General features: G+C 33.3%; 321 protein-coding genes, 1 tRNA gene, 1 other RNA gene and 1 pseudogene (1 of these 324 only partly in view). 147 read left to right on the top strand and 177 right to left on the bottom strand.

Annotation, left to right across the window (positions count from 1 at the left end; translation table 11 throughout):
- Nucleotides 1-138 (top strand): T9SS type B sorting domain-containing protein (locus HM982_RS08970; RefSeq protein WP_179352803.1); only part of this gene is annotated, 138 nt, incomplete at its 5' end.
- A 424-nt stretch (nucleotides 139-562) separates the two neighbouring features.
- Here the strand turns inward: HM982_RS08970 and HM982_RS08965 are convergent.
- Complete coding sequence (locus HM982_RS08965; protein ID WP_179352802.1) at nucleotides 563-2,086, bottom strand: OmpP1/FadL family transporter; 1,524 nt, start codon at nucleotides 2,084-2,086, stop codon at nucleotides 563-565.
- Between the two features lie 36 nt (nucleotides 2,087-2,122).
- Complete coding sequence (locus HM982_RS08960; RefSeq protein ID WP_179352801.1) at nucleotides 2,123-3,196, bottom strand: hypothetical protein; 1,074 nt, start codon at nucleotides 3,194-3,196, stop codon at nucleotides 2,123-2,125.
- Between the two features lie 101 nt (nucleotides 3,197-3,297).
- On the opposite strand from HM982_RS08960, the gene proS reads away from it, so the two are divergent.
- The 3 genes from proS (at nucleotide 3,298) to rpsT (ending at nucleotide 5,233) form a co-directional block, all read left to right on the top strand.
- Entirely contained in the window at nucleotides 3,298-4,776 is a 1,479-nt protein-coding gene (proS, locus tag HM982_RS08955; RefSeq protein ID WP_179352800.1) for a proline--tRNA ligase, read from the top strand.
- A gap of 110 nt (nucleotides 4,777-4,886) precedes the next feature.
- Nucleotides 4,887-4,958, top strand: a tRNA-Glu gene (locus HM982_RS08950).
- 23 nt (nucleotides 4,959-4,981) lie between these two features.
- Nucleotides 4,982-5,233: a 30S ribosomal protein S20 gene (gene rpsT, locus HM982_RS08945; protein WP_179352799.1), complete on the top strand. Its 252-nt coding sequence runs from the start codon at nucleotides 4,982-4,984 to the stop codon at nucleotides 5,231-5,233.
- Nucleotides 5,234-5,297: 64 nt separating this feature from the next.
- On the opposite strand, the gene HM982_RS08940 is transcribed toward rpsT, so the two are convergent.
- Nucleotides 5,298-5,450, bottom strand: coding sequence for an SsrA-binding protein (locus HM982_RS08940; protein ID WP_179352798.1), 153 nt, complete (start codon nucleotides 5,448-5,450; stop codon nucleotides 5,298-5,300).
- A 592-nt stretch (nucleotides 5,451-6,042) separates the two neighbouring features.
- Here HM982_RS08940 and HM982_RS08935 point away from each other — a divergent pair.
- Nucleotides 6,043-8,004: an endonuclease gene (locus HM982_RS08935; protein WP_179352797.1), complete on the top strand. Its 1,962-nt coding sequence runs from the start codon at nucleotides 6,043-6,045 to the stop codon at nucleotides 8,002-8,004.
- A gap of 77 nt (nucleotides 8,005-8,081) precedes the next feature.
- Here the strand turns inward: HM982_RS08935 and HM982_RS08930 are convergent, their stop codons facing one another.
- Entirely contained in the window at nucleotides 8,082-10,445 is a 2,364-nt protein-coding gene (locus HM982_RS08930; protein ID WP_179352796.1) for a M56 family metallopeptidase, read from the bottom strand.
- Between the two features lie 3 nt (nucleotides 10,446-10,448).
- The gene (locus HM982_RS08925; RefSeq protein WP_179352795.1) at nucleotides 10,449-10,808 is read right to left on the bottom strand and encodes a BlaI/MecI/CopY family transcriptional regulator; all 360 of its coding nucleotides are present in this window, start codon (nucleotides 10,806-10,808) and stop codon (nucleotides 10,449-10,451) included.
- A 165-nt stretch (nucleotides 10,809-10,973) separates the two neighbouring features.
- On the opposite strand from HM982_RS08925, the gene HM982_RS08920 reads away from it, so the two are divergent.
- Nucleotides 10,974-11,924: a calcium/sodium antiporter gene (locus tag HM982_RS08920; RefSeq protein WP_179352794.1), complete on the top strand. Its 951-nt coding sequence runs from the start codon at nucleotides 10,974-10,976 to the stop codon at nucleotides 11,922-11,924.
- A gap of 457 nt (nucleotides 11,925-12,381) precedes the next feature.
- Here HM982_RS08920 and HM982_RS08915 read toward each other — a convergent pair whose 3' ends face one another.
- Both HM982_RS08915 and HM982_RS08910 read right to left on the bottom strand, forming a co-directional pair.
- Complete coding sequence (locus tag HM982_RS08915) at nucleotides 12,382-14,223, bottom strand: T9SS type A sorting domain-containing protein (protein WP_179352793.1); 1,842 nt, start codon at nucleotides 14,221-14,223, stop codon at nucleotides 12,382-12,384.
- 364 nt (nucleotides 14,224-14,587) lie between these two features.
- The gene (locus HM982_RS08910) at nucleotides 14,588-15,604 is read right to left on the bottom strand and encodes a glutamine synthetase beta-grasp domain-containing protein (RefSeq protein ID WP_179352792.1); all 1,017 of its coding nucleotides are present in this window, start codon (nucleotides 15,602-15,604) and stop codon (nucleotides 14,588-14,590) included.
- 178 nt (nucleotides 15,605-15,782) lie between these two features.
- Here HM982_RS08910 and HM982_RS08905 point away from each other — a divergent pair, with 178 nt between their 5' ends.
- The 4 genes from HM982_RS08905 to HM982_RS08890 all read left to right on the top strand — a co-directional run bounded on the left by HM982_RS08905 (nucleotide 15,783) and on the right by HM982_RS08890 (nucleotide 20,801).
- Complete coding sequence (locus tag HM982_RS08905) at nucleotides 15,783-17,969, top strand: glutamine synthetase III family protein (RefSeq protein ID WP_179352791.1); 2,187 nt, start codon at nucleotides 15,783-15,785, stop codon at nucleotides 17,967-17,969.
- Nucleotides 17,970-18,219: 250 nt separating this feature from the next.
- On the top strand, nucleotides 18,220-18,357 hold the full coding sequence (locus HM982_RS08900) for a hypothetical protein (RefSeq protein WP_179352790.1): 138 nt from the start codon (nucleotides 18,220-18,222) through the stop codon (nucleotides 18,355-18,357).
- Nucleotides 18,358-18,606: 249 nt separating this feature from the next.
- On the top strand, nucleotides 18,607-19,785 hold the full coding sequence (locus HM982_RS08895) for an AIR synthase related protein (RefSeq protein ID WP_179352789.1): 1,179 nt from the start codon (nucleotides 18,607-18,609) through the stop codon (nucleotides 19,783-19,785).
- Between the two features lie 11 nt (nucleotides 19,786-19,796).
- Nucleotides 19,797-20,801, top strand: coding sequence for a DUF3078 domain-containing protein (locus tag HM982_RS08890; protein WP_179352788.1), 1,005 nt, complete (start codon nucleotides 19,797-19,799; stop codon nucleotides 20,799-20,801).
- A gap of 9 nt (nucleotides 20,802-20,810) precedes the next feature.
- Here the strand turns inward: HM982_RS08890 and HM982_RS08885 are convergent, their stop codons facing one another.
- Nucleotides 20,811-21,470, bottom strand: coding sequence for an ATP-binding cassette domain-containing protein (locus HM982_RS08885; RefSeq protein WP_179352787.1), 660 nt, complete (start codon nucleotides 21,468-21,470; stop codon nucleotides 20,811-20,813).
- Nucleotides 21,471-21,952: 482 nt separating this feature from the next.
- Here HM982_RS08885 and prfA point away from each other — a divergent pair, with 482 nt between their 5' ends.
- The 3 genes from prfA to HM982_RS08870 all read left to right on the top strand — a co-directional run bounded on the left by prfA (nucleotide 21,953) and on the right by HM982_RS08870 (nucleotide 24,777).
- The gene (prfA, locus tag HM982_RS08880) at nucleotides 21,953-23,029 is read left to right on the top strand and encodes a peptide chain release factor 1 (RefSeq protein ID WP_179352786.1); all 1,077 of its coding nucleotides are present in this window, start codon (nucleotides 21,953-21,955) and stop codon (nucleotides 23,027-23,029) included.
- Between the two features lie 33 nt (nucleotides 23,030-23,062).
- Nucleotides 23,063-23,875, top strand: a complete 813-nt coding sequence (gene pyrF / locus HM982_RS08875) for an orotidine-5'-phosphate decarboxylase (RefSeq protein ID WP_179352785.1) — start codon at nucleotides 23,063-23,065, stop codon at nucleotides 23,873-23,875.
- A gap of 119 nt (nucleotides 23,876-23,994) precedes the next feature.
- Complete coding sequence (locus HM982_RS08870) at nucleotides 23,995-24,777, top strand: ABC transporter substrate-binding protein (RefSeq protein ID WP_179352784.1); 783 nt, start codon at nucleotides 23,995-23,997, stop codon at nucleotides 24,775-24,777.
- A gap of 235 nt (nucleotides 24,778-25,012) precedes the next feature.
- Here HM982_RS08870 and HM982_RS08865 read toward each other — a convergent pair whose 3' ends face one another.
- The 3 genes from HM982_RS08865 to purU all read right to left on the bottom strand — a co-directional run bounded on the left by HM982_RS08865 (nucleotide 25,013) and on the right by purU (nucleotide 26,979).
- Entirely contained in the window at nucleotides 25,013-25,207 is a 195-nt protein-coding gene (locus HM982_RS08865) for a Lacal_2735 family protein (protein WP_179352783.1), read from the bottom strand.
- A gap of 98 nt (nucleotides 25,208-25,305) precedes the next feature.
- Nucleotides 25,306-26,016, bottom strand: coding sequence for a DUF4197 domain-containing protein (locus HM982_RS08860; RefSeq protein WP_179352782.1), 711 nt, complete (start codon nucleotides 26,014-26,016; stop codon nucleotides 25,306-25,308).
- A 108-nt stretch (nucleotides 26,017-26,124) separates the two neighbouring features.
- Nucleotides 26,125-26,979 (bottom strand): formyltetrahydrofolate deformylase, encoded by an 855-nt coding sequence (gene purU / locus HM982_RS08855; protein ID WP_179352781.1) that lies wholly within the window; start codon nucleotides 26,977-26,979, stop codon nucleotides 26,125-26,127.
- Between the two features lie 145 nt (nucleotides 26,980-27,124).
- Between purU and HM982_RS08850 the strand changes: the two genes are divergently transcribed.
- From HM982_RS08850 to HM982_RS08835, 4 genes are all read left to right on the top strand, one after another.
- Entirely contained in the window at nucleotides 27,125-30,565 is a 3,441-nt protein-coding gene (locus tag HM982_RS08850) for a methylmalonyl-CoA mutase family protein (protein WP_179352780.1), read from the top strand.
- A gap of 181 nt (nucleotides 30,566-30,746) precedes the next feature.
- A complete protein-coding gene (locus HM982_RS08845; protein ID WP_179352779.1) occupies nucleotides 30,747-30,947 on the top strand; it encodes a hypothetical protein in 201 nt (66 codons plus the stop codon).
- A 292-nt stretch (nucleotides 30,948-31,239) separates the two neighbouring features.
- Nucleotides 31,240-31,779, top strand: coding sequence for an RNA polymerase sigma factor SigZ (gene sigZ / locus HM982_RS08840; protein WP_179352778.1), 540 nt, complete (start codon nucleotides 31,240-31,242; stop codon nucleotides 31,777-31,779).
- A gap of 58 nt (nucleotides 31,780-31,837) precedes the next feature.
- On the top strand, nucleotides 31,838-32,446 hold the full coding sequence (locus HM982_RS08835; protein WP_179352777.1) for a DEAD/DEAH box helicase: 609 nt from the start codon (nucleotides 31,838-31,840) through the stop codon (nucleotides 32,444-32,446).
- A gap of 19 nt (nucleotides 32,447-32,465) precedes the next feature.
- On the opposite strand, the gene HM982_RS08830 is transcribed toward HM982_RS08835, so the two are convergent.
- Nucleotides 32,466-32,906 carry a hypothetical protein gene (locus HM982_RS08830; protein WP_317167422.1) on the bottom strand — a complete coding sequence of 147 codons (441 nt, stop codon included), beginning with the start codon at nucleotides 32,904-32,906 and terminating at the stop codon, nucleotides 32,466-32,468.
- Between the two features lie 72 nt (nucleotides 32,907-32,978).
- Between HM982_RS08830 and HM982_RS08825 the strand changes: the two genes are divergently transcribed.
- Entirely contained in the window at nucleotides 32,979-33,422 is a 444-nt protein-coding gene (locus HM982_RS08825; RefSeq protein WP_179352776.1) for an Lrp/AsnC family transcriptional regulator, read from the top strand.
- Nucleotides 33,423-33,474: 52 nt separating this feature from the next.
- On the opposite strand, the gene HM982_RS08820 is transcribed toward HM982_RS08825, so the two are convergent.
- Nucleotides 33,475-34,449, bottom strand: a complete 975-nt coding sequence (locus tag HM982_RS08820) for a YpdA family putative bacillithiol disulfide reductase (RefSeq protein ID WP_179352775.1) — start codon at nucleotides 34,447-34,449, stop codon at nucleotides 33,475-33,477.
- 116 nt (nucleotides 34,450-34,565) lie between these two features.
- Between HM982_RS08820 and HM982_RS08815 the strand changes: the two genes are divergently transcribed.
- Nucleotides 34,566-35,180, top strand: a complete 615-nt coding sequence (locus HM982_RS08815; RefSeq protein ID WP_179352774.1) for a DUF1684 domain-containing protein — start codon at nucleotides 34,566-34,568, stop codon at nucleotides 35,178-35,180.
- A gap of 29 nt (nucleotides 35,181-35,209) precedes the next feature.
- Here the strand turns inward: HM982_RS08815 and HM982_RS08810 are convergent, their stop codons facing one another.
- From HM982_RS08810 to HM982_RS08800, 3 genes are all read right to left on the bottom strand, one after another.
- The gene (locus HM982_RS08810) at nucleotides 35,210-35,683 is read right to left on the bottom strand and encodes a GNAT family N-acetyltransferase (protein ID WP_179352773.1); all 474 of its coding nucleotides are present in this window, start codon (nucleotides 35,681-35,683) and stop codon (nucleotides 35,210-35,212) included.
- Between the two features lie 16 nt (nucleotides 35,684-35,699).
- On the bottom strand, nucleotides 35,700-36,512 hold the full coding sequence (gene kdsA / locus HM982_RS08805; RefSeq protein ID WP_218849793.1) for a 3-deoxy-8-phosphooctulonate synthase: 813 nt from the start codon (nucleotides 36,510-36,512) through the stop codon (nucleotides 35,700-35,702).
- 164 nt (nucleotides 36,513-36,676) lie between these two features.
- Nucleotides 36,677-37,036, bottom strand: a complete 360-nt coding sequence (locus HM982_RS08800) for a hypothetical protein (RefSeq protein WP_179352772.1) — start codon at nucleotides 37,034-37,036, stop codon at nucleotides 36,677-36,679.
- 212 nt (nucleotides 37,037-37,248) lie between these two features.
- Between HM982_RS08800 and typA the strand changes: the two genes are divergently transcribed.
- Nucleotides 37,249-39,048: a translational GTPase TypA gene (gene typA, locus HM982_RS08795; RefSeq protein WP_179352771.1), complete on the top strand. Its 1,800-nt coding sequence runs from the start codon at nucleotides 37,249-37,251 to the stop codon at nucleotides 39,046-39,048.
- A 79-nt stretch (nucleotides 39,049-39,127) separates the two neighbouring features.
- Here typA and HM982_RS08790 read toward each other — a convergent pair whose 3' ends face one another.
- The gene (locus HM982_RS08790; RefSeq protein WP_179352770.1) at nucleotides 39,128-39,745 is read right to left on the bottom strand and encodes a class I SAM-dependent methyltransferase; all 618 of its coding nucleotides are present in this window, start codon (nucleotides 39,743-39,745) and stop codon (nucleotides 39,128-39,130) included.
- 106 nt (nucleotides 39,746-39,851) lie between these two features.
- On the opposite strand from HM982_RS08790, the gene HM982_RS08785 reads away from it, so the two are divergent.
- The 6 genes from HM982_RS08785 to HM982_RS08760 all read left to right on the top strand — a co-directional run bounded on the left by HM982_RS08785 (nucleotide 39,852) and on the right by HM982_RS08760 (nucleotide 47,384).
- On the top strand, nucleotides 39,852-41,603 hold the full coding sequence (locus HM982_RS08785; protein WP_179352769.1) for a hypothetical protein: 1,752 nt from the start codon (nucleotides 39,852-39,854) through the stop codon (nucleotides 41,601-41,603).
- A 42-nt stretch (nucleotides 41,604-41,645) separates the two neighbouring features.
- A complete protein-coding gene (locus HM982_RS08780) occupies nucleotides 41,646-42,599 on the top strand; it encodes a glycosyltransferase family 2 protein (protein WP_179352768.1) in 954 nt (317 codons plus the stop codon).
- 58 nt (nucleotides 42,600-42,657) lie between these two features.
- Nucleotides 42,658-43,608 carry a GNAT family N-acetyltransferase gene (locus HM982_RS08775; protein ID WP_179352767.1) on the top strand — a complete coding sequence of 317 codons (951 nt, stop codon included), beginning with the start codon at nucleotides 42,658-42,660 and terminating at the stop codon, nucleotides 43,606-43,608.
- Nucleotides 43,608-44,708: a DegT/DnrJ/EryC1/StrS family aminotransferase gene (locus tag HM982_RS08770; RefSeq protein ID WP_179352766.1), complete on the top strand. Its 1,101-nt coding sequence runs from the start codon at nucleotides 43,608-43,610 to the stop codon at nucleotides 44,706-44,708. Before HM982_RS08775 ends, HM982_RS08770 begins: the two co-directional genes overlap by 1 nt.
- Nucleotides 44,709-46,037, top strand: a complete 1,329-nt coding sequence (locus tag HM982_RS08765; protein WP_179352765.1) for an O-antigen translocase — start codon at nucleotides 44,709-44,711, stop codon at nucleotides 46,035-46,037.
- 63 nt (nucleotides 46,038-46,100) lie between these two features.
- Entirely contained in the window at nucleotides 46,101-47,384 is a 1,284-nt protein-coding gene (locus HM982_RS08760) for an O-antigen translocase (protein WP_179352764.1), read from the top strand.
- Nucleotides 47,385-47,481: 97 nt separating this feature from the next.
- On the opposite strand, the gene HM982_RS08755 is transcribed toward HM982_RS08760, so the two are convergent.
- Complete coding sequence (locus HM982_RS08755) at nucleotides 47,482-48,621, bottom strand: glycosyltransferase (RefSeq protein WP_179352763.1); 1,140 nt, start codon at nucleotides 48,619-48,621, stop codon at nucleotides 47,482-47,484.
- 148 nt (nucleotides 48,622-48,769) lie between these two features.
- Here HM982_RS08755 and HM982_RS08750 point away from each other — a divergent pair, with 148 nt between their 5' ends.
- Nucleotides 48,770-49,852: a glycosyltransferase gene (locus HM982_RS08750; protein ID WP_179352762.1), complete on the top strand. Its 1,083-nt coding sequence runs from the start codon at nucleotides 48,770-48,772 to the stop codon at nucleotides 49,850-49,852.
- Between the two features lie 9 nt (nucleotides 49,853-49,861).
- On the top strand, nucleotides 49,862-50,272 hold the full coding sequence (locus tag HM982_RS08745) for a sugar 3,4-ketoisomerase (RefSeq protein WP_179352761.1): 411 nt from the start codon (nucleotides 49,862-49,864) through the stop codon (nucleotides 50,270-50,272).
- Between the two features lie 10 nt (nucleotides 50,273-50,282).
- Here the strand turns inward: HM982_RS08745 and HM982_RS08740 are convergent, their stop codons facing one another.
- The 9 genes from HM982_RS08740 to HM982_RS08700 all read right to left on the bottom strand — a co-directional run bounded on the left by HM982_RS08740 (nucleotide 50,283) and on the right by HM982_RS08700 (nucleotide 59,437).
- Nucleotides 50,283-51,218, bottom strand: a complete 936-nt coding sequence (locus HM982_RS08740; protein WP_179352760.1) for a glycosyltransferase family 2 protein — start codon at nucleotides 51,216-51,218, stop codon at nucleotides 50,283-50,285.
- Nucleotides 51,218-52,114, bottom strand: a complete 897-nt coding sequence (locus HM982_RS08735) for a glycosyltransferase family 2 protein (protein ID WP_179352759.1) — start codon at nucleotides 52,112-52,114, stop codon at nucleotides 51,218-51,220. The genes HM982_RS08740 and HM982_RS08735 overlap by 1 nt, the downstream gene beginning before the upstream one ends.
- A gap of 45 nt (nucleotides 52,115-52,159) precedes the next feature.
- The gene (locus HM982_RS08730) at nucleotides 52,160-52,843 is read right to left on the bottom strand and encodes a cell division ATP-binding protein FtsE (RefSeq protein ID WP_179352758.1); all 684 of its coding nucleotides are present in this window, start codon (nucleotides 52,841-52,843) and stop codon (nucleotides 52,160-52,162) included.
- Between the two features lie 143 nt (nucleotides 52,844-52,986).
- Entirely contained in the window at nucleotides 52,987-54,174 is a 1,188-nt protein-coding gene (trpB, locus tag HM982_RS08725) for a tryptophan synthase subunit beta (protein ID WP_179352757.1), read from the bottom strand.
- A 183-nt stretch (nucleotides 54,175-54,357) separates the two neighbouring features.
- Nucleotides 54,358-55,035, bottom strand: coding sequence for a phosphoribosylanthranilate isomerase (locus HM982_RS08720; RefSeq protein WP_179352756.1), 678 nt, complete (start codon nucleotides 55,033-55,035; stop codon nucleotides 54,358-54,360).
- A gap of 85 nt (nucleotides 55,036-55,120) precedes the next feature.
- Nucleotides 55,121-55,909, bottom strand: a complete 789-nt coding sequence (gene trpC / locus HM982_RS08715; protein WP_179352755.1) for an indole-3-glycerol phosphate synthase TrpC — start codon at nucleotides 55,907-55,909, stop codon at nucleotides 55,121-55,123.
- Nucleotides 55,910-55,971: 62 nt separating this feature from the next.
- Nucleotides 55,972-56,964: an anthranilate phosphoribosyltransferase gene (trpD, locus tag HM982_RS08710; RefSeq protein ID WP_179352754.1), complete on the bottom strand. Its 993-nt coding sequence runs from the start codon at nucleotides 56,962-56,964 to the stop codon at nucleotides 55,972-55,974.
- Nucleotides 56,965-57,341: 377 nt separating this feature from the next.
- Entirely contained in the window at nucleotides 57,342-57,908 is a 567-nt protein-coding gene (locus HM982_RS08705) for an anthranilate synthase component II (RefSeq protein WP_179352753.1), read from the bottom strand.
- A 128-nt stretch (nucleotides 57,909-58,036) separates the two neighbouring features.
- Nucleotides 58,037-59,437, bottom strand: a complete 1,401-nt coding sequence (locus HM982_RS08700; protein ID WP_179352752.1) for an anthranilate synthase component I family protein — start codon at nucleotides 59,435-59,437, stop codon at nucleotides 58,037-58,039.
- Between the two features lie 491 nt (nucleotides 59,438-59,928).
- On the opposite strand from HM982_RS08700, the gene HM982_RS08695 reads away from it, so the two are divergent.
- The 3 genes from HM982_RS08695 (at nucleotide 59,929) to HM982_RS08685 (ending at nucleotide 63,218) form a co-directional block, all read left to right on the top strand.
- Nucleotides 59,929-60,246: a rhodanese-like domain-containing protein gene (locus tag HM982_RS08695; RefSeq protein WP_179352751.1), complete on the top strand. Its 318-nt coding sequence runs from the start codon at nucleotides 59,929-59,931 to the stop codon at nucleotides 60,244-60,246.
- A gap of 76 nt (nucleotides 60,247-60,322) precedes the next feature.
- Nucleotides 60,323-60,685, top strand: coding sequence for a rhodanese-like domain-containing protein (locus HM982_RS08690; protein ID WP_246296662.1), 363 nt, complete (start codon nucleotides 60,323-60,325; stop codon nucleotides 60,683-60,685).
- Between the two features lie 130 nt (nucleotides 60,686-60,815).
- Entirely contained in the window at nucleotides 60,816-63,218 is a 2,403-nt protein-coding gene (locus HM982_RS08685) for a protein-disulfide reductase DsbD family protein (protein ID WP_179352749.1), read from the top strand.
- Here HM982_RS08685 and HM982_RS08680 read toward each other — a convergent pair.
- Complete coding sequence (locus HM982_RS08680) at nucleotides 63,215-64,558, bottom strand: sensor histidine kinase (protein ID WP_179352748.1); 1,344 nt, start codon at nucleotides 64,556-64,558, stop codon at nucleotides 63,215-63,217. The two genes, HM982_RS08685 and HM982_RS08680, sit on opposite strands and share 4 nt — an antisense overlap.
- Complete coding sequence (locus tag HM982_RS08675; protein ID WP_179352747.1) at nucleotides 64,548-65,900, bottom strand: sigma-54-dependent transcriptional regulator; 1,353 nt, start codon at nucleotides 65,898-65,900, stop codon at nucleotides 64,548-64,550. The genes HM982_RS08680 and HM982_RS08675 overlap by 11 nt, the downstream gene beginning before the upstream one ends.
- A 207-nt stretch (nucleotides 65,901-66,107) precedes the next feature.
- Between HM982_RS08675 and HM982_RS08670 the strand changes: the two genes are divergently transcribed.
- The 9 genes from HM982_RS08670 to HM982_RS08630 all read left to right on the top strand — a co-directional run bounded on the left by HM982_RS08670 (nucleotide 66,108) and on the right by HM982_RS08630 (nucleotide 81,629).
- Nucleotides 66,108-67,358, top strand: a complete 1,251-nt coding sequence (locus HM982_RS08670; protein ID WP_179352746.1) for an efflux RND transporter periplasmic adaptor subunit — start codon at nucleotides 66,108-66,110, stop codon at nucleotides 67,356-67,358.
- 181 nt (nucleotides 67,359-67,539) lie between these two features.
- Nucleotides 67,540-68,217: an ABC transporter ATP-binding protein gene (locus HM982_RS08665; RefSeq protein WP_179352745.1), complete on the top strand. Its 678-nt coding sequence runs from the start codon at nucleotides 67,540-67,542 to the stop codon at nucleotides 68,215-68,217.
- 181 nt (nucleotides 68,218-68,398) lie between these two features.
- A complete protein-coding gene (locus HM982_RS08660) occupies nucleotides 68,399-70,786 on the top strand; it encodes an ABC transporter permease (RefSeq protein WP_179352744.1) in 2,388 nt (795 codons plus the stop codon).
- Nucleotides 70,787-70,810: 24 nt separating this feature from the next.
- The gene (locus HM982_RS08655) at nucleotides 70,811-73,228 is read left to right on the top strand and encodes an FtsX-like permease family protein (protein WP_179352743.1); all 2,418 of its coding nucleotides are present in this window, start codon (nucleotides 70,811-70,813) and stop codon (nucleotides 73,226-73,228) included.
- A gap of 57 nt (nucleotides 73,229-73,285) precedes the next feature.
- On the top strand, nucleotides 73,286-75,733 hold the full coding sequence (locus HM982_RS08650) for an ABC transporter permease (RefSeq protein WP_179352742.1): 2,448 nt from the start codon (nucleotides 73,286-73,288) through the stop codon (nucleotides 75,731-75,733).
- A 149-nt stretch (nucleotides 75,734-75,882) separates the two neighbouring features.
- Nucleotides 75,883-78,234, top strand: a complete 2,352-nt coding sequence (locus HM982_RS08645; protein WP_179352741.1) for an ABC transporter permease — start codon at nucleotides 75,883-75,885, stop codon at nucleotides 78,232-78,234.
- A gap of 19 nt (nucleotides 78,235-78,253) precedes the next feature.
- Nucleotides 78,254-78,925 (top strand): ABC transporter ATP-binding protein, encoded by a 672-nt coding sequence (locus tag HM982_RS08640; RefSeq protein WP_179352740.1) that lies wholly within the window; start codon nucleotides 78,254-78,256, stop codon nucleotides 78,923-78,925.
- A gap of 183 nt (nucleotides 78,926-79,108) precedes the next feature.
- Nucleotides 79,109-80,530: a TolC family protein gene (locus HM982_RS08635; RefSeq protein ID WP_246296659.1), complete on the top strand. Its 1,422-nt coding sequence runs from the start codon at nucleotides 79,109-79,111 to the stop codon at nucleotides 80,528-80,530.
- Between the two features lie 115 nt (nucleotides 80,531-80,645).
- Entirely contained in the window at nucleotides 80,646-81,629 is a 984-nt protein-coding gene (locus HM982_RS08630) for a DNA topoisomerase IB (RefSeq protein WP_179352739.1), read from the top strand.
- Between the two features lie 4 nt (nucleotides 81,630-81,633).
- Here HM982_RS08630 and HM982_RS08625 read toward each other — a convergent pair whose 3' ends face one another.
- The 4 genes from HM982_RS08625 to HM982_RS08610 all read right to left on the bottom strand — a co-directional run bounded on the left by HM982_RS08625 (nucleotide 81,634) and on the right by HM982_RS08610 (nucleotide 83,968).
- A complete protein-coding gene (locus HM982_RS08625) occupies nucleotides 81,634-82,590 on the bottom strand; it encodes an aldo/keto reductase (RefSeq protein WP_179352738.1) in 957 nt (318 codons plus the stop codon).
- A 68-nt stretch (nucleotides 82,591-82,658) separates the two neighbouring features.
- A complete protein-coding gene (msrA, locus tag HM982_RS08620; RefSeq protein WP_179352737.1) occupies nucleotides 82,659-83,207 on the bottom strand; it encodes a peptide-methionine (S)-S-oxide reductase MsrA in 549 nt (182 codons plus the stop codon).
- Nucleotides 83,207-83,659, bottom strand: coding sequence for a peptide-methionine (R)-S-oxide reductase MsrB (msrB, locus tag HM982_RS08615; protein WP_179352736.1), 453 nt, complete (start codon nucleotides 83,657-83,659; stop codon nucleotides 83,207-83,209). Before msrB ends, msrA begins: the two co-directional genes overlap by 1 nt.
- A 69-nt stretch (nucleotides 83,660-83,728) precedes the next feature.
- Nucleotides 83,729-83,968, bottom strand: a complete 240-nt coding sequence (locus HM982_RS08610) for a DUF7218 family protein (RefSeq protein ID WP_179352735.1) — start codon at nucleotides 83,966-83,968, stop codon at nucleotides 83,729-83,731.
- Nucleotides 83,969-84,254: 286 nt separating this feature from the next.
- Between HM982_RS08610 and HM982_RS08605 the strand changes: the two genes are divergently transcribed.
- Nucleotides 84,255-84,683, top strand: a complete 429-nt coding sequence (locus HM982_RS08605; protein WP_179352734.1) for an FKBP-type peptidyl-prolyl cis-trans isomerase — start codon at nucleotides 84,255-84,257, stop codon at nucleotides 84,681-84,683.
- A gap of 77 nt (nucleotides 84,684-84,760) precedes the next feature.
- Here the strand turns inward: HM982_RS08605 and HM982_RS08600 are convergent, their stop codons facing one another.
- Complete coding sequence (locus tag HM982_RS08600; protein ID WP_179352733.1) at nucleotides 84,761-87,100, bottom strand: T9SS type A sorting domain-containing protein; 2,340 nt, start codon at nucleotides 87,098-87,100, stop codon at nucleotides 84,761-84,763.
- 215 nt (nucleotides 87,101-87,315) lie between these two features.
- Here HM982_RS08600 and HM982_RS08595 point away from each other — a divergent pair, with 215 nt between their 5' ends.
- Nucleotides 87,316-88,149: a universal stress protein gene (locus tag HM982_RS08595; protein WP_179352732.1), complete on the top strand. Its 834-nt coding sequence runs from the start codon at nucleotides 87,316-87,318 to the stop codon at nucleotides 88,147-88,149.
- 68 nt (nucleotides 88,150-88,217) lie between these two features.
- Here HM982_RS08595 and HM982_RS08590 read toward each other — a convergent pair whose 3' ends face one another.
- From HM982_RS08590 to HM982_RS08550, 9 genes are all read right to left on the bottom strand, one after another.
- Entirely contained in the window at nucleotides 88,218-88,667 is a 450-nt protein-coding gene (locus tag HM982_RS08590) for a hypothetical protein (protein WP_179352731.1), read from the bottom strand.
- A 234-nt stretch (nucleotides 88,668-88,901) separates the two neighbouring features.
- Nucleotides 88,902-89,744, bottom strand: a complete 843-nt coding sequence (locus HM982_RS08585; protein WP_179352730.1) for a universal stress protein — start codon at nucleotides 89,742-89,744, stop codon at nucleotides 88,902-88,904.
- 60 nt (nucleotides 89,745-89,804) lie between these two features.
- Complete coding sequence (locus HM982_RS08580; protein ID WP_179352729.1) at nucleotides 89,805-90,638, bottom strand: universal stress protein; 834 nt, start codon at nucleotides 90,636-90,638, stop codon at nucleotides 89,805-89,807.
- Between the two features lie 65 nt (nucleotides 90,639-90,703).
- Nucleotides 90,704-91,549 (bottom strand): universal stress protein, encoded by an 846-nt coding sequence (locus HM982_RS08575; protein ID WP_179352728.1) that lies wholly within the window; start codon nucleotides 91,547-91,549, stop codon nucleotides 90,704-90,706.
- A 29-nt stretch (nucleotides 91,550-91,578) separates the two neighbouring features.
- Nucleotides 91,579-92,427 carry a universal stress protein gene (locus HM982_RS08570; protein WP_179352727.1) on the bottom strand — a complete coding sequence of 283 codons (849 nt, stop codon included), beginning with the start codon at nucleotides 92,425-92,427 and terminating at the stop codon, nucleotides 91,579-91,581.
- 733 nt (nucleotides 92,428-93,160) lie between these two features.
- Complete coding sequence (locus tag HM982_RS08565; protein WP_179352726.1) at nucleotides 93,161-93,547, bottom strand: hypothetical protein; 387 nt, start codon at nucleotides 93,545-93,547, stop codon at nucleotides 93,161-93,163.
- 6 nt (nucleotides 93,548-93,553) lie between these two features.
- Nucleotides 93,554-94,402 carry a universal stress protein gene (locus HM982_RS08560; RefSeq protein ID WP_179352725.1) on the bottom strand — a complete coding sequence of 283 codons (849 nt, stop codon included), beginning with the start codon at nucleotides 94,400-94,402 and terminating at the stop codon, nucleotides 93,554-93,556.
- A gap of 86 nt (nucleotides 94,403-94,488) precedes the next feature.
- On the bottom strand, nucleotides 94,489-95,529 hold the full coding sequence (locus HM982_RS08555; protein ID WP_179352724.1) for a response regulator: 1,041 nt from the start codon (nucleotides 95,527-95,529) through the stop codon (nucleotides 94,489-94,491).
- The gene (locus HM982_RS08550; protein WP_179352723.1) at nucleotides 95,526-97,406 is read right to left on the bottom strand and encodes a sensor histidine kinase; all 1,881 of its coding nucleotides are present in this window, start codon (nucleotides 97,404-97,406) and stop codon (nucleotides 95,526-95,528) included. Before HM982_RS08550 ends, HM982_RS08555 begins: the two co-directional genes overlap by 4 nt.
- A gap of 161 nt (nucleotides 97,407-97,567) precedes the next feature.
- On the opposite strand from HM982_RS08550, the gene HM982_RS08545 reads away from it, so the two are divergent.
- The 7 genes from HM982_RS08545 (at nucleotide 97,568) to HM982_RS08520 (ending at nucleotide 101,219) form a co-directional block, all read left to right on the top strand.
- Nucleotides 97,568-97,975: a hypothetical protein gene (locus HM982_RS08545; protein WP_179352722.1), complete on the top strand. Its 408-nt coding sequence runs from the start codon at nucleotides 97,568-97,570 to the stop codon at nucleotides 97,973-97,975.
- Between the two features lie 197 nt (nucleotides 97,976-98,172).
- Nucleotides 98,173-98,364 carry a pyridoxamine 5'-phosphate oxidase family protein gene (locus HM982_RS18520; RefSeq protein ID WP_246296657.1) on the top strand — a complete coding sequence of 64 codons (192 nt, stop codon included), beginning with the start codon at nucleotides 98,173-98,175 and terminating at the stop codon, nucleotides 98,362-98,364.
- Between the two features lie 60 nt (nucleotides 98,365-98,424).
- A complete protein-coding gene (locus HM982_RS18515; protein ID WP_246296655.1) occupies nucleotides 98,425-98,598 on the top strand; it encodes a hypothetical protein in 174 nt (57 codons plus the stop codon).
- 109 nt (nucleotides 98,599-98,707) lie between these two features.
- Nucleotides 98,708-99,484 carry a patatin-like phospholipase family protein gene (locus tag HM982_RS08535; protein ID WP_179352721.1) on the top strand — a complete coding sequence of 259 codons (777 nt, stop codon included), beginning with the start codon at nucleotides 98,708-98,710 and terminating at the stop codon, nucleotides 99,482-99,484.
- 79 nt (nucleotides 99,485-99,563) lie between these two features.
- Nucleotides 99,564-100,127, top strand: a complete 564-nt coding sequence (locus HM982_RS08530; protein WP_179352720.1) for a TetR/AcrR family transcriptional regulator — start codon at nucleotides 99,564-99,566, stop codon at nucleotides 100,125-100,127.
- Between the two features lie 68 nt (nucleotides 100,128-100,195).
- Nucleotides 100,196-100,759 carry a carboxymuconolactone decarboxylase family protein gene (locus HM982_RS08525; RefSeq protein ID WP_179352719.1) on the top strand — a complete coding sequence of 188 codons (564 nt, stop codon included), beginning with the start codon at nucleotides 100,196-100,198 and terminating at the stop codon, nucleotides 100,757-100,759.
- Nucleotides 100,760-100,835: 76 nt separating this feature from the next.
- Nucleotides 100,836-101,219, top strand: coding sequence for a DoxX family protein (locus tag HM982_RS08520; protein WP_179352718.1), 384 nt, complete (start codon nucleotides 100,836-100,838; stop codon nucleotides 101,217-101,219).
- A 55-nt stretch (nucleotides 101,220-101,274) separates the two neighbouring features.
- Here HM982_RS08520 and HM982_RS08515 read toward each other — a convergent pair whose 3' ends face one another.
- Genes HM982_RS08515 through HM982_RS08505 form a run of 3 tightly spaced genes read right to left on the bottom strand, consistent with a single transcriptional unit; the run spans nucleotide 101,275 to nucleotide 108,470 of the window.
- A complete protein-coding gene (locus HM982_RS08515) occupies nucleotides 101,275-104,940 on the bottom strand; it encodes a metallophosphoesterase (RefSeq protein WP_179352717.1) in 3,666 nt (1,221 codons plus the stop codon).
- A gap of 14 nt (nucleotides 104,941-104,954) precedes the next feature.
- Nucleotides 104,955-107,291, bottom strand: a complete 2,337-nt coding sequence (locus tag HM982_RS08510; protein WP_218849791.1) for a hypothetical protein — start codon at nucleotides 107,289-107,291, stop codon at nucleotides 104,955-104,957.
- 12 nt (nucleotides 107,292-107,303) lie between these two features.
- Entirely contained in the window at nucleotides 107,304-108,470 is a 1,167-nt protein-coding gene (locus HM982_RS08505; RefSeq protein ID WP_179352716.1) for a Pycsar system effector family protein, read from the bottom strand.
- A gap of 432 nt (nucleotides 108,471-108,902) precedes the next feature.
- Between HM982_RS08505 and HM982_RS08500 the strand changes: the two genes are divergently transcribed.
- Nucleotides 108,903-111,179: a tetratricopeptide repeat protein gene (locus tag HM982_RS08500; RefSeq protein WP_317167421.1), complete on the top strand. Its 2,277-nt coding sequence runs from the start codon at nucleotides 108,903-108,905 to the stop codon at nucleotides 111,177-111,179.
- A 53-nt stretch (nucleotides 111,180-111,232) separates the two neighbouring features.
- Here HM982_RS08500 and HM982_RS08495 read toward each other — a convergent pair whose 3' ends face one another.
- The 6 genes from HM982_RS08495 to HM982_RS08470 all read right to left on the bottom strand — a co-directional run bounded on the left by HM982_RS08495 (nucleotide 111,233) and on the right by HM982_RS08470 (nucleotide 118,179).
- A complete protein-coding gene (locus HM982_RS08495) occupies nucleotides 111,233-111,823 on the bottom strand; it encodes a LutC/YkgG family protein (RefSeq protein WP_179352715.1) in 591 nt (196 codons plus the stop codon).
- Nucleotides 111,824-111,825: 2 nt separating this feature from the next.
- Entirely contained in the window at nucleotides 111,826-113,199 is a 1,374-nt protein-coding gene (locus tag HM982_RS08490) for a lactate utilization protein B (protein ID WP_179352714.1), read from the bottom strand.
- Between the two features lie 47 nt (nucleotides 113,200-113,246).
- Complete coding sequence (locus tag HM982_RS08485) at nucleotides 113,247-113,984, bottom strand: (Fe-S)-binding protein (RefSeq protein WP_179352713.1); 738 nt, start codon at nucleotides 113,982-113,984, stop codon at nucleotides 113,247-113,249.
- 72 nt (nucleotides 113,985-114,056) lie between these two features.
- Nucleotides 114,057-115,355 carry an L-fucose:H+ symporter permease gene (gene fucP, locus HM982_RS08480; RefSeq protein ID WP_179352712.1) on the bottom strand — a complete coding sequence of 433 codons (1,299 nt, stop codon included), beginning with the start codon at nucleotides 115,353-115,355 and terminating at the stop codon, nucleotides 114,057-114,059.
- Between the two features lie 93 nt (nucleotides 115,356-115,448).
- On the bottom strand, nucleotides 115,449-116,888 hold the full coding sequence (gene aldA / locus HM982_RS08475) for an aldehyde dehydrogenase (protein WP_179352711.1): 1,440 nt from the start codon (nucleotides 116,886-116,888) through the stop codon (nucleotides 115,449-115,451).
- Nucleotides 116,889-117,279: 391 nt separating this feature from the next.
- Complete coding sequence (locus HM982_RS08470; RefSeq protein WP_179352710.1) at nucleotides 117,280-118,179, bottom strand: helix-turn-helix domain-containing protein; 900 nt, start codon at nucleotides 118,177-118,179, stop codon at nucleotides 117,280-117,282.
- Nucleotides 118,180-118,280: 101 nt separating this feature from the next.
- Between HM982_RS08470 and rhaD the strand changes: the two genes are divergently transcribed.
- From rhaD to HM982_RS08450, 4 genes are all read left to right on the top strand, one after another.
- On the top strand, nucleotides 118,281-119,075 hold the full coding sequence (rhaD, locus tag HM982_RS08465) for a rhamnulose-1-phosphate aldolase (protein ID WP_179352709.1): 795 nt from the start codon (nucleotides 118,281-118,283) through the stop codon (nucleotides 119,073-119,075).
- A gap of 18 nt (nucleotides 119,076-119,093) precedes the next feature.
- Complete coding sequence (locus HM982_RS08460) at nucleotides 119,094-120,881, top strand: L-fucose isomerase (protein ID WP_179352708.1); 1,788 nt, start codon at nucleotides 119,094-119,096, stop codon at nucleotides 120,879-120,881.
- 340 nt (nucleotides 120,882-121,221) lie between these two features.
- Nucleotides 121,222-122,526: an FGGY family carbohydrate kinase gene (locus HM982_RS08455; RefSeq protein WP_179352707.1), complete on the top strand. Its 1,305-nt coding sequence runs from the start codon at nucleotides 121,222-121,224 to the stop codon at nucleotides 122,524-122,526.
- A 201-nt stretch (nucleotides 122,527-122,727) separates the two neighbouring features.
- Complete coding sequence (locus tag HM982_RS08450; RefSeq protein ID WP_218849790.1) at nucleotides 122,728-123,873, top strand: DUF6786 family protein; 1,146 nt, start codon at nucleotides 122,728-122,730, stop codon at nucleotides 123,871-123,873.
- 982 nt (nucleotides 123,874-124,855) lie between these two features.
- Here the strand turns inward: HM982_RS08450 and ssrA are convergent.
- Nucleotides 124,856-125,253, bottom strand: a transfer-messenger RNA (tmRNA) gene (ssrA, locus tag HM982_RS08445).
- A gap of 676 nt (nucleotides 125,254-125,929) precedes the next feature.
- Between ssrA and HM982_RS08440 the strand changes: the two genes are divergently transcribed.
- The 3 genes from HM982_RS08440 (at nucleotide 125,930) to HM982_RS08430 (ending at nucleotide 132,772) form a co-directional block, all read left to right on the top strand.
- Nucleotides 125,930-126,826, top strand: coding sequence for a tetratricopeptide repeat protein (locus HM982_RS08440; protein WP_179352706.1), 897 nt, complete (start codon nucleotides 125,930-125,932; stop codon nucleotides 126,824-126,826).
- Complete coding sequence (locus HM982_RS08435) at nucleotides 126,819-130,790, top strand: choice-of-anchor D domain-containing protein (RefSeq protein WP_179352705.1); 3,972 nt, start codon at nucleotides 126,819-126,821, stop codon at nucleotides 130,788-130,790. Before HM982_RS08440 ends, HM982_RS08435 begins: the two co-directional genes overlap by 8 nt.
- Before the next feature lie 104 nt (nucleotides 130,791-130,894).
- The gene (locus HM982_RS08430; protein ID WP_179352704.1) at nucleotides 130,895-132,772 is read left to right on the top strand and encodes a cytochrome-c peroxidase; all 1,878 of its coding nucleotides are present in this window, start codon (nucleotides 130,895-130,897) and stop codon (nucleotides 132,770-132,772) included.
- Between the two features lie 78 nt (nucleotides 132,773-132,850).
- Here HM982_RS08430 and HM982_RS08425 read toward each other — a convergent pair whose 3' ends face one another.
- Complete coding sequence (locus HM982_RS08425) at nucleotides 132,851-133,804, bottom strand: T9SS type A sorting domain-containing protein (protein WP_179352703.1); 954 nt, start codon at nucleotides 133,802-133,804, stop codon at nucleotides 132,851-132,853.
- A 438-nt stretch (nucleotides 133,805-134,242) separates the two neighbouring features.
- Here HM982_RS08425 and HM982_RS08420 point away from each other — a divergent pair, with 438 nt between their 5' ends.
- Nucleotides 134,243-135,445, top strand: a complete 1,203-nt coding sequence (locus HM982_RS08420) for an NAD(P)-dependent oxidoreductase (RefSeq protein WP_179352702.1) — start codon at nucleotides 134,243-134,245, stop codon at nucleotides 135,443-135,445.
- A 52-nt stretch (nucleotides 135,446-135,497) separates the two neighbouring features.
- Here the strand turns inward: HM982_RS08420 and HM982_RS08415 are convergent, their stop codons facing one another.
- The 9 genes from HM982_RS08415 to HM982_RS08375 form a co-directional block, all read right to left on the bottom strand.
- On the bottom strand, nucleotides 135,498-137,378 hold the full coding sequence (locus tag HM982_RS08415) for a TlpA disulfide reductase family protein (protein ID WP_179352701.1): 1,881 nt from the start codon (nucleotides 137,376-137,378) through the stop codon (nucleotides 135,498-135,500).
- Nucleotides 137,379-137,448: 70 nt separating this feature from the next.
- Nucleotides 137,449-138,111 (bottom strand): DUF1361 domain-containing protein, encoded by a 663-nt coding sequence (locus HM982_RS08410; protein WP_179352700.1) that lies wholly within the window; start codon nucleotides 138,109-138,111, stop codon nucleotides 137,449-137,451.
- Nucleotides 138,099-138,506 carry a ribosomal maturation YjgA family protein gene (locus HM982_RS08405; protein WP_179352699.1) on the bottom strand — a complete coding sequence of 136 codons (408 nt, stop codon included), beginning with the start codon at nucleotides 138,504-138,506 and terminating at the stop codon, nucleotides 138,099-138,101. The genes HM982_RS08410 and HM982_RS08405 overlap by 13 nt, the downstream gene beginning before the upstream one ends.
- A complete protein-coding gene (locus HM982_RS08400; protein ID WP_179352698.1) occupies nucleotides 138,503-138,835 on the bottom strand; it encodes a hypothetical protein in 333 nt (110 codons plus the stop codon). Before HM982_RS08400 ends, HM982_RS08405 begins: the two co-directional genes overlap by 4 nt.
- 1 nt (nucleotide 138,836) lies before the next feature.
- Complete coding sequence (locus HM982_RS08395; RefSeq protein WP_179352697.1) at nucleotides 138,837-140,231, bottom strand: DUF4153 domain-containing protein; 1,395 nt, start codon at nucleotides 140,229-140,231, stop codon at nucleotides 138,837-138,839.
- 99 nt (nucleotides 140,232-140,330) lie between these two features.
- Nucleotides 140,331-140,624, bottom strand: a complete 294-nt coding sequence (locus HM982_RS08390; protein ID WP_179352696.1) for a winged helix-turn-helix domain-containing protein — start codon at nucleotides 140,622-140,624, stop codon at nucleotides 140,331-140,333.
- 29 nt (nucleotides 140,625-140,653) lie between these two features.
- The gene (locus HM982_RS08385) at nucleotides 140,654-141,022 is read right to left on the bottom strand and encodes a hypothetical protein (RefSeq protein ID WP_179352695.1); all 369 of its coding nucleotides are present in this window, start codon (nucleotides 141,020-141,022) and stop codon (nucleotides 140,654-140,656) included.
- Nucleotides 141,023-141,051: 29 nt separating this feature from the next.
- Nucleotides 141,052-141,660, bottom strand: a complete 609-nt coding sequence (locus HM982_RS08380; RefSeq protein ID WP_179352694.1) for a hypothetical protein — start codon at nucleotides 141,658-141,660, stop codon at nucleotides 141,052-141,054.
- A 169-nt stretch (nucleotides 141,661-141,829) separates the two neighbouring features.
- Nucleotides 141,830-142,804 carry a transglutaminase domain-containing protein gene (locus HM982_RS08375; RefSeq protein WP_179352693.1) on the bottom strand — a complete coding sequence of 325 codons (975 nt, stop codon included), beginning with the start codon at nucleotides 142,802-142,804 and terminating at the stop codon, nucleotides 141,830-141,832.
- Nucleotides 142,805-143,209: 405 nt separating this feature from the next.
- Between HM982_RS08375 and HM982_RS08370 the strand changes: the two genes are divergently transcribed.
- The 5 genes from HM982_RS08370 to HM982_RS08350 all read left to right on the top strand — a co-directional run bounded on the left by HM982_RS08370 (nucleotide 143,210) and on the right by HM982_RS08350 (nucleotide 148,981).
- Nucleotides 143,210-145,756 carry an adenosylcobalamin-dependent ribonucleoside-diphosphate reductase gene (locus HM982_RS08370; RefSeq protein WP_179352692.1) on the top strand — a complete coding sequence of 849 codons (2,547 nt, stop codon included), beginning with the start codon at nucleotides 143,210-143,212 and terminating at the stop codon, nucleotides 145,754-145,756.
- A gap of 251 nt (nucleotides 145,757-146,007) precedes the next feature.
- Nucleotides 146,008-147,207, top strand: a complete 1,200-nt coding sequence (locus HM982_RS08365) for a hypothetical protein (protein ID WP_179352691.1) — start codon at nucleotides 146,008-146,010, stop codon at nucleotides 147,205-147,207.
- Nucleotides 147,208-147,396: 189 nt separating this feature from the next.
- Nucleotides 147,397-147,561 (top strand): hypothetical protein, encoded by a 165-nt coding sequence (locus HM982_RS08360; RefSeq protein WP_179352690.1) that lies wholly within the window; start codon nucleotides 147,397-147,399, stop codon nucleotides 147,559-147,561.
- 409 nt (nucleotides 147,562-147,970) lie between these two features.
- Entirely contained in the window at nucleotides 147,971-148,510 is a 540-nt protein-coding gene (locus HM982_RS08355; RefSeq protein ID WP_179352689.1) for an STM3941 family protein, read from the top strand.
- Nucleotides 148,511-148,612: 102 nt separating this feature from the next.
- Nucleotides 148,613-148,981: a DUF1801 domain-containing protein gene (locus HM982_RS08350; RefSeq protein WP_179352688.1), complete on the top strand. Its 369-nt coding sequence runs from the start codon at nucleotides 148,613-148,615 to the stop codon at nucleotides 148,979-148,981.
- A 207-nt stretch (nucleotides 148,982-149,188) separates the two neighbouring features.
- On the opposite strand, the gene crcB is transcribed toward HM982_RS08350, so the two are convergent.
- The gene (crcB, locus tag HM982_RS08345; protein WP_179352687.1) at nucleotides 149,189-149,554 is read right to left on the bottom strand and encodes a fluoride efflux transporter CrcB; all 366 of its coding nucleotides are present in this window, start codon (nucleotides 149,552-149,554) and stop codon (nucleotides 149,189-149,191) included.
- 187 nt (nucleotides 149,555-149,741) lie between these two features.
- Nucleotides 149,742-150,761: an SRPBCC family protein gene (locus HM982_RS08340; RefSeq protein ID WP_179352686.1), complete on the bottom strand. Its 1,020-nt coding sequence runs from the start codon at nucleotides 150,759-150,761 to the stop codon at nucleotides 149,742-149,744.
- 91 nt (nucleotides 150,762-150,852) lie between these two features.
- On the opposite strand from HM982_RS08340, the gene HM982_RS08335 reads away from it, so the two are divergent.
- The 5 genes from HM982_RS08335 (at nucleotide 150,853) to HM982_RS08315 (ending at nucleotide 156,850) form a co-directional block, all read left to right on the top strand.
- Nucleotides 150,853-152,889, top strand: coding sequence for a dipeptidyl-peptidase 3 family protein (locus HM982_RS08335; protein ID WP_179352685.1), 2,037 nt, complete (start codon nucleotides 150,853-150,855; stop codon nucleotides 152,887-152,889).
- A gap of 232 nt (nucleotides 152,890-153,121) precedes the next feature.
- Entirely contained in the window at nucleotides 153,122-154,036 is a 915-nt protein-coding gene (cysK, locus tag HM982_RS08330; protein ID WP_179352684.1) for a cysteine synthase A, read from the top strand.
- A 170-nt stretch (nucleotides 154,037-154,206) separates the two neighbouring features.
- Nucleotides 154,207-154,878: a phosphoglycolate phosphatase gene (locus tag HM982_RS08325; RefSeq protein WP_179352683.1), complete on the top strand. Its 672-nt coding sequence runs from the start codon at nucleotides 154,207-154,209 to the stop codon at nucleotides 154,876-154,878.
- A gap of 1 nt (nucleotide 154,879) precedes the next feature.
- Nucleotides 154,880-156,313: an FAD-dependent oxidoreductase gene (locus HM982_RS08320; RefSeq protein WP_179352682.1), complete on the top strand. Its 1,434-nt coding sequence runs from the start codon at nucleotides 154,880-154,882 to the stop codon at nucleotides 156,311-156,313.
- Between the two features lie 138 nt (nucleotides 156,314-156,451).
- Nucleotides 156,452-156,850, top strand: a complete 399-nt coding sequence (locus tag HM982_RS08315; RefSeq protein WP_179352681.1) for a DoxX family protein — start codon at nucleotides 156,452-156,454, stop codon at nucleotides 156,848-156,850.
- Nucleotides 156,851-156,860: 10 nt separating this feature from the next.
- Here the strand turns inward: HM982_RS08315 and HM982_RS08310 are convergent, their stop codons facing one another.
- Nucleotides 156,861-157,484: a LysE family translocator gene (locus HM982_RS08310; protein WP_179352680.1), complete on the bottom strand. Its 624-nt coding sequence runs from the start codon at nucleotides 157,482-157,484 to the stop codon at nucleotides 156,861-156,863.
- A gap of 107 nt (nucleotides 157,485-157,591) precedes the next feature.
- Here HM982_RS08310 and HM982_RS08305 point away from each other — a divergent pair, with 107 nt between their 5' ends.
- A complete protein-coding gene (locus tag HM982_RS08305) occupies nucleotides 157,592-158,476 on the top strand; it encodes a LysR family transcriptional regulator (RefSeq protein WP_179352679.1) in 885 nt (294 codons plus the stop codon).
- Between the two features lie 83 nt (nucleotides 158,477-158,559).
- Here the strand turns inward: HM982_RS08305 and HM982_RS08300 are convergent, their stop codons facing one another.
- The 7 genes from HM982_RS08300 to HM982_RS08270 form a co-directional block, all read right to left on the bottom strand.
- Nucleotides 158,560-158,892 carry a hypothetical protein gene (locus tag HM982_RS08300; RefSeq protein ID WP_179352678.1) on the bottom strand — a complete coding sequence of 111 codons (333 nt, stop codon included), beginning with the start codon at nucleotides 158,890-158,892 and terminating at the stop codon, nucleotides 158,560-158,562.
- 12 nt (nucleotides 158,893-158,904) lie between these two features.
- Complete coding sequence (locus tag HM982_RS08295) at nucleotides 158,905-159,918, bottom strand: permease (RefSeq protein WP_179352677.1); 1,014 nt, start codon at nucleotides 159,916-159,918, stop codon at nucleotides 158,905-158,907.
- Between the two features lie 100 nt (nucleotides 159,919-160,018).
- On the bottom strand, nucleotides 160,019-160,366 hold the full coding sequence (locus HM982_RS08290; protein WP_179352676.1) for an ArsR/SmtB family transcription factor: 348 nt from the start codon (nucleotides 160,364-160,366) through the stop codon (nucleotides 160,019-160,021).
- Nucleotides 160,367-160,518: 152 nt separating this feature from the next.
- Nucleotides 160,519-161,421, bottom strand: coding sequence for a TIGR01777 family oxidoreductase (locus HM982_RS08285; RefSeq protein ID WP_179352675.1), 903 nt, complete (start codon nucleotides 161,419-161,421; stop codon nucleotides 160,519-160,521).
- Nucleotides 161,422-161,698: 277 nt separating this feature from the next.
- Nucleotides 161,699-162,415 (bottom strand): tRNA (5-methylaminomethyl-2-thiouridine)(34)-methyltransferase MnmD, encoded by a 717-nt coding sequence (gene mnmD, locus HM982_RS08280; protein ID WP_179352674.1) that lies wholly within the window; start codon nucleotides 162,413-162,415, stop codon nucleotides 161,699-161,701.
- Nucleotides 162,416-162,417: 2 nt separating this feature from the next.
- Complete coding sequence (locus tag HM982_RS08275; protein ID WP_179352673.1) at nucleotides 162,418-162,876, bottom strand: hypothetical protein; 459 nt, start codon at nucleotides 162,874-162,876, stop codon at nucleotides 162,418-162,420.
- Nucleotides 162,854-163,357: a DUF4920 domain-containing protein gene (locus HM982_RS08270; protein ID WP_179352672.1), complete on the bottom strand. Its 504-nt coding sequence runs from the start codon at nucleotides 163,355-163,357 to the stop codon at nucleotides 162,854-162,856. Before HM982_RS08270 ends, HM982_RS08275 begins: the two co-directional genes overlap by 23 nt.
- Before the next feature lie 117 nt (nucleotides 163,358-163,474).
- On the opposite strand from HM982_RS08270, the gene HM982_RS08265 reads away from it, so the two are divergent.
- Nucleotides 163,475-164,554, top strand: a complete 1,080-nt coding sequence (locus HM982_RS08265) for a branched-chain amino acid aminotransferase (RefSeq protein ID WP_179352671.1) — start codon at nucleotides 163,475-163,477, stop codon at nucleotides 164,552-164,554.
- 84 nt (nucleotides 164,555-164,638) lie between these two features.
- Here HM982_RS08265 and HM982_RS08260 read toward each other — a convergent pair whose 3' ends face one another.
- Nucleotides 164,639-165,025, bottom strand: a complete 387-nt coding sequence (locus HM982_RS08260; protein ID WP_179352670.1) for a pyrophosphohydrolase domain-containing protein — start codon at nucleotides 165,023-165,025, stop codon at nucleotides 164,639-164,641.
- A gap of 49 nt (nucleotides 165,026-165,074) precedes the next feature.
- On the opposite strand from HM982_RS08260, the gene HM982_RS08255 reads away from it, so the two are divergent.
- The 4 genes from HM982_RS08255 to HM982_RS08240 all read left to right on the top strand — a co-directional run bounded on the left by HM982_RS08255 (nucleotide 165,075) and on the right by HM982_RS08240 (nucleotide 169,589).
- The gene (locus HM982_RS08255) at nucleotides 165,075-165,260 is read left to right on the top strand and encodes a hypothetical protein (protein ID WP_179352669.1); all 186 of its coding nucleotides are present in this window, start codon (nucleotides 165,075-165,077) and stop codon (nucleotides 165,258-165,260) included.
- Nucleotides 165,261-165,523: 263 nt separating this feature from the next.
- Nucleotides 165,524-167,389, top strand: coding sequence for a tetratricopeptide repeat-containing sensor histidine kinase (locus HM982_RS08250; protein ID WP_179352668.1), 1,866 nt, complete (start codon nucleotides 165,524-165,526; stop codon nucleotides 167,387-167,389).
- Nucleotides 167,386-168,006, top strand: a complete 621-nt coding sequence (locus HM982_RS08245) for a response regulator transcription factor (RefSeq protein WP_179352667.1) — start codon at nucleotides 167,386-167,388, stop codon at nucleotides 168,004-168,006. The genes HM982_RS08250 and HM982_RS08245 overlap by 4 nt, the downstream gene beginning before the upstream one ends.
- Before the next feature lie 260 nt (nucleotides 168,007-168,266).
- A complete protein-coding gene (locus HM982_RS08240; RefSeq protein ID WP_179352666.1) occupies nucleotides 168,267-169,589 on the top strand; it encodes a DUF5723 family protein in 1,323 nt (440 codons plus the stop codon).
- A 199-nt stretch (nucleotides 169,590-169,788) separates the two neighbouring features.
- Here the strand turns inward: HM982_RS08240 and HM982_RS08235 are convergent, their stop codons facing one another.
- Nucleotides 169,789-170,445, bottom strand: coding sequence for a YceI family protein (locus HM982_RS08235; protein ID WP_179352665.1), 657 nt, complete (start codon nucleotides 170,443-170,445; stop codon nucleotides 169,789-169,791).
- A gap of 147 nt (nucleotides 170,446-170,592) precedes the next feature.
- Between HM982_RS08235 and HM982_RS08230 the strand changes: the two genes are divergently transcribed.
- The 8 genes from HM982_RS08230 to HM982_RS08195 all read left to right on the top strand — a co-directional run bounded on the left by HM982_RS08230 (nucleotide 170,593) and on the right by HM982_RS08195 (nucleotide 178,688).
- A complete protein-coding gene (locus HM982_RS08230) occupies nucleotides 170,593-171,144 on the top strand; it encodes a nucleotide exchange factor GrpE (RefSeq protein ID WP_179352664.1) in 552 nt (183 codons plus the stop codon).
- Between the two features lie 56 nt (nucleotides 171,145-171,200).
- The gene (gene dnaJ, locus HM982_RS08225) at nucleotides 171,201-172,325 is read left to right on the top strand and encodes a molecular chaperone DnaJ (protein WP_179352663.1); all 1,125 of its coding nucleotides are present in this window, start codon (nucleotides 171,201-171,203) and stop codon (nucleotides 172,323-172,325) included.
- Nucleotides 172,326-172,837: 512 nt separating this feature from the next.
- Nucleotides 172,838-173,764, top strand: coding sequence for an ABC transporter ATP-binding protein (locus tag HM982_RS08220; protein WP_179352662.1), 927 nt, complete (start codon nucleotides 172,838-172,840; stop codon nucleotides 173,762-173,764).
- Nucleotides 173,765-173,766: 2 nt separating this feature from the next.
- On the top strand, nucleotides 173,767-175,080 hold the full coding sequence (locus tag HM982_RS08215) for an ABC transporter permease (RefSeq protein WP_179352661.1): 1,314 nt from the start codon (nucleotides 173,767-173,769) through the stop codon (nucleotides 175,078-175,080).
- A gap of 11 nt (nucleotides 175,081-175,091) precedes the next feature.
- Nucleotides 175,092-175,967 carry a mechanosensitive ion channel family protein gene (locus tag HM982_RS08210; RefSeq protein WP_394354349.1) on the top strand — a complete coding sequence of 292 codons (876 nt, stop codon included), beginning with the start codon at nucleotides 175,092-175,094 and terminating at the stop codon, nucleotides 175,965-175,967.
- A 98-nt stretch (nucleotides 175,968-176,065) separates the two neighbouring features.
- Nucleotides 176,066-177,229: a sigma-54-dependent transcriptional regulator gene (locus tag HM982_RS08205; RefSeq protein WP_179352660.1), complete on the top strand. Its 1,164-nt coding sequence runs from the start codon at nucleotides 176,066-176,068 to the stop codon at nucleotides 177,227-177,229.
- Between the two features lie 11 nt (nucleotides 177,230-177,240).
- A complete protein-coding gene (locus tag HM982_RS08200) occupies nucleotides 177,241-178,119 on the top strand; it encodes a PPK2 family polyphosphate kinase (protein ID WP_179352659.1) in 879 nt (292 codons plus the stop codon).
- 32 nt (nucleotides 178,120-178,151) lie between these two features.
- Nucleotides 178,152-178,688: a hypothetical protein gene (locus tag HM982_RS08195; RefSeq protein ID WP_179352658.1), complete on the top strand. Its 537-nt coding sequence runs from the start codon at nucleotides 178,152-178,154 to the stop codon at nucleotides 178,686-178,688.
- Nucleotides 178,689-178,773: 85 nt separating this feature from the next.
- On the opposite strand, the gene HM982_RS08190 is transcribed toward HM982_RS08195, so the two are convergent.
- From HM982_RS08190 to lysA, 3 genes are all read right to left on the bottom strand, one after another.
- The gene (locus HM982_RS08190; protein WP_179352657.1) at nucleotides 178,774-182,043 is read right to left on the bottom strand and encodes a S41 family peptidase; all 3,270 of its coding nucleotides are present in this window, start codon (nucleotides 182,041-182,043) and stop codon (nucleotides 178,774-178,776) included.
- A gap of 71 nt (nucleotides 182,044-182,114) precedes the next feature.
- Nucleotides 182,115-183,152, bottom strand: coding sequence for an AI-2E family transporter (locus HM982_RS08185; RefSeq protein WP_179352656.1), 1,038 nt, complete (start codon nucleotides 183,150-183,152; stop codon nucleotides 182,115-182,117).
- A gap of 87 nt (nucleotides 183,153-183,239) precedes the next feature.
- Nucleotides 183,240-184,445 carry a diaminopimelate decarboxylase gene (lysA, locus tag HM982_RS08180; protein ID WP_179352655.1) on the bottom strand — a complete coding sequence of 402 codons (1,206 nt, stop codon included), beginning with the start codon at nucleotides 184,443-184,445 and terminating at the stop codon, nucleotides 183,240-183,242.
- Nucleotides 184,446-184,616: 171 nt separating this feature from the next.
- On the opposite strand from lysA, the gene HM982_RS08175 reads away from it, so the two are divergent.
- Nucleotides 184,617-185,273: a hypothetical protein gene (locus tag HM982_RS08175; protein WP_179352654.1), complete on the top strand. Its 657-nt coding sequence runs from the start codon at nucleotides 184,617-184,619 to the stop codon at nucleotides 185,271-185,273.
- A 141-nt stretch (nucleotides 185,274-185,414) separates the two neighbouring features.
- Nucleotides 185,415-186,605, top strand: coding sequence for an ADP-forming succinate--CoA ligase subunit beta (sucC, locus tag HM982_RS08170; protein ID WP_179352653.1), 1,191 nt, complete (start codon nucleotides 185,415-185,417; stop codon nucleotides 186,603-186,605).
- 254 nt (nucleotides 186,606-186,859) lie between these two features.
- Here the strand turns inward: sucC and HM982_RS08165 are convergent, their stop codons facing one another.
- Complete coding sequence (locus HM982_RS08165; RefSeq protein WP_179352652.1) at nucleotides 186,860-187,108, bottom strand: DUF1456 family protein; 249 nt, start codon at nucleotides 187,106-187,108, stop codon at nucleotides 186,860-186,862.
- 688 nt (nucleotides 187,109-187,796) lie between these two features.
- Between HM982_RS08165 and HM982_RS08160 the strand changes: the two genes are divergently transcribed.
- Nucleotides 187,797-188,198, top strand: coding sequence for a TerB family tellurite resistance protein (locus HM982_RS08160; protein ID WP_179352817.1), 402 nt, complete (start codon nucleotides 187,797-187,799; stop codon nucleotides 188,196-188,198).
- Between the two features lie 219 nt (nucleotides 188,199-188,417).
- Here the strand turns inward: HM982_RS08160 and uvrB are convergent, their stop codons facing one another.
- The 11 genes from uvrB to HM982_RS08105 all read right to left on the bottom strand — a co-directional run bounded on the left by uvrB (nucleotide 188,418) and on the right by HM982_RS08105 (nucleotide 218,862).
- A complete protein-coding gene (gene uvrB / locus HM982_RS08155; RefSeq protein WP_179352651.1) occupies nucleotides 188,418-190,421 on the bottom strand; it encodes an excinuclease ABC subunit UvrB in 2,004 nt (667 codons plus the stop codon).
- 147 nt (nucleotides 190,422-190,568) lie between these two features.
- Entirely contained in the window at nucleotides 190,569-193,055 is a 2,487-nt protein-coding gene (locus HM982_RS08150; RefSeq protein ID WP_179352650.1) for a T9SS type B sorting domain-containing protein, read from the bottom strand.
- 43 nt (nucleotides 193,056-193,098) lie between these two features.
- Nucleotides 193,099-195,177 carry a T9SS type B sorting domain-containing protein gene (locus HM982_RS08145; protein ID WP_246296652.1) on the bottom strand — a complete coding sequence of 693 codons (2,079 nt, stop codon included), beginning with the start codon at nucleotides 195,175-195,177 and terminating at the stop codon, nucleotides 193,099-193,101.
- A 270-nt stretch (nucleotides 195,178-195,447) separates the two neighbouring features.
- Nucleotides 195,448-197,790 (bottom strand): T9SS type B sorting domain-containing protein, encoded by a 2,343-nt coding sequence (locus HM982_RS08140; RefSeq protein ID WP_179352649.1) that lies wholly within the window; start codon nucleotides 197,788-197,790, stop codon nucleotides 195,448-195,450.
- A 119-nt stretch (nucleotides 197,791-197,909) separates the two neighbouring features.
- Complete coding sequence (locus HM982_RS18645; protein WP_179352648.1) at nucleotides 197,910-203,582, bottom strand: T9SS type B sorting domain-containing protein; 5,673 nt, start codon at nucleotides 203,580-203,582, stop codon at nucleotides 197,910-197,912.
- Between the two features lie 155 nt (nucleotides 203,583-203,737).
- The gene (locus HM982_RS08130) at nucleotides 203,738-208,579 is read right to left on the bottom strand and encodes a T9SS type B sorting domain-containing protein (RefSeq protein WP_179352647.1); all 4,842 of its coding nucleotides are present in this window, start codon (nucleotides 208,577-208,579) and stop codon (nucleotides 203,738-203,740) included.
- A gap of 631 nt (nucleotides 208,580-209,210) precedes the next feature.
- A complete protein-coding gene (locus HM982_RS08125) occupies nucleotides 209,211-211,049 on the bottom strand; it encodes a gliding motility-associated C-terminal domain-containing protein (protein WP_179352646.1) in 1,839 nt (612 codons plus the stop codon).
- A gap of 38 nt (nucleotides 211,050-211,087) precedes the next feature.
- On the bottom strand, nucleotides 211,088-213,529 hold the full coding sequence (locus HM982_RS08120) for a T9SS type B sorting domain-containing protein (protein ID WP_179352645.1): 2,442 nt from the start codon (nucleotides 213,527-213,529) through the stop codon (nucleotides 211,088-211,090).
- Nucleotides 213,530-213,549: 20 nt separating this feature from the next.
- The gene (locus tag HM982_RS08115) at nucleotides 213,550-216,987 is read right to left on the bottom strand and encodes a T9SS type B sorting domain-containing protein (protein WP_179352644.1); all 3,438 of its coding nucleotides are present in this window, start codon (nucleotides 216,985-216,987) and stop codon (nucleotides 213,550-213,552) included.
- Between the two features lie 89 nt (nucleotides 216,988-217,076).
- On the bottom strand, nucleotides 217,077-217,901 hold the full coding sequence (locus tag HM982_RS08110) for an ABC transporter permease subunit (protein ID WP_179352643.1): 825 nt from the start codon (nucleotides 217,899-217,901) through the stop codon (nucleotides 217,077-217,079).
- Nucleotides 217,902-217,959: 58 nt separating this feature from the next.
- Nucleotides 217,960-218,862: an ABC transporter ATP-binding protein gene (locus HM982_RS08105; RefSeq protein WP_179352642.1), complete on the bottom strand. Its 903-nt coding sequence runs from the start codon at nucleotides 218,860-218,862 to the stop codon at nucleotides 217,960-217,962.
- Between the two features lie 100 nt (nucleotides 218,863-218,962).
- On the opposite strand from HM982_RS08105, the gene HM982_RS08100 reads away from it, so the two are divergent.
- Nucleotides 218,963-220,021, top strand: a complete 1,059-nt coding sequence (locus tag HM982_RS08100; protein WP_179352641.1) for a hypothetical protein — start codon at nucleotides 218,963-218,965, stop codon at nucleotides 220,019-220,021.
- A gap of 30 nt (nucleotides 220,022-220,051) precedes the next feature.
- Here the strand turns inward: HM982_RS08100 and HM982_RS08095 are convergent, their stop codons facing one another.
- From HM982_RS08095 to HM982_RS08070, 6 genes are all read right to left on the bottom strand, one after another.
- Nucleotides 220,052-220,570 carry an IS1096 element passenger TnpR family protein gene (locus HM982_RS08095; protein ID WP_179352640.1) on the bottom strand — a complete coding sequence of 173 codons (519 nt, stop codon included), beginning with the start codon at nucleotides 220,568-220,570 and terminating at the stop codon, nucleotides 220,052-220,054.
- A gap of 131 nt (nucleotides 220,571-220,701) precedes the next feature.
- Nucleotides 220,702-221,727 (bottom strand): COX15/CtaA family protein, encoded by a 1,026-nt coding sequence (locus HM982_RS08090; RefSeq protein ID WP_179352639.1) that lies wholly within the window; start codon nucleotides 221,725-221,727, stop codon nucleotides 220,702-220,704.
- Between the two features lie 44 nt (nucleotides 221,728-221,771).
- Nucleotides 221,772-223,187, bottom strand: a complete 1,416-nt coding sequence (locus HM982_RS08085; RefSeq protein ID WP_179352638.1) for a CCA tRNA nucleotidyltransferase — start codon at nucleotides 223,185-223,187, stop codon at nucleotides 221,772-221,774.
- 151 nt (nucleotides 223,188-223,338) lie between these two features.
- Nucleotides 223,339-224,040: a sugar phosphate nucleotidyltransferase gene (locus HM982_RS08080; protein WP_179352637.1), complete on the bottom strand. Its 702-nt coding sequence runs from the start codon at nucleotides 224,038-224,040 to the stop codon at nucleotides 223,339-223,341.
- A 3-nt stretch (nucleotides 224,041-224,043) separates the two neighbouring features.
- The gene (locus HM982_RS08075; protein WP_179352636.1) at nucleotides 224,044-225,261 is read right to left on the bottom strand and encodes a UDP-N-acetylglucosamine 4,6-dehydratase; all 1,218 of its coding nucleotides are present in this window, start codon (nucleotides 225,259-225,261) and stop codon (nucleotides 224,044-224,046) included.
- Between the two features lie 17 nt (nucleotides 225,262-225,278).
- Nucleotides 225,279-226,370: a glycosyltransferase family 4 protein gene (locus HM982_RS08070; protein WP_179352635.1), complete on the bottom strand. Its 1,092-nt coding sequence runs from the start codon at nucleotides 226,368-226,370 to the stop codon at nucleotides 225,279-225,281.
- Nucleotides 226,371-226,671: 301 nt separating this feature from the next.
- On the opposite strand from HM982_RS08070, the gene HM982_RS08065 reads away from it, so the two are divergent.
- Entirely contained in the window at nucleotides 226,672-227,562 is an 891-nt protein-coding gene (locus HM982_RS08065) for an ATP-grasp fold amidoligase family protein (protein WP_179352634.1), read from the top strand.
- On the opposite strand, the gene HM982_RS08060 is transcribed toward HM982_RS08065, so the two are convergent.
- Both HM982_RS08060 and HM982_RS08055 read right to left on the bottom strand, forming a co-directional pair.
- Nucleotides 227,543-228,649, bottom strand: a complete 1,107-nt coding sequence (locus HM982_RS08060) for a glycosyltransferase family 4 protein (protein WP_179352633.1) — start codon at nucleotides 228,647-228,649, stop codon at nucleotides 227,543-227,545. The genes HM982_RS08065 and HM982_RS08060 overlap by 20 nt on opposite strands.
- A 42-nt stretch (nucleotides 228,650-228,691) precedes the next feature.
- A complete protein-coding gene (locus HM982_RS08055; protein ID WP_179352632.1) occupies nucleotides 228,692-229,543 on the bottom strand; it encodes a glycosyltransferase in 852 nt (283 codons plus the stop codon).
- 129 nt (nucleotides 229,544-229,672) lie between these two features.
- Here HM982_RS08055 and HM982_RS08050 point away from each other — a divergent pair, with 129 nt between their 5' ends.
- A complete protein-coding gene (locus HM982_RS08050) occupies nucleotides 229,673-230,446 on the top strand; it encodes a lipopolysaccharide kinase InaA family protein (RefSeq protein WP_246296645.1) in 774 nt (257 codons plus the stop codon).
- Here the strand turns inward: HM982_RS08050 and HM982_RS08045 are convergent.
- On the bottom strand, nucleotides 230,443-231,201 hold the full coding sequence (locus HM982_RS08045) for a glycosyltransferase family 2 protein (protein WP_179352631.1): 759 nt from the start codon (nucleotides 231,199-231,201) through the stop codon (nucleotides 230,443-230,445). The two genes, HM982_RS08050 and HM982_RS08045, sit on opposite strands and share 4 nt — an antisense overlap.
- Nucleotides 231,202-231,241: 40 nt before the next feature.
- Between HM982_RS08045 and HM982_RS08040 the strand changes: the two genes are divergently transcribed.
- Entirely contained in the window at nucleotides 231,242-232,063 is an 822-nt protein-coding gene (locus HM982_RS08040; protein ID WP_179352630.1) for a glycosyltransferase family 2 protein, read from the top strand.
- A 1-nt stretch (nucleotide 232,064) separates the two neighbouring features.
- Entirely contained in the window at nucleotides 232,065-232,886 is an 822-nt protein-coding gene (locus tag HM982_RS08035; protein WP_179352629.1) for a glycosyltransferase family 2 protein, read from the top strand.
- Here the strand turns inward: HM982_RS08035 and HM982_RS08030 are convergent.
- On the bottom strand, nucleotides 232,883-233,950 hold the full coding sequence (locus HM982_RS08030) for a glycosyltransferase family 9 protein (RefSeq protein ID WP_179352628.1): 1,068 nt from the start codon (nucleotides 233,948-233,950) through the stop codon (nucleotides 232,883-232,885). The two genes, HM982_RS08035 and HM982_RS08030, sit on opposite strands and share 4 nt — an antisense overlap.
- 88 nt (nucleotides 233,951-234,038) lie before the next feature.
- Entirely contained in the window at nucleotides 234,039-234,854 is an 816-nt protein-coding gene (locus HM982_RS08025; protein WP_179352627.1) for a 2,3,4,5-tetrahydropyridine-2,6-dicarboxylate N-succinyltransferase, read from the bottom strand.
- 339 nt (nucleotides 234,855-235,193) lie between these two features.
- Here HM982_RS08025 and ruvX point away from each other — a divergent pair, with 339 nt between their 5' ends.
- The 4 genes from ruvX to mazG all read left to right on the top strand — a co-directional run bounded on the left by ruvX (nucleotide 235,194) and on the right by mazG (nucleotide 237,670).
- Nucleotides 235,194-235,607, top strand: a complete 414-nt coding sequence (gene ruvX / locus HM982_RS08020) for a Holliday junction resolvase RuvX (protein ID WP_179352626.1) — start codon at nucleotides 235,194-235,196, stop codon at nucleotides 235,605-235,607.
- 164 nt (nucleotides 235,608-235,771) lie between these two features.
- Nucleotides 235,772-236,362, top strand: a complete 591-nt coding sequence (gene def, locus HM982_RS08015; protein WP_179352625.1) for a peptide deformylase — start codon at nucleotides 235,772-235,774, stop codon at nucleotides 236,360-236,362.
- Between the two features lie 103 nt (nucleotides 236,363-236,465).
- Nucleotides 236,466-236,894: a DUF5606 family protein gene (locus HM982_RS08010; RefSeq protein ID WP_179352624.1), complete on the top strand. Its 429-nt coding sequence runs from the start codon at nucleotides 236,466-236,468 to the stop codon at nucleotides 236,892-236,894.
- A gap of 2 nt (nucleotides 236,895-236,896) precedes the next feature.
- Nucleotides 236,897-237,670: a nucleoside triphosphate pyrophosphohydrolase gene (mazG, locus tag HM982_RS08005; RefSeq protein WP_179352623.1), complete on the top strand. Its 774-nt coding sequence runs from the start codon at nucleotides 236,897-236,899 to the stop codon at nucleotides 237,668-237,670.
- A 404-nt stretch (nucleotides 237,671-238,074) separates the two neighbouring features.
- Here the strand turns inward: mazG and HM982_RS08000 are convergent, their stop codons facing one another.
- The 15 genes from HM982_RS08000 to HM982_RS07930 all read right to left on the bottom strand — a co-directional run bounded on the left by HM982_RS08000 (nucleotide 238,075) and on the right by HM982_RS07930 (nucleotide 256,662).
- Nucleotides 238,075-238,950: a T9SS type A sorting domain-containing protein gene (locus tag HM982_RS08000; protein ID WP_179352622.1), complete on the bottom strand. Its 876-nt coding sequence runs from the start codon at nucleotides 238,948-238,950 to the stop codon at nucleotides 238,075-238,077.
- A 182-nt stretch (nucleotides 238,951-239,132) separates the two neighbouring features.
- The gene (locus HM982_RS07995; protein WP_179352621.1) at nucleotides 239,133-241,181 is read right to left on the bottom strand and encodes a DUF349 domain-containing protein; all 2,049 of its coding nucleotides are present in this window, start codon (nucleotides 241,179-241,181) and stop codon (nucleotides 239,133-239,135) included.
- A gap of 81 nt (nucleotides 241,182-241,262) precedes the next feature.
- On the bottom strand, nucleotides 241,263-242,024 hold the full coding sequence (locus HM982_RS07990; protein ID WP_179352620.1) for a shikimate dehydrogenase family protein: 762 nt from the start codon (nucleotides 242,022-242,024) through the stop codon (nucleotides 241,263-241,265).
- Nucleotides 241,975-243,012 carry a DUF368 domain-containing protein gene (locus HM982_RS07985; RefSeq protein ID WP_179352619.1) on the bottom strand — a complete coding sequence of 346 codons (1,038 nt, stop codon included), beginning with the start codon at nucleotides 243,010-243,012 and terminating at the stop codon, nucleotides 241,975-241,977. The genes HM982_RS07990 and HM982_RS07985 overlap by 50 nt, the downstream gene beginning before the upstream one ends.
- A complete protein-coding gene (locus HM982_RS07980; protein WP_179352618.1) occupies nucleotides 243,012-243,980 on the bottom strand; it encodes a DUF368 domain-containing protein in 969 nt (322 codons plus the stop codon). Before HM982_RS07980 ends, HM982_RS07985 begins: the two co-directional genes overlap by 1 nt.
- A 39-nt stretch (nucleotides 243,981-244,019) precedes the next feature.
- The gene (locus HM982_RS07975) at nucleotides 244,020-245,426 is read right to left on the bottom strand and encodes a tetratricopeptide repeat protein (protein WP_179352617.1); all 1,407 of its coding nucleotides are present in this window, start codon (nucleotides 245,424-245,426) and stop codon (nucleotides 244,020-244,022) included.
- Between the two features lie 162 nt (nucleotides 245,427-245,588).
- Entirely contained in the window at nucleotides 245,589-246,764 is a 1,176-nt protein-coding gene (locus tag HM982_RS07970; RefSeq protein ID WP_179352616.1) for an aspartate aminotransferase family protein, read from the bottom strand.
- Nucleotides 246,765-246,805: 41 nt separating this feature from the next.
- Nucleotides 246,806-248,563: an OstA-like protein gene (locus HM982_RS07965; RefSeq protein ID WP_218849789.1), complete on the bottom strand. Its 1,758-nt coding sequence runs from the start codon at nucleotides 248,561-248,563 to the stop codon at nucleotides 246,806-246,808.
- Nucleotides 248,564-249,001: 438 nt separating this feature from the next.
- Nucleotides 249,002-250,282, bottom strand: coding sequence for an adenylosuccinate synthase (locus HM982_RS07960; RefSeq protein WP_179352614.1), 1,281 nt, complete (start codon nucleotides 250,280-250,282; stop codon nucleotides 249,002-249,004).
- A gap of 12 nt (nucleotides 250,283-250,294) precedes the next feature.
- Nucleotides 250,295-250,747 (bottom strand): Fur family transcriptional regulator, encoded by a 453-nt coding sequence (locus HM982_RS07955; RefSeq protein ID WP_179352613.1) that lies wholly within the window; start codon nucleotides 250,745-250,747, stop codon nucleotides 250,295-250,297.
- Nucleotides 250,748-250,861: 114 nt separating this feature from the next.
- Entirely contained in the window at nucleotides 250,862-253,069 is a 2,208-nt protein-coding gene (locus HM982_RS07950; RefSeq protein ID WP_179352612.1) for a RelA/SpoT family protein, read from the bottom strand.
- A 126-nt stretch (nucleotides 253,070-253,195) separates the two neighbouring features.
- Nucleotides 253,196-253,549 (bottom strand): SdpI family protein, encoded by a 354-nt coding sequence (locus tag HM982_RS07945; RefSeq protein ID WP_179352611.1) that lies wholly within the window; start codon nucleotides 253,547-253,549, stop codon nucleotides 253,196-253,198.
- A gap of 86 nt (nucleotides 253,550-253,635) precedes the next feature.
- Nucleotides 253,636-254,355, bottom strand: coding sequence for a 3-ketoacyl-ACP reductase (locus HM982_RS07940; RefSeq protein ID WP_179352610.1), 720 nt, complete (start codon nucleotides 254,353-254,355; stop codon nucleotides 253,636-253,638).
- 69 nt (nucleotides 254,356-254,424) lie between these two features.
- Nucleotides 254,425-255,657 (bottom strand): M48 family metallopeptidase, encoded by a 1,233-nt coding sequence (locus HM982_RS07935; RefSeq protein ID WP_179352814.1) that lies wholly within the window; start codon nucleotides 255,655-255,657, stop codon nucleotides 254,425-254,427.
- A 207-nt stretch (nucleotides 255,658-255,864) separates the two neighbouring features.
- Nucleotides 255,865-256,662: a TrmH family RNA methyltransferase gene (locus HM982_RS07930; RefSeq protein WP_179352609.1), complete on the bottom strand. Its 798-nt coding sequence runs from the start codon at nucleotides 256,660-256,662 to the stop codon at nucleotides 255,865-255,867.
- A 127-nt stretch (nucleotides 256,663-256,789) separates the two neighbouring features.
- On the opposite strand from HM982_RS07930, the gene HM982_RS07925 reads away from it, so the two are divergent.
- From HM982_RS07925 to HM982_RS07910, 4 genes are all read left to right on the top strand, one after another.
- The gene (locus tag HM982_RS07925) at nucleotides 256,790-259,798 is read left to right on the top strand and encodes a DUF7619 domain-containing protein (RefSeq protein ID WP_179352608.1); all 3,009 of its coding nucleotides are present in this window, start codon (nucleotides 256,790-256,792) and stop codon (nucleotides 259,796-259,798) included.
- 111 nt (nucleotides 259,799-259,909) lie between these two features.
- On the top strand, nucleotides 259,910-263,956 hold the full coding sequence (locus tag HM982_RS07920) for a T9SS type A sorting domain-containing protein (RefSeq protein ID WP_179352607.1): 4,047 nt from the start codon (nucleotides 259,910-259,912) through the stop codon (nucleotides 263,954-263,956).
- Nucleotides 263,957-264,214: 258 nt separating this feature from the next.
- Complete coding sequence (locus HM982_RS07915) at nucleotides 264,215-264,970, top strand: hypothetical protein (protein ID WP_179352606.1); 756 nt, start codon at nucleotides 264,215-264,217, stop codon at nucleotides 264,968-264,970.
- A 117-nt stretch (nucleotides 264,971-265,087) separates the two neighbouring features.
- On the top strand, nucleotides 265,088-265,894 hold the full coding sequence (locus tag HM982_RS07910; protein ID WP_179352605.1) for a DUF6503 family protein: 807 nt from the start codon (nucleotides 265,088-265,090) through the stop codon (nucleotides 265,892-265,894).
- Nucleotides 265,895-265,948: 54 nt separating this feature from the next.
- Here the strand turns inward: HM982_RS07910 and HM982_RS07905 are convergent, their stop codons facing one another.
- From HM982_RS07905 to HM982_RS07885, 5 genes are all read right to left on the bottom strand, one after another.
- Nucleotides 265,949-267,256: an amidohydrolase family protein gene (locus tag HM982_RS07905; protein WP_179352604.1), complete on the bottom strand. Its 1,308-nt coding sequence runs from the start codon at nucleotides 267,254-267,256 to the stop codon at nucleotides 265,949-265,951.
- Nucleotides 267,257-267,338: 82 nt separating this feature from the next.
- On the bottom strand, nucleotides 267,339-270,308 hold the full coding sequence (locus HM982_RS07900; RefSeq protein ID WP_246296637.1) for an amidohydrolase family protein: 2,970 nt from the start codon (nucleotides 270,306-270,308) through the stop codon (nucleotides 267,339-267,341).
- A 148-nt stretch (nucleotides 270,309-270,456) separates the two neighbouring features.
- Nucleotides 270,457-271,524: a DUF3810 domain-containing protein gene (locus tag HM982_RS07895; RefSeq protein ID WP_179352603.1), complete on the bottom strand. Its 1,068-nt coding sequence runs from the start codon at nucleotides 271,522-271,524 to the stop codon at nucleotides 270,457-270,459.
- 76 nt (nucleotides 271,525-271,600) lie between these two features.
- The gene (locus HM982_RS07890) at nucleotides 271,601-273,268 is read right to left on the bottom strand and encodes a glycoside hydrolase family 30 protein (RefSeq protein ID WP_179352602.1); all 1,668 of its coding nucleotides are present in this window, start codon (nucleotides 273,266-273,268) and stop codon (nucleotides 271,601-271,603) included.
- A 152-nt stretch (nucleotides 273,269-273,420) separates the two neighbouring features.
- Nucleotides 273,421-273,840 (bottom strand): hypothetical protein, encoded by a 420-nt coding sequence (locus HM982_RS07885; RefSeq protein ID WP_179352601.1) that lies wholly within the window; start codon nucleotides 273,838-273,840, stop codon nucleotides 273,421-273,423.
- A gap of 442 nt (nucleotides 273,841-274,282) precedes the next feature.
- Here HM982_RS07885 and HM982_RS07880 point away from each other — a divergent pair, with 442 nt between their 5' ends.
- Nucleotides 274,283-275,746 carry an aminoacyl-histidine dipeptidase gene (locus HM982_RS07880; RefSeq protein ID WP_179352600.1) on the top strand — a complete coding sequence of 488 codons (1,464 nt, stop codon included), beginning with the start codon at nucleotides 274,283-274,285 and terminating at the stop codon, nucleotides 275,744-275,746.
- Between the two features lie 111 nt (nucleotides 275,747-275,857).
- Here the strand turns inward: HM982_RS07880 and HM982_RS07875 are convergent, their stop codons facing one another.
- Genes HM982_RS07875 through HM982_RS07865 form a run of 3 tightly spaced genes read right to left on the bottom strand, consistent with a single transcriptional unit; the run spans nucleotide 275,858 to nucleotide 278,649 of the window.
- Complete coding sequence (locus HM982_RS07875; protein WP_179352599.1) at nucleotides 275,858-277,078, bottom strand: peptidylprolyl isomerase; 1,221 nt, start codon at nucleotides 277,076-277,078, stop codon at nucleotides 275,858-275,860.
- Nucleotides 277,071-277,604, bottom strand: coding sequence for a gliding motility-associated peptidyl-prolyl isomerase GldI (gldI, locus tag HM982_RS07870; protein WP_179352598.1), 534 nt, complete (start codon nucleotides 277,602-277,604; stop codon nucleotides 277,071-277,073). Before gldI ends, HM982_RS07875 begins: the two co-directional genes overlap by 8 nt.
- Before the next feature lie 13 nt (nucleotides 277,605-277,617).
- A complete protein-coding gene (locus tag HM982_RS07865) occupies nucleotides 277,618-278,649 on the bottom strand; it encodes a DHH family phosphoesterase (protein ID WP_179352597.1) in 1,032 nt (343 codons plus the stop codon).
- Between the two features lie 173 nt (nucleotides 278,650-278,822).
- On the opposite strand from HM982_RS07865, the gene HM982_RS07860 reads away from it, so the two are divergent.
- Together HM982_RS07860 and HM982_RS07855 are read left to right on the top strand one after the other, a co-directional pair.
- The gene (locus HM982_RS07860) at nucleotides 278,823-279,869 is read left to right on the top strand and encodes an alkaline phosphatase D family protein (protein ID WP_179352596.1); all 1,047 of its coding nucleotides are present in this window, start codon (nucleotides 278,823-278,825) and stop codon (nucleotides 279,867-279,869) included.
- A 91-nt stretch (nucleotides 279,870-279,960) separates the two neighbouring features.
- Nucleotides 279,961-280,380, top strand: coding sequence for a nucleoside-diphosphate kinase (locus HM982_RS07855; RefSeq protein WP_179352595.1), 420 nt, complete (start codon nucleotides 279,961-279,963; stop codon nucleotides 280,378-280,380).
- 71 nt (nucleotides 280,381-280,451) lie between these two features.
- Here HM982_RS07855 and HM982_RS07850 read toward each other — a convergent pair whose 3' ends face one another.
- The 4 genes from HM982_RS07850 to HM982_RS07835 form a co-directional block, all read right to left on the bottom strand.
- Complete coding sequence (locus HM982_RS07850) at nucleotides 280,452-280,730, bottom strand: PLDc N-terminal domain-containing protein (protein WP_179352594.1); 279 nt, start codon at nucleotides 280,728-280,730, stop codon at nucleotides 280,452-280,454.
- 10 nt (nucleotides 280,731-280,740) lie between these two features.
- Nucleotides 280,741-281,304, bottom strand: coding sequence for a helix-turn-helix domain-containing protein (locus tag HM982_RS07845; RefSeq protein ID WP_179352593.1), 564 nt, complete (start codon nucleotides 281,302-281,304; stop codon nucleotides 280,741-280,743).
- Between the two features lie 210 nt (nucleotides 281,305-281,514).
- Complete coding sequence (locus HM982_RS07840; RefSeq protein WP_179352592.1) at nucleotides 281,515-281,928, bottom strand: hypothetical protein; 414 nt, start codon at nucleotides 281,926-281,928, stop codon at nucleotides 281,515-281,517.
- A 215-nt stretch (nucleotides 281,929-282,143) separates the two neighbouring features.
- A complete protein-coding gene (locus HM982_RS07835; RefSeq protein ID WP_246296635.1) occupies nucleotides 282,144-282,686 on the bottom strand; it encodes a DUF4377 domain-containing protein in 543 nt (180 codons plus the stop codon).
- Nucleotides 282,687-282,914: 228 nt separating this feature from the next.
- Between HM982_RS07835 and HM982_RS07830 the strand changes: the two genes are divergently transcribed.
- The 7 genes from HM982_RS07830 to HM982_RS07800 are packed head-to-tail and all read left to right on the top strand — an operon-like array spanning nucleotide 282,915 to nucleotide 287,172.
- Nucleotides 282,915-283,337 (top strand): DUF2141 domain-containing protein, encoded by a 423-nt coding sequence (locus HM982_RS07830; RefSeq protein ID WP_179352591.1) that lies wholly within the window; start codon nucleotides 282,915-282,917, stop codon nucleotides 283,335-283,337.
- Between the two features lie 19 nt (nucleotides 283,338-283,356).
- Entirely contained in the window at nucleotides 283,357-283,977 is a 621-nt protein-coding gene (locus HM982_RS07825) for a tetratricopeptide repeat protein (protein ID WP_179352590.1), read from the top strand.
- 26 nt (nucleotides 283,978-284,003) lie between these two features.
- Nucleotides 284,004-285,362, top strand: coding sequence for a histidine kinase (locus HM982_RS07820; RefSeq protein WP_179352589.1), 1,359 nt, complete (start codon nucleotides 284,004-284,006; stop codon nucleotides 285,360-285,362).
- 11 nt (nucleotides 285,363-285,373) lie between these two features.
- Complete coding sequence (locus HM982_RS07815) at nucleotides 285,374-285,691, top strand: 2TM domain-containing protein (protein ID WP_179352588.1); 318 nt, start codon at nucleotides 285,374-285,376, stop codon at nucleotides 285,689-285,691.
- An 8-nt stretch (nucleotides 285,692-285,699) separates the two neighbouring features.
- The gene (locus HM982_RS07810; RefSeq protein ID WP_179352587.1) at nucleotides 285,700-286,044 is read left to right on the top strand and encodes a 2TM domain-containing protein; all 345 of its coding nucleotides are present in this window, start codon (nucleotides 285,700-285,702) and stop codon (nucleotides 286,042-286,044) included.
- Between the two features lie 18 nt (nucleotides 286,045-286,062).
- Nucleotides 286,063-286,380 carry a 2TM domain-containing protein gene (locus tag HM982_RS07805; protein WP_179352586.1) on the top strand — a complete coding sequence of 106 codons (318 nt, stop codon included), beginning with the start codon at nucleotides 286,063-286,065 and terminating at the stop codon, nucleotides 286,378-286,380.
- Between the two features lie 36 nt (nucleotides 286,381-286,416).
- Entirely contained in the window at nucleotides 286,417-287,172 is a 756-nt protein-coding gene (locus HM982_RS07800) for a LytR/AlgR family response regulator transcription factor (RefSeq protein WP_179352585.1), read from the top strand.
- Nucleotides 287,173-287,174: 2 nt separating this feature from the next.
- Here the strand turns inward: HM982_RS07800 and HM982_RS07795 are convergent, their stop codons facing one another.
- The gene (locus HM982_RS07795; RefSeq protein WP_179352584.1) at nucleotides 287,175-288,350 is read right to left on the bottom strand and encodes an LETM1-related biofilm-associated protein; all 1,176 of its coding nucleotides are present in this window, start codon (nucleotides 288,348-288,350) and stop codon (nucleotides 287,175-287,177) included.
- 216 nt (nucleotides 288,351-288,566) lie between these two features.
- Here HM982_RS07795 and HM982_RS07790 point away from each other — a divergent pair, with 216 nt between their 5' ends.
- From HM982_RS07790 to HM982_RS07775, 4 genes are all read left to right on the top strand, one after another.
- Entirely contained in the window at nucleotides 288,567-289,220 is a 654-nt protein-coding gene (locus HM982_RS07790; protein WP_179352583.1) for a DUF4331 family protein, read from the top strand.
- Between the two features lie 54 nt (nucleotides 289,221-289,274).
- On the top strand, nucleotides 289,275-289,853 hold the full coding sequence (locus HM982_RS07785; protein WP_179352582.1) for a DUF4331 family protein: 579 nt from the start codon (nucleotides 289,275-289,277) through the stop codon (nucleotides 289,851-289,853).
- A 99-nt stretch (nucleotides 289,854-289,952) separates the two neighbouring features.
- Nucleotides 289,953-291,230: a tetratricopeptide repeat protein gene (locus HM982_RS07780; RefSeq protein ID WP_179352581.1), complete on the top strand. Its 1,278-nt coding sequence runs from the start codon at nucleotides 289,953-289,955 to the stop codon at nucleotides 291,228-291,230.
- Between the two features lie 71 nt (nucleotides 291,231-291,301).
- Nucleotides 291,302-293,524: a TonB-dependent receptor gene (locus tag HM982_RS07775; protein ID WP_179352580.1), complete on the top strand. Its 2,223-nt coding sequence runs from the start codon at nucleotides 291,302-291,304 to the stop codon at nucleotides 293,522-293,524.
- A 194-nt stretch (nucleotides 293,525-293,718) separates the two neighbouring features.
- On the opposite strand, the gene HM982_RS07770 is transcribed toward HM982_RS07775, so the two are convergent.
- Nucleotides 293,719-294,312 (bottom strand): nuclear transport factor 2-like protein, encoded by a 594-nt coding sequence (locus HM982_RS07770; RefSeq protein WP_179352579.1) that lies wholly within the window; start codon nucleotides 294,310-294,312, stop codon nucleotides 293,719-293,721.
- Between the two features lie 100 nt (nucleotides 294,313-294,412).
- Here HM982_RS07770 and HM982_RS18500 point away from each other — a divergent pair.
- Nucleotides 294,413-294,577 (top strand): annotated as a pseudogene (locus HM982_RS18500) (IS110 family transposase); the annotation flags it as partial.
- Nucleotides 294,578-294,636: 59 nt separating this feature from the next.
- Here HM982_RS18500 and HM982_RS07765 read toward each other — a convergent pair.
- The 3 genes from HM982_RS07765 to HM982_RS07755 form a co-directional block, all read right to left on the bottom strand.
- Complete coding sequence (locus HM982_RS07765; protein WP_179352578.1) at nucleotides 294,637-296,922, bottom strand: nSTAND3 domain-containing NTPase; 2,286 nt, start codon at nucleotides 296,920-296,922, stop codon at nucleotides 294,637-294,639.
- A gap of 110 nt (nucleotides 296,923-297,032) precedes the next feature.
- Entirely contained in the window at nucleotides 297,033-298,085 is a 1,053-nt protein-coding gene (locus HM982_RS07760) for a type I restriction endonuclease (protein WP_179352577.1), read from the bottom strand.
- 351 nt (nucleotides 298,086-298,436) lie between these two features.
- Nucleotides 298,437-299,144, bottom strand: a complete 708-nt coding sequence (locus HM982_RS07755; RefSeq protein WP_179352576.1) for a hypothetical protein — start codon at nucleotides 299,142-299,144, stop codon at nucleotides 298,437-298,439.
- A 254-nt stretch (nucleotides 299,145-299,398) separates the two neighbouring features.
- Between HM982_RS07755 and HM982_RS07750 the strand changes: the two genes are divergently transcribed.
- Nucleotides 299,399-301,552, top strand: a complete 2,154-nt coding sequence (locus HM982_RS07750) for a S46 family peptidase (RefSeq protein WP_179352575.1) — start codon at nucleotides 299,399-299,401, stop codon at nucleotides 301,550-301,552.
- Between the two features lie 57 nt (nucleotides 301,553-301,609).
- Here the strand turns inward: HM982_RS07750 and HM982_RS07745 are convergent, their stop codons facing one another.
- The 7 genes from HM982_RS07745 to HM982_RS07715 form a co-directional block, all read right to left on the bottom strand.
- A complete protein-coding gene (locus tag HM982_RS07745; protein WP_179352574.1) occupies nucleotides 301,610-301,774 on the bottom strand; it encodes a hypothetical protein in 165 nt (54 codons plus the stop codon).
- 120 nt (nucleotides 301,775-301,894) lie between these two features.
- On the bottom strand, nucleotides 301,895-302,764 hold the full coding sequence (locus HM982_RS07740) for a sugar phosphate isomerase/epimerase family protein (protein WP_179352573.1): 870 nt from the start codon (nucleotides 302,762-302,764) through the stop codon (nucleotides 301,895-301,897).
- Between the two features lie 31 nt (nucleotides 302,765-302,795).
- Entirely contained in the window at nucleotides 302,796-303,515 is a 720-nt protein-coding gene (locus tag HM982_RS07735) for a tetratricopeptide repeat protein (protein ID WP_179352572.1), read from the bottom strand.
- A 222-nt stretch (nucleotides 303,516-303,737) separates the two neighbouring features.
- Complete coding sequence (locus HM982_RS07730; protein ID WP_179352571.1) at nucleotides 303,738-304,535, bottom strand: anti-sigma factor; 798 nt, start codon at nucleotides 304,533-304,535, stop codon at nucleotides 303,738-303,740.
- Nucleotide 304,536: 1 nt separating this feature from the next.
- Entirely contained in the window at nucleotides 304,537-305,064 is a 528-nt protein-coding gene (locus HM982_RS07725; RefSeq protein ID WP_179352570.1) for an RNA polymerase sigma factor, read from the bottom strand.
- Between the two features lie 89 nt (nucleotides 305,065-305,153).
- Nucleotides 305,154-305,744 carry a superoxide dismutase family protein gene (locus tag HM982_RS07720; RefSeq protein ID WP_179352569.1) on the bottom strand — a complete coding sequence of 197 codons (591 nt, stop codon included), beginning with the start codon at nucleotides 305,742-305,744 and terminating at the stop codon, nucleotides 305,154-305,156.
- Between the two features lie 96 nt (nucleotides 305,745-305,840).
- Entirely contained in the window at nucleotides 305,841-306,467 is a 627-nt protein-coding gene (locus HM982_RS07715) for a YceI family protein (protein ID WP_179352568.1), read from the bottom strand.
- Between the two features lie 149 nt (nucleotides 306,468-306,616).
- Here HM982_RS07715 and hemN point away from each other — a divergent pair, with 149 nt between their 5' ends.
- Nucleotides 306,617-307,981: an oxygen-independent coproporphyrinogen III oxidase gene (gene hemN, locus HM982_RS07710; protein WP_179352567.1), complete on the top strand. Its 1,365-nt coding sequence runs from the start codon at nucleotides 306,617-306,619 to the stop codon at nucleotides 307,979-307,981.
- A 108-nt stretch (nucleotides 307,982-308,089) separates the two neighbouring features.
- Nucleotides 308,090-308,923 carry a universal stress protein gene (locus tag HM982_RS07705; RefSeq protein WP_179352566.1) on the top strand — a complete coding sequence of 278 codons (834 nt, stop codon included), beginning with the start codon at nucleotides 308,090-308,092 and terminating at the stop codon, nucleotides 308,921-308,923.
- A 76-nt stretch (nucleotides 308,924-308,999) separates the two neighbouring features.
- Here the strand turns inward: HM982_RS07705 and HM982_RS07700 are convergent, their stop codons facing one another.
- The 10 genes from HM982_RS07700 to HM982_RS07655 form a co-directional block, all read right to left on the bottom strand.
- The gene (locus HM982_RS07700; RefSeq protein ID WP_179352565.1) at nucleotides 309,000-309,566 is read right to left on the bottom strand and encodes a hypothetical protein; all 567 of its coding nucleotides are present in this window, start codon (nucleotides 309,564-309,566) and stop codon (nucleotides 309,000-309,002) included.
- 32 nt (nucleotides 309,567-309,598) lie between these two features.
- Entirely contained in the window at nucleotides 309,599-310,087 is a 489-nt protein-coding gene (locus HM982_RS07695; protein WP_179352564.1) for a YqiA/YcfP family alpha/beta fold hydrolase, read from the bottom strand.
- 127 nt (nucleotides 310,088-310,214) lie between these two features.
- Nucleotides 310,215-310,916, bottom strand: a complete 702-nt coding sequence (locus tag HM982_RS07690) for a sulfite exporter TauE/SafE family protein (RefSeq protein WP_179352563.1) — start codon at nucleotides 310,914-310,916, stop codon at nucleotides 310,215-310,217.
- On the bottom strand, nucleotides 310,917-311,363 hold the full coding sequence (locus tag HM982_RS07685) for a FixH family protein (protein ID WP_179352562.1): 447 nt from the start codon (nucleotides 311,361-311,363) through the stop codon (nucleotides 310,917-310,919).
- 60 nt (nucleotides 311,364-311,423) lie between these two features.
- On the bottom strand, nucleotides 311,424-312,848 hold the full coding sequence (ccoG, locus tag HM982_RS07680) for a cytochrome c oxidase accessory protein CcoG (RefSeq protein WP_179352561.1): 1,425 nt from the start codon (nucleotides 312,846-312,848) through the stop codon (nucleotides 311,424-311,426).
- Nucleotides 312,849-312,901: 53 nt separating this feature from the next.
- On the bottom strand, nucleotides 312,902-313,855 hold the full coding sequence (locus HM982_RS07675; RefSeq protein WP_179352560.1) for a cbb3-type cytochrome c oxidase N-terminal domain-containing protein: 954 nt from the start codon (nucleotides 313,853-313,855) through the stop codon (nucleotides 312,902-312,904).
- Nucleotides 313,852-314,037, bottom strand: coding sequence for a CcoQ/FixQ family Cbb3-type cytochrome c oxidase assembly chaperone (locus HM982_RS07670; RefSeq protein WP_179352559.1), 186 nt, complete (start codon nucleotides 314,035-314,037; stop codon nucleotides 313,852-313,854). The genes HM982_RS07675 and HM982_RS07670 overlap by 4 nt, the downstream gene beginning before the upstream one ends.
- A gap of 6 nt (nucleotides 314,038-314,043) precedes the next feature.
- A complete protein-coding gene (gene ccoN, locus HM982_RS07665) occupies nucleotides 314,044-316,251 on the bottom strand; it encodes a cytochrome-c oxidase, cbb3-type subunit I (RefSeq protein ID WP_179352558.1) in 2,208 nt (735 codons plus the stop codon).
- 10 nt (nucleotides 316,252-316,261) lie between these two features.
- Nucleotides 316,262-316,447 carry a cbb3-type cytochrome oxidase assembly protein CcoS gene (ccoS, locus tag HM982_RS07660; RefSeq protein WP_179352557.1) on the bottom strand — a complete coding sequence of 62 codons (186 nt, stop codon included), beginning with the start codon at nucleotides 316,445-316,447 and terminating at the stop codon, nucleotides 316,262-316,264.
- Nucleotides 316,448-316,560: 113 nt separating this feature from the next.
- The gene (locus HM982_RS07655) at nucleotides 316,561-318,972 is read right to left on the bottom strand and encodes a heavy metal translocating P-type ATPase (protein WP_179352556.1); all 2,412 of its coding nucleotides are present in this window, start codon (nucleotides 318,970-318,972) and stop codon (nucleotides 316,561-316,563) included.
- Between the two features lie 105 nt (nucleotides 318,973-319,077).
- On the opposite strand from HM982_RS07655, the gene HM982_RS07650 reads away from it, so the two are divergent.
- From HM982_RS07650 to HM982_RS07640, 3 genes are all read left to right on the top strand, one after another.
- Nucleotides 319,078-319,755, top strand: coding sequence for a Crp/Fnr family transcriptional regulator (locus HM982_RS07650; RefSeq protein WP_179352555.1), 678 nt, complete (start codon nucleotides 319,078-319,080; stop codon nucleotides 319,753-319,755).
- A 114-nt stretch (nucleotides 319,756-319,869) separates the two neighbouring features.
- Complete coding sequence (locus HM982_RS07645; RefSeq protein ID WP_179352554.1) at nucleotides 319,870-321,000, top strand: vWA domain-containing protein; 1,131 nt, start codon at nucleotides 319,870-319,872, stop codon at nucleotides 320,998-321,000.
- An 83-nt stretch (nucleotides 321,001-321,083) separates the two neighbouring features.
- Nucleotides 321,084-322,541, top strand: coding sequence for a MoxR family ATPase (locus tag HM982_RS07640; RefSeq protein WP_246296633.1), 1,458 nt, complete (start codon nucleotides 321,084-321,086; stop codon nucleotides 322,539-322,541).
- A 2-nt stretch (nucleotides 322,542-322,543) separates the two neighbouring features.
- On the opposite strand, the gene HM982_RS07635 is transcribed toward HM982_RS07640, so the two are convergent.
- From HM982_RS07635 to HM982_RS07620, 4 genes are read right to left on the bottom strand one after another with little or no spacing between them, the layout of a single operon-like run.
- Nucleotides 322,544-323,116: a YdeI/OmpD-associated family protein gene (locus HM982_RS07635; RefSeq protein ID WP_179352552.1), complete on the bottom strand. Its 573-nt coding sequence runs from the start codon at nucleotides 323,114-323,116 to the stop codon at nucleotides 322,544-322,546.
- Between the two features lie 3 nt (nucleotides 323,117-323,119).
- On the bottom strand, nucleotides 323,120-324,754 hold the full coding sequence (locus tag HM982_RS07630) for a M1 family metallopeptidase (protein WP_179352551.1): 1,635 nt from the start codon (nucleotides 324,752-324,754) through the stop codon (nucleotides 323,120-323,122).
- A 39-nt stretch (nucleotides 324,755-324,793) separates the two neighbouring features.
- Nucleotides 324,794-326,140, bottom strand: a complete 1,347-nt coding sequence (locus tag HM982_RS07625) for a M28 family peptidase (protein ID WP_179352550.1) — start codon at nucleotides 326,138-326,140, stop codon at nucleotides 324,794-324,796.
- Complete coding sequence (locus HM982_RS07620; protein WP_179352549.1) at nucleotides 326,133-328,340, bottom strand: bifunctional alpha,alpha-trehalose-phosphate synthase (UDP-forming)/trehalose-phosphatase; 2,208 nt, start codon at nucleotides 328,338-328,340, stop codon at nucleotides 326,133-326,135. Before HM982_RS07620 ends, HM982_RS07625 begins: the two co-directional genes overlap by 8 nt.
- An 82-nt stretch (nucleotides 328,341-328,422) precedes the next feature.
- Here HM982_RS07620 and HM982_RS07615 point away from each other — a divergent pair, with 82 nt between their 5' ends.
- Nucleotides 328,423-330,234, top strand: a complete 1,812-nt coding sequence (locus tag HM982_RS07615) for a glycoside hydrolase family 15 protein (RefSeq protein ID WP_179352548.1) — start codon at nucleotides 328,423-328,425, stop codon at nucleotides 330,232-330,234.
- Here the strand turns inward: HM982_RS07615 and HM982_RS07610 are convergent, their stop codons facing one another.
- Nucleotides 330,235-331,032, bottom strand: coding sequence for a sugar-binding protein (locus HM982_RS07610; protein ID WP_179352547.1), 798 nt, complete (start codon nucleotides 331,030-331,032; stop codon nucleotides 330,235-330,237).
- A 3-nt stretch (nucleotides 331,033-331,035) separates the two neighbouring features.
- Entirely contained in the window at nucleotides 331,036-331,500 is a 465-nt protein-coding gene (locus HM982_RS07605) for a DUF6265 family protein (protein WP_179352546.1), read from the bottom strand.
- A gap of 109 nt (nucleotides 331,501-331,609) precedes the next feature.
- Between HM982_RS07605 and HM982_RS07600 the strand changes: the two genes are divergently transcribed.
- The gene (locus HM982_RS07600; protein ID WP_179352545.1) at nucleotides 331,610-331,996 is read left to right on the top strand and encodes a BlaI/MecI/CopY family transcriptional regulator; all 387 of its coding nucleotides are present in this window, start codon (nucleotides 331,610-331,612) and stop codon (nucleotides 331,994-331,996) included.
- The gene (locus HM982_RS07595) at nucleotides 331,989-333,428 is read left to right on the top strand and encodes a M56/M15 family metallopeptidase (protein WP_179352544.1); all 1,440 of its coding nucleotides are present in this window, start codon (nucleotides 331,989-331,991) and stop codon (nucleotides 333,426-333,428) included. Before HM982_RS07600 ends, HM982_RS07595 begins: the two co-directional genes overlap by 8 nt.
- 75 nt (nucleotides 333,429-333,503) lie before the next feature.
- Here the strand turns inward: HM982_RS07595 and HM982_RS07590 are convergent, their stop codons facing one another.
- From HM982_RS07590 to HM982_RS07570, 5 genes are all read right to left on the bottom strand, one after another.
- Nucleotides 333,504-335,312, bottom strand: coding sequence for an acyl-CoA dehydrogenase family protein (locus HM982_RS07590; RefSeq protein ID WP_179352543.1), 1,809 nt, complete (start codon nucleotides 335,310-335,312; stop codon nucleotides 333,504-333,506).
- 104 nt (nucleotides 335,313-335,416) lie between these two features.
- The gene (locus HM982_RS07585) at nucleotides 335,417-336,607 is read right to left on the bottom strand and encodes an acetyl-CoA C-acyltransferase (RefSeq protein ID WP_179352542.1); all 1,191 of its coding nucleotides are present in this window, start codon (nucleotides 336,605-336,607) and stop codon (nucleotides 335,417-335,419) included.
- A gap of 98 nt (nucleotides 336,608-336,705) precedes the next feature.
- A complete protein-coding gene (locus tag HM982_RS07580) occupies nucleotides 336,706-339,114 on the bottom strand; it encodes a 3-hydroxyacyl-CoA dehydrogenase/enoyl-CoA hydratase family protein (RefSeq protein WP_179352541.1) in 2,409 nt (802 codons plus the stop codon).
- Between the two features lies 1 nt (nucleotide 339,115).
- Nucleotides 339,116-339,568, bottom strand: a complete 453-nt coding sequence (locus HM982_RS07575; RefSeq protein ID WP_179352540.1) for a MarR family winged helix-turn-helix transcriptional regulator — start codon at nucleotides 339,566-339,568, stop codon at nucleotides 339,116-339,118.
- Between the two features lie 462 nt (nucleotides 339,569-340,030).
- Nucleotides 340,031-341,803, bottom strand: coding sequence for an AMP-dependent synthetase/ligase (locus tag HM982_RS07570; protein WP_179352539.1), 1,773 nt, complete (start codon nucleotides 341,801-341,803; stop codon nucleotides 340,031-340,033).
- Nucleotides 341,804-342,067: 264 nt separating this feature from the next.
- Between HM982_RS07570 and HM982_RS07565 the strand changes: the two genes are divergently transcribed.
- Nucleotides 342,068-344,689 carry a chondroitinase-B domain-containing protein gene (locus HM982_RS07565; protein ID WP_179352538.1) on the top strand — a complete coding sequence of 874 codons (2,622 nt, stop codon included), beginning with the start codon at nucleotides 342,068-342,070 and terminating at the stop codon, nucleotides 344,687-344,689.
- A 403-nt stretch (nucleotides 344,690-345,092) separates the two neighbouring features.
- On the opposite strand, the gene HM982_RS07560 is transcribed toward HM982_RS07565, so the two are convergent.
- From HM982_RS07560 to HM982_RS07540, 5 genes are all read right to left on the bottom strand, one after another.
- Nucleotides 345,093-345,569, bottom strand: a complete 477-nt coding sequence (locus HM982_RS07560) for a hypothetical protein (RefSeq protein WP_179352537.1) — start codon at nucleotides 345,567-345,569, stop codon at nucleotides 345,093-345,095.
- A complete protein-coding gene (purL, locus tag HM982_RS07555) occupies nucleotides 345,559-349,227 on the bottom strand; it encodes a phosphoribosylformylglycinamidine synthase (RefSeq protein ID WP_179352536.1) in 3,669 nt (1,222 codons plus the stop codon). Before purL ends, HM982_RS07560 begins: the two co-directional genes overlap by 11 nt.
- A gap of 165 nt (nucleotides 349,228-349,392) precedes the next feature.
- A complete protein-coding gene (locus HM982_RS07550) occupies nucleotides 349,393-350,481 on the bottom strand; it encodes an endonuclease (RefSeq protein ID WP_179352535.1) in 1,089 nt (362 codons plus the stop codon).
- A 43-nt stretch (nucleotides 350,482-350,524) separates the two neighbouring features.
- On the bottom strand, nucleotides 350,525-352,348 hold the full coding sequence (locus tag HM982_RS07545) for an endonuclease (protein WP_179352534.1): 1,824 nt from the start codon (nucleotides 352,346-352,348) through the stop codon (nucleotides 350,525-350,527).
- 26 nt (nucleotides 352,349-352,374) lie between these two features.
- Nucleotides 352,375-353,586 carry an RsmB/NOP family class I SAM-dependent RNA methyltransferase gene (locus HM982_RS07540; RefSeq protein WP_179352533.1) on the bottom strand — a complete coding sequence of 404 codons (1,212 nt, stop codon included), beginning with the start codon at nucleotides 353,584-353,586 and terminating at the stop codon, nucleotides 352,375-352,377.
- 222 nt (nucleotides 353,587-353,808) lie between these two features.
- Here HM982_RS07540 and HM982_RS07535 point away from each other — a divergent pair, with 222 nt between their 5' ends.
- The 16 genes from HM982_RS07535 to HM982_RS07460 all read left to right on the top strand — a co-directional run bounded on the left by HM982_RS07535 (nucleotide 353,809) and on the right by HM982_RS07460 (nucleotide 369,333).
- On the top strand, nucleotides 353,809-354,354 hold the full coding sequence (locus HM982_RS07535; RefSeq protein WP_246296631.1) for an RNA polymerase sigma factor: 546 nt from the start codon (nucleotides 353,809-353,811) through the stop codon (nucleotides 354,352-354,354).
- Nucleotides 354,355-354,393: 39 nt separating this feature from the next.
- Nucleotides 354,394-354,708 carry a hypothetical protein gene (locus tag HM982_RS07530; RefSeq protein WP_179352532.1) on the top strand — a complete coding sequence of 105 codons (315 nt, stop codon included), beginning with the start codon at nucleotides 354,394-354,396 and terminating at the stop codon, nucleotides 354,706-354,708.
- Nucleotides 354,709-354,710: 2 nt separating this feature from the next.
- Nucleotides 354,711-355,217, top strand: coding sequence for a hypothetical protein (locus tag HM982_RS07525; RefSeq protein WP_179352531.1), 507 nt, complete (start codon nucleotides 354,711-354,713; stop codon nucleotides 355,215-355,217).
- Nucleotides 355,218-355,343: 126 nt separating this feature from the next.
- Complete coding sequence (locus HM982_RS07520) at nucleotides 355,344-355,634, top strand: EF-hand domain-containing protein (protein WP_179352530.1); 291 nt, start codon at nucleotides 355,344-355,346, stop codon at nucleotides 355,632-355,634.
- Between the two features lie 99 nt (nucleotides 355,635-355,733).
- Nucleotides 355,734-356,486: a hypothetical protein gene (locus HM982_RS07515; RefSeq protein ID WP_179352529.1), complete on the top strand. Its 753-nt coding sequence runs from the start codon at nucleotides 355,734-355,736 to the stop codon at nucleotides 356,484-356,486.
- Nucleotides 356,487-356,572: 86 nt separating this feature from the next.
- Nucleotides 356,573-357,571, top strand: coding sequence for a YHYH protein (locus HM982_RS07510; protein ID WP_179352528.1), 999 nt, complete (start codon nucleotides 356,573-356,575; stop codon nucleotides 357,569-357,571).
- 12 nt (nucleotides 357,572-357,583) lie between these two features.
- Complete coding sequence (locus tag HM982_RS07505) at nucleotides 357,584-358,216, top strand: hypothetical protein (protein ID WP_179352527.1); 633 nt, start codon at nucleotides 357,584-357,586, stop codon at nucleotides 358,214-358,216.
- A gap of 161 nt (nucleotides 358,217-358,377) precedes the next feature.
- A complete protein-coding gene (locus HM982_RS07500; RefSeq protein ID WP_179352526.1) occupies nucleotides 358,378-361,167 on the top strand; it encodes a CotH kinase family protein in 2,790 nt (929 codons plus the stop codon).
- A gap of 240 nt (nucleotides 361,168-361,407) precedes the next feature.
- Nucleotides 361,408-363,003 carry a carbohydrate-binding domain-containing protein gene (locus tag HM982_RS07495; RefSeq protein ID WP_179352525.1) on the top strand — a complete coding sequence of 532 codons (1,596 nt, stop codon included), beginning with the start codon at nucleotides 361,408-361,410 and terminating at the stop codon, nucleotides 363,001-363,003.
- 27 nt (nucleotides 363,004-363,030) lie between these two features.
- Nucleotides 363,031-363,558: an EF-hand domain-containing protein gene (locus HM982_RS07490; RefSeq protein WP_179352524.1), complete on the top strand. Its 528-nt coding sequence runs from the start codon at nucleotides 363,031-363,033 to the stop codon at nucleotides 363,556-363,558.
- A gap of 55 nt (nucleotides 363,559-363,613) precedes the next feature.
- A complete protein-coding gene (locus tag HM982_RS18495) occupies nucleotides 363,614-364,837 on the top strand; it encodes a YHYH protein (RefSeq protein WP_179352523.1) in 1,224 nt (407 codons plus the stop codon).
- Between the two features lie 65 nt (nucleotides 364,838-364,902).
- Nucleotides 364,903-366,039, top strand: a complete 1,137-nt coding sequence (locus HM982_RS07480; protein ID WP_179352522.1) for a YHYH protein — start codon at nucleotides 364,903-364,905, stop codon at nucleotides 366,037-366,039.
- A 73-nt stretch (nucleotides 366,040-366,112) separates the two neighbouring features.
- The gene (locus HM982_RS07475; RefSeq protein WP_179352521.1) at nucleotides 366,113-366,895 is read left to right on the top strand and encodes a YHYH protein; all 783 of its coding nucleotides are present in this window, start codon (nucleotides 366,113-366,115) and stop codon (nucleotides 366,893-366,895) included.
- 12 nt (nucleotides 366,896-366,907) lie between these two features.
- Nucleotides 366,908-367,534 carry a toxin-antitoxin system YwqK family antitoxin gene (locus tag HM982_RS07470; RefSeq protein ID WP_179352520.1) on the top strand — a complete coding sequence of 209 codons (627 nt, stop codon included), beginning with the start codon at nucleotides 366,908-366,910 and terminating at the stop codon, nucleotides 367,532-367,534.
- On the top strand, nucleotides 367,503-368,198 hold the full coding sequence (locus tag HM982_RS07465) for an SCO family protein (protein WP_179352519.1): 696 nt from the start codon (nucleotides 367,503-367,505) through the stop codon (nucleotides 368,196-368,198). Before HM982_RS07470 ends, HM982_RS07465 begins: the two co-directional genes overlap by 32 nt.
- 91 nt (nucleotides 368,199-368,289) lie before the next feature.
- Nucleotides 368,290-369,333 carry a WD40/YVTN/BNR-like repeat-containing protein gene (locus tag HM982_RS07460; RefSeq protein WP_179352518.1) on the top strand — a complete coding sequence of 348 codons (1,044 nt, stop codon included), beginning with the start codon at nucleotides 368,290-368,292 and terminating at the stop codon, nucleotides 369,331-369,333.
- Nucleotides 369,334-369,415: 82 nt separating this feature from the next.
- Here the strand turns inward: HM982_RS07460 and HM982_RS07455 are convergent, their stop codons facing one another.
- The 7 genes from HM982_RS07455 to HM982_RS07425 all read right to left on the bottom strand — a co-directional run bounded on the left by HM982_RS07455 (nucleotide 369,416) and on the right by HM982_RS07425 (nucleotide 376,607).
- On the bottom strand, nucleotides 369,416-369,862 hold the full coding sequence (locus HM982_RS07455) for a hypothetical protein (protein WP_179352517.1): 447 nt from the start codon (nucleotides 369,860-369,862) through the stop codon (nucleotides 369,416-369,418).
- 41 nt (nucleotides 369,863-369,903) lie between these two features.
- Nucleotides 369,904-370,410: a hypothetical protein gene (locus HM982_RS07450; RefSeq protein WP_179352516.1), complete on the bottom strand. Its 507-nt coding sequence runs from the start codon at nucleotides 370,408-370,410 to the stop codon at nucleotides 369,904-369,906.
- 68 nt (nucleotides 370,411-370,478) lie between these two features.
- Entirely contained in the window at nucleotides 370,479-371,021 is a 543-nt protein-coding gene (locus tag HM982_RS07445; RefSeq protein WP_179352515.1) for an RNA polymerase sigma factor, read from the bottom strand.
- 404 nt (nucleotides 371,022-371,425) lie between these two features.
- A complete protein-coding gene (locus tag HM982_RS07440) occupies nucleotides 371,426-373,252 on the bottom strand; it encodes an ABC transporter ATP-binding protein (RefSeq protein ID WP_179352514.1) in 1,827 nt (608 codons plus the stop codon).
- The gene (locus tag HM982_RS07435; protein ID WP_179352513.1) at nucleotides 373,253-374,983 is read right to left on the bottom strand and encodes a phospho-sugar mutase; all 1,731 of its coding nucleotides are present in this window, start codon (nucleotides 374,981-374,983) and stop codon (nucleotides 373,253-373,255) included.
- Nucleotides 374,984-375,072: 89 nt separating this feature from the next.
- Nucleotides 375,073-376,032: a glycosyltransferase family 2 protein gene (locus tag HM982_RS07430; protein ID WP_179352512.1), complete on the bottom strand. Its 960-nt coding sequence runs from the start codon at nucleotides 376,030-376,032 to the stop codon at nucleotides 375,073-375,075.
- Nucleotides 376,033-376,076: 44 nt separating this feature from the next.
- A complete protein-coding gene (locus tag HM982_RS07425; protein WP_179352511.1) occupies nucleotides 376,077-376,607 on the bottom strand; it encodes a DUF4199 domain-containing protein in 531 nt (176 codons plus the stop codon).
- A gap of 159 nt (nucleotides 376,608-376,766) precedes the next feature.
- Here HM982_RS07425 and HM982_RS07420 point away from each other — a divergent pair, with 159 nt between their 5' ends.
- The 3 genes from HM982_RS07420 (at nucleotide 376,767) to HM982_RS07410 (ending at nucleotide 379,234) form a co-directional block, all read left to right on the top strand.
- The gene (locus HM982_RS07420) at nucleotides 376,767-377,018 is read left to right on the top strand and encodes a type B 50S ribosomal protein L31 (protein WP_179352510.1); all 252 of its coding nucleotides are present in this window, start codon (nucleotides 376,767-376,769) and stop codon (nucleotides 377,016-377,018) included.
- Nucleotides 377,019-377,148: 130 nt separating this feature from the next.
- Nucleotides 377,149-378,324, top strand: coding sequence for a GlmU family protein (locus HM982_RS07415; protein WP_179352509.1), 1,176 nt, complete (start codon nucleotides 377,149-377,151; stop codon nucleotides 378,322-378,324).
- Nucleotides 378,293-379,234, top strand: a complete 942-nt coding sequence (locus tag HM982_RS07410) for a TolB family protein (protein ID WP_179352508.1) — start codon at nucleotides 378,293-378,295, stop codon at nucleotides 379,232-379,234. The genes HM982_RS07415 and HM982_RS07410 overlap by 32 nt, the downstream gene beginning before the upstream one ends.
- Before the next feature lie 260 nt (nucleotides 379,235-379,494).
- On the opposite strand, the gene HM982_RS07405 is transcribed toward HM982_RS07410, so the two are convergent.
- The 3 genes from HM982_RS07405 to HM982_RS07395 all read right to left on the bottom strand — a co-directional run bounded on the left by HM982_RS07405 (nucleotide 379,495) and on the right by HM982_RS07395 (nucleotide 384,192).
- Nucleotides 379,495-381,147, bottom strand: coding sequence for an ABC transporter substrate-binding protein (locus HM982_RS07405; protein WP_179352810.1), 1,653 nt, complete (start codon nucleotides 381,145-381,147; stop codon nucleotides 379,495-379,497).
- Nucleotides 381,148-381,149: 2 nt separating this feature from the next.
- Complete coding sequence (locus HM982_RS07400) at nucleotides 381,150-382,943, bottom strand: hypothetical protein (RefSeq protein ID WP_179352507.1); 1,794 nt, start codon at nucleotides 382,941-382,943, stop codon at nucleotides 381,150-381,152.
- 97 nt (nucleotides 382,944-383,040) lie between these two features.
- Nucleotides 383,041-384,192, bottom strand: a complete 1,152-nt coding sequence (locus tag HM982_RS07395) for an ATP-binding cassette domain-containing protein (RefSeq protein ID WP_179352506.1) — start codon at nucleotides 384,190-384,192, stop codon at nucleotides 383,041-383,043.
- Between the two features lie 167 nt (nucleotides 384,193-384,359).
- Between HM982_RS07395 and mtaB the strand changes: the two genes are divergently transcribed.
- Both mtaB and HM982_RS07385 read left to right on the top strand, forming a co-directional pair.
- A complete protein-coding gene (gene mtaB, locus HM982_RS07390) occupies nucleotides 384,360-385,691 on the top strand; it encodes a tRNA (N(6)-L-threonylcarbamoyladenosine(37)-C(2))-methylthiotransferase MtaB (protein WP_179352505.1) in 1,332 nt (443 codons plus the stop codon).
- Nucleotides 385,692-385,772: 81 nt separating this feature from the next.
- A complete protein-coding gene (locus HM982_RS07385; RefSeq protein ID WP_179352504.1) occupies nucleotides 385,773-386,270 on the top strand; it encodes a hypothetical protein in 498 nt (165 codons plus the stop codon).
- A gap of 74 nt (nucleotides 386,271-386,344) precedes the next feature.
- Here the strand turns inward: HM982_RS07385 and HM982_RS07380 are convergent, their stop codons facing one another.
- Entirely contained in the window at nucleotides 386,345-386,641 is a 297-nt protein-coding gene (locus HM982_RS07380; RefSeq protein ID WP_179352503.1) for an N-acetyltransferase, read from the bottom strand.
- A 162-nt stretch (nucleotides 386,642-386,803) separates the two neighbouring features.
- Here HM982_RS07380 and HM982_RS07375 point away from each other — a divergent pair, with 162 nt between their 5' ends.
- From HM982_RS07375 to cls, 3 genes are all read left to right on the top strand, one after another.
- Nucleotides 386,804-387,466: an alpha/beta hydrolase family protein gene (locus tag HM982_RS07375; RefSeq protein ID WP_179352502.1), complete on the top strand. Its 663-nt coding sequence runs from the start codon at nucleotides 386,804-386,806 to the stop codon at nucleotides 387,464-387,466.
- A gap of 143 nt (nucleotides 387,467-387,609) precedes the next feature.
- On the top strand, nucleotides 387,610-388,563 hold the full coding sequence (locus HM982_RS07370) for a lytic transglycosylase domain-containing protein (protein WP_179352501.1): 954 nt from the start codon (nucleotides 387,610-387,612) through the stop codon (nucleotides 388,561-388,563).
- A gap of 3 nt (nucleotides 388,564-388,566) precedes the next feature.
- Nucleotides 388,567-389,947, top strand: the 5' portion of a protein-coding gene (gene cls, locus HM982_RS07365; protein WP_179352500.1) for a cardiolipin synthase. It continues 68 nt past the right edge of the window; 1,381 of the gene's 1,449 nt are visible here — the first part of the coding sequence; its start codon is at nucleotides 388,567-388,569; its stop codon lies off the right edge, out of view.

Here is a 389,947-nt window from a genome sequence, read left to right as displayed (position 1 = left end):
CCAGAAGGCGAAGGTTGGGATGGAACGTTTAATAACAGTCCATTGCCAACGAGTGATTACTGGTTTACAGTAGAATATGATGAGCCATTGACCAATGTACGTAAAGAATTTAAAGCCCATTTTACATTGAAACGATAAATGAGGACTAAATCATAAAATTAAAAGCCTGAGCATTATATTTTGCTCAGGCTTTTTTATATAAATATTCTTATGATTAATAAGAGGTAACTTAAGTTATTTTAAGCTATAGTATATTAACTTGTAGTGGAGGTTTAATAGATTTTACAGTTAATTTATGGGGGATTCTCAGCTTGTCTAAATCTCGTTCATTAGAATTTATTAACTAAGTATGATTCTCAAACTGGTAATAATAGTATGGTGTATATTGTGAGGTTAGAATGTTATTTGAGGAGAAATTAATTCATAAATTTTCAGATAAATCTAATTGTGAACTATTAAAATTAAGATGTTTTAGTTGTTGTTTTATTTTGAGTACTCGGGCATAAAAAAAAAGCCTAAACACAAGCATAGTGTTTAGGCTTTATGATAAAATTTAAGTCTTTTATAAACTGAAACCCAAAGTTAAAATAACATCTGTATATTTTGAGTCAACTGAAACGGCATCTGTTAATCCAACACTGTATAGTTGATGATTAATATCGCGTTCAGCTTGACTAAAAGCAAGGTCTAGAGTCAGGTTACCAAAATTATAGCCTAAACCTAAAGAATACCCTGTTAAATCACCATAGAAATTATCATCTTTATAGGGACTTTCTTCTATGCGATAACCACCTCTAAAGCTAATTTGTTTATAGCGGTATTCACCACCAAACCTGTATGAAGCAGCTGTATCTAAGCTGTTGGTTATGTCTGTATTCAAGCTAGAAAAATACATGTCTGAAGTGGGTTTAAATTTTGTGTTGCTATAATCCTTAACCGAATAATCAAAACTGATTAAGCCCTTTTTTCCAAAAACATAAGCTAAACTTCCTGTTAGTTTACTAGGGGTTTGTAATTTGTATTCTTCATATATATTAACAACATTTGGGTTCACAGGGATGTAATCTGCACCGCCACCACCATCTCGTACGGTAGTTCCAAGGTATTGCGAAGTTTCATCAGAGATTCGATACCAAGTAGGAGAATTGTAGGATAAACCAAGTCTTAATTCATTAGTTAACTTAGCAATACCACCTAGTTGAAAAGAAAATCCACTTCCTGTAGTAAGAAGATTGTTTTCAAAATCGACATTAGTAACAGTTGAGGCAGCATTAGAATTAGATTCTTCAAGAAATGTACTGCGTTCATAATTGATAAAATGCGAATTAAGGTTCAAGCCAAAGTAAAATTTATCATCATAACTTGTCGATAAATTAAAGGCTAATTTTCCATTGTAACCTGAACTCGCATAGGCATAGCGCTGGTTATAGTTGCCACCACCAATATTAGATGTATAGGACGTATTGTCGTCTGTATCACTAACAGGGTCAAATATAAAGCCTTCATAGCCTAAAAAAGCTTGTTGATTTCGAACTCCATATATAGAACCGATTTCAGAATAAGCTTGAGATATTGATTCTCCAGGAAGCGCAGAAATTTCATCAAGTCTTAGACCTTCTGCATTATTTAAAAAATAGTTACCAATTGTGTTATTTGGATTTGTGCCATTGGCTAACCATTCGTCATCAAAATTTGCAGTTTGATCATAAGCTACACCTATAGTAAAATTTTTCCATGGCGAATTTGAATTCATGTTATCGAAAACAAAAGTAGCACCTAGCTGATTTAAATCAATATTGGTGTTGGAAGCTGAATTACCGCCGTTGAAATAACTAATGGTATTATCTTTATTAAATCCACCCAAAGAGAATGACGCATGGCTTTTGTTAAAAATTGCAGAACCTGCTGGGTTAATATTAACTGCAGACATATCGCCTCCTAATGCTCCAAAAGCACCACCCATGGCCTTAAAACGTGCTGTCCCTTGTATGTCATCTTTAGAATATCTAACAGCATCTGTGATATCTTGTGCTAATATATAAGATGAGGACAGTATGCCTATGCTTAGCATAAGTAATTTTTTCATAAGTAAATTTTTTAAAATTTGGAATTAATAATAAGATTATCCTCTACCACGTCTACTACTAGATGAACTACTACCACTACTGCTTGATCTAGAGCTTCCAGAAGACCTTACTGTTCCTGATGAAGATCTTGAGCTACTAGAGCTAGATCGCGTCGTTGTACCAGAAGACCTTGAGCTTCGAGTAGGTGTCGTTGCTCTAGAATTAGATCTGGTTGAACGGGTTGTGCTTGTCGATCGCGTTGTAGTAGGTCTAGTTGTTCTAGCACTAGTACTTGACCTAGAAGTACGTACGCTTGATCGTGTTGAACTTGAGTTTCTAAACGTTCTAGCTGAAGTGTTTGATCTAAGGCTCGTCCTTTGACTGCTTCTAGTTAAGGCAGCATTAGATGATCTACGTACAGAATAATCTCGTCTTGATAAAGCAGCATTACTTCTACTACTTCTGCTTAAGTTGTTATTGTAAAGTAAAGAGCCTCTTCTAGAGTTACTGTAAGCATACCTATTGTTGTTTCTGTAATAATTATTGTTCCAACCCCAATTATTATAGCCGTAACCGTAACCATAGCCATAACCATAATGCCAAGGTGAATGGTAGCCATAGCCGTAATATCCACCATAAGCCCAATGGTTATTCCATCCCCAGTTATTCCATCTCCAAGGTTGTCTCCAGCCATAATCTGCATAGCCAAATCCAACATTCCACATCCAAGGGCTATTGTAGCCATACCATCCATTATCTATATAATTAATAGTAACTGTGCTGTTGTCTTGCCCCCAACCACCATAAGGTTGTTCTTCTACAAGTGTGTCTTGAGCGTTTTCAACATAATTACCTTCATAAGAATCTACATCAGTAAATATTTCACTTTCTTCCTTTATAGCGTCAACTTCTGCTGAGTTTTCAGCAAAGTAATTTTTATAATAGCTAGAGCTGTTAGTTGAAGTTGTTGCGACAGGTTCTTCAGTTTCATTAACGTAGTCTTCCGAAGAATAAATACCGTCATTGTCATATCCAGCATACTGGAAAGATCCACAAGAAGTTAACACCGTTGCTAAACCAAGTGCAACAAAAAATGGCAATTTTTTAGTTATAATAGTTTTAAATTGCATATCTCTTTTTTTTTATTGTTGAACATAGTAAAAATAGTTAGTTTTGTTGAACTATTTAATACTTTTAACACAAGCACAATATTTGTGCCAAAACATATAAAATGAGCAAAAATCTTACAAGTAGAGCTGAGGATTATTCAAAATGGTATAATGAATTGGTGGTTAAGGCCGATTTAGCAGAAAACTCTGCGGTAAGAGGCTGTATGGTTATAAAACCCTACGGTTATGCTATTTGGGAAAAAATGCAAGCCGAATTAGATCGGATGTTTAAAGAAACAGGGCATGAGAATGCTTATTTTCCTTTGTTTGTTCCTAAAAGCTTATTTGAGGCTGAAGAAAAAAATGCTGAAGGTTTTGCAAAAGAATGTGCAGTTGTGACACATTATAGATTGCAAAATGATCCAGATAATGAAGGCAAGCTTAGAGTTGATCCTGAAGCTAAACTCGAAGAAGAACTTGTGGTTAGGCCTACAAGTGAAGCAATAATATGGAACACTTATAAAGGGTGGATCCAAAGTTATAGAGATTTACCTATAATGATTAACCAATGGGCAAATGTGGTCCGTTGGGAAATGCGAACCCGTTTATTTTTACGTACCGCTGAATTTTTATGGCAAGAAGGACATACGGCACATGCTACAAAGGCAGAAGCATTGGTGGAGGCAGAGCAAATGAATGATGTGTATGCTGATTTCGCACAGAATTTTATGGCTATCCCTGTTGTTAAAGGTGTGAAAACAGAAAGTGAACGTTTTGCGGGTGCAGTTGAAACGTATTGTATTGAAGCTTTAATGCAAGATGGAAAAGCTTTACAGGCAGGAACATCACATTTTTTGGGTCAAAATTTTGCAAAAGCATTTGATGTTAAATTTACAAATAATGAAGGGAAGTTAGATCATGTCTGGGCAACGTCTTGGGGGGTTTCTACGCGATTAATGGGCGCTTTAATTATGACACATAGTGATGATAAAGGTTTGGTTCTACCACCTAATTTAGCACCATCTCAAGTTGTCATTGTTCCTATATTTAAGACTGATGAACAATTTGAAGCTGTTTCGGAGAAAGCTGCAGGAATTATTGAAGAACTTAAAGCTTTGGGGGTAAGTTGTAAATTTGATAAAAGAACAACACACCGACCAGGTGCCAAATTTGCACAACATGAATTGCAAGGTGTTCCGTTGAGAATTGCAATAGGTCCTAAAGATTTAGAAAATAATACTGTTGAATTAGCTCGACGTGATACTTTAACTAAAGAAGTTGTTCAAATAGAAGGATTAGCTACAACAATTAAAAATCTCTTAGAGGTAATTCAGGATGAATTGTTTAAAAAAGCACTCAATTATAGAGATGAACATATTACCGAAGTCGAAGACTTTGAAACATTTAAAAAAGTACTAGAAACTAAAACAGGTTTTATTTCTGCGCATTGGGATGGTACTGCAGAGACAGAGCAGCTGATTAAAGAGCAGACTAAAGCAACGATTAGATGTATTCCTATGAACAATAAAAAAGAAGAAGGAAAGTGCATATATAGTGGTAAACGATCAACTCAACGCGTGCTTTTTGCAAAGGCTTATTAATTTTTTTTAAAAAAAAGTTGTTTTATTGTTGCACAACTTAAAATTAGTTGTAAATTTGCACCCGCAATGGAAACATTGTTGGTTCATTTAAATAATATTATAACCAAAATGGCCCGTTCGTCTATCGGCTAGGACGCATGGTTTTCATCCATGTAAGAGGGGTTCGATTCCCCTACGGGCTACAATTTTAATAAGAAGAAATAAAATGGCAAATCACAAGTCAGCTTTAAAAAGAATAAGAAGTAACGAAAAAAGACGTGTACTTAACAAGTATCACCATAAGACTACTCGTAATGCTATAAAAAAATTACGTGAGCTTACTGATGCTAAAGAGGCACAAACAATGTTACCTTCAGTTATTAGTATGGTAGATAAATTAGCAAAGAAAAATATTATTCATGCTAATAAAGCTGGTAACTTAAAATCACAGTTAACTAAGCGTGTAGCTGCAATGTAAGTTGTAGTTCTTACTAAGATATATGAAAGTCTTTCCTTAACAGGAAGGGCTTTTTTTTTGCTATTTATTCAATAGCATTTTTAGTTACATAGACGCGCCAGCCTACAATTGCAAGTTGTAATTTAGTGGCTTTGCTAAGGTCTAATTGTTGTTTAGAGTAACTAGGGAGAATGGCCTTATTGATTTTTGCAATAAGTTTAAAGAACGATTTCTTCATAATTTTAATTTGTAACTTTTAGCTATGCTTAGTATTATACTAATAAAAAAGTGAGTTACAAAATTAGTAAAACTTATTCTAGAACTAAGTTTTACTTTTTTTTTGGGTTGAACAATTATTGATTTAGAAGCTTGAAATAATAATATCAATAATAAGGTGTGCTAATGTCATCATAATGGTTGGGTTTTAGAGGTTAATAAATCGGTTATTTGATTGATTGAGTTTTCAATATATAATCTTAACATCTTATGTTCCAAATAATTTATATAAAATTAGCGAATTTAGATTGTGATTTATAACTAAATAAATGATATCTATTTCGGTTTTATGTGACTTACCTATAATAAAGTTTTAATTTTTAATTAAAATTGGTTAATAGTGTTGTTATTTGATAGTTTTCAAGGGGGTTTTTAACCCCTTTTTTCATAATGTAGAGAGCTTTGGTTGTAAAAATGGCTAAAATCTTCATTTTCATCTTTTTTTTATTTTGACATTTATGAGAAATTTCATGTTTTAAATAAACTGTTTTTTGTATTTAATCTGTACATAACAGTTAGACTTAATAAAATTCTATATTTGTAAAAAAAAGAATATGAAAAAAATTACAATGGCAATCTTTTTATTAATTTCTGGATTGAGTTGGTCTCAAGTTTTAGTGATTAATGAGTTGGATGCCGATACACCAAGTATAGACACGCACGAGTTTATAGAATTAAAGTCTCAAACTCCAAATTTTTCAACAGATGGCTATATTTTAGTGTTTTTCAACGGCTCTAGTAATGGTGGCGACCGTAGTTATTTTGTTTACGACTTAAATGGCTTAACAACAGATATCAATGGTTTGTTAGTTGTAGGGAGTGCAAACGTGACCCCTTTTCCACAATCTCTAATGGCTGAAAATGTGATTCAGAATGGACCAGATGCTGTAGGTATTTATCAAGCTTCTATAGATGACTTCCCTGAAGAAACTATTGCCACGCAAACCAATTTAATTGATGCGATGGTTTACGGTACTAATGATTCGGATGCTAGTGGATTATTAGAAAAGTTAGGCGAAACAACCCAACATAATGATAGTGGTACTAATGCAAACCCAAAATCTATTCAGCGTTTTGTGGACGAATTTGGGAATGAAACTTTTTCATCAGAAATTCCTACACCTAGAAGAGAAAATGATGGTTCAGGTATTACTGTTACAGCGATAGATATTTCAGTAGCCGAAACTCAAATTGATGAAGGAGATGTATTTGATATTACGTTTACGGCAGATACTAATATGACTTCAGATTTAAATTTTAATATAAGTTTGAATAATTATGGATTTAATACCGCTGACTTTACAGGCGAAACAAGCCTTACGATTCTATCAGGTGAAAATACCACGAGTACCACAATTACAATAGTTGATGATGAGTTTGATGAAGGTGATGAAGTTTTAAAAATTAAATTTTTAGATCTCATAGAGCCTATTGTAGCTAATAATGGTGATGTTGAAGTACGTGTTGTGGATAATGATTTTACAGTTGCGGCTTATGGTACACCTTTAGAGCCAACTTATGGGATTGTTGAAAGTACACAGCCAAATGGTTATTATAATAGTACAGATGGCTTAGCTGATGCAGAATTAAAACAAGCATTACAGGATATTGTTGCTGATCCAAGTGTTGTTAGAGCGCAGACTTATGCCGATGTGAATGATATATTGATGGAAGCTGATCAAAACCCAGCGCATAGTAACCAAGTCTGGTTAGTCTATTTAGAGGAAGGTCGACCAAAATTAGATATTCAAACCAATTCATTAAGTACTGGTAAATGGAATAGAGAACATACGTTTCCGAGATCTCGTGGTGGGTTTGATAGTATAGAAGAGGATGAAGTAGCAGACGGAATTGATATTTATTGGACTACAGAAGCAGATTCTTTACGTCATGGTAATTCTGATGTACATGCATTAAGAGCTGCAGACGGTCCTGAAAATAGTAGTAGAAATAATCAGTTTTATGGCCAATACAATGGGCCAACGGGTACTGCAGGAATGTTTAAAGGCGATGTTGCCAGAGGTGTCTTTTATATGACGGTACGTTATAATGGCTTAGAAATTGTAAACGGATTTCCAGAAGGTAACGTTGGGCAGTTTGGTGATTTAGAAACCTTGCTAGAATGGCATAGAAATGATCCGCCAGATGACTTTGAAATGAATAGAAATAACGTCGTTTATAATTGGCAGAAAAATAGAAACCCTTTTATAGATCAACCCGATATGATAGAATATATTTGGGGGAATATGATTGGTGAAACATGGAATCAACCTTTAAGTGTTGAAAATGTAACGGCACTTAACGTTTCTGTTTTTCCTAATCCTACAACCGGTCGCGTTTATTTTTCGGGTTTAAATACGGCTACTACTATTGAAGTGTTTGGTATGGATGGAAAACTTTTAATGCAATATCAGTCTGTTGAAAATTACATAGATTTAGATCTTACCTCAGGTATATATCTTTTAAAGTTAACTAGTAATAATCGTTCTGTGATTAAGAAGGTTATTGTAGAGTAATAAAAATACTTAATAAATAGAAAGCCAAACTGAATGATTTTAGTTTGGCTTTTTATTTTTTAATAGAAGAAAACTAACTACGGCTGCTTTGTTCTAGCAATTAAAGCATCTTCATATTTGCCAAATTCTATATTGGGAATACCGTCGTTTACTTTCCAAGAAGAACTACTTTTTTTACCATCTCCATCGCTTAAACTAATTTTTATACTTGTAATTTCCCCAGACTTATTTCGCTTTAGTTTTGAATACTTAACCGTAATTCCAGCGGCTTTAAAGTTTGTTTTATGACTGTCTAAAATTTTATCTGTTGTAAATTTTGAAATATAAGCGATGTTAGCATTTTTAGAAGGGTCTTCATCATCTGTAAAAGTAAGATGAGTTACTTCAGTTCTAATCTTAGATAAATCGTCTTTTTTTGAATTGTAATTTTTCTCTGTAGAACTGTCTTTTGTAATTAACTGAATAACTCCATGCTTCCCTTTTTCACCGTAAGCGCTAATTGCATCCTCACCTTTTAAAACCGTCATGCTTTTGATAACATCAGGATTTATAGACTTTAAATATGCTGATGCAACAGGGCTGCCATTTACAATTATTAAAGGTTTTGGTGTGTTATAAGTTTGTTTTTGGATATTTTTATAAATCATTTCTGGCTGATGAACCGTAATTTCTTCATTAAGTTTATTAATCTTTATTGTTTTACCATCTTCATAATAATAGTCAGATTTCTCTTTTGATAAACGTTGTACAGCTGAAGAATCGATTAATCTATAATATAATGTATCAGTAGGCTGTTCTGTTTCATAAACCATTAGTGTTTCTTCAATGTGTTCTGATTTTTGAATTGTAATAACACCATAATTAGTGTCACTCATTTCAAAATAGAAAGGTAAAATACCCTTTTCAATTGTTGCACTGTGTTTTGCAGTACCTTTTTTCGACTCAAAAACGATATCTATGGAACTTATGAGATGGTTTTGATTTCGTTTTAAATGTTTTATTTCCATGTTGACACCTTTAGACTTTAATAGTGTTTTAACGTCATTAATACGTTCATCACTCATTTGATTGGTGAACTTAATTTTTATGCTTTCAGAAACAATAGAATCCTTTAATTGTTTTTGGCCTTTATTTGTTTTTTCTTTGGATTTATGCTGTAGTTGCTGAAATCTTTTTAAATCCTCTTCATCTTGGATACCTGTTTCTAGAATAGCGTTAATTGCTCGCTTTGTAAGTGCTTCTATTGTGCTTTTATTTTTAATGTTCTCTTTGTTGTCAAATTGTAATGTGGCACCTTCGATGCGCCCGACATAACCTCCTTTGTCGCCAAACCATTCTTTATAAATTATGAAGGCATCTATTGCAGATTTAGAAGTGCTCACACCATAACTGTGATTATTTAGTTTCAAGAAAATACTAGCTAATTCATTAGCATCATTTCTGTATATTTTACTAAAAACTAACGAGCCACCTTTGCGTTCTATAGCTCGACTCATGGCACTAAGTTCTGTATCTGTAGTGTTTTTAGTGACTACAAATTGGGTAATTTCTTTTGAAGTTATCTCTGCTTTATTAGTTTCAACATAGATGTTTTTTGTGTTCATACTTAATAATAGACCAGCCAAGAGCGGTAATACTAATAAAAATTTCCACTGATTTTTGTTGTTTGATCTTGATTTGTTTAACATAAGGATTCGTTTTTTGATTGATGAATTGTAAAAATTATTAGATAATGACATGTCGTGATTAGCAACACTGGTTTTCAACAATAAATGCTGATATTGTTTTTTAGTCTTAGATAGTTTTTGTGTTTTAGAATCGGCTATATATTCTAAATTTTGACGAACTTCTTTTCGGTATAACCAGATTAGAGGATGAAACCAAAATAAAATACATCCTAATTGAGTAAATAAAATATCTGTAGAATGCAATTGATCAACGTGGACTTTCTCGTGTGTGAGAATTAATTGAAGGTCTTGATTCTTATAAGTATCTGGATTATAAACAATCCATTTAAAAAAAGAAAAAGGCGAAATCTTATTAGGTACAATCACATAGGTGTATTGATTTTCTTTTTGTTTTTTATTTTTTAAAAGCAACACCATTAAGGATCCGAATTGCAATAGGAACTGCATAAAAAAGACAATCAATCCAACCCCATATATTATAAGAATAAGTTGATACCAGTCGAAAACTGTTTCTGGTTGTGTATTCGTGAAATTAGAAGTTGTTGTAGAAGTTGTAAATATTGATTCATTAATGGTTACCGGTTCAATAGGTATATAAATAGGAATCACTATGAATGGAAATAATAAAGCAATAACTAAACCTATTATTAGAAACCACCTGTTGTGTTGAAAAAATGTTTCTCTCTTAAGAAAAACCAAAAAACAGAGGTAGAATATTCCTATGACTATAGAGGCTTTTAAAAAGTACGCCATAATTTATTTTTGGTTTTCAATTAATTTAATAATGTCTTTAAGCTCATCGACACTTATTTTTTCTTCTTTGGCAAAAAAAGACACGACATTTTTATAAGAGCTATTAAAGTAATTTTCAATAGCTGAGTTCATAAATTTAGTTTTATAGCTCTCTTTAGAGACAATAGGGTAGTATTGGTGTGTTTTACCATAGGCATTATAACTTACGTAACCTTTTTCTTCTAGATTTCTCACAATAGTAGATAAAGTGTTATAATGCGGTTTGTTTGTTTTTATTTCAGCCAAAATATTCTTAACAAAAGCTTTTTCTAGCCTCCACAGGATGTGCATTATTTCTTCTTCTTTGTTGGTGAGCTTCTGCATGTCAATAATCTTTAAGTATTTGTTTTTTCAAAATTACAACTATTTTTGTAGTTATACAACTAATTAAATAGTTGTGTAACGAAAAGTATAGTTCTTAGCAACTGTAAAAATGAAGTGTTATCTTCGCAACAAAATAAAAACAGAGTAGTAAATTAAATAAAATACATGAGTATAGTCCTAGTTTTTGCTGGTTTGGCGTTGTTAGTTGTTGGAGGTGATTTTTTGGTTAGAGCATCGGTAGGTTTATCTTTTAAACTTAAACTCTCTAAGTTAGTTATTGGGATGACGGTAGTATCTTTTGCTACATCAGCTCCAGAATTATTAGTGAGTTTACAAGCTGCCTTAGATGGCGTTTCAGATATTGCCTTAGGGAATGTTATTGGGTCTAATATAGCAAACATAGGTCTAGTTTTAGGTATCACAGCTATTATTTCACCATTAGCAGTAGATAAAGATTTCTATAAACTGAATTGGCCAATGATGATGTTGATTTCCTTTGTGCTGTATTATTTCTTGTGGAACGACAACCTGTTATCCGCTATGGAAGGTGGAATTTTATTTATAGCCTTAATTGTTTTTTTGATTGTTTTAATAAGAAGCTCTAGAAAGTCTATAAAAGCAAGCACTAGTGAGGTCGATGATACGCTTGCTGTTGTTTCTAACTTCAAAATTGTGATGTGGTTGTTAATTGGTGCTGCAGGTTTGTATTTTGGATCTGATTGGTTGGTACAAGGAGCTAAGCAGTTAGCTACTTCTATTGGTATCAGCGATTATGCTATTTCAGTAACCGTTATAGCCATTGGTACAAGTGTGCCAGAACTTGCTGCTTCTGTTATAGCTGCGTTAAAAAAAGAGAAGGCCTTATCTTTAGGAAACCTTATAGGGTCAAATATTTTTAACATTGCTTCTGTATTAGGGTTGACAGCAATAGTGAAACCTATTGCGGTAAATCCAGAAACACCAGAAATTCTTTCTACTAATATTTTTTGGATGATTGCTTTTGCTGCCGTTTTAATTCCATTGATTTTAATTCCTAAGCGTTTTGAAATAGGAAGACTTAAAGGAATGCTCTTATTTGGGGCCTATATTGTTTTTATATTTATAGCGCTTAAGTAAGGTTTTCTAAATTTACTGTTGATTCAAGTGAAATTCTTTCTATTACTTTCTTAGTGACTCATTATATGTTGGTTTATTTTTAAGATTAATTTAGTGCTATAAGTAGTGCTAAACTTTTAATTTTTATTGGCTCTATGTTAGATTACTAAAATGATAAAATAGTCGAATTATATTTTTAGTAGGGGTACAGCGCATAGTATAAACATATGATTAATAAACCTTTGATTGTCTTGACTAATTCAGTTAATATCAGGTCTAAACACTGCTTGAGTCAATTAACAAATAGCTTAGCTATGACATATTAAGTTGTGTGAGCTATTTAAAAAACTACATATTACTGGTTATTTGTTTAAAGCGCATCAAAGAAGTAAGAGGTTAAAATAGAAAAAGCCTCCTGAAAAGAATTTTCAGGAGGCTTTTGTATTACAGTAAACGATGAGTTTACTATTCCGTTTGCTTATTTTGAAACTACAAACTTCTCAGTAATACTTGTATTACCTGTTGTAACTTTATAAATATATAAGCCAGGAACTAAATTATTAGTGTTGAATTCAGCCTTGTAAACTTGACCAGGATAAGCTTCTTTGTTAAAAACTTGACCAATTTTACGACCATTTATATCAAATACTTCTACCTGAACGTCTCCTGTCGTTTTTGGTGTGAACTCAATATAAGAAACACCGTCTGTTGGGTTAGGGAATGTTCTAAATCCTAATTGATCAGCATTAAGTGTTTCTACATTTAGTGCATTATAATGAGCCTCTGCATACGCTGCGTAGTTAAACTCTTCACAAGTTCCAACAGCAATAACACCATCAAGATCATATGCATCTTCAGTTGTTGATAGATCATTATTATTTACAATTTTTACATAATAGATGTAATCAAAATCACCAGCGTCTGAAATGTCAATTGCATTATCTGATTTACATACCGTACCTGCAAAATGATAATTAATATCATCAGCAGAAACATACACGTCAGCAAACTCTCTATAAGTGTCGCAACCCCAAGTGTTCTGGAATGTCGTTTCAATAACCACTAAGTCTGGTCCTGCCGTATTGTAAACTGCACCACCAAAAGTTAAAGTGATTTCTCCACCATAACCAAGTGAAGTGAATACATATTCATCAGTTTGTTCAGGAGCTCCAAGTACGTTTTCTGGTGTGTCAGTTCTTATAGCGTCAATGTCGCCGCCATTTTTAGTAGTACCTTCAACGTAGTTAAAAAAGTCTATAGGGTAACATCCTGCAGGAGTTGGCTCAATAGCTTCATTACAACCTGTTAAAGCAATAACACCATCTAAATCAAAACCATCGTCTGAAATTGAATCACTAGGCGTTGTGTCTACAATCTTAACTTCAGTAATATATGTAAGTTCAATAGGAGCATTACTAATGTCTAAATCGCCAGCATCATCTGTAAGAACAGCACCTATAAGGTAAAAATCTATACCGTTTTGAGAGACGTAAATATCAGCAGATTCTGGGTAGTTAGAAAATGAATAGTTACCAAATGTTGTTTCAACAACTTCGATATCTGGTCCTTCATTGTTATAAACAACACCATCAAAAGTAATAGTAACTTCTCCACCGTAACCTAAAGATAAAAAGTTCAATGTATCATCAGCTTCAGGTTGACCTAGAGCATTGTTGGTATCCATACGTTCTGCAGGCAAAGCGTTTCCATCTTTATCAAGACCAGGGACATAATTTAATGCGCCTGAGCCGTAGCAAAAATCAGCAGGAATTTCTTCACAACCATTAACGGCTTCTATACCGTCTAGGTCATAACCATCACCAGAATTTATGGTGGTATCTGTAATTCTAATTTGTGTTACGTAATCTAAGTCTAAGCCTTCAAAATCAATCATTCCATCACGACATACAGAGCCGTATTCAACCCATATATCACCATTTTGAGATAGTTCTATCAATGCGGTTTCATCATCAGATGTACCACAAGAGTCACCTGAGAACGAAGTTTCATAAATGATAATATCAGTTCCTGATTGATTGTAAACAGCACCTCCCAAAGCGAGTGTAATGCTTCCGTTTATTCCTAAAGAGTAAAAGCCTCCTCCAGCGTTAGCTTTGTCGGGTGTTTGTAATGCAGCATTCACATCAGAACGATCTGCATTTACTGAGGTTCCATCTGATTTAGTCCCTTGCGTGGAGGCAATTACTTCAACAGCATTACAACTGTCTTGCGAATTGTCCTGAAAGGCATTCAGATTCATTGTCATAAAAGTAGCAGCTCCACATAAAACAGGGAGTAGATGCTTTGTAAAGTTCTTCATAAGTATTTACATTTGGTTAATAACTGTACAAAATTATGAAGGTATTTTATGGTAGAATAATAAAAACGAAGACTGTCTTGCAAAACTCGATGAAATGATGAGTATTGCTATGAGTTACGGATTTTAACGATGAAAGGTAATTTGTTGTAAGTTAAGCTTTTTATTAAGGAAAAAGTGGCTTAAAAACGCTTAATTTCTTAAGATAAAAAAATATAATTGTAGTTGTAAGTCTATGATTATTAATCAGATTATATACTACTTGTAATTGTATTGTTTAAGTTGATGAATTTTAATTTTTTGATATAAAAAAAGGCCGTTTAGAGGGTAAAATCTAAACGACCTTTTTTAAAATTTTATGAGCTAATTAAGATTTAATATTAGCACTATTTACAGTTTTAATAATTATACCTGCAATTTTATATGGATCACCGTTAGAAGCAGGACGACGATCTTCTAACCATCCTTTCCAACCTTTCTCAACAGTAATAATAGGGATACGAATAGAAGCACCTCTATCTGAAACGCCATAGCTGAAATCGTCTATAGAAGCAGTCTCGTGCTCACCAGTTAAACGCTCGTCATTAAATTCACCATAGACTTCAATATGTTCTTCGGTAACAGGTCTAAAGGCTTCACATATTTTCTCATAAGTTTCTTGAGAACCACAAGTTCTTAAAACAGTGTTAGAGAAGTTAGCATGCATACCAGAACCGTTCCAGTCTCCTTTTACAGGTTTTGGATGGTAATCGATATAGTAGCCATATTTTTCAGTCAAACGATCTAATAAATATCTTGCAATCCAAATTTCATCTCCAGCTTTTTTAGCGCCTTTAGCGAACAATTGGAACTCCCATTGTCCTGGAGCAACTTCTTGGTTAATACCTTCAAAATTTAATCCAGCTTCTATACAAAGGTCAGCATGTTCTTCAACAATATCTCTTCCCCATGTGTAGCGTCCTCCAACAGAACAATAATATTGTCCTTGTGGGCCAGGAAATCCACCTCTAGGGAATCCTAGTGGTAAATCTGTTTTAGTATCCATTAAAAAATATTCTTGTTCAAAACCAAACCAGAAATCATCATTGTCATCATCAATAGTCGCTCTTGCATTAGAAGGGTGAGGTGTTCCATCAGCACTTAAAACTTCTGACATGATTAAAAAACCATTTTTTCTAACGGGATCTGGATAGATAGCAACAGGTTTTAATAAACAGTCTGAAGCACCACCAGAGGCTTGCTCTGTCGAAGATCCATCAAAAGACCAAATTTCACAATCTTCTAATTTACCACTAAAGTCTTCTACAACCTTAGTTTTGCTTCTCATATTTTGAGTTGGTTCATGGCCATCTAGCCAAATATACTCTAATTTTGATTTACTCATTTTCGTGTGGTTTACTAATTTATAATATCACAAATATTGCTTTTTTTTTTAATAACGTCAAATAATTTAGGGTGTTTTAGGTTGTGTATTGTAAAAAAATGATAATAACCCTATTTTATAGGGGGTGTCTTTTGTGATTTTAAATATTTCGTATTTTTGCCCCAAAAATATTATCAATATGTCAACGCTCAGATTCCATGCTGTTAAAGCATCATTAAAACGAAAACCTTTAAAAATTAAAGAGTCTAAACGACGATCAGAAATCTTTGGCTCTTATGTTTTTAATGAAGCAGCCATGCGTCAATATTTAACTAAGACGGCCATGAATAGTGTTATAGAAGCTATTGAAAAAGGGACAAAAATAAACCGTCTTGAAGCAGGTCATATTTCTACAGGAATGAAAGAGTGGGCTATTTCTAAAGGAGCAACACATTACACCCATTGGTTTCAGCCTTTAACTGGCGTTACCGCAGAAAAACACGATGCATTTTTTGAAACGATAGAAGGGGGTATGGCAATTGAGAAATTTGGAGGCGACCAATTGGTACAACAAGAACCTGATGCGTCTAGTTTTCCGAGTGGTGGTATTAGAAATACTTTTGAAGCTAGAGGCTACACAGCTTGGGATCCTACGTCTCCAGCTTTTATTTACGATGGTACTTTATGTGTACCAACGGTTTTTGTTTCTTACACAGGTGAAGCATTAGATTATAAAACACCACTTTTAAGAGCTTTGCAGGTTGTTGATAATGCTTCTGTTGCCGTTTGTAAATATTTTGATAAAAATGTTAAAAAGGTTACTGCGTCTTTGGGTTGGGAGCAAGAGTACTTTTTAATCGATAGTGCTATGGCAGCATCTAGGCCAGATATTTTGCTTACTGGTCGAACAGTTTTTGGGCATTCACCAGCAAAAGGTCAGCAACTAGATGATCATTATTTTGGAACCATACCAGCGAGAGCTTTGGCTTATATGCGCGATCTAGAATATCACTGTATGTTGTTGGGGATTCCAGCTAAAACAAGACATAATGAGGTGGCGCCAAATCAGTTTGAATTAGCGCCAATATACGAAGAAGCTAATTTAGCTGTTGATCACAACACCTTGCTTATGGATATCATGCAGAAAATAGCTAAACGGCATAATTTTACCGTATTAATGCACGAAAAACCTTTTGCAGGTGTTAACGGGTCTGGTAAGCATAATAATTGGAGTTTAAGCACAAATACCGGGGTCAATTTATTATCTCCTGGAAAAACACCAATGAGTAATCTTCAGTTTTTAACCTTTTTTATTAGTACAATTAAGGCGGTTCAAACTCATGAAGAATTATTAAGGTCTGCAATTGCTTCTGCTAGTAACGACTACCGATTGGGGGCTAATGAAGCGCCTCCTGCTATTATTTCGGTTTTTATAGGGGAACAGTTAACTAAGGTTTTAAATGAGTTAGAATCTGTAACCAAAGGTAAATTGTCACCCAAGGAAAAAACAGATTTAAAACTTAATGTGGTTGGTAAAATACCAGAGATTTTAAGAGATAACACGGATCGAAATAGAACTTCTTCTTTTGCTTTTACGGGTAATAAGTTTGAGTTTAGAGCTGTTGGGTCTACTGCAAACTGTGCGAAGCCAATGATGGTGTTAAATACTATTGTAGCTAAACAGTTAATTGATTTCAAAATTGAAGTTGATGAGCTTATCGATAAAAAAGACATGAAAAAGGATGATGCTATTTTCAATGTTTTAAGAGAGTATATCAAAACTTCTAAAGCCATTCTTTTTGAGGGTAATGGCTATAGTGAAGCTTGGGAAAAGGAAGCAAAAAAACGAGGCTTAAGTAACAATAAAACCACACCTGAAGCTTTAAAAATTAAAAAAGCAAAATCAACAATAGCCCTTTTTAGTAGTTTAAAAGTTATGAATAAGGTTGAAACGGAAGCGCGTTATGAGATTGAGATGGAGGAGTACATTCTTCATGTTCAAATAGAAAGTCGTGTTATTGGCGATATGGCTAGAAATCATGTTGTTCCAACGGCTGTAAGATATCAGAATATTTTAATTGAAAATGTTACAGGTCTTAAGGCGATTTATGGTAATCAATATAAAGATTTTGCTAAAGAGCAATTAGCCTTAATCGAACAAATATCACAACATATTGAAGCGATTAATTCTTCAGTTACAAAAATGATTGGGGAACGGAAAACTTGTAACAAGGAAACTAATTTAGAAAAGAAAGCTGATGGCTATTGTCATAAAATTAAACCGTTGTTTGAGGATATCAGATACCATTGCGATAAATTAGAACTTATGGTTGACGATGGGCTTTGGCCGTTAACTAAATACAGAGAGCTTTTGTTTACTAAATAAGTGATTTTTTTGTTTGTTAAATAGTGATTTCTTGAGGTCATAAGATTGATTATTAGAGTTTAAATGGACTAATTTATACGTAATACTACGTACGTATTTTGAGTTTGAGTAAATGTTTTATGTCGTTTGTCGATAACTTCAAACTAATAATCGAAAAGGTGCTAAAGTCATGTGAAATAATTGATAATAGTCATTTCTGTAATGCCTTTGTTTAGTATTTTTGTAGTGCTATTAATCAATATTTGTAAAAATGAAAAAGTTACTATTAAGTGTAGCTATTCTTGTTGGTGCAACTTTAATTCTTTCACATGGTAGTTCAGAAAATCTGAATGAAGTAGTCAAAGAAGATGTTGTGAAAATCCAACCTAAGCTACAAGCAGAGTCTTAAATTTTAAGATAATTGTTATTATTAACATAGGGATGAAATTGATAATTCAGTTTTATCCTTTTTTTTTTAATATTTTTCTTCCTATTGGCTTTATTTAACTACTCTGACAAAGTTTTTTTTAATACCGGATCTCATATGTGTTTCTCGGGTAACAATAAAATTGAAAACCGTAATTAATTCCAGCCTAATCATTCCGTATAATTAAACGCAATCCTTATTTTTGCACCACCAATACAAATAAATAGTCCTATGAGTAATTCGGTTAGTAAGAGATATGCACAAAGAGGTGTTTCTGCATCAAAAGAAGATGTGCACAATGCCATAAAAAATATAGACAAAGGCTTGTTTCCTAAAGCGTTTTGTAAAATAGTTCCTGACTATTTAACTAATGATGATGATTATTGCTTGATTATGCATGCTGATGGCGCAGGAACTAAATCTGCATTAGCCTATATGTATTGGAAAGAAACAGGCGATTTATCTGTATGGAAAGGTATAGCGCAAGATGCATTAATAATGAATATTGATGATTTACTTTGCGTTGGTGCTACCGATAATATTATGCTATCTTCAACCATAGGAAGAAATAAAAACCTTATTCCGGGCGAAGTAATTTCAGCAATAATTAATGGTACAGAAGAATTAATAGAAGATTTAAAATCTTTTGGAGTCACTATTCATTCTACAGGTGGTGAAACTGCCGATGTTGGTGATTTAGTTAGAACTATAATTGTAGATTCTACAGTTACTGCTCGTATAAAACGAAGTAAGGTTATAGATAATGCCAATATTTCTGAAGGTGATGTTATTGTTGGCTTAGAGTCTTTTGGTCAAGCTTCTTACGAAACAGATTATAATGGCGGTATGGGAAGTAATGGCTTAACATCTGCAAGACATGATGTGTTTTCAAAATATTTAGCCGAAAAATACCCTGAAAGCTTTGATGCTGCTGTGCCAGAGGAGTTAGTCTATTCCGGACAAACTAAATTGACGGATGCTGTAGAAAATTCACCTATAGATGCTGGGAAATTGGTATTGTCACCAACCCGGACTTATGCACCAATTATAAAAGCAATTCTAAATACTTATACAAGTGAAGAAATCCACGGTATGGTCCATTGTAGTGGTGGTGCCCAAACTAAAATTCTTCACTTTGTTGATCAGTTTCATATTATAAAAGATAATATGTTTTCAGTTCCTCCGTTATTCAAACTGATTCAAGAACAATCAAAAACTGATTGGAAAGAGATGTATCAGGTATTTAATTGTGGACATCGTATGGAATTATACGTAAAGCCAGAGGTGGCAAACGCTATTATTGAAATTTCTAAATCTTTTAACGTAGACGCAAAAATTATTGGTCGTGTGGAAGGTGCAAATCAAAAGAAGTTAACAATAGAAAGCGAGTATGGAACGTTCACTTATTAATTTCTATATTTATGAAAAACGATTCGTGGTTTATTTTTAGTCTTATTATGTTGTGCGCAGGTGTTTTAACAGCGCAGCCAGATTCCTTATACTTTCAGAAAACTAAAAAAGCACCTGTAGAATTAGGATGGCAAACTAAAAAAGAAATTGGATTAACTCTGAATCAGGTCTCATTTACGAATTGGAGTTCTGGTGGTACAAATTCTATTTCCGGAATTATTTCTGGAAAAGCTTCTGCTAATTTTAAACAAAAAAAATGGTTTTGGAATTCTAACTTCAATGTGCGTTATGGCCTAAACAAACAAGATGATGTAAATATTAGAAAAACTGAAGATCTTATCGAAGTTATATCTAATGCTGGTCTAGAGTTAGATCCTAAAAGTAATTGGTTTTATTCGGCAAGATTTAGCTTTAATACACAGTTGGCTAATGGTTATAATTATCCTAATAGAGATGAGCCTATATCCAAGTTGATGGCTCCTGCTTATATGTTTTTTGGTTTGGGTATGGAATATGGTAGGCATATTAACCGTATGACTTTCTATGCGTCTCCCTTTACGCTTAAAACAACTTTTGTTTTAGATGAAAGTTTAGCTAATAGAGGTGCTTTTGGTGTTGATCCAGCACTTTATGATTTAGAAGGTAACCTACTTAAAGAAGGAAAAAAAGTACGCCAAGAGTTGGGGATTTTATTAACCAACCAATATGAAGAAGAGTTATTTGAAAATATTAAATTCACTAGCCTTTTACGACTTTATACCGACTATATTAATAGTTTCGGAAACATAGATATTGAGTGGGAGCTCAACTTAGATATGAAGGTGAATAAGTATGTAAAAGCGACTTTAGGATCTCATCTCAGATATGATGATGATGTTAAAGTTGAGGTTGAAACCAATGAAATTACTAATGAGGAAATTGTTATAACAGGACCTAAATTACAATGGAAACAAATCTTAGGTGTTGGTGTGGTAGTTGACTTAGATAATATAATTAACTCCAACGAATCTTCTTAAATCATAGTTTTAGAGACTACCTTCGCTTAAATACTTGTAGTCTTCTAGTTCTGTGAGTTGCTCTATCTTTTTTGTGCTGCCATTTTTTAGTAAATAGATGACATCAGATGAATCGATAATATGTTGATACATATGATCCGATATTACAATAATTTTATCTTTCTTTTCTTTAGCTATAAGTTGCTTTATCGTATCGATTTGTAAAGGCGCTAAATGTGAGAAAGGTTCATCTAAGAAAACAATTTTACTTTTAGCTTTTAAAATAATATAGGTTTCAACAATGCGTCTTTCGCCACCAGATAAAGCGTTTATTTTTGCATGTTCATAAATAGAGAAAGCTTCTACATGCTTTATAAAAGTTGGCCAATCTAAACCGTAAAGTTTAAATATAAAAGTTAATTTAAAGTTGTTAGGTATAAAATTGTATTGTGGTAGATACTTGGCAATTCCTGTCGTGTAAAGCGGTTTTAAAAGTGGCTGATTATTTAATCTAATTAACTTGTATTTAGGTTTTAGATTTCCAAATGCAATGTTGAGTAAGCAACTTTTTCCACAGCCATTTCTACCTAAAATAGCCGTTACTTTACCTGTTTCACCTTTTAAGTAAATGCCATTTAAAATGCATTTGTTTTTAAAGTAAAGTTCTACATTGTCTAGTTCAAATGTCATTTTGATATCAGGTGAATTCCCTAATTAAAATAAGGAAAATTACGGTTAGCAAACTGTCTACTATAAATATAATAGAAAAAAGCTTAAAAGTAGAAATTCCTAAATTTTTATAAAATGTAAGTTTTCGTTTTGTAGTCGTTTCGCTCACATAATACCATGCAAAAACTGTAAGAAATAATTTAGTTATTAATGCAGGCACTATAACAGGATTAAAAAATCCAATAATAGCATTGGCAATAAAAGACCAAACCATAAAAGTTTTGTAAAATCTAAGTACAGCTAGAAATTGATACATAACATTATAACGTAATTTTTAATGTATTTATTTTTATGAGCTACAGAATAAATAAAAATGACTGGTTCAGCCTTCATGAAGCTAAATTTTTTGATAAAGGTATAGCAGTCTGGTTTCTAGTTTATAAGCACAAAGTGTTTAAATATCTTAAAAAAAGCGTATTTTTGGAGTCCAATTTTTGAAGTAGATGTTAGAGAAAATACAAATTATAAAACAACGTTTTGATGAGGTTAATGACCTTATCATTCAGCCCGATATTATATCAGATCAGCAACGTTATACCAAGCTGATGAAAGAATACAAAGACCTTAAATTAATTGTAGATAAAGGCGAAATTTATAAAGAAGCTTTAGATAATATTTCTGAAGCCGAAGAGATTATTGCAGATGGTTCTGATGAAGAAATGGTAGAAATGGCCAAAATGCAACTCGAAGAAGCTAAAGAATCTATCGACAAGCAAGAAGAAGAAATTCGTTTTATGTTGATTCCTAAAGATCCCGATGATGCTAAAAATGTTGTTGTTGAGGTACGTGCCGGAACGGGTGGTGATGAAGCGAGTATTTTTGCGGGTGATTTATACCGTATGTATTCTAAGTACTGTAGTGATAAAGGCTGGAGAGTCGATGTAGTAAGTCAGAGTGACGGAACTTCTGGTGGTTTTAAGGAGGTTATTTTTGAAGTTTCGGGTGAAGATGTTTACGGAACTTTAAAGTTTGAAGCTGGTGTGCATCGTGTACAGCGTGTACCACAAACCGAAACTCAAGGTCGTGTACATACAAGTGCAGCTACCGTTATGGTATTGCCAGAAGCAGAAGAGTTTGATTATGAATTAGACATGACTGAAGTCCGTATAGAACGTACTACATCAACAGGTCCTGGAGGTCAATCGGTGAATACCACCTATTCAGCTATTAAGTTACATCACGAACCAACAGGTATGATTGTAAGTTGTCAGGATCAAAAATCCTCACATAAAAACTTAGAAAAAGCCTTAAAGGTATTGCGTTCCCGTTTATACGATTTAGAATTAGCAAAACAACAAGCAGCCGATTCTGAAAAACGTAAAAGTATGGTGAGTTCAGGTGATCGATCGGCTAAGATTAGAACCTATAATTATCCACAAGGTCGAGTAACCGATCACAGAATTGGGTTAACGCTTTACGACTTATCGAATATCATAAATGGTGATATCCAAAAAATAATAGACGAATTAATGTTAGCAGAAAACACAGAGTTGTTGAAGGCTAATGATGATGTAATTTAAATTGAAGCCTCTTTTTGAGGCTTTTTTTATAATATGACAACACAGCAACTTATTACACAAATACACAAAAAGCAATCTTTTCTTTGTATCGGATTAGATGTAGATTTAAATAAAATTCCAAAGCATTTATTAAACGAAGAAGATCCTATCTTCGCCTTTAATAAAGCGATAATAGATGCTACACATCAACTTTGTGTAGCCTATAAACCTAATACGGCTTTTTACGAAGCTTATGGTATTAAAGGTTGGCAAGCTTTAGAGAAAACCATCAATTATCTCAACGAAAAATATCCTGAAATTTATACTATCGCCGATGCCAAACGTGGCGATATTGGTAATACAAGTACCATGTATGCAAAGGCTTTTTTCGACGATTTAGGGTTTGATAGTGTCACCATTGCACCTTATATGGGCAAAGATTCTGTAGAGCCTTTTTTAGCATTTAAAGACAAACACACCATTCTTTTGGCTTTAACGTCTAATCAAGGGGCTTTCGATTTTCAAACTAAAATCGTTGACGGTGTAGAGTTGTATAAACAAGTATTAGAAACGTCTAAGTCTTGGACCAATTCTGAAAATTTAATGTATGTCGTCGGTGCTACAAAAGCAGAGTATTTAGGTGATATCCGAAAAATTATTCCTGATAGTTTTTTGTTGGTGCCAGGTGTTGGTGCACAAGGCGGCAACTTACAAGAGGTCTGTAAATACGGTATGAATGATTCTGTCGGATTATTAATTAATTCATCTCGTGGAATTATTTATGCTTCACAAGATGATAATTTTGCAGAGGCTGCAGCCAAAAAAGCTAAGGAATTACAATTGCAAATGGCTGTTGAATTAAGTTAACAGCCGCAGTCTCAAATTGATGCAATGTGAACACTAAAATAAGCCGTCATTACGAGAACGAATGACGAAGTAATCTCATAAAAAGGAAGAGATTCCAGAGAACATAAATTTTCCTCGCAATGACGTATTACGATCAACTTCATAGAAGTCTTCAGATAAATACAACACCAACTCGAATCATTTCGTTAGTACCTTCTCAAACCGAATTATTAGTAGATTTAGGGTTGGAAGCTTCAATTGTTGGGGTGACTAAATTCTGTGTACATCCAAAACATCTTCGTATATCTAAAGCAGTTGTCGGTGGTACAAAGCAAATTAATATTGAAAAAATAAAAGCGCTCAATCCAGATATCATTCTTTGTAATAAAGAAGAAAACACTAAAGAAATGATTGAGGTATTAGAGAAAGTGGCTCAAGTTCATATTAGTGATGTTTATAATCTTGAAGATAGTTTTCAGCTCATTGAAATGTATGGTGAGCTCTTTAAAAGAGACAGAATTGCTACTGCATTAGTCGGGAATATTAAATTAGAGCGTGAAGCATTTCAACTTCAGTTTCAAAATAAAACAACGTTAAAAGCAGCTTATTTTATTTGGAAAAAACCTTGGATGGTGGCAGCTTCTGATAATTTTATTCATGAGATGCTTAAGGAAGCAGGGTTTATAAATGTATTTGAAAATCAGAACCGTTACCCTGAAATCCATTTAGATAGTGCTACGTTAGCAGCTGCAGACTGCATATTTCTTTCTAGTGAACCATTTCCGTTTAAAGAAGCACATGTTATAGCGTTGAAATCAAAATTTCCTGATAAGGAAATAAAAATCGTTGATGGAGAGTTGTTTTCTTGGTATGGTAGTCGTTTATTAAAATCCTACGAATATTTTAAAACTCTTCATAATTAGGTAAGTTTGTTTAGTTATAGGTGATTTTTGCGAATCTTATTTGCGTATCTGCGAATAAATCTTTAATTTGGCTTAAGGCCAAAAAAAAGTCGATACCTAACTAAAATATCGACTTCTGACTAACTAACTGTTTTGAGATCTAACTAACTCAATCTTCTGCTCTGCAAAGATGGTCATATTCTTCAGGTCGAATGTTATGCTAACATTAGGATATAATTAATTGTAAATTAACAAGCTAATTGGCTTGTGTTATATCGCCAATTACAAATTTTAGCTTATTAATTTTATAAAGAACTTTAGTGGCTTTGTACTCTGAAAAATCACTCAGGGCATGATCAGTTTGCCTTAAATTATATGCGTTTTCTACGAGTTGAGCGTACTTTTGCTTTAGTCTAGTTCTCTTTTTTAGAAGTTGATTTGTATTATTCACAGCCAAATTTTAATAATTACGATAGTAAATTACTAAAATTTGACCAGAATAAATGTTTTTTAATTAAAAAAGTGTATAAAATATTGCTTAATTGTGATTTAGTCTTGTAAAGCAAATACTTTCTTCAATAAATCCGTACTACGAGAAGCAACAGAATTTCTTATTTCTAATTCCTCTACAGCAATCATTGTGTAAACGCCTTCTAAAGCCTCTGTAGTTACGTAATCCGTTAAATCAGGATTTACATCGGTAGTCAACGGAAGATTGTTGTATTTTGTAATTAAGTTAGACCATATTTGATCAGCACCTACTTTACTAAAAGAGCTATTGATTACAGGTTTAAATTTGTCATAAAGTTCAGCTTCGGTTTTTGTAGTTAAATAAGACGTCGCTGCGTTGTCTGCACCTAATAGAATAGTTTTAGCATCATCAAAAGTAATATCTTTTACTGCATTTACAAAGATTGGTGTTGCTTCAGAAACAGCATCTTCAGCAGCTCTATTAAGGACTTTTAAACCTTCGTCAGCTAAACTACTTAAGCCGACTTTACGTAAAGCGCTATCTACTTTTTGAAGTTCTTCTGGTAGAACAATTTTTACCAATTCATTTTTAAAGAAACCATCTTCGGCTGTCAGTTTTGTAACTTGCTTTTCAATACCTAAATCTAAGGCTTCTCGTAATCCGGCAGCTATATCTGCGTTACCTAAAACATCACTAGTACCTTGAGGTAATGAGTCTACAACCTGTTGTAATTCTGCACAAGCCATTAAATTACAAACGATTACTAAGGCTAAAATTTTTTTTATCATGATTTTGTTTTTAATTTTTTAAAGATAATTTTTAAGTTAAATGCATAAATGCGTTCTGGCGTAAAAGTCGCTTATTTAATAGACACGTGTCAAGAATAATAGTCACATTTAAGAGAATATTATAGTTTTATTATTAAAAACCATCACTTTTCGGTTAGCGTGAAGTTTAATGGCATTAGATAAAACAATTTTTTCTAAATCGCGTCCCTTGGCAATTAAATCCTTAATCGCGTGTGTATGCGATACACGCACCACATCTTGTTCTATAATTGGTCCGGCATCGAGTTCTTCTGTAATATAATGACTTGTAGAGCCTATAATTTTTACACCGCGTTTATGAGCTGAATGATATGGTTTTGCTCCAATAAAAGCAGGTAAAAATGAATGATGGATATTAATGATTTTATTAGGATACTTATCTATTAAGGTTTTTGATACAATTTGCATATAGCGTGCTAAAACGACAAAGTCAATATTATGCGCTTCTAATAGTTCTAGTTGTTTTTGTTCTGCTTCATGTTTTGTGTCTTTCGTAATAGGAACATGATAAAAAGGAATATTAAAACTATCTGCAATTGGTTTTAAATCGAGATGATTACTTAATATAAATGGAATTTCAAGTCGCATCTCACCCGAATTATAGCGGCCTAAAATATCATATAAACAGTGATCGTATTTAGATACAAATAGAGCCATTTTAGGCTTTTTTTCTGCCGTGTAAATTCGCCATTTTAGTTTGAATTTTTCTACTAAAGAATTTTTGAATTGGTTTTTAAAATCTTCAAAAGAAAACGACTCTAAAGCGAATTCACACTCCAAACGCATAAAGAAGATGTTTTGTTCACGATCAACATGTTGGTCAATATAAATAATATTTCCATCGTTTGAAGCCATAAAACTAGTTACCGAAGCTATTATATTTGGCTGGTCTTTGCAGTGGATAAGTAAAGTGATTTTATGCATAAAATTATTCTTAATTGAATTGTTAAAAATAATTAATTTTAAAATGATTAAGGGTTTTCTTTAAATTTTAGGTGTTTGTTAATTGTTGCTTGTATTTTTTGAATATTCCTTAGATTTGTCACTTAAATAAGCAATATTTTTACGAATGGAACAAGTTACACCATATAAACCAAAATATAAAGTACGTATAGTTACCGCTGCATCACTTTTTGATGGGCATGATGCTTCAATAAATATCATGCGGCGTATTATTCAATCTACAGGAGTCGAAGTGATTCATTTAGGTCACGATAGAAGCGTAGAGGAGGTCGTAAATACAGCCATACAAGAAGATGCTAATGCTATTGCTTTGACCTCTTACCAAGGTGGACATAACGAGTATTTTAAATATATGTATGATTTGCTGCAGGAAAAAGGCGCAGGCCATATTAAAATTTTTGGCGGCGGCGGCGGCGTGATTCTTCCTGAGGAAATTAAGGAATTAATGGACTATGGGGTTACCAGAATCTATTCGCCAGATGATGGAAGAGGTCTTGGTTTACAGGGAATGATTAATGACTTAGTAGAGCAATCGGATTATGCTATTGGTGATAATCTCAATGATGAAGTAAAAGTGCTTCATAAAAAAGACTCAAAATCTATTGCAAGATTAATTTCTTCTTCAGAAAATTTTCCTGAAGTTGCAAAAGATGCTTTAGCTGCTATTCATGAAAAAAACAAGAATTCAAAAACTCCCGTTCTTGGTATTACGGGAACTGGTGGGGCAGGAAAGTCTTCATTAGTTGATGAATTAGTACGTCGTTTCTTAATTGATTTTCCTGAAAAAACAATTGGTATTGTTTCTGTAGATCCATCTAAACGAAAAACAGGTGGTGCGCTTTTAGGTGATCGTATCCGTATGAATGCTATTAATTCACCGCGTGTTTATATGCGCAGTTTAGCAACACGTCAATCTAATTTGGCTTTGTCTAAGTATGTTAACGAAGCGGTTGAAGTTTTAAAAGCTGCCGAATACGACTTAATTATTTTGGAGACCTCTGGAATTGGTCAATCAGATACCGAAATTATAGAGCATTCTGATGTGTCACTGTATGTAATGACGCCAGAATTTGGTGCAGCTACACAACTCGAAAAAATTGATATGCTCGATTTTGCCGATTTAGTGGCCATCAATAAATTTGATAAGCGTGGCGCTTTAGATGCCTTGCGTGATGTAAAAAAACAATACATGCGTAACAATAATCTTTGGGATATTCCACAAGATGACTTACCAGTTTACGGAACCATTGCCTCTCAATTTAATGACCCAGGAATGAATACGCTGTATAAAGCGGTTATGGATAAATTAGTTGAAAAAGCAGATTCTGTTTTAAAATCTACGTTTGAGATCTCTAAAGAAATGAGTGAGAAGATTTTTGTTATTCCACCATCACGAACACGTTATTTGTCTGAAATAGCAGAGAATAATAGAGCCTACGATAAAACGGCCGATGAACAAGTTGAAGTCGCGCAGAAATTATATGGTATTTATAAAACCATTTGTTCTGTCGGAAATGTAACCTTAAGCGCTGTCGAAAGGTCTTTCATCGGAAAATTAGGATTAAATGATGAGGATATTCTCAGTCAAGTTGAAGATGAAAGTTCAGAAGAATTTTTAGGACTTTTAATAAAAGAATTTGATCGTGTAAAACTTAATTTAGATCCCTACAATTGGGAAGTGATTACAGGTTGGGACCAAAAAGTAAACCGTTATAAGGATCCTATATATTCTTTTAAAGTTAGAGATAAAGAAATTAAAATTGAAACTCAAACAGAATCGCTTTCGCATACACAAATACCAAAAGTCGCCTTACCCAAATATCAAGCATGGGGCGATATTTTAAGATGGTGTTTACAAGAAAATGTACCTGGAGAATTTCCGTATACAGCCGGTTTGTACCCTTTTAAAAGAACAGGTGAAGACCCCGCAAGAATGTTTGCAGGCGAAGGCGGACCAGAGCGAACCAACAGACGTTTTCATTATGTCAGTGCAGGCTTACCTGCCAAACGTTTATCTACAGCCTTTGATAGTGTTACACTCTACGGAAGTGATCCCGATTTACGACCAGACATTTACGGAAAAATCGGAAATGCAGGAGTTTCAATTTGCTGTTTAGACGATGCTAAAAAATTATATTCTGGTTTCGATTTAGCAAATGTGATGACTTCAGTGAGTATGACCATTAATGGGCCAGCACCCATGTTGCTTGGCTTTTTTATGAATGCTGCTATTGATCAGCAATGTGAATTCTATATTAAAGAAAATGGTCTAGAAAAAGAGGTTGAAACTAAAATTAAGACTATTTATAAAGGGAAGGAGCGTCCCCAATACAATGGTAAACTTCCTGAAGGTAATAATGGTTTAGGTTTAATGCTCTTAGGCGTTACAGGGGATCAAGTTTTGCCTGCTGAGGTCTATGCAGAGATTAAAAAGAATACTATTGCTCAGGTGAGAGGAACGGTTCAGGCTGATATTTTAAAAGAAGATCAAGCCCAAAATACCTGTATTTTCTCTACGGAATTTGCATTGCGTTTAATGGGCGATGTTCAAGAATATTTTATAGATAATAATGTTCGGAATTTTTATTCGGTTTCTATTTCTGGTTATCATATCGCAGAAGCAGGTGCTAATCCTATTACACAACTCGCCCTAACCTTATCTAACGGATTTACGTATGTAGAGTATTACTTAAGTAGAGGGATGGACATCAATAAATTTGGGCCAAACTTATCATTTTTCTTTTCAAACGGAATCGACCCAGAATATGCGGTTATTGGTCGTGTAGCAAGAAAAATTTGGGCGAAAGCCATGAAGCATAAATACGGGGCCAATCCAAGAGCACAAATGTTGAAATATCATATTCAAACCTCAGGGCGTAGTTTACATGCTCAGGAAATTGATTTTAATGATATCAGAACCACACTTCAGGCCTTGTATGCCATTTATGACAATTGTAACTCATTGCATACTAATGCTTATGATGAGGCTATTACCACCCCAACAGAGGAATCAGTTCGTAGAGCTATGGCTATTCAATTGATTATTAATAAGGAGTTAGGGTTAGCGAAGAACGAAAACCCAATTCAAGGCTCTTTTATTATTGAAGAATTAACGGATTTAGTTGAAGAGGCTGTTTTATTAGAGTTTGATCGTATTACTGAAAGAGGTGGTGTGCTTGGCGCGATGGAAACCATGTATCAGCGTAGTAAGATTCAAGAAGAAAGCTTATATTATGAAACGTTGAAGCATAACGGGAAATTTCCCATCATTGGCGTGAATACCTTTTTGAGTAGTAAGGGGTCACCAACAGTTCAGCCAGCGGAAGTGATTAGAGCAACGGAGGAGGAGAAGCAATTTCAGATAAAAACATTAGAAAATCTGCATGAAGCCCATAATTCAGAAGAATTATTAAAAGATTTACAAAGCAAAGCCATCAATAATGAAAATATTTTTGAAGCATTAATGGAAGTGTGTAAGGTTTGTTCATTGGGGCAAATCACATCAGCATTATTCGAGGTCGGAGGGCAGTATCGCCGGAATATGTAGGGACAAGTCGCGACTTGTCCGTTCGCACAGCAGAAATAGAAATCAGAATCCAATTGAAATGTCATTAATTATATAATACCAATAAATCATGTAATTAAATCCATATGGGCAAATTGCATATGCGCAATTAAATTGGTGGCAATATCAATATGCATATGTTGTTATTCATGCAAAAATTGTAATGCCAAATCATGTTCTTATGGTTTTAGAAATTAATCGCAGTTTAGTTTTTGATGAAAATGTAAAAATTAAATCTTTATCGGGATTAGTAGGAGCTTTCAAAAACACTTCTTCAAAATTAATCCACGACGCTGGTTTTATAGCTTTTAAACGGAAAAGTTCGTTTCACGACCATATTATTAAAGATGAAAAACGTATGTAAACATCATAAATGATATTCATCAAAACCCTGAAAAATGGTGTGATGATACATTCAATAAAAAATAAGTCATCTTTTTTGCATCTTTTCAGCAATTCTTTCGTCTATTAGGTGAACAATAAAACTTAATATCATGAAAAATATAGATTGTACTTGTAACTGTGAAGGTTGCGCAAAAGGAGGTTGTAGTAATTGTACTTGTGAAAATTGTACATGTGTAAACTGCAATTGTTAAATTATAGTCAGTTCGGATACTAAACTTGGTATTCGAACTGATTTTAATTAATTTTAAAGAATGACTACAAAAAATGTTTGGGACACTTATGCAGATGATTTAAGACGCTTTATTTTGAGTAAAGTGAAAGATGTTGCTGTGGCTGAAGATATTCTACAGGACACCTTTATAAAAGTGCATACCAAATTACAAACACTAAAAGATGAAGACAAGCTGAAATCTTGGCTGTTTTCTGTAGCACGATATAGCGTTCTAGATTATTTTAGAACAAATAAACAAGAATTACCAGTTGAACAAATTGACATAGAGGCTGATCCGGAACCCATGGAACATTCGGAACAAGATTGCTTAAGAGGTATAATAAAAAACTTACCTAAAAAATATAGAGACCCTTTATTTTTATCAGATATAAAAGGCTTAAAACAACAAGAGGTCGCCAATCAATTAGACTTGTCATTACCAACTGTAAAATCACAAATTCAACGTGCAAGAAAGCAGATTGCTCAGGGATTTATGGATTGTTGTGGCTTTAAAATGAACGAAGAAGGACACTTAGTTGGAGAAATACAAGACAAAGCAGACTGTAAAGTTTGTCATTAATTGTACCTTTGAAAATTAATAGCTGAATTACTAACAAGCTATTTTCTTAATTATACAGATGTCTTTCAAAAAACTACACCCTTTATTAAAAGAATCCCTAGAAAATGCAGGGTTTAAAACTTCAAATCCATTTCAAAAGAAAGTATTACCAGTTTTAAAAGGTGGTGCAGATGCTTATATTATTGCGCCAAAAGCTAGTGGAAAAACAACCGCACTTATTATTGCTACAATTCATAAGCTAAAAGCCGAAGCTTTTGAAGATTCACCTAGAGCTTTAATTATTGTAAAGGATAAAAAGGAAGCTTTAGAGTTAAAATCTGAATTTGAAAGGTTTACCAAGACAACTGATTTACGAGTTTACGCCTTGTATGATGAATACGATATTGAAAAGCAAAAAGAAGAAGTTTATTACGGACAAGATATTGTTATTGCAACGCCTTCAAGATTAAGTAAACTCTATTTTTTAAACGGTATTCATTTAGGCGAAATTCAACTATTTGCTATTGAAGATGCGGATTATTTAGGGCGTCAGAATGCTTACAATCATATTTTAAGATTGTCTGAAAGTATTGATAGATGCCAATTTATAATTATGGCCGATGAGATGAATTCTAAGATTAAGAATTATCAGAATTCATTTATGGCAAATGCACATCTTGTAAAATAAATACTTAAGATTTTTTCTTTTAAAGCGTCATCACCCAATGCCGTTGTAACTTTCTGAATTTTTTTAGTTCACCTCTAAGAATAGGTAGGTAATCTCTGCCGTTACTATTCGATTTTTCTAGGCGTCTACAATTACTATATAAGCGCGATGTTAAACGATCTAAACGATCTAAGTGTTTGCTTTTTTTCTGCGAACATTTCTCACGTTCAGCACTAATAATCTGTGGTGCAAGATTGGTGGATTGCTGAATAATATCGCCTGTAAAATAAATGTGCTTATCTTCAGTGCCATCAGTATTTAAATAGGATAAATCTTGAATAAGATAATTAGAAATACGTTGAGATAGCGCAATAATATCCATAGCCTTTTGATAAACAGGCAAATCAGATAAATGTGATGGTAGGTTATAACTCATAATCTCAATAGCAATACATACGAATTTAAGAACAAATACTGACAACTATCTTTCGTTTTTAAAGTGATTTTGTATATTTACTTTAATAACAGTGTTAATTTTGTTAAATTACTTTAAATGAGTATTGATAATCTAAACTGGAAGATTTTAAAGTGTCTTCAAGAAAATGCGAGAATGTCTAATGCAGAAATTGGCAGGCGTGTAGGTGTATCATCTCCAGCAGTTTCAGAGCGGATAAAAAAAATGGAAGATGCTGAGATTATTCAAGGCTATACCACATTTGTATCGCCTTTTGAAGCGGGTTACCAGTTAAAAGCTTTAATCACGTTACGTGCATTTATGGGAATGCTTAAGCCTTTTTTAGAAAAAGTAAAAACCTATGATGAGGTGGTGAACTGTTACCGAATTACAGGGAATGAAAATATTGTGATGGAAGTGGTGCTTAAGAATCAAAAGCATCTTGAAATATTTATAGATCAGTTAATTAGTTATGGGGAAACTAAAACGCAGATTGTTTTGTCTCATGTGGTGAAGTATAAAGAGATAAAACCACTTTCGTAGAGGTAAATCGTGATTTATTCCAATTTATTATAGAAATAGTGTTCTCCAAATATTAATCAGCTTTACTTTCTATAGCTTTTGCAATCATCTTGGCATGAACTCTAGAATTTTCAATAAACCATTTATGAGTTTCCATGCCGCCACAAATCACACCTGCTAAGTACAAGCCTTTTACGTTAGATTCCATGGTTTCAAGATTGTAATCAGGGATGTGTTTTTCATCATTAGAAAATGCAATGCCAGCTTTTGTTAAAAATTTAAAGTTAGGCTTGTAACCTGTGAGTGCCATGACAAAATCATTAGCGATGGTCTTCTTACCATCTGGGGTGTTAATGGTGATTTCTGAAGGCTTTATATCTTCAATATTAGAATTAAAATATGCTTTAATACTGCCTTCTTCAATTCGGTTTTCAATATCGGGTTTTACCCAATATTTCACGCGTTCGCCAATACTGTCGCCTCTTACAATCATGGTGACATTACCACCTTTTCTATAAATTTCGAGCGCTGCATCTACAGACGAATTACTAGCGCCAACAACCGCAATATTTTGTAAAGTGAATGGATGCGCTTCTTTGTAATAATGAAACACTTTAGGTAAATCCTCGCCAGGAACATTTAATAGATTTGGGATGCCATAAAAGCCTGTAGCAATAATGACGTTTTCTGCTGTATAGTTGGCTTTATCAGATTGTACTTTAAAACCTTCTTCTGTTTTATTGAGGTCGGTAACTTCCTCGTAGAGATTTATTTTTAAAGCATTTGATGTGGTCACACGCCTATAATATTCTAAAGCTTCGTTACGTGTTGGTTTTGGATTGTTGCTGATAAAGGGAATGTTATCAATTTCCAATTTTTCCGACGTTGAAAAAAAAGTCATATTCAAAGGGTAATTGAATAATGAATTGGTTAAAGTGCCTTTTTCTAACACTAAATAATTCAAGTTTTGTTTTTTTAATTCCAAAGCACAGGCAATTCCAATGGGTCCTGCACCAATAATTAAAACATCTAAGTGTAAATCTTTCATAGGACCTTAAAATTACATTTATTGTTGATAATTATAAAATGTATAGCTATTAAATATCTCTTAAATCTATAATGAAATTCTATATGTTGTATTTTTGATGTTTAAATTTTAAACGTATGCGCATTTTTATAGTTTTAGTGACAATTTTATTGTTTTCAAGTTGTGGTGAGGGTAAAAAAACGTTGAAATTTGAAACGCCTTTTCAGGAAAAAATGAATACGGAATTTAAAGACGCTTCACTATCGCCTTTAAAACCTAAAGATTTAAAGAACTTTGAAAGCTTAGATTTCTTTCCTTACGATTCTACTTTTGTTGTTACAGCCACTTTAAAACGTACACCAGATACGGAGTGGTTTGATATGAAAACAACCACAGATCGATTGTCTAAAGAACGTGTTTTTGGTATTGTGAGTTTTGAATTAAAAGGACAAACATTTCAGTTGAATACTTATCAAGGGAAAGAACTATCGCAAAGTGAAGGTTCTGAAGATTATTTATTTCTGCCGTTTTTAGATCATACCAATGGAACATCAACTTATAAAGGTGGACGCTATATTGATTTAGAGATTCCGGAAGGTAATACGATTGAAATAGATTTTAACTCCGCTTACAATCCGTATTGTGCTTATGATGAAAAATATTCTTGTCCAATTGTTCCAATGGAAAATTATGTGGCTTTAGAAATTAAAGCAGGTGTCAAGGCTTTTGTTAGTGCGTATGAAAAAGAATAATGCGGTTTGCACGAATTAGCACTAATTTTTTATAGGTATTTTTCAACCAAATAGTTTTCAAACATGACGCCTTTGTAAGTTTTCTTTTGTTTTTTAATGACTTCAAAATACTTGTTGTCAAAAAACGGTAAAGCGGTTTTACTAACGTCAGATTTTAAAACTTCAAAATCATTCATCATAACTTTCGACTCGATAATTCGTAATAATTTAGAACCGACACCTTGGCGTTGAAAGTCCTTATGAACAAATAAGCCGTCAAAATAATTACCGTTTTTTAAATACGCAAAACCAACGATATTGTTGTCAATTTCAGCTAGGATAAAATAGAGTTTATGGATTCGTTTTTCCCATTCTTCAATATCATCCGCAGCAGAAGCCCAAGCTTTAATTTGTTTTTCGGAATAATGTTTGGCGCTGATATGTGTAATTGTATTCCTGAAAAGTGATGTGATTTCAGGAATATCTTCTAAAGTAGCAGGTCTTATTTCGATGGTGTTTTTCAAGTTTTAAGCCTATGGTTTATAAACTATTTATTGTTTTTCTGATGGCTACTAAATTACTTAGTAAACCTTCTAGATTATCTAAATGTAACATATTAGCGCCATCACTTTTAGCGTTTGCAGGATCAAAATGGGTTTCAATAAATAAGCCGTCAACATTATTAACCACACCAGCTCTGGCGATGGTTTCAATCATATCTGGTCGTCCGCCTGTTACACCAATGCTTTGATTAGGTTGTTGTAAAGAATGTGTCACATCTAAAACCGTTGGTGCATATGTACGCATGGTTGGGATACCTCTAAAATCTACAATCATATCTTGGTAGCCAAACATGGTGCCTCTATCTGTAATCCAAGCCTGTTCGTTACCCGCATCCTTTACTTTTTGAACCGCATGCTTCATGGCTTCCGGACTCATAAATTGGCCCTTCTTTAAGTTGACCACTTTTCCAGTTTCGGCAGCAGCAACTACTAAATCGGTTTGTCGTACTAAAAATGCAGGAATCTGTAACACATCAACATATTCTGCAGCCATAGCAGCATCAGACGCTTCATGGATATCAGTAACCGTTGGCACATCAAAGGTTTCAGAAACTTTTCTAAGGATTTTTAAGGCTTTTTCGTTTCCGATACCTGTAAAACTATCAATTCTACTGCGATTAGCTTTTTTGAAACTGCCTTTAAAAACATAAGGGATTTCAAGTTTATTAGTGATTGTTATTACTTTTTCAGCAATACGTAAGGCCATATCTTCACCTTCAATAGCACATGGACCACAAAGTAGAAAGAAGTTGTTAGAATCTGTATGTTTTAATTTTGGAATAGTAATCAAAGTAGTAAGGCTTATAATTGTTATGTGGCAAAGATACGATTATCAATGTTTAGTTGAAACTATGATTTTATATATTAAGTTTCAGAAATAAATCGATGGCAGCTAGGGAGTTAATTTTATATTTTGTTGTCATTCAAAATAATTTAATAAGTATTTACTTGTCGCTAAAACTCTTTTCTAATACTATTTCGTATCATCCAAAGTGACATTACAAAGTTGATAACCACTAAAACTCCACCGTAAAACAACAAATTTTTCGAAGTTTCTGTCCAATAAATAATGTTGAGCACATTAAACAAGTAAGCTAAAATGAGGTAAGAGGACAAACAAACAAAAACAATTCCTAGAGAGAAATTTAATTTTCTGTTCGGTTTTATAAGTTGCCATAAAAAAGGTATCGCAAAGAGTAAAATAGGGTAGGCAGAAAGACCTTCACTTTTATTTAGGGTTGTAAACCAATATACTATTACCGACAAAAAATAGAGGTAAGGGATGAATTTTGTGTATTTATTAATGGTATGCATTTTGTTTAATTTTTAGGGGTTGTAATTAGTCTGAAAATGCAGTAATAATAGCCCAATTAACGGTTCGTTTAAAAAAATAGGCTCTAAACTGTGAATCAATTATTTACCTAAAGATACGAACTGAAATAGCTTCTAATTGAAATAATAACATATTATTAACGGAATGCAAAGAATTAGACGTACATTTGCACGCTTAAAAATCAGCATTAGTTATGGCTAAGATTAAAAATATTGCAATTATTGCACACGTCGATCACGGAAAGACGACACTAGTAGATAAGATCATGTATCACTGTCAATTGTTTCGTGAAAACGAAAATACAGGAGACTTAATTCTAGATAACAACGATTTAGAACGTGAAAGAGGGATCACTATTACCTCTAAAAATGTTTCTGTTATTTACAAAGACACAAAAATCAATGTTATTGATACCCCTGGTCACGCCGATTTTGGTGGTGAAGTAGAGCGTGTATTAAACATGGCAGACGGTGTTTTACTTTTAGTAGATGCTTTTGAAGGGCCAATGCCACAAACGCGTTTTGTATTACAGAAAGCTATTGACTTAGGTCTTAAGCCTTGTGTGGTTGTAAACAAAGTGGATAAGGAAAACTGTACACCAGATGAAGTACACGAAAAAGTTTTTGACTTAATGTTTGAACTTGGTGCTGAAGAATGGCAGTTAGATTTTCCAACGGTTTACGGTTCGGCTAAGAATAACTGGATGAGTGATGATTGGAAAGTGGAAACAGAAAATGTAGAGCCATTATTAGATATGGTTATTGAGCATATTCCTGAACCAAAAATTGAAGAAGGAACGACACAGATGTTAATTACATCGTTAGATTTCTCTTCTTTTACAGGACGAATAGCTATTGGTCGTTTAACTAGAGGTGGTTTAAAAGTGAACCAACAGATTTCTTTAGTAAAAAGAGACGGTTCTATTGTAAAGAGTAAAATTAAAGAATTACATACGTTTGAAGGTGTTGGTCGATTAAAAGTTGATGAAGTTCAAACAGGTGATATCTGTGCTATTGTAGGTTTAGAAGGATTTGAAATTGGTGATACTGTTGCTGATGCTGAAAATCCTGAAGGCTTAAAAACAATTGCTATTGATGAGCCAACAATGAGTATGTTGTTTACAATTAACGATTCGCCTTTCTTCGGAAAAGACGGAAAATTTGTAACGTCTCGTCATATTAAAGATCGTTTAACTAAAGAGCTTGAAAAGAACTTAGCATTACGTGTTGAAGAAACCGATAGTGCAGATAAGTTTATGGTTTTTGGTCGTGGTGTATTACACTTATCGGTATTAATTGAAACGATGCGTCGTGAAGGTTACGAACTTCAAATTGGACAACCACAAGTAATCATCAAAGAAGTTGATGGTGTAAAATGTGAGCCTTTTGAAGAAATGACGATTGATTTACCAGAAAATGTTTCAGGTAAAGCTATTGAAATGGTGACGATGCGTAAAGGTGAAATGACAAGTATGGAAGCTAAAGGCGACCGTATGGTTTGTCAGTTCGTTGTACCTTCTCGTGGTATTATTGGTTTACGTAACCAATTATTAACGGCAACTGCAGGTGAAGCCATTATGGCACACCGTTTTGTAGATTACAGACCGCTTAAAGGAGGAATTCCAGAACGTCAAAATGGATCTTTAGTATCTATGGAAAACGGACAAGCGATTCCTTATTCTATTGATAAATTACAAGATAGAGGTAAGTTTTTCGTTGATCCAGGTGAAGATATTTATGAAGGTCAGGTTATTGGAGAAAACTCGCGTCAAGATGATATGACGGTTAACGTAACTAAAACTAAAAAGTTAAGTAACGTACGTTCTTCTGGTGCTGATGATAAAGCTAAGATTGTACCAGCAATTAAGTTTTCTTTAGAAGAAGCTTTAGAATATATTCAGAAAGATGAGTATGTTGAAGTAACGCCTAACCACTTAAGATTACGTAAGATTTACTTAAAAGAAGTTGACCGTAAACGTAATAAGAATATGTAATATTCAAATTATTATAAATATAAAAAGAGAAATACCGAAAGGTGTTTCTCTTTTTTTTATAGTGAACTTTTAAGTTGTGTTAAGCTTTTTTACAATCCATAATAATAGATGTGTAAGGAATAAAGAAATAAGATTCGTCGATTGTCGAATCTACTTTTGCAAAGTAGGATTTGGTAAGTCGTTCATACTCTGGTTGAGTTCTAACAAACTGTCCTCTATCTTTCTTTAAGAAGTATTCAGATATTTTATTCTGATTAGGAATGTAGCAACCATCAAAAGATATAAAACGGCCATCAGGTTTTAATGCTTTCTTTGCAATCTTAAATAAATTAAAACACTGTTCATCTGTTAAATGATGCAGTACTCCAGCTGAAATAACAATATCAAATGTGTTTGCTTCTTCTAAGTCTAGACCGTCTACTCCGGCACACTTAAAAGTACCTTTGTTACCGTATTTTTTTTTAGCTTGTTCAATATAATTCGCGTCCAAATCAATACCCAAGTAATCAACATCCGGTAAAAACTCCAAGATGTCTCCAGGACCACAACCAATGTCAAGAATTTTTTGTCCAGGTTTTATCTTAACATTATTTTCAACAAAAAGTTGACGTGCTCTATATCCTCCTACAATTTTTTGGTATGTAGTGTAAATGATGGGATGACTGAGAATTGTTCTAGGATCAAGTTTAATTTTCACTTCTAAAATCTAATTATATTGATGCTAAGTTAAAGGAATAACAATAAAATAAGATGGTATATTTGATTTTTACTAAACTTATTTATCCTAACTAGCTCAATTTTTAATGAACGTTGCTTTATCAGTTAAGAATCACTTATTTAAAATAACATTAGTAATTGTGGTGCTTTTACAAATATTATTAGCTTTTCAAGGCTTTGATGTTTGTGATGATGGATTTGTTTTAACCTTCTATCAACAAATTTTTTCAAATCCTGAAAGTGTAGAATATAACTTTTTATATTGGTTTTCTGGTTTTGTGGGTGGACTGTGGTATTTACTCTATGAAGATGGTGGTATTTTATGGTTTCGACTGCTTGGAGTTATTGTTAACACCTCCACATTTTATTTGTCCTATAAGTTATTGCGTCAGTATGTGAAAAAGGAATTTTTGCTGTTGGCTTTAGTTATGGTGCTCTTTGTCAATGATTTTGGTTTTTTAACCTTTTACCATAATTACTTAACGGCCCTTATGGCTATTCTAATTATTTATGTATTACACCATTCCGTTTTAAAGCACAATTCATTCTTATATATACTGTCTGGTGTTTTACTCAGTGTAAATGTTTTTACTAGAATTCCTAATCTTGTACTTTTTTCATTAATATTAGTCATCCCATATGCTTATTACTTAAGGAAAGAACCAATTTTAAAAGCCATTAAACCTATGTTATATATGGGGATTGGTTCAGTAATTGGGTTTTTGCTGGTTTATGTCTTATTAAGCTTGCTAGGGCAATTGGAAATAATGAAGAATGCACTCTTTACAATAAATGATTTAGGCAATACAGCAGATAGCTCGCACAATTTTAAATCGGTTTTTATAGCACCGTATTTTAATTATATAAGTATTGCTAAAGAAACTGTTAAACTTGTTTTATTGGTTTTAGCGCTTTATTTATTGAATAGATTTACTCCAAAAAATAAATCAGTTTTAGGAGTACTTTTTTTATTAGCAATAGGGTTATTTGTGTTTTGGTTTAATACAGGTAATATATATCCAATTTATAGTCTGTGTTTAATAGGTAGTGTTAGTGCGCTTTTTATGAAAAAGATAAAACATGAAGTAAAACTTTTAGGATGCTTATCTTTTCTAACATTAATCACCATTTCCTTAGGTACAGGAGGAGGGATAAAAAATAGTGGTTTTATGGGAATTTGGATTGGTTTGCCATTGTTTTTTTATGTCATTAGCACTTTAGATTTTCAAAACTTAAAATACCTTAGCTACCTTCAAAATAATAAAGGCTCTAAGATGCAAGTGCATTTATTTCTGTACGCAATTGCAGCGGCATTTTTAGTATTACAAACATATAATATTTCACAGCAAGCTTATTTTGATATGGGGAGTAGGTTTGAAAAAAAAGAGACTATTAATAGTCCTTTAGCTAGAGGAATTTATACAACAGAACGACGAGCAGATATTATTAATGAGTTGCTTTTTAACTTAGATAAATACGTAGAACCTGATGATTATTTAATGGTTTATGATAAAATTCCAATGCTGCATTTTCTAACAGAAACCAAACCATTTATGTATAATCCTTGGGTATGGATTTATGACTATAATTCATTTGAAAAAAAGTTAGTTAAAGCAGAAACGGAAATCCCTGTTTTACCAATCGTGGTAAAACAAAAGTTTGAAACTATCTATAAATTTTCGGAGCCGATACCTGATTATATGTCAACTCAAAAAGAGAACAGTGATTTTCATAGCAATGAAAGAAATGCAATTATGAATGCATTTTTAAATCGGAATAATTATAAAGTTGTTTGGAGCAATGCTTATTTTGATATTTATCAAACTGAAGAACAATAAAATTGATTTAAGTTATATTAGTAGCATCTTTAATTTAAGATTATGCAAGACAATGAAATTTCCATTATAATTCCTGTTTACAATGAATGTAATAATTTACAGGATTTGTATGACAGACTGATAAAAACACTTGCTGGTATCACAGATTATTATGAAATTTTATTTATAAATGATGGTAGTACTGATGATTCAATGTCAAAAATAAGAGCCATAGCAGAAACAAATCAAAAGGTTTTATTTATAGATCTCAGTAGGAATTTTGGGCATCAGATAGCCGTTTCAGCAGGCTTAGAGCATTGTAATGCAAATTGTACTGTTATTATTGACTCCGACTTACAAGACCCACCAGAATTAATTGCCGATTTATATTCTAAGTATAAAGAAGGTTTTGATGTTGTATATGCAAAAAGAGAGAAACGAAAAGGAGAATCATTTCTTAAAAAACTAACGGCTAAATTGTATTATAGATTACTAAAAAGCATTGTGTCTTTCGAAATTCCTTTAGATGCAGGCGATTTTAGGTTGGTGTCTAAAAAAGTAATTAATGCTATTATTAGCATGCCAGAACAGAATAAGTTCTTACGAGGTCAGATTGCTTGGTTAGGTTTTAAGCAGACCCATGTTTTATATCATAGAGATTCAAGAAAATATGGTAAAAGCGCTTATACTTATAGCAAAATGTTTCGTTTAGCATTCGATGGAATTACTGGTTTTTCTGATAAACCTTTACTTTTTGTAAGTCGCTTAGGTTTTGTGATTTCTATATTCTCTTTTCTACTCATCATTTTTGCTGTTTTCTCTCATTATGTATTAGAGCAAACGATTACGGGTTGGACATCTTTAATTATCAGTGCTTCATTTATAGGAGGCATTCAATTGTTGTCTATTGGAGTGATAGGAGAATATATTAGTAGAATTAATGTTAATGTTAAAAATAGGCCATTATACATTGTGGATGCTTCCAATATTGATACTTCAGAAAAAAAAGAAAAATAATTCTTAATCAATTTGAATTCATTTAGTCTTAATAGAAAATTAAAATTATTTTTGATTGATGTCAGATTATAAAGTCACATTATATAAATCTTCAGAAAAAGAAAAATGGAATCGTTTTGTTGAAAATAGTGCCGAAAAAACATTTCTATTTCAACGGGATTTTATGGAATATCACAGTGATCGATTTCAAGATTTTTCTTTGATGATTTATAAAAAAAACAGCTTAATTGCGTTGTTGCCTGCTAACTGTTTTGAGGATGCAATCTATTCACATCAAGGTTTAACTTATGGTGGCTTTATTTTAGATAATGATTTATCGAAATCTGAACTTAATCCTATATGCCAAAGCTTAACACAATTCTTAAAAGCACAAGAGATTAGGTCTGTTGAATTAAAACTTTTGCCAGGTTGTTACCAAAAAGAAGCTTCAAAAATGCTTCTAGATTACTTAGAGAACGCCAATACGCAAAATTTTAGAACCGATATGGTGTTGGCAATTGATTATAGTGCGCCATTACAAATCCATAAAACAAAATTAAAACACTACAGAAAAAATAAAATTAAGGGGTTTGAAATTAAAGAAGAATCTAGTTTAGATGCCTTTTGGAATAGCGTGCTTATACCTCGATTAAAAGAAAAACATAAAGTGAAGCCTGTGCATTCATTGGATGAGATTCAGAAATTAAAATCTAAATTCCCTAATAACATAAGGCAATTTAACATATATTTAGGTTCAGAAATTTTAGCAGGTATTACCATATTTGATAAGGGTGAAGTGATTAAGTCCCAATATGGAGCGACCACCGAACATGGCGAGAAAGAACGTGCTTTAGAATTTTTATTTATGCATCTTATCTATAAATTTAAGGAAGAAGGAAGAACTTTTTTTTCTATGGGAACTGTAAGAGATCCTGATAGACCACTAGGTTACAACGAAGGCTTATTAAAGCAAAAAGAAGAATTGGGTTGTACTGTTTTTAAGCAACATTTTTATAAATTGAACATCTAATGATTAAGTTTTTAGACCTCCATAAAATTAATAATCGTTTTAGAGACGCATTTAAAACGTCTTTTAGTAAATCTTTAGATGATGCGCATTTTGTGTTAGGTCAAAACGTTACCAACTTTGAAAGTGAATTTGCAGCTTATTGTGGCACTAAATATTGTATTGGTACAGGGAATGGTTTAGAGGCACTAACTTTAATTTTAAGAGGTTATATTCAACTCGGAAAATTAAAAAAAGGTGATAAGGTAATTGTTCCAGCAAATACGTTTATAGCAACTATTTTATCAATTTTACATGCCGATTTAGAACCTGTTTTAGTTGAGCCCAATCCTGAAACTTACACGATTTCTGAAAAAATTAATAAAGACCTATTAATTGAAGCTAAAGCGATTATCATAGTTCATTTATATGGCCAATTAGCAGCTATTGAAAACTTCAAGCATATAGCAGAAACTTATGATTGCCTTTTAATAGAAGATGCTGCTCAGGCGCATGGTGCTATTGCAAATACTAACTCATGTAAAGCGGGCAACCTTTCTCATGCAGCTGCCTTTAGTTTCTATCCTAGTAAAAATCTTGGTGCGCTTGGCGATGGTGGGGCAGTGACCACAAATGATTTAGAATTACTGGAGGTTACTAAATTACTACGCAATTATGGGAGTCAAGAAAAGTACAACAATAAAATAATAGGTTATAATAGCCGCTTAGATGATATGCAAGCGGCTTTTTTAAGTATAAAATTAAAGCATTTAGATAAAGACAATCAAAGACGCAGAACCATAGCTAAAGCCTATTTAAAAGAGATAAACAATTCAAAATTAAAACTGCCATTTTACGATAACTCAGAAAATCATGTGTTTTATGCCTTTGTTGTTGAGGTTGAAGATAGGGCTGGTTTTATTACATTTTTGAATAACCATCAAATAGAATGGCTAATTCATTACCCAATTCCGCCTCATAAACAAGAGGCATTACAATATTTTTTAGACAAAAACTTTCCACTTACTGAAAAGATTCACAAAAGAATTATAAGTTTGCCTATAAGCCCTGTGATGACAGATGATGAAGTTCAGACGGTTATAGATGTATTAAACTCTTACTAATTGAAAAAGCTCTTTACTTATATTAATACTGAAGTTCTAGTTAAAGCTGGACGCCTCAACTTATTTAATATTAGTCTCAGAGTTTTAGCTGGAATTCTAATTTCTAAATTTATAGCGGTTTACATTGGTCCTCAAGGGATGGCGCTTGTTGGAAATTTAAGGAATTTTATGGCAGCACTGCAGACCATAGCTATTTCCGGACTTTACAAAGGTGTCGTTAAATTTGTAAACCGGTTTAAAGAGGATGCTGTTGCGCTTACTAAGACCCTGTCAACCGTATTTTACTTTGGGTTTTTCTCCTCGATTTTTTTAGCCTTTGTATGCTATTACAATGCTAATGTTATTAATAATTTTCTTTTTGCTTCAAATTACAATTATGTCTATATCATTGAGACGCTAGCGATTGTTTTACCATTATATGCTTTAAATATGTTTACGTTTTCCATTATGAATGGATTTTCTAAACATAAATATTTATTGCTTATCAATAGCCTTGGTCAAATTTTAGGGCTCTTAGTAACTTTAATTCTAATTTATCAAGAAAATATTGATGGTGCATTATTGGCGATTGTTATTTCACCAGCGCTTAATTTATTAATTACCATTGTAGGGATTGCGTTTAGAAGAAGTTTAATGTCTTCAATAAAAATTACTCAAGTAAGCTTTTCAATTTTAAATAAATTGAGTCCTTATATGTTAGTAGCTCTTGTAAGCGCCGTTGCTATGCCTATTGTAATGATTATTATTAGAAATCATCTTATTTCTGAAACCGGTATAAAATCCGCAGGGTACTGGACAGCCATGACCCGAGTTTCGGATTATTATTTAATGTTTTTTAATTCGTTAATGGCGCTTTATATTCTGCCTCGTTTTTCTGAAATTAATTCTAAAAGCGGGTTTAGAAAAGAAGTGTTTAGTTTTTACAAAACAATAATGCCCGTATTTTTAGTGCTTTTACTCGTTATTTATCTCAGTCGATCTTTAATCGTAAATGTGCTGTTTACAGAAGACTTTAGGTCCGTTGAAAACCTATTTGGGTATCAAATATTAGGTGATGTAGCACGCGTGTTCTCTATGGTAATTGTGTATCAGTTTTTAGCAAAAAAGATGTTTTCTCATTTTGTTATTATGGAAGTATTCTTGTTTGTCATTATGTATATTTCTAGTGTTTATCTTATTGACGAATTTGGACTAAAAGGTGCTGTAATGGGGCATTGCTTAAGTTATTTTATGTATTTCGGAATTATATTATTACTCTTTAGTAGTTCTTTATTTGGTGTGTTAGATGAAGGTGGGTTAAAGGATGATGAGGTGTCTAATAATGAATAAAGGTATTTTTGATAGGTCACTTTAACTCCTGTCTCTATTGAAAATGTTATTAAAAAAAGAAACGTGAAGCTCCCTAAGTTTATAAGTAATAATACAGTGCTTAAGATAACATCGCTAAATGCCGTTGTTATTACCATAAGACTGATTGTTTCTGCAATTATACAACGATTATTAGCTGTAACAGTTGGCGAAGCTGGTATTGCCAGTATAGGCCAAGTACGTAATGTTTTAGCAATGCTAACAAGCACCACAACTTTAGGAACGTTTAGTGGAATTGTAAAATACGTAGCGGAGTTTAAAACAGATCAACCCGAACTTTCAAAACTATTTTCTACCGTTAGTATATTTACAATTATTGGCGCTATAAGTTCTGCCGCTGTTTTATTCTTTGGCGCTGATTTCTTATCTCAGTATCTATTTAATTCTATAAATTACAGTTATATTTTTCAACTTTTGGCAGTTATTAGCCCCTTTATTGCTATGGGGAGAGTTGTAAATGCTGTGGTTAGTGGTTTGTCTGATTATAAGCGCTATGCTAAAATTGAACTCATAAGTTATCTTTTGGCAACCTTGGCGATTATAATTGGTCTTTATACCTCTGAACTAAAAGGTGTGCTTATTGCCATTGCTTTAGCTCCTTTTATTCAATTGGTTGTTTTGGCTTTTGTATTTGGTAAAACACTAAATACCTATGTAAAATTTAAATCACTTCGCCTTAATTTAATCTATAAAAACAAACTATTAGCATTTACTTTAATGTCGTTTGTTTCAACTTTTTTATTGAATTATATTGAATTGTATATTAGAACATTAGTTGCTGATGAAATCAATATGAATGAAGCAGGTTATTGGACAGCCGTAAGCTTTATTTCAAAAAATTATATGGTGTTTGCTACGGGATTATTTACCTTATATGTACTACCGAAATTTGCCAGTATTCATACCAAACACGAGTTTAAGAATGAAGTTTTAAATATTTATAAAACCATATTGCCCATTTTTGGCTTAGGAATGATTCTAGTTTACCTTTTTAGGAATCTTATTATTCAACTTATTTATCCCGATTTTACAGGTATGGAACCCTTATTTAAATGGCAACTCTTAGGCGATTTTATAAGATTAGGTGCTTTAGTATTATCACATCAATTTTTAGCGAAACGCTTAGTGAAGAGTTTTGTAATTACTGAAATCATTTCTCTAGGATTGTTTTTTGTACTGTCAAAACTGTTTATTCAATATTATGGAACAGAAGGTATTGTAATCGCCCATTTTGTACGTTATATTATTTATTTTATAATCGTAGTTTTTGTGATTAAAGGCTATTATGGGTCTAAAACTAAGGTTTAATATTTTCTTAATTTATAAAATCTTGAAAGGTTTAATTAGTAAATTGTTATTCAATACCTATACAAAAGCATCTTGTTTAGAAGTGAAACAATCATTATTATAGCTGCTTTTTCCAGGTTTCCAAATACTGTTTAGCACAAGTTTTATAATTATGTTGTGTTTCTATAAACCGTCTAGCATTTGATGAAATGTCAACAATTTTTTCAGGGTTTAAAATTAACCATTCTAGTTTTTTTGCAATTTTTTCGGCATCTGGTAACGCATTTATTGCTACCGTATCTTCTTCTAAATTATAGTACTCTAGCCATTCTTTTTCTGCGCCTGTAAATACAACCTTTCCTTTTGCCATAGCTTCTAAAGCATTAAACCCTTGGTCGTAGGCATAGATTTGGTCGAGCATGATATGCGCTGTGTTATAAGTTTTTATGTATTCGTCATAAGGTAAACTCCTAACGGTTATAATTTCTATTTTATCAGCATATTTTTGATTGATAATAGCCAAGGCTACTTCAAAAATGTCATTGCCTTTCTTATAATAGTTGTTGGAATTAATGCCATGAAATATTACAATCTTATTTTCAACAGTAAGCTTTTTAAATTCTAAATCTGCGGTGTTAATAGGGTTGGGAATAAGGCCTAAATACTTAGGGTGATTTAAAAGTGGTAAGTGATAATCTAAATCGGAAGCTATAACACCTGCAATCGTTTTATAAATATGGTGGTGTAACGCTTTGAAATCGGGTTGTAAAAATTTTAGACCATAGCTACTTGATTGTTTTTCTTTACCATTTAAATAAGGGTCAAGATATGAGTAACGTGTTTTTTTATCATAAGCATATTGTAAACTGATGTGGTCAATTCCACAAGAAAGAAGAAAAACATTTTTATTCCACTTACTTATAAAATCAAAAATGTCTTTTTCAATTTGAGGTGTACAACCAAAAGAAGATTCATTTATAAACTGTACGATATCATAATTACTAAGCTTCGGTTGGAGTTTTAAGATTTGTTTTTTTATGTTTAGTGATTCTAAATCAATGCTTGTTAATCTATAGATTAGATTTTTGAATTTTTTTAATAATCCATTTTCAAATTTTTTATGAATAAGTAAATCTACATCATAATTTTTAAAACCATCCTTTGCTGCAACAATCGTAACCTTGTGCCCTAGACGTTCTAGACCTTCCTTTAAAGAATTATGAAGCCTGCTGAATTCGCCAACCAATAAAATTTTCATGCGTTAAAAAGTATTATTTTGGTTTCAGATAATTGCTTGATTACATTAGTAATGTAAGCGTAAGTTAAGAATCTTTCCTTAGGTATAATATAATTACAATAAGGATGTTTCATTTATATCGTTACATTTGTTTCAAAGATACTAGTTAATGACAAAAGCCAATAATAAAAAGGTTTGTATTGTGGTAATGTCCTTGGGTAAAGGTGGTGCAGAGCGCTCTTCTGGGTTGTTATCTAAAATGTTATTTGAGGTCGGTTTTAATGTTCATGTGGTTAGTGTACTCAACACAATTGAGTTTCCGTATAAAGGAACGTTGCTTAATTTAGGAGAGTTAAAAGATGAAAATGATTCTGCTTTTGGTAGGTTGAAGCGTTTACGGGTTTTAAAGGCCTATTTAAAAGCTCATAATTTTGATTATGTGATTGATAATAGAACACGAATTGGTAGTTTAAAAGAGTTTATTATTTCACAATTTGTATATCATCCTAAAAAAACAATTTACTGTATTCGAAGCTATAAAATTGACCATTATTTAAACCCTAATCGGTTTTTAACTAAATTGATTTACGGTAATGCTTATAAAGTGGTTGGAGTTTCTAAAGCTATTGCAGAGAAGGTTAAAGTTGTTTATAATTTAAAGAATGTAACTTCAATATACAATCCAATAAGTATAGAAAATCAGCCGTCAAATATTGAAACAGAAGATAAATATATCTTATTTTTTGGACGCTTAGAAGATGCTGTTAAAAATATTTCTTTACTACTGGAAGCTTTTTCAAAATCTATTTTACCTTCTCATAATATCAATTTGAAGCTTTTGGGTGAGGGTGAAGATTTAGAAAAATTAAAAAATATGGCTAAAAGCTTAAATATCGCTTCCCATGTAAAGTTTTTGCCTTATAATCCTAAGCCTTCAACCATTGTGAGATCGGCATTATTTACGGTATTAACCAGTAGATATGAAGGGTTTCCAAGATCTATTATTGAGTCTTTAGCACTTGGAACACCAGTCGTTTCTGTTGATTGTAAGTCGGGACCCAATGAAATTATTAAGAATAATTTTAATGGTATTTTAGTAGATAATCATAATCCTGAAGCATTAGCAGTTGCCATGAATCGTCTTATTGAAGACAAAGACTTATATTTATATTGCAAATCCAATTCAACCTCTTCTGTTGCTCATTTTTCCGAACAAAATATTGTGGAACAATGGCAATTACTTTTAAATTAAAATCGACTTATGAATACCATAAACAACGTTACCGTAATTGATATTCCAAAAGTACATGATGAACGTGGATTTTTAGCGGTTATTGAAAAAAACACGATTCCTTTTGTCATGAAACGTGTTTATTATTTATATGATGTACCAACGGAAAGCAGTAGAGGAGGCCATGCACACCAAGAACAACAATCGGTAATAATTGCATTAAGCGGAAGTTTTGAAGTTGTTGTAGATGATGGCCATTCAAAAAAAAGCATCATGCTAAATAAACCCAACAAAGGCTTGTATATTCCAACAGGTATTTGGAGAGAAATAGATAATTTTTCTTCTGGAGCGGTTTGTTTGGTTTTGGCATCTACGGATTATAACGAAGCCGAATATGTGCGCGATTATGAAGTGTTTAAAACAAAGAATTATCCTCAATAGATTTAACCCACTATTTTGATACTTTTTTAGTTTTTGGATAATATATTTTTTCGCCTTTTAAAGATTTAATTTTAACGAATAATTGTAATAACCATTTAGGACTATTTAATAAGAAGTTTTTTCTAAAACTTAAATTTTTTGAATCTAAATGCGATGTGTAATAAGAAAAATGTTTTTGATCACCTTGTAGTTTACTCAGTAGTGCTAATGAATAGCGGTTTCTATCTAAAAATGTTTTTAAATCATTATTTTCTTTTTCTTCAGTTAAGTATTTATCAAACTTCGGTTTCTTACTAAGTTCGTAGGTTGTATTAGATAAGCTCGATTCATTAAAGTTATAGTAAACCAATTGCTTATTAATAAACAACACCTCATAATAAATCCCAAATCGTATCCAAAGATCGGTATCTTCACCTGTAATAATAGAAGGGTCAAAAAGTCCTGTTTTTTCAATTATGGAAGCTTTAAAAACGACACTTGAACTGGTTATAACAGTGTTTTTTTGACTTGCTTTAAAATAATTATGAATACCATAGAGTTCCTGTTGCTTAAAACTATACGGAACAGGAACGGCCTTAGTTCTATAATTCTGACTAACACCAGTTGTAAAAATTTTGAAGTTTGGGAACTTACAGATAGCATCATACATATGCTGTAGATATTCCACTTGCCAACTATCATCACCATCTAAAAGAGCAATATATTTTGATGTTGCTTCTTTTATACCTGTATTTCTAGCCGTTGAAGCCCCTTGATTTTTAGTTGTTATAAGTCTGATGCGTTTATCTTCAATTGTGGAAATTATTTCTTCACTTCTGTCAGTCGATCCATCATTGATAATAATGATTTCAAAATCATTATAGGTTTGATTCAAAACACTTTCAATCGTATTTCTTATGCATTTTTCTTTATTGTAGACCGATATGATTATTGAAAAAAAAGCCATTATTTTTTCGAGTTTATATAACAATAATATGAGAGTCGGTACAAATCAAATAACTTGAGAGATGGTTTTTGTCCTAATAAATTTTTTATAAAGATGTTCTCGTGCTTTAAGTAAATAGCAGCGAGTAATTTTGAAATTCCATTATTTTTAATAGAGGCATATACCTTAGTAATTTTTGTGTAATTAGAAGGTAATAAACCTTTCTTCACAAATAAATCGATGGCTTTTACGGAATCAAGTGATTTTTGTAGAAATGTTTCACTGTTTTCAATGCCCAAATGATAAACGGGGTTTTCAATATGTTCTATCTCAATATTTTGTTCTTTTAAATTGTAAGAAAATAAGGTGTCTTCATGCCTTAAATTCGGGATGTCTTCATTAAAACGGACTTTCCCAAACACTCTTTTATGGATTAAGAAACTTAAGGTCAAAAAGCTTAAATATTTGTTCTTTTTACGGGTTTCTGTAGGTAATGCTTCTCTTTCGTTTCCATAAACCCAACGCAATAAAGAACTATCACTTACACGGTTTTCTTCATATAAAATACCGCCATAAATAATCTCTGTTTTTTCTGAAATTGCTTCGAGATAGCGTTCAATAAAGTTAGTATGTTTTGGTATTACATCAGCATCTAGAAAAAGACACCATTCATAGGCGGCTTCTTGTGCTAATTGATTTCTTATTGCACTACGTCCTATATTATTTTTGAGAATAACATATCTGCTATGTGAAAGTGTATTTATAATTTTGTTAGCTTCTTGTAAATCACTGTTAGTAGAACAATCATCTAAGCATATAATTTCAAAAGGTGATTTTGTTTTTGTTAACTGTTTATGCACTTCAAAAACTAGTTCTGAAATATTGTAATTATAAACAGGAATTAATACAGAAATCATATTAGCGAACAAGGTTTTAACTTGTAATTAAAAAGGTAATCCTAATTAACTCTTACGTTGTACCACTTCAAATACCTTATTCTCGTCACACTTCAAGGTTTTACTCGGGTATTTTAAAAGTAATGCATAATCATGAGTTGCCATTAGAATAGTGTTCCCATTTTTATTAATGTCTTGTAATACTTCCATGACTTCAATACTAGTTTGAGGGTCTAGATTCCCAGTGGGTTCATCGGCTAAAATAAGCTCAGGGTCATTAAGTAGAGCACGTGCAATAGCAATACGTTGTTGCTCACCACCAGAAAGCTCATGTGGATATTTAAAGCCTTTGGTCTTCATAGCTACTTTATCTAAAACGGTGTCTATACGGTCTTTAATTTTTTCTTTTTCTTTCCAACCTGTCGCTTTTAAAACAAATTCAAGATTACCATTTATAGTTCGGTCTGGTAAGAGTTTAAAATCCTGAAACACCACACCCAATTTTCGTCTTAAAAACGGAATGTGTTTCTCCTTCATGGTTCTTAGGTTAAAATCAACCACAGCACCTTCGCCTTCAGTTAATTCTAAATCGCCATAAAGGGTTTTCATAAAACTACTTTTTCCACTTCCTGTTTTACCAATAAGGTAAACGAAATCGCCTTTTTTCATTTCAAAGTTTACCTTAGACAGCACCATACTGTCACCTTGATAAATAGTAGCATCTTTTAGTTCTAAAACCGTTTCGGACATATTGTAGATATAAATAAATTGGTAACTGTAAATGTATTGCTAATAAACTAAATTCCAAAAACTAAATTATTAAATCCAATTATGAATTCTTAATTATGAAACCTCAAATTCGAATTCGAATTCAAATTCAACTTCAAGTAGGTCTACAGCTTAAAATAATCAATATAATTTTGTAAATCTTTATCACCACGACCCGATAGACTGATTACAACAACATCTGTTGGTTTAAAAGTTTTATGCTTAAAAATCGCCAAGGCATGAGAACTTTCTATAGCAGGAATAATTCCTTCTAATTGGGTTAATTCTAATCCCGATGTCATCGCTTCATCATCTGTTGCGGAGTAAAATTCACCACGACCAGTTTTATATAAATGTGAATGTAAAGGTCCAACACCTGGATAATCTAATCCGGCAGAAATAGAGTAGGGCTCTGTAATTTGCCCATCTTTAGTTTGCATTAACAAGGTTTTACAACCGTGAATAATACCTTCTTTTCCTAATACCGAAGTGGCTGCACTTTCACCTGAATGAATCCCTTTTCCTGCAGCTTCTACAGCAATAATACCAACGTCTTCGTTATTTAGAAAGTGATGATAGGTTCCTGCAGCATTACTACCGCCACCAATACAAGCGACAACGTAATCTGGGTTTTCTCTTCCTTCTTTGTCTTTTAACTGCCATTTTATTTCTTCCGAAATCACCGATTGAAACTGCGTCACCATATCCGGATAGGGGTGTGGACCAATGGCAGACCCAATGATATAATGTGTGTCTACCGGATTGTTAATCCAATCGCGAATCGCTTCATTAGTGGCGTCTTTTAAGGTACGACTTCCGGACAATGCAGGAACCACTTTAGCGCCCAACATTTTCATTCTAGCTACATTTGGTGCTTGACGTGCAATATCAATTTCACCCATATAAACCACACAATCAATGCCGGTTAGAGCACAAACCGTTGCTGTGGCTACGCCATGTTGGCCAGCACCAGTTTCTGCTATAATTCTGTTCTTTCCTAAACGTTTAGCCATAAGGATTTGCCCAATAGTATTATTGATTTTATGTGCACCTGTATGGTTGAGGTCTTCGCGTTTTAAATAGACTTTAGTGTTATATTTTTCTGAAAGGCGTTTCGCAAAATAGAGCGGTGAAGGACGACCAACATAATCTTTTAAAAGTTGATTGAATTCTTCTTGAAAGTCTGGTTCAGCCATAACTTTCAAATAGTTTTGGCGTAACTCTTCTACGTTTGGGTAAAGCATTTCTGGAATGTATGCCCCACCAAATTCTCCGTAATAGCCTTTTTCGTTGATGTGATATGTGTTTTTCATAATCCTTTGTCATTCCTGCAAAGGCAGGAATCTAATTGTTTTAATTGTCATTATGGATTTCGCTTCAAGTGCGGAATGACAAATGCATTTTAAATTGTATTCGTCAGTTCGAGTGATTTCGAGTTTTTTCGAAATTGTATCGAGAACATTTGAAATTACTTCTCGATACAATTTTTTCATCCTTCAAAAATCACTCGAAGTGACCTGTGTTTTAAATTTTTCTAATTCTTTTATGTTCTTCAATCCTGGTTCTATTTCAAACCTACTATTCACGTCAATTGCGTAGCAAAATTTTGAAGCAGAACTCTTTTGGAATTTATGTATGTTTTCAACTTCTCTTAATCCAATACCGCCACTTAAAAAATAAGGTTTGGTGGAAGAATAATCTTTTAAAAGAGCCCAATCAAAGGTGTAGCCATTTCCTCCCGGTAATTTTCCTTTGGTGTCAAATAGAAAATAGTCGCATACGGTTTCGTAAGGTTCTAAAACATCAAAGTTGAATTTGTCTTTAATACTGAAAACTTTGATGATTTCTAATGTATTGTTCTTTCTCTTCAATTGAGGTACCGAAACAAGTTTGTCATGAAAATATTTTCTGAGTTTATCACAATATTCAGGTGATTCTTTACCGTGTAATTGTACGGCTTGTAAATTGAATTCTTTTATTTTTTCAATAACAACATCTAATGCTTCATTCACAAAAACACCTGTCTTTTTTATGGACTTTGGTAAATTAGGAATATGACCATCAAAGTTGCGTTCTGATTTCTCGTAAAATATAAAGCCCAAATAGTCGGGTTGCAACTCGGCAACCGCTTCTAGGTTCTCTTTATATTTCATGCCGCAGATTTTTAGTTTCATATATTCCAGCGAAAGCGGGAATCTTATCTCGCTATCAACATTTAAAATTAATAATTTTCTCTTTCAATTTCAGACCTGCTAGGTGTTATAAACCTGCTAGGTCTTTTATAAATTTAGCAGCACTAACTCCAGGATTATCTGTCTTCATAAAGTTCTCTCCAATCAAAAAGCCTTTAAAGCCAAAAGGCTTTAGTTCTTTAATGGCTTCTATGGTACTAATTCCTGATTCGGATACTTTTACAAAATCGTCTGGTATTAATTCACTCAATTGCTTAGAGGTGTCTAAACTTACTTCGAAAGTTTTTAGATTTCTATTATTTACGCCAAGCATATCTAAGGTTGGCATAATAGATTTATGTAATTCCTCTTCGTTATGGACTTCTAATAAAACATCAAGGTTTAGGTGTTTTGCAAACTCTGAAAACTGCTTTATTTCGTCTTTGGTCAATATTGCGGCAATGAGTAAAATGACATCGGCACCGTAAGCTTTTGCTTCTAAAATCTGGTATTCATCGATTATAAACTCCTTCCTCAAAAGCGGTAAATTACAACTTGCTCGTGCCAATAGTAAATCGTCTAAGGAGCCACCAAAATATTTTGCGTCTGTTAGTACAGACATACCGCAAACACTAGCATTTTCATAACCTAATGCTACATCTTGAACATTTAAATTCTGATTAATTACAGATTTTGAAGGCGAACGCCTTTTGTGTTCGGCAATAATTCCAGATGTGCTGTTTCTTAAATTAGAAGCCAAAGAAATGGTTGTTTTTTCAAACAGTATGGATTGCTCTAGTTGAGACACTGGAATTAATGCTTTACGTAAATTAACTTCTTTACGTTTGTCGAATACGATTTTATCTAGGATATTCATTTGCTTTTCCACTATTGTGGGTGTTTATTTATTTTTTTCTCTCATCTCTCATCTCTCATCTCTCATCGACTCAATGCAATCAGTTTATCTAAGCTTTGTTTTCCTTTTCCGCTTAATAATGATGCTTTTGCCAACTCAAAACCTTCTTTATGTGAAACTTGTTTTGCTGTGGCAATGGCGAGTCCGGCATTGGCACAAACCACATTGTTCTGTGCCTCGCTACCTTGACCTTCTATAATCTTAACGAATAATTTTGCCGCTTGTTCTACCGTATTACCACCAAATATTTCAGATTGTTGAATCTGTTGAACCCCTAATTCGTTGGGTTCAAATAGGGTTTCAGCCGAATTGGAAATGACCTTGGTTTTTCCAGTTAATGAAATTTCATCATAACCATCTAAGGCATGTACAATCGCATAATTTTTATCAGACCCTTGGTATAAATAACCGTAAAGTCTTAATAGTTCGAGGTTAAAAACACCAACCATTTGATTTTTTGGGAATGCCGGATTTACCATTGGGCCGAGCATATTAAAAAATGTTTTTACACCTAAAGCTTTTCGAATTGGTGCTACGTTTTTCATTGCAGGATGAAATAATGGGGCGTGTAAGACACAAATACCTGCCTCGTCAATACTTCGTTTTAGGAAGTCAATGTCGTTTGTAAATTTAATTCCTAAACGTTCCATGACATTAGAAGAACCACAAGCCGAAGACACACCGTAATTTCCGTGTTTGGTTACATGAACTCCAGCACCTGCCGTTACAAATGAAGATAATGTTGAAATGTTAAAGGTGTCTTTGCCATCGCCTCCAGTACCACATAAATCGATGGTGTTGTAGTTGTCTAGATGAACAGGAATACAGAGTTCTAAAAGTGCATCTCTAAACCCTCGAAGCTCTTCGGTGGTGATACTTCGCATCATATAAACCGTGAGAAACGAAGCGATTTGACTTTGATTGTATTGGCCTTCGGATATATTAACCAAGACGTTTTTAGCTTCGTTACTAGAGATACTTTCTTGGTTGATAAGTCTATTTAATATTTGTTTCATATCAATGTTCCGTATAACGGAATATCTTTTTTATTTATATTTTTTCTTTGATAGTTTAATTGCATTGAAGCAAAACCCTTCGACTACGTTCAGGATAAACCAAGCCAAAAATCACAATCAAAATCAAGAAATAACTCACTAATTTTAATTGATTTTAGTTGAGTTCGATTATGTTGAAATTTTAGACATTAATTTTTACCGAATTTTTTTTCTTCCCAATTTATATTTTAATTTCTTCTAACTTCTAACTTCTAACTTCTAACTTCTAACTTCTAACTTCTAACTTCTAACTTCTAACTTCTAACTTCTAACTTCTAACTTCTAACTTCTAACTTCTAACTTCTAACTTCTAACTTCTAACTTCTAACTTCTAACTTCTAACTCTTCACCCAATTCTCCAAAATCTTTTTTCCATCTGGTGTTAACACGGATTCTGGATGATATTGAACACCTTTTACATCGTAAATCTTATGTCGTAATGACATAATTTGTCCGTTTTCGTCAAAAGATGTAGCTTCTAAACTATCTGGTAAATTGGTATTAACCACCCAAGAGTGGTAACGACCGACTTCAAATGTTTTATTTAAGCCCATGAACAACGGTTCATCGTCGACTGAAATAGTAACGTTAGTAGCGACTCCGTGGTATACATTATCGAGGTTTTTTAGTGTGCCTCCAAAAACTTCACCTATGGCTTGCTGGCCTAAACAAACCCCCAAAATACTTTTAGTTGCGGCGTAAGTGGCGATTATTTGTTTAAGTAAACCGGCCTCTTCAGGAATTCCTGGACCTGGTGATAACACAATTTTATCAAAAGCATCGACTTCTTCGACGGTTAATTTATCGTTTCGTTTTACAGTGACTTCACAGTCTAAATCCTCTAGATAATGGACGAGATTGTAGGTGAAGCTGTCGTAATTGTCTATGACTAATATTTTTTTCATCTTAAATGCCTGCGAAAGCAGGTATCTTTTAATTATACTTCTCTTTTATTCACTTTCAGAATTTCGTGTTTGAGGCTTCGCCTCGCATCTTCGTTCTTTCGTTCCTTATTTCTGAATTATTTCTAAACTCAAATCTCTTCAGCCTGTTCAATAGCTTTTGTTAACGCGCCAAGTTTATTATAAACTTCTTGCAGTTCACTTTCAGGATTTGATTTTGCGACTAATCCAGCACCGGCTTGCCAGAATAATTTATGATTCTGACTTAAGAAGGTTCTAATCATTATAGCATGGTTAAAATTACCATTAAAATCCATAAACCCGATAGCACCACCGTAATAGCCTCGGCTCGTTTTTTCGTATTTTTCTATTAATTGCATGGCTTTATGTTTGGGTGCGCCACTTAAAGTTCCGGCCGGAAACGTATCGGCAACCACTTGCATGGTGTCGGTGTTTTGGTGAATGGTGCCTGTAACTTTACTCACCAAATGGATAACGTGAGAAAAGAATTGAACCTCTCTATAGTTTTCAACGGTAACATTGCTGCCATGTCTGCTGAGGTCGTTTCGGGCTAAATCTACGAGCATAACATGTTCGCTATTTTCTTTTTTGTCTTTTATCAATTCTTCGGCGAGCTCTGCATCTTTTGAGTCGTTTCCGGTTCGTTTAAAGGTCCCTGCGATGGGATGAATTTCTGCTTTTCCTTCACTCACTACTAATTGTGCTTCGGGAGAACTTCCGAATATTTTAAAATTGCCATAATCGAAATAGAAGAGGTAAGGAGAAGGGTTAATGCTTCGTAATGCTCTGTACACATTAAATTCGTCGCCACTAAATTCTTGCGAAAATCGTTTAGATAGCACGAGTTGAAATACATCACCTCTACCACAATGCTTTTTGGCTAAGGCTACATTTTTTTTATAATCTTCATCTGTAAGATTCGAACCAATGGCGCCTTTGGTTTTAAAGTCGTAGGAGGCATATTGTCTGGTTTGGATAAGTTGAAGAATGTCTTCTATATTATTTTCCGTATCAAAACAATGTGCAAAAATATAGGCTTCGTTTTTAAAATGATTTATAGCAATGATGTTTTGGTATACGGCATAATAAATCTCTGGAATAACTACTGAATCATCTTTTTTAGAAATCTCAATATCTTCAAAATACTTTACTGCATCATAAGCGGTATACCCAAAAATACCATTGTTTATAAACTTAAAATCGTCGTTGGTATCAACTTTAAAGCGTTGGGTGAATTTGTGAATTTCTTCAACAACACTCACGGAATCTGTAGAGTTGCTTTTTGTGCTTCCATCGGGAAACGATTGCGAAATGGTATCGCCTTCCACTTTAATTGAAGCAATGGGATTACAGCAGATATAAGAAAAACTGTTATCGTTAGCGCGATAATCACTACTTTCTAGTAAAATACTATTGGGAAATTTATCTCTAATTTTAAGATAGATACTTACAGGTGTAATGGTGTCTGCGAGTATTTTTTTATAATGTGTATATAAACTAAATGTTTTCATTTTATGTCTAATTCTATTTGATATCTCTTTAAACAGAGAAGCGTTTTAATATCATAGCTTTTGAAGCCATGTTAAATAAAAAAAAGGCTTGTCGTGATTGACAAGCCTTTTTACTATATGATTTTACATAACAAGGATGGTTTCACGAACGTAAGTTTGAGAAATTCCACCACCAAGTATGATTTGTATTTGTTTTCATAAGAAGTTCAAATATAGAAATCAAATTTCAGATTTCAAACACTTTAAGAAAAAAATATTGAGTTATTAATTTTAATAAACTGCAGCCAACGCTTATTAACTTGACTTGTTAAAGGATTTCATTTTAATAGTAACATTTAATAGGATGTCATCATATCTTAGTTTTGCCTTAATATGTCGTGTAAAATGGAGTTGAATATGTTAAATATTGAATTAGATATGTAAGTGTTTTATTTTTTTTAGTCTATATTACTATGAAATATTAATTTTGTTTAAAATATAAAGAATATATAATGGCAGATTTATCACAACAAGAATGGACAAATCAACTGGAAGAAGATACTAATTCAGTGATTTTAGATGTTAGAACACAAGAGGAAGTAGATTCAGGAATGATTCCTAATGCTAAGCATATTGATATTTATAAAGGGCAAGGTTTTATTGACGAAGTTGAACAGCTAGATAAGACAAAAAACTATTATGTGTATTGTAGATCAGGTGCTAGAAGCGGACAAGCATGTAAAATACTAAGCCAATTAAATTTTAAAAACGCCTATAATTTATTAGGAGGTTTTATGGAATGGCAAGGCGAGGTCGTTTCTCAAGAATAATTTTATTAAGTAAGATCTTCCATTTGGTGGAATACTAAAGATGAAAAAAATAATTATTTTCTGTTGTTTCCTTATAATGTCTGGCGTTAGTTTAAGCTGTATCGATGATAAGTTTGAAAAAGATGAAATTAAACAAATAACAGCTGAGGAAATGCAATCTATTCTAGATTTAGAAGAGGTGCAGTTAATAGACGTGCGTACGCCTAAAGAGCATGAAGAAAATCATATACCTAATTCTCAGAATATAGATTTTAATTCGCCAACATTTGCAGACGATATTTCTAAATTAGATAAAAATAAACCTGTTATACTGTATTGTAAATCAGGGAGAAGAAGTGCGAAGTGTGCTAAAAAGATGAAAGATGCTGGCTTTGAAAAAATTTACGATCTAGAAGGCGGTATTTCTAAATGGAGGCACTCAGATAAACAAGATATCTAAGTAAATCGGTAAACATTATTTTTTTATTGCTTCATTTCTTTTTCTAAATTCTTAAGGTTTTTATAAATTAGGCGACTGTAATGTTATAACAGAAATTCATCTGTTACTTTTGCAAATTAACATGTCGTATATGAACTTTAAAAAAGTATTTCTGCTTTGCCTTTTGGCATTTTCTTTTTCAATTAATTTATCTTCACAAGTTTTTGATCCCGTAACATGGGAAACGAAAGTAAAAAAAGTTTCTAATACCGAATACGATTTAATTTCTACCGCAACAATTGATGACGGATGGCATTTATATTCTCAAAATGTGCCTGAAAATGGTCCGATTCCTACAGGATTTTCGTTTGCAAATAATAATAATTTTGAATTAGTAGGTGAAACTTCTGAAGCTGAAGGTGAGATTGTAGATGACCCTGTTTTTCAGATGAAAATTAAATTTTTTGATCACAAAGCAGAGTTTGTACAACGTATTAAAGTTCTAAATGAAGAGTTATCATTAGTTGAAGGCGAAGTAGAGTTTATGGTTTGTGACGACCAAAGATGTTTACCACCAACGTATATAGATCTTAAATTTAATTTAAAAGAAGCAAAAGAATCGGAATCTGAAACGACCTCTAACACATTAACTTTTGGTGGTGATGTAGAAAATAAAATTTTAGAACCTGTTAAATGGCATACTTCTGTTGAAAAAATAAATACTGAAGAATTTATATTAGTATCAATCGCTACTATAGATGACGATTGGAAGTTGTATGCTCAAAATATTGATGAAGGTGGACCAATTCCGACAAGTTTTGAGTACACATTGCCAGATGGTGTAACACTAGAAGGTCGTACTATTGAAGAAAAGGGTGAAGAAAGTTTAGATGTAGTCTTCGATATGGAGATTAAATACTTTAAAAACACTGCTGAATTTAGGCAGAAAATAAAAGTTTCAAATACAGAAACCACTACTGTTTCTGGAGAAGTTGGTTTTATGGCTTGTAATGACACACAATGCACAGCGCCAACCTATGTAGATCTCGACTATGATTTAACAAAAACTGTTGCGGCCACTTCAAATATTTCTGAAACTTCTGAGTCTAGTGATGACGAATCTAGCAAAGGTTTGTGGTCAATTTTTATTATTGCTTTCTTTTCAGGATTTGTAGCGCTGTTAACTCCTTGTGTATTTCCTATGATACCGATGACGGTGAGCTTCTTTATAAAACAGAGTCAATCCAAAGCAAAAGGTATTCGTAATGCCATAATTTATGGTCTGTCAATTATAGTTATTTATGTATTATTAGGAACCATAATTACCGCTATTTTTGGAGCAGATGCATTAAACGCATTAGCAACAAACGTTTGGTTTAATGTTATTTTCTTTTTGCTTTTGGTCGTTTTTGCGATATCTTTTTTAGGTGCTTTTGAAATTGTACTCCCTAATTCTTGGGCCAATAAAGCCGATAGACAAGCTGATAGAGGCGGTTTAGTTGGAATATTCTTTATGGCCTTAGCTTTAGCTATTGTATCATTTTCTTGTACAGGTCCAATTGTCGGTACTATTTTAGTGGAAGCCGCTTCAAAAGGAGGCGTTGCTCCTGTAATCGGAATGTTAGGATTTTCTACAGCAATCGCTTTACCGTTTGCATTGTTTGCAGCATTTCCAGGTTGGTTAAATACCTTACCAAAATCAGGTGGTTGGTTAAATACAGTAAAAGTTGTTTTAGGATTTCTAGAGCTGGCCTTAGCATTTAAATTTTTATCGCAGGCCGATTTAGTATTACAATTACACTTCTTAGAACGTGAAGTATTCATCGCCATTTGGATTGCCATTTTTGGAACACTTTCATTGTACCTTTTTGGGAAAATTCAATTGCCACACGATTCGCCTTTAAAGCATATTTCCGTAGGACGATTACTTTTAGGTTTACTTACCTTAACCTTTACCGTTTATATGATTCCAGGACTTTGGGGAGCGCCTTTAAAAATTATTAGTGCCTTTCCGCCACCATTGGATTATTCGGAGTCACCTTATGGTGTTGGTAATACTAGAGGTGGAGGTTCTGCAAGTACTACAGATATTCCTGAAGGCGCGCATTTGCTAGCGCCACACGATATTTTAGCTTTTAACGATTACGAAACAGGATTGGCTTATGCTAAAAAAGTAGGCAAACCTGTGATGCTTGATTTTACGGGTTGGGCTTGTGTGAATTGCCGAAAAATGGAACAAAACGTTTGGGTAGATCCGAGTGTATTATCTAAACTAAAAAACGATATTGTACTTATCTCATTATATGTTGATGAGCAAATTGATTTTCCTGAAGGTGAAGCGCCAGATTCTCAATTACGACCAGGTAAAAAGTTAAGAAATGTAGGTCAGAAATGGAGTGAATTTCAAACGGTACGTTATAAGACCAATACACAACCCTACTATGTGTTAATGGATCATAATGAAGACAACCTTAATGAGCCCGTTGCTTATACACCAGATATTGAGGAATACGATGCTTGGTTAAAAGAGGGTATTGGGAATTTTAAGAATTAAAACACCAAACTAAAAACAGACCCTTCGCCTTCTACACTTTTAACGAGGATGCGACCTTTATGAAGTAGCATAATTTGCTTACAGAGGCTTAGTCCGATGCCACTTCCTGTAGCTTTACTCGTAAAGAAAGGGACAAAGATGTTCTCTAAAATGTCTTGAGGAATACCAGAGCCATTGTCATAAACTTTTATAACGATATCTCTATTTGGGTTTTGAGCCGCTTGAACTTTAATTTTGGCGTCATCTTTATGTTTGCAAGCATCAACCGCATTTAAAATAAGATTGATAAGCACTTGTTCAATAAGATGTGTATCAATGTCTAACTCTAATTTTGGAGTTGAAATATGGAAGGCGATGTCCATATTTTTAGCTTTTATTGAAGGCTCCATCAAATGCTGAATATTTGTAAACATCTCTTCAATCTTAACACGTTGTAAGTTAAGGTGTGTCACTTTATTCAAGCTTCTATAGGTTTTTGCAAATTTTAAAAGCCCTTCACTTCTGTTTTTAATGGTTTTTACGCCAGCATTTAAGTCTTCTAACTCTAAACGTGTTTCTTCAGGGTGTTTAATAGCGAGTTGTAAATTTTGTTGAAGTGTATCGGCTAAAGAAGAAATTGGAGCAATGGAATTCATGATTTCGTGCGTCATTACGCTTAATAATTTCTTCCATGATTCCGATTCATTTTTATTTAAAGTGTCATCGATATTCTGAATTACAATTAATTTGAAAGCATCATCCTTAACTTGAAATACGGTATCTGAAATTAAAATTTTTATACTTTCATTTTGAAGCGCAATGGAAATAGAATCAGGTTCACGATGATAGGTTTCAAAAACGGTATTGAAGAGTTCTGGTTTTCTGTTTTCAACAAAGCGTATGTTTTTAAAAGACGGTACATCTAGAATATCTCCGAAAGGTTCATTACTCCAGAGTACGTCACCAGATTCTAGGTTATAAGCAATAATTCCAATATCTACCATTTCTAAAATCTTTTGAAGGTAGACGTATTGCGCTTCGTTTTGTGAGTTGATTTCTTTTATAGTGCGATTAATCTCGTTAAAACCAGTATATAAAAATCGAATGTCCTTTGGTCCTCTGTCTTCCGGAAACCATCTTGAAAAATCACGGTATTTAACCGCTTCAAAAAAATCGTCTATAGCCACAAAACGGCGTTTTACAAAGGTATAGGTGTTTACGAGTAAATAGAGTAGCGCGATGCTAATAATAACAATATAAGTGGATTGATCGTTGTAAATGAAATAGACTAATGCAAGTATAGCACCTACTAAAAGGAGCACTCTAAAAAAGAGCCAAAGAATGTAACTTCTATAGTTCATACTTTTCTAGTCTTCGGTATAAAGCTGCTCTGGTAATCCCTAAATCTTTAGCCGATTTAGACACATTGCCTTTGTTTTTTTCAAGAACTTTTAAAATGGCATTTTTTTCTATAGCGTCTAAGTTTAAACTTTGAGTTTCAATATTTGTAGCTGTCGATGAACGTTCTATAGATGAAAATACTAAATCTTCTGGTTTTAAAACTGAACCATCAGTCATAATAATTGCGCGTTCTAAAACGTATTGAAGCTCTCTTACATTACCAGGAAAGTCGTGTTTTTTGAGCTTCGAAATAAATCCGGAATCAAAAGAAAAGGGGTTTTTATTATATTTTTCAGCATATAAAGTCACAAAATGGTGTGCTAACGCTGTAATGTCAGTACCACGATCTCTTAATGGAGGCACAACAATATCAACCGTATTAATTCTGTAGATTAAATCTTTCCTGAACCGCTTTTCATCTGCTAAAACTTGAGGATTAATATTAGTAGCGCAAATTAATCGAATATCAATAGGGATTGGTTCATTTGAGCCCAAAGGAGTCACTTGTCTGTTTTGTAAGACGGTGAGTAATCGGGCTTGCTGACTCAAACTAATATTTCCTATTTCATCTAAAAATAGTGTGCCACCATGGGAGGCTTCAAAACGGCCTTTTCTATCTTCTTTAGCATCGGTGAAAGCCCCTTTTTTATAACCGAATAATTCACTTTCAAATAAGGATTCGGTTAAGGCACCAACATCGACTTTTACAAAAGGGTGGTGTCTTCTATTAGAGTTATCATGAAGCGCACGAGCAATTAAATCTTTACCAGTACCATTTTCACCAAGGATTAAAACATTAGCATCTGTTGGAGCCACTTTTTTAAGTTTCATAAAAACATCAGTCATCACATCGCTATCACCAATAATGTCAACTGAATTATTTTGAAGTTGGTTCTTTGTACTGTTTTGAGAGGTCTTCTGACCAAGAATCGTAGTCATGGTTTCTACGATTTTTTCGTTCTTCCAAGGTTTCATTAAAAAGTCGGAAGCTCCTTCTTTTAATCCGCGTATCGCCAAATCAATATCAGCATAAGCGGTCATCAAAATAACAGAGGTTTCAGGTTTTTGTTGTCGAATTTTATTTAGCCAAAAAATACCTTCATTACCAGTATTCACTAAACCATTAAAATTCATGTCTAGAACAATAATGTCGTAAGCAGTCTTCTCAATTTGAGATAGAATATTACTCGGATTCTTTTCAGTAACCACTTCTTTAACCAGTGGTTTTAATAGCAAGCGCAATGCTGTTAATACATCAACATCATCGTCTATAACTAATATTGTAGCGTTTTTAAGTACCATCCATACAATATTACGATATTAAATTCAGCTTATAAAAATTCAAAAAGTAAAATTTTAGTAGTGTTTAAAAGTGTGCATTTCCGAACATAAAGTGTATCAAAATCGGACACTTTTAGTTTTGATAAAAATAATAATGTGTTGAAAATCAATATTTTGTGTTTTCGGCATCATCTTCACTATATAAAAAGTATAAATAATAGATATATAATGGACGTTCCAATTCAAAAGAAGAAATTTTCAACTCAAAAAATAGGATTAGCTATAGGGATTATTGCAATAATAGCTTTAATCATATATGTTATTTTTCAAACCTCAGGTGGTTCTAAATTGAATGTGGATAAAGAGCGTATTTCAATTAGTACAGTAAGTGAAAATGTATTTCAAGAAAACATTCCGGTTAACGGCATTGTGCTTCCAATCACTACAATTTATTTAGATGCTTTGGAAGGTGGGCGAGTAGAAGAGAAGTTTGTTGAAGATGGTGCTATGTTGAAAAAAGGAGAGCCAATTTTAAGATTATCTAATACCGATTTGGAATTGAGTCTCATTAACCAGGAAACGTCGGTGTATAATTTATTAACCCAAATGCAGATTTCTCAAAATGCAGCGCGCCAAAATACTATTAACAGACAAAATCAATTTACCGATGTTGAAAATAATCTGATTGAAGCAGAACGTGTTTACAATTTAAACAAACGTTTATATGAAAAAGGAGCGATTGGAAGAATGGATTATGAATCGTCTGAAAATAATTACGAATACCAAAAAGAACGGATGAAGCTGGCCAAACAAGTATTGTCTGAAGATACCATTTCTTCCAAATTAGAAGTGAGCCAAGCTAAAAACTCATATGCCAGAACGCAAAGTGCATTAGAGTTGATGCGAAAAAAAGTAGGCGATTTAGTGGTGAGAGCACCAATTGATGGTCAGTTAACGTCACTAGATGCTGAAATCGGGCAGTCTATTAATAAAGGCACACGATTAGGTCAAGTAGATGTGATCACTGGCTATAAAGTAAGAGTGGGTATTGATGAGCACTATATTTCAAGAATCTATAATGGTCAAACTGGAACCTTTGTGTTGAATAATAAAACCTACACTTTAGAAATTAAAAAGGTATTTACACAAGTTACCAATGGCCGTTTTCAAGTGGATATGAAATTTCAGGGTGATGTGCCTGAAGGTATTAGAAGAGGTCAAAATCTTCAAATTAGAGTGGCCTTAAGCGCAGAAAAAGAAGCGTTGTTAGTAGCGAAAGGTGGCTTCTTTCAAAAAACAGGTGGTAATTGGATGTTTAAAGTCAGTGAAGATGGAAATACCGCGTACAAAGTCAATATAAGATTAGGAAGCCAGAATACAGAATATTATGAGGTGCTTGATGGTTTAAATCCTGGAGATAAAGTAGTCACCTCGAGTTATGATGCTTTTGGAGATACGGAAGAGTTGATTTTGAAATAGCAGATAAAAGAAAGTATAAAATTTACATAAAAAAAATATCACATTATTACGCTGATGATCCTTATGTGGATTGTCCCCTTGAGGGGACTTTAGGGGTGTTTTTTGAGATAAAGTAGAATGCCTAAAATAATTTAAAACAAAACAGATTCCTGCCTTCGCAGGAATAGTAAAAACGAATAGAATGATACAAATCAAAGACCTAGAAAAATTCTATAAAACCGAAGAAGTACAAACCATAGCCTTAAACAAATTATCATTTGATGTGAAAGAAGGTGAGTTTGTGGCGATCATGGGACCTTCGGGATGTGGGAAATCGACCTTATTAAATATTTTGGGATTACTAGACGATCCGGATGGAGGAAGTTTCATGTTCAACGGAACAGAAGTCGCTGGTTATAATGAGCGCAAGCGTTCGGAATTACGTAAACATAATATTGGTTTTGTATTTCAGAGTTTTAATCTTATAGATGAGCTTACCGTCTTTGAAAATGTAGAATTACCCTTAATCTACACAGGTGTTAAACCGGCAGAACGTAAACAGCAAGTCGAAGCGGTTTTAGAGAAAATGCAAATTATGCACCGAAGAAATCACTTTCCACAACAGTTATCTGGTGGTCAGCAACAACGTGTGGCTGTGGCAAGAGCCGTTGTAAACAAACCTAAATTAATTCTTGCCGATGAGCCCACAGGAAATTTAGATAGTACTAATGGTAATGAGGTAATGGATTTATTAATAGATCTTAATGAAGCAGGAACAACCATTATCATGGTAACACACAGTGAACACGATGCAAAATACAGTCACAGAATTATAAGAATGTTAGACGGACAAAAAGTAACAGAAAATATATTGGCATAGAAAGAATAGACCTGTCAGGTTTTTAAAACCTGACAGGTCTTAGAAATAATCATCAATCAATCAGGCCGAAAACACTTCAGTAAATCATAAAACAACCAACGAGTGCTGAATTTAATTCAGTATCTGTACTGAAGTGTCGAAGCCAAATCAATCAAAAAACGAACAATAATTCTTATTAACCATGATCAAAAATTATTTCAAAATAGCATGGAGAAGTTTAAAGACAAATCGACTGTTTTCGGTAATAAATATTTTTGGGCTATCAATAGGTTTAGCAACAACATTATTGCTTTTTTTATTCATTTTACATGAACGCAGTTTCGATACAATGTATGGACATAAAGACAAGATTTTTAGAGTGCTTTTACATACTACGGAAGAAGGTATTGAAACTTGGGGACAAGTGCCATCAGCTTTGGGACCGGAACTTACAGAGCATATTCCAAATGCTGTAAAATCTGGAAGAATATTGCAAAATGGTTATGGTGGAAATGCATTTATTAAGGTTAGAGATAAGGTGCTGACTGAAAGACTATTATTTTGGGTAGATCCATCGATTCTTGAGATGTTCGATGTGAAAATGCTTAGTGGTATAGGCGCAGAAGCGCTAAATAAACCGAATAATATATTACTCTCAGAAAGTACTGCAAAGCGTTATTTTGGATCAGAAAATCCACTGGGAAAAACGCTATCTGTAGATAACAGGAATACCTTTGAGGTTAAAGGGGTATTTGAAGATTTTCCAGATAATAGTTCATTAAATTTTAATGCTGTTGTGCCGTTTATGATGCGCCAAGAAGCTAAACATCCAAGTTGGGGAAATGCAAGTTTTGAGACGTTTGTAATGCTTAATTCAGACAAACCTAACCTTGGTGCTATTGAAAACAAACTTCAAAGTATAATTGATGCCAATATGGATAAAGAGCAGCAATGGTACACGTTTTCGCTTCAACCTTTAAAGGAGATTCATTTAAATTCTTCTGCCTATTCCGATAGTTATTTGGAGAACTATGGAGATATAAGACAAATAAAAAATCTTACCGCATTAGCTATCATTATCTTGATTATTGCCTGCATAAATTATATGAATTTAATTACGGCACGTTCTCAAAAAAAAGCAAAAGATGTTGGTGTAAATAAAACTTTAGGGGCTTCTTCAAAACAATTGATTTTAAGGTTTTATGTTGAAACGGGACTTATAACTGCAATTGCCATGTTGTTGGGAGGGTTCTTTTCCATATTAATCTTACCATCATTTAATAAAATTGTGAATCGCACATTAGAGGTATCTTCTCTTTTTTCACTTGAAATTCTTTCTTTTTTAGTCCTTACTTGGTTAGTAACAACACTCATTTCAGGTTCTTATCCTGCTTTATATCTATCTCGTTTTTCGCCAAAAGAAGCTTTAAAACCTTCTAGTAACAAAGGGATAATGACTAGTTTTATTAGAAAAGGATTAGTAGTGGTGCAATTTTCGGCATCGGTAGTTCTTATTGTAGCAGTTCTTGTTGTTCGTCAGCAATTAGAATATATTCAAAATAAGAACTTAGGTTTTAATCCAGAAAATGTCATTGCTATATCTACAACAGCAATTCCAGATTTTGCAACCAATGAGGCTTTGGTAAATGCTTTTGAAAGACGACCAAATGTGTCTCTAGTAGCAATGGCACAAGGTTTTCCAACCGCTAGTGTGAGTTTAAACAGCATTTATAAGCCTAATAGTGATGTTGGCATGAGTGTCAACACCAATTTAGCACAGCACAATATTGTGGATATTTTACAATTAAAATTATTGGCAGGTCAGCGATTACCAGAGCTTAAACAAAATGGTGATTCGTTAGTTGAGGTTTTAATTAATAAAACAGCATTAGATTTTTTAGGCTATACACCAGAAGAAGCGATAGGTAAAAAAGTGGATGCTCAACTTGGTAATAACAGTTATATCTGTGGAGTTGTAGATGATTTTAATTTTACCTCACTGCATAAACCTATTGGAGCTTATGTTTTTCATAATACAGCCAGAAAAGGAAATTATAATTATTTGTTAGTCCGGTTTAAAAATGGAGTATTAATGGAAACCGTTTCAGAATTTGAAAATACATTTAAAGACATTGCTCCAAATTCTGCTTTTGAATACTCTTTTATCGATAAAAATTTAGAATTCTTTTACCAAAAAGAAAAACAGATGGCCAACGTAAGTCTATTGTTTTCAGTTTTGGCAGTAATAGTAGCTTGCTTAGGCTTATTCGCTTTGGCTGCATTTATGGCAGAGCAACGTCAAAAAGAAATAGGAGTGCGTAAAGTGTTCGGTGCAAGTGTTCCAAAAATAGTTCAATTGTTGTCTTTGGATTTTATGAAACTGATTTTAATTTCATTTGTTATCAGTTTTCCATTGGCATTTTATATTATGAATAATTGGTTGCAAGATTTTGCGTACCATATTAATATCCGTTGGAGTGTATTTGCAATTGCTAGTACCTTATCATTAATCATAACCTTTTTTACGGTGGGTTATCAAGCAATAAAAGCTGCAGTTGCCAACCCAATTAAAAGTTTAAGAACGGAGTAGTCATCAATCAAAATCAAAGAAATCATGTTTAAAAATTATATAAAAATAGCATTCAGAAACCTTTGGAAGAATAGAACGTTTACAGCGCTTAATGTGGTTGGACTTACGGCAGCGTTTGGTGTAGCCATATTGTTGGCGATGTATGCTGTTTTTCAATTGTCTTTTGATCGCTTTCATGAGCATGGAGATGAAATCTATCAAGTGTATACAGAAGATAGTGGGTTAAATGGCATTGAAGCTAACATCTCAAAATCCGAACCTTTTGCTGCCGCTTTGAAAGATGAGGTTGCGGGAGTTGAGAAAATTACACGTTATAATGGTTCTGGAGTCTTATTAACTTATCAAGATAAGCAACTCGGTATGGGTACTGCTTATGTAGATCCCGATTTTTTTGAGATGTTCAGCTTTCCTATTGTAAAAGGAGATACCAAAAACCCAATAATGTCAGAGTCTTCTGTGGTAATGACTGAGCTAGCAGCGAAACGTATATTTGGAGATGAAGAGCCCATCGGGCAAACGGTTAGCATTCTAAGAGATGAACAACAAGTCCCGTTTACGGTTACAGCAATTGTGGAAGATTTTCCGAATACCAGTTCTATGGGATTTGATATCGTTCTGAATTTTAAAAGCCAGAATGAACATGCCTATGCCAGAACTATCGGTCGTTGGGACATGGAGAACCATGAAGTATATATGCAACTTGCAGAAAGTGTACAACCTAAGCAATTTGAAAAAAGTACCACAGATTTTACTCAATTACATTACAAAAACGAGATTGATAATGCTAAACGTGATGGGTTTCAACCAAATGCTGATGGACTTTATAGACAACTAAAACTATTGCCTTTGGCAGATGTTCGTTTTGCTAATTTTAATCAAGGTCCAGTAACGGTAAGTCGTACCATGCCTTATTTGGTTTTAGGGATTTCAATTTTAATTCTGTTTATCGCTTGTGTGAATTTTATAAACATGAGTATTGCCAAAAGTGCGCAACGTTTGCGTGAGATTGGTATGCGAAAAACGCTTGGGGCAAACAAAAAACAGCTATTCTTTCAGTTTTGGGGTGAAAGCATTTTAGTGTTTTTGATTTCCATAGGACTAGGAATTTTATTAGCCGTGGTTTTACTACCATACTTTCAAACCTTATTTAAAACCCAAGCGTCATTGGCAACCTTACTAAACCCATCATTGTTATTGGTGCTTATTTTAAGTGTTTTGCTGATCACATTAATTGCAGGAGGTTATCCTGCGTTATTAATGAGTCGTCTTGGAACCTTACAAAGTTTAAAAGGGAAGCTCGACGTCAATGGTAAAAACCATTTGCGAAATAGTTTAATGGTCTTACAATTTGGAATTGCTATTTTACTGATTAGTGGTACGCTTGTACTTTGGGATCAGGTGGAATTTATGAGGACTAAAGATTTAGGTTTCAATAAAGATCAGGTGATTGCTTTTCCATTGAATGGCCAACTTAACGATCAACAAGCTATAGAATTACTTCGAAATACGCTTCAAGATAAACCTAATATTGTAAGTGTTACAGCATCCAATAATATTTTAGGTTTAGGAAAAGATGGCTCGCGTTCTACAAGTGTCTTGGGTTTTGAACATCAAGGTCGCGGTGTAGAAACACACATGGTGGTGGTTGATGCCGATTATATTGAAACCTTAGACTTGAATATTATTGAAGGTCGTTCATTTCGAAAAAATTTAGCCAGTGATAGTCTTTCAGTTATTATCAATGAAGCTATGGCTAAACAGATGAATGAAGATGATATTTTAGCTTCTCAGATAGATTTAGATGATGCAGTATATTCTGTTGTAGGTGTTATTAAAGATTTCAATTTTCAAGAACTTGACCAGAATATTGCACCAATGACTTTATTTGCGCTTCCTAACTGGAATTTGCGCAATGCATACGTTAAGGTGTCATCACAAAATTTAGAGCAAGCCTACACCGATGTAAAAGCAGCTTGGAATTCTATTGAACCTAATGCCGAATTTCAAGGGTCTTTTTTAAATGAAAATATTGATAGAACCTTACGACATGAGCGTACTATGATTACCATGATTGGTAGTGGTTCTATTTTAGCTATTATCTTAAGTTGTATCGGTTTGTTTGCCATGTCATTACTCATTGTAGCACAGCGTAAAAAGGAAATAGGAGTTCGTAAAATAGTCGGTGCGAGTGTCTCGGCTATTACAATATTACTGACTAAAGACTTTTTAAAATTAGTCGTTATCGCTTTTTTAATCGCGTCGCCAATAGCATGGTGGGCCATGAGTAAATGGCTGCAGAATTACGCGTATCGTATAGAACTTAATATTTGGATTTTCCTTGCAGCTGGAGGAATTGCAGTATTAATAGCAATGCTAACCATAGCAGTGAAAACAATAAAAGCAGCAACCTCTAATCCTGTAGAATCTTTAAGAACGGAATAATCATCATAACCTGCAAGTGTTTAAAATCTTGTGGGTTTTGCTATAAAACAATACATCATGATTAAAAATTATTTCAAAATAGCATGGAGGAACCTCATGAAGCATAAGGTGTTTTCTCTGATTAATATTATTGGATTAACTATTGGTTTAAGTGCCTCTTTTGTGATTGGTTTAATGATTTATTACGATGCTACCTTTGATACATTTCATAAAGATAAGGATCGTATTTATAGAGTCGTTACAGATTTAACGAGTCCTGAAGCTAATTTTTCAATTCCAGGAGTCACTTTAGCATTGGAGGATGCTATTTCCGAGAATTCAAATTTTGAAACCGTTAGTGGGTTTTATATTGAACGGCCTTCAAAAGTTGAAAATAGAGTATTAAATTCCGAATTTAAATGGCCCAACTTCGTCATTTTTGCAGATGCTAATTATTTTAAGATTTTCAATTATAAATTTTTAGCTGGTAATACATCTGAAATTTTAGCAAGTCCAAATAATGTTATTCTTACCGAAAATCGAGCAGCTGATTATTTTCCAAATACAAAACCTTCAGATATTATTGGAAAAACCTTGGTTTACAATGATTCACTTCATATAACAGTTACAGGAATTGTTGAGAATTTTAAAGAACGAACAGATTTTGTGTTTGAAGAATTTATCTCGCATTCAACAATTTTGCAAACACGATTGCGAGACGATTTCCTTAATAAAAATTGGAACAATACCAACGATGCGTCTCAGCTATTTGTAAAGGTGACGTCAAATGCCGATTTATCAGCAATACAAAATCGTTTGGATAATTTAGCAAAGGAGCACCAAGATGAAGAATCTAAAAAATATGGTGATGAACAACAATTTACGTTGCAACCATTAGGAGATATTCACTTCAACGAAAAGTATGGTATTTACGATTGGTCAAAAGGTCAGGCTAGTAAATCGCTGCTTACAAATCTCGCTTTGGTGGCTATATTTCTATTGGTGTTAGGTTGTATCAACTTTATAAACCTAAATACAGCACAAGCTTCTCAGCGTGCCAAAGAAATAGGAATCCGTAAAACATTAGGAAGCTCTAGAAAACAGCTCATAGGTCAATTTATGGGTGAAACATTTTTATTGGTTTTGGTGTCTGCAGTATTATCGCTATTACTTTCTAGATGGTTGATTAATGTATTTTCCGATTTTGTGCCAGAAGGTTTAAGTTATGAACTGATGAAATCACCTTTAATTATTCTTGGTATTGCTATTCTATTACTATTAGTAACATTTTTATCTGGTTTTTATCCAGCATTAGTACTTTCAAAATTTAACACGGTTGCCGTTTTAAAAAATCATTTAGCTGTCGGAAATAAAAAAGTGAAGCTCAGAAAATTCTTAACGGTTTTTCAGTTTTCCATTGCTCAAGTATTTGTAATTGCTACGTTGTTGGTTGGTCAACAAATTAATTTTCTTTTAGAAACAGATATGGGTTTTAAAACGGATGCTATTGTGTCTGTTTATAGCCCTAGAGCGGAACGCGAAATCTCTAAAAAAGAGCTTTATGCCCTAAAATTAAGAGCTATTCCGGAAATTAAATCGATTAGTATTGGAGGCAATGCACCTGCATCTATTTCTACTAATAGTTCTTCAGTCACTTATAATAATGGTGACAATGAGGTTAATTTAGACTTACAATTTATTTTTGGTGACGTCAATTACGTTGAGGTATTTGAGTTAAATCTTATAGCAGGACGAACCATCCGAAATGATACCGTTAAAGAGTTGGTGATTAATGAGACGTGTAGAAAAAGACTTGGTTTCAAAAGTCCCGATGAAGCAATTGGTAAAACAGTTTTATTAGGTGATCAAAGTGTGCCTATAGTCGGAGTTATGGCAGATTTTTTCCAACGTTCTTTGCGAAGTGATATTAAACCCATGGCATATAGAGGAGATTGGTATCAACCAGATTGGAGTCAGTTTCAAGCCGTTCATATCGCATTTCAAAATGAATCATCAGCAGATTTTAAAGGAACACTTTCAAAAATTGAAAATGCTTATAAATCGGTTTATTCAGAAACAGACGATTATCGCGTAGAGTTTTTAGATGAAACCATCCAGAGGTTTTATAATCGGGAGCAAAAGATGTCAAAACTTTTAAATTGGGCAACAGGCTTATCAATTCTCATTAGCTGTTTAGGATTGCTCGGACTTGTGATTTATACCACCAACCGTCGTGTAAAAGAAATAGGTGTACGCAAAGTTTTAGGAGCGTCATTATTTCAAATTAATGCACTCTTATGTAAAGAGTTTTTAATCTTGGTAGCAATTGCTTTTATCATTGCGGCACCAATTGCATATTACGGCATTCATCATTGGTTACAAGATTTTGCCTATAAAACAAGTATAAGTTTCTGGGTGTTTTTAGTAAGTGGATTAGCTATGATTGTCTTTGCCTTATTAGTCATCAGTGTAAAGACGCTACAGGCGGCAAATGCCAATCCTGTGGATTCTTTACGCTCAGAATAAATTGTTCATTTACGAACAAGATGTGTATCAAAAACGAACACTATGGATTTTAAAATAAAAAGTAATTAATTGATTATTAGAGCTTTGTGTTTTTGGCATCATCTTCACTACATAATAAGTAGTAATAATTAATTCAGTCAAAAAAGAATATGATTTTAAATTATATAAAAATAGCATTCCGGACTTTACGTAAAAATAAAGGGTATAGCTTTCTAAACATTTTTGGACTAGCCATCGGAATTACCTGTGCCAGTTTAATCTTTCTATGGGTTGAAGATGAGTTAAGTTTCGATTCAAATTTTCCGAAGCAAGATCAGGTTTACTTTGTATCGACACATCAAGAATATGAAGGCGAATGGCGTACTTTTGGTTCTACACCAGGACCTTTAGCAGAAGCTATGAAAGCGGAAATTCCTGGAGTGGTTAGAGCGTCTAAAACTAGAGGGCTCGATCTTTTGTTTTCAGTTGGTGATAACGTAGTCAATAGATTTGGACGTTATGTCGATTCAGATTTTTTAGACATATTCAGTCTAACTTTTATTGAAGGAAATAAAGCTGAAGCGTTTAAAAATCCTGAGTCCATTGTTATTACTCAGGCTACCGCAGAGCAGTTGTATGGAGAACATGAAAAGGTCGTTGGGAAAATACTTAAAGTAAATAGTACAGATAATTATTTAATTTCTGGAGTCATTGAGAATTTGCCTAACAATGTAAGTTATCCGTTTGCCTGGTTAGCACCTTTTGAACGTTATGGTCGTGATAAAGAATTTACAAGAGAATACGGCAGCTTTTTTGCCGACACCTTTGCTGAGTTATCACCAGAAGCTGATTTTGAAGCTGTAGATGCGCAAGTCAGAAACTTACTGCAGGAACAAACAGGAGATGCCGATTCGAAAGCCTTTTTACATAGTATTAAAGATTGGCATTTAAGAGCTGATTTTGAAAATGGAGAACAAGTTGGTGGTCGTATAGATTCAGTGAAGTTATTTACAGTTATTGCTCTAATTATCTTGCTGATTGCTTGCATCAATTTTATGAATTTATCGACAGCACGAAGCGAAAAACGTGCTAACGAAGTTGGTGTAAGAAAAGCAATGGGTTCTGGCCGTGTACGTTTAATGATTCAATTTATTTCAGAAGCTTTGATTCTCGCTTTTATAGCCACATTGGTAAGTGTTATATTATTGTTAGTTCTATTACCACAATTCAATTTATTGATAGAGAAAGATTTAGTTTTAGGGCTTTCAAAACCTTCACATATCCTATTTTTACTAGGAATAGCAATTATTTGTGGGGTTTTCGCTGGACTTTATCCTGCCTTTTATTTATCGTCATTTAAGCCTGTAGAAGTTTTAAAAGGCTTGAAAGTCACTCAAGGTTCTGCAACATTTATTAGAAAAGGTTTAGTCATTGGTCAGTTTACGATTTCTATCGTTTTTATTGTCAGTACCATTTTGGTCTATCAGCAAATACAGCATGTAAAAAATAGAGATTTAGGATATAGTAAAGACCAGTTGATTTCAATGAAAGTGACTGGGTCTATGATTGAAAAGTTTTCCGTCATCAAACAAGATTTGAAAAACACAGGAGCGATTTCTAACGTTGGCTTAAGCAATTCCAATATTTTAAATGGTGGAAATAATGGTTCCAATCTCACATGGACAGGAGGAGTAGATACGGAAGATATTCTTATTTCATTCCGACTTGTTAATTCGGAATTTTTTGAAACCACAGGGATGGAGCTTAAAGAAGGCCATGGTTTTAGTGAGAACAGAGCCAAAGACAGTGCTAGTGTTTTAATTACAGAATCGTTTGCGAAATTAATGGGAAAAGGCAGTGCCATTGGTAAAAAGGTAACCTTAGATGACACGTATACGGTTGTGGGCGTAGTAAAAGATTTTTTATATGGTGACATGTATGGTACCAGTGATCCTGTATTGTTTTTAAACTATCATGATGAAGCCAGTTTTATGTATCTAAAAACAAATTCTGAAATTCCTACAAATGACATGTTGGCTATGGTTGAAGCGGTTATGAAAACTCACAATCCGGCATTTCCATTTGAATATGGCTTTTTAGATGAAACTTTTAACGCCAAATTTAAAAGTGAACAACTTGTCGAAAAATTATCTCAACTTTTTGCATTGCTCGCTATTCTTATCTCATGCTTAGGGCTTTTTGGATTAGCCGCATACACCGCAGAACAACGCAGTAAAGAAATTGGAGTTCGTAAAGTTTTAGGAGCAAGCGTATCTGGTATTGTAAAACTATTATCAAAAGACTTTTTAAAACTCGTTGGGATTTCCATTGTAATCGCTATTCCTATCGCTTGGTATACTATGGAAAATTGGCTTCAAAATTATGCCTACCGTATAGAAATCAATGGATGGATTTTTGTAATTGCAGGAGTTGTAGCTATTATAATTGCGATGGTGACGGTAAGCTTTCAGGCGATTAGAGCGGCAATTGCAAATCCTATAAAAAGTTTGAGGACTGAATAAAAAATAAACATCAATTAAAATGAAAAACACACTATTAAGTATAAACGAAGCCACTAGAACTGTAAACTCAGGAAGCAATAAAGTCACATTACTAGATACTATTAATTTTAATGTAGAGGAAGGTGAATTCATTTCACTTATGGGACCTTCTGGTTCTGGGAAATCTACTTTGTTGAATTGTATTGGTATGTTAGATAATTTTACAGATGGAGGTTATACCTTTTTAGGTGAACCTGTGCATAGTATGAAAGAAAAAAACCGCTCTAAACTCTACAAAGAATATATCGGTTTTGTGTTTCAGGCGTATCATCTTATTGATGAACTCACCGTTTACGAAAATATAGAAACACCATTACTTTATAAAAACATAAAATCATCAGAACGTAAAGCGATGGTTGCTGATATGCTAGACCGTTTTAATATTGTTGGAAAGAAAGATTTATTCCCAATACAATTAAGTGGAGGGCAACAACAGCTCGTTGGAATTGCCAGAGCGTTAATTGGACAACCAAAGCTCATTTTAGCAGACGAACCAACAGGGAATCTCAACTCGAAACAAAGTGAAGAAATCATGGAACTCTTTGCACAATTAAATAAAGAAGGCGTCATCATAATACAAGCCACACATTCTGAAAGTAATGCCGCTTATGGTTCAAGAATTATCAATCTTTTGGATGGGAAAATAGTTTAGTTTTTTAAGCAAAATTACAATACGTCACTTCGAGTGAAATTTTCGTTTTTCAGAAAATTTTGTATCGAGAAGTCATAAATAGATATAAGATTCTCGATACATTTCTCGATCCCTCGAAACACTCGAATTGACGATGCTGTAAGATTGATCATTCGATACCTAAATAATTAAAAGTAACAAATCATGATATATAAACTCATAATACAAATCATCATTGTAATGATGAGTTGGGCTGGTTTTACTCAAAATACAACGGACAAAAGTTATACTTTAGACGACTGTATCGCTATCGCTTTAGAGCATAATCTCGATTTAAAATCGACCAATTTATTAGCGAACTCAGCAAAAGTAAATTACCAACAATCCAAAGCAGATATATTGCCAAGTCTTAATGGTAGTTTTAATTTAGGGGTTAATGATGGCAGAAGTATCGACCCATTTACCAACGCTTATATCAATCAAGAATTAACCTTTTCTAACATAGGATTAAGTTTAGATATGACCATTTTTAATGGTTTTCGATTATTAAATGCTGCCAAACAAAACCGATTGAATCAAAAAGCTTCCGACTTAGAAATTGAAGCAGCGCAACAAGATTTAATATTGAATGTCACCTTGGCCTATCTTCAAGTTTTAAATGCAAAAGATGTATTAGAGTTGGCTAAATCCCGATTAGAAACAACAAAACAACAGCTTAAAATTCAACAAGATTTTTACGATAATGAATCAGGGAATCCTGCAGATTACGCAGATATTTTAGGGCAGTTGGCAAGCGATGAAACCAGTGTCTTAATGGCTGAAAGTAGCTTAAATAATGCCAAATTAAGTTTACAGCAATTAATGAATTTAAAAGAAGATATTCACTTAGCGACCGATGTTTTACTTCTAGATTTTAATAACTATGAAGTTTCTGTCAATACTGTTTTTGAAGACGCTATTCGGAACCTAGCCACATTTAAAGCTAAGGAATTGCGTATAGAAGCAGCCAAAAAAGGGGTGCGTGTTGCGAAGTCTCAGTTTACACCCGAAATTTCACTTTTTGGAGGTTTAAATACAAATTATTCTAGCGCAGCGGAATTATTTACCGCCACAGGGTCAAGTTTTGTTGAAACTGGAGATTTTGTAACGGTTGACGCTGAAGATTTGCCGATTATGACAGAACAGACGAATTATGCTTCAGAAGGTATTGATTATACCGACCAATTAGATAATAATCTCAACACGGTTGTTGGAGTTCAAGTTAATGTGCCATTATTCAATGGTTTTAGAGCTAAAAACAATGTGGCTTTAGAAAAAATTAAAGTTGAAGAATCTATCATTGAGTTAGAACGTACACATGTTGACATTAAGAATGCGATTGCTCAGGTATATTTTGATATGGAAGCCGCTTATAAACGTCATAAAAGTTTAGAAAAACAAGTGGAAGCTTATGAAGAGTCGTACCGTATTAATGACATCCGATTTAAAAATGGCGTCTCTAATTTCTTAAATTATATCATTAGTAAAAATAATTTAGACAATGCTAAAGTCAATCTCGCCAATGCCAAATACGACTATTTACTGCGAGTAAAAGTATTGGATTATTATAGAGGTATTAACGGATAAAGAAGATTCTACGATTTTTAATCACGAAAGTAATGAGATACTTTTAGTGGCTTTTGAGTTAATTGATGTTGGGTTAAAGAATTTACTTTATAAATTATATAACCACACAAACATCATGTACTATAGAAAAAAACATGGCAGAGGCTTTCGATATGTCGATAGTACTGATAAAACTATAAAGGATAAAAATTTAAAAGATTGGTTTAAAGCCTTGGTTATTCCACCAGCTTGGACCGATGTTGAAATTACTACCAACAAATCAGCTAAAATTTTAGTCACAGGTAGGGACGATAAAAATAGAAAGCAGTATATCTATAATCCAAAATATAGGGAGAAGCAAGAACAGCAAAAATTCGATCGTATTCTCAAATTTGCAGGTCAATTAGAACGTATGCGTCGCGTTACCGGACAACATCTTCGTAAACGCAAATTAGTTAAAGAAAAAGTGCTGGCATGTATGGTAAGACTTCTGGAAGCCGCATATTTTAGACCAGGAAGTGATTATTATGCCAAAGAAAACGAGAGTTATGGTTTAACGACCATGCGAAGTAAGCATTTGCAAATTGAACATGATGAACTCATCTTTAATTATATCGGGAAATCTGGTAAAGAACAAGAACGCCATATCGTTGATAAAAAGCTAGCAAAAATCGTGCAAGAGATAGACGATTTACCTGGTTATGAAATATTTAAGTTTATTGATGAAGCCGGAGTAAAACAGGATGTTAAAAGTGAACACCTTAATGATTATATTAAGGTGGTTATGGGAGAAGATTTTTCTACCAAAGACTTTAGAACATGGGCAGGAACAGTGATTGCCGCCATGGCATTAGATGAAATAGGGTATTCTAAAAAACAAGATCAAAAAGAATTAGATAAAAATATCCGTGAAGCGGTCATTAAAGTAAGTGAGCGTTTGGGAAACACACCATCGGTTGCACGCAGTTCTTATATTGATCCGCGTGTTATTGATGAATATATTGATGGCAAAACCATCAACTATTTTCAAAAGGAAATAGCACGACTATTAAAAGTCAACGAAAACCTTTCAAGAGAGGAAATCGGTGTATTGTGTATGCTGAAGAAGAAATTAAAATAAGAGGTTAATTCCAACTAAGATGACTGCGTTCTTGCCAGTAATCTTCAGGATTTACAGCAAGTGATTTCAAAGTATTAACTTCTTCTGTCGTTAATTTAAAATTTAATGCTTTCAGGTTTTGTCTTAATTGATGCGTATCTGAGGCACCACTTAATACCAAATTAGGATTTAAATAATCCATAATAAATCGGAGAGCAATAGCATCATTACCAACATTATAGGTGTTAGAAAGTGTTTTTAGGTAATTATAAGCTTTACTGTAGCTTTGGAAGCTGTCATTTTGAAACACACGTCCATTAGCTAAACCTTCTTTAATAATAACGGTTTTACCTTCGGTTATCAATGCTTTTAAAATTTGAAATGTAGATTGTTCAAAAATGTTAAAAGTCACCTGATAACTGTCAAATAAATCTAACCCTTCGAAATTAATTTTTCGAGCTGCTTCAATTATTTTGACTTGTTCAGTGCCGCTTGAAGATAATCCAATTTTAAGTTGGTGTTCTTGTTTTAGTTCGTTCAATCTATTTAGTACTGCTGTGTTGCTTAACACACCACTCTCTAGAGTTGCAGAATGAATTTGATAAATTTTTAAATTAGGTAAAAGCGCTTTAGAAAAGTCCCATTGTTCATTCAATTTTTTAATAGAATGCTCTTTAATTTCATGTTTGCCTGAAAATCCAACTTCCCAATTGGCTACATAGGTATAGCCAAATTTTGTAGATAAGTTGACGTCTTTATGTTGCCTAGAAATATTCCAATCTAATAAAAACTGTTCACCTAAACCATACGAAGGAGCCACATCAAAATCTCTTATACCCAATTGGTAACTATCATCTAAAACCTTTATCGTATTTGCTTTAAAAGCAGAAACGGATTTGTCTATTTCGGTTTTGGTTCTAATGTTTATATAATCTGGTCTGCCTAAAGCTGCTAAGCCTAAGCCTATTTTTGTTGTGCTCATAGTGATTTATTCTAGAGTAAATTTAAAAGTTTTAAGTGGATTTAATTCGGCTGAAATAAAATAAAAATTTATGCTGTCGTTTTTAGTTTATCCGAATGTAGTTCTCTCAGCTTCGCTAATTTGGGATCAATAACAAAACTGCAATAACCATATTCGGGGTTTGATTTATAAAAATCCTGATGCTCTTTTTCTGCATCGTAAAAAATTGGTGCTTCAGATATTTCGGTTACAATAGGATTATCGTAATAAGTCGCTAATGCTTTTACTACCTGTTCTGCAATTTCTTTTTGCGTATCGTTATGGTAATAGATTACAGAGCGGTATTGTGTGCCACGGTCAGCGCCTTGTCTATTTAGTGTTGTTGGGTCGTGAGTCGTCATGAATATGACTAAGATATCTTCATAAGAAATAACGTTGGCATCAAAAGTTATTTTTACAACTTCTGCATGCCCAGTAAGTCCAGAACAAATTTCTCTATAGGTTGGTCGCCCTGGAACTTTGCCTCCAGAGTATCCTGAAATCACAGATTCTACTCCTTTAACTTCTTCAAATACGGCTTCGGTACACCAAAAACAACCTCCACCAACTGTAGCAATTTGTAGGTTTTTCATACTCATTATGTCGTTTGTGTATCTAATATCATGGATTCAGAATTAATACAATAACGCAAACCGCTTGGCTCGGGGCCATCGGGGAATACATGGCCTAAGTGGGCATCGCACGTGTTACACATTACTTCTACGCGTACCATTCCAAAAGTGGTATCTCGTTCGTATTTAATGGCGTTTTCTTTTATAGGTTGTGTAAAGCTTGGCCAACCAGAACTGGAGTTGAATTTTATAGTAGAATCGAATAAAGGCGTATTGCAACAAACGCAGTTGTATTTACCTTCATCATAAGTCGTACAGAGTTCTCCGCTGTGCGCGCGTTCTGTTCCTTTTAGTCTTGTGATTCTAAATTGTTCTTCCGTTAATTGTGTTTTCCACTCTGCATCCGTTTTTTCAACACGTTTATCTGGAGTTGGATTTCCTTTAACGGAAAAGTTAATGATGTCTTTCCAAGTTAGCATAATATATTTTTTATATTCTAATGGTCGAAATATTTAGTTTATACTTTCAAACCATTAAGGTTGTCGCTATTAATTGTTTCTTAAGGCGCTGATTAATTCACTTTTTTTCATGTTTGATCGTCCGTCTATACCTACATTTTTAGCTTGTTCGTAAAGTTCGTCTTTAGTCCATTCTTCGTAAGGGCTTGCTTTTCCACCTTTTTTACCAGAATTTGGAGTGTTTGCAATACGAGCCGATTTTTCTTTACTGTAACCTTTGTCTCGTAAAGCTTCATATTGATCTTCGTTTTTTATTCTTGGCTTATCCATAATACTTAATATTTTTAAGTAAGTTGGGAAAAATTTTGAAGACTTTTTGTTACGATTACGATAAAAATGTGCTGTATTGCGTTCCAACTGAATTTGTTTAAAAATAACGCGTCTTAATTAGCTGTAATTTAAAAGCTATTCTGTCTAATTTTAGGCAAATTTATGAACGAAAATGCATAAAATCACGTTAAGTTTTTCTTAAATACCTAAAAACTTTGGTCATCATTCTTTATTGTCTCATATAAACAATAGTTTTGCACCTTATTTAAATGAAAACAAGAAATTTATGAGTCAAGTAAAAGAAAATGATACGGTAAAAGTACATTATACAGGAAAATTAAAAAGCGGACAAGTTTTTGATAGTTCTGTAGATCGTGAGCCTTTAGAGTTTACCTTAGGACAAGGTATGTTGATTCCTGGTTTTGAAAAAGCCGTGATTGATATGAAGGTGAATGATAAGAAGACCGTAGATATTCCAATGGAGGAAGCTTACGGCGATATTAATAAAGAATTATTTCATAAAGTTGAAAAGGCACAGTTACCTGCAGAAATTACACCAGAAGTTGGTTTAGGTTTGGCTTCTAGAGATGCCCAAGGTAATGAGCACCAATTTAGAATTGTTGAAGTTAATGACGATAACGTCATTGTAGATGGAAATCACCCTTTAGCAGGACAAGAATTAGTGTTTGATCTTGAGTTAGTAGAGATTAAATAAATAGAAATACTTACAAAAAAGAAAGCCCTGTGAAATTAAATATCACAGGGCTTTTTTTATTCAACGCTGTTAAACAACTATTTTATGACTAGTTTTTTAATAATTTGAAATTTATCACTTTCAAATTTTATAAAGTATAAACCAGCATTGTATGACGATACATCAATTCTGTTTGAAGTTGTAGTGCCTTTATAAACTGTTTGTCCAGAACTATTAGTGATAGTGTAAGTATCTATATCTTGAGCACTTTCAATAGTTATAAAGTTATCAGCAGGATTAGGATACAGCTTAAATGTTATTAGATTAAATTCGCCATCAATAGATAATGATTCACAATCTTCACTAAAGCTAGAAGCACTATCTATTATGGTCCAATTTGTTGTAGCGTAAAGCTCATCATCAACATTGATACAACTTAAATTTGGGTTATTACTACTACTAAAATAGGCAAAGTTAGAATTGTTACCATTAGCCATATTCAAGCTTGTTAGTAAGTTGTTGTCTATGCTAAAATTGGAAAGTATAGGTAGCATAGAGACATCTAAACTTGTTAACTGATTTGAGTAAGCTCTAAGTTCTACCAAACTTGTTAAGGACGATAAATCTAAATTTGTTAAGGCATTATTATATATATAGATAAGTGCTAAAGGTGACTCCGTAAATGTAATTGAGCTAAGTTGGTTGTCTTGTATTCGTAACTCTTCAAGGTTTACTAAAGTGCTTAAATCTATACTTGTTAATTGGTTTTGAAAGGCTCTTAATTGTATTAAATCTGTAAATTGAGAGACGTCTAAATCCGTCATTAAGTTATCGTAAATATGTAGTTTCCATAAGGGAGCAGAATCAGGAAACGTCACTGAAGAAATTTCATTTTCGTGTAAAAATAATTCTTCAATATTAACTAAAGCACTTACATCAATACTCGTAAATTGGTTTCTCATAATCCCAAAACGTGTTAAAGCCGTATTATTAGAAACGTCTATGGTGGTTAATAAATTATCATTAACAAAGAGTGATGTTAAGGCTGTATTGTTAGACACATCTAAAGTAGAAAGTTGATTTTCACTTAAGCCTAATTCTACTAAAGCAAGATTATTAGAAACATCAATAGCAGTTAAATCATTATAGCCTGTTAATAAAGTGTCTAGTGCGCTAAAATCTTCAATACCTGTTAAATCTGAAATACCAAGACTTTCTACGTTAAGACTTGTAATGGTGTCTATGTTTGCTGTAAGCACATAATCATCTAAAACATCATCGTAGCCAAGGTCGATTAAAGCTTGTTCAAAATTATCATCTGGCACAAAGGTCATTGGTTCGCAGTTTTCACTAAAGCTAGACGTGCTATCTATTATGGTCCAATTTGTTGTAGCGTAAAGCTCATCATCTACGTTGATACAACTTAAATCAGGATTATTACTACTACTAAAATAGGCAAAGTTAGAATTGTTACCATTAGCCATATTCAAGCTTGTTAGTAAGTTGTTGTCTATGCTAAAATTGGAAAGTATAGGTAGCATAGAGACATCTAAACTTGTTAACTGATTTGAGTAAGCTCTAAGTTCTACCAAACTTGTTAAGGACGATAAATCTAAATTTGTTAAGGCATTATTATATATATAGATAAGTGCTAAAGGTGACTCCGTAAATGTAATTGAGCTAAGTTGGTTGTCTTGTATTCGTAACTCTTCAAGGTTTACTAAAGTGCTTAAATCTATACTTGTTAATTGGTTTTGAAAGGCTCTTAATTGTATTAAATCTGTAAATTGAGAGACGTCTAAATCCGTCATTAAGTTATCGTAAATATGTAGTTTCCATAAGGGAGCAGAATCAGGAAACGTCACTGAAGAAATTTCATTTTCGTGTAAAAATAATTCTTCAATATTAACTAAAGCACTTACATCAATACTCGTAAATTGGTTTCTCATAATCCCAAAACGTGTTAAAGCCGTATTATTAGAAACGTCTATGGTGGTTAATAAATTATCATTAACAAAGAGTGATGTTAAGGCTGTATTGTTAGACACATCTAAAGTAGAAAGTTGATTTTCACTTAAGCCTAATTCTACTAAAGCAAGATTATTAGAAACATCAATAGCAGTTAAATCATTATAGCCTGTTAATAAAGTGTCTAGTGCGCTAAAATCTTCAATTCCTGTTAGATCTGAAATACCAAGACTTTCCACGTTAAGACTTGTAATGGTGTCTATATTTGCTGTAAGCACATAATTATCTAAAACATCATCGTAGCCAAGGTCGATTAAGGCTTGTTCAAAATTATCATCTGGCACATAGGTAGTTGTATTTGGGTCTGCTGCTGTATTAATACCGTTTACATGAGCGCTATTAGTATTTTCCTTACCATAACTCACAAGGCAATTAATAACTAAGATTAAACTTAGTAATATTTTTTTCATAGATCTAAAAATTAAGGGTTTAATAATTGGTTGGTTTTTTTTTTAAAATTTGTAGCTAAAATATAAAGCTCAAGAACACATTCAAATACTCATATTGAGTAATTATTTAAAAATGTAGGTTTCAATTAGTTTCAGAATTTTTTCAATTAATTAAGGCTGATTTATATCATTTTATATTAGACTACTTTTTTATAATTTTAAGTAAATAGACTACAATGAAACAGATTCTCTTACTTACGGATTTTTCTCAAAATTCAATAAACGCCATACAGTATGCTTTACATCTATTTAAAGATGATACGTGTAAATTTTATATACTCCACGTAAAAAGTTCGAAAGCTTTTTTAAGTGACGATTTAGTTATGTCTGGTGGTCAGAGTATCTATGATTCTATTTTAAAAAAATCAAAACAGCAACTGTTAGAATTGATTGATGACATTGAATCGGAGTTTAAAAACGAAAATTTTACATTTCAAAAACTGATTGATTATGATGGATTAACAGACGCTATAAACCAATTGAAAGCCTCTTATCCTATAGATTTAATTGTGATGGGGAGCAATGGTGTAACAGGAGCTAAGGAAACAATTTTTGGAAGTAATACAATTAATGTCATCCGGAATGTAGATTGTCCTACCTTGATAATTCCTGAAGGATTTACTTATAAAAAAACATCAGAACTGTTATTACCTTTAGATTCTAAAGATACATTAAACAGCAGTACGTTTTCTGAACTGCTTAATTTTGCCCAACGATTTTCGGATAAAATACATTTACTGCGGGTTGAGCCTTACCAAAAAAAATCAGAAGAACAAGGCAACGATATCAAGCATATTAAAGCGCTTATTAAAGATTTAGATTATAACTATTATGTTATAGATGGTGTGCCTATGGAATATGCGGTGAGTTGTTATACGCAAACTCACGCTATTGATTTAATGGCCTTGTTGGTACAGAAAGAAAATTTGTTAGGGCATATTTTTACAAGTTCTTCTACTTCTAAAATTAGTAATACACTAAGAGTACCGTTAGTAGTTTATCATTCGTGAAAAAAATGCTCAACAAATAAATTATTAGTTATCTGTTGAGCACTAGCTAGTAAACCTGTGTTGAGGTCTTATCGTTTAGCCAATAAGTGATTAAGCTTATCTTCTTTTTTGATGTTTTTAATAATATCAAAAATTTGAGCTTTTAGCAGGCGGTAATATTTTTCAAAATCATTTAACTGAATAATTAAACCACGATGCGATTTTCTGTATGCTGCTTCTTCTTTGATTTGGTTAATTCCATCGAGCATAATTTGAAGCTCATTTGTATGGACCTTAACAGCTTCAATTAAGAGATTGGTTTGTTTTTGAGAACGGTTTAAAATATCAATGATTTCTTTGTTTTCTGAAAATTTTTCAGGAATAATAAGTTGTAGTGTAAAGGACTTAATTAAGTCTTCAAAAAAAAGATGTTCATCTTTTATAAATAATAATTCAGAAAGCCATGACTTAGAATCTTGGTGCATTTGTTCTGCACTTAGCCATTCTACATATTCTTGGTGTGCTTGTATTGTTTTCATGAGGTCTATATTTTAGATTCGTAAGTGTTTTGAATGCGTCTACTAAGGTATAGATGAAAAGTGATTTTTAATATGATATTAATCAGTTATGAAACGTTATTTGAGATATCTAAAATTAAAATGAGACCTAAAATCTAAAAATTAAATTTTAAGTCTCATAACAATTTTAACTAATTAGTTGAGCAAAAATTAGTTGTCTATAACTATCAAAGCAATTAAGCTAAGCGTAATATTTTATTTGGCATTAAAACAGGGGATAACTAAAAATGGGATGTCTGTATGGAATCCTATTTTTTTTACCACAGGTTCATTAATGACGTTTTCAATAAAGCTGTGTTCATAATTAATCATTGCCAAAATATTGATATTTGACTCCTCTATAAAACTTCTAATAGATTGTTCTTTAGATCCAAAATCGGGCATCCAATGCACACTACTTTGGTAATCTTCAAGGTAGGCTTTTAGCATTGCCAAATTATAGTTTTGTTTTTCGGTTAAGTTGTCACTTTGATTAATGTGAACCACTCTAATTTTTGAATTATATAACTTAGATAATTGTTTTAAAGGCAGTAATTCTTCGCCATAAAATCTGTTGAAATCTGTTGGGAAAGCAATTTGTTCTGGTGTTACAAAATTATAAGCGTCTGGAACCACTAAAACAGGGCAAAGTCTAATTTTGTTAATGATATTTACAGTATTGCTACCAAACAGAAACTCTTTAGCACCTGTAGCGCCTTTTGTACCCATAACCACCATATTAATGTTATGTTCTTTAATGGCTTTTTTTATGGTTGGTAACAACGATTTTGTACTATGAATAATTTTAAATTTGTGCTTGCTATTAGTACTTTCAGCCGTTAATTTATCTTTTATCTCCTCCAATCGTTTTTTAGATTCTGTTTTTAAAGTATCTAAATAAGTTGAAGTAATATATGTTCTAGAACCAGAATTTGAAAAAGTCCAGGTGTGTAAAAAATAAAAGGTACAAGACTCGTTATTAAATAATTTAAGCGCATAGAGTGCTGCACTCCACGCGTTATCTGAAAAATCTGTTGGGATTAATATATGTTGTCTCATGATGTTTTTTTTATTTATATTAAAATTAGTGCGTAATATCTATAGATAAAATGATTTTTGTCAGTTCAAACGTGGGATAACTAAAAACGGAATAGTGGGATGAAATCCCATTTTTTTAATGACAGGTTCTTTAATGATGTTTTCAATAAAACTGTGTTCGTAATTAACCATCACTAAAATATTAATTTTTAGTTCGTCTATAAAATCTTTAATTGCTTGTTCTTTATTGCTGTAATCTGGCCTCCAATGAAAAGTATGTGAATAAGTTTCTAATGCTATTTTTAGCTGCTCTAAATTATACTTTTGCGTTTCTGAAAGCGCATTTTCTGTGTTAATATGAAGAATATCAATTTCAGATTTATACAGTGCTGTTAATTGTTTTAAAGCTAATAATTCATCACCATAATTACGATTGTAATCTGTTGGGAATGCTATATGTTCTGGTTTTACAAAATTATAAGCATCAGGAATCACTAAAACAGGGCAGCGTTTTATTTTATTAATAATATCTACGGTATTACTTCCAAAGAAAAATTCCTTAGCGCCAGTGGCACCCTTTGTACCCATAACAACAAGGTCTATTTTATTCTTTTCTATAATGGTTTCTATCGTGTTTAGAAAATCATTTGTACTTAAAAGAACCTCAAAGCTATGATCCGCCTTGGTGGTGATATTCTCGGCCGTTTCTTTTAATTCATTAAGATCCTTCATGGCATTTTCAGCTAATACATGTAGTAATTTACTAGACATATTAGACATTGTAGAAATTTTCATTTTAGACGAATGAAAAAAGTAAAATGTACAGCTTTCTTCTTGGTATAGTTTTAGCGCATATAATGCCGCACTCCAGGCATTTTCTGAAAAATCTGTAGGTAAGAGAATATTTTTTCTCATGTGTTGGGTGTCTTAAATTAATGTTGCAAACTAGAATTTACATCAAAATTTCAAAATGATATTCATCAGTATTTAGATGTCAACACCAAAAATGGGACTTTTAATTGAAAACCTATTTGATTTATGGTAGATTTAAAGAATAAATTTTCAAAAAATGAATGTTTATTGTTAATCATAGCCAATAGATTGATTTTCGATTTAACTTGAAATTGGTTAATCGCTTCTGTAATAGCCATATTTTGATATTGGTGAAATAAATAAGGGGTCTCCTTAAATTGAGCTTCTAAGGCCAATTGATGGTTTACTTGCTCAAATGTTAGGTTATTATCTGTTGACACATGAAGGGCATTTAGTCTAGAGTTATGGGCAATCACAATTTCTTTTAAAAGATCGATTTGAAAGGTTTTATAATCGACTTCTAAATCTGTAGGAAATAATATTTCTTGAGGTTTTTCATATTCAAAATCTGAAGGTACTGCCAACACAGGATGTTTTACCGTTTTAAAAACATGTACCGTATTAGAACCAAATAAAACTTCTTTGGCACCAGTAGCACCTTTGGTTCCCATAATAATTAGATCGGTTTTGTTTTCTGATAAAAATTCATTTATACCAGAGGTCAGCGTATCAAACCGAGCTAAAGTTCTAAATTGATGTTTAGGGTTTTCTCCAAATGTTTTTGAGATTCTCTCTTCAAGTTCATCTAATTGCTCTTGAGATGTATTTCTAATAGCATCACCTAAGCCAAACTGCGCAGGATAGCCTAAAACATATTCTACATTGTAAATGATTGGGGTGTAGGTATTAAGTAAATGAAACGTGCAAGTTTCGTGTTTAAAAAGTTGGATGGCATACGATATCGCATTCCATGAATTATCAGAAAAATCGGTGGGTAAAAGGATATGTTTCATGACTTGCAGTTTTTTGTTTTTACTTTATATCAATTTCTTACGGCATTTTGCATGGCTAATAACGGAATCTCTAATCCAAGGCTCACTCTGTCCATTGTAGAAGGAAATAACATATCTTCTAAAAAAGAGTGTTGCGTATTGACCATAGTAATCATATCAATATCATTTTCTTTAATGTGTGAGGTAATGGTTTCTGCGACTTTTTTATTGTTTTTGATGCTGAAATTTACCTTGTTACACAATAAGGTGTCCTTGATGAATGCTTGGTTATCTTCTTGTCTTATCGATAATTTAGGGCTTGTAGAAATGTAAATGACATCAATATCACTTCTGTAAGATCGGGCTAAAATAGACAGTAGCTTTAACTCACGGCGTTTATATGGAATAAGGTAATCCGTTGGAAATAATATACGTTTGGGCTGTGTGTTATTGTAGTTTGAAGGAATTGCGAGAACAGGGCAGTCTACATATTTTAATACTTGAAATGTTTGACTTCCAAATACAATATGGCTGTTGTTAGATTTGCCTTTTGTACCCATGACAATTAAATCTATATGATGTTCATCTGCAATCTTATTTGAAGCTTCTACCAAGGTATCATAAACCGAAATGTACTGATACGTGTATCTTGGATTTGGAGTTGATTTTTCAATGTCTTTTAATAGCTTTTCCAGATTGTTTTTAGAATTTGTTTTCACCTTATTTAAGACGGTATCAAATACGTCGCGAGACACTAAATCATCATGGTCATAAAACTCACTTCGATAAGCATGCATAAAATAGAACTGTACATTCTGGTATTTAAAAAATTCTAAAGCATAATTAATGGCGTTCATTGAATTTTTAGAGAAATCGGTAGGTAAAAGAATGGATAGCATAGCTTAATGTATTGGTTTTGAATACTTAAATTTACAAGTTAAAAATTGTTTTAATTATGATTTATATCAGTTAGAAAGTTAAAGCTTATAAACTGATACTAGAATAATAGTGACATTTTTAAAGAATTAGGTTTAGCTTTAGTGTTAATTTAAGGTGTTGGTAGATAGGGCGTTAAAGTAGGTGTGTGGTGTGGTAATGCTTTGTTGGTAGTGAGATGGTTATTTTTAAGTACTACAGAAGTGACTACTTTATACAATAACTCAAAACTGAACTAGAAAAAGAATAACAATGACGTAAGGATTTGCCTGAGGAGTAGATAGCTAAGAATTGCTATTCTTTTTCATTAAACTAAACGTAATTTGGTATTTCTAATTTATAAAAATTTTAAATCAAACGCTCTGCCAAATTAGGTGTAATACTTTTAGTGTATAAGCGGTTTTTATTAAAAACAAGTAACCTTTTAAATAAAAAGAGGCAGCCAAATAAGCTAAAAAAAACCATCAATTTTGTGATTTTCAATTAAAATAACTTTAGAAATACGCCTAATAATAATTAGAACAATTCAACCAACCAAAAATTCTAAAAGCTATAGTAACGCTGTTACAAAATAGAGGCAAATACCCCATTCGACTGACTCTTTGAAATTAAAAGTTAACCATCTTAAAATGGTTTAGTAATATTAAAAATATTAAAGCTATTAAAATATGATATTTATCAGATTACGTAATATTTTTAAAACAATACAATCCCGTAAGCCATATTTAAGAGATAGATGCCAATTAAAAACAGTAAGGTATAAGTCACCTGAACTAGTTTAATATTAGTATAAGTTAAAAAGGAAACGGTTCGTTTAGGAAAGGCAAATAGTGACAGTCCAATAAAAAGTGCAGTCCAACCTATAAGTGTAATAATAAGTTTGTAATTCAGCTCCCAAATATTATGAAAGAGGGTATTAAGCAAACCAATAACAATAGCTATAAAAGCTGAAGTTATAAGAAATTTTTGATCGTTTAAGTCATTAAAAACTTGTTTGATTCGTTTAGGGTTAAGGCTTAAGATAAAAAAGAAAATAAGTAAATACCAACCCCAAAATTTGGCTAAGAATATTGAAACATCCATAATTTATTAGTTTTTTTCATGTAAAACCAAAAATGGAATCCGAGTATGGTAAGTTATGTTTTCCACTTTTGAATGAAATAGTATTTGTTGAAAATAATTTAAATTTTTAGCTACCATGCAGACCATATTTATGGCATTGTTTTCAATAAAATTTTCAATTGCATCTTCTACGTTTATATTGGTAAGGTCATGAAAACTAAAATGGTATTGGTTAAAATATTCTTCAAGTAATTCTTTGTTTTGGCTTTGCTGGGTATTAATGTTTGTTTTACTTTTATTGATATGAAGAATATGTAATGACGTCTTAAACCGATTTAGTATTTTTACAATAGGCTTAAGTACATGTAAGTTGTGTGATAAAGAAAAATCTGTAGGAAAGGCAATTTTTGAAGGTTCAGTAAACTTGGCATGTTCAGGAATAACCAAAGTGTTACACTTTACTTTGGTAACCACATCTGCGGTATTAGAGCCTAAAATAATTTTACTCAATCCTGTTGCTCCTTTTGTTCCCATCACAATAAAATCTATTTCTTTTTCGTCTATAGTTTTACGGATACCACTCGTAAAATAAGTGTTTTCAATAATGGTATAAAAGTGATGGCTCTTTTTAGAAGATTCTAATTTTTTAATACGTTTTAAAAGCGTTTGTAGGTCTTGTTTTATAGGTCTTAAGTATAATGTGTCAACATCGTTCCTGTCTAAAATTAAAGGGGCATCATTATAATCTGTAGCATTTATAGATTTAATATGCAGGAGATAGAAATTGCAATTTTGATTTTCGAAAAATCGAATGGCATACTTTATAGCGTTCCATGAATTTTCTGAAAAATCAGTTGGTAGTAAAATATTTTTCATCGAACAATAACTTAAAAGAACAAAGTTAGAGGTAAGTTGTTGTCTTTAAAATGATATTAGTCACTTTCAGGCTTATACAAATCTTTTTACTGGATATCTTTTAGTTTTTCAAGATTCAATACTTTTATAGATCGACCATCAGATGCTATGATGCCTTGCTTTTTAAAACTGGCTAAGGTGCGTATTAAAGTTTCGGTAGCAATACCGGCAACACTTGCCAAATCACTACGTGAAATATTAATTGGGTCATTGGGTTTTCGGTTTATTTTTTCTGCAAATTTTAATATTGTTGCCGCCGTTTTTTTGTTGACCGTTCCGTAGGCCATTTCTAATAATTGGTCTTTAACAAGTATAAGATCATTAGATAATAACTGAACAAGCTCTAAAGTAATTTTAGGATTTTGATTTAATATCTCATTAAATTGGCGGGTAGAAATACCTGTTAATTCAGTGTTTTCTATAGTGGTAGCCGTTTCTTTGTGCGGGATGTTGTTTGTAAAAGACGTATAGCCAAACAAATCATCTTCTTTATATAAGCCAGTAATTAATTCTTTACCTTGTTTATCTATTTGAAAGCATTTTACGGCACCTTTATTAATTAAGTAAATGTAATTAGAGTGTTCAGCCTCTCTATAGATTTTAGTGTCTTTTTTTACGTTAAAACGAGCACCATTATCCGAGAAAAAGTTTTTAAGGTCATCAAGAGTTTTAATCGCTTCAGTAGTGGTTGTATTACTGCGCTCCCTGTCTTTTAAAATGGCTGTTTTTGCTAAGCGACTCTCAATGGCACTAATGAGTTCCTCTTCTGTAAATGGTTTTGTAATATAATCGTCAGCACCGAGGTTCATTCCTTTTCTAACATCCTTATGTTCGGTTTTTGCTGATAGAAAAATAAAAGGAATGTATCTTGTGGTTTGGTCTTCAGAGAGGTTTTTTAAAGTCTCATAGCCATTAACTACGGGCATCATAATATCACAAACAATAATATCTGGTATAACTTCTTTTGCTATTGTAATTCCAATTTTACCATTGGCAGCAGTTAAGACTTTATAATTTGAAAGTTCTAAGAGTTCTGCGGTGTTTTCCCTTAGTACCATATCATCTTCTATAAGTAAAATTGTAATCATTGTTTTGCGGCATTAGGAAAGGTTATTATAAATGTGGTACCAACATGTTCTTCACTTTCAAAGGTAATTGTACCACCTAAATTTTCTAAGTGATTTTTTACGATATTCAACCCAATGCCTGTACCTTGAATGGTGCTTACATTTTCAGATCTATAATATCGATTAAAAATATTTTTTTGGTCTTTTTGTGGAATGCCAATACCTTCATCTTTAACTTTAATGGTTGTGGTAGTCTCATTTTGTGCCACACTGATAGCAATAGTTTTATGCGCTTGAGAATAAGTTATGGCATTATTCAGCAGATTAGTAAGTGTTAATATAATTGATTTTTCATCTTGAAAAAGAGAAAGGTTATCAATATTCTCTGGGTATATTATAGATTGGCCTTCTTTTAAGAGCATATTGGCATTATAAATCACTTCATCAATCACTTTACTGAGTTTAAAATTGGTAAAATTATAGTTGAGTTTACCGGTTTCTAAACGCTCTAAAGATAAAAAGTCATTAAGTATGGTGTTGAGGTATTGAACTTTATCTGCAATGGTTTTTATATGTTTATCCCGTTTGCTTTGTTCTTCTGTTAATTTATACTTATTAAGTAAAACGGACGAGGTTAAAATACCACTTAAAGGCGTTTTAAATTCGTGTGAAACTAAAGACAAGAACTTTGTTTTTAGGTCGTTGAGTTCTTTTTCTTTAGAGAGCGCTTCGTTGAGTTGTTTGGTGCGTTCTTCAACTTTATTTTCGAGCTTTTCTGTATAGTTTTTTCGTTCGGTGATGTCTAAGATAATAGCGACAAAAACATTTTTTTCGCTTAGCTTATTAAGCTGTAGATGAACTTCAACAGGGTAGGTGGATCCGTCTTTTCGTTGGTGCGTGGTTTCAAATTCTAATTTTTCGGTTTTAGATTTGAATAAAACATCAATCTTTTTTCTAAAATCAGTCTTAGTCTCATGAGTTTTTATGTCTAAAGGCGTCATTTGTTGTAATTCCTCTAAACTGTAACCTAAGTTTTTTTGTGCCCCAATATTCACATTTATAAAAATTAATGTTTCAGCATCAAAAACATAAATCTCATTCAGCGATTCGTGGATGATATTGGCTAAATGTTTTCGTTCCGCGTCCGCCTTTCTTATTTGTGTAATATCATTTTGAATCCCTATAAAATTCGTGACTAAGCCCTCGCTATTGGTTATGGGCATTATGTAGAGGTCATTCCAAAATAAGGTACCATCTTTTTTATAGTTACGTAATCTTACTTGGCAGCTTTTGTTTTTTTTTACGGCTTGTCTAATCGTTTTTAGACCTTCTTGCTGAGTGTCTTTACCTTGTAAAAAGCGACAATTTTTATTGATGATTTCTTCACTAGAATACCCCGTAAGATTTTGAAACGCCGTATTAAAGTAAATTACGGGGTTGTCTTTTTTGAGGGCATCAGTAATAATAATACCGTTACTAGCAGATTGCAACGCACTACTTTTTAGCATTAAGTTTTTTTCAATCTCTTTGCGTTTAGAGATATCCTTAACCAATGCCATTACATAGGTTTTATTTTCTGTTTTATAAGGGTTTAACTCAACTTCAATCGCAATACTATCGCCATTTTTTTTTAAACCATGAATATCAGAAGCTTCGCCCATACTTCGGCTTTTACCGATTTCTATGAACGTTTCAAAATGCTTATCATGGTTAGGATGGTATCTTGAAGGAATAATTGTGTTTAACTTCTTTTGAAGTAATTCACTTTTTTTATATCCAAATATCTTTTCGGCTTTGGTATTGATTTCCACTATGTTCTGTTGCGTGTCAACAATTAAAACACCATCAGAAACAGCTTCTAGTAGTACATTGAATATATCTTGTTCTTGATGAAGCATTAATTTAGGATTTAGTGGTCTCAAGATAAACACTAAAATTAATTATTAATTAGCGGATGACCTAATTGAAGGCGGTAAGATTTTGAGTGCTCATTTAAAACTGATTTTGGTCATTGTTGAACCTTAGTTTTTATTGTAATTTTAAAATTAAACACCGTATTTTGAATTCAACTCACAACTTAACTCTTCAATTCTACACAAATCTTGGCAAATTATTCTATGCTATTGCAGCTGTAGACAAAAATGTGAGAGCCGAAGAGATTTCTACGGTTAAAGGTTTGGTGCAACAATACTGGGTGCAAATAGCAGAAGAAAAGGACGTTACCGAAGGTGCCATTAAAAGCGCTATATTAGATACTTTCAATCAGCTGTGTACTGCAAAAGATAACCAAGCTGAAGATTGCTTTAATTGTTTTGTAAACTTTAAAAAACAAAACGAGTCGCTGTTTACAGATACCATAAATTCCTTAATCTTAAAAACGACAAATGAAATTGCGACATCATTTTCTGGCCAAAATAAATCTGAACTAATGATGCTTGCAAAACTAAATATAGAATTAAAAAAATAGTTAGCTTAATCGTGTTCTAGTTTTATTGAAGGTGTTATTTAAATCAATGAATAGGATTTTTTTTATTTAAATATAATACGTCTGTAACTGACCAATATCATAATTTAATCCCTTAATTATAAGTAGATTAGTGTAAACGTTAAAGGTTAGGCGTTATGGTAAAGACATTAAAGGAAAAATAATCCATTATTTTACTTATGCTCAATTATATTGGGAATCTGTCTTATATCTATAGAGACAGACCTTTTATAGCGCCAATCACTTATTTTTTTGATATAGAGAAGAAAATTATTATTGGATATTCTGCAGAAGGCCATAAAATAAATGCTATGCGTAGAAACAGTAATGTTTCACTTTGTGTAACTGATATCGATTCTGTAAATGAATAGAAATCAGTATTAGCACATGGTACATTTCAGGAATTATCAGGAAGTGAAGGCAAAGCAAAATTGCATCAGTTTTCATTAGGTGTTAAAGACTTAGTAGTTACTAATGAGCATCGTGAATTAGATTTTATAGCCGAGTTTTCTAGTAAGATGTACAAAGATAATAGACCCATTATTTTTCAAATTAACGTTACAGAAATTACGGGAAAAATGAGAAGTCATCCGGATTTAGATTAATTAAATAGTTTTGGTTTTTAACCAAAACAAGTTTTAAATTTAATCTACAGGATGGTTTCTTTTTTATAATAAATGGTAATTTTGAACTGATTGTTTAAATATTTAGTCTATGACTGTTGGTTTAGTACTATCTGGCGGTGGCATGCGAGGTGCAGCACATATTGGTGTTATTAAGGCTCTAGAAGAGCGTGGTATAATAGTGACTCATATTTCGGGTTCTAGTGCAGGAGCTATTGTTGGTGCGCTTCACGCTTATGGTTGTGATTGGAACGACATTTTAAAAATTTTCAAAAGCTTTCAGATTATTGATATTTCTAAATATGCCCTTGGAAAGCCAGGTTTTATTGATGTTGAAAAATTCTATCCGTTGTTAAATTCTTACATTATAGACGATGATTTTAAGGCGCTTAAAAAGTCGCTTTATATTACAGCAACTAATGTATTAAATGGAGAGCTTAAAATTTTTAATTCTGGTGAGCTTATAAAACCAATATTAGCTTCAGCAGCTTTCCCTGGAGTTTTTACACCTGTGAAAATTGATAAATCATTTTTTATTGATGGTGGTGTACTTAATAATTTTCCTGTTGAACCCTTAATTTCTCAGTGTGATGTAATTATTGGTGTCTATGTAGACGGTGTAAAAAATATTAAAGTTCAAGATTTAAAACATTCTTACGGTGTAGTGGAACGTGCTTTTAAATTGAAATCCTTTAGAGAAGATTCTCAAAAATTCAGACATTGCGATGTTGTTATTTCATTAAAAGAACTTGATGGTTTTAGTACTTTTGATAAAAAACATCTCGATACTATATTCAATATTGGTTATAAAGCCACCAATGTTGAGCTTAATAAAAATGCCCTTATTAAGTCTAAATTTGGACTTTAACCACTTAAATTCTAAATTCTATGTTAAAAATTTTCATATAACTAACCGATTGGTTAGTTTTGTGCTGTAATTAAAAAGTGTGGCTAGAAAAAAACAATATAATGAAGCAGAAGTTCTAGAAAAAGCAATGCAGCTTTTCTGGAGAAATGGTTATGAAACGACCTCTATGCAAATGCTTGAACAAGAGATGGGGATTAATAAATTTTCCATTTATTCTAGCTTTGGTAATAAACATAGCCTTTTTCTTGAAAGCCTAAAATGTTATAAGAACAACGTTAATGAGATGTTTGAAACATTTAAAAACGCATCTAACGGTGTGGCTTCTATTAAACAATTTTTTTATGATTCAGTAGAAGCTAATTTTAAAGATAATAGCATCAAAGGTTGTTTAGTAACCAATACTTATAATGAATTTTCTGAACGAGAAGATGAATTAATAAAAGTACAAATGGATGCTTTTATGGCAAATTTGAAAGCTATAATTATAGAAAAATTAAAAACAGACCCTACTAAAGATGAAGCGACTATTTTACAACAAGCTAATTTTTTATTATTAGCCAAGCATGGGTTAGCTGCAGCTGCTCGAGTAAATAGTAAACAGGAAATTGAAGATTATATTGAAATGACCTTTAAAAATATATAGCTTTTTTTTTGTACAATAACTAAACGAACGTTTAGAAAAATTTAATATTAATAATAAAATTAAAAATTATGACAACTTTAAAAATTCATGACATTGAAACAGCTCCAGAAGCGAGCCAACCCTTATTAGAAAACTCTCAAAAAGCCTTCGGAATGATTCCTGGTTTACACGGTGTTTTAGCAAGTGCTCCAAAAGTTTTAGAGGCTTATCAAACCCTGCACCAATTATTTGTTGACTCTTCTTTTAATAACGATGAGTTAACTGTGGTGTGGCAAACTATAAATGTAGAACATGCTTGCCATTATTGTGTCCCAGCACATACAGGTATTGCAAAAATGATGAAAGTCGATGACGCTATCACTGAAGCTTTACGTAACGAAACACCTTTAGAGAGTTCTAAGTTAGAAGCCTTACGTACTATGACCTTAACGATAGTTAGAAATCGTGGTTATGTTTCTCAAGAAGATTTAGACACATTTTATGCTGCAGGTTATACCGAAGCACATGTGTTAGAAATAATACTAGGCTTATCTCAAAAGACAATTAGTAACTATGTAAACCATATTGCTAATACCCCTGTTGATGCTGGGTTTAAAAAGTTTGAGTGGTCTAAAGCTAATGTAGAATCTTAATTTCTATAATCACGAGTTAATTGATAATAATAAACCTTCTGTATTATTCCGAAGGTTTATTAAAATAACTACACCAATGAAAAACACAAAAATAGCACTTAAAGTAAGTGATTTTGTAGCCGCTGCATTTATGGTATTCTTTGCTCTACCAAAATTATTAGGCGCCGAAAAAAGTATTCAAGGATTTGAACAGTTTAAATCTTTAGTGCCAATAGACCCAAATGTATTTAGAGTATTTACAGGTGCTGTAGAGCTTATAATTGCCATACTACTCATCTTGTACACCATTAAAAATAAGCATAGCCTAGGGAAATTAGCATACATCCTTTTATTGGCAACTATGATTGGTGGTTTAATAATGGAATTTTTTGCAAGGCCAGTACCACAATGGGTGCTTGTAGTTATAGCGATTATTCTTTTAGTACTTTCAATAGTTAAACTAAAGCCTTTAGTAAAATAGTAATTGGTTGTTTTGTTTAAATTGTTAAGGCGTAAATTTTATTTACGCCTTTTTTTTAGAAATCAAAGCCCATTCCAAAAGAAACTCTGATGCCATCTGAAGCGTGAAACATGCCTAAATTTGCAGACAGTAAATCTACAGCATTAATAAAAAGGCCACCACCATAAGCGTTATGCCATTTTTCGGACGAATCATCTTCAAGCCAAACACGACCATAGTCAAAGCCACCATAAATTCCTAATTTTATAGGAACCAACTGTGTTTTCATACGGTTAAAACTATACCTTAAGTCTGTGTTTTGATAGAAAGCATTTTTTCCTGTAAACCGTTGGTTTCTATAACCTCTTAAGCCATCTAGACCACCGATTGATGCCGCTTGATAAAATTCAAAACCATCTCCAAAATTTAAGTGACCTTTCAATTTTGTAGCAAACACCAAACGTCCCGATGGGTTTAGTTGTCTCGCAAAACCTAAATCTGTTATAAGATATCCAAAACTACGACCGCTTACTTCTAAATTATTTTTATAACCGGTTTCAATTGAAATATGCATGCCATTGGTAGGGTAGGCCTTATTGTCGTAATTATAATAATCATATTTTGCGTTAACACCACCAAAATGCTCTTCATCAAAAATATTTTCGGGTAGCAAGTCGTTATCCGACACAAAACGGTTATCCGTATTATGAATTTCATTCACCTCATAACTAAGACCAAAATGAATAAGGCTTCCCCGTTTAGAATTCCAAATAAGTTGTGGGCTTAAACGAAAAATTCTCGTTTTTACTCTATTGTAATCTAGACCTAAATCGTCATCATAATTTTCGGTTTCATTACCATAACCAAAGAAATTTACACTGTAATTTGGACTTTGAAAATACGCTTGAAATCCAAAATTTAAGTTACCAATTACATTAGCAAACTCCCCTTTATAATTTAATTCGTAGCCATCAGTTGCAAAATAATAGGCGGCTTTAACTTGGTGTTGCGATGTAAATGGATTGCGTTCAAATCCATAAGTGGTGTAGGTGTTTGAGAATCCTAATTTTAACCCATCATCAGGATTGGCGCCAACAATAGGCGAGATTTGATTCACATTGTTCCTTAATTTCCTGTAATCATAAACATTGGTATCATAATCGTCCGTTAATTTGATTCTAGCTTTTTTAGCTTGTTCTAAATCATTTTTTTTCGATTTGTAATCGTATATCACAATGTTTTTACCATGTTCAATCTTGTAATCATCATTATTTTGTCCGCCAATAAAACGCACTTTAATCTTAGAAATTTTTCCTTCAACTTCAAAACTATCATCATCATCTAGGCCATATATCCAGATTTCTTTGGTCGCCTTTGGGTCGTAAATTTTATGATGAAAGCGGTCTTTAATGGTATCGTCTTTTTTACGATATAAAGACACTTCTACAGTACCACTTTCTAAGGCCTTAACATTGATATAATCATCTTTATGCGTTCCGGTGATTACAGCATATTTTTGTAATAACTTTAGATATCTGTCCGAAATTTTTTGAAGATTAGCGCGTCGGTCTTTTAAAATCTTTTTAATAGCAACGGCATTGTTAATATCAATTTCTTTGGGGAGATTTTCAAAAGCCTTATCAATAACGGCATCAGTGATTTGAGATTGAATATACTGCACTTGTTTATCCCAATCTAATTTATTTGCTTCGGCGATAAAAGCCACATCTAATGAAAATCCGGAAACATTAAATCCTTTTACATCTTTTAAATCGGACTCATATTTTCTGTATTTTCTTGCCGTCGGAATTATTTTTACAGCAGTACCAAATAAAAAACCATCTGAAACTTTAGAAAAAGCAAAATCGCGATCTCTAGGTAAAGGTTTATAAATGGTTTTGCCTTTATTTTCGTAAACCAACCAGCGCCATTGGTCTTGGTGTCTGTCGGGATCACCAATAAGCATATCAAATAAGCGTGCTTTTATAAATTCTTTTTCATCAATAATTTTAGATTCATCACTAAGCACATCATTTAACATATCTACAGTGCTTACAATTTCTCCTGTGAAATTTCCTGTGCCTAAATGTGTATGGCCATCAGAAGGGTGTTCTTCAAAGAGATAAAGTTCATCTCCAAAATCTTCATTATGTAAACCTAAAGCATTTTGTTTTGGGATGTAATATAACTTAGGGTTTAAATGCGGAAGATTAATAGCTTCAGAAAGTGTTGCTAAAGTAAATGGCGCGTAAGGGTAAGCACCAGCAAAAATATCTTCTAATAAATCTTCAGAAGTGGTATCTGTAAATTGCCCTTCTACATATTGATCTTTAAAAATAGCAGCTTGCATAAATTGGTCGGCTTGCTTTTTCATGGCACGCATTACATAACGTTTTCCTTCAGTATCTTTAAGATGAAGAGTCTTAGATTGTGTACCGCCACCTTTTCTAAAAGGTTTTAATCCGCCCATTAAAGTGTCTAAGTTAGCCACCTTAGCTTTAACGGTTGTGCTATAATCATCGCGATACCGTTCGCCCCAAAGAAATTTATAAAAACCAGATTTATCAGTGTCTTCTTTTGAATAGATAGAAGTACTTACAGAATCTGAAGTCATTTCAGGATAATTGATTTCTGAAACTTGTTCTGGTTGTTTTATCTGTTTGTAAAATTCGACTTCTTCTGCATCAGAATTAAAAAACTGAACGTCTACAGCTTTATTTTTTCCTATATTTAATACGGCGTAACCAGGAACAGAATGACCATAATTATTAGGGTTTCGCATTCTTACTGGTGTCCTTTTAGAACCTGAACCACTGACAATTTGATTCACATTGTCAACTTCTAAATATTGTAAATTATGCTCATGACCAGAAAGGAAAATAACATTTTCATTTTGCTGTGCCGCTACTACAAGATTTTTTCTGAGGTCATTGTAAAACTGATTTGATAAGTCGGCATTTACAATACCTGTAGTTGTTCTTAGAACATTTTTAAGAGTCCCGAGAATAGGCAAAGGGCTCATGTTTTCTTTAACCCCATAACGTCCGTTATGTGGCCCATTGCTATACATAGGGTGGTGTATGGCCACTAAGGTGATTTTGCCTCGTGCTTTCTTAATTTCACTTCTAAATTCATCTAAAAAATCGGCTCTAGATTTTATTTCACAATCGTCATTAATTGTGGGGTGGTTATTCCAATTGGTAATATACCAGTGCGAATCTACAATCAGCATTACGGTATCATCACTGAGGTTTACTTTTTCTATAGGACAGCCATTTTCGGGTTGAAAGGTGTTTTTCCCTAAAGCATCTTCAACCAATTTTTCTTGTCGTTTTAGACCTTTTAAGCCACTATACCAATCGTGATTCCCAGGAAGAAAATACACACTTCCAGGAAATGTTTTTGCGACTTCTAGTTGAAGATTTAGTGCGTGTTCTGCCGCTTTAATGGCTTTTTTATTTTTTAATGGAATGCCTTTAGGGTAAATATTATCGCCAAGAAATAAGAGCACATCGTCTTTATCTGCTTTACCAAATTGCTGCTGTAATTTTAGTAATGGTTTTGGTGCTGTGCCATCGGCTTCTGGCAATCCAACATCACCAATTAAAAAAACATTGGTGGTATTGTTGTCGATATGTTTAAGTGTTTTGTCGCTCGTATTAACATTGTAAGGATTAAAAGTAGCACAACTACTTACAATAATTCCTATGCTAAATAAGCCTAATAGTAGTTTTTTATTCATGTCATCAACCCTTTTTATACGGCTTGTAAATCTTCTATGGTAAAAATATCGGCTACCTTTTGAAGCTTTCTATTGATACTTACTCTAATCGCTTTTATACCATTTGCCCCTTGAAGCTCTTCTAATTCTACAATTTCAATATCATTTCCGATATAGTTTTTGGCTTGTAGAAATTCAAAATAAGCCAAATATTCTTTTTCCATGATGTTGCTAGAATATACCACAGAAAGTTTATGGGGTTGTGTTAAGCGTTCATTGGTATTTTTGATATGGGCTTTGTCGATACGTTTTTTAATCATTTCGTAACGTACATTGTAGGCGCCATCGACATCAAATTGTTTTTCGTCAATACGATATCGGATTGTAATCGGCACATCATAAGCGAGTATCAATGAAGCGACTTCTAACTGCAATGGAAACTCTTTTTGCTTATCGTAATACATGGCTTCCATTTCGCAAACCACTTGAAGTTGCCACAAACGTAAATTGTATAACACGGTAGGATGGTAGTTGAGGTGTTTAGAAATCGATTGCCCAATATATAAATTGTGCTCAATACCATCGGTTTTAAATTTTTCAAAATAATGTGGAAATATTTCCTGAGCCTTTGTTTGTTGTTGATCTAAAAATGAAGACAAAGCTTTATTTCCTTTTTCAATAGTGGTATCGTAAGCTTTTCTAGCATCGTATAAATTGCTCGTTGTTTTATCTATAGTTTTAAGGAATTCATCTACATCCTTACTGTTTTTAGAATTGCTTTGAAAATATTCAAATAAAGGAAAGAGTTGCTTTTCAAAAAAGATATTAATTTCTTGTTCTGAATTGGTATGAAAGTTCTCTTTTAACTCCAATAAATACTTATCAATTTGAAAAATTAACTGTTCGTAAAAAGGTAAGTTTATTTTAATCCGGTTTTGTAGTAATGTTTTACTTTTTTCTAACTGTTTAGTTAAATCTATTCTAATGGCTTCATTTCTAGCATTAGAAGAACCTACTACATCTATTTGACCAAAAAGAGGAACCACATCTTTAAAAACAATTTCTTTAAAAACAGGATTTTCGCCATAATTCCGTTCTTGCATATATTTATTCGCTTCTTCTTCAAAACGCCACTGTACAGCGGGATGGATGGCCGTACATTCTTGTTGAATAATAGCACTGATTTCATTTTGATATTCTGAAAATGTCCGCTTAGAATAGCTTATTATAAAAGGTAAAATAGAATCTAGCTTCACCATATTAATGGCATTAAGCTGATTGGGTTTAAAGGCTGCTAATTCTATAATAAAACCTAATTCACCATTGATAGAAACCGGAATGAGCGCCACACTTTTTAGGCCTTTTTTTAATAAAGTTTCACTTAATCTGTTGCCATTGGTTTGTTTGTGATAGGTTTCTATATTAGAAATAACTAGAGGTTTGAAGTCTTTAAATAGTTGACAATTAATATGTTCGCAAGCATATTCGCTAATGCTAACATCATCACCCTGTGCTAGAGTAAGCATATTAAAGTTTCTGTCTAACGGTGAGATAATTTTATCGTGCTCTACACTGTAACTCCCCAATTGTAAATCTGGTATGTTAAATATGCGCCTAATATCTTCAATTAAATATTGAAAACTTTCGCTGTTAGGTTCTATTAAATGGGTTTTAAAATCATCTATGCGTTCATCTAAAGAAGTGTCTATAAGATTTACGATTCCGAAGCCCTCAATAGTCCAAGATTCTTTTGGAAAGTACTTTCTCCAGATTTCAAGGTTGTTAGCGTTGCTTAATAATTCGTCTAATATATCCTCAGTAATTTCAATGGCATTTTCATTGGGATAAATATCTAGGAAATCGGCATTAAAAGCCACACGGTAACGCTTTCTGTTACCGTTTTTATCTATAATAGATAGGGTTTTGGGTCTTTCAAAATCGACATTAAATTTGTAATGAATATTTAAAATAATCGCATATGTAAGCAAATCAAAAGAGTCTTCATAATCCTTATACAATTCATTAAAAATACTTTCACTTACTTCTGCATTACTAATAATTTGCTCTAATCTTGAACTACAATATATAACTTCGCTAGTATAAGGTGACACAGCTGCTTTAATTTCATTTTCTGATAAAGCGGAAGGAAAAAGATAAGACATTATTTGATCAATGACAGGCTTATACTTAAGAAAGTCTTCTATTGAACTAGAACCTTTAGATAGCACAGGATATTTTTCAAATAGCTCTAAAGCTTGCTTTGCTTGTGTTTGGATAGACGCATTATTTGAGTCTAATAAATCTATAAACTTATCTTTTAATAAGCGTAAAGAAATATTTACTTTGAAAGGACCTGTAGTCGTGTTTTTCATAATATTTTAATATTAAGCAACCATGTTTATGTAATAACTATAAATAAATGTAGCCGCTGATATAATAATTCCGAACATGAAAACGGTATAAGTGATTCTTAATAATTTGTATTTTCTGTTAAGCACTAATCCTAAATAATACAAATCTTTTGTCAGTGAATTGTATAAGGTTTCTTCGTTATCCATTAGGTAGTCGATTCCCCATTCAAAATCTTTCAAACTCATTTTATGAAAATTTCCAAAAAAGAGGATATTAGTTTTTTTCTTTTTAATCATGTCTTTAGTAATGGCGACATTAGATATTTTAGGTCGTGTAGAAAGTACCGATAATACTACAGAAGCAACACTAAAAAGCATTAAAATTAACGTAGGATAGACTAAAAAGTAATTTGAAGGACTATCTAATTTCGGAATTAAATTAGATAAAGCTACCGAAATAATTATAGCATTTACCGAAAGCAATATGTTGGCTTTAGTATCTGCAATGGCACTTAATTCAATATGGTTTTTTAATTGCACACGATACATGGTTTCTACACCTCTGCCAAACTTTGTGGATTTGTCTTTTTTGCTTTTCTTATTAGATTGTTTATATAGCTTTTTCTGAATTTCTAATTGGTTGCGTTCTTTTTTGGGCTGCCATAATAATTTTGCAGAATCAGAATAAAAAGAATGGTTTTTGAGAAAGTTTAAGTTCTCTCGCATCCATTCTATTTTGGAAAGTTGATATTCATTTTTAGCATTTATCTCTTTGAGTAAATTTTCTGAAGTACTCAAATAATCCTCAGAAGCAATATGTCCGCAATCGGCATCTTTAGCTATAGCCTCTAGTTTATTGGTGGGCTTAAAATTTTTCTTTGTTGCTAAAATTAATTGTTCAATTTGTTCTTGAGTTGCTTCAGGAACATCTTGCGTTTTTAAATATGATTTAGCAATCTTAACACTTTCTTCTTCATGGCCGTCGTCGGTGTAAATATAACCTGTATCATGAAACCACGCTGCTAATAATAAGCTTAAAGTTTCTGTTTCAGAACAGTTTTCTTTAGTTGCTAAATCTTTAACATTGGCAACAACTTCTCTGGTATGAATAGCATTGTGGTAGTAATTTGTGGAAGCAAGTTGCTTATTTAGCAGTTCTGCCACATATATTTCCACATTAAATAAAAGTGTTTCTTTCATAATACAAAGTTACATTGTTTTTAATAATTGGATAGATTGCTATTTCTGTCATTTTTTTATGAAGAATATGACGGTATTTTAACAAGTACTTATTCTTTGTAATTTAAATAAAAAACAGCTTTTATATATCATTTAGTCAAAAATAAATAATGTTAAAGGTTTAACTTAAAATCTAGTTATTTTAAGTCACAGCTATGCAGATACAAGGTGGATATAAAAGAAGCATTAATTTTTTAACTTCAAGTGTCTGTCTAGGGGGTTAATTGAATTAAAAATAGGAGTGTTTTTAAGCGAAGTGGCAGGTCAAATTAGAGTGGTTTTAAATAGGTGTTTAAGCGCTGTCCTTCTTACGAAACATGTAGGATAAAACACATTTTTTAGTTACATTTGATACTGTAATTTCACTATGAAATTATATTAAAACTCTGCCTTGTGAAATTCAAGATTTGCCAACCTAAAATACCCGCTTACAATCATTTAGTGATTCTAGTTCTAGTCTGTTTTTCTGTTGTTTTTTCATGTAAAGAAAAAAATAATTACGAAACAGTAGCTAAAAAAGAATCTGTCTTTTTATCAGGGAAATTGATTCCTGATGATCACTTTTTAGGCGATCAAAATTGTAGAGAATGTCATGAAGAGGAATTTAAAGATTGGCAAGGTTCTCATCATGATAAAGCCATGGAAATTGCCGATAGTATTTCGGTCTTGGCAGATTTTAATGGAGAAAAATTTACGAGTCAAGGGGTAACTTCACATTTCTTTCAAAAAAACGGTGATTTTTATGCAAATACAGAAGGTCCCGATGGCGAATATCACGATTATAAAGTGATTTACACTTTTGGCGTTACACCATTACAACAATATATAGTGCAGTTTCCAGATGGACATTACCAATGTTTAAGAACGGCTTGGGATTCGGTTGAAAATAAATGGTTTGATTTGTATCCTGATTTTAAAGTGGTACATTCAGAATGGTTACACTGGTCTAGAGGTGGATTAAACTGGAATAACATGTGTTCTGATTGTCATTCTACCAATGTGAGAAAAAATTATGATCAAGAGACACATAGTTATGATACCAAATATGCTCTAATTAATGTGAGCTGTGAAGCTTGTCACGGTCCAGGAAAACAGCACGTAGAGGATGTTAACCGATTAGGCGATGACTACACTTCTACAGGAACACTGCAAATGACTCTAGATACGAAGCCAAAAGAATTGGTTGATCAGTGTGCGCGTTGCCATATGCGTCGCGAACAATTTTCTACACATTTTAATTTTGAAGGCACTATGCTCGACCATTATTATCCGCAATTAATTGAAGAGAATCTTTATTTTGCAGATGGTCAAATTTTAGATGAAGTGTATGTTTACGGATCCTTTGTTCAAAGTAAAATGTATCAAAATAACGTGACGTGTAACAATTGTCATAATTCACATTCCATGGAATTAAGGTTTGAAGGCAATATGCTTTGTGCTCAATGTCACATACCTGCAGATTACGATACGCCAAAACATCATTTTCATGAAGTCGATACAGAAGGGGCACAATGTATTAATTGTCATATGACCGGACGCTATTATATGGGAAATGATTTTAGAAGAGACCATAGTTTTAGAATTCCAAGACCAGATCAGAGTCTAAAATATGGAACGCCAAATGCATGTACAGGTTGCCATGAAGATAAAGATGATAAATGGGCTTGGGAAGAATTCCAAAAACAATATGGTGAGGTAGATTCTATTCATTTTTCAGATAAATTAGCGCCAGGAATTGCTGGTCATTCTGATGCTCATGAAGGGTTAGCCGAATTAATGAATGATAAAACCCAACCAGAAATAGCTAGAGCTTCTGCAGTAAAAGTGATTTCAAATTACTATTCAGATGATTTAATAGACCAATATCTTAAACTTTTAAATGATGAATCTGCTTTAGTAAGAGCAGCCACTGTAGATGTATTGGGTGAAACTGATACTACTGATTATACCAGTTATTTTCTGCCTTTACTAAATGATGGAAAGCGTACCGTAAGAATTAAAGCGTTTTACGGATTGGGAGGTTTAACAGAATTACAAATACCAGACAACTATAAAGACAGCTATCAAAAAGTAAAAAAAGAGTTTTTTGATTATCTAGACCATAATTCTGATTTTGTAGGTGGCCGCATAAAAAGAGCGCGATATAATATTAAGAAAGGTGATTTGCAAAAGGGGATTGAAGGGTTTGAAAGTGCTTTGGCTATTGATGTATTAAATAATCAAATACGCTTAGACCTAGCCACACTTTACTATAAAGACCAAAACTTTGAAAAGGCTGAGCAAACATTCAAAGCCGTTATTGCACAAGAACCAGAATTTGGACCTGTTTATTATTCTTTAGCATTATTATATGCTGAATTAAATCGCACAGATGATGCGATTAAACAAATGACTAATGCCATTGAGCGTATGCCAGAAAATCCACGTCCTTATTACAATTTGAGTTTATTGTATAGCAAAAAACAAGATAACAAAAGTGCAGAAGAAACGCTTTTAGAAGGTTTAAAGGTTGATGCTTCAAACGAGAGTTTACTATATGCCTTAGCGTATCATTATTTTAATTCTAATCAACCAGAAAAAGCCGAAAGTGCTTTAATGAAATTGATAGATTTATATCCTAATAAGCCCGAATATAAAAACTTTTTACAACAACTATCATTAAATAAATAGTTGCTGTAAAAAGTTTAATTAAAGTAATTATAATTAATAATTTTGAGACAGTGTTATTTTAAGAAAATAGTTAAACTCAAAGCGCCATGAGCACCAATTACTAAAGACTGCTCAATATCTGCTGTTTTTGAAGGGCCAGCAAGAAAAACACCGTAGTCGGCTTTAGTCTCAGAGAGTTTTTTATAAGCCTCATGCATATAAGCGACGATAGCTTGTTTTGTAATTACAACCGCTAAATGCTTGGTTATAAAAGGTAAAACTCTCACCGGAATATCATCGTCGGCAAGCCATACGGATCCATTTTCAGCAACACCAATTTTACTTTCTAAAACTAGAACATCTAAATCTTTAAGTTCATGAGGGTTTTGAATGGTTTCTAAGTTAAGCGTATTAAAACCATCAGCATCTTTTAACTGCGAAAAGTTATTTTTAGTATCTGGAAAATTAGCTTTAATTTGTTGAATAACATCAGCGTTAGAAGTGGCTTCAACCACATTGCCTCCAACAACTTCTACTTTCTTTATAAATTCTTTTATAAGGTCTAAATCTTCATCCTTAAAAACCGAAGTATCAATTTGTGGTAAGTCGATTAATTCTGGTTTGTTAGATTTTATTCTCGCTAATATTTGATCTCTACTGCCCATGTTTAATCTTTTTTGTTGTTTTGGCGTTCCTCGTACCATTGGTCAAAACTTTGTTTCGGTCCTGAAGGTAAATCTCTAGCTTGTCCCCAGGTATTCAATTTTGAGTTAATCAACGATTTTGGTAAATTTCGTAACGACCATCGGGCTACTTTTCCAACTTTTTCAAATTGAGAGGGTTTAGCAAATATTTTTCCCATGGCTTTCATGGATTGCTTTTTTACAAAGGGTTGCGGTGTTTCTTTGGTAATAATCTGGCGCCATTTGTAAAGTTGTGCGTGAATGTCAATTTTAACTGGACATACATCGGAGCAAGAACCACATAATGTGGATGCAAACGGCAAGGTACTGTGTTTCGTTAAGTCTTTTCCTGGTGATAAAATTGAACCAATTGGTCCTGGAATTGTGGCGTCATAACTATGGCCACCACTACGTCTGTAAATAGGGCAAGTATTCATGCAAGCACCACAACGAATACAATGTAAGGAGGCTCTAAAATCGGGTCTGCTTAATTGTTCTGAACGGCCATTATCGACAATGACGATATGCATTTTTTCGCCCTTTCTTGGTTTTTTAAAATGTGATGAATAGGTTGTAATTGGTTGTCCGGTAGCGCTTCTGGCTAATAATCTTAGAAAAACACCTAAATGTTCTTGTTTCGGGATGATTTTTTCAACACCCATACATGCAATATGAACGGGGGCTAAATGTGCACCCATATCAGCATTACCTTCATTGGTGCAAACCACAAAACCACCTGTATCTGCAATAGCAAAATTAACACCTGTTATGGCAACATCAGCTTCAATAAATTTTTGACGTAAATGTTTACGGGCTTCACCTGTTAAATATTGAGGATCACCATCACAGGGTTTTGTGCCTAAGTGTTCTTGAAACAATTCATCGACCTCATGTTTATTTTTATGAATAGCTGGTAAAACAATATGACTTGGTGGTTCTTTTGCTAATTGAACAATGCGTTCACCCAAATCGGTATCAATCACTTCAATGCCATCAGCTTCTAAATGAGGATTTAAATGGCACTCTTCAGTCAACATCGACTTACTTTTTACCACCTTTTTAGCCTTATTTTCTTTAATTATACTGTGGACTATTTTATTGTGTTCTTCTGCATTTGCAGCCCAATGGACTTGAACACCGTTTTTTAAAGCATTGGCTTCAAATTCTATAAGGTAATTGTCTAAGTTGGAGAGCATGTGTGCTTTTATACCATGACCCAAATTTCGTAACTCTTCCCAGCCTTTTACATTATGAACAGAAAGGTCTCTTTTATGGCGCACAAACCATAGTGCTTTATCGTGCCAATCGACTTTCTTTTCATCTTTATTAAAGATACTTGCTAATTGTGAGTGACTCATTTTTATTTGTTTTTTTGAGAACCTAGAATTTAGGATTCGTGCTTAGCTTAAAGGTTACTATTTAAAATTTCGGCAATATGTAACACTTTAAGTGGCTGATTGTTTCGGGTTACTAAACCTTCTAAATGCATTAAGCATGAGGTGTCTGTAGCTGTGATAACTTCTACACCACTATCTAAATGATCTTTAATTTTGTCTTTACCCATTTTAACAGAAACGGCTTCTTCGGTAACAGCAAATGTACCACCAAAGCCACAGCATTCATCACTGCGTTTTAAGGGCATTATTTCGACGCCTTTGGTATGTTGTAGTAATTCTTCAATATAAGAATAGCGTTCGCCAACCACTTCAGAACAGGAGCCTAATCGTAAACCTCTTAGGCCATGACAACTTTTGTGAACGCCAACTTTGTAAGGAAATGAAGCACCAAAATCTTTAATTTTTAAGACGTTTAATATAAAATCACAGAGTTCATAAACGTTATTGCGCACATTAATAACATCTTCGGATTGGGGAATTATATTATAATGTTTTTTTACATGATAGGCACAACTTCCGGAAGGCGTCACAATGTAATCGAAACCTTTAAATAATTCTACAAAATTATTACAAGCACCAACAGAATCAGACTCATAACCAGAGTTAGCCATCGGTTGTCCGCAACAGGTTTGACCAGAAGGGTAAGCGACTTGTACATTGAGTTTTTCTAAAAGTTCTAATGTTGCTTTTCCTACTTGTGGATATAGTTGATTGATATAACACGGAATAAATAAGCCTACTTTCATTAGTTTGAATTTAGTTTTTCAAGTTCAGTTTTTTTATCTCAAACAAAGTCATGATTATTTAATTATAATGACTTATTTATAAAATTTTAAAGTTCTATAGCCATAGAATGCAATGACACAAAAACATATAAAAGGAAGAATAAAGGAGAAATTAACCCCTGAAAAAGGACCAATTTTTTCTGTGTCTATCATAAGCCCCTGTAAGATTGGCATTAAAGCACCACCTACAATTGCCATTACTAAACCAGCAGCACCTAATGCTGTATCATCTGCTCTTAAGCCGTTTAGGGCAATCCCATAAATGGTTGGGAACATTAAAGACATAAAGGCTGATGTAGCGACTAATAAATAGAGTCCTAATATACCTTCAATTAAAATAACGCCAGAAATAGTTACCATAGCACAAAGTGCAAAAATCATTAATAGCTTTCTTGAGTTGATATATTTCATTAAGAATGTACTTATAAAACGACTCACTAAAAATATAGCCATGGCTAAAATATTATAATTTTGAGCTTCAGCTTTTGGTATGCCTAAATTCCCTGCATATTGAATAATGAATGTCCAACACATAATTTGAGCAGCGACATAAAATAATTGAGCGATAACACCTTCTTTATATTTTCCATTTTTGAATAATCTCTTAAATGAAGATGCGGCAGAAGAATGATTGTCGTTTTCAGCTCTTTTTGGCATTTTTGTAAATCCTATAACGACCAACATTACTATCACTACAAAACCAAGGATTACATAAGGGTTTCTTATAACGCCTAGATCATGTGTTCTTATCACTGCTTTTTGAGCTTCATCTAAAGTGTTGAATACGAGTGCGCCTGCTTCGTTTCTAATGTCAGAATCTAAAGCAATTAAAATAAATTTTGAAGCGACAAACATCCCTAAGAGTGAACCAATTGGGTTAAAGGCTTGTGCCAAATTTAAACGTTGCGTAGCAGTGCTTTCATCACCCATGGATAAGATAAATGGATTGGCAGTGGTCTCTAAAAAAGCAAGTCCGAAAGTTAGAATATAAAGCGATCCCAAAAAGAAGCCAAAGACTTCAAATTTAGCCGCAGGAAAAAATAATAATGCACCTGTGGCATAAAGTGTTAAGCCTAACATTATTCCGCTTTTGTAACTGTATTTTCTAACAAAAAGAGCGGCTGGTATTGCCATAGTAGCATAACCACCATAAAAAGCTAATTGTACTAAAGCTGCTTTAGCGGTAGAGATTTCCATTACGGTTCCAAATGCAGCAACCATAGGATTGGTAATGTCATTCGCAAATCCCCAAAGTGCAAACAAAGAGGTTATCAGTATAAATGGTAATAAAACATCTTTAGGTACTACAGGTACTTTAGTTGAGTGTGACATTGGGCATCGTATTTAGTTGGTGTTACATAAAGAAAGCACTATTCAATTTAAAGTATAAAAATGAATAGTGCTTAGATAATCTGCTATTAATTTCTATCTGTATTGTGCATAAATCACTTTGGTCTGAAGGTATTCTTCCATACCGTGTTTTCCGTCAGCGCCACCAACTCCAGATTTTTTCCATCCTGCGTGGAAGCCTTGAATCGCTTCAAAATGCTCTCTATTTATATACGTTTCTCCGTATTGTAATTCCTCTGCTGCGTGCATAACTTTATTAAAGTTTTCTGAGAAAATTGAGGATGTTAACCCATATTCAGAATCATTTGCTAAAGCAATAGCCTCGTCTAAAGTGCTAAATTTCATGACAGGTAATACAGGCCCAAAAACTTCTTCTTGGATAATTTGCATATCTTGTCTTACGTTAGTTAATAAGGTTGGTTGATAAAAATACCCTTTGTCAAACTGGGTAGATTTATGTCCTCCAAGTAAAACTTCTGCGCCTTCTTTTTTAGCATATTCAACCATTTCGGCAATGTTATCTAATTGATTTTTAGAAACTATGGCGCTCATATCTGGATTGTTATCCGAAAATGCATCTTCAACTTTTAAAGCACTCATTTTAGTTTTTACCATATCTAAAAACTGATCGTGTATAGATTCTTCAACATAGACACGTTCTGCACAGTTGCAAACTTGCCCACTATAAATGATTCTAGAGCCTACAACAGCATTGACGGCTAATTCTAAATCAGCATCAGCACAAACAATGGCCGGTGCTTTACCTCCTAATTCTAAAGATACTTTAGTTATATTTTGAGACGCTGCTTCCATAACTTTCTGACCAGCAAAAACACTACCAGTTAAACTGATAATACCTGTAATTGGGCTTTTGCTAAGCGCATTACCAACAACAGGACCAGTACCACAAACAAAATTTAAGACACCAGCAGGTAATTCAATTTTTTGAATTAACTCTACCCATTCCATAATTGTATTTGGTGCAATACAGCTTGGCTTAATAACACAAGTGTTTCCTGTAATTAATGATGCTGCAACTTTTCTAGCCATTACAAAAAATGGAAAGTTCCAAGGTAAAATACCTACAGCAACGCCAATAGGTGCTTTATGTAAAAAGATGTGTTCTTTTTTACGGTCACTTTGAATAATTTCTCCTTCTATTCGTCTTGCAAAACCTGCATAGTAATCAAAATAATCGGCTGTAACATCGATTTCTACTTGTGCTAACCCTAACACTTTAGCTTGTTCTGCGGCTAAAGTTTCGGCTAAAAACACACGGTTTTCTCGTATTACACTTGCCATTTTGTTTAAATAACCAGCACGTTCAATTGCGGTTAAACTTTTCCAAGCATGTTGTGATTCCTGGGCTGCATCTAATGCTTTTTGTGCATCTTCAATAGAACCTTTTGGTATTTCTGACAATACTTCTTCCGTACAAGGGTTAAGTACCGTTGTAACTTCCGAAGATGTGGACTTTATAAACTTTCCGTTTATAAATTGTTTAAATTCTTTCATGACTGTTAGTGTTTAATTTGTGATATATGTAATAATTTGGGTTTTTTTATTGTAATTAAACAATTACCCTAATTATTTTATAGTAATGTAGTTAACAAACTTATGATATAATGTAGTTTTAATATTTATCCATATTAATCAAAAATATGTATAATTTAAACATTGGGTAATTTTGAGTGTTAATCTATAACGTTGTAGATTATTAGAAAAATAGCGCTATTACAAGCTATGGTGCTTAGGTTTTTTAAAATAATTTACTTCAGTAAAGGACTGAAAAAATGGACAGGCTACGTTACTCAAATCCATCAATTAATTGCTCATAATGCTCGTATGGGTTTAGAAAGTAAAAAAAAGCCTATTGTATAAGGTATACGTTATATATGAAGTGATTTTAAGTGTATTTTCCAGATTTGTAAGATGCGGGTGTTAATCCGGTAACCGATTTAAAAACTCGAGAAAAATGATAGCGGTCTGAAAATCCTAAGTTATAAGAAATCTCTTCAATGGATTTGTTAGTGTGTTCAAATAACTCACAGGATTTAGCTATTTTTCTGTTTTGAATAAATTTGTGAAGCGTGATATTCATTTCTTCTTTAAATAATCGCGAAAAAGAATTGGGTGCCATATTGATAATTGATGACATTTCGGTATTACTTAATTTTTTATCGATATTAACTTCAATAAAACGAATCACTTTTAATACGCGTTCATCTATATTGATGGTCTTCCACAACTCAGGACCGATATTAGTAAGCGCTTCTTTTATAAAAGCTTGTAATTTTAAATTAAAGGTGAGTTTAAAATCAGTGTTTTCAATTTTTAAACGCATGGTTAAATAGTTTAATCTATCCTTTAGGTAATCTGTTAATTCAATTTTTAAAATCCCAGGAAAAACACTGTCAAAAGGAACCCCTAAATTAAAATGAACAAAAAAATGAATCAGGTACATGTCTTCAAATTCCTTTTCATTGTGGTTAACATTTACATGTTTTCCGGAAACATGAATGCCTTCGTTGTAAATATGGTTTTTAGAATAGCGTGAAGAAAATGAGGTGAAGGGCGGAATGATGTATAAATGATTGGGGTTCATTTCAAAAACATTGTCTTGGTGGATTAATTGGCCGCCTGTGTTTTTATTCCAATAGAGCCTCCAAAACGGAAAAACCATTTCGTGGCAATCCCATAAGTCTAATAGCCAATAACGACAGCATAAGAGCTTTAAATTCAGGTTAATGAAGTTTTGATTGTTTGCTGAAGGGTCTCCGAGTTCAATGTTTTTTATAAACTTCATAAAAGACAGATGTTTGAATTAGATACAAAAATACAGATTTTGAATATTTAATACAGAGTTCTATCTGTATATTTTTGTTTAACAATTTTATTCAAATAAATATGAAAACGATAAAACTTCCATTACAAGTAGAAGCAGAATTAAAACAAGTATCCGAGGTTGCTGGTTATTTATGGCAACGTGAATGGGCAGAACGAAATGCAGGAAATATTTCCATGAATTTAACGTCTTACTTTAAAAAAGAAGAAGTTGAAGGTATAGGTGAAGAAGTGCCTTTCGATTTTCCTAAAGGTGCAGCTGGATTTGTAATATATATTACAGGAACAGGTTGTTACTTAAGAGATTTAGTGGATAAACTTGAAGAGGTTTCATGTATACTATACATTAATGAAGATGCTTCGGCATATTCTATCATATGGGGTGGAAAACGTGACAACTTTGGACCAACCTGTGAGTTAATTTCTCATGCTAGTATTCACTTATTTAATTCAATTCACCATCCAGAAAATTTAGCGGTTGTTCATACACACCCTTTAGAGTTAATCTGCATGAGTCACCATGAATTATTTGACAACGAAGAAGAATTGAATAGACAAATTTGGATGATGTGTCCAGAGGTAAAAGTGTTTGTGCCTAAAGGTATTCACTGTACACCATACGCTTTATCGAGTACAGCAGCTTTAGCTGAGGTGACTATGGAAGCTTTTAAAACACGAAACGTGTCTTTATGGGAAAAACATGGCGCAACAGCAACTGCACCAGATGTAATGAAAGCATGGGACTTTTTAGATGTCGCTAACAAAGGCGCTAAAATGTTAATGATGTGTTGGGCAGCAGGATTTAAGCCAGCAGGATTATCTAACGAGCAATTAACAGAATTAGAACAATTCACATAATAGAAAAGCATAATAAAGATGAGTAGATTAATAGGTAGATTACCAAAAGTAGGTATTCGTCCAACAATTGATGGACGTGAGCTAGGTGTGAGAGAATCTTTAGAGGTTCAAACCATGGATATGGCTAAAGCAGCCGCAAAATTAATAGAAGAAACCTTACGTTTTCCTAGTGGAGAAAAAGTAGAATGCGTTATTGCAGATACTACAATAGGGGGAGTTGCAGATGCAGCAGCATGTGCAGATAAATTTAAAAGAGAAGGTGTTGAAGTATCTTTAACAGTAACGCCATGTTGGTGTTACGGAACAGAAGTTATGGATACCGATCCTTTAACACCTAAAGCCGTTTGGGGTTTTAATGGTACAGAACGACCTGGAGCTGTGTATTTAGCAGCAGCTTTGGCCGGGTATTCTCAAAAAGGATTACCTGCATTCGGTATTTACGGAAAAGAAGTTCAAGATGGTGGTGATAAAACCATTCCTCAAGATGTTTCTGAAAAAATTATACGTTTTGTAAAAGGAGCGTTGGCAGTAGCTCAAATGAAAGGGAAGTCGTATTTATCTATAGGCTACAGTTCTATGGGAATTGCGGGGTCTATGGTAGATGTTAACTTTTTACAAGATTATTTAGGAGTAAGAGCAGAATTTGTAGAGTCTGTTGAGCTTTTAAGACGTATGGATGAAGGGATTTACGACAAAGAAGAATATGAAAAAGCTTTAGCGTGGACCAAAGAAAACTGTATTGAAGGAGAAGACAGAAACAATCCTGAAGCACAAAAATCGCGTGAGCAAAAAGATGAAGAGTGGGAGAAAGTTGTGAAAATGACTTTAATCTGTAAAGATTTAATGAACGGAAATCCGAAGTTGAAAGACATGGGATTCGGTGAAGAGTCTAAAGGACGAAACGCTATTATGGGTGGTTTCCAAGGACAACGTCAATGGACCGATTATCAACCAAATGCCGATTTTACAGAGTCTATTCTAAATTCATCTTTCGACTGGAATGGTATTCGTCAAGCCTACACGTTCGCCACAGAAAATGACTGTTTAAACGCCATTTCAATGTTGTTTGGTCATTTATTGACTAATAAAGCACAGTTATTCTCTGATGTACGTACATATTGGAGTCCAGAATCTGTAGAACGTGTTACAGGTAAAAAATTAACAGGTTTAGCTGAAAACGGAATTATTCACTTAATTAATTCTGGTTCTACCACTTTAGACGCAACAGCGCAACAACAAGATGCTGACGGAAATGCAACAATGAAAGCATTCTGGGACATCACTAAAGAGGATGTTCAACGTTGTTTAAATAATACAAAATGGCCTCCAGCTACTGTAGAATATTTTAGAGGTGGTGGATTCTCTTCTAATTTCCTAACAAAAGCAGAGATGCCTTTAACGATGTGTAGAATTAACTTAATTAAAGGCATTGGACCTGTTTTACAAATAGTAGAAGGTTGGAGTGTTGAGTTGCCAGAAGATGTTCATAATGTTTTAAATGATAGAACAGATCCTACTTGGCCAACCACTTGGTTTGTACCAAGAACTACAGGTACAGGGTGCTTTAAAGATGTATACACTGTAATGGCAAAATGGGGCGCAAACCATGGTGCAATTTCTCACGGACATATTGGTGCCGATTTAATTTCTTTAGCTGCGATGTTACGTATTCCTGTAAACATGCATAATGTTTCTGAAGACGATGTATTTAGACCAAGTGCATGGGCTGCCTTTGGTGAAGGGTTAGAAGGGGCTGATTATAGAGCTTGTGAAAACTACGGACCATTATATGGTTTTAAACATTAAAAATAAACAATTACAATTTGGGGTTTAGTGCATAGAGATTAAGTTAGTTGTTTGATCTCACTTCCAAAGAAGATGATAAAGTAGGTCCTTTTTAATGGTGTAAAACTATTAAAAAGGAAGCTTTATTATCAATTACAATCCCAACACAAGTCACTAATCATAGACTATTTTTGAAGCCAACTTAAAATGCTTCGTGTTAAATAGAACTTATTTTCTATGCTTATAGAAATAAGGCAACATAAATCTGAAATTCATGAAACATCCGTAGCTAGTTTTTGATGGCTAGGGACTGATATTATGGATATTCCATGTGACCATAAAAAAAACAAAGAATATACACATGAAAAAAGTTATAGCAGTTATAGACATTGGAAAAACGAACAAGAAGGTCTTTTTATTTGATGCTTCTTTTAACATGGTGTTTCAAAATGCCATTCAGTTTAACGAGATAAAAGATGAAGATGGTTTTTGTTGTGATAATATTGAAGCTATAGAAAATTGGATTCAGGCTGAAATAAAAAAAATTCAAGAATTAGGGACTTACCAAATCCAAGCCATTAATTTTTCTACACACGGCGCATCTTTAATCTATTTAGATAAAGAAGGTAAACGTATGGCGCCTTTATATAATTACTTAAAACCGCTAGATGTTAACGATTTTAGTGCCTTTTATAATGCTCACGGTGGTGTAGAAGAGTTTTCTAGAAAAACGGCATCTCCATCTTATGGGATGTTAAATGCAGGACTTCAAATGTTGTGGTTTAAAAACACCAAGCCAGAATTATGGAAAGAAGTTGATGCAATTTTACATTACCCACAATATCTAAGTTATTTATTCACTAAAAAAATTACAGCCGATTATACGTCGGTTGGTGCGCATACAGCGACTTGGGACTTTGATAACATGCAATACCATTCGTGGTTAAAAGAAGAAAATATTCAGCTGCCAGAACCTTGTAAAGGCAACAAAGCCGTTATTACAGAAATTAATGGCGAAAAGATTGCGGTTGGTTCAGGTTTACATGATAGTTCATCGTCAATCATTCCTATTTTAGAAAACGAAAATGATTTTGTTTTACTCTCTACAGGAACTTGGATTATAGCCATGAATCCTTTTAGTAAAGAAACCTTAACACAGCATCAATTACAAAACAATTGCTTGTGTTTTATGACTCCAGAAAAGCAACAGGTAAAATCATCGATGCAGTTTTTAGGTCGTATTCATGAAGTGTATATAAAGGCCTTAAGCGAGTATTTTAAAGTCGATATTAATACGCATATGGACCTTGTTTTAAATACCACACTGTGTAATGAATTAATTGATCAAGATGCTCGTGTTTTTTTAGCAGAAGGTATTGATACCGATTTTGAAGCGCATCCAGAATTACTGCAAAAGTTTCTCTCGTATGAAACGGCTTATTATCAATTAATTTATGAAATCAGTAAAAAAGTAATTTCAGCAATTGATTTGATTTCTGATGAAAATTCTAACATTACAGATGTTTATATTTCAGGAGGGTTTAATAAAAATGAGGTCTTTATTCAATTTTTAAAATGTTTAAAAAGTGATATTGTTATTAAAATTTCAGATTGTAAAAATGAAAGTGCTTTAGGTGCGGCTCTGTTAATGAAATCTTATTTGTAAATCAATATTTTCAATAAATATTAGTCGGATTGACTTAGATGTGATGTGTTAAATTTCAAATTTTGAAACTGAATCCATCTCATATAATCCTTCCAACAATCTTACATTTAGTTTTTCTTTTTATGGTGACTTCATGTAAAAAATAAACCTGAAACTTTACCAGAAAATCAAGCAGAAGAATTAATAAATACTAATCAAATTATGGCAACTTATAAGGACGATTTTGCTTTTTTGCAAGACTATATAGACTTAATTGAACTTCAAGATGATTCAGGAAATTCTAAAGTCGCTATCGCAGCAGCTTTACAAGGTCGCGTAATGACGAGTAGTGCTTCTGGTAAATCGGGTAGGAGTTATGGTTGGATAAATAAGGCGCTATTCAAATCAAAAGACACCTTGGAACATATTAATGTATTTGGAGGTGAAGAACGGTTTTGGTTAGGTCCAGAAGGTGGGCAATATTCCATTTTTTTTGAAAAAGATGCTGAATTCAATTTAGATAATTGGTACACACCAAAACTGATTGATTTAGAGCCGTTTGATGTGGTGAGTCAATCATCTAATAACGTGGTGTTTTCTAAAAAAGCAGCTTTAAAAAATTATTCAGGCTTTCAGTTTGAAATGGGAATTGAGCGTAAAATTTCAATATTGTCTAAAGCAACTTTAGTCAAGGAATTAGGCCTTAATTCACTAGGAGACAACATTAAAGTTGTTGCATATCAAACCAAGAATACGGTTACAAACTTGGGCGAAACGGACTGGGAAAAAGCCAACGGATTATTGTCTATTTGGTTGCTAGGGATGTATAATCCATCACCAGATACCGTAATGTTTTTTCCATATCATTCGGGTGAAACAGCTAAGCTGGGTGAGGTTGTTAACGATACTTATTTTGGTAAAGTGCCTTCTGATCGTTTAATGGTTAAAGAAGCTGTGATTTACTTCAGTGGCGATGGTAATTATCGCGGTAAAATTGGATTAAATCCATTGCGCGCAAAAGATATTGCGGGGTCGTATGACACTAAAAACAACATTCTAACCATTGTAAAATATAATAAGCCCGATGGTGTGACTGATTACGTTAATTCTATGTGGGAAATCCAAGACCAACCTTTTTCAGGTGATGTTATTAATGCTTATAACGATGGTGAACCAAGTCCGGGAGAAAAACCCTTAGGACCTTTTTATGAATTAGAAACGTCTTCTCCAGCTTTAGCTTTAAAATCCGGAGAAAGTGCAACGCATATACAGCTAACTTGTCATTTTGAAGGTTCTTCAGAAACGTTAAACCCTATTCTAAACGATGTCTTTGGAATTTCTGTGGAAGACATTAAAAACGCTTTATAATTACCTTTTTATTGAAGCTTTAGTCAAAAAAAGAGAACGCTTTCACCAATCCTGTCTTTATCGCCTAATTGGATACGCGCATTTTCAATAACTTGTATCAATTCAGCTACTTTTTCTGGCTGTTCATGAGCTAGATTATAGTACTATTATATTTATTGTGTTTAGCCGCTTTATATCTTGAAATCTTATAGTGTGTAGTTTTTATAGGCTTCAGCATATTTTGTTAAGGCTGATGTCTTATAATTTATTTTGTTCATGCCACTTTCGGGTTTTCAACACGTCCAACCGAGCGGTTGTCTTTTTTGATATTCTTATCATATCTAATGCCGCTTTTATATCTCTAAATAAATAATAATAGAAATAGATATGTGATGTAGCATCGCTAGCTTTAGTCAGTGAGTTTATAAATGACGTTGAGGAAGATGAACAATTTATGTGAGTTAAAAAAAACTAAAGGCTGATTAATTACGCTATACTGAAATTCATTGCTGTATAATTCAAATACCTTTTTAAACTCGCTGTTAATTCCGAAAAGCAATACCAGAACCTGACTTCAAATACTGTTCAAAGTCATAGGCTTTTTGTTTATTTTCAAATAATGACAAATGAACTAATGTTACTGGTAATCGACTTTTTGTAAACTGTGCTTCTTTATTTTGAGTGCCATTAATCTGTTTCTTAATATTGATGGTGTAACTCTTGTAATGCGTTGTTTCAGAGCATTTTTAGGATAGAAACAGTGTGAGGTAGTTTCATAAGTTTTAATTTATTTAAAGCCGTGCGATTTTTGGGATTAAACTTCGAATGTTTAAAGAAAATAAACTTTAGTCTTAGGATAAAAGTGTTTAAAGGTTTTCTTAAAATTTTATGTAATTGTAGTGTGCACGTCCACCGAAGCTCTTTATGAAAAAACAATTTCAAACAACAAAGAAAAGATATAGAATAAAAAAAGCTCTCCTTAGCATAAAGCTTCGGAGAGCGGAAGTGGAGCCGGAGAGAATCGAACTCTCGTCCAAACAAGTAACCAAAGGGCTTTCTACACGTTTATTTTGTTCTTGGATTTTCGATTGCAAGCTGGTTACAAACAACCCACTTACAACTTAGCTTTTTAATCTTGAAAAGGCATCAAAGCGCTACCTAATCTTAGTCAATTTTTACGATGCCTCATGCAGAAACGCCACTGACTAGGGCTTTTCGGAGACATTTAGCCTTCCTACCTAGTAGGAATGAGCACGAAATCTTACTATAATTCAGATTATGCAGCTAAAGCGTAGTTATTCTCGCCGTTTAAAAAGTTGGTTCAGCCTTTTAGGTGTTTCAAAACCATTACACCACGTGCTTACCATTTAATTAATCTCGCTGTCAAAACCAGTCGACCCCAATATGTCCTACGAAAGCAGGAATCTCATAAATGATAATATTTTTTTAACGTTTTCTATTGCTCATACCTGCAAGGTTTTAAAAACCTGCTAGGATCGCAAAAGGATGCCGCTTTCATCCCTAACGCGCTAAACCCAGAAACATATCGTAAAGTTTCAAGGGCTGCAAAATTACTAAAAATTATAATGCAAAAGCTATACCAATATTAATTTATATATCTATTCTGTAATGTTGTCAGCTTAAACTTACTTCATTCGCTTCTGTTTTATTAGTTCTAATTTGTCTTTTTTAAATTTTTTAGAGCATTTTAAATGCACTATTTTCAAATTACTACCCTAATTTTTGTTTTTTTTTTAAGCCAAGTTTACGTTTTCTTAACGTCTCTTAACGGCTTTTTTTATTTAATAAATTATAAGTTCTAACATGATTTTCAGCGCTTAATGTGTAATGTCTTAACAATAAAAACACATTATTAACAATGCCTTGGTGATCATTTAAAGCAATCTTAATAGTGTCTGTTAATCTTTTGATATGAAAGTTTTTACGTTCTGTTGCAAAATGGAATTATACGTTTAATCGATGTTTTATGTATTTAGAAGAGTCTGTGAAATACCGATTAAAGACTGCCATTTAGAATAATTTCTACATTTGTTTCGAATTAAAAATTAGTTTTCTAATGAAACAAAAATTACAGATTCTACAGTTAAAATATGGGGTTTTTACAGGTACAGTATTATTTAAAATAGTACTCTCTGCAATTCTTTTTTTGTGTTTGTCTACACCAATGTTTGCTCATGGTGATTTATCAAAGAAAATCAAAGCAAAATCATTAGAAATTTTAGAATCTCCAAATAATTACGAGTTGTATTTTGAAAGAGGGGTATTGTATCAACAACACGTAGAGTTTGGTAAAGCAATGGATGATTATATTAAATCTAAAGCTTTAGGGAACAAGGATAAAGTTTTAAAGTATAGAATTTCTGAGGTTAATTACTTATTAGAGGAGTATAATAGTGCTTTTGTTGATATAACGTCTTATTTGGAGATTAGCCCTACTGATGTTAAAGCTAAAAAGTTAGAAGCACAAATATTATTTCAACTTAAAAAATATAAAAAATCATTAGCTGCTTATAAATATGTTATGGACCATATGCTAGATATACGGCCAGAAGATATCTTAGAATATACAGATATAATTTTAGCTGAAAACCCTAAAAATTATGACGTTGCTTTAAATGCGATTGAGATAGGGTTAACCAAATTGGGAGAAAATACTTTATCACTTCAACTTAAAAAGTTAGACTATCTCAAGGCAGCAAATGAAACAGAAAAAGCACTAAATCAATACGATTATTTCATCATAGAATACAAAAGGAAAGAGTTTTGGTATTATAAAAAAGCAGCTTATTTATTACAGATAAACAAAACTGATGAAACCAATATAGCCTTAAAACAAGCTACAATTGCCATAGGCCAATTAGATGCTAAGTTTAAAAATATGTCGTCTATTCTAAAATTAAAAAAACAAATAAAACATTTAGAAAACTTAATTAATAACAAAAATTATGATTAAAAAAAGTACTTTTATGTTAATGATGTTACTGGTTTCAGTGTATTCATTTTCGCAATCTGCTGTATCGGTAGATATACCTATTAATGGCAGTGCAGGTTCTGCAGAAGAAGCATTTGGTAGTAGTGGCGAAGTATATACAGGTAGCTCAGATTTAGAATTATATCACGATGGTACTGATGAGCAGGTTGTAGGACTTTATTTTCAAAATATTCCATTACCTCAAAATGCAGTTATTACAAATGCATATATTCAATTTCAAGTCGATGAAAACGGCGCAGGAGATGTTACTGTAAATATTACAGGAGATGATACAGATAATGCATCTAGTTTTGTTGGCAATGCTGCTTATGGTGTTTCTTCAAGACCGTCTACATCAGCAAACACAGATTGGGCTATTCCAAGTTGGGAAGGACAAATTGGTCTGGCATCAACGGATCAAAGAACACCAGATATTAGTACTATACTTTCAGAAATTACCTCAAGAAGTGGTTGGGCAGAAGGCAATAGTATGGTTTTTAAATTTACAGGAGTTTCAAGATCTGATGGTGCTTGGAGAGAAGCTGAAAGTAATTCTGGAGGAACACCATCATTACATATTGAATACACTGCAGCACCTTCAGAGGTTAGTGTTTCTAACCTAACAATCGCAGCTAATGAAGATGATGGTACAGCAGAAGAAGCATTTAGTGGTAGTGGTTATGTTAGTACTATTAGTTCCGATTTAGAATTATATTATGACGGAACTACAGAACAAGTCGTAGGAGTACGTTTTGAAAATGTTAATCTTCCTCAGAATGCTACAGTAACTAATGCTTATGTTCAGTTTGAAGTAGATGAAAATGGTAATGGTGATGTTATGGTAAATATTACTGGTGATGATGCAGATGATGCTTCTGTTCTTGGTTCTAATGGCAATTTTGGTCTTTCAACAAGAACAGCAACTACTGCCAATGTCGATTGGTCTATTGCGAGTTGGGTAGGCCAAATTGGTCAAGCTTCAGTAGGACAAAGAACTCCAGATATTAGTGCTATACTTTCTGAAATTACTTCAAGAAGTGGTTGGGAGTCAGGAAATAGTATGGCTTTTATGTTTGCAGGAGTTTCAAGATCTGATGGGGCATATAGAGAAGCTTCTAGTGCTTCAGTTTCGTTACATGTTTCATATGAAACACCACCAGTAGAAATAGATATTACAGGAAACGCTATTTCTATACCAAATGGAGATACAACACCAGATCTTTCAGACTATACACAATTTGAAAATACAGGTATTAATGAAACATTAACCCGTACGTTTGCTATTACCAATCTAGGAGAACAAGATTTACACTTAACAGGGGCTCCATTAGTTTCAATAACTGGTGATACTGAATTTACGATTCTAACACAACCAAGTTCTTCTAGTGTGAGCGCTGGTGAAAGTTTAGAATTTGTAGTGCAATATGCACCAACTGCAGCAGTAACTAATACAGCAATGATTTCTGTTGCTAGTGATGATGCAGATGAAAATCCTTATACATTTAGTATACAGGCTACAGGAGAAACGGCTATTATTGATTTAGATGTTTTAGGAAACGGAACCTTAATTTCTAATGGCGATACAACACCAGATATTTTAGATAATACCGATTTTGGTTCTGCATTTATTTCTATAGGAACAACGAAGTCTTATACCTTAGAAAATACAGGAAATAGTGTAATTACTATAGCTTCAATTACTAGTAATCATCCAGAGTTTGTGATTAGTAATGTAGAATCAACTATTAATGGCGGTATGTCTTCAACTTTTAATATCACTTTTGTACCTACTAGTGCAGCTTTGTCTACAGCTACAATCACCATAGAGAGTAATGATACGGATGAAAATCCATTTACATTTAATGTTCAAGGACAAGGTGAAGATGCTTCTTTTCCTGCAACGATTAATGCAGGTGATGATTGGTTTTATTTAAATGATGGAAGCGATCAAGGTACGGCATGGAGAACCTTAACTTTTGACCAAAGTAATTGGGAAGAAGGTGCCACAGAAATTGGTTACGGCGATGGCGATGAAGTTACCGATTTAGGGGTTCCTGCTACACCAAGACCTATTACAACCTATTTTAGAAAGTTCATTGATATGGAAAATATAGGAATGTATAACAGTCTAGATTTAGAAGCAGTTAGAGATGATGGTATAGTAGTTTATGTGAATAATGTTGAGGTTTGGAGAAATAATATGCCAACGGAAGGACCTATTGCTTTTAATGATCAGGCAATTACAGGAATTAGTGGTAGTGATGAAGATTTTTGGAATACTCAAAATGTAAATTCTTCTCCATTGGTTGAGGGTATAAATATCATAGCTGTAGAAATTCACCAGAGTAGTGTAAATAGTGGCGATATTAGTTTTAATTTTAAATTAACTCCAAGCGTATCTATAGCACCAACTATTGAAGTAGAAAGAGGGCCTTATTTACAAAGTGGAACACCTACAAGTGTGGTTGTAAAATGGAGAACAGCCGTAGAAACACAATCTGTAGTTAAATACGGAACCGCTTTAAATATGTTAACTTCAGTAGCTTCTAATTCTGAATTAACAACAGAGCATGAAGTGACTTTAGTAGGTTTAGAACCTAATACAACCTATTATTATAATATAGGTAATACCAATGAAGTGCTTGCACAAAGCGAAACTGGAGATATGTTTATTAAAACAGCACCCGTTGCAGGAACAGATCAATTTGTAAGAGCATGGATTTTAGGGGATCCAGGAACAGGAAGTATTAACCAGAGAAACGTTAGAGATGCTTATTACGATTATGTGTCTACAGTAGAAACAAATACTGGGCAAACGGACATGATGTTGTTTTTAGGTGATAATGCTTATAGTAATGGTACAGATGCTCAACATCAAAGTTATTTCTTTAATGTGTATGACGACATGTTTAAAAAAGCAGTAGCTTGGTCTTGTTTAGGAAACCATGATGGTTTTACTTCAGATTTAGAAACACAGTCTGGTCCATACTACGATATCTTCACTTTTCCAACCGCAGCAGAAGCTGGTGGTGTTGCTTCAGGAACGGAAGCGTATTATTCTTTCGATTATGCAAATATTCACTTTATTGTATTAGACTCTTACCAATCGAGTAGAGAAGTAGGGAGTAGTCAGCAACTTTGGGTACAAAATGATATTCAAAACACAACACAAGATTGGATTGTAGCTTTATTTCACCACCCAGCTTATTCTAAAGGATCTCACGATTCGGATTGGGAAGGAAGATTGATTGAAATGAGAGAAAACTTTATGCCAATATTAGAGGCTAATGGAGTAGACCTTGTATTAAATGGACATAGTCACTCATATGAGCGTTCTTATTTTATAAATGGACATCAAGGATTTGCAAATACGTTTAACATCGATAATATAACTAATGGTGGTCATACCGTTGGCGAAACTGGTGATGGAAATGGAAAAGCAGATGGCGATGGTGCTTACCAAAAATCGAATGATGCTACAGAGGGTGCTGTTTATATTACTGCAGGTTCATCAGGGCAAATTTCAGGAGGAGATTTAGATCATGAAGCTATGTTTTTATCTTTAAATGAATTAGGGTCTTGTGTAATGGAAATTGAAAGTGATGGTAATGGCGGACAAAATTTAACCGTAAAGTTTGTAAGAGATACAGGTGCTATCGATGATTATTTTACCATAAATAAAACAGGGATAACACTTAATGTTGGTGATACTGAAACAGTAGAGAAAACGATAAAAGTGTTCCCAGTACCAGCTAATGATTTACTGAATATTAAAGTGAATCTTAACGAACGCGTAACTAAAGTTAAGTTTTATAACAATACAGGAAAATTAGTTAAAGAAAGTGATGAGGAAACTATCAATGTAAGTAATATGGCAACAGGAATGTATGTTATTGAAATTGCAACGAATAAGAATACGTATTACAAGTCAATTATTATTGAATAATTGACTTAATTAAATTATTTATTAAACCTCAACACAATGCTGTGATTAACAGATTGTAGTTGAGGTTTTTTAATTTATCTATAAGTTGAAAATCTAAGTGCAAAATGAAAAAAATAATCTTTTTAATAACCGCTGTTTTAATTTGTTCTTTAGCATTATTTGGCAGAGAAGGTATAGAGCCAATTAAAACTAATGCTATTACAGAAAAGATAGAAGTTTTATATGCTTTAAACTTTTATAAATTTCAAGACGAAGTCAATACCTTGGTTAAGTTAACTAATAATTCTAGTGAATTAAAAACCATTAAAATTCAAGTTGAAAAAACAAGATTAGCCTATAAAAAAATTGAATTTATTTTCGATTACTATCAAACTTTTTATAACGGGACTTATATAAATGGTGCTCCTCTACCTAAAGTTAGTGAGTATTATGAAGAAGGTGAAATTATTGAAGCTTCTGGTTTACAGGCTTTAGATGAAGCTGTATATGAGGAGAGTACAACAGAAAATATAAGATATATAAGGAAATTAGCAAAGGAACTTAAATCGCATGTAGATTATGCTTCAAATATTCACTTGCCAATTCACTTAAAACCAAGTCAGGCTATAGAATGTATGCGTTCTGGTATGGTTAGAATTTTTACATTAGGCGTTACAGGTTTTGATACACCAGGTTCTGTTAATGCTTTAAAAGAAAGTTTTGTTAGTTTAAAAAGTATAGAAACCACATTTTTGTTTTTTGAAGACGATATACAGCCTGAAGCCAAATCTAAATTTAAGTCCATAAAGCAACTTTTTAATAAAGGAAAAAAGAGACTTAGTGCTACTATTAGTTTTAATGACTTTGATAGAATGGCATTTCTAAAAGAAGTAATCAATCCGTTATATTCAGAATTGCTAGCGTTTCAAAATTTAAATAATATTACTCTTGAACCATATAAGAAACACGCTCAAAATTATGAAGCTGTTGACCTCTTTCAATCCGATTTTTTAGATACTAAATTTTATTCAGAATTGGTGTACTTACCTTTAGATAATCCTAAAACCATTCAATTAGGAGAATTGTTGTTTAAAGACCCAAAACTTTCTAATGGTAATATAATGTCTTGTGTTAGTTGTCATAATCCTAAAAAAGGATTTACAGATGGTTTACCAAAAAGTTTAGCCAATAAGAAAGGGTTTTATACTTCTAGAAATGCGCCAACTGTTATCAATTCAGGTTATGCTTCTCGTTATTTTTGGGACTTACGATCCTATGATTTAGAGCGGCAAGTTACTCATGTTATTGATAATGATTTAGAGTTTAATACCACGTTTAAAGCTATTGTAAAAAAACTAAAAACAGATGCTAATTATTTAAAGTTATTTAAAGACGCTTATGGTGGTATTGACAAGCAAGATATTAATGAGCGTTCTATCAGCAATGCCATTGCAGCTTATGTAAATTCGCTAAAATCTTTTAATAGCCCTTTTGATAAATTTGTAAGAAACGAGAGTCATAAATTTCCTAAAAACGCTTTACGTGGTTTTAATTTATTTATGGGTAAAGCAGCTTGTGGTACCTGTCATTTTGCGCCCATGTTTAATGGTACAGTTCCGCCTTTTTATTTAGAAACCGAGTCTGAAGTTTTAGGTATTACCCAAGGTTTCGACACTATTAATCCTAAATTAGATACCGATATTGGGCGTTTTAATAATGGATTATATATAGATAAACAACCTTACTTTAGAAATTCATTTAAAACCGTTTCAATTAGAAATATAGCTTTAACAGCGCCATATATGCATAATGGCTCTTTTAATACTCTAGAAGAAGTGCTAGAGTTTTATAATTTAGGAGGTGGTGCAGGTATGGGCTTAGAGGTAGAAAACCAAACCTTATCAGACGCACCGTTGAATTTAACGAAGCAAGAAATTAAAGATATCATTGCCTTTATGGAATCGCTTACGGATACGTCTAGTTTTTTTAATGAAGACGATTAAAAAAAACGTTTTCTAGAAGTATTTACAAAAAAAAACAGGAAGCTTACACTTCCTGTTTTTTTATACTTATATATTGTATTAGTTCTTTGTAACTCTTAAAGTCTGCGTGTTGTTTTCTGAAGAAACTCTTACTAAATAAAGTCCTTTAGATAACTCAGATAAGTTAATTGATGAATCTGTAATAGCATCTTTATCATAATTAGCCACTGTTTGCCCTAATAAATTAAATATAGTAACGTTGTCAATATCTTGAGAAGATTTAAGATTTAAAATTCCAGAAGTTGGGTTTGGATAAATACTGGTAACTTCAAATTTATTATCAGTCATTGATAATGCACCATCGGTTGTAAAGCTCCAAACTGCACCTGTGTTTGTACCCATGCAATTGGTCGCATCAACACTCCAGTAATAGGTGGTGTTGGCTTCTAAATTTGAAAAAGAATCTCCATTTTCAAAATCAGTATAAGCTTGAGTTGGTGGATTAGCAGTATCTAAGTAAAATACACTTGTGTCTTCATTTGTAGAAGCAGTCCAGCTAAAAGCTAAAGAGGCATCAGTTGTTTGTAAAGCTACATCAGTAGCTGTATTTGCAGGACTAGGCGTAGATGCTAATGCAGGTGCAGCATCATTAGGACAACAAGTAACACATTGAATCCTTGTATATGTTGTTGTATCATCATTACCACAATCGCCATCAATATGCCAATAGATAGTAATATTTGTAACTCCTGTAGGTGCAGTGAAATTTAATGGACTCATACCATATGCAATTATAGTATCATCACTTTCTGTTACAGTTATATGTATTGGGTTATCTCCAGTTACAGAATATTCATAACCTGGTGTAAGATTTCCAATCAAAGAATATTCGGAATTTGGCCATGTGTCATAAACAATAGTTTCAGCATAACCTGTATTTTCCATAGCAACAGTTCCGTTAGGCCAATGTCCGCCAGAACCATCAAAACATTGTGCATTTGTAATCATTGTCATTGTAAGACATAAGGTAAATAATAATGTAATTTTTTTCATTTTTTTTTGGTTTAGTTAATGAGTTCAAAACTACAATTGGTAAGAAATAAATAGGTTATTGTATTATTATTCAATTGTTATAATAAAAAATTATCGTTTTTAGTTTGTGATTGAGGTTTACTGTAAGATTAAAACTAAAATTTAAAGTTTAAAATGTTTGTTTAGAGGTATTAGTGGTGTGGTGTAAATGATTTGTAATAGAAAAATAATGGCCAGCGACTTAGAATCAGAATAAGAATTATAGACCTAAATTAAACCAATGTTAATCGTTTATTATTTTTATTTAAAAACAACTAAAACTAAATTGTTAATAGCAAAGAAAGTCATTGATTTAGTAACGTATAATAGGGTAATAATTTGCATATAGATTATAATCTATTATTTTCGTGAAAATAAAGATTTTTTAAATTTCAAAAAGATTAAAGACACCTATTCTATATGACATTCGCCATCATTAAAGAACGCAAAAACCCGCCAGACAGACGTGTGGTATTTTCTCCTGAACATTTAGCAGAAGCTAGAACCCAATTTCCAGAAGCGACATTTATTGTAGAATCCTCGGATATTAGAATTTTTCCAGATGAAGCCTATAAAAAATTAGGATTTGAAGTGTTAGAAGATGTGTCTCATGCCGATGTCATGATTGGCGTCAAAGAAGTGCCGATTGAAAATTTAATACCGAACAAAAAATATTTCTTCTTTTCACATACCATCAAAAAACAACCTTATAACAGGGCGTTGCTGATTGCTATGTTAGAGAAAAATATAGAAATGTTTGATCATGAAACCATTATTAAAAAGAATGGCGCACGTCTTATTGGTTTTGGTCGTTATGCTGGTTTAGTTGGTGCCTATAATGGATTTAGAGCTTTAGGATTGCGTGATGGCTTGTTTACATTGCCTAAAGTTGAAACACTTGCCGATTTAAACGAGGTGAAAGCTGAATTAGATAAAATAACGATACCGAATATAAAAATATTACTTACAGGAACTGGTAAAGTAGCCTATGGTGCTAAAGAAATTTTAGATCATTTAGGGATTAAACAGATTAGTGATGCCCTGTATTTAACTTCAAAATTTACAGAACCTGTTTATGTTATGGCTGATGTTATGGAATATGCCAAACGAAAAGATGGTAAAGTAGGTGATCGGTTTGAGTTTTATAAAGACCCTTCAGGCTACGAAAGTAATTTTATGGCGTACGCTAAAGAAACTGATTATTTTATCGCAGGTCATTTTTATGGTAATAATGCACCCTATTTGTTTACAAGGGAAGATGCTAAACATCCAGACTTTAGAATTAATTTAGTGGCTGATGTTTCTTGTGATATCGATGGTCCTGTGGCAAGTACTATAAGACCATCTACGATTGCAGATCCATTTTACGGTTATGATGCAAAGACCGAAAAGGAGGTTGCTTTTAATGCTGAGAATGCAATAACGGTAATGGCCGTAGATAATTTACCTTGTGAATTGCCAAAGGATGCTAGTGAAGGATTTGGGGAAACATTTTTAAAACATGTTATTCCAGCGTTTTTTAATACAGATGAAAAAGAGATTTTAAAACGTGCCAGGATGACTGAAAAAGGAAAACTGACAAAGCGATTTAATTATCTGCAAGATTATGTAGATGGTAAATAATAAAAAAAGAGGCGTTCTAGTTAAGGACGCCTCTTTTTTTTATTAGTTATATTTACTCGTTTAGTAGTTCTATCATTGTATTAATTTTGCTGACTTCTTTATCAGGGGAGCCACTATAGCCTACAGAAATAAAATTAATTCTTCCGCTTGGTCCTATAATAATTTTGGTTGGTATGCCTTCCACATTATAGGCACTAGCTACCGTATAATTTCCGCTGTTGTTTTTAGGGTCTATGAGCACATTAAAATCGTATGCATTATCCGATATAAATTTAGATACCTTTTCGACACGATTTTTACCATCTTCAAATGTGTCTATAAATAGAAATTCTGTATTCTCATCAGCTTTATATTTGGTAACGGCTTTTTGCATGCCAGGAAAAGAGGCAATACAAGGTCCGCACCAAGTCGCCCAAAAATCTAAAATAACAGTTTTGCCTTTTAATGATGATAGGTTAACGTCATTACCTTCAAGATTTTTTAAGGTAAAATCAGGAGCTTCTTTATCTATAAGTGTTTTTCTTAAAACTTCTATTTCTGCTTTTTTTGCGGTTTCTTCTAGTTGTGCTAACATCATATCGGCATCTTTTGTCTCATCTGTATTTTTAAGCGCTTCTAAATAATAGGATTTTAATTTCGCAGTGCTCTTGCCTTCTTCAATAAATTGAGTTGCCTTTTCAACAACGGTTGCATATTGTTTATCGGTCATTAAAAACTGAATATAACGTTCGTACATTTCAGGGTTAGCATCTTGTTCAATAGCTTTAGATTGATAGTTTATGGCTTCCTTTATAGCATCATTTTTAAAAGCGAGTAAGGCATAAGTGTCCGCATACATACCATAAGTTTGCTTTAAACTTCTTTCATATTGCTTTGGACTGTAGTATTCAGGTTTGTTTTCTAAGGCTTTTTGTTCTGCTTCCACTAACTCTAAAGACTGTTTAGATAAGGCCATTGCCGCTTCAATATCTTCACCTTTTTCAGCTTTGGGCCAAGCAATACTATTGTATATAGAGGCTTTTGAATAGGCATTAGGCATTAGTTTTAGGTGGGTGTTAAAAGCGTCTTTATTTCCATCGTTATAATGAGCTAATGCAATATTTTGAATAATATATTTACCATCGGGATGTTTTATAATACTCGCTTTATGGGTTTGAAAAATAGAGTCTTTAGTCGCAAAATCTTTAGCGTCAAAATAGGCGTTAATAATTGGCCTAAACGCTAAGTTACTGTTTGGGTATTTTTCAGAAATGATGCTAATAATACTGTCATTACGTTCAGAATCTCGTAGTCCAGAATAAATATGCGATAGCATTTCATAATCTTCAAGGGATGTTGCTTGATTAGCATCGTATTTTGAAAGGTAAGTTTCACCAAGGGTTTTTACTTGACTAGCGTCTACTTGTCTTGCTAAATTAAAGTGAATATTAACCCATTCCTTTGTTAATTCCGGATGCTTTTTAAGCGTGTTTTCAATCGTTTTTAAAGCATCTTCAGGAGTTCCTGCTACACCGTAGTTTTTGCCTGTTGAAGACGCATAATAGTCTTTTACAGCTTCACTATCTTTTGCCATTTGTCCTTCATTATTAACAACAGAAAAAAGAAAGCCTTCTTCATTATTATTTGCATAGGTATCGTCAATACTAATATTAAAAGCTATGACAGCAATACTATCAGGAACAGTAATTGTTGCTGATTGGTTTTTAAATTCTAAATCGTAAGGATAAGATTTAGCGTGTTTGAGTTGATAGAAGAAGCTATCATCGAGTTCTCCATCACCATTATAAGTGATTTGAAAAGGTTCGTTAGCTTTAATGGTCTCAGATGAAAAAGTAAAACTGCCTATGTCTAAAGGCGCTGTTTCTGTTTTTTTCTCATCTTTACAAGACATTAAAATAAGCAGTAATACGACTACAATGTTTGTTTTTTTCATGGTCACCTATGATTTAGACCTATAAATATATGAATTTGAGTATGATATTTGATTTATGTTTTAAGTTAAATCAGTTTTCAAACCGATAAAAGTTTTTAAACAGCCAAAAGCCGACGCTCAAGAATGTCCCAAAGCCTAAAGAGAACAGCCAAGCTTCAGAATATTGAAGTGGTGACATAAGTATTGCGCTTATATCTTTAAATAAATACTGCGGCTGACTTATGATTTCCCAAGAATTGTAACGTAAAAATCGACCTAAATAAACACCAAATCCACTTAAGAAAATCACACTAAGAGTTAAGGTTTGAATTGTGATTTTATTGAATTTAATTTCTATACATTTTTGCATATCCAATAGCGACATAAAAAAGAGTAATAAACCACTCAAAGCAAAAGACAGAATCACTATGATATCGAGCCATAAATGAAAATTATTCCCTGTTCTAAGGTGAATAAAATCAGTAACCATATAAGGCGCGTTTGGTAAAAATAGTAACCAAATTATAAATCCAAAAGCTAAGTATAATGTGGTGATGTTCTCTTTAGATGTAAGATAGAATGAAATGGTATAGGGGATAAGCGCTAAAAATAAATTCCACATTAAAAACAGGAAGAAAAACGATTGATTAAGTTTCATGCGAATCATGAGTACTGTAACACTAAAAGTTAAAGTCACTACGAGTAATGATAAGGTTTTAAAACGATATAGGATAAGTGATTTTATGGCTTCCATAGTTTGAATTTAAAGGTGTGTTTTCGTTTTGAAATAAAGTGCTCAAAGGTCATTACTGTTAGAATACCTAAGGTGTAAGCTATTAAATCAGCAACTTCAAAAGTACTTCCAAATATTAATTGGGCTGTTAAACTGGCTTCTAAATTAAAATAGCTTAAGAAAGGGCTAAGTTGAAGACATTCAATACTATAAGTAATTAAGAGGACGACTAAACTTGAGGCCTTCACATTCAAATTGCTACATCCTCTAAAAATTGCATATAGTAAGATTACAACAAGGTAATCACCAAAAGTATGACGTATAAATCCGGACTTAAGGAATATTGCAATGGCAAGTTCTATAAGGAACAAGCTATGCGCTAATACTAAGTAGTATTTATTGAATTGAATTTTCATGGTGTTTCGGGATGTTGAGGTGTTTTAGGAGTAATGTTATTTTCGATAGTTTTGAAGGGTTTCCGGAGTTCATATCGCCAAACTAAAAGCGCCGTTATGAATATAAAGCAGAAATAATAAGTGGCCAACAAACTGTTTTGAGCTATAACAATCAGCGTTATACATAGTGTAAATAAACCGATAATGTAATACGGGAAATAGCGTTTAAATACTAGCGCTTTATTTTCAGGCGTTTTAGATATCCAAAAAATCAAGGAAACACTAAGTCTAACAACTAAAACACTAATGCTTCCAACTAAGAGTGCTGTAAAAATGATAAGTGCAGCCATTTTATTTCTTTTTTATTTTGAAGTTATCGTACTGAAATTCTTGCCAATTATGAGTTTTAAGTTGATATACATATTTATTGTATTTTGTTTTTATCAACCGAATGGCTTGTTCATCTAAAGTTCCAGAATCGATTTGCGCATTTAGTAATAAAGTGTTGTTATCAGATAAGTTGTATAGATATCCGAAATCCATTGATTGCGCATGATTTAGATTGAATTTTGTTATTTGATAATCCCAATTAATCGTACTCGCTACAATTAATATAACGAATGCAGCTTGGGTGTTGACTCTGAATAAAAACCAGTTATTTTTAACGGTACTTATTTTTAAAAGTGTGGTTATTAATCCGATGCCAGCAAGAAGTAAATATACCATAACACCTATTCTTTTATAGGTAAGCCCAAAGTAGTAGATGTATTCACTGTTTTTAAATACAATGCTACCAACCAATAGGAGGTTTAATAGTATCCAAGTGAAAGCCAGTCGTTTTAAGGTGCTATTTTGGTCATAAAAATTGAGGTTGCCTCTAAACACGTATAGTAGTATCAATATGGCAATAACAATTGAAGCGATAAGTGCATTAATCCCATTGTGAACCTGAGCGGAATATAAAGAAGCTTTTATCTCGTTATTTGAAGCAAGAAATGCTAAGTCAGTAATAAGGTATAAAATAATCAGTGCATTGAGCAACGCGATTAGAATAACACCAAGTTGGTTTTCTTGTTGTAATTTAGGAATTGAAAATGAAGCCGTTTTACTTAGCGTATTACTTGTTTTTAAGTCGTATTCAGTAGCCGGCTCTACTTCAATTGGCGCGTAAATATTATTGAATAAATAATAGCCTACACCAGCTAATAGCAGCCATTGTACATTAATAAACTCAAAATCTATTTGCTCTATCAGATTGCTAAATACAGGGTTTCCATTTTTGTAAAGCGCAATGAAAGTTACTAGGATGACAGTAGGGATAATGATGATTTTTGCCCAATACCTATAATGAATTTTAGTTTTTATGGAAGTATTATTGGTCTCTTTTTTTACTGATATATTCGCAAAATTCCGATGAAAAAAACCTGCAATCGTAGTATATAAACCATTGAGCCAATTTACATAAATCGATGATTTAGTCTCTGAGAGATGACCGATTAACGTAAAGAATGCGACTAGGTTAGCAATGATAGATAGGGAGGAGCTATTAAAAAACATCGTTAAACCTGTAGCAAGGTATACAGCGGCATAGGCCAGAGTTTTTCGATTTTTAAAATGCGATTTATTATTAATTAAAAGAATAATAACCGTGAGTATACTAAACAAAAATAAGTTAAGTCCAAGGCTTTGGTTGTAGAAGAAAGTGCTAAATAATAGTGCAGCAATAAATAAGATTAGTTTTTTCATGTTTTGGTTATTTAAAAGTACTTTGTTTTTCAAAGTTAATGGTTAAAAAAAAGAGTTTTACTTTAAATTAATACGCTAGGCGCAGTATAAAAAACTTTACTAAGTTTTATGGATTAATTTTTCTAAGGCTTCAATATGTTTTTTAAATTCAGCTTTTCCTAATTTGGTAGCACTGTATCTTGTATTAGGTTTTCGACCTATAAATTGTTTTTCAACGCGTAAATATTCTGATTTTTCCAAAGCTTTAGTATGACTAGCTAAATTACCATCAGTAGCGCCCAATAATTCTTTTAACATCTTAAAATCAGCATATTCATTTACCATTAGAATAGACATGATACCGAGTCGTATTCTGTGATCAAATAGTTTATTTATGTTGGTGATTATGCTCATCTTATTTTCTAAATAGGCAGAAATATGTTTTAAAATTTATTAAAATTACTTTTAGTTAATATGGTATCCTTCTGTATGGTAATCATAATGTTTTTTTCAATTTGAGAACCTTTATTATAATAACCAAATTGTTGTTTTGTAGTTGCTTTTGTATCTAAATTTCTAAAACAAATAAGGTAGCTACCATCCGAATTTAAGTCATCCATTTCTATATAATGCACAACTTCTTCACCTTTCTTTAAACTTATATATTCCTTTTTAGAATCGGGTGTAATTCGCAAGGAGTCAATATTAAAACCACTATTGTTTGTAATGATAAACTTGGCTTCATTATAATTACAAGAGTATAATGTTGCTATTATAAACAGATAGCCTAGGCTGTTTTTTAATAATTTCATGTGCTTTATTTTTATTGCGCTCCCCACATTTATTTTCTATCGTATTTAATATACATCCATATACCATAAACGATATGCATCAGCCCAAAGCCAATAACCCAAAGCCAAAATCCTAAACCTGGATAAAGCGCAGCAATAAGGCCCAAAGTTATTTGAATAAATCCTAAATATTTAATATCTCCGATACTATATTTTGAAGCGTTAATTAAAGCTAGTCCATAAAAGATTAACATTAAACCACCTGTTTGTCCAAATTTACCATGAGATAATATTATTAAAACATATAATCCTCCAGCAATGAGAGGAATTAGGAAGTTAATTATTAGGCGTTTTGATGAGGTGTCCCATATTTTTTCACCATTTTTTTTAGCTTTTCTGGTCGTTAAAAAAATGCCTGTAACAACACTTAAAAAGGCCACCATAAATAGAATAAATAATACGGTTCTAAAAACCCAACCATCTAATCTTAAGGTGCCAGAACTATAATTAGTTACCAACCAAAAGGTTGTACCTGCACCTATGAGTGCATAAATTCCTGCCATGATTCCAGATAAACCGCTTAAAGAAATAAATCGTGAAGACTTATTCATAAGATTTTTAATCTCTGTAATATCTTTTAAGTAATCTTTGTTGCTCATATTTAAAGTACTTTGAAATGCAAAGTAAAATAAATTAATTGAATTACACACTATAATTTTTGAGATTTAGCAAAAATTTTGAAATGGAAGTTTCTCTTATAGAAAGTGAAATACTAATTTGGAAGGTTATGTTTTCACAATAACTAGTGTAATGAATTTGCTCTGACTATCATTGTTCTATTTTAAAGTCTAATATTTTATGGTTATCATAAAAGAAGCTTAGCACTTTAGATTTGTCAGATCGATATTTTAAAATAGCTTCATAATGATCAACAGTATTTTGCTTAAGTGAGAGCTTTTTATATTTGATTTCATTATTAAACTTATAATAAATATCCTTATGATCTTTTTGGTCCTTAAAATTAATTCTGATTTTTTTATTTTCTTTGGACACCGATAAAAGACCTTTTTGATAGTTGTCCATTTTTAGGCCACTTTCAAAATATTTTTTATAAAATATTGGACGTTTAAAAAAGGCTTCTGTACTAATAGGTTCTGGCACAAATTGAAATTTGGATTGCTCAGGTAGATGCGATGATAGTAATATTTCTGGATCTATAAAGAAATAAAAATCATTAATGTGCTTAACCCATTGGCTTGCATTACCATTTAGATAACCAGAAGCAAATGTAAGGTCTAAAAGTTTCCATTGGTTATTAATTTTAACAGCATTCCAAGAATGGTTTTTAGTATAACGTGGGTTTTCTATATCGTTTACCGACACTTTTGTAATGCCTTTAATAATCTCTACTTCAATGTTAGATTTTAAACAGAGTTCGGTAAAAAGTGAACTATATCCTAAGCATAAAGCTTTTCTTTCTTTAAAAACTTGTTTAGCTATTTTTTTTCTCTTTTGATTTTCAATGCTTTTATTAATACTTGCTGAGTTAAACGAAGACCCTAAAACTGGAGGTCGGATAGAATAATATTTAATTAAATCATAAGTAACATTATGTGCTATCCAAGTGTAATACGCTCTTACTTTTTCGGTATCTGTATCAAAGCTATTATTTACTCGTAACACAAGTTGGTCAATCTGATCATAATTTGGGTAATTTTTTACTTTTTCATCAATCGATTTATAATTTTGAGAATAAGCATAAGTAAGGCATAGCGTAAAAAGAATAGTAATTAGTTGCTTCATATAATAAATATAGGAATTTTTATCTAATACGTGAATTTAGGAAGTTATAATATATTTTATAATAAGCTGAATCTTCCAAATGTTTATTCATGAAATTAATATAATGGTTTCAATATAATTATGAATTGCCAACATTATGTTATTAAAATTAAAACAATTAAATAATTCGTTTTAATAATAGCATAGAAATTAGATTAATGGTCAATAGGATGTTTATAATTATTAATTGAATTGTTGGTTTGTTTTTATCAAATTTAAGATTTTGTAGGAAAAATAAAAACAGGGTATTTCATTAGTTAACAATCCTCTTGATTTATTAACAAGTATGATTTTTATCATGTTTTTGAGATTTATGTTCGGCTAGATTTGTGTAAATCCAATTAATATCTCAAAACTTATACAATCATGACTAAAACGCTTTCGCCTTCTAAATCATACACTTATGATGAGGTTTTAAACCATTGCCTAAACTATTTTAATAATGACGAACTTGCAGCCACCACGTGGATTAACAAGTACTGTTTAAAGGATAAACAAGGTAATTATTTAGAAATATCACCAGATGATATGCATCAAAGAATGGCTAAAGAATTTGGTAGGATTGAACATAAATATAGACTCACCGAAACGATTTCAGAACATTTATCGGATTATGGAAAAAAAAGAAATCCATTAGACGAGGCTAAAATTTACCAACTTTTTAAAGATTTTAAATATGTGATACCACAAGGTAGCGTGATGTTTGGTTTAGGAAATGATCAAGTTATTGCATCCTTGTCAAATTGTATTGTTGTGCCGTCAGTTTTAGATTCTTATGGCGGTGTTTGTTACACCGATGAGCAATTAGCACAACTGTTTAAAAGACGCTGTGGTGTAGGCGTAGATTTATCAGAATTACGTCCAAAAGATGCTTTGGTATCTAATGCCGCAGGTTCAACTACAGGAGCTGTTTCATTCATGAATCGTTTTTCTAATACCACAAGAGAAGTCGCTCAAAACGGCAGACGTGGCGCGTTAATGCTCACTATGGATGTAAAGCATCCAGATATTGAAGATTTTATTACCATAAAGCAAGACTTAACCAAAATTACAGGGGCTAATATTTCCATTCGTTTGTCAGATGAATTTATGCAAGCCGTTGTTAACGATACTAAATTTACCCTACAATGGCCAATTGAAAGTAAAACACCTAAGTATAAAAAGGAGATTGAAGCCAAAGACCTTTGGGAGAAAATCATAACCTGCGCGCATAATACCGCAGAACCAGGATTGATTTTTTGGGACAGACAGCACAGCTATTCAACCTCTTCTGTATATCCTGAATTTAAAAATAGCTCCACAAATCCTTGTTCAGAAATTGCGATGCAAGGTGGTGATAGTTGCCGATTGATTGCCGTAAATTTATTCAGTTTTGTTGAAGAACCATTTACAAAGAAAGCAACATTCAACTTTAAAAAATTCTATGAAGTGGTTTATGAAACCCAACGCCTTATGGATGATTTGGTAGATTTAGAGCTTGAAGCTGTACAGCGTATTTTAGCTAAAATTAATGCCGATCCAGAACCAGATGCCATTAAGAGAAATGAAAAAGAGTTGTGGAATTTACTGTCAGAAACGGGTAAAAAAGGACGGCGAACCGGTTTAGGTTTTACGGCCTTAGCCGATGCTGTTGCTGCGCTAGGTGTTAAGTTTGATACGGACGAATCCTTAGCTGTTGTTGACGACATTATGAAAACTAAAATGCGGGCCGAGTTTGATAGTAGTATTGATATGGCAATTACAAGAGGACAGTTTGAAGTGTTTAATAGAAACATTGAAGATACCTCAGAATTTGTTCAAATGTTGGCCAAAGAATTTCCTGATACCTATAAACGAATGATGGAACATGGTCGTAGAAATATCTCCATAAGTACCGTTGCACCTACAGGTTCCTTAAGTATGTTAGCCCAAGTATCTTCAGGGATTGAGCCCGTATTCTTATTGTCGTATGTAAGACGACGAAAGGTAAATACTAATGATGAAAATTCTAAAGTCGATTTTGTAGACGATTTAGGCGATGCTTTTGAAGAATTTACCGTGTATCATAAAAAGTTTGAAACTTGGATGAACACCACAGGAAAAACCGAAATAGCCGATAGTCCTTATGCAGGCGCAACAGCACCAGAAATTGATTGGAAAAAGCGTGTAGAATTACAAGCCTTAGTTCAAAAATACACCACGCATTCTATTAGTTCAACCATCAACTTAGCTAAAGACGTTACGGTTGATTTAGTTGGGGATATTTATGTGGATTCTTGGCAAAAAGGTTTAAAAGGTATCACGGTTTATAGAGATGGTTCTCGAAGTGGCATTTTAGTGTCTACCGACGATAAAACGAAGGAAGAAACGGTGACCACAACAGAAACCTTAGTGGCTAAACGTCCCGATAAAATTGAAGCTGAAATTGTGCGCTTTCATAATGAATCCGAAAAATGGTTAGCTGTCATTGGTTTGGTAGACGGACGTCCTTATGAAATTTTTACAGGCCAAATGAAAGACGCTTTTAATTTACCAGAATCGGTAGAGAAAGGTTGGGTTATTAAGCAAAGGCCAGAAGGGGAGCCTTCTCGATACGATTTTCAATATATAGATAATGAAGGTTATAAAATTACCATAGAAGGTTTATCCCGATCTTTTGATAAGGAATTTTGGAATTATGCTAAGCTTATTTCAGGGGTGTTACGCCATGGTATGCCAATGCCTTATGTTGTGGAGTTAATTCATAATTTAAATTTATATGATGAGCATATCAACACTTGGAAAAATGGTGTGGCCAGAGCATTAAAACGTTTTGTGCCAGAAGGTACGGAAGCTTTAGATAAAAAATGTCCTAACTGTAATGATCCCGAAGGTTTGGTTTATGAAGAAGGTTGTCTAAAATGTAAAAGTTGTGGTTATTCTAAGTGTGGTTAAAAAGGACTACAATTTATGCTGAATTTAATTCCGTAAAATAGGAAATTGTAGCTTCAGCCTATAGAATTTTAAGAAAAATAAATTTACTTAAATAACCTCAGACCTTAAAGGTTTAAAAACCTTTGAGGTCTTTTTTTTCTGTATTAGAATATTTGAACTATTTTGTCTTGAAAAGAAAAAACAATTAAGTGTAAATAGTTATATTCAATTGTTAGTATTAATATTAGCCAATTATTAAACTGTTTATTAAAATGAAAAAAACGATTATATTAGTACTTATTGTAGTAGTCCATTTAGTAACTAACAGCTGTTCCTCTGACAGTAATAACGAAAATAATGACTGTCTGAGTCAAATTTTCCAAGGAGACTTAATTTTCGAAAGTCAAGAAGAGGTAGATTCATTTGATAGTGATTGTTATGTAGTAATAAATGGTTCATTAATACTTAACGGAGCAATTAATGACATTAGCAATTTGCAAAACATTACAACCATTAATGGTAGGCTGGCAATATATTATACATTTTTAAATGACCTAACAGGGCTGCAAAACGTAAATTCTGTTGAGACCATAGAAATAGAAAATAATCCAAGTTTACAAGATTTATCTTCCCTAACAAACATAACTTCTGTTAATTATATAAGCATTTTTTATAATAACGTATTAGCAGATTTAGTGGGACTTAATAATATTACCCGTGTGGAAGAGGATATATCAATAAGAGGTAATGAGCAGTTACGTAATTTGGATGGATTAGGTAGTTTAACAACAATAGGTAAAGACTTAGAACTTTTTAGAAGCTATTTGGAAAATTTAGAAGGGTTAGAAAATCTTGAAAGCATCGGAGAAACTTTTAAAATTTTTGAAAATTCCTTATTGACTAATTTAAATGGTTTAGAAAGCCTAACATCTGCAAGTAATTTATTTTTCTTTAGCAATGATGGTAATGCTAGTGCATTAGAAAATATTGATGGTTTGGAAAACCTAAATAGCACTTCAAATATCGATATAACACAAAACTTCGCTTTAGAAAGTATTTATGGTTTGAGAAATGTTACTTCCAGCCTATATGCACTTAAAATACGAAATAACTTTTCGTTGAATAATCTAAATGGGTTAGAAGGCATTACTAATATCGAAAATGAATTGGAAATTCATCAAAATTATGAAATTACAAATATCGATGGATTACAAAATATAAATCACGTTGAAAATAAAATCATTATCACAGGAAATAGCCTTATTACTAATATAGATGCCTTAAATAATATACCTTATGTTAATGGAACAGTTAATATTGGAGCTAATGAAACCTTAATTGACTTGTGCGGAATTCTTCAATTAATTGTAAATATCTATGATGATTACAATGGACAATACATAGTATTAGAAAGTAATGGGTTCAATCCGCAAAATAATACTGACTTTACAAATGGGAATTGTAGTTTGTAATTAATTTTATTGCTTTTTAATTAGAGACAAAGACATAGAATGAATAAAAATACTGATACCAACACCGCGTATTTTCTATTCGGTTTTTATATACTAATTTATTTGCTTAACCACGCAACTAATCAAACATAGACACACTGTAGTTAATTCTATCCATTTTTTAAAAAAAATAATAATTACTTTGAGAAAATGACAACATACAGTTCATCTTCAAGCTATTCAATTTATGAAGCAGTATTTGCCTCAGTAATGTTTTTGGGAATTGGAATTGTATTTGCCAATTCTTTAGAATTGATTTGGATGAAGATTATTTCTATTTTAATCTCAATCGGAATCGTTTTTTTTGATTATTAAATATCAAAGAAAAAGAACATTTGATATTAAATTTTCGGAAGAGGAAATAATAATTAAATACATGTTTTTAAGAAAAACGGTAAAAGTCCCTTATAAGGATTTATTACAAATTGAATTCATTTCAGCACATCGAACACCTACTAGAAATAGGATAAAATTTAATTACGGAAATAAAATAAAATCATTGAGATTTTTGACAGTCGCATATTCTGACCAATATATTGAATTTGTTAAGTGGTTAAAGTCTAAAAATGATAAATTGGACTTAAAAGTTTTTCCATCTAACCATATAATAAATCATAAAATTCAAGAAGTTTACGGATTTAAATATAGAGAAATAGTAAAGAAAACACTTTGAATAAAAACGACCTATAAATCCATATACATAAATGTTGTTTAACATTTGAGCATGAACGAAATCAAACTCTATAAATCCAATAAAAAGGCATTTAAAATGTACTTACTAACAGTACCTCTAATAGTATGTGGAATTTGGTTAATTACAAGAGCTGATAGTTCAGAAACAGACCGAATAATGGGGTGGATAGGGACCTGTTTTTTTAGTTTAGCTATTCCTATTTCAATTTATCATTTGTTTGATAAAAGACCTCAAGTCATAATAAATGAAATCGGAATTTTTGATAGAACAACTCATAATGAATTTATCAATTGGGAAATAATTAATGATGCTTATCCAATAAATATTCACGGACAACATTTTATTTGTCTTTCAGTACCTGAAGATTTTAAACCTTCTAAAAAGAAAAGTAGTTTATATAAAGGTTTTGCAAAACTAAATGAGATGGTCGGAGCACAAGAGTTGAATATACAACTTGGTCATTTGGATATAAATACAATTATATTAACTGAGTTTATAATAGCAATGACTCATGCAGATAAAAATAAAAAAAAGAAATTAATAAAAAATGTGTTAAACCACCATTCATAATTAACGAGGTCTAATCTAAAACCTTTTAAAAATCAGCAACTCATTTTATTCTAATAATTAGTTTTAAATTTGAAAATTTTTTGAGTCTTAAAATTCAATATTGTGAATCCAGCAGAAGCACACATTTTAAAACAACCGGAACCTTTTAGGTCCATAATAATGCATTTGCAAGTTTTAGTGGAGCACACTTTACCAGAAGCTGATTTATTATATAAATGGCGAATGCCATGCTATTACATTGGTAAACGACCAATCTGCTACCTCAATAAAACAAAGGATTATGTTGACGTTGGTTTTTGGCATTCCGCACACTTATCAAAACAATGGAATGCGTATTTAATTTCCGAAAATCGTAAAGTTGTAAAATCATTACGTTACAAAACACTTGATGATATTGATGATGCTGTTTTTATTTCAATATTAAGAGAAGTGGAAGGCTTGAAGGAGAAAGGGTTTTATAAGAAAAGTTGACTACAGTCTCAGTCGCAGTTTTCAGATGTAGTACTTAATGACTCTTTTAGTTTTAGAATCGTTAACTTGATTCTTCTCGCAAAGTAGCAAAGCCGCCAAGCCGCAAAGTTTTTAACGCATTAAGAATTCGTGTAAATTAGTGAAATCCGTGTCACCTTTTTCTCCGTGAGGCTCTGTGCAAACTCTGTGAAACACAGTGCAACAATTTCACTTCACCAAAAACATTCCTAAAAACACAGCCAAAAACCCAAGAACAAAACTAGCTACTGTATAAACAGCAAAACTCATAAAGTCGCCCGATTTTAAAAACATATGATTCTCATAAGCAAAGGTTGAAAAGGTTGTAAAGCCACCACAAAACCCTGTTGCTAAAAGTAAGGTCTGATTTTGAGACAATGTTTCATTTTTAGCTGCCAAGCCAAGAATTACACCAATTAATAAGCTACCTAAAATATTAGCCGCAAAAGTGCCATAAGGAATTCCGGTTTCAGAATTGTTGAGCCATTTTCCAATCGCAAAACGCAGTACGCTGCCAAAGCCTCCTCCAAGGAATACGAGTATGAGTTGTTTCAATTTTTTAGTCTTTAGTTTATAGTCGGTAGTTTGTGTTATGTTTTTTTGTTGTCAATATTACAACGTACTATTAAGTTATTCGCTAATCGTTCTCTGTAAATCTCTGCGTCATCTCAGGCCATTTCCGTATGATTTTTTTTCCTTAGCAACTTTACGAGAACCCATTTTTCAAACGTCCAAGTTCACACTACTCAACGGCTAAATAAATCTCAGCTTTCCATTCTGCAGGATTAGGATAATTTTCTGGCATCGTTAAATAGGTTTGAAGCATAGGTCCATCTTCAACAACCTTTAAGTTATTATCGGTAACATAAGTCATTGTCGTATCCCAGGCTTCTTTCATGTTAGAAAAATCACCTTGTAATACTGTTTTTACTGTTTTAAACGATTCTAATTGTCCGGTTAAAATTTCAGGCTCTTCAGATATAATTCGCGAATATGTAGGAATACAAGCCGAGAATATAATGGCATCGTTTTCAATATCCCATTTGTTGTATAAAATATAAGGTTTTCCTGCCATAGATATATTGTGCGTAATAGCATAAGCACCAACTTCGCCTAATAATGTCGTTGTTTTTTCGTCAAAATCATTAAATTTAGTAGCGGCTGTTTTATAAAGATAATAACCACCACTATGTTGGGTGACTCCTTCAACCTTTATGCTGTAAACTTTCATTTCAGCTTGTACCACACTATCCAATTTTTCTAAACCCCTTTCGTAATCAGGACCAATTTGTTTTTCCATCCCTCCCGAAAATGCCATCCACATCTTAAATCCAAAAGGTAAATTCTCTCCAGATATCGTCCAACTCACATCCGTAGTGCCATCGTCGTTGGCATCAAAAGTCCAATTTACATCAGATTTGGGATAGTCACCAAATTGCAATTCTTGGCTTATAGATGCATGAGGTGTGCTAGCTGTAGTTGTCATACTTCCAATGTCACCATTAGCATTCCAACTATAATGGCCATCAACACCATGGGTTTGTTCTCCTAAGGTGATTTCCATATCAGGATTTGCTTCAATCCATGGATTCCAAGACTCCCAGTTTTTAAAATCAATCACATTTTCGTAAACCACAGCTTGTGGTGCGGCAATGGTTCTTGTTCGCGTTACTTCATAAGAGTTAGGCTGCACAGCAATGTAGATAGATAGGCCAATAACAAGAATAAGTAATAGTAATAAGAGGTATTTAAAAACTTTCATTTATAGGGATTATATTTAGTGTTTATCAAAGATAGTCATTTTATGATATGTGATATAAGTATTACATTTGTGAATAACAAAAAATATACACATGAATTTAAAATCATTATTTAAAATTTGTCTTGTTGCATTGCTAATTGTGGCATGTAAGAACGATGTTAAAGAAGATTCAAACGCTACTGTTGCACCAGTAGAAGCGGATTTTAGTTTTAATGTTGAAGAATTTGCTGACATTAAAATCTTACGTTATCAGATTCCAGGTTGGGATAACCTAAGTCTGAAAGAACAAAAATTGGTTTATTATCTTACCGAAGCTGGCCTTGCTGGTCGCGATATTATTTGGGACCAGAATTACAGGCATAATCTTAAAATTAGACATGCCCTCGAAAATGTTTATACAAACTATAGTGGTGACAAGTCTTCAGACGATTGGAAAAATTTTGAAACTTACCTAAAGCGTGTTTGGTTTAGTAATGGTATACACCATCATTATTCTAATGCTAAAATAAAGCCAGAATTTGATAAAACTTATTTAACAGAACTATTTACAGCAACAAATACGGAGTTAGAAGCTGAAGCATTTGATGTGATTTTTAATGATAAGGATGTCAAAAAAGTAAATAAAGTTAAAGGAATAGACAATGTTTTAGAGTCTGCTGTTAATTTTTATGGTCCAGATGTAACGCAAAAAGAGGTTACGGAATTTTATAAAACAAAATCATCACCTAATCCAGAGCAGCCTTTATCTCACGGATTAAATTCACAACTAGTAAAAGAAGATGGTGTTATTAAAGAACGTGTTTATAAATCTGGAGGTTTATACGGTTCTGCAATTGATGAAATTGTTAGCTGGTTAGAAAAAGCAAAAGGTGTAGCTGAAAATGATGCGCAAGGCGAAGCTTTAGGCTTATTAATTCAATATTATAAAACAGGAGATTTACAAACTTGGGACGATTACAATGTGGCTTGGACTGCTGCAACAGAAGGTAATATCGATTATATAAACAGTTTTATTGAAGTATATAATGATCCTATTGGTTATACAGGTTCATATGAAACAATCGTACAAATCAATGATTTTGATATGTCTCAAAAAATGGCTGTTTTATCTGAAAACGCGCAATGGTTCGAAGACAATTCGCCATTAATGGACGAACACAAAAAAGATAGTGTAGTAGGTGTCACTTACAAAGTGGTTAATGTAGCAGGTGAAGCAGGTGACGCTTCACCAAGTACGCCAATTGGAGTTAATTTACCAAATGCTAACTGGATTAGAGCAGCGGTAGGAAGTAAATCGGTCTCTTTAGGAAACATTATTAATGCGTATAGCAATGCAGGTGGTACAGGACGATTAGAAGAATTTGCTCATGATGAAGAAGAGGTTGCGTTAGAAGAAGAATACGGACAATTAGCAGATAAATTACACACGGCATTACACGAGGTTATTGGTCATGCCTCAGGACAATTAAATCCTGGTGTAGGTGAAACTAAAGAAACACTTAAAACTTATGCGTCTACGTTAGAAGAAGGGCGTGCTGATTTAGTTGGTTTATACTATTTATACGATTCTAAACTACAAGAATTAGGATTGGTTGAAGATTGGGAAAAAGTAGGAAAAGCGGCTTTTGATGGGTATATCAGAAATGGTTTAATGACGCAATTAATTCGTTTAGATTTAGGTGATGATGTCGAAGAAGCACATATGAGAAACAGACAATGGGTATCAGCGTGGGTTTACGAAAAAGGTCAAGCAGATAACGTAATTGAAAAAGTAACTAGAGACGGTAAAACCTATTTTAATATCACTGATTATGAGAAGTTACACGATTTATTCGGTCAGTTATTAAGAGAAACACAACGTATTAAATCTGAAGGCGATTATGCTGCGGTTGAAGCTTTAGTAGAAGGCTACGGTGTTAAAGTAGACCAAGATATTCATGCAGAAGTTTTAGAGCGTAATAAGCAATTTCCTTCGCCACCTTACAGTGGATTTGTTAACCCTGTTTTAGTGCCAGAGACAAATGATGCTGGTGAAATTACAGCGATAAAAGTGACGCATCCTGATGTGTTTGCGGAGCAAATGTTAAGATATAGTAAGCATTATAATCACCTTCCTGATGTGAACTAATTTGTAGACGATTATAAATCTTGAAAAGCACTTACAGAAATGTAGGTGCTTTTTTTGTTTTAATGCTGCTTTACATTTAAACTTTATAATCTTAAGATCTTCCTAATTAGTGTGTTTTGCGACTTAAAAACAGTAACTTTATAAGACTTGAAATTATGAGTTTAATACGTTTGTTTAACTCATTACATTAAACTCATATGGAGTTATTTAAAAATCAAAAAAATAATGAACTATGAAGATTAACAATATTTTAGAAGCTATAGGAAATACACCTGTAGTTAAATTGAATAAATTATTCCCAGAAGCAAATGTTTGGATGAAAATTGAAAAATCTAATCCAGGCGGAAGTATAAAAGATAGAATTGCTCTAGCAATGATTGAAGATGCTGAAAACAAACTGCTTATAAATCCCGATACCGAAATTATTGAACCAACCTCAGGAAATACAGGTATTGGTTTAGCTATGGTTGCTGCTGTAAAAAATTATAAGCTGACACTCGTTATGCCAGAATCTATGTCTGTAGAACGTAGAGCTTTAATGGCTGCTTATGGCGCTAAATTGGTATTAACACCAAAAGAAAAGGGCTTAGTAGGTACGATTGAAAAAGCAGAAGAGCTCGTTAAGAATAATGACAATGCATGGATGCCATCTCAATTTACAAATCCGGCTAACCCAAAAATTCACGAAACAGCAACAGCAGTAGAAATTGCTAATGATTTTCCTGAAGGTATCGATTACCTTATTACTGGTGTAGGTACAGGTGGACATATTTCAGGTATGGCGAAGCTATTGAAGGGGAAATTCACAAGTTTACAGGTGTTTGCCGTAGAACCAAGTGATTCACCCGTAATTTCAGGAGGCGAATCAGGGCCACATGCTTTACAAGGGATTGGTCCGGGGTTTATTCCAGAAACATTTAATAGAAATCTAATTGATGGCGCTATAAAAATAACAAAAGAAGAGGCTTTTGCAGAAGTTCAAAATATAGCAAAAACCGAAGGCATCTTAGTAGGTATTTCAACAGGAGCCTCTTTAGCGGCCGTGAGAAAACAGTTAGAAACAATTCCGAATGATAAAATAATATTAACTATGAATTATGATACGGGAGAACGTTACCTTTCTATAGATGGCCTTTTTAAGGAATAAAGTTAATTCATAAAATTATTATTAGTAAAAGCGATATAAAACGGATTTTATATCGCTTTTATTTTAGTTAAAATTTTGAGTGTTTGTAAATAAATAATACTTCCTAAAAATAGCATAAATACTCAGAATTTTATTAAAACTTCCGCATCTTTGCTTCAAAATTAAGCATTGTGAATTTTAAAGAAAAAGAACTCATTATATTCGACTTTGATGGAACACTTATTAATAGTATTCCAGATTTGACTTTGGCGGTAAATAAAATGTTGTCGCACTACAAACGAGAATCACTATCCATAGAACAAGTCACACCATTTATTGGAAATGGAGCTTTGCCTCTAGTGCGTAGAGCCTTAGAGTTTACGATGCCAAATCAGAACTTGTCAGATTCGTTATTAAATGAAGCTTTCGATATTTATTTAGCAGCTTATAAAGAGGTGACTTGTATAGATACGTTTATGTATCCTGGTGTTTTAGATACCTTAATAGACTTGGATAGCAAAGGCTATAAAATGGCTATTTGTACCAATAAACCTTTTGGATTTATAGAACCTATTTTAGATAAATTAGAGATTACTAAATTCTTTAAATCTTGGATTGGTGAAGATTCGCTTTCTGAAAAAAAACCGAGTGCTGTACCGCTTTTGCATTTAACAAAAGAACTGCAGACCAGTTTAGAAAAAAGCATCATGGTTGGGGATTCTAAAAATGATATTCTGGCCGCTCGAAATGCTAAGATGGAAAGTATTGGTGTGAGTTACGGTTATAATTATAATGAAAACATTGCAGATTATAAGCCAACCGTTGTGGTCGATAATTTTGCAGAGCTACAAGCGTTGTTTTAAGATGAGTAAAATTTATAATGTTGGTGTTATTGGTGGTGGTGTTTCGGGTGTGGTTATCGCATTAGAATTAGCTAAATATGGTGTAGATACCGTTTTATTTGAACAACGTGAAAGTGTTGTTAATGGGCCGCCGTTCTGTCACTTACATGCTGGTGGCAATTTATATCCTGATATTTCAGATGAACAGTGTAAAGTTTTAATGAAACAATCGATAGAAATGGCGCGTTTATTTCCGCAATCTATAGATAAAAGGCCGACGTTTATCAGTGTTCCTAAAACAGCAAAATACGATTTAGATAAGATTAAAAATCGTTTAAATATGTTAGTAGACTACTACGAGACCTTAATAGACGAAGATCCATTAAATGAAATTTTAGGAGCACCAAAAGACTATTATAAAACGTATTCCAAAGCGGATCTAGAAGCACTATCTGAACAACCAACCCATAAAAATCCAAAAACGTCTGATGAGTGGCTTTCTAATACCATAAAGCTAATTGATTATGAGAAGCTAAAAACGCCTGTCATCTTGGTTCAAGAGTATGGTTGGAATTTGTTTAGACTAGCAGCTCAAGCACAATTGGCTTTAGATAAAACCAATCAATGTGAACTAAATATCAATACAACGGTTACTAACATTAAAGATGTTAGAAATGAAAATTTAGATTATAATTGGGAGATTAACACCGAAAAGGACGTTTATAAAGTGAACTATTTGGTGAATTCATGTGGATTTAAAACAGGCATATTTGATGAATCGTTACATTTTGCTACTGAACGATTAATAGAATTTAAAGCAGCTTATGTATCTAAGTGGCAACCCATTTCAGGTTTAATTCCAGAACTTATTTTTCATGGTGAACGTGGTACACCTAATGGTATGGTGCAGTTAACACCTTATAGTGATGATTATTACCAAATTCATGGCATGACAAAAGATGTTACGCTATTTGAAAACGGTTTGGTAAAGTCAAAAAGTAAACTCACACAACCCAAATTTGATAAAGCAATTACGCAGAAATTAAATGACGGTTGGGAAGCTGAGGAAATTAAAACGAGAACAGAAAGTGCCATTACATCGGTCACTAAATTTGTACCTTCATTTCAATCCGCAATAGTTGGTGGCCCTCCTTTGTTTGGAGCACAGCAAATTCCGGGAGATGATCCTAATTTACGTGTTGGAGAAGTACAGTTTCCAAGTGAGTTTTACGCAAGAAGTGAAATTGTTAAAGCCTCTTCCGCTATCACTGTAGCGAATCAAATTATCAATCAAATTCAATATAAAGGCATCGTTCCTTTAATTGCTGAACAAACAAATCAAAACGAACTATTAGAGGAAGTCTCTAAAGTAGAAATAGATGAACTAGCCTCTAAATTAGCTAGCCAACGTGGTTATCCAGAAGCATTATCGCGATTGGTCATTCCGCAGGAATAATTATGATGTTTAAAATTATAAATATATATTAAAGTATTTGCATATAATTTTGTGTTTCGTTGATAAGCGCTAAATTAGAGCCTTAGCTAAATGTTTAGTGTCATGGGGTTAGAATTTAACCTTTAATATCATAAATTAATGCACAATAAAATTTCCTATTTAATAGTAAGATTAGCGTTGGGTCTAAGTATGTTTGGTCACGGATTAGTCCGCCTTCCAAAACTTCAGGCTTTTAGTGAAGGTTTAGTAGCATCTTTTGAAAACTCTATATTGCCTGAAATGCTAACGCTACCATTTAGTTATGTTTTACCAATAGCGGAGCTCGTTTTTGGCTTTTTTATTGTTCTAGGCTTGTTTACAAGAATTTCTGCAATTGCAACAGCAGTTGTTTTATTGTCACTTATTTTTGGTTCAACATTAGTTGAGAATTGGGGAGCAATTACAGCACAACTAATCCATATTGCTTTTGTAGCATATATTATTCATCATGTAAAGGATAATACATACGCGCTAGATAATAGATTTAATATAAGTTAAAGTTCTACTATTAAGTTGTTGCAATCATTAAACCCATCACAATAAATATACCTCCCGAAATTTTATTCAGCCATAAGCCTGCTTTAGGGTTTTCGTTAAATTTTTGAGAAAAATGTCCTGCAAATAGTGTTAGCGACAAGTACCATATGATTCCTATAACAGAGAAGGTAATTCCCAGGAGAATAAATGGTATAGGATTTTCTAAATCATTAGGATTTATAAATTGAGGAAATAAAGCCAAAAAGAATAATGCAACTTTCGGATTTAATAGATTGGTTATAAAACCAGACCAAAAATCACTTTTTCTTTTACTTTGATGATTGTTTTCTTGTTCAGAAGCGATAACCGATTTCTGATTTACAAGACTAGTAATTCCCATGTATAACAAATAAAGCGCACCTAAATATTTAATAATTGTAAAGGCATATGCCGATTTTGAGATTAAAACAGAAAGTCCTAATGCTGCCATTAAGGTATGGGCAATAACCCCAGAATTAATACCTAACGCTGCTTGTATTCCTGATTTTTTACCATGACTTATAGATTTGTTTAATACAAAAACAGTGTCCATTCCTGGTGTGATAACAAAAATGAAAGCCGTAAATAAAAATGTAATAAAATTTTCTATTCCCATAATCAAAATGATTTAGATTTAAACATAATGTTTCGGCAAAGGAAAAACTTTAGTATAAATTAAAAAATACATATTTTTAGTCAACTAATGCGTAAATTGCATTAATCATGACAATTCAACAGATTAAATATTTTTTAGAACTTTCAAATGAACTACACTTTTGGAAGACAGCAGAGAAAATTTCGATTTCTCAGTCCACATTAAGTCGTCAGATTCAAGGCTTAGAAGATGAGTTAGGGATTCAATTATTAGAACGCGATAAAAGAAATGTAAAGCTTACTAGTGCAGGTAAATTTCTTAAAGAACAGTGGACCAATTCTATTAGTGAGTTAAATCGTATTCATATTCAAGCTAAAAAAATTGATGTAGGTGCTTCTGGAATTATTTCATTAGCCTATCCTGGTTCCATTTCATCAGGATTTTTACCTAGTTTAATGAATGTTCTAACGGATGAAATGCCTGATTTAAAAATTGAATTAACTGAGCCAACAGATTTAAATCATGAAAAATTAATATTAGATTATCATATTGATATTGCCATAAGTCGTGATGAAATATTGAATCCGATAATTGCATCAAAGAAATTGTATTCCGAATCCATATGTCTCGTAGTTCCTAAAAACCATAGGTTGACTCAAGCTAATTTTACAGACTTAAACATGGCTAAAAATGAAAATTTTATAATTTCAGCATTGCATAATAGCACGTATTTTTCAACATTATTACGACAGGTTTTTAGTGCTAATGATTTTGAGCCTAAGACGACTATTGAATCGGATTTTGGAAGTGTTATTTTAAATCTCGTAGCTAATAACTTAGGGGTTTCAATTTTACCCTATTCGTTTAAGTTTGCTAACAATCAAAATGTGAGGTTTATCGAATTACCCAATCAAGTTGATTTATTTATTAACTGGCGTCGAAAGGATCCTAATAAAGTAGTGAAACGTATTGTAGATTATTCTGTAAAACTTGGTGAGCATTATATTCCCTGATTACCAACACCGTCTAAAATTTAAAAATCACTGTTGTTCAATATGTAATTTTTAAATTTTAGAAGGTATTGAGGGTTCAATAATTAAGCATTACTTCTGTGGTAACGTATGGCTACATAATTGAAGAGTACAATAATGAGTCCGATAGCTACAACTATAGACGAGTGCATGGCATTGAGTATAATAAAATCTTTGCTCATTCCGGTTAACAAGGCAAACCAAAAGAAAGGACAGAAAACACCAATTAATGAAAGATTTCGTCCTGTTTTCATACCTTTTTGTAGCCGTATAATTTTTTTATCAGGTTTTTTGGTTATGCTTTTTTTACCACCAACAACTCGGATACATTTTTTGCCAATCATAGTGTAAGGACAAGCATCTAATATTGGTTTAATTATTTTTGTTAAGGTTTTCATGATGTTATTTATTTAGAAGAAAAAGTAAAAAATGTAGCCACCTGCAATGGCCATTAGCATTACAGAACAGATAAATGCAATAATTGCTTTGGGTTTTAGCATAGAAGAAATAATCGCTATTTCGGGTAAACTAGCTCCTGTTCCTCCTATAATTAAAGACATTGCTGCTCCCATACTCATTCCTTTTAGGATTAAAGCATTCAATATTGGGATTGCCATTTCAATTCTTAAATACAAAGGCACTCCAATTACAGATGCAATTGGGATTGCAAGAGGGCTGTCATTTCCCAAATATTTTTGAACCCAATCATCGGTTACAAAAATTGTTGAAACGGCACTAATTAAGGCACCAATTAAAACATAAGGAAAAATTCGTTTAAATAATGACCACCCAAATATTAGGGCTTCATTTAATTTTGAACTAGTAGCGCTTGATAGATTTAAAGTTAGAATAGAAGCTTTTGATAGGTTTTTTTCTTTATTTACGTCTTTACATTCGTTAGTTAAAGTTTCAAAATCTGGTTTTGAATCACAACAGCTGGTTTGAGGTTGAGGTGTGCATGATGTTCTATTTTTTATAGCTTTTACAGTTATAAGTTTCACTTCGTTTTTTAAGGAGGTTTTGCCTGCAAGTGTACCCAACAGTACTGAGCCAATAAATACAATTAGAAAATAAACTAAGGCTACCTTCCAGCCAAAGACGCCAAAAATAAATCCGACTACAACAAAATTAGCTAAAGGCGCAGAGAGTAAGAATGAAAACACCATGGCGAAAGGTGCGCCCATTTCTATCATACCCATAGAAACAGGAACCATTGAGGCACTACAAAATGGTGTTGGAATGCCCAATAAAGCTCCCATTAACCCGCTATATTTTCCTGTTTTAGCAAATTTCTTTTGTAATTTTTCTTGTGGTATAAATGCCCTTATTAATCCAGTAAGCACAGATACTAAAGCGATTATTAAAACAAGTACAGCACCAACGTGTATAAACTCTTCTAGTGCTAAATTAAATTTTTCATTCATAATATTAAGTTTAATTAAAGATTCAAATTTAACATATGTAAAATAACACATATGTTAGGCTAAAAAAAATGTGATGACATTTTTGTGGGGTTAATTTTTTCTAAATTATCTTTTCATTTTCTCGTAAGGCAAGTAAAGCTTTACATTTGGTCATTTCTTTGGTCATTTCTTTTTCAGGAATAGAACGGATTGCTTTTTTTATAATTTGACTAAATTCATCAGTAGTAGGGGATAGATAATAAAAAACCCATTTACCTTCTTTTATTTCCTCAATAAGCTGCGCATCTTTTAATATCCTCAGGTGACGGGATACGTTATATTGGTATTCATCTAACACTTCAACAATCTCTGAAACACAAATCTTTTCATTGATATTGGTTAATAACCAAACAATTTTTAATCGTGTGTGATCAGATAAAGCTTTAAAGGTTGAAATATAATTAGTCATGTTTTAAATTTTCACATGCATAAAACCACATATGTTAACTAATGGCAAATATATAAAATTATTTTAAAATGCAAGTTGTCTTTTTTTTAGAAATTTTAGGCAAATAAGTTCGGTGGAGTAATGAAAAAAAGAAGTGTTTTTAATTTGAAGTATCACAACAAATCTTCTAAAGCAGGTTTTAAATTTACATACTTAAAATCAAACCCTTCAGCTTCTACTTTTTGCGAGCTTACACGTTGACTCTCGAATAATAAAATATGCATTTCACCAAGGGCTAATTTCATTACAAATTTGGGAATATTGGGTAAAATTAATGGGCGCTTTAATTGACGAGCAGCAGCTTTAGTTAATTCTTTATTACACACAGGGTTTGGTGCAACACCGTTATAAATACCATCAAATTCATTTTTAACCGCAAATACAAAAAGAGCAGCTAAATCTTTAACGTGAATCCAGCTTTGCCATTGTTTGCCACTGCCAAAAGCAGCACCTGCACCATACTTAATCGGTTTTACGATTTGGGGGAGTGCCCCACCATCTTTAGCTAAAACTAGACCAATTCTAATTTTAGCAACCTTACAGCCTATGGTTTTAAAATCATCTACAGCAGATTCCCATTTGTGAACAACTTTACCTAGAAATGTTTCTGAAATTTGAGTGTTACTTTCTTCATAATAGTTAGTTAAACTTGTTGGATAAATACCAATAGCACTAGCTGAGACAATTTGGTTAATCGTATAATTGTGTGTTTTTATAGTGTTGAGAAGTAGTTCTGCAGTTTGGGTTCTGCTATTAAGAATGGTTTTTTTATAGCTGTCTGTCCAGCGTTTAGAAATTGAAGCACCAACCATATTGATGATAGTTGAAACACCTTCAAAACATTTATGGTCAATTTCGTTTTCATTAGGGTTCCAATAGAAGCCTTTATAATTGGAGTCTGTAGAAAGCTTCGATTTTGAGGTCGTTAAATAATGAACATTAATGTCTTGTTCATGACATTGTTTAACAATCTCCTGTCCAATTAATCCTGTAGCACCTGTAATTAAAACCGTCATTTGCTGTTTTTATGTAAAGGTACGAAAGGTGGTGGCTGATTGTGTGGAGTTTAATTATGATTTAACGTTTGAATGAGGATTTAGTTTCGTTTTTTGAAGCGTGACGTGTCTATATTATTTTATGTTTTTTCTGCGAGTCTCAGTGTAAACGCTTTGTGTTTCAGTGTGATAATTCTCGCAAAACTGCAAAGTCGCAAAACTGTTCATTCTACAAATCCGTAAAATTAGTATTTGTTTTTTTACCTCAATATTTAATAAGCTATTAACTTACACTAAATTATTTGCTTATTGAATGTTTTTTTGCTCTTAACATTTCACGTTTACCAGGAGGCCCAGGTAGGCGTTCTACGGTGAAGCCAACAGCTTGCATAGCGCGTCTCACGCTGCCTTTAGCTGAGTAGGTCACCAAAACACCATTGACTTTAAGGGACGTGTACATTATTTTAAAAATGTCTTCGGTCCATAAATCGGGTTGAACGCGAGCACCAAAAGCATCAAAGTAGATGATGTTAAACTGGTTTTTAGCGGTGATATCTTTGAAAAACTTTTTTTGTTTTTCAAGTTGAAAGCGAGAAGATATGTCTTGAGGTTTCTCCCAAGATATATCATGTAGCTTCTCAAAAATTGCTTTATGCTGAGTAGAAATCAGATCAACATAGTTAAGTTGCTCAATTTCGTTAAGCTGAACAGGATAAGCTTCAATTCCTGTGTAATTAATTTTCTGATTTAGTTTTTCGGCTTCAATTAGAGTTAAAAAAGCATTTAATCCTGTACCAAATCCTATTTCTAGAATATTTATAGAGTTGCTTTCAGAATCGCAATTTTGTTTAGTGAGATGCTTATTTAAGTTTTCAGAGTAAAAAAGCAAACCATGTTTTATAAAAACGTGATTTGCTTCTTGTATAGCCCCATGAATAGAATGGTATTGCTCATTCCATTCTTCTATTTGTATGGTTTTAGAACCGTCTGAGGTAGTAATTATTTTTCGTTTCAATGTTATGGTATCAGTAGTCTTTTAATTTTAGGTATAGGTCCTGTGCATTCTGTTTTATGACAGCTTAAACAGTTATTAATAGCAGTATTAAAACGTGTTTTTAATTCTGTATTAGAAAGCGTATCGACAACAGCTTCTTGCGATTCAATAAAAACATTGACAAAACTTTCCCAGTTTTGAGTCCTAGATTTACCATCAGTCATTTCAGCAGTGTGCAATTTTAATAAATCTAAAGGCATTGAGTTTGGTGTTTCTCCTGCTACAATTTGCGTTTTTAATTGTACATTATACGCATACATAGCGTTCATAAACCCTGACATCTCAGAAGGCTGATACATTTCGTATTCTACCTTTTTTTCTACTGGAGCCTCTACTATTTTTTCTTCATTTTTACAGCTAAAAAGCATTAAAAATAGAAAAATAGCACAGCTTAAAACGTTATTGTTTAAGTAATACGCCATCAGCTAAAAAACCGTATTCAAATTTAGGGTCTGTTATCGCAGCAATTTCTTCTTCAGATTTGCCCGCATCTGCAGCGTAATGTTTAAGCTCGTCAACTGAAGTCTCAGAAACATAAGCTTTACCGTTCATTACAACTTCGCCTTCAGCATTTAAAGGCATAAAAAAACCATAGTCTTTAAATTTAACCATAACTTGTTTATCATCACCCATGTCTAAAGTCATCCAACAGCCTTTTTTAGAACAAACTTCAATGATTTTTCCTTTAACTTTAGAGTTAATAGTGTCGCCAGCTTTTAAGCCTTTGTAGTGTTCCATCATACGTTCTGAAGTTAAGGCATCTGCATCGTTAATTTCTTTGCCAAAAGAGGCATATGCTATGTCTTGTTTAGTGTCTTCTGCCTTAGTTTCAGGAGTTTTAGTTTCATCTTTACAAGAGAGTACGACTAAGCTAATAGTAAAAAGTAAAATGATTTTTTTCATTATTGATAGGTTTTGATTTGAAATTTTATGTAATTGCAAATTTAGTTAATTTTAGGGAATATAACCTTTTATTAACCGTGCTGATTATGTACTTTTGTTTGAAAATCATAGATAAATATGGACAATTATACAGACAAACTCAGTGTTGAAACTTCTGAGACTTCAAAAATTAATAGTGTAGACTTTAATAATTTAGACTTTGGTCGTGTATTTACGGATCACATGTTTGTTTGTGATTATGCCGATGGAAAATGGCAAACACCAAAAGTAATGCCATACCAACCGATGACTTATGATCCTTCGGCACGTGTATTTCATTACGGTCAAGCGGTATTTGAAGGGATGAAAGCTTACAAAGACGACGATGGAAAAGTATTTCTATTTAGACCAAAACAAAACTTCGAGAGAATTAACAAATCTTCTGCCAGATTAGCGATGCCAGCTTTTCCTGAAAATTACTTTTTTGAAGGTTTAGAAGCCTTATTAAATTTAGATAAAGATTGGATCAAGCCAGGTATGGGTAACTCTTTATATATACGCCCGTTTGTAATTGCAACAGAACCAGCAATCTCTGCTTCGCCAGCAAATATGTATCGATTTATGATTATTTGTTCGCCGGCACAATCATATTACAATTCTGCGGTTCGTGTATTAATAGCGGATTACTATAGCCGTTCTGCAAATGGAGGTGTTGGTGCTGCAAAGGCCGCAGGTAATTATGCTGCACAGTTTTACCCAACCGCTTTAGCATTAGAAAAAGGCTTTCAGCAAGTGGTTTGGACCGACGCGAGTACGCACGAATTTTTAGAGGAAGCTGGAACAATGAATGTATTTTTTAGAGTTGGTGATAAACTGATTACGGCACCAACTAGTGATAGAATTTTAGATGGTGTAACTCGTAAGAGTATGATACAAATTGCTGAAGACTTAGGGGTTACATGCGAGGTAAGACGTGTTACTGTTGAAGAAATAAAAGCAGCAGCTAAGGATGGTAGTTTAAAGGAAGTTTTTGGAGCTGGTACAGCTGCGGTGATTAGTCCAATTTCAGCTTTTCAGCACAAAGAAGAGTTGTTTGAAATATCAGGAACTGACGCTGAAGATTCTTATGCTAAGTTGTTTAAACAAACCTTATTAAATATCCAGCACAATTTATCAGATGATAAACATGGTTGGAGACATGAGGTGAAAATTAATTAAATATTAAGAAGGGAAAATGATTTTCTAAAAGTCATTTTCCCTTTTTTTTATAATTAGATGTCAACTTTATCTTTTAAAGTATTATTAACGTTCTAATATATCTTTAATATTAGGTTTAAAATAATTAGGGCCTTTTAAAACTTTACCATCTTTTCTGTAAATAGGTTCGCCATCTTCTCCAAGTTTACTCATGTTACTACGTCGTATTTCTTCAAAGACTTCTTCTATTTTATGTTGCATACCATGTTCGATTATTGTGCCACACAAAATGTAAAGCATATCTCCTAACGCATCAGCAACTTCAACTAAATCATTGGCAGCAGCAGCGTCTAAGTACTCTTCATTTTCTTCACGCATTAATTTATATCGAAGGATATTTTTGTTGAGTCCTAAATCTGCTTTTGGGGTTTCACGATGGCCTATTTTAAACGCGGTATGAAATGCTTTTACAGCATTGATTTTGTCTTGCATAGTAGTTTTATTAATAGCTTAATTCTTATTTTTGCATAAAAATAAGAAGATGTTTACGACTGGTCAATTGATTTTTGGAATTTTATTCTTTATTGCCTTTGCAATTGTTATTGGCTTTCAGTATCGTAAGGATCTTAAACTTCATAAAAAATACTATAAAGGATCCTTATGGATGCTTCTTGCTTTTATAGCATTTATTGGTATGATTGCAGCGATTAAGTATATTTTTATATAATTCAATTCACAATAACATCACATCACTCTCAATATTCATTTACAGTGAATAATTGATTTTGTTTTGATGTTTAGCTCATTTAACATTTTACTCCTAATTTTTTTAAATATACCCTTAATTGGGTATGTTTTGATGTGTAATAAAATTGCATCTTTGATTTATTAATTCATTTTAGATGGTTGTAAAAATTCTACAGTATTTTTATATTGAATAAATAAAAGTAGATTTATGATTGTGGGACTTTTAAAAACTGTAAAGATTTTATGCAAGCAAAATACGTTACTATAAAGCTTATATTATTTGTTATGCTTTTTTCTTCACTTTGTTATAGTCAAGAAAAAGTGAATAATCCGCTGTTAATTACTTGGGAAAACACCAAAATTACAGATGCTATTAGAGCAAATGCCTACAAGGAATATATTATAGAAAACTATTTTGAAAGTAAAACAGATAGTGCTTATGCAATGGCATTGCAGTTATTAGATTTTACTAAAGAGCGCCAATTAAAAAAAGAAAAAGCTGATGCTTTGGTGCTTTTAGGAAATATTGAACAAATTTTTGGAAATATATCAAATGCATCAAAAAACTACGGATTGAGCTTAAATCTGTATGAGGAATTACGTGACAAGCGAGGGCAAGCCAATGCTAATAGTGGTATAGGTGTGTCCTATAAAAAAGTTTTTAACCTCGATGAAGCCAAAAAGCATTTTGAAATAGCATTAGAGTTAAGTAAGTCGGTTAAAGACACCGCTTTAATATCTCAATCGCTAGTTAATATAGGTAATATATATGCTTGGCGCTATAAATCTGATAAAGCGATTTCGTATTATAAGGAAAGTTTATCACTAGCTAGAGCAATTAAAAATAAACAAAAGGAAGCTTTAGGATTAATTAATATCAGTAACTCTCACATTCAAAAAAAGGACTATCCAAAATCTAAGACGTATATTGATAGAGCGATTAAAATTGGCGACTCAATTGGAAATTATAATATTTTAGCTCACGCCTATAGCGTACTTAGTCAAAATTATTATAAGCAAAACCGGTATGACGATTTAATAATCGCAGCAAATCACACCTTAGAGTATGCTGAGAAAATTTCTAATAAAGAAATGATTGATGCGGCTTATTTTTATTTATTTGAAGCCTATAAAGGAAAAAGAGATTTTGATTTAACCATAAAATATCAAGACTTAAGAAAAGATATAAGGTCAACTTTAGAAGAGATTAATTCTATAAGAATTTTAGAAAAGATAAAAATTGATAATAGACGAACTAAAGATAGTCTTGTTAATATTAATAAGACATTAAAATTGGGAATGACCCATCAAAAAGAGAAGACGAATCTTTTTTTAGCGTGGGGAGGAAGTTTATCAGCGCTTTCAATTTTAACTTTTATAGTCTTTAGAAATTCAAAACGAAAACAATTAAAAGCGAAGCAAGAGCGGCAAAAACAAATTGATGAAAAAGAAAAGATTTTAAATGATTTAGAATTTTCAATTGTTGATGCAATGATAGAAGGTCAAGAAAAAGAACGTCAACGTATTGCTGCAGATTTACACGATAGTGTAGGGGCGACTTTAGCGGCTGCAAAACTACAATTTGATTATTTGGTAAAGCGTCAAGATAGCAGCGAACCATCAGATGTTTTAATACAGAAAACAAGAGTGTTACTAGATGATGCCTATAATGAGATTCGTTCTATGGCACATTTAAAAAACGCTGGGGTAATGGCTAAAAATGGATTATTGCCAGCGGTAGAAAAAATAGTAGAAAATGCCTCAGGTATAGATGGTTTATTGTTTGAGGTTCAGAGCTTTGGGTTGGAGCAACGTTTAGATAATACCTTAGAAATTTCAATTTTTAGAATTATTCAAGAATTAGTGACTAATGTCATTAAACATGCTAAAGCAACACATGCGATTATACACTTAACTAATTATGATAACAATCTTAATATTATGGTTGAAGATAATGGTATAGGGTTTGATCCTAAGCAACAACCAAGAACGACTAAAGGTATGGGGATTAATAGTATTGACAAGCGCGTAGAGCACCTAGAGGGGCAATTCACTATTGAGTCTGAAATAGGAAAAGGAACTACAATAATAATTGACATGCCATTATGATTAGATTAGCAATAGCAGAAGATCACCAATCTTTTATAGATGGTATAAAATTACTTTTAGAAAATGAAGAAGATATTCTTGTGGTGGGCACAGCTAACGATGGAGAAGAACTTATAGATATAGTGCGCCTTAAGCAGCCCAATGTTGTGATTACAGATATAAGAATGCCAAAATTAGATGGAATAAATGCAACTCAGCAAATAAAAAAGGAATTTCCTAAGATCAAGGTTTTAGGGTTTAGTATGTTTGATCAACAGTCTGCCATTAAACAAATGCTAAACGCAGGTGCATCGGGTTACTTATTAAAAAATTCACCTTTAGATGAAGTTTTAAAAGCAATACGTTCCGTTTATGGTGGAAATACCTATTTTGATGCAGATATTGAAATTGAAATTGAAAATGATGCCAATAAAAGTACTAAAGGATTATTAACAAAGCGACAAGTTGAGATTTTGAGTTTAGTTGCACAAGGAAAAACCTCGCGAGAGATAGCTAATGAGCTTTTTATAGGTTTGCATACCGTTGACACGCATCGTAAAAATATGATTCGGATACTAGGACTTCAAGGTAAAGGTGAGCTAATGCGATATGCTTTGGAGAAAAAATATGAATTCTAATATATACCCGTTATTGGGTATTTTTTAAATTTAATTTTTTTATAAAATTTGTAATCAAACCTATGTAAAAAACATTAATAAAATTTTTTAACCCTCAAATTTAATTATAGCTAAAGAAAACGTGCTATAATTGTAGGCTACAATTAGGATTTTATACCGCTTAGTAAAAACATTCACTAATTGTAGCATATTTTTAGTAACGAACTTTAATAACTTATAAACCTATATCTTATCAACTAAACTACTAATTAAACTTACTTATGAACGTATTAAAATCGCTATTTTCAATAGCATCAATATTATCATTTAGCATTGGGATTTCACAAAGTTACGTGGGGCATTCTATAGATAATTATTCAGGTATTCAAGGTGTTACTTATAATCCATCGAGTGTTGTTGGCTCTAAGTTAAGCGCTGATATTAATTTAATGTCTGCAAGTGTATTTGGCGGCAGTGATTACTTCGGAATTAATATAGGCGATATCATTAATTCTGATGGTGGATTTGACTTAGAAGAAGATGCTAAGAAATTTCCAAGTGATGCTAATAATTTTTTTCTTAATGCTGATATTATCGGTCCTTCTTTTATGCTTAATTTGAGTAAAAAAAGCAGTCTTGCCGTGATTAGTAGAGTAAGAGCAAACGTTAATATTAATCATATTAATGGGGAACTTTTTGAAGCGGTTTCAGATGATTTTAATGACGAAGAAGATTTTGATTTTGATTCTCAAAACTTAAATGGAACCATACATGCGTGGGCAGAAGTCGGGGTAGCTTATGGAAGAATACTTATCGATAGACCGAAACACTTATTAAAAGCAGGGGTAACCTTAAAATATCTTCAAGGTGCTGGTAGTGCATTTATGAGTAGTCCAGGATTTGGAGGTACTTATACAGCTGATACAGAAGTATTAGAAACTACAGGTAGATTAAACTATGGTACAAGTCAAGATTTTGATGCCGATGATATAGATTTTAGTAATTTAACAGCAGGTGTTGGTTTAGATTTTGGTTTTACGTATCAATGGTTTTCTGAGCGGGCAGATGTTGATGTGCCAAGTCATAAAAATCCATATAAATTAAAAGTTGGTGTCTCTGTAACCGATATTGGATCTATAAGTTACGATGAAGCTACGGTTAGTAGATATGATTTAAATGATTCAGTGAGTACGGCGACTTACGAAGAAGATGTTCAAGAGTTTTTAGATGATAACTATGCCAATATAGAAGTTGATGAAACTGCGGAAATAAAATTACCAACAGCACTACATTTACTAATAGATTATAGATTAACAAAAAGATGGTATGTCAGTGCGCAAGCCGATTTGTCTATGGTAGAGAAAGGTAGTGCGTTAAGTACTTCGGTTCTAAATACTGTAACTGTAGCGCCAAGACTAGAAACTAGTTGGTTTAGTTTTTATGCGCCATTAAGCTTTAGACAATATGGTGATGTGTCTTTTGGAGGTGGTCTTCGTTTAGGACCGCTAACGGTTGGGTCTGGTTCTGTGTTTACAAATCTATTATCTGATAGTTCTAAAACAACAGATGTTTACGTAGGGCTTAAAATACCTATTTATAGATAATAATTGATTTTTTAAAACAATAGTAAGTTACTGTTTTGAGGTGCTAATAATCTAGGGAAATTATAAACACAATAGTAGCTTTAAAAAAAATCCCCGATTTCGGGGATTTTTTAATTGTAATCATTAACCTTTTAGAAAATAAAAAGAGCAACCTAAATATTTTGGTTGCTCTTTTTTTTATAATAAAATCTAAGATTTATTAAATAGTTTTATCTGCAGTTATAGAAACTTTTAATTCTATACCATCGTTAATAAACTTATCACCTAAGTCATCAAAAAATGATTTTGAACCATATTTTACATTCCATTTAGAACGGTCAATAGTAAAAGTTTCACTAGTTAAAGTTATGGTGTCATCTTTAACATCTGTAGTTACAGGAAAGCTAATATTATTTGTTGTTTCTTTTAATGTTAAATTTCCAGATAACATGGTTTCACCTTCTACAGTTTCAATACCAGTTAATTCAAATGTTGCAGTTGGGTAAGATTCTACGTCAAAAAAGTCAGCACTTTTAAGGTGGCCCGTAAGCTTTGCGTTTCCTTCCTCTTCTACAGGGATATCATCGACATCAATACTATTCATATCAATAGTGAAATTTCCACTTTCAACGTTTCCATCTTCAGCTTCTAATGTTCCTTCTTGGATTGCAATAGTTCCAAAATGAGATCCGGTTGGTTTATAGCCTTTCCATTCTATGGTAGAAGCTTCAGTATTTACTTCGTAAGTAACCGCAGTGACTTCAGCTACAGTAGCTTCTTTAGCTTCTTTTGTTTCAGCTTCTTTAGCTTTATTACCACAACTTGTAAATGCAACAAAGGCAACAAGTGTAAAAATTTTTAAAATTGAGGTTTTCATGTGAGTTTGTTTTAAGTGTTATAAATGTAAAGATAGCTAATAGTGAACTAAAAAATGATAAAAAAATGTTAATGACATTTTGACATTTTTTTAATAATGGCAGTACTTTTGTCAATTGTATGTTCAAGATATAAATATAAACTCAAGATGAGTAAAAAAGATAAAAACACAAAAGTTGAAGATCCACAAGTAGAGGATCAAGCGGCATCTACTGCAGAAGTAGAAGAGCAAAAGGAACAAAAAACAGCAGAAGAGCAGTTGCAAGACCAAGTCGTTGCAGAGAAAGACAAATTTATGCGTTTATTTGCTGAGTTCGAAAATTATAAAAAACGAACCAATAAAGAACGTATTGAGTTGTTTAAGACAGCGAGTCAGGATGTTATGCTGGCGATGCTACCTGTATTAGATGATTTTGAACGTGCCTTAACGCATATTGAAGATGATAAAGAAGCTGAAGAGTTAAGAAAAGGCGTATTACTAATCTATAACAAATTAGTAAACACCTTAGAACAAAAAGGCTTGTCTAAAATTGAAGTGCAACAAGGTGATGCTTTTAACGCAGATTTTCATGAGGCAGTAACTCAGATTCCTGCACCTTCTGAGGATTTAAAAGGAAAGATTATCGATGTTGTTGAGAAAGGTTATAAGCTAGGAGACCGAGTAATCCGTTTTCCAAAGGTTGTAATTGGACAATTATAGTTAAAACAGGTGTTTTCAGATAGTTGAAAGCAAGGAATAAATTAGTTGATTAGTTGATGAAAGAAGATTATTACGAGATATTAGGATTAAGTAAAAGTGCCTCTGATGCCGAAATAAAAAAAGCCTATCGTAAAATGGCATTAAAATATCATCCTGATAAAAATCCAGATGATTCAGAAGCCGAAGAGAAGTTTAAAAAAGCAGCAGAAGCTTATGAAGTTTTAAGTAATGCTGACAAAAAAGCACGTTATGATCAATTTGGTCATCAAGCCTTCAATGGCGGCGGCGGTGGCGGCTTTGGCGGCGGTGGCATGAATATGGATGATATCTTCAGCCAATTTGGTGATATATTTGGCGGTGGCTTTAGTAATGGCGGCGGATTTAGTGGCTTTGGCGGCGGTGGCAGACAACGCGTAGTTAAAGGAAGTAACTTACGTATCAGAGTGACTTTATCTTTAGAAGATATTGCTAATGGTGTTGAAAAGAAAATAAAAGTAAAAAGAAAAATACAAGCGCCAGGTACGACATATAAAACGTGTAGTACATGTAATGGTGCAGGTCAAGTAACTAGAGTTACAAATACAATTTTGGGTAGAATGCAAACTGCTGCTACCTGCCAAACTTGTGGTGGTGCAGGCCAGACTATTGATAAAAAACCGTCAGATGCGGATGCACAAGGTTTAAAAGTTTCTGAAGAAACGGTTTCTGTTAAAATACCAGCAGGTGTTGTTGATGGGATGCAACTTAAAGTCACAGGAAAAGGTAATGACGCTCCAGGAAATGGTATTGCAGGTGATTTATTAGTGGCTATTCAAGAAGAAGAGCACTCAACTCTTAAGCGAGAAGGTGATAATTTACATTACGATATGTATGTGAGTTTACCAGATGCCGTTCTTGGAAATTCTAAAGAAATTGATACTGTTACAGGAAAAGTGCGTATAAAAATTGAACCGGGCGTACAATCTGGTAAAATATTAAGACTACGCGGTAAAGGAATTCCTAGTATCAATGGTTATGGTAAAGGAGATTTATTAGTACATGTAAATGTATGGACGCCTAAAACTTTAAATAAAAAACAAAAAGCCTTTTTTGAAAGTATGAAAGAAGATGAGCACTTTGAGCCAAAACCTGAAAGTTCTGATAAATCTTTTTTTGAAAAAGTAAAAGATATGTTTTCTTAAAAAAAGGGTCTGTTTAAATCAGATTCTTTAATAAAAAAGAGTATATTTGATATATCGTTAATATTATTAGCGATAATTTTTCTTTTTCATAGCAATTTTTTCCCATCCTTGTCTAACCATAAGGGTGGGTTTTGTTTTTAAGCTAAAAAGGGTTTGAACTATTCTTTTATAAACCCTAATTTAAAATTTCTATTAAGCACAATCTAAGTTGTGAAGTCCGATTATTGCTAGTGCCAATTGGTTTTTAGCAAATCTTTAATAAGCCTTTGTTTTATAAATTTAATTTTGAAAAAATGAATTGTCTACTTAGTCGTTTTGTAAAATTATACAATGCTAAAAAGTATTATTACACAACTCTAAGTTGTTTAGATATAGCATTCAATTGCAAATCAACTTGTTAAAAGACTTAAGACAAAATTCAAAATTTATAGAATTATTAGGGCATTTTTATTTAAAATCTATAACATTTAATATCTTTACGTACTAACCACACCCTAAAAATTTAGTTATCTATGAATGACTTATTAGTTGCTAATTCCGTTTCTAAAAATTTCGGAAAATTTAAAGCACTAAATCAAGTATCTATTGCTGTACCAAAAGGCAGCATTTTTGGTTTACTTGGCCCTAACGGCGCAGGAAAAACCACGTTAATTCGTATTATCAACCAAATCACCATGCCAGATCAAGGTACAGTTCATTTAGATGGTCATCCATTAAAACCAGAACATATTAGAGATATTGGGTATCTGCCAGAAGAACGAGGTTTATATAAATCTATGAAGGTTGGTGAGCAATGTTTGTATTTAGCGCAATTAAAAGGGTTGAGCAAATCTGAAGCCAAAACCAGACTAAAATATTGGTTCGATAAGTTAGAGATTGGCGATTGGTGGAATAAAAAAATCCAAGAGCTTAGTAAAGGTCAGGCTCAAAAAATTCAGTTTATAGTTACGGTATTACACCAACCTAAATTACTCATCTTTGATGAACCTTTTTCTGGGTTCGATCCTATCAATGCTAATTTAATTAAAGATGAGATTTTGCAACTTAGAGATGAAGGTGCCACTGTAATTTTTTCGACACATAGAATGGAGTCCGTAGAAGAATTATGTGATCATATTGCTTTGATTCATAAATCGAATAAAGTTCTAGACGGAAAATTAAATGATATAAAGCGTCAATATAAAACCAATACTTTTGAAGTTGGTTTAGAGTCGTTAAATAAAGATCAGGTGTTTTCTGAAATTCAAGATAAATTTGAAGTGCTTCCGGCAACTTTTAAAAATTTAAATGACGATATTAAATTAAATATTAAGCTAGGCGAACACGCCTCTCCAAATGATTTACTTTCATTTTTAACCTCAAAAGCAGAAGTCCACCACTTTATGGAAGTCATACCTTCTGCTAGCGATATTTTTATTCAAACTGTAAAAAACAACTAAAAATGAATCATTTACCTTTAATTATAAAACGTGAGTACCTTACTAAGGTGAAGAATAAATCCTTCATTGTAATGACGTTTTTAAGTCCCTTAATAATGATTGCCCTAGTTGCGGTTGTTGCCTATTTATCTCAACTAAATAACGATAAGGAACGTACCATTTCTATATTAGATGAAACGGGGTATTTAAATGATGTATTTCAGAATACAGAACATACAACCTATACGAACCTAAGTGGCTTAAGTCTTAAAGACGCCATAGCTTTAGTAAAAGAAAAGGAAGATTATGGTTTGTTGCATATTTCAAATGTAGATTCTCTTGAATTGATTTCAAATAATGTAAAGTTTTTCTCCGAAGAATCTCCATCATTAAGTGTTATTTCAGGATTAGAACAACGTATTGAAAAGCGATTAAGAGAAATGAAACTTCAAAAAGATGGGGTTTCCATGACACAAATTGAAGCTTCAAAAACAAATATCGACATCGCTCAAGAAAGCTTTGAAGGCGAAAAGAGCTCTAAAATAGATAATATTGTAAAACTGGCATTTGGTGGTGCAGCAGGTTATTTACTGTTTATGTTTATTATTATTTATGGAAACATGATTATGCGTAGTGTCATTGAAGAGAAAACTAGTAGAATTATTGAAGTTATTATTTCTTCGGTTAAACCTATACAGTTAATGATGGGAAAAATTATAGGAACCTCTTTAGCTGGGATCACGCAATTTGCAATTTGGGTGATTTTAGGAGGTGTTTTATTAGTTGTGGTTTCTTCAATTTTCGGAATCGATTTAACACAAGTTCAGACACCGCAACAAGAAATGATGAACCAAGCCATGCAAGCCGATGGGGCACAAGCCATGGCAGAAAACTTAATTGTAGCTATTGGTAATTTGCCTATGGCCAACCTTATTGTAGCCTTTATGTTTTTCTTTATTGGCGGCTATTTACTTTATAGTTCTCTATACGCTGCAATTGGAGCAGCTGTAGATAACGAAACAGATACGCAACAATTTATGCTCCCTATTCTTATGCCGTTAATTTTAGCGGTTTATGTAGGCGTTTTTACGGTTATTGAAGATCCACACGGTACAGTTTCAACCGTATTTTCATTTATACCATTAACATCACCAGTGGTAATGCTAATGCGTATTCCGTTTGGAGTGCCACTTTGGCAACAAGGTTTGTCATTATTACTGCTTATTGGTACATTTATTTTTGCAGTTTGGTTCGCTGCCAAGATATATAGAGTTGGTATTTTAATGTATGGTAAAAAACCAACGTATAAAGAACTTTTTAAATGGCTTAAGTATTAATAAAAACAGTGATAATTCAAGATTTAGAACATATTGAAACAACCATTACCGAAAATGATATTTGGGAATCAACTAAAGGATTTCTAAATCAAAATATGAGTTTAGGTGAAGATATTAGTATTTCAATTCTTGATATTATTGTCGTTATAACAGCTATTTTTTTAACAACAATAGCATTAAGAATATTACTTAGGTTAGTTACTAGGAAACTTCCAAAAGAGGATAAAAGTAAATTTAATGTGATTTATGGCTACTTTAGATGGGTAGTTTACATTATAATTTTTATAATCACCTTGAATAGCGTAGGTGTAAATGTAACCGCCGTTTTTGCCGCTTCTGCAGCACTTTTAATTGGTATAGGTTTGGCGCTTCAAACTTTATTTCAAGATATTATTGCAGGTATTTTTATTTTGGTTGATCAAACGGTACATGTCGGGGATATTATAGAGATTGAAGACAAAGTCGGTCGTGTTATTGAAATTAAATTACGAACCACACGTGCAGTTACTATTGATAATAGAGTGCTGATAATCCCTAATCATTTATATTTAGCTAATAGTCTGTATAATTGGACACAAAATGGTAATACAACTAGAGAAACTGTAGAAGTTGGTGTTGCCTATGGAAGTGATGTTCAATTAGTAAAAAGATTGTTGTTAGAGGTCGCAAGTGCAGAAGAAAGAGTATTGCCTAATCCAGAACCATCAGTTTTATTTAATGAATTTGGAGATAGTGCTTTAAATTTTAAACTTGTTTTTACTGTAGACGATAGTTTTACAGCACATCTCACCAAAAGTGAGATTCGATTTGAAATAGATCGGCTATTCAGAGAAAATAAGATCTCTATTCCGTTTCCACAGCGTGACATTCATATTATTCAAAAATAAATACGGTTATGGTTTTTAAGATTTTCAAAATATAAACTCATTCAGAATTATTACTTGAAAAATTAAATACCAATTCAACATAAAAAATTAAAAAAGCTATGCCAAAAATATTAATAATTGAAGATGAAGCAGCAATCCGACGTGTATTGGTGAAAATTCTTTCTGAAGAGAATGATAAATATCAAGTTGAAGAAGCAGAAGATGGTTTAGCCGGAATTGAAAAGATTAAAAAGGAGGACTATGACTTGGTGCTTTGTGACATTAAGATGCCAAAAATGGATGGTGTTGAGGTTTTAGAAGCAGCAAAAAAGATAAAGCCAGAAGTACCAATAGTAATGATTTCTGGTCACGGCGACTTAGATACTGCTGTAAATACCATGCGTTTAGGCGCTTTTGATTATATTTCTAAACCACCAGATTTAAACCGCTTACTCAATACCGTTCGTATTGCTTTAGATCGAAATGAATTGGTTGTTGAAAATAAAATGCTAAAGAAAAAGGTTAGCAAAAATTACGAGATGATTGGGGATAGTGAAGGTATTGCTCGCATCCAAGATATGATTGATAAAGTGGCGCCAACCGATGCACGTGTGTTAATTACAGGAGCTAATGGAACCGGAAAAGAACTTGTGGCGCATTGGTTACATCAAAAAAGTGAGCGTTCTAAAGGACCAATGATAGAGGTTAATTGTGCGGCAATACCGAGTGAACTTATAGAAAGCGAATTATTTGGCCATGTTAAAGGCGCTTTTACCTCAGCGGCAAAAGATAGAGCTGGTAAATTTGAAGCCGCAAATGGTGGGACTATTTTCTTAGATGAAATAGGAGATATGAGTTTATCGGCTCAAGCTAAAGTACTACGTGCTTTACAAGAAAGTCGTATACAACGCGTCGGAAGTGATAAGGATATTAAAGTCAACGTTAGAGTTGTTGCAGCAACCAATAAAAATCTTAAAAAAGAAATCGAAAACGGTAATTTTAGGGAGGATTTATATCACAGATTGGCTGTTATTTTAATAGAAGTCCCTGCTTTAAACGATAGACGAGAAGATATACCATTACTTATCAATTATTTTTCTGATAAAATATCTAAAGAACAAGGCAGTGTTAAAAAAACATTTTCTGATAAAGCGATTAAATTACTTCAAAATTACGACTGGACGGGTAATATTCGTGAATTACGCAATGTTATAGAGCGTTTAATTATTTTAGGTAATAAAGAGGTGAGTGAGAGTGATGTTAAAGCTTTTGCTTCAAAATAAAAAACAGAGTTATGAAAGATATAGACATTAATGATTTTAAAATTTCAAAACAAATTGATATCAAAGACCTCCCAACGTCTTATGATTTAGATGAAAAAGAAAAAAAGATTGAAAAAAAACTAAGAAAAGTCAGTGAAGATTTAGCGGAGATTCAAAACGCTATGTATGCGCATGGAAAATATGCCGTATTGTTTTGTATTCAGGGTATGGATACGGCTGGTAAGGACAGTTTAATTCGTGAAGTCTTTAAAGAATTTAATGTCAGAGGTATTGTAGCGCACAGTTTTAAAACACCTACTGATTTAGAGTTAAAACACGATTATCTTTGGCGTCATATAAAAGCATTACCTGCACGAGGAAAGTTTGGTATTTTTAATAGAACCCATTACGAAAATGTATTGGTCACCAGAGTACATCCGCAATATTTGATGTCTGAAAATATGCCAGATATCACATCAGTAGAGGATGTAGATAATGCTTTTTGGGAGAAACGATTTAATGAAATTAATAATTTTGAAAAGCATATTGCAGACAATGGAACTATTATTTTTAAATTCTTTCTAAATATCTCTAAAGAAGAACAAAAAAGCCGCTTGTTAAGACGCTTAAATAAGCCTAACAAAAATTGGAAGTTTTCACCAGATGATCTAGATGAGCGCGAACATTGGGACAGTTACCAAACTTGTTATGAAGATGCTATTAATAAAACATCGAAGCCAAAGGCACCCTGGTATAATATTCCTGCAGACGATAAACCAACAGCTCGTTACATTGTAGCTAAAATTCTATATGATACACTAAAAGAATACAAAGATATTAGAGAACCTGAATTAGCTCCGGAGTTAAAGGCGAATATCGATACGTATAAAGCGCAGTTAGAAAATGAATAAACCGCATTTAATAGTTTTATAATTACTTACTTATGATTACTAATACAATTAAATCATCATCTGAAGCGGAACTTCCTTATTATGAAATTCCAGATTATCCTGAGGACTTTACAGCAGGCACAATGGCAGCAAGAATGATTGATGCTTTGGGCTTTCGGTTTTATTGGTCTAGTGAAGGTTTAAAAGAAACAGATTTGGCTTATAAAGCTTATGATAATGGTAAAACAACTTTAGAAACGATTAGTCATATTTTCGACTTGTCTAAAGTCATTATTAATGCCACATTAAAGCAATCTAATATTAAAGTTGAAGACAATTTAAACTATTTAGAATTACGAGCTAAAACATTACAAAATCTTAAAACAGCAGCAGATATTTTAAGAGCAAGTGATGATATTTCACAATTCAAAATTATTTTTGAAGACCGAGAGTTTCCATTGTGGAACCTGGTTAATGGAGCCATTGCAGATTCAATTTGGCACTGCGGACAATTGTCTATTTACAGACGGTCTTCAGGAAATTATATGAATCCTAAGGTTAATTTTTTTACAGGTAAATTACGCGAATAGTTCGCTTTCGTAAGATTTAAAATTTTTAAATCTTACGAAAGGAATTACTGCAAGTACCAATGCGATACCAATTCATAATTTTATTTTAATTGCCTTTGGCAGGTTGTGGATACTGAGGAACTTTAACCTCTTTTTTAGTACCTAATTGTTTCATTAGTTCTTCAATAGCTTTTTCAAGTTGTGGGTCTTTTCCATCAGATAGTGCTTTTGCATCTTGTCTCACTTCAATATCTGGTGCTACGCCTTCGTTCTCGGCTACCCATTTATTATTGATTGGGTCAAATACGGCATTATCGGGTGCTGTTAATGAGCCGCCATCAATGAGCGCATAATGTGTGGACGATTTTACCAAGCCTCCCCAAGTGGTCATACCAATTAATTTACCAACATTTTGCTGTCTAAATACCCATGGAAAAAAGTCGCCACCAGAGCCAGCGAGTTCATTAATCAATAAAACTTTTGGGCCTAATATCCCTGCAGGAAGTGTCAATGGTTTTCCGTTGGGGACTTCATTTGTTAATCCTGCTCTAAGACTGCGTGTCATTAAATCTACCATGTAATCATCTAATAAACCACCACCATTAAAGCGTTCATCTATAACAGCACCTTCTTTGTCTTGTTGTGCAAAATAATAGCGATTAAAAGATACAAAGCCAGGACCTCCTGTATTAGGCACCCAGATATAGCCTAAGCGACCATTGGATAATTTATCTACCATTCTGCGGTTGTCTTCAACCCAAGTACGTTGTCTCAATGAATTTTCATTTCGAATAGGCTCAACAATTTCTTGCCAATTGTCTTTAAATTCTGCTTTGTCATTAATATGAAGAATGGTTTGTTTACCAGATGTGCCGTCTAAATATTCATAAAAATTGTCGTCAGCTTTAATTTCTTTGCCATTAATTCCAACGATATATTGGCCTTCTTTTATATTCAAACCGGGCGCATCCAAAGGTCCTGTTAAACCAGGATTCCAGCTTTCCGTTGTGTATATACGGTCAATTTTCCAATGGGATTTATCGCTAATGATATCTGCTCCGAGTAATCCCGTTGTAGAACGTTCAATATCTGGGTAATCGCCACCACGGACAAAACTATGACCGACAGATAATTCACCATTAACTTGATCTAAAATATAATATAAGTCTGCACGATGTTTTATAAAAGGGACTAATGGGGCGTAACGTTTGTAAACAACATTCCAATCTCGACCATGCATATTAGAATCATAAAAATAATCACGTTCGTAACGCCAAGCTTCTTCAAACATTTGTTCCCACTCGGCAGAACGATTTAATTTCATTTGAAGATTTACTTTTAAACGTTTGCCTCCTTTGGCATCATTTCCTCCTGTATTTATGACTTTCCAATTACCATTAATTTGAGCTAGCATGTGTTCACCGTTGGTGGTGACTGTAACAGATCTTACTCCAGAAGCAAATTCTTTAAGATCCTGTTTGTTAAGGTTAAACTTATGTAATGTGGCGCTTCTACTATTCGGCATGTATTCCGAGATAAATATCGATCCTTTTGGACCAGCAATAATATAGCCGTAATTTCTTGAAGGTATTGGTAGCGCCAATGTTCTACGTCCAATATTTTCGAAATCTATAAGCATCGGTTTTTTCTCGTCGTCCTTTTTGTCTTTCGAATCGTTATCGTCTTTTTTGTCATCATTTTTCTCACCATCTTCTTTTTTAATGGCTTCTTCGTCACTTTTAGGTTTAAACGGCGAATCGTCATTGGCATCTAAGTTAATTACGTAGGCAGCATAAGCTGGATCGGCAGTCATAGAACTTGTATTTGCCCAACCGGAAGCCAATGCCACATCTGTGCTGGCTAAAAAATAAAGTTGTTTTTGATTTAAATCCCAAGCAGGAGAAAAGGAATCGGCAAACGTATCTGTTATTGGTGTTGTGCTATCTTTTTCTAAAGTGTAGATATAGATTTGTCTAAAGTTATTTGAAGCTGCTTTTTCATAAGCAATGTAGTTACTGTCTGGAGACCATTTTAATTCAATACTGTTACGTTCTAAATTTGTTCCTCCGACATCAATTGTTTTAATCTTTTTGGTTTCTAGGTTTACATAGCGTAATCTTACATCATCATCAACAAAGGCAATATGTTTTCCATCGGGAGACCAGGTCGGATTCCATCCTAATTTAGATTCGCCAATAGAAATCGCTTCAGGGTCAGTTAAACCATCTTGATCCGAAATCATTAAGGCATAATTTTTTCTGTCAGCATCAGAAAACCACGCTATTTTATCTCCTTTTGGAGACCAAATTGGTCGTCTGTCTGCGGTACCAGAGCTTTCGGTAATATTTCTAGAATCACCAAATTCTACTGGAATAGTAAATATGTCGCCACGCGATTGCATAATAGCACGTTTACCATTTGGAGATAACGAAGCGGAGCGTGTAGAATTTGAAACATCTTCCCACTTCGTTTCGGACCAAGGAAAATCACCAACCACATTAATTGATAATTGTGTGGATTTCCCAGTGGAAATATCCATGGTGTGTAAATAACCGTCGCGTTCATAAACTAAAATATTCGCATTACCGCTTAGCCATTTAATATCAGAACCTTCAAATTTTGTGATTTGGGTTAGGGCTTTGCTTGTGGGATTATAAGACCAAATATTAGACACTAAATCGCTGTCCGATAAGAAATAAATGGTATTACCTAACCACATTGGTTGAATATCCGTAGTGTGTTTATTAGGAAGTAAAATTTCCTCCTGAGTTTCTAAATCTAATATAATCAGTGGGGTATTTTGCCCGCCTCTGTAGGCACGCCATTCTTCATCCCAACGATCCATTTTGTCTAAAATCAAATGTTTTCCGTCAGGTGAATAAGCACCGTCATTTCCCCATTGTTTAGTTATTAATTGGGGTGCTCCGCCTTCAACAGGAATGGTATAAAGTCTGTTGTAAGGGCGTGGTGCCGTTTCTCTATTGCTAGCAAATAATATATGTTTGCCGTCGTTGGTCCAACCTCTAACGGTTGATCCGCTTGGATGCCAAGTTAAGCGTTTTGGTTCTCCGCCATTTGTAGAAACAACATAAACATTGTTGGTGCCAGCTCTGTTAGAACTGAAAGCAATCCAATTTCCATCAGGAGAAAAGTAGGGGTTAGATTCACTTGCAGCAGTTGAAGTAATCCGTTTAGCATCACTAGAATTCAGTTTAGAAACCCAAATATCGCTTCCATAAGTATAAGTAATATGAGTTGAGCTTATATCTGGTTGTCTTAGTAATCTTGTGCCTTGTGCAAATGATAAAAAACTTGCAAATAGAAAAAGTAAAGTGAAAAGAGAGGTTTGTGGATGAGTTGACGATTGCGCATTCATAGGAGAGGATTAATTAAATTAATTATAACAATTTTATAAAGTTACAAATAACTTAATTGCCAATCTATAATTTAATTATGGTCTGTAGTCGATTGGTCGATTGACTTGCTATATTCGCTCGTATAGATTTTTACCAATGCCATAAAAATACTGATTAATAAAGGTCCAAAAATTAAACCAATAAATCCAAATAAAGGGACGCCTACGATGACTCCAATAAGCGTGATTAAGGGGTGAACATCATCTAGTTTTTGAAGGGCATATAATCGAATAATGTTATCGGTTAAGCCAACCACGACAAAGCCATAAATTAAAATTCCCCAAGCTTGAAATGTATTACCTGAAGATAATGTTAAAATAAAAACAGGAATAATACCTACAAAAGTACCTATAAACGGAATCATGGAGCCAATAGTGACAATTACAAACCAAAATAGCGGTTCTTCAACGCCAAAAATTAAAAATCCGATGAGGGCAATTACACCTTGTGCAATAGCAACCAAAGGAATTCCAATAGCATTAGATTTAACCATGGCTTGTATTTCATCACCAATTTGATTTAAGCTATTTGAACCCATTGGGATATAATTTCGCAACGATTCTCTTAGTTTTTTTCGGTTAGTTAACATAAAGTACAACATAAAATACATTAAACTTATAGCAATAAAAAGATTAAATGTGTCTCCAGCCATACTCTGCGCACTTTTGGAGAGCCAAGTGGTTATAGATTCAGTATCAATTTGTGAGTTGATATCAATCCCCGTTTTAAATTTTATTTCACCAATTAATTCTTTAAAACCATCAATAACTTTTTCACTATTACTGGCAACATCTGAAATTTTGTTGCCTAGCATAATTCCAAAACCGGTAAGTGGAATTAAAATAACAAAAAACGACCCAAGCAAAAGCGTTATGGCTGCTAGTTTAGGGTTCCAATTACGCTCATTGACGAGACGCTTCATCATTTTTCGTAATAATATATAAAACGTTATTGCGCCTAAAACACCACTCAAATAGGGTAACATTTCACTAAAAATTAAACTACCAGAGAGTATAATTAATAGTAAAACAAAAATTTGGCGGATTATTCTAGGCGCAATTTGTTTCATATTTAAGTTGTGTTAGTAACAATCAAAGATAGCAGCAATCACAACGCAAATATGCTTTAAAACAATAAAAGGTTAACGCAAAAAAAATTAAAGGGTAATATCTACTTGGTTGTTTAAAATATCATCAAACGTTTCGCGCTTTCTAATAAGATGTGCTTTTCCTTTATAGATTAATACTTCAGCAGGTCTGTAGCGTGAATTATAGTTGCTAGCCATAGAGTAGCAATACGCACCAGCATTTTTAAAACTTAGAATATCGCCTTCAGTTATTTCTGGAATTCGTCTATTATTGGCAAATGTGTCTGTTTCGCAAATATAACCAACAACCGAATAAAAGCGTTCGCGACCTTTTGGATTAGAAAGGTTAACGATTTCATGTTGAGAACCATAAAGCATAGGTCTAATTAAGTGATTAAAACCAGAATCAATCTGAGCAAAAACAGTTGAAGTCGTTTGTTTTACTACATTTACTTTCGCTAAAAACACGCCAGCTTCACTCACTAAAAATTTTCCAGGTTCAAAAGCCAAGGTTAATTCTTTGCCGTATTCTTTGCAGAATTGATTAAAACGTTCCGATAGTTTTTCGCCTAATTCTTCAATATTAGTTTCAATATCGCCTGTTTTATAAGGAACTTTAAATCCTGATCCGAAATCAATAAACTCTAAGGTTTTAAAGTTTTTTGCCGTTTCAAATAAAATTTCACTGGCATATAAAAAGACATCAATATCTAAAATGTCACTTCCAGTGTGCATGTGAATCCCGTTGATATTCATTTTTGTATTTTCTACAATACGAAGTAATAATGGTATTTGGTGTATAGAGATTCCAAATTTACTATCAATATGTCCAACAGAGATATTAGTGTTTCCTCCGGCCATAACATGTGGATTTATGCGAATACAAACAGGAACCTCTGGATGTTTCGTTCCAAATTGCTCTAAAATGGTTAGATTGTCAATGTTAATTTGAACGCCTAGCTTTGCAGCTTCTTCAATTTCTTCAAGCGATACGCCATTTGGTGTGAAAATGATTTCTTCTGGTCTAAAACCCGCTTTTAATCCTAGTTTTAATTCTTGAATTGAAACGGTATCAATTCCAGAACCCAATTTATTAAAGAGTTTTAATACGGATATATTAGATAATGCTTTAACGGCATAGTTTAATTTTAAATGTTTTACCTTACTAAATGCTTTTGTTAAGCGTTTGTATTGAAACTCAATTTTTTCAGCATCATATACATATACAGGACTTCCAAAGTCTTTTGCAATTTTTAATAAGGTGTTTTCTTTCATTTTATTTAAATCTTAAAGTTTTTATTTTGTGGGTCAAAAGTAAATGTAATCATTAGTTAAAACATATAAATACTAAAAAATTACTATTTTTACACAAAATGTTAAATAATTAACAAGACTAATTAGGCATTATAAAGTTATTCTGTTTAGGAGTCATTAAAATTTAAGCCTGTGAAAACCATTGCTTCTTGTGTGCAAGATATAATTGTGGCGAGTCCTTTTTTGGAAGAGGGACTGTCTCGAGATATTATTAATTTTTCTGCCTTAGCAAAAGATTTAAATGAACCGATTTCTAAAATGCTACGGAAACCTATTAAAGATGGTGCTATTATGATGGCGTTACGGCGTTACCAACACCCTTTAAATCTCGAAAATTCTAAGAGTTTAAAAAAAGCATTTAATGAATTAGGAGATATTACAGTCCGTTCTAATTTAAGTGATTTTACGTATCAGAATTCTAAGACGTTGGTGAATAGTCATTCTCAAATATTGGAAACAATTAGTGAGAATCATCAAATATTTTATGCTTTTACACGAGGAATGTTTGAAAGTAACATCATTATTTCAACTTCTGAAAAAGAAAGTGTGCTCAAGGCATTTGCACATGAAACTCAAATTGGATTGCAAGAAAAATTATCAGCGATTAGTATATATTTACCTAAAGGAAATTCTAAAATAGTTGGCTTGTATTATCAAATATTTAAACGTTTAGCTTGGGAAAATATCACCTTATACGAGGTTGTTTCTACAACTAATGAGTTTACAATTGTTGTTGAAGACTACTTGGTTGACAAAGCGTTTTCTACTATAAAGCGCTTAATTGATTAAAAAAAATAGTAAAGAATATTTAAGTTAATAAGGTTATTTTCAAATTAATGTATTGTTAAGAGTTTAAATCAACAATAAAAACAATTGGTAAAAACTATTAGTATGCTTATTTTTGTGCGACCAATAAATTTCTGATTAAAAATGAATTTACACGAATATCAAGGAAAAGAATTATTAAGTAGTTTTGGCGTACGTATCCAACGTGGGATTGTAGCTCAAAGTGCTAAAGAAGCTGTAGATGCAGCGAAGCAATTAACCGCTGAAACAGCAACAGGTTGGCATGTGATTAAAGCTCAGGTTCATGCAGGTGGACGTGGTAAAGGTGGCGGCGTTAAGTTGGCTAAAAACCTTCAGGAAGTTGAAGATATCGCAGGACAAATTATAGGAATGGATTTGGTAACACCACAAACTTCTGCGGAGGGGAAACGTGTACACCAAGTTTTAGTAGCAGAAGATGTTTACTATCCAGGAGAGAATGAGCCGAGTGAATATTATATGTCAGTTTTATTAAATCGTGCAAACGGTAGAAATATGATTGTATATTCTACGGAAGGTGGTATGGATATTGAAACAGTTGCAGAAGAAACACCGCATTTAATACATAATGAAGAGATTGATCCTTCAACAGGAATTTTACCTTTTCAAGCGCGTCGTATTGCGTTTAACTTAGGCTTATCTGGTACAGCTTTTAAAGAGATGACAAAGTTTGTTACCGCTTTATATACCGCTTATGATAAATCGGATGCGTCTTTATTTGAAATCAATCCGGTTTTAAAAACTAGTGATGATAAAATAATGGCTGTTGATGCTAAAGTAACTTTAGATGCTAACGCCTTATACAGACATAGAGATTTAGCTCAATTAAGAGATTTACGTGAAGAAAACCAGATTGAAGTTGAAGCAGGTGCTTTAGGTTTGAACTACGTGGACTTGGACGGAAACGTTGGTTGTATGGTAAATGGTGCTGGTTTAGCTATGGCTACTATGGATTTAATTAAGCAAGCAGGTGGTGAGCCAGCTAACTTTTTAGATGTTGGTGGTACTGCTGATGCCGCTAGAGTAGAAGCCGCTTTTCAGATTATATTAAAAGATCCTGCTGTAAAAGCCATCTTAATCAACATTTTTGGTGGTATTGTACGTTGTGACAGAGTTGCACAAGGTGTCATTGATGCTTATAAAAATATGGGTAACATTAACGTACCAATCATTGTACGTTTACAAGGAACAAATGCAGACATCGCTAAGAAATTAATTGATAATTCTGGTTTAGATGTTATGAGTGCAACAGAATTTCAAGAAGCTGCTGACAAAGTACAAGAGGTGTTGTCATAATTTAACTATGACATGCTGAACTTATTTCAGTATCTTACTTGATTAGAATGATATAAAATATTAAAGAGCAACATGTATATGTTGCTCTTTTTTTATGTTTTAATGATACATCCGAAATTTAGATGTGTTACGTTATTAAAAGGTATTAGCTTTTATTACTATAACTTATTATAAATAGCTCATTATGAGTCAATTTATTCAACGAATGTGTCAACCTTAAAATGAATGTAAAAGTTTTGAACTGCTAATTAAAATTAGGCCTTCTTCTTTTTTTCGCCTTTCTTAGGCATTGGCCCACGTAAATGAATAATTAGTCCATTTAAAAAGTTTCTAAGAATTTGATCGCCACATTCCATATATTTCGGGTGGTCCTCATTTCTAAACATTGCATTTAACTCACTTTTAGAAATTCTGAAATCTACTAATTCTAAGATTTTAACAATATCATCATCTCTTAATTTATGGGCTACTCTTAGTTTTTTGAATATGTCGTTGTTTGTCATTGAATTGTTATTTTATTCTCATCAACGTGAGAATCTATTTGTTTTTAATTATGCTATTATATGAATTTAGTCGAAGTGCTTATCATAATAAATTCTAGTTGTAAATATAAGACTTCGACAAGTTTTACTTTGCGCGCTTTAAAACAAAATTTATAATAATTTTTTACACTAGTTGTTTTGTGAGTCGTTTTCTTAATTTAAAGTTTAAAAAAAGGAATATAGCCATTGAAAAGCCTTTTCGCTCAATCTAAATAATAAAACTTTGTTTATCATTTGTACAAGTTGGAGTATTTGTCAATTTTTCGCTCTCTAGCATAAAAAGTTTTCGGCATCAAAAAAAATTGAGCACCATGCCTAATTATTAAAAGTTAGACTTTTTAAGAATCTTCGTATTTTGTAAGTAAATATACCTAAATCATTTTTATGGAATGAGGAAAAAGAGTTATACTTATTTGTGTTGTAAGTACTTGTTGGTTAGTGTTTTAGGTGTGTTTGTTTATATGTGCTAAATGTTGATGTTAACTAGCAAATAAGCTTATATTTTATGCATTAGTTTAAATTCTGTATTGACAAACGTTAAATAAAGTCGACTAAATACGTTTAACTTTTCGATAAGATACATTATATCAACGACAATAAAATAAAGGACCTGTTTAACTTTACAGTGTAAAATAACCCTCTCATAATGATGATAAATCGCGTTGAAAAATTGAGCTTACTTTCAGAAATGATTGCGTTCGCTCAAATAGATGAAAATATAAAAGCTATTGAATATAATTTTTTATTCAGTATAGCAAAGCAATTGGATATCTCTAAAGAAGATTTTGAGTATTTATTTGAACACCCTGTAACATATGTACATTTAAAATCGCACAGCGAACGTATTGTACAATTTCATAGATTGGTATTATTAATGAATCTCGATCATAAAGTGGCACCGAAGCAATTGGTTAAAATTCATAACTTTGGATTGCGAATGGGTTTAAGTCATGATTCAATTAATAGAGTATTAGATTTAATGGATAGCTTTCCAAATAAAATCGTACCACCAGATTTCTTAATTGATATTTTTAAGGTGCAATATAATTAAGTAAAACTCTGAATTGAAAAGCCTTTTCCCGCATTTAATTTAGCTAGTTGAACTTATACCGCTGAAAATCGGTATCTCATAATTATTTGAATAGAGCTATTTAGAAACTCATATTTACATACTATTAATTATTATCTCGTAAAAGTCTTTAAGTATTAAATCAATAAATAGTTTGAGATTATTCTTTGCAACTCTCTGCCTTTACGAGAAGAACACTTACTATACCTTCAATTTTTCTAACTTACTCTGGTAAGCTGTAATCTCATCTCTAAATTTAGCCGCTTCCATAAAATCTAAGGCTTTAGCAGCTTGTTCCATAAGTTTACGGTTCTCTCTTATTTTCTTTTCAAGTTCCGTTTTAGTTAAGTATTCACTTTCTGGTTCTGCAGCTATTTGAGCATCGAGTTCAGTTCGGTACGTGCTCACTGAATTTTTAGTTAAAGCACTATCTAAACTTTTATTCAATGCTTTTGGCACGAGATTGTGTTTGGTATTGTAAGCAACTTGCTTTTCACGGCGATATTCAGTTTCATCGATGGTTTTTTGCATGCTTTTGGTAATTTTATCAGCATACATTATCGCTTTTCCATTAAGATGCCTCGCAGCTCTACCAACCGTTTGTGTTAATGATCGTGCCGAACGTAAAAAACCTTCCTTATCAGCATCGAGTATGGCAACGAGTGAAACTTCAGGTAAATCTAAACCTTCACGCAATAAGTTAACGCCAACCAAAACATCAAAAACACCTTTTCGTAAATCTTGCATAATTTCAACACGTTCCAAAGTATCAACATCACTGTGAATATATCGGGTTCGGACAGAAATACGAGTTAGATATTTTGTCAATTCTTCAGCCATTCGCTTGGTAAGTGTTGTGACTAGTGTTCGTTCGTCTTTTTCAACACGATTCTGGATTTCTTCAATTAAATCATCAATCTGGTTTAAACTCGGCCGGACTTCAATAATAGGGTCTAATAATCCTGTTGGTCTAATAATTTGTTCGACATAAACGCCATCGGTTTTTTGCATTTCATAATCCGCAGGCGTAGCAGACACATAGATCACTTGATTTTGAAGCGCCTCAAATTCTTCAAACTTTAAAGGTCTGTTATCCATGGCAGCAGGTAAACGGAAACCATAATCTACCAAATTTACTTTTCGGCTTCTATCACCACCATACATGGCATGAACTTGAGAAATGGTAACGTGACTTTCATCAACTACCATTAAAAAATCATCTGGAAAATAATCGAGTAAACAGAATGGTCTTGTGCCAGGTAGTCGCCCGTCTAGATACCTAGAATAATTTTCAATACCAGAACAATAGCCTAACTCTCTAATCATTTCTAAATCGAATTCGGTACGTTCTTTTAGGCGTTTGGCTTCCAGATGTTTGCCGATGTCCTTAAAATAATCGTATTGTTTTACCAAGTCATCTTGAATGTCTTTTATCGCACCATTCAACACATCTGGAGAGGTCACGAACATATTGGCAGGATAAATATTTAGTCGGTCGTAACGTTCTATAATTTCATTGGTTCTGGCATCAAAAGCTTCAATTTCTTCAATTTCATCACCAAAAAAGTGAATTCTAAACGCGTGATCGGCATAACCAGGAAACACATCAACCGTATCGCCTTTTATTCTGAAGTTTCCATTTTTGAATTCCGCTTCAGTTCTAGCATATAAACTCTGAACTAGCTGATGTAATAATTTCGTTCTTGAAATCACTTGGTCACGTTCAATGGAAATTACATTTTTTTGAAATTCAACCGGATTTCCAATACCGTATAAACAAGATACAGAAGCTACAACAATGACATCGCGACGACCAGAGAGAAGGGAGGAGGTCGTGCTTAAACGCATCTTCTCAATTTCCTCGTTAATAGATAAATCTTTTTCTATGTAAACACCTGAAACCGGAATGTAAGCTTCAGGTTGGTAATAATCATAATAAGAAACAAAGTATTCAACCGCATTGTCTGGGAAGAATTGTTTGAATTCAGAATACAATTGTGCAGCTAAAGTTTTATTATGTGCTAACACCAAAGTTGGGCGTTGCACTTCCTCTATGACGTTAGCAACGGTAAAGGTTTTTCCTGAACCAGTAACACCTAAGAGCGTTTGATACTTTTCCTTGTCGGTAATTCCTTTTGCTAGTTTTTTTATAGCTTGTGGTTGATCACCAGTAGGTTTAAATTCGGACTCAATTTTAAATCGCATAATGCAAAGTTACGATAAAGCGCTTATAATTTAAATGTGTTGTGAGTTACAATTGCGTTAAAATAAAAGAGATAGCAATAATATCATCTTAAGTTGGCTTTATAAATCGTAATGTGCCACTCTGCTTTATGCTTATAATGTGGCCATTTAATGCTTTAAAGCAAAATGACCGCGGAGCTGTTTTCCATCTCTAAGTGTTATTAAATACCAGAAATCATTAGATTCGAGAACATGACCATTGTAAAAGCCATCCCATGAATATTGGTGTGGAATTAATTGCTTTATAAGTTTGCCGTACCTATTAAAAATAAGGATGTCTTTTACAATCTGATTTCTGTCAATAACAGTCCAAAAATCATTTACAGTATCATTATTAGGGGTGAAAAACACAGGAATATGAAGGTCAACTTGAATCTCAAATGTGAGCGATTTAATAATACAGTTATTCTCGTCACTAACATATAATGTATGAACACCTTCGGAAAGATTATTAAAAATATTAGAGGTTTGAAAGCTAGAGACATCAACTGCGTACAAGTATTCAAAAGTTACATCTGTCATGTCAACAATAAGTGTATTGTTGATTGTTGAAATATGAGATGCATCTAAAGTGAAATCTGTCGTAGGATAAATAGTAACCTCAAAACTACTTTCATTTGAGCAAGTATTAGGTGTAATACCAATTTCGTTATAGATATAAATGGTTTGATCTGTTGAAATCACGTCACCAGCATTTAGTGGAGATCCAGAACCATTAGTCCCTGTAAAATAGTTGCCATCGGTTAGCGTTGGTAATGTGTAACTCGTACAAACAGTTTGATTAGCAATGGTATCAACATTAGGTGTTCCTGAAATGGTGACATCAAAATTACTTTCATTTGAACAATTATTAGGAGCAGTACCAATTTCGTTATAGATATAAATGGTTTGTGAGGTTGAAATCACATCACCAGCATTAAGAGGTGACCCAGAACCATTAGTTCCTGTAAAATAGTTACCATCGGTTAGCGTTGGTAAAGTATAGCTGGAACAAAGGGTTTGATCAGCGATGGTATCAACATTCGGTGTTCCTGAAATGGTGATGTCAAAACTACTTTCATTAGCGCAATTATTAGGTGCAGTACCAATTTCGTTATAAATATAAATGGTTTGTGAAGTTGAAATCACATCACCAGCATTGAGAGGTGACCCAGAACCATTAGTTCCTGTAAAATAGTTACCATCGGTTAGCGTTGGTAAAGTATAACTCGAACAAAGGGTTTGATTAGCGATGGTATCAACATTCGGTGTTCCTGAAATGGTGATGTCAAAACTACTTTCATTAGCGCAATTATTAGGTGCAGTGCCAATTTCGTTATAAATATAAATGGTTTGTGAAGTTGAAATCACATCACCAGCATTAAGAGGTGACCCAGAACTATTAGTCCCTGTAAAGTAGTTGCCATCGGTAAGCGTTGGTAAAGTATAGCTCGTACAAAGGGTTTGATTAGATAATATATCGACGTTTGGGTTAGCAACTAGAAGTTGTACTGCATTAGAGACCAAATCACAATCTGTAGAAGTCATAATACAGTAGTACTGATTACCACTAAAACCAGATGATGCATTTAAAATTGTTAATGTACTCGATGTTGCTCCAGAGTAATTACTATTGTTATTTACGTTCACCCAATTTCCAGAACTGTTAAGTATCAACCATTGGTAGGTGTATGAGCCAGAATCTACTGAAACAGTAAACGAAGTGTTGCCATTTTCACATATTTCTTGAGACAGCGGATGCGTTATATTAGGAGTGGTAGTTGATGTATTGACAGTATGAGAGCCAAGGTCGCTACAATCTTCAAAACCATCTCTATACCAATCGTTGGAGTCAAAAGTGCTTGCAGGTGCTACTGCATTTGCATTTCGTATAATAGTGTAACCTCTTTCATCTATAGCTTGAACATGGTCTATTACGGTTCCGTTTTTTTTAAGTTTGAATTCATCATTATCATTAAACCCAGCTCCTAAAGTAAAATCTACAGCGAATCCAGTGCACGGATTAGAACCATCACTTTGAATAATAAAGGTGCTTAATGGAGCGATTGAGCCTGTTAAAGAAATAACGGTAGCAGCCGCGTCTGAGTCACCAATATCTCCATATCTTAAAATCTCATAAACACCATCTAAATTTACAGTTGTATTTGTGGGATTGTAGAGTTCAATAACGCCATAAGCACCACTCTGAGCGTCATATAACTCAGAGAAATAGATGTCATTAATAGTACATGAAGCTTCCAAAACTGTAAAATTGTTTGATGAATTTCCTGTACATCCTCCATTACTCGAGATTGAAATGTTAGTCGAATCTGCAGCTCCATCGGGAACAAGGGCGGTGATTTGTGTATCATTAATAATTGTGAAGCTGGTATTTATACCTCCTATAAATACTGAACTAGCCGTATTAAAGTTATTACCATTAATCGTAATTAAGGTGTTTTCTGGTCCACTAGAAGGCGAAAATGTATTAATTATTGGAGCAGGACAAAAATTACTGTCTTTAATTTCATTGTTACCTACGGCACTAAAAGCACTCGTTATAAAAAACAAACAAAAGACAAAAAGATAGTGAACTAATAATTTAAGGTATTTCATTATTTCATGTTAATCGTTAAAAAACTATAAACTATAATTGATTTTATTTGTTAAGATAAACCCAGCCTGTAAAAGGTTTAGAATCTGTATGAGGCTCATTTAAATATAAAACATAAAAATATGTGCCAACAGGAAGGACATTATTGGTATTCATCAGACCTTTATTAGCTATTCCATACCATTTGTTAGTATTGTTTCCTTCAAAAATTAATGTACCGTATCGGTTATAAATTTCAAGTTTATGGTTGGTGTAAACATTGTATAAACCTTGGATGTTAAACCAATCATTTGTGTTATCATTATTAGGCGAAAAACCTCGAGGTATTATGAGTTCTGTTGCTAAAGTTTCAATTTCAAAATCGATGGATTTCATAAGACACCCATTAGCATCTTGTACATATAATGTATGTGCTCCTTCTGAGATATTTGTAAATGTATTTTCACTTTGAAAGCTCGAATTATCAATTGCATATTCGTATACTATTGAAGCATCAGACATTAATATCGTTATTGAATCGTCCTCAATATTAATATTAGAAGCAGTTAATGTAAAATCTGAAGAAGGATAGATTACAACTTCAAAGCTACTTTCGTTAGTACAACTATTAGGTGCAACGCCGACCGTATTAAAAATATATACTGTTTGTGAGTTTAAAATGGTATCACCAGCATTTAAAAGTGTCCCATTACCATCAGGTGCAGTAAAATAATTTCCATTGTTGATATTAGGAAGCACATATTCTGAACACACCGTTTGATCAGCGATAACACTTACCTGTGGATTTCCGCTAATAGAAACCGTAAAACTAGATTCGTTTTGGCAGGTGTTAGGTGATGTGCCAGCCGAGTTATAAATATAAATGGTTTGCGAAGCAGATATCACAGTTCCAGCACTGAGTGGAGTGCCTGTTCCATTAGTTCCCGTATAATAATTTCCGTTGGTTAACTCAGGTAAGGTATAGTTAAAACACACCGTTTGGTTAGCCAGCGTATCTACTTCAGGATTTGAAACCACAAGTTGGGCTGTATTTGAAATAAAATCACAACTCCCAGATGTAATTATACAGTAATATTGAAACCCATTAAAACTCGCTGGAGCATTTGTAATCGTTAAAGTATTGGTTGTTACCCCAGAGTAATTACTGTCATTATTTAGGTTTACCCAATTTCCGGAGTTGTTAAGCACAAGCCATTGGTACGAATACGATCCTGTATCTATAGCCACTGAAAAGGTAGCAGTTGCGTTTTCGCAAATATTCTGATTGGTTGGATGTGTCATATTTGGAGTAAAACCAGTATCAGCTGTATGTAATCCTAAATTTGAGCAATCTTCATCCTCAAATAATAACCATTCGTTGAGGTTAAATGTTGAACTCGGTGCCGATGCATCTGCATTTCTAATAAAGCTGAAGCCAATTTCATCATCAGTATGCATCACATCAATGATTGCTCCATCTTTTAGTAATTTAATTTCGTCGTCTTCATTTATCCCTGCAGCTACAAATATCCCCGCAGTTAAACCACTACAAGTATTACCATTATTACCCATTTCAATAATATAAGTGCTTAAAGGGGCTATAGAACCTTCTAAAGGGATTGTAGCACTTGGTAAAGCATTGCCAATATCTCCAAAACGTTGTACTTCGTATGTTGAATTTAGGTTTATGGCTGTGTTGGTTGGGTTATAGAGTTCAATAACACCATAACTTCCGCCATCGGAATCGTAAACTTCTGAGATGTAAATCTCATCGGCAGAATTACAATCAGAATTTAATAGAGAAAAGTTAGTAGTGGTTGTAGTATTACAGCCTCCAGAAGTGGTAAGTGTAATAGGAGTAGTATTTGCGATTCCAGGAGGAACAATTACAGTAATTTCAGTATTGTTTATTAAGGTGAAGCTTGCGTTAATACCGTTAAAATCTACAGTAGTTGTCTCATTAAAATTACTGCCGTTAATTGTAATCTCTGTGTTTGTTGGGCCAGTTGAAGGGCTAAATGTGTTTATTATTGGAGCCGGACAAGCAATGCTTTCTGTTCTGTAATTGGTACTACTTGCGTTATCAATAAAAAAATTACCGTTTAAAATTAAAACGAGTGTTGAAAGTAAAAAGCTATAGTTCATCTATTAGTTTAAAAAAATTAGGGTCGCAAAAGTATGTAATTTAATATTTCTATTTGTTACCTAATAGTTATTCTAATTATTACTTAGATAAAATGGTACTGATTGTTAAAAACAACAAAAGATTAAATGCTAATAAATAACATGAAGTGTATTTGTTCTACAATCTAAATGGCTTGGCATTTAGCTGATTATAATTTTTTAAAATTTTAAAGTTGTTTTTTGTGCGTAAAAGTACAATTGCTATTTTAGTTTAAAATTATTGAATAGAATTTATCTTTTCAATGTAAAATGTCCAGTATATGTTTTTCCATCCATAAAACTAGCAATAAACCAATAGTCATCACTTGGAAGCGGCTCACCATTTAAAGTTCCATCCCAACCAGCACTTTGAGCTGTTTGTTCAGTAATTAGTTTTCCGTAGCGATTAAATATTTGAATCGCTACTATTTGATTGAATTGTTCATTGTTACCAATAACTTGCCATGTAGGATTGTCTCTATCGCCATTTGGTGTAAAAAACTTAGGAAAACCTAAAACCGAAATGGTAGCTTCAACAGTATCACAGCCATTGAGGTCTCTAATAAAAACGGTATGAAAACCTGGTGTAACATTCGAGAATGTAAAAGTATTTTGATAAACACCGTTTTCATCATCCAAAGCAATTTCATAATCTCCATTACCAGAAACAGAAATTGTAACGGTATTGTTAGGGGCAACACCAACAACACTAACACTTTCTATAGTGGCTAATTCAGAGGCTTCAACCGTTATAATTCTACTTGAAGAACAGCCGTTTGGATCTGTAACAATAACGGTGTAATCACCTGGTTCTGTCACCTCGTAAAATAAAGTGTTTACCTCAGTAGTGACGCCATTAAGCTGCCATTTGTAATAATAATTATTAGGCAAATCATTAAGTACACCACCAAAAATAGTTAAAGGTTCTAATGCGTTTTCGCAATAGATAAGCGTTTCATCGGCTTCTAATAAAGGCGTATACAGAATATTTAAATTAACCATTGATATACCAAAACACTGATTGTTATTACTAATTTTTACATAAATAGTCTGTGAATTTGCTACGGTATTGTCATAAGTATTAGGAAGCGGATTGGTTTCGTTAAAAGCGTCTTCTTCAGTTTCATAATAGCTAACTTCTGAATCATTAGGTATTTGGTCTAAGATGGATGCTTCTATTTCAGATAAATCAAAAGTTGTAAAACCATCTGTAATAGTTCCATCGCAGCCTTGTAAATCCGGAATATTTATAGTGTTATTAGACACTTGTAATTCTAATTCAGCAACACTCACGCAATTTGCCTGATTAATTATAAGTGCAAAAATAGTTTGATTAATTGTGGTGTTTTCAAATGTACCAGGGTTTAGTATGGGGTTGTTATCTGCTATGGCATCTGCTTCGTTTAAGTAAAAACGATAGACGAATAGGCTTTGGTCATTATTGGTTAAACTATCTGTAGCATCAAATAAATTATAGGTAGTGAAACCATCTTGATTAGCATCACATTCAATTAAAATAGCATCTGAAACGATGGGTAATGGTACCGATTCAATTACAATTTCTCCATAAGCAATACAACCATTGGCTAAAGTCACTTCTACGGTATAGGTTCCTGATTCTGATACGGCATAAGTTCCGCAAGTGTTACAACCTGAAGCTTCAGTTACTAATACTCCATCTTTAAACCAGTCGTAAGTATTTTGACCATCTTGGTAAGCATTAAGTTCAATACTTTCGCCTTCACATAATGCATTATTAGTTGCCAAAAGTAAATCGGGGCCTAAGTCTGAAGACAGCTCAAAACTACTTGCTTCTAAAAAAACAGCAGAATCATAGCGGTAATTATGCTCATCGGCAATCACTAGCTTTACGTGATACGTTTCATTAGGAATCACATTAGCAGTGGCAGTTAAAATTGCGGTCTGTCCATTAAAATTTATTGGCGCATTGCTACCGTTAAAACTACCGAAATAGCTTTCGTTTTCAGGAGGACAGCTACCAGGGATTCCTGGCGTGACGGTTGTTACTTTTACAGGTGTGTTTGTATTTGGTACAATAGCAATATTTTCATAGGGCGTTTGATCATCATCAGGACGAATTAAAAACCCGAATAAATCTGAATATTGACAGGTGTTAGAATCATTTTCCTGATATTCTTCTGAAGCAAAAAGATATCTAAAACTTACTTGTGGTGCTACCGCGGTAAATTCAAATTCTAGGATTGTTGCATTTATGGTTCCTGTTTCATTTAAGGCATTTTCCAAATCTGCGTCACCAGTCCAATTGTTGGCATTATCATCACTTAAATTATTGTTGGGACCAGGAACATTATTCAGTCGGCCTGTACTTAAAACGATACCACTTTGAAAAGGAAATGTGGTTCCAGAAGCATCAAAAAAACCATAACTTTGGTCTGTACCATTAAAATCACCACCAACCACATTGGTTACGTTAATGTTACTAATACAATCGCTATCTATCAAGATGTCCTCTACAAGTTGTTGAGGTGTATAGGACTGGCTGTCTACCGTAATATTTTGGGCATTCGTAAACAAGGCTGCCATTAGGGCAGCTAAAACTATTATTTGCTTCATCTTTTACTTAAGGGATTGCAAATATAGGGATCTATCTTTTATTTGTATTTATAAAGATGTTAAAGAAATTAGCTTGCTTTTCTGAGTTTTAAAAATCTGAATTTTAGACTCGAAGCCATTTAACGACGTAAAGAAAAATGCCCTTTTACTTCAAAGGATGTATTACCTTGATGAATTTCTGCTAGAAACCAATAATCATTAGCAGGCATATTATAGCTGTTATAAGTGCCATCCCAACCTTGATCGTCTGATTTTAAATGTGTTATTAGTTTGCCATAGCGGTCAAAAATATAAACGATACTACCTGGTAACGTTTCAATACCAACAATATGCCAAGTATCGTTTCTATTATCATGATTTGGTGTAAAAAATGGTGGTGCATCTATTACCACTACTTCCTTAGTTACTTCGGCACAACCGTTAAGGTCAATAATCGTTATGGTGTGATAACCTAAGGTTACATTTTCAAATACATTAGAATCTTGAGCATCGCCATCATCTAATATATAGAGGTAATCGCCAATGCCAGTTATGGTTAGGGTAATATTGTTAGGGTCAGAGAAATCAAGTGTTTCAGCAAGTTCTATGGTTGCAGATTCAGACTCGGTAACATTAAAAGTCTTGGTTGTTGTGCAGTTAAATTCTGAGGTTACTGTAACCGAATAAGTGCCAATTTCTGTGATTTCAATTTCTGAACTAATTTCATTTGTAGACCATAAATAACTGTCTGCAGCGTAAAACGTTTCAGCTGAAACAACTAATGGTAAATTATCTATACAAACTACTTGATCAGGAATATCAACAAAAGGTTTTCGGTTCACAACTAATGAAAAATCAACAAGATTATAACAGCCTGTGGTATTGTTTTCAATTCGTGCAGTTATAATTTCGTTATTATATCCTAGATAAGTTTCACTATTAATTGGCGCGATATTTTCATTGGCATCTAAGTGATTGCTAAAATAAGTAACACTAAAATTATTTTGATTTTGATATCCTAATATAGACGCATCTTGCTGACTTAAATTGAAATTAACATAACCATCAAAGTCATCATCACAATTGGTGAGATTTTCGGGTATATTGGCTGATGGTAATGGATTTACATTGAGTTCAAAAGGATAAATATAATAACAATGTGTAGTGCTAAATTCAACACGCGCATAAATAATATCACTTGTACTTGTGTACGTATAATTAGTATCTAATGCATTTTCATTAGCATTAGCATCCGCTTCAGAAGTAAAATAATTAAAGAGAACATTGTAGTTGCTGTTAGAAATGACTTGATTTATCGTGGTTAAATCGAAACTATTAGTCTCGTTTTCACAAATATCAAACACTTCAAAAGCATTTGTTGCAGGCGGAAGATTGACGCGTAATTCCAATGGCACATAAGTATAGCAATCGGCAATGGTATTGAATACTTTAATATAAACAGTTTGTGGGTTGCTTAAGTTGAGGTAATTATCAGGATTTAAAATGGGATTATCATCAGTTTGTAAATCCGTTATGGTTTCAAAATAAGTGATTACACGATTGGGATTAGGTGTTGTAAATAGCTCAGCTTCGGCAAGGGTTAAGTTGAACGTTGTTATGGCATCATAATCATTGTCGCATACAATAATCGGTTCTGGATTATTAGGAAAAGCATTAATAATTAACATAAAGTTGGTTGTGCTAAAACAGCCTGTGTCATTGTTTTCAATTCGTACTGTAATTAGTTGTTGGTCTGATCCTAGATGTTCTGTTATAATTGCATTTTCTCCCGTTTCAGCTTCATTAGGATTTAAATGGTAGGTTATGGTAAAATCATCTGGATTTTGCGAGCCTAAAACGGTATTGGTTTGCAGTTCTAAGTCAAAATAGGCTAGGCCATCATTAGAATTATCGTCGCAAATTTCTATGTTATTGGGTTGATTAGCAATGGGGAACGGATTAACTTGAAGCGTAAAATTGTAAATAAAATAACAGCCTGTAATTGGAGCTTCTAAACGCACATAGATAGTGTCACCTGTGGTTTGGTAAGTGTAATTTGTAGCTAATGGATTGGTGCTGTTTTCAGCATCATCATAAGTTTCATAATAACTGAGGATGGCTTCAGTTTCAGTATCAATTAGTGCTGTTTCTATTTCTGAAAGGTTAAAACTTTGTGTTGGGTTATCACAAATCTCAAAGATTTCAAAATCATTATATGAAGGTGGAAGATTCACACTTAAGTCTAAAGGAACGGCAACAAAACAATCGCTTACTGTATTATTTACTTTAATATATACGGTTTGTGGGTTGGTAATATTGGTATAGTTTTCTGGAGATGTAATTGAATTTGTATCAGCTTCTAGATCGTCTAAGGTTTCAAAATAATGCACTTCGATATTATCTTGTCTTACATCTAATATTTCTTCTTCGGAAATTAACAAATCCCAAGTTACAAAGCCATCATAATCCGTGTCGCACTGAACCATTGGAACGGTTGGGTTTACTATAGGTGCCGAAATAATATTGATTTCAAAAGCCGAAACGCCTTTACAATAGTTGCCATTATCTACTCTAGCAAATAACGGTTGTGGGTTGGTGCTATTGGTGTATTCTAAGGGTAAAGAATTTAAATTGTTTTCAGCATCGTATTCTGTGGCGTGAAATGTAATATCTAGAGTTTCTGGACTTCCAGCAGACATTTGAGCTATGGTTTCATTTAAATCTACGGTTACTAAACCATCATTACTAATGTCATCACAACGCAATATATTTTCTGCAACGTTGAAAATAGGAATGGAGCCAACCTCTAACTCAAACGATGAGGTGTCAAAACAATCGGGATCTGTTAAGTTTTCTACTCTAACATATACGGTTTGAGGACTTGTTATATTTTGATATGCCGAATACTTGTCAATTGGATTAATGCCAGCAATAGCATCAGCTTCTGTTTCGTAATAAAGCGCTTGTTTGTCGGGTTGACCGTTGAGTATCTCATCATCTTTTAAATAGAAATAAAAATCAGCAACACCGCTTATATCTGCTTCACAATTCTCAAAGTTTGAAATAGGAATAAACTCAGGTACTGTATTTATATAAGTGTAAAAACCAGAAAGACTATAGCAGCCCGATGATTCATTTGCTACACGAGCAAAAATATATTCAGTGGAAGTCGTGTAGTTTTCTGGGGTTGCGATTGCATTTTCAGTATCACCTTCAATAGCAAAATTATAATCATTGTAAAATGAAATTTCTAAACCTGCAGTGGCCGTTACGATTTCTGGGATTTTAGATTCTAAATTCACAGTTGCTATACCATCATTGTTATCATCACAAACAATTATAGGTTCTGGATACATAATTGTTGGAGCGCCCACCACATTAACCTGTAGTGTAGAAATATCGTAGCATTCCGTTTGTGCATTGGTCACTCTTATATAAAAAAACTGTGGGTTTGTGGTGTTGTAATAATAACCAGGAAGTATATTTTCATTATTAATAGCATCCGCTTCGGTGAGATAATATTTTACATTAGCAGCTTGTACTCCTTGGCTGGCCGCACTATTTAAGGTATTCATGTCTAAAGCCGTAAAGCCATCATCATTTTCATCGCAATAATCAACTATTTGAGGGGTTAAAACTACAGCAGGTGAGACTTCTAAGGCTATCTCTACAAACTCAATACATTCACCAGAGTTGACCGTTGCATATATGGTAGTGCCATTGTTGCTAACAGTATAAGGCATCGTTTCATCTAGTGGGTTAGTGCCATTATTTTGGTCTTCTTCGCTGCTATAAAATACAATTTCATAGCCATCATAACCATTAGTGAATTCTAATTCAATCTCGCTTAAGTCAAAGTCAGCGATACCATCATTAGATACATCATCGCAAACGATAAAGGCTTCATCATAAAAGCCAGACTGTATAATCGCCGTGTGTAATTCTAAGTTTACTAAGGCATAGCAACCTGTAGTTGGATCTTGTACACGGATATAAATTACCTGATAAAATTGAATCTCATTTTGATAATTTTCGGGATTAGAAATTGGGTTGATGTTAGAATGCGCTTCATATTCCGAACGGTGATAAGTGACCTCTAAACCTGTGGCGCCTTGTAGTACAAAATTGATGATACTAGTTAAATCAAAAAACTCGAAGCCTTCTTCATTTTCTCCACAAGATGCAATCCATTGATCGTCTAAGTTTATTGGAGGTGTATCTTGAAATTCAACTGAAACCGAAGTTGTAGAATAACAACCTGTAGTACTATCGTAAATACGCACAAATAGCGTTTCTGAGGTATTATAATTAACATAAGGAGAAAAAATAGGGTTAGTACCCAAATCAGCTTCAGGAAGTGAGTAATGATAAGTGACATACAGATTCGTATTTCCATTATTAATCTGACTACTGGCCATATTTAAATCCACAAATGTATAACCGTCTAAACTAGGGTCTTCGCAAGCAATAATTGGGTCTGGTTCTTGGTATTCTGGTTTTTGATTGACCACTAGGTTAAACGTAGAAAATGCTAAGCAACCATTAATTACATCCTCAATCCTAACAAATATAGCTTGTGGCGAACTTGTGTTTTCAACTGGTCCAATAATAGGATTGTTATTATTTTCGGCAGCTTCGCTAGAGTAGTGGTAACTAATATTATAAGTAGATGGTGGTACTGAAGCTAAAACTTCATTGTTTCTAGCGGTGAGGTCAAAGATTTCTACACCATCATTTGAAGCATCATCGCAATAAATAAAATCTGATATTTGTGTTGAAGATTGTTCGGAATCGAGTGTTATTTCTATAGTGTCTTCAATAACACAAGAGGTTTCGTTGAGCTGAATTGTAATTTCAACTTTATAGGTTCCGGAAGCAACAGCTTGTAATTCTGGGTTGTTTTCACCAGCGAGCGGTGTGTTATTTTGGTACCATTGATAAGATGCTTGTGGATTTTGGATATCTCCGTTTAAGGTTACTGAATCGCCACAGGTTGTAATGTCTTGACCTAAATCTACGTTGGCATTAAAACTATTTCCTTCAATAAAAACAGCAGAATCAAAATTGTGATCGGTTTGATCTGCGATTATCAGTTTAATTTCATACTCTACATTAGGAATAATTGTAGCCGTAGCAGAAAGTACAACAGTACGACCATTATAGTTGGTGTCACCTACATTATAGCCTTCAAAATAAGCTTCGTTTTCTGCCTCGCACCATTCTGGGATTAAGTCGTGAACTGTATTAGTATTAACTGGGATAGACGTACCAGGAATTACGGCAATATTAGAAAACGTATCGCCAGAACCAGCTTCTCGTATTAAAAAAGCAAATCCATCGGAATAAAAACAAGGGTATTCCTGTTGGTATTCTTCGGAAGCTAAAATATAATTAAACTGAATTTGATTAGCCACCGAGACAAAGTTAAATTGTATTGATGTTGCATTTAGAGTCGCATCAATGCCTAATACATTTTCTAAATCGATATCATTTCCCCAAGTATCGTCACCTTCATTTAAAGGGTTTGTGTTGACGGTGTTTCCTGCGGAATTTACATTTCCTGTTGATAATATAATGCCGTTATCAAAAGGGAAATTAGAATTACCACGTTCAAAATAGCCAAAGCTGTTAAAGCCGTTTAAATTTCCATTGACATTGGAAGCGATATTTGAAATTTCAACACAATTTTGTCCAAGGTTTTGTTGAATAAGTTGTTCTAGAGCTATGGAATCGTCTGTATTTATATGTTGAGAATAACCATTACATAGACTTAAAACACTTATAGCAAAGGGTATAATATATCTTAATCTCACAGTTTATATTTTAATTAATAGCAGAGTTACAATTCTAATGAATTAGTAACTCTGCAATATAAGTGAGAATACGTAATGAAAAAATCCCCAATACTGGGGATTTTTAAGACTAGACTAACAATTTAATTTATGAAAAAATATAGAAAAAAATAACTTTAGCGTTTAAGTGTAAAATGTCCTTTTACTTGAAAAGAAATAGAGCCACGTTGTACATCTGCAACGTACCAATAGTCACTTGTTGGTAGTCGGGCACCGTTAAGATTACCATCCCAACCTGGTGTGTTATAACCAATTTGCTTTAGGCGTTTACCGTAGCGATCAAAAATATTGATGATTGTGCCTGGTAAGGTTTCAATCCCTACAACATGCCAAGTATCATTAACATTATCATCATTTGGGGTAAAGAATTTAGGGAAATCAACTACTAAAACTTCTTTGGTGATATTAGAACACCCATTAAGGTCTATAATAGTTACGGTGTTGTAACCCATAGGAACATTATCGAATACATTAGATTCTTGCGGTTCAAAATCGTTTAACTGATATAGATAATTTCCAATACCACTAATGGTTACGGTAACATTATTAGGGTCTGAAAAATCAACAACTTCAGTAGTTTCAATCGTTGCAGCTTCAGATTCTGATACTCCAAAATAACGGGTGCTTTCACAACCAAATTCTGATTCTACTTTTACCCAATAACTACCAACAGTTGAAATTTCAATTTCTGGTGTGGTTTCTCCAGTAGACCATAAATAAGTGTCATTTAGAAAATTGGTGTTTGCAGAGACTAATAAAGGCCCATTATCTAAACAAATGACTTGGTCTTCTATATCAATAATTGGCAGTGGATTTATTACTACAGAAAACTGACCGATACTGTAACAGCCTGTAGCAGTATTTTCTACACGTGTGTAAATTACTTCACCATCATAGGCCATATAATCGGTTTCTAAAGCAGTACTGTTATCGTGAGCCTGAGACTCTGAATGGTGATAGGTTACTGCGAATATGTTAGGATTTTGACTCCCTAAAATACTGGCGTTTTGTTGTGTTAAATCAAATTCTAAAATACCATCAAAGTTATCATCACAGCTGGTGAGATCTCCGGGTTGGTTAACAGTTGGTAAAGGGTCTACTTTTAAATTGAATTCATAATAGGTAGAACAATGGGTCGTGCTGTATTCTGTTCTTACATACAAAGTGTCATAATCAGTTTGATAGGTGTAATTTGTATCTAATGCATTGGTGTTGGCAATAGCATCGGCTTCATTATCGAAATAACTAAATAATACATTGTAATTAACATCTGTAGCGATAGGGTTGATTTCTGTTAAATCTACCATATTGTCTTCAGTGGTACAAACTGTATAGGTTTCAAAATCATTAATAATCGGTGGTTGATTAACGATTAACTCAATTGGAAATGTGACAAAACAATTAGATACTGTATTGGTAACTTTGATATAAGCCGTTTGTGGATTTGATATGTTTGTATAGCTGTCAGGGTTTGATATTTTATTAATTTCAGCTTCAGCATCTTCAAAATTAGCATAATAACTAATCGTGATATCAGATTGTCTTACATCTAAGATATTTGATTCTGCAACAGTTAAATCGAATACAAGAGAACCATCGGTATCATCATCGCATTCAATAATAGGGTCTATTGGCGAAACACTTGGTGTTTCTATAACATTAACAACAAATGAGGTGATAGACTGACATATGGTGCCGTTATCAATTTGAACATATATCTGTTGCGGATTTACAGTATTAGCAAACTGTACAGGTATTTCGTTGGTGTTATTTCTAGCGTCTATTTCAGAGGTAAAGAATTTTACACTCTCAATATCTGGTATCCCAGCTGACACTTCATCAATGATGTCAGAAAAGTCATGTAATACAGAGCCATCAGCAACATTATCGTCACAAACAAATCGATCAGTAGGCTCATTGTATAAAGGGTTTGTTCCTACCTCAATTGTAAATGATGAGGTTGCATAACAAGATTCGTCTGTAATATTATCAATTCTTACATAGATTTGTTGTGGGTTACTGATGTTTTCGTAGATATTCGTTTTATCTATAGGATTCGTTTTGTTTTCTGCATCCGTAGGATTAAGATAGTAAGACACTTTTTTTCCTGTTTGTCCATTTAAGATTTCAGCATCTTTATCTTCAAAAAGAAATTCACCGATACCATCCGATTCATCTTCACAGAAGTTATACTCATTGACATAATTAGATAAATTACCAACAAAAGGGAGTGTGTTCACAATAACATCGAGTTCTTCAATAGCATAACAACCTGTATTGGTGTTTTTGACACTCATATAGATTATTTCAGTTTGTGCCTCGTAACTTGACGTATTATTAATGACATTTGTGCCAGATTCTGCATCTGCTAAACTGTTGTGAAAAGTAACTGTTCGGTCTGGTGTTGCTAAAATAGAATTAGGAATACTATTATTTAAATTTATGGTATAAAAGCCATCTCTATCTGCATCACAGATAACAATATCTAAAGGCTTTTCGCTTTCTGGAGCCGGTAATACAGTTACTTCAAACGAATTATAATCATAACAACCCGTTTCTGTAAATGTAATTCTTGGGAATAATGTAAACGGATTAGAAGTGTTAGTATACACGTTTGGTAAAGCATTAGTACCATCAATAGCATCTTGTTCTGTAGGGAAGTATTTAACACTAAATCCTTCTTCGCCATTGGTGACATCTTGATTTAATGTTGATAAATCTGTAGCTGTAAATCCGTCTTGATCTTCATCACAAACGGTTAAGCTTACCACTGATTCAAATTGAATTATAGGATATAATATTAAATCAAATTCAGCAACTTCAAAACAAGTTGGACTTTCTAATGTGATATAAATAGTTTGCGGATTAGCTTGTGACTCATAAGGCGAAGTGACGTCGATAGGATTGGTTTGATTATCTCTATCGGTTTCAGTTTCGTAAAAAACAATTTCAATATCTGGTAAATTATTAATGATACCAACAGCAATGTTTTCAAAATTAAAATCTTCAACACCATCATCACCAATATCACATAATGAAACATCTCTAATATTTGTAGCGGTTAATAATAAATTAGTGTGAAGTTCAATCGGCGCAATTGTAGCACAGCCAGAAGTACTGTTTTGCACACTTATATATAAGATTTCTTCTTCTAAGCTAACATTGGTGTAATTAGTGTCATTTAAAATAGGGTTTATTCCTGCAGTAGCATCTTCTTCACTTGTGTGAAAGGTTACAGTTGCATCTGTTAACCCATCTAATACTTCAGGGATAATAGTCGTTAAATCAAATTGCCCAATACCATCATGGTTGGTATCACAGGCATCTAATAAGTGTGGCTCCATATTTATAACAGGAGTGCTAACCACATTAATATCTAATGTTGTTGTACTAATACAGCCTGTTTCAGGATTTTTAACACTTACAAATAGTTGCTCATTAGGATTTGTGTTGGTATAAGGCATTGGGTAAGCGTTTATACCCGCTTCAGCATCACTGGCAGAGCCGTGATAAGTTACTACTAACTCAGATTGTGCTAATGCAATTTCGTTATCTTTAAGAAAATTTAAATCCATAGCCGTTTGTCCATCAGCAGATTGATCGTCACAAATGTCTAAAGGTGTAGGATTTGCAATTATGGGTTTGCTATTTACTATTAAGTTAAATGTAGAAAATGCTAAACACCCATTTACTGTATCTTCAATTCTTACATAGATAGGTTGTGGATTATCTGTATTTTGAATTGGGCTTGTAATTGCATTACTATTATTAATCGCATCAGTATTGCTATAATGGTAAGAAATTGAATAACTAGATGAAGGCACCGAAGCTAATACTTCAGCATCTTTAGTAGATAAATCAAAAGTTTCAACACCATCTTGAGTCGCATCATCACAAAGAAGATAATCTGATAGTGGGTCTGAGGTTTGTGTAGAGCTTAATGAAACATGAATTTCATCTTCAATAATACAAGAGGTTCCTGCAAGAGGAAGTTGAATTTCTACGCGGTAATTTCCCGTTTGTAAAGCCGTTAATGTAGCTTGGGTTTCAGAAGGCAGTAAGACATCGTCTAAATACCAACTGTAAACGGCATTAGCATTATCAATGTTTCCATCTAAATGTACACTTGTTGCACAAGTAGAAAAATCTTCACCTAAATCTACAGAGGCATCAAAACTATTCCCTTCAATAAATACCGCAGAATCATAATTTTGATCATTTTGATCTGCAATCACCAATTTAATTTGGTATTGTAAACCAGGTTGAATTGCTGCAGTAGCAGATAGTACCGTTGTTCTCCCATTAAAGTTTGTGTCACCTACATTATAACCTTCAAAATATTCTTCGTTTGAAGCCGGACAGAATCCAACAATCTCATCGTGTACTGTATTTGTGTTTACAGGTGTAGTTGTTCCTGGTATTAAAGCAATGTTGGTATAAGGATCGTTAGAGTCAGCCTCTCTAATTAAAAAGGCAAAACCATCTGAATATTCACAAGGAAAATTTCCAAAGTATTCTTCTGAAGCTAATATATAATTAAACTGAATTTGGTTTGAAATAGAAACAAAATCGAACTCAATAGAAGTTGCATTTACAGTTCCTGAAATACCTAATGCGGTTTCTAAATCATTATCGGTTAGCCAAGTTGGGTCACCTTCGTTTAAAATTGTATTGTTTTGACCATTTCCTGCAGATGAAGCATTACCTGTGGTAAGTACAATACCATTGTTAAATGGGAAATTAGAATTACCACGTTCAAAATATCCATAACTGCCTAAGCCAATTAGGTTGCCATTTGAAGGTGATGAAATGTTTGAGACTTCTACACAACCTTGTATGAGGGTGTTTTGAATTAAGTCTTGAGGGGAAACTGTATTATCTATAGAAATTTGTTGTGCAAAAACAGAACTACAAATTAAGCCTATAAGTAAGTTGAGGGAGCGGTTGAAATAAGTCATTAGTTTCGGTTAAGATTTTAATATTAGTGAAGGGGAGATTTGGAGTCAACGCAAACACTTAATTTAATATGGTCGAAATGTAGACTTAAAAAAGACGAAATACAAAAAAATACGACGAAATGCTTAAAATGTTAACATTTTAAGGCCGAATGTGCAGATTTGACTTAAAAAAGACCTCTTTTCGAGGCCTTTCTTCCCAAATTGACTTCAAAAATTTCTAAACTTTATTGTTTAGAAATTGCTTAACCTGAAACTCAATACTTTAATTTCTTATCAATAAAAACTAATTAATAGAATTTTAGAATCTAATAATTAGATTTTTAGTTTTTTGTACTAATTTATGTTGAGGGAGCTAACAAAGAAACTATGCTAACGAATTATAAAGTTAAAAGATATATGTTGAAACAACAAAAAAATAAGATGAATGGCATAAAACTTTAACAGATGAAGCTATTTTTATTTTGGTAAGAAAAATCGCCTAAATATAAATAGCGAGCCTTGGCTTAAGCTACTTGTTTGGGTACTAATGTTTAGTGATTACATTTTTAGTTGAAACCAATAGGTTTTTGGAATTTGAATTAAAATTAGCATTTTCTAGGTTTTTAGACTGAAAAATAATTTCAAACGCTATTTAATAGTTGACGTATACCCATCCGACAAAAGGTTTGTAATTGGGGTCATTCAAGTTTAAAATATAATAATAGGTGCCAATAGGAACTTTATTTCCTATATTATTAAGCCCTTTATTTATGGTGCCGTTCCAAGGCATATCATTATTGCCCACAAAAATAAGTTCGCCATAGCGGTTGTAAATTTGCAATTCGTGTGCTGTAAATATGTCGTATAAATCTTGAATATTAAACCAATCGTTTTTGGTATCGTTATTAGGCGAAAAACCTTGAGGAATGTATGGCGGGCAGTTTTCTATGGTTAAATTGAATTGAAATATCTCATAACATGGCGGACTCGCTATACGTGTATAAATGGTTTCAGGATTTAATACATTATTATAATCTTCAGGAATTGATATTGAGTTAGTTCCTAATTCTAAATCTTCTAAGCTTGTGTAGAAAGTTACATCCTCTTCATTGTAATCAACAGTTTCAAGGGCGTCAAACAAATTATAAGTTGCGGTTTCTAAGCCCTCATTACAACCTATTAGGTCGGGTAGTCGTGTTGCTTCAGGAATTGTGAGGAGTTGAATAATAGTTGTTGTGCTATTATTGTTTTCGTTTGTTTCTGTTACTATACCATTCTGGGTACCATCATCATCAATTACAGCAAGGATGTTTATATCTGAGCTTGTAACCTCTGAAAGATTTAAAATAATAGAGTTACTTTCACTGGCACCTATATTAATAGTATTTAATGTGGTGCTTTGGCCAATTAAAACGCCTTCACTATAAAATGCAATCGGTGTATTTGATGGTAATACATCTGTGCTGTTAAAATTATTTACAGTATAAAATAGTTCAACGTTGTCATCAGCACAATACACGTCATAATTAGTAATAGTAATTGTAGCATCAGGCAATTGGCTGTTTAAAACCGTAATAATGTTATTTAAAATAATAAGGTCTGCTTGAAATGTGCCAAAAATATCATAACCTCCTGTAGTCAATTTTATAGACACTTCTGTATCTCCAATAGCAATATTATTTTCTATATCATAAACATCTAAATCGCCATTATAGAAAGTTGTTGAATTGGTAAAGCTGTTGGTGCTGTTAAAAGCATTATCGGCAAGATTTAATGGTGGATTGGAAATAATGTTATCATTAATTGAAAGTGATTCGCCATAATTTAGTGTATTATCACCTTCCCAAGCTAAAAATCCTATTCTAGCGCCCTCATTATCTAACACATTAACATTGGTTAGTGTCATTTCTATTTCGGGTACATTTCTATTGATGATTTCTAAGCCTTGAAATAGACTAATTTGATTCAATGGAAGATTATCATCTTGATATATAACATAGATACTCCAGCCACCAAAATTGGTTCTATTTGAGCAATAGCCAGGATTAGCTAAAATACTAGCGTTGATATCTGCATCTGCAAATTGATAGCTAGTATTACCTTCATTTATAATTTGCGCTGTGATGTCTGCGTAAGATGAGAAATAGCTTAGTTCCCCATAATAGGTGTCTTCAAAAAAGACATTGTAAGTGTCATCTGCAGTAACCGCTGTTCCGTTTAAAGTTACTTCGGTGTCTCCAAGTCCAGATCCAGCCCAATATAGATATGCGCTAATAACGGTATAATTGGGGTCTAAACTTAATGTGGCACTAGAGGTTTCTAGAATGGTGCAAAAACTAGAGTTATTATTTTCTCCAGTATTAAGTGTATTGCCGATTGCTGTATAGTCATAGCGGCCGTTAAATTGTTGGAACAACTCAATGTCTTGTGCCTCCAACGAAAGTGGTAAATTAAACAGGACTATAATTAATATGGCAATTGTGCTTTTCAAAATATGCGCTTGTTCGGACTAAAATACAATATTTTAACTTATCGCTTTAATGTAAAATGACTTCTAAACGTTCTGCCGTCTTCTAATCGGACCTCAAACCAATAATCGCTAGTTGGCATTTTTTTACCTTTATAGGTGCCATCCCAACCAACACTCAAAGGATTGAGTTCTTTTAAAAGTTTACCATAGCGATTAAAAATAAGTATAGACGTGTTAGATTGAAATTCAGAAGAAATTCCGCTTACTTGCCAAAAATCATTAGGACCGTCATTGTTTGGCGTAAAGAATTTAGGAAAACCAATCACTGAAACTAAATTTTCAACAATACCACAATTATTTTTATCTCTAATGTAAACCGTATAAAGTCCAGGTTCTACATTATTAAACGTTGTCTCATCTTGATATGGTCCATTGATATCATCGAGTGCGTATTCATATTCACCTTCACCACTCACAAAAATAGTGATACTATTATTCTGAGTAGCATCAACAATTTCAATATTGGTAACTGTGGCAAGGTTTGAAGGTAAAACCGTTATTATCCGGTCTTTAAAGCATCCATTGGTATTTGTAACTCTAACGCTGTAAGTTCCTGGAGCGCTAACCTCTATGGTTGAAGTATCTTCACCTGTTGACCATTCGTAATAGTAGTTATTTGGTAAGTCATCGATAATGCCTCCATAAAGTGTCATTGTCTCTGGAAAAAAGTTAAGACAATACTGTGTTTCAAAGGTTGTTTCAATATTTGGTAAAGCGAATACCGTTAATTCAATTTCACTAATACCATAACACGCATTAGCATTTTCTACGCGACCGTAAATGGTTTGACTATAAGGAATAGTATTGATAAAAGATGTGCTAAGCGGATTGCTTTCAATTAAAGCGTCTTGATATGTTTCGTAATAAATTAAATCTAATCCTGCAGGAGAACCTGCTAATATGGTATCATTGGCATCCGTGAGATTAAACTCCATAAAACCATCTTCGATACCGTCAGTGTCACATAATTGTAAACTTGCATTGTTTGAAGCTGTAGTGCTAACTTCTAAAGAAATTTCACTAAAATTAACACATCCAGTACTAGGATTTGTTACTCTAGTATATATGATTTGTGGGCTGAAGAAATTTTGAAACGCATTAGCATCAATAGGATTATTTTGATTTTCAGCATCAATCAGTGAAAGGTAATATGCAATAGTAGAATCTGGATTTCCACCAGTGATGTCATCAGAGATTTCGGTAAGGTTAAAGGTTGTGAACCCTTCAGGAATACCGTCTTCATCACATTGTATCAGTATAATATCATTTGCCATTGGTTTTGGGTCGACAGTGATATTAAATACAGTAAAACCAATACAACCAGAATCTAAATCTTGAATTCTAACAAATATTTCAGTTGGAGTAGGTGCTACATTTCTATAATTTAAAGCTAATGGAGCTGTAGATGATTCGGCGTTGGCTTGACTTAAATGATAGCTAATGGCATAATTAGCGCCCGCAAAGCCCTCGATAATTTCTTGTGATTTTAAATTAAAATCAAAGGTTGAAATTCCATTTTGGTCGTCTCCATCTAAATCATCATCACAAAGGTTATAATCTGTAGGTGTATTAAAATCGGTGAGTGTGGAAACATTAATGTCTACATCATTAATAATATAACATTCAGTAGTTGAATTTTCGATTCTAATGTAAATAGTTTCATTACTCGCTGTATTATTGAAAATAGTACCTAAAGCATTCACATTAATGTTAGCATCACTTTCAGAGGTGTGATAAGTAACCACCACGTCAGATTCTCCATTAATAATTTCATCTGTTAAATCTGTGAAGTCAAACTCCGTGATATTGTCATCATAAGGTGCGGTTGAATCGCAAACATCTATGCTAGGTAAACTTGTTGAAATTGTATTTGCTGTTATCGGATTTGATGGAGCTTCAGGAAACGTAGCAGTTCCTGTCCATTCTAAAGAAAAAGGGCTATTCCCTACGGGTCTATCAATAACAATATAGTAGCTTTCACCTGCAAGTGCATTAATGGCGCTTACAAAGCTATCCCCATTTGCTCCAGGACCGTCAGAGGTTTCTGTTGATGTAGAATTTAAGCCAGTTAAATTATTACCTTGATTAGCTGCAGAAGGATTGGTGGTAGAGCAGCGAATGGCTTGTCCGATATTTCCACAGTTTACATCAGGGCCAAAAATAAAGAAATCATAATCTTCAGTAATACTAGAGCTGCTGGGCGTCAACGTAAACGCTAAGGTCCCTGATGTTGCTATGTTAACTTCTAGCCAAATACTGTTGTTTTCTTGACTAGCACAGGTGTTAGAGTTGGATAATTCTTGGGTGCCTATACCATTGACATCCAAACTAAAGTTCGAATTTCCACAAACTGTCACTGCAAATTGACAATCGTTAGGTTGTTGCGCTACTGCAGCAAGGCTAAAAAAACAGCTAAAAAAAAGAGAATATATAAGTTTCAAAGTGAGGGTTGGGGATTTGTTTATCGTTTTAATGTAAAGTGATTTGTATAAGTGCGTCCGTCTTCTAAAGTGACTTTAAACCAGTAATCGTTAGTGGGCATTTTTTCGCCATTAAAGGTGCCATCCCAACCTGGACTTAGTGGGTTGAGTTCTTTTAAAAGCTTGCCGTACCTGTCAAAAATAAATATGCTAGAATTAGCTTGAAATTCTTCAGTTATGCCATAAACTTGCCAAAAATCATTAAAAGTATCATCATTAGGCGTAAAAAACTTAGGGAAACCAATCACGGAAACCAAATCTTCCACAATACCGCAATTGTTTTTGTCGCGAACATAAACCGTATATAAACCCGGTTCTACATTGGTAAAAATATTACTATTTTGGAAAATGCCATTACTAGTATCTAAAGCATACTCATAGTCGCCTTCTCCACTGACTAAAATGGTTATGGTATTATTCTGTGAAGCATCAACAACTTCAATAGTTGTAATCGAAGCCGCATTTGAAGGTAAAACGGTTATTGTTTGGTCTTTAAAGCAGCCGTTAGTGTTGGTGATTCTAACGTTATAAGTGCCTGGTGCGTTAATTTCTATTTCAGAAGTGTTTTCGCCTGTGGACCATTCGTAATAATAATTGCTTGCAGAATCTCCCAAAATACCTCCGTTTATTAGGATTGTTTCAGGAAAAGAATTCAGACAATAAAATGTTTCAAATTCAGTTTCAATATTTGGTAAAGCAAACACAGTGAGTTCAATTTCACTGATACCATAACAGGCGTTGGCATTTTCTACACGTCCATAAATCGTTTGGTTATAAGCTATGGTGTTAGTAAACGTTGTGCTAAGCGGATTGGTTTCTAACAAAGCATCTTCATAAGTTTCATAATACTCTAAATCTAAATTTGTAGGAGCTCCAGCTAAAACAGTTGCATTAGCTTCGTTAAGGTTAAAGGTTGTAAAACCATCTTCAATACCGTCCGTATCACATAATTGTAAGTTTGCGTTGTTTGAAGCCGTTGTACTAACTTCTAAAGAAATTTCACTAAAATTAATACAACCTGTGTCAGTATTGGTTACTCTAGTATATAGGGTTTGAGGATTGAAGAAATTTTGAAATGCAGCACCATTTATTGGGTTTTCTTGAGCTTCAGCATCAGCCTGCGACAAATAAAATTCTACCGCGTAATTGTTGTTGATATCTGTGATTTCTTCGAGACTTTCATTAATGTTAAAGGTGGTGAATCCTTCTGGTATTCCATCTTCATCACATTGTATAATGCTGATGTTATTTGCAACAGGAATAGGGTTTACTATAAATTCGAAGCTTCCGGTTGCGAAACAATCTGGACTTAAATTGTTTTCAATTCTCACAAAAATGGTTTCGTTAAAAGCTGTGGTATTGGTATAATTTAAAGGTAATGCCGCTAAACTATTATCAGCATCATCTTGAGAGCTGTGAAAGGAGATGCTTGTTTCGTTTTCATTTTGCTGACCTCTAATTGTAGGGATTAAGTCTTCTAGGTTTATCGTAGCAATCCCATCCATTAAATTTCCAACATTATCACAAAACTCTATGGTATTTAAGACCGTTATTTCAGGTTGTGAGAACACTTCAAGGTTAAACGAATTTGTTGCATAGCAATTGGTGTTTTCATTATTATCTACACGAACAAAAATGGTTTGAGGATTACTAATATTAGTATAAGGAAACATAATTTGATTAATGCCAGCGTCGGCATCAGCTTGGGTTTCAAAATAGCGTACGTTAAGTTGTTCAGTGTCTTGTGTTAATAAAGCTTCAGGGTTTTTATCCGTAAAATCAAAACTGTAAAAACCGTCATTATTCATACCATCACAAACATTAAGGTCGGTAAGTGGGTGCGCAACAGGAATATCAAAAACGCCAACAACTGCACTACCTTCTATAGGGCACTCCCCATTATTGGGTTCAATGTAGACTTCATAAAATCCAGGTGTATCCACTAATAATTGCGATGAGGTTTCGGTTAGAGGTAAACCATCCAACGTCCAAGCGTAATCTGCACCAACAATGTCTTCGGCTTGCAAAGTATAGCTGTCATTAGTACATAATTTAAGCTCCGTGGTGCTAATTCCGTTTTGAATAATATCGATTTCAGAATTAAATAACGATTGAATAAAAGGCGGCAAACCAATTCTACTAATATTCTGATTAGAGCCATCGATGTCCAATAAAATACCTTGTTCATTATAGTTAACAGCCGTACCATCTGCTTCAGGGTTGCTGATAACACCTAAATATTTTGACATAGTTGTATTACCACTATAACTCAATTGAGCTCTATAAATACGCCTGTCTATTCCTAATTGTAAGGCACCAGCTGTTATTTGGTTTGAAGAATGGATGATTTGAAGTGAGTTTGGTATATCAGCACTCTCTAAATCCCACTGTAACACTTGACTCGTGCCATCGCCTTCGTGTCCTTGGCTGATTGTGGCATAAACTTTTCGGTTTTCAGCAGAGAATTCTACACCATAAGGACTATTATTGTTTTCAGTACCGTAAAGTTCGAGGTGATTAGAAATAACTCCCGTTTCATTATTAAAATCAAACAAGTCTATACTACCAGCAGCATTTCCGCCAGTAGCCATTGCCGTACCAAAATTAGCAGCAATTAGTTTGGAAGCATCTGGCGATGATTTTATATAGCCTAAAGAATTTCGTCGGTAACCTTCAATAGGAATATAAGGGCCAACTGTTGAAATGATTGGTGTTGTATTAACACCATTTTCATCAATCTTAAAAGCGTAAAACGTATCGCCAAAGTGAGTAATTACCCAAAAAGAAGAACAATCTTCTGCTCTAACGGCTGTAATTTTTTCTGAAGATTTATATTGAATTTCAAGCGGAACAAGCGGGTCATATGTTATTAAATGTACATTTTTTTCAATGGTATCTACATCGCCTAAACCTCCATTTAGAGTCATATCTATTAAAGAATAATTGAAACCATTATTATAGCCGTCATCTTGTGAAGGTACTGTGCCGCCTCCATCATATGTGCCCGTAAACTGATTAGGATATACAGCAGCATTATCATGATGCGGTTCATCTACGGTAAAAAGATAGTATTTGTCAGGGGCATTTGGTTTTGGGACTATAAGTCCGGATGACGTGCTAGATGGATCACCTAACAGTCCTGTGCCTGCAAAATAATTACCATTGGCCATGATTTGATGGTTGCGATTCCAAACGGTTTGCCCATCGGAATAAAACTGTAAATTACCGTCTGCATCAGAAATAGAGGTACAACCTTCTAAGGTGCTTAATTCTCCGTCGGTAATTGCGGTTGCTGTACCAGATTCAGAATCAAATCGCAGTCCAGCGTTATTTCCAAAATACCAAAATGAAGCCTCGTTTTGCGCAACAAGCTGAGCATTAGTGAATAATAAAACTAAAATTAAAAATAACTTATTCATGGGTGTTATAATGTGTACAAGATAACAACTAGAACTTAAAAACTTCCAAATTTAGTTTGAATCATTACGAAGTAATGCGTAGTAAATGATTATAAATCGCGCTTTTTTAATAATTGATAAGATAAAAATATAAAGAGTGCTGTCCAGCCTAAAACGATAGCAATTTCATACCAATGCACAGCAAAATCGTACATCATTTCCGCTTTGTCTGGAAATTTTGTCATTACAATACGCTGAATCGGTTGATTAATAAGATTCCACATCGATTGTAGCGGGAAAAAATCATGGATACTGTCAGCGGTTTCACTAGCGAGTTTCCACCTCATTATGCCGTAAATAATACTTTCTGATACAAAAAGTAGAAACAGAAAGCCTAAGGCAAAAGCGGAGCGTTTTAATAACATGCCAAGGAATAAACACAAACTAAAAAAGCCGACTAACTTCACAAAATAAGCCAGTAAAAAATTAACTTCTCTAAAGATAATAGCGATTTCAGTATGGCTAGAATAATATAAACCGATTAGTAAGGTTGCTAGACCAATTAAGATTGTCGCACAGAGTGAGAAAAATACAATGGTATAGAATTTAGAAAGAATAAATTCCTTTTTGCTTAAGCCATCGATAAGGTTTTGCTTCAGGGTTTTGTTACTGTATTCATTACCAACCATACTAACCACAACTATAGCAAAGAAAAATTTAAATTGTGCTGCAAAAAACGTGGTTATATGCCAGATAATAGGAAAATTAAAAATGCCTAATTCACCCAGTTCTAAAGTGAAGAATCCAAAAAAGTTAATCTTAATAGATGAAAGGATTAAAACTGTAAATGGTAATATAAACGATATAATTATTAAAACTTTACTGGCTTTATTGAGCCAAAGTTTTTGTAATTCGAGTTGTAAAAGACGTAACATAGTATTGTGTTGGTTGTTTATTTAAGGTGCTTTGACGCGCTCTGTATGATGTAAGGAATTAATTTGCTTGATTATCCGTGAGTTGTAAGAATTGCTCTTCTAGACTTTCTTTTCGTTTAACAAGGTGCGATAAGATGATGCCTTTTTCAAACATTAATTTATTGAACTCAGAAGCAGACATTGGTTCTTCTAAAAAAGCGGTGATTAATTCGCCTTCAATTTTTACTTTACCAAAATTAGAACTCATTTCTAATAGACCTAATAATTCATCTTGCTTATCAGCTTTTAATTCAAAAAAGCCATGACTGTTAATCATTTCATCCACACGGCCAGCATACAGCTTTTCGCCTTTACGCAATACGACAACATGCGTGCATACTTTTTCAACTTCATCTAAGAGGTGCGATGCTAAGAGGATGGTTGTACCTGTTGCAGCAATATCTTTAATGATTTGACGTATTTGGTGAATGCCTTGAGGGTCTAAACCATTGGTTGGTTCGTCTAATATTAAAATTTCAGGATCATTGAGTAGGGCAGAGGCAATAGCCAAACGCTGTTTCATCCCTAAAGAATAGGTTCTGAATTTGTGGTTTTTTCGGTCTAATAGCCCCACAATTGCTAATTTTTCGTCAATTTTGCTATGGTTAACCCCTTTTATTTTACAGACGAGTTTTAGATTTTGTTCGGCTGTCATGTAAGCATAAAAATTGGGACGTTCAATAATAGCACCAACATGTTTTAAAGCGTCGTGCGTTGTAGTATTGCCGTCGAACCAATGAAAATCACCTTGTGTTTTATTCACCACATTGAGCACGATACCTAAAGTTGTAGATTTACCACTACCATTAGGGCCTAAAATGCCATAAACATTACCCTTGTTGATTGTGAACGTTAAATTTTTTACAGCGGTTAAATAGCCGAATTTTTTGGTGAGATTATTGATGGTGAGGATTGGTTCCAAAATAGATGTAAATTGATTAGTTATTAAATAAGACGAACTAATTATAATATTGTTACAAGATAAAAATAGAATGTAGTAAATTAGTTTTGAATTTAGAATTATGGAAGACTTAAAGATTTCAAAAAAAAAACCATCGTACCCTATAAGTAGCAAATTGCATTCGTATCTCGAAAAGTACGATAGAAACGCAAGATTGCCTATTTTTTATGACGATTTAATGCGTTTTCAAGGTTCTATTGTGGTTTACGACGATAATGATGAAGATACATTATGGGTGCGAGTATATTATAATGATTTTGAGCGCGAAGAGATTGATCTCGCTTTAAAACGGGTGTATTCTGATCTTATTTCTGATGGAAATGAACATATCTTTAAATATCTTAGTGTCGATTCTATTGACTTTTGCACCTTTGGAAATTCTAAGCCTTTCCGCGTTAAGGTTAGAAATATTTTGAACGATAACTACACTAATTTTTATATTAAAAAAGGTGATGCTTCTCGTGTATATGGTTTAGAATTAGAACATATGTTATCACCACATAATCTTAATTTTTTGGTGTATAAGAATACGCTGATTGAAGAGCATATTGCAGGTATTCCGGGTGATGTTTTTATGAAAGAAAAGTTGCCAGAATGTACACCAATTGAAAAATCACAAATAGCTAAAGAGTTTGTGAAGTTTAATGAACGTTGTATGATTAGGCTTTTAGGCGATATGCGTTCTTATAATTATGTCATTGTACCTACACACGATTTTGATCATGTGGTTTATAAGATTAGAGCTATAGATTTTGATCAACAGAGTTATGAAGGGAAACTAAATATCTATAGGCCGCAGTTTTTTAGAGAGAATTTAAAAATGGTAGAATTAGTAAGAGACAAAATTCAACGTGCCTCCATTGATCAGTATAAAGTTGAAGAGCGTTCTATTGTTGCTCGTCGTATGATTAGTTATAATGATCGGATTAATGAATTAATTGACTGTATGCAAGCCGATGAAATTTCTATACCAGAGCATATTAACATGCTAAAGAAAGACATCTATAAATATACCATGGATGTTAACTTTAAAAAGAGTAAAAATATGGGTGACATACTTAGAAGTGTACTCGATTTTGTAAAACGTAATTATGTTGATGTGAGCTTGAAACGGTTTTAGAAAGCTAACAGTGTTTCAAAATTTAAATTTTTAATTCCAGTTTTCATCAAAATTTAAGTTGTCATAATCGTCTAAGTCTAAATCATCGTCAAACTCATTAAATTCATCCTCGTCTTCTTCAGCTTCAAATATTTTTTCCGGAGCTTGATCTGGGATTTGACCATGAACAAACATTAAATTTGGATAGTCAGTACCTTCAGCTTCTTCTACAATTTCACCTAATTCCACATAAAACGTCCACATATTCATAAAATCATAGACATAGATAAGTCGTGTAGAAGCTTCATGTACCATATCTTTTAATATGGTTGTACTCATCATTTTTACTTCGTTACCTGTTTCGCTCATGTCCATCATAGCGATTTCCTCACCTTGGTTCCATTGATCATCACTCATATAAAACGAAGCCATTTCCATACCATCAAACCCAAAAGATTGGGTAATCACATTATGAAGGTCTTCCATAGTGTCACCTTCTCGGATTTCTAAATCACGAAACACATCGTCTTCGGTATCATTATCTAGGATAACTCTAAATCTGTAAATCATATTGTAAAATTATGTTGCAAAGGTACGGTTTCTATAAGCTAAATTCCAAGAACTAAATTCAAACTTTAAGTGCTTAAAACTTCTCTTGTTTATAACTTAAAATATACTGTTTACTTAAAAAAAAATAGTTATTATTTACTGAAACGATGAAGTGTAAAAGTCATAGCGCTCAATAAAATAAACGCACCAACTTGATGTAATACACCTAGCCAAACAGGAACAGCCATAAGTAATGTTAACACACCTAATAAAAACTGTACACCAACCATAATTAAAAGTAAGTTAACCCCTCTAGTTTGAAACGATGTCATTGTCATACGTTTTGCCTTATACCATATAGCAAGAATAAAAATGGCGACCACATAAGCTAATGTTCTGTGGACAAATTGCACGCCACTTTTACCTTCAATAAAGTTGAGGTATATTGGGTTGTGTTCAATATATACGGTTTCGTGCATAAACTTGCCTTCGTTCATAAATGGCCAATGGTTGTGTATCCATCCGGCATCTAAACCAGCTACAAAAGCGCCATAAATAATTTGAAGTATTAGAACGGCAAATCCAATTCTAATAAAGTTTCTGAATTTTTTATCAATCGCTTTTTTATCTGGAAACATTAAATCTAAAGCCACCCAAAACGTATACGCAAAGGTTAAAAAGGCGGTAATCAAATGTGCGGCTAAGCGAAAGTGGCTCACATTAGGTTCATCAACTAGTCCGCTTTTTACCATATACCAACCTAAAAAACCTTGAAAACCACCTAAAAACAATAGAACTAAGGATTTATTGATAGTTGATTTTGAAAGTCGTTTTTTAATTAAAAAATAAATAAAAGGAATGATAAATACCAAACCGATAAAACGACCGATAACGCGGTGAATCCATTCCCAGAAATAAATATCTTTAAACTCTTCTAAATTGAAGTGATTGTGTAGTTTTTGGTATTCGGGGTATTGTTTATACAATTCAAAAGCCTCTTTCCATTCGACCTCGTTCATAGGTGGAATAGTACCCGAAATCAATTTGTAGTTTGAGATGGATAATCCTGAATGGGTAAGTCTAGTGATACCACCAACAATCACCATAATAAAAATTAAAAGACAACCCGTTAGTAGCCAGTAAATAACAGCTTTGTTTTCTTTTCTCTGTTTAGTCATAAATACATCAATTTATTAAACTTCCAACTTCCAACTTCCAACTTTTAACTTCTAACTTCCAGCCCTAAATCTTTCCCTTTTTTCAACATCAATTCAAAAGCGGCTTCATGTTCATTGGGAATCTCACCTTCAAGAATCGCTTCTTTTATGGCTTCTTTAATTATACCGATTTCTCTAGAGGGTTTTAAATTGAAGGTCTCCATTATTTCTTCACCTGTTACAGGAGGTTGAAAATTACGAACTTGATCACGTTCTTCTACTTCAATAATTTTAGCTCTTACTTTTTGAAAGTTATTATGGTATTTCTTAAACTTTTTAGGGTTTTTTGTGGTGATATCTGCTTCGCAAAGCGTCATTAAATCGTCTACATAATCACCAGCATCAAAAACCAATCGTCTTACTGCAGCATCCGTAACATCGGTCGCTAAAACAATAGGGCGAGAACTCATAAAAACCATTTTCTGAACAAATTTCATTTTGTCATTCAGGGGCATTTTTAAACGTTTAAAGAGTTTGTAAACCATTTTAGAGCCTACAAATTCGTGTGCATGGAATGTCCAGCCCACTTTCTTTTGGAATTTTTTGGTCGGTGCTTTTCCAATATCATGTAACAATGCAGCCCAACGTAACCATAAGTTGTCTGTAGTTTTTGCTATGTTATCTACGACTTCTAGCGTGTGGTAAAAATTATCTTTATGGCGTTGGCCTTCTATTTCATCAATGCCCTTTAAGGCGGTTAATTCTGGTAAAATATAATCGAGAAGTCCTGTTTGTTCTAAAAGGATAAAACCAATAGATGGTGTTTTGCTTTCCAGAATTTTATGGAGTTCTACAACAATACGTTCTTTAGTAATAATTTTAATCCGTTCTTTATTATCAGTAATCGCTTTAAAAGACGTGGCTTCAATTTTGAAATTGAGTTGTGTTGCAAAACGTATGGCACGCATCATTCGCAACGGATCATCGCTATAAGTAATATCAGGATTTAAAGGAGTACGAATGATGCCTTTATCTAAATCACTAAGTCCATTAAATGGGTCTAAAAGTTCACCAAAGTTGTTTTGGTTTAAGCTTATTGCTAAGGCGTTAATGGTAAGGTCTCTACGGTTTTGGTCATCTTTTAATGTGCCATTTTCTACAATAGGGTTTCTACTGTCTTCATTGTAGCTCTCCTTTCGAGCACCAACAAATTCAATTTCTATGTCTTCATAACGCAACATCGCTGTACCATAGGTTTTAAAAACTTGAACTTTAGGCTGATTAGGTAAGTTTTTAGCCACTTGTTTAGCGAGTTCTATGCCGCTTCCAACAGCAACAACATCAATATCTTTAGCATCACCACGTTCTAAAAGATAGTCGCGTACAAAGCCACCTATAACGTAACTTTCTACTTGTAATTCTTCAGCAGATTGCGTGATATATTTAAAAATATTGTGTTTTAATGCTTGTTTATGATTCATAAGATAATTGAAAGTACAGAGGCTCTAAAAATAAATTAAAAAGGAACTGTATTTTTTAGCTGCGCAAAGATACGACAGATGGTCAATGTTTTAAAAAGAATATCGTCCTTTTTTAGGTTCAGCATTATTGTAGAGAACACAATACAATAAGCTAAAATTTAAGTGTTTTTATATCTTCCTGTGCTTTTTTAAAATCCTCTGGCTTTCCGATATCTAACCAGTACTCAGAAATTGAATAGTTCGTGATTTTTTTACCCTTTTCTAAAAGGCAATTAATAAAATCTGTAGCATCAAAAAAGCTGTTTTTAGGAATATATTCTAAACACGCTTTTTTAAACATATAAATACCAGCATTCAAATTATAGCAAGAAGCATGATTAATTTTTAATTCCGTTACTAATCCATTTTCTATTTCTACAACGTCGTGAGGCATATCAACATCGTAAGGAACCGTTGCAATTAAAGCGTCACTTTCTTGAGCTTTGAAAACATTAAAAACTCGCTCAAAATTTATGTTAGTAAGTAAATCGGCATTCATTACTAAAACATAATCTTTCTTAAAACTTTCAAGTTTTAAGGCACCAATAGTGCCTAATGATTTTGATTCTTTTATATAGTTAAATTCAATTTGATGCTCGTTATGGTTTTTAAAGTAGGTAATAATTTGATCACTTAGATAATTGGTCGTGATGTGTATTTTTGAAATACCGTAAGAAGCTAAATAATTTGTAATGTGCTCAATTATAGGTTTGTTTCCTATTTTTAAAAGTGGTTTGGGTGTATTTCTGGTTAAAGGCATTAAACGTTTTCCTTTACCGCCAGCCATTATAACAACTTCTATTTTATGATGCATTTATTACATTTTATGGTCTAAATAGTGGCCTGTTTCCTTGTGAGCAAAGTTCGGTAATATTTTATGGAATATATTGATTAAATCTTTCTTTGTCCAATTTTTTTCTGCCTTTAGGTGCTTTATAGAATTTGAAAATGATGTGATTTTACCATTGTTATTAAAATCTAAATCGGGTTTAATAATGCCTATAGAATTAAAACGGTTGAGGTCTAAAGTTTCTTTTTGAGTGTAAAATAGTTCCGTTTCTTTTTCACCTGTCGTATCACTTTTTGTTAGTAAATATGGCCATTTTCCGGTTCTAGGTAGCGTTTTAGCAAAAGCTCTAGCTTCGTCTTCATTTTTACATAAATAGGGTTTATAGCCAAGCATAGCTATATATTTTACGGCCATATCAGCAAAACTTGTGAGTTGCAAATTTTGATTCATTTTCGGAAAAAATATATTGTTATTCTCTCCAAATATGCAGGATAATAAGCAAAGTTGACCAGATTCTTTAGGTGTAATAAAATAACGCTTAACATCATTGGGTGCCACGATAGGTTGGTTCTTTTTTATACGTTGTTCCCAGCTGTGTAACAAGGACCCATCTGAAAATGCCACATTAGCAAAACGTGCAGTAGAAATCGTAATGGCTTTGCTTTTTTGCATTAAAAATAATTCCATTATGCGTTTTGAAGCACCCATCATGTTTATGGGGTCAGTGGCTTTATCTGTAGAAACGCAGAAGTATTTTTTTACACCATTATTGATGGCTTGCTGAATGGTTTTTTCGGTATTAAAAATATTCACATCTATCAATCGCATTAACGTAAACGGGTCTTCTTCACTTCGTACATGTTTTAAAGCGGAAAGATTAAGAACATAATCATAACGACCATCAGAAGAAATAAACGCATCATATTCAATAGCGCCAATATCTAAAGCGAAGGTTTTAAAATCACCATTGATATAACCAAATGAACTTCGGATATCTCGGACTAATTCTGCTAAATTATTTTCGCTAATATCAACGATATGCAATTTTTTAGGTTGGCGTTGAAAAATTTCTTTTGTAACAGCTTGTCCTATAGTGCCTGCTCCACCGAGGACAAGGAATTTTGAAGAAGAAACAATCGTGTTTAATTCGCTCTGAGTTGTATTGATGTCGTCAGCAAACAGCCCGCTCTTTCTACCAATTAAATTTAATAGACTTTCTTCTGAATTTTGATTTTTGTTAATCATATGCATTCATCATAAAACTAATGACGTTTTTTGCTATCTACAGGTGTATTATCTAAGACTGCTCTATAGACTTCGATATATTGCTGAGCAATATTTTTCCAAGAAAATTTAGAGGCCTGAAGGCGTAATTCTTGTATTCTCGTAGCTTTATTTTGTTTAAAATCTTCTAAGCCATTAGTGACTATTTTTGCCATATATTTAGGCTCGTAATGCTCCCAGTAGTGTGCTACTGTACCACCAACTTCAGGAAGCGCTGTATTATTTGAAATAAAAACAGGAATCTCTAAAGACATGGCCTCAACCACAGGGAAACCGAAACCTTCAGCTAAAGAAGGATGTACTAAACCTTCTGCATTACTGTAGAGTTCAATTTTTTTTCTTTCACTTACAGAAGCTTTGAAGATAATACGATTTTCAACTTGATGCTCCTTAGCTAAGGTCATTATTTTTTCTTGATTCTCTTTTGAATATTTACCCATAAAAACGAGATTAATAGTGTCGTTTATGTGATAGAGCATTGGTATGAGCGCAGCATGATTTTTATATTTTCGATATTCACCAACACAGAGTAGGTAGGGTTGTTCATTAGAAGGTTTAATGATAGGTTTAACGCCTTCCATCGGATTCCCATTATAAATTACAAATTGCTGAATGTTATCACTTATTGTAAAATGTTCACGGATACAATCTTGAGTGAATTTAGAAATAAATACAAGGCAATCACTTTTATCTATCTTACTTTGTAATAATTTTATTGCAGGTTGCCTTTTTGCTTCGGAAATATTTATAATTGTAAAAATAGCATCGTGAACAGTGTATATAATCTTTGTTTTGTCTAAATCTTGTGGTTCAACTTTACTAAGGTGTGTTAAACTGTGCCAGACATCAAAATTTTTAAAGTTATTTCGTCTTCTATGTAAGCCTAAATATAGCCTGTATTTTATTGAATTTCCAAAACGTTTATAACCTTTTAAAGGGACGTAATAATATAAGTTTAGTCCGTCAATATTGTTTTTTAAAATACCTTTAGCAAGGTTAAGCGCGTATTGCCCAAACCCTTTTTTTGTGTTTCTAATATGATGTAAATCTAAAAATATTTTGTTGCTCATTGCTGTTTTAAATTACGTATCTCAACTAGTGTCTTTACTGGTTTTTTAAGGATATAAATTTAGAAAATATATTACAGATTTAGCCTTATAGCATTAAAAGTAGTGTTTTTTTATTAGAATTAGAATTAATGTCATCAACACAAATTAAGCTGTTCAGAATAGGTGTTTTAGTTGCAAGCTTCATTTTAGTAATTTTTATAAATAGAATGCCATTACTAGCTTATTGTGATGTTTTTTGTATTTAAATATCGGTTTGGAAGCTATAATTAATACATTTACGAGATTAATAATAATGAGTTATATGAATTTCATCAAGCGAAAATATTATCAATTATTTTCGAAATACTTAAAGAATAAACCCAATGCAGATATTGCTTATATAAAAGCACAGTATTATCTAAAAAATGAAAGACGATTAAATCTAGATCAACCCACAGAGTTCATGGAGAAACTGCAATGGTTAAATCAAAATTTGTATCATGAAGAATATAAGGATTTTGTTGATAAATATGAAGTTAGAAATTACGTGGAACAGAAAATAGGGGAAGGCTTTTTGGTAGATTTTATTGCTGTTTTTGATTCTGTTGATGCTATTGATTTTAACGCATTACCTAATCAATTTGCTTTAAAAGGTACGCATGGTTCTGGCTATAATGTTATAGTAAGTGATAAGACCACTATTAATGAGGATGAGGTAAAACGAACTTTAAAAAAGTATATGCGATCTAATTATTATCACAAATATAAAGAACGTATTTATAAGGATATTCAACCACGAATTTTAGCAGAGCATTATTTAGACCAAACCGATTGTGAAAATATAATTGATTATAAATTTTACTGTATTCATGGCGACCCAAAATATGTTTTGGTTAAGACTTTAGTGAAAGGGCAGTATAAGAAATGTATTTATGATTTAGAATGGAATAAATTACAACCTAAAGACACTTCTAAAGGGTTTATTAATAAGAACCTTCCTCAACCAGATAATTTTGAAGAATTAGTTACAATTGCTAAAAAGTTATCTGAAGAATTTATTTTTGTTAGAGTAGATTTATACTCTATTAGCGGTAAAATTTATTTTGGTGAACTTACTTTTTTTCCTACAGGAGCTTTAAAACGATTGTCCGTAGAGCGATTAAATAAAACGTTAGGAGATATGATACAATTACCTATTGAAGCTCATGCTTAGAAAGTTCTTCAAACATCTTTTTAGCAATAACGGGTTTGGTAAAATTATCTAAAAGATACTGATAGCCATTAGTTGTGAATTTATCTTGAAGTGCTTCGTCATTCATTAATAAGGTCACTTTAGAAGCAAAATCTTTGGCATCGCCAACTTTAGCTAAAAGACCAGTTTTGCCATCTACAATAACCTCAGATATGCCACCTGCATCAGCTGCTACAATTGGAACCTTACAAGCATAAGATTCTAATAAGACACCACCTGTAGGTTCATTATTGGACGTAAACAGAAATAGGTCAAACTCAGGTAAAATTTCAGGAACATCACGTCTAAATCCAGTAAAAATAATGTGCTCTGTTAAGCCTTTTTCTTCGACGTAATTTTTGATGTCTTGTTCCATACTGCCTTTACCGACTAAGATATATTTGGCTTTAATGGTGTTTTCTTTCACTAAAATTTTAACCGTATCAACCCAAGTGTAATGATCCTTAAAACCTGTAAATTCAGCAATATTTCCAATGAGTTTATAATCTTCAGGGATGTTAAGCTCTTTATGAAGTAGACCAGTAGGCGTTTGCTTCTTAAATTTATTTATATCTGTAACACTGCCTATAACAGAAAATCTACTATGATCTTTTACAGCAAATTTTAAAGATTCAACCACAGGTTGTGATACACAAATAATTTTTTTAATGCCTTTGTAGTTGTACTTCCACTTTCTAAAAAAGTTAGTATCTACACGTTTTATAAGGGTTCTGCAAAGTACTAAAGGAACCTTCATGCCGTAAATAAAATGAGAAAGAACAGCTAGGGTATGTGCTTTACTACTATGGATAAAAATTACAGAAGCTTTTTTTTCTTTGGCTAGTTGTTTAAATGCTTTAGCATAGGATAAGCTGTATTCTGACTTATATTCAAATGGAATAACTTGCATATTTTTTTCTGTAGCAATGCGATACATTTCGGAATCAATAGGACAAACAATCCACTGGTCTTCAACGTAACCTTCAGATTTAAAAGCTTCGTATAAATAAATGATTTTTTGTTCGTGACCACGCCAACCATTAGAAGCTGTAAATTGTATTAATCGCATTGAAGAGAAGTTAGAGTTTTTGTAAAAATAGGAATTATAAGTTTACTTAATTTTATAAAGGCCTACCGCTTTTTTTAATTTTTTACTCATTAAAACATAGTTGACATAAAGTTTGTTCTTAAAACTTAGGTAACGCCATTTTTTATGAGGAATAATGTGTTCTGAAACTTTGGTGTTAATCGCGTCCGAAACTATAAAGTCGCGCTTTATGTCATTCCAATTCACATTGTCATAACCATCAAATTCATTCACTTTATTTTTTTCGTGAATAATAGACATCCACAAACGTTGATTAGCAATTTCTATGCGACGCGATTCTTTTTTCCACATATTATGGTCACTAAACCAAACTGTTTTTGGGGCCTCATTTTTTTCAATTAAACTAATAAAAGGATTAAAAATATGCTCCTTTTTACCTAGCATAATGTCTGGAGAAACTTGAAGTGAGTAGCCTTTTAAAATATCAATAGCCATAAAATCTTGCGATTTAAATTGCTTTTGAATGGTAGAAATGTAATCTTTATGAATACAGTCGTCATTATCGATTCGCGATGTAATAATATAAGGATTCTCTTTACTGTCTTTAGTAATATAGGTTTTTATAGACGAATGAAAAGCATCCATGCCATCAATATAGAAGGCCTTAAAATGTGGAAATGGTTTTATAAGGGCTTCTATTTCTGTTTTAAAATCAGTATCTGTTGTGGTGTCAAAAAATAATAACCATTCAAAATTAGTATTTGTTTGGTTGGCTACAGAAGGCAAACAGAAATTACGGAATAATTCAATTCTATGAGCCATCCATTCACGTGTTAATAACGTTTCGTTATTCTTAGTGACATCCCAATTTTTATTTTTGAGATTAAAGCGTGTTATAAGATAATGTTTAAACATAGAGGATTATTAGCAGAGGCAAATTTACTGAATTATTTGGAAGTCTTTTGCTTATAATTGAAGCGGCTTTTAATCTTTCGTCCAAAGAATTAAATACCTACTTTTGCAACCAAAGATTACGTATTATTTATGTCAGTAACTGTAAAAATCCATGATAACTCAGCATTAACTAAAACACAGTTAATGCATGCCATTGAAAATTTTGACCAACAAGGAGAAATGATTGGTAATGGTTACAGAAATGTCATAAAAATATTGACGATTAATAACGAACGTTATAATATTAAAGAGTTTAAAGTCCCTAACTTAGTTAACAAAATAGCCTATCGTTTTATTAGAAAAAGTAAGGCAGAACGTTCTTTTTTATATGCGGAACGCTTATTGAAATCTGGGATTTTAACACCTACACCAGAAGCTTATATCGAATATAAATCAGCGTTTACTTTTGGAAGTAGTTACTACATTAGTAAACAATTAAAATACGATTTTACAATACGAAAACTTATTGATGAGCCAGAATGTGATGATTATGATAATATTCTAAGGCAGTTTACACAGTTTACTTACCAACTACACGAAAACGACATTCATTTTTTAGACCATTCACCAGGAAATACATTGATTAAAAAAGAAGATGGTAATTATAAATTTTATTTGGTAGACCTTAACCGAATGGATTTTAAAACCTTGACTTATGACGAGCGTTTAGCTAATTTTGCTCGTTTGTCTCCCAAGGATTATATGCTTGATATTATTAGTGATGAATATGCTAAGTTAATAGGTAAATCTCATGAAGAAGTTAGGGAACGTATGTATTTCTTTTCTCAAAAATTTTCTTCTAGTTTTAAAAAGAAAGAAGCATTTAAGCGCAAGTATTTTTTCTGGCGAAAGAAAAAACGCTAAGTTTTTTTGTGCAATTCTCGTAATTTAGAATACTTTAAGAATGTGATGTTGGCCGTTTGTACACCAATTACAAAACCATTTAAACCATCTAAAAATCCCCGTTTTAGTATATAAGATTTAAAAAAAGCCCAGCTAGGATTCCAAATAATTTTCCAAACAGGTGCTTTTTTGTTTTTATCAAAATAAGCCTGAGCAGCAATTGTTGAGAAATATTCTGTTTTTTGATTAAATTCAGAATAGCTCTGATACGTCTTATGAAGAATATCGCCTTTTAAATGGCCTGCTTTAGAATTTTTATCATAAAGTTGAACGTTATCATGTGGATTTATGCCTTGCCATTCAGCTTTTCTTCGGTCAAAAACACGTAGCTTTTTATTAGGGTACCAATCGGAATGTTTAATCCATTGCCCACAAAAATTATTAAAACGATTGGCGAAATAGCCATCAAACTTCCAATTTGTCTTTAAATTTAATATCGATTTTTGAAGCGTTTCAGATAAAGCTTCATCACCATCTAAAGAAACCACATGGTCATAACGCGCCTGCGACAAAGCAAAATTCTTTTGTTCAATATAACCTAAGAATTTTTGCTCAATAAAAGTGACATTAAAACGTTCGCAAATTGCTTTGGTATTGTCGGTAGAAAAGGAATCTACTACTACAATTTCATCGACAACATGCACTAAAGACTGCAAACACTGTTCTATGTTGCGTTCTTCATTAAATGTAATAATAACTCCAGATAGTTTTAACATTGTATTAATTTCTCAGCTGTAAAAATAGTATTTTTGTGTTATGCAATCTAATCCGAAAGCTTCTGTAATTATAAGCACCTATAATCAACCCGAATGGTTAGACTTAGTGCTGTATAGTTATAGCATTCAAACCATCACTGATTTTGAAATTATTATTGCAGATGATGGGTCTGGTGAAGAAACAAAAGATGTCATTAAGAATTTTTCTAGCCAAACGAAATTAAATGTCATTCATGTATGGCAAGAAGATGATGGTTTTCAGAAAACTAAAATTCTAAACAAAGCCATTGTTGCTTCTAACTCAGATTATTTAATATTCACTGATGGCGATTGTATGGCACGTAAGGATTTTGTAGAAACACACCTCAATTTAAGTCGAGAAAAAAAGGCGCTTTCTGGTGGTTATTTTAAATTAATCGATACTGTTTCTAATAACATTACTAAAGACATTATCAGTAAGCAACTCTGTTTTGATAAATATTGGTTGATTACAGAAGGACAACCTAAAAGTTTTAAGTTAAATAAACTCACTAAATCAAAAAAGAAAGCAAATTTCTTGAATTTTGTCACACCAACAAAAGCCACCTTTGATGGTATGAATGTGTCTTGTTATAAAGCAGATATTTTAGCCGTTAATGGTTTTGATGAGCGTATGCAATATGGCGCAGAAGATCGAGAAGTAGGTGAGCGTATGATGAATAATGGTATTAAGTTTTTACAAGTGCGATACAGTACGATTTGCGTACATTTGCACCATGAAAGGCCTTATAAAAATGAAGAAGCTTTTCAGTACAATCAACAAATAAGGAAAGAAACGAGGTTGAAAAAAGCAACCTATACTACATTTGGAATAAATAAATAATATGCAAAATCCCAAAATTTCAGTTATTATCAGTACCTATAATTCCGAAGCATGGTTAGAGAAAGTGATGTGGAGTTACGAGGCACAAACCTTCAAAGATTTTGAAATGGTTATTGCAGATGATGGTTCTAAACAACCGACTCTAGATATCATTGAAAAAATGAGAAATCTAGTGCATTATTCTATAAGTCATGTTTGGCATGAGGATAATGGGTTTCAAAAATCTCAAATATTAAATAAGGCGATATTAGCTTGTAATTCTGATTATATTTTAATGAGTGACGGTGATTGTATGGCTAGGGCAGATTTTCTTCAGGTTCATATGAAGGAGCGTGAAACGGGTTATTTTTTGTCTGGTGGTTATTTTATGTTGCCAATGCCAATTTCAGAAATCATAACAAAAGACGATATTATATCGCAGCATTGTTTTGAATTAAACTGGTTGAAATCTAAAGGCTTAAAAAGTTCATTTAAAAATAATAAGCTAACGGCTAAAGGTTTTAAAAGTCAACTGCTCAATTCTGTAACACCAACTAACGCGAGTTGGAATGGCCATAATGCTTCGGGCTGGAAAAAAGACATATTAGCTATCAATGGTTTTGATGAGCGCATGCAATATGGTGGTCAAGATCGTGAGTTAGGAGAACGTTTATTTAATTATGGCATTAAGTCTAAACAGATTCGTTACAGCGCAATTTGTCTGCATTTAGATCATCCAAGAGGTTATAAAACCCAAGATTCAATAGATAAAAATTTGGCTATTAGAGCAACTACAAAAAAAGAAAATTTAAAGTGGACGGATTTCGGAATTAAGAAAGCCTAAGTCAGTCTCAATAAAAAATCTTTTAAATCATTCTTAAAATAAGACGGCTTAAATTCAGTGTATAATTCTGACGCTTTTGGCTTTAATACTTTTGGGTGTTCTATAGTTAGGTAAGGTTTTGAATTATAATCTTTAAGATGTACAGAAACGTGTTTTTGTCCGTCATCAAACATATTCCAAGCTTCTTTTTTTATCCAAGGCGAGAATATGGTAAATGTAGGTATAGCTAATGCTTTAGCCATATTTATGGCACCACCTTCATTGCCTATTAAAGCATTACAATGCGATGTGATTGCTAAGAAATCTCTCAGGCTTTTTCCAAAAACATCAAAGTATATCTGTTTTTTAGTTTGAGTAGAACACAAGTCTAAAATAGCTTTAGCATCTGCTTCTTGTTTGGGGATATAATTGAATAGAATCTGACTTTCGGGCTGTTCTAAAACAACTTGGTCAATCACTTTTGCCATGTATTCAAACGGATAAGTTTTAGTGCTATCACTTCCTAAAACACCAATCATAAAGCGTGGCTTTTCTAAATTAATTCCACTCGATGTTAAAAACTGTTTAGCTTCATTTTTTTCAGTTTCAGTAAGATATATTTTTGGCCTTACAATTGTTGAATCGTCAATTCCTAAAGGTTTTAAAAGCTGTAAACGGTTTTCAATAGCTAAACCCGCATTAGTGTCCGCTTTGGGTTTGTGTTTAAATGTGTGATTGTAAATTAGTGAATTACGATTTTTATCTATAGAAATCTTTGTTTTTGCTTTAGATAAAATGCTTATTAAATTACTCGATAATTGTGAGTATACATCGATAACAACATCAAATTTTTCTTTGCTTAAATTTTGAGCAAACTTATAAACTTGAATTTTGCTTTTTTCGTGCTTAGGAGTAAAAAAATGAATCTGATCAATAAAAGGATTATTTTCAACAACGTGATAAGTATGCGAATTAATTACATAATGCAATTCCGCATCAGGATATTTATGTTTAATAGCTTCAAACAAAATACTTGTCGCCAAAACATCACCAATCATTTTCTGTTGAATAACTAAAATTTTCATTCCTCAAGTTAAAAAAATCCAACTGTAAATCAATTTGTAACAGTTGGATTATTAAAAGTTTATTTCAATTTATAGCATGCTACTTAATTTACACCGCGACATCATACTCGCGTAAAGCATCATTTAAGGATGTTTTTTTATTGGTACTCTCTTTACGTTTTCCTATAATTAATGCACAAGGAACTTGAAATTCACCAGCGGCAAACTTTTTCGTATAACTTCCAGGAATCACCACAGAACGTGCAGGAATAACGCCTTTAGTTTCTACAGGCTCATCACCCGTAACATCTATGATTTTAGTACTCATGGTTAATACTACATTAGCTCCTAAAACGGCTTCTTTTTCAACGCGTACACCTTCAACAACAATACAACGACTGCCAATAAAAGCACCATCTTCAATAATAACCGGAGCAGCTTGTAAAGGTTCTAAAACACCACCAATACCAACACCACCAGAAAGGTGAACGTTTTTACCAATTTGTGCACAGCTACCCACAGTAGCCCACGTGTCTACCATAGTCCCTTCATCTACATAAGCACCAATGTTTACATAACTAGGCATTAAAATAGTACCAGCAGAAATATAAGCACCATGTCTTGCAACAGCATGTGGTACCACTCTAATTCCTTTGTCTGCATAACCTGTTTTCAATGGAATTTTATCGTGATATTCAAAAATACCGACTTCAAATGTTTCCATTTTTTGAATTGGGAAATATAAAACAACCGCTTTTTTTACCCATTCGTTTACTTGCCATCCATCCGCAGTGGGTTCGGCAACACGAAGTGTACCAGCGTCTACTAAATCCACAACACTTCTAATAGCATCAATGGTTACCTTATTTGTTAATTGGGAACGATCCTCCCATGCATTTTCTATAACAGTCTGTAATTGTTTCATGTTTTCATTTGAATTTAGTCCTCAAAGATACTTTTATAATAATTGAAGCTAAAATACTTTTTTAAAAAAATGTGATTTTATAAAATAAATGATGCTTTAATAATAATGAAATCAGTGTCTTAATGTTTTAACAGTATTTAAGTTTGATTATTATGTGACCACTGTAAAAATGTAGGGTCTTAATTATAGTTGAAATAGTGATTTATTTTTAGAGGGATTAAATCATTAGTATGAATAGATTGATTACCTATTCAAAACGCTTCTTTTTTACGAAAGAAGCGTTTTTTTATTAGAAAATTCTAATCTTCATTATGAAAGGATTACAGTATCTTTGCAAGTATGGGACGAATATTAGCCATAGATTATGGTACAAAACGAACAGGAATAGCGGTTACAGACGAAATGCAAATTATAGCATCAGGACTCACAACTGTTGATACTAAAGATTTACTTCGGTTTTTACAAGACTATATTTCTACTGAAACGGTAGATAAATTTGTAGTTGGTTTGCCTAAGCAAATGAATAATATGGCTTCAGAAAGTGAAGTTTACATTCAGAAGTTTTTAGTACAATTAGAAAAGGCAATTCCTCAGATACCTGTTAATCGTGTGGACGAGCGTTTTACATCTAAAATGGCCATGCAGACCATGATTGCTAGTGGCTTAAAGAAAAAGCAACGCAAAAACAAAGCATTGGTAGATGAAATTAGCGCAACATTAATCTTACAAAGCTACTTAGATAGTGTACATTAGTTTTGTATTTGGTCTTGGTAATGGTCTAAGTAGTATATAAAAATGTAACGTATTTAAATTTTGTGCCTTAGGTCTTTGCTTGAAAATGGATTGGAATTTAGTTTTTGAAATTTGAAATATTATCCATGAATTTTGGTACTTTTGCACCCGAAAATAAATGAATTATGATTTTACCTATTGTAGCCTATGGCGATGCTGTTTTAAAAAAAGAGGCAAAAGAAATAGATAAGGATTACCCTAAATTAAGTGAGCTTATAGACAACATGTACGAAACCATGTATGGTGCGTATGGTGTTGGTTTAGCTGCACCTCAAATAGGTTTAGCCATACGCTTATTTGTTGTGGATACGAGTCCGTTTGCAGAAGATGAAGATCTTTCAGAGGAAGAACGCGCACAAATAAAAGGCTTCAAAAAGACATTTATCAATGCTCAAATCTTAGAAGAAGAGGGTGATGAATGGGCTTTTAATGAAGGGTGTTTGAGTATTCCAGATGTTCGAGAAGATGTGTTTAGACAACCTAATATTAAAATTCAGTATCAAGATGAAAATTTTGAGACTAAAGTTGAAGAATATAACGGTTTAATTGCTCGAGTTATCCAACATGAATACGATCATATCGATGGTATTTTATTTACCGATAAATTATCGTCATTTAAAAAGCGTTTAATAAAAGGTAAACTTGCCAATATTTCAAAAGGAAAGATTAAAATAGATTATAGAATGCGTTTTCCTGCAATGAGCAAAAAGCGTTAAAAAAAATATAAGAGAGCGTGTCACATTGAACGCAGTTGTATAGCTTGTTTATAATTTATTAAGAAGACTTCTGCTGTGCTCAGATTGACCATAAAAAAATACTATGAGTTTAGATAAAATTTTATCCATATCAGGAAAACCTGGTTTATATCAAATTGTAACACAAACCAGAACAGGAGCTGTTGTAGAATCTTTAATTGACAAAAAACGAATCACTGTTGGTGCACACAGCAACATTAGTATTCTTAGCGAAATTGCTATTTATACCTTAACTGAAGAAGTACCTTTAAGAGAAGTACTTAAAAAAATTAAGGAAAAAGAAAATGGTGAGCCTACGTCTATTAGTCATAAAGATGGAAAAGACGCTTTAGAAGAATTTTTCTTTGAAGTGTTACCAGATTACGATGAAGATCGTGTTTACGCTTCAGATATTAAGAAAGTGGTACAGTGGTATAATTTACTTCAAAAAAATGATTATTTAGGTTCATTAGAAGAAGTGAAAACGGAAAAAGACACTTCAGAAGAAGAATAAATATGTCTGATAAAGCAGCCCAATTAAAAGCCTTTGAACGTTTGTTGATTATTATGGACGAGTTGCGTGAGCAATGTCCTTGGGATAAAAAACAAACCATGGAATCGCTGCGTCACCTCACTATTGAGGAAGTTTACGAGCTTGGTGATGCAATTCTAGATCATGATTTAGAAGAGGTAAAAAAGGAATTGGGCGATGTTTTGCTTCACATCGTTTTTTATTCTAAAATAGGAAGTGAATCTGATACTTTTGATATTGCAGATGTTTGTAATAGCATTTGCGATAAATTGATTCATCGTCATCCGCATATTTATGGTGATATTGTTGTAAAAGATGAAGCTGAAGTAAAACGTAATTGGGAGCAACTTAAACTCAAAGAAGGTAAAGACAGTGTGCTTGAAGGCGTACCAAAAAGTTTACCAGCTGTTGTGAAAGCGAGCCGAATTCAAGAAAAAGTTGCAGGTGTGGGCTTTGATTGGGAAGAACCCGAACAAGTGTTTGAAAAAGTAGAAGAGGAGCTAGCTGAATTAAAAGCTGAGATTTTAAAAGGTGATCAGGACGCTATAGAGAGCGAATTTGGAGATGTGATGTTTTCAATGATAAATTATGCACGGTTTCTTAAAGTAAATCCTGAAAATGCTTTAGAACGCACCAATAAAAAATTTATTAAACGCTTTCAATATCTTGAAGAAAAAGCAAAATCGTTAGACAAATCTTTAAAAGATATGACACTTTCTGAAATGGATGTATTTTGGGAAGAGGCTAAACTGCTTTAATATTTACTTACCTTATTACTGTAAAAAACAGTAAGCTTAATAACTACAGATTAGATTAATTTTTACTTATAGATTATATGGCTATCCCTGTCTGTGCATGCAATATATTGGCATGTTTTATTATGGCGGATGAGTCGGTTATCTTAAAGTTATCTTAAAATTAATTTACAAACATCCAAAACTATATTCTGTGCGTAAATACTATATATAAAAGCAACCCGCTTTTATATTCTTAGTAGGAAATCTTAATTATTATTTTAAGCGGTTATAATTAAGATTAATTTAGTTTAGTTAGGGCAAGACCCATCTGTTGAGACAGATGGGTTTTGATATTTTAGTATTGTAGTGAACATTAGTTTTAACAAATTCGGGTTCACTTTAATTATAACTGTAACGAATACACATTAATTTTTTATAAGTTTTTCTCTAAAGATTTCTCCATTGGCGTTTTTTACTTCAACAATATAATTACCACTATTTAAATCTGCGATATTTATTTCTTGATTTAATTTAGAGTGGCCTTGTTTTACCATTCTTCCTAATAAATCGATAAAGCTATATGTAATGTCTTCAGTAACATTTTCATTACTAATAATGGTAATAGCATTGCTTGTTGGGTTTGGAAATAATTTTAATTCAGGTTTAATAGCAATATCTTCTGTGCTTAAAGTTTGACTTTCAGCCATTATGTTATCTATATCTAAAACCGCCTCTATTGGATCTGATTCCCAAGATGGCACATCATTGTGTAGTATGCGCATTTCCTGTACGCCTTGACTTCCGCTTCCAAATGTAACCGCGTAATTAAAAGTATCTGAAAGGGCTGTGATGTTTTCTTCAAGTATAGAAAATGAAATTCGATTCCATCCTTCGTTTGGTAAAACAGCGATGGCATTAGTGGTACTACAACGGTATATAAGACCGTAATCAGTTTGAAAAGACAACCTTAAAAAAATAACATTAGAGCCAGAATTTCTAACGTCCATTGATATATATTTTACGCGACTAGAAAGATTACCTTGATAGTAGTCACCTTGCCATTGCGCACTATTTTTAGTCATTAATTCAAGGTCTGACCCAGAACCACTTGAGGTAACTCTTAAAAAATTATCACCTTCGCCTAAGGGACCGCCGTCGTAAATATTCTCGTTTGGTATAGTATTGTTTTTTGTCCAATTGCTCATCGTATAATCCTCAAAGTCATCCACTTGGTCTAATGCAACTTGTGATAATACGATTGTAGGTAAACATAAAAGTAATAGGGGTAAAATTTTTCTCATAATAATTGGGGGTTTAAATTTATTGGTTGAAATGATTAATCCGTATTTAGAAATGGAACATAGATTACTTATGTTCATGTTAAAACGTTATGTAATATTTTGATGTAATAAACAAAAGTATCAGTTTTTGACAAATATAGATTAGTCAAAAACAAATACTTTAGTGTAGTTTTATAAGAATTTTAGTTATACATTCCTCGAACCTTAGATAACTTAGCTTTCCAAGTTTCTAATTCTTCTTTGTGTTTAGCGATGTTTTTATGAACATCTTTTACTAGTGGGTTGTCAGACTTTACATTAGAGAAAAACTGAAGGTTGTTTTCTAATTGATTAATCTCAGACTTTATTTCATCAATTCTCTTGCGAATAAAGTTATATTCATTGTCTAATAATCTGGTGTCATCAGGATTCGCTAAGTTTTCAAGTTTACTATCAAACTTAATCATCTCTAGCTTAGACTTATCCATTTTCAACTTATCAAAAGTATCGTCTATAGCTTTATAAAATTTACCATCGATATAGCGTTTGTTTTGTGGTACGTGTCCAATCTCTTTCCATTCAGATATTTTAGATTTTAAAACCTCGATATCTGCTTTTGGATCTTCACTAAGTTCCATGGCTTTTAAATTGTTGAGGAGCGCGACTTTTTTATCAAAAGCATCAAAAAGATGTTGGTCTTTAGCTTTGCGTTCTGCATGCATTCTATCAAAATAGTGATTACAAGCCTTCTTAAATTGCTTCCAGATTTTATCACTATCACGTCTTGGCACATGACCAATTTTTTTCCATTCATTCTGAATTTTCTTCATCAATGGGGTGACTGTGTTGAAATCTTCACTGTCCTTATTGTCTTCAGCAATCTGTATTAAATCTTTTTTCTTTTTAAGATTTTCGTATTGGTCTTTCTTTAGGTTTTTATAAAAACTATTTTTCCCTCGGTTAAAAGTTCTAACAGCTTCTTTAAATTTTGCCCACGTTTTTTCATTCACTTTTAAAGGCACTTTTCCAGCTTTGAAAAAGGCATCTCTTAAAGCTTCTATTTCTTTTATTTTTTTCTGCCAAGCACTATGCGAACTTCCTTTATCTTCTGCAATAGCTGCAATCTTAGCTATGATTTCTTCTTTTCTTTCAAGATTTTTTTCATGGGCTTTATCTATGTCGGCAAAATAAGCCTGACGTTTGTCATGTATGGCTTTGGTTGCTTTACTAAAACGTTCCCAAATTTCTTCGCGGTGTTCTTTGCCTACAGGTCCAAGTTCTTCCTTCCATAATTTATGTAAGACTTGTAACTCTCTAAAAGAACGATTGGTGTTTTCATCTTCTGCTAATTCTTCTGCACGCTCTATGATTTTTAATTTCTGATCATAGTTGTGCTTAAAGTCCATGTCTCTCAAATCATTATTGAGATGTAAAAAGTCATAAAAACGCTCTACATGGTGGTGGTAGGTGTTCCAAGCATTATTATACTTGTCTCTAGGAATTGGGCCCGCATTTCGCCATTTTTCTTGTAATTCCTTAAAGGTTTTATAAGTGGTGCCCATGTTTTCTTCAACGCTGAGCAGACCTTTGATGTCCTCAATTATTTGTAATCTATTATTGAGGTTTTCTTTTAGGTTTTGTTCGCGTTCATTATAATAAGCATTAATGGATTGCTTGTAGTCTTTGTATAAAGAGCTGAACAGTTTTTTGTTGTCGTTGGTGTAATAAAAATCAATTTCGTTTCCGCCATCTTCAATAAACTCTTCCTTTTTTTCATCTAATAGCTCACTGAATTTGGCATTATACTCCGATTTTATTTCATTGACATTTTTAGAAATCGTTTGTACTTTATGCTGCTTTAACAAGCGGTCTAATTCGGTAGTTAATTCAACCATAGACATGGCGTGGTAATCTTTTTCTTCCACATCATGACGCTCAGCATTAGACTCATCTTCGGCATCTTCCGCATTTGAAGAATCAATCTCTTCTACATGATTGTCTTTAGTGTTCTTTGCTTCTGACTCTGATTCAATTTCAGCTTCTTTTTCAATTTCAGCTTTCACTTCATCTTGAGTTGTTTCATTTTCAACTTCTGGCTGAATCTCAGATTCAGACTTAATTTCTGATTGAACTTCAATTTTGGTATCGATTTCAGCTTCAGATTTAGTTGTTGTGGTTGGTGTTGGAGTAGTTTCCGTAGATTCTACTTCTTTTTTTCCATCTGCTTCTTGCAGGTTATCATTCTCAGACATGTGTCAATAGTTTTATTTTTGGATGTTAAAGATACTAACAAGTGCTTTAACTACAAAGGAAAAGGCTGGAGAGCTGCTATTTTATACCTTATGCCATATTTCCCAAGATTTTTCTGCTTGCAATCGTAGCATTTCCAAGCCATTGATAGTTGTGGCCCCTTTTCTAAAACCGTGATTTAAAAATTTAGTTTGCTCAGGGTTGTAAATCAAATCGTACAAAATGTGATTTTTGGTTAGCGCAGCATAAGGTAAGTTAGGACATTCTTCAACTTTTGGAAACGTGCCCATAGGCGTACAGTTGACTATGATGGTGTATTCTGAAATTATTTTGTCTGTAATATCTGCATATAAATACGTAACGCCTTCTTTTTGAGACCGAGACACAAAATCATATGCAATATTTAGTTGGTTAAAGGCATAAGCAATGGCTTTAGAGGCTCCGCCAGTTCCGAGGATTAAGGCTTTTTTATGATGTGATTTTAAATGGGGTTCTAAGGAGTTTTTAAATCCGTAATAATCGGTATTAAAACCAATTAATTTTTTGTCTTTTGTTATTTGAATGGTGTTGACGGCTCCGATTTTTTGAGCTTCCTCATTAATATCATCAAGTAAAGATATGACTTGTTCTTTATAAGGAATAGTAACATTTAACCCTTTTAAATTTCTTGTTTCTTTAATGATGTTTTTAAGCTCGTCAATGGACTGTAAATCGAAATTAACATAGGAATGCGATAAATTTTCATTATTAAATTTATCTGCGAAATAACGTCTTGAAAACGAGTAGGAGATTGCTTTACCTACGAGTCCGAACTGAAGTTTTAATTTGTCTTGTGCGTTGTCCATACCATTCTAATCCTAAAACTATGAGAATTCCAAGGGCAATATAAGCAATTGCAATATAAGTTTGGGTGTTGAATTCGGGTAAATAGCGTTCGTAGTTGGCAATGATTTGCTTTCCTGTAGAATCTAAAACAAGTGCACCTTCATTATTGGTTTTGAAAATTGTTTTTTTCCATGGCCAAACAACACCAAGAGAGCCAATTATAAATCCCATTATGGTTGCTAAGGTAATCTTTTTATAATGTTTTAAGATATAATTTAAGATATGAGAAAAGGTAACCAAACCCGTAACAGAACCTAGTGTAAAAACAGCTAAGACTTTGAGAAGTCTAATTCTGGCTTCGTTATGAATGAAATCAAAATTACCATTAATCATTTCAAACATGGTGTCGTACAACGCGTTGACAGAATCGACTAAGAGTAAAACGTAATTACCAAATAAAATTAGAATAAACGAGCCTGAAAATCCGGGTAAGGTCATGCCAGAAACACTAATTATGCCGCAAAAGAAAACAAAGAAGAGGTTATCGTTTTCTGTTGCAGGATCTAAGAAGCTAATACTTATTCCTGCAATAGTACCTAGCATTAGAGCTAAAATGGTGTTTCTACGCCATTCGTTAAAATCTTTATTGATGTAATATATGGAACCTAGAATCATTCCGAAGAAGGTACTCCAAACATAAAGTTCATAGTGTTCAATGAGGTAGTCGAGGATTTTAGAAACACTAAAATAACTGATAATCATTCCCAAGAACAGCAAGCTTAAAAACTTACCGTTTATATAAAGAAAGAAGCTTTTTAGTCGGCCATTAAATAGTAATTTAAAGGCGGTTTTATTAACACGCTGTAATGAATAGATAAATTCTTCGTAGAAACCAGCAACAAATGCAACTACACCACCAGAAACCCCCGGGACTTTATTAGCAGCGCCCATGGCCAAACCTTTAATGACCAAAAATATACGATCTTTAAGGGCTCTAGTACTTTGCATTATACGTTATTTTTTTGTTTTCCTAAACTTTCTAAAATAAGAATGAGAGCGAAACCAATGACCATAAAAATAATGGCCATAACAAGCTCGTTATCGCCGGCATAAGATGTTGGTAATATACTTTTATCGAGTAAGGTAACGACTTCTCCTTCAGAGTTTACACGGGTTTTTAAAATTTTTTTCCAAGGCCAAATTTTATTTAAAGACCCAATCATAAAACCAGTTAAGATGGCAAGCGTTAAGTTTTTTTGATGTTTAAACATCCAGTTTAAAGCTTTCGAAAACACTTTAAGACCTATAATAGCACCAATACCAAGGAGAGCAAATTTTAAAAGGGCATCTTTAAACAGTTCCATATCGCCATTAAATAAACCGTCTCTAAGGTTATTAATCGTATCAATTGCGGTTTGATAAGCGCCTAGAATTAGCAAGATAAACGCGCCAGAAACACCTGGTAAAATCATAGCTATTATGGCAATAAAACCACAAAATAACAGGTAAAATGGACTGTCAGGTGATGCAAACGGTTCGGCAAGTGTGATGTAAAATGATAAGATTGAAGTAATAATAATAGCCAAGATTATTTTTACAGACCAAACTTTAATTTGTTTCGCAATATAGAGTATGCTGGCTAAAACCAAACCAAAAAAGAAAGACCAGAGTAAGATTGTCTCATGGTGTAATAACCATTTAATTAGTTTTGCCAGGGATAAAATACTAACTGCAATTCCTAAAAAAAGCGCTAATAAGAAATTACCATTAAATGTATTCCACGCTTTTTTAAAGCCTTCTTGTTTCCAAATTTTTAAAATACCAAGATTTATCTTATCAATACTTTCAATAAGTTCTTCATAAATACCAGATATAAAGGCTATGGTTCCGCCAGAAACTCCAGGGACAACATCTGCTGCACCCATGGCGATACCTTTTAATGTGATGACTAAATAATCTAAAAATCGTCTTTGCATTTTCTAAAAAAAATAAGAATCGCTAAGGTATGATTTTTTTTAGTTCAACCTCTTTTTCGCTTCTGAAATTATTGCCTTAACTAAAGGCTTTTCTATGAGTTTAGGGAACAATTCTGTTATAATAAAACTGTAGTCAATATTAAGGCGTGTTGCATTTTTTAGATGGAAACGGCCTTCGTCAGATTGATGTACGGTTAGATAAAGTCCTGCTAATCGATATTCAACTTCAGCACTTTCTGGGTAAAATTCTGTAGCTTGAATAAGATTAAATATAGCGGCTTGATATTCTCCTAAAGCAGTTAATATATCAGAGCGATCTAACCAGGTGTCTAGTTCATAATTGCCTAATTCTAAAGTGCGCTTATAGCCGCGTTCAGATTCTTCAAGAAAATTTAAGCGCTTATTTACAGTGGCATACAATTTCCAATAGAGTACATTATCACCATCTATGGTAACGGCTTTGTTGATATAATAAAGTGCCTTTTGATAGTTAAGACGCTTCATGTAGAATTTGCATATCGCAATCCAACCTCTATCGAGTAAAGGGTCTTCATCTATGGTTTTTTTGAAAAATTGAACTGCTAAATCTTCATGACCGAGTTTGGAATAACAATGTCCTATTCTTAAAAGCGCAAATGACGTTGGATCCTCTAAAGCTAAGGTGATTTTATAATTTTCAATGGCTTCTTCGTAGTTTTTTAACTTCTCTAAAACCTTTCCTTTTTCTATATAAGCCCCTACAAATGTATCGTCTGAAATAATAGCAAAATCGAATGCTGCATTTGCCTTAGCGTATTCTTTTATAGCATAATATTGTCTTCCTAATTGATGCCAAGCGACTTCGCAATAGGGATTAGTATCTAAAAATTTATTGAGGTATTCTATGGCTTCAACATTTTTGTCTAAAAAATCATAACAGTATATAATGTTATGAAGCGCCGAATAATCTGTGGTGTCACTTTCAAGACATTTTTTGAAATATATGATGGCATTGTCAAACTGATCTAAAAACAAATATTCCATACCAACTAAGGCGTATAAATCACCATCATCTTCTGGAGTACTAGACATTTCAATCGCAATAAGCAAAGTGTCTATTGCTTTTTCGTGTTCATCTTGTTTAGATAATACGTTTGCTTTTTGAATAAAAATTTCTTCGTTTGTTGGCTCTATATTATGAAGTCTATCAAGCAGGTCATCTGCTTCGGAAAACTTGTTTTCTATGACTAGTATTTCAACTTGAAACAATCTTAAGTTAATAGAGCTTGGATGTTGTTCTAGTCCTAATTTTATAGCGCGTTTAGATAATGCAATCTTGCCATTTTCGAGATAATGATGAATAATGTTTTCGAACTCATTAGAGTCAAAGAACAAGATATCGTTGGTCTTTAACATCGATTCAAATCGGGTAAGAGGAAAGTTTTTGTCGTCTTGACTGTAGTGCATATAGAGTTTAATAGTTCGCCGAAATAAAATTACGGTTATCCTTTGCTCCACATTAAATTTTAAACTAATGTTTTTAACAAAATAGTTAACAGTTAAATTTAACTTTATTTAATGTGGGTTAAAATGTTGATTTTAAGTTGTTTGTTTGTGTTTTGTATTGTGCTAGATATGGTCTAATATTGAGGTTATTATACGGCAACCCTTAATTAATTCATCGTTTGAAATTGTTAAAGGTGGCGTAATTCGGATTGCTTTGGCTTCAAAAAGTAACCAAAACAAGATTAATCCTTGGTCTTGTGCTTTTAAAATGACCTGATTTGTAAGTTCTGCGTGGTCAGTAAAAGCAGCTAACATTAACCCACGACCTCTTATTTCTTTGATGTGTTTATGTTGAAGATGTTCGCGAATTAAGGCTTCTTTCTCTAAAGCTTCAGCCATAAGATTTGACTCTGTAATTTCTTTTAGCGTAGCCAAAGCTGCTGCCGCAATAACAGGGTTACCACCAAACGTTGTAATATGACCTAGCTTAGGGTTGTCACTTAAAGTCGCCATCATTTCTTTTGAAGCTGTAAATGCTCCAATAGGTAATCCGCCTCCTAAACCTTTGCCTGTAACTACAATATCGGGCTGGCAATTATAATTTTCAAACCCAAATAATTTGCCTGTTCTGCCAATTCCGGGTTGAATTTCGTCTAAAATAAAAACAGCACCAACCGCATTACAGCGTTGTTGTATTTTAGTTAAATAGTTGTTAGTAGGTTCTATAAAACCTGCGCCACCTTGAATCGTTTCTAAAATAACGCCGGCTGTATTTTCTGTAATCTGAAGTAAATCATTTTCATCATTAAAGCTTATGTGTTTTATATCTGGAATAAGAGGAAGAAACGGTTGTTTACGTTCTTCAAAATCCATTAAACTTAACGAGCCCATAGTATTACCATGGTAGGCGTTTTTTGCAGCGATAATTTCTGAGCGTCCTGTGTAACGTCTGGCTAATTTTAGGCTTCCTTCAATAGCTTCGGTACCTGAGTTTACTAAATAGGTGGATTCTAATGGTTCTGGTAAATGTTTAGCGATTAATTTTGATAAATCAACAGCTGGTTTTTGAACATATTCACCATAAACCATCACGTGAAGATACTGGTCTATTTGTGCTTTTATTGCATTAAGAACTTTTGGATGCGCATGGCCTAAACTACAAGCAGAAACGCCTGCAACAAAATCGAGATAGGCCTTGCCCTTAGTGTCATAAATATAGGAGCCTTTGGCATGGCTGATTTCCATGGCTAAAGGATGTGGTGTGGTTTGCGCTTGGTATTTAAAAAAGTCTGTTTTCAACTATTGTTCTACTTTTTTAGTTGTCTTATATAAAATTTCTGTTATTCTTCTTTGATTTTTACTGGAGTACCCGTTGGCTTTTTAGGGAGGTTCCGTGCTGCTTTGTTAGTTTTGTTTGGCGCGGCTTCACCAGCTTCTTCTATGCGTTTTGTAGTCTCATCGTCTAGAAATTCTTTAGGAGGTACATAATCTTCTAAGCCTTTAATTACTGGTAAGTCTAAAGGTGGGTCATCTTTAAATAAATCTTCGACAGATAATGGTCGTTCTTCACCTCGCCAATCGAAACCTCTTAATTGTCTCGCGTTTTTTGGAAATTCTTCTTCAGGAAAAATATCACCATCAATTTGATTGATAAAGCGAACTTCATCAACAGCTTGATCAATAATTTTGACGTTGATTAGACCCGATTTTGATTTTTGAATACCAATTAGTTCTTGATTGTCGTTTCGTAAATAGCGAATGGTTTCTGCATTCTTAATGATATCTACATTATAGAGTTCGTTATCTTTAAACAAACCGATTAAGCTTTGACCTTTTATTTGGTTGTAGCCATTTTCACTGACAGTGTCTTTACTAACTATAAAGGCATTATCAAAGACTTTTAAAGAGTCGAGTTGTTCTGTTTTAACATTAGAAATTAAATGGATGGTATCACCTGTCATTTGATTTTCTACATTCCAAAGCACCGGTTTCCTTGCTAGAGCAAATGCGTCTTCAGAATTAAATCGGCTAAGGTTAATCATTTCAGTCAATCCTTTTTTATGGTCGACATGGATTGAATCTGATTTCCCTGCTAAATCACTTTTGTAGAGTTTAGCATTGTAATAAGCTCTTGTAATACGGTTTTCTGCTGGGCCAGTTACCATTAAGGTGTCGGCATGCATATACACTGAATCTCTATCTTGAACGGTTATCGCTAAAGCACGTTTGGTAATGTACATGGAGTCTTTGGCACGCCAGACTTCGGCATAATGGCCTTTAGCAACACTGTTATTTAAGGTGTCTGTAACTGTAATATTGTTACTAGCAGAGGCAAAACTTTTGTTGCGGTCAAAGTACAAACTATCACCTTCAACAGTTCGGTTATCGTAATCTATTTTTGCATTCCGCTGAAAATGTCCTGTGTCATTATTGGTGTTGTAAAAACCACGTTCACAGTAGACTTTGCTTGTTTCACCAGTAATTGTAGAAGGGCCAAATAGATAAGCATGTCCATTTTCGGTAAAGAAATCGAGACGCTCGGTATTTAAGGTGTATTGAGGATTAACAAGTACCACATCGGTTATAAATTGGTATTTACTAGAATTCATATAGTAACGGCCAATTTGGCTTGTTATAGTTCCTGATGAATCTCTAACAACTGTACCTCCTGTGTTGTAGTAAGCTTGTTGTTTTGTTCTGTCAAAACGAAGTGTGTCAGTTTTTAATGTCGATTGTGGTTCGGTTAAAACCACATCACCACTGGCGAAAGCGAGTTGTGAAATTCCACTATACTCAACATATTTAGCAACCATATTTATAGTGTCGCCTTGTTTCATTACCACATTACTAAAGGCTTCGATAAAATCTTGGTCTTCATAATAAATGGCTTTATCGCACCACATATTTATACCTTTATGGGTAAAGTGAACTTGTTGCGATTTATCTCTAAGAAATACTAGTGCGCCATCTTCAATTTCTGGAGCAGTTGACGCATTACCAGCGTATTTAATGGTGATTTTTTGTTTCTCTTCTTGGGCAAAACTGAAAAATACAGTGAAAAAACCTAAAAGAAAGACGAGTTGTTTTAAACGATTCAAAATTTTATATTTTTTACAAAATAACACTTATTAGACTAGCTATGGTATGTGTTTACGTTTATTTTAACAAAGTAAGATGAATTTTATAATTGTCCCTCCCAAATGTGTCTAGTTAATCAGTTTTTATGCAGGACACAAAACAAATGTAAAAAATAATTTAGGTGGTGACAAAGAATGCGATTTATTAAAATCGATTATCTTAATTGCTTGTCTTAAAAGTTGTAGGGAGTTTAATTATAGGGCTTATTTTTAAGAAATAAATAAAAGTTATCACAATTAATATTGAATTAAAAATTGTTTTGTGAAGCTATATAATGCTATTCTTCGAAAAAAGGGATAGGCGTGAATATTTTTCCTATGCTTATAAAAAACAGGAAGCCATAAATGGTTTAAATTTATGGCTTTCCTATTTTATTTATGTAATATGTAAAACGCGAATTAAATCGTTTTACGAATAATAGTTTGTTTTCTATCTGGACCTACTGAAACTATAGTAATAGGAATGTTTAATTCTTTTTCTAAAAATTCAACATACGCATTAAGGTTTTCTGGTAGTTCTGATGCTTCCGTCATACCTGTTAAATCTGCTTCCCAACCTTTAACTTCTGTATAAACAGGCGATACGTTTTCGGCTTCAATATTATAAGGTAAATGTGTAATGGTTTCACCTTTATATTTATAAGCTGTACATACTTGTAAGGTTTTAAAACCAGAAAGTACATCACCTTTCATCATAATTAATTGGGTAACACCATTCACTTGGCAAGCGTAACGTAGAGCTACTAGATCTAACCAGCCACAACGTCTTGGACGACCTGTGGTTGCGCCAAATTCGTTACCAACTTTAGCCATGGTTTCACCGTCAGCATCAAATAACTCGGTTGGAAATGGTCCAGAACCAACACGTGTTGTATAAGCCTTAAAAATACCAAAGACTTCACCAATTTGGTTTGGTGCAACGCCTAAACCTGTACATGCTCCTGCAGCGGTAGTGTTAGAAGATGTTACAAATGGATAAGTGCCAAAATCAATATCTAATAAAGAGCCTTGAGCACCTTCGGCTAAGATAGATTTTCCGGATTGTTGTGCTTGATGAATAAATTCTTCAGAATCAATAAATTTTAAGCTTTTTAAAGTTTCAATAGCTTCAAAGAAATCGGTTTCAAGTTCTTTTAAATCGTATTGAATATCCACATCATAAAAGGCAATCATAGCTTCGTGCTTATCTGCCAATGTTCTGTATTTGTCTTTCCAGTCTGCTAATTCAATATCGCCAACTCTAATACCATTTCTACCGGTTTTGTCCATGTATGTTGGGCCAATACCTTTTAAAGTTGATCCTATTTTAGCTTTTCCTTTTGAAGCTTCACTTGCAGCATCTAATAAGCGATGTGTTGGTAAAATGATATGTGCTTTACGAGAGATACAAAGCGATGTTTTATAATCTACATTTTGCTCTTCAAGTTTATCGAGTTCCTTTTTGAAAATAACAGGGTCAATGACCACACCGTTACCAACAAGGTTGGTTTTGTTCTCGTGAAAAATTCCTGAAGGAATTGTATGTAAAACATGCTTTTTACCGTTAAACACTAAAGTGTGTCCTGCATTTGGGCCACCTTGAAAACGTGCAATGATATCGTAATTAGAGGTGAATACATCGACAATTTTTCCTTTGCCTTCATCTCCCCATTGTAATCCAAGTAGTAAATCTACTGCCATTTTAAAATTGAGTTAGTCGTCTTTTTTACGATTACCGTAAAAATATAATGAATGATTTGTTATCTGAATATCAAAAACCTCTTCTATGGTTTTTTTTATAGATTGAATGCGTGGATCACAAAATTCGATAACTTCACCTGTATCTGTAAGAATAACATGATCGTGATTTTTATCGAAATATGATTTTTCGTAATGTGCCTGACTTTTTCCAAACTGATGTTTGCGTACCAAAGCACATTCTAAAAGTAGTTCAATGGTATTATAAAGTGTTGCTCTGCTTACACGGTAGTTTTTATTTTTCATTTTGATATATAAAGATTCTATATCAAAATGTTCTTCGCTATCGTAGATTTCTTGAAGTATAGCGTAGCGCTCAGGTGTTTTTCTGTGACCTTTATCTTCAAGGAATTGTGTAAAAACACGTTTTACAATTTCCTGATTACTTTCTTCTGTGGTTGCATTCATAATGTAAGGGACAAATTTAAGCAAATTTTATATGAAATTGATTATAAAATCAGGGATTAACACGAAAGAAATGAACAGGCTTTTAATAACTTTTTTTGAAGCATTAAAAATAAATTAGGCTCTTGTCACTTTATCAATACCGTTAATCTTCTTCAGTTTATCCATTACTTTTTTAAGCATCGTTTGATTTTTAACTTCTACTGTTATTTTTCCGGTAAATACACCGTCATCACTAGAAAAACTAAGACTCTTCATATTAACATGCATGTTTTCTGAAATGAGTTTTGTAATGTGATTAACAAGTCCCAAATCATCTATGCCCGAGAGGTTAATTTGTGAAGTATAAACTTGTTGGGAGGAGTCAATCCACTTCGCTTGTAAAATTCGATAGGCGTAATTTGATTGAAGACTCAGTGCATTAGGACAATTTTTCTTATGAATTTTTATACCATCGTTTATAGTAAGAAATCCAAATACTTTATCGCCAGGAATTGGGTTACAACAATTTGCTAATGTATAGTCTAATTTTTCTTCTTCCTTACCAAAAACTAACATATCATATTTTGAGGTAATTTCCTCTTTATGGATGTCTTTTGGAACCGTCGGTTTATAAATTTTATTTTTAAAATAACTCATAAACATATTGCTTCTCGAAGATGCAAATGCTTTAAGTTTAGTATTGTCTATGGTGCCAATGCCAACTCTGTAAAATAAATCTAAAGACGTATTTAATTTAAAATAGCTCACCAATTCATTTACAGAGCTTTCATTGAGTGTGATTTTGAGTTGTTTTAATTTTCGTCTTAAAATCTCCTTGCCTTCTTCAGCAATGAGTTTAGTATCTTCGTTTAAAGCCGATTTAATTTTACTTCGCGCTCTAGCTGTTGTTGCATAATCTAGCCAATTGGCGTTAGGTTTTGCACTGTCTGAAGTCATGATCTCTACACGATCACCACTTTTTAAAACGTGACTTAAAGGCACTAATTTACCATTAACTTTTGCTCCTCGGGTACCTAAGCCAACTTCGGTATGTATACTAAACGCAAAGTCTAAAGGTGTGGCACCTTTAGGAAGCGATTTTAAATCGCCTTTAGGTGAAAAAACAAAAATCTCTTTAGAATATAAATTGAGCTTAAATTGCTCTACAAAATCTACGGCATCGGCTTCATTATTTTCTAAAGCTTCTTGGAGTCGGTTGATCCATAAGTCGAGACTGTCTTCCTTTTCATTTGCATTTTTATACTTGTAATGCGCAGCATAGCCTTTCTCTGCAATTTCATTCATACGTTCACTACGAATCTGAACTTCTACCCAGCGACTTTTTGGTCCGACGACCGTTATGTGAAGGGCTTCATAGCCTGTAGATTTTGGCGAAGAAATCCAATCTCTAAGTCTAATGGGATTCGGTGTAAAGTGGTCTGTAACGATGGAGTATATTTTCCATGCCAAAAACTTTTCATTAGCAAAATCGGATTTGTATATAATTCTAACGGCAAATTTATCATACACTTCTTCAAAAGCGACCCCTTGTTTTACCATTTTTCTGCGAATACTAAAAATGGATTTTGGTCGCCCTTTTATTTCATAGTGTAAACCTTCTTTGGTTAAAGAGTCATCAATAACTTTAGAAAAGGCTTTAATATAAGCATCTTGGTCTTCCTTACTGTCTTGGATTTTTTCTAAAATATCGTTGTAAACTTCAGGTTCAGTATATTTTAATCCTAAATCTTCTAGTTCGGTTTTAATATTATAGAGTCCGATTCTATGGGCTAAAGGTGCATAGATATATAAGGTTTCAGATGCAATCTTAACTTGTTTGTCTGCTCGCATGGAGTCCATAGTCTGCATATTATGCAAACGGTCAGCTATTTTTATGATAATCACTCTAACATCATCGTTTAAAGTGAGTAGCATTTTTCTGAAATTTTCAGCTTGTAAAGACACATCCATATCCTTTTTAAGCGAGGATATTTTAGTGAGACCATCAACAATTCTGGCAACAGTTTCACCAAAAAGACGTTCCATATCGTCTATGGTGTATTCAGGATTATCTTCAACAACATCATGTAATAGTGCCGCAGCAATAGATGTTGCGTCCATCCCAATTTCTTGAGCCACAATTTTAGCGACGGCAATAGGGTGAAAGATATAAGCTTCTCCAGATTTTCGTCGTTGATCTTTGTGCGCATCAACAGCCACCTCAAAAGCATGTCGGATTAATTTTTTATCCTCCTCGGTTAAAGTTTGGTAACTTACTTTTAATAGTTCTTTGTAAGCCTTGGCAATGGCTTTGTTCTCTTTTTCTATAGCTTCTTCAGTCATATAACTAATGTAGTAATTCCGTTGTTAATTGGCAATATTTTTTTTGAGGTTAAGTTAAAATATATTTTCACTTCAGCTAGAGAAATATAATACGTTAGCTGTAAATCTTAATTATCTGATTAGAAATTAATCATTTTTTGAGAATTCTGATTTTATTTTTCTTTCAACTTTAAAGAATAAATAAAAGACACCTATAAGCATAAATCCAAGGCCGAGAATCATTGCTAAAGTTCCGTTAGGCTGATACATTAAACCTAATGCAGCAATGCAACAGAGTATAAGGCCAACTTTTATCATTGCTTTAGAGGCGTAAACTTGAGCAAAGTCCCAGCGTTTTTGGTTTTTCATGGAAGCTGCAGTTCTGTAGCCATAAAGGTCATTGATTTTTTTTGGTGGATAATATAAGGTGTAAAGACCGACAATTAAAAAAATTATTCCACTCGATAAAGGGATTATAATTAAAGGATTATCAGGTATCATAAATCTTATTTAGACATTTAAAATAGTAATAAAACAACAAAACCTACATGTTTATGCAGGTTTCATTGTTTTTAATGTGGTTTGATTTATGGATTTGTTGACCATAAAGACGCATTTGCCATCATAGCTCTACGTGGTAATTTTAATCCAGAGACAATTAATTCTGCAAAATCATCAGGTTGTAAAACGCGGTCTTCAGAATCTTTACTTGCAATACCCAATTCAATAGACATATCTGATGCAATTGTACTTGGCGTTAAGGTACAAACTCTAATATTGTTTTTACGTACCTCTTTCATTAAGGATTGTGACATACCGATAACCGCAAATTTTGAAGCTGAATAAGCTGATGTCGTAGCGTTACCGTTTAAACCAGCAGTAGAAGAGACATTAATGATATCACCTTCATTTTTTTCAATTAAATGCGGAAGCACTTCTTTAGTTACATAATACATGCCCATAACATTGGTTTGCATAATTTGGCTCCATTGGTCAACAGGCATATCGTTGAAAGACCCAAAAGCAGCTATTCCGGCATTATTCACTAAAATATCGATAGTTCCAAGTGTCTCAACAATGGTTTTGATACTTTTCTGAACTTCTTCATAATTGCTCACATCAAATACAGAATATATGGCGTTAACACCAAGTTCCTTTAATTGAGCAACGGTTTCTTTTAAAACGTCTTCGCTTCTGCCTGTTATGGCAACGTCAATACCTTCTTTAGCAAAGGCAAGGGCAGTTGCTTTTCCGAGACCTCTTCCGCCTCCTGTAATTAGTGCTTTTTTATTTTTTAAATCAGTCATTATTTAAAGTTTTAAATCCAGTTCAAAGTTAAGAAAATTGGATTGTTTATAGCTTGAAATCGATAGGTATTACTTTAATAAATTGTTAACCCTTTCTAATAGCGTAGGATGTGAATAATGCATAAACACATAGGCTTTATGAGGTGTTAAATTACTTAAGCTATTTTTAGATAGCTTTTTTAAAGACGTAATTAACGGTTCTGCTTTATACGTGTTTTTAGCGTAATCATCTGCTTGGTATTCAAAAACACGAGACATATAATTCATTATTAAACCAGTAAGTTCCGAAATAGGTGAATAGAGTAAGCCAAAAGCAATTAAACCCACATGAAAACTCGGTGTTTCTACACCAATGGCGTTGGATAATAAAGGATTTGATATAAAAACAGATAAAATAAACAATGTTAATCCGGTAAGTAAGATAGAGGAGACTAAATTAAAGATGATGTGTTTCTTTTTATAATGTCCCACTTCGTGTGCTAAAACAGCAACAATTTCTTCATCGTCTAAATCGTTGACTAAGGTATCGTAAAGCGTGACCCGTTTTTCATTTCCGAATCCTGAAAAATAAGCATTGGCTTTTGTACTTCGTTTAGAACCATCGATGATAAATATTTTTTCAAGATTAAAACCTACCGATGCTGCATAAGTTGAAATTTTAGTTCTTAATTCACCGTCCTCTAAAGGGGTTTGTTTATTAAATAAAGGCACAATGAGTTTTGAGTAAAACATATTCATAAACACGGTAAATACAGTTACAATTCCCCAAGCATAAAGCCAGAACTGATTGCCTGTAATTTGGTAAAACCATACAATCAAAGCAATGAGACCACCTCCAATAAGTACGGTCATAAGTAAACCTTTTAGCTTATCTAAAACAAAGGTCTTTTTTGTGGTTTTGTTGAACCCAAATTTTTCTTCAATCACAAAAGTTTTATAATAGCCAAAAGGTGTGGTGATAATATCACTGGCAATCATAATAATACCAAAGAAAATGAGGGCGATGATAATGGGATTATCAGAATAACTTCTGGCGATGTTATCGACGTACTCAAAACCGTCTAAGAGTAAAAATCCTAGCGTTAAAATGAATGAAAAAAGGGAAGTCCAAACGCCAAATTTATAATTAACCGCTTTATAGGCTTGGGATTTTTTGTATTCCGTTTTGTCGTAAACATCATTGAGTTCTTCTGGGATTGGGTCGTTGTAATGTTTGGCATTGATAGCATCAAGTACTTTATCAACTATAAAGTTGATGATAATTATGGCTATAATGATGTAGAAAAGGGTTTGTGCTGTCATAAAAAATAAAAAATCCAATATTTAAAATCTCAAATGCAAAGTTCTAATCGGTAGCATTCTGGAATTGGTGTTTTAGTGTTATAAATATGTCGTCACATCGCGTGAAATTTCCTTTTTGAAATTTTGTATCGAGAAGTTTAGTAGTAACAAAAGTTCTCGATACAATTTTCTCATACTTCGAAAATCACTCGAACTGACGAAATTTAGTTATTTAAAATTGCGTTGGCGTTTCGCTTCAAAAATAAGAATTCCTGCAGCAACAGATACGTTCATTGAATCAATTTCGCCTTGCATTGGTATACTAATGTTTTTCGTAGCGGCTGCTCTCCATTCTTCAGTTAATCCCGTCGCTTCAGTGCCAACCACAATCGCGGTAGGTAATGTGTAATCTTGTAAATGGTAAGGTTCGGATTCTTGTAAAATAGCCGAATAGATATTGAAATTGTACTTCTTTAAAAAAGCAATAGCTTCTTCGCTACTAGCCATAGCAATTTCTGTAGTAAAGACACAGCCCACACTAGAACGAATAATATTTGGATTATATAAGTCCGATTTTGGATTCGCAATTATAACGGCATCCACATTGGCAGCATCTGCTGTACGTAATAGTGCGCCAATATTACCTGGTTTTTCAGGGGCTTCGGCCACTAAAATCAATGGATTTTTAGAGGTGAGTATTAAATTTTCAAGGGTGTGCGATTTGGAATTTACAACTGCAATCACACCTTCAGTGGTATCTCTATGGGCTAATTTTTGAAACACCTCTTTAGAAATTTCAATGATTTCAATATTGTATTGCGACATAGCTTTCGCTTCGCTTTTAGAAAATAAATCCGGAAAAAACAAAAGAGTTTCAATTTTATAACTACCTTTTATGGCTAATGAAAGTTCACGCTTACCTTCAATTAAAAATTGACCTGCTTTTTTACGTTGTCTCGACTTCTCTTTTAGGAGCATGAGATGTTTTATTAATGGATTTTGTGGGCTTGTAATGGATTTAATCATATAGATAATTGTTCTCAAGTGCGTAGCGCAACAAATTTAAGCGAATAATATGACACTCTTTTATTTAATGTGTTAGGAATTTTTCAACTAAACTTGTTTTATTATTTCAACCAATAAAAATAAACATATGAAACAAAAATTACTCAACTTCTTTTTTATAATAGGAGTAATGTTCTGTTCATTAGCACAAGTGGCTAATGGACCGCAAGACTATTATCAGTGTGGCAACGGAGATGGTTTTGCGACGTTCGATTTAAGTTACATGGATAATCAAATTCTAGATAATCAAGATGTAACAGGTTTTACGGTCTCGTATTACCATACATATGTAGATGCAACTTCTAATATTAACCCTTTACCTATATTATATACAAATACAACCAATCCTCAAACCATATTTGCAAGAGTTACAGAAAATAGCTCTGGTAATTTTGATACAACTCCTGTGACTTTAACTGTCAACGAATTACCGAGCGTTAGCTTAGCTAATGCCAGTTTTTGCGAAGGAGGTTCAGTAGTGTTACATACAAATTTAAATAACGGAAACTATAGTTTTTTATGGTGGTTTAATGGAACTATAATTCCAAATGAAACACAGCCTACGTTATTAGTCAATGAAGCAGGTTTGTATTCTGTTGAAGTTACCGATTTAGCAGGTTGTGGTGCCGTATTAACCGATTGCCAAGTCATAGAAACTGCACCACCAAGTATTATTCAACCCTCACTTTTAGAAGCTTGTGATTATGATGCTGATGGTTTTACTGAGTTTGATTTAACATCTAAGGATAATGAGATTCTAAATGGACAAGACAATCTTAATGTAACTTATCATGAAACTAGTGATGACGCGGAGACTGGTCAAAATGCATTAGCTTCCCCTTATACAAATGTAGTTTCTTCAGTTCAAACGATTTTTGTTAGAGTAGAGTATGTATTATCTGGATGCTATGCTACAACCTTTTTAGATATTTTGGCAAGTCCATGTACAGACAACCAAAATGTTATTGTAGTTGAAAATGCATACACGGTAGAAGAACTCGTCACCGATATTTTAGTTGATGGTGATTGTAGTCCGGTTTTTAATATAACCTATTCTACAGGTTCTAGTTTTGCTGCCAATGAACCCAATGGTATTGGCTATTTTACAAATGAAAGTGATTTATTTCCTTTTCAAGAAGGTATTATAATCTCTACAGGTAATGCAAGTTTGGCATCAGGGCCAAACGATAGTAATGCAAGTAATGGCACAACGGGGTGGCCAGGTGATATAGATTTAGAAATGGCTACCGGTATTAACTCGTTTAATGCCACAGTTATTGAGTTTGACTTTATACCAATCATTAATGAAATTAATTTTGAATTTTTAATGGCTTCTGAGGAATATGATGGAGGTGGTTTTGAATGTCAATTTTCAGATGCTTTTGCATTTTTATTAACGGATGCCAATGGTGTAACTACTAATCTTGCCGTTTTACCAGGTACAGAAATTCCGATTTCAGTTGGGAACATTCATCCAGAGAATGGGTCTTGCCCTGCAGTAAATGATGAATATTTTGGAGGTTATACCCCGTTTGGTGCGCCACCAACCTCTTTTAATGGTAGAACCGTGGTTTTTAATGCACAATCTGAAGTAAATATTGGAGAATCCTATCATATAAAATTAGTCATTGCTGATGCTGGTGATGCCATCTATGATAGTGCTGTGTTTTTTAATGCGTCTAGTTTTGATATAGGAGAGCTTTGTGACGAAATTGGATTAATAAACGTTAAAGCATTTAATGATGCTAATTCAAATGGAACACTAGATACCGGAGAAACCGATTTTACAAATGGCTTTTTTACGTACGAGGAAAATAATGATGGTGTAATTAATTATGTAAATACATCGATTGGTAATTTTTCTATAATTACGACTAATGAAACAGATAGTTATGAGGTTTCATTTAATGTTTACGATGAATATTTAGACTGTTTTACTGTTGGAACTGCCAACATAAGTGATATTAGTGGTGAAATAGGTGATATTATAACGGTAAATTTTCCTGTTACAGACACACAGACTTGTGAGGATGTTGCGGTTTATATTGTAAATCAATCAACTACTCCAAGACCAGGTTTTGATCATTCTAATTTAATCATTTTAGAAAATTTAAGTGGTTTTCCAATTAGTGCTGGTACCATTGAATTTGTATTAGATGATGCATTAACTATTAATAGCGTACTCAATTTAAATCCTAATTATGTTATGACCACTACAGCATCAGGTTTTACAATTGATTTTGTGGATTTAGAGGCAGGTGCTAGCGAAATTATTGAAGTCAATTTAAACTGTCCAGCAACTGTCGAATTGGGAGAGTTAGTAACTAATACTATAACTTATATAACAAGTAGTAATGATGACTTTAATGAAAATAACACATCTCAATTATCTGAAACGGTAATAGGTTCTTATGATCCTAACGACAAAATGGAATCTCACGGAAAAGATATCTTATATGACGATTTTATAACTTCAAATGAATATTTATACTATACTATAAGATTCCAAAATGTTGGTACAGCAGAAGCTATTTTTGTAAGAATAGAAGATGTTCTAGACGAACAGTTAGATCAAAGCACCTTTCAAATGTTACGATCTAGTCACGATTATGTGGTTACCAGAACAGGGAATAGTTTAGAATGGTATTTTGAAGATATCAACTTACCAGCCGAACAAGATGATGCCGAAGGCAGTATTGGTTTTGTGTATTTTAAAATAAAACCAAACGCAGGTTACGCCGTTGGTGATATCATTGAGAATTCAGCTGCTATTTATTTCGATTTTAATGAACCTATTATCACCAATACGTTTCAAACTGAATTTGTAGAAACCTTATCTGTAAATGGTTTTGATAATACTGGTTTTAGTCTCTTTCCTAATCCAGCAAAAGAAAACGTCACCATTCAATTGGCATCATCTAATTTTGAAACAGGAAACGTTAACATTTACAATATTCAAGGAAAAGCAATTTTGAAACAAATAGCGCTTCAAGCGAATACATCAGTCATTGATATTTCAAGTTTAGAAAGCGGCTTGTATTTTGTAGAATTAACTACAGGAGATACTTCAACCGTTCAGAAGTTAATTGTGAATTAAGTTGAAAACAAATTTTATAACTAAAGCTTCAGGTATATTCTGAAGCTTTTTTGTATTAGCAATAGCAATTGATATTTTCTTATATCTTTAACCAACCCAAATAACTTCATTATGAAACAAAAACTACTTTTATTTTTTATTACACTATTTTTTACGATGATTGCTTCAGCGCAATGTGATATCGTTACCCCAAATTATTATGAAGACTTTTCTGTAATACCTAATGAATGTTGGGAAGAAGCAGATAGTGGAGATGCTGAATCTGGACCTATGGATATAGGATCTGGATCATGGGGCTCAGAGGGTTTCTTAAATAATGGGCTTAGTGGTGCTTACCGAATAAACCTATACTTAGCTAATAAAAGTGATTGGCTTTTGTCTCCAGAGTTTGATTTGTCAGGTGGTCCTTTTCAAGTGGATTTTGATTTTGGCATCATGGCATGGAATAGTAATTCCACTGCAGGTACGTTGGGATCTGATGATACGGTTCAATTGTTATTAACCAATGATGGTGGTACAACATGGATACCGCTATTAACTTATGATGAAAACTCAGAGGTATCTGTTGAAGGTGAACATCCTATTATTGATTTAACGGCCTATAGTGGCGAAACTGTTCAATTTGGAATATTAGCTTCAGAAGGCGAAGTCGATGATATTGAAGATGTAGAAGTATTTGTCGATAATTTTAGAGTGAGGAATTTAATTACTTGTTTCGAACCCATAGCGCTTAATGCTAATAATTTAAACTTTACTTCGGCAGATATTAGCTGGGAAGAACAAGGAACAGCAACCTCGTGGAATATAGAATACGGCGTTGCAGGCTTTACACTAGGAACGGGAACCATGATAAATGGAGTTACAGAAACAATGTATAGTGTAACAGACTTAACTAATAATACTGAATACGATTATTATGTACAATCGGTATGTGGCGAAGAAAATTCAAACTTTGCAGGACCGTTTACATTTGCAACAGCACTTCAAACTAATTTTGATATAGATTGCGTTGCGAACGGTTTACTTACTCAAGATTACTGTTACGATAGTGGTGGAGCGACTAATCCAGTTATTTTTACTTATACAAGTGCTGACGGAATTACACCAGTAAATTTAACATTCAATTCTGGATTTGTAGAAAATGGTTGGGATGAGTTAGTAGTTATAGATTCTGATGGTTCTACATTTCTTGGTTATGCCGCAGAAGATGAGAATTATGGAAATAGTGGTGATTTAACTGGGCTAACTTTTCAGTCAACAGGAGATTCTATTTCATTCTACATAAATTCAGATGCTTCTGTAAGTTGCCAAAGTAACTCTGGCAACATGAGTCAAGGTATTAATTATACGGTTTCTTGTGCTACATGTATTAATCCAGGAGTGACATTTGAAGCGGTTAATGATTGTGAAAATGGAGAGCAATTTTTAATCGATGTAGATGTTGCAAGTTTGGGTGATGCCACTTCACTAACAATTTCAAATAATAATAATGAAGAAACAACATCTGTAACAGCAACTGGAGTTTATCAAATAGGTCCTTTTCCTTTTTTAGTTGATGTAATTGTTACCGTGGACAATGACCAAGATGAAACTTGTAGTGTCAATAGCTCAATCATTCAAGTTTTAGGTTGCCCTCCTTCTAATGACGAATGTGATGCGGCGATTGTTGTACCTGTTAATAGTGGAATATCTTGTGATGTTTTAACTTCTGGGACTATAAATTTAGCTACGGATTCTGGTTTGCCAAATAATAGTTGTGAGGGTATACCAAATGACGATGTTTGGTTTTCTTTTGAAGCTACAAGCGAAGAGCACGCCATCTCAATTGTTAATTTGGCAAATGGAACGTTAGGTATAGACCATACTTTGTATGAAGGTACATGTGGTGCTTTAACAGAAATATATTGTTCTCAAGGCTATTCAAGTATTGTTTCTAATTTAACTATTGGTGAAACCTATTTTATTAGAGTTTATTCACAAGATGATATTGCAGAGACCACAACTTTTGGTTTATGCATTAGAGAAACACCATCAGAATTTATGTGCGAAAATACAAGTATGTTTTGTGCAATAGATGGTGTGTTGACAATTGATAACACAACGGGTGTTGAAAGCTTTGGAAGTATTGGCTGTTTGTATAATGCACCAAACCCAACATGGAGTGCTGTTCAAATAGGTAGTTCTGGTTTAATAAACATGCAAATTGAACAAAGAAATGTTAATGATGTTCTATTAGATGCTGATTATGTAGTTTGGGGACCATTTGATTCTTTGGGTATGGCATGTGAAACTATTGTTTTTTCCGAATGCTCTAATTGCCCTAGTGATTCAGAAAACCCTGGTTTTTATCCTTTTGGTAATATTGTAAATTGTAGTTTTTCAGCTAGTTCCATAGAAAATTTTACTATAGATAATGCGCAAGCAGGTGAGTTTTATATCCTTTTAGTGACAAATTATAGTGGAGATCCTGGTACTATTTCAATAACACAAACTAATATAAATGAAGAAGGAGCAGGTGGTCTTACTGCCGATTTTGACATCGCTTTAGGACCAGATATGAATGTTTGTAATGATGAAGCAGAGGATGTAATATTAAATGCTACTTCACCTTTCGCAGATAATTATGAGTGGTTTTATAATGGCGAATTATTATTCTCGGGAATAGATGTTAGCTCAATAGAGGTTAATTTGTCTGGTGTATACAAAGTTATAGCTTATAATAATAACTGTGAAACACTAGCAGAAGATGAAATTGTAGTTTCGTTTTTAGATTGTGATAATACAGGGATTATTGAAGTCAGCGCATTTTATGATGATAATGAAAATATTGTTTTTGATACAGCTGAATCCAATTTTACCAATGGTTATTTTACCTATGAGTTAAATAATGACGGCATTATAAATACCGTTACTTCCTCTTCTGGAAGCTTTACAATAGCAAGTTTAGATGAAACAAATAGTTATGATATCAATTATTATTTCTATAGTGAACACGAAGATTGCTTTGATGTTTCAATACTTAGTTTTGAAGATGTAAGTGTGCCATTAGGTGAGATTATCACAATTGAATTCCCTATCGTTAATGACCAGTCTTGTGAGGATGTCTCAGTCCATCTTATTAATCAAGAAACACCAAGACCAGGATTCAGTCATACCAACTATTTAATACTTGAAAATCTAGGTGTTTCTGCAACTTCAGGAACTGTAGAATATCTATTAGATGAAGATTTAACAATTAATAGTATAAGTACAGGTAGCAATTATTTAACCACAACAAACGCAAATGGTTTTAGTCTCGATTTTGTTAATTTATTACCTCAACAAACGATAATTGTGAATGTAAATTTACAAACAGCAACCTCTGCGAACCTTGGTGATTTAGTTACCACCACGGCAACGTATACAACGTCTTCGAACGATATAGTTTCAGAGAACAATGAATCTTCTGTTACCGAAGAAATTATCGGTTCTTATGATCCTAACGATAAAATGGAATCTCATGGGAAAGCTGTTTTATTTGAGGATTTTGTAACTTCAGATGAATATTTATACTATACCATTCGTTTTCAAAATGTGGGTACAGCAGAAGCGATTACCGTTAGAATTGAAGATGTTTTAGATACACAATTAGATGAATCGACTTTTCATATGTTACGTTCAAGTCATAACTATGTGGTTACGAGAACAGATCGTAATCTAGAATGGTATTTTGATAACATCAACTTACCAGCAGAGCAAGATGATGCAGATGGTAGTAATGGTTATGTGTATTTTAAAATAAAACCAAATGCAGGTTATGCTATTGGTGATATCATTGAAAATACAGCAGCTATTTATTTCGATTTTAATGAACCTATTATCACCAATACGTTTCAAACTGAATTTGTAGAAACCTTATCTGTAAATGGTTTTGATAATACTGGTTTTAGTCTCTTTCCTAATCCAGCAAAAGAAAACGTCACCATTCAATTGGCATCATCTAATTTTGAAACAGGAAACGTTAACATATACAATATTCAAGGAAAAGCAATTTTGAAACAAATAACGCTTCAAGCGAATACATCAGTCATTGATATTTCAAGTTTAGAAAGTGGCTTGTATTTTGTAGAATTAACTACAGGAAACGCTTCAACCGTTCAGAAGTTAATTGTGAATTAAGTTGAATTTAAATTTTTAAAACGAAAGCTTCAGATTATTTCTGAGGCTTTTTTTTATTAACAGCTTAGGTCTGAAGGAATTATTTTTACACCATTGAAATTTAACCTATATATGATTTCTTTATTATTCTAAGAGCGAAATAATTATCATTTTTTGTTGAATAACCAACTTTTTATAGGGTTAAGATTTAAATCGATAGCGACTGAAATTCAGCGTTTATAAGTTTAAATTTATAAGAAACTCATAAAAATGCTGAAAATGATTAAAAAATATAACTTACTTATACTAATGTTTGTAACTCTATTTTCTTATGGTCAAGGCATTACATTTCAAAAAAACACGAATACGGCGGCTAAAAAATTCAATTTTATACAAAAACTGAATGAAAGTGGCGATAGTTTAATCCTTGCCACAGATTATAAAAAGATAAAGCAAGTCGATATATTAAATATGGACTACTTAGAGACTATTGAAATTAATAATTCAAATGCTAAGATAGATTTAAAACATCTCTCCATAGGTAATTATGTAGTACAAGCAAAAATAGGTCGACATTGGATTGTAATGTATTTGGAAAAAAGAGATTTAAAAGCAGAAGGTATAAAATCTGTAGCTGTAAATGTAGAAAGTGACGTTAATAAAATTGTACCCAAGAACGCCATTGATTCAGTGTCATTAGCTAAAGACAAATCTAATCAGCTTCATTTTAATGAGCATAAAATGTACTGGGTGGTGTATGAAAGTAATGCACAGTTTTCTTCGCAAAGAACGATGAGTTTAAAATTTCCAAACGAAATTTATGACTTAATCGATCAAATAGAATTAGAAATGAAATCTAAGGTTGCAAAGGATAATATTTTATATGTATATGAGGTTTTTGATAAATCAGAATTCATGCGAGAACAGCTTAAGAATAAAAACTATCACAAAAGAAAAAGTTCTGAATACTTTAATGTAGAACCTGTATATAGTTCTGAAGCAAAAAAAGAGGTCATGAAGAAAATCGTAAACTAAGTGTTTTTATAGTCGTTTAGATTTAGATGAAAGATAGGGCTTCAGATTAATTCTGAAGCTTTTTTTGTAATGCAACAATTTTCTTTCCGTCAAAAGCTTCAACTTAAAATCCTAATTATGAAAAAAACAATTTACGTATGCCTTTTAGCTGTAGTTGCAATGGCTTGTAAAAATGAAGCGAAACAAGACACTATAACACCTACTGAAGTAGAAGCGGTCACAACAAAAGACATTAGTACCAGCATTTATCCAGAAGCAATCACTAAAGTTTTTGATGCGCATGGTGGTATTGACGCTTGGAATAAAATGCATACGCTTTCTTTTACCATTACAAAACCTACAGGAAAAGAGAAAACGACCAAAGATTTAAAAACTAGAGCCGAATTAATTGAGACACCAACCTATTCACAAGGGTTTGATGGTGAAACCCTTTGGATTAACGAAAAGGATGGTAATGCCTACAAAGGAAAACCTCAATTTTATAAAGGTTTAATGTTTTATTTCTACGGTATGCCTTTTGTTTTTGGTGATAATGGTATTTCTTATGAGGAAACAGAATCTTTAGTTTTTGAAGGAAAAACGTATCCAGGGATTTTAATTTCTTATGAAGCTGGTGTTGGAGAATCTTCAGATGATCAGTACAAGATTTTTTATGATGCTGAAACAGGACAAATGGAATGGTTAGCTTATACGGTAACTTTTGGAAAACCCGAAGGAAGTCCAGATTTTCATTTTATTAGATATAACAACTGGCAAACCGTTAATGGTTTAGTGATACCTAAAAGTATCGATTGGTATAACTATGAAAATAATTTACCAACAGAAAAACGAAATACAGTTGAGTTTACGGATGTAGTACTCTCTGAAGAAGCATTAGACATGAGTATGTTTTCAAGACCAGAAAGTGCTAAGGTTATAGATTAATATTAGTTATATATAAAGCAAAAAAAAGCGAGCCATTTGGCTCGCTTTTTTTTATTAATCTACTTGACTCGGTTTGTTAGCGTAGCGTTTCCAAAGTTCGGTTTGGTGTGTTTCTAAACTCAAATCTCGACCATCAATAAATGCTTTGGTCAAAATATTGGTTCGCATATCTAAAGCATCACCCTCACTGATAAAAAGTGTCGCGCTTTTACCAACTTCTAGAGTGCCATAGGCATCATCAATCCCCATGATTTTAGCAGGGTTTTGCGTGATGAGTTGTAAGGCTTGTTCCTTTGTGAGTCCATGAGCTACCGTTGTTCCTGCATAAAAAGGCAGATTACGAGAATTCATACGCTCCATTTGTCCACTTGGTTCTAAAGCCACTAAAATACCAGCATCAACTAGTTTTTTTGCTAATTTGTATGGTAAATCATAATCGTCATCTTCTAATTCTGGTCTAGAGTGAACACGTCTTAAAAATACAGAGACCTTATTTTCTTTTAGAAACTCGGTTATATTTCCAGCTTGATAAGCACCAACGATGGTAATTTTAGAAACCCCTTGTGCTTTTGCAAAATTTACAGCGTCGGTAATCGCTTTTTCATCATCGGCATTAATGTACAAATGTTTTGAACCATCAAATAAACCAGCCATAGCTTCATAAGGTAAGTGACTTTCCGATTTACTGCCCTTGTTATAGCTTTTAGATTCGTTAAAGTAAGCATTGAGTTCCTTAACTTGTTTTGCGTAATCTTTATTTGGTTTCAAGCCTGGGTCTTCACCGCGCCATGGGCGACCACGACGAAAACTATTTGGCCAATTGATGTGAATACCATCATCTAATTTAATGGCTGCATCTTGCCAATTCCATGCGTCGTATTGAACAACAGTTGAGGTTCCCGAAATACGCCCGCCTCGTGGGACCACTTGGCCAAGCAATACGCCATTAGGTCGCATAGATTCGATAACTTTAGATTCAGAATTATAAGCAATAATACTTCTAATGTGTGGATTGTAAGTTCCCATTTCAGATAAGTCGTTAGATGCTTTTACGGCATCAACTTCAACCAAACCTAAGGTGCCATTAGCAACGATAAAACCAGGATAAACATGTTTGCCTTTGGCATCAATGATATCCATTGCTTGTCGGGTTAGTGGTGTAGAAGCTTCAGGGCCAATGGTTGTTATTTTTCCATTGCTGACTACTATAATGCTATTTTCTATTACAGTGCCATCGCCAATATGTGCTGTGGCGCCAACAATTGCAAAATCTTTAGTTTGTTTTGGAGCAGGTGTTTGCTGTGCAAAACTGAAACTGCTAATGAGTAAAAAGCTGAGTATATATAATATGTTTTTTTTCATTTTGAATGTTTTTGTATTGATATCTATCAGGTTTGATAAAACCTTACAGGATAACCGTTTTTACTGTGACTGAGACTGTAAACTAGTCTAAGCTATCACAATGTAAAGCGTGATTTTCTTTTTTCTTAATCGGTTGTGTTTGCAGGCCTTTGTTTTTGTCTTGAAGCATCAAATTAATAAGCGCACTTTTTTCTTTTTTAATGGCTTCCCGCATTTGTTTATCCTTTTCAAGGTCAAAATAGGTCACCCCTTCAATAATGGTTTTTTCAGCTTTAGCGTAAATAGACATTGGGTGGTCAGACCATAAAACCACATCGGCATCTTTACCGACTTTAAGACTTCCAACTCTGTCATCAAGATGTAAAAGCTTCGCCGGATTTAAGGTTACAAATTTCCAAGCCTCTTCTTCGCTAACACCACCATATTTTACAGATTTAGCGGCTTCTTGGTTTAAACGACGCGACATTTCAGGGTCATCACTATTAATGGCTACCGTGATTCCGGCATTATGCATAATTGAAGCATTATAAGGAATAGCGTCATTTACTTCATACTTATAAGCCCACCAATCACTAAATGTAGATCCGCCAGCACCATGTTCTTTCATTATATCGGCGACTTTGTAACCTTCAAGAATATGCGTGAAGGTGTTGATTTTAAAATCGAATTGCTCTGCAACTTTCATCAACATATTAATTTCACTTTGCACATATGAATGACAAGAAATAAAACGCTCTCCGTTTAAAATTTCGAGAAGAGTTTCCATTTCTTCATCATATCGGTAAGGCTCGCCGCTGTTCTTTAATTTTCCATAAGCTTTTGCTCTTGTAAAATAATCAATAAAGACTTGTTCAACACCCATACGCGATTGTGGGAAACGTGCATTAGTGCTGTATCGTGATTGTTTTACATTTTCACCTAAAGCAAATTTTATGAATTTAGGTGAATCGTCATAGATTAAGTTATTGGCTGTCTCTCCCCATTTCAATTTAATAATTGCAGAACGTCCACCAATTGGGTTTGCCGAACCGTGTAAAACTTGAATAGAGGTTACACCACCAGCTAAATTTCGATAAATACCTATATCTTCTTCGTCTAGGACATCTTCTATAGTGACTTCTGCAGACGAATTCTGACCGCCTTCGTTTATCGAAGCTGCGGCAATATGGGAGTGTTCATCAATGATTCCGGCAGTGATATGTTTTCCTGTAGCGTCAATAACTGTTGCATTTCTACTCGATAGGTCTTTTCCAATTTTAGAAATTTTACCATCTTTAATTAATACATCCGTGTTTTCTAAAATACCGTCTTCTTCATTAGTCCATACCGTAGCATTTTTGAATAATAAGGTTTCTGATTTGGGTTGTTCTGTAAACCCATAAGCTAAATTAGGGTAGGTAACAGGACTCATAAATGCTGCGTCTGTAGCCTTTTCTTTTTTCTTATCATCATCTTTTTTGTCAGTCTTTGCTGCTGAACTATCAGATTTAGTAGCCGTAAATTGTAGTTCATTACCATTTGGTAAGATGGCTTTTCCTTCAAGGGTATTATCCTTAACTGCATTGGCAACAACTCTTACAAATTCTTTTTTTGTACTATCTGCTGTTTTAAAAGTAAGGTGTAACCAATCATCTGTATAACTGATTTTAGTACCTAGTGTTTTTTCATCACTTGTAAGTTTAGCTTTTGGTTTGCTTGTGCTCGACGTGATATTTAGATTATAAGCTTTATTGTTTAGTTTAAAATTATAATCACCATTAATATTGGTGGTATTGATATCTTCAATAATGTTTGCTTCGCCTTGTACCCAATTTTCGTATAACGTTGTTTTCTTTTCAAAAATATCACCATCTGTAATTAAAAAATTGGCATAGCTTCCTGTTTTAAGGGTGCCTAAAAGATTTGATTTTCCTAGTAATGCAGCAGGAATAGTTGTAAGCGCTTCCAATGCTTTTTGTTTAGAAAGTCCACTTTCAATCGCTTTCTGTAAGTTAGAAGCAAATGATTTTTTCGATTTTAATCCGTGTGTTGTTAGTGCAAATGGAATACCGTTTTCTGCTAAAATTTTAGGATTGTGAGGTTCTTGATTCCAAGCTCTCATGTCGCTTAAGGATAAGCTACTGGCTAAATGTGTATTGTCTACATCAAAAGCAAGTTGAAAATCTATAGGTAATATAACGGTTGCGTTAGTGCTTTTAATCTCGTTGATGCGTTCGTATTCGTCGCCACCACCAAGAATAGTGTACTGAATATCATAAACGTCTCCAACTTTATCTGCACGCATTAAATTTGCACGGCTGCCTGCTTCAAAAATTTGCAGTAAATTTTTGTTTTTGTTTAAGGCTTCAAGTGATAAATCCTTAGTGTCTATATGTCCGGCTTCATACCATTTAGCATCGCTATACATTTGACGCAATAAAGCCATACTTCCCATAATTGAAGACGGATAGCGTTGTCTAGATTTTACACTTTTGCTAAACGATAAATGTTGTGAGATTTTACCATCTATGATACGCATTGAATTATCTGCTGTATTATTCAAAGCAATTAAAGCACCTGTGCCACGAACAACACCATCTGGCATATGCGTGTTTACGACCCCAAAACCTAATTTGTGTAGTTCAGAGGCAGACTTTGCATCGTACTTAAAGCTGGTCATCACATCTTGTTCTGGTTTAATGTGATCGTTCCAGTAAAAACCGCTTCTACTCGGGCCATATTGTGGACCATCGCCACCGCGTTCTGGTTTTTGTACACCAAAGGTGGTGTAGAGGTCTATAAATGAAGGATAAATAGTTTTACCTGTCAAATCTACTGTTGTAGTGTTGTTAGGAATTTTTATTGAGGTTCCAACGCTAACAACTTTTCCGTCTTTAATAAGAAGAGTGGCATTGTCAATAGTTTCGGTTGGTGAAACGTGAATGGTAGCATTAATAAAAGCCGTGTAATTGGTATTGTTTGCTTTTACGCCAGAATTACTTGGAAAGTAATCTTGAGCAAATAATGAAAAACTGCACATAAAAATGAGCAGCCGTAAATGTGCTTTAATCATATATTAAAATGGTTAGTTAGATTTCTAAATATAGGAATTAATGTGAGAAGCAAAATTGAATTTAAAAATTTTAACTTTTAATACCTCAAGAATGTAGATCTGTGTTGTTCCTTTTTAAGACTTGGCTTAGTAATAATCTTAAGTAAGATTACAACTCCTTATCATCATAATAATTAACTAATAAAGCGACCACATAACTGTAACTTTTCATGCCGTCTGATTGGTTATTGGCTTTGAGGAAATTATCGAAGGTTTTTTCGAAAACAGGTTCTAATGGATTTTCGTAAGCCATCCAGAATTCTCGAGATTCCTGATAGTTTTTTACGATGCCTTTATGAACTGTAAGAATGATAGTATTGTAAAATTCGGGATTGCGTCTAAATAATTCTGCTAAACAATACTGAAGTGCAAAGGTGTAACCCGAATATTTAAAATATAAATCTTCGTTTTGAATAGCTGCCAAACTACCGATAAAATTAGCTTCATTTTCAGCCGCATAACCTAATTGATGTGCCGCTTCGTGACATGACGTTGTAGGAAATTTATAGGTTGAAATTAAGCCGTTTACTTGAGCTTCGTTAGTAAAAGGATTTATATAACCTGAAAATCCCATGTAAGTTAAAGGTAAACTATATATGGATTTCTTAATGCTTTTAGGTTGGTATTCTAAGTGAGGATATTCTTTTGAAAGTGTTTGGTAGCCATCTTTTACCTTATCAAATATTTGAGTTTTTGTATAAGGCGAAATGACTTTTATAGTGTCGTTTTTGGCAAGTTGAAGCTGTAAGCTATTCGATTTTTTAATTAAGCGCTCTGTAAAAGCAATGAGCTGTTCGGTGGAATAATCGGCTTCAATATTAAGTGATTTATAAAGAGGTTGTCTGTAATAGTTAAAAGCCCAAAGGATATGAAATGAAAAATAAGCTATAGACAACATTGCGCCAATATCTAATAGCCAACTTACCGTGTCGTTTATAATGCGCTTTAGGTTTACAATTAACCATCGTATCGCATAGAGACCAGCTAAGGTGTATAATACATCACCACCAGAAAAAGGTAGCCAACCAAACGTGTAACGCATAGCTTTAGAAATAAAAACATACAGTCCGTTACTATAAAATTGTTCTACAAATTCTGGGAAATGCTTTAATTGAGATATAAAAAGTAATTGTATGCCGAAGAAAATAACAAGGGCTAATTTTTTGTTTTTACGCATAACTCAAAAGTAGGAAAAAGTTTTGGCTGTTTAACGTTGTTTGGATTTGGGTTTGCTAGTGGTTTAAATATTAAATTTAAAGTAAATCTTTTTTCTCTTTTAAATGAATCGTTTGTATCGCTTTTGGTGCAATTTGAGTTGTGTACGTACCGGTATCTAATGAGATTGATAATTCGTGAGCCTCATCGTTATTGTTATAAACTACTACAGCAATTGAACCATCAGTATTTTTAGCTGCTGTATAGATCAGTCCAGTAACTTCACTGCCTTTTATTGCAATTCGATGCGCATCTGGGCGGATAAACTTACTGAAATGACTTAGTAAATAATATAATGGTGTATAAATAACTTCATCAGTAACTGGGTTGATAAGCACCGGCGCACTATTAAAATTATCATATGGATTTGGTTGGCCTTTGTGGCTTAGTATACTACACCATTCAATGTAGCCTTGGGTGCCGTGATTTAAATCGGTAATCATATCAGTAGCATAAGTTTCAAAAGGAACAAAAGTACCCGCATAGTCTGTACTCGCTCTCCAATATTGTCCAATTGGATCATTAGCATCAATATCAATACTAGACTCGGTATGAATCATCGCTTTATTTGGCCAATTTTTTTCTAATTCAGCTAACTCCTTAGCATACCAGTTATTTGCTTTTAATTCAGAATTTGTGTACCAATGAAAAGCAGTTCCCCAAGCATATTTAGATGCCTCAGGATCTTCATAAGTTTTGGACACGTAATCGTTCATTGTAGACTTGTTATGGTCATAGATTAAAACACGTAATCCCGATTCTAAATCATCAAGATTAAGGTGACCGTCTTCTACGAGTTGAGGTCCAAGATGGTCTCTCAAAAAGTCCCGACCTTGTTCAGGAGTAAATCCGTTACTATCCCATTGTGCGTCATGCGCGTGTAAGGGTTCGTTTTGAGGCGTAAGGCCCCAAAGTGTAATACCTTGTTCTTTGTAGGCTGTTACATATTTTGAGATGTATTTTGCCCATAGACCATAATATTCAGGCTTTAAACTTCCATTAGTCATTTCGGCAGTTTCTCCTGTTTTCATCCAAGATGGTGGACTCCAAGGCGAAGCAATGATATTAAAGTCTGCACCAGGAATTTTAGAAGCTTCTAAAATCATTGGGATAAGATCGTAACTAGGCTCTACCAATTCAATACCTCTAACTTGGTCATTTTCATCTCCAGAAAATCCTTTCATGTCTTCGTGAATACTGAACGTTGAAAGGTCTTCGTCACCTTCTTCAATATAGGTGTAATGATTGTTTGAATAATCACTACTATTTATATGTGTTCTGGTAAGTGTAAAACCTGCGCCTTCAGTTGGACTAAAAAGTTTGTTTAATACCGCCTTACGAGTTTCTACAGGAGCTGTAGCGAGATTCCATGCCGAAGATTCTGTAAAAGAAGCTCCAAAGCCATAGTATTTCTGAAATGTTTTATCGGTATGAATCTCTAGAGTGACCTTCTTTAATTCTGCTGGGGTTGTTTTAGCTTCATCGCTAGACAATAATTTAAGATTGTCACCAGCCTGAGACGTTTGATAAATATCGGCTACGTAGTTTTGAGTATCATTTTTAGGTGCACAGCTATGCCCAATAATAGCTAAAACCAATATATAATACCATCGGATTTTAAAACTACTAAATGTTTTAATATGCGGTTGAAAGTTCTCTTTTTTGTTGGGGTTCGGTTCCTTTAATTTGGTCAAAAATGTGCTCATTATTCCTTTATAACTTTAAATATGTTACAACTTTTTTGTGTTGTTTGTTTCGCTTCTTAAAGCGATTAAATTTAAGGAATAAATTACAAATAAAAGACCAAAAATGATTTTAAAAGTAGGGTTTTAAGTGGTGTTTTAAAATCGTAATTAGTTTAAATTTTTTGATATTTTGATTTACAGCCTTCAACACAAATAAGTCCGCTAGTTGGTGTTAGAATGAAGTAACTGGATTTAAAATTTAAATCGTAGGTTATAATACCATCTTCGTTGTGATATTCTGTGGAAAATTGGTCGCAGTTATAATCAAGATGTAATTCTTGGTCGATTATTGAAAAATTACCTTCAGTACATTCTGTAAATCTATTTGAGGAAAATGTTCCGTTTTCAAAAAACATAAGTGATTCACCTTCTTCAACATCAACCCAGTATTGAGGGCCTCCAACACTAACAGAGGTTTCTGTTTGTAGCCATGTTCCAATCATTAAGGTTTCGTTAGCAATAATTGTATCGTCTGTTTTTTCACAAGCTGTGAAAATTATCAGGGCTGTAATTAAGTAGTGCTTTAATTTCATTCTAAGTCTTTAATTAATAGATGTTATTAGCTTTAAATGGTTGCGTCTTATTTACTAAAAAAACATTATTAAATTACTTAATGTATATTAAAAGTATAGATTAAAAATTTTGTGGGTTAATATAGTGGTTCCATATTCGATTAGTTAACAATGTAAACGTATATTTTTTGAACTAATCATATATTTTTAACAAACTACTAATTCTTGACGTGTTTGTAAGTCGTTTTTTTTTGATTGGATACAACCTATAACTATAAACAATACATTTATCAAGTTCCTTCAGCTCCTGAAAAAATAGAGTCTGAAAATTACAAATTTACTTGTCGCGTATTGAATTTCTTAAGTAAGTGAGGCGCCTATTTCAGATTATAAAACATCTTTAGAATGCCTCTATAAAGAGACCGTCGTATTTTGTACCTTTGCATTTCTAAAAACAAGATTTATGAGTTCAGAAATAAGAGCCTTAGAGCCAAAACAACTATGGAATAAATTCGCCGATTTAAATGAAGTGCCAAGACCTTCTAAAAAGGAAGAGCGTGTGATTCAATTCATGAAAGATTTCGGAAATAATTTAGGCTTAGAAACGATTGAAGATGAAGTTGGTAATGTCATTATCCGTAAACCAGCATCAGCAGGTATGGAAGACCGTAAAGCTATTGTGATGCAATCGCATTTAGATATGGTACACCAAAAAAATAACGATACTGTTTTTAATTTTGACGAGCAAGGCATTGACATGTTTGTAGAAGGGGATTGGGTCAAAGCTAAAGGAACAACACTTGGAGCAGATAACGGCTTAGGTGTGGCAACAATTATGGCAATTTTAGAAAGCGATACTATTGCGCATCCTGAGTTAGAAGCGTTGTTTACGATTGATGAAGAAACAGGGATGACGGGTGCCCAAGGTTTAAAAGGCGGCTTGCTTAAAGGTGAAATACTTTTAAACTTAGATACTGAAGAAGATGATGAAATTGGTGTTGGTTGTGCCGGTGGTGTGGATGTTACAGCAACTCGCGATTATAGTGAAGAAGAAACTCCTGAATTTAAAATAGGCTATACCATCACCGTAAAAGGTTTACAAGGCGGACATTCTGGAATGCAAATCCATGAAGGGTTAGGGAATGCTAATAAATTAATGAACCGTTTATTATTTGATGGTTTTGAAAATTACGGACTTCGTATTTCTGAAATTGATGGTGGAAGTTTAAGAAATGCTATTCCTAGAGAAAGTAATGCTATTGTTGCTATTGATGCTGTAAATGAAGCGACTTTTGAAACTGAAATGAAAGCTAAGGCTGGTGAAATTAAGTTTGAATTTAAAACTATGGAGCCCGATTTAGAAGTTGTTATTTCTAAAACGGAAACGCCTGAAAAAATAATGGAATTGGGTGTGCAAGAAGGCTTAACAAGAGCTTTGTATGCGGCACATAATGGGGTTTACCGTATGAGTCCAGATATTGAAGGTTTAGTTGAAACGTCTAATAATATCGCTAGAGTTATAGTAAAAGATGGCGCAATTAAGATTGGTTGTTTAACGCGTAGTTCTGTAGATAGTACAAAACAAGATTTAGCAAATACCTTACGTGCTACTTTTGAACTGACAGGTTGTGAAGTTGAGTTTTCTGGTGATTATCCAGGTTGGGCACCAAATATGGATTCTGCTATTTTAAAAGTGATGGTGCCTATTTACGAGCGTTTAAATAACGGTGAAAAACCTCATGTTGCAGCTTGCCATGCAGGTTTAGAATGTGGTATTTTAGGAACCAATTATCCAGAGATGGATATGATAAGTTTTGGGCCAAACATTAAAGGGGCACACTCACCAGATGAGCGTGCTCAGATTTCTTCAGCTCAGAAATATTGGGAATTTGTATTAGAGATTTTAAAGCATATACCTAAGGCTTAATTTAATTAGCTAGATATTTTTAAAGGTTTTAAAAGCCTTGTCAGATTTAGATATATAAAAAAAGCAGCTACATTATGTAGCTGCTTTTTTGTTAATAATAGTTTGGAGAAATTATTCTTTAATTCCAGCTAATTCAATATCAAAAATAAGGTTAGCTCTTTGAGGAATCACAGGCGGATTACCATTTTCACCATAACCTAAATAATACGGAATAAATACACGGGCTTTATCACCAATTTTCATGTTTAGCATGGCTTCTCTAAATCCAGCAATTAAGCCAGCTGTTTCGTTGTAAGGCATATCAAAAGACGTATAACGTCCTGCTTTATCAGTTCTTTCGTCATATTTACCATTCTTTTCCGCAACTTCTTTCCAAGTCGTCCAGAATAAGTCACCATTTTCTAAATATCCAGCACATTCAATATTTACACGGTCTGTTGGTTTCGGCTTAACACCATCACCATCATTTGTAAATATCATGGCCATACCTGTTGGCGATTCAATTTTACGACCTTCTAATTCTTCATTTTTCTTTAAGAATTCAGCTTTTGCCACTTCAGCTTTTGCTTTAGCTTCAGCTCTTGCAGCTTCAGCTTTTTTCTCCGCTTCAATTTTTGCAGCTTCAGCACGTTCTTTAATTTTAGGCAATTCTTCTGTAAATACTTTAGGAGCATCAAACTTTTTGGCAATGGCGCCTTTACGTATAATTGTTAGTTTTTCTATAACAACATCTTCGATAGGCTTGTTAGATCGCGGTTGCACGTCCACAGCAGAGATCGCATCTAAGACATCCATTCCTTTTACTAATTCTCCAAAAACAGAATGACAAGATACTCTTGGGTTTTCACAATTTTTTAAATTGCCCTGAGCATCATAAGCATCTAGCCAAGGTGTTGCTTTTTCTGTAATATAAAATTGACTTCCATTAGAATTAGCACCAGAGTTGGCCATTGATAAAATCCCTGGTTTATTATGTTTTAATTCTTTTATAAATTCATCTTCAAATTTATAGCCTGGATCGCCAGAACCTGTTCCTGTTGGATCGCCACCTTGAATCATAAAGTTATCCATAACCCGGTGAAAAGTTAAACCGTCATAAAAAGGTTGGTCTTTAAATTTTTCTTCAACTAAAGGGTGATTACCTTCTGCTAAAGCGACAAAGTTAGCGACTGTAACAGGGGCTTTATCAAAAAATAGTTTTACAACCATCGTATCTTTTGAAGTTATAAATTCAGCATAAAGGCCATCTTCTAAATCAGGATAACGTTCTTGGCAAGAGATGTTTACCAAAAATAATAGTACAACGAATGCAGTAAGTGCTTTTTTAATCATTTTTCTCAATTATAGTGTTTAAAGTTACTTCACAAATTAATGGAACATTGGTTCCTATTTTACGTTCATCACCATAATAGCCAAAGGCTTTTTGGGATGGAAATATAAATGTTGCTGTTTCTTTAGGTTTTAAAAGTTTTAAGCCTTCACGCAAACCTGTAAACAGTTCTTCTTTGTCCATGGTATAGGTTTTATTGGTGCTGGCATAAATTTCTTCGCCTTCAATATTAGATACGTCGAAAGAAAACTCTACAAGGTCTCCAAATTCGGGTTGAATGGTGTCATTCTCAATTTTAGTATTGTAATAATACCAAAAGCCACTTTCTGAGGCGATATAGTTGTTTTCTGGATTGCTCTCTATGATGCTGAGAATTTGTTTGTTCTCAAGTTCATTAAGTTTTTTGTTGCGTTCAACTGATGCTTTTAAAAATGAACCTGATTGAACGGTTTCAGGTAATCGTGCTTCAGGTGGCTTACAACTGAAACATAGCAATAGAAATGAGAAGGCAAGAAGTAGGTTTTTCATGTCATATAATTTATTAACCATTTTGGTCTGGGGACAAATCTTGTTTATAGTGTGGTAATATACTAATAAATTTATTTATGGTTGTTGGCATATCTTCTTCGCTTCGTCCTCCTGCGGCATTTGTATGGCCACCACCATTAAAATAGGCTCTAGAGAGTTCATTGACTGAAAATGTACCTTTACTTCGTAATGATATTTTTATAATTTTATCTTGTGTGTTTTCTATAAAAATCGCTGCAAATATAATGCCTTTTAAAGATAATGCATAATTCACAAAACCTTCAGTATCTCCTTTTTTAAAGTTGAATTTGTCTAATTCTGCCTGAGTCAGTGTCATATAAGCTGTCCTTAATTCTGGAATCACTTTTAAGTTTTGCATCGCTCTACCTAAAAGTTGTAAACGACTGTAACTATTGGTATCGTATATATTGTTGTGAATTTGAGAATTGTTAGCACCTTTATCAATTAAGTTTGCTAAAATATGATGGGTTTTGCTCGTTGTTGCCGGAAAACGAAATGAGCCTGTATCCGTCATAATTCCGGTATATAAACAAGTGGCTATTTTGGTATTAATTTTATCGGTGTCACCAAGCATTTCGATAAAATTATAAACCATTTCACAAGTAGAAGACATGCTGACATCAGAATACATATACGTTGCATAATCATCGGGTTGTTGGTGATGGTCAATCATTAATTTAGTGGCTTTAGAGGCTTCTAAAACTTCTGCCATTAAATGACCCGTTCTGTGGAAAGCATTAAAATCTAAAGTACATATTAAATCTGCCTTTTCAATTAGGGTGTTGCTTTGGTCTTGTTCGGTTTCAAATTTTAAAACGGTTTCATCGTCTGGGAGCCATTTTAAAAAATCAGGATAATCATTTGGTGCAATTACAACAGCATTATGGTTGTATAATTTTAAATAATGGTACAAGCCTAAAGTAGAACCCATAGCATCACCGTCTGGATTTCTATGTGGAACAATTACGATATTTTTAGGTGTACTAAGTAAATTCTTTATTTCTGAAATCTGTGTCTTTATCATTTTATAATGGATCAGAATCTATATTGTGATTCCGTATTTTATTTTTGGAATTTCACCACGTATAAGTTGTATGTAGACGTGATTTTTATAGTGGGCTAAGATACAATTTAATAACAGATCGTTTAAATACTGATGCATTATTTTAAGGTATCTTTACAGCAAATATCTTTGTTATGAATAAATTTTTAGCTGTTTTTAGTGCTGTATTAGTATTGTTTTTATGGAGCTGTAAGTCTTCAGACAAAAAAGAAGTCAATACGGTTGAAATCGAAGTTAATAAAGCCGATTATACCATCGCATTTGGTTCGTGTAATAAGCAAAATACCACTAATTTACTTTGGGAACCTATATTAGCGCACCAACCTGATGTTTGGATTTGGGGCGGTGATAATGTGTATGCTGATACGGATAATATGACCAAGTTGAAAGCTGATTACAACCAACAGTTGGCAGATACCAGTTATCAAAAACTAATAGCATCGACTAAAGTCTTTGGAACTTGGGATGATCATGATTATGGTTTAAATGATGGCGGACTTGAATTTTCAAAAAAGAAAGAAAGTCAACAAGAGTTTTTAGATTTTTTAGGGGTTTCTAAAACTGATGCCCGCCGTAATAGGGAAGGCGTTTACCATTCTGAAGTTATAGATTTAGACCACGGGTCAATTAAAATAATGGTATTAGATACGCGCTATTTTAGGTCAGGATTAACCGATGATAGTATTTTTGGTAAACGTTACCAGCCGAATGCTTATGGTGAAGGCACAGTATTAGGAGCAGCACAATGGCAGTGGTTAGAAGATGAATTAAAAACATCAGAAGCAGATTTCAATATTATTGTGAGTAGTATTCAGTTTTTATCTAATGAACACGGTTTTGAAACTTGGGGTAATTTTCCGCATGAAGTAGACCGTTTAAAAAACGTAATTATAGATGCTAAAGCTAATGCTGTGTTATTGCTTTCTGGTGATCGTCATATTTCTGAATTCTCGAAGATAGAATTAGAAGGTTTAGATTATCCGTTAATCGATTTTACTTCCAGCGGATTAACACATGCTTATACACGTTTTTCTGGAGAGCCAAATCCTTATAGAGTTGGTGATGTGGTTGCTGAAATCAGTTTTGGACTCCTACATTTTGATTTCGAAAACAATACAGTAGAGATGGAAATGCGAGGCGAAAACAACATTAAACAACACCAATTGAAGCAACAATATTGATTCTTGTTTTTTATATAAAATACATTACTTTTGCAAGAAATTCACCCTAGCTAATAATAGGGCATAGGTGTAAACCATTAAAAAAAAATACATGGCAACTAACAGAACATTTACAATGTTAAAGCCTGATGCTGTTGAAAACGGACACATTGGCGCAATATTAGAAAAGATTTCAGCTTCAGGATTTAGAATCGTAGCAATGAAATTAACGCAAATGACCAAAGCTGATGCTGAGGAATTTTACGCAATCCATAACGAACGTCCATTTTTTGGAGAGTTAGTAGAATTTATGACTCGTGGACCAATTGTAGCAGCAGTTTTAGAAAAAGACAATGCTGTTGAAGATTTTAGAACTTTAATTGGTGCTACCAACCCTGCAGATGCAGCGGAAGGAACAATCCGTAAATTATATGCTGCTTCTGTTGGAGAAAATGCAGTTCACGGAAGTGATAGTGATGATAATGCTGCTATTGAAAGTGCATTCCATTTTGCTGGAAGAGACATGTTTTAAGACAAAATCTTAAACAATAATATTAAAAAGACTATCTGTAAAAGATGGTCTTTTTTTGTTTTTTATGAGAATTAAATTCGTTTTCTACCGATGAAATAATAAATTATGGTGCCAATATTTAAAAAGACTATTAATCCTATAGTCCACAACATTTTTTCTCTTGGACTTAGTTTTTTTGATTTGCTAATTTCAATGACACTAAGAATTATAAAGATAAACGTTAAGATAAGTCCTAATACCAAAAAGGAATTAGCAAAATCTGAGTACTGATTTATTTTTAATAGCGTACCAATTATTGAAAATAGTAATGCGCTTATAAAACTTATGTGGATGGGTTTATTATTTTTCATGTATCAAGTGCTATTTAATAAATTGAATTAATGTTGGGTAGGTTGGCTTCATATTATCTTTTTTTAACTTAACTGAAGCTACAATGGGCAAAACGATGTTTAATAGGTATAGACCCATAAGAATATAGAGTAAGAAATTGAAATTTTCATAATGCATTATCTTCATAAAAGCATAGTCAATAGCAACTATCGATGTTGTAAACGTCCAAACAATCTGAAAATTTAAAACCTTAGCTCCAATAGCTTTTAAACCAATAAGCTTATCTTTTTTTGTGAGCCATAAAATCAATGGTAATATAATATTGCCAATAGGAATTGCTAAAAAGGATAGTACAGAGAGGTGGAAATAGATGATATAACTTTTATCATATTGCTTACCATAATCCAATAGGTCTTCTGCGTTAATTTCTAAGGCATCGCAAATTAGATTTAATGTTTTTCCACGAGGTTCATTCTGGTTTGTCTCTATACGTTGAATGGTTCTCAAATTAATTTTTGCCAAATCGGCTAATTCTTCTTGAGAAAGTCCTTTTGTTTTTCTAGCGTCTTTTATCTTTTTACCTATTTCACTCATGAATATATACTGTATTGTTTTTTACAAATCTAATTACGAAATGATGTTAATGATAACGGTACAAAGGCGACATTTTTGCGACATTTGTGTCATATAGCGGTTTTTGCTGGCCTCAAAACAAAAGCGAAGCTGCTTTAGAAGGCTAAGTGACCAAATTAATAAATTAAAAATGGAATGAAAGTTAAAGAAGCTTGGGCAATGTAAAAAGTTTTAAGTCCACTTAATATTTAGTTGTTCTAATTCTATAGTTAAATCGTTTAGAGAATCGAAGTCAATTATTTGTGTATCGATTACAAATTCGGTTGAATTTGATTTTAGGATGTAATCGCCAGCAAACTTTTTAATACTTGTAATGTCCTTTAAATTAATTTTTTTTGGAATTAATGTGTTTTTAGTTAAAACACCATTTTTGAGGGTGAGATACTGTTTCTTTTTTTCGAAATAATAGATGAGCAAAGAAAAGCAACCACCTCCAAATAAACCAAATCCTGCTGCGTCTAATTCAAATTTATTTGCGGTATTAAAGAACGTAAATACAATGGTCATTATAATTCCTGCAATCACAAAAGTGACACCAAATTGATAGTTGGAATTTAACCGCACTTTAGAATATTTGATTTTCATTTCATAAATGTTTGTTCAGATACTTAAGCAAAAACAAAAAACAATAACTAGAAGTAGTCTTGATTTGTGTATTAGTGTAAGTTTAGCTAAATTAAAAAAGGCTTATTCAGTAGAGGTTTTTTGGTTTATAATGTTAATGAGCAACTAATTTAGTAAATACAAATGAGAAAGACGCTTAGTGCGTTGGGATAGTTATTAATGTTTTTAATACGTTTTTATTCAAGTCCGATTAATTGTATTTGATTATTTTCTAGCCTTGTGAAAGTTCCAATTACAAAATCTTGATGCTGAAGTTTGTCGTCTAATTCATTACATAGATGCTGACAATCAATTTCAATTTGATCTAAAAGCGCATAGCCAGAGGTTGTGGTGATAAAACTTTGTCCACCAATTTTTAAATCAATATTAAATTCTGTGTCATTGCTCACTTCTTCGGTTGAAATAATTTCTTGTAAAGTATATTGAAGAGAACTTCCATCAGCAGGCTGATTGTCAATATGGTCAATGCTAACTTTTATATCATAAATAAATCCAGGTTGGTAATTAAACCCTTTTATAGTAGTATATAATCTGCTCCAATTGTCAGAACCAATACTGTCGTTTTCTTGGACTAATAAAGTCAAAAATAAACCTTCCCCGATACCTGTGGTTTTATAATGATTAACTCTCATCGTCAAAGTTTCTGATTCACTATCACTCGTATTGGAACAGGAATGGCAACTACCAAGAATCATTAAAATTAAAATTAATTTTCTCATAAGATTTAAAGTTACAGAGGTTTATTTTGATTGAGTTTTATGTTCAATTAAAGGTTTACCAAGGTCTATAAATTTAGAAAACAGGAAATCTAAAAGTCTAAATAGTAGTGTTTCAAGATTTATAATTTCAAAATTAACAATTCATCTTTAAAATATAACAATTCAGTAAGGCTAGTTTTTATTACCTTGAAACCTATTAGATATTTGTATCAAACAAAACCACAAATTATGAATGTACTCGCAAAAATGATTGTTATTTTTTTTATTGGCTTATTGAGTTTTGAGACGCAAGCCCAAGAAACCTATACAATCACCGTAAATGTTGAAGAAGCTGACCACAACGAAGGCAAAATGTTTATTGCGCTTTATAATACTGAAACAGAATTTTTAAAGGAAAACTATAAAGGAGCTATAAGTCCGCTTGAAAACAAGGGCGCTACTGCAACTTTTGAAGGGGTTCCAGAAGGTATTTATGCGATTTCCGTTTTTCACGATGAAAATGATAATGGAAAAATGGATACCAATTTTATGCATATTCCTAAAGAAGCCTACGGCTGCTCTAATGGTGCAACCGGTTTTATGGGACCACCAAAATGGGACGATGCTAAATTTGAATTAACAGCAGATAAGACCATTACAATTACATTATAATTATAAAAACCAATACCTGATGAAATATCTAATTTTTATCGCATTTTTTGTTATTGCACCAATGACAAATGCACAAACTAATTTTGAAAAAGGCATGTCTAAAGCTTTTGAACTCTGGAGCGCCAACAAAACAGATGAAGCCGAAAACATGTTTGAACGTATTGCTAAAGCAGAACCCGAAGCATGGTTGCCTCATTATTATATTGCACAAATAAATAGTATTAAAAGCTGGACAGAGAAAGACGAAACCGTATTAAAAGCGCAATTAGATAAAGCACAAGAGCATATAGATGCCGCCATGCTCCTAAGTGAAAATAATGCTGAGTTATTAGTGATACAAGCACATATCTTAACCAATTGGGTCGCTTTTGATGGGATGACTTATGGTATGAAATATGGTGCGAAAATCGCAGAGTTATATGAAAAAGCAGCAGTTATAGACCCTACAAATCCAAGAGCAGCTTATGGCAAAATTGAATGGGAAATGGGAAGTGCTAAATATTTTGGTAAAGACACTGCGCCGTATTGTAAAAAGTTAGCGTCTGCAATCGCCCTTTTTGATACCTTTAAGCCAGCAAGTAAATTACACCCTAATTGGGGAAAAGACCGTGCCGTACAAGTATTAGAATCTTGTAAATAGAAGCTTATTAAACAGAAAGAAAACAAATGAAGAAATTATTTAAAACGATTGTTACGGGGTTTATAGTCGGCTTAGTTATAATGGTTATAGACCAAACTATCCGTTTTTTCTCTGGAGCTGTTATTGAGATTAATAGTGATTTCTTTAAGTCTTTTTCTTACTATATGATTTACTCAATTCCACTGAGTTTAGTAAACACGTATTTCTTTGAGTACATAAACAGTTATATTGTTTGGAATCGTTTTAAAAAGTACAGGTTAATCATCGGTTTTTTAGGTTCTGTCATTCTGACTTTAATAACAATTTTCTTTGTTAGAGCTTTTATTGAAATAATTATTGAAGGTGAAACTTGGTATGAATTTATTGAGTCCGAGCGTAGTAGTTTCTATTTTAGTGCCCTATTAATTACGCTAGTTATTTCATTATTTTTTCATGCCGTTTATTTTTATAAAGAATCGCAAAAAAATAAAATAAAAGAACAGAAAGTCATTGCCGGTACAGCAAGTGCCAAGTTCGATGCTCTAAAGAATCAGCTAGACCCTCATTTTTTATTCAACAGTTTAAATGTATTAACCAGTTTAATTGAAGAAAATCCTGAGAATGCACAAAAGTTCACCACCTCTTTATCTAAAGTCTATCGTTATGTTTTAGAACAGAAAAACAAAGAATTAGTCACAGTAGATGAAGAATTGAATTTTGCTAGAACCTACATGTCGCTTTTAAAAATGCGATTTGAAGATAGTATCATTTTCGAGATTCCAGATAAGGCATCAAATCCCGAAAGTAAAGTGGTGCCATTGTCTTTACAGCTGCTTTTAGAAAATGCCGTAAAACACAATATGGTGACTTCTAGCAAACCCTTGCACATTATAATATATGAAGATGCTAATCATTTAATCGTTCAGAATAACCTTCAGCCCAAACAAATTGTAAAGAAGAGTAGTGGTGTCGGTTTAGAAAATATAAAACAACGTTACCAGCTGCTTTCAAATAAAAAAGTACACATTAATCAACGGGAAAAGGACTTTGTAGTCGCCATTCCTATGCTCACAAAACAAGTATCAATTATGAGAACCACACCAAAGTCACAAGCACGTCTTAACGAGGATTATGTAAGAGCGCGTAAACGTGTAGAAGAATTAAAAGGCTTCTATTATAGTTTAATTTCTTACTGTTTGGTGATTCCATTTTTAGTGTTCATCTGGTACAGATTTTCATATATGACCATCCAATGGTTTTGGTTTCCGGCCTTAGGCTGGGGTATTGGTTTAGCATTTCAGGCCTATAAAGTGTTTGTAGATGATGGTGCATTTGGGGGGCAATGGGAAGAGCGAAAAATAAAAGAATTTATGCAAAAAGATGATGCGAAAAACCGTTGGAATTAATTTAAAAACTTATGAGACAAGATTCAAATTTAAAATTTTTAAAAGCTAAAAATAGAGTTGAGAAACTTAAGCAATTTTACACGCATTTTGCGGTTTTTATAGTGATTAATACTGTGATATCCACTGTTAAAATTATGAATAACATGAATAATGGTGAAACATTTGAAGACGCTTTTTATGATTTTTCCACCTTTGCCTCTTGGTTAGTTTGGGGTGTAGGATTGTCATTACACGCATTTTCTGTGTTTATTCTTCCTCTAGTTTTAGGACATGATTGGGAGGCACGTAAAATTGAAAAATATATGAATGATGAATTACAAAACGATTAAATATTATTATGGAAAAATATACTGTAGAACCCTACGAAGAACAACAAGATAGAAGAGATTATAGAGAAGAAGAAGCGTATTTAAGAGCTAAAAAAAAAGTGGATTCTATTATGGGATTTTATTGGCACTTGGCGTCTTATGTGATTGTAAATATTTTTTTAATCATTGTCATTAGCGTCAATTCTGATGAAGGTTTTTTCCATTTTGGAACCTTTGCGACAGCCCTATTTTGGGGTATTGGATTATTATTTCATTTTCTAGGCGTTTTTGGAACCGATTTCTTATTCGGAAAGCATTGGGAAGAGAAAAAAATAGCAGAAATGATGGAGAAAGAACGTGAAAATTGGGAGTAAACGGATTAAGAATAAACTATGAATACTGACGACAAACATCAACAGCTAAAAAAGGCAAAAGAAACGCTTAGACGGATTAAGCTATTCTATATTCACCTGGCCGGATATATTGTAGTAATCGCACTTCTGCTGTATAATTTATACATCGTTGCAGGGCCTTATAAAAATAATATTATCAGCTTAAATTTGAGTGTTATAGTCGTTTGGACGGTTTTTATTATAATTCACGGTTTAAATGTATTTAAAGACAAACAAATTTTTAAAAAAAGCTGGAAGGACAAAAAAACAGAACAATTCCTTAAGAATAAGAAAGAAGAAACCACTTTTTGGGAATAGCAAAATCAGTTAATTATAAATAAGAAATTAAAGTCAATGAATGTTATTATAATAGAAGACGAAAAACCATCCGCAAGACGATTGCAACGTATGTTGAAAGTTTTAGATATTAATGCGGAAACCATGCTACATTCTGTTGAAGAATCAATTGAATGGTTTCAAAATAATGAGCATCCCGATTTAATTTTTCTAGATATTCAGCTCAGTGATGGTTTGTCTTTTGAAATCTTTGAAGCTATTGATATAAAATCGGCTGTAATTTTTACAACGGCTTACGATGAATATGCCTTACAAGCCTTCAAACTCAATAGTATTGACTATTTATTAAAACCTATAGACGATGAAGATTTAGAAAAGGCTGTTGAAAAATATAAAGGAAGAACTCCTCAAAAACAAGCTGTCACTCTAGATTTTGATGATATAAAAAACCTATTAGTTAATCCTATTGAGCGTGAATACAAAAAACGCTTTTCAGTTAAAGTTGGTCAGCATTTAAAACTCATAAATATAGAAGATATTGAATGTATTTATAGTGAAAACAAAGGCACTTATGCTTATACTAAAGAAGGCCGAAATTACTTGTTAGATGCCACTTTAGACCAACTTGAAGCCGATTTAGCACCTAATGTCTTTTTTAGAACTAGTAGAAAATTCTATATCAATGTCAATGCGATAAAGGATATTATTAGTTATACCAATTCACGACTGCAAATTAAACTCAACCGTTTTAATGAACAAGACATTATTGTAGCTAGAGAGCGTGTTAAGGATTTTAAAAACTGGCTGGAGTAAATTTATTTTTTATCGTCTATCCGATTATCATCAAATGCAGATGGTAATAATTTAGGGATAAATTTCACAAATAAGGGTAACAAAATCATACCGCCAGGTAACATAAAAATTGCTAAACTAGGAATGGATTTAAAAATATCCATTAATTGCGACTGAATTTTCTTCTGTTCCTCATCTGTTAGATTACGTTGGGTCGATTGCGCTAAAAGCGTCATTGCTTCTTTGCTTTCCGATAGTTCTTTAATAAGGCGTTTACTATTTCTATTTATTAATTTAGAAACCACCTTACTACTGTTGTCGTAAAAACTCTGCGCTAAATTTTTAGAACTTAAAAATGAAACCTTATCCTTATGCTCATCATAGAATAAGTTGATATCGTTTATAGACCTGACTACAACTTTGTGTTCAACATTTAAATCTTTTTCTAATTGTTTTAAAAAAGCGCGTTCCTCATTGTCTATAATTTTATCTGTCCAAGAAGCCATACATACCAAATCGATGACGTATAATTTCTCTAAAGGTGTTTTAATAAAAGCGATGGCATCTTTATAAGTCAATACCTCTGCGTTTTTATGACGAATAGAACTTTCAAATAATTTAATAAGGTTTTGGTCGTATTCCGATTTCTCCGTCTTGTTTTCAATAACTGAAAAAACAATAGTTTCTAGGGCAAATTCTAAATTCGTAACATAAGATTTGATGTTTTTTTCGTCTTCTAGAAAACGATAATAGCCTAAGACATCAACAAATAAAAGCGCATTAATTAAGAAATAATTAAAACTTTTTGAAATTAAATTATCATCAATATGAATGCGTTTATGAATAATTTTTTCCAGAAGACTATCGGGTGATTTATCACTAAATAGATCTTCAAAAAACGAACGCTTTTGGTCGCTAATAGTCTTATAATATTTAATAAGACTCGTTGTAAACTCGGTATCCGTTTTTGCTTTGGTATGAATAAAATAAAAGGTCAGTAATAAATTGGTTTTACAACGTTCTTCTTCACTGAGGTCAAAGGGTTTCACAATATCGAGAACCACTTTTATATTACTGCCATAGATAAATCCAGCGTGTTTCAAATTTCTATAAAACACGCTATCCTCAGTCTGAGAATATATGCTTTCAGAAACCTGATTAAGTAATTTTTTTATCCAGCCGCTAGCTGATGGATTCATAGGATGATTTTTAAAGCTTCAAAGTTAAATTATTATGTCGAAAAATCACGTATTTATTTCGTTAACATAATTTTAACAAAACCGGTCAGTTTATTTTTTCGTAGGTAGAGCAGAGACAAAATAATTAACGAAAATCTCAAAATTAAAAAAGCATTTGTTGTTTCTGAATCAATAGGAAACGGTAAGTGAAAATTACAAACCATTAAATTAATACTTATGAAAAAAACAAAAATTTTATTCGCATCAGCAGTTTTAGGCGTTGCTACATTTGTTGCTATTGCAGCTGATCACATTGATGCGCCAGCAGTACAAGGGGGGTCTAGTGACATTACCGATTTTTACGCCTTTAGAGGCGAGGACAATTCTAACATTGCATTTGTTGCTAATGTACAAGGTTTGCTAGCACCTGGGGATACGAGCAGCGCTTCATTTGATGAAAACGTTATGCTAGAAATTAACATTGACACCAATGACGACAATGTTGAAGATTTGGTGATACAAGCCATTCCTAGAGATGGTAAAATGTATTTCTATGGACCAACAGCACCATCACAAACAGGTTTAAGCAGTACGGTGGCGTCTACAGCGGCTAATTCAGCAGTGGTTGATATTACCAATTATGGCGAATCTGCAATTATAGAAGAGTTTGGTGGTATGAAATTCTTTGCAGGTCCAAGAGATGATCCTTTCTTTTTCGACTTTAACCAATATACAGCTATCATCAATGGTGATGCTGGTGGATTTGAAAATCCAGGCGATGACACCTTTGCAGGTTCTAATGTTTTATCTGTAGTAGTTGAGGTGCCTAAAGCTATGATTGGTGGTTCAGGTACCATTAAAACTTGGGTAGAATCTAAAAGAAAACAATAATGTTCTGAAACTTAGATGTTTCAATAAAAATCATTAATACTAAAATATAATCACATGAAATTCAATACAATAAAATTATTTGCAGTTGCTATTTTAGCTTCTATGACAGCGATTAACTGTAGCAACGACGACGACATTAATATAGTTTCTCCAACAGGTCCAGACTTTAGCGGAACTTATATACAAGAAGACCAAATGGCTAGACCTGCTATTAATACGGTATTTGTTAACGATGATATGAAAGACACATTTAACACCACCATTCCTTCAGAAATGGGCGCGATGTTTCAAAGTGCTTTTCAAACTAAATTAGAAACTTTGAGTCCTGCTTATAATCCAGAAAACCCTGATGATGCTAATGCGTTAGGTTTTACAGCAGCACAGTTTACAGGTGTGTTAGCAACCGATGTATTAACCGTTTCCTTAGACGGACCAACAAGCTTTTTTGATGGTACCAATGTGTTAACAGGTAGAGCCTTAGCAGATGATGTTATCGATGTAGAGTTGATACTGATATTTGGAGGTGAAGACGGACTAAGTGACCCAGAATTCCCAGGACTTACTAGCGATAATGTCGCTTCTAATGACAAAGACTTTTTAACCACTTTCCCTTACTTAGCGTCTCCTTGGTAAATGATTGCTACTATAATCTGAAATGGGATTTAACAATCTCATTTCAGCTTATAAGCAATTACAAATCACAAAATACTTAAAACTCAAAAACACATTATCATGTACATAAAAAAGATACTTCCGTTACTGCTATTAGCTTTACTGTGGAGCTGTAATTCGGATCAGGTTACAAAGTCTTCCGATTATCAAGCTTACCTCACAACAACTATTGATGATTCTAAACTTTTAAAAGCCGTTGATTTCTGGACTCAAAAAATTGAAAACAGTAATAATGCTTACACTTATTTGGTAAAACGTGCCAATGCCAATACTCAGGTTTTTAATTCAACAGGCAATATTGCTTATTTAATTAAAGCTGAAGAAGATTTTCTAAAAGCGAATACCATTGTTAATGATAGTGATGCTGGACTCCTAAAAAGCCTTGCTGCAAATTACATCTCGCAACACCGTTTTAAAGATGCTTTAATTGCATTGAAAAAAGCAGAAGCTAATGGAGAAAAATTAGTGGGCACTAAAAAAATGTTATTTGATGTGCACTTAGAATTAGGAAACTATATTGAAGCCGAAGGGTATTTAAGCGGTATTAAAAACACATCAGATTTCGATTATTTAATCCGGAAAGCCAAAAGGGAAGATCACAATGGCAATTTAGATGCTGCTATTGAAAACATGGAAAAAGCCACTAAAATTGCCGAATCTTCAAACTTAAAAAGCATGAAGCAATGGGCGTATACCAATTCTGCCGACTTCTATGGCCATGCAGGCGAAATTGAAAAATCTTATAATTATTTTCTGAAAGCTTTAGAGTTAGACCCCAATGATGCCTATGCTAAAAAAGGAATTGCATGGATTGTATTTTCACATGAAAATAATCCAGAAGAAGCCTTAAATATATTAAATCACATTTCAACGTATTACCAAGCTCCCGATTACGATTTACTAAAAGCTGAGGTTGCTGAATTTCAGAATAATTCAGAATTAAAAGCGAATGCCTTACAAAACTACCAAGAAGCCGTTAGCAATAAACACTATGGTGACATGTATAATGGCTATAATATAACCTTACTTACAGACGAATTATTATTACCTAAAAAAGCTATTGAAATTGCCAAATCTGAAGTTGAAAATAGACCAACACCACAATCTTACGATTTGTTAGCGTGGAGCTATTTTAAAAATGGCGATATAGAAAAAGCAAATCAAATCATCGAAGAATTTGTAGCTGGAAAAACCTTTGAACCCGCTGTGTTATATCATGTTGCAGAAATTTATAAGGCAACAGGTAAGACAGAACAACTAAAACCTTTAAAAACGGAACTTTTAGCGAGTATTTATGAATTAGGACCAGGAATGGCTCAAAAAGTAAATCGACTATAATTCTTACAAAAACCATGTAGAATAATTAGTTTTGCCACGAAGAAATTAAACCATAATCTTAAAACTTTAAAATGAAAAAGATCCGCATAATTAGCTTTATCTTGAGTTGTTTTGCATTAACTGCTTACAGTCAAAATTTAAAAGGTAGTGTTGAAAATGAATTAAATCAGCCTTTAGATGGCGCTTATATTTTTAACCTAGCCACAGAAACACATGCACATACCTCTGAAAATGGCGTTTTTGTAATTACCGACACAAAAATTGGAGACTCTATCAGAGTTGGGTTACTAGGGTACAAAACCAAAATTTTAGAAATAAAATCAATTGAAAATTTTAGAGTCACGCTTGAAGAAAAAACGTTTCAATTAGATGAAATGATGATTTCTGAAGCATTGAATACTGTAAGTACAATTTCGAGATTAGACTTAAATGTAACCCCTGTAAATTCTTCCCAAGAAGTATTGCGAAAAGTACCCGGCTTATTTATTGGGCAACATGCAGGTGGCGGAAAAGCCGAACAGATATTTCTTCGTGGATTTGATATTGATCACGGAACAGATATAGCACTTTCTGTAGACGGTATGCCTGTAAATATGGTGTCTCATGCGCATGGTCAAGGCTATAGTGATTTGCATTTTGTAATCCCAGAAACGGTCAATAAAATTGATTTTGGTAAAGGAGGTTATTACGCCAAAGAAGGTGATTTTAATACCGCAGGTTATGTGAATTTTAAGACCAAAGATTATTTAAAAGAAAGTGAAATCTCTTTCTCAGCAGGTCAGTTTAATTCTTTGAGAACGGTAGGACTATTTAATCTTATGGAAAACACGAACAATCAAAATGCCTATGTGGCTATGGAATATATTGCTACAGATGGTCCTTTTGAATCACCTCAGAATTTTAATCGATTAAATTTATTCGGAAAATACGTGATGTTTTCGCCAGAGAATGACAAATTAACCTTAACAGCATCACATTTTACAAGTCGTTGGGATGCTTCAGGACAAATACCACAGCGTGAGGTTGATAACGGAAATATTTCTAGATTCGGTGCGATTGATGATACTGAAGGTGGTGAAACAGAACGTACCAACCTTAATGTCACCTTCGATAAATATATTGACGATCAGACGACACTAAGTAGTAACGCTTTTTATTCGCATTATGCTTTTGAGCTGTATTCAAACTTTACGTTTTTCTTAGAAGATCCTATTAATGGCGATCAAATTTACCAAAAGGAAGACCGACAAATTTTTGGTGCTAATACTGCTATTTCACATCGCACCTATTTAGGCGATACCGAACTAACCCTTACTTCAGGTTTAGGTTTAAGACACGATATTGCTGATGATGTTGAGTTATCTCGAACCTTAAACCGCTCGACGACTTTAGAAAATATTCAATTAGGCGATATTAATCAAACTAATATTGATGCCTTTGTGAATGCCGAATTTGAATTTGGAAAACTGAAAATAGCGCCCGCTTTACGATTAGATTATTTTAAGTTTTTGTACAACGATGCACTTCAGACAAATTATGAAACCTTATCTGAAACGAAAACGATTCTTAGTCCTAAATTAAATTTCTTTTACAATGCCCAAGATAATTTACAGCTGTATTTAAAATCTGGATTAGGTTTTCATTCCAACGACACAAGAGTAGTAGTTGCCAATGGAGGTGAGGATATTTTACCGCGTTCTTATGGGGCAGATTTGGGTACGGTTTGGAAACCATTTCCAAAAGTGGTCGTGAATTCAGCTTTATGGTATTTATTTTTAGAACAAGAGTTTGTCTATGTTGGCGATGCCGGCATTGTGGAGCCAAGCGGAAAAACAAGACGTTATGGTTTAGATTTAGGTTTACGTTACCAAATGACCGATTGGTTATACTTGGATACAGATGCAACACTTACAAATGCAAGAAGTATTGATGATCCTGACGGGGAAAACTATATCCCTTTAGCACCAGATTTTACCTTAACGGGTGGTTTATCAGTCGATAATCTAAATGGGTTTTCTGGAGGGGTACGCTTTAGATATTTAGACGATAGAGCTGCTAATGAAGATAATTCTATTGTGGCTGAAGGGTATATGGTTACCGATTTTAACATCAATTATAAACTGAATAAGGTGACGCTTGGTTTGGCTATTGAGAATATGTTTGATGTGGATTGGAATGAAACACAATTTGCCACAGAATCGCGTTTGCAAAACGAAGCGCAGTCTGTGGAAGAAATTCATTTTACCCCAGGAACACCATTCTTTTTAAAAGGGACCGTAAGCTATAGGTTTTAAAGATGCAACGCCTTAGACTGTGGGGAAGCAGGCTGAGGTTTGTTGATTGATGACTAACAAGAAAGGTTAATTTAAGTTAGGGTTTAGATTAATCGTATCGTGAAGTTTTCATGATGTTTTTGAGTTTTTTTGTTAGGGAAAGCACCTGCTCGAGAGAGTGGGTGTTTTTTTATGCAGTACTTAACTATAACTGTTTATTCTGTGTTTGAATAGAGTTCAATAGCTTTTAAATATTTTACACCACCAACTACGGTTTGATCCTGTAGAAAGCCATTGAGTTCGGGGTGATTTTTATTAATCCAGTTGGTTAGCAGGCTTCTGTTTTTAAGAAATTTATCAAGGTGAAAAACTTCGTATGTCGTTCTTACAACATGTTTTATTTGATGATTATCAAATTGAATAGTTTCATACCAAACCATTGGCTCTTCATGAAGAAAAAGAAGTCTTGTATCTATTTTAGAAATTTTAGCTTTTACCGTATCGCCGTCTTGTTTTAGCTCTAGAACTTTGTAAGTCGGTTTAAACACGGCATCCCATATTAACCATTGAATATATCCCGCATTAGAAAACCGTTCTTCATAATTATCTTCTTGTTCTCTAATCACAATACTATCGCTAACCAAAGTGGTCATTGTAGCAGTGTCGGCAGTATTGAGCGCAGTATAGTAAGTTTTAGCGATTTTGAGTTGGTTAGTGTTGTTATCTGAAGTTTTGCAAGAAAGAAATCCTAAGGCCAACAACAAGAATAGCGTAAATAGCTTATGATGAGGTTTTAAATGATGGCTCATGATTTGGTGGTGTGGTTGAGCAACTAATTTAAGGAATAAAAAGGGAAAAGAAAACTAAGTAGGGTTTTGTGAGAAGACGAGAAGTAAGTGATTAATTATATACAACAAGGTGTGTAGAGATATTTATGAAAGAATAGTAGTAAAAATAAAGCGTAACATAGAATTAATAGCCGTGTGCAATAAGCTCTTAACACAGGCTTTTGCTATAGCAAAATCAGGTTTAATATATGATGATACATATAGAAGTACTTTAATGAAAAATTAGTGCATTTTTACTTGTTTTTTACCACAGTACTTTGTTGGCAACAGTTTTTTAAATTTACATTAGCGTTCAAAAATAGCATCAATATCATTTTCGGATGAGTAATCGCTAGTATAGTCTTCTGAATATCCATGGTCATCATCATAATCAAGGTTTTCTAAATAAGAAATAGCCATACCTTCTATATCTAAATTTGATATAACTTCTGAAGAACTAACATAAATTTTTTCTAAAGTAGATTGATTAAAATCTTCTAAAAATAAATCTATATTTTGTTGTATTTCATTTTCAATTGATTTGGTGTCAATATCTAGGTCAGGTGTTCCATCTGGATAGTAGTTATTATTAATGTGATTTCTGAAATCAATATCTAAATCATTATTCTTTACCATCTCTTCCATAAAATATGATATATATTCTTCTATTACAGATATTAAATACGTGTCATATATGTCAAAAGCATCAACGAAATTCATCAAATCTCTTAATGTTTCTTCATCTATAAAGTCTTCCGTAAAACGGTATAAGAATAAAAAATCTTTAAGTTCTATTTTGGGCTCAAATTCTGTTAAAATTAATAATAATTCAGATAGTTTATTTCCCCAAGGTTGTTCTGTGTTTACTAATGTTTTCAGAAATTTTTCTATTCTGGTATTTACATTAATATTTGAAATATCTAAATCTGTAATTTGAATTAAGAAATCCCAATTTTGATTTTCCAATTTTTTCTCAAAAAAATAGTCAAATAAATTTTCTTGAATTTTCATTAAACAATCACGAGTAATCTTGTTGTTTGTAAAAATAGATTTTGTGTATAACAAGGATGTTTCAGTTTCTAGAGACTTTAAAACATTTGAAATTAATTCACTTTCATTTGAATAACAACTAATTATGAAATCTGCAATTGATGGATTAAAAAGAACATACTCATATTTGTTATTATCTAATCTGTTTCTATTCAACATTGATTTTGTAGCTAATTTTCTAACAGCTTCAAAACTTTTATCAGATTGGTCTCCCATGTTTATTGGGTGAATTTTGAGAAAGATATTATATGAACGCCTTAGCTCTTCTTCTGATATTTTACCATTATTATAAACCGTGAGATATACTAATGCTCTAACTGAATCATCTGTTTGATTCTGAAAATAATCTGCCCATATATCTTCTGGTTCCTCTAAGTTTTTTTTGATATAATTCCAGTAATTTTCAGGATTGATTTTATTTACTCTTATGCTGTCTGTTACGAACTCTATTATTCTAGGATTAAAGTTCCTATGTTCTATGATATCATTGTATCTTTTATTTGCATATATTTTGTCTATATAAATTTTATCTAAATTTGAATGAAAAATATGGTTGTATAAAATTTTGGCTTTGTCGATACTTGTTAAATTTTCGACTTTGAGTAAAAATTCATTATCTCTGATTTTTCCATTTTGAAATTTATGGCTTAATCGATATGCTTTATTTAAAATAGTTGTTCTAGATGTTAGGATAAATTTTTTAGAATTATCTTTAGAGACTCTATTTATAAATTTAACAATATGTGAATCCTTCTTGTTATTTATAGCATCATATAAATTACTACCTAAAAAATCATCACAGTAAAATAAAATTTTCTTTTTTTCTCTTTCTCTAAATATGCTTTCAGCTTCAGAGATGTTTTCTTCGACATCACAAAACTCATATCCTTTCGCAGTATAAAATAATGCTAAGTTATCGGCAAGAGTAGTTTTTCCAATTCCTGGTTCTCCAGTCATTATTACGACATTACTTTCTTCTAAAATTTGTAATCCCTTATTATGATTTTCTGTAATAGCATATTTGTATGCTTTTTCTTCAATATCACGAATTGTACTTTCACTTCTCCCTTTAATGGCATTATTATAAATAAAATCTAATACAGATGTACTAGTAATCCATAATTTAAAATTTTGTTCAACAACGTCTTGATTTTCTTTTTTGGATAAAAAATCGTTTAAATCTTCTTTTCCGAAAATATCATCTTCACGAAGGATATATGGATTAAATAAATCTTTAATTTCTTTTTTATTTTTTCTTGATAATTTTTGTGAAGTGATAAAAATATATCGAGAAGGTTTAAGTTTTTCTACTTTAGCCTTTTCCTCTGAATTTAATTTAGAAATAAGCTGACTATATGGTGTTTCAACATAGTGTTTACATTGAATTATTCCTTCTCTTTTACCGAGCCAGAATCTTCCATCAACACCACCATCTCTTCCAGATTTAAAAGTTTCAACACGCTTATTAAATATTTTCTGAATTATAGAGGCACCTAATAATTCAAACTCTCTATCATTTAGTTTAGAGTAATCATATTCCATGTTTTTACTTATGTTTTTTAATAGACGCGTGTTGTCTCAAATTGTTGCCAACAAATATATAATCACCCCAATAGCTTTGTTAAGAGCTTTCCGTAAAATAGGTAAAATTCTTATTCCATAGTATAATTTTCAACTGTTTTTAATAATTGTTTTTCAAAGTTGTAGATGTCATCAATAGAATTTATTGGCGTTTTTATTTCTTTTTTATGCTCATCAAAAATGCTGATGTACTTGTTTCCGCCATTTAAATGCAGTCGGCAAAGTGGTTTACGATTGTTGTCATCTAATAAAATTCCAAAATAAGACTGGGTATCTCTAGACACAATTCTTTCTTTAGATAACTTTCGTCTCAAAATAGCAACCACAATTTGGTAGCCTTCTAATTCTTCCTCTGTTGTTTCAATTTTGCTTTTTGGAGCCTCTTCAATCTGTTCTACTTTTTGTTTTTCTTCTTCTTTATTTAAAGCAGCATTGAGTCTGTCGTTTACTCTCTCACTTATAATCTGCGTAAAGGCTTTATTGACAATATCTGTAAATTCGTCCATAACATTTGCGGTAAGTCTTCCGTTATAGGCTCTATTGGCAAATAATCGTACAAAATCTTGTGAAGGCGACAGAAGTTCTTGGTCTATGAGCTGCTTTATTTCTCTGGTGTATTTTAGGTTACTGGCATTATCTACGATTTTGGAAACATCAAATTTCGATTTATGGAATTTCTCAATTTCTTTTGCTGTACTTTCCTTGAGGTTTATAATATCAAATTCTAAAAATGGCTTTTCATCCATTTTGTTGGTCTCTTCTAAATCAGTATAAAATCTATAGGTAATTCCATTGGTTAAGAGTGCGAATCTTGTTTTTGTAACATGAAAGTATCTAAATAATTGGGAGTTGTGAACGTTTAAATCTTGTTTCCAATTTTTACATTCTACAATTAAAATTGGAGCGCCATTTTGAAAAATAGCATAATCGACTTTCTCGCCTTTTTTCAGTCCTAAATCAGCAGTAAATTCAGGAACAACCTCTGTAGGATTAAATGCATCATAGCCTAGTATATTTATAAACGGAAGCGTAAAAGCATGCTTTGTACTTTCTTCTGTTTCAATCTGATCTTTTAATTGTTCAACTTTATTTGCAAGTCCTTTGAGTTGGTTATATAATTCCATGACATTTACATTTAACTACTGTTTTGTAGTGGGTTAGGTAGTAAATGTATTAAATCATCCCCAAGCTCTTTTACGGGATTCCTCAATTCGGGAATTATTTTTTATAAGAGTTACAGCTTTAGTTTTGATGTGTAGAAAATTGATGGCCAAATTGATAAAGAATAAAGCCCTGTTTTTCTCTAGCGAATAGATGTCTTGTCTTTAAGGAATTAGGTGACAAGGCGTCGATTAGATGTGTTCTACTTTGCAAAGCGATTGTTATAAACGCAAAATGGACACTTTCCAAAACAAGAAGTGTCCATTTCTTTTATACTATTAGAAAAGCAAACAAACGCTATTCATTCATTTTTCTTAAAATGAAAAATTTATTCCAAGATTTACAGAGTATCCATAATCAAATTCATCGAAGTTTGAGATGCCGCCCCCATTACCAGCTAAATTTATTCCAAACAAATTACTTATTTGAAATTGGTAACCTAGTTTAAATCCAAGATATGCACTAAAATCTGAAGAAGTGGCGTAATAATAGTAATAGTCTGAATAAACCCAGTCAAATAGACCTAAGCCTAATGAAGGCCCAAAATAAAAACCTTTTCCTTCTTTACTTGTGTAAAACTTTAAGTTGGCTCCAGCAGTATAACCAACCACGCCATCAGCATTAAAATAAATGCTAATTGGAAATTCTATTCCTCTAGACCCATCGTCATTAATTGTTTCATAAGAAATAGAAGTGGGACCATTTTCGCCTATAGCTAATAAATCTAAATTTATTCTGTTTTTTCTAAAATCGCTATTCGTATTTTTCGATGTAGTAGCCTCATTACTTTTTTTAAACATCTGATGCGAGCCATTCTCATAAACTATCATATTAATTTTAGAAACTCCAACTTCAAATGTAGGCCCTGTCTGATTGTCAAATTTTTTATATTGAATATTGGATTCTGATACAACTAATACTTTGGCCTCAACAGTAGAACCATCGTTAAAATAAATTTTGTCTTGTGCGCTTAAAGCCCCTGCCATTAATAACAATGTGAATACAATTAAATTTTTTTTCATTTTTAATAATTAGTTATTTTACCTACTTCCATTTAGAGTCGCTTTTCGGTTTATTCTGACTTCAATTCTTATTGACAAGAGCAAAAGTATTTAAGCAAGGTTAAATTGTTTTACGGCTTTCCGTAATCTGGACAACTATTTTTAAATTCCTAGATTCTCCACTTAAATTAACCCGCTTTTAACATATAGAGCTCCCTTACTAAAACATATATTTCAGTACTTTTATCGCTTCATAAAAAACAAACAATCTAAACATGAAGAAAACAGTTTTAACAATTATTGTCTTTATTATTTCATTCTCGTCAGTAATGGCCAATGAAGGCATGTGGTTTTTAATGCATATTGAGCGCTTAAACCATCGCGATATGCAAAAAATGGGCTTACAATTAACCCCTGAAGAAATCTATAGTATCAATAATCAAAGTTTAAAAGATGCTATTGTACAATTTAATGGCGGTTGTACAGCGAGTATCGTATCAGATAGCGGTTTGGTATTAACCAACCATCACTGTGGTTACAGTGCTATTGCAGAATTATCTACAGAAGAACAAAACCATTTAAAAAATGGATTTTGGGCAGGTTCTTTAGAAGCTGAAATGAAACCAGAAAGTTTATATGTACGCTTTTTTGTAAGAATGGATGACGTTTCTGAACGTATGTTAGCGCAAGTTAATGACAGCATGAGCGAAAAAGAACGCCAAGCAGCGCTTAATAAAGAAATTGCTAAAATTGAAAAAGAAAATAGTGAAGATGGTAAGTACACCGTTTCAGTACGTTCTTTTTATCAAGGTAATGAATTTTACTACTTTGTTTACGAAGATTATAAAGATGTACGTTTGGTTGGAACGCCTCCAGAAAGCGTAGGGAAATTTGGTGGTGATACTGATAACTGGGAATGGCCAAGACATACAGGTGATTTTTCATTATTTAGAGTTTATGCTGATGAAAATGGGAAGCCTGCAGATTATTCTACAGACAACGTACCATTAAAAGCAAAATACCACTTACCAGTAAGTATTGATGGGGTTAAGGAAGATGATTTTGCAATGATTTTAGGTTATCCTGGTCGTACCAACCGTTGGATGCCAGCATCTGGGGTAGAACAGAATGTAAATTATGCGTATCCTGCTTGGGTTGAAGGTTCAAAATTAAGCATGGATGTCATGAAAAAATACATGGATGCCGATGAGTCTGTTAACTTAATGTATGCCTCGTCTTATGCAAGTATCGCTAACTATTGGAAAAATAGAGGCGGTATGATTACAGCGCTTACGGAACATAAAACCGTAGAGAAAAAGCGTAAAACGGAATCTAAGTTTGATAAATGGGCGAATAAAAAAGCGAATAAAGCAGCTTATGGCAATGTGATTGAAAACATCAACAATTACTATGCGCTTACCAACGAAAAAGCAAAGCAAGACAATTATTTAATTGGCATGTTACGTTCTAGTAAATTTGCAGTGTTACCTTATAGAATTGGTTCTGCATTTAAGCAATACTTAGGGGCTAATGAAGCCGAACGTAAAAATCTTAAGCCAAGATTAGAAGCTTTTATCGAAGATTCTTATAAAGACTTTTATTTGCCCTTAGAAGAGGAAGTTTTAGCGAAACAATTGGGCTTATTAGCTTCAAAATCTAATTATGCTTTACCAGAATTAGTTGCTGAAGTTGGCGCAAAATACGACAATGATTTTTCAGCTTATACTGAAGCTATTTTCGATTTAAGTATGTTTACGACTAAAGAAGGTGCTTTAGCATTTTTAGAGTATCCAGATGAAGCTCGTTTAGAGAGTGATCCATTACTTAAATTATCGAATGAATTATTAGATAAGTACAGAGAAAAGCCTGAAGATTTAGAGCAGCCAACAAACGATTATGAAGCGTCGTTTAGATTATTGGTAAAAGGCTTACGTGAGTCTGGTTTAAGTGCTATTCAATATCCTGATGCGAATTCTACCTTGAGATTATCTTACGGAAAAGTGCGCGCTTTACCAGCAGATAAAAGAAATGATGCTAACGAAAACAACTATACCACGTTTAAAGGTATGATTGCTAAATACAAGCCTAACGATAGTGAGTTTGATTTAGAGCAAAAAATGTTAGATAGTTATGAGAAGAAAGATTACGGGCGTTATGCCAATGAATACGGTCAGTTATCTATAAACTTCTTAACCGATAATGATATAACAGGAGGTAACTCGGGGTCGCCTGTCGTTAACGGAAAAGGCGAGTTAATTGGTTTAGCTTTTGACGGTAATATTGAAGCTATGGCTGGAGATGTGATCTTTGATAAAGATTTACAACGTACCATTAATGTGGATATTAGATATGTACTTTGGTTAATTGATAAATACGCTGGAGCTAAACATATTGTTGACGAGTTGACTATTGTTTCGGGAGCGAAATAATTAAATAATTATACAGCATAAAAAAGCGACCTGAATTTCAGGTCGCTTTTTTTGTTTTTAATCGCGGGGTAGTGGTGGCGGTGGAAGCTTTGGTAATTCTGAATTTTTGGATTCTAAATTAATGTCTTCCATTTTAGATTTTGTAACGGTAGTGATGTTATCCACTAAAATATTCTCACGGTCTATAAATCTAATTAATTTGAGCGTAGGATGTAAAAACAAAAATTATAAAGCTAAGGGCGAAGCGGTGTTTTTTTAAGTCATAAGTGATGTATATTAATAATTTTTAATCATTCGTTTACGTTACTTCAATTCATAAACCACCTCGATATTTTCTGTTTCCTATTTGAATTTAGAATTAAACAGTTCTATGCCTTTAATATTTCGAGCCAGTACGTTTTGAACATCTTCTGTTTTAATGTGTCCAATAATTCCCCATGGCCCATTGTAGCCCTCATCTATCAAACTTTTAATCATTTCGTATTCATAATCACCATTCCCAATGGTTAAAATTTCAGGCCCTTCTTTTTTTATACCATTCAAATTTACATAGGATAAATAGGGCTTAATTTTTTTTATAATTTCAGGAAATTCGTCCACGTATTCATGAGCATGATGAAAGTTGTATACCATGGTTATAGATGGATTATTCAATTGTTTTAGGATTTCTAATTGGTTATGAGGATTCCCAAACCAACCGCGATGATTGTAAATTGCGAGTTCACAACCAGACTCATCTGCTTTCTTCTTTATAAATTTAAGCATCTCCACAGACAATTCTAATGCTTGTTCTTGGTCTTTTTCCTCGAAGAAATTATTACTTAAGCTAACCCATATTACAGGCTTTTGTTTTACTTTTTTTAGCTTACTAAGTAGTTCCTGATTTGCAGGACTCAATTTGCCAATAGTATCTCTTTTGGAATTTAACCAAAGAAACACGGAAGTGATTTCGATGTTATTTTCGCTAGCGAGTTTGAATTCTTCAATCATTGTACTCAAGTCGCCGTTGCCTTTGTTTAAACCATATTTTGTAAACCCCATCTCGTTTAACATTGCAATGCGTTCTTGCGGTGTTCTATTTAAGGCATCAAATCCTAATATGGCCCATGGAGAAACTTCTTTAGTATTAATAGAATATTCAACGGTGCTCTTACAAGACGATAGAAAGACTAAAACAAGAACTAATAGGTGCGTTTGGATTAGGTTTTTCATAATGCTTTTGATTTTGGATTATTGGTTTGCATCAATCTCTATCATTTTCAATTAATGCTTTTAATCGAATAATATTATCGTTTTCATAGCCTCCCTGTACTTTGTCTAAATAAGCTTTAATTTCTTTATCGGCGCTTTCCATTTGCCTATTTAATATTAGAGACTCAATAAATAATTCGTAATCTACAGGAACTTTATGAGTGCTTTTCATAGCTATTGTTGCTTCGTTTAGCGCTTGTTGAAACCGTCCTGTATCTATTAGAATTTTTATTAAAACTCTTCTAGGTGCCGTTTCATAATTTACATACTTATCAACTTTTGAAATTTTAACATCAAAGTACTCCTTCAAAATTTCTTCAGCTTTTTCTATGTCACCAGCTTTGTAAAAACTTTCGGCGCATTCAGCCCAACTTTGTGGCGAAATTCCCATACCATATTTTCCTTCAGGGTTATCTCTTAGTGCAGATAATTTTAAATCTGCACTTGACTTTAAATCACCAAGTCCAGATAAAACCCTTGAATACCAATTTTTGGCTCCAGGATATTCAGGATTTAATTGTAATAATTTTTTAAAATCATTAATCGCTAAATGATCCTTGTCAATATTGAGATAGGCCATGGCTCTTTCAAAATAAGCGCGGTCATAATCCGGATTTGAATTTACTATTTCTGTGCAAATATCAATTGCCTTTTGATACTCTTCATTGTCTGAATAGTCAATTGCTCTTATGATTTCGGTATCTAAAGTCATATGTTTTTGGGTGGTTTTTCAAATTACAGACAGCGCTACCTAGCATTATTTTTAGCATCATTATCCTAACTGTAAATATTTGGATGTAATGATATACAGATAAGTGTCTTGACTAAAACTAATTAAAATAAATGATTTTATTGTCTATAATGGCATATTTAAGCATAAAAAAACACCATGATTTAATCAGGTGTTTTTATGGTTGTTAAAGTAAATTTTATGTTAGGATGAAGGATTTACGACACCAAGGGTATAAAGCTGATCCATAGTTGGAGTAGGGCTGCCCCCTTCCTGTTCTAAAGTAATACCGAAAGCTTGACTTTCATTAGCATTGGCAATCGTAAATATTTTATTATCATCAATTTCAAAATTATCAATCGTACCTAAACTTGTTGGTGTCAATGGGTCTAAGGTTAGCGACCATACCTGCCAAACCTTGCCAACTGGCGCATTAGGTAAACCTGCAGCATCTAAGTATATGGTGTTGTCTGCTTTGTTCCAATACACCTTAGCATAGCTGGAGGCGAAATCCCCTTGTCCGCCAAGCGGTACTTCTATAATATCTCTATCTCTAATGACATTGAGTAGATTTTTAGTGGCAGCTAAATCTGTTCTGGCATCTTCAATTTGTGTTTCTAAATAGCGATTTTCTAAATTTGCAGATTCAATATGCTGTTCTAATTCTGTGTTTTGGTTTAAGGTCCAAAATAATCCTGTTCCCAATAAAATTGATGCAGCCCAACCGGTATAAGCAATCCAATTAGAAGGCCTAGGTTTTAGCTTTATAACTTCGTTCTGTTCATCAGCATTTATTCGCTCTTCTATAGAGTTAAATCCTTTGGCATTTGGAGACACTGCAGCAGTTAGCTTAACCACAGCAGATTCAATTTCTATCACTTCCTGTAGCAGCTCTGGGTGCTGTTTTAATAAATTATAAATCTCTTGGTTTTCTGTTTCTGAAAGTTGACCAGCGACATATAATTCTAATATTCCCGATGCTATGTATGTATTTATATCCATATTACAATACCATATCTCTTAATTGTTGAATACAATTTCGATTTCGTGTTTTAACTGTGCCAATGGGCATTTGTAATTCCTCCGAAGCTTCTTTTTGAGTGAAACCTTTAAAATAAAGCAATTCTATTACCGCTTTACATTTTTCGCCTAAATGTGTCACAAACGTTTTAATACCAATGGCATCTGTGCTATCATCTAAATTATCATGACCTGCAATTATATCTACGAAATAATCGGCATTAAGGTTTTGTCGCGATTGCTTAAAGGCTTTAGATCGTGTTTTGTCAATTGCTGCATTGCGTGCAATATTGAGAATCCATGTAAAAAATCGGCCTTTTTTAGAGGAGTAGCTATCTGATTTATGCCATGCCTTTATAAAAACATCCTGCATCAGCTCATCTGCAATGGCAGTATCCTTAACGATATTATAGACAACTCCATGAATACTTTTGCTATACATGCCATAGAGTTGCCTAAAGGCATCTTGGTTTTTATCTTGAAACTGTTTTATAAGTCTTTCTAATTCCATTAAATGCGATTTGATTTAGAAGTTTTCGCAGAAATGGGGAAGCAAATCACCGCAATTGTTCTAACAATTAAATATTGTAATAATAGTTATTATTCTATAATTCCAGCACAACCAATACGAGCACCAGCAGCTCCTGTAGGCTGTGTTACTAAATCATCTTCTCCAATGTGTACAATAATAGCTTTACCTAAAACATCTTTAGTCTCATCTTCACAGCCAATGCACCATTCATCTGTCATTTTTGAAATGGTTGCACGGCCATTAGCATCGGCTACCAAGTTACCAATATCACCTTTGTGGTAACCCGCTTCATCACCCCAAGCGCCATGTGGTTGACCTGTAGGATTCCAGTGGCCTCCAGAAGATGTACCATCATCAGCAGAGCAATCTGCTTTTTCATGAATATGTATCGCATGTTTACCTTCTTCTAAACCGGTAATAGTGCCAACCATAGTGACCATATTATCACTCTCAGAAAAATTGATAGACCCTTCAACATTACTACCATTTTTGGGAGCTAATGTAACGGTCAGTTTCTTTTCGTTAGGAGTCATGTCTTCAGTCATTACAGGTTCTGTTTCAACGACTGTTGCAGGGGCTTCTTTTTCTTTGTTACTGTCTTTGCAAGCTGTAGCAAATACAACAGTAAAACAGATAACTATTAATCTTAATTTGTTCATAATTTTATTTATTTAATAATTTAGAACAAAGTAAAGCCGTTACCAAAACTGGATTAACGCAATCCCTAATTATATTAACTTTTTTACTACAGGCTGTTATTTGTCACGAAGGTAGATGCTGATTTCAATAGCAACATCTTCCCATGTTTTACTAACACCATCAGGTCCCTTATGCAAATCAAAACAAACTTTATTAAGTGCTTCTAATGCACCTAATGCATTCCAATCTCCTAACTGTATTTGCCCCTTCATTTTTACGCGTCTTTCATCAGTAAAAGTAACATCTAAAGGTATGTCTGCTGTAATTTCATTCATTGTAATCGTTGCAAAATACTTATCGTCAGCATATTTAAGCGTTCCTTTTAAAATTTCGCTACTCAATAATGCGCCAAAGAAGGCTGTTTTCAATGTTGCATCTCTAGCTTCGTCTTTGGTAGATAAACTACTAATAGGAATCATGAAATCTAAATTATTTAAAGCTTCTTCTGGAGTAGCGCCTTCTTTTGCATTAAATTTTAATGCAGTAAAACTACCTTTAACGGGTACTTTATCTGTGGTTTTATAAGCTTCCCAGGATACTGTGGTTGCTTCAGGCTTAACGACATATTTAGTAGTGTTTTCAGTCGTTTCTACTTCTACTTCTTTTTCTTTTTTTTCGTCTTTACAAGAGGTGAAAACTAAGGCTGTAATAGCTAATACAGCTAAGAATTTTGTGCTTTTCATGTTGGGTTTTATTTTTTAGTAAATTTAGATATATAAATGGTATCGTGCAAGACCTATAAGTATTCTTCAAAGAGATAATTTAGGCTTATGACAAATATCATATTTTAACCCTAGCGATTGCACTAATTTTGAGCGCTAGTATAATAGGTATGAGTCAATCGCTAATCAATAAATATAATGTTGCAGGGCCTCGGTATACGAGTTATCCAACAGTTCCGTATTGGAATCTTGAGACCTTTTCTCTAGCACAGTGGAAAGCATCTTTAAAGCGTTCGTTTAAAGAAAGTAACGCTTCAGAAGGTATTAGTTTGTACATTCATTTACCATTTTGCGAAAGTTTATGCACCTTTTGCGGTTGTCATAAAAGGATTACAAAACGTCACGAGGTAGAATCACCATATATTGAAGCTGTTTTAAAAGAATGGCGTCTTTATGTTGAGTTGTTGGGATGTAAACCTAAAATTAAAGAATTACACCTTGGCGGTGGAACACCAACATTTTTTTCGCCTCAACACCTTGAAGTATTAATTTCGGGGCTTTTAGATCAGGCTGAATTAGCAGAAGATTATGAGTTTAGTTTTGAAGGCCATCCTAATAATACCACAGAAGCTCATCTCTTAACATTGTTTAATTTAGGATTTAGACGTGTGAGTTATGGGGTTCAAGATTATAATCTCCGTATTCAGAAAGCCATTAACCGCGTACAACCTTTTGAAAACGTTAAGCGAGCTACAGATTTAGCTCGTAAAATAGGTTACACCTCAGTTGGTCATGATATTATTTTTGGCTTACCATTTCAAACCGAAGCCGATGTTATTGAAACCATTGCTAAAACAAAAGCATTAATGCCAGATCGTATTGCATTTTATAGCTATGCACATGTCCCATGGATTAAAGGTAATGGACAGCGTGGTTTTAGTGATGCTGATTTACCAACACCAGAATCTAAGCGTCAACAATACGAAACAGGGAAACTGCAGTTTGAAAAAGCAGGGTATGTAGAGATTGGGATGGATCATTTTGCGCTAAAAAATGATTCTCTTTATAAAGCCATGGAAAATAAAACGATGCATCGTAATTTTATGGGCTATACAGCTTCTAAGACACAAGCGATGATTGGTTTGGGCGTGTCTTCAATCAGTGATAGTTGGTATGGTTTTGCTCAAAACGTAAAGTCTATTAAGGAATATTATGACTTGTTAGAACAAGATATTATTCCGGTATTTAAAGGTCATATTCTCAATGCTGAAGATTTAACCATCAGAAAACACATTCTTAACCTGATGTGTAATTTTGAAACATCATGGCAATCTGACAATTTGGTATTTACTGAATTAACAGAAGTGCTTATAAAATTAAAAGAATTTGAATTGGATGGGTTACTTCAATTTGAATCTAAACAAGTGATTGTAACCGAAAAAGGAAAACCATTTATAAGAAATATATGTATGGCTTTTGATGTGTTGTTACAACGAAAAAAACCGAATACAAAGTTGTTTTCAATGACGATTTAAATACCTATAATATAGATTAAACCATAATAAAGAATTAACCGTTCATAGCTAAAACAGTCATCCTGTTTTAAAGTTGAAATATAGTTAAGAACATAGAAAAATAATCCGATGAATAAAATAATTGTACCAGTAGATTTTTCAGAGCATTCAGAGTTTGCACTTGAGGCAGCAGCAGGATTAGCTCAGAAATTTGGGGCCGAACTCATTGTTTTGCATATGTTAGAACTGTCTAATGCGGTTTTATCATCTGCAAGTGAAGCATTGAATCAAGAAGCAGTTTTTTATTTAAAACTGGCTGAACAAAAATTTGAAGCCTTTTTAGATAAACCTTATTTAGAAGGAATTAAGGTGAACCCAATTGTTAAACACTTTAAAGTGTGGAGTGAGGTCAATAATGTAGTTAAAGAACTTAATGCTAGTCTTGTTGTTATGGGCTCGCAAGGTGCTAGTGGAATAAAAGAAGTGTTGATAGGGTCTAACACCGAAAAAGTAGTGAGACACGCAGATGTCCCAGTGTTGGTGATTAAGCATAATCCTATTCTGCTGGATTTTGAAAATGTAGTTTTTGCCTGTGATTTTTCTGAAGAAACAGTGCAACCTTATTTAAAAGCTAAAGATACGTTTAGTAAGCTTGGTGCTATAATGCATTTAGTATATGTGAATTCTCCTGATGGAAACTTTAAAAGTTCTTCTGAAATAGATAAAAAAATCACTAACTTTTTAAAGAAAGCCGAAGGTGATTTAGATAACCTAAATGCCATTAATGTTGTTTCAGATTATTCCATTGAAAAGGGCATACTCAATTTTGCTAATGTAATTGGTGCCGATCTTATTGCTGTTGCCACACATGGAAGAAAAGGCTTATCGCATTTCTTTGAAGGTAGTGTATCAGAAGATATTGCTAATCACTCAACTTTACCTGTGATGACTTTTAAAATATAATATTCGATGTTGATATTGGTTAGTGTTTTATGACATCGTTTAAAACGTCAAAGAGATTTTTTCTTTGGCGTTTTTTTTATTTAAAACGGTAACCAATTCTTAAATGAAGATTTAAGCCGAGTATATTTTCATCCTTTATATACACATTTTCTTCTTTAAAAAAATGAAGAAAGCCTAAGCCAATACCTGCTTCGTAATTAAAGTGCTGACCTATATTTCGTTTTATTCCCCAAGTTGGAATAATTGATATATCACTAATAAAATTTAAATAATTTGGTACAGAGCCTATAACAAGATCAGGATGATAAGTTGTTTTTATGGAAATAAAATTACCACTATTTCCATCTATTCGTCGCGATTTAGACACTCTTTTCTTTAGGTTGTAATACCATCTAGGCTCAATAGTTAATGCAGGTATTAAAATAAAATGAGATCCCTCTTCAAAATTTTCGTTAAATGCTCCTGCATCTAATCCTATTTCACTTCGTAAAGCTATAGAATTTGAAAGTTTAGATTCCTGATGTCCCCAAAGACCTAAAACACCAGTTTGTATTCCAAAAGTTGATTTTTCTACACTGGTATCTTGTGCAGTTGCAATTAGGATAGAAGCTCCAAAAAAGAATGTAAAAAGAATGTTTTTCATTTGAGTAAAGGGTATAAGAATAAAATGAGTAATTAGAGTTGGTTAAAAAAGGCTTCAACTTCCGCTTTAAAAACAGCTATAGGAATGCGATGTGCTAAATGGTTTCTTAAATGAATATATATGTTCGGTTGTAAGTCAACAGTATCAGCTATAAATTGAAGACTGTCTTTTGCACTTACAACATCGTCTTCTGTTCCTAAAACGATATGTTTAACCGGACTTGTTTGATGTGCAAATTCTGGAATATGCTGCTCAACGGGACGTTTTGCTAATGCAGGATTAAATAATAAAGCCGGACATTGAAAGTGGTTAGATACATAATAACCCGCAAAACCACCCATACTGCTTCCCATAACCACATTAAAAGTTATATCAGAACACGATGTAATGATTTCAGAAATACTATTTGGCGCATTTTCATAATCTATTGAAGGTGCAACGACCTTTCCGTACTGTTCTAAAATCAATCGTTTTTCGGGGCTTAAACTGCTGTTTAAACCATGTATGTATAAAATATTCATGAAGTTAATGAGCTATTAGTTATTTAAATTTATTAGTATAAAAATAACGTAATCACTTCAACTAAACTAGATTTTGAATTAAGATTTTAAGGAAAATTATAGTGTTACAGAATGAAATAAAAAGTCATTAATGACATTCTATAGCACTTGAAGCTGTCTCTACAACTGGAGCAGGAGAGAGGTAAGGAATGCCTAAGCCTAAGCCTCTAAGGATAAATAAAAGTCCTATAATCACCACAAAAACAGGAATTGCTTTTTGTATGCGTTGTTTAATTGTACTATTTAGAAACTTGCCTAAATAGATGGCCGTGGTCATTAAAGGAATTGTGCCAATCCCGAATAAAACCATGTATAAGCCTCCTTCTAATAAACTGCCTGTAGCAATGGATCCAAAGACAGCCATATAAACCAAACCACATGGTAGAAACCCATTGAGAAATCCAATGGTTAAAAAGGTATCTGCAGTTTTCTTTTTTAAAGCTTTACCCAACGACGACTTTACTTTAGCGATGAGTTTGTATAAGGGTTTTGAGAGGTTGTATTTACCAATGGTTTTATGTGGTAAAAGAATAATTACAATCATTAAAACACCAATAATGATAGAGAGTTGTTGTTGGATACCAAAAATATAAAGGCTTTTGCCTAAGAGGCCAAAAACAAGTCCGATAATACTGTATGCCAGTAAGCGACCAAAGTGGTAGATCCCAATCTGACTCACTTTTTTAAATGAGTTAGAGCGGTCTACAGGTAACATAAAAGCAATTGGACCACACATGCCAACACAGTGTAGACTCCCTAATAGTCCTAATATGAGAGCCGAGATTAACATTTAATAAGTTAGTTCTGTTTTATAGAGATAAGCTTTTTGATTATATTGCCAATCTATTTTAATGTTCCAACGACCATCCAACAAGCGGTTGTCAGGTATGAGCAAATTATGGTTAGACAATGAAATTGGAATTTCAAAATCTAATTGCTTGTTAGATGGTCTATATAGGAACACTTTACCTGTGATTAATTTATTATTTAAGTCATTCGGAAATTCGATGACTATTCCAGCATCAGTTTGTTTCCAGTTGACATTTGTTTTTAATGCTTTTGCATTTTCTTCATGATCTAAATCGGCTTGAAACTGTAACTCTTGTCCATAATAATCTTCTATGACTAAATCGTGATCATATTTTGTGTCAGTACTCATGCTAATCACAAAATACATGATAAACGAAATAAAACATGCAATTGCAATAACGATTCCAGTTCCCCAATTTATTTTCATAACAAAATTTATTTTTATTATCCTGAATTGAATTCAGAATAGCATTTATTTTTACCTCACTTAATTAAAGCTTCGAGGCCCTAAGAAGGTTACAGAGGTGGTTTCAATAAGTTCACCTTTACTGTAAACATCTATCATTACATTATTTTTATCTCCAGATAAATCGCCTTGTTTTAATTCTATAAACAACGTCCCTTCGGCAATACCTTGTGGTTCTACAAAAAACGTGTCTGAGGTAGATACAATGTTAATTGTACCATCCCAGCCTCTAAGTTTAAAGCTTAAATCGTCAATTTTGTTAGAGGTTTTATTAATCAATTTAAAGGTGTAAACATTACTGATAATATTGTTTTCTTTATGTTCGAATAGTTGTCCTGGTAAACGTAATATTCGAGCTTCAACATCACTACGCAATAATAACATCCCTGCTAATATGCCAATTAAAATGGTTAGGACAGCGATATATCCTTTCATTCGAGCCGTTAATTTAAAAGGCTCTTTTTTCTCAATATTATCTTCACTTGCAAAACGAATTAAGCCTTTAGGAAGATTTATTTTTTCCATAATGGTATCGCACTCATCGATACAAGCCGTACAGTTAACACATTCTAATTGTGTACCATTTCTAATATCAATACCTGTGGGGCAAACGTTAACACATTGCACACAATCTATACAGTCGCCATAACCTTTTGCCTCGCGATCTTCATTTTTTCTGAACTTTTTTCTACCATTTTCTGCTTCACCACGTTTGTGATCATAAGCCACTACAACAGATTTATTATCTAAAAGCACGCCTTGTAAACGTCCATAAGGACAGGCAATGATGCAGACTTGTTCTCTAAACCATGCAAACACAAAATAGAATACCGCTGTAAATATCAAAAGCGGAATTAGTGTTCCTGTATGTTCTAAAGGTCCTTCACTAATGTATCTTAAAAGTTTATCGCCTCCAATTAAATACGCTAAGAACACATTGGCGATTACAAATGAAATTACTAAAAAAATGAACCATTTTAGAACACGTTTTCTGATTTTTTCAGCATCCCATTTCTGACGTTGCAAACGCATTTGTTTGTTTCGGTCACCATCAATCCAATATTCAATACGTCTAAATACCATTTCCATGAAAATGGTCTGTGGACAAATCCATCCGCAAAACACACGACCAAAGCCTACAGTAAATAGCGTTATAAAAACAACACCAATAAGCATGGATATCACAAATAAATAGAAATCCTGTGGCCAGAACGGAAAACCAAAAATATTAAAGCGGCGTTCTAAAATATTAAATAATAGAAACTGGTTGCCATTGACTTTAATAAATGGTGAGACTAATAGAAAAGCTAATAAAAAATAACTGACTATTTTTCGTTTATCGTATAACGGTCCTGATGGTTTTTTTGGAAATACCCATTTACGTTTACCTTCTTCATCGATGGTATTAATAGAATCTCTAAAAACCTCATTTTCGGGCGTTTCCATTGTTTTGTTTAACTTATTTAATTGTAAAGAAACTGCTGTTTCTACAGTTTCAATTATTCAGTTACTGTTGCTTCTTCTGCTGAGTCATCTGTTGTTGTTGCTTCATCTGTAGCGGCAGCATCAGTAGTTTCTTCAGCTTCCCATAAGTCACCTTCAGCTTCTTTTGGGTTGGCTGGCGTTGTTCCCTGAAATTGTAAGACATAACTCGCCACTTGAGCCATTTCTGCTGGTTTAAGACTTTGCTTCCAAGCAATCATCCCTTTACCAGAGCGTCCACCTTCTGAAATCGTTTTAAAAACACTCTTAATATCGCCCCCTAAAATCCAATAATTATCGGTTAAGTTAGGGCCAATACCACCACCACCATCTGCCATATGACAGGCAACACAATTAGCCTCAAATATAGCTTTACCAGCATTAAGGTCAGACGTTTCAGTGAGTAGTTCAACGGTATTAATATCTACTAAATCTTTAGCGTTTTTCTTGTATTCTTCAATAGCACGATTGGCTTCAGCATATTCAATTTCGTATTCCGTAATTTGATTGTCTGCATCAAAAATATGATAGCGAGCCATATAAACTACAGCGAATATTATTGACAAATAAAAGGTATAAACCCACCATGGTGGTAAATTATTATCTAACTCTCTAATACCATCATAATCATGGTCTAAGATAATTTCACCTTCCTCTTCAATAGGTTTGCTTTTTCCTACCATTTTAGTATAAAAAGCTTTGACCTTTGTAAATTGAGGCGTCTTTTTTCTTGCTGCCAAGTAGCGTTCTTTACCTTCTTTATCTAAACTTTGAAATAGAATATTGTCTATTGAATTTACTATGCCTTCAATTCCTATAAGTAATAATAGAACGAGTAATAAGAATAATAAAATAACAGGTTGCTCAATAAAAGCAGGTTGATCTCCTGATTCTACGTAGTATTCTATGAGTCCTGCTATGGAAAAAAACAATACGGGTATTCTAATGTATGACGGAATTAAATGTCTCATATTTCGTTGTCGTTTTGGTTGTCTAAAGGAATATTACTAACAGTGGTTATATAATCTTTTTTTGCGGTAAGTACCCAATAGAATAAGCCAACAAAAAAGATGAAAAATATAAGGAGCGATATTATAGGGTATATTTCAATCCCTATAATACTATCTAAATGACCTTTTATAAATTTGAACATAATAAATTAGTTTTGAGCGGTTTCGTCTATAATATCTTTAACTTTTATATCCGTACCAAGACGTTGTAAATACGCAATAAGGGCAACGATTTCTCTGTTTCGCATTTCTACGAAATCTTCTCCGCTAGCAGCTTTATCGGCTTCATAAGAGCTTACAAAATCAGGGTCACTATACAGGTTTTTCTCAATCTGAGTCCCTTGTTCTAACATCGAAGCTTGTGCATTAGCAATATCTTCTTCTGTATAAGGCACGCCTATAGAAACCATTGCTTCCATTTTTTCTTCAGTACTCGATTTATCGAGTTTGCTTCCTTCACCAACAATTAACCATTGATAGGCTGGCATTATAGATCCACTAGATGTACTTTGAGGATCATACATGTGGTTAAAGTGCCAGTTGTCGGAGTATTTTCCACCAACACGATGTAAATCTGGTCCGGTACGTTTACTTCCCCAAAGGAATGGATGATCGTAAACAAATTCTCCGGCTTTAGAGTATTCGCCGTAGCGTTCTACTTCACTTCTAAATGGACGTACCATTTGTGAGTGACAGCCCACACAACCTTCTCTTATATATAAGTCTCTTCCTTCTAATTCTAAAGGTGTATAAGGTTTTACCGTACTAATGGTTGGGATATTAGACTTAACAACGATTGTTGGAATAATCTGAACCACACCCCCAATTAATATCGCAATCGTAGCATATATCGTTAATAATACAGGCTTACGTTCTAACCAAGTGTGCCAACCTTCTCCCGAAACACGACCTTTAGAAACACGTTTTAATGCTGGTGCTTCTGCAAGCTCATCAGTAACTTTGTATTCAGATTTTACAATTGTCATTACAACGTTGTAAACTAAGATGAGTAGACCTGTAATATAAAGCGTTCCTCCGATGGCACGCATCCAGTACATTGGCATAATTTCAGTTACAGTTTCTAAGAAGTTACCGTAAACTAAAGTACCGTCTGGGTTAAATTGTTTCCACATACTTGCTTGTACAAAGCCAGCAACATATAATGGTAACGCATATAACAAAATCCCTAAAGTACCTATCCAAAAGTGAACATTTGCTAAACCTATAGAGAATAGTTTCGTTTTAAATAAACGTGGAATTAACCAATAAATCATACCAAAGGCAAGGAAACCGTTCCAAGCTAACGCACCAACGTGTACGTGCGCAATAATCCAATCGGTAAAGTGGGCAATAGCGTTAACGTTTTTTAGTGATAACATTGGTCCCTCAAAAGTGGCCATACCATAACCGGTGATAGCGACAACCATAAATTTTAAAACAGGATCAGTTCGCACCTTATCCCAGGCACCACGCAAGGTTAATAACCCGTTAATCATACCACCCCAAGATGGCGCTAGTAACATAATAGAGAAGGCAACCCCTAAGTGTTGTGCCCATTCTGGTAATGCTGTATATAATAAGTGGTGAGGTCCTGCCCAGATGTATATAAAGATTAGGGACCAAAAGTGAACAATAGATAATCTGTAAGAATAAACAGGTCTGTTGGCCGCTTTAGGAACAAAATAATACATTAAACCTAAGAATGGTGTGGTTAAAAAGAATGCAACAGCATTATGACCATACCACCATTGTACTAAAGCATCTTGTACACCAGCATAAACGGAATAACTTTTCATCCCTGTAAAGCTCACAGGTAATGCTAAACTATTAAAAATATGAAGTACGGCAACAGTTACAAAAGTGGCTAAATAAAACCAGATGGCAACATACAAGTGGCGTTGACGACGTTTTAAAATGGTTGCAATCATATTGACACCAAAAGCCACCCAGATAAGAGCAATAGCAATATCTATAGGCCATTCTAATTCGGCATATTCTTTAGAGGTTGAGTAACCTAAAGGCAACGTTATTGCGGCTGCAACAATAATAAGTTGCCAACCCCAAAAATTGATATTACTCAATAAGTCGCTATACATTCTTGCTTTAAGTAAACGTTGCAACGAGTAATACACACCAGCAAAAATGGCATTACCTACAAAGGCAAAGATTACGGCATTGGTATGTAATGGTCTTAAACGACCAAAACTTAACCAAGATACGCCATCAGTAAGGTTTGGGAATAAAAATAAAAACGCTAATAGTAAGCCTACCAGCATCCCAACAACTCCCCAAAGAATGGTAGCGTAAAGGAATTTTTTAACGATCTTATTATCGTAATAGAATTGTTGCATTTCCATATTAAAAAAATTAGTCAGTTTTAGTTTGTTTTGATGTATCGGTTTTTTCTTTAACAAGTTCGTCTTCAAAAAGCATGCGTACAGATGGTGTATAGTCATCATCATATTGGCCAGACCTTACTGCCACTATAAAAATGACAAAAAAAGTCACGCCTACCACGACGCTAACCGATAATAAAATATAAATAACACTCATACCTACTGAAGTTATGGGCCAAAATTACTTTTGAACCTGTCTTTAAAACATGATAAAAGTCATGTTCACTTATTTTTAATCATTCTAAACAAATAGCCGTTTTTAATCCAGTGCTATACTTTATTAGGATGTCTAGTCGTATTTGCAATCGATGGAATTTTTTTGCCTAAAATATTGGTGGCAATGGTTGTAAACACCACAATACTTATAGAGCTTAAAGGCATTAATATTGCCGCAACCACAGGTTCTAATTGTCCAGTGACTGCAAAATACAAACCTATGACATTATAAAAAAATGACAGCACAAAACTCCATTTAATAATTTTTATCGCTGATTTTGAAGCCATTATAAATGTATATAATTGTTTAAATCTAGAAGCATCCAAAATAGCATCACAAGCAGGGGAAAAGACATTTACATCTTCAGAGATTGCAATACCAACATCACTTTGTGCTAAAGCACCTGCATCATTTAACCCGTCACCAATCATGAGCACTTTGGCGCCTTCAGACTGATGGTATTTTATAAAATCGAGTTTATCCTCAGGTTTTTGATTGAAAATTAATTTGGTTTTAGCAGGTAACAATTTTTTTAAATTGTCTTGTTCTCCGGCATTATCTCCAGATAAAATTACTAAATCGAAATGCTGTTTTAATTGGTTAAACAACTTTGAAACGCCTTTCCTATAACTATTATAAAAGGTGAATTTTCCCTTGTAAACATTATTGCTACTGACATGTACTGTGGTGTTTAAAACCGAATTACTATTAGGATTTCCCACAAAACTAGCAGAGCCAATTTTCATGTTTACCGCTTCGTGTTTAACTTCAATACCTTGACCAATATGCTCTTCAAAAGCATCTAATGTTATGATGTTATTTTCCTGTAAAATATTGTATAATGTTCTGCTTAAAGGATGGTTGGAGCCTCGTAGGGAGTTTTTTAAGACTAAATTTTCAGATTCAGATAATATATCGCCATCATACTCGGCATTACTTTGCTTATTTGAGGTTATGGTGCCGGTTTTATCAAAAATAACGGTGTTAATTTGAGCTAATTGTTCAATGACACTCGCATTTTTGACGTAGAATTTCTGTTTACCAAATAGGCGTAACATGTTTCCAAAGGTGAACGGTGCCGATAGTGCAATGGCACAAGGACAAGCTATAATTAATACAGCAGTAAAAACATTCATGGCTTTACTTGGGTCCACAAACAACCAAAATGTTGTCGCAATAATAGCGATAGTTATAATGGAAACTGTAAAGTGCTTGCTTATGGTATTTGTAATATTAGTAAAACCTTCTTCTTTATTCTTATTAAAAACATCATTACTCCAAAGTTGGGTTAAGTAACTTTGCTCAACAGATTTGATAGCTTCCATTTCAATTACCCCGCTGGTTTGTTTTCCTCCAGCAAATAATTTATCGCCAGATTGTTTGGAAATGGCTTGGGATTCACCAGTAACAAAACTGTAATCTATTTTTGCTTTCCCATTAATGAGAATACCATCTACAGGTATTAATTCTTCATTTCGGATTAATATGCGATCTCCTTTTTCAATATCGTAGACCTGAATAGAATTTTCATTACCATCTTTATCTATTTTGGTAATAGCGATAGGGAAATAGGACTTGTAATCGCGTTCAAAAGATAAGAATTGATAGGTTTTTTGTTGAAAGAATTTACCAGTTAATAAGAAGAAAATCAACCCCGCTAAACTGTCAAAAAAACCAGAGCCGATATCAAAAGTGATTTCAATCGTACTTCTCACAAAAAGCACGGTAACACCAAGAGCAATAGGCACATCAATATTTAAAAGTTTTGCTTTTAAACCTTTATAAGCGGAAATAAAATAATCTTGAGCCGAATAAAACACAATGGGTAGAGACATGGCAAACATTAACCAACGAAACATCGGTTTATATTGCTCGAGCCAAAACTCATTAACCTCAAAATACTCAGGGAATGATAAAAACATAATATTCCCAAAACCAAAGGCAGCAACACCAAGTTTATAGATTAAAGTTCTATTGATGTGCTTTTCACCAGATTTAAAATCATCTAAACTAATATAGGGTTCATAACCAATAGTGCTCAATAATAAAACTACAGCTTTTAAGCTGGTAGCCTCAGAATTATAAGTAACACGCACTGTTTTTTTACCAAAATTTACTTGAGAATCCGATATGTTAGTGTCGAGTTTTTTAAGGTTTTCAAGAACCCAAATACAAGAACTACAGTGGATGTGAGGAATATACAAAGTCGCAATCTCTATGGAATCACTTCTAAACTCTGTAAGTTTTTCAATAATATTGTCTTGAGATAAGAAATCGTACTTTCCTTCAATTTCTTTTGGAACTGCTCCAGGAGAATTTTGTAAGTCGTAATAACAGGTTAAATCGTTCTCGTTAAATATCTCGAAAACGGTCTTACAGCCATTACAACAAAACGACTTTTCTTTATACGTAATAGGATGATTTCCACAGTCGTCACCACAGTGAAAACAAGTTTTGTTTTCCATTTTTAATTTGCTCAATTATACCTGTAACAAAAGTCATAAATCTACTAACTTTAATCTATGATATTTGTCATGTTTTGATTAACTTTGAATTTAATAATTTTACCAATGAGTAAGTGCGAACAGTGTATTGTTAGACAGTTTAATTCTTTAAAAGCATTAGGGAAAGATGATTTAATTCGTATTTCTGGTTGTAAGACGTCTAAGTTTATTAAAAAAGGAGAAACTCTTTTTAGAGAAGGCGAAAGCATCAATGGTGTATATTGTGTTAAAGATGGCGTATGTAAAATGTCTAAATTGAGTGCCAATGGTAAGGATCAAATTGTAAAATTAGTGGTCCGAGGAGACCTTATTGGGCAACGCTCTTTGGTTACCGATGAAAAATCTAACCTCACTGCTGTAGCACTGAATGAAATGGAAGTTTGTTTTATTCCAAAACAGGAAGTTCTTAATGATTTAACCAACAATGCAGCGTTTTCATTAGATATGCTTCAAGACATGGCAAAAGAATTAAGAGAAGCCGATAATATTATTGTAGATATGGCTCAAAAGTCTGTAAAACAGCGTTTGGCAGATGTGTTGGTATATTTACATACTACTTTTGAAAAAGATGAACAAGGTTTCTTAAATGTAGTTTTGTCTAGAGAAGATTATGCAAGTCTCGTTGGGACAGCTACAGAATCTGCCATTAGAATTTTATCACAATTCAAAAAAGAAGGTCTAATTTCTACTACAGGAAAACACGTTAAGATTATAGATTTTGAAGGCTTAAAACGTATTGAATAAGCACCACTTTTATCCTATTTTGAAGATTTTCTATCATCAATAGAAACACTAAATTTTTAAATTGATGTTAATGCGACCTATTAGGCGCTTTAAAAGTGTTATTTTTATAACGCTATGAAAGAAAAACCTAATAAATCGGGCTTTGTATTTAAAACTTACGAAGCACCATACCAATCGCCTTTCGATAAACTCTTTGAAATTTTTAAAGAATTAATTACGCACACTTCAGGTGATTTTGATGAAGCTATTGACTGGCTCCGCCAACTCGATGTCGAATACAAACTAACGACTCCAGAGTATACCATTGATGATTTTATTGAAGACCTTAAGAACAAAGGCTACATTCAACAAGAAATTGATCCCGATGGTGCCGGAAATGGTGGTATAACAATAACCGCAAAAACGGAACGTGCCATTCGGCAACAAGCCTTAGATCAGATTTTTGGAAAAATTAAACGCAGTGGTTCTGGCAATCACAAAAGCAAAGGTATTGGTCTTGGTGATGAGCATACAGGCGATTTTAGAGCTTATCAATTTGGTGACGGCTTAGATAAAGTTTCCATGACCGAAAGTTTAAGAAATGCTCAAATTAATCATGGCATCGGTAACTTTAATCTCACTGAGGATGATTTGGTGGTAGAAGAAACCCTTCATAAAAGCCAAATGAGTACGATTCTCATGATAGATATTAGTCACAGCATGATTCTCTACGGTGAAGACCGAATTACGCCAGCAAAAAAAGTAGCCATGGCTCTTGCCGAAATGATTACTACACGCTATCCAAAAGACACCTTAGAAATTTTAGTTTTTGGTAACGATGCTTGGCCTATAAAAATTAAAGATTTACCCTATCTCAAAGTAGGGCCTTACCACACCAATACCGTAGCAGGTTTACAACTGGCAATGGATATGCTACGCAGAAAGCGGAATACTAACAAACAGATTTTTATGATTACTGATGGTAAGCCAAGTTGTTTACGTTTGCCAGACGGACAGTATTATAAAAACAGTAATGGCTTGGATCCGTATATCACAAACAAATGTTATGGTATGGCACAACAAGCAAGGCGTTTGCATATTCCGATTACCACATTTATGATTGCAGAGGATCCCTATTTAATGCAATTTATTAGAGAATTTACAAAAGCAAATAGAGGAAAAGCATTTTACACCGGACTTAAAGGTCTAGGTGAAATGATTTTTGAAGATTACGAAACTAACAGAAAAAAAAGAATTAAAGGATAAAAAATGCTTTTAGCTTTTAGGTATTAGCCTTTTGCTCAAACGAGCCAGCTAATAGCTAGAGGCTAATGGCCAAAAGCTATAGTATGAAAGACATAAAAACATTAGGCGAATTAAAAGCATCAGGTTACCAATCTAAATCTATAAAAGATGAATTGCGTGATAATTTAATTGAAAATATAAAAAATAAGACAACCACCTTTGAAGGAATTCATGGTTATGAAAATACGGTAATTCCAGAATTAGAGCGTGCTATTTTATCGCGTCATAATATTAATTTACTTGGATTACGAGGTCAGGCAAAAACACGTTTGGCACGCAAGATGGTGACGCTTTTAGATGAATACATTCCGGTTGTTGAAGGTTCTGAGATAAATGACGATCCATTGGCACCAATCTCTAGATTTGCAGTAGAATTAATTGCCGAAAAACGAGATGAAACACCAATTACGTGGTTACATCGTGATGATCGTTTTGCAGAAAAATTAGCCACGCCAGATGTTACCGTTGCAGATTTGATTGGTGATGTTGATCCCATAAAAGCAGCGAATTTAAAATTAAGTTATGCCGATGATCGTGTGATTCATTATGGAATGATTCCGCGTGCTAACCGTTGTATTTTTGTTATAAACGAATTGCCCGATTTACAAGCACGTATTCAGGTGGCTTTATTTAATATTTTACAAGAAGGTGATATTCAAATTAGAGGCTTTAAATTACGACTAGCTTTAGATATGCAATTTGTATTTACGGCAAATCCTGAAGATTATACCAATAGAGGCAGTATTGTTACGCCTTTAAAAGATAGAATTGGTTCTCAGATTTTAACACATTATCCTGAAAATATAGAAACAGCAAGAACTATTACATCACAAGAGGCGAAACTAGACACTAGACAATCTGAATCTGTTTATGTTCCTGAATTGGCCAAAGATGTATTAGAGCAAATTAGTTTTGAAGCGCGAGAAAGCGAATATGTAGACGTAAAAAGTGGTGTCAGTGCACGTATGAGTATTACCGCCTTTGAAAATCTCTTAAGTACTGCAGAACGTCGTGCTTTACTAGCTGGTGATGCGGAGACCTCAATTCGATTATCCGATTTTGTAGGGGTCATTCCGGCCATTACAGGAAAAGTAGAATTAGTTTATGAAGGCGAACAAGAAGGCGCCGATTTTGTAGCCAATGCTTTAATGGACGCTGCTGTTAAAACCTTATTTCCTAAATACTTTCCTAAAGTAGAGAAGTTAGAAAAACAAGGTGATGAAACGCCTTATGATGATTTAATTTCTTGGTTCTTCAATGGCGATGGGTTTGAATTGTTAAATGAATATAACGACGAAACCTATAAAACAAAGTTAGATGAGATCACGCCTTTAGATGCTTTGATTGCCAATTACCAACCCGAAATTGACCCGAAAGATGTGTATTTTGAAAAAGAATTTATTCTTTGGGGACTGGCACAATTTAAAAAATTGAGTAAGTATAGTTATTCGGAAGGCCTACAATTTCAAGATCCTTACGGTAATTATATCAGTGGTTTATAAAATTACCGATTACCACGATTTTTAATATTAGCATCGCAGAGTTTTATAATCTCTGCGATTCTTTTTTGTTTGGTATCCTCGCGTTTGGCTTGGTTAAGCCAATATAAATAGCCTTTTTTATAACTCGGTGCGAAGTTGATAAAATTGGTATAAGCGTTTTTGTTTTTATCAAATGCACGTTGAAGATTCTCAGGAATAATACCTTTTTCAACGGTGTCTAAAGCGGTCCAGCTGCCATTTTCTTTTGCTACCTTAATAGATTCATTACCGTTTGGATGCATTAGGTTGGCCTCCTGTAATTCTTTAATGTAGTTTTTGTTTACAGCACTCCAAACACTTTTAGGTTTTCTAGGACAGAAATACTGTCGGCGTTTGCCGTCACCTAAACTTTTTACGGTTGAGTCTATCCAGCCATAACAAAGTGCCACTTTTACAGCCTCTTCCCAACGCATGGACTCATTTTTATGATCGACTTTGTAGAAAATTAAGTGTATCGCCTCTGCTGAATCATGATTATTGTGTAACCATTGGCGCCATTCTGCAGCCGTTTTAAAGTATATTTCAGGAACTTCCAATAGTTATATTTTTTTTACGTTGACATAAAAATCTCTATCAATGATAAAGTCTTCAGAAGTTACTTTTTTAGATTGCCATTCTGCCTTAGGAAATAACCATTCTGATTTGCCATCAATGTCTACTTGAATAGGCATTTTAAAATTTTCAACTGCATTTATCCATCGGTATTTTAATTTGCCATTTTTAATACTGTATTCTAAAGTTGGAATTTTAGTCGTTCTCAAATATTGATTAAAAAACGCAGTTAAATCAATACCTGAGTGCTCACTTAAATAATTTTCAATCTGTTTTGTAGTCACCGTTTGATGATAAAATTCTGAATTTAAACCTCTCAGAATTTGTCTCCATTTTTCATCATCTTCAATGAGTTGACGAAGCGTGTGTAATATGTTTGCACCTTTGTAATACATATCGCTAGAGCCCTCATTATTCACATCGTAAGTGCCAATTAAAGGTCTATCGTTTTGAATATTTTTACGTGTGCCAATTACATAATCCGATGCAGCTTCTTTTCCATAGTAATAATCTAAAAATAGATTTTCAGAATAGGACGTAAACCCTTCATGAATCCACATGTCAGCAATATCCTTAATGGTAATATTATTAGCAAACCACTCGTGTCCGGCTTCATGTATAATAATAAAATCAAACTTTAAACCCCAACCAGTTCCTGATAAATCCCGGCCTAAATAACCGTCTTTATATTGGTTGCCGTAGGTAACTGAACTTTGGTGTTCCATACCTAAATAAGGCACTTCCACCAATTTAAAACTGTCTTCATAAAAAGGATAAGGACCAAACCAATATTCAAAAGCTTCCATCATTTTAGGGGCATCTTTAAATTGTTCTTTGGCTTTTTTAAGATTATCTTTTAAAACATAATAATTCATGTCTAAATCGCCATTTTCGCCTTTATATACTTCAGAGAAATTAGTATAATCACCTATATTAACATTAACACCGTAGTTGTTAATCGGGTTGCTCACAAACCAATGCGACGTTACTGTATTTTCATTTTCTACCAGTTTTTGTAACCTACCATTAGAGACGTTGGTTAGCCCTTTAGGATTGGTTACACTAATAAGCATACTGTCTACTTCGTCATACATATGGTCTTTGTTAGGCCACCAAACACTAGCACCTAAACCTTGACAAGAGGTGGCTATAAAGTGTTTACCGTTTTTGTCTTTTTTCCAAGAAAAACCACCGTCCCATGGGGCACGTTTGGCCTCCTTAGGTTGGCCTTCATAAAAAACAGTAAGATTATTAATCGCTCCAATATGTTGTGGATTAATTAGCGTTACAAAATGGGCATTACCATCATGTTTTACCTGTAATTCTTTTCCGTCTTGAAGGATTTTTGTGATTTGTAATGGCGTTTGCAAATCAATTTGCATCACCTGATGTGGTTTTAAGACTTTATATTGAATGGTGTTTTTTCCTGAAATAAATTTTTCTTCAGGTTTTACTTCTATATCTAAATGGTAATAGGTTAAATCCCACCATTCGCGTTCGGGTGTAATACTTCCTCTCAAGGTATCTTGATGGGTAAATTTGTTTTTTTTAGTCAGTAGCCCTTGACTTTGGCCGCTTGAAATTATAAACAAGGTAAAAAGAGCACATACAATAGATTTCATAATCTTATTTCTATGGTAAAAATAATGTATTGTATGTTATTATCTTAAAATTTTATTCGGAAAAACAACAACGCTTTCGTGGCCGTCTTCTGCTACTGCAGCAACACCAAAGAAGAAATTATCAATGACAATTCCCTCTAAAGTAAATTCTGTAATATCCTCTACATAGCGGCTGTAATCCCAAGTTGGAGAAGTCGTATCTCTCCAATAAATTTTATAGCCTTTAGCACCGTCTACTTGGTTCCATTTAAGTTTAGCAGAGGCTTCAACAATACCGCCAATACTGACTTCGGTTGGTGATGTTGGAGCAGAAGCGAGACTAGCTAGGGTAATCGCATTCACTGCGGTTAGCTTTTTGCAATAGGGGAAGTTGACATGTTCAAAAGTATCCCCATAGTTAATTCCATTTTCGGTACGGATATCTTGGTGCTGTTGGGTGTAATTTTCATGTGCTTCCATAATTCGGAGTCCAGGAAAACCTGCATCATTAAATGGACGATGATGACCGCCACGTCCAAAACGATCTAGTCTGTAAACAAGCATCGGGTTCATATCGGGCATGTAGGTTTTTGTGGTTTTATAGACATAACGTGCTAACTGTCGCGAAGTTCCATCGACTTCACCACCATAAAAACGTCGTGCTCTAGCTTGTTTGGCTAATGCTTCAGGATTTGTTTCTGCCGTAGTAATAGGTTCAGAAAAAATACGAAAGGTTCTATTGTCAATAATGCCATCAACACCCGAAATATTTCCAATCATATCATTATTTAAAACTCCAATTATATCCCAGTTCTTATCTTTAGCGTAGTTGGCCAAGCCTTGTCCGCCGAACAAGCCTTGCTCTTCGCCTGAAAGTCCAACATAAATAATACTGTTTTCAAATTTATATTGCGATAGTACTCTTGCAGCTTCTAAAGCACCTGCCATACCCGTAGCATTATCATTGGCACCAGGAGCATCTGAGGTAAAATCATTAGGGTCAGTGACTCTAGAGTCTATATCACCACTCATTATAATATAACGGTTAGGGTGTGTTGTGCCACGTTGTATGGCCACCACATTAACGACGTTAACATCTTTAACAATACGAGCATTACGGCCTTTTTCTATAAAATTATTTTGAAAGAAAACCTCTAAGCAATCGTTACAATCTTTTGAGATAGCATCGAATTCCGATTTTATCCAACGGCGTGCAGCGCCAATTCCTCTTGTTTTAGAAATGGTATCACTAAGCGTATGTCGCGTGCCAAAATCGGCTAGAGTTTTTACGTCATTTTTAAGCCGTTCTTCGGAAACCGCATCAATAATATCATAAATTTTAAGATCCGTTTGAGCATTTAGATTAAAGCCTAATGCTAAGGTTACTAGTAATAAGGCTTTATTCATCTAAAGTTAATTTTTCAAGAAGTTCTCTTACTTTTTCAGAATTTTTTATTTGATATTTAGCTTTCGTCTTTACATAGCCTACTTTTATAGTATCTGCATATTCTGGTGCGGCTTCAAACATATATTCATCGGTCCAATCGTCGCCCATAATAAGAATAAAATCGTAATCTTCTTTTCTTAATAACTGACTAGTCGCTCGACCTTTATTAACATTACTACTTTTTATTTCAATAACTTTATTGCCTTGTAAAACAGACAGTTCATTATTGGTCACCATACTGGTTAAAACGGTGTTAAGTTCTGTGGTTCTAATTTGGGCAAGTTCAGGATCTGCTGTTCTATAATGCCAAGCTAAAGAGTATTCTTTTTCTTCAATAAAGGTGCCCGGTGTACGATCTACAAAAGTTTCGAGGATAGGTTTTATACTCGACATCCAATCCGTTTTAAGAATTTCTAAAGGCGTCCATTTTTTATGTTTACGCATCCAAACACCATGATCGGTGATAAGATCGTAGTCTTTTTTGCCATACCATTCTTCAAAAGTGGCCTTATCTCTTCCACTAATTAGGCATAATCTAGTGTCTTTTTGGTTTTCGAATTGATCTAAAAGTGCAAAAAGTTTTGCATCTGGCTTAGCATCTTGTGGATTGTCTTTAAACCCGACCAAAGTGCCATCATAATCTAATAATACTAATCGTTTTTTTGCAGTCTTGAAATTTTTAACAATACGTTCTTCTTCTGTATCATTTATTTTTTTTGATACAAAAACGTCTTGCAATTCATTGGTGCTTTCTAAAGTTTTAAAGAATTCTTCGGCCCATTTTTCTACGTCATAACGCTTTAAGCGTTTTTGTAAAAATTTCATTCGGCTTTTCTGTTCTTCTAAAGGCATCGTTAGTGCTTTGTTCAATGCTGTTGCAAAATCTTCAAAACTATTAGGATTAATGAGGATTGCTTCGTTCATTTCTTTTGCAGCACCTGCCATTTCACTCAATATAAGTACGCCATCTTGTTTTGTACGTGTAGCGGCATATTCTTTAGCGACTAAATTCATACCATCTCTTACTGGCGTTATTAAAGCCACATCAGAGGAGGTGTATAAGTCAATAAGATTTTCAAAAGGTAATGATCGGTAGAAATACCAAACAGGTGTCCAACTAACCGTAGAAAACTCACCATTAATTCGTCCGACCAGCTCATCGGTTTCACGTTTTAATTTTTGATATTGTGGCACATTAGAACGCGATGGAACCGCCAACATAACCAATCTTACTTTTTCTTTATACTGAGGGTAGGTGTTTAAAAATTGTTCAAATGCCTTGAGTCGGTTAGGAATTCCTTTAGTATAATCTAAACGGTCTATAGTAAGGATAAATTTTTGATCAGTACCTTCATTAAGGTGCGTGTCTAAGCGTTTTTGTAATTCTGATTTTGGTGAGTCAGGATTATCATGAGCTACAGCAGCACTGTGAAACTTATCATAATCTATTCCCATAGGGAAAGAATCTACTTTTACAGTTCTATCGTGATAGGTAATCTCGTTAAAATTGACATCGAGACGTAAAATACGTTTTACAGAACTTAAGAAATGACGCTCATAATCATAAGTATGGAAACCAATTAAATCTGATCCTAACATACCAATTAAAAGTTCTTTTCGCCAAGGAAAAGTTCTAAAGATTTCATAAGATGGAAATGGAATATGAAGAAAGAAACCAATTGTAACATCTGGTCTAACTTCTTTTATAAGTTGTGGTAAAAGTAATAATTGATAATCGTGAACCCAAACCGTGTCACCTTCTTCAATAGTGTCTAATACGACCTTCGCAAATTTTTCATTAACACGCTTATAAGCTTCCCATTGGTGTTTTTCAAATTCGGTATATTCTAGAAAATAATGAAATAAAGGCCATAATGTTCTATTGCTAAAACCGAGGTAGAAATCATTAACATCATCTTCTGTAAGTCCTACAGCTCTACATTTAGCATTTTTAATTTTTTCATTGACTTTAGGTTTTAGCTCGTCGTCTAAATCTTCATCTGTAATACCAGACCAACCAATCCAGATGCCATTTCCGTCGGCGTGAACAGACTTCATTCCTGTTGCAAGCCCTCCAACACTAGGAGTTACGTTGAGTTTGTCTTCTTCTATTGAAATTTGAAGTGGTAATCGGTTTGAAACTATTATTGTTTTATTCATGATAATATTTTGGATGGTTTTCAAGATTTTCGTTAATTTAAAAAAAATTGAATTTTTATCCTCATTTTAAACCAAAAAATTAATGAATAATTTAGATTATGGAATTATAGGAAATTGTAGAAGTGCCGCTTTGGTGTCTAAAAATGCATCAATTGATTGGTGTTGTTTACCCAAATTTGATTCTGCATCTGTATTTGCGAAGTTGTTAGATGATACTATTGGTGGGAGCTTTGGTTTTGAAGTCGAAGAGGGTTACACAACCGATCAGTTTTATCAAGAAAATACAGCTATATTAATCACACGCTTTAGTAAAGGCAATGATGTTTTTGAAGTTGTTGATTTTATGCCAAGGTATTATAAGACTAATGGCACGTATCATTCACCTCCAGAATTTATTAGATATCTTAAATATGTTTCAGGACAACCAGAATTAAAAGTCGCATACAATCCTAAATTAGAATATGCTAAAGGTGTTACATCGACCTATGTAAAGGACGACTTTATAGTGAGTCTAAATAATGAGGATACTTATGATACCTTATTTTTATATACAGATTTAGATAAAGAGACCGTTATTAATGGCAATAATATTGTTTTAGGCGGTGATCATTTTTTCTTGGTGGGTTATAATGAAAAATTATTTGTTCCTAATTTAAAATATGCAAGTTTAGAATACGAGCGTACCAAAGTATATTGGTTAAACTGGCTAGAACGTACACCAACATATAAGAAATTTAATGAACAAATTTCACGTAGCGCCATGACTTTAAAGTTGTTGAGTTATGATAAAACAGGTGCGGTTTTAGCTGCAGCAACCACTTCTTTACCTGAAACTATTGGCGAAGTTAGAAATTGGGATTATCGTTTCTGTTGGATTAGAGATGCCTCTATGGTGATTAAAGTGATGTCGCAGTTAGGACATAAGAACATTGCTAGACGTTATCTAAATTTTATCATTGACTTAATGCCCGATAAGGATGAGAAGTTGCAGATTATGTATGGTATTAGTGGCGAAAAAAAATTAACCGAAGAATCTTTAGATCATTTATCGGGTTACAAAAATTCGAGCCCGGTTAGAGTAGGTAATGCGGCGTACATGCAAAAGCAAAATGATATTTATGGCATTTTAATGGATGTAATTCATCAATTACTCGTAAACTTTAGTAATGATATCGACAATGGCGAAGAGCTTTGGACGATGACCAAAGGTATTGTTTGGGTTGTGAGTAAACACTGGAGAGAGCCAGACAAAGGTATTTGGGAATTTAGAGAAGGCGATCAGCATTTTACATTTTCTAAAGTGTTATGTTGGACTGCTGTAGATAAGGCTTTAAAGGTGTCTAAACTTTTAGGTAAAACATCTAAATTACCAAAATGGGAAGCTTTAGAAAAAGAAATACGTCAGGATATAATGGAAAATGCTTGGAATGAAAAAGCACAAGCCTTTACCCAAGCTTATAATTCTGAAGATTTAGATGCTTCTGTTTTATTGATGGAATCATACGGTTTTATAGATGCTAAACATCCAAAATTTGTAAGTACTGTAAAAGCTATTGAGCGCGATTTATGTTATGAAGGTCTTTTATACCGTTATAAAACTAAAGATGATTTTGGATTGCCATCCTCTTCATTTACCATTTGTACATTCTGGTTTATTAACAGCTTATACAAAATAGGGGAAGAGCAAAAAGCAACGAAGCAGTTTGAAAAGTTATTATCTTACAGTAACCATTTAGGTTTATTTAGTGAAGATATAGATTTTAAAACGAAACGTTTGTTAGGTAACTTTCCACAAGCATATTCGCATTTAGCACTGATTGAAACGGCCATAAATTTATCTAACGTTACTACAGCCGAAGAAAATGTAAAAAAGAGTATAAGTACGAAAAAGTAGTTAGTCTTTTAAAAGAAGGGTTCCGAAGATATTAGCATCAATCCAACCTCGGTTTTTGTCTTCACCTTCAACAGGAATAGAACCAATAAAATGTTCACGTTCTAGGCTTTTGTCATTGTCACAGTAGGCAATGGCAAAGCCTATTTTTTTGTTTGCTGTTAAATTTACAGGAGTGTTAGATCCTTTATCGTCAAAAGAATCATCATATAAATTCATTTTTACTTCCCAAAGGGTTGTGTTTCCTGTGGTTTTATTTTTAGATTCTATATGTGAATTGTAAAGCTTTCCTATTTTTTCTGTAGACATATCTACCACTTTACCATCTAATGCAATATGATAAGCAAAGGCATTGTGGTTATATTGGTGTTCGCCACCGCTGTTGTCTTCATCTACAAAAATTTCTAAGCAATCATCATCCCACCATTTTACTAAGGGGTCTTCAATTTTATCGATTAGTGTGTCATCCTTTATTTCGGCTAAAACATAAAGTGCTTCGTTAGTCCAACTTAATTTAAAACGTCCAGAAAAATCAGTTTCTGAAAGCGAATCACCCAACCAAACTTGGTCGATGTTGTACCATTTACTTTTTACCCATGCAGAATCATTAGCCACAGCGTCAATAATAATAGTGTCTTTAGCTTTATAAACCTCTCGTAATTGCTTTTCTGTTTTAGAAGTTGCTATTTTTTGAGATGCTTGTGTTGTTTCTTTATTGGTATCTGTTTTCGCTGTTTTTGTTTCATTTTTACAATTAAAGACAAGTGTTAAAATAAGTAGGAGGACAGTGGCTTTTTTCATGGGTTACTTTTTGTAATTAAATTTTACGGTTTCTACAGTGCCATCTTCATTTTTAATGTCGACGTAGATATTCATTTCATGAGTTGATATTTTTTCAAAGGTCATACCCTCAAAAACAACTTTATTTTCTGTGATTTTAATTAAAGGAAAGTCGATGGTTTCGTCTTTTGTTTCCCACCCTTTTAAATCGGGACCAAAATGTTTTAGTTGGAGTATAAGGGAGTTTTCAACTTCTCGGATGACTTCAATTTCATAGAACGTCACTTTTCCATCGTTAATGAGTTTAAAAGTCGCCATCATAGAACCACCTGAAGGTTCACTCCAAATTTCCTCAGTAATACCACCAAAAGCTTCACCATGCCATGTTCCAGAAATCCATTTAATGTTTTCTAATTTTGGTTCTAAGGCTTTTTCAGTTTGTGCCTGAATAGAAGAAAGTGCTAATAAGAATACAATTACATATTTCATGATTTGTGGTTCAAGATTAGTGTTTAAATTATTTCTAAAGATATATTTTTTATGTTGAATTAGGATAATTAATTTTTATTACTACATTTGTAGTATCAAAACTATAATTGTGGATATAAAACAACTTAATAAATCAGAGCTTCAAATTATGAAGTATTTATGGGGACTTGAAAAAGGGTTTATGAAAGATATTGTTGAGAAATTTCCTGAACCAAGGCCAGCATACACCACAATTTCAACCCTGTTAAAACGAATGGTTGATAAGGAATATATAGGATTTGAACGTTTAGGTAGAGACAAGGCCTATTTTCCTATTCTTAAAAAGAACGATTATTTTACTAAACAAGTGAATGGTATGATTCAACATTTTTTTAATGATTCTAAAGCACAATTTGCTTCGTTTTTTACAAAAAATGCAGATTTGTCTATGCAAGAGCTAGAAGAACTTCAAGCATTATTGAAGCAGAAAATGGAACAAAAGAAAGCTAATGATTAATTATTTTATATATACCGTCATTAGCTTAGGCTGTTCTTATGTTGTTTATTTCTTGTTACTTAGAAAGCAAAAAACATTTCAATTTAATCGGTTTTTCCTAATTGGTTCTATCCTTTTGTGTTTAGTAGCACCATTTATAGAAATAGAATTATTTAATGCCGTGCCTAGTATTACTGAAATTCCTTTAGAGAAAATTACAGAGTCGACTTTTGAAACTCCACATACCGAAGACATTACTTTTGATGAGGTTACACCAGTATATCAATCATCCATAGATCCTGTTTTCATTATTTATTTGATGGTTTCTGGGTTTTTTATGTTTCGATTTTTAAAGAATTTATTGAAGATTTATAAGTTGACAAGACACGATTATAAACGTGTTGAAAGGTTGAAATTAATTAAGGTTACCGATTCGGATATGGTGTCTAGTTTTTTTAATTATATGTTTATTCCTAAAAATCATGTTTTGTCTAACGATGATTATTTAAGTGTTTTAGCACATGAAACTGTACATAGTGAAGAATATCACACTTTAGATATTATACTTTTAGAATTGTTAAAGTGCATATTTTGGTTCAATCCATTTATGTGGTTTTATAACATGTCTATTTTACAAAATCATGAATATTTAGCCGATGAACAATCCGTTTTATCTGGCATTGCTATCGAAAATTACTCAAATACTATAATAAACTTAGGGCAAAAGGAATACCGCGTTCCTCTAACTAGCGGATTTAATTTCATTAAAATCAAAAAACGAATTATTATGTTACATCAATCAAAAGGCTCAGTATTTAAGAGGTCTTTAAAACTGACATCAGTTATTTTACTTTTTGCAGGCATCTTTGTGCTTAGTTCTTACAAAGATTTAAATAAACCACTTTTGGTGGTTATAGACGCAGGTCATGGAGGACATGACTCAGGTATGTCAGTAAATAATATAAATGAAAAGGATATTGTTTTGAATATTTCAAATGTACTACAATCACTTAGTGATGAGAAAGTTCGTTTTATAACAACTCGAAGCAATGATACGTTTTCATCTTTAGATGATAGAATTGCTTTTATCAATAAGAAAAAACCAGATCTTGTATTGAGTTTACATTGTAATGCACATTCTGATTTAGAACGATCAGGTGTTGAAGCTTATTATTACAATAGTGAGAGTTTAGAAAGAAATAATAAATCGATGATTTATAGCTCTGTATTAGTTTCTAATTTGGTAAATCAAGCTTTTGATAATGCAAAAATAAAATCAGGTAATTTTAAATTGTTAAAAGGAATAAATAGTCCTGCTGTAATGTTAGAAATAGGTTTTTTAACTAACGAATTAGACAGAATAAAGCTCACCGATGTTAGTGAACAGAAAGAGATAGCTCAAGTTATATATAACGGTATTATAGATGTAAGTACTATTAAATTTTATAACTAATTATAAATAAAAAAGCCAATGCAACCTCAATCATGGAAGGGTAGCATTGGCTTTTTAAACTTAACTTAATCTAACCTAAAAACAGTATTTCTTTTCTGCTTTTACTTTTTCTGCGATCTCTATACGTAAATCTACAATATCTGGATAGTTTGCATATTTAGTAAAACGCTTAAGTCCCATTAACATCATACGTTGCTCGTCTCCTTCAGCAAAAGAGATAATACTTTCTTTACCTTTTTCTTCAACGATATCTACCGCGTGATATAAATATAATTTTGCCATAGCGATTTGTGTTGATTGAGATTCTTCTCCAAAACGCTTCGCATTTTTCTCTGTTCTTAAAATTGCCGATTCTGCCATATAGATTTCAATTAAGATATCTGCAGCTGCAATTAATAATTGTTGGTGCTCTTCTAATTGAGGTCCGAATTTTTGAACCGCGCCACCAGCAACCATCAAGAATGCTTTTTTAAGCTTTTTAATCATTTCTTTTTCTTCAGAAAACAACTCTGAATAATCTGGTGTATCAAACGAAGGAATACCCATCAATTCTTCTTGTACTTTAGAAGCAGGACCTAATAAATCAACATGACCTTTCATGGCTTTTTTTACGAGCATACCCACACATAACATACGGTTGATTTCGTTAGTGCCTTCATAAATACGTGCAATTCTTGCATCTCTCCAAGCGGCTTCCATTGGGGTTTCTTCAGAGAAGCCCATACCACCAAAAATCTGAATCCCTTCATCTGCAGAAGCTTGGACGTCTTCTGATACGGCGACTTTTAAAATAGAACATTCTATGGCATATTCTTCAACACCTTTTAATTCTGCTTCTTGATGTGTATTTCCTGAAGCTTCACGCATAGCGATTCTGTCTTCAATATTTTTTGAAGCTCTGTAAGTTGCTGATTCGCCAGCATAAGCATTGGTTGCCATTTCAGCCAATTTGGTTTTAATAGCACCAAAATCTGCAATTGGTGTTTTAAATTGTTTACGCTCATTAGCGTAAGTTACAGCGGTAGTTAAAATTCGTCGTTGTGAATCTAAACAAGCTGCAGCCAATTTAATACGTCCAATATTAAGGGCGTTCATAGCGATTTTAAAACCTTCACCACGACCCGCTAACATATTTTCTGCTGGTACAACAGTGTCGTTAAAAAAGACTTGACGTGTAGAAGACGCGCGAATACCTAATTTGTGTTCCTCTTCACCAAGAGTAATACCGTTAGGATTGTCTTTATCATATTCAACAATGAATCCTGTAATATTTTTATCGTCTTCAATACGCGCAAAAACAATCATCAAACGACAGAAACCTGCATTTGAAATCCACATTTTTTGACCATTTATTTTGTACGATTTACCATCTGCAGAAAGCTCAGCAGTTGTTTTTCCTGAATTTGCATCTGATCCTGCTTCAGGCTCTGTTAAACAGTAAGCACCGAACCATTCACCTGTTGCTAATTTAGGGACGTATTTTTGTTTTTGTTCTTCAGTTCCGTATAGCGTAATTGGCATAGTACCAATTCCGGTATGTGCACCAAAAGCCGTACTAAACGAGCCTGTACCAGAAGAGATGTAATCACAGGTTAATACTGTAGAAACAAATCCCATGCCTAATCCGTCATAAGCCTCAGGAACCGCGACGCCTAAAAAGCCCATTTCACCAGCTTTACGCATCACTTCTTCAGTTAATGCATAATCTTTAGCTTCAAATCGTGCTTTATGTGCAATAATTTCACGGTCGTTGAATTCCATTACGGATTCTTTCATCATTTTTTGCTCTTCTGAAAAATCTTCAGGTGTAAAAATGTCTTGGCAATCGGTTTCCTTTACTAGGAATTGTCCGCCTCTTAGTATGTCTTTTTCTGTTGTTTCCATATTTTTTTAGATTCTAGACAGCTAGATACTAGATTCTAGACTGTTATTCGTTATTTGTAATAGTGTTTTTTAAGTCTAGATTCTAGACTCTATTCGTCTGTGTTCTAATTTAAAAATTCAAATACCCCACAAGCCCCTTGGCCTGTACCAACACACATCGTTACAGCGCCATATTTACCTTTCATGTCGCGTTTACGCATCTCATCAAAAAGTTGTACGGATAGTTTTGCTCCAGTACATCCTAATGGGTGGCCAAGCGCAATAGCGCCACCATTGACGTTTATGATATCTGGGTTGAGGTTTAATTCTCTGATTACTGCTAAAGATTGCGAAGCAAATGCTTCGTTTAATTCAATTAAGCTTAAATCATCTTGCTTTAAGCCGGCTTGTTTTAAGGCTTTCGGAATGGCTTTTACAGGACCGATTCCCATAATACGAGGTTCAACACCTGCAGCGGCATAGTTGACCATTCTTGCAATAGGTTCTAGACCAAGCTCTTTAACCATGTCTTCACTCATTACCATTACAAAAGCAGCACCATCACTCATTTGAGATGAGTTACCAGCTGTAACACTACCGCCTGCAGCAAATACGGCTCTAAGTTTTGCTAAAGCTTCTTTGTTTGTTCCTTTTCGAGGCCCTTCATCTTTAGTTACAGTGTATGATTTTGTCGCTTTTTTTCCGTTAGCATCAACATAAGTTTGTTCGACTTCAATAGGTACAATTTGGTCTTGAAAACGGTCTTCGGCTTGTGCTCTCAAAGCTTTCATATGCGAATTATAGGCAAACTCATCTTGGTCTTCACGAGATACATTGAATTGTTTTGCAACGGCTTCCGCTGTATTTCCCATGCCCCAATAATAATCTTCATGCCCAGATTTTACGATATCGTAATTTAACTCGGGTTTAAAACCTGTCATTGGTACGGCACTCATGCTTTCTGCTCCACCAGCAATAATACAATCGGCCATTCCGGCTTGTATTTTTGCAGTTGCCATACCAATGGTTTCGACTCCAGAAGAGCAAAAACGATTTACGGTCACTCCAGGAACATCTACAATATCTAATCCCATTAAGGAAATTAGACGTGCCATGTTTAAACCTTGAGAGCCTTCTGGCATGGCGTTACCCACAATGACATCATCGATGCGTTTTGGGTCTAAATTAGGCAGTTCCTTCATCATATGCTTGATGGTTTCTGCGGCTAATTCATCGGTTCTTTTAAATCGGAACACACCTTTTGGTGCTTTACCAACTGCGGTTCTGTATGCTTTTACTATATATGCTGTTTTCATTTTTTTTATGCTTTTGGCTATTAGCTCTTGGCCTTTAGCGTTTGTGTTTACTACGATTTGCCAATAGCTAATGGCTAATGACGAATTGCTTAGTAATTTTAATTACGTAACGGTTTTCCTGTTTTCAACATATGCTGAATTCTTTCTAAAGTTTTACGTTCAGTACATAATGATAAGAAGGCTTCACGTTCTAAATCTAATAAGTATTGCTCCGTTACTTTTGTTGGTTCCGATAAATCACCACCAGCCATTACATAGGCTAATTTGTTAGCGATTTTCATATCGTGTTCAGAAATGTAGTTAGAGTCTTCCATGGAGTCTGTTCCCACGAGAAACATTCCTAAGGCTTGCTTACCAAGAACTAAAACATCATCTCGTTTAACAGGTTTTGTATATCCCATATCTGCCATAAGCTTAGCATGCTGTTTAGCAACGGCTATCTGACGGTCTTTATTAACTACAACGACATCTTTTCCTTTTTGAAGCACACCTAAATCGAAAGCTTCATAAGCGGAGGTAGATACTTTTGCCATTCCGATAGTTAAGAAATATTCTTGAAGTGTGTTTAACTGTACATCGCCTTTTTTGAAGGTATCTGATGCTCTTAAAGCCATTTCTTTAGAACCACCACCACCAGGAATAACACCAACTCCAAACTCTACAAGTCCCATGTAAGTTTCTGCAGCAGCAACCACTTTATCAGCGTGTAACGATAATTCACAACCACCACCTAGAGCCATGCCATGAGGCGCAGAAATTGTTGGAATTGATGAATAGCGCATGCGCATCATAGTGTCTTGGAAATATTTAATAGCCATATTAAGCTCGTCGTACTCTTGTTCTGCAGCCATCATAAAAATCATGCCGATGTTAGCACCTACGGAGAAGTTTGCGGCTTGATTTCCTACCACTAATCCTGCATAATCTTTTTCGGCTATATCGATCGCTTTATTTAATCCGGCAAGAACGTCGCCTCCAATAGTGTTCATTTTAGATTGGAACTCACAGTTAAGAATACCATCACCTAAATCTTCAACGACAACACCAGAGTTTTTAAATACTTCATTTGTTTTTCTGATGTTATCTAATATGATAAATGCATCTTGACCAGGGATTTTTTCCTGAGATTTTTTAGGAATATCATAAGCATAACTAGCGCCATCTTTTACGGTATAAAAAGAATCACTTCCAGAAGCTAACATTTCGTTAACCCAAGCGTTAGGTTCAACACCTTCAGCTTTCATCATTTCTATTCCTTTTTCAACGCCTATAGCATCCCAAATTTGGAATGGTCCATGTTCCCAACCAAAACCAGCTTTCATAGCATCATCGATTTTGTATAAATCGTCTGTAATTTCTGGAATACGGTTTGAAACGTATGCAAATAGCGCAGCGAAACTCTTTCTGTAAAATTCACCCGCTTTATCTTTTCCTTTAACTAATACTTTGAAACGGTCTACAACTTTATCAATGGTTTTTGTAAGTTCCAATGTGGCAAATTTTGCTCGTTTCTTTTCACGGTACTCTAAGGTATTAAGGTCTAATGATAAGATTTCTGTTTTGCCTTTATCATTTTTAGTTTTCTTATAGAACCCTTGACCTGTTTTGCTGCCTAACCACTTGTTTTCCATCATGGTATTGATGAAGTCTGGTAATTCAAACAACTCTAAGCGTTCATCATTTGGGCAATTTTCTCTAATACCGTTAGCTACGTGAACTAAGGTGTCTAAACCAACAACGTCAACTGTTCTAAAGGTTGCCGATTTTGGACGACCAATAACAGGCCCTGATAATTTATCGACTTCTTCAATGGTTAAATCTAAATCTTTAACGGTATGAAATAAACTTTGAATACTAAATATACCTATTCTATTTCCAATAAAAGCAGGTGTATCTTTAGCTATAACAGATGTTTTACCTAAGAATTTTTCGCCATAATCATTTAAGAAATCCAATACGGCTTGGTCTGTTTTTGGACCAGGTATAATTTCGAATAATTTTAAATATCGTGCAGGGTTAAAAAAGTGGGTTCCACAGAAGTGTTTTTGGAAATCTTCACTTCGGCCCTCACTCATAAACTTAATTGGAATCCCAGAGGTGTTAGACGTAATTAAAGTTCCTGGGGTTCTGTATTTTTCAAGATTTTCAAAAACCTGTTGTTTAATGTCTAGGCGTTCTACAACGACTTCCATAATCCAATCGACGTCTTTTACTTTAGCGATATCATCTTCAAGATTTCCTGTAGTGATTCGGTTGGCAAATGACGTATGGTAGAGTGGTGCAGGTTTAGATTTAATAGAAGCAGATAAAGCATCGTTAACAATGCGGTTACGAAATACTTTATCTTCTAAGGTTAAACCTTTTGCTTTTTCTTTGTCGTTTAATTCTCTTGGTACAATGTCTAATAATAAAACATCAACTCCAATATTGGCGAAATGGCAAGCGATACCGCTTCCCATAATTCCAGATCCAATAATTGCTATTTTGTTAATTCTTCGTTTACTCATCTTATTTTAAAATGTGTTCTTTATTATATATCTGTTTATTTGAAATCATGTTATTTATGATTTCTGCAACCTTATAAAAATGATTTAACTCTTCTGTAGAGACATTATTTTTTATCGTTTCATTAAACGTTAACACTTTCTCTTTAGAATAGTCTCTTTTTTGTTTGCCAAAATCCGTAAGAAAAATAAGGACGCCACGACCATCTTCGGGATTGGGCCTTCGTTCAATTAGACCTTTATCTTGCATTGTCTTTAGGGTTCTAGAAAGGCTTGTTGCTTCCATACCCATTTTTGGACCTAGAGAAGTTGAGGGGGTTCCTTTTTCAGGATCTATACTTAATAGTGCAAATCCGGTTGCCATAGTTGTATCAAACTGAGAAGCTTCCTCATTATACATTTTATTGACGGCTAACCATGTGGTTCTTAGGACGTAATCTATTGTTTTGTCTTTCATTATAGGTTTTGAAAATCAAATATAATAAAAAATACTATGCGTGCATAATAAATTAAGAAAATATTTTGATAATACTTCAATAATCACATCTAAATATTTTGATAAGTATTTTTTTAGGGTGCTATTTTTGCGATAATGATATTATTTTGCTGATGAGTCTAAATTATAATATTGTATTATAATCAATGCAATTACTAAAGTATTACTTGGATAAAATAGATGAATAGCGACTGATAATAATTATCATTATGTATCTAGTAAGAGTTAATGGTTGACTAAATACAAGGGATTAATATCTGAAGATTATTCTTAGAAATAAAAAATCTTACGTGTCAAAAGTCTTACAATGGGTTTGTAGAACAGCTTACTGTTGTTAGACATAAAAAAACCGAATAGACTTTTTAAGTTTATTCGGTTTTTGACACTTCTTAGCTATAGAAGTGTTATGCTGTAGATTAAAGCTTAGGAACGATAAATTTTATCGTAAAGGTCTTGATAAATACCTTTAATTATAACACGCTTCATTTTTAAAGTCGGTGTCAGTTGTCCTCCTTCAATAGACCATACGTCTGGCGTAAGTTCAAAACGCTTAATTTGTTCCCATTTGCCAAAATGTCTATTGTATTTGTCTATTTCTTTTTGAATACGGTTTATTACAATCTCTGAATTAATGATTTCAGTGTTTGTTTTTCCAACCCCGTTTTGTTTGTAATCAATCCAATCACGTATAAAGTCGAAATTAGGCTGAATTAGAGCTGCTGGCATCTTTTCACCTTCACCAACAACCATAATTTGTTCGATAAAGTGAGATTGTTTCATGTCGTTCTCTAAAAGTGGTGGTATAATATATTTTCCTCCAGAGGTCTTAAACATTTCTTTTTTACGTCCGGTGATTTTTAAAAAACCATCAGCATCCACAACACCTTTGTCTCCTGTATGGAAATACCCATCAGTCATTACTTCTGCCGTTTTAGTGGGATCCTTATAATACCCTAACATTACATTAGGTCCTTTAATTAAGATTTCCCCGTCTTCTGCAATTTTAACATCAACATTATCGATCGGTTTTCCAACTGTACCCACTCTGTACATCCCATCTTTATACAATCCAACGGCTACTACAGGCGACGTTTCTGTTAAGCCGTAGCCTTCCATGACTTGCATTTTTGCCGCCCCAAAAACTCTAGCTAATCTTGGTTGAAGTGCAGCACTCCCCGAAACCATTGTCCCTAATTCACCTCCAAGCGCTTCTCGCCATTTATTAAAAATAATTTTATTGGCAATTTTTAATTGAAACTCGTACCACCAACCATTGGCACCATAAGGTTCCCAACGTTCGCCTAATTTTACGGCCCAGAAGAATAAACCTTTTTTTATTCCTGAAAGCTCTTCACCTTTAAACATAATTTTGTCGAAAACTTTTTCTAGTAATCGAGGCACAACACTCATTAGGTGTGGCTTAATTTCTTTGGCATTATCTCCAATTTTATCAATAGCTTCAGCAAAATAAATAGAATTACCAGCGTATTGATAGACATAAATTAAAAGACGTTCAAAAATATGGCATATAGGTAGGAAACTCAGCACACGATTATCACCACCTACAAGAGGAACTCTGGGAGAACTATCTAAGGCATTACTTGTTATATTCCAATGAGAAAGCATCACGCCTTTAGGTCTACCCGTAGTACCAGAAGTATAGATAATAGTTGCTAAATCATCGGGTTTTACAGCATCTTTATGAGCTTCGACCTCATTTTGATTACTTTCATCTTTCCCTAATTCAAATAATTCTGAATAATGTTTACAGCCTTCAATATGGTCAAAAGAGTAGACGTCTTTAAGGCTTGTTTTATCTTGAATTTGTCGAACTTTTTCTAATACTTCAGCATCTGAAACAAAACAATAAATGGATTCACTATGGTTTAAAACATATTCGTAATCTTCAGCAGAAATAGTCGGATATATAGGTATGTTTTGTGCTCCAAGTTGCAGTACGCCAATGTCCATGATGTTCCATTCCGTTCGATTTGTCGAAGATATAACGGCTATTTTATCATTGTTTTTAATTCCCAAGCGTAATAAAGCTCTACTTATTGCATTAGATTTATCTACGTACTCTTGGGTGGATATTGCTTTCCATTCGCCATTGTATTTGGTAACTAAAGCTTTAGGGTTTGGTTTGTGCTTTAATTGGTAATATGGAAAATCGAAAAGTCGAGTTACTTCTGTCATAATTATCTACACTTAGTTTATAAGGGATTATACGAAAGTATAAAAATATTACATATAAATTTAAGAATGATGGTAAGAAATAATTAAGAATTATTGATTTATATCTCAATATTGTCTGTCTGATTTGCGAAATACACAATAAATTTTAGTTTTTTTTTACATAAACTAATTAATTACTTTATATGAAGTAATAAAAAATTTCCATATATTTGGTTAACCAATCTGGTTTACCAATTATTTTCTAACAATTTTAATTATTTAACTATGACAACAAATTATGATTTTAAAACTAAAAGCTTAATGATTTTTAGTGTTTTACTACTCTTTTCGGTTAGTCTGTTTGCGCAAACGACGTATAATATTGACGACCCTGAGGATTTAGATGATTTAAATGAAGTCCTTCAAGCTGGAGACACCGTAATTTTAGAAGATGGCGTTTACGATTCTGAGGATAGAATTAAATTTTCTCCTACAACAGGAACCGCTGATATGCCTATAACATTTAGAGCTGAAACTCCTGGAGGTGTTCGGTTTACAGCGGGTTTAAAAATGAGTGTTGGTGGAGATCATGTTATTATCGATGGTTTTCATTGGGATGGTGGCTATGGCCCAAGCACACTGATTGAATTTAGAGATGGAACGGATTATGCAAATCATAGTACAATTCAAAACTGTGCCATTGATGGCCTAACAGTTGGTCCAGATGATTTTGAAGAAGGAACAAGTCAAAAACACAATTGGATTATATTATACGGAACTTATAATACGGTTATAAACTGTTCTTTTATGAATAAAACTAATGCTGGGAATATGATTTTAGTTGAACTTCGTTACAATGCTTCGCCATACGATAGTGAAGAAAATACGAGTTGTGAAATCGTAGGCCATACAATTAGCAATAATTATTTCTACAAATACGAAAAAATTGATTCTGAATTAACAAACTCTGGTGATAGTGAAACTATACGTATCGGTACAAGTTCTTTTCAAAATGTTGATAGTAATGTAATGGTTAGTAATAATTATTTTGTTGAAGCGGATGGAGAAAATGAAATTATTACAAACAAGAGCAAAAGCAATTCGTATATCAATAATACTTTTAGAAGAAGTAGAGGTTCTTTAGTATTGCGCCACGGTTCTCATGCTACAGTTGAAGGTAATTATTTTTTAGGCGAAAATGTAGATGGTACCGGAGGCATCCGAATTGTGGATAGCGAACACAGTATTACAAACAATTATATTCAAGACTGTGTAACGGTTGTTGATCAATCTATTTGGAATAATGGGATTACATTTTTAGGCGGTAGTTCTAATCATGATGTGTCTTGTAACGACTCAAATACATCTAACGGGTATCAAAAAGTTGAAAATATAACCGTTGCTAATAATACGATTATTAATACCAATGCACCTTTGTTTTATAATGCTGATAAAGGAACAACAGATCCTACGGGAACCGTTTTGAATAACTTAATCTATTTTGAAGCAGGAAATGAAAATATTACCGACGTTATCACTGGTGATGAAGATGATTCTTACAGCGATTTAGGGACTACATTAGAATACTCAGGAAACGTATATACAGGTACAGTTTTAGGAGAAGCAAATGCAGGTTTTACTGAAGAGGCTGGAATTGTAGCAACTGCAATGGGAGAAATTTTTACATTCTCAGGTACTGGGTCTGAAGGTAAAGGTGCTGATATGGGCGTATATTTACCAACAACTGATGCGATGGTTGGTTATGGTATAGGAGCTTGTTTTTTAGATCACCTAGGTAATTCGATATTAGATGGCGATTGTACCATTGAAATACCAGAATCTTTAACGGTTAGTAGTTTACAAGAGTTAGCTTCTGATGCTGCTAGTTATGAAGTGTCTGTTAACGCTAATGTAAGTTGGACTGCTGTTTCAGATGATGAATGGATTTCTATAGATGTTACTTCGGCTACGGGAGATGCAGAAGTTTCAATTACAGTTACTGAAAATTTAAGTACAAGTGCAAGAACAGGGTCTGTAACCTTTACACAAGATCCAGGAGGCGATGACATTGTTAGAGTTTTAAATATAACGCAAGATGGTGTAGATTTAGTTAATTTATACGACCTCATTAACACAGGTTTAGATGATGACCCTGTTACAATTTATTCTTTCTCTCAAGAACAGGTAGATTTAGATGCGGATCCTCCAAAAACTAATTATGCATCTAATACCTTAGATAAAGATATTGATACGCAATGGACAGCTTCTGATGGCGATATTGTATCAGGTGATTATAAAGGTGATGGTGAGTATGTAATTTACGACTTGAATAGCGAATATGAACTTGATTTAATTCAAATTGGTACCGATGATAAATCGGATGCTTATGGCGTTCAATTTTACGTTTCTACAACAGGTACAAATCCTGAAGATTTCACATTGATTTTACCAACAACAGGAGATTTACTATTTACCACAACAACCGGAACTCGAGAAGGTTTTGATCAATATCAGGTGGCAACCAGTGCACGTTATATAAAACTAATGAGTTATGGTAGATTTAATGCCGCTGGTGATAGTAGAACGAGTACTTGGTCTAATATTACCGAAGTAGAGTTTTTTGGTAATCAGGCCTTATCAGTAGGTGAGTCAGATTTACAAGATCAAATTTCACTTTATCCAAATCCTGTTAAGGAGAATTTAAATATTAAAGTGTACAACGATACTCAAATTGAAGCTTACAAGTTATATAGTATTGATGGTAGATTAGTTATGCAAGGTAACGTAGAAACTGTAAACGCAATAATTAATATTGATCTATCAAATGTTGTAAATGGTACTTATATCTTAAAGTTATCTAGTGAAGATGGCAGAAACATTTCAAAACGAATAATTATTTCTGAATAATTAAAATAAATAGATTTTAAAAAAGAAATAGGCTTCTCAAATTGAGAAGCCTATTCTTTTTATATTAATTTAGATACAACTAAAACGGTCAAATAATATAATAGATCTAAAGATTTAGCTTAACTATTTTTTAGAATTAAGACGTTCTAACTCCTCCAAAAAATTATTTTTATGCTTCTCCCATCGTTTTCCTTTCGCGATATCGGAAAGTAAATTAGTATTATCATCAGAGTAATTTAAACAAAAAAAGTCACCATTAGGATGGATAATAATAGTATGAAAGCGACCTTTATAATCTCTAAATAATTCGTTTACTACGCCAAAATGATCTTTATACCAATTAGCCTTTTTATAGGTTAATGGATGGCCATTATTATGCTTAAAGAAATGATAAACCTCAGACTTATTTTTTTTTACTCAACTTTTTAGTACATGCTATTTGATGTTTAACATAGTCTTCATGACTAGTAGCATGAGTATGAGATGTTCTGTCTTCATTATAAACAATACCAGATTCTTTTGGGAATTCACTTATCTTTTTTAAAGTGTCTTGATAATGAATGACCATAATTTTGGTTGTATCAATTTTATTTCTATTTGAAAAAAGTAGAAAGAGTTGGTTCTTCTTTAATTCATCAAGTTCTCCAAATAGATATGATTGTCGAAGTCTATATAAAACAAGTGTGTCATTTTCGTACTTTACACTAGAAAATAATTTACTTTTTAATTTAGTATTATGAGCTTTCTTCGAAATGTTAAAATATTCAACATCAGAATAAATTGTGTCTTTAGCATATTCTAAGTAGTATTTTGGATACTTTACTTGAGAAGTTGCAAAAAAACAAAAGAAACCTATAACTAAACTAAAATTAAATTTCATTTTCAATCCATTTTCGTGCATTTACAAAGGCTTCTAACCAAGGCGATACGTCATCTTTTCTGTCTTGTGGATAATTCGCCCAATTCCATTGAAATATAGAACGTTCAATATGTGGCATCGTTGCTAAATGGCGTCCGGTTTTGTCAGAAAGCATTGCGGTGTTATAATCAGAGCCATTAGGGTTAGCAGGATATTCTGCATAACCATATGTAGCAACAATATTATAGTTGTCTTCTGCATATGGAAGCTTAAATTTGCCTTCACCATGAGAAATCCAAACTCCTAGAGTAGTTCCTTCTAAAGTAGAAAGCATAACTGAATTATTCTTTTTAATATTAACTGACGTGAAACCACTTTCATGCTTTTTAGAGTCGTTATAAGTTAGTTTTCCATGCGTTTCATGCTCTGGGTTTACTAAATCTAATTCCATCCAAAGTTGCGCACCATTACAGATTCCTACAGAAAGTGTGTCTTCACGCTCAAAGAAATCTTTAATAACTTTGTTAGCTTTGTCATTATATTTTATGGCGCCAGCCCAACCTTTCGCAGATCCTAAAACATCAGAATTACTAAAGCCACCAACAGCACCTAAAAATTGAATATCTTCTAAGGTTTCTCTTCCGGAAATTAAATCGGTCATATGCACATCCTTAACATCAAATCCGGCTAAATACATGGCATTTGCCATTTCGCGTTCAGAGTTTGAACCTTTTTCTCTAAGAATCGCCGCTTTTGGTCTAGTATTAGGTGTACCAACACTATCTTTTAATTGGCCTGTAAAATGGGAAGGAAATTTAAATTTTAAAGCTTGATTTTTATAGTTATCAAAGCGATCTTTTGCTAACCCATTTGCTGTTTGCTTTTGGTCGAGTAAGAACGAGGTTTTAAACCACATATCTCGTAATCTCGAAACCGTCATAGTATATACCTGATCGTTATTGATAAGGCTTAAAACATCACTCTCGGTTACTTTACCTAGTTTGTGAAATTCAATATTAGCTTTAGATAATTCAGCTTCAATGGCATCATCAACTGATTGAAAAACAAGACCTGCATTTTCAGCAAATAAAACTTTAAATGAATCTTTTTCATTTAAACCAGTAATATCTAATTCTGCACCTAAATTAGTGTCGGCAAAACACAATTCTAATAAAGTGGTAATTAATCCACCAGAAGCGACATCATGGCCAGCAACAATTTGTTGGTCTTTTATTAAACCTTGTATGGTATTGAATACGGTTTTAACGTAAGCTGCACTTTTAATATTAGGCGTGGTATTTCCTATTTTATTATTGATTTGTGCAAATGAGCTACCACCTAATTCATAAGAATCTTGTGATAGGTTGATATAATATATAGACCCTTTTCCTTTTTGAAAAACAGGCTCAACCACTTTAGTGATGTCATCACAATTGGCCGCAGCAGAGATAATAACAGTTCCAGGAGAAATGACATCACCATCAGGGTATTTTTGCTTCATGGAAAGTGAATCCTTCCCTGTTGGTACGTTGATACCTAAGTCAATTGAAAATTCTGAAATTGCTTTTACAGCTTCGTATAAACGGGCATCTTCGCCTTCATTTTTACAAGGCCACATCCAGTTAGCTGATAATGATACACTTTGTAAGCCGTCTTTTAATGGGGCCCAAATGATATTGGTTAACGCTTCTGCTATAGAATTACGACTTCCAGCTTCTGGATTAATTAAGCCTGAAATAGGCGAGTGCCCAATACTTGTTGCAATACCTTCTTTTCCTTTAAAATCGAGTGCCATTACACCTACGTTATTCAGTGGGATTTGTAATGGACCAACACATTGTTGTTTCGCTACTTTTCCGCCTACACAACGGTCTACTTTATTTGTTAACCAATCTTTTGAGGCTACAGCTTCAAGTTGTAAAACCTGATCTAAATACTCGTAAAAATTAGTGGTGTCATAGGATATACCGTTGTAGTTTTTTTCAACAGTATTATCAGTCATTATGGTTTTAGGAGAACTACCAAACATGTCTTCTAAAGCTAAATCCATAGGTTTTTCGCCTGTAGTTTTAGATTCAAAGGTAAAGCGGTGTTTTCCTGTAACTTCTCCGACATCATAAATAGGAGAGCGTTCTCTATCTGCTATTTTATGTAAAGTATCTAAGTGTTTATCACCAATAACTAATCCCATGCGTTCTTGAGATTCGTTACCTATAATTTCTTTTGAAGACAAGGTTGGGTCACCAACAGGTAGCTTGTCTAAATCAATGTTTCCACCAGTATCTTCCACCAGCTCTGATAAACAATTTAAATGTCCACCAGCACCATGATCGTGAATTGAAACAATATAGTTTTCATCACTTTCTACCATACCTCTTACGGCATTAGCAGCGCGTTTTTGCATTTCAGGATTAGAACGTTGTACAGCATTTAACTCAATACCAGAAGCCAAAGCACCAGTATCAGCAGAAGAAACTGCAGCGCCTCCCATACCAATTCTGTAGTTATCACCACCAAGAATCACTATTTTATCACCTTCTTTAGGGATATCTTTTATAGCTTGGTCTGCTTTTCCATAACCAATTCCACCAGCTTGCATAATCACTTTATCATAACCAATTTTACCGTTTTGGTCTTGGTGTTCAAACGTTAGTACGGATCCACAGATTAAAGGTTGTCCAAATTTGTTACCAAAATCGGAAGCGCCATTACTCGCTTTAATTAAAATATCCATTGGTGTTTGGTACAGCCATTTGCGCTCAGGAAATGCTTTTTCCCAAGGACGTTCGTCTTCTAATCGGGAGTACGAGGTCATGTAAACTGCAGTTCCTGCTAACGGTAAAGAGCCTTTGCCACCAGCTAGTCGATCTCTAATTTCGCCACCAGAACCGGTTGCAGCACCATTAAACGGCTCAACCGTAGTAGGGAAGTTATGTGTTTCTGCTTTTAAAGAAATTACAGATTCGTAGTCTTTAGTAGTATAATAATCTGGAATATCAGCACGACTTGGAGCAAACTGCTCCACAACAGGGCCTTTTATAAAAGCCACATTGTCTTTATATGCTGAAACAATATCATTAGGGTTTTGTTTAGATGTTTCTTTGATTAGTTTAAAGAGAGAAGTTTCTTTTTCTTCGCCATCAATAACAAATGTACCGTTGAATATTTTGTGACGACAGTGTTCTGAATTCACTTGTGAAAACCCAAAAACTTCAGAATCGGTTAATGGTCGCCCGATTTTTTTTGCAACACCTTCAAGGTATTCAACCTCTTCGTCACTAAGCGATAAACCTTCTTGCTGATTGTATTCTGAAATGTTTTCAATATTTAAAATCGCTTCAGGTTGAATATCGATAGTGAAAATATCTTGATTCAAACTTTGATATTTTTCAGAAATCATAGGGTCATAATCCTTGAAATCTTCAGTTATTGAAGCAAACTCTTCAATTCTAATAATACCATCGATCCCCATATTTTGGGTGATTTCAACGGCATTAGTACTCCAAGGTGTAATCATAGCAGCTCTTGGTCCAACAAAAAAAGCATCGAGTGATGCTTGGTCAAGTTTTGGTTGGTCGCCAAATAACCATGTCAATTTAGAGATGGTTTCTGTTGATAATTCTTTAGGGGCTTGAACAGCAAAAACTTTACTGTTTTGGTTTCCGAAAAAATGAATCATTTATGTCGTGTGTTTGAGTTGTGTTTAGTAAAATGCAAATTTACGTTTTTTTAAACGTTATTTAACTTATAATATCACATTGAAAATTATGAGTTGTTCACGATGTTTTGAACATAAAAAAAAGCGACTCATGGAGTCGCTCAGTTCTGATATGTAAAAATCAAATTAGTGTTTAATCAATCGTTTTGTCTGAATACCGTTTTCTGAATTCAGCTTTATGAGATAAACACCCTTAGTTAAACCAGAGATGTTTATTTTAGATTGATTGGGTGTAATCGATTGAACCTTAATTTTTTTGCCTAGGATATTATAAATTTCGGCAGTGATGACTTGGTTAGATAAAATTGTAATTTCATTACCGCTTGTTGGGTTAGGAAATATTTTTACAATGTCTTTCTGTGTATCTGATACAGAAAGACTACTCCATCTGTTTTGTGCTTCTGGTCCGCCCCAAATTACAGTAGCTAAATAAGGATTATCAATAAATGGGTTTCTGTTTCCTTGTGCGTAAGTATTACTGGTGTTACCGTGATACGTATTTCTTACGTCTTCTAATCCGCCTTCAACGACTGGGTCTTCAGCATTCCACTGTAAAAATAAATCAATCATATCATCAGGAGTAGCATTACTGCTTCCATACCCAACATTAGAAGGCAAACAACGATCACCATAGCGTAAATACATATACATTATGATACGAGCACAATCGCCTTTCCATTCATCTCCAGGGTACCAACCACCATTGGTGCTTCCAGATTCACCATTTGAGAATTGACCTGAGTTTTTATCGGCAAATAAAAGGTTTCCTCGGTTACCGTTTCTTTGTACATCGCTAGGTCTAAGCATTTGCGCATCAGCGCCGGGCCCATCTGTGCCTAAATTTGGATTCCCTAAAGATTTTGGATAAACATGTTCCCTGTTCCAGTCGCCAACACTTCCGCCGTTGTCATATTTGCTTCTCGTTCTATCTGAGGTAACATTACCATCTGTATCATTATACCCGTAAAGTAAAAGCACGTTGTTTGAGTTATCTGGGTCGATATCAGTAATTCTTGAAGCATCCCAAATATCGCCATAACTAAGATAGTTGGTATGTTTATCTTCCGTAACCTCTATTAAGTCGTTTTTTAAGCTAATACCTGTAGATGTAAAATCTACTGCAGTGTAATAAGACGTTAATTCAGCTGGTGGTGTTAGCTGAGCAAATACAATTGAAGTTACAAATGTTAAGAAAATAAAGTAAATGTGTTTCATTTGTTTAAGGTATTAAGATTTGGTGCGTTTTTAGTAAGTGGTTTTATTGCTTTACTAATTTTTTAGTTGTGGTTGCGTTTCCTTGTATAAGTTTTACGATATAAATACCTGTATTTAAACTTTGAAGATTTAAAGTACGTGTTTTACTTATGGTGTTTTTAAATACACGTTTACCAAGAATATCATAGATTTCGATACTTGTATCTATATTAGAATTTAAATCTACAGTTAGATTGTTATTTACAGGGTTTGGGTGTAATTTAATAGTTTCTAAATTAAATTCAGTGGTATTTAAACTTGTAAAACAAGTATATGATAAATCATCAAATGCGACTCTATTACCAGAGTCACTATTACCATTTATAACAACTGAGATACTGTTTTCTATATTAATATTGGGAATAGTTACGGTTTGTTCAGTGTCACTATATGCAATGGTACCAACTAAAGTGCCGTTGACATTAACATTAAAAGTTCCATCTGAGCCTGAAAACACACGTTTAGTAGTAACGGTTAATGAACCGATACCTCCAGAGGTTGTTGGTAATACTAATTCACCATCTCTAATCGTTATGGCGTTAGAAGTATTTATGCTTTGATCCGTCCTGGCTTCTGTTGCATTCCAAGTTCCACCAGCATCACCTGTCCAAGAAACCTCAGTGTAAGAACCAATTGAAGAGTCTAAATTTTCAAAAGTTTCAGTCAGGCACTCAGATCCACCTATGCTACCATCGTTTGTTGTGGTTGCGCAATCTTGGTTGCTAAAATTAGATTCGTTTCCTTCGGCATCTTTTGCTTTTACAGTAAAGCAATATTCAGTCTCAGATATTAAACCAGTTGCAGTAGCAGTAGTATTATTGCTGCTGAAGGTATAATTACCGTCAATATAAATATCATATCCTGTAACTTCAACATTGTCTGTAGACGCCGTCCAACTTAAATAAATACTGTTATCCGTAGGGTTAGAGGCCACTAAATTTGTAGGGTTAGAAGGGGCTTCAGTATCTGGTGTTGGATTCCAAATTAGGTTAGCGTATTCTGGATGATCTACAAACGGATTTGCATTTCCTTGAAAACTGTAAGCAGCATCATTTCTGTCGCGTTCTCTTTGATCAACAGGATCTACATTGTTATGCCAGTCGAGTAAAACATCAATAGCCCATGGAAAAAACACTTGATCATTAGTGCCGTTAAACATATCAAAACTGGTATAACCATCTATAGAATCTTCATAACGTGTTGCAAAATAAAGAATTGCTCTTGCGATGTCGCCTTTGAATTCGTCAATAGGTTCAAAAACAATACCTGAATAGCCAGCCATATTACTTGTTCCTCTTTTAGATCCATTTTGTGAGGTCCAATTTGTAGAACCTACATCTCCAAAAGGATAGGAGCCTCTAAAATTGTTAACACGCCCATCTGTTGGGATTACATGGTGTATATCACTTTGCATAGGGTAGCTGCTGCTAAATGACGATTGGGGAATTAGATGTTCTCTGTTATAACAATCACCTTCAGAATTTTGATTACCGCATTGGTCGTTTCCATGGGTGAAATTATAAGGGTCAGATCCCGTAGGATTTTCAGAATAGAAATCTAAAACGGTACCGTCATTTTCATAATTAGTACCTCCAGTAACGTTGTTGTCAGAATGCGTATCTTGATAACCATTAGAGCCCGTGATACCATCACCATCGTATAGTTGATCGTAACTTCTAGCCTGATGACCATTTGCGGTGATATTTTTTAATTCTGATTTTAAGGTAAAACCAGTTAAACCATCAGCACTATCGTAATAGTTTGAAGGAATTTGAGCAAATACTATGCTCGTAGTAATTAAAAATAACAATAAGTAGAAGTGCTTCATTTGTTGTGTTTTGATATGGTTTGGGGTTATTTTTTCTCTAAAAGTGCCATATAAAATCCGTCGAAACCAGATTTGTGAGCCAACACTTTTTTATCCTTAATAAAAGTAAAGTCTTTACCTGCTTCTGAAGTTAAGAATTTGTCAACTTGTTTTTGGTTTTCCGATGGTAAAACAGAACACGTTGCATAGACCATTTTTCCGCCAGGTTTAACCATTTTAGAATATTGCTCTAAAACTTCAGCTTGTGTTTTTTTGATATTTTCTATGAATTCTGGTTCTAATTTCCATTTAGCGTCAGGGTTTCTTCGTAAAACGCCTAATCCAGAACAAGGAGCATCGATTAATAAGCGATCAGCTTTACCGTGTAATTTCTTAATAGGTTTTGTAGAATCTATGACCTTCATTTCAATATTATGAACCCCATTTCTTCGCGCTCTAATCTTGAGTTTTTTTAATTTACTTTCGTAAATATCCATCGCAATTACCTGTCCTTTGTTTTCCATTAGTGAGGCTAAGTGCAATGTTTTTCCACCAGCACCAGCACAAACATCAACGACTTTCATACCGGGTTGAACATCTAAATAATCAGCTACTAATTGTGATGACGCATCTTGTACTTCAAACCAACCATTCTTAAAAGCTTCTGTAACAAAAACGTTGGCACGTTCTTTTAATTTAAGAGCAGAAGGGTGGTTTGGTAAAAAGTCGGTTTCAATATTTTCAGATTCTAACTTTAATTGTAAATCTTTTTTAGTTGTTTTTAAGGTGTTAACCCTAAGAATAACATCGGCTTGCTCGTTTTGTTTGGCTAGTTCTTTAGTCCATTCTGCTTCGCCTAATTCTGCAACACCTAATTCATCAATCCAATCAGGTACTGACTCTCTGTATTTTCTAATTTTAGACAATTCGTCAAAGCGGCCTTTAATTTTTCTGGTCGGTGTGTCTGTAAAATATTTCCAATCGGGTAATTTAATACCTTTTAATGTTGCCCAAACGGCAAACATTCTCCAAAGGTCATCTCTGTGATATGGCGCTTTTACATTTGCTATTTCTGCATATAGCCTTTGGTACCTTACAATGGTATAAACTGTTTCGGCAACAAAACCTCTGTCTCTGCTTCCCCAGCGTTTATCGCGCTTAAGTAATTGTTGTATCACTTTATCTGCATATTCACCTTCATTAAAAATAAGGTGTAATCCGTCTATTACGGCAAAGCATAAGTTTCTATGTAATCTCATAAATAAGTATTAAATTTTCAAAATGCAGTTATATATTTCTGCAAAAATGAACGTGCAAAGGTAAGCGAAAAGATTAAGAGTATAATATATTATTAGAAAGTGTTAACTTATAATAATAAATAATTTCCCCAAGTTTTTTTTTTAGTGACATCTAAACTAAATTCGCAATTATATAATACAAAATACTTTTTGGAAGAAACTGAGTTTATACAAGAATTAAAATTGAAAAGCACCAAAGCTTATAGTCAGCTTTTAGATGATTTTCAGCAAAAGGTATTTAGCACTTGTATTTCTTTTGTACCTAATAAGGAAGATGCTGAAGATATAGCACAAGATGTATTTATGGAAGTTTTTAATTCGATTAATAAGTTTAAAGGGGATTCTAAATTATCGACTTGGATTTACAGAATTACTACTAATAAATGTTTAGAGTTTATTAGAAAGAAGAACACTAAAAAACGTTTTGCATTTTTACAGTCTATAACCGGAAATGCCATTCCGATGGATAAAACAGATTATTTCACAGAAATGAATCATCCGGGAATTTTATTAGAGAACAAAGAGCTTAATGCAACTTTATTTAAGGCTATTAATAGCCTGCCAGAAAGTCAATCTGTGGTTTTTACACTTCATAAAATTGATGGTAAGAGTTACCAAGAGGTGGCAGAAATTACTAAGCGTAGTTTGTCTTCTGTAGAGTCCATTATGTTTAGAGCCAAAAAGAATTTGAAAAATCTTTTAGAAAATTATTATAAAAATGAACATTAGCGCAAGTTTTTTCAAACTTATGCATCTAAAGATATAATTATGAAAACTAATGTTGAAATGAATAAAAAAGTAACAGACACCTTTGATTCTGTAGAATCTATAAAGGAAGTAGAAGTGTCTCCTTTTTTTAAAGAAAAAGTGATGCATCAGATTCGTAAAGCAAATGAAGAACGTCAAGATACAGCGTGGTCATGGTTTACACCAAAATTACAATTAGCAACCTTAGTTTGCTTGGTTGTATTGAATATCATAGCGTTCAATAGCTTAAAAGAATCTAACTATGATGAGAGCTTAAATGATTTTGCAACTTCTTACGGACTTGTAACAGATACTCAGTCCTCAATACTAGATTAATTATGAAGAAAAATACAATATTATACGGTTTACTTATTTTTTTAATCGTGGTTAATGGGTTCTTCCTTTATAATTATATGGGATTAAGTACAGCTGAAAAACCTATGGAACCGCAAAGAGGAAAGGAATTTATTGTTAAACAATTGAATTTTAATACGGCACAATTAGAAGAATTTAATCAAAAAAGTAAAGGGCATCACCAAACTATGGTTAAATTATCAGAAGAGGTAAAAGAATTAAAGGATTATCTTTTTAGTACACTGGCAGATGATACTATTAGTGAAAAAACAACAGACTCTATTACGTCTTTAATTTGTGAAAAAGAAACAGCAAAGGAAAAGGAGATATTCTATCATTTTAAAATGATTCAGGATATTTCTAATACTAAACAAAAAGAGAAATTTAAAAATATTTTATTTGAAGCCTTGCGTCAAGGTGATAATGCTAATAGACCACCGCCTCCAAATAGAGAAGATGGTCATAGACCACCACCAAGACAAGATCAATAATTATAATTTATGTAAAGACCTTCAATGCTATTGAGGGTCTTTTTTTTGTGTTTTATTTAACAATTACTATCACAAGTTTAAAGGTTAAAGCACATCTAAACTTATATAACATTAAAACTTAAAAAGATGAAAAGTAAAACATTAAAAACAGTAGTATTAGTATTTGGAATAGCATTAGGTATGTCTACTAATTCTTATGCGCAATCTCAAGATCGTCAAGAAAGAAAGGCACCACCAACATTTGCTGAGTTATTAGAAGAGATGGATAAAAATGAAGATGGGAAACTTTCTAAAGATGAGTTAAATGGACCTTTAAAAGATGATTTTTCTAAGATTGATACGGATGAAGATGGATTTATTTCTGAAGAAGAGTTTAAAAATGCTCCGAAGCCAGAACGTAAAAAGAGAGGTAATTAAAGTTGAATTGATTGGTTGGTTTTTTAAGACTTCGTGAGAAATTGCGAAGTCTTTTTATAATAAAAAAGCATTGGAAAATGTGTAATTACTGTAGTTGTTATGAGGTTATTCAGAAAAATTAGAAGAAAATTATTACTATCAGGAAAAATTAGAAACTACTTAATTTACGCGTTAGGTGAAATACTTTTAATTGTAATTGGTGTTTTAATAGCGTGGAAAATTAATAATTTAAATGAATTAAGAAAAAACAGAATCGTAGAATTAAAAATATATCAGTCGCTAAATGAAGAGCTAAATTCAAATTTAGTGCTTCTAAATGCATCTATTGTCAGCTATACAGAAAACACAAAAATCATAGAAAATACGATAGACAATATAATAGATAAACTACCTTCAAAATTAACAGAAAAGGAAAAGCGAAGTATTATATATGTGAATTTTAAACCTACTAAATTACATTATGGCGCAGTAAACTCAATAAATACCACCAACAAATTTGAATTTATAGAAAGTGATATGCTAAAAGATTTAATTGCGGCTTATCCTAATGAATTAGACAATTTTCAAAGTCAAGAAACTAAAATAGAAAATATAATTGTCAACCGGTTACAGCCAGCCATAGAAAAATATGTATCCTTAATTGATATGCTTACACAACGTGAGTTTAAAGTTAGTAGTGTCGATTCATTTTCAACGAATTCTAATTATGCACAATTACTTAAAAGTAGAGCGTATCAGAACAGTTTAGTTGATCGGTTATTGCAAACTGAAATTCAATTAACCAATGCAATAAACTTAAGAGACAAAACACAAACCATTGCTTATCAACTCAGCAAAGAATTAAATAATTAAATAAAGTATATTTTAAGCTAGAGCGCAAGTTTTTTGAAACTCTTGCATCTAAACAATTAGAGAGTAACCCAAAAATGTAAATACTTATGAAAACGAATCAATTTTTAATACCATCAATTTTAATTTTTAGTTTCCTAATGTTAGTTTTTACAGCTTGTAATTCAGATGATAGCACAGCGACTTCAGATGATGGAGTTGATGACAGCGTTTTAGTGACCAATGTAGATGCATCATTCTTTACAACCAGTGATGGGTCAGTTACTATTACTACAGTACCTTGTACTTTATCTGATGGTACATCAACAGACTGCTATCAAATAGTAACAAGTAGCATTCCAACAGACCATACGCTAGGGCCTTGGTGTCCAGATAATATTTTAGATGACGCTTCTGCTGGCGGTATATGGTTAGAAGATGGCGTAGTTTATGATGTTGATGGCGCATTTGTAGAAAATCTTGCCACGTTTTATAACGATGATAATTGGTTAATGTATGATGGCAATGGAGACATTTATATCACAGAAACAGAAGAAGATTGTATTAACGCTGCTAACCCTAACGTCAGCGAAGCCTACGAGAATTTTTGTGTAGAATGTCTGCCATCTTACATAACTGATATTACTCAAACATGGTTAATACCAATCTCACCAGTGCTTCAAAATACAGGAGTGTTATTTGCCACAGGACCAGGAGGTCCTGCTAATACAGCGCCTTCAACTCGAGGTATAGCTTTAAATGGGATCGAGTTTTCGGCACCAGCTCCTGTTGATAATATTCTTGGCGCTTATACTTTAGCGCCTTTTGATGATGCAGGCGGACATATTAATGTTAACCAAGGTTACCACTACCATGCGGCAACAGGTTTTAGTACTAAAATAGAGCAAACCGATGGACATGCGGCATTAATTGGTTATGCTTTAGATGGCCATGGAATTTATGAGTTAGAAGATAGTGAAGGTAATTCACCAACGGACTTAGATACCTATCGAGGTCATACAGATGATACGCGTGGTTATCATTATCACGTGGATTCAGCAGGAAACAACAATTTTATAAATGGTCTAAAAGGCGCCTATGCTATTTAAAAATGATGTCCTATGAAACGAGTCTTATCACTATATGTTTTAGGGTTGTTGTTCTTTACACCGTCGGTGAAAGCACATCAGCCAGAAATTTCTACCACCATGTTGGTAGAAAACAGTAATAAGGTATGGGTGCTTCAAATTAATGCATCGTTAACTGCCTTCCAGCAAGAAATTAAATTACATTATGCTGAAACGCCATACAGTTCACCTGAAGAGTTTCGTCAAATGGTAATAGACCATATTAAGAATAACTTAGACCTAGAATTTAATGGTAATTATAAAGTCGCCCTAAGTCATGGCTTGGTTAAATTAGGTCATGAGACTAAAGTTGTATTTGAACTTGAAGGTGTACCCAAAGAGATTTCTTCTGTGGTAGTTAAAAATAAAACCTTTCAAGATATATATAATAATAAAAGTGCGGTGGTAATTCTAAAAGAGGGCTTTGATAAAGATAATTTTGTATTAACAAAAGACAATAACCACATTCTTAAACTTAAATCTATAGGAAATAAATTCATTCGTGTCGATGAACAAACATTGAGTTCATCATCCTTAAATGTCATTCTAATTTTGGTTGTGATTGGTATTCTTGGTTTAGTGGTTCATGGTATAAATGAAATAATAAAGTTGAAAAAGAACCTTTAAAATATTAAAAGTAATATTTGTTTAAATTGTTTGATTGGAAAAGGCTTCGTAAGAAATTATGAAGCTTTTTTTATTTAAAATATTTTAAGATTAAGCACAAGTTTTAATCATTTATAGCATCTAAAGATTTACACGGAAAAATAATTTCAATATAAATCACGATGAAAAAAACAATTACTCAATTAATTATTATGTTGATATCTATCAATGTCTTTTCACAAGAATTGTACGATATTAATACGATACAAACCATCGAAATTGAATTTGCTCAAAGCAATTGGGATGCGTTATTAGATGCTGAAAAAGCCGGTGACAATGAGTATACAGAAGCGACATCTGTTACTATTAATGGGACGATTTTTAACCAGGTTGGTGTAAAGTATAAAGGCAATAGTTCCTATGATGCTAATCAAACAAAAAATCCATTTCACATAGAATTAGATACCTATGTGGATCAAGATTATCAAGGGTATACGGATATTAAATTAGCAAATGTTTTTGCAGACCCTTCGTTTGTGAGAGAAACAGTAGCTTACAATATTGTTAACCAGTATATGGATGCACCTCAGGCCAATTATGCCAATGTATATGTTAATGGCACTTTAATTGGTTTGTATACGAATACAGAATCTATTTCTAAGAAATTTGTAAACAAGCATTTTAATTCTAACGATAATGCGTTCTTTAGTTGTAGTCCACCAGATGGCGCTGGACCACAAACCACAACATTGCCTAATTTAGAATATTTAGGAACAAATTATACAAACTATGATGATGCTTATGAAATTAAATCAGATGATGATGAGGATGCTTCAGTAGCGCTTGCACATTGGGATGATTTAATAGAATTAACCAATATTTTAAATAATGACATTACTAATATAGAAACGGTTTTAGATGTCGATAGGGCGATTTGGATGTTAGCGTTTGATAATGTGATGGTAAATATAGATAGCTACATAGGTCAGTTTAAGCAAAATTATTATTTATATAAAGATAATAATGGGCAGTTTAAGCCTGTAGTTTGGGATTTAAATATGTCTTTCGGAACTTTTGCAATGACCGGAGAGTCTAGTAGCGGAGGTTCTGGTGGTCCTGGAGGTCCTGGTGGCCCAGGAGGTTCAACTGGAACGTTGAATTCAACAACAGAAAAAGCACAGTTAGATTATTTGCTTCATGATACAGATACTGATTTTCCACTGATATCTAAATTATTAGCAGTACCTAAATACAAACGAATGTATTTAGCACATTTTAAAACCATATTAACGGAGAATATTAGTAATTCAAATTACTTAACACTTGCCAATGATTACCAAGCTATAATTACAGAAGCAGTAGCTGCTGATACCAATAAGTTTTATACAAATACCCAATTCACAGGTAATATAAATACCGATTATAATATTGGCGGAAATACAGCTTGTGGCTTAACCAATTTAATGACTGCAAGAAGTTCTTATCTACTAAGTCAGTCCGATTTTACAACGACACAGCCTACTATAAGTAATGTTGAATCATCGGTATCGACACCATTAATTGGAGATACGGTTTCAATCACTGTAGAGGTAACAGATACAGATAATGTGTATTTAGGTTATAGAACAGATCTAACGGAACCTTTTACAAAAATTGAAATGTACGATGATGGAGCACATAACGATGAGGTCGCAGGCGATAATATCTATGGAATTGATGTAGCCATAGACTCGGCTAACCTTCAATATTACATTTATGCAGAAAATTCAAATATAGGTGCTTTTTCACCAGCTAGAGCGGAGTATGAATTTTATAGCATTGAAAGTACATATACAACAATCTCAATGGGAGATTTGGTTATTAATGAAATCATGGCCTCTAATGAAACTACAGTTATAGATCAAGATGGTGAATATGATGATTGGTTAGAGCTTTATAACAATAGTTCTGAAACATTAAGTCTAGATAATTTATATTTATCGGATGATCAAGATGATTTATTGGTTTGGGCTTTTCCTTCAGGATTAACCATAGAACCTGATAGTTATTTAATTGTTTGGTGTGATAAAGATGATGACCAAGACGGTTTGCATGCCGATATAAAGTTTTCTTCAGATGGTGAAAGTGCCATTTTATCTTATGCAGATGGCACTGTCATTGAAAATATAAGCTTTGGTGCCCAAACAGATGATATGGGGTATGCCAGAAATCCTAACGGAACAGGTGATTTTGTAATTCAAGAACCAACGTTTAATGCCAATAATGAGAATATTGATGATTATGATTTTTTAAATGTTGGAGATTTAGTGATTAATGAAATCTTAGCATCTAATGACACAGGCGAAACAGATGAAGCAGGCGAATACGAAGATTGGATTGAATTATACAATACCACAGATGCAACCATAAGCTTAGATAATTTGTTTTTGTCTGATGATGCAGACGATCCTTTAATTTATCAATTCCCTACAGGAACAACATTAGATGCCGATAGTTATTTAATAGTGTGGTGCGATAAAGATACGGATCAGGGCGATTTTCATGCCGATTTTAAATTTTCTTCAGGAGGAGAAACAGCTATTTTATCCTATGCCAACGGTACTGTTTTACAGAATATAACATTTGGAGAACAGATTACAGATATGGGGTATGCTAGAAGCCCTAATGGCACAGGAGATTTTGTAATTCAAGAACCAACTTTTGGTGAAAATAATGAAACACTTTCGGTTGAGAATGTCTCGTTTAGTAAAGGGTTAAAATTCTATCCTAATCCAACAAATGATTTTATCGATATCGAAAATGCAAACCTCGCCATTGAAACAGTTGAAATTTATAGCATCCATGGTCAACAATTATTTCAAGACAAATACACCAATAAAAATGCAATAACGCTAGATTTTACATCATTTTCAAAAGGTTTGTATATGGTTGTGCTAAATAAGTCCACAGTATTAAAGGTTTCAAGAAATTAAATACGATGTATTTTAAGATGGAGAGATAATTCATAATACTTATTATTTCTAAAATAAAACTAGATTTTAAAGCCTAAGAATGCAATTGTTCTTGGGCTTTTTTATGTGAACCTGAGTGTTTCAAAATTCTCAAAACTTCTCAACCTCTGAGATTGTTTTTTTATGTTTTTTTTAACAATCATAGACACAAGTTTAAAACAAGGAGGGCATCTAAAGTTATATAACCTAAACGTTTTAAACATGAAAAAGCATAGATTTATAACAGGAGCTTTAATAGTAATTGTTTCATTATTGACATTTAATGCATGTAGCAATGATGATGAGGATGCTACCACGTCCATATCATTATCAGAAGATATTACTATAGCCGATACTAATGTTATTGGTACAGCAGAAGGAGATACCAATAATACTGGTTACGATGAGGATGATTTAGTAGAAAATGCAACCTTTGAAGATACGGTTCAAATTGTATTTTCCAATGCGTCTGCAACAATTACCAATCCCGTTCCTGATGATGTTGTTATCACCCAAGATGGTGCAGATATTACGATTAATTCAACGATTTCAAAAGTGGCATACGAAGTTTCAGGTACAACAACTGATGGTATGTTGAAAATTTATAGCGATAAAAAATTCAAATTATCGTTAAGTGATTTAAGTATTACCAATGCTGATGGTCCTGCGATTAACATTCAATCTTCAAAAACCATTTTTGTAGTATTAGAAGGTACGAATAACTTAACCGATGCCGCAGTCTACAGTGATATTCCAGATGATGAAGATGCTAAAGCAGCATTTTTTAGCGAAGGACAATTAGTGTTTAGTGGTTCGGGAGCTTTAAACGTAGCAGGACTTTACAAGCATGGTATTGCTAGTGACGATTATGTTAGAGTTATCAGTGGAACAATATCGGTTACTGAAGCGGCTTCAGATGCTATACATACCAACGATTACATCATTGTAGATGGTGGTACGCTCAACTTATCAGCAAGTAGCGATGGTATGGATTGTGAAGAGGGCTATATAATTATAAACGATGGGGCGTTTACAATAAATACTGTTGATGATGGCATTGTGGCCTCATATGATATTGATGAAGAAGAAGAGCCTGACGATTCTATTTTACCTAATGTGACTATAAATGGAGGTGACTTTATGATTAATACGACTGAAGGCGAAGGTATAGAGTCTAAAGGCATAATGACGATTAATGATGGGGCCATAAATATTACGGCTTATGATGATGGACTAAATGCAAATGGAACATTATACATTAACGGTGGAAATACTTATGTGTATAGTACACTTAACGATGCTATAGATAGTAACGAAGGTATTACCATTACAGGTGGTACAACTATTGCTATAGCTGTAAGAACTGATGAGCCTGATGGCAGTTTTGACTGTGACGATGGCTTATTTAAAATAACAGGAGGTACTATTTTAGGATTAGCGCTGAATACCTCATTCCCAACAGAAAGCGAGAGCACACAAAATGCGGTCATTTTTGATGGAATAAATGCGAATCAACTATTAAACATTCAATCCGAAGATGGTGCGGAAGCCCTTACTTATCAGGTGCCGTATAGCGTAAATACCATTATTTATTCTAATGCAAAATTAGAAACAGGACAAACCTATAAAATATTTACAGGTGGTAGTGTAAGTAATGGAACAGAAGTTAATGGATTATACACCTCAGGTACCTACAGTGGAGGCGAAGATTCTGGTGATTCATTTACTATAAGTAGTACAGTGACACAAATCGGAGGCGAAATGGGACCAACAGGTGAGCCTAATACTAGTGGTCCTGGAGGTCCTGGAGGTCATTAATTTTAAAATTTATAAATACATATAAAAATGAATAGTATCAAAGTAACATTAACAATTTTAGCGGTATTCATAAACGTCATTGCTTTTGCACAAGGTCCACCGGGTGGAGGCCAAGGAGGCAGAGGAGGTGGACAAGGTGGACCATCTAAAGGAGAGAAACCAGACGCTACAGAAATATTAAAATTGTTAGATACTAATAACGATGATATGATTGATAAAGTGGAAGCTGTAGAAGATGAACGAGGAAAAATAGCTAAGGATTTTGATGAAATAGATACTAACGAAGATGGTTTTATTGATTTAGAAGAGCTCGAAATTGAATTAAACCGTGAAGGTCCTAGAAAAGTAACAGCAAAAAAACTTTTAAAAGAAGTCGATCAAAATGAAGATGGGCTCTTAAATGAATTAGAAGTTGCGGCTAAAGACAAACGAGATTTAATGGATAATTTTAACGACATTGATACCAACGCTGATAGTCAGTTAGATTTAGAAGAATTAAAAGTGTTTTATTCAAAAGAGGACGACAACAAGAAAACCAGAAAAAAGAAGGATTAAATTTTATTAAGTAAATTTTCACTAAATTATATTTCAATCTATAAATCAACTTCAAATGAATTATTTAAAACTTTTCAGATTTCCGCAACTATTACTAATTACACTGTTATTAGTGTGTTGTAAAACAAACACGAAATCTAGCGATGATAATGTTTCAGACCAGCCTCAACGTCAAGAGCAAGGTCAACAGCAAGGCCCAAGTGTCGAAAATTTATTAGAAGAAATGGATACTGATAATGACGAAAAATTGGCAAAGTCTGAAGTTCAAGGGCCTTTATTAGATGATTTCACTAAGATAGATACGAATAAGGATGGGTTTCTTACAAAAGAAGAGTTAGAAAATGCGCCTAGACCAGAGCGCCGAGGTCCTAGAGAAAATAACACTGAAAGTGAAGATAATGTTCAAAGAGATTTTGCAGTCACTGTAAATGTAGATTCTTCTCTATTTATTAAAGAAAGTTTATTATCAGAAATAACTCAAGAAGAGCATACCTTAAGTAATGGTACAAAAGCCCTTTGTTATGTTATTACAACGGCTTCCCAGCCTCAAGAGCATAAAATGGGCCCATGGTGTCCAACGCATATTGAAGATGGAAAAGATAAAGGAGGTATATGGTTTAAAGACGATAAGGTCTATGATGTCGATGGGCACTTTATTGCTAACCTAAAAGAATTTTATAGTGATGAAGAATGGGCTTTATTTAGAGAAGATGGTTCTGTAAAAGTAACGGAAACACAAGAAGAGTGTGAAGGAGCTGCTAAGCCAGATGTGGAAGAGCAGTATCATAATTACTGTGTAGAGTGTTTACCCGACTATTATAGAGAGAAACAATCTACATATTATATCCCTGTGAAACCCTTGTATTTAGAAAAATCTAATGCTTTAGGAAGAGATGGGATAGGTATTGCTTTTAATGGCGTTAATTTTGAAGCTCCAGCACCAACACATGCAATTTTAGCTGCACATACTTTAGCACCACTAGATGATGCTGGTGGTCATGTTAATCCACATGCAGGTTATCATTACCATGCTGTTACTGGTGCGACTAAAGAAGTAGCGCAAAACGATACTCATGCACCTATGATTGGTTATGCTATGGATGGTTTTGGTATTTACGCACATAAGGATGCTGATGGTAAAGCAAGCACAGATTTAGACGATTGTAATGGTCACTACGATGAGGTAAGAGGGTATCATTATCATGCAGGTTCTGCAGGTAGCAATCAAGTTTTAGGTTGTTTACACGGCGCAAGTGGATCTATGTCTGTTAAAGGCTAAATACGCGTTAGGAAGAAGAGGTTCATTTTCTAGTTAGACCTTCTAAAATCTAAAATAATCTAAAAATGAAAAATGGAATATGTAATGCACTAACAATAGTTGGTGTGTTGTGTCTGCTGGGTTGTAATAGTCACAGAAAAACAACAGAACATACTCATGATGGTTTAGAAGCACATTCTCATGACGTCGTATCAGAATCTAATAATGAAACCCGTTATTTTGGTTCGTATGAATTAGAAGATGAAAACTTTGGGACAAAAACAAAGATGACTATAACTTCAGATAAACGAGTTATGGTCACTAATGCCTTGCCTAATCATAAAACGGGTCAATTTCCAAATCAAGGGAATCCCAATACTATTTCAGAACAAAACAAAACTTATAGTTTTCCTTTATATCCCAAATATACAGGGAAAGCACAATGGGTGAGAGAACCTGGAATTGCCCTTAATGGCATCAAATTTGAACCTGGTACAGCTGAGGTTGTCGAATGCGAAACAGGTGAAAATTATCGTGTTGAAGCCTTTCAGGATGTCATAGATTTAGGTCTCGATTTTAATAATGCTCATGTACAGCCTACAGGAGCGTATCATTATCATGGTTCTCCAACTTCAGTGATTCAAAATTTCGATTCAGGAGAAGATTTAGTGCATATTGGATTCGCTCACGATGGGTTTCCTATATATTATTCTAAAAGTGGTGCCTATAAATCTAGTTTTAAACCACTCGATGGCAATAGGGAAGGCGAGGACTGCGTGTACGATAATCCAGGGCAACATATCGATGTGGCTGTTGGTGGCCATCATGATGGTACGTTTACGTCAGATTTTGAATATGTAGCTGGTTATGGCGATTTAGATGAGTGTAATGGAATTATGATTGATGACACGTATATGTATGTCGTAACTAATGAATTTCCTTATGTGAGCCGATGTTTGATGGGCGAATTTGAAAACGAAGAACGAAAGGGACCACTAAATGGAGGTGGTGGACGAGACCAAGCTCAGCGACCTAATGCTAAGACTATCATATCTAATATGGATGCTAATAAAGATGGAAAACTCTCTAAAGACGAAGTAAAAGGACCATTAGTGGATGCGTTTTCTGAAATTGATTCTAATGGAGATGGTTACATAGCAGAGGCCGAATTAAAAAAAGAAAATCGCGGTAAAAGACAAGGCTCTCAGCGTAATAGAAAATAATTTAAACTAAAGCGCAAGTTTTTTTGAAATTACGCACCTAACTATATATATGAAATCAATTAAACAGAAAAATATGAAAAACGTATTTAAATTTTTAATGTTGTTAGGTGTTTGTGCTTCAATAAATTTAGCATGTTCTAGTGATGACAGTTTAGACACTACGGATAATGATGATACTAGTGAAGAAACAGGTATAACAGAATTAAGTAGTGCGTTTGAGCAGTTTTCAGATGCTGTGATTGTTACCCTATCTGATGATGGCACCGAAATCTATATTGAAACAACAGGCTATCCAAACCATACTTCAATTTATTGGGATCCGAGTAATTCACTTTATATAGATGAACCAACAGTAACTAAAACAACTCAAGATACATATATAGGAGGTGGTACTGGTGAAGCTGCAAGTTTTACAGTAGATGCAACGCCAAATTTAACAGGTGCTACAGTTGCCACAGAATTAAATACGATTGGTATAGCAGTTAGTGGTGCTTCAATTTTTAATGATCAAGAAGGCGGTGGAGATTTAGACCAAGCTGCAGGAAGTTTAGATTTTAATGGCGCACATAAAGGTCCAGGTGTATATCATTATCATTTAGAGCCTAGAACGATTAGTAATGATGATGAAGAATTGGTAGGTATATTACTAGATGGTGTATTTATTTATGGACGAAAATGTAATTCTACAGGCACTTATCCAACAGATTTAGATGCATCAGGTGGACACACGTCTATTACACAGTATGAGGATGAAGCGCTTTATCATTATCATATCATTAATGAAGAGTATAATGCACCATTATACGGCTATGATGAAGCCATTGTGCTTTTTGCAGGGCCATTTCAAGGGTATTAAAAAATGGAAACCATGAAAAAACTAGGTCTTTTTTTTATACTTATTGGGTTTTCAATGGTAGGTTGTAAACAAACAGAGCCTAATACAACGAATCATAGCGTTAAAGCAGTTGAAAAGCCTATTGTTATAGATGATTTTGAAGTGCTAAAAGAAGACTTAGTCCATAATGGTAATAAGGGACAATGGTTTTATAAAGACAAGCCTTTTAATGGGTATTCCTTAAAGTATTATCCAAATGGAACTTTAGAAGAAAAATGGGGATTTAGTAATGGAAAAAGAGAAGGTATAGCTAAACACTGGACTAATAGCGGAAAACTTCAGGTGGAATCTTACTATAAAAACAACCGTTTGTCCGGTGCATATAAAACGTGGTGGGAAAATGATACGTTAGCAAGTCTGTCTTTTTATAAAGATGGTAAAAAGCAAGGAGAGGACAAACAATGGTATGCCACAGGTCAGTTAGCTAAATTACGACATCTTGTTGATGGCAGAGAACACGGTTTTCAAAAAGCGTGGTTAGCCAACGGAAAATTATATGTTAATTACGAAGCTAAGAATGGACGTATTTTTGGTATGAGAAGAGCAAATTCATGTTATAGATTAGAAGATGAAGTTATTATTAGAAATAAAAAAATATAGACTCCTATTACTTTTTTTATTTGCAATTACACTAAGTTGTAAAGAACAAATCAAAAAAGAAAATAGTAAAGTTGTTGAAACGAGTCGTGTAGAATATTTACCATTTTATCAAGATGAATCTTTTACACCGCATTGGTTGACACCTGGTACAGAAGAAGAGCGTAATTTTCATAAAATACCCGATTTTGAATTGATTAACCAAAACGGTGATACGATTACACAACATACTTTTGAAAATAAAATATATATAACAGATTTCTTTTTTACAACCTGTCCTGGTATTTGTCCTAAAATGACGGGTAATATGGCAAAAATACAAGAGGAATTTAAAGATGATAGCGACGTGTTATTGCTGTCTCATTCCGTAATGCCAAATACTGATACCGTTTCTGTTTTAAAAACCTATGCCGATAATAATAATGTTATAGCTGATAAATGGCATTTAGTTACAGGTGATAGAACTGAAATTTATACATTAGGTAGAGATTATTACTTTGTTGAAAGTGATTTAGGCGAAGTTAAAAGTATTGATGATTTTTTACATACCGAAAACTTTCTACTTATAGACAAGAATAAGCATATTAGAGGTATTTATAATGGATTAAATAGGGCTTCAATGGCACAGCTTATAATTGATATTAAAGCCTTAAAACAAGAAAGCTAATGTAATAAATTAGTTTTGTGATTGAGTGATGGTTTGAAAGGCTTTGTGATTATATCGCAAAGCTTTTCTATTTTTATAAAAAATTAAAATTATGCGATTATTCATTGGTTACTTTTTATTCATAGCACTTGTCTCTTGCAATTCTGAAAAGTCAATACAACCTAGAAATTTTTCAAAGATTGAGATTGAAACATTACTTCAAGATTCATTATTGAATGTAAGAGCTATTGAAATTAATGAAGGTAGAGTAGTAGTGGCTACTTCTAACGGTGCTATTTATCAAAATGTTGGTTTTAAATCAGAATTTGATATTGGAAGATATTGGGAAATAACCGAAGATTCTTTAATGACTAATAATTTTAGAGCATTGGCTTTTCAAGGCGATTATACATATACGTTGTCTATTGGAAATCCAGCAAAGTTGTTTCAAGACGGTAGTTTGAAATATTACGAAAACCACCCCAAAGTCTTCTACGATTCTATGGATTTCTGGAATGATGAAGAAGGTATTGCTATTGGCGACCCTACGGATGACTGCATGAGTATTATCATCACGAGAGATCGTGGAGAAACTTGGACAAAATTAACTTGCGACGATTTACCAAAGACCAAAGATGGCGAAGCCGCATTTGCAGCCAGTGATACCAATATTGCAATTGTTGGAAATCACACTTGGGTGGCAACTGGCGGTAAAACGAGTAGAGTATTGTATTCACCAGATAAAGGACATACATGGAAAATTTTCAATACACCAATTGTTCAGGGAAAAGAAACTACTGGGATATACTCCATAGACTTTTATGATGAAAAAAATGGTTTTGCTATTGGAGGCGATTATACCAAGCCAAACGATACTTTAAACAATAAAATAAGAACCAATGATGGCGGTAAAACCTGGCAAGTTGTGGCTAACGGCAAAGGACCAGGTTATAGAAGCTGTGTGCAATATGTTCCTAATTCAAATGGTAAAGAATTAGTCGCTATTGGTTTTAAAGGTATTGACTATAGCAATGATGCTGGAGATTCATGGAGACATTTAAATGACGAAGGTTTTTATACCATTCGGTTTTTAAATGATTCTGTAGCTTATGCCGCAGGAAAAGGTAGCGTAAGTAAATTGACGTTTAGAGAATAAAATTTATTTTCAAAAACTAGGAGTTAAAATGAGTAGAAGCCTAGGTTGGTGCATAACTAAACAAGCTAATTTTTTTATCGAATTAATTTTTGTTCTTCCGTTCTGAATGTCGCGACTTAAACTCTTGAAGCATTTTATGTCTAAAAGATTTTTCTGCCTGTACGAGGGCTACAATTTTTTTTGCCGATAAAACTTCTAGTAAATCATCAAGAAATTGAGATTGTAATTCGGCTTTTTCTTTTTCTATGCTCACCATGCTGATAAGTAGAGACTTTGCTTCACTTTCACTAAGTTCTTCAGTTGTTTTTCCGTTGCGTAGCAAACTAGATTTTTCTCTTAATTTCTGCTTAGCTTCTTCATTGGCATTATATATGGGCCAGAATTTTTGAGCTTCCGTTTTAGTTAAGTTTAATTGCTCTGTAAGATGCGCAATTTTTAAAGCGTTTATTTTTTCTCTATCTGGTCGCTGCGCAAATACACTTGCCGTTACAAACAATGTTAGAAGTATGGTGTAAACTGTTTTTTTCATGTTGAATTTGTGATTTATCTTTAAAAAGATATTGGGTTCTTCTAGTCTAAAATAAAATCTTCTGTTTCTACGTTTTCTAAAAATTCGTTTAAGGTCTCATCAGAAACGTTAAGGTCTATAAAATCTGTTTCAGAAATTTCATCATCCTGAAACAAGGAGGCAAAATCATCATTTGAATAGGCTTCCTGATATAAATAATTTTCAATACTGTCTGTTTCTATGGTATTGATGTTAATTTGATTTTCTTGATTTATAAACAAACTAAAAAGTAGTACAATACTAGCTGCTATACCTGCCACATAATAAAACTTGCGTTTAGGCTTAAGTGAAATGACAGGGGATTCTGGTTTTGGTTCTAATTGTTTTAAGATAGAAGTTTCAACGGATTCAAAATAATCTTCAGGTACATTAAAACCAGATGCTTGAGTAGCACTAATCATTTTGTTTTCATTCAATCGTTCTAAAAGTTGATTTTCGAATGAATCAAAATAATTATCTGGTGTTTTAAAACCTGAATTTTTGATGTTATGTATCTTTTCTTCTTTCATTTTAATCGTTCTAAAAACCGGAACTTTTCTTTTTATTTACTTGTTAGACTTTAATTTAACAAAATGGTTTAATCGGATTTTAAATAGCTTTCAATTTTTTTAGCTGCAATATGATAAGATGCTTTTAAAGCGCCTTCACTCGTATCTAATATTTCGGCCATATCCTTATATTTTAAATTATCAAAATAGCGCATGTTAAATACTAACTGTTGCTTTTCTGGTAATGTTGCAATTGCTTTTTGTAATTGTAATTGAATGGCATCACCTTCAAAATAAACATCAGCAGTTAGATTGTTTAAAGCTCTGTTTTGATGTTCTTCATTTGTAATTTGTAGGCGTTTTGCATTTTTGTTTATAAAGGTTATAGATTCATTTGTGGCTATTCTGTATAGCCATGAAAACAATTTGCTTTCGCCTTTAAACTTATCAATACTTCGATAGACTTTTATAAATGTATTCTGAAGAACGTCATCTGCATCATCATGATTTAATACAATTTTACGTATATGCCAATACAAGCGTTCTTTATAAAGTTGCAATAACTCTCTAAAAGCCGCCTCTTTATATAAAGGGTTTTTTAAACGTGTTATAAATTCTGATTCGTCAATCAAGTGATTTACTTTAGTATTTAGACTGATGAAAATACTAAAAGTTTAATTAAAGTATTTTAATATTATTATGACTTATTTTTGTTGTTGATTACTAGTGTTTTAAGTTGTATTTAATCGATTAAAAGCAAAAAACTACGATAAAAAACATTATTTTCTTGTTTACTACGTTTATTTACTTTAAGTTTGTGTAGCTTAACCTATTATGGGTTATCAGTTTTCCCAAACCTGATAACATAGAGAAGGGTGTATTTGATTATGCATCCTTTTTTTTATTTGTTTTAAGGAGTAAATAATAAGAGTATCGAACTATTTGCTATTAGAAGGGTTGAGAAAAATCTGATATATGGCTGATAACCAAAAAACTTTATTCGCTATTAAGACTATGAATTTAATGTTGTATTTGTTTACTCAAAACTCTGCATATCTACAAGTTTTCTATACACGCCATTTTTAGCAATCAACTCTGCGTGTGTACCTTGTTCGGCAATTTCGCCTCTTTGCATTACCACAATTAGGTCAGCGTTTTGAATAGTAGATAAGCGATGCGCAATAACGATTGAAGTTCTGTTTTTCATCATTTTTTCTAGTGCGTCTTGCACCAAACGTTCACTTTCCGTATCTAAAGCTGAGGTGGCTTCATCCAAAATCATGATTGGAGAATTTTTGAGCACTGCTCTAGCAATATTAATTCTTTGTTTCTGACCTCCAGAAATTTTACCACCAGAATCACCAATACTAGTATGTATGCCGAGAGGTAAATCTTTTACAAATTCCCAAGCATTAGCAATTTTTAAAGCCTCTATAATCTCATCATCTGTAGCGTTTTCTTTTCCAACTTTTAAATTATTAGCAACAGTATCGTTAAATAAAATGGAGTCTTGGTTAACAAGTCCTAAGAAACTTCTCAGTGATTTCTTAGATAGATTCTTTATGTTTTCACCATCTATATTAATACTCCCTTCGTTAACATCGTAAAAACGTGTAACGAGATTGGCAATTGTGCTTTTTCCACTTCCTGATTGTCCTACAAGCGCTACAGATTCCCCTTTAGGAATAGTGAGACTAAAGTTTTTTAAGACATAATGGTCTTCATATTTGAATGAAATATTTTCAATAGAGATATTTTTTTCAAAAGTTGACTTTTCAATTGGGTTTTCAATTTCTTTTATGTCATTTTCGGTTTCTAAGAATTCTAAAATTCTATTTGCAGCACCATCGCCACGTTTAACACTATAACTCGCTTTAGCGATTGCTTTTGCAGGTGTTAGAATGTTATAGGCTAATGTAATGTAGCCAACAAAGAAGCTAGCACCCATGGTTTTATCTACAAAAACGAGGTAGCCCCCATAAACTAATAATACACCAATGACTATAATACCTAATAATTCACTTAAAGGCGATGCTAAATTTTGTCTGTTAAGTAGTTGGTTAGAATACTTGTAATACCTTTCATTACTGTCTTCAAATTTACCTGCAAACATTTTCTCTACGTTGAAGGCTTTTATAATTCTTAACCCTCCCATTGTTTCTTCTAAAACAGATAAAAATATACCTTGTTCTTTTTGAACTTTTAGAGATCCTTTCTTTAATGATTTTCCTATTTTAGAAATTATAAATCCTGAAACAGGAATAAATACAAGAACAAATAAAGTAAGCTTAGGACTTAGAATTAGCATTGATACCAATGAAAATAAGATTGTAAGCGGTTCTCTTACAATCATTTCAAGTATGGCTAAAAATGAATTTCTAACTTCATTAACATCTGCACTAACCCTAGATATGGTGTCGCCTTTCGATTTTTCTGAATAAAAAGCAAGTGGCAATGTTACTATTTTATCATAAAGTTTATTTCTGATATCTTTTAATACACCATTTCTTAAAAAGGTAATAAAGTACATGGCGAGATAATTAGAAATGTTTTTAAGTAGAAACATGCTTACAATGACGCCCACCATCATCATTAGAACTTTAAAGTCCCCATATTTTTCAATATTATCACCAATAAAATAATTGAGATAATTTTCGCCGTAATTTTGTAATTTCAACCAGCCTTGCCATATAGGTTTTGCTGATACTACACGCTGATCACTAAATATTACTTTAAAGACCGGAATTAAAGCAATAAATGAAAGTGTGCTAAAAAGAGCGTATAATATATTGAAGAATATGTTTAAATACGCATACCTTTTGTAAGGTAAAGCAAAAGGTATGAGTTTTTTTATGTAGTTCATCTATTGTAATTTCATATCTGCTAGAATAGCATCAATTCTGTCATTCAACAATTGCTCCGTTTTTTTAAAGTCTGCCGAATTGTCAAGGTCTGTATTTACACTGATATAGAATTTTATTTTAGGCTCTGTTCCACTTGGTCGTAATGCGATTTTACTACCATTCTCGGTGTAGTAAATTAAGACATTAGATTTAGGAATATCAATAGTTGTTTCTTCGTTTGTTTGAAGGTTTTTAGAGATTGCTAATAGGTAATCTTCAATTAGAACAACTTTTTCACCATTGATTTCTTTTAACGGATTAGCTCTAGCATCTACCATCATTTGCTTGATTTCTTGTGCGCCTTCAATCCCTTTTTTAGTTAAAGAAATTAAACGCTCCTTAAAGAAACCGTGTTCAACATATAAATCAATTAAACTTTGATACATGGTTTTACCTTCTGATTTGGCTTGTGCTGCAATTTCGCAAGCTAATAGCGTAGAAGTCACCGCATCTTTATCGCGTACAAAATCGCCAACCATAAAACCAAAACTCTCTTCGCCACCACCAATAAAATCCATGGTAGGGAAGTCCTTAATCATTTTAGCAATCCATTTAAAACCAGTAAGACCTATTTTGCATTCTACGTCATATGCATTTGCTAAAACAGACATCATTGGTGTAGAAACAATGGTAGAACCAACAAACTGATTATTATCGATTTTTCCTGACTTTTTCCATTGTTTTAACAGGAAATTCGTCATTAATATCATCGTCTGATTACCGTTAAGAATCACCAATTCATTTTCTAAATTACGAACCACAACACCTAAACGATCACAATCTGGATCAGTACCTATAACAATATCGCCATCCACTTTTTGGGCAAGTTCCATCGCCATTTTCAAAGCTTCTGGTTCTTCTGGGTTTGGAGATACAACCGTAGGGAAATCGCCATTAGGCACACGTTGTTCTTCAACAATATTAACATTGGTATAGCCTGCACGTTTTAAGGTTTCAGGAATAGCTGTAATTGATGTACCGTGTAAAGATGTAAATACAATATTTAAATTTTCTTTAGCTTCTTTTGAGGTGTCAAAACTTCCGTTTTCTATGGATGAATTAATAAAGACATCATCAACAGTTGCACCTATATATTCAATTAAATCATCATTAGCTTCAAATTTAATTTCAGAATAATCTAATTGGTTTATTTCTGCAATTACACCTGAGTCTTGTGGAGGAACTAGTTGTCCACCATCTTGCCAATACACTTTATAACCGTTGTATTCTGGTGGATTGTGAGATGCTGTAAGTACAATACCACAATGACAATCTAAATGTTTTAAGGCGAATGATAATTCTGGTGTTGGTCTTAAATCTTCAAATAAAAATACTTTAATACCATTTGCAGAAAATACATCGGCGACCAATTTTCCAAAGGTTTTACTATTGTGTCTACAATCGTAGGCAATGGCAACTTTTAGGTCTTCACCAGGAAAAGATTCTTTAAGGTAGTTACTTAAACCTTGGGTGTTTTTTCCTAAAGTATATTTGTTGATTCGGTTGGTGCCTAATCCCATGATACCTCGCATACCACCGGTTCCAAATTCTAAATCTTTATAGAAACTCTCTTCTAATTCCTTTGGGTTAGAAGCTATAAGTTGTTTTATTTGTTCTTGTGAATCTAGGTCAAATGTTGGTGTTAACCAGCTGTTTACGCGTTCTAGAATTTCTGGCTTAATATGAATCATGAGTAAAATAGATTTTATTTAAATTGAAAAGATTGGTTAACAAAAATAAACAATTCGCCATTTGAAAGCACCTTATCAACAAATAAATCTTAGCTTTTTGTAGAAAGATTTAAGTTTTCTTTGATAAAATAACGTTGCTGTTCTGCTTTTGATCGTAAAATAAGTTCGCCTAAAAAACCAGCAATAAATAATTGAGAGCCAATCACCATCGTCGATAAAGCAATGTAGAATTGTGGGCGATCTGTGATGAGTCTTGCAGTAGGATGAATAAACAATTTATCGATACCTAAATATAAAGCAAAGCCCAACCCAATAATAAACATAAGGACGCCAAGCGCACCAAAGAGATGCATTGGTCGTTTTCCAAAACGGGATACAAACCAAATAGTAATTAAGTCTAAAAACCCATTTATAAAACGGCTCATTCCAAATTTTGTATGGCCATATTTACGGGCTTGGTGTTGTACCACTTTTTCACCAATATTAACAAAGCCTGCATTTTTGGCTAGTACAGGAATATAACGATGCATTTCGCCATAAACTTCTATGTGTTTTACAACGGTATTACTGTAGGCTTTTAAACCGCAATTAAAATCATTAAGATTTACACCTGATGTTTTTCTTGCTGCCCAATTAAATAATTTAGAAGGTAAGTTTTTAGAGAAATAAGAATCGTAACGTTTCTTTTTCCAGCCAGAAATAAGATCGTATTTATCTTCCTTAATCATTTTGAAGAGTTCTGGGATTTCTTCAGGATTATCTTGAAGGTCTGCATCCATAGTAATCACAACATCTCCAATCGCTCTAGCAAAACCAGCATGTAAAGCTTGCGATTTTCCAAAGTTTTTAAGGAATCTAATCCCTTTTACTTTAGGGTTTATTTCTGCTAGTTCAGAAATAATCTGCCAAGATTTATCCGTGCTGCCATCATCTATAAATAAAATTTCATAGGAAAACTGATTGGATAGCATCACAGATACAATCCAATCATGTAATTCTTTTAAAGATTCGTCTTCATTAAGTAGCGGTATAACTACTGATATATCCATAGAGTCTTGGTCTAATTTCTAAATCTCAAATGTAAAGAAATTATTTAAGCAAATTCAGGATTATTCTTTTTCATAATAGCAGCAATTATAAGACCTATTACAGCGTAAAATAATAATTGCCATGCCACCGATTTTAGTAAGTTACCTACAGCAAATTGATTTTGCTCTTCCATGAGAACAATTGCTTTTTCTATTTCAGATTGTGGCGCACCAAAATTTTCCATCATGGCTACACTTGTTTCAATTGTAGCTTGCTTAACAGCCTCAGCAGCTGACGGGTCAATGACATTAAATAATAAGATGTTTACTGCTGTACTGATTAATATACCTACCACAATTGTAGTAAACCAAGTTGTAAAGGCTTGTTTAAAAGAGATAAAGCCTTCTAATAGTTGTTTTGATTTTGAGATAGAAACAATTCCTATAATTAAAATGGCAATAAATAAAGCTATATTTATCCACCATTTAGTGAGTAATGCGATATTTATAGCGTAAGCAACAATTGTAAACCCTGAGAGAATAAGTGCAATATAAAGCCCAAATTGAATAGCGGATGATCGTAATTTTTTTTCCATTTTATGATTGGTTTTTGTGGTTTATTAATAGTTAGTAGTCAAAGTTACAGAAATGTTACAAACATTTATTGAAATAAAATTTATTAAAAAGATTGTAGATTTGTAAAAAATGGTTAAATTTGCACCTCGAAAAATCGAATACAATTAAAGCATTTAGTGATGAAAGCAGGAATACATCCAGAAAATTATAGAGTAGTAGCGTTTAAAGATATGTCTAATGAAGAGGTATATTTAACTAAATCTACAGCAGATACTAACGAAACTATCGATGTAGATGGTACTGAATATCCATTAGTTAAATTGGAAATTTCTAGAACATCTCATCCTTATTACACTGGTAAATCTAAATTGGTAGATACAGCTGGTCGTATTGATAAGTTTAAAAACAAATATGCTAAGTTTAAAAAATAAACGAAGCTTACTGATAATAGTTAAAAGCCTTTCTTATAATAAGAAAGGCTTTTCTGTTTTCTATATTTAAACTATTTTTGAAAAGTAAATCAAAGTTTTAATTTTCAAAACTTTAAACCTTAAATTCAGAATGAATTATATACTTTTTGATGGTCCATATCGCAATAATTTATTGCCGTTTACTTTTACAAGGCCTGTTGCAGATATTAGAGTAGGTATTTTAACCATTCGCCAAAAATGGGAGTCCTTTTTAGAATATACGACCACAACCGTCACGGAAGATTATTTAGCCGATAAGTTTCCAATGGTAGAAATGGAAGAAAACATTATGATTAATGCTTCCTTTTTGCCAAATATGGAAGTTGTAGAGTTTGTTGCAAACTTAAAATATAATCAGGCTTTGTTTAAAGGTGAAGATGTTATTGCTTTTTTTGCCAAAGAAGGCGAAGAAGTTAATGATTTTTCAACTTTTGAAGCTGTTGAATTTGAAGGTGATATTATAAAAATAGAGCACACTTGGGATATTTTTGCTAAAAATGGAGATGCTATTGTAGAAGATTTTAATTTAATTATAAAGGACAGAAAATCACAACCGATACCTGCTACGGTAAATACTATTAATCCTGAAAATATTTTTATAGAACAAGGAGCAACTTTAAATTTTGCAACTTTAAATGCAAGTTCTGGTCCAATTTATATTGGTAAAGATGCTGAAGTTATGGAAGGTTCAATTGTTAGAGGGCCATTAGCACTTTGTAATAATGCGACTCTAAAATTAGGGACTAAAATTTATGGACCAACAACTATAGGACCACACAGTAAAATTGGAGGTGAAGTGAATAACTCTGTGATTTTTGGATTTTCAAACAAAGGTCATGATGGCTTTTTAGGAAATTCGGTTTTAGGCGAATGGTGTAATCTCGGTGCAGATACCAATAATAGTAATCTAAAAAATAATTATGCCGAAGTTAGGCTTTGGGACTACCAAACAGAAGGTTTTGCAAAAACAGGTTTGCAATTTTGTGGATTGATGATGGGAGATCATAGTAAATGTGGAATTAATACTATGTTTAACACAGGTACAGTGGTTGGTGTAAGCTCAAATATCTTTGGTAGTGGATTCCCTAGAAATTTTGTGCCAAGCTTTTCTTGGGGAGGAAGCAAAGGTTTTGTAACCTATAAAACGAACAAAGCTTTTGAGGTTGCCGAAGTTGTAATGGCACGACGTAAAGTAGCGTTTACAGACCAAGACAAAGCTATTTTAGAACATATATTTGAAGAAACTAACCAATTTAGAAGAGATTAATATGATGTTAAAGATTAAAACTACGCTGTTTTTTATTTCGATACTAACACTTGGATTTTCGCAAGAAGTCAAAGTTAAAAACTTGTCTATTAATACAAAATTAGATCATTTTGCTGCACGTGTTGTAGGTGATACCGTATATTTTAGTTCTAACCTCGTTACGAGAAGGGGACGTGCGATAAAAGATAATTTTTCACAAGAAGTTTTTGGAGTTTACGAAGGTGTTGTTGGCGATAATGGAGAAATAGAAGACGTTAAAGTTATTGAGAAAACTGAAACCGGACAATTTAATATGTCTGTGACATCGCATACTAAGGATGGAAAATACATGTATTTTACATCGAACCACGATGAAAAGGGTAAAGACAACCTAAAAGACATGAAGATGTATAACTTATTAATTAAGCGAGCAGAATATGTTGAAGGACAAGGTTGGACTAATTTTACAACCCTACCATTTTGTGTTCCTGATTATAATTTTGCACATCCAGCAATTAGTCCAGATGGTTCAACATTATATTTTATTTCAGATAAGGAAGATAGCAAAGGAAAATCTGATTTGTATAAAGTTTCAGTAAGTAATCATAAAAGTTATGGTGAAGTCACTCGGTTAGGTGATCATATTAATTCTTCTCGTACTGAGTTTTATCCATTTGTGAGTAGTGACAATAAGCTTTACTTTTCTTCTGATAGACGTGGCGGAATAGGCGGAATTGATATTTATGTTTACGATTTAGAAACGGATAATGAAGAACAAATTCCGGTTTGTTTAGAGGAGCCGATTAATTCAATTGGTGATGATTTCTCATTTTTCTTAAACGATGATTTAACTACAGGTTATTTGTCGTCTAGGCGATTAAGAGGTGAGGGTAGAGATGATTTGTATTATTTTACCGGGTTTAGTGATTAGTTTTGAATTGTGAGTTTTGAGCGGTGTTATATGAGTGTAATAAACTAGTTTCTGAATTTAGACTTTTAGATTGCGTTTATATTAATATGTTTTCGCGGAGATTATCAGAGTGTTTCAAGACAGATATAGCACTTATTAATTTTTATTAAATCTTTCTGTAACAATTTTAGTAGACATATTCAGTATAATATGTAAAGGGTTGCATTTTAGTTATAAGTTCTAAATTCTCAGCTTCTATCCTGTTTTTTTACGATTACATTTTATTGGGTCTTTTTTACCGATTTTAATTCTACTAAATTTGTTGGATTAATACCTAAGCCTTCAACATTTTTTCGGGTAAATCTTACGACTTCATCGTAAAACAAAGGAACAATTGGAGCTGTATCCATAATTAGAGAATCCATTTTGGTGTAGAGTTCTGCACGTAAATTAGGATTAGTTTCTAAATAGGCCGCTTCATACATCTTATCGAATTCATCGTTTTTAAAGTGTGTATAATTAGGACCATTAGGCGCAAAATTCTTACTGTAATATAAGGATAAATAGTTTTCAGCATCAGGATAATCAGCAATCCAACTGGCTCTAAAGAAATCAATTTGTCCATTGGCTTTAGCATCTCTTAAGCTTGAGGGAGGAATAACATCAATGTTGACTTGCAAACCTGTTTTTTGAAGTTCCCGCTGAATAAATTCACAAAAACTCAAATAATTACTCGTTGTAGTTAATGTAATTTCTGGGTTTGCAATACCTGTTTCAGATTTGTAAGCTTGTACCAATTGTTTCGCTAATTCAGGGTCATATTTAAATCCAATAGCGTCATCATAACCAGGTAGGCCTTTGGGAATAAAACCTCCACTGGCAGGTATTCCTATGCCATTACGTAAATACATCATCATTTTATCACGGTCAAACCCTACATTAATCGCTTTCCTTAATTTTATAGATTGTATGTTTTTTTCATCAGTTGCCATAAAAAAGCCTAAATATTCGGTGTTTAAATATGGGCCGCGAATCATTTTTACATCATCACTATATTTTGGTCGTAATTGTCCGCTAGTGGTTAAGATTTCATCTTTATAAGAGCCATCTAAGCCAGAAACAAAATCGATATTTCCTTGGGCAAATTGTAAAAATTCACTTTGTTTATCGGGTAAAAAAGTAATCGCAACAGCTTCTAGATAGGGAAGTTGTTGGCCAAAAGAATCGGTTTCAAAATAATGGTTGTTTCGTCTAAAAACCAATTTTAAATTTTCCTCCCAACGTTTAAATTTAAAAGGGCCTGTGCCTATAGGGTGAGCTCTAAAGTCACTGCCGTAATGTTCAACTATTTCTTTAGGTACCACAGAACAATATTTCATGGTTAATAAGCCTAGAAACGCAGGGAAAGGTTGTTTGAGTTTAATTTGAAATATTGAATCGTTTACAGCAGAAAAATCGTCAACTTTATTCAAAACCCAACTTCCAGGTGAAGCAATCGCTTTATCTTGTAAACGATTGAAGCTGTATTCAAAATCTGAAGCAGTTACCGTTCTAGTTGAATCTTGAGTCTTGTTTAATTCAGTTGAAATATGAAATAATTTATGCTTGTGAAAAAAAACATCTTGACGAAGTGTAAATGTGTATGTTTTTGCACTGTCTGTTATCGCCCAATGTTTAGCAATGGCTGGTTTTACATTGAGTTCGTCGTCCATTTGAACCAAACCATTAAACAATTGGTGTGTGGCCCAAATGTCAGCTAAATCCTTGGAAAAAGCAGGGTCTAGAGAGCCAATATTTTTATGTTCATTGTATCTAAAAACAAGATGATCTTTAGCTGTTTTTTCGTTGTTGTTGCAAGACAAAAACAGTGTGCAAATAGTAAGATAAATGAATGTTTTATAATAAGAATTAGAAATGTTAGTGGTATAATTCATAATTAACGTTCTGGAAGTGATTTCCATTTTTTAATAGCTTTTATAAAAAAGAATAAGAACAATAGCGTTGCAAAGAAATATACAAAACTCCAATTAATTCCTAATAATTCAAATAGTGTGTCACATTGATATCCGGAATCGTAATAATCAGGTTGTGATCTGCAAAAATCGTCTTGATGCATGGTTATTAAGCCTGTAATTAATATTAGATACAGCGGAAAGCCTATAATTGATATATTGATACAAATCGCTACGATTAATTTATAGATTTTATCAGCAAAAAGAATAGGTGTTAAGAAGATTACAGTGCCAAGAATGATTAGAAAATAGGCAAGCGTATACCCAATAAAATCGCCGCTAGTTGGTAGTATGAATGATAAAAATGTTCCTAATAAGGCGATGACTAATGTTAAAACGCCGACAGTGATTACAGAAAAGAGTAGTGGTTTTAGTCCTGTTGTTCTGAACATAAATATAATACTTGCAAAAAAGAATGCAAACCATATAAAGAAATGGATACTATCAGTAAATGGACTGGAAGCTTTTATATCTTCAATGTTATAAAAAACATTTTCTAAAGCAGCGTTGTCGTAATAATAATCTGTAACTCTGTCCTTATAGAATTGTTCAAATTTTGTGTATTCTGATCCAAAGCTTGTATTGGTTAAGAACTCATTTTTTTTCTCAGTTCTTATAAAGTGCTTTACTTCAAAATTATCCGGATGATACACTAAATTTGCCCATGCTTCGGCATTTAGATTATGTGGTACTTTATAAGTGTTAGAAAAAGTTAAAAATGTATCTAATAAAGTCTGTATTTCTGTTTTGTCTTTACGATTTAAGAGCTCAAAATTTCTTTTGTTTCTCAGTTGATCTTTTGATGTAAATAAAGGTATATTACTATTGTAATTGACTTTGTTAATTCTGCGCGCTTTATAATTATAACTGTTGGCATAATTGTCAATTAAGGTGTCATATCTAGAAATGAAAAACGTAGATGACATATTGTAATAACTCGGCTTTACCGTGTTTATATAGGGTTTGATATCTACAACCGAATCTTTAATATAGAGGGTCGTTATATCGCCATTTACTTCAGTGTAAACAGGATTAATTTGGCTGCTGTCATTAGCATATTCAATAGCATCATGGCTATTGCGTGCTTTAGTTGGGATTTCTCTAGTTCTTAAGGTGTAGAATTGATATGATGTACCTAAAAATTCTTCATAAGGTAAATTTTCATCAATAAACTCATCGTTTGTTTCGCAATACAAATCAAAAAATAGTTTTGGATACTTACGATTCTCAATGGTGTAGTCGTTTACTTTTTCAGAAAAGAACATCGCTACGTCATTAGCGATTTCAATTTCTTTTTCAACTTTATTGTCAGGATAGCTTATTGCGATATAGGATTTTATGCCATAATTATAAGATAAAAAGAAGGTGCTACAACTATAAATAATAAGGATATAGCAGACAAATTGACCAAATAATTTTAAACCTGAAGTTGGATAAAAATTCTTAAAGGCGTTATTTTTAAACATATAAATTAACCAACCCACCAGAAGTAAGATGGATATCATGGAAGTGAAATAAACAGCACCATTTTTAAAAAAAACATCCTTAATGGCGTATTCGTGAAGTGTTTCGGGATTACTCAATGTTAAAAACCCGGCAGCAAAAAAGAGCATATGTAATACTAAAGCACCTAAAAGCATCCAAACGATACGTGTGTTCCAAATTATTGGGTAGCGTTCTAATAAATATTGGTTGGCTTTATATATAAGTTTTTTCATGAATTATATCTGTTATATTGCGGGATAGCTATTGGTCGTCATTATTTAGTCTGTAAATCTTGAACAAAACTATTTCTGTTATAGGTTTAAAAAATCATTAGGATACAAAAAAGCGTCTGGTAGAAGCGGTTATATTTCTGGTATAAGTCACCTCTACTTTATGTTTTCCTAAAGTTTCGAGTACGTTATAAAATGTAGTACTATTTTGAAAATAAGCAACATAGATGCCGCCATTATAAATTAATTTATTTAAGTGTAAGTTTTTAAAAACAGAAATTAAAGTGTTGCGCTCTGCTGTACAATCTAGTTCTACAATGAGTTGATGTTCAATAGTTTTGTCTGTAGTTGTGTTATCCTTGTATTTACCATCTTTGAGATAAATAACTTTATCCGATACTTTTTCAACCTCATACAATTGCTGAGAACTTAAAATTAATGCAATAGGATTATTAATAGAATTACACATCGATTTTAAATCTTCTAAAATCACTTGTTGAGCCAAAACATCTAAGTTAGATAAAGGCTCGTCTAATAATAGTAATTCTGGTTGTCTAAGTAAGGTTCTAGCGAGTTCAAAACGCATTTTATAACCCGAAGACAGTTCATTCCATTTTAAATGTTTGTAGTTCCACAAGCCAAATCGTGCTATCATCATAAGCACTCTAGTTTCGTTTTCTTCAGGTGAAATGCCATAACTAGCCAAAACAAATTTTAGGTTATCTTTTAAGCTACCATACCATTTTTGGGTGCGTTGCGGTATATAAACAAGGTTGGTACGTAAATCATAATTAGAGTTATAATCACTGTCAAACTTAAAATCTAAAACGCCTTTATTGTAGTTTAGTTCTTTAGCTAAAACTCTAAGTAAGGTTGTTTTTCCGTTTCCATTTTCGCCTACTAAACCATAAACTTGTCCTTTTTTTATTTCAACAGAAACAGGTCCTAATTGAAATCGGCTATTTCCATAACTTTTAACTAAGTCCGTTCCTGTTAGTACAGGTGTGTCAGTGTTGTATTCGCTGATGGATATTTTTGATACACGGGCTAATATAGCGAGTGATTTTTCAATAAATACAGTTTCATTGTCAGGATGTTTTTCTTTCCAATCGGTTAATTCAATAACCTGTTTGTAGAGGTCTAAATCTTGCGTGTCTATAACGCAATCCATCAATTTACGATAGCCAAGAACCGTATCTTTATTTTTATAAAAGGCAATGACATCATTTATACGCGCTTCAGCTTTAGACATAAAAAAAAATAAGTTTTAGGTTTTAAATTCACAGAAGACGAATACGTTGTGAAACATACAGTAATTGCTTAAATTTGCCCTCTCTAATTTAGAAAAAGTAAATATAAATTATTTAATCTGAAAAAGGGTTGAATTTCCCGAGAGCATTCGGTACATAAAATCAGCATATGGCATCTAAAAAAGTCGCATTTTACACACTTGGTTGTAAACTTAATTTTTCTGAAACTTCTACTATAGCCAGAGGGTTTACAGATGAAGGTTTTAACCGTGTAGATTTTAAAGAATCTGCAGATATCTATGTCATTAATACCTGTTCGGTTACAGAAAATGCAGATAAACGTTTTAAGACGATAGTTAAACAAGCACAAAAAAATAATCCAGAGGCTTTTGTGGCAGCTATCGGTTGTTATGCACAATTAAAGCCCGAAGAATTAGCGGATGTTAATGGTGTGGATTTGGTATTGGGGGCCACTGAGAAATTTAAAATTACCGATTATTTAAATGATTTAACCAAAAACGACTTCGGTGAAGTACATTCTTGCGAGATTGAAGATGCCGATTTTTATGTAGGAAGTTATTCTATTGGTGATCGCACAAGAGCATTTTTAAAAGTTCAGGATGGTTGCGATTATAAGTGTACCTATTGTACAATTCCGCTGGCAAGAGGAATTTCTCGTAGTGATACAATGGCAAATGTTCTAAATAACGCCAAAGAAATTTCAGAACAAAACATAAAAGAAATCGTTTTGACAGGTGTTAATATTGGAGACTACGGAAAAGGGGAGTTTGGGAATAAAAAACATGAGCATACGTTTTTAGATTTAGTTACTGAACTCGATAAGGTTAAAGGAATTGAACGTCTTAGAATTTCTTCGATAGAGCCTAATTTATTAAAGAACGAAACCATTGAGTTGGTGTCAAAATCGAGAGCATTTGTACCTCATTTTCATATTCCGTTACAGAGTGGGAGCAATGTAATCTTAAAAAAGATGAAGCGTCGTTACATGAAAGAATTGTATGTGGATCGTGTTGCTAAAATTAAAGAAGTGATGCCACATGCTTGTATTGGTGTAGATGTTATTGTGGGTTTTCCTGGTGAAACGGATGAGATTTTTCTTGAAACCTATAATTTTTTAAATGCCCTAGATATTTCGTATTTACATGTGTTTACTTATTCGGAGCGCGATAATACCGAAGCAGCTACGATGGAAGGTGTTGTGCCTAAAAATGTGAGAGCAAAACGCAGTAAGATGTTACGTGGTTTATCTGCTAAAAAACGAAGAGCTTTTTACGAGAATCAATTAGACACCAATCGTACAGTTTTATTTGAAGGTGAAAACAAAGAAGGCTATATTCATGGTTTTACAGAAAACTACGTAAAGGTGAAAACACCTTGGAATCCTGAACTGGTGAATACACTTCACAGGGTGAATCTTACTAAAATTGATGATGATGGTTTGGTGCGTTTTGACTTTCAAGAGGCTTTAGTAAGTCATTAGTCGGTTTTTTTTAATTTTCAACATGTTTTTTCACGCTGGCACCATTTTCGTGTTAAGTTTGATAATACGTAAAATATTCTAATGAATAACATTGTAATTACCTGTTTACTTTTCTGTTTTCTCTTGTCTTGTTCTAATGATGATAGTGATTCTAAAATTGTAGGCACATGGCAACTAACAACACGCACTGTGGGTGTTACTTTTGATGTGAATAACGACAATACCTATAATGATAATCTCTTAGAAGTGGTTGATTGTAACGACAGTGAAATTCTTACATTCAGTGCAGATGGCACGGTGTCTTCGGGTAATGAATTTCCTAAAGATATTATTTATTTTAAGTATAATAATTCCGATTATTACGGTTTGCAAGTTGAATGTAATCAGGATGGCCTAATTAGTTTTGCTTCAGAATATAAGGAAGTTGCTGCTGATACAATTATGATTTTAAATCAAAATTATTACATAGATGCTGATACTTTAACCACGGTCTATGACAATGCAATTACTATTTACAGCGAAGATTTAACGAGTGTTATAGAAACTAGAGATTTGACACTTATTTACACAAAAAAATAGCCTTTATTAAGGTTTTGCAATAAAAAAATCCGAAACTTTTAAAGTTTCGGATTTTTTGTACTTTAGTTTTCAAGCTATATACGAATGCCTACAGGTAGCATTCGCTTGTATTTTCTGTTACGCCTTACAAATTTTGCAATCTCTGGGCTTGTAGGTACCACGCTAATGTTTCGTTCTTTAATGTTAGAAAAAACTAAATCAATAAAATCTAATTCGAGCTCGTCTGTTCTAATTACATCAGGAATTATCATTTTGGTTAAGAATATCTTTCGTTCTTGTAAAGAGTATTCAATAATAGCCAGTTCATTTTCAACCTTTAATTCAAATTGACGTAGGAAGTCATTGTCAACTAGTTCAGCAGTTTCTGTCATAATTTTTTTATATTAAATTCAGCGGTTGGAGGTGTAGATACTATATTTTATATAGTTTTGCAAGGCAAAGGTACAAAAAATCAACGACAGTTTAAGTTTGTTGATGTTAAAACCTTAAATTGTAATTAATTAAGACGTCCTGTTAACATTGTTTTAAGACCTATGGATTCCAAATTGACTCATGTTTATTTAATGCCTGGTATGGCTGCAAATCCCACTATTTTTGAATATATAAAATTGCCAGAACAAGATTATAAAATTCATTGGCTAGAGTGGCAAATACCCAATAAAACAGATACACTCAAAGATTATGCACTGCGTATGTGCGAATTTATAAAACACGAAAATATTGTTTTATTAGGGGTGTCTTTTGGCGGTGTTTTAGTACAGGAAATGAGCAAATATATAAAGGTTAAAAAATTATTTGTTGTTTCTAGTGTGAAGTCACATCACGAATTACCAAAACGGCTAAAATTTTTAAAAATCACAAAAGCTTATCACATTTTACCAACACAATTAGTGAGTAATGTAGATTTATTAGCTAAATATGCTTTTGGTGAAACCGTTAAAAAACGTGTTAACTTGTATAAAAAATACCTTTCGGTAAATGATAAAACCTATTTAGATTGGGCAATTAAACATATGGTTTGTTGGGATCAGGAAGAAGCACATCCAGAGGCTATCTACATTCACGGCGATAAGGATGTTGTTTTTCCACATTCTTGTGTTGGTGATTGTATCGTTATTAAAGGCGGTACGCACATTATGATTATTAACAAGTATAAATGGTTTAACGAAAATTTACCAAAACTAATTGAAGGGTGAGTTTGAATGCTGTAATTAGATTGTTTATCTTTATAGATTATCTCCTAAAATTAAGATACAAAATTAATAGACCATACGCTGTTTCATTAAGGGAATGCTTAATAAAAGAGTGGGATGTGATAGCTTAAAAAAAAATAAAACACATGAAAATTATAAAAAATAGTTTAGCATTAATTGGAGTTGTATGCCTATCGGGCTTGTTTATCTTCGCAATGCAAAAATCACCAAATGAAAAAGCACCTTTAGACGCTGGGCTAGGAAAAGAAGATCCTATCGTTAATAGTTATAATGTCTATGCATTAGAAATGCCTGAGAATTTAAATTTTGCAGGTGAAATGGTTCCGATTAATGATCCTGATATCTACGAGCGTATGGATCGCGAATTGTTGGTGAATACCTATTGGCAGTCTAATGGACTTTTAATGTTTAAACGTGCCCAAAAGTATTTTCCTATCATAGAGCCTATTCTTAAAAAGCACGGTGTACCAGATGATTTTAAATATTTGGCGGTTATTGAAAGTGGATTAATTCAAACGGCTAAATCACCAGCAGGAGCAAGTGGAATTTGGCAAATTATGGCTGCCACAGGTAGAGAAAATGGTCTGGAAGTAAACTCCAATGTCGATGAACGTTATAATTTAGAAAAAGCGACAGAAGTGGCTTGTGATTATTTAAAGAAAGCTAAAGCGAATTTAGGATCATGGACCAAAGCAGCTGCAGCATACAATGCGGGAAATCAAGGGGTTTCAAGACGCTTAGAAGAACAAAAGGTAGATGATTATTACGATTTATTGTTAGGAGAAGAAACAGGGCGTTATGTGTTTAGAATTGTTGCTTTAAAAGAAATTCTTTCTAATCCAGATAAGTACGGTTTCAACTTTAATAAAACCCATTTATATAAAAAAGTGCCAACATTTAAAGTAGAGGTAGATACTGCAGTAACAGACTTTGCACAATTCGCCAAAAATTTTAATATCAATTATAAAATTTTAAAACTTCATAATCCTTGGTTAAGAGAACCACATTTGAATAATAGGTCTAGAAAACTATATGAAATAGCCATTCCTAAAGCGGGTTTTTATAACACTACGCCATAACAATTGGACTTTCTTAGCAATCATACTTGGCAGATTTTAATTATAATAAATTATGCAATTGCATTATCTGCGGTTGTAACAATTCTGCTCAAAAAATTAAATCCAACTAAAGCCTTAAGTTATATTATTGGCTTGTTAGCCTTACCATTTTTAGGCTTAATTGTGTATTATCTTTTTGGACAAGAATACAGGAAGACTAAAATATTTAGCAGGAAGAATGTTCTCAACCAATCCATCGTAAAAAAAATACAAGACCAATTAGAACTCGATACTAAAACTATTAATGAAGTTGATGAGCTATTGGACCAGAAATCAAAACTAATCCCTTTATTATACAATAATGAAAAATCAAAACTCACCATCAATAATGAGGTGAAGCTGATTAAAAATGGTGATGATAAATTTAAATTGCTTTTTGAGGATTTAAAAAAAGCTCAAAATCATATTCATATTGAATATTTTATAATAAATGATGATAAAATTGGCACTGAACTTCTCAATCTTTTATGTCAAAAAGCAAGTGAAGGTTTAGAAATTAGAATCGTTATAGATGATGTTGGGAGCTCTATAAGTTCTAAGATGAAAGGGAAACTGAAAGATTGTGGCATTGAAATGTATCCATTTATGCCTGTGCTGTTTTCTAAATTTACAGGACAAATGAATTATCGTGACCATCGAAAAATTATTATTATTGATGGTAAGATTGGTTATGTTGGAGGCATTAATATTTCAGACGATTATGTTAATGCAAATAATGATAGGTACTGGAGAGATACACATATTCGTATTGTTGGCGAAGCTGTAAAACCATTGCAAATCTTGTTTTTTACCACTTGGGATTTTGTTAGTGGGTCAGAATTAGAGATTTTAAAAACCTATTTTCCTGAACATGATTGTGAAGAGCAGGTACCACTTCAAATTGCTGCAAGCGGACCAGATACCGATTGGTCTAACATAATGGAGGCTATTTTTGTGGCCATTACAAATGCCGAAGATCATATCTATATTACAACCCCTTATTTTATTCCTAATAGTGAAATTGTAACGGCACTTCAAGTTATATCAAGGAGCAATATAAAAGTGAAGATTATTGTGCCGCGAGACTCTGATTCTTGGATTGCAGAATATGCCACCAATTCATACTTAGAAATGTTATTAGAAGCAGGCGTAGAGGTTTATCGCTATACTAAAGGTTTTATTCATGCCAAAACGATAGTTGTTGATGGCGTGTTTAGTACAGTTGGTACCACTAATTTAGACTATAGAAGTTTTAATATTAATTTTGAAGTTAATGCCTTAATCTACAATAAGAAAATAAGCAAAGAGTTAACAGCGTTCTTTAAAGATGATTTAAAAGACTGTAAACAAATAGAATTAAAATCAT

The sequence above is a fragment of the Winogradskyella vidalii genome (assembly GCF_013403955.1).
In the GTDB taxonomy this organism is placed as follows: domain Bacteria; phylum Bacteroidota; class Bacteroidia; order Flavobacteriales; family Flavobacteriaceae; genus Winogradskyella; species Winogradskyella vidalii.
Note: the sequence above shows the minus strand (reverse complement) of the source record. Positions and strands in the feature narration are given on the sequence as shown.

What these genes read in the sequence shown, in the direction of transcription:
- trpB (WP_179352757.1), bottom strand. Translation starts at nt 54,174, where the DNA reads ATGAAAAACACATATCACATCAACGAAAAAGGCTATTACGGAGAATTT.
- HM982_RS07435 (WP_179352513.1), bottom strand. Translation starts at nt 374,983, where the DNA reads ATGATTCATATTAAGCCAGAAATTCTAGAACGCGTAAACAGCTGGTTA.
- ccoG (WP_179352561.1), bottom strand. Translation starts at nt 312,848, where the DNA reads ATGGAAACGCCCGAAAATGAGGTTTTTAGAGATTCTATTAATACCATC.
- HM982_RS07550 (WP_179352535.1), bottom strand. Translation starts at nt 350,481, where the DNA reads ATGAAACACATTTACTTTATTTTCTTAACATTTGTAACTTCAATTGTA.
- dnaJ (WP_179352663.1), top strand. Translation starts at nt 171,201, where the DNA reads ATGAAAGAAGATTATTACGAGATATTAGGATTAAGTAAAAGTGCCTCT.
- HM982_RS08585 (WP_179352730.1), bottom strand. Translation starts at nt 89,744, where the DNA reads ATGAGACAACATATATTAATCCCAACAGATTTTTCAGATAACGCGTGG.
- HM982_RS08900 (WP_179352790.1), top strand. Translation starts at nt 18,220, where the DNA reads ATGAAAAAGTTACTATTAAGTGTAGCTATTCTTGTTGGTGCAACTTTA.
- HM982_RS08340 (WP_179352686.1), bottom strand. Translation starts at nt 150,761, where the DNA reads ATGAAAGTTTTTAAATACCTCTTATTACTATTACTTATTCTTGTTATT.
- HM982_RS07990 (WP_179352620.1), bottom strand. Translation starts at nt 242,024, where the DNA reads ATGGACAACGCACAAGACAAATTAAAACTTCAGTTCGGACTCGTAGGT.
- HM982_RS08090 (WP_179352639.1), bottom strand. Translation starts at nt 221,727, where the DNA reads ATGACTAAACAGAGAAAAGAAAACAAAGCTGTTATTTACTGGCTACTA.
- HM982_RS07945 (WP_179352611.1), bottom strand. Translation starts at nt 253,549, where the DNA reads ATGATACCTGATAATCCTTTAATTATAATCCCTTTATCGAGTGGAATA.
- HM982_RS08575 (WP_179352728.1), bottom strand. Translation starts at nt 91,549, where the DNA reads ATGAAACATATCCTTTTACCCACCGATTTTTCTGATAATTCATGGAAT.
- prfA (WP_179352786.1), top strand. Translation starts at nt 21,953, where the DNA reads ATGTTAGAGAAAATACAAATTATAAAACAACGTTTTGATGAGGTTAAT.
- HM982_RS08595 (WP_179352732.1), top strand. Translation starts at nt 87,316, where the DNA reads ATGAAACAGATTCTCTTACTTACGGATTTTTCTCAAAATTCAATAAAC.
- HM982_RS07850 (WP_179352594.1), bottom strand. Translation starts at nt 280,730, where the DNA reads ATGAAAAATAATAAACCCATCCACATAAGTTTTATAAGCGCATTACTA.
- trpC (WP_179352755.1), bottom strand. Translation starts at nt 55,909, where the DNA reads ATGAATATCCTAGATAAAATCGTATTCGACAAACGTAAAGAAGTTAAT.
- HM982_RS07465 (WP_179352519.1), top strand. Translation starts at nt 367,503, where the DNA reads ATGAAGTTATTATTAGAAATAAAAAAATATAGACTCCTATTACTTTTT.
- HM982_RS08925 (WP_179352795.1), bottom strand. Translation starts at nt 10,808, where the DNA reads ATGCAGAAGCTCACCAACAAAGAAGAAGAAATAATGCACATCCTGTGG.
- HM982_RS08400 (WP_179352698.1), bottom strand. Translation starts at nt 138,835, where the DNA reads ATGGCTGCACTTATCATTTTTACAGCACTCTTAGTTGGAAGCATTAGT.
- HM982_RS08415 (WP_179352701.1), bottom strand. Translation starts at nt 137,378, where the DNA reads ATGAAAAAAACAAACATTGTAGTCGTATTACTGCTTATTTTAATGTCT.
- HM982_RS07615 (WP_179352548.1), top strand. Translation starts at nt 328,423, where the DNA reads ATGAATAATTTAGATTATGGAATTATAGGAAATTGTAGAAGTGCCGCT.
- HM982_RS08375 (WP_179352693.1), bottom strand. Translation starts at nt 142,804, where the DNA reads ATGAAGCAACTAATTACTATTCTTTTTACGCTATGCCTTACTTATGCT.
- HM982_RS08360 (WP_179352690.1), top strand. Translation starts at nt 147,397, where the DNA reads ATGACAACATACAGTTCATCTTCAAGCTATTCAATTTATGAAGCAGTA.
- HM982_RS07950 (WP_179352612.1), bottom strand. Translation starts at nt 253,069, where the DNA reads ATGACTGAAGAAGCTATAGAAAAAGAGAACAAAGCCATTGCCAAGGCT.
- HM982_RS07915 (WP_179352606.1), top strand. Translation starts at nt 264,215, where the DNA reads ATGATTAAAAAATATAACTTACTTATACTAATGTTTGTAACTCTATTT.
- HM982_RS08100 (WP_179352641.1), top strand. Translation starts at nt 218,963, where the DNA reads ATGGAAGACTTAAAGATTTCAAAAAAAAAACCATCGTACCCTATAAGT.
- HM982_RS07520 (WP_179352530.1), top strand. Translation starts at nt 355,344, where the DNA reads ATGAAAAGTAAAACATTAAAAACAGTAGTATTAGTATTTGGAATAGCA.
- HM982_RS07775 (WP_179352580.1), top strand. Translation starts at nt 291,302, where the DNA reads ATGAAAAAGATCCGCATAATTAGCTTTATCTTGAGTTGTTTTGCATTA.
- HM982_RS08140 (WP_179352649.1), bottom strand. Translation starts at nt 197,790, where the DNA reads ATGAAGCAAATAATAGTTTTAGCTGCCCTAATGGCAGCCTTGTTTACG.
- HM982_RS08930 (WP_179352796.1), bottom strand. Translation starts at nt 10,445, where the DNA reads ATGGCGTACTTTTTAAAAGCCTCTATAGTCATAGGAATATTCTACCTC.
- HM982_RS08195 (WP_179352658.1), top strand. Translation starts at nt 178,152, where the DNA reads ATGATTACTAATACAATTAAATCATCATCTGAAGCGGAACTTCCTTAT.
- HM982_RS08820 (WP_179352775.1), bottom strand. Translation starts at nt 34,449, where the DNA reads ATGAAAGATTTACACTTAGATGTTTTAATTATTGGTGCAGGACCCATT.
- HM982_RS08145 (WP_246296652.1), bottom strand. Translation starts at nt 195,177, where the DNA reads ATGAACTATAGCTTTTTACTTTCAACACTCGTTTTAATTTTAAACGGT.
- HM982_RS08660 (WP_179352744.1), top strand. Translation starts at nt 68,399, where the DNA reads ATGATCAAAAATTATTTCAAAATAGCATGGAGAAGTTTAAAGACAAAT.
- HM982_RS07695 (WP_179352564.1), bottom strand. Translation starts at nt 310,087, where the DNA reads ATGAATATTTTATACATACATGGTTTAAACAGCAGTTTAAGCCCCGAA.
- HM982_RS07650 (WP_179352555.1), top strand. Translation starts at nt 319,078, where the DNA reads ATGAGTAAGTGCGAACAGTGTATTGTTAGACAGTTTAATTCTTTAAAA.
- HM982_RS08510 (WP_218849791.1), bottom strand. Translation starts at nt 107,291, where the DNA reads ATGAAAAACACGACTACAGGTCCTTTCAAAGTAAATATTTCTTTACGC.
- HM982_RS07560 (WP_179352537.1), bottom strand. Translation starts at nt 345,569, where the DNA reads ATGAAATTTAATTTTAGTTTAGTTATAGGTTTCTTTTGTTTTTTTGCA.
- HM982_RS08705 (WP_179352753.1), bottom strand. Translation starts at nt 57,908, where the DNA reads ATGAAAAAAATATTAGTCATAGACAATTACGACAGCTTCACCTACAAT.
- HM982_RS08200 (WP_179352659.1), top strand. Translation starts at nt 177,241, where the DNA reads ATGAAAGATATAGACATTAATGATTTTAAAATTTCAAAACAAATTGAT.
- HM982_RS08315 (WP_179352681.1), top strand. Translation starts at nt 156,452, where the DNA reads ATGCACAATAAAATTTCCTATTTAATAGTAAGATTAGCGTTGGGTCTA.
- HM982_RS07605 (WP_179352546.1), bottom strand. Translation starts at nt 331,500, where the DNA reads ATGAAATATGTAATTGTATTCTTATTAGCACTTTCTTCTATTCAGGCA.
- HM982_RS08405 (WP_179352699.1), bottom strand. Translation starts at nt 138,506, where the DNA reads ATGAAAATTCAATTCAATAAATACTACTTAGTATTAGCGCATAGCTTG.
- HM982_RS08240 (WP_179352666.1), top strand. Translation starts at nt 168,267, where the DNA reads ATGAACGTATTAAAATCGCTATTTTCAATAGCATCAATATTATCATTT.
- HM982_RS08550 (WP_179352723.1), bottom strand. Translation starts at nt 97,406, where the DNA reads ATGCTTCATCAAGAACAAGATATATTCAATGTACTACTAGAAGCTGTT.
- HM982_RS08265 (WP_179352671.1), top strand. Translation starts at nt 163,475, where the DNA reads ATGGACAATTATACAGACAAACTCAGTGTTGAAACTTCTGAGACTTCA.
- HM982_RS07685 (WP_179352562.1), bottom strand. Translation starts at nt 311,363, where the DNA reads ATGAAAATAAATTGGGGAACTGGAATCGTTATTGCAATTGCATGTTTT.
- HM982_RS07640 (WP_246296633.1), top strand. Translation starts at nt 321,084, where the DNA reads ATGAAAGACATAAAAACATTAGGCGAATTAAAAGCATCAGGTTACCAA.
- HM982_RS07575 (WP_179352540.1), bottom strand. Translation starts at nt 339,568, where the DNA reads ATGAAAGACAAAACAATAGATTACGTCCTAAGAACCACATGGTTAGCC.
- HM982_RS08285 (WP_179352675.1), bottom strand. Translation starts at nt 161,421, where the DNA reads ATGACGGTTTTAATTACAGGTGCTACAGGATTAATTGGACAGGAGATT.
- HM982_RS07910 (WP_179352605.1), top strand. Translation starts at nt 265,088, where the DNA reads ATGAAAAAAACAATTTACGTATGCCTTTTAGCTGTAGTTGCAATGGCT.
- HM982_RS08910 (WP_179352792.1), bottom strand. Translation starts at nt 15,604, where the DNA reads ATGAGTAAATCAAAATTAGAGTATATTTGGCTAGATGGCCATGAACCA.
- HM982_RS08115 (WP_179352644.1), bottom strand. Translation starts at nt 216,987, where the DNA reads ATGAATAAGTTATTTTTAATTTTAGTTTTATTATTCACTAATGCTCAG.
- HM982_RS08085 (WP_179352638.1), bottom strand. Translation starts at nt 223,187, where the DNA reads ATGAATCATAAACAAGCATTAAAACACAATATTTTTAAATATATCACG.
- HM982_RS08520 (WP_179352718.1), top strand. Translation starts at nt 100,836, where the DNA reads ATGAAAAACACAAAAATAGCACTTAAAGTAAGTGATTTTGTAGCCGCT.
- HM982_RS07510 (WP_179352528.1), top strand. Translation starts at nt 356,573, where the DNA reads ATGAAAACGAATCAATTTTTAATACCATCAATTTTAATTTTTAGTTTC.
- HM982_RS07835 (WP_246296635.1), bottom strand. Translation starts at nt 282,686, where the DNA reads ATGAGAAAATTAATTTTAATTTTAATGATTCTTGGTAGTTGCCATTCC.
- HM982_RS07525 (WP_179352531.1), top strand. Translation starts at nt 354,711, where the DNA reads ATGAAGAAAAATACAATATTATACGGTTTACTTATTTTTTTAATCGTG.
- HM982_RS08755 (WP_179352763.1), bottom strand. Translation starts at nt 48,621, where the DNA reads ATGAAAATTTTATTGGTTGGCGAATTCAGCAGGCTTCATAATTCTTTA.
- HM982_RS08065 (WP_179352634.1), top strand. Translation starts at nt 226,672, where the DNA reads ATGAATTTCATCAAGCGAAAATATTATCAATTATTTTCGAAATACTTA.
- msrB (WP_179352736.1), bottom strand. Translation starts at nt 83,659, where the DNA reads ATGCTAACTTGGAAAGACATCATTAACTTTTCCGTTAAAGGAAATCCA.
- ruvX (WP_179352626.1), top strand. Translation starts at nt 235,194, where the DNA reads ATGGGACGAATATTAGCCATAGATTATGGTACAAAACGAACAGGAATA.
- HM982_RS08770 (WP_179352766.1), top strand. Translation starts at nt 43,608, where the DNA reads ATGATTAAGTTTTTAGACCTCCATAAAATTAATAATCGTTTTAGAGAC.
- proS (WP_179352800.1), top strand. Translation starts at nt 3,298, where the DNA reads ATGAGCAAAAATCTTACAAGTAGAGCTGAGGATTATTCAAAATGGTAT.
- HM982_RS07815 (WP_179352588.1), top strand. Translation starts at nt 285,374, where the DNA reads ATGAGACAAGATTCAAATTTAAAATTTTTAAAAGCTAAAAATAGAGTT.
- HM982_RS08750 (WP_179352762.1), top strand. Translation starts at nt 48,770, where the DNA reads ATGACAAAAGCCAATAATAAAAAGGTTTGTATTGTGGTAATGTCCTTG.
- HM982_RS08740 (WP_179352760.1), bottom strand. Translation starts at nt 51,218, where the DNA reads ATGGCTTTTTTTTCAATAATCATATCGGTCTACAATAAAGAAAAATGC.
- HM982_RS08700 (WP_179352752.1), bottom strand. Translation starts at nt 59,437, where the DNA reads ATGAAAACATTTAGTTTATATACACATTATAAAAAAATACTCGCAGAC.
- HM982_RS07755 (WP_179352576.1), bottom strand. Translation starts at nt 299,144, where the DNA reads ATGAAAAAAAATTTAATTGTATTCACATTGTTATTAATGGCAGGGGCT.
- HM982_RS07705 (WP_179352566.1), top strand. Translation starts at nt 308,090, where the DNA reads ATGAATAAAATAATTGTACCAGTAGATTTTTCAGAGCATTCAGAGTTT.
- HM982_RS08555 (WP_179352724.1), bottom strand. Translation starts at nt 95,529, where the DNA reads ATGATTACAATTTTACTTATAGAAGATGATATGGTACTAAGGGAAAAC.
- HM982_RS07420 (WP_179352510.1), top strand. Translation starts at nt 376,767, where the DNA reads ATGAAAGCAGGAATACATCCAGAAAATTATAGAGTAGTAGCGTTTAAA.
- HM982_RS08780 (WP_179352768.1), top strand. Translation starts at nt 41,646, where the DNA reads ATGCAAGACAATGAAATTTCCATTATAATTCCTGTTTACAATGAATGT.
- HM982_RS08430 (WP_179352704.1), top strand. Translation starts at nt 130,895, where the DNA reads ATGAAAAAAATAATCTTTTTAATAACCGCTGTTTTAATTTGTTCTTTA.
- HM982_RS07880 (WP_179352600.1), top strand. Translation starts at nt 274,283, where the DNA reads ATGAGTTCAGAAATAAGAGCCTTAGAGCCAAAACAACTATGGAATAAA.
- HM982_RS08000 (WP_179352622.1), bottom strand. Translation starts at nt 238,950, where the DNA reads ATGAGAAAAATTTTACCCCTATTACTTTTATGTTTACCTACAATCGTA.
- HM982_RS07395 (WP_179352506.1), bottom strand. Translation starts at nt 384,192, where the DNA reads ATGTCTAAAGCTGAAGCGCGTATAAATGATGTCATTGCCTTTTATAAA.
- HM982_RS07415 (WP_179352509.1), top strand. Translation starts at nt 377,149, where the DNA reads ATGAATTATATACTTTTTGATGGTCCATATCGCAATAATTTATTGCCG.
- HM982_RS07980 (WP_179352618.1), bottom strand. Translation starts at nt 243,980, where the DNA reads ATGCAAAGACGATTTTTAGATTATTTAGTCATCACATTAAAAGGTATC.
- HM982_RS08665 (WP_179352745.1), top strand. Translation starts at nt 67,540, where the DNA reads ATGATACAAATCAAAGACCTAGAAAAATTCTATAAAACCGAAGAAGTA.
- HM982_RS07630 (WP_179352551.1), bottom strand. Translation starts at nt 324,754, where the DNA reads ATGAAATCTATTGTATGTGCTCTTTTTACCTTGTTTATAATTTCAAGC.
- HM982_RS08440 (WP_179352706.1), top strand. Translation starts at nt 125,930, where the DNA reads ATGAAACAAAAATTACAGATTCTACAGTTAAAATATGGGGTTTTTACA.
- HM982_RS08385 (WP_179352695.1), bottom strand. Translation starts at nt 141,022, where the DNA reads ATGAAATTATTAAAAAACAGCCTAGGCTATCTGTTTATAATAGCAACA.
- aldA (WP_179352711.1), bottom strand. Translation starts at nt 116,888, where the DNA reads ATGAAAGAATTTAAACAATTTATAAACGGAAAGTTTATAAAGTCCACA.
- HM982_RS08035 (WP_179352629.1), top strand. Translation starts at nt 232,065, where the DNA reads ATGCAAAATCCCAAAATTTCAGTTATTATCAGTACCTATAATTCCGAA.
- HM982_RS07655 (WP_179352556.1), bottom strand. Translation starts at nt 318,972, where the DNA reads ATGGAAAACAAAACTTGTTTTCACTGTGGTGACGACTGTGGAAATCAT.
- HM982_RS08745 (WP_179352761.1), top strand. Translation starts at nt 49,862, where the DNA reads ATGAATACCATAAACAACGTTACCGTAATTGATATTCCAAAAGTACAT.
- uvrB (WP_179352651.1), bottom strand. Translation starts at nt 190,421, where the DNA reads ATGCGATTTAAAATTGAGTCCGAATTTAAACCTACTGGTGATCAACCA.
- gldI (WP_179352598.1), bottom strand. Translation starts at nt 277,604, where the DNA reads ATGAAAAACCTACTTCTTGCCTTCTCATTTCTATTGCTATGTTTCAGT.
- HM982_RS07700 (WP_179352565.1), bottom strand. Translation starts at nt 309,566, where the DNA reads ATGAAAAACATTCTTTTTACATTCTTTTTTGGAGCTTCTATCCTAATT.
- HM982_RS08230 (WP_179352664.1), top strand. Translation starts at nt 170,593, where the DNA reads ATGAGTAAAAAAGATAAAAACACAAAAGTTGAAGATCCACAAGTAGAG.
- HM982_RS07610 (WP_179352547.1), bottom strand. Translation starts at nt 331,032, where the DNA reads ATGAAAAAAGCCACTGTCCTCCTACTTATTTTAACACTTGTCTTTAAT.
- HM982_RS08270 (WP_179352672.1), bottom strand. Translation starts at nt 163,357, where the DNA reads ATGAAAAAAATCATTTTACTTTTTACTATTAGCTTAGTCGTACTCTCT.
- HM982_RS07985 (WP_179352619.1), bottom strand. Translation starts at nt 243,012, where the DNA reads ATGCAAAGTACTAGAGCCCTTAAAGATCGTATATTTTTGGTCATTAAA.
- HM982_RS08235 (WP_179352665.1), bottom strand. Translation starts at nt 170,445, where the DNA reads ATGAAAACCTCAATTTTAAAAATTTTTACACTTGTTGCCTTTGTTGCA.
- HM982_RS07645 (WP_179352554.1), top strand. Translation starts at nt 319,870, where the DNA reads ATGAAAGAAAAACCTAATAAATCGGGCTTTGTATTTAAAACTTACGAA.
- HM982_RS08075 (WP_179352636.1), bottom strand. Translation starts at nt 225,261, where the DNA reads ATGATTAACAAAAATCAAAATTCAGAAGAAAGTCTATTAAATTTAATT.
- HM982_RS08335 (WP_179352685.1), top strand. Translation starts at nt 150,853, where the DNA reads ATGAATTTAAAATCATTATTTAAAATTTGTCTTGTTGCATTGCTAATT.
- HM982_RS08565 (WP_179352726.1), bottom strand. Translation starts at nt 93,547, where the DNA reads ATGGATGTTTCAATATTCTTAGCCAAATTTTGGGGTTGGTATTTACTT.
- HM982_RS08190 (WP_179352657.1), bottom strand. Translation starts at nt 182,043, where the DNA reads ATGAATGCGCAATCGTCAACTCATCCACAAACCTCTCTTTTCACTTTA.
- HM982_RS07565 (WP_179352538.1), top strand. Translation starts at nt 342,068, where the DNA reads ATGACAACAAATTATGATTTTAAAACTAAAAGCTTAATGATTTTTAGT.
- HM982_RS08245 (WP_179352667.1), top strand. Translation starts at nt 167,386, where the DNA reads ATGATTAGATTAGCAATAGCAGAAGATCACCAATCTTTTATAGATGGT.
- HM982_RS08420 (WP_179352702.1), top strand. Translation starts at nt 134,243, where the DNA reads ATGACATTCGCCATCATTAAAGAACGCAAAAACCCGCCAGACAGACGT.
- HM982_RS07455 (WP_179352517.1), bottom strand. Translation starts at nt 369,862, where the DNA reads ATGAAAAAAACAGTTTACACCATACTTCTAACATTGTTTGTAACGGCA.
- HM982_RS08010 (WP_179352624.1), top strand. Translation starts at nt 236,466, where the DNA reads ATGAGTTTAGATAAAATTTTATCCATATCAGGAAAACCTGGTTTATAT.
- HM982_RS07955 (WP_179352613.1), bottom strand. Translation starts at nt 250,747, where the DNA reads ATGAATGCAACCACAGAAGAAAGTAATCAGGAAATTGTAAAACGTGTT.
- HM982_RS07400 (WP_179352507.1), bottom strand. Translation starts at nt 382,943, where the DNA reads ATGAAAAAACTTATATATAAAGCCAACCAATATTTATTAGAACGCTAC.
- HM982_RS07770 (WP_179352579.1), bottom strand. Translation starts at nt 294,312, where the DNA reads ATGAGCCATCATTTAAAACCTCATCATAAGCTATTTACGCTATTCTTG.
- HM982_RS08670 (WP_179352746.1), top strand. Translation starts at nt 66,108, where the DNA reads ATGGACGTTCCAATTCAAAAGAAGAAATTTTCAACTCAAAAAATAGGA.
- HM982_RS07480 (WP_179352522.1), top strand. Translation starts at nt 364,903, where the DNA reads ATGAAAAATGGAATATGTAATGCACTAACAATAGTTGGTGTGTTGTGT.
- HM982_RS08850 (WP_179352780.1), top strand. Translation starts at nt 27,125, where the DNA reads ATGGAACAAGTTACACCATATAAACCAAAATATAAAGTACGTATAGTT.
- HM982_RS08920 (WP_179352794.1), top strand. Translation starts at nt 10,974, where the DNA reads ATGAGTATAGTCCTAGTTTTTGCTGGTTTGGCGTTGTTAGTTGTTGGA.
- HM982_RS08395 (WP_179352697.1), bottom strand. Translation starts at nt 140,231, where the DNA reads ATGAAAAAACTAATCTTATTTATTGCTGCACTATTATTTAGCACTTTC.
- HM982_RS08905 (WP_179352791.1), top strand. Translation starts at nt 15,783, where the DNA reads ATGTCAACGCTCAGATTCCATGCTGTTAAAGCATCATTAAAACGAAAA.
- HM982_RS08675 (WP_179352747.1), bottom strand. Translation starts at nt 65,900, where the DNA reads ATGGTACTTAAAAACGCTACAATATTAGTTATAGACGATGATGTTGAT.
- HM982_RS07810 (WP_179352587.1), top strand. Translation starts at nt 285,700, where the DNA reads ATGGAAAAATATACTGTAGAACCCTACGAAGAACAACAAGATAGAAGA.
- HM982_RS07995 (WP_179352621.1), bottom strand. Translation starts at nt 241,181, where the DNA reads ATGTCTGAGAATGATAACCTGCAAGAAGCAGATGGAAAAAAAGAAGTA.
- HM982_RS07825 (WP_179352590.1), top strand. Translation starts at nt 283,357, where the DNA reads ATGAAATATCTAATTTTTATCGCATTTTTTGTTATTGCACCAATGACA.
- HM982_RS07860 (WP_179352596.1), top strand. Translation starts at nt 278,823, where the DNA reads ATGAATAAATTTTTAGCTGTTTTTAGTGCTGTATTAGTATTGTTTTTA.
- HM982_RS08460 (WP_179352708.1), top strand. Translation starts at nt 119,094, where the DNA reads ATGAGTAGATTAATAGGTAGATTACCAAAAGTAGGTATTCGTCCAACA.
- HM982_RS08160 (WP_179352817.1), top strand. Translation starts at nt 187,797, where the DNA reads ATGATAAATCGCGTTGAAAAATTGAGCTTACTTTCAGAAATGATTGCG.
- HM982_RS08890 (WP_179352788.1), top strand. Translation starts at nt 19,797, where the DNA reads ATGAAAAACGATTCGTGGTTTATTTTTAGTCTTATTATGTTGTGCGCA.
- HM982_RS08590 (WP_179352731.1), bottom strand. Translation starts at nt 88,667, where the DNA reads ATGAAAACAATACAAGCACACCAAGAATATGTAGAATGGCTAAGTGCA.
- HM982_RS07370 (WP_179352501.1), top strand. Translation starts at nt 387,610, where the DNA reads ATGAAAATTATAAAAAATAGTTTAGCATTAATTGGAGTTGTATGCCTA.
- HM982_RS07545 (WP_179352534.1), bottom strand. Translation starts at nt 352,348, where the DNA reads ATGAAGCACTTCTACTTATTGTTATTTTTAATTACTACGAGCATAGTA.
- HM982_RS08580 (WP_179352729.1), bottom strand. Translation starts at nt 90,638, where the DNA reads ATGAGAAAAAATATTCTCTTACCTACAGATTTTTCAGAAAATGCCTGG.
- HM982_RS07385 (WP_179352504.1), top strand. Translation starts at nt 385,773, where the DNA reads ATGAATAACATTGTAATTACCTGTTTACTTTTCTGTTTTCTCTTGTCT.
- mazG (WP_179352623.1), top strand. Translation starts at nt 236,897, where the DNA reads ATGTCTGATAAAGCAGCCCAATTAAAAGCCTTTGAACGTTTGTTGATT.
- HM982_RS08610 (WP_179352735.1), bottom strand. Translation starts at nt 83,968, where the DNA reads ATGGATAAGCCAAGAATAAAAAACGAAGATCAATATGAAGCTTTACGA.
- HM982_RS07470 (WP_179352520.1), top strand. Translation starts at nt 366,908, where the DNA reads ATGAAAAAACTAGGTCTTTTTTTTATACTTATTGGGTTTTCAATGGTA.
- HM982_RS07620 (WP_179352549.1), bottom strand. Translation starts at nt 328,340, where the DNA reads ATGAATAAAACAATAATAGTTTCAAACCGATTACCACTTCAAATTTCA.
- ccoS (WP_179352557.1), bottom strand. Translation starts at nt 316,447, where the DNA reads ATGAGTGTTATTTATATTTTATTATCGGTTAGCGTCGTGGTAGGCGTG.
- HM982_RS08255 (WP_179352669.1), top strand. Translation starts at nt 165,075, where the DNA reads ATGTTTACGACTGGTCAATTGATTTTTGGAATTTTATTCTTTATTGCC.
- HM982_RS08070 (WP_179352635.1), bottom strand. Translation starts at nt 226,370, where the DNA reads ATGAGCAACAAAATATTTTTAGATTTACATCATATTAGAAACACAAAA.
- rhaD (WP_179352709.1), top strand. Translation starts at nt 118,281, where the DNA reads ATGAAAACGATAAAACTTCCATTACAAGTAGAAGCAGAATTAAAACAA.
- HM982_RS07750 (WP_179352575.1), top strand. Translation starts at nt 299,399, where the DNA reads ATGAAGAAAACAGTTTTAACAATTATTGTCTTTATTATTTCATTCTCG.
- HM982_RS07785 (WP_179352582.1), top strand. Translation starts at nt 289,275, where the DNA reads ATGAAATTCAATACAATAAAATTATTTGCAGTTGCTATTTTAGCTTCT.
- HM982_RS08490 (WP_179352714.1), bottom strand. Translation starts at nt 113,199, where the DNA reads ATGAGTCACTCACAATTAGCAAGTATCTTTAATAAAGATGAAAAGAAA.
- HM982_RS07725 (WP_179352570.1), bottom strand. Translation starts at nt 305,064, where the DNA reads ATGGAATTAGAAAGACTTATAAAACAGTTTCAAGATAAAAACCAAGAT.
- HM982_RS08390 (WP_179352696.1), bottom strand. Translation starts at nt 140,624, where the DNA reads ATGAGCATAATCACCAACATAAATAAACTATTTGATCACAGAATACGA.
- HM982_RS08365 (WP_179352691.1), top strand. Translation starts at nt 146,008, where the DNA reads ATGAAAAAAACGATTATATTAGTACTTATTGTAGTAGTCCATTTAGTA.
- HM982_RS08025 (WP_179352627.1), bottom strand. Translation starts at nt 234,854, where the DNA reads ATGAAACAATTACAGACTGTTATAGAAAATGCATGGGAGGATCGTTCC.
- HM982_RS08570 (WP_179352727.1), bottom strand. Translation starts at nt 92,427, where the DNA reads ATGCTATCCATTCTTTTACCTACCGATTTCTCTAAAAATTCAATGAAC.
- HM982_RS08435 (WP_179352705.1), top strand. Translation starts at nt 126,819, where the DNA reads ATGATTAAAAAAAGTACTTTTATGTTAATGATGTTACTGGTTTCAGTG.
- HM982_RS08060 (WP_179352633.1), bottom strand. Translation starts at nt 228,649, where the DNA reads ATGCGATTAATACAATTTACAGCTTCTAATGGTTGGCGTGGTCACGAA.
- HM982_RS07450 (WP_179352516.1), bottom strand. Translation starts at nt 370,410, where the DNA reads ATGAAAGAAGAAAAGATACATAACATCAAAAATTCAGGTTTTAAAACA.
- HM982_RS08110 (WP_179352643.1), bottom strand. Translation starts at nt 217,901, where the DNA reads ATGTTACGTCTTTTACAACTCGAATTACAAAAACTTTGGCTCAATAAA.
- HM982_RS08600 (WP_179352733.1), bottom strand. Translation starts at nt 87,100, where the DNA reads ATGAAAAAAATATTACTAAGTTTAATCTTAGTTATTAATTGCCTTGTG.
- HM982_RS08080 (WP_179352637.1), bottom strand. Translation starts at nt 224,040, where the DNA reads ATGCATCATAAAATAGAAGTTGTTATAATGGCTGGCGGTAAAGGAAAA.
- HM982_RS18520 (WP_246296657.1), top strand. Translation starts at nt 98,173, where the DNA reads ATGCTCAATTATATTGGGAATCTGTCTTATATCTATAGAGACAGACCT.
- HM982_RS07675 (WP_179352560.1), bottom strand. Translation starts at nt 313,855, where the DNA reads ATGAGACATTTAATTCCGTCATACATTAGAATACCCGTATTGTTTTTT.
- HM982_RS08290 (WP_179352676.1), bottom strand. Translation starts at nt 160,366, where the DNA reads ATGACTAATTATATTTCAACCTTTAAAGCTTTATCTGATCACACACGA.
- HM982_RS08165 (WP_179352652.1), bottom strand. Translation starts at nt 187,108, where the DNA reads ATGACAAACAACGACATATTCAAAAAACTAAGAGTAGCCCATAAATTA.
- cysK (WP_179352684.1), top strand. Translation starts at nt 153,122, where the DNA reads ATGAAGATTAACAATATTTTAGAAGCTATAGGAAATACACCTGTAGTT.
- HM982_RS07805 (WP_179352586.1), top strand. Translation starts at nt 286,063, where the DNA reads ATGAATACTGACGACAAACATCAACAGCTAAAAAAGGCAAAAGAAACG.
- HM982_RS07790 (WP_179352583.1), top strand. Translation starts at nt 288,567, where the DNA reads ATGAAAAAAACAAAAATTTTATTCGCATCAGCAGTTTTAGGCGTTGCT.
- HM982_RS07690 (WP_179352563.1), bottom strand. Translation starts at nt 310,916, where the DNA reads ATGTTAATCTCGGCTCTCATATTAGGACTATTAGGGAGTCTACACTGT.
- HM982_RS07460 (WP_179352518.1), top strand. Translation starts at nt 368,290, where the DNA reads ATGCGATTATTCATTGGTTACTTTTTATTCATAGCACTTGTCTCTTGC.
- HM982_RS08320 (WP_179352682.1), top strand. Translation starts at nt 154,880, where the DNA reads ATGAGTAAAATTTATAATGTTGGTGTTATTGGTGGTGGTGTTTCGGGT.
- HM982_RS08895 (WP_179352789.1), top strand. Translation starts at nt 18,607, where the DNA reads ATGAGTAATTCGGTTAGTAAGAGATATGCACAAAGAGGTGTTTCTGCA.
- HM982_RS07820 (WP_179352589.1), top strand. Translation starts at nt 284,004, where the DNA reads ATGAAGAAATTATTTAAAACGATTGTTACGGGGTTTATAGTCGGCTTA.
- HM982_RS07730 (WP_179352571.1), bottom strand. Translation starts at nt 304,535, where the DNA reads ATGGATATAAATACATACATAGCATCGGGAATATTAGAATTATATGTC.
- HM982_RS08355 (WP_179352689.1), top strand. Translation starts at nt 147,971, where the DNA reads ATGAACGAAATCAAACTCTATAAATCCAATAAAAAGGCATTTAAAATG.
- HM982_RS07905 (WP_179352604.1), bottom strand. Translation starts at nt 267,256, where the DNA reads ATGAAAAAAAACATATTATATATACTCAGCTTTTTACTCATTAGCAGT.
- HM982_RS07505 (WP_179352527.1), top strand. Translation starts at nt 357,584, where the DNA reads ATGAAACGAGTCTTATCACTATATGTTTTAGGGTTGTTGTTCTTTACA.
- HM982_RS07440 (WP_179352514.1), bottom strand. Translation starts at nt 373,252, where the DNA reads ATGAACTACATAAAAAAACTCATACCTTTTGCTTTACCTTACAAAAGG.
- HM982_RS08605 (WP_179352734.1), top strand. Translation starts at nt 84,255, where the DNA reads ATGAGTCAAGTAAAAGAAAATGATACGGTAAAAGTACATTATACAGGA.
- HM982_RS08305 (WP_179352679.1), top strand. Translation starts at nt 157,592, where the DNA reads ATGACAATTCAACAGATTAAATATTTTTTAGAACTTTCAAATGAACTA.
- HM982_RS07925 (WP_179352608.1), top strand. Translation starts at nt 256,790, where the DNA reads ATGAAACAAAAATTACTCAACTTCTTTTTTATAATAGGAGTAATGTTC.
- HM982_RS07890 (WP_179352602.1), bottom strand. Translation starts at nt 273,268, where the DNA reads ATGAGCACATTTTTGACCAAATTAAAGGAACCGAACCCCAACAAAAAA.
- HM982_RS07765 (WP_179352578.1), bottom strand. Translation starts at nt 296,922, where the DNA reads ATGGAATATGATTACTCTAAACTAAATGATAGAGAGTTTGAATTATTA.
- HM982_RS07720 (WP_179352569.1), bottom strand. Translation starts at nt 305,744, where the DNA reads ATGAACAAATTAAGATTAATAGTTATCTGTTTTACTGTTGTATTTGCT.
- HM982_RS08300 (WP_179352678.1), bottom strand. Translation starts at nt 158,892, where the DNA reads ATGAAAACCTTAACAAAAATAATTAAACCAATATTAGATGCTTGTCCT.
- sucC (WP_179352653.1), top strand. Translation starts at nt 185,415, where the DNA reads ATGAATTTACACGAATATCAAGGAAAAGAATTATTAAGTAGTTTTGGC.
- trpD (WP_179352754.1), bottom strand. Translation starts at nt 56,964, where the DNA reads ATGAAACAAATATTAAATAGACTTATCAACCAAGAAAGTATCTCTAGT.
- HM982_RS07830 (WP_179352591.1), top strand. Translation starts at nt 282,915, where the DNA reads ATGAATGTACTCGCAAAAATGATTGTTATTTTTTTTATTGGCTTATTG.
- typA (WP_179352771.1), top strand. Translation starts at nt 37,249, where the DNA reads ATGGCTAAGATTAAAAATATTGCAATTATTGCACACGTCGATCACGGA.
- HM982_RS08470 (WP_179352710.1), bottom strand. Translation starts at nt 118,179, where the DNA reads ATGAAGTTTATAAAAAACATTGAACTCGGAGACCCTTCAGCAAACAAT.
- HM982_RS08535 (WP_179352721.1), top strand. Translation starts at nt 98,708, where the DNA reads ATGACTGTTGGTTTAGTACTATCTGGCGGTGGCATGCGAGGTGCAGCA.
- HM982_RS08095 (WP_179352640.1), bottom strand. Translation starts at nt 220,570, where the DNA reads ATGATTTACAGATTTAGAGTTATCCTAGATAATGATACCGAAGACGAT.
- HM982_RS07760 (WP_179352577.1), bottom strand. Translation starts at nt 298,085, where the DNA reads ATGGAATTATATAACCAACTCAAAGGACTTGCAAATAAAGTTGAACAA.
- HM982_RS07405 (WP_179352810.1), bottom strand. Translation starts at nt 381,147, where the DNA reads ATGAATTATACCACTAACATTTCTAATTCTTATTATAAAACATTCATT.
- HM982_RS07540 (WP_179352533.1), bottom strand. Translation starts at nt 353,586, where the DNA reads ATGAGATTACATAGAAACTTATGCTTTGCCGTAATAGACGGATTACAC.
- HM982_RS08800 (WP_179352772.1), bottom strand. Translation starts at nt 37,036, where the DNA reads ATGCATACCATTAATAAATACACAAAATTCATCCCTTACCTCTATTTT.
- HM982_RS08185 (WP_179352656.1), bottom strand. Translation starts at nt 183,152, where the DNA reads ATGAAACAAATTGCGCCTAGAATAATCCGCCAAATTTTTGTTTTACTA.
- HM982_RS08205 (WP_179352660.1), top strand. Translation starts at nt 176,066, where the DNA reads ATGCCAAAAATATTAATAATTGAAGATGAAGCAGCAATCCGACGTGTA.
- HM982_RS08515 (WP_179352717.1), bottom strand. Translation starts at nt 104,940, where the DNA reads ATGAATAAAAAACTACTATTAGGCTTATTTAGCATAGGAATTATTGTA.
- HM982_RS08870 (WP_179352784.1), top strand. Translation starts at nt 23,995, where the DNA reads ATGACGTATTACGATCAACTTCATAGAAGTCTTCAGATAAATACAACA.
- purL (WP_179352536.1), bottom strand. Translation starts at nt 349,227, where the DNA reads ATGATTCATTTTTTCGGAAACCAAAACAGTAAAGTTTTTGCTGTTCAA.
- HM982_RS07780 (WP_179352581.1), top strand. Translation starts at nt 289,953, where the DNA reads ATGTACATAAAAAAGATACTTCCGTTACTGCTATTAGCTTTACTGTGG.
- HM982_RS08695 (WP_179352751.1), top strand. Translation starts at nt 59,929, where the DNA reads ATGGCAGATTTATCACAACAAGAATGGACAAATCAACTGGAAGAAGAT.
- HM982_RS07500 (WP_179352526.1), top strand. Translation starts at nt 358,378, where the DNA reads ATGAAAAAAACAATTACTCAATTAATTATTATGTTGATATCTATCAAT.
- HM982_RS07740 (WP_179352573.1), bottom strand. Translation starts at nt 302,764, where the DNA reads ATGAAAAACCTAATCCAAACGCACCTATTAGTTCTTGTTTTAGTCTTT.
- HM982_RS08885 (WP_179352787.1), bottom strand. Translation starts at nt 21,470, where the DNA reads ATGACATTTGAACTAGACAATGTAGAACTTTACTTTAAAAACAAATGC.
- HM982_RS08050 (WP_246296645.1), top strand. Translation starts at nt 229,673, where the DNA reads ATGTCAGTAACTGTAAAAATCCATGATAACTCAGCATTAACTAAAACA.
- HM982_RS07475 (WP_179352521.1), top strand. Translation starts at nt 366,113, where the DNA reads ATGAAAAACGTATTTAAATTTTTAATGTTGTTAGGTGTTTGTGCTTCA.
- HM982_RS07840 (WP_179352592.1), bottom strand. Translation starts at nt 281,928, where the DNA reads ATGAAAATCAAATATTCTAAAGTGCGGTTAAATTCCAACTATCAATTT.
- HM982_RS08045 (WP_179352631.1), bottom strand. Translation starts at nt 231,201, where the DNA reads ATGTTAAAACTATCTGGAGTTATTATTACATTTAATGAAGAACGCAAC.
- HM982_RS08735 (WP_179352759.1), bottom strand. Translation starts at nt 52,114, where the DNA reads ATGATTTCTGTATTAATTCCTGTTTATAATTACAATATTTCAGAACTA.
- HM982_RS07940 (WP_179352610.1), bottom strand. Translation starts at nt 254,355, where the DNA reads ATGACTGATTTAAAAAATAAAAAAGCACTAATTACAGGAGGCGGAAGA.
- HM982_RS07875 (WP_179352599.1), bottom strand. Translation starts at nt 277,078, where the DNA reads ATGATTAAAAAAGCACTTACTGCATTCGTTGTACTATTATTTTTGGTA.
- HM982_RS07595 (WP_179352544.1), top strand. Translation starts at nt 331,989, where the DNA reads ATGATTAATTATTTTATATATACCGTCATTAGCTTAGGCTGTTCTTAT.
- HM982_RS07375 (WP_179352502.1), top strand. Translation starts at nt 386,804, where the DNA reads ATGGATTCCAAATTGACTCATGTTTATTTAATGCCTGGTATGGCTGCA.
- HM982_RS08215 (WP_179352661.1), top strand. Translation starts at nt 173,767, where the DNA reads ATGAATCATTTACCTTTAATTATAAAACGTGAGTACCTTACTAAGGTG.
- HM982_RS08260 (WP_179352670.1), bottom strand. Translation starts at nt 165,025, where the DNA reads ATGCAAGACAAAATCAATGCTGTAAAAGCATTTCATACCGCGTTTAAA.
- HM982_RS07865 (WP_179352597.1), bottom strand. Translation starts at nt 278,649, where the DNA reads ATGATAAAGACACAGATTTCAGAAATAAAGAATTTACTTAGTACACCT.
- fucP (WP_179352712.1), bottom strand. Translation starts at nt 115,355, where the DNA reads ATGTCACACTCAACTAAAGTACCTGTAGTACCTAAAGATGTTTTATTA.
- HM982_RS08835 (WP_179352777.1), top strand. Translation starts at nt 31,838, where the DNA reads ATGTCTTTCAAAAAACTACACCCTTTATTAAAAGAATCCCTAGAAAAT.
- HM982_RS08425 (WP_179352703.1), bottom strand. Translation starts at nt 133,804, where the DNA reads ATGAAAAAAATTACATTATTATTTACCTTATGTCTTACAATGACAATG.
- HM982_RS07920 (WP_179352607.1), top strand. Translation starts at nt 259,910, where the DNA reads ATGAAACAAAAACTACTTTTATTTTTTATTACACTATTTTTTACGATG.
- HM982_RS08640 (WP_179352740.1), top strand. Translation starts at nt 78,254, where the DNA reads ATGAAAAACACACTATTAAGTATAAACGAAGCCACTAGAACTGTAAAC.
- HM982_RS08720 (WP_179352756.1), bottom strand. Translation starts at nt 55,035, where the DNA reads ATGAAACTAAAAATCTGCGGCATGAAATATAAAGAGAACCTAGAAGCG.
- HM982_RS08250 (WP_179352668.1), top strand. Translation starts at nt 165,524, where the DNA reads ATGCAAGCAAAATACGTTACTATAAAGCTTATATTATTTGTTATGCTT.
- HM982_RS08220 (WP_179352662.1), top strand. Translation starts at nt 172,838, where the DNA reads ATGAATGACTTATTAGTTGCTAATTCCGTTTCTAAAAATTTCGGAAAA.
- HM982_RS08030 (WP_179352628.1), bottom strand. Translation starts at nt 233,950, where the DNA reads ATGAAAATTTTAGTTATTCAACAGAAAATGATTGGTGATGTTTTGGCG.
- HM982_RS07930 (WP_179352609.1), bottom strand. Translation starts at nt 256,662, where the DNA reads ATGATTAAATCCATTACAAGCCCACAAAATCCATTAATAAAACATCTC.
- HM982_RS07530 (WP_179352532.1), top strand. Translation starts at nt 354,394, where the DNA reads ATGAAAACTAATGTTGAAATGAATAAAAAAGTAACAGACACCTTTGAT.
- hemN (WP_179352567.1), top strand. Translation starts at nt 306,617, where the DNA reads ATGAGTCAATCGCTAATCAATAAATATAATGTTGCAGGGCCTCGGTAT.
- HM982_RS08815 (WP_179352774.1), top strand. Translation starts at nt 34,566, where the DNA reads ATGCGCATTTTTATAGTTTTAGTGACAATTTTATTGTTTTCAAGTTGT.
- ccoN (WP_179352558.1), bottom strand. Translation starts at nt 316,251, where the DNA reads ATGGAAATGCAACAATTCTATTACGATAATAAGATCGTTAAAAAATTC.
- HM982_RS08455 (WP_179352707.1), top strand. Translation starts at nt 121,222, where the DNA reads ATGAAAAAAGTTATAGCAGTTATAGACATTGGAAAAACGAACAAGAAG.
- HM982_RS07495 (WP_179352525.1), top strand. Translation starts at nt 361,408, where the DNA reads ATGAAAAAGCATAGATTTATAACAGGAGCTTTAATAGTAATTGTTTCA.
- pyrF (WP_179352785.1), top strand. Translation starts at nt 23,063, where the DNA reads ATGACAACACAGCAACTTATTACACAAATACACAAAAAGCAATCTTTT.
- sigZ (WP_179352778.1), top strand. Translation starts at nt 31,240, where the DNA reads ATGACTACAAAAAATGTTTGGGACACTTATGCAGATGATTTAAGACGC.
- HM982_RS08150 (WP_179352650.1), bottom strand. Translation starts at nt 193,055, where the DNA reads ATGAAATACCTTAAATTATTAGTTCACTATCTTTTTGTCTTTTGTTTG.
- HM982_RS08685 (WP_179352749.1), top strand. Translation starts at nt 60,816, where the DNA reads ATGAACTTTAAAAAAGTATTTCTGCTTTGCCTTTTGGCATTTTCTTTT.
- HM982_RS07570 (WP_179352539.1), bottom strand. Translation starts at nt 341,803, where the DNA reads ATGACAGAAGTAACTCGACTTTTCGATTTTCCATATTACCAATTAAAG.
- HM982_RS08960 (WP_179352801.1), bottom strand. Translation starts at nt 3,196, where the DNA reads ATGCAATTTAAAACTATTATAACTAAAAAATTGCCATTTTTTGTTGCA.
- HM982_RS07670 (WP_179352559.1), bottom strand. Translation starts at nt 314,037, where the DNA reads ATGTTCAAATTTATAAAAGGTCATTTAGATAGTATTATAGGGATTGAA.
- purU (WP_179352781.1), bottom strand. Translation starts at nt 26,979, where the DNA reads ATGCATAAAATCACTTTACTTATCCACTGCAAAGACCAGCCAAATATA.
- HM982_RS07430 (WP_179352512.1), bottom strand. Translation starts at nt 376,032, where the DNA reads ATGGATATATCAGTAGTTATACCGCTACTTAATGAAGACGAATCTTTA.
- HM982_RS08935 (WP_179352797.1), top strand. Translation starts at nt 6,043, where the DNA reads ATGAAAAAAATTACAATGGCAATCTTTTTATTAATTTCTGGATTGAGT.
- HM982_RS08380 (WP_179352694.1), bottom strand. Translation starts at nt 141,660, where the DNA reads ATGAGCAACAAAGATTACTTAAAAGATATTACAGAGATTAAAAATCTT.
- HM982_RS08785 (WP_179352769.1), top strand. Translation starts at nt 39,852, where the DNA reads ATGAACGTTGCTTTATCAGTTAAGAATCACTTATTTAAAATAACATTA.
- HM982_RS07960 (WP_179352614.1), bottom strand. Translation starts at nt 250,282, where the DNA reads ATGGCAGTAGATTTACTACTTGGATTACAATGGGGAGATGAAGGCAAA.
- HM982_RS07625 (WP_179352550.1), bottom strand. Translation starts at nt 326,140, where the DNA reads ATGAATAAAGCCTTATTACTAGTAACCTTAGCATTAGGCTTTAATCTA.
- HM982_RS07735 (WP_179352572.1), bottom strand. Translation starts at nt 303,515, where the DNA reads ATGACTTTAGATACCGAAATCATAAGAGCAATTGACTATTCAGACAAT.
- HM982_RS08495 (WP_179352715.1), bottom strand. Translation starts at nt 111,823, where the DNA reads ATGGGCAGTAGAGATCAAATATTAGCGAGAATAAAATCTAACAAACCA.
- HM982_RS07795 (WP_179352584.1), bottom strand. Translation starts at nt 288,350, where the DNA reads ATGAATCCATCAGCTAGCGGCTGGATAAAAAAATTACTTAATCAGGTT.
- rpsT (WP_179352799.1), top strand. Translation starts at nt 4,982, where the DNA reads ATGGCAAATCACAAGTCAGCTTTAAAAAGAATAAGAAGTAACGAAAAA.
- HM982_RS08625 (WP_179352738.1), bottom strand. Translation starts at nt 82,590, where the DNA reads ATGAGCACAACAAAAATAGGCTTAGGCTTAGCAGCTTTAGGCAGACCA.
- lysA (WP_179352655.1), bottom strand. Translation starts at nt 184,445, where the DNA reads ATGAAAGAAAACACCTTATTAAAAATTGCAAAAGACTTTGGAAGTCCT.
- HM982_RS08370 (WP_179352692.1), top strand. Translation starts at nt 143,210, where the DNA reads ATGACTAAAACGCTTTCGCCTTCTAAATCATACACTTATGATGAGGTT.
- HM982_RS07590 (WP_179352543.1), bottom strand. Translation starts at nt 335,312, where the DNA reads ATGGAAACAACAGAAAAAGACATACTAAGAGGCGGACAATTCCTAGTA.
- HM982_RS08295 (WP_179352677.1), bottom strand. Translation starts at nt 159,918, where the DNA reads ATGAATGAAAAATTTAATTTAGCACTAGAAGAGTTTATACACGTTGGT.
- HM982_RS08275 (WP_179352673.1), bottom strand. Translation starts at nt 162,876, where the DNA reads ATGGCGTATTACTTAAACAATAACGTTTTAAGCTGTGCTATTTTTCTA.
- HM982_RS07515 (WP_179352529.1), top strand. Translation starts at nt 355,734, where the DNA reads ATGAGGTTATTCAGAAAAATTAGAAGAAAATTATTACTATCAGGAAAA.
- HM982_RS07490 (WP_179352524.1), top strand. Translation starts at nt 363,031, where the DNA reads ATGAATAGTATCAAAGTAACATTAACAATTTTAGCGGTATTCATAAAC.
- HM982_RS08410 (WP_179352700.1), bottom strand. Translation starts at nt 138,111, where the DNA reads ATGGAAGCCATAAAATCACTTATCCTATATCGTTTTAAAACCTTATCA.
- HM982_RS08645 (WP_179352741.1), top strand. Translation starts at nt 75,883, where the DNA reads ATGATTTTAAATTATATAAAAATAGCATTCCGGACTTTACGTAAAAAT.
- HM982_RS07585 (WP_179352542.1), bottom strand. Translation starts at nt 336,607, where the DNA reads ATGAAAACAGCATATATAGTAAAAGCATACAGAACCGCAGTTGGTAAA.
- HM982_RS08940 (WP_179352798.1), bottom strand. Translation starts at nt 5,450, where the DNA reads ATGAAGAAATCGTTCTTTAAACTTATTGCAAAAATCAATAAGGCCATT.
- HM982_RS08655 (WP_179352743.1), top strand. Translation starts at nt 70,811, where the DNA reads ATGTTTAAAAATTATATAAAAATAGCATTCAGAAACCTTTGGAAGAAT.
- HM982_RS07895 (WP_179352603.1), bottom strand. Translation starts at nt 271,524, where the DNA reads ATGCGTAAAAACAAAAAATTAGCCCTTGTTATTTTCTTCGGCATACAA.
- HM982_RS08130 (WP_179352647.1), bottom strand. Translation starts at nt 208,579, where the DNA reads ATGACTTATTTCAACCGCTCCCTCAACTTACTTATAGGCTTAATTTGT.
- HM982_RS08730 (WP_179352758.1), bottom strand. Translation starts at nt 52,843, where the DNA reads ATGTCCGAAACGGTTTTAGAACTAAAAGATGCTACTATTTATCAAGGT.
- HM982_RS07580 (WP_179352541.1), bottom strand. Translation starts at nt 339,114, where the DNA reads ATGAGTAAACGAAGAATTAACAAAATAGCAATTATTGGATCTGGAATT.
- HM982_RS08525 (WP_179352719.1), top strand. Translation starts at nt 100,196, where the DNA reads ATGACAACTTTAAAAATTCATGACATTGAAACAGCTCCAGAAGCGAGC.
- HM982_RS08630 (WP_179352739.1), top strand. Translation starts at nt 80,646, where the DNA reads ATGTACTATAGAAAAAAACATGGCAGAGGCTTTCGATATGTCGATAGT.
- HM982_RS08775 (WP_179352767.1), top strand. Translation starts at nt 42,658, where the DNA reads ATGTCAGATTATAAAGTCACATTATATAAATCTTCAGAAAAAGAAAAA.
- HM982_RS07855 (WP_179352595.1), top strand. Translation starts at nt 279,961, where the DNA reads ATGGCAACTAACAGAACATTTACAATGTTAAAGCCTGATGCTGTTGAA.
- HM982_RS07900 (WP_246296637.1), bottom strand. Translation starts at nt 270,308, where the DNA reads ATGATTAAAGCACATTTACGGCTGCTCATTTTTATGTGCAGTTTTTCA.
- HM982_RS08505 (WP_179352716.1), bottom strand. Translation starts at nt 108,470, where the DNA reads ATGAAAGAAACACTTTTATTTAATGTGGAAATATATGTGGCAGAACTG.
- HM982_RS08450 (WP_218849790.1), top strand. Translation starts at nt 122,728, where the DNA reads ATGGCAACTTATAAGGACGATTTTGCTTTTTTGCAAGACTATATAGAC.
- HM982_RS08485 (WP_179352713.1), bottom strand. Translation starts at nt 113,984, where the DNA reads ATGAAAGTAGGCTTATTTATTCCGTGTTATATCAATCAACTATATCCA.
- HM982_RS07715 (WP_179352568.1), bottom strand. Translation starts at nt 306,467, where the DNA reads ATGAAAAGCACAAAATTCTTAGCTGTATTAGCTATTACAGCCTTAGTT.
- HM982_RS07425 (WP_179352511.1), bottom strand. Translation starts at nt 376,607, where the DNA reads ATGGAAAAAAAATTACGATCATCCGCTATTCAATTTGGGCTTTATATT.
- HM982_RS08040 (WP_179352630.1), top strand. Translation starts at nt 231,242, where the DNA reads ATGCAATCTAATCCGAAAGCTTCTGTAATTATAAGCACCTATAATCAA.
- HM982_RS07975 (WP_179352617.1), bottom strand. Translation starts at nt 245,426, where the DNA reads ATGCACTACAGTCAAGACGACAAAAACTTTCCTCTTACCCGATTTGAA.
- HM982_RS08690 (WP_246296662.1), top strand. Translation starts at nt 60,323, where the DNA reads ATGTCTGGCGTTAGTTTAAGCTGTATCGATGATAAGTTTGAAAAAGAT.
- HM982_RS08915 (WP_179352793.1), bottom strand. Translation starts at nt 14,223, where the DNA reads ATGAAGAACTTTACAAAGCATCTACTCCCTGTTTTATGTGGAGCTGCT.
- HM982_RS08845 (WP_179352779.1), top strand. Translation starts at nt 30,747, where the DNA reads ATGCCAAATCATGTTCTTATGGTTTTAGAAATTAATCGCAGTTTAGTT.
- HM982_RS08055 (WP_179352632.1), bottom strand. Translation starts at nt 229,543, where the DNA reads ATGTTTAAACATTATCTTATAACACGCTTTAATCTCAAAAATAAAAAT.
- HM982_RS08860 (WP_179352782.1), bottom strand. Translation starts at nt 26,016, where the DNA reads ATGATAAAAAAAATTTTAGCCTTAGTAATCGTTTGTAATTTAATGGCT.
- HM982_RS08680 (WP_179352748.1), bottom strand. Translation starts at nt 64,558, where the DNA reads ATGAACTATAGAAGTTACATTCTTTGGCTCTTTTTTAGAGTGCTCCTT.
- HM982_RS08310 (WP_179352680.1), bottom strand. Translation starts at nt 157,484, where the DNA reads ATGGGAATAGAAAATTTTATTACATTTTTATTTACGGCTTTCATTTTT.
- msrA (WP_179352737.1), bottom strand. Translation starts at nt 83,207, where the DNA reads ATGAGTATGAAAAACCTACAAATTGCTACAGTTGGTGGAGGTTGTTTT.
- HM982_RS08560 (WP_179352725.1), bottom strand. Translation starts at nt 94,402, where the DNA reads ATGAAAAATATTTTACTACCAACTGATTTTTCAGAAAATTCATGGAAC.
- HM982_RS18495 (WP_179352523.1), top strand. Translation starts at nt 363,614, where the DNA reads ATGAATTATTTAAAACTTTTCAGATTTCCGCAACTATTACTAATTACA.
- HM982_RS08825 (WP_179352776.1), top strand. Translation starts at nt 32,979, where the DNA reads ATGAGTATTGATAATCTAAACTGGAAGATTTTAAAGTGTCTTCAAGAA.
- HM982_RS08650 (WP_179352742.1), top strand. Translation starts at nt 73,286, where the DNA reads ATGATTAAAAATTATTTCAAAATAGCATGGAGGAACCTCATGAAGCAT.
- HM982_RS07935 (WP_179352814.1), bottom strand. Translation starts at nt 255,657, where the DNA reads ATGACAGCACAAACCCTTTTCTACATCATTATAGCCATAATTATCATC.
- mtaB (WP_179352505.1), top strand. Translation starts at nt 384,360, where the DNA reads ATGGCATCTAAAAAAGTCGCATTTTACACACTTGGTTGTAAACTTAAT.
- HM982_RS07800 (WP_179352585.1), top strand. Translation starts at nt 286,417, where the DNA reads ATGAATGTTATTATAATAGAAGACGAAAAACCATCCGCAAGACGATTG.
- HM982_RS08635 (WP_246296659.1), top strand. Translation starts at nt 79,109, where the DNA reads ATGATATATAAACTCATAATACAAATCATCATTGTAATGATGAGTTGG.
- def (WP_179352625.1), top strand. Translation starts at nt 235,772, where the DNA reads ATGATTTTACCTATTGTAGCCTATGGCGATGCTGTTTTAAAAAAAGAG.
- HM982_RS07380 (WP_179352503.1), bottom strand. Translation starts at nt 386,641, where the DNA reads ATGACAGAAACTGCTGAACTAGTTGACAATGACTTCCTACGTCAATTT.
- HM982_RS07885 (WP_179352601.1), bottom strand. Translation starts at nt 273,840, where the DNA reads ATGAAATTAAAGCACTACTTAATTACAGCCCTGATAATTTTCACAGCT.
- HM982_RS07845 (WP_179352593.1), bottom strand. Translation starts at nt 281,304, where the DNA reads ATGAGTGAAATAGGTAAAAAGATAAAAGACGCTAGAAAAACAAAAGGA.
- HM982_RS08965 (WP_179352802.1), bottom strand. Translation starts at nt 2,086, where the DNA reads ATGAAAAAATTACTTATGCTAAGCATAGGCATACTGTCCTCATCTTAT.